422 protein-coding genes, 7 tRNA genes, 1 other RNA gene and 2 riboswitches are annotated in these 450,500 nt (G+C 64.3%); of the genes, 250 read left to right on the top strand and 180 right to left on the bottom strand.

From position 1 onward, the window contains the following. The first annotated feature begins 9 nt into the window (after positions 1-9). Positions 10-975: a LysR family transcriptional regulator gene (locus R2676_RS02145; protein WP_012762713.1), complete on the top strand. Its 966-nt coding sequence runs from the start codon at positions 10-12 to the stop codon at positions 973-975. A 35-nt stretch (positions 976-1,010) separates the two neighbouring features. Then, on the top strand, positions 1,011-1,478 hold the full coding sequence (locus tag R2676_RS02140; RefSeq protein WP_206274174.1) for an MliC family protein: 468 nt from the start codon (positions 1,011-1,013) through the stop codon (positions 1,476-1,478). On the opposite strand, the gene R2676_RS02135 is transcribed toward R2676_RS02140, so the two are convergent. The 5 genes from R2676_RS02135 to R2676_RS02115 all read right to left on the bottom strand — a co-directional run bounded on the left by R2676_RS02135 (position 1,475) and on the right by R2676_RS02115 (position 6,260). Further along, positions 1,475-2,440, bottom strand: a complete 966-nt coding sequence (locus R2676_RS02135) for an MBL fold metallo-hydrolase (RefSeq protein WP_206274173.1) — start codon at positions 2,438-2,440, stop codon at positions 1,475-1,477. The two genes, R2676_RS02140 and R2676_RS02135, sit on opposite strands and share 4 nt — an antisense overlap. A gap of 38 nt (positions 2,441-2,478) precedes the next feature. Beyond that, positions 2,479-2,931: a DUF192 domain-containing protein gene (locus R2676_RS02130; protein WP_027680713.1), complete on the bottom strand. Its 453-nt coding sequence runs from the start codon at positions 2,929-2,931 to the stop codon at positions 2,479-2,481. A gap of 91 nt (positions 2,932-3,022) precedes the next feature. Continuing rightward, positions 3,023-4,354 carry a cytochrome-c peroxidase gene (locus R2676_RS02125; RefSeq protein ID WP_206274321.1) on the bottom strand — a complete coding sequence of 444 codons (1,332 nt, stop codon included), beginning with the start codon at positions 4,352-4,354 and terminating at the stop codon, positions 3,023-3,025. Next, the gene (locus tag R2676_RS02120; RefSeq protein WP_206274172.1) at positions 4,351-5,865 is read right to left on the bottom strand and encodes a metallophosphoesterase; all 1,515 of its coding nucleotides are present in this window, start codon (positions 5,863-5,865) and stop codon (positions 4,351-4,353) included. Before R2676_RS02120 ends, R2676_RS02125 begins: the two co-directional genes overlap by 4 nt. Before the next feature lie 185 nt (positions 5,866-6,050). Next, entirely contained in the window at positions 6,051-6,260 is a 210-nt protein-coding gene (locus R2676_RS02115; protein WP_009241324.1) for a hypothetical protein, read from the bottom strand. A 278-nt stretch (positions 6,261-6,538) separates the two neighbouring features. On the opposite strand from R2676_RS02115, the gene R2676_RS02110 reads away from it, so the two are divergent. The 15 genes from R2676_RS02110 to R2676_RS02040 all read left to right on the top strand — a co-directional run bounded on the left by R2676_RS02110 (position 6,539) and on the right by R2676_RS02040 (position 16,829). Further along, positions 6,539-7,021 (top strand): sugar dehydrogenase complex small subunit, encoded by a 483-nt coding sequence (locus R2676_RS02110; RefSeq protein ID WP_316856644.1) that lies wholly within the window; start codon positions 6,539-6,541, stop codon positions 7,019-7,021. 259 nt (positions 7,022-7,280) lie between these two features. Next, entirely contained in the window at positions 7,281-8,531 is a 1,251-nt protein-coding gene (icd, locus tag R2676_RS02105) for an NADP-dependent isocitrate dehydrogenase (protein WP_004631917.1), read from the top strand. A 178-nt stretch (positions 8,532-8,709) separates the two neighbouring features. After that, positions 8,710-9,963, top strand: a complete 1,254-nt coding sequence (locus tag R2676_RS02100) for a tyrosine-type recombinase/integrase (protein WP_316856646.1) — start codon at positions 8,710-8,712, stop codon at positions 9,961-9,963. 96 nt (positions 9,964-10,059) lie between these two features. Next, positions 10,060-10,932 (top strand): DUF6387 family protein, encoded by an 873-nt coding sequence (locus R2676_RS02095; RefSeq protein ID WP_316856648.1) that lies wholly within the window; start codon positions 10,060-10,062, stop codon positions 10,930-10,932. A gap of 174 nt (positions 10,933-11,106) precedes the next feature. Further along, positions 11,107-11,331, top strand: coding sequence for a helix-turn-helix transcriptional regulator (locus R2676_RS02090; RefSeq protein ID WP_316856650.1), 225 nt, complete (start codon positions 11,107-11,109; stop codon positions 11,329-11,331). 305 nt (positions 11,332-11,636) lie between these two features. Next, the gene (locus R2676_RS02085; RefSeq protein WP_316856651.1) at positions 11,637-11,900 is read left to right on the top strand and encodes a hypothetical protein; all 264 of its coding nucleotides are present in this window, start codon (positions 11,637-11,639) and stop codon (positions 11,898-11,900) included. Next, positions 11,893-12,189, top strand: coding sequence for a hypothetical protein (locus R2676_RS02080; protein WP_316856652.1), 297 nt, complete (start codon positions 11,893-11,895; stop codon positions 12,187-12,189). Before R2676_RS02085 ends, R2676_RS02080 begins: the two co-directional genes overlap by 8 nt. A gap of 94 nt (positions 12,190-12,283) precedes the next feature. Further along, a complete protein-coding gene (locus tag R2676_RS02075; RefSeq protein ID WP_316856653.1) occupies positions 12,284-12,679 on the top strand; it encodes a hypothetical protein in 396 nt (131 codons plus the stop codon). Further along, entirely contained in the window at positions 12,666-13,976 is a 1,311-nt protein-coding gene (locus R2676_RS02070; protein ID WP_316856654.1) for an AAA family ATPase, read from the top strand. The genes R2676_RS02075 and R2676_RS02070 overlap by 14 nt, the downstream gene beginning before the upstream one ends. Further along, on the top strand, positions 13,973-14,632 hold the full coding sequence (locus R2676_RS02065; RefSeq protein ID WP_316856656.1) for a TubC N-terminal docking domain-related protein: 660 nt from the start codon (positions 13,973-13,975) through the stop codon (positions 14,630-14,632). Before R2676_RS02070 ends, R2676_RS02065 begins: the two co-directional genes overlap by 4 nt. A 148-nt stretch (positions 14,633-14,780) precedes the next feature. Further along, on the top strand, positions 14,781-15,134 hold the full coding sequence (locus tag R2676_RS02060; RefSeq protein WP_316856657.1) for a hypothetical protein: 354 nt from the start codon (positions 14,781-14,783) through the stop codon (positions 15,132-15,134). An 82-nt stretch (positions 15,135-15,216) separates the two neighbouring features. Beyond that, positions 15,217-15,561 (top strand): hypothetical protein, encoded by a 345-nt coding sequence (locus R2676_RS02055; protein WP_316856658.1) that lies wholly within the window; start codon positions 15,217-15,219, stop codon positions 15,559-15,561. Between the two features lie 3 nt (positions 15,562-15,564). Next, the gene (locus R2676_RS02050; protein WP_316856659.1) at positions 15,565-16,128 is read left to right on the top strand and encodes a hypothetical protein; all 564 of its coding nucleotides are present in this window, start codon (positions 15,565-15,567) and stop codon (positions 16,126-16,128) included. Positions 16,129-16,256: 128 nt separating this feature from the next. Beyond that, positions 16,257-16,469 (top strand): hypothetical protein, encoded by a 213-nt coding sequence (locus tag R2676_RS02045; RefSeq protein WP_316856661.1) that lies wholly within the window; start codon positions 16,257-16,259, stop codon positions 16,467-16,469. Positions 16,470-16,595: 126 nt separating this feature from the next. Beyond that, positions 16,596-16,829, top strand: coding sequence for a hypothetical protein (locus tag R2676_RS02040; RefSeq protein ID WP_316856662.1), 234 nt, complete (start codon positions 16,596-16,598; stop codon positions 16,827-16,829). Positions 16,830-17,142: 313 nt separating this feature from the next. On the opposite strand, the gene R2676_RS02035 is transcribed toward R2676_RS02040, so the two are convergent. Then, the gene (locus tag R2676_RS02035) at positions 17,143-17,853 is read right to left on the bottom strand and encodes a hypothetical protein (protein ID WP_316856663.1); all 711 of its coding nucleotides are present in this window, start codon (positions 17,851-17,853) and stop codon (positions 17,143-17,145) included. Between the two features lie 190 nt (positions 17,854-18,043). Here R2676_RS02035 and R2676_RS26150 point away from each other — a divergent pair, with 190 nt between their 5' ends. Further along, positions 18,044-18,325, top strand: coding sequence for a DUF4236 domain-containing protein (locus tag R2676_RS26150; RefSeq protein ID WP_410482473.1), 282 nt, complete (start codon positions 18,044-18,046; stop codon positions 18,323-18,325). A gap of 434 nt (positions 18,326-18,759) precedes the next feature. Here the strand turns inward: R2676_RS26150 and R2676_RS02030 are convergent, their stop codons facing one another. From R2676_RS02030 to R2676_RS02020, 3 genes are all read right to left on the bottom strand, one after another. Beyond that, complete coding sequence (locus R2676_RS02030) at positions 18,760-19,380, bottom strand: DUF4126 domain-containing protein (RefSeq protein WP_206274170.1); 621 nt, start codon at positions 19,378-19,380, stop codon at positions 18,760-18,762. 82 nt (positions 19,381-19,462) lie between these two features. Continuing rightward, positions 19,463-19,918: a DUF2501 domain-containing protein gene (locus tag R2676_RS02025; RefSeq protein ID WP_206274169.1), complete on the bottom strand. Its 456-nt coding sequence runs from the start codon at positions 19,916-19,918 to the stop codon at positions 19,463-19,465. 184 nt (positions 19,919-20,102) lie between these two features. After that, the gene (locus tag R2676_RS02020; RefSeq protein WP_004631953.1) at positions 20,103-20,306 is read right to left on the bottom strand and encodes a cold-shock protein; all 204 of its coding nucleotides are present in this window, start codon (positions 20,304-20,306) and stop codon (positions 20,103-20,105) included. Between the two features lie 576 nt (positions 20,307-20,882). On the opposite strand from R2676_RS02020, the gene clpS reads away from it, so the two are divergent. Both clpS and clpA read left to right on the top strand, forming a co-directional pair. Beyond that, entirely contained in the window at positions 20,883-21,209 is a 327-nt protein-coding gene (gene clpS / locus R2676_RS02015) for an ATP-dependent Clp protease adapter ClpS (RefSeq protein WP_003261876.1), read from the top strand. After that, positions 21,206-23,494, top strand: a complete 2,289-nt coding sequence (gene clpA, locus R2676_RS02010; protein ID WP_012762704.1) for an ATP-dependent Clp protease ATP-binding subunit ClpA — start codon at positions 21,206-21,208, stop codon at positions 23,492-23,494. The genes clpS and clpA overlap by 4 nt, the downstream gene beginning before the upstream one ends. Before the next feature lie 64 nt (positions 23,495-23,558). Here clpA and dut read toward each other — a convergent pair whose 3' ends face one another. Genes dut through coaBC form a run of 3 tightly spaced genes read right to left on the bottom strand, consistent with a single transcriptional unit; the run spans position 23,559 to position 26,250 of the window. After that, positions 23,559-24,005, bottom strand: coding sequence for a dUTP diphosphatase (gene dut, locus R2676_RS02005; RefSeq protein WP_024974963.1), 447 nt, complete (start codon positions 24,003-24,005; stop codon positions 23,559-23,561). Continuing rightward, positions 24,002-25,048 (bottom strand): LLM class flavin-dependent oxidoreductase, encoded by a 1,047-nt coding sequence (locus R2676_RS02000; protein WP_206274168.1) that lies wholly within the window; start codon positions 25,046-25,048, stop codon positions 24,002-24,004. Before R2676_RS02000 ends, dut begins: the two co-directional genes overlap by 4 nt. Continuing rightward, positions 25,045-26,250, bottom strand: a complete 1,206-nt coding sequence (coaBC, locus tag R2676_RS01995; protein WP_206274167.1) for a bifunctional phosphopantothenoylcysteine decarboxylase/phosphopantothenate--cysteine ligase CoaBC — start codon at positions 26,248-26,250, stop codon at positions 25,045-25,047. Before coaBC ends, R2676_RS02000 begins: the two co-directional genes overlap by 4 nt. A gap of 149 nt (positions 26,251-26,399) precedes the next feature. Here coaBC and R2676_RS01990 point away from each other — a divergent pair, with 149 nt between their 5' ends. Then, positions 26,400-26,978 carry a YdcF family protein gene (locus tag R2676_RS01990; RefSeq protein ID WP_206274166.1) on the top strand — a complete coding sequence of 193 codons (579 nt, stop codon included), beginning with the start codon at positions 26,400-26,402 and terminating at the stop codon, positions 26,976-26,978. Between the two features lie 3 nt (positions 26,979-26,981). Here R2676_RS01990 and R2676_RS01985 read toward each other — a convergent pair whose 3' ends face one another. From R2676_RS01985 to R2676_RS01970, 4 genes are all read right to left on the bottom strand, one after another. Beyond that, positions 26,982-27,359 (bottom strand): DUF4180 domain-containing protein, encoded by a 378-nt coding sequence (locus R2676_RS01985; protein ID WP_316856667.1) that lies wholly within the window; start codon positions 27,357-27,359, stop codon positions 26,982-26,984. 7 nt (positions 27,360-27,366) lie between these two features. Further along, a complete protein-coding gene (lspA, locus tag R2676_RS01980; protein WP_206274165.1) occupies positions 27,367-27,891 on the bottom strand; it encodes a signal peptidase II in 525 nt (174 codons plus the stop codon). Continuing rightward, positions 27,891-30,770, bottom strand: coding sequence for an isoleucine--tRNA ligase (gene ileS / locus R2676_RS01975; RefSeq protein WP_206274164.1), 2,880 nt, complete (start codon positions 30,768-30,770; stop codon positions 27,891-27,893). Before ileS ends, lspA begins: the two co-directional genes overlap by 1 nt. A gap of 109 nt (positions 30,771-30,879) precedes the next feature. Next, a complete protein-coding gene (locus R2676_RS01970; RefSeq protein WP_206274163.1) occupies positions 30,880-31,878 on the bottom strand; it encodes a bifunctional riboflavin kinase/FAD synthetase in 999 nt (332 codons plus the stop codon). A gap of 220 nt (positions 31,879-32,098) precedes the next feature. Between R2676_RS01970 and R2676_RS01965 the strand changes: the two genes are divergently transcribed. After that, positions 32,099-33,931, top strand: a complete 1,833-nt coding sequence (locus R2676_RS01965; RefSeq protein ID WP_027680728.1) for an ATP-binding response regulator — start codon at positions 32,099-32,101, stop codon at positions 33,929-33,931. 66 nt (positions 33,932-33,997) lie between these two features. Here the strand turns inward: R2676_RS01965 and R2676_RS01960 are convergent, their stop codons facing one another. After that, complete coding sequence (locus tag R2676_RS01960) at positions 33,998-34,663, bottom strand: response regulator transcription factor (RefSeq protein ID WP_027680729.1); 666 nt, start codon at positions 34,661-34,663, stop codon at positions 33,998-34,000. Between the two features lie 402 nt (positions 34,664-35,065). On the opposite strand from R2676_RS01960, the gene purN reads away from it, so the two are divergent. The 7 genes from purN to nadC all read left to right on the top strand — a co-directional run bounded on the left by purN (position 35,066) and on the right by nadC (position 42,868). Next, on the top strand, positions 35,066-35,716 hold the full coding sequence (purN, locus tag R2676_RS01955) for a phosphoribosylglycinamide formyltransferase (protein ID WP_206274162.1): 651 nt from the start codon (positions 35,066-35,068) through the stop codon (positions 35,714-35,716). Further along, the gene (locus tag R2676_RS01950) at positions 35,713-37,107 is read left to right on the top strand and encodes an RsmB/NOP family class I SAM-dependent RNA methyltransferase (protein WP_206274161.1); all 1,395 of its coding nucleotides are present in this window, start codon (positions 35,713-35,715) and stop codon (positions 37,105-37,107) included. The genes purN and R2676_RS01950 overlap by 4 nt, the downstream gene beginning before the upstream one ends. After that, entirely contained in the window at positions 37,104-37,673 is a 570-nt protein-coding gene (locus tag R2676_RS01945) for a phospholipase D family nuclease (RefSeq protein WP_009241310.1), read from the top strand. Before R2676_RS01950 ends, R2676_RS01945 begins: the two co-directional genes overlap by 4 nt. Before the next feature lie 25 nt (positions 37,674-37,698). Further along, positions 37,699-39,075, top strand: coding sequence for a mechanosensitive ion channel family protein (locus R2676_RS01940; protein ID WP_206274160.1), 1,377 nt, complete (start codon positions 37,699-37,701; stop codon positions 39,073-39,075). Positions 39,076-39,445: 370 nt separating this feature from the next. Further along, on the top strand, positions 39,446-40,636 hold the full coding sequence (locus tag R2676_RS01935) for a DesA family fatty acid desaturase (RefSeq protein WP_206274159.1): 1,191 nt from the start codon (positions 39,446-39,448) through the stop codon (positions 40,634-40,636). A 187-nt stretch (positions 40,637-40,823) separates the two neighbouring features. Then, positions 40,824-41,972 (top strand): quinolinate synthase NadA, encoded by a 1,149-nt coding sequence (gene nadA / locus R2676_RS01930; protein ID WP_027680733.1) that lies wholly within the window; start codon positions 40,824-40,826, stop codon positions 41,970-41,972. Further along, positions 41,969-42,868, top strand: coding sequence for a carboxylating nicotinate-nucleotide diphosphorylase (gene nadC, locus R2676_RS01925; protein WP_206274158.1), 900 nt, complete (start codon positions 41,969-41,971; stop codon positions 42,866-42,868). The genes nadA and nadC overlap by 4 nt, the downstream gene beginning before the upstream one ends. Before the next feature lie 9 nt (positions 42,869-42,877). On the opposite strand, the gene nadB is transcribed toward nadC, so the two are convergent. The 4 genes from nadB to radC form a co-directional block, all read right to left on the bottom strand. Beyond that, positions 42,878-44,479 (bottom strand): L-aspartate oxidase, encoded by a 1,602-nt coding sequence (gene nadB / locus R2676_RS01920; protein WP_206274157.1) that lies wholly within the window; start codon positions 44,477-44,479, stop codon positions 42,878-42,880. 177 nt (positions 44,480-44,656) lie between these two features. Further along, entirely contained in the window at positions 44,657-44,827 is a 171-nt protein-coding gene (gene rpmG / locus R2676_RS01915; protein ID WP_003262397.1) for a 50S ribosomal protein L33, read from the bottom strand. Positions 44,828-44,840: 13 nt separating this feature from the next. After that, the gene (rpmB, locus tag R2676_RS01910; protein ID WP_004631999.1) at positions 44,841-45,074 is read right to left on the bottom strand and encodes a 50S ribosomal protein L28; all 234 of its coding nucleotides are present in this window, start codon (positions 45,072-45,074) and stop codon (positions 44,841-44,843) included. A 180-nt stretch (positions 45,075-45,254) separates the two neighbouring features. After that, on the bottom strand, positions 45,255-45,929 hold the full coding sequence (gene radC / locus R2676_RS01905) for a RadC family protein (RefSeq protein ID WP_206274886.1): 675 nt from the start codon (positions 45,927-45,929) through the stop codon (positions 45,255-45,257). Positions 45,930-46,047: 118 nt separating this feature from the next. On the opposite strand from radC, the gene R2676_RS01900 reads away from it, so the two are divergent. From R2676_RS01900 to R2676_RS01870, 7 genes are all read left to right on the top strand, one after another. Beyond that, positions 46,048-46,536: an FKBP-type peptidyl-prolyl cis-trans isomerase gene (locus R2676_RS01900; RefSeq protein ID WP_027680737.1), complete on the top strand. Its 489-nt coding sequence runs from the start codon at positions 46,048-46,050 to the stop codon at positions 46,534-46,536. A 1-nt stretch (position 46,537) separates the two neighbouring features. After that, entirely contained in the window at positions 46,538-47,521 is a 984-nt protein-coding gene (ispH, locus tag R2676_RS01895; protein ID WP_206274887.1) for a 4-hydroxy-3-methylbut-2-enyl diphosphate reductase, read from the top strand. Positions 47,522-47,975: 454 nt separating this feature from the next. After that, positions 47,976-49,184, top strand: coding sequence for a branched-chain amino acid ABC transporter substrate-binding protein (locus tag R2676_RS01890; protein WP_027680739.1), 1,209 nt, complete (start codon positions 47,976-47,978; stop codon positions 49,182-49,184). A 210-nt stretch (positions 49,185-49,394) separates the two neighbouring features. Further along, the gene (locus R2676_RS01885; RefSeq protein ID WP_009241300.1) at positions 49,395-50,330 is read left to right on the top strand and encodes a branched-chain amino acid ABC transporter permease; all 936 of its coding nucleotides are present in this window, start codon (positions 49,395-49,397) and stop codon (positions 50,328-50,330) included. Between the two features lie 13 nt (positions 50,331-50,343). Continuing rightward, positions 50,344-51,471 (top strand): ABC transporter permease subunit, encoded by a 1,128-nt coding sequence (locus R2676_RS01880; protein ID WP_206274888.1) that lies wholly within the window; start codon positions 50,344-50,346, stop codon positions 51,469-51,471. 13 nt (positions 51,472-51,484) lie between these two features. Then, complete coding sequence (locus R2676_RS01875) at positions 51,485-52,261, top strand: ABC transporter ATP-binding protein (protein ID WP_004632013.1); 777 nt, start codon at positions 51,485-51,487, stop codon at positions 52,259-52,261. A gap of 16 nt (positions 52,262-52,277) precedes the next feature. Further along, a complete protein-coding gene (locus R2676_RS01870) occupies positions 52,278-52,994 on the top strand; it encodes an ABC transporter ATP-binding protein (RefSeq protein WP_009241298.1) in 717 nt (238 codons plus the stop codon). Positions 52,995-53,060: 66 nt separating this feature from the next. On the opposite strand, the gene R2676_RS01865 is transcribed toward R2676_RS01870, so the two are convergent. From R2676_RS01865 to R2676_RS01855, 3 genes are all read right to left on the bottom strand, one after another. After that, complete coding sequence (locus tag R2676_RS01865; RefSeq protein WP_206274889.1) at positions 53,061-53,537, bottom strand: GNAT family N-acetyltransferase; 477 nt, start codon at positions 53,535-53,537, stop codon at positions 53,061-53,063. Positions 53,538-53,616: 79 nt separating this feature from the next. Continuing rightward, positions 53,617-54,804: an acetylornithine transaminase gene (locus tag R2676_RS01860; protein ID WP_316887209.1), complete on the bottom strand. Its 1,188-nt coding sequence runs from the start codon at positions 54,802-54,804 to the stop codon at positions 53,617-53,619. Between the two features lie 271 nt (positions 54,805-55,075). Beyond that, positions 55,076-56,125, bottom strand: a complete 1,050-nt coding sequence (locus tag R2676_RS01855) for a CDP-6-deoxy-delta-3,4-glucoseen reductase (protein ID WP_206274890.1) — start codon at positions 56,123-56,125, stop codon at positions 55,076-55,078. 79 nt (positions 56,126-56,204) lie between these two features. Between R2676_RS01855 and R2676_RS01850 the strand changes: the two genes are divergently transcribed. Next, positions 56,205-57,206 (top strand): NAD-dependent epimerase/dehydratase family protein, encoded by a 1,002-nt coding sequence (locus R2676_RS01850; protein WP_206274891.1) that lies wholly within the window; start codon positions 56,205-56,207, stop codon positions 57,204-57,206. 1 nt (position 57,207) lies between these two features. Next, complete coding sequence (locus tag R2676_RS01845) at positions 57,208-58,866, top strand: sensor domain-containing diguanylate cyclase (RefSeq protein ID WP_206274892.1); 1,659 nt, start codon at positions 57,208-57,210, stop codon at positions 58,864-58,866. 9 nt (positions 58,867-58,875) lie between these two features. Here the strand turns inward: R2676_RS01845 and R2676_RS01840 are convergent, their stop codons facing one another. Together R2676_RS01840 and R2676_RS01835 are read right to left on the bottom strand one after the other, a co-directional pair. Beyond that, positions 58,876-60,693: a chloride channel protein gene (locus R2676_RS01840; RefSeq protein ID WP_206274893.1), complete on the bottom strand. Its 1,818-nt coding sequence runs from the start codon at positions 60,691-60,693 to the stop codon at positions 58,876-58,878. Positions 60,694-60,697: 4 nt separating this feature from the next. Next, positions 60,698-61,135: a MarR family winged helix-turn-helix transcriptional regulator gene (locus tag R2676_RS01835; protein WP_027680748.1), complete on the bottom strand. Its 438-nt coding sequence runs from the start codon at positions 61,133-61,135 to the stop codon at positions 60,698-60,700. Positions 61,136-61,472: 337 nt separating this feature from the next. Between R2676_RS01835 and R2676_RS01830 the strand changes: the two genes are divergently transcribed. Further along, the gene (locus R2676_RS01830) at positions 61,473-62,675 is read left to right on the top strand and encodes an MFS transporter (RefSeq protein ID WP_206274894.1); all 1,203 of its coding nucleotides are present in this window, start codon (positions 61,473-61,475) and stop codon (positions 62,673-62,675) included. A 23-nt stretch (positions 62,676-62,698) separates the two neighbouring features. Next, positions 62,699-63,505 carry a 2,5-didehydrogluconate reductase DkgB gene (gene dkgB, locus R2676_RS01825; RefSeq protein ID WP_206274895.1) on the top strand — a complete coding sequence of 269 codons (807 nt, stop codon included), beginning with the start codon at positions 62,699-62,701 and terminating at the stop codon, positions 63,503-63,505. Positions 63,506-63,588: 83 nt separating this feature from the next. Here dkgB and ilvD (R2676_RS01820) read toward each other — a convergent pair whose 3' ends face one another. The 5 genes from ilvD (R2676_RS01820) to R2676_RS01800 form a co-directional block, all read right to left on the bottom strand. Beyond that, complete coding sequence (gene ilvD / locus R2676_RS01820; protein ID WP_206274896.1) at positions 63,589-65,448, bottom strand: dihydroxy-acid dehydratase; 1,860 nt, start codon at positions 65,446-65,448, stop codon at positions 63,589-63,591. A 200-nt stretch (positions 65,449-65,648) separates the two neighbouring features. After that, positions 65,649-65,733 (bottom strand) — tRNA-Leu (locus R2676_RS01815). A gap of 66 nt (positions 65,734-65,799) precedes the next feature. Further along, positions 65,800-66,684 (bottom strand): NAD(P)-dependent oxidoreductase, encoded by an 885-nt coding sequence (locus R2676_RS01810; RefSeq protein ID WP_206274959.1) that lies wholly within the window; start codon positions 66,682-66,684, stop codon positions 65,800-65,802. 21 nt (positions 66,685-66,705) lie between these two features. Further along, complete coding sequence (locus R2676_RS01805; protein ID WP_206274960.1) at positions 66,706-67,875, bottom strand: ABC transporter substrate-binding protein; 1,170 nt, start codon at positions 67,873-67,875, stop codon at positions 66,706-66,708. A gap of 41 nt (positions 67,876-67,916) precedes the next feature. Further along, complete coding sequence (locus R2676_RS01800) at positions 67,917-68,858, bottom strand: CysB family HTH-type transcriptional regulator (RefSeq protein ID WP_012762606.1); 942 nt, start codon at positions 68,856-68,858, stop codon at positions 67,917-67,919. A 153-nt stretch (positions 68,859-69,011) separates the two neighbouring features. Here R2676_RS01800 and R2676_RS01795 point away from each other — a divergent pair, with 153 nt between their 5' ends. From R2676_RS01795 to cobA, 7 genes are all read left to right on the top strand, one after another. Next, the gene (locus R2676_RS01795; RefSeq protein WP_206274961.1) at positions 69,012-69,785 is read left to right on the top strand and encodes a sulfite exporter TauE/SafE family protein; all 774 of its coding nucleotides are present in this window, start codon (positions 69,012-69,014) and stop codon (positions 69,783-69,785) included. Positions 69,786-69,910: 125 nt separating this feature from the next. Continuing rightward, the gene (locus R2676_RS01790) at positions 69,911-71,572 is read left to right on the top strand and encodes a nitrite/sulfite reductase (RefSeq protein WP_027680756.1); all 1,662 of its coding nucleotides are present in this window, start codon (positions 69,911-69,913) and stop codon (positions 71,570-71,572) included. A gap of 18 nt (positions 71,573-71,590) precedes the next feature. Beyond that, on the top strand, positions 71,591-72,136 hold the full coding sequence (locus R2676_RS01785; RefSeq protein ID WP_206274962.1) for a DUF934 domain-containing protein: 546 nt from the start codon (positions 71,591-71,593) through the stop codon (positions 72,134-72,136). After that, positions 72,133-72,960, top strand: coding sequence for a phosphoadenylyl-sulfate reductase (locus R2676_RS01780; RefSeq protein ID WP_206274963.1), 828 nt, complete (start codon positions 72,133-72,135; stop codon positions 72,958-72,960). The genes R2676_RS01785 and R2676_RS01780 overlap by 4 nt, the downstream gene beginning before the upstream one ends. Before the next feature lie 20 nt (positions 72,961-72,980). Further along, on the top strand, positions 72,981-73,931 hold the full coding sequence (gene cysD / locus R2676_RS01775) for a sulfate adenylyltransferase subunit CysD (RefSeq protein WP_102066630.1): 951 nt from the start codon (positions 72,981-72,983) through the stop codon (positions 73,929-73,931). Positions 73,932-73,933: 2 nt separating this feature from the next. Then, positions 73,934-75,241, top strand: a complete 1,308-nt coding sequence (locus R2676_RS01770; RefSeq protein ID WP_206274964.1) for a sulfate adenylyltransferase subunit 1 — start codon at positions 73,934-73,936, stop codon at positions 75,239-75,241. Positions 75,242-75,297: 56 nt separating this feature from the next. After that, positions 75,298-76,104, top strand: coding sequence for a uroporphyrinogen-III C-methyltransferase (gene cobA / locus R2676_RS01765; RefSeq protein ID WP_206274965.1), 807 nt, complete (start codon positions 75,298-75,300; stop codon positions 76,102-76,104). 15 nt (positions 76,105-76,119) lie between these two features. Here cobA and R2676_RS01760 read toward each other — a convergent pair whose 3' ends face one another. Further along, on the bottom strand, positions 76,120-77,136 hold the full coding sequence (locus tag R2676_RS01760) for a zinc-dependent alcohol dehydrogenase family protein (protein ID WP_206274966.1): 1,017 nt from the start codon (positions 77,134-77,136) through the stop codon (positions 76,120-76,122). Positions 77,137-77,261: 125 nt separating this feature from the next. Between R2676_RS01760 and R2676_RS01755 the strand changes: the two genes are divergently transcribed. Further along, entirely contained in the window at positions 77,262-78,158 is an 897-nt protein-coding gene (locus R2676_RS01755) for a LysR family transcriptional regulator (protein ID WP_206274967.1), read from the top strand. Between the two features lie 29 nt (positions 78,159-78,187). After that, positions 78,188-78,604, top strand: a complete 417-nt coding sequence (locus tag R2676_RS01750) for a 5-carboxymethyl-2-hydroxymuconate Delta-isomerase (protein ID WP_206274968.1) — start codon at positions 78,188-78,190, stop codon at positions 78,602-78,604. Here the strand turns inward: R2676_RS01750 and R2676_RS01745 are convergent. The 3 genes from R2676_RS01745 to lptF are packed head-to-tail and all read right to left on the bottom strand — an operon-like array spanning position 78,601 to position 81,283. After that, positions 78,601-78,972 carry a sirohydrochlorin chelatase gene (locus R2676_RS01745; protein ID WP_206274969.1) on the bottom strand — a complete coding sequence of 124 codons (372 nt, stop codon included), beginning with the start codon at positions 78,970-78,972 and terminating at the stop codon, positions 78,601-78,603. The two genes, R2676_RS01750 and R2676_RS01745, sit on opposite strands and share 4 nt — an antisense overlap. After that, a complete protein-coding gene (lptG, locus tag R2676_RS01740; RefSeq protein WP_410482475.1) occupies positions 78,972-80,165 on the bottom strand; it encodes an LPS export ABC transporter permease LptG in 1,194 nt (397 codons plus the stop codon). Before lptG ends, R2676_RS01745 begins: the two co-directional genes overlap by 1 nt. Beyond that, entirely contained in the window at positions 80,165-81,283 is a 1,119-nt protein-coding gene (gene lptF / locus R2676_RS01735) for an LPS export ABC transporter permease LptF (protein ID WP_027680766.1), read from the bottom strand. Before lptF ends, lptG begins: the two co-directional genes overlap by 1 nt. A 114-nt stretch (positions 81,284-81,397) precedes the next feature. Between lptF and R2676_RS01730 the strand changes: the two genes are divergently transcribed. Genes R2676_RS01730 through R2676_RS01720 form a run of 3 tightly spaced genes read left to right on the top strand, consistent with a single transcriptional unit; the run spans position 81,398 to position 83,779 of the window. Next, positions 81,398-82,906, top strand: coding sequence for a leucyl aminopeptidase (locus R2676_RS01730; protein WP_206274971.1), 1,509 nt, complete (start codon positions 81,398-81,400; stop codon positions 82,904-82,906). Positions 82,907-82,928: 22 nt separating this feature from the next. Then, positions 82,929-83,357, top strand: coding sequence for a DNA polymerase III subunit chi (locus R2676_RS01725; RefSeq protein ID WP_206274972.1), 429 nt, complete (start codon positions 82,929-82,931; stop codon positions 83,355-83,357). Then, the gene (locus R2676_RS01720; protein WP_206274973.1) at positions 83,354-83,779 is read left to right on the top strand and encodes a DUF2486 family protein; all 426 of its coding nucleotides are present in this window, start codon (positions 83,354-83,356) and stop codon (positions 83,777-83,779) included. The genes R2676_RS01725 and R2676_RS01720 overlap by 4 nt, the downstream gene beginning before the upstream one ends. 55 nt (positions 83,780-83,834) lie before the next feature. Here R2676_RS01720 and ilvD (R2676_RS01715) read toward each other — a convergent pair whose 3' ends face one another. Further along, positions 83,835-85,508: a dihydroxy-acid dehydratase gene (gene ilvD, locus R2676_RS01715; RefSeq protein WP_206274974.1), complete on the bottom strand. Its 1,674-nt coding sequence runs from the start codon at positions 85,506-85,508 to the stop codon at positions 83,835-83,837. A 128-nt stretch (positions 85,509-85,636) separates the two neighbouring features. Here ilvD (R2676_RS01715) and R2676_RS01710 point away from each other — a divergent pair, with 128 nt between their 5' ends. Both R2676_RS01710 and lgt read left to right on the top strand, forming a co-directional pair. Next, on the top strand, positions 85,637-86,581 hold the full coding sequence (locus R2676_RS01710) for a LysR substrate-binding domain-containing protein (protein ID WP_206274975.1): 945 nt from the start codon (positions 85,637-85,639) through the stop codon (positions 86,579-86,581). A 14-nt stretch (positions 86,582-86,595) separates the two neighbouring features. Then, positions 86,596-87,498 (top strand): prolipoprotein diacylglyceryl transferase, encoded by a 903-nt coding sequence (gene lgt / locus R2676_RS01705; RefSeq protein WP_206274976.1) that lies wholly within the window; start codon positions 86,596-86,598, stop codon positions 87,496-87,498. A 63-nt stretch (positions 87,499-87,561) separates the two neighbouring features. Here the strand turns inward: lgt and R2676_RS01700 are convergent, their stop codons facing one another. The 5 genes from R2676_RS01700 to R2676_RS01680 form a co-directional block, all read right to left on the bottom strand. Next, a complete protein-coding gene (locus R2676_RS01700; RefSeq protein ID WP_206274977.1) occupies positions 87,562-88,263 on the bottom strand; it encodes an SIMPL domain-containing protein in 702 nt (233 codons plus the stop codon). A 94-nt stretch (positions 88,264-88,357) separates the two neighbouring features. Next, positions 88,358-88,828 (bottom strand): EVE domain-containing protein, encoded by a 471-nt coding sequence (locus R2676_RS01695; protein WP_027680774.1) that lies wholly within the window; start codon positions 88,826-88,828, stop codon positions 88,358-88,360. Positions 88,829-88,981: 153 nt separating this feature from the next. Then, positions 88,982-89,201, bottom strand: a non-coding RNA gene (gene ssrS, locus R2676_RS01690) — 6S RNA. Between the two features lie 215 nt (positions 89,202-89,416). Next, the gene (locus R2676_RS01685) at positions 89,417-89,734 is read right to left on the bottom strand and encodes a cell division protein ZapA (RefSeq protein ID WP_206274978.1); all 318 of its coding nucleotides are present in this window, start codon (positions 89,732-89,734) and stop codon (positions 89,417-89,419) included. A gap of 2 nt (positions 89,735-89,736) precedes the next feature. Beyond that, positions 89,737-90,057, bottom strand: coding sequence for a hypothetical protein (locus tag R2676_RS01680; RefSeq protein WP_012762586.1), 321 nt, complete (start codon positions 90,055-90,057; stop codon positions 89,737-89,739). A gap of 166 nt (positions 90,058-90,223) precedes the next feature. Next, a riboswitch (cobalamin riboswitch) is annotated at positions 90,224-90,474 on the top strand. Between the two features lie 125 nt (positions 90,475-90,599). On the opposite strand from R2676_RS01680, the gene R2676_RS01675 reads away from it, so the two are divergent. The 7 genes from R2676_RS01675 to cobC are packed head-to-tail and all read left to right on the top strand — an operon-like array spanning position 90,600 to position 97,363. Further along, positions 90,600-92,489: a TonB-dependent receptor plug domain-containing protein gene (locus R2676_RS01675; protein ID WP_206274979.1), complete on the top strand. Its 1,890-nt coding sequence runs from the start codon at positions 90,600-90,602 to the stop codon at positions 92,487-92,489. Continuing rightward, a complete protein-coding gene (locus tag R2676_RS01670) occupies positions 92,486-93,505 on the top strand; it encodes a FecCD family ABC transporter permease (RefSeq protein ID WP_206274980.1) in 1,020 nt (339 codons plus the stop codon). Before R2676_RS01675 ends, R2676_RS01670 begins: the two co-directional genes overlap by 4 nt. Then, on the top strand, positions 93,502-94,341 hold the full coding sequence (locus R2676_RS01665; RefSeq protein WP_206274981.1) for an ABC transporter ATP-binding protein: 840 nt from the start codon (positions 93,502-93,504) through the stop codon (positions 94,339-94,341). Before R2676_RS01670 ends, R2676_RS01665 begins: the two co-directional genes overlap by 4 nt. Further along, on the top strand, positions 94,331-94,951 hold the full coding sequence (gene cobO, locus R2676_RS01660) for a cob(I)yrinic acid a,c-diamide adenosyltransferase (RefSeq protein ID WP_206274982.1): 621 nt from the start codon (positions 94,331-94,333) through the stop codon (positions 94,949-94,951). Before R2676_RS01665 ends, cobO begins: the two co-directional genes overlap by 11 nt. Then, entirely contained in the window at positions 94,951-96,015 is a 1,065-nt protein-coding gene (gene cobT, locus R2676_RS01655) for a nicotinate-nucleotide--dimethylbenzimidazole phosphoribosyltransferase (RefSeq protein WP_410482474.1), read from the top strand. The genes cobO and cobT overlap by 1 nt, the downstream gene beginning before the upstream one ends. Further along, entirely contained in the window at positions 96,012-96,782 is a 771-nt protein-coding gene (locus tag R2676_RS01650) for an adenosylcobinamide-GDP ribazoletransferase (RefSeq protein WP_206274983.1), read from the top strand. The genes cobT and R2676_RS01650 overlap by 4 nt, the downstream gene beginning before the upstream one ends. Further along, a complete protein-coding gene (gene cobC, locus R2676_RS01645; protein ID WP_206274984.1) occupies positions 96,767-97,363 on the top strand; it encodes an alpha-ribazole phosphatase family protein in 597 nt (198 codons plus the stop codon). The genes R2676_RS01650 and cobC overlap by 16 nt, the downstream gene beginning before the upstream one ends. 12 nt (positions 97,364-97,375) lie before the next feature. Here the strand turns inward: cobC and R2676_RS01640 are convergent, their stop codons facing one another. The 4 genes from R2676_RS01640 to cobU are packed head-to-tail and all read right to left on the bottom strand — an operon-like array spanning position 97,376 to position 100,904. Beyond that, positions 97,376-98,332, bottom strand: coding sequence for a cobalamin-binding protein (locus R2676_RS01640; protein WP_206274985.1), 957 nt, complete (start codon positions 98,330-98,332; stop codon positions 97,376-97,378). A gap of 15 nt (positions 98,333-98,347) precedes the next feature. Then, a complete protein-coding gene (gene cobD, locus R2676_RS01635) occupies positions 98,348-99,355 on the bottom strand; it encodes a threonine-phosphate decarboxylase CobD (RefSeq protein ID WP_206274986.1) in 1,008 nt (335 codons plus the stop codon). Beyond that, positions 99,352-100,332 carry an adenosylcobinamide-phosphate synthase CbiB gene (gene cbiB / locus R2676_RS01630; protein WP_206274987.1) on the bottom strand — a complete coding sequence of 327 codons (981 nt, stop codon included), beginning with the start codon at positions 100,330-100,332 and terminating at the stop codon, positions 99,352-99,354. The genes cobD and cbiB overlap by 4 nt, the downstream gene beginning before the upstream one ends. Further along, positions 100,329-100,904, bottom strand: a complete 576-nt coding sequence (gene cobU, locus R2676_RS01625; protein WP_206274988.1) for a bifunctional adenosylcobinamide kinase/adenosylcobinamide-phosphate guanylyltransferase — start codon at positions 100,902-100,904, stop codon at positions 100,329-100,331. The genes cbiB and cobU overlap by 4 nt, the downstream gene beginning before the upstream one ends. A gap of 61 nt (positions 100,905-100,965) precedes the next feature. On the opposite strand from cobU, the gene R2676_RS01620 reads away from it, so the two are divergent. Then, a complete protein-coding gene (locus tag R2676_RS01620) occupies positions 100,966-102,462 on the top strand; it encodes a cobyric acid synthase (protein WP_206274989.1) in 1,497 nt (498 codons plus the stop codon). A 75-nt stretch (positions 102,463-102,537) separates the two neighbouring features. Beyond that, complete coding sequence (locus tag R2676_RS01615) at positions 102,538-103,203, top strand: nucleotide-binding protein (protein ID WP_206274990.1); 666 nt, start codon at positions 102,538-102,540, stop codon at positions 103,201-103,203. Between the two features lie 48 nt (positions 103,204-103,251). Here R2676_RS01615 and panC read toward each other — a convergent pair whose 3' ends face one another. The 3 genes from panC to R2676_RS01600 are packed head-to-tail and all read right to left on the bottom strand — an operon-like array spanning position 103,252 to position 105,251. After that, complete coding sequence (panC, locus tag R2676_RS01610; RefSeq protein WP_027680789.1) at positions 103,252-104,103, bottom strand: pantoate--beta-alanine ligase; 852 nt, start codon at positions 104,101-104,103, stop codon at positions 103,252-103,254. Between the two features lie 38 nt (positions 104,104-104,141). Further along, positions 104,142-105,023, bottom strand: a complete 882-nt coding sequence (locus R2676_RS01605; protein WP_027680790.1) for a segregation and condensation protein A — start codon at positions 105,021-105,023, stop codon at positions 104,142-104,144. Between the two features lie 39 nt (positions 105,024-105,062). Then, complete coding sequence (locus R2676_RS01600; protein WP_206274991.1) at positions 105,063-105,251, bottom strand: DUF3460 family protein; 189 nt, start codon at positions 105,249-105,251, stop codon at positions 105,063-105,065. A gap of 237 nt (positions 105,252-105,488) precedes the next feature. Here R2676_RS01600 and R2676_RS01595 point away from each other — a divergent pair, with 237 nt between their 5' ends. The 3 genes from R2676_RS01595 (at position 105,489) to R2676_RS01585 (ending at position 111,831) form a co-directional block, all read left to right on the top strand. Then, positions 105,489-107,276, top strand: coding sequence for an autotransporter assembly complex protein TamA (locus R2676_RS01595; protein WP_206274992.1), 1,788 nt, complete (start codon positions 105,489-105,491; stop codon positions 107,274-107,276). An 8-nt stretch (positions 107,277-107,284) separates the two neighbouring features. Next, positions 107,285-111,193 (top strand): translocation/assembly module TamB domain-containing protein, encoded by a 3,909-nt coding sequence (locus tag R2676_RS01590; RefSeq protein ID WP_458646508.1) that lies wholly within the window; start codon positions 107,285-107,287, stop codon positions 111,191-111,193. Positions 111,194-111,288: 95 nt separating this feature from the next. Next, positions 111,289-111,831, top strand: a complete 543-nt coding sequence (locus R2676_RS01585; RefSeq protein WP_206274994.1) for a hypothetical protein — start codon at positions 111,289-111,291, stop codon at positions 111,829-111,831. Positions 111,832-112,000: 169 nt separating this feature from the next. On the opposite strand, the gene metG is transcribed toward R2676_RS01585, so the two are convergent. Together metG and R2676_RS01575 are read right to left on the bottom strand one after the other, a co-directional pair. Then, complete coding sequence (gene metG / locus R2676_RS01580; RefSeq protein WP_206275270.1) at positions 112,001-114,070, bottom strand: methionine--tRNA ligase; 2,070 nt, start codon at positions 114,068-114,070, stop codon at positions 112,001-112,003. Between the two features lie 306 nt (positions 114,071-114,376). Further along, the gene (locus R2676_RS01575; protein WP_012762565.1) at positions 114,377-115,006 is read right to left on the bottom strand and encodes an OmpA family protein; all 630 of its coding nucleotides are present in this window, start codon (positions 115,004-115,006) and stop codon (positions 114,377-114,379) included. A gap of 204 nt (positions 115,007-115,210) precedes the next feature. Here R2676_RS01575 and apbC point away from each other — a divergent pair, with 204 nt between their 5' ends. From apbC to R2676_RS01500, 15 genes are all read left to right on the top strand, one after another. Further along, entirely contained in the window at positions 115,211-116,299 is a 1,089-nt protein-coding gene (gene apbC / locus R2676_RS01570) for an iron-sulfur cluster carrier protein ApbC (RefSeq protein WP_027680795.1), read from the top strand. Positions 116,300-116,303: 4 nt separating this feature from the next. Further along, positions 116,304-116,831 carry a DUF3305 domain-containing protein gene (locus tag R2676_RS01565; protein WP_206274996.1) on the top strand — a complete coding sequence of 176 codons (528 nt, stop codon included), beginning with the start codon at positions 116,304-116,306 and terminating at the stop codon, positions 116,829-116,831. Between the two features lie 11 nt (positions 116,832-116,842). Continuing rightward, entirely contained in the window at positions 116,843-117,406 is a 564-nt protein-coding gene (locus R2676_RS01560; RefSeq protein WP_206274997.1) for a DUF3306 domain-containing protein, read from the top strand. Positions 117,407-117,487: 81 nt separating this feature from the next. Continuing rightward, positions 117,488-119,647, top strand: a complete 2,160-nt coding sequence (locus R2676_RS01555; RefSeq protein WP_206275271.1) for a 4Fe-4S binding protein — start codon at positions 117,488-117,490, stop codon at positions 119,645-119,647. Between the two features lie 43 nt (positions 119,648-119,690). Next, positions 119,691-120,362, top strand: a complete 672-nt coding sequence (locus R2676_RS01550; RefSeq protein WP_206274998.1) for a TorD/DmsD family molecular chaperone — start codon at positions 119,691-119,693, stop codon at positions 120,360-120,362. Between the two features lie 234 nt (positions 120,363-120,596). Then, positions 120,597-120,848, top strand: coding sequence for a twin-arginine translocation signal domain-containing protein (locus tag R2676_RS01545; protein WP_065859915.1), 252 nt, complete (start codon positions 120,597-120,599; stop codon positions 120,846-120,848). Positions 120,849-120,915: 67 nt separating this feature from the next. Further along, on the top strand, positions 120,916-123,921 hold the full coding sequence (locus R2676_RS01540; RefSeq protein WP_102066599.1) for a molybdopterin-dependent oxidoreductase: 3,006 nt from the start codon (positions 120,916-120,918) through the stop codon (positions 123,919-123,921). Between the two features lie 16 nt (positions 123,922-123,937). Continuing rightward, positions 123,938-124,606: a formate dehydrogenase FDH3 subunit beta gene (gene fdh3B, locus R2676_RS01535; protein ID WP_206274999.1), complete on the top strand. Its 669-nt coding sequence runs from the start codon at positions 123,938-123,940 to the stop codon at positions 124,604-124,606. Next, positions 124,603-124,848 (top strand): hypothetical protein, encoded by a 246-nt coding sequence (locus tag R2676_RS01530; protein ID WP_206275000.1) that lies wholly within the window; start codon positions 124,603-124,605, stop codon positions 124,846-124,848. The genes fdh3B and R2676_RS01530 overlap by 4 nt, the downstream gene beginning before the upstream one ends. 23 nt (positions 124,849-124,871) lie before the next feature. Beyond that, positions 124,872-126,035: a formate dehydrogenase subunit gamma gene (locus R2676_RS01525; protein ID WP_206275001.1), complete on the top strand. Its 1,164-nt coding sequence runs from the start codon at positions 124,872-124,874 to the stop codon at positions 126,033-126,035. 35 nt (positions 126,036-126,070) lie between these two features. Next, positions 126,071-126,388 carry a hypothetical protein gene (locus tag R2676_RS01520; RefSeq protein WP_027680805.1) on the top strand — a complete coding sequence of 106 codons (318 nt, stop codon included), beginning with the start codon at positions 126,071-126,073 and terminating at the stop codon, positions 126,386-126,388. A gap of 82 nt (positions 126,389-126,470) precedes the next feature. Further along, positions 126,471-127,022, top strand: coding sequence for a superoxide dismutase family protein (locus tag R2676_RS01515; protein WP_206275002.1), 552 nt, complete (start codon positions 126,471-126,473; stop codon positions 127,020-127,022). Between the two features lie 90 nt (positions 127,023-127,112). Continuing rightward, on the top strand, positions 127,113-127,988 hold the full coding sequence (locus R2676_RS01510) for a formate dehydrogenase accessory sulfurtransferase FdhD (RefSeq protein ID WP_206275003.1): 876 nt from the start codon (positions 127,113-127,115) through the stop codon (positions 127,986-127,988). Between the two features lie 194 nt (positions 127,989-128,182). Next, the gene (gene dcd / locus R2676_RS01505) at positions 128,183-128,749 is read left to right on the top strand and encodes a dCTP deaminase (protein WP_012762552.1); all 567 of its coding nucleotides are present in this window, start codon (positions 128,183-128,185) and stop codon (positions 128,747-128,749) included. 73 nt (positions 128,750-128,822) lie between these two features. Then, entirely contained in the window at positions 128,823-131,102 is a 2,280-nt protein-coding gene (locus R2676_RS01500) for an arginine/lysine/ornithine decarboxylase (protein WP_102066592.1), read from the top strand. A gap of 122 nt (positions 131,103-131,224) precedes the next feature. On the opposite strand, the gene R2676_RS01495 is transcribed toward R2676_RS01500, so the two are convergent. The 4 genes from R2676_RS01495 to R2676_RS01480 all read right to left on the bottom strand — a co-directional run bounded on the left by R2676_RS01495 (position 131,225) and on the right by R2676_RS01480 (position 134,989). Continuing rightward, a complete protein-coding gene (locus tag R2676_RS01495; RefSeq protein WP_206275004.1) occupies positions 131,225-131,956 on the bottom strand; it encodes a DNA alkylation repair protein in 732 nt (243 codons plus the stop codon). A 147-nt stretch (positions 131,957-132,103) separates the two neighbouring features. Next, the gene (argH, locus tag R2676_RS01490) at positions 132,104-133,519 is read right to left on the bottom strand and encodes an argininosuccinate lyase (RefSeq protein WP_027680809.1); all 1,416 of its coding nucleotides are present in this window, start codon (positions 133,517-133,519) and stop codon (positions 132,104-132,106) included. Positions 133,520-133,622: 103 nt separating this feature from the next. Next, complete coding sequence (locus tag R2676_RS01485; protein ID WP_206275272.1) at positions 133,623-134,342, bottom strand: anti-sigma factor; 720 nt, start codon at positions 134,340-134,342, stop codon at positions 133,623-133,625. Continuing rightward, complete coding sequence (locus tag R2676_RS01480; RefSeq protein ID WP_027680811.1) at positions 134,342-134,989, bottom strand: RNA polymerase sigma factor; 648 nt, start codon at positions 134,987-134,989, stop codon at positions 134,342-134,344. The genes R2676_RS01485 and R2676_RS01480 overlap by 1 nt, the downstream gene beginning before the upstream one ends. 206 nt (positions 134,990-135,195) lie before the next feature. Between R2676_RS01480 and R2676_RS01475 the strand changes: the two genes are divergently transcribed. Beyond that, on the top strand, positions 135,196-135,801 hold the full coding sequence (locus R2676_RS01475; RefSeq protein WP_206275005.1) for a ferritin-like domain-containing protein: 606 nt from the start codon (positions 135,196-135,198) through the stop codon (positions 135,799-135,801). Between the two features lie 32 nt (positions 135,802-135,833). Here the strand turns inward: R2676_RS01475 and R2676_RS01470 are convergent, their stop codons facing one another. After that, complete coding sequence (locus R2676_RS01470; protein ID WP_206275006.1) at positions 135,834-136,718, bottom strand: LysR family transcriptional regulator; 885 nt, start codon at positions 136,716-136,718, stop codon at positions 135,834-135,836. Positions 136,719-136,843: 125 nt separating this feature from the next. Here R2676_RS01470 and R2676_RS01465 point away from each other — a divergent pair, with 125 nt between their 5' ends. Beyond that, on the top strand, positions 136,844-138,271 hold the full coding sequence (locus R2676_RS01465) for an MFS transporter (protein ID WP_206275007.1): 1,428 nt from the start codon (positions 136,844-136,846) through the stop codon (positions 138,269-138,271). On the opposite strand, the gene ppc is transcribed toward R2676_RS01465, so the two are convergent. Then, positions 138,272-141,280, bottom strand: a complete 3,009-nt coding sequence (gene ppc / locus R2676_RS01460; RefSeq protein ID WP_206275008.1) for a phosphoenolpyruvate carboxylase — start codon at positions 141,278-141,280, stop codon at positions 138,272-138,274. Positions 141,281-141,389: 109 nt separating this feature from the next. Between ppc and hemC the strand changes: the two genes are divergently transcribed. The 3 genes from hemC to R2676_RS01445 are packed head-to-tail and all read left to right on the top strand — an operon-like array spanning position 141,390 to position 145,732. Next, positions 141,390-142,406, top strand: a complete 1,017-nt coding sequence (gene hemC / locus R2676_RS01455; RefSeq protein ID WP_206275009.1) for a hydroxymethylbilane synthase — start codon at positions 141,390-141,392, stop codon at positions 142,404-142,406. A gap of 15 nt (positions 142,407-142,421) precedes the next feature. Then, positions 142,422-144,536: a fused uroporphyrinogen-III synthase HemD/membrane protein HemX gene (gene hemDX, locus R2676_RS01450; RefSeq protein WP_206275010.1), complete on the top strand. Its 2,115-nt coding sequence runs from the start codon at positions 142,422-142,424 to the stop codon at positions 144,534-144,536. A gap of 2 nt (positions 144,537-144,538) precedes the next feature. Next, positions 144,539-145,732, top strand: coding sequence for a heme biosynthesis protein HemY (locus R2676_RS01445; protein ID WP_206275011.1), 1,194 nt, complete (start codon positions 144,539-144,541; stop codon positions 145,730-145,732). 47 nt (positions 145,733-145,779) lie between these two features. Here the strand turns inward: R2676_RS01445 and R2676_RS01440 are convergent, their stop codons facing one another. The 3 genes from R2676_RS01440 to R2676_RS01430 all read right to left on the bottom strand — a co-directional run bounded on the left by R2676_RS01440 (position 145,780) and on the right by R2676_RS01430 (position 149,473). After that, complete coding sequence (locus tag R2676_RS01440; RefSeq protein ID WP_206275012.1) at positions 145,780-147,114, bottom strand: MFS transporter; 1,335 nt, start codon at positions 147,112-147,114, stop codon at positions 145,780-145,782. Positions 147,115-147,236: 122 nt separating this feature from the next. Then, positions 147,237-147,995, bottom strand: coding sequence for an SDR family oxidoreductase (locus tag R2676_RS01435; protein ID WP_206275013.1), 759 nt, complete (start codon positions 147,993-147,995; stop codon positions 147,237-147,239). Positions 147,996-148,036: 41 nt separating this feature from the next. Next, complete coding sequence (locus tag R2676_RS01430; RefSeq protein WP_206275014.1) at positions 148,037-149,473, bottom strand: aldehyde dehydrogenase family protein; 1,437 nt, start codon at positions 149,471-149,473, stop codon at positions 148,037-148,039. Positions 149,474-149,642: 169 nt separating this feature from the next. Between R2676_RS01430 and ppa the strand changes: the two genes are divergently transcribed. Further along, positions 149,643-150,170 carry an inorganic diphosphatase gene (ppa, locus tag R2676_RS01425; protein WP_024975070.1) on the top strand — a complete coding sequence of 176 codons (528 nt, stop codon included), beginning with the start codon at positions 149,643-149,645 and terminating at the stop codon, positions 150,168-150,170. Positions 150,171-150,469: 299 nt separating this feature from the next. After that, positions 150,470-150,661 carry a hypothetical protein gene (locus tag R2676_RS01420; protein ID WP_206275015.1) on the top strand — a complete coding sequence of 64 codons (192 nt, stop codon included), beginning with the start codon at positions 150,470-150,472 and terminating at the stop codon, positions 150,659-150,661. 65 nt (positions 150,662-150,726) lie between these two features. On the opposite strand, the gene R2676_RS01415 is transcribed toward R2676_RS01420, so the two are convergent. Next, positions 150,727-151,959, bottom strand: a complete 1,233-nt coding sequence (locus R2676_RS01415) for a GNAT family N-acetyltransferase (RefSeq protein ID WP_206275016.1) — start codon at positions 151,957-151,959, stop codon at positions 150,727-150,729. A gap of 55 nt (positions 151,960-152,014) precedes the next feature. Here R2676_RS01415 and R2676_RS01410 point away from each other — a divergent pair, with 55 nt between their 5' ends. The 3 genes from R2676_RS01410 to R2676_RS01400 are packed head-to-tail and all read left to right on the top strand — an operon-like array spanning position 152,015 to position 154,641. Then, on the top strand, positions 152,015-153,652 hold the full coding sequence (locus R2676_RS01410) for an NAD+ synthase (protein WP_206275017.1): 1,638 nt from the start codon (positions 152,015-152,017) through the stop codon (positions 153,650-153,652). 9 nt (positions 153,653-153,661) lie between these two features. After that, on the top strand, positions 153,662-154,288 hold the full coding sequence (locus R2676_RS01405) for a class I SAM-dependent methyltransferase (RefSeq protein ID WP_206275018.1): 627 nt from the start codon (positions 153,662-153,664) through the stop codon (positions 154,286-154,288). Between the two features lie 14 nt (positions 154,289-154,302). Further along, positions 154,303-154,641, top strand: coding sequence for a P-II family nitrogen regulator (locus tag R2676_RS01400; RefSeq protein ID WP_004631293.1), 339 nt, complete (start codon positions 154,303-154,305; stop codon positions 154,639-154,641). Between the two features lie 49 nt (positions 154,642-154,690). On the opposite strand, the gene R2676_RS01395 is transcribed toward R2676_RS01400, so the two are convergent. The 3 genes from R2676_RS01395 to trxB all read right to left on the bottom strand — a co-directional run bounded on the left by R2676_RS01395 (position 154,691) and on the right by trxB (position 157,089). Beyond that, positions 154,691-155,314: a trimeric intracellular cation channel family protein gene (locus R2676_RS01395; RefSeq protein WP_037028273.1), complete on the bottom strand. Its 624-nt coding sequence runs from the start codon at positions 155,312-155,314 to the stop codon at positions 154,691-154,693. Positions 155,315-155,336: 22 nt separating this feature from the next. Then, positions 155,337-156,002 (bottom strand): Smr/MutS family protein, encoded by a 666-nt coding sequence (locus tag R2676_RS01390; protein WP_206275019.1) that lies wholly within the window; start codon positions 156,000-156,002, stop codon positions 155,337-155,339. 130 nt (positions 156,003-156,132) lie between these two features. Further along, positions 156,133-157,089 carry a thioredoxin-disulfide reductase gene (gene trxB / locus R2676_RS01385; RefSeq protein WP_027680828.1) on the bottom strand — a complete coding sequence of 319 codons (957 nt, stop codon included), beginning with the start codon at positions 157,087-157,089 and terminating at the stop codon, positions 156,133-156,135. A 218-nt stretch (positions 157,090-157,307) separates the two neighbouring features. Between trxB and R2676_RS01380 the strand changes: the two genes are divergently transcribed. The 3 genes from R2676_RS01380 to R2676_RS01370 all read left to right on the top strand — a co-directional run bounded on the left by R2676_RS01380 (position 157,308) and on the right by R2676_RS01370 (position 160,893). Further along, positions 157,308-159,653, top strand: coding sequence for a DNA translocase FtsK (locus tag R2676_RS01380; protein WP_102066575.1), 2,346 nt, complete (start codon positions 157,308-157,310; stop codon positions 159,651-159,653). A 120-nt stretch (positions 159,654-159,773) separates the two neighbouring features. Further along, the gene (gene lolA, locus R2676_RS01375; protein WP_012762530.1) at positions 159,774-160,421 is read left to right on the top strand and encodes an outer membrane lipoprotein chaperone LolA; all 648 of its coding nucleotides are present in this window, start codon (positions 159,774-159,776) and stop codon (positions 160,419-160,421) included. Between the two features lie 46 nt (positions 160,422-160,467). Beyond that, the gene (locus R2676_RS01370) at positions 160,468-160,893 is read left to right on the top strand and encodes a hypothetical protein (RefSeq protein WP_206275020.1); all 426 of its coding nucleotides are present in this window, start codon (positions 160,468-160,470) and stop codon (positions 160,891-160,893) included. Between the two features lie 15 nt (positions 160,894-160,908). Here the strand turns inward: R2676_RS01370 and R2676_RS01365 are convergent, their stop codons facing one another. Further along, the gene (locus R2676_RS01365) at positions 160,909-161,805 is read right to left on the bottom strand and encodes a LysR family transcriptional regulator (RefSeq protein WP_206275021.1); all 897 of its coding nucleotides are present in this window, start codon (positions 161,803-161,805) and stop codon (positions 160,909-160,911) included. Positions 161,806-161,935: 130 nt separating this feature from the next. Here R2676_RS01365 and speB point away from each other — a divergent pair, with 130 nt between their 5' ends. The 6 genes from speB to R2676_RS01335 all read left to right on the top strand — a co-directional run bounded on the left by speB (position 161,936) and on the right by R2676_RS01335 (position 167,837). Next, positions 161,936-162,895 (top strand): agmatinase, encoded by a 960-nt coding sequence (gene speB / locus R2676_RS01360; RefSeq protein ID WP_206275022.1) that lies wholly within the window; start codon positions 161,936-161,938, stop codon positions 162,893-162,895. Between the two features lie 32 nt (positions 162,896-162,927). Further along, complete coding sequence (locus R2676_RS01355; RefSeq protein WP_206275023.1) at positions 162,928-164,232, top strand: MFS transporter; 1,305 nt, start codon at positions 162,928-162,930, stop codon at positions 164,230-164,232. An 89-nt stretch (positions 164,233-164,321) separates the two neighbouring features. Further along, complete coding sequence (locus R2676_RS01350) at positions 164,322-165,629, top strand: replication-associated recombination protein A (RefSeq protein ID WP_206275273.1); 1,308 nt, start codon at positions 164,322-164,324, stop codon at positions 165,627-165,629. 79 nt (positions 165,630-165,708) lie between these two features. Then, positions 165,709-167,025: a serine--tRNA ligase gene (serS, locus tag R2676_RS01345; protein WP_206275024.1), complete on the top strand. Its 1,317-nt coding sequence runs from the start codon at positions 165,709-165,711 to the stop codon at positions 167,023-167,025. Positions 167,026-167,104: 79 nt separating this feature from the next. Continuing rightward, positions 167,105-167,194: transfer RNA gene (locus tag R2676_RS01340), tRNA-Ser, on the top strand. Between the two features lie 52 nt (positions 167,195-167,246). Then, positions 167,247-167,837 carry a recombinase family protein gene (locus R2676_RS01335; RefSeq protein ID WP_206275025.1) on the top strand — a complete coding sequence of 197 codons (591 nt, stop codon included), beginning with the start codon at positions 167,247-167,249 and terminating at the stop codon, positions 167,835-167,837. Between the two features lie 221 nt (positions 167,838-168,058). Here R2676_RS01335 and R2676_RS01330 read toward each other — a convergent pair whose 3' ends face one another. The 13 genes from R2676_RS01330 to R2676_RS01270 all read right to left on the bottom strand — a co-directional run bounded on the left by R2676_RS01330 (position 168,059) and on the right by R2676_RS01270 (position 176,408). Then, on the bottom strand, positions 168,059-168,997 hold the full coding sequence (locus R2676_RS01330; RefSeq protein WP_206275026.1) for a rolling circle replication-associated protein: 939 nt from the start codon (positions 168,995-168,997) through the stop codon (positions 168,059-168,061). A 459-nt stretch (positions 168,998-169,456) separates the two neighbouring features. Next, positions 169,457-170,005, bottom strand: a complete 549-nt coding sequence (locus R2676_RS26145) for a BAR domain-containing protein (RefSeq protein ID WP_410482513.1) — start codon at positions 170,003-170,005, stop codon at positions 169,457-169,459. An 88-nt stretch (positions 170,006-170,093) separates the two neighbouring features. Then, positions 170,094-170,291, bottom strand: coding sequence for a hypothetical protein (locus R2676_RS01320; RefSeq protein WP_206275027.1), 198 nt, complete (start codon positions 170,289-170,291; stop codon positions 170,094-170,096). An 84-nt stretch (positions 170,292-170,375) separates the two neighbouring features. After that, on the bottom strand, positions 170,376-170,567 hold the full coding sequence (locus R2676_RS01315; protein WP_316887204.1) for a hypothetical protein: 192 nt from the start codon (positions 170,565-170,567) through the stop codon (positions 170,376-170,378). A gap of 214 nt (positions 170,568-170,781) precedes the next feature. Beyond that, positions 170,782-171,474 carry a DNA cytosine methyltransferase gene (locus tag R2676_RS26140; RefSeq protein WP_410482514.1) on the bottom strand — a complete coding sequence of 231 codons (693 nt, stop codon included), beginning with the start codon at positions 171,472-171,474 and terminating at the stop codon, positions 170,782-170,784. A 164-nt stretch (positions 171,475-171,638) separates the two neighbouring features. Next, positions 171,639-172,469 (bottom strand): zonular occludens toxin domain-containing protein, encoded by an 831-nt coding sequence (locus R2676_RS01305; protein WP_206275029.1) that lies wholly within the window; start codon positions 172,467-172,469, stop codon positions 171,639-171,641. Between the two features lies 1 nt (position 172,470). Continuing rightward, complete coding sequence (locus tag R2676_RS01300) at positions 172,471-172,800, bottom strand: DUF5455 family protein (protein ID WP_206275030.1); 330 nt, start codon at positions 172,798-172,800, stop codon at positions 172,471-172,473. A gap of 12 nt (positions 172,801-172,812) precedes the next feature. Continuing rightward, complete coding sequence (locus R2676_RS01295; protein ID WP_316887199.1) at positions 172,813-174,246, bottom strand: hypothetical protein; 1,434 nt, start codon at positions 174,244-174,246, stop codon at positions 172,813-172,815. Between the two features lie 228 nt (positions 174,247-174,474). Beyond that, entirely contained in the window at positions 174,475-174,726 is a 252-nt protein-coding gene (locus R2676_RS01290) for a hypothetical protein (RefSeq protein ID WP_206275032.1), read from the bottom strand. 269 nt (positions 174,727-174,995) lie between these two features. Beyond that, positions 174,996-175,502, bottom strand: a complete 507-nt coding sequence (locus tag R2676_RS01285; RefSeq protein WP_206275033.1) for a hypothetical protein — start codon at positions 175,500-175,502, stop codon at positions 174,996-174,998. 9 nt (positions 175,503-175,511) lie between these two features. Beyond that, complete coding sequence (locus tag R2676_RS01280) at positions 175,512-175,658, bottom strand: hypothetical protein (protein ID WP_206275034.1); 147 nt, start codon at positions 175,656-175,658, stop codon at positions 175,512-175,514. A 4-nt stretch (positions 175,659-175,662) separates the two neighbouring features. Next, positions 175,663-176,082, bottom strand: coding sequence for a hypothetical protein (locus R2676_RS01275; RefSeq protein WP_206275035.1), 420 nt, complete (start codon positions 176,080-176,082; stop codon positions 175,663-175,665). Then, positions 176,079-176,408 (bottom strand): hypothetical protein, encoded by a 330-nt coding sequence (locus R2676_RS01270; RefSeq protein ID WP_206275036.1) that lies wholly within the window; start codon positions 176,406-176,408, stop codon positions 176,079-176,081. Before R2676_RS01270 ends, R2676_RS01275 begins: the two co-directional genes overlap by 4 nt. A gap of 104 nt (positions 176,409-176,512) precedes the next feature. Between R2676_RS01270 and R2676_RS01265 the strand changes: the two genes are divergently transcribed. Then, complete coding sequence (locus tag R2676_RS01265; protein WP_206275037.1) at positions 176,513-176,803, top strand: hypothetical protein; 291 nt, start codon at positions 176,513-176,515, stop codon at positions 176,801-176,803. Between the two features lie 102 nt (positions 176,804-176,905). Here the strand turns inward: R2676_RS01265 and R2676_RS01260 are convergent, their stop codons facing one another. From R2676_RS01260 to R2676_RS01240, 5 genes are all read right to left on the bottom strand, one after another. Beyond that, the gene (locus tag R2676_RS01260) at positions 176,906-177,853 is read right to left on the bottom strand and encodes an acyltransferase (protein WP_206275038.1); all 948 of its coding nucleotides are present in this window, start codon (positions 177,851-177,853) and stop codon (positions 176,906-176,908) included. Between the two features lie 183 nt (positions 177,854-178,036). Then, a complete protein-coding gene (locus R2676_RS01255) occupies positions 178,037-179,167 on the bottom strand; it encodes a porin (RefSeq protein ID WP_206275039.1) in 1,131 nt (376 codons plus the stop codon). A 260-nt stretch (positions 179,168-179,427) separates the two neighbouring features. Next, a complete protein-coding gene (locus tag R2676_RS01250; RefSeq protein ID WP_206275274.1) occupies positions 179,428-180,357 on the bottom strand; it encodes an MBL fold metallo-hydrolase in 930 nt (309 codons plus the stop codon). Between the two features lie 40 nt (positions 180,358-180,397). Continuing rightward, entirely contained in the window at positions 180,398-181,345 is a 948-nt protein-coding gene (locus tag R2676_RS01245) for a quinoprotein relay system zinc metallohydrolase 1 (protein WP_206275040.1), read from the bottom strand. Next, complete coding sequence (locus R2676_RS01240; RefSeq protein WP_206275041.1) at positions 181,342-182,115, bottom strand: quinoprotein dehydrogenase-associated SoxYZ-like carrier; 774 nt, start codon at positions 182,113-182,115, stop codon at positions 181,342-181,344. The genes R2676_RS01245 and R2676_RS01240 overlap by 4 nt, the downstream gene beginning before the upstream one ends. Before the next feature lie 285 nt (positions 182,116-182,400). Between R2676_RS01240 and exaC the strand changes: the two genes are divergently transcribed. From exaC to R2676_RS01210, 6 genes are all read left to right on the top strand, one after another. Then, the gene (gene exaC, locus R2676_RS01235; protein ID WP_206275042.1) at positions 182,401-183,921 is read left to right on the top strand and encodes an acetaldehyde dehydrogenase ExaC; all 1,521 of its coding nucleotides are present in this window, start codon (positions 182,401-182,403) and stop codon (positions 183,919-183,921) included. A 262-nt stretch (positions 183,922-184,183) separates the two neighbouring features. Then, entirely contained in the window at positions 184,184-186,805 is a 2,622-nt protein-coding gene (locus R2676_RS01230) for a TonB-dependent receptor domain-containing protein (RefSeq protein ID WP_206275043.1), read from the top strand. Between the two features lie 20 nt (positions 186,806-186,825). After that, positions 186,826-187,899 (top strand): beta-propeller fold lactonase family protein, encoded by a 1,074-nt coding sequence (locus R2676_RS01225; protein ID WP_206275044.1) that lies wholly within the window; start codon positions 186,826-186,828, stop codon positions 187,897-187,899. Further along, the gene (locus R2676_RS01220; protein WP_206275045.1) at positions 187,886-188,443 is read left to right on the top strand and encodes a cytochrome b; all 558 of its coding nucleotides are present in this window, start codon (positions 187,886-187,888) and stop codon (positions 188,441-188,443) included. The genes R2676_RS01225 and R2676_RS01220 overlap by 14 nt, the downstream gene beginning before the upstream one ends. A gap of 206 nt (positions 188,444-188,649) precedes the next feature. Then, positions 188,650-190,404 (top strand): PQQ-dependent methanol/ethanol family dehydrogenase, encoded by a 1,755-nt coding sequence (locus R2676_RS01215; protein ID WP_027680844.1) that lies wholly within the window; start codon positions 188,650-188,652, stop codon positions 190,402-190,404. Between the two features lie 71 nt (positions 190,405-190,475). Then, positions 190,476-190,808, top strand: coding sequence for a c-type cytochrome (locus R2676_RS01210; RefSeq protein ID WP_027680845.1), 333 nt, complete (start codon positions 190,476-190,478; stop codon positions 190,806-190,808). A gap of 70 nt (positions 190,809-190,878) precedes the next feature. Here the strand turns inward: R2676_RS01210 and pqqE are convergent, their stop codons facing one another. The 5 genes from pqqE to pqqA form a co-directional block, all read right to left on the bottom strand. Beyond that, positions 190,879-192,081, bottom strand: coding sequence for a pyrroloquinoline quinone biosynthesis protein PqqE (gene pqqE / locus R2676_RS01205; protein WP_206275275.1), 1,203 nt, complete (start codon positions 192,079-192,081; stop codon positions 190,879-190,881). Further along, the gene (gene pqqD, locus R2676_RS01200; protein WP_027680847.1) at positions 192,053-192,325 is read right to left on the bottom strand and encodes a pyrroloquinoline quinone biosynthesis peptide chaperone PqqD; all 273 of its coding nucleotides are present in this window, start codon (positions 192,323-192,325) and stop codon (positions 192,053-192,055) included. The genes pqqE and pqqD overlap by 29 nt, the downstream gene beginning before the upstream one ends. Beyond that, positions 192,306-193,016: a pyrroloquinoline-quinone synthase PqqC gene (gene pqqC / locus R2676_RS01195; RefSeq protein WP_206275046.1), complete on the bottom strand. Its 711-nt coding sequence runs from the start codon at positions 193,014-193,016 to the stop codon at positions 192,306-192,308. The genes pqqD and pqqC overlap by 20 nt, the downstream gene beginning before the upstream one ends. Further along, on the bottom strand, positions 193,013-193,930 hold the full coding sequence (gene pqqB, locus R2676_RS01190) for a pyrroloquinoline quinone biosynthesis protein PqqB (protein ID WP_206275047.1): 918 nt from the start codon (positions 193,928-193,930) through the stop codon (positions 193,013-193,015). The genes pqqC and pqqB overlap by 4 nt, the downstream gene beginning before the upstream one ends. Before the next feature lie 142 nt (positions 193,931-194,072). Then, positions 194,073-194,147, bottom strand: a complete 75-nt coding sequence (pqqA, locus tag R2676_RS01185; protein WP_009277446.1) for a pyrroloquinoline quinone precursor peptide PqqA — start codon at positions 194,145-194,147, stop codon at positions 194,073-194,075. Positions 194,148-194,250: 103 nt separating this feature from the next. Here pqqA and R2676_RS01180 point away from each other — a divergent pair, with 103 nt between their 5' ends. Further along, positions 194,251-195,195: an alpha/beta fold hydrolase gene (locus R2676_RS01180; RefSeq protein WP_206275048.1), complete on the top strand. Its 945-nt coding sequence runs from the start codon at positions 194,251-194,253 to the stop codon at positions 195,193-195,195. Here the strand turns inward: R2676_RS01180 and R2676_RS01175 are convergent. Beyond that, the gene (locus R2676_RS01175) at positions 195,181-197,205 is read right to left on the bottom strand and encodes a sigma-54-dependent Fis family transcriptional regulator (protein ID WP_206275049.1); all 2,025 of its coding nucleotides are present in this window, start codon (positions 197,203-197,205) and stop codon (positions 195,181-195,183) included. The genes R2676_RS01180 and R2676_RS01175 overlap by 15 nt on opposite strands. A 266-nt stretch (positions 197,206-197,471) precedes the next feature. On the opposite strand from R2676_RS01175, the gene pedF reads away from it, so the two are divergent. Beyond that, on the top strand, positions 197,472-197,957 hold the full coding sequence (gene pedF / locus R2676_RS01170; protein WP_041668233.1) for a cytochrome c-550 PedF: 486 nt from the start codon (positions 197,472-197,474) through the stop codon (positions 197,955-197,957). A gap of 97 nt (positions 197,958-198,054) precedes the next feature. After that, positions 198,055-198,936, top strand: a complete 882-nt coding sequence (locus tag R2676_RS01165) for a substrate-binding periplasmic protein (protein WP_206275050.1) — start codon at positions 198,055-198,057, stop codon at positions 198,934-198,936. An 86-nt stretch (positions 198,937-199,022) separates the two neighbouring features. On the opposite strand, the gene R2676_RS01160 is transcribed toward R2676_RS01165, so the two are convergent. Together R2676_RS01160 and R2676_RS01155 are read right to left on the bottom strand one after the other, a co-directional pair. Further along, entirely contained in the window at positions 199,023-199,463 is a 441-nt protein-coding gene (locus tag R2676_RS01160) for a hypothetical protein (protein ID WP_316856692.1), read from the bottom strand. 326 nt (positions 199,464-199,789) lie between these two features. Next, positions 199,790-200,611, bottom strand: coding sequence for a MipA/OmpV family protein (locus R2676_RS01155; protein ID WP_206275276.1), 822 nt, complete (start codon positions 200,609-200,611; stop codon positions 199,790-199,792). A gap of 223 nt (positions 200,612-200,834) precedes the next feature. On the opposite strand from R2676_RS01155, the gene R2676_RS01150 reads away from it, so the two are divergent. Further along, positions 200,835-202,562, top strand: coding sequence for an alkaline phosphatase family protein (locus tag R2676_RS01150; RefSeq protein ID WP_206275052.1), 1,728 nt, complete (start codon positions 200,835-200,837; stop codon positions 202,560-202,562). A gap of 62 nt (positions 202,563-202,624) precedes the next feature. Here R2676_RS01150 and R2676_RS01145 read toward each other — a convergent pair whose 3' ends face one another. Further along, positions 202,625-202,909 (bottom strand): hypothetical protein, encoded by a 285-nt coding sequence (locus tag R2676_RS01145; RefSeq protein WP_206275053.1) that lies wholly within the window; start codon positions 202,907-202,909, stop codon positions 202,625-202,627. A gap of 430 nt (positions 202,910-203,339) precedes the next feature. Between R2676_RS01145 and R2676_RS01140 the strand changes: the two genes are divergently transcribed. From R2676_RS01140 to R2676_RS01130, 3 genes are all read left to right on the top strand, one after another. Further along, complete coding sequence (locus R2676_RS01140; protein WP_206275054.1) at positions 203,340-203,570, top strand: signal peptidase; 231 nt, start codon at positions 203,340-203,342, stop codon at positions 203,568-203,570. A gap of 139 nt (positions 203,571-203,709) precedes the next feature. Continuing rightward, a complete protein-coding gene (locus tag R2676_RS01135; RefSeq protein ID WP_316856693.1) occupies positions 203,710-204,294 on the top strand; it encodes a MerR family transcriptional regulator in 585 nt (194 codons plus the stop codon). Beyond that, complete coding sequence (locus R2676_RS01130) at positions 204,197-204,667, top strand: carboxymuconolactone decarboxylase family protein (protein ID WP_206275056.1); 471 nt, start codon at positions 204,197-204,199, stop codon at positions 204,665-204,667. The genes R2676_RS01135 and R2676_RS01130 overlap by 98 nt, the downstream gene beginning before the upstream one ends. Here R2676_RS01130 and paeA read toward each other — a convergent pair. Further along, entirely contained in the window at positions 204,607-205,923 is a 1,317-nt protein-coding gene (gene paeA / locus R2676_RS01125; RefSeq protein WP_206275057.1) for a polyamine export protein PaeA, read from the bottom strand. The two genes, R2676_RS01130 and paeA, sit on opposite strands and share 61 nt — an antisense overlap. A 497-nt stretch (positions 205,924-206,420) precedes the next feature. Between paeA and R2676_RS01120 the strand changes: the two genes are divergently transcribed. The 8 genes from R2676_RS01120 to R2676_RS01085 all read left to right on the top strand — a co-directional run bounded on the left by R2676_RS01120 (position 206,421) and on the right by R2676_RS01085 (position 221,725). After that, positions 206,421-209,258 (top strand): bifunctional glycoside hydrolase 114/ polysaccharide deacetylase family protein, encoded by a 2,838-nt coding sequence (locus R2676_RS01120; protein WP_316856737.1) that lies wholly within the window; start codon positions 206,421-206,423, stop codon positions 209,256-209,258. Beyond that, positions 209,245-213,273, top strand: coding sequence for a tetratricopeptide repeat protein (locus tag R2676_RS01115; protein WP_206275059.1), 4,029 nt, complete (start codon positions 209,245-209,247; stop codon positions 213,271-213,273). Before R2676_RS01120 ends, R2676_RS01115 begins: the two co-directional genes overlap by 14 nt. 72 nt (positions 213,274-213,345) lie before the next feature. Beyond that, a complete protein-coding gene (locus R2676_RS01110; RefSeq protein WP_206275060.1) occupies positions 213,346-213,906 on the top strand; it encodes a penicillin-binding protein activator LpoB in 561 nt (186 codons plus the stop codon). After that, on the top strand, positions 213,906-215,405 hold the full coding sequence (locus R2676_RS01105; protein WP_206275061.1) for a PelD GGDEF domain-containing protein: 1,500 nt from the start codon (positions 213,906-213,908) through the stop codon (positions 215,403-215,405). The genes R2676_RS01110 and R2676_RS01105 overlap by 1 nt, the downstream gene beginning before the upstream one ends. Before the next feature lie 25 nt (positions 215,406-215,430). Continuing rightward, complete coding sequence (locus tag R2676_RS01100; protein WP_027680863.1) at positions 215,431-216,417, top strand: tetratricopeptide repeat protein; 987 nt, start codon at positions 215,431-215,433, stop codon at positions 216,415-216,417. Then, positions 216,414-218,036 (top strand): GT4 family glycosyltransferase PelF, encoded by a 1,623-nt coding sequence (pelF, locus tag R2676_RS01095; protein ID WP_206275062.1) that lies wholly within the window; start codon positions 216,414-216,416, stop codon positions 218,034-218,036. Before R2676_RS01100 ends, pelF begins: the two co-directional genes overlap by 4 nt. Continuing rightward, positions 218,036-219,406 (top strand): exopolysaccharide Pel transporter PelG, encoded by a 1,371-nt coding sequence (gene pelG, locus R2676_RS01090; RefSeq protein ID WP_206275063.1) that lies wholly within the window; start codon positions 218,036-218,038, stop codon positions 219,404-219,406. Before pelF ends, pelG begins: the two co-directional genes overlap by 1 nt. Before the next feature lie 765 nt (positions 219,407-220,171). Continuing rightward, on the top strand, positions 220,172-221,725 hold the full coding sequence (locus R2676_RS01085) for a methyl-accepting chemotaxis protein (protein ID WP_206275064.1): 1,554 nt from the start codon (positions 220,172-220,174) through the stop codon (positions 221,723-221,725). 92 nt (positions 221,726-221,817) lie between these two features. Here the strand turns inward: R2676_RS01085 and R2676_RS01080 are convergent, their stop codons facing one another. Further along, positions 221,818-222,759, bottom strand: coding sequence for a LysR substrate-binding domain-containing protein (locus R2676_RS01080; RefSeq protein WP_316856738.1), 942 nt, complete (start codon positions 222,757-222,759; stop codon positions 221,818-221,820). 81 nt (positions 222,760-222,840) lie between these two features. Here R2676_RS01080 and R2676_RS01075 point away from each other — a divergent pair, with 81 nt between their 5' ends. From R2676_RS01075 to R2676_RS01065, 3 genes are all read left to right on the top strand, one after another. Continuing rightward, positions 222,841-223,239 (top strand): nuclear transport factor 2 family protein, encoded by a 399-nt coding sequence (locus R2676_RS01075; RefSeq protein ID WP_206275066.1) that lies wholly within the window; start codon positions 222,841-222,843, stop codon positions 223,237-223,239. 473 nt (positions 223,240-223,712) lie between these two features. Next, entirely contained in the window at positions 223,713-224,981 is a 1,269-nt protein-coding gene (locus R2676_RS01070; RefSeq protein WP_206275067.1) for a D-amino acid dehydrogenase, read from the top strand. Positions 224,982-225,111: 130 nt separating this feature from the next. Further along, positions 225,112-226,035, top strand: a complete 924-nt coding sequence (locus tag R2676_RS01065; protein WP_206275068.1) for a glutamate/aspartate ABC transporter substrate-binding protein — start codon at positions 225,112-225,114, stop codon at positions 226,033-226,035. 78 nt (positions 226,036-226,113) lie between these two features. Here R2676_RS01065 and R2676_RS01060 read toward each other — a convergent pair whose 3' ends face one another. From R2676_RS01060 to R2676_RS01035, 6 genes are all read right to left on the bottom strand, one after another. Further along, complete coding sequence (locus R2676_RS01060) at positions 226,114-226,863, bottom strand: amino acid ABC transporter ATP-binding protein (protein ID WP_316856698.1); 750 nt, start codon at positions 226,861-226,863, stop codon at positions 226,114-226,116. Continuing rightward, a complete protein-coding gene (locus R2676_RS01055; protein ID WP_027680869.1) occupies positions 226,860-227,552 on the bottom strand; it encodes an amino acid ABC transporter permease in 693 nt (230 codons plus the stop codon). The genes R2676_RS01060 and R2676_RS01055 overlap by 4 nt, the downstream gene beginning before the upstream one ends. Positions 227,553-227,554: 2 nt before the next feature. After that, the gene (locus R2676_RS01050; RefSeq protein ID WP_206275069.1) at positions 227,555-228,250 is read right to left on the bottom strand and encodes an amino acid ABC transporter permease; all 696 of its coding nucleotides are present in this window, start codon (positions 228,248-228,250) and stop codon (positions 227,555-227,557) included. Between the two features lie 60 nt (positions 228,251-228,310). Beyond that, positions 228,311-229,156 carry an ABC transporter substrate-binding protein gene (locus R2676_RS01045; protein WP_316887194.1) on the bottom strand — a complete coding sequence of 282 codons (846 nt, stop codon included), beginning with the start codon at positions 229,154-229,156 and terminating at the stop codon, positions 228,311-228,313. 356 nt (positions 229,157-229,512) lie between these two features. After that, positions 229,513-230,091: a hypothetical protein gene (locus R2676_RS01040; protein WP_206275070.1), complete on the bottom strand. Its 579-nt coding sequence runs from the start codon at positions 230,089-230,091 to the stop codon at positions 229,513-229,515. Between the two features lie 89 nt (positions 230,092-230,180). After that, positions 230,181-230,972, bottom strand: a complete 792-nt coding sequence (locus R2676_RS01035; protein WP_206275071.1) for an IclR family transcriptional regulator — start codon at positions 230,970-230,972, stop codon at positions 230,181-230,183. Between the two features lie 323 nt (positions 230,973-231,295). Here R2676_RS01035 and R2676_RS01030 point away from each other — a divergent pair, with 323 nt between their 5' ends. From R2676_RS01030 to R2676_RS00985, 10 genes are all read left to right on the top strand, one after another. Further along, positions 231,296-231,985: a 3-oxoacid CoA-transferase subunit A gene (locus R2676_RS01030; protein ID WP_102066906.1), complete on the top strand. Its 690-nt coding sequence runs from the start codon at positions 231,296-231,298 to the stop codon at positions 231,983-231,985. Next, positions 231,982-232,644: a CoA transferase subunit B gene (locus tag R2676_RS01025; RefSeq protein WP_037027162.1), complete on the top strand. Its 663-nt coding sequence runs from the start codon at positions 231,982-231,984 to the stop codon at positions 232,642-232,644. The genes R2676_RS01030 and R2676_RS01025 overlap by 4 nt, the downstream gene beginning before the upstream one ends. A 22-nt stretch (positions 232,645-232,666) precedes the next feature. Next, on the top strand, positions 232,667-233,869 hold the full coding sequence (pcaF, locus tag R2676_RS01020) for a 3-oxoadipyl-CoA thiolase (protein WP_102066537.1): 1,203 nt from the start codon (positions 232,667-232,669) through the stop codon (positions 233,867-233,869). A 13-nt stretch (positions 233,870-233,882) separates the two neighbouring features. Further along, on the top strand, positions 233,883-235,244 hold the full coding sequence (locus tag R2676_RS01015; RefSeq protein WP_206275072.1) for a 3-carboxy-cis,cis-muconate cycloisomerase: 1,362 nt from the start codon (positions 233,883-233,885) through the stop codon (positions 235,242-235,244). Between the two features lie 22 nt (positions 235,245-235,266). Then, complete coding sequence (gene pcaD, locus R2676_RS01010; protein WP_206275073.1) at positions 235,267-236,079, top strand: 3-oxoadipate enol-lactonase; 813 nt, start codon at positions 235,267-235,269, stop codon at positions 236,077-236,079. Continuing rightward, positions 236,072-236,470, top strand: coding sequence for a 4-carboxymuconolactone decarboxylase (gene pcaC / locus R2676_RS01005; RefSeq protein WP_027680879.1), 399 nt, complete (start codon positions 236,072-236,074; stop codon positions 236,468-236,470). The genes pcaD and pcaC overlap by 8 nt, the downstream gene beginning before the upstream one ends. 83 nt (positions 236,471-236,553) lie before the next feature. Next, positions 236,554-237,423 carry a branched-chain amino acid ABC transporter permease gene (locus R2676_RS01000; protein ID WP_206275074.1) on the top strand — a complete coding sequence of 290 codons (870 nt, stop codon included), beginning with the start codon at positions 236,554-236,556 and terminating at the stop codon, positions 237,421-237,423. Continuing rightward, complete coding sequence (locus tag R2676_RS00995; protein WP_206275075.1) at positions 237,420-238,454, top strand: branched-chain amino acid ABC transporter permease; 1,035 nt, start codon at positions 237,420-237,422, stop codon at positions 238,452-238,454. The genes R2676_RS01000 and R2676_RS00995 overlap by 4 nt, the downstream gene beginning before the upstream one ends. Continuing rightward, positions 238,451-239,224 carry an ABC transporter ATP-binding protein gene (locus R2676_RS00990; RefSeq protein WP_206275076.1) on the top strand — a complete coding sequence of 258 codons (774 nt, stop codon included), beginning with the start codon at positions 238,451-238,453 and terminating at the stop codon, positions 239,222-239,224. Before R2676_RS00995 ends, R2676_RS00990 begins: the two co-directional genes overlap by 4 nt. Beyond that, positions 239,217-239,918, top strand: a complete 702-nt coding sequence (locus tag R2676_RS00985; protein WP_206275077.1) for an ABC transporter ATP-binding protein — start codon at positions 239,217-239,219, stop codon at positions 239,916-239,918. The genes R2676_RS00990 and R2676_RS00985 overlap by 8 nt, the downstream gene beginning before the upstream one ends. Positions 239,919-239,921: 3 nt before the next feature. On the opposite strand, the gene R2676_RS00980 is transcribed toward R2676_RS00985, so the two are convergent. After that, a complete protein-coding gene (locus R2676_RS00980) occupies positions 239,922-241,088 on the bottom strand; it encodes an ABC transporter substrate-binding protein (RefSeq protein WP_206275078.1) in 1,167 nt (388 codons plus the stop codon). A 139-nt stretch (positions 241,089-241,227) separates the two neighbouring features. Beyond that, entirely contained in the window at positions 241,228-242,205 is a 978-nt protein-coding gene (locus R2676_RS00975) for a LysR family transcriptional regulator (RefSeq protein WP_102066904.1), read from the bottom strand. Between the two features lie 120 nt (positions 242,206-242,325). Between R2676_RS00975 and pobA the strand changes: the two genes are divergently transcribed. Next, positions 242,326-243,552, top strand: a complete 1,227-nt coding sequence (gene pobA, locus R2676_RS00970) for a 4-hydroxybenzoate 3-monooxygenase (protein ID WP_206275079.1) — start codon at positions 242,326-242,328, stop codon at positions 243,550-243,552. Here the strand turns inward: pobA and R2676_RS00965 are convergent. Next, positions 243,530-244,639 (bottom strand): endo alpha-1,4 polygalactosaminidase, encoded by a 1,110-nt coding sequence (locus tag R2676_RS00965; protein WP_206275080.1) that lies wholly within the window; start codon positions 244,637-244,639, stop codon positions 243,530-243,532. The two genes, pobA and R2676_RS00965, sit on opposite strands and share 23 nt — an antisense overlap. 311 nt (positions 244,640-244,950) lie before the next feature. On the opposite strand from R2676_RS00965, the gene R2676_RS00960 reads away from it, so the two are divergent. The 3 genes from R2676_RS00960 (at position 244,951) to R2676_RS00950 (ending at position 247,276) form a co-directional block, all read left to right on the top strand. Beyond that, positions 244,951-245,244 (top strand): hypothetical protein, encoded by a 294-nt coding sequence (locus R2676_RS00960; RefSeq protein WP_004631110.1) that lies wholly within the window; start codon positions 244,951-244,953, stop codon positions 245,242-245,244. A 347-nt stretch (positions 245,245-245,591) separates the two neighbouring features. Continuing rightward, complete coding sequence (gene infA, locus R2676_RS00955; RefSeq protein ID WP_004631109.1) at positions 245,592-245,810, top strand: translation initiation factor IF-1; 219 nt, start codon at positions 245,592-245,594, stop codon at positions 245,808-245,810. Positions 245,811-246,280: 470 nt separating this feature from the next. Next, positions 246,281-247,276, top strand: a complete 996-nt coding sequence (locus R2676_RS00950; protein ID WP_206275081.1) for a hypothetical protein — start codon at positions 246,281-246,283, stop codon at positions 247,274-247,276. 131 nt (positions 247,277-247,407) lie between these two features. Here the strand turns inward: R2676_RS00950 and galU are convergent, their stop codons facing one another. Together galU and R2676_RS00940 are read right to left on the bottom strand one after the other, a co-directional pair. After that, the gene (gene galU, locus R2676_RS00945; RefSeq protein ID WP_027680889.1) at positions 247,408-248,280 is read right to left on the bottom strand and encodes a UTP--glucose-1-phosphate uridylyltransferase GalU; all 873 of its coding nucleotides are present in this window, start codon (positions 248,278-248,280) and stop codon (positions 247,408-247,410) included. A 40-nt stretch (positions 248,281-248,320) separates the two neighbouring features. Beyond that, positions 248,321-251,197, bottom strand: coding sequence for a valine--tRNA ligase (locus R2676_RS00940; protein WP_206275082.1), 2,877 nt, complete (start codon positions 251,195-251,197; stop codon positions 248,321-248,323). A 150-nt stretch (positions 251,198-251,347) separates the two neighbouring features. Between R2676_RS00940 and R2676_RS00935 the strand changes: the two genes are divergently transcribed. After that, complete coding sequence (locus R2676_RS00935) at positions 251,348-253,708, top strand: UvrD-helicase domain-containing protein (RefSeq protein ID WP_206275083.1); 2,361 nt, start codon at positions 251,348-251,350, stop codon at positions 253,706-253,708. 25 nt (positions 253,709-253,733) lie between these two features. On the opposite strand, the gene R2676_RS00930 is transcribed toward R2676_RS00935, so the two are convergent. The 4 genes from R2676_RS00930 to R2676_RS00915 all read right to left on the bottom strand — a co-directional run bounded on the left by R2676_RS00930 (position 253,734) and on the right by R2676_RS00915 (position 257,088). Further along, on the bottom strand, positions 253,734-254,531 hold the full coding sequence (locus R2676_RS00930; RefSeq protein WP_027680892.1) for a BPSS1780 family membrane protein: 798 nt from the start codon (positions 254,529-254,531) through the stop codon (positions 253,734-253,736). Next, on the bottom strand, positions 254,522-255,526 hold the full coding sequence (locus tag R2676_RS00925) for a homoserine kinase (protein WP_206275084.1): 1,005 nt from the start codon (positions 255,524-255,526) through the stop codon (positions 254,522-254,524). Before R2676_RS00925 ends, R2676_RS00930 begins: the two co-directional genes overlap by 10 nt. Positions 255,527-255,611: 85 nt before the next feature. Further along, on the bottom strand, positions 255,612-256,040 hold the full coding sequence (locus R2676_RS00920; protein ID WP_206275278.1) for a hypothetical protein: 429 nt from the start codon (positions 256,038-256,040) through the stop codon (positions 255,612-255,614). Positions 256,041-256,134: 94 nt separating this feature from the next. Beyond that, entirely contained in the window at positions 256,135-257,088 is a 954-nt protein-coding gene (locus R2676_RS00915; RefSeq protein ID WP_206275085.1) for an LOG family protein, read from the bottom strand. 4 nt (positions 257,089-257,092) lie between these two features. Here R2676_RS00915 and polA point away from each other — a divergent pair, with 4 nt between their 5' ends. The 4 genes from polA (at position 257,093) to R2676_RS00895 (ending at position 263,394) form a co-directional block, all read left to right on the top strand. Then, positions 257,093-259,906, top strand: coding sequence for a DNA polymerase I (polA, locus tag R2676_RS00910; protein WP_206275086.1), 2,814 nt, complete (start codon positions 257,093-257,095; stop codon positions 259,904-259,906). Between the two features lie 207 nt (positions 259,907-260,113). Beyond that, a complete protein-coding gene (locus R2676_RS00905; protein WP_206275087.1) occupies positions 260,114-261,448 on the top strand; it encodes an NAD(P)/FAD-dependent oxidoreductase in 1,335 nt (444 codons plus the stop codon). Between the two features lie 109 nt (positions 261,449-261,557). After that, on the top strand, positions 261,558-262,436 hold the full coding sequence (locus R2676_RS00900) for a dienelactone hydrolase family protein (RefSeq protein ID WP_206275088.1): 879 nt from the start codon (positions 261,558-261,560) through the stop codon (positions 262,434-262,436). 151 nt (positions 262,437-262,587) lie between these two features. Then, entirely contained in the window at positions 262,588-263,394 is an 807-nt protein-coding gene (locus tag R2676_RS00895; RefSeq protein ID WP_027680899.1) for a ZIP family metal transporter, read from the top strand. Between the two features lie 66 nt (positions 263,395-263,460). Here R2676_RS00895 and R2676_RS00890 read toward each other — a convergent pair whose 3' ends face one another. From R2676_RS00890 to R2676_RS00880, 3 genes are all read right to left on the bottom strand, one after another. Beyond that, a complete protein-coding gene (locus tag R2676_RS00890) occupies positions 263,461-264,348 on the bottom strand; it encodes a sulfurtransferase (RefSeq protein WP_206275089.1) in 888 nt (295 codons plus the stop codon). Positions 264,349-264,369: 21 nt separating this feature from the next. Beyond that, positions 264,370-265,359, bottom strand: coding sequence for a DMT family transporter (locus tag R2676_RS00885; protein WP_206275090.1), 990 nt, complete (start codon positions 265,357-265,359; stop codon positions 264,370-264,372). Between the two features lie 98 nt (positions 265,360-265,457). After that, positions 265,458-266,555 (bottom strand): aromatic ring-hydroxylating oxygenase subunit alpha, encoded by a 1,098-nt coding sequence (locus R2676_RS00880; protein ID WP_206275091.1) that lies wholly within the window; start codon positions 266,553-266,555, stop codon positions 265,458-265,460. A gap of 425 nt (positions 266,556-266,980) precedes the next feature. Here R2676_RS00880 and R2676_RS00875 point away from each other — a divergent pair, with 425 nt between their 5' ends. The 4 genes from R2676_RS00875 (at position 266,981) to folE2 (ending at position 271,197) form a co-directional block, all read left to right on the top strand. After that, positions 266,981-267,268, top strand: a complete 288-nt coding sequence (locus R2676_RS00875) for an exodeoxyribonuclease VII small subunit (RefSeq protein WP_206275092.1) — start codon at positions 266,981-266,983, stop codon at positions 267,266-267,268. After that, the gene (locus tag R2676_RS00870) at positions 267,265-268,164 is read left to right on the top strand and encodes a polyprenyl synthetase family protein (protein ID WP_206275093.1); all 900 of its coding nucleotides are present in this window, start codon (positions 267,265-267,267) and stop codon (positions 268,162-268,164) included. Before R2676_RS00875 ends, R2676_RS00870 begins: the two co-directional genes overlap by 4 nt. 56 nt (positions 268,165-268,220) lie before the next feature. After that, positions 268,221-270,131 carry a 1-deoxy-D-xylulose-5-phosphate synthase gene (gene dxs / locus R2676_RS00865; RefSeq protein WP_206275094.1) on the top strand — a complete coding sequence of 637 codons (1,911 nt, stop codon included), beginning with the start codon at positions 268,221-268,223 and terminating at the stop codon, positions 270,129-270,131. A gap of 259 nt (positions 270,132-270,390) precedes the next feature. Further along, positions 270,391-271,197, top strand: coding sequence for a GTP cyclohydrolase FolE2 (gene folE2 / locus R2676_RS00860; RefSeq protein WP_102066512.1), 807 nt, complete (start codon positions 270,391-270,393; stop codon positions 271,195-271,197). Between the two features lie 50 nt (positions 271,198-271,247). On the opposite strand, the gene tsaD is transcribed toward folE2, so the two are convergent. Further along, positions 271,248-272,291 carry a tRNA (adenosine(37)-N6)-threonylcarbamoyltransferase complex transferase subunit TsaD gene (tsaD, locus tag R2676_RS00855; RefSeq protein WP_206275095.1) on the bottom strand — a complete coding sequence of 348 codons (1,044 nt, stop codon included), beginning with the start codon at positions 272,289-272,291 and terminating at the stop codon, positions 271,248-271,250. Positions 272,292-272,386: 95 nt separating this feature from the next. Here tsaD and R2676_RS00850 point away from each other — a divergent pair, with 95 nt between their 5' ends. The 3 genes from R2676_RS00850 (at position 272,387) to dnaG (ending at position 276,043) form a co-directional block, all read left to right on the top strand. Then, positions 272,387-273,610: a BaiN/RdsA family NAD(P)/FAD-dependent oxidoreductase gene (locus R2676_RS00850; RefSeq protein ID WP_206275096.1), complete on the top strand. Its 1,224-nt coding sequence runs from the start codon at positions 272,387-272,389 to the stop codon at positions 273,608-273,610. Between the two features lie 131 nt (positions 273,611-273,741). Then, positions 273,742-274,191 (top strand): GatB/YqeY domain-containing protein, encoded by a 450-nt coding sequence (locus tag R2676_RS00845; protein ID WP_316856740.1) that lies wholly within the window; start codon positions 273,742-273,744, stop codon positions 274,189-274,191. 40 nt (positions 274,192-274,231) lie between these two features. Beyond that, positions 274,232-276,043 carry a DNA primase gene (gene dnaG, locus R2676_RS00840; protein WP_206275098.1) on the top strand — a complete coding sequence of 604 codons (1,812 nt, stop codon included), beginning with the start codon at positions 274,232-274,234 and terminating at the stop codon, positions 276,041-276,043. Between the two features lie 108 nt (positions 276,044-276,151). Here the strand turns inward: dnaG and R2676_RS00835 are convergent, their stop codons facing one another. Then, positions 276,152-276,532, bottom strand: a complete 381-nt coding sequence (locus R2676_RS00835) for a hypothetical protein (RefSeq protein WP_257878182.1) — start codon at positions 276,530-276,532, stop codon at positions 276,152-276,154. Here R2676_RS00835 and rpoD point away from each other — a divergent pair. Together rpoD and R2676_RS00825 are read left to right on the top strand one after the other, a co-directional pair. Further along, entirely contained in the window at positions 276,525-278,849 is a 2,325-nt protein-coding gene (gene rpoD / locus R2676_RS00830; protein ID WP_316856703.1) for an RNA polymerase sigma factor RpoD, read from the top strand. The two genes, R2676_RS00835 and rpoD, sit on opposite strands and share 8 nt — an antisense overlap. Before the next feature lie 105 nt (positions 278,850-278,954). Then, positions 278,955-279,042: transfer RNA gene (locus tag R2676_RS00825), tRNA-Ile, on the top strand. 394 nt (positions 279,043-279,436) lie between these two features. Here the strand turns inward: R2676_RS00825 and R2676_RS00820 are convergent. Beyond that, positions 279,437-279,733 (bottom strand): hypothetical protein, encoded by a 297-nt coding sequence (locus R2676_RS00820; protein ID WP_316856705.1) that lies wholly within the window; start codon positions 279,731-279,733, stop codon positions 279,437-279,439. Positions 279,734-279,783: 50 nt separating this feature from the next. Between R2676_RS00820 and R2676_RS00815 the strand changes: the two genes are divergently transcribed. From R2676_RS00815 to R2676_RS00795, 5 genes are all read left to right on the top strand, one after another. Beyond that, positions 279,784-281,382: a DUF2957 domain-containing protein gene (locus R2676_RS00815; RefSeq protein ID WP_206275101.1), complete on the top strand. Its 1,599-nt coding sequence runs from the start codon at positions 279,784-279,786 to the stop codon at positions 281,380-281,382. 90 nt (positions 281,383-281,472) lie between these two features. After that, the gene (locus R2676_RS00810) at positions 281,473-282,732 is read left to right on the top strand and encodes a DUF2957 domain-containing protein (RefSeq protein WP_206275102.1); all 1,260 of its coding nucleotides are present in this window, start codon (positions 281,473-281,475) and stop codon (positions 282,730-282,732) included. Between the two features lie 74 nt (positions 282,733-282,806). After that, the gene (locus R2676_RS00805) at positions 282,807-283,631 is read left to right on the top strand and encodes an OmpW/AlkL family protein (protein ID WP_004631054.1); all 825 of its coding nucleotides are present in this window, start codon (positions 282,807-282,809) and stop codon (positions 283,629-283,631) included. A 112-nt stretch (positions 283,632-283,743) separates the two neighbouring features. Next, positions 283,744-284,235, top strand: a complete 492-nt coding sequence (locus R2676_RS00800) for a hypothetical protein (RefSeq protein ID WP_206275103.1) — start codon at positions 283,744-283,746, stop codon at positions 284,233-284,235. Positions 284,236-284,444: 209 nt separating this feature from the next. Continuing rightward, positions 284,445-285,440 carry an MBL fold metallo-hydrolase gene (locus R2676_RS00795; protein WP_206275104.1) on the top strand — a complete coding sequence of 332 codons (996 nt, stop codon included), beginning with the start codon at positions 284,445-284,447 and terminating at the stop codon, positions 285,438-285,440. 16 nt (positions 285,441-285,456) lie between these two features. Here R2676_RS00795 and R2676_RS00790 read toward each other — a convergent pair whose 3' ends face one another. The 3 genes from R2676_RS00790 to R2676_RS00780 are packed head-to-tail and all read right to left on the bottom strand — an operon-like array spanning position 285,457 to position 291,789. Then, positions 285,457-286,734, bottom strand: a complete 1,278-nt coding sequence (locus R2676_RS00790) for a branched-chain amino acid ABC transporter substrate-binding protein (RefSeq protein ID WP_206275105.1) — start codon at positions 286,732-286,734, stop codon at positions 285,457-285,459. A gap of 25 nt (positions 286,735-286,759) precedes the next feature. After that, positions 286,760-290,071: a carboxyl transferase domain-containing protein gene (locus R2676_RS00785; protein ID WP_206275106.1), complete on the bottom strand. Its 3,312-nt coding sequence runs from the start codon at positions 290,069-290,071 to the stop codon at positions 286,760-286,762. Between the two features lie 14 nt (positions 290,072-290,085). Next, positions 290,086-291,789 (bottom strand): AMP-binding protein, encoded by a 1,704-nt coding sequence (locus R2676_RS00780; protein WP_206275107.1) that lies wholly within the window; start codon positions 291,787-291,789, stop codon positions 290,086-290,088. A gap of 199 nt (positions 291,790-291,988) precedes the next feature. On the opposite strand from R2676_RS00780, the gene R2676_RS00775 reads away from it, so the two are divergent. Further along, positions 291,989-292,699: a TetR family transcriptional regulator gene (locus tag R2676_RS00775; RefSeq protein ID WP_206275108.1), complete on the top strand. Its 711-nt coding sequence runs from the start codon at positions 291,989-291,991 to the stop codon at positions 292,697-292,699. Here the strand turns inward: R2676_RS00775 and R2676_RS00770 are convergent. Beyond that, the gene (locus R2676_RS00770) at positions 292,683-293,498 is read right to left on the bottom strand and encodes an oxygen-binding di-iron domain-containing protein (protein WP_027680920.1); all 816 of its coding nucleotides are present in this window, start codon (positions 293,496-293,498) and stop codon (positions 292,683-292,685) included. The genes R2676_RS00775 and R2676_RS00770 overlap by 17 nt on opposite strands. 255 nt (positions 293,499-293,753) lie before the next feature. Between R2676_RS00770 and R2676_RS00765 the strand changes: the two genes are divergently transcribed. Further along, a complete protein-coding gene (locus tag R2676_RS00765; RefSeq protein ID WP_410003873.1) occupies positions 293,754-295,235 on the top strand; it encodes a DEAD/DEAH box helicase in 1,482 nt (493 codons plus the stop codon). A gap of 49 nt (positions 295,236-295,284) precedes the next feature. Here the strand turns inward: R2676_RS00765 and gluQRS are convergent, their stop codons facing one another. Together gluQRS and R2676_RS00755 are read right to left on the bottom strand one after the other, a co-directional pair. Next, positions 295,285-296,220 carry a tRNA glutamyl-Q(34) synthetase GluQRS gene (gluQRS, locus tag R2676_RS00760; protein ID WP_206275109.1) on the bottom strand — a complete coding sequence of 312 codons (936 nt, stop codon included), beginning with the start codon at positions 296,218-296,220 and terminating at the stop codon, positions 295,285-295,287. A 62-nt stretch (positions 296,221-296,282) separates the two neighbouring features. Further along, positions 296,283-297,185 (bottom strand): LysR substrate-binding domain-containing protein, encoded by a 903-nt coding sequence (locus tag R2676_RS00755; protein ID WP_027680923.1) that lies wholly within the window; start codon positions 297,183-297,185, stop codon positions 296,283-296,285. 106 nt (positions 297,186-297,291) lie between these two features. Between R2676_RS00755 and R2676_RS00750 the strand changes: the two genes are divergently transcribed. Together R2676_RS00750 and R2676_RS00745 are read left to right on the top strand one after the other, a co-directional pair. After that, positions 297,292-297,990: a pirin family protein gene (locus tag R2676_RS00750; protein WP_147214627.1), complete on the top strand. Its 699-nt coding sequence runs from the start codon at positions 297,292-297,294 to the stop codon at positions 297,988-297,990. A gap of 78 nt (positions 297,991-298,068) precedes the next feature. Beyond that, positions 298,069-298,641 carry a flavodoxin family protein gene (locus R2676_RS00745; RefSeq protein ID WP_027680925.1) on the top strand — a complete coding sequence of 191 codons (573 nt, stop codon included), beginning with the start codon at positions 298,069-298,071 and terminating at the stop codon, positions 298,639-298,641. A gap of 64 nt (positions 298,642-298,705) precedes the next feature. Here the strand turns inward: R2676_RS00745 and R2676_RS00740 are convergent, their stop codons facing one another. Together R2676_RS00740 and R2676_RS00735 are read right to left on the bottom strand one after the other, a co-directional pair. Further along, entirely contained in the window at positions 298,706-298,831 is a 126-nt protein-coding gene (locus R2676_RS00740; RefSeq protein ID WP_257019813.1) for a hypothetical protein, read from the bottom strand. Further along, positions 298,828-299,676: a sulfurtransferase gene (locus R2676_RS00735; RefSeq protein WP_102066494.1), complete on the bottom strand. Its 849-nt coding sequence runs from the start codon at positions 299,674-299,676 to the stop codon at positions 298,828-298,830. Before R2676_RS00735 ends, R2676_RS00740 begins: the two co-directional genes overlap by 4 nt. Positions 299,677-299,826: 150 nt before the next feature. Between R2676_RS00735 and dnaE the strand changes: the two genes are divergently transcribed. The 5 genes from dnaE to R2676_RS00710 all read left to right on the top strand — a co-directional run bounded on the left by dnaE (position 299,827) and on the right by R2676_RS00710 (position 307,388). Continuing rightward, entirely contained in the window at positions 299,827-303,345 is a 3,519-nt protein-coding gene (gene dnaE, locus R2676_RS00730) for a DNA polymerase III subunit alpha (protein WP_206275110.1), read from the top strand. A gap of 83 nt (positions 303,346-303,428) precedes the next feature. Then, on the top strand, positions 303,429-304,496 hold the full coding sequence (locus R2676_RS00725; RefSeq protein WP_206275111.1) for a glycosyltransferase: 1,068 nt from the start codon (positions 303,429-303,431) through the stop codon (positions 304,494-304,496). Further along, positions 304,493-305,773 carry an O-antigen ligase family protein gene (locus tag R2676_RS00720; RefSeq protein ID WP_206275112.1) on the top strand — a complete coding sequence of 427 codons (1,281 nt, stop codon included), beginning with the start codon at positions 304,493-304,495 and terminating at the stop codon, positions 305,771-305,773. Before R2676_RS00725 ends, R2676_RS00720 begins: the two co-directional genes overlap by 4 nt. A gap of 12 nt (positions 305,774-305,785) precedes the next feature. Further along, positions 305,786-306,559 (top strand): glycosyltransferase family 2 protein, encoded by a 774-nt coding sequence (locus R2676_RS00715; protein ID WP_012762406.1) that lies wholly within the window; start codon positions 305,786-305,788, stop codon positions 306,557-306,559. Next, a complete protein-coding gene (locus R2676_RS00710) occupies positions 306,546-307,388 on the top strand; it encodes a glycosyltransferase family 2 protein (RefSeq protein ID WP_206275113.1) in 843 nt (280 codons plus the stop codon). Before R2676_RS00715 ends, R2676_RS00710 begins: the two co-directional genes overlap by 14 nt. Before the next feature lie 15 nt (positions 307,389-307,403). On the opposite strand, the gene R2676_RS00705 is transcribed toward R2676_RS00710, so the two are convergent. After that, complete coding sequence (locus R2676_RS00705) at positions 307,404-308,186, bottom strand: glycosyltransferase family 25 protein (RefSeq protein WP_206275114.1); 783 nt, start codon at positions 308,184-308,186, stop codon at positions 307,404-307,406. A gap of 232 nt (positions 308,187-308,418) precedes the next feature. Between R2676_RS00705 and msbA the strand changes: the two genes are divergently transcribed. After that, positions 308,419-310,143: a lipid A export permease/ATP-binding protein MsbA gene (gene msbA / locus R2676_RS00700; protein WP_206275279.1), complete on the top strand. Its 1,725-nt coding sequence runs from the start codon at positions 308,419-308,421 to the stop codon at positions 310,141-310,143. A gap of 51 nt (positions 310,144-310,194) precedes the next feature. Continuing rightward, positions 310,195-310,791 (top strand): peroxidase-related enzyme, encoded by a 597-nt coding sequence (locus R2676_RS00695; RefSeq protein WP_206275115.1) that lies wholly within the window; start codon positions 310,195-310,197, stop codon positions 310,789-310,791. Between the two features lie 14 nt (positions 310,792-310,805). On the opposite strand, the gene R2676_RS00690 is transcribed toward R2676_RS00695, so the two are convergent. Further along, positions 310,806-311,705: a LysR family transcriptional regulator gene (locus tag R2676_RS00690; protein ID WP_206275116.1), complete on the bottom strand. Its 900-nt coding sequence runs from the start codon at positions 311,703-311,705 to the stop codon at positions 310,806-310,808. A 92-nt stretch (positions 311,706-311,797) separates the two neighbouring features. Here R2676_RS00690 and mdlC point away from each other — a divergent pair, with 92 nt between their 5' ends. The 4 genes from mdlC to R2676_RS00670 all read left to right on the top strand — a co-directional run bounded on the left by mdlC (position 311,798) and on the right by R2676_RS00670 (position 317,363). Continuing rightward, complete coding sequence (mdlC, locus tag R2676_RS00685; protein WP_206275117.1) at positions 311,798-313,387, top strand: benzoylformate decarboxylase; 1,590 nt, start codon at positions 311,798-311,800, stop codon at positions 313,385-313,387. Beyond that, the gene (locus tag R2676_RS00680; RefSeq protein WP_206275118.1) at positions 313,387-314,871 is read left to right on the top strand and encodes an aldehyde dehydrogenase; all 1,485 of its coding nucleotides are present in this window, start codon (positions 313,387-313,389) and stop codon (positions 314,869-314,871) included. Before mdlC ends, R2676_RS00680 begins: the two co-directional genes overlap by 1 nt. Before the next feature lie 12 nt (positions 314,872-314,883). Then, positions 314,884-315,825: a ketopantoate reductase family protein gene (locus tag R2676_RS00675; protein ID WP_206275119.1), complete on the top strand. Its 942-nt coding sequence runs from the start codon at positions 314,884-314,886 to the stop codon at positions 315,823-315,825. 146 nt (positions 315,826-315,971) lie between these two features. Next, the gene (locus R2676_RS00670; protein ID WP_316856713.1) at positions 315,972-317,363 is read left to right on the top strand and encodes an MFS transporter; all 1,392 of its coding nucleotides are present in this window, start codon (positions 315,972-315,974) and stop codon (positions 317,361-317,363) included. Positions 317,364-317,385: 22 nt separating this feature from the next. Here R2676_RS00670 and rng read toward each other — a convergent pair whose 3' ends face one another. The 8 genes from rng to R2676_RS00630 all read right to left on the bottom strand — a co-directional run bounded on the left by rng (position 317,386) and on the right by R2676_RS00630 (position 324,669). After that, positions 317,386-318,855: a ribonuclease G gene (gene rng / locus R2676_RS00665; RefSeq protein WP_027680939.1), complete on the bottom strand. Its 1,470-nt coding sequence runs from the start codon at positions 318,853-318,855 to the stop codon at positions 317,386-317,388. A 127-nt stretch (positions 318,856-318,982) separates the two neighbouring features. After that, entirely contained in the window at positions 318,983-319,606 is a 624-nt protein-coding gene (locus tag R2676_RS00660; RefSeq protein ID WP_206275121.1) for a Maf family protein, read from the bottom strand. Then, the gene (gene rlmH, locus R2676_RS00655) at positions 319,603-320,073 is read right to left on the bottom strand and encodes a 23S rRNA (pseudouridine(1915)-N(3))-methyltransferase RlmH (protein WP_206275122.1); all 471 of its coding nucleotides are present in this window, start codon (positions 320,071-320,073) and stop codon (positions 319,603-319,605) included. Before rlmH ends, R2676_RS00660 begins: the two co-directional genes overlap by 4 nt. A gap of 21 nt (positions 320,074-320,094) precedes the next feature. Continuing rightward, a complete protein-coding gene (gene rsfS / locus R2676_RS00650; protein ID WP_206275123.1) occupies positions 320,095-320,736 on the bottom strand; it encodes a ribosome silencing factor in 642 nt (213 codons plus the stop codon). A 72-nt stretch (positions 320,737-320,808) separates the two neighbouring features. Beyond that, positions 320,809-321,519 carry a nicotinate-nucleotide adenylyltransferase gene (locus R2676_RS00645; RefSeq protein WP_206275124.1) on the bottom strand — a complete coding sequence of 237 codons (711 nt, stop codon included), beginning with the start codon at positions 321,517-321,519 and terminating at the stop codon, positions 320,809-320,811. Beyond that, the gene (hemF, locus tag R2676_RS00640; RefSeq protein WP_206275125.1) at positions 321,516-322,424 is read right to left on the bottom strand and encodes an oxygen-dependent coproporphyrinogen oxidase; all 909 of its coding nucleotides are present in this window, start codon (positions 322,422-322,424) and stop codon (positions 321,516-321,518) included. The genes R2676_RS00645 and hemF overlap by 4 nt, the downstream gene beginning before the upstream one ends. 156 nt (positions 322,425-322,580) lie before the next feature. After that, complete coding sequence (purD, locus tag R2676_RS00635) at positions 322,581-323,849, bottom strand: phosphoribosylamine--glycine ligase (RefSeq protein ID WP_027680945.1); 1,269 nt, start codon at positions 323,847-323,849, stop codon at positions 322,581-322,583. A gap of 94 nt (positions 323,850-323,943) precedes the next feature. After that, a complete protein-coding gene (locus tag R2676_RS00630; RefSeq protein WP_027680946.1) occupies positions 323,944-324,669 on the bottom strand; it encodes a YebC/PmpR family DNA-binding transcriptional regulator in 726 nt (241 codons plus the stop codon). Between the two features lie 171 nt (positions 324,670-324,840). Here R2676_RS00630 and R2676_RS00625 point away from each other — a divergent pair, with 171 nt between their 5' ends. Further along, entirely contained in the window at positions 324,841-326,412 is a 1,572-nt protein-coding gene (locus R2676_RS00625) for a helicase HerA-like C-terminal domain-containing protein (RefSeq protein ID WP_206275126.1), read from the top strand. A gap of 71 nt (positions 326,413-326,483) precedes the next feature. Here the strand turns inward: R2676_RS00625 and upp are convergent, their stop codons facing one another. Together upp and R2676_RS00615 are read right to left on the bottom strand one after the other, a co-directional pair. Next, positions 326,484-327,134, bottom strand: coding sequence for a uracil phosphoribosyltransferase (gene upp / locus R2676_RS00620; RefSeq protein ID WP_027680948.1), 651 nt, complete (start codon positions 327,132-327,134; stop codon positions 326,484-326,486). Between the two features lie 63 nt (positions 327,135-327,197). Then, on the bottom strand, positions 327,198-328,676 hold the full coding sequence (locus R2676_RS00615) for an NCS1 family nucleobase:cation symporter-1 (RefSeq protein ID WP_206275127.1): 1,479 nt from the start codon (positions 328,674-328,676) through the stop codon (positions 327,198-327,200). Positions 328,677-328,860: 184 nt separating this feature from the next. Between R2676_RS00615 and R2676_RS00610 the strand changes: the two genes are divergently transcribed. From R2676_RS00610 to R2676_RS00595, 4 genes are read left to right on the top strand one after another with little or no spacing between them, the layout of a single operon-like run. Then, positions 328,861-329,778 (top strand): DMT family transporter, encoded by a 918-nt coding sequence (locus R2676_RS00610; protein WP_206275128.1) that lies wholly within the window; start codon positions 328,861-328,863, stop codon positions 329,776-329,778. A 50-nt stretch (positions 329,779-329,828) separates the two neighbouring features. After that, the gene (locus R2676_RS00605; protein ID WP_027680951.1) at positions 329,829-330,620 is read left to right on the top strand and encodes an SDR family oxidoreductase; all 792 of its coding nucleotides are present in this window, start codon (positions 329,829-329,831) and stop codon (positions 330,618-330,620) included. Positions 330,621-330,630: 10 nt separating this feature from the next. Next, positions 330,631-331,071 carry a methylglyoxal synthase gene (locus R2676_RS00600; RefSeq protein ID WP_037027174.1) on the top strand — a complete coding sequence of 147 codons (441 nt, stop codon included), beginning with the start codon at positions 330,631-330,633 and terminating at the stop codon, positions 331,069-331,071. Further along, a complete protein-coding gene (locus R2676_RS00595) occupies positions 331,068-332,048 on the top strand; it encodes a quinone oxidoreductase family protein (protein WP_206275129.1) in 981 nt (326 codons plus the stop codon). Before R2676_RS00600 ends, R2676_RS00595 begins: the two co-directional genes overlap by 4 nt. A gap of 9 nt (positions 332,049-332,057) precedes the next feature. Here R2676_RS00595 and R2676_RS00590 read toward each other — a convergent pair whose 3' ends face one another. The 5 genes from R2676_RS00590 to R2676_RS00570 form a co-directional block, all read right to left on the bottom strand. Next, the gene (locus tag R2676_RS00590) at positions 332,058-332,354 is read right to left on the bottom strand and encodes a YkvA family protein (RefSeq protein ID WP_009241129.1); all 297 of its coding nucleotides are present in this window, start codon (positions 332,352-332,354) and stop codon (positions 332,058-332,060) included. Positions 332,355-332,518: 164 nt separating this feature from the next. Then, positions 332,519-333,676: a BMP family ABC transporter substrate-binding protein gene (locus R2676_RS00585; RefSeq protein WP_027680954.1), complete on the bottom strand. Its 1,158-nt coding sequence runs from the start codon at positions 333,674-333,676 to the stop codon at positions 332,519-332,521. Between the two features lie 79 nt (positions 333,677-333,755). After that, on the bottom strand, positions 333,756-334,676 hold the full coding sequence (locus R2676_RS00580) for an ABC transporter permease (RefSeq protein ID WP_102066471.1): 921 nt from the start codon (positions 334,674-334,676) through the stop codon (positions 333,756-333,758). Between the two features lies 1 nt (position 334,677). After that, positions 334,678-335,787, bottom strand: a complete 1,110-nt coding sequence (locus R2676_RS00575) for an ABC transporter permease (RefSeq protein ID WP_206275130.1) — start codon at positions 335,785-335,787, stop codon at positions 334,678-334,680. Next, positions 335,780-337,294 (bottom strand): ABC transporter ATP-binding protein, encoded by a 1,515-nt coding sequence (locus R2676_RS00570; RefSeq protein ID WP_316856742.1) that lies wholly within the window; start codon positions 337,292-337,294, stop codon positions 335,780-335,782. The genes R2676_RS00575 and R2676_RS00570 overlap by 8 nt, the downstream gene beginning before the upstream one ends. A 482-nt stretch (positions 337,295-337,776) precedes the next feature. On the opposite strand from R2676_RS00570, the gene R2676_RS00565 reads away from it, so the two are divergent. The 8 genes from R2676_RS00565 (at position 337,777) to pcp (ending at position 345,365) form a co-directional block, all read left to right on the top strand. Then, positions 337,777-338,991 carry a multidrug effflux MFS transporter gene (locus R2676_RS00565; protein ID WP_206275281.1) on the top strand — a complete coding sequence of 405 codons (1,215 nt, stop codon included), beginning with the start codon at positions 337,777-337,779 and terminating at the stop codon, positions 338,989-338,991. Positions 338,992-339,265: 274 nt separating this feature from the next. Beyond that, complete coding sequence (gene pxpB / locus R2676_RS00560; protein ID WP_206275131.1) at positions 339,266-339,913, top strand: 5-oxoprolinase subunit PxpB; 648 nt, start codon at positions 339,266-339,268, stop codon at positions 339,911-339,913. After that, positions 339,910-340,959 (top strand): 5-oxoprolinase subunit C family protein, encoded by a 1,050-nt coding sequence (locus R2676_RS00555; RefSeq protein ID WP_081785403.1) that lies wholly within the window; start codon positions 339,910-339,912, stop codon positions 340,957-340,959. The genes pxpB and R2676_RS00555 overlap by 4 nt, the downstream gene beginning before the upstream one ends. Before the next feature lie 19 nt (positions 340,960-340,978). Further along, entirely contained in the window at positions 340,979-341,722 is a 744-nt protein-coding gene (pxpA, locus tag R2676_RS00550) for a 5-oxoprolinase subunit PxpA (RefSeq protein WP_206275132.1), read from the top strand. Between the two features lie 55 nt (positions 341,723-341,777). Next, positions 341,778-342,515, top strand: a complete 738-nt coding sequence (locus R2676_RS00545; protein ID WP_027680962.1) for a DUF969 domain-containing protein — start codon at positions 341,778-341,780, stop codon at positions 342,513-342,515. 3 nt (positions 342,516-342,518) lie between these two features. Then, complete coding sequence (locus R2676_RS00540; protein ID WP_027680963.1) at positions 342,519-343,475, top strand: DUF979 domain-containing protein; 957 nt, start codon at positions 342,519-342,521, stop codon at positions 343,473-343,475. A 138-nt stretch (positions 343,476-343,613) separates the two neighbouring features. Next, entirely contained in the window at positions 343,614-344,639 is a 1,026-nt protein-coding gene (locus R2676_RS00535; RefSeq protein ID WP_206275133.1) for a TRAP transporter substrate-binding protein, read from the top strand. A 78-nt stretch (positions 344,640-344,717) separates the two neighbouring features. Next, entirely contained in the window at positions 344,718-345,365 is a 648-nt protein-coding gene (gene pcp, locus R2676_RS00530; protein ID WP_045787284.1) for a pyroglutamyl-peptidase I, read from the top strand. 25 nt (positions 345,366-345,390) lie between these two features. On the opposite strand, the gene R2676_RS00525 is transcribed toward pcp, so the two are convergent. From R2676_RS00525 to R2676_RS00505, 5 genes are all read right to left on the bottom strand, one after another. Continuing rightward, positions 345,391-346,125, bottom strand: a complete 735-nt coding sequence (locus R2676_RS00525; protein WP_316856717.1) for a ribonuclease E — start codon at positions 346,123-346,125, stop codon at positions 345,391-345,393. 195 nt (positions 346,126-346,320) lie between these two features. Then, positions 346,321-346,953, bottom strand: coding sequence for a DUF2968 domain-containing protein (locus tag R2676_RS00520; protein WP_206275134.1), 633 nt, complete (start codon positions 346,951-346,953; stop codon positions 346,321-346,323). 35 nt (positions 346,954-346,988) lie between these two features. Continuing rightward, positions 346,989-347,396 carry a hypothetical protein gene (locus tag R2676_RS00515; RefSeq protein ID WP_206275135.1) on the bottom strand — a complete coding sequence of 136 codons (408 nt, stop codon included), beginning with the start codon at positions 347,394-347,396 and terminating at the stop codon, positions 346,989-346,991. 409 nt (positions 347,397-347,805) lie between these two features. Then, positions 347,806-348,390 carry a PAS domain S-box protein gene (locus R2676_RS00510; protein ID WP_037027175.1) on the bottom strand — a complete coding sequence of 195 codons (585 nt, stop codon included), beginning with the start codon at positions 348,388-348,390 and terminating at the stop codon, positions 347,806-347,808. A 340-nt stretch (positions 348,391-348,730) separates the two neighbouring features. Then, the gene (locus R2676_RS00505) at positions 348,731-348,868 is read right to left on the bottom strand and encodes a hypothetical protein (protein WP_316856720.1); all 138 of its coding nucleotides are present in this window, start codon (positions 348,866-348,868) and stop codon (positions 348,731-348,733) included. Positions 348,869-349,070: 202 nt separating this feature from the next. Between R2676_RS00505 and R2676_RS00500 the strand changes: the two genes are divergently transcribed. Then, positions 349,071-349,496: a helix-turn-helix domain-containing protein gene (locus tag R2676_RS00500; protein ID WP_316887192.1), complete on the top strand. Its 426-nt coding sequence runs from the start codon at positions 349,071-349,073 to the stop codon at positions 349,494-349,496. A gap of 59 nt (positions 349,497-349,555) precedes the next feature. Here R2676_RS00500 and R2676_RS00495 read toward each other — a convergent pair. From R2676_RS00495 to R2676_RS00470, 6 genes are all read right to left on the bottom strand, one after another. Beyond that, positions 349,556-349,645, bottom strand: a tRNA-Ser gene (locus tag R2676_RS00495). Positions 349,646-349,719: 74 nt separating this feature from the next. Continuing rightward, complete coding sequence (gene hemW, locus R2676_RS00490; protein ID WP_206275137.1) at positions 349,720-350,988, bottom strand: radical SAM family heme chaperone HemW; 1,269 nt, start codon at positions 350,986-350,988, stop codon at positions 349,720-349,722. 7 nt (positions 350,989-350,995) lie between these two features. Further along, positions 350,996-351,601, bottom strand: coding sequence for an RdgB/HAM1 family non-canonical purine NTP pyrophosphatase (gene rdgB, locus R2676_RS00485; RefSeq protein WP_065858962.1), 606 nt, complete (start codon positions 351,599-351,601; stop codon positions 350,996-350,998). Positions 351,602-351,612: 11 nt separating this feature from the next. Further along, on the bottom strand, positions 351,613-352,329 hold the full coding sequence (gene rph / locus R2676_RS00480; protein ID WP_012762362.1) for a ribonuclease PH: 717 nt from the start codon (positions 352,327-352,329) through the stop codon (positions 351,613-351,615). A gap of 104 nt (positions 352,330-352,433) precedes the next feature. Next, a complete protein-coding gene (locus R2676_RS00475; RefSeq protein WP_027680973.1) occupies positions 352,434-353,348 on the bottom strand; it encodes a PP2C family protein-serine/threonine phosphatase in 915 nt (304 codons plus the stop codon). A gap of 105 nt (positions 353,349-353,453) precedes the next feature. After that, complete coding sequence (locus R2676_RS00470; RefSeq protein WP_147214659.1) at positions 353,454-354,479, bottom strand: serine/threonine-protein kinase; 1,026 nt, start codon at positions 354,477-354,479, stop codon at positions 353,454-353,456. A gap of 150 nt (positions 354,480-354,629) precedes the next feature. On the opposite strand from R2676_RS00470, the gene R2676_RS00465 reads away from it, so the two are divergent. From R2676_RS00465 to R2676_RS00450, 4 genes are all read left to right on the top strand, one after another. After that, positions 354,630-355,565 carry a YicC/YloC family endoribonuclease gene (locus tag R2676_RS00465; protein ID WP_027680975.1) on the top strand — a complete coding sequence of 312 codons (936 nt, stop codon included), beginning with the start codon at positions 354,630-354,632 and terminating at the stop codon, positions 355,563-355,565. Positions 355,566-355,587: 22 nt separating this feature from the next. After that, positions 355,588-356,253, top strand: coding sequence for a guanylate kinase (gene gmk / locus R2676_RS00460; RefSeq protein WP_027680976.1), 666 nt, complete (start codon positions 355,588-355,590; stop codon positions 356,251-356,253). 136 nt (positions 356,254-356,389) lie between these two features. Then, on the top strand, positions 356,390-356,593 hold the full coding sequence (gene rpoZ, locus R2676_RS00455) for a DNA-directed RNA polymerase subunit omega (protein WP_004630929.1): 204 nt from the start codon (positions 356,390-356,392) through the stop codon (positions 356,591-356,593). Positions 356,594-356,857: 264 nt separating this feature from the next. After that, positions 356,858-359,278: a RelA/SpoT family protein gene (locus tag R2676_RS00450; RefSeq protein ID WP_102066454.1), complete on the top strand. Its 2,421-nt coding sequence runs from the start codon at positions 356,858-356,860 to the stop codon at positions 359,276-359,278. A 172-nt stretch (positions 359,279-359,450) separates the two neighbouring features. On the opposite strand, the gene R2676_RS00445 is transcribed toward R2676_RS00450, so the two are convergent. Further along, a tRNA-Arg gene (locus tag R2676_RS00445) sits at positions 359,451-359,527 on the bottom strand. Between the two features lie 115 nt (positions 359,528-359,642). On the opposite strand from R2676_RS00445, the gene greB reads away from it, so the two are divergent. Then, complete coding sequence (gene greB, locus R2676_RS00440) at positions 359,643-360,206, top strand: transcription elongation factor GreB (protein WP_027680979.1); 564 nt, start codon at positions 359,643-359,645, stop codon at positions 360,204-360,206. A 9-nt stretch (positions 360,207-360,215) separates the two neighbouring features. Here the strand turns inward: greB and R2676_RS00435 are convergent, their stop codons facing one another. Further along, positions 360,216-361,049 carry an EamA family transporter gene (locus tag R2676_RS00435; RefSeq protein WP_206275139.1) on the bottom strand — a complete coding sequence of 278 codons (834 nt, stop codon included), beginning with the start codon at positions 361,047-361,049 and terminating at the stop codon, positions 360,216-360,218. A 156-nt stretch (positions 361,050-361,205) separates the two neighbouring features. Here R2676_RS00435 and gcvA point away from each other — a divergent pair, with 156 nt between their 5' ends. The 3 genes from gcvA to R2676_RS00420 all read left to right on the top strand — a co-directional run bounded on the left by gcvA (position 361,206) and on the right by R2676_RS00420 (position 363,057). Beyond that, on the top strand, positions 361,206-362,141 hold the full coding sequence (gcvA, locus tag R2676_RS00430; protein WP_206275140.1) for a transcriptional regulator GcvA: 936 nt from the start codon (positions 361,206-361,208) through the stop codon (positions 362,139-362,141). 74 nt (positions 362,142-362,215) lie between these two features. Beyond that, complete coding sequence (locus R2676_RS00425) at positions 362,216-362,647, top strand: YXWGXW repeat-containing protein (RefSeq protein ID WP_206275141.1); 432 nt, start codon at positions 362,216-362,218, stop codon at positions 362,645-362,647. A gap of 104 nt (positions 362,648-362,751) precedes the next feature. Next, positions 362,752-363,057: a hypothetical protein gene (locus R2676_RS00420; RefSeq protein WP_027680982.1), complete on the top strand. Its 306-nt coding sequence runs from the start codon at positions 362,752-362,754 to the stop codon at positions 363,055-363,057. Between the two features lie 7 nt (positions 363,058-363,064). Here the strand turns inward: R2676_RS00420 and R2676_RS00415 are convergent, their stop codons facing one another. Next, the gene (locus R2676_RS00415; protein WP_206275283.1) at positions 363,065-364,099 is read right to left on the bottom strand and encodes an extracellular catalytic domain type 1 short-chain-length polyhydroxyalkanoate depolymerase; all 1,035 of its coding nucleotides are present in this window, start codon (positions 364,097-364,099) and stop codon (positions 363,065-363,067) included. A gap of 302 nt (positions 364,100-364,401) precedes the next feature. Between R2676_RS00415 and lysM the strand changes: the two genes are divergently transcribed. Beyond that, complete coding sequence (gene lysM, locus R2676_RS00410) at positions 364,402-364,887, top strand: peptidoglycan-binding protein LysM (protein WP_154206536.1); 486 nt, start codon at positions 364,402-364,404, stop codon at positions 364,885-364,887. Positions 364,888-364,955: 68 nt separating this feature from the next. On the opposite strand, the gene R2676_RS00405 is transcribed toward lysM, so the two are convergent. The 3 genes from R2676_RS00405 to pepN form a co-directional block, all read right to left on the bottom strand. Beyond that, positions 364,956-365,031, bottom strand: a tRNA-Thr gene (locus R2676_RS00405). A gap of 76 nt (positions 365,032-365,107) precedes the next feature. Next, complete coding sequence (locus R2676_RS00400; RefSeq protein ID WP_027680990.1) at positions 365,108-366,124, bottom strand: class 1 fructose-bisphosphatase; 1,017 nt, start codon at positions 366,122-366,124, stop codon at positions 365,108-365,110. Positions 366,125-366,170: 46 nt separating this feature from the next. Continuing rightward, positions 366,171-368,885: an aminopeptidase N gene (pepN, locus tag R2676_RS00395; RefSeq protein ID WP_206275142.1), complete on the bottom strand. Its 2,715-nt coding sequence runs from the start codon at positions 368,883-368,885 to the stop codon at positions 366,171-366,173. A 162-nt stretch (positions 368,886-369,047) separates the two neighbouring features. On the opposite strand from pepN, the gene R2676_RS00390 reads away from it, so the two are divergent. Both R2676_RS00390 and R2676_RS00385 read left to right on the top strand, forming a co-directional pair. Continuing rightward, a complete protein-coding gene (locus tag R2676_RS00390; protein WP_206275143.1) occupies positions 369,048-369,716 on the top strand; it encodes a DUF4136 domain-containing protein in 669 nt (222 codons plus the stop codon). Positions 369,717-370,010: 294 nt separating this feature from the next. Next, positions 370,011-372,332 carry an NADP-dependent malic enzyme gene (locus R2676_RS00385; protein WP_206275144.1) on the top strand — a complete coding sequence of 774 codons (2,322 nt, stop codon included), beginning with the start codon at positions 370,011-370,013 and terminating at the stop codon, positions 372,330-372,332. A gap of 98 nt (positions 372,333-372,430) precedes the next feature. Here the strand turns inward: R2676_RS00385 and R2676_RS00380 are convergent, their stop codons facing one another. The 6 genes from R2676_RS00380 to R2676_RS00355 all read right to left on the bottom strand — a co-directional run bounded on the left by R2676_RS00380 (position 372,431) and on the right by R2676_RS00355 (position 379,054). Then, positions 372,431-373,501, bottom strand: coding sequence for a porin (locus tag R2676_RS00380; RefSeq protein ID WP_206275145.1), 1,071 nt, complete (start codon positions 373,499-373,501; stop codon positions 372,431-372,433). 152 nt (positions 373,502-373,653) lie between these two features. Beyond that, on the bottom strand, positions 373,654-374,178 hold the full coding sequence (uraD, locus tag R2676_RS00375; RefSeq protein WP_206275146.1) for a 2-oxo-4-hydroxy-4-carboxy-5-ureidoimidazoline decarboxylase: 525 nt from the start codon (positions 374,176-374,178) through the stop codon (positions 373,654-373,656). After that, entirely contained in the window at positions 374,175-375,137 is a 963-nt protein-coding gene (gene puuE / locus R2676_RS00370) for an allantoinase PuuE (RefSeq protein WP_004630895.1), read from the bottom strand. The genes uraD and puuE overlap by 4 nt, the downstream gene beginning before the upstream one ends. A gap of 110 nt (positions 375,138-375,247) precedes the next feature. Beyond that, positions 375,248-376,666: an 8-oxoguanine deaminase gene (locus tag R2676_RS00365; RefSeq protein ID WP_206275147.1), complete on the bottom strand. Its 1,419-nt coding sequence runs from the start codon at positions 376,664-376,666 to the stop codon at positions 375,248-375,250. A 4-nt stretch (positions 376,667-376,670) separates the two neighbouring features. Continuing rightward, a complete protein-coding gene (locus tag R2676_RS00360; RefSeq protein ID WP_206275148.1) occupies positions 376,671-378,080 on the bottom strand; it encodes a nucleobase:cation symporter-2 family protein in 1,410 nt (469 codons plus the stop codon). A 215-nt stretch (positions 378,081-378,295) separates the two neighbouring features. Continuing rightward, a complete protein-coding gene (locus R2676_RS00355) occupies positions 378,296-379,054 on the bottom strand; it encodes a GntR family transcriptional regulator (RefSeq protein WP_206275149.1) in 759 nt (252 codons plus the stop codon). Between the two features lie 377 nt (positions 379,055-379,431). Between R2676_RS00355 and uraH the strand changes: the two genes are divergently transcribed. Both uraH and R2676_RS00345 read left to right on the top strand, forming a co-directional pair. After that, positions 379,432-379,785 carry a hydroxyisourate hydrolase gene (gene uraH, locus R2676_RS00350; protein ID WP_027681000.1) on the top strand — a complete coding sequence of 118 codons (354 nt, stop codon included), beginning with the start codon at positions 379,432-379,434 and terminating at the stop codon, positions 379,783-379,785. Between the two features lie 17 nt (positions 379,786-379,802). After that, entirely contained in the window at positions 379,803-381,080 is a 1,278-nt protein-coding gene (locus R2676_RS00345) for a urate hydroxylase PuuD (RefSeq protein ID WP_206275150.1), read from the top strand. 214 nt (positions 381,081-381,294) lie between these two features. Here the strand turns inward: R2676_RS00345 and R2676_RS00340 are convergent, their stop codons facing one another. From R2676_RS00340 to xdhA, 6 genes are all read right to left on the bottom strand, one after another. Further along, positions 381,295-381,867 carry a TMEM165/GDT1 family protein gene (locus R2676_RS00340; protein WP_206275151.1) on the bottom strand — a complete coding sequence of 191 codons (573 nt, stop codon included), beginning with the start codon at positions 381,865-381,867 and terminating at the stop codon, positions 381,295-381,297. A 54-nt stretch (positions 381,868-381,921) separates the two neighbouring features. Continuing rightward, a riboswitch (yybP-ykoY riboswitch) is annotated at positions 381,922-382,091 on the bottom strand. A 13-nt stretch (positions 382,092-382,104) separates the two neighbouring features. Next, complete coding sequence (gene guaD / locus R2676_RS00335; RefSeq protein ID WP_102066429.1) at positions 382,105-383,439, bottom strand: guanine deaminase; 1,335 nt, start codon at positions 383,437-383,439, stop codon at positions 382,105-382,107. Positions 383,440-383,456: 17 nt separating this feature from the next. Continuing rightward, entirely contained in the window at positions 383,457-384,494 is a 1,038-nt protein-coding gene (locus tag R2676_RS00330) for an adenosine deaminase (RefSeq protein ID WP_012436085.1), read from the bottom strand. 2 nt (positions 384,495-384,496) lie between these two features. Continuing rightward, positions 384,497-385,531 carry a xanthine dehydrogenase accessory protein XdhC gene (xdhC, locus tag R2676_RS00325; RefSeq protein WP_206275152.1) on the bottom strand — a complete coding sequence of 345 codons (1,035 nt, stop codon included), beginning with the start codon at positions 385,529-385,531 and terminating at the stop codon, positions 384,497-384,499. Positions 385,532-385,544: 13 nt separating this feature from the next. Beyond that, a complete protein-coding gene (gene xdhB, locus R2676_RS00320) occupies positions 385,545-387,911 on the bottom strand; it encodes a xanthine dehydrogenase molybdopterin binding subunit (protein ID WP_206275153.1) in 2,367 nt (788 codons plus the stop codon). Between the two features lie 4 nt (positions 387,912-387,915). Then, positions 387,916-389,442 carry a xanthine dehydrogenase small subunit gene (gene xdhA, locus R2676_RS00315; RefSeq protein WP_206275154.1) on the bottom strand — a complete coding sequence of 509 codons (1,527 nt, stop codon included), beginning with the start codon at positions 389,440-389,442 and terminating at the stop codon, positions 387,916-387,918. A 214-nt stretch (positions 389,443-389,656) separates the two neighbouring features. Between xdhA and R2676_RS00310 the strand changes: the two genes are divergently transcribed. After that, entirely contained in the window at positions 389,657-390,604 is a 948-nt protein-coding gene (locus tag R2676_RS00310; protein WP_027681007.1) for a LysR substrate-binding domain-containing protein, read from the top strand. Between the two features lie 18 nt (positions 390,605-390,622). On the opposite strand, the gene R2676_RS00305 is transcribed toward R2676_RS00310, so the two are convergent. After that, positions 390,623-391,471 carry an ABC transporter substrate-binding protein gene (locus R2676_RS00305; RefSeq protein WP_206275155.1) on the bottom strand — a complete coding sequence of 283 codons (849 nt, stop codon included), beginning with the start codon at positions 391,469-391,471 and terminating at the stop codon, positions 390,623-390,625. Between the two features lie 158 nt (positions 391,472-391,629). Between R2676_RS00305 and R2676_RS00300 the strand changes: the two genes are divergently transcribed. The 4 genes from R2676_RS00300 to R2676_RS00285 are packed head-to-tail and all read left to right on the top strand — an operon-like array spanning position 391,630 to position 396,388. Beyond that, positions 391,630-392,730, top strand: coding sequence for a substrate-binding domain-containing protein (locus tag R2676_RS00300; RefSeq protein ID WP_206275156.1), 1,101 nt, complete (start codon positions 391,630-391,632; stop codon positions 392,728-392,730). Positions 392,731-392,786: 56 nt separating this feature from the next. After that, entirely contained in the window at positions 392,787-395,321 is a 2,535-nt protein-coding gene (locus R2676_RS00295) for an ABC transporter permease (RefSeq protein WP_206275157.1), read from the top strand. Between the two features lie 34 nt (positions 395,322-395,355). Continuing rightward, positions 395,356-395,760, top strand: a complete 405-nt coding sequence (locus tag R2676_RS00290) for a group II truncated hemoglobin (RefSeq protein WP_027681011.1) — start codon at positions 395,356-395,358, stop codon at positions 395,758-395,760. Between the two features lie 49 nt (positions 395,761-395,809). Beyond that, a complete protein-coding gene (locus R2676_RS00285) occupies positions 395,810-396,388 on the top strand; it encodes a DUF924 family protein (RefSeq protein WP_206275158.1) in 579 nt (192 codons plus the stop codon). A gap of 12 nt (positions 396,389-396,400) precedes the next feature. Here the strand turns inward: R2676_RS00285 and R2676_RS00280 are convergent, their stop codons facing one another. The 10 genes from R2676_RS00280 to R2676_RS00235 all read right to left on the bottom strand — a co-directional run bounded on the left by R2676_RS00280 (position 396,401) and on the right by R2676_RS00235 (position 404,169). Then, complete coding sequence (locus R2676_RS00280) at positions 396,401-396,985, bottom strand: LOG family protein (protein ID WP_102066419.1); 585 nt, start codon at positions 396,983-396,985, stop codon at positions 396,401-396,403. Next, positions 396,982-397,701, bottom strand: a complete 720-nt coding sequence (locus R2676_RS00275; protein ID WP_206275159.1) for a TetR/AcrR family transcriptional regulator — start codon at positions 397,699-397,701, stop codon at positions 396,982-396,984. The genes R2676_RS00280 and R2676_RS00275 overlap by 4 nt, the downstream gene beginning before the upstream one ends. Before the next feature lie 137 nt (positions 397,702-397,838). Next, positions 397,839-398,303, bottom strand: coding sequence for a diacylglycerol kinase (locus tag R2676_RS00270; protein ID WP_051530973.1), 465 nt, complete (start codon positions 398,301-398,303; stop codon positions 397,839-397,841). Between the two features lie 12 nt (positions 398,304-398,315). After that, positions 398,316-399,359, bottom strand: coding sequence for a glycosyltransferase family 4 protein (locus R2676_RS00265; protein ID WP_027681015.1), 1,044 nt, complete (start codon positions 399,357-399,359; stop codon positions 398,316-398,318). Positions 399,360-399,445: 86 nt separating this feature from the next. Next, entirely contained in the window at positions 399,446-400,396 is a 951-nt protein-coding gene (locus R2676_RS00260) for a UDP-2,3-diacylglucosamine diphosphatase (RefSeq protein WP_027681016.1), read from the bottom strand. A 244-nt stretch (positions 400,397-400,640) separates the two neighbouring features. Beyond that, on the bottom strand, positions 400,641-401,657 hold the full coding sequence (locus R2676_RS00255) for an alpha/beta fold hydrolase (protein ID WP_206275160.1): 1,017 nt from the start codon (positions 401,655-401,657) through the stop codon (positions 400,641-400,643). Between the two features lie 30 nt (positions 401,658-401,687). Then, entirely contained in the window at positions 401,688-402,212 is a 525-nt protein-coding gene (locus tag R2676_RS00250) for an RDD family protein (protein WP_206275161.1), read from the bottom strand. 96 nt (positions 402,213-402,308) lie between these two features. Next, complete coding sequence (locus R2676_RS00245) at positions 402,309-403,154, bottom strand: DUF3106 domain-containing protein (RefSeq protein WP_206275162.1); 846 nt, start codon at positions 403,152-403,154, stop codon at positions 402,309-402,311. Between the two features lie 11 nt (positions 403,155-403,165). Beyond that, the gene (locus tag R2676_RS00240; protein ID WP_027681020.1) at positions 403,166-403,606 is read right to left on the bottom strand and encodes a DUF3619 family protein; all 441 of its coding nucleotides are present in this window, start codon (positions 403,604-403,606) and stop codon (positions 403,166-403,168) included. Further along, positions 403,603-404,169 (bottom strand): RNA polymerase sigma factor, encoded by a 567-nt coding sequence (locus tag R2676_RS00235; RefSeq protein WP_012762315.1) that lies wholly within the window; start codon positions 404,167-404,169, stop codon positions 403,603-403,605. Before R2676_RS00235 ends, R2676_RS00240 begins: the two co-directional genes overlap by 4 nt. A gap of 359 nt (positions 404,170-404,528) precedes the next feature. On the opposite strand from R2676_RS00235, the gene R2676_RS00230 reads away from it, so the two are divergent. The 6 genes from R2676_RS00230 (at position 404,529) to R2676_RS00205 (ending at position 411,408) form a co-directional block, all read left to right on the top strand. Then, the gene (locus R2676_RS00230; RefSeq protein ID WP_206275163.1) at positions 404,529-406,286 is read left to right on the top strand and encodes an acetolactate synthase 3 catalytic subunit; all 1,758 of its coding nucleotides are present in this window, start codon (positions 404,529-404,531) and stop codon (positions 406,284-406,286) included. Further along, a complete protein-coding gene (gene ilvN / locus R2676_RS00225; RefSeq protein ID WP_027681022.1) occupies positions 406,286-406,777 on the top strand; it encodes an acetolactate synthase small subunit in 492 nt (163 codons plus the stop codon). Before R2676_RS00230 ends, ilvN begins: the two co-directional genes overlap by 1 nt. Before the next feature lie 75 nt (positions 406,778-406,852). Beyond that, entirely contained in the window at positions 406,853-407,869 is a 1,017-nt protein-coding gene (gene ilvC, locus R2676_RS00220) for a ketol-acid reductoisomerase (protein ID WP_009241074.1), read from the top strand. Between the two features lie 148 nt (positions 407,870-408,017). Next, positions 408,018-408,665, top strand: a complete 648-nt coding sequence (locus tag R2676_RS00215) for a phosphatidylserine decarboxylase (RefSeq protein WP_004630830.1) — start codon at positions 408,018-408,020, stop codon at positions 408,663-408,665. A 13-nt stretch (positions 408,666-408,678) separates the two neighbouring features. Further along, on the top strand, positions 408,679-409,551 hold the full coding sequence (gene pssA / locus R2676_RS00210) for a CDP-diacylglycerol--serine O-phosphatidyltransferase (protein ID WP_206275164.1): 873 nt from the start codon (positions 408,679-408,681) through the stop codon (positions 409,549-409,551). A 315-nt stretch (positions 409,552-409,866) separates the two neighbouring features. Further along, positions 409,867-411,408, top strand: coding sequence for a 2-isopropylmalate synthase (locus R2676_RS00205; RefSeq protein WP_206275165.1), 1,542 nt, complete (start codon positions 409,867-409,869; stop codon positions 411,406-411,408). A 244-nt stretch (positions 411,409-411,652) separates the two neighbouring features. Here R2676_RS00205 and R2676_RS00200 read toward each other — a convergent pair whose 3' ends face one another. Further along, positions 411,653-412,105 carry a hypothetical protein gene (locus tag R2676_RS00200; protein WP_257878189.1) on the bottom strand — a complete coding sequence of 151 codons (453 nt, stop codon included), beginning with the start codon at positions 412,103-412,105 and terminating at the stop codon, positions 411,653-411,655. A 179-nt stretch (positions 412,106-412,284) separates the two neighbouring features. Between R2676_RS00200 and R2676_RS00195 the strand changes: the two genes are divergently transcribed. The 39 genes from R2676_RS00195 to ureC all read left to right on the top strand — a co-directional run bounded on the left by R2676_RS00195 (position 412,285) and on the right by ureC (position 450,298). Further along, complete coding sequence (locus tag R2676_RS00195) at positions 412,285-413,541, top strand: branched-chain amino acid ABC transporter substrate-binding protein (protein ID WP_206275284.1); 1,257 nt, start codon at positions 412,285-412,287, stop codon at positions 413,539-413,541. Between the two features lie 161 nt (positions 413,542-413,702). Then, complete coding sequence (rpsO, locus tag R2676_RS00190) at positions 413,703-413,972, top strand: 30S ribosomal protein S15 (protein ID WP_012436069.1); 270 nt, start codon at positions 413,703-413,705, stop codon at positions 413,970-413,972. A 319-nt stretch (positions 413,973-414,291) separates the two neighbouring features. Beyond that, complete coding sequence (pnp, locus tag R2676_RS00185) at positions 414,292-416,466, top strand: polyribonucleotide nucleotidyltransferase (protein ID WP_037027177.1); 2,175 nt, start codon at positions 414,292-414,294, stop codon at positions 416,464-416,466. Positions 416,467-416,567: 101 nt separating this feature from the next. After that, positions 416,568-417,521 carry an HAD family hydrolase gene (locus R2676_RS00180; protein WP_206275166.1) on the top strand — a complete coding sequence of 318 codons (954 nt, stop codon included), beginning with the start codon at positions 416,568-416,570 and terminating at the stop codon, positions 417,519-417,521. A 38-nt stretch (positions 417,522-417,559) separates the two neighbouring features. Further along, entirely contained in the window at positions 417,560-418,564 is a 1,005-nt protein-coding gene (locus tag R2676_RS00175; protein ID WP_102066411.1) for an NAD(P)H-quinone oxidoreductase, read from the top strand. A gap of 79 nt (positions 418,565-418,643) precedes the next feature. Beyond that, on the top strand, positions 418,644-419,390 hold the full coding sequence (gene tpiA, locus R2676_RS00170; RefSeq protein WP_206275167.1) for a triose-phosphate isomerase: 747 nt from the start codon (positions 418,644-418,646) through the stop codon (positions 419,388-419,390). 61 nt (positions 419,391-419,451) lie between these two features. Continuing rightward, on the top strand, positions 419,452-419,814 hold the full coding sequence (gene secG, locus R2676_RS00165; RefSeq protein ID WP_102066409.1) for a preprotein translocase subunit SecG: 363 nt from the start codon (positions 419,452-419,454) through the stop codon (positions 419,812-419,814). Positions 419,815-419,994: 180 nt separating this feature from the next. Beyond that, positions 419,995-420,079 (top strand) — tRNA-Leu (locus R2676_RS00160). A gap of 163 nt (positions 420,080-420,242) precedes the next feature. Continuing rightward, complete coding sequence (locus tag R2676_RS00155) at positions 420,243-420,602, top strand: NADH-quinone oxidoreductase subunit A (protein ID WP_004630810.1); 360 nt, start codon at positions 420,243-420,245, stop codon at positions 420,600-420,602. 6 nt (positions 420,603-420,608) lie between these two features. Further along, on the top strand, positions 420,609-421,091 hold the full coding sequence (locus tag R2676_RS00150; protein ID WP_004630808.1) for a NuoB/complex I 20 kDa subunit family protein: 483 nt from the start codon (positions 420,609-420,611) through the stop codon (positions 421,089-421,091). A gap of 1 nt (position 421,092) precedes the next feature. After that, on the top strand, positions 421,093-421,695 hold the full coding sequence (locus R2676_RS00145; RefSeq protein WP_206275168.1) for an NADH-quinone oxidoreductase subunit C: 603 nt from the start codon (positions 421,093-421,095) through the stop codon (positions 421,693-421,695). Between the two features lie 13 nt (positions 421,696-421,708). Then, the gene (locus tag R2676_RS00140; RefSeq protein ID WP_178960395.1) at positions 421,709-422,962 is read left to right on the top strand and encodes an NADH-quinone oxidoreductase subunit D; all 1,254 of its coding nucleotides are present in this window, start codon (positions 421,709-421,711) and stop codon (positions 422,960-422,962) included. A gap of 115 nt (positions 422,963-423,077) precedes the next feature. Next, complete coding sequence (gene nuoE, locus R2676_RS00135; protein WP_004630801.1) at positions 423,078-423,581, top strand: NADH-quinone oxidoreductase subunit NuoE; 504 nt, start codon at positions 423,078-423,080, stop codon at positions 423,579-423,581. Then, positions 423,582-424,877, top strand: coding sequence for an NADH-quinone oxidoreductase subunit NuoF (gene nuoF / locus R2676_RS00130; protein WP_009241061.1), 1,296 nt, complete (start codon positions 423,582-423,584; stop codon positions 424,875-424,877). Between the two features lie 12 nt (positions 424,878-424,889). Further along, positions 424,890-427,241, top strand: coding sequence for an NADH-quinone oxidoreductase subunit NuoG (gene nuoG, locus R2676_RS00125; protein WP_206275169.1), 2,352 nt, complete (start codon positions 424,890-424,892; stop codon positions 427,239-427,241). Positions 427,242-427,249: 8 nt separating this feature from the next. Continuing rightward, complete coding sequence (gene nuoH / locus R2676_RS00120) at positions 427,250-428,314, top strand: NADH-quinone oxidoreductase subunit NuoH (protein WP_009241059.1); 1,065 nt, start codon at positions 427,250-427,252, stop codon at positions 428,312-428,314. Positions 428,315-428,334: 20 nt separating this feature from the next. Then, entirely contained in the window at positions 428,335-428,826 is a 492-nt protein-coding gene (gene nuoI / locus R2676_RS00115) for an NADH-quinone oxidoreductase subunit NuoI (protein ID WP_003261939.1), read from the top strand. A gap of 152 nt (positions 428,827-428,978) precedes the next feature. Further along, the gene (locus tag R2676_RS00110; protein ID WP_102066406.1) at positions 428,979-429,611 is read left to right on the top strand and encodes an NADH-quinone oxidoreductase subunit J; all 633 of its coding nucleotides are present in this window, start codon (positions 428,979-428,981) and stop codon (positions 429,609-429,611) included. Between the two features lie 17 nt (positions 429,612-429,628). Next, positions 429,629-429,940 (top strand): NADH-quinone oxidoreductase subunit NuoK, encoded by a 312-nt coding sequence (gene nuoK / locus R2676_RS00105; protein ID WP_004630788.1) that lies wholly within the window; start codon positions 429,629-429,631, stop codon positions 429,938-429,940. A 29-nt stretch (positions 429,941-429,969) separates the two neighbouring features. Continuing rightward, positions 429,970-432,030, top strand: coding sequence for an NADH-quinone oxidoreductase subunit L (gene nuoL / locus R2676_RS00100; protein ID WP_206275170.1), 2,061 nt, complete (start codon positions 429,970-429,972; stop codon positions 432,028-432,030). 12 nt (positions 432,031-432,042) lie between these two features. Next, on the top strand, positions 432,043-433,509 hold the full coding sequence (locus tag R2676_RS00095) for an NADH-quinone oxidoreductase subunit M (protein ID WP_024975298.1): 1,467 nt from the start codon (positions 432,043-432,045) through the stop codon (positions 433,507-433,509). 16 nt (positions 433,510-433,525) lie between these two features. After that, positions 433,526-435,001, top strand: a complete 1,476-nt coding sequence (gene nuoN, locus R2676_RS00090; protein ID WP_102066404.1) for an NADH-quinone oxidoreductase subunit NuoN — start codon at positions 433,526-433,528, stop codon at positions 434,999-435,001. Between the two features lie 13 nt (positions 435,002-435,014). Further along, positions 435,015-435,329, top strand: coding sequence for a DUF2818 family protein (locus R2676_RS00085; RefSeq protein ID WP_027681039.1), 315 nt, complete (start codon positions 435,015-435,017; stop codon positions 435,327-435,329). Between the two features lie 44 nt (positions 435,330-435,373). Next, a complete protein-coding gene (locus R2676_RS00080; RefSeq protein WP_206275171.1) occupies positions 435,374-435,985 on the top strand; it encodes an NUDIX domain-containing protein in 612 nt (203 codons plus the stop codon). A gap of 137 nt (positions 435,986-436,122) precedes the next feature. Further along, on the top strand, positions 436,123-436,584 hold the full coding sequence (locus R2676_RS00075) for a DUF1178 family protein (RefSeq protein WP_206275172.1): 462 nt from the start codon (positions 436,123-436,125) through the stop codon (positions 436,582-436,584). A gap of 84 nt (positions 436,585-436,668) precedes the next feature. Beyond that, positions 436,669-437,865 (top strand): acyl-CoA dehydrogenase family protein, encoded by a 1,197-nt coding sequence (locus tag R2676_RS00070; protein ID WP_027681042.1) that lies wholly within the window; start codon positions 436,669-436,671, stop codon positions 437,863-437,865. Between the two features lie 35 nt (positions 437,866-437,900). Beyond that, the gene (locus R2676_RS00065) at positions 437,901-439,031 is read left to right on the top strand and encodes an acyl-CoA dehydrogenase family protein (protein WP_206275173.1); all 1,131 of its coding nucleotides are present in this window, start codon (positions 437,901-437,903) and stop codon (positions 439,029-439,031) included. A gap of 56 nt (positions 439,032-439,087) precedes the next feature. After that, positions 439,088-439,573 (top strand): MaoC family dehydratase, encoded by a 486-nt coding sequence (locus tag R2676_RS00060; protein WP_102066399.1) that lies wholly within the window; start codon positions 439,088-439,090, stop codon positions 439,571-439,573. A 37-nt stretch (positions 439,574-439,610) separates the two neighbouring features. Then, complete coding sequence (locus R2676_RS00055) at positions 439,611-440,090, top strand: MaoC family dehydratase (protein WP_092969588.1); 480 nt, start codon at positions 439,611-439,613, stop codon at positions 440,088-440,090. A gap of 265 nt (positions 440,091-440,355) precedes the next feature. Next, the gene (gene urtA, locus R2676_RS00050; RefSeq protein ID WP_027681046.1) at positions 440,356-441,612 is read left to right on the top strand and encodes an urea ABC transporter substrate-binding protein; all 1,257 of its coding nucleotides are present in this window, start codon (positions 440,356-440,358) and stop codon (positions 441,610-441,612) included. Between the two features lie 99 nt (positions 441,613-441,711). Further along, on the top strand, positions 441,712-443,343 hold the full coding sequence (gene urtB, locus R2676_RS00045; protein WP_206275174.1) for an urea ABC transporter permease subunit UrtB: 1,632 nt from the start codon (positions 441,712-441,714) through the stop codon (positions 443,341-443,343). Position 443,344: 1 nt separating this feature from the next. Then, entirely contained in the window at positions 443,345-444,514 is a 1,170-nt protein-coding gene (urtC, locus tag R2676_RS00040; protein ID WP_206275175.1) for an urea ABC transporter permease subunit UrtC, read from the top strand. Continuing rightward, positions 444,511-445,362, top strand: a complete 852-nt coding sequence (gene urtD / locus R2676_RS00035; RefSeq protein WP_009241045.1) for an urea ABC transporter ATP-binding protein UrtD — start codon at positions 444,511-444,513, stop codon at positions 445,360-445,362. The genes urtC and urtD overlap by 4 nt, the downstream gene beginning before the upstream one ends. A gap of 141 nt (positions 445,363-445,503) precedes the next feature. Beyond that, positions 445,504-446,196 (top strand): urea ABC transporter ATP-binding subunit UrtE, encoded by a 693-nt coding sequence (gene urtE, locus R2676_RS00030; RefSeq protein ID WP_206275176.1) that lies wholly within the window; start codon positions 445,504-445,506, stop codon positions 446,194-446,196. 102 nt (positions 446,197-446,298) lie between these two features. After that, positions 446,299-447,186 (top strand): urease accessory protein UreD, encoded by an 888-nt coding sequence (locus tag R2676_RS00025; RefSeq protein WP_206275177.1) that lies wholly within the window; start codon positions 446,299-446,301, stop codon positions 447,184-447,186. Between the two features lie 79 nt (positions 447,187-447,265). Beyond that, positions 447,266-447,568, top strand: a complete 303-nt coding sequence (locus tag R2676_RS00020; protein ID WP_004630759.1) for an urease subunit gamma — start codon at positions 447,266-447,268, stop codon at positions 447,566-447,568. 61 nt (positions 447,569-447,629) lie between these two features. Then, positions 447,630-448,247, top strand: a complete 618-nt coding sequence (locus R2676_RS00015) for a HupE/UreJ family protein (protein WP_206275178.1) — start codon at positions 447,630-447,632, stop codon at positions 448,245-448,247. A gap of 13 nt (positions 448,248-448,260) precedes the next feature. Beyond that, the gene (locus R2676_RS00010) at positions 448,261-448,566 is read left to right on the top strand and encodes an urease subunit beta (protein WP_012762288.1); all 306 of its coding nucleotides are present in this window, start codon (positions 448,261-448,263) and stop codon (positions 448,564-448,566) included. A gap of 13 nt (positions 448,567-448,579) precedes the next feature. Continuing rightward, positions 448,580-450,298, top strand: a complete 1,719-nt coding sequence (gene ureC, locus R2676_RS00005; protein ID WP_206275179.1) for an urease subunit alpha — start codon at positions 448,580-448,582, stop codon at positions 450,296-450,298. Positions 450,299-450,500: the final 202 nt, after the last annotated feature.

The raw sequence follows: 450,500 nt of genomic DNA, 5'->3' as shown, positions 1-450,500 counted from the left end.
CCGGCGGCCATGCGTCTGCGCCAGATTGAAGTCTTCCGCGCCGTGATGCTGGTCGGGACGGTCAGCGAGGCGGCGCGCATGCTGAACGTGTCGCAACCCGTGGTGACGCGTGTGCTGCAACACACCGAGCTGCAACTCGGTTTCCGCCTGTTCGACCGCACCAAGGGCCGCCTGCAGCCTACCGCCGAGGCGTTCGAACTGTTCAGCGAAGTCGAGCGGCTGTACCAGGAAGTCGAGCGCGTGCGGCGCGTGTCGGCCAATCTGCGCCACAAGGGCGCCGGGCGCTTGCGCGTGGCGGCAACGCCCAGCCTGGCCCCAAGCATCCTCGCACCGGCCGTGCGGCGTTTCTCGCAGCGCCATCCCGATACGCTGGTGCGCGTGTTCACGCATCACACGGCCGAGATCGTGCAGGGGTTGCTCTCGCAAGACATCGACGTCGGCTTTGCCTTTGCGCCGCCCGTGCATCCGGCCATCAGCACCACGCCGGTCGCGCAGGGCCGCATCCTGCTGGCCGCGCCGCGCGCCTGGGTGGGCGGCAAGACCGACGGCCGCGCGCTGCACAAGCTCGTTGCCGAGAAGCCGTTCATCGGGCTGGAAGATCAGATCTCGCTCGGCTCGCTGGTCGGGCAGACGCTGGCGCGCGGCGGGCTGGCGCCGCAGTCGACGCTGGAAGTGCAGACATATTCGCTGGCGCGTTCGCTGGTGGAGGAATCGCTCGGCGTGACGATGCTCGATCAGTTCACGGCCGCCACCGGCAGCATGGAGCGCATCGCGCTGTTCGCGCTGGAGCCGGCGCAGACATTCGATGTGCGTGCCATGCGTGCCGAGCATCATGCGCCGTCATCGTTGGCCGACAGCCTGGTGCAGTGCTTTGCGGAGGCCGCGCGTGCGCTGTCCGACGAACTTCCGCAGCGCGTCGAACCGACCGCATTCGTGCTCAAGCCCACCGAACCTGACAGCGACGCGGCGGACTAACCGACTTGCGCTGACCATTTTCAGGAGACGGATCCATGCGTCGTTTCGCAACTGCAGTGATGTTCGGGCTGGCGCTGGGCGCCGGCGTCTTCAGCGGCGTCGCCACCGCCCAGCAATCGCCGGTGCCCGGCATGTCGTCCGACGATCTGAACACCGCGCTCGACTTCGCCAAGGCGGGGCTCAACAAGGCGATCGATCAGGCGCGCGCGTATTCCGCGTTGCCGATCAAAGACCCGCACGACGTGCGCTACACGTGCGAGGGCGGCAAGACGCTCCTCGTGAAATACATGACGGTGGGCGACACACCGCTGGCCGCCATGACACTCAACGGCAAGACGCTGGTGTTTGCCAATGTGATGGCCGCTTCGGGCGCGCGCTATGCGTCGGGGCAGTATGTCTGGTGGACGAAGGGCGCCACCGGCTTCCTTGCCGACGAGACCCTGCCCGGCAGCCGCAATCAGCTCTACCGCGACTGCAGCGAAGCCACCAGCGGCCGGCCTTAGATCTCCTGCAGATCGTGCCCGACGATGATCTCGCCCTTGAAATGCGGGCGCACGGCATCGAGCCAGACTGAATCTTCCAGATACGGATAGCCGCCGGGCACGAAGTGCGACAGCACCAGCGTCTTCACCTTGGCCTCGGTGGCAATGCGGCCGACCTCTTCGGTGGAGGTGTGGCTCGCCAGCAGATGCTCGCGCAGCGTCTTGGCGTTCGGCTCGGTGGACAGCAGCTTGTCGAGCGACGGCAGGTGCATCACCTCATGAACGAGCACATCGGCGCCGTATGCCAGGCGCACGAGGTTTTCGCTCGGTGCCGTATCGCCGGAAATGGCGATCGAGCGGTCTGCCGAATCGAAGCGAAATGCAAATGCCGGCGACACCGGCGGATGCTTGACCAGCGCGCTCGTCACCTTCACGTTGGCATCCTGCATGACAAATCCGCCTTCGGTCAGCTCGTGCGGATGGAGCATCGGCGCCAGCGGCGGGCGGCCTTCGTCGGCAATGCGGGTGCGGATGTCGTAGTCGTACAGCTCGAGGAACTTGGTCGTCATCGCGGCCAGCGGGGGCGGGCCCCAGGCGTCGACGGGGCCGGTCAGGTCGGTGGCCCACGCCAGCAGCATCAGCGTGCCGTAGTCGGCGTTGTGGTCGGAGTGCTGATGCGTGAGGAAGACGTGGCGGATGTCCTTGAGCTTGAGGCCCGCCGTCACATATTGGCGTGCGACACCGTTGCCGCAGTCGACCACGTACGACACGCCGTTGATGACGATCACCTGTGCCGGCGCCGAGCGGTTCTTCTTGGGCGTCGGCCCGCCTGCCGTGCCGAGCAGGATCAACCGCGTGCCCTTCTTGGGCGCATCGGCGGCCAAGGCACCCAGCGGCAAACCTGCCGACGCTGCGCCGGCACCCACGGCCAGCGCGCCGGCCTGCCGCATCCAGCGGCGACGGTTGTTGTCGAAAGCGTGCATGCGGCGGTCTCCTCTCTGTTGTTGTATGTGCGTGGGCCTTAGCGCGGCAGCCCGCCCACCTTCATGCCGGGCTTGACGCCCTTTCGAGCAAACCAGCCCTTGTTCATTTCCAGCGCATAGCTGCCGGCCTTGGTGGGGCAGTGGTTGTCTTCGGTCTGCGGTTTCATCTCGGCAATGTCGGAGATGGTGCCGTCGTCGGTGATGAAGGCAATGGACAGCGGCAGGTCGGTGTTCTTCATCCAGAAGCAGTGGCCGGCGGATTCATCGAACACGAACAGCATGCCCGCGGTATCGGGCATGGTCTTGCGAAACATCAGACCGGTCTCGCGCGTTTGCGGGGTGGCCGCCACCTCGGCCTTGACCTTGTACATGCCGATGGTCAGGTCGACCACGGGCAGGCCGGTATTGGGCGCGGTGGGTGTCTGGGCGAGCGCTCCGGTGGCGGCAACGGCCAGCGACAGAGCGGCAAAGAGGCGGGACAGGGTGGTCATGGCGCGAACGGGTCGGAAACGAAACGCTCCATGATCGGCACTCGGCCAGCTGCCGTCAATCAGACAGCCGCTGGCCAGGGCGACGAAGTTGTTACCGCGTATTGGTGGTTTGCCGGCCGACGGCGATCGTCTGCGCGGCCGCCTTGGGCGCATGCGCAGCGCGCGCCTTGTCCGCCGCCGGAGCGGGCATCAGCGCCACGTAACGCGCATCGGTGAGCGTGCGCAGGAACGCAACGATGTCGTCGATCTCGTCTTCCGTCAGCGCGGGCGTGGTGCCGGGGCGGCGGTTCATCGGCACGGCATTCACGTTGATATTGCCCTGATATTTGGCGGGCACGTCGTTGAAACGCTTGCCGCCGGGGTACCACTGCGCGGGGTCGGTGGAGCGTGTGGCATAGAAGGCCACCGTGTCGCGCAGGGTGCGGAACACGCCGTTGTGCATGAACGTCTGGCGCACCGCCACGTTGCGCAGGCCCGCCGTGCGGAAGTAGCCGCACCACTGGTCGGGCTCCGGCCATTTGAGCGTGCGGGCGGTCTGGCACAGGCCGACGTCGGAGTGGCGTGCGTCCTTGTTGGCGGGCAGCAGCGGGTTGCGCGGCACGGCGATGGCGTCGTAGCCGAAATCCGTGAACAGCGAGCGCTCGGGGCGTGACGACGATTCCACCATCAGGTGACAAGACGCGCAGTTACCTTTGTCCGGATTGCGGAACAGGGCGAGGCCGCGCATCTCTGCGGGCGAAAGGGGCGTGCGCTTGCGCAGGAAATCGTCAAAGCGTGAGGTGAACGGCGCCAATTCGTCGCTCTGGAAATACGCCTCCAGCGCCTTGCCCAACGCGCCGACGAGGCGTTCGGGCTCACGCACTGCATCGGCGCCGAACTGTTTCGTCAACGCCTGGCCGAGGTCCGTGCCGGCCACCTTGCGTTGGAGCTCGCGCGCCGAACGGTTGCCCATCTCGTCGGGATTGAACAGCGGGCCGCGGATCTGCTCGGGGATGGAGTCGGCGCGGCCATCGGCAAAGAAGCCGCCAAACGGCGACGGGAAGCTCGCGTCGTCGTCCTGAAAGAAATAGCGATGCGGGATGTAACGCAGATACAGCAGCGACGGCGCGTTGCGTGCCGCCACATGCCCGGGGCGGCTGCCCGCCGGCACGCCGATGCGCAGCGCCTCGCCCTTCAGCGTGGGCGCGAACGCGCGGCCAGGGTCATGGCACGCCGCGCACGACGTGCCTTGCGGCTCCGACAGGCGCGGGTCGAAAAACACCCGCTTGCCGAGCGCGACGAGGTTCGGGTCTGGCTTGAACGCGGTCGACTCGGCAGGCGGCGGCACGGCGTCCAGCTTGGGCGTCATGCCGATCGATTCAGCCGCCGCCACGCCCGGGATGAGCGAAGCGGCGACCCACAGCGCAATGCTCAGGCGCTTCAAGGTGCGACGAAGCCGGTCTTGTCGCACACCAGGCTCGTGCCGTTCTGCGTGCACGTCGTCAGCAGCTTGCCGGCCACGGTGTAGGCCTTGAACAGCCAGCCCTTGGCGGGCGCGGGCTGGCGGTCCATCACCATGAAGCCGAACGAGTTGTTGTGCGAGATGCTGCCCACCGTTACGCCCGAAGCCGGGCTGATCGCCGGGAACGGATCGGGCAGGGCCACGTCGAGCGAGTCTCCGGCGTTGCCTGCAACGATGGTCGCCGGATGGTTGCTCGTGAAGTTGATGGCCTGGAAGTCATGCACGTGGCCGTGCAGCGCGACCTGCACGCCCGGCGGGTAATACGCCGTGGCGTTCAGGCTGTTCATGACCGACAGCAGCGCCGCATTGCCGCCCAGCGGCGTGCTGCCCGCGATGGGCACGAAACCCAGGATCGGATGGTGGTTCGTGAAAATCGACATCACGCCCGGCTTGGCGGCCAGCGTGCCCACCGTGCTGAACTGCTTCTGGTAGGTCTGGAACCACGGGTCGGTCGTCGCCAACGCCGTCGTGCCGGCCTTGGCCGAATCGAACACGATGACCTGCGTATCGCTGCCGATGGCGACGGCGTACGGGTCCGACGCGTTGGCTGCCGTGTCGTTGGCCGGGTTGTCGCACGAGCGGTCGGCCGAATACGGACGCGGATCCAGGAAGCGGTACCAGCCCTGGCCGGCGCGCGCGCATTCCTCGTGGTTGCCGCGCACCAGCACCCACGGAGCCGCAGCCATCAGCGGGGCGGCGGGCTGGAACAGGTCGGCCTGCCACGTATCCCAGCCGTAGCCCCAGGGGCTGCCCTGGCAGCCGGCCACGTCAGGCGGGCAGGCGTTTTCGCGGTAGTGGTAGTCGCCCACGTGAAGGACCAGGTCCGGGTTCATCTTGGCGGCCGTGGCGGCAGCGCTCGCAAACGGCCACGACAGCGGGTCGTTACACGACTGGAACGTGTTGCTCGACTTCTTCATGCGGCAGCCGGTGTCCGCCAGGATCACCACGCGCTGCGGGTTGGCCTTGGGCAGCGGCAGCACGCGCGAGCCGATCGACGCGGCCTTGGCCGTGGAGGGCACGGTGGCTTCGCAGGCATTCACGGGGAACGACGAGGCTTTCGAATCGCTGGCGGCGCTGGCCGTGGTGCGCTGCGCCGGCGTGCCGGCCGCCACACGCAGCGTCATGCGCGTGGAGGTGCCGTCCACCGTCAGCAGCGGGCAGACCGAGCTGTCGACGGGCGAGGCGCTGTTCGTATAACTCGTGACGGCGCGCACGACAGCCTGGTTGCTGTCGCCGATCTCCACCCACGCGGCCTGGATGTTGGCGTCAGCCGTGGCCGCATCCGACGGCGTGGCCGTCGACACCGGCGTCGAATCGGACGACGAGCCACCGCAGCCTGCAATCACAGCGGCAGCGGCCAGCGCGGCAAGAGAGAGCATCGTGAACACGGTGCGTTTTCGTCGCACCGGAGCGAACATCGATCGGAATTCCATTGCGCCATCCCTGTTTCTTGTTGTGAGGAATGGGCAAGGTACTCAAGCTTGATGGCGCTATTTTGACAGCCCTGCATGCGCGTCCGGGTTTCCGTTCAGCACGTGAGGGCGAAAAAAAAGCAGATGCATAAGCACCTGCTTTTTCTGTATCGGCCGAGCCACGCCGGCCCGGCAGAAACACAAGCTTATTGCTTGGCGGCGTCAGCAGCCGGAGCCGAAGCGTCAGCAGCCTTCTTGGCAGCCTTCTTGTGGTGGTGCTTCTTGGCCTTCTTGGCCTTCGGGGCAGCCTTTTCAGCAGCCGGAGCAGCAGCTGCGTCAGCAGCCGGAGCGGAGGCTTGGGCGAACACACCGGTGGCGAACAGGCCGGCGATCAGGGCAGCGATCAGCTTCTTCATGGTGAATCCTTTTATAGATCAGTGAGTTAACCAACGACCCGCTAAATGAGTCATCTGCAATAACGCAGGGCGTTACAGGCGCGTTGACATGTTCCGTCGAATTTTTTGTGGCCTCCGGCGAAAGCCGCTGCGCCGCCGGATCCGCCATGTGGCGCATGTTGCGCTGCGCAAGAAAGGTGCCCGCCCGACGATGCGCCGTGACTGCGTTTCGGACCCATCTGATTGGATGCCGGCGCCTGCGCCTTGAAAATGCGAGCCGATTTTGTTCAAGGCTCGCCGTGTCTCTGCCGTCGTCATCTCCCCGCCCCACCAAGCCCGCCCAGCCCAGCAAGCCTGCCCATTTCCGGCGGCGCGATTTTGTTCTGGGCTGCGGCGCCTTGCTTGTGCTGGGCGCCGCGCCGGGTTTTCGTCCGCCTTCGCATGACGCTTCCAGCCTCGACGATTTCATGCTGGTGTCGCAGACGATCTCCGGCGCGCCGCTGGACCGCCACGTGGGGCTGGCCTGTTTCAGCCATTTGCACCGGACTGACGATCGCTTCATCGAACACATCCAGACGCTTGCGTGGCTGGTCAGGCGCAATCCGGGCCTGGACGGCGTGGGCCTGGTCCGCTTGGTCGATGCCGGCAACGCCTGCGACCTGCGTGCCGCCTTGGCCCGCCTGGTGGATGCCTGGAGCGCCCGGCTGGATGCGGATCCCGCGTGGGGCGCCATCCGCCCGCTCATCGTCAGGGCTTCTGAGGCCAGCCTGTCAGGCAGTTGACAGCCGCCCCGGCGCGTGCGGCAGTATGGCGGATGGTGAAATTTTCCGGCATAATGCGGAATTCACTCTTGTGTCTTATATAAGAGTTACGGCTTGCGCGGGATGCGAGATTTGTGCGGTGCATCGTGAGCGCGTCATCGTAGGCCGTTAGAATCGCCAGTTCATTGCAGCGCGCCACGCCGGCCAACCCGAGAGCGGCGCGCTGTGCTGTCAACCCCCACCGTCCACCCGCTACCTGCGGTCTGCACTGGAGTCGTCCATGTATCAACACATCAAGGTCCCGGCCGGCGAGAAGATCACCGTCAACCAAGACTTCTCCCTCAACGTTCCGAACAACCCGATCATTCCGTACATCGAAGGTGACGGCACCGGCTTCGACATCACTCCGGTGATGATCAAGGTGGTGGACGCGGCGGTTGAGAAGGCTTACAAGGGCGAGCGCAAGATTTCCTGGATGGAAATCTACGCTGGCGAGAAGTCGACCAAGGTGTACGGCCCGGACGTGTGGCTGCCGGAAGAAACCCTGCAAGTCCTGAAGGACTACGTGGTGTCCATCAAGGGCCCGCTGACGACGCCGGTGGGCGGCGGCATCCGTTCGCTGAACGTGGCGCTGCGCCAGGAGCTGGACCTGTACGTCTGCCTGCGCCCGGTGCGCTACTTCAAGGGCGTGCCTTCGCCGGTCAAAGAGCCGGAGAAGACCGACATGGTCATCTTCCGCGAGAACTCGGAAGACATCTACGCCGGTATCGAATTCGAAGCCCAGAGCGACAAGGCCAAGAAGCTGATCAAGATCCTGCAAGACGAATTCGGCGTGAAGAAGATTCGCTTCCCGGAAACGTCGGGCATCGGCGTGAAGCCGGTTTCGCGCGAAGGCACCGAGCGTCTGGTGCGCAAGGCCATCCAGTACGCGATCGACAACGACAAGCCGTCGGTCACGATCGTGCACAAGGGCAACATCATGAAGTTCACGGAAGGTGGCTTCCGTGACTGGGCGTACGCGCTGGCACAGAAGGAATTCGGCGCCGAGCTGATCGACGGCGGCCCGTGGTGCAAGTTCAAGAACCCGAAGACGGGCAAGGAAATCATCGTCAAGGACGCGATTGCCGACGCCTTCCTGCAGCAGATCCTGCTGCGTCCGGCCGAGTACTCGGTTGTGGCCACGCTGAACCTGAACGGCGACTACATCTCCGACGCCCTGGCTGCACAAGTCGGCGGTATCGGTATCGCCCCGGGTGCCAACCTGTCGGATTCGGTGGCGATGTTCGAAGCCACCCACGGCACCGCGCCGAAGTACGCTGGCAAGGACTACGTGAACCCGGGTTCGGAAATCCTGTCGGCCGAAATGATGCTGCGCCACATGGGCTGGACGGAAGCCGCTGACCTGATCATCTCGTCGATCGAGAAGTCGATCCTGTCGAAGAAGGTCACGTACGACTTCGCCCGCCTGCTGGAAGGCGCGACGCAAGTGTCGTGCTCGGGCTTCGGTCAGGTGATGATCGACAATATGTAAGCGAGTTTCAGTCAGTATCTGGCTGTTGCACGAAACCCCGGTGGATCAAAGGTCTGCCGGGGTTTTTTGTTTCATGCGGTGTCACGCGGTATCATGGAAACACTCCATTAGTGAGTGTAATTCGGAGGGTAACTATCCCCGAAAAACACTCCAGACACTCCATTTGGAGGGTGATTCCATGCGTCACTTCAACTACGTACTGACCCCGACCCGGATCAACAACGCCAAGCCGAAGGATGGCCGGTACAAGCTGGTCGACGGCGGCGGATTGTTCGTACTGGTCGCGCCGGGCGGCGCTAAGACCTGGGCCTACCAATACCGGCTGGGCGGCAAGCGCCGCGAAGTCACCATCGGGCGTTATCCCGAAATCAGCGTGGCCGATGCCCGCGACCGGCACGTCGAATACCGGGCGATGGTCGAGCGTGGTGAAGACCCTGCGGCGTACAGGCGTGAAGAAAAGGCCGAGCGCGTGGCACGGGATGCGCTGGACGCCGACGACCGCCTGTTCAAGGCGTTTTCCCTCAAGTGGATTGATGAGCGTCTGGCTGGCAAGACGGAGGGCTACCGGAAGCAGATTCGGTCGCGCCTAGATAGGTTCGTTTGGCCGGCCATCGGGCGCAAGGCACTGGTGGATGTGAAGCCCGCCCACGTTCTGGCAATTGTCGAGGGTTTGCGGCCAACACCGAATACGGCGGAGGGCGTGCGCGGCATCATCCAGCAGTGCTATGACTACGCCATCCAAAAGCTGCTGGTGGAGTCCAACCCGGCGCGACCTTTACGCGGTGTCGTCACGGTCCCGAAGGCGCAGCATCACCGGCACCTTAGCGAACCGGAGCTAGCCACATTCTGGCGGGCGCTTGGCAAGCAACGGGCGCATCCCTCCACGATCGCAGCCGTCCACCTGTTGATGTACAGCATGTGCCGGAAAAGCGAGGTGCTGCGTGCCAAATGGGCGGAATTCGATTTCGACAAAGCACAGTGGGACATCCCCGCCGAGCGGATGAAGTCGCGCCGGCCGCACCGGGTCTACCTGTCGCGCCAAGCGCTGGAGGTTCTGGAAATACAGCGCGCGGTAAGCGGCGGCTATGAGTACGTCTTTCCGTCGCCATCCATCCCGACCGTGCCTCTGGCCGATGCAACGCTAAACCACCTGTTCAAGCGCCTGGACTTTGGTGTGCCTGATTTCTCACCGCACGGCACACGGGGCACTGCCGCAACGCTTCTGCGTGAGCACGGCTTCAGCCGCGATGTAGTGGAGCTGCTGCTGGCCCACACCGAGGGCAGCCAGACGGCGGCCAGTTACCACCACCACGAGCTGGAAGCCGAGCGGCGCAAGGCGCTGCAATACCTAGCCGACGAGATCGACCGGCTGGCTGCCATCTCAGCAGCCAGCAACGTGGTGAACATCAAGGGCAGGGTCGGCAACGTTTGATAGCTACGGGCTGTGCCTAGATTGACGGATCGAACATCGGAGGTCCTACCCGGCTGGTGCAGCCTCCTTCCTCTTGGGTATGGATACAGGAAAACCATGGAAAGCAAGAAGACTAAAAAGTTGGTCGAGGTGCCAAAGGAATTCGATGTGCGCAAGTATGACGCTTGCAAGGAATTTGGCGGTGCCGAGTGGTACACGAACCTGCTACATCGTGCCCTGAGGCTATCAATGATGCGTGACCATTCCGACTATTACCGGGACGAGTTGCGCCGCTCGATCGACTATTTCTTGCGTACACCCATCAATAAGAACATCGAGATCAAGGAAGGGGGTGGTTTTAGCAAGAACGTGTTTCGCGCTCAGGTGCGGGCCATGTCCGCATTGGAATTTCTTTCTGGGAAATCGTGTTTGTATCCAGAGAGAGGCGATCGTTACCTGGACGCCATAAACACTTGGGAAGCGGCAGTAGAGTCGCCCGGCAATGACGCTGATGAGGAAAGGGCGATGAAAGTCTTAGATGTGCCTGCGTGGAAAATGCTCGATGAGTGTGAGATCGATACTTCGGGCGAGGTGCACGTAACGGTGGATCTGTACGCTTCGGAAGAAAAGCTAGTAGACGATTTCCGTAGGTTGCTGCGCGAGACGCGCGCTGCCATGGGTATCCCGAATTTGCAGAAGCGCTTCACTCAGTCCGATTTTGATGAATGGCACCAATACCGCATCCTTGCGTACCTTGATCTGGCGACATGGGCCGAGATTCATGGAGTGCGCATCAGCCAGCAAGCGCTGGGCGTTGCTCTCTTCCCCGATGAATACAACGTCGGTCTTGCTGATCGCGTTCGGAAAACAGTTGGACCTCTAGCGCGGGCGGCGGCCGCGCCTTCTTCGATTGAGGCACTTTATTCCCAGATGCTAGAAGAAGCGGAACCGGAAACTGGGAAATCCATTCCGGACTCGAAAACAGAGTAGGAGATTCCGGAGACGGATTCCCTTTGATTGCTTCCGGATTGAAATTTCAAGGTTTTCGTTACTCGCTCTATAGTCTGCAGCGCTATTAAATTCGTATCGACCCGTAACACCTAGGTACGGCGCGATACGGCGGGGGGCATTCGGTATCGCGCTCACTTCTTGGAGCGATACGCGATGCCGATGTCTGTTACACCCTTGGCTAGGTTTGACGACCTGCCAAACAGCGCCAACGTGGACTGCAAGACCGTAGCGGCGCTTCTCTCTTGCACTCGCACCACCGTCTGGCGGCGTTCTAAAGCTGGTCTGCTGCCAAAGCCCCGCAAGTTTGGTTCGTCTGCGCGCTGGAATGTGGGCGAGCTGCGCGCCGTGCTGGCCGGCGAAGCGGTGGAGGCGAAATGATTCATCGTTACGTCCCGCAACGGATTGACACCGCTTGTAAACGCCTGCAATCGCGCTATACTGCGAGCATCCCTGACACAGCAGGGGCCGAGATTGGCGTCTCGAAAGTTTCCGTGGCGGACAACCGCCGCTTGGCGGTTTTTTCATGTCCGCGCATCAAGTGCCTCCTATGGCTGGGCCTTGGTGGGGGTGCGCTTGCGCACGCCGGTTCCCACGGACGCCGGTACGCCAACCTCACCATGTGCCCGGCCACCCCGATTGGCGTCGGGGGCCGGGTTCCTCACCCAGTCCGTGGAGGCTGCATCATGCGCCAATCCCTCGCTCGTCCTGAGCAAAAGCAATTCCCCCTCTCAATCGCCGCTGGCCGCAACGCCGCCGTGCTCTGGTTAGAAAACCCGGTGATGTCCGCCGCAACGTGGCGCGACTCTCGCTTTGCTGCGCACGCTTGCGGCATGGGCTTCACCGAGTTGGTAGAGCGTCGCCGCGCGTTCAACGAAGCCTTCGAGCAGGGCATTGCTGACGCCATCGTTGGTGTGGTGTTCGTCGCCGCGGAGGCGCGCCATGCCTAAGCTCGCCTCCAATACTGCGGCTTCCTCCACGTCTCGCTACAACATTGCGGCTTGTGTTGAGGGCGATGACACCTTCGTCGCGGATCGCCTCCCGGGGTGTCCACCAAGGGTGATGGCTTCGACCAAGATCGATCAGTTGCATGCATTGCTGCGCCTACTCCGGTCCAACGATGGCGGTCCTTGGGAAAGCCTGGAAACCGACGAATTGGACTCCGTCATGGGGCTAGCTGAAGACTTGGCGCTTGAAACCAAGCTGCTGATCGATCTAGCCACCGAGGTGGAGCAATGACCCCACCGAGCGGGTTTGTCCCGCATCACCACGCTCTGATCTCGCAGCGCCGTCTCCGCGCGACTGCCTGGTACCTACTGGGAGCCTAGTAGCTATGAATCTGAGTCTCAACCGACTGCACGGGCAGCCGGGCGGGGGCGCTCATGCCTCGCGCTGCCCTAACTGGCTACTGCCACTTCATCGCGCACGCGCTTCGAGGCTGACACCGCGTCATGGCTGGATCGTTATCCAGGCCGGCGGCCGCATCGCGAAATGGGTGCCGGCAGTTTCAGTCACGCCCGGATACAAACCGAGCCCGAACGACGACCTGTCGGCATTCCATGGTCTCGATTGCGAACTGTTGATCGACGACGACACGAGTTGCGGCCTGGTACGGGGTTTGATCGCCGGCATCTTGCAGGCGAATCCCCTGCGCTTGCTGCTGCTGACAGGCGAGCGGCATCCCGCGATCGTCATTCTGAAGAAGGGGACTATGCATGGGGCTCATTGAGAACTTGGTCCCAGCGACGGCTGAGGCGCAAGCCACCTTCGAGGCAGTCCAGGCAAAGCGGGAGCAACCGGCCAGCCTTCGCCTATTGCTGACGTGCGCTGCGGAAGTTGTGCCGGAAGCCATCACCTGGTTGTGGCCAGACTGGTTGCCCGCAGGGAAGATTTCGCTTTTGGCCGGCTCGCCCGGCACCGGAAAAACCACGCTTGCGCTCGCAATGGCAGCCATTGTCACCACAGGGGGAACATGGCCGGATGGCTCGCGGATGAAGAAACCGGGAGGAGTGTTGATCTGGTCAAGCGAGGATGACCCGGCCGACACGCTGGTCCCGCGCTTGATGGCTGCCGGTGCTGATCTGCGGCGCATCCACTTTGCACAAGCTGTGGCAAACGAAAACGGCGAGCTGCAGCCGTTCGACCCGGCCAGAGACATGCACCTTCTGTCCGAACGCCTAGCGGAAATGGACGACGCCAATCTACTGATCGTCGATCCCATCGTCAGCGCTGTATCTGGCGACGCACACCGGGTGAATGACGTGCGTCGCAACCTGCAGGATCTAGTGAACGTGGCTGCTGCACACCGATGTGCTGTGCTGGGGATCTCGCACTTTGCCAAGGGAACACGAGGCACAAGTCCGGCGGAGCGCGTGATCGGTTCTCAGGCGTTTGTTGCGCTCGCGCGGATGGTGCTGGTGGCAGGCAAGGACGAAGCTGCTGAACGCCGCATCCTCGCCCGAGCCAAATCGAATATCTCTCCTGATGACGGCGGCGTTAGCTACTCGATCGAGTTGGTTGAGGCGGGCGCCGGCATCACTGCCAGCCGCATTGTGTGGGGTGAACTGATACAGGGCACCGCACGCGAGATCCTGGGGGATGTCGAGCACGAAGAAGACCAGGAAGAACGGACAGAGCGCGATCAGGCTGCCGACTTCCTGCGCTCGATGCTGGAGGATGGCCCAGCGTCGGTAAAGGTCATTAAGTCTGACGCGGCTGGAGCTGGGTACTCCTGGCGCACCATCGAACGCGCAAAGCGTGAACTAGGGGTCGAGGCGCGCAAAGCCGGTATGCAAGAAGGCTGGGTGTGGGTGCTTCCCGCCGAAGTCCGCCACGAAGATGACGAACCCCGCCACTCGCTAAACGGTGGCGGTCTTCGGGAACCGTGGCGGTCTTCCAGAAAAGCAAGGGTTTGCGGGCAGGCGAAGACCGCCGTTTCAGGAGAGGAACGCGAAGACCGCCACAGCGGAGGGAGTGGCGTTGTTCGTCTGAAATCTGCCGACGATGACACGGAGGACGAGGTATGAGCGTTGCACAGATCCTGAGCAAGGCGAAGGCCATGGGCGTCCGTCTGTCTTTGAATGGCGATGGGGTGAAGTTGCGCGGTCCTGCCGATTCAATTGCCGCGCTCAAGCCCGAACTCGCCGCCCACAAGGCAGAAATCGTGGCCTATCTGCGACGGGCCGCGAATAACGCCGCCGATTCGTCGGGCTACCCGGTGGCGGATGGGCCATTCATGCCGTGGTGCCCACCGATGTCGTCAGAGCGCGTAGTGGGTTTGGTTTCTGACCTGCGGGCAACCATTAGCAAGGTGGCCGACATAGAGGGTTGGTCAGATGACCAGCGGGCACATTTACAGGGTTTGGTTGCTCGTCAGCCTGTCTCCAGCCTGGCTGATGATCTGGCGTACTTCCGCGAGCGTTTGGGCGCTATCGAGGCCGTGGCGCGTATCGCCATCATCGGCCGAAAAGCGGTCGCCGAGCATGACGCCATCCGCAAATGCGGGACCTGTCAGCACAGGACGCTCCACGACAGCGGCGTACCGGTGCGATGTGAGATGGGAGCAGCGTTGCGCTGGCGGCATCACGAATGGTTGGATGCGCCGGACGCGTTGAACACGTGCAGGCTTCACAGCCCCAGGCGGTCAATCCGAGTAAAGAAGCAGCAATCCCGGGCGAGTTGAGGGGGATGGGGCGGCCGGGCCTGGGTCCTTCGGCGTTTCGGGCTATGCGGGTACCGGCGACCGCGATCGTCGACTAGGCGCGCAATTCCGAGCGTCTTCGCAGGGTTCGCACTTCGCAGGGTTTGCAATGGAAGCCGTCGGAGGGGCAATGAACAATCAAGAAATTCACGATGAGATTGAACGCGAGGTCCTTGTTCGCCTAGTGGCATGGATCGCAGGCATTCCTATCGATGCGATGCGTTCCGTCGCTTTTGCTCACTGGGGTGCTGATGGGCACCGCCACGTAGGCGCGCGGCTTCGCGCCTACGAACAGTCCACGATGCGCGCGGCACGCGAAGCCGTCCGACGCAAACCAAAGGTTGGTGATGCCGTGCGTGCCGAGGTTGAAGCGCTGCGCGCTGCCGGCTGGAAAATCGATGCAGCATGTGCAGAGGTCGCACGTCTACGCCATCGGGAGCCGGCGACCATTCGAGCGCAGTACTACAGACGTTCTAAGGGCTAGTGCAAAAAGGGAGGCAAATTGCACTCTCGCACTTTTGCGGGGGTGTCCGCTCGCCCATTATTAGCATCAGGATCTACGCGAGATGAATCCGATGGATGAACTCAAAAAATTGATGCCGGCTGTCGAGTTACCACAAGGTGATGCAGTCGATCTCATGCAGGTCGCTATGTTGCTTGCGGATTATGACTATGCCCGCGCCATGACGCTGGTGGCAGCAATGAGAAGTGCGCTCATGGCTGGTGACCTGCACAGTATCGATGACATCCGGTTCATTTCTGTGAACGTCGACGGCGTGCAATGGAAGAAGCCGCGCGAAGTCATCGAGGGCGTACGCATCGATCGCGCCGAACTGGCACGCTGGCTCGCATCGCGCGATGTCAATCTTCCTTCAACTTCACCGGCCTTGCGTTGGGTTAATCGGAGATGACAAATGGCAATTCGTGACTTACTAGTGGCGCTGACTGGCGCGCGAAACTCGATCGGCGCGCTCGACAAGGAAATCTCAGACCTTGAAGGGGAGCGTGAGCGTGTGGCGAAGCTTCCGCCAGATGCAGCGTCATTTATCGCGTGGCTGAAGAAAGGCCTTGAAAATCACGAGAAGGCTTTTATCGAGAGCCTGAGTTGGCACTGGACGCCCGATGCTCTTTCTAAGGTCGACGGCGAATGGATTGACAACGATGCGGAAGGCGGCCATTTGCTCGGCACGAAGCGGCACCGCGCAGGTAATGGCGAGTACGTCGGTCAGTATCGAGGCATGGATGTATCGCAGCCGCCTGCGGACCCTGCAGCGTTGATTTTCTTCATGCGGCCGCTCATTGAGGACCGCTTGCCAGAACTTGTGAGCCGGGTTTGGGGAAGCGATCTTAGGAGCGGTATCAGTGCGGCCGATCGAGCCAAACGCTTGTCGAGGATCGACGCAGATTTGATCAGGCTACGCAAGCAGCGTGAAGAGATCGTGGCTGAGCTGGAGGCTGCCAGAGCCGCGGCGACCTGAGTTTTCCTTGGTACCGAAACGCGTGTGCAGGCACCGCTGCAGATGCGATGGCCGCTGACCCGGTGCCACCCATTCTGTATGGGTTTGCGGGGGTGACGCGGCCACTTCTCTTTCATGAGGACACCCTTATGCCTACCAAGCCTACTCGCGAACATCGTCGCCTCGCTGAAGCCGTCGCGAAGGACTTCGCCAACCAGCAAGCCCAAGCGAATGAGCCAACGAACATGGTGCTTGCATTTCTTTCCGCCGCACGCGGAGACGTGGCCAAAGCTCTGGCGCTTGCAGAGCAATCGGCGAAGATTGAGAAGCAACTCAAGCGCGGTAGTTATGTGAAGCACTGATCTGCCATCGAAGCCCAGTAAGCGTTGAGCTTCTTTCTGCGATCGGTTTCGTGGGGCGTCAGCTTTACATGCCGACCCTAATCGACGGGCGTCTGAGTTGTCCGTCTAAGTATTGAGGAGATTCCAATGAATGGATGGATTCAACTTGGCATCATGGTGGTGACCTACATCCTGAGCATCGCGATGAGGCCGAAACCGAGTAGTCCGCCTGCGGCTACGTTGCAGGATGTCAGCGTGCCAACCGTCGACCAGGGAACGCCGGTTCCTGTCGTCTTTGGTGACGTGTGGATCGAAAACTGGATGGTGCTCTGGTACGGAGATCTGCGGGTGGCGCCAATCAAGTCAGGCGGTAAGAAGTGAGTTACGTTACCGTCCTTGCTGCGCAGCGAGGGTGCGTAGAACAGTTCTACACCCAAGGCAAGTGCGTCGCGTTGGTGATGCACAATCTTGGAACCAATGGATGAGCTGCGGGCGTTGCATTTGTGCCGCTAAGGCGGGACAGCGGGCCGCCCAAGAAAGCGCAATCCCGGGCGAATTGACGGGGTTGGTCGGGCGGTCGCGCGCGCCCGGGTCCTTCGGCGCTTTGGGCCACGCGGGTACCGGCGACCCCGCGACCGCGTTAGCGCGGCACCATCTGAACAAGTTACCAGCGGGGGTTACCGCTGAGGTGCGCTCAAATCCGGCGTATGGGCACGTAGGCTCGGGCGAATAGCCGAAACTGCGTCAGAGAGATCGGCACCCGCCTTTCGGCGCGAGTGGTAACCAGTGTGAGGCGGTTACCGCGTGGGGGCATGAAGTCGTCTGGTATAGCCGTGATGCCATCGAACAGTGACGGCTGGATCTTTACCGCCCACTCCGCATGTTCGATTCTCCTGCGCAGGGTGCTGGCCCCAATCGCCAGGTGATCGGCGACGGCGGATCGATCGTTCTTCATCGCTGCGAAGATGCGAAGGTATGCAACTGCCTCAGCGAAATACCCGAGGATCTGCCGTTCTTGTCTGCGCTCGTCTTCTCGATTTTCGATAGCCTGGGAAGGGTCGTAGGCAGAGGGGGCTGCCAGTGCGGCCGCGATCGAGTTCTCGCGCATCCCACCGTCATCATCTTCTCGTTGTTCGTCAATACGCGTCGCGAAACGCAGGTGCTTGTCCGCAAAGTTGACAAAGCGGTTGTAGAGTCGACCGAGTATTTGCTGCTGGAAGCCCCTGTCGCCCGCATCTGGCGGAGGATCACGGTCTCGGCTTAACTCTTCCGCTACGAGCCACGCCTCAGTTTGGAGATCTTCGACCGTGGTTTCGCCACGTGAGCGGCTAGCAATGCGACGAAGGTCAGAAATGATGGACGGGATCAGCCTGGCGAAGAATGTGCCGGCGGAACGTGGTGTCATGGCATGACGCGGGTAGATGGCGTAGCTATGGACTCTACGGCATTGCGTGTTAGGTGTGCCTAATACGTAGCCAACGCACTCCGTTCCCCATCTATTTGTCACCGACACTCTGATACCGGCGTCGCTCGCTGATCATGCGCCGGTACAGGACTCGGAAGTAGAATCGCCTAGAAAAGGGAGACCGCATGCTATGCCATTCCGATTTCAACGCCGCATCAAGATCGCCCCAGGTGTGCATCTGAACATCAGCAAATCCGGCATATCGCTGTCCGTCGGCGGGAAGGGGGCGACCCTGAATGTTGGCGGTCTACGCGGCCCTCGCGGCACTGTAGGTGTTCCCGGCACTGGTCTGTCGTACTCTCAGCGCGTGTCTAACCTGCGCGACCAGGATGTGCCTAGGCGTTCCGGCTGGCTATGGATGCTGGTGCTGATAGTGTTGGCGCTTGCGATGTGCTGGCTCTACTTCGGGTAGGCGGCGTATCGGCTGAGTGCCGAAACGAAGGCCGGCCGCGCGCTAGTGAGTGTAAATAGGAGGGTTTTTTGAGGGCTGACAACAAGTGCCCATTGGTGCATAAGGGTTTGCAGGCGATTTACACAGAATGATCGAATATGTAAGCATGTCGCTCGCGGCTCCGGTCGCGATGGATGTGACAAAACCCCGGCAGCTTCGGCTGGCCGGGGTTTTTTTGTTTGGAGCCGGAACCCGCCGTCCGCTTGTGCTGGCACGCTTGGTGGATGCGCTCACAGAAGGGCGGGCAAGCCAATGGGCCTCGGCGCCGTTGCTGCAACAAAGGCGCCGCAGGCGCATGCGCTGGGCTTCGTTCAATCAGCCCAGTTGCTCAGGACGTTCCGCCTGGGGAAGGCGCGCGTGCCTGATGCGGCTTCGCCGCTGCGCGCAGGCGGCGCCTAGTTCGGCAACCGCGTTGTGCCCGGCGATTGTGGCCCCGGCGAGCGCCCGCGCAGCACATCGCGCAGCCGCCGCACGCCGCGCCACAGCTTGGGCAGCAGCCACGCCGATACCAACAGCAGCAGCGCGAGCACCACCAGAAACGCAATCGGCAGGAAGAACGCCATCAACAAACCGCCGCTGGCCGCCACGTCTTCGCTGAACGACGCCACCCAGTTCGAGAACGGTTCCGGCGACGTGTTGATCAGGGCGCGCGTGCCGGCTTTGGTGGCATGCGCAGTGCCGGCCAGCGTCCCGCCGATGAGCCCCGCGGCCACCATCCATTGCGGATCGAGCTGTCCGAACGCAGCCGCAGCCAGGATCGCACCCGCAGGCACGCGGATGAAGGTCTGGATGCCATCCCACACCGAATCGAACCCGGGAATCTTGTCGGCCAGGAATTCCGCTACCGCCAGCACGCCGGCCAGGCCGATGACCCACCACGATTCCAGCATCTGCAGGCCGGGCGGCAAATGCAGCCAACCCGTGCGGCCCAGCACGCCCGCAGCAAATACGGCCAGGTAGAGACGGAATCCGCTGGTCCAGGAGAGTCCGGCAGCCAGCGCGGCGGTTTCCAGCATGAGGTTCCTCGGGAGCGAAGAAGGGGACGGACGAACGGCGAATCATTATTGCAGTGTAGTGCGCGCTCGCCTGCGCAGCGGCTTAAAGCAGCGATTTGCCCTGCGCCAAGATCTTGTCGCAAGCCTGCCGGGTGATTTGCGACTTGAGGGTGCTCAAGTCGAATGTGTTGCCATCCGCGCCGGTCAGGATGCCCTTTGTGCCGTCGGTGTAACCCGGGTTGGCTGCCGGCGCACCGCTCAGCTTGCCGAGCAGCTTGTCCTTGACCGAGGCCACGTCGGTGGCACCGCCCAGGTAGTTGTTCCGCATGCAGAACTCCAGCACACCTGCCACATTGCCGGTGCTGCCCGATGTCAACGACCCCAGCGACGGTAGACCGCCCAGGCTGCCGATGTTGCCGAGGCTACCCGTGCCGCCCTGGCTGGTGCCCTGCGTGGCGCCTTTGATGAGCTCTCCGAGCTGGGCGTGGGCGGCAGCGGGAAGCAGCGCGGCAATGAGCAGTGTTGCCGTGGTGGCGGTGCAGGTCAGATGGTGTTTCATGCGGGGGGCTCCTTGAATGGCACGGGTGCTACCACACCGTACTGCGCGATCCGCCGAAATGACGTGTTGCGCGCGGTGCATCCCCGTCATTGTCCTGCGCCCCGGCAACAAAAAACCCGGCATGTCGCCGGGTTTTTTGCATTTGAACACCGCCGCCGTCAGGCGGGGTGCCGCGCAACGCCAATCAGGCAGCCTGGATGTTGGTAGCCTGCTTGCCCTTCGGGCCTTGCGTCACTTCGAACGAGACGCGCTGATTTTCCTTGAGCGTCTTGAAGCCAGCCATTTGGATGGCCGAGAAATGCGCGAACAGCTCTTCGCCGCCTTCGTCAGGCGAGATGAAACCGAAACCCTTGGCGTCGTTAAACCATTTGACCGTACCGAGTGCCATGAAAACCCCTCCGTTAAAACACAAGTCAGAGCCGGGAGGGTATGCCTGTCGGGGCAGTGCAGAGCGGTACCGCGCAGTCATCGCCCGGCCGCCGGCCTGCGAGGCACGACGAATGGCGCGGGTGGAACCGCGCCGCAAGCGATCGGTCTTCTTGTGGCAAACACCACAGCCTGAAGCGGTTGTCGATCTGTTGTCGACTGGTGTGAGGCCTCCCGGGCTCACCATTCATGCGGCTCGCTGCCAACGGTTTGCGGGGCAGTAGGGCGCACATGTTGAATTCGATTGTTCGAGGAATGCAACAGACTGTCAAGGCCACAATAGGTGGGTCTGTGGCGAAAAACGGTCAGTTTCTGAAGAGGATTTGCTCGAAATGGGCTGGATCGTCCCAAAGTAATGAAAACGGTCAGCGTTTCAGGCCCGGACCTTGCGCCTGTTCCAGCCAGCGTGCAGGCGGTAAAACCCTTCGCGCCCGAGGGCTGATGGACGCACGCGGCGCTGGCCAAACCGTTTGTAGACCTTGAAGTCGGCGTTATTTCCCCAAATTGCGAACTCGAAAGGAGTGGTTAGAATAAGACCATGGCAATCCGGCAAGCGACCACTCCACAACACGATGCAGGCACCGTCCTGGAGCGGAAAGAGCAAGCGCTCAAACCGCCCGCGATGTACAAGGTGCTGCTGCTCAACGACGACTACACCCCGATGGAATTCGTCGTGATGATTCTTCAGCAATACTTCAGCAAAGACCGGGAGACTGCCACACAGATCATGCTGACTGTGCATCGGGAAGGTAAGGGCGTGTGCGGTATCTACACTCGGGATATCGCCGCGACGAAAGTGGAATTGGTATCAACCCATGCACGGCAAGCGGGTCATCCGCTGCAGTGCGTGATGGAGGAAGCATGATCGCGCAAGAACTGGAAGTCAGCCTGCACATGGCGTTTGTCGAAGCCCGCCAGGCTCGCCACGAATTCATTACGGTGGAGCACCTGCTGCTTGCGCTGCTGGACAATCCGACGGCCGCGGAGGTGCTGCGCGCCTGCGCCGCCAACATCGAAGATCTCCGCACGCACCTGAAGAACTTCATCGCTGACAACACGCCCGTCGTGCCCGGCACCGACGAGGTGGATACGCAGCCGACGCTCGGCTTTCAGCGCGTGATCCAGCGCGCCATCATGCACGTGCAGTCGACCTCCAACGGCAAGAAGGAAGTCACGGGCGCGAATGTGCTGGTGGCCATCTTCGGCGAGAAGGATTCGCACGCGGTGTACTACCTGCAGCAACAGGGCGTGACCCGGCTGGATGTCGTCAACTTCATCAGCCACGGCATCCGCAAGGACCAGGCGGAGCCCGCCAAGCAAGGCGAGGGCAACCCCGAAGGCGAAGGCGGCGACGGCAAGGAAAGCCCGTTGGAGCAGTTCACCCAGAACCTGAACGCGTTGGCCAAGGCCGGCAAGATCGATCCGCTGATCGGCCGCGAGCAGGAAGTCGAGCGCGTGGTGCAGGTGCTGTGCCGCCGCCGCAAGAACAACCCGCTGCTGGTGGGCGAGGCCGGTGTCGGCAAGACGGCCATTGCCGAAGGTCTGGCCTGGCGCATCACGAAGGGCGAAGTGCCGGACATCCTCGCGAAGTCCGTCGTCTACTCGCTCGACATGGGCGCGCTGCTGGCCGGCACCAAATACCGCGGCGACTTTGAGCAACGCCTGAAGGGCGTGTTGAAGTCCCTCAAGGACAACCCGAACGCGATCCTGTTCATCGACGAAATCCATACGCTGATCGGCGCTGGCGCCGCTTCGGGCGGCACGCTGGACGCGAGCAATCTGCTCAAGCCGGCGCTGTCGTCGGGTGCGCTCAAGTGCATCGGTGCGACGACGTTCACGGAATACCGTGGCATCTTCGAAAAAGATGCAGCGCTGTCCCGCCGCTTCCAGAAGATCGACGTGGTGGAGCCGACCGTCGATCAGACCGTGCAGATTCTGCGCGGCCTGAAGTCGCGCTTCGAAGAACACCATGGCGTGAAGTACGCGTCGTCGGCGTTGACTGCGGCGGCTGAGCTGTCGGCGCGCTTCATCACCGACCGTCATTTGCCGGACAAGGCGATCGACGTGATCGACGAAGCCGGTGCGGCCCAACGCATCCTGCCGAAGTCGAAGCAGAAGAAGACGATTGGCAAGGGCGAGATCGAGGACATCGTCTCGCGCATCGCACGCGTCCCGCCGCAAAGCGTGTCGCAGGACGATCGCAGCAAGCTGCAGACGCTGGAGCGCGACCTGAAGTCGGTCGTGTTCGGGCAGGATCCGGCCATCGACGCGCTGGCTTCGGCGATCAAGATGTCGCGTGCCGGCCTGGGCAAGACGGACAAGCCGATCGGCTCGTTCCTGTTCAGCGGCCCGACGGGCGTGGGCAAGACGGAAGTTGCCAAGCAGCTCGCGTTCATTCTCGGCATCGAGCTGATTCGGTTCGACATGTCGGAGTACATGGAGCGCCATGCGGTGAGCCGGCTCATCGGCGCGCCTCCGGGCTACGTGGGCTTCGACCAAGGCGGTCTGCTGACGGAAGCCGTGACCAAGAAGCCGCACTGCGTGCTGCTGCTGGACGAGATCGAGAAGGCGCACCCAGACATCTTCAACATCCTGCTGCAGGTGATGGACCACGGCGCGCTGACGGACAACAACGGCCGCAAGGCGGACTTCCGCAACGTGATCATCATCATGACGACCAATGCAGGCGCCGAGACGATGAACAAGGCAACGATCGGTTTCACCACGGCGCGCGAACAGGGCGACGAGATGGCCGACATCAAGCGCATGTTCACGCCGGAGTTCCGCAACCGTCTGGACGCAACCATCAGCTTCCGCTCGCTCGATGAGGAAATCATCATGCGCGTGGTCGACAAGTTCCTCATGCAGCTGGAAGAGCAACTGCACGAGAAGAAGGTGGATGCCATCTTCACCGAGAAGCTGCGTCGCTTCCTGGCGAAGAAGGGCTTCGACCCGCTGATGGGCGCGCGCCCGATGCAGCGTCTGATTCAGGACCTGATCCGCAAGGCGCTGGCCGACGAGCTGTTGTTCGGCAAGCTGGTCAACGGCGGAAAGGTAGTCGTGGATCTGGACGATGCGGATGCGGTGAAGCTGGAATTCTCCGAGAACGAAGCGCCGCCGGCACCTGCCCAGGAAGAAGCGGAAGCTTGACGCGTTTGTCGCACCAAACAAAAGGCCCGGAACTTCCGGGCCTTTTTTCATGCGGGCGATATTGTCAGTGGCGCCCTGTGCTGCCGAAACCGCCGGCACCGCGCTCGCTCTCGGCAAAGTCGTCGACGATGTTCAGCTCGGCTTGCACGACCGGCACGATCACGAGCTGCGCAAGGCGCTCCATCGGGTTGAGAACGAACGCAGTGCTGCCACGGTTCCAGGTGCTGACCATCAGCTGGCCCTGGTAATCCGAATCGATCAGGCCGACCAGGTTGCCCAGCACGATGCCATGTTTGTGGCCCATGCCCGAGCGCGGCAGGATCAGCGCGGCATAACCGGGGTCGGCCAGGTGGATGGCCATGCCGGTCGGGACCAGATGCGTGGTGCCGGGCTCAATGGTGAGCGGGGCGTCGATGCAGGCGCGCAGGTCCAGCCCGGCGCTGCCGGTGGTGGCGTACTGCGGGAGCTGTTCGTGCAGGCGGGCGTCGAGGATCTTGACGTCGAGTTTCATGCGGGGCAGGCCGAAGAGGTTGCAGAAGCCGGAGATGGTAGCGCAAACGCCTCGGCCAGCAGCTCGTACGAGCGCAGGCGCGCCTTGTAGCTCGGCGCGACGGTCAGCACGATCAGCTCGTCGGCGACAAAGCGGTCCTTGAGCGCATGCATCTGCTGGGCCACGGATTCCGGCGTGCCGATGATGCTGCGCGGCCGCTCGCGCATGACGATGGCTTGGTCGCGTTCGGTGTAGACATGCGCTTCGCCTTGCTCGACGGTCGGAATCGGGCCATTCACGCCAATCGCCATCTGCACGCGGCGCAAATCAATCGCAGCTTCGTAGCGGCGCGCCTCGGCTTCAGTGTCTGCCGCAATCACGAAGACGGCGGCAGCGCTGTACTGCCGTGCGTCGTAGCCGGGTTCGAAATCGGTGCGGTACTGCTGCGCGACGATGTGCCCGACGTGCGGGTTGATGAAATGCGCAAACGCGAAACGGATACCCAGGCGCGCGGCCAGCGCGCCGCCAAAATCGCTGGAGCCGAGCACCCACAGTTCGGGTTGGGTGTCGATCTCGGGCTGCAGGATGACGCCGTAGGCGGGGTGATCCGGCGGCAGCGTGCCCGTCAGGTGCCAGATCAGTTCCTGCACCTGCTGCGGGAAGATGTCGCCGCGGTTGTAGTCGCCCATGGCCACGGCCTGCGCGGTACGCATGTCGCCGCCGGGCGCGCGGCCGACACCCAGGTCGATACGGTTCGGGAACAGCGCTTCCAGCAGGCGGAACTGCTCGGCCAGCTTGAACGGGCTGTAATACGGCAGCATCACGCCGCCAGAGCCCACGCGTAAGTGCTTCGTGGCGCTCGCCACGCGGGCGATCATCACTTCCGGCGCAGGGTTGCTGACGCCCCGCAGGCCGTGGTGCTCGGCGCACCAGTAGCGCGTGTAGCCGAGCGAATCCGTCAGTTGTGCCAGGTCGACCGTCGCGGCGATGGCATCGCGTGCGCTGTGGCCGTAAATGACGGGGCTTTGGTCCAGGACCGATAGACGGATCGGCGCGGCACTCATGACCGTGCTCCGTGCACACGGTCGGCGATGGCGGCGACGATCTGGCGCGCCAGCGTCAGCTTGTCGGCGCGCGGCAGGCGCGTGATGCCCTTTGCATCGAAGAGCGCGACTTCATTGTCGTCGCGGCCGAAGGTCTGATGGCCGAGATTGCCGACCAGCAACGGAATGCCTTTTTTCTGACGCTTGGCCTCGCCGAACTCTTCCAGGCGTTCGGTTTCTGCTGCAAAGCCGACGCAGAACGGCGCATTCGCACGGCGCGCCACGGCGGCCAGGATGTCCGGGTTTTGCGTGAACGTCAGTGTCGGTACGTCGGAATCGCTCTGCTTCTTGAGCTTCTGCTCCGCGGCTTGCGCCACACGCCAATCCGCCACGGCGGCCACGGCGATGAAGATGTCGTTCTTCGTGGTGTCCAACTCGCGCATGACGGCATCGTGCATCTGCTGGGCGGTTTGCACATCGATGCGCAATACGCCTGCAGGCGTGTCCTGATGGCACGGCCCAGCGACGAGCGTGACCTCCGCACCGGCCTGCGATGCGGCCCGCGCCAGCGCAAAGCCCATCTTGCCGCTGGACAGGTTCGTGATGCCGCGCACCGGGTCGATCGGCTCGAAGGTCGGGCCGGCTGTCAACAGCACGCGGTGGCCGCGCAGCAGCTTAGGCTGGAAGAAGCCGATGAGTTGCTCGACGATGTCTTCCGGCTCGAGCATGCGGCCGTCGCCGACTTCGCCGCAGGCCTGGTCGCCGGCATCGGGGCCGAGCAGGGTGACGTCGTCGGCGCGCAGTTGAGCGGCATTGCGTTGCGTGGCGGGCGCGGCCCACATCTGGCGGTTCATCGCGGGTGCCACAAGCAGCGGGCAATCGCGCGCGATGCACAGTGTGGAGAGCAGGTCGTCGGCCATGCCGTGCGCGAGCTTGGCGAGAAAGTCGGTGGACGCCGGCGCGATGACGATGGCATCCGCCTCGCGCGAGAGGTCGATGTGCGGCATGTTGTTGCCGATGCGGCCGTCCCACTGGGACGTGAAGACCGGGCGACCGGAAAGCGCCTGCATCGTCACCGGCGTGATGAAGTGCGTGGCGGCCTCGGTCATCACCACCTGCACGGTTGCGCCCGCCTTGGTCAAGAGCCGCACCAGCTCGGCCGACTTGTAGCACGCGATGCCCCCGGTCAGGCCGAGCACGAAATGTTTGCCTTGCAGTTCCATAACAACCCGCTTGGGAATCCGATTGACGCAATATGCGCGGGCAGGATACAACCCGGTGCCCGGGCTTCCTGCTGAACAGTGGCGATGATACCGGCTTGCCCCGGGGCGCGTCTGGCGCTCGGGTTTTTCGTCAAACGCGCATTCTCGATATGGTTTTCGGTCGTTCCGCAGTTCGCAATGTCCTCGCCTGGATTGGCGGTTGCGCCATCGTGGCGGTGGTGGTCGGCGCTACGCTCGTGTGTGGGGCGAAGACATGGCTGCGCGAGGAGCCGAAGCTTGGGCACGCAGACATGATCGTCGTGCTGGGCGGCGAATCGGGCCGGCGCGTGATCGGCGCCGCCGAGCTGTACCACGCAGGCATCGCGCCACGCGTGTTTGTCAGCGGGCAGGGCGATTGCCTTCTCATCGCGCGCCGCCTGGTGATGGCCGGTGTGCCGGCAGAGCGCATTGGCCACGAATGTGTGTCCGGCAGCACGATGGAGAATGCGCGGATGACGCGCGAGACGCTGGCGGACCAGCACGTCGACAGCGCAATACTGGTCACGAGCTGGTATCACACCGGCCGGGCGCTGGCGGTGTTCCGCAAGGTCTGGCCGGAGGTCGCCTGGGGTGCGCGGGGCGTATTCCCGGGTGACACGCTCGCCAAGTCGGTTCCGATCTACGAGGCCGGGTCGATTCTTGCCGAATACGTCAAACGGGCGTGGTACGCCGTCCGCTATTGGGCGTGAGCCTCATTCGGCAGGCATGGGCCGCGCATCGGCGGCCAGGTCGTCCAGGGACGGGACGAAGCGGATCGTGTCGCGCTTGTTGGATTCCCGCACCCAGTCGCGCAGCGCGCTGCTGGCGTCCAGGTGCGCGGAGATGTCGCCGACCACGGCGAGCTTCAACCGGTAGTTCGTGATCTTCTGCGCGATGCCGCCGGCCAGACCGGTGCGCAGCGCAAAGAACGCGGCGTCGAGGCGGCTGACCGGCACGGCAACCATCGATGCGCCATGCCCCAGCGCCTCGCCGATCAGATGATCCAGTGCGTCCTGTTCGCTGGCGATGCGCGGGCCGGCCTCATCGAGGCACAGCACCGCTTCGCCGTTCCAATGCTGGAGGTCTGACACGGCAGCCTTAGCGACGCACGCGCCGCAGTTCGTCGACGATCAGCAGCACCGCGCCGATGCAGATACCGCAGTCCGCCACGTTGAAGGCGGGCCAGTGGTAGTTGTGCAGGTAGAAGTCGAGGAAGTCCACCACGTGACCGTAGATGACGCGGTCGATCACGTTGCCCAGCGCGCCGCCCAGAATCAGCGCCAGCGCAAAGCAGAACATCTTCTGCCCGCTGTGCCGCTTGAGCAGCCACACGATGAACAGCGCAGCCGCCACGCCCAGGCCCGTGAAGAACCAGCGTTGCCAGCCGCCCGCCGCCGCCAGGAACGAGAACGCCGCTCCCTTGTTATAGGCCAGCACCAGGTTGAAGAACCCGGTGACCGGCCGCGACTCGCCGTACGTGAAGGTTTTGAGGACGGCGATCTTGGTCAACTGGTCCAGCAGGATCCAGATGACGGCCAGGCCGAGCCAGGGGCCCACGCCATGACCGCCGCCGCTCTTCTTCATTCCGATCGATTTGCTCTTGCCCTTGTTGCGAGTGGCCATCAGGCAGCGCTCCGTTGTTCGCCGGCGCCGAACAGGTTGTCGGTGCAGCGCTTGCAGAGGGTCGGGTGGGCGTGGTCGTGGCCGACGTCGGCGCGGTAGTGCCAGCAGCGCTCGCACTTGGCGTGCGTGGACGGCACCACGGTGATGAGCAGATCGCCGCCTTCCGGTGCGCGTTCCAGCTTGGCCGCCGACGTGATCAGCACGAAGCGCAGGTCGTCGCCGAGGCTGGCCAATGCGTCATGCACCGACTCACCCGCCGACACCGTCACTTCCGCCTGCAGCGACGAGCCGATCTTGCCGTCGATGCGCAGGGCTTCGAGTTGCTTGGTGACTTCGCCACGCACGTTGCGGATGGCGGCCCACTTCTCCAGCAGCGCGCTGGCGCCTTGCGGCACCGGAGCGTCGTAGTAGGTGCTGGTGAAGATGGTGTCGGTGTGCTCGGTGCCGTGTGCGAAGACCTGCCATGCCTCTTCGGCCGTGAACGACAGGAACGGCGCCATCCAGTGCAGCATGGCCTGGGTGATGTGATACAGCGCGTTCTGTGCGGAGCGGCGCGCCACGGAATCGGGCGCCGTGGTGTACAGGCGGTCCTTCAGCACGTCGAGGTAGAAGCCGCCCAGGTCTTCCGAGCAGAACGTCTGCAGCTTGGCGACGACCGGGTGGAATTCATAGACGTCGTAGTGCGACAGGACTTCCTTCTGCAACGCATCCGTCAGCGCTACGGCATAGCGGTCGATTTCGAGCCATTGCTCGGTCGGCAGCGCGTGTTTGGCGTGATCGTAGTCGGTCAGGTTGGCGAGCAGGAAGCGCAGCGTGTTGCGGATGCGGCGATAGCCTTCCACCACGCGCTTGAGAATTTCGTCCGAGATGGCGAGTTCGCCCGAGTAGTCGGTCGAAGCCACCCACAGGCGAATGATCTCGGCGCCCATCTTGTTGGCGATTTCCTGCGGCGCGATCGTGTTGCCGATCGACTTCGACATCTTGCGGCCTTCGCCGTCCACCGTGAAGCCGTGCGTGAGCAGGCCCTTGTACGGCGGCTTGCCGTACAGCATCGAAGCCGTCAGCAGCGACGAGTGGAACCAGCCGCGGTGCTGGTCGGAGCCTTCCAGGTACAGGTCGGCCAGGCGACCGTCCGGCAGGTCGGCCGAAGCGTCGTACAGATCTGCGGCATGCGAGCCGCGGATGACGTGCCAGTGCGTCGTGCCCGAGTCGAACCACACGTCGAGCGTGTCGCGATTCTTCTCGTACATGTCAGCCTCGTCGCCGAGCAGGTCGCGCGGGTCGAGCGTCTGCCAGGCTTCGATGCCGCTTTGTTCGATGCGCTGGGCGACTTGCTCCAGCAGCTCGGGCGTGCGCGGGTGCAGTGCGCCGGTTTCCTTGTGCACGAAGAAGGCCATCGGCACGCCCCATTGGCGCTGGCGCGAGAGCGTCCAGTCCGGGCGGTTGGCGATCATGTTGTGCAGGCGCTGCTTACCCCACGACGGGTAGAACGCGGTGGCATCGATGCCGGCGAGCGCCGTTTCGCGCAGCGTGGCGTTGCCGTCGTTGGGCTGCACGTCCATCCCCGCAAACCACTGCGACGTGGCGCGATAGATGATCGGCGTCTTGTGGCGCCAGCAGTGCATGTAGCTGTGCGCGTATTTGTGCGCATCGAACAGGTTGCCCGAGTCGCGCAGCACCTCGACGATCTTCGGATTGGCATCCCAGATCATCTGGCCGCCGAACAGTGGCAGCGTCGATGCGTACACGCCGTTGCCCATGACCGGGTTGATGATCTCCGAGTCGGGCATGTTGTGGGCCTTGCACGACTGGAAGTCTTCCACGCCGTAGGCGGGCGCGGAGTGGACGATGCCCGTGCCGGTGTCAATGGTCACGTAGTCGCCCAGATAGACCGGCGAGGTGCGGTCGTAGCCCGCGTCCATCTTGGCGAGCGGATGGTGGAAACGCACGCCCGAGAGCGCCGCGCCTTCGCACGTGGCCAGCACGGTGCCTTCGAGCTTCCAGCTTTGCAGGCAGGCCTCGACGCGCTCCTTGGCGACGATCAGCAGCCCGCGCGGCGTGTCGACCAGCGCGTATTCGATTTCCGGGTGCAGGTTCAGCGCTTGGTTGGAAGGGATCGTCCACGGTGTGGTGGTCCAGATCACGATCCAGCCCGGCTTGGCCTTGAGCACATCGGCGCCGACGTGGAAGGCGCTCGCCAGCGCGTCGATGTCGGCGAACGGGAAGCCGACGTCGATCGACAGGTCGGTCCGATCCGCGTATTCGACTTCCGCCTCAGCCAATGCCGAGCCGCAGTCGAAGCACCAGTTGACCGGCTTCAGGCCGCGGAACACGTAGCCCTTTTCCAGAATCTTGCCCAGCGCGCGCACTTCATCCGCTTCGTTGCGGAAGTTCATGGTCAGGTACGGATCGGCCCAGTCGCCCAGCACGCCCAGGCGTTCGAAATCCGCCTTCTGGCGAGCGATCTGGCCCGTGGCGTAGGCACGCGCTTTCTCTTGGACTTCCTTGACCGGCAAGCCCTTGCCGAACTGCTTTTCGATCTGGATTTCGATCGGCATGCCGTGGCAGTCCCAGCCCGGCACGTAGACGGCGTCCAGCCCGGTCAGGCCGCGCGCCTTGATCACCATGTCCTTGAGGATCTTGTTGACCGCATGGCCGATGTGCAGATCGCCGTTGGCATACGGCGGGCCGTCGTGAAGGATGAACTTCTTTGCGCCTTTGCGCGCGGCACGGATCTTCTTGTAGAGCTGCTTGTCCTGCCACTGCTTGACCCACAGCGGTTCGCGCTTGGGCAGGTCGCCGCGCATGGGGAAGGGCGTGTCCAGCAGGTTGACCGGGTACTTGCTCTTCTCCGGCGTAGGCTTCTTGGAATCGGACATGGTGTGATGTGGGGCAGATTCGGGCAATTCGGGTGGGTGCAGGCACGGCTGACAGTGCAGGGCGCGCGTGCGCAGCGTGTGGCTTCTGGGCGGCGAACGTGTCGGCCGCCTACTGAATTCGGTCGGTGGCGGAGGTGGCGAAGTCGCGCCGAAGCGCTGGCGACTCGCCGGCCGGCGGAACGGGCAGGCCGAAGAACTGCCGCGCGTGAACACAGTCCTGCGCGATGGCGTCCTTGAGCGCATCGAGCGAATCGTAGCGAGCCTCGTCGCGCAGCTTCTTCATGAATTCCACGCGGACCAGCTTGCCGTAGACGCTGGCGTTGTAATCAAAGACATGCACTTCCAGCAGCACGCGGCCGGAGTCGTCCACCGTCGGGCGTACGCCAATGCTGGCGACGGCCGGCAGCGGCTTTTCAGCCAGCCCGTGCACCTGCACGACAAAGATGCCGGCCACTGCCGGCTTGCGGTGCGAGATGCGCAGATTCAGCGTCGGGAAGCCGAGCGAGCGGCCGAGCTTTTGCCCATGCACCACGTGCCCGCTGATGGCATAACCGTGACCGAGCAGGCGGCGGGCATGTTCGAGGTCGCCCGCGGCCAGCGCCTCGCGCACCGCCGAGCTGGAGATGCGGATGCCGGACTCCGACACCGAGCCCATCTGCTCGACTTCAAAGCCGAACTGCGCGCCGGCGGCCTGCAGGTAGGTGAAATCTCCGGCGCGCTTGGCGCCAAAGCGGAAGTCATCGCCCACCAGCAGCCAGCGCGCGTGCAGACCATCCACCAGGACATTGCGGACGAATTCGTCCGGCGTTTGGCCCGCAAAATGCGCGTTGAAATGCTCCACGACCACGCGGTCGACGCCTTGGCGGCGCAGGCTTTCCAGCTTGTCGCGCAGCAGGGCGATGCGGGTGGGCGCGCGGTCCGGCATGAAGAATTCGCGCGGATGCGGCTCGAACGTCATCACCGTGAGCGGCAATCCGCGTGCGTCGGCCGCCGCGCGTGCGCGGGCCAGCAGAGACTGGTGCCCGCGGTGCACGCCGTCGAAGTTGCCGATGGTCAACGCGCAGGGCGCGCGACTTTCGGCGTTGGGCAGGCCGCGAAAGACTTTCACGAGAAGCGTCGGTGGTCGAGGAAGGGGGAAGTGCGTTTTGTACCGGATTGGCGCGGCTGCCGGCCAAAATCCAGCAAAACGCACATTATATAAGGGATTGCCCCGTCCCCGGCGGGTCAAGGGAGGATGAAGCTGGGTGTTGCACAATCGTCCGAACGATGCGCCCGCGCGGTTCATGCTTGCGGCACAATCCGGTATCCAGTTTCTTGCCGACATCGCCTTGAACGCCTCGCTGCGCCTTTTCTTCGCCAAGTTCGGGCTTGCCAGCCGCGCGCCGCTTGAACTGGATGCCCGAGCCAAGCTGCTCGCCGCCGTGCATCGCGGGGCGCCCATGGGGATCGCCGCCTCGGTCGTCCTGCCCGCCCTGACGGTCGCCGCATTCTGGGATGCCTCGAACCGGCCGGGGCTGCTGGGCTGGTGCCTCATCATGCTGTGCCTGACGGCGTCGGGCCTGCGCTTCTATTTTGGTTATCGCTACGACCTGACCCGCATGACGCTGGCCGCGCACACCCGCAAGTGGTGGACGGGCATGCACGTCATGTCAGCGGTGGGGGGGGTGGCGTGGGGCTGTTCGGCAGGGCTGTATCTGATGTCGCCGTCGCTGGAATTCAGCAGCCTGCTGATGATCGTGATCATCGGTGTGGCGGCGGCGGCGGTGTTGTCGCAGGCGCCGGTGCCATCCAGTTTGCTGATCCTCGGGACGGGCATCCTGGCGCCGCACTTTGTGCTGGCCGAGCAGGCGTTTCCGGGGCATGGGCTGTATTTGCGCGGCGTGCTGCTGTTTTTTGCGGCGCTGCTGACGCGGCATGCCGTGAACATCCACAACACGCTGGTGCGCGAAATCCAGCTGGAGAACGAGAGCCGCCAGCTCGCGCGCCGCTACCAGGATGAAAAGCAGCGCGCATTGTCGGCGTCGGAAGAAAAATCGCGCTTCCTGGCCGCGGCCAGCCACGACTTGCGCCAGCCGGTGCATGCGATCGTGCTGCTGGTAGAGGCGCTACGGGCGCGCAACCAGTCGGAATCCTTGGCGCCGCTGGTGGAGCAACTCGCTTCGGGCGCTGCGACCATCGACTTGCTGTTCCGCTCGCTGCTGGATCTGTCCAAGCTGGAGAGCCGCAAGACCTCGCCGACGCTGGAGCCGGTGGATCTGGGCGAGGTCATCACCGAGGTGGTTCAGCAGTTCATGCCGGATGCGCGCGCCAAGGGCCTGACGCTCGCGGCGCGTATCCCGCCGCTGCCCGTATTCGGGATGGCCGAGCCGGTGCTGCTGCGTCGGGCGCTGTTCAACCTCCTGCAAAACGCGCTGCGCTACACCGAGCGCGGCGGCGTGATGGTGGCGCTGCGCGTGCGCCAGAAGCATCTGCGGATCGAGGTCTGGGATACCGGCATCGGCATCGCGCCGGAGCACCAGAAAGACATCTTCTCGACGTACTACCAGGTCGAAAACCCGGAGCGCGATCCGAGCCAGGGTCTCGGCTTGGGCCTGTCGATCTACAAGGAATGTGTGCGTCTGCTGCGCGGCACGTTTGGCGTGCGCTCGGTGCCGGGGCGCGGCTCGATGTTCTGGATGGCGCTGCGGCCCGTACCCGCCGAGATCAAGGCGCCGCTGGCGACGCAGCCGCGCGCCGAGCAGAAGCGCGCCGTGCTCGACCAGCCGCGGTTCTCCGGCGTGGTGCTGGTGGTGGATGACGACCCGCAGATCCGCAAGGCCTGGCACGCGCTGCTCGAAGCCTGGGGCGTGGAAGTCCACAGCGCGGCAGACGGCCGCTCCGCCGAGCAACTGCTCGCGCGCGGCATTCGTCCGCAGATCATCTTCTGCGACTTGCGCCTGCCCGGCGAGGAAGACGGCCTGCAACTGCTTGAGCGCTGGCAGGTCAGCCACCCCGATGCGCACGCCGTGCTGCTCACCGGCGATCGCAACTCCGCCGCCCTGGCGCGCGCCGAAGAAGCAGGCTACCTGCTGCTGGCCAAGCCGATGGACCCGAACATGCTGCGCGTGCTGCTCAAGCGCTGGCTGCGCGGCCGCTCAGCCGAGCCGCAGGTCGCTTACTGATCCGGACGGGAATGTAAAACGGCGCCGTCGATGGCGGCGCCGCGATGGTCAGGCCAAGCGTGCAGATCAGGCCGCGCCTGTCAGGCGGAAGCGCTCCATGCGGGAGATGATCTGGATGCGCGTGCGCACGCCGAGCCGCTGCAAAATCGCCGAGACGTGTTCTTTGACGGTGTTTTCCGTCAGGCCCAACTGACGCGCAATCGACTTGTTCGGCAGACCTTCGAGCAGCAGCGCCAGCACCGAGCCCTGACGCGGCGTCAGCCCCAGTTCCGCCGGCGTGATCGGGATGCCGTGCGAGGCGCCGCCCTTGCCGTTCGTGCCGCCCATATCGTCTTCCGACGGGAAGGATGCATCGCCGCCAAAGATGCCGGCGACTGCCTTGGAGAAGGCATGCGCATCGGCGTGCTTGCCGATGAAGCCGATGGCGCCCAGCGCTTGGGCCTTGGCGACGATTTCCGGCGTGTTTTCCGCCGACATGAAGGCAAAGCGCGCTTCCGGCAGTTTGCCGCGCAGCTCCCGCATGGCGTCGAAGCCGGTGCAGTCGGACAGCCACACGTCCAGCAGCACGACGTCCGGACGGACGCCTTCTTCCACCAGCGCAAGCGCCTGGCGCCGGCCAATGGCCGCGTGCACCTGGACTTCAGGCAAGGCGTGTGCAAGAAATGTGGTCGTGCCAGACAAGGCGAGAGGGTGGTCGTCGACCACCAGCAGGCTACGCAGCGAGCTCGTCATTCTTATTCCCCGGTGAGGGCAGAGCCCTCTTGTTGTTGTACGCGTGTCGACCCGGCGCGGGCGATGGCCGATGGGCCGGGCATATAACCCTGTGCCGATCGACCGTCACGGTATCGCCCGCACGATGTTGCAGCGCGGGATGAACGGACGCCGGATACGCGTCGGATCACCGCTGGCTGCACACCCGACCCCTCGGGAGCGCGGACAATTATGGTGCTGAGATTATCAGAGCGCGCCAAAGCACGCCAACGGTTGCCCCTTCCTTTTGCCGGCGCGACAGGGTTTTTGCCGGCACGCGTCGGCAAAATGCCACGGTGCCTGCAAAAGCGCCCGCGGCATGGCCCCGCAGCCGTCACACCCGATTTTCTCGGGGAACTGCGGCGCACTTGATAAAATGCCGCGATGAAAAACATCGTCATTCTCATTTCCGGACGCGGCTCCAATATGGAAGCCATTGTCCGCGCCTGTCAGGCCGAAGGTTGGTCGGGACGCATTGCCGCCGTCATTTCTAATCGGCCCGAAGCGGCAGGACTTAAATTTGCCGCGTCGCACGGCATTGCGACCGCGGTGGTCGACCACAAGACTTTCCCCGATCGCGACAGCTTCGACGCCGCCCTGGCGCAGGTGATCGACGGCTTTTCGCCCGATCTCGTGGTGCTGGCCGGTTTCATGCGCATCCTTACGCCCGGCTTTGTAAAGCGCTATGCGGGCCGCATGCTGAACATTCACCCATCTCTGCTGCCGTGCTTCCCTGGTTTGCATACGCACGAGGCCGCGCTGGCCATGGGCGTGAAGGTGCACGGCGCCACGGTGCATTTCGTCACCGCTGACCTGGATCACGGCCCGATCGTGCTGCAGGCCATCATCGACGTGCGTCAGGACGATACGCCTGAATCGCTCGCCGGGCGGCTGCTGGCACAGGAACACACGATCTACCCGCGTGCCGTGCGGTGGTTCGTGGAAGGGCGGTTGTCGATCGAAGACGGTGTCGTGCGCGTCTCGCCGGATGAATCGCAGCTTGTCATTGGCGTCAACGCCCGGGAGGCAGCATGAGCCAGGATCGTCAGCGTTCGCGCGGCAACGGAAACGGCGGATCAGGCAACAAGCGTGCGGGTTCGGGTGGCGGTGGCTGGTATCGCGCACCCCAGGGCAAGCCTGCGCCCCGCAGCGCTCCGCGTCCCCGCACGGGCGTGCATGGCAGCCATCTGGAGCACCTCGACAAGGTGCTTGCGCGCCTGCTGCACTTTGCAGCGCCCGCCGATATGGTGGTCAGCCAGTACTTCCGCGAGCACCACGAACTTGGCCATCGCGAGCGCGGCATCATCGCCGAAGCGGCCTTTGCCGTGTTGCGCCGCAAGGTGGAATTCGGCCAGTTTGCCGAGAGCGGCACGGGCCCGGCGCGTCGCCGTCTGGTACTGCTCGGCTTGCTGCAGACGGCTGGCCGTGAGGCGATTGCCCCGTTCCTGAACCCGGCCGAAGCCGAATGGCTGGATCGCTGGGAAAACCGCGACCGCGCAGCGTTGGCGGCCCGCGTGCGTGCCAATCTGCCCGACTGGCTGTTCGACGCGCTGGTTGCCCAGCACGGTGCGGAATTCACCGAAGCGCTGGCTCAGGCGTGGTTGACGCCGGCGCCGCTGGATTTGCGCGTGAACACGCTCAAGGGCGAACGCGACGCCGTGCTCGCCACGCTGGCCGAAGCCGGCATTGAAGGCGCTGCGGCGCCGCTCTCGCCGGTGGGCATCCGCCTGGCGGGCAAGCCGGCGCTGAACAAGCTCGACATCTTCACCAACGGCACGGTCGAGGTGCAGGACGAGGGCAGCCAACTGCTGTGCCAATTGCTGGCGCCCAAGCGCGGCGAAATGGTGGTCGATTTCTGCGCCGGTGCCGGCGGCAAGACCCTGGCGATTGGCGCGGCGATGCGCTCCACCGGGCGCCTATATGCCTTCGACGTATCGGAAAAGCGCTTGTCGAACCTCGGCCCGCGACTGGCGCGCAGCGGCCTGTCCAACGTGCACCCGGGCCGTATCGACAGCGAGCACGATGCCAAGGTCAAGCGTCTGGCGGGCAAGATCGATCGCGTGTTGGTCGACGCGCCGTGCAGCGGCCTGGGCACGTTGCGCCGTAATCCGGACCTGAAGTGGCGCCAGTCGGCCCAGGCCGTGGAAGAAATGTCGGCCAAGCAGCTGTCGATCCTGACATCGGCGGCGCGGCTGCTGAAGGCGGGTGGCCGCCTCGTCTACGCGACGTGCAGCGTCCTGGCGCGCGAGAACCAGCAGGTGGTCGAGCAGTTCCTGGCGGCACATGAAGACTTCGTGCTCGTGCCCGCCGCCGAGGTGCTGGCCGCACAGAAGATCGCGCTGGAAATGGGGCCCTACCTCGAGCTGTATCCGCACACGCACCAGACCGACGGCTTCTTCGCGGCCGTGCTGGAGCGCCGCGCATGATGGTGCGCCGCTTCGGTTGGCTGCTGGCCGCATGGCTGGCGTTGGCCGCAGGTGGCGTCGCACTTGCCCGCAGCGCGCCACCGGTGCAACCCGCCAAGGGCACGGTGCAGGCCGCGTTCACGCCCGATGACGACATCGAAGGATTGTTGGCCGATGCCATCGACCAGGCGCGTGAGCAGGTGCTGGTGCAGGCGTATCTGCTGTCGAACAAGGCGATTACCCGTGCACTACTGGCGGCGCATCAGCGTGGCGTGGATGTGCGCGTGCTGGCCGATCGCGAGCAGATGACGCGCTCCGGCGGCAGCCGCGTGCCGGAGGTCGCCAACGCGGGCATCCCCGTCTGGCTGGAGGTGCGCTACAAGAACGCGCACAACAAGGTCATCGTGATCGACCCGCGCGGCGCGCATCCGGTGCTGGTCACTGGCAGCTTCAACTTCACGCAGACCGCGCAGCGCGGCAATGCCGAGAACGTACTGATCGTGCGCGGCGACGCCGATCTCGCCCAGCGCTATGCCGCCAACTGGCAGAAGCATGTGGGTGACGCATTGCCCTATCGGACCCAGTAAGGGTTTGCAATCACCCGTCAAGCCAATGAACGGATTGCCGCTGAACCTGAACCACATTGCGCTGGGCCACATGATCGACGACATCGTCCGTGATCTGGGTGGCCCGCGCTTCATCTGGCAACTGGGCGCGCTCGTGCTGGTGCTCGTTGCCGCCTGGCTCATTGCACGGCCCATCTCGCGGCGCCTGCATGCGGCGCATGTGAACGAGACCTTCGCCCTGCGTTTTGCCTGGTCGAGCCTGGAGCGGGCGATGTTCCCGCTGATCGGCTGGCTGCTCGTGGTGGGCGCGCGCTATGCCCTGGTCGGCACCATGCCGATCAGCGTGTTCCGGCTGGCCGCGGTGCCGCTGTTTGGCCTGGCGATCCTGTATCTCGGCTTCTACGTGTTGCGCCGCGTGCTGTCCGCCAACGGCGAGCTACACGGCATGCTCGTCCTCGCAGAGCGCGTGCTGACCACGCTGATGTGGATCGGCATGGTGCTCTACGTGCTGGGCGTGCTCGGCGATGTGGTGGATTACCTCGACGGCATCCGCTTTGCGCTGGGCGGCAAGCAGAAGGTGAGCCTGGCGGCCATGCTGATGGGCGTGGTGTGGATTCTCGTCACCGTGTTGGTGGCAATGTGGTTCGGCTCGTGGCTGGACAGCCGCATCACGCGTGCTTCGGCCATTGACGCCAACCTGAAGGTGGTGCTGTCGCGCGTGACCAAGGCGGTGCTGCTGCTGGTGTCGCTGCTGCTGAGCCTGTCGCTGGTGGGCATCGACCTGACGGTGCTGTCGGTGTTTGGCGGCGCGCTCGGCGTCGGCCTGGGCTTCGGCTTGCAGAAGATCGCCAGCAATTACGTCTCGGGCTTCATCATCCTGCTGGAGCGCTCGCTCAAGCTGGGCGATCAGATCACGGTCAGCACGTACACCGGCATCGTCACGCAGATCCGCACCCGCTACACCGTGGTGCGCAATGGCGATGGCGATACGCTCGTCCCGAACGAACTGATGGTCGCGCAGGCCGTGCAGAACCACAACGAGCGCGGCACCGTGCGCGTGGCGGTGCGCGTGCAAGCGTCGTATGCCGCTGATCCTGAAAGCGTGTTGGCGCTGCTGCTGCAATGCGCCGAGGGCATCCCGCGCGTTCTGCCTGAGCCAGCGCCCGCCGCCTTCATGGCGTTGTTTGCCGACAGCGGCATCGAATACGAACTTGGGGTGTGGATCGGCGACCCGCACAACGGCAAGCTCGGCGTGCAATCCGACCTGAACCGCGCCATCTATCGCCGCTTCAAGGAAGCCGGCATCGAGATCCCATACCCGCAACGTGAAGTGCGGGTGCTCGGGGCTCAGGCGCTGCAACAGGGCGCTTCGAGCACTTCGGGTGATGCTGGAGCCGCATCGAAGCCGTCCTCCTCGGCGTAACACATCTGCGCGGGGAACGGCGCCCTCTTGTCCGAGGTCAAAACGGCGGTTTTCCCCCATGGAATAGAGGGGGTGTTCGGTTAAAATGCCGATTGCTCCCACGAAGGATTAGACGGCTCGTCGCCAAGGCTCAGTATTTGCGACAAAGCGCTGCGAATACCTTGTATTGCGCAGGGGCGGAGGTCATATAAATGGCGGCAGGAAGCTGGCCGATGTGACGCGCAAGCCGGGTGCCAACACCCGAATCCCCGCCAACACGACCCCGTTGTCGCAACGCTGCGACAACGGATGGCCTTAAGAGGCAGCATGGTTTGTTCGATTGACGGACCAAGGGCTGCTTTGATCACCCGAGTTGACCACGGAGAACACTTTGATCGACTCCTTTCTGACTTTCCTTGCCAACGGCACCCTGGATTGGGCCTGGTGGCAAATCCTGATTTTCACGCTGGTGATGACGCACATCACCATCGCCAGCGTCACGATTTTTCTGCACCGCTGCCAAGCGCACCGGGCGCTGGACGTGCATCCCATCGCCGGACACTTCTTCCGTTTCTGGCTGTGGCTGACCACCGGCATGGTCACGAAGGAATGGACCGCCATTCACCGCAAGCACCACGCCAAGTGCGAAACCGAAGAGGATCCGCACAGCCCGCAGACCCGAGGCATCCGCAAGGTGCTGATGGAAGGCGCGGAGCTGTATCGCGCTGAGGCCAAGAACAAGGAAACGATCCAGAAGTTCGGCCACGGTACGCCGGACGATTGGGTCGAGAAGAACGTGTATTCGAAGTTCACGTGGCAAGGCGTCGGTTTGATGCTGATCCTCGACGTGCTGATGTTCGGTGCGCTGGGCCTGACGGTGTGGGCCGTGCAGATGCTGTGGATTCCGATTCACGCTGCCGGCATCATCAACGGTCTGGGCCACTTCTGGGGCTACCGCAACTTCGACTGCGAAGACGCTTCGACGAACGTGTCGCCGTGGGGCATCATCATCGGCGGCGAAGAGCTGCACAACAACCACCACACGTACGCCACGTCGGCCAAGTTCTCGGTCAAGTGGTATGAGTTCGACATCGGCTGGGGCTACATCCGCGCGCTCGAAATCGTCGGTTTGGCGAAGGTCAAGAAGGTGGCGCCCAAGGCCCGCTTTGGCGACGTGAAGCCGGTCGACCAGAACACGCTGGAAGCCATCATCGCCAACCGCTACGACGTGATGGCTCGCTATGCCAAGACCGTCAAGACGGCCTATCGCCAAGAGCTGGCCAAGCTGAAGGATTCGCGCGCTGTCGAGTACCGCGCGCTGAAGCCGGCCCGCAAGTGGTTCCACCGCGACGAGACCAAGCTGGGCGCGCCGCAGCGCGAGCAGCTCTCGCAAATCGTGTCGGACCACTCGGCGCTGCACACCTTCGTTGAGATGCGCCGCGAGCTGGGCGCCCTCTGGGGCCGTTCGAACGCCACGCGCGAGCAACTGCTGCATCAGCTGCAGGAATGGTGCAAGCGCGCTGAGGAAAGCGGTATCCACGCACTGCAGGAATTTGCTGTGCGCCTGCGCCGCTACGCCTGAGTTTCTTGTTTCATAGGTGAAGCCCCGCTCCGCAGCGGGGCTTTTCTTTTGGGTAAACTGCCCCAATTCCCATTTTTAATACGCCGCGACAATGTATCGCGGTGCCAGTCCTCCTCACACGCCGTCCGTTTCATTGCCGCGCCAGCTTCTTGGCGCCTTCACAGCGCGAATGGACGCGGAGACCACCATGGAAACCCACATCAAGACGGTTGAATTCGAGCGCCCGGATATGCTTTCCGAGGCGCAATCCGGCGCAAGCTGCGTCGCCCATGCCTGGGCCAAGGTGCCGCCGGTGCTGTCGCGCGAAGAACGCGACGACCTGAAAGCCCGCATCAAGCGCCTGCTCAAGGAGCGCGAGGCCGTGTTGGTTGCGCACTACTACGTTGACGCCGACCTGCAGGACCTGGCCGAAGAAACCGGTGGCTGCGTATCCGATTCGCTGGAAATGGCGCGCTTTGGCCGCGATCATTCGGCCAAGACGTTGGTCGTGGCGGGCGTGCGCTTCATGGGCGAGACCGCCAAGATTCTGAGCCCCGAGAAGACCGTGCTGATGCCGGATCTTGACGCCACCTGCTCGCTGGATCTGGGTTGCCCGCCGGATGAGTTCGCCGCCTTTTGCGATGCGCATCCGGATCGCACCGTGGTCGTCTATGCCAATACCAGCGCCGCAGTGAAGGCGCGCGCCGACTGGATGGTGACCTCGTCCATTGGCCTGAAGATCGTGCAGCACCTTCACGCCCAGGGAAAGAAGATCCTGTGGGCCCCCGATCGCCACCTCGGCAGCTACATTCAGAAGCAGACCGGTGCCGACATGCTGATGTGGCAGGGCTCGTGCCTGGTGCACGACGAATTCAAGGGCGTCGAGCTTGACCTGCTGCGCGCCGAACACCCGAACGCGAAGATTCTCGTGCACCCGGAATCGCCGGAATCGGTGGTGGCGCAGGCTGATGTGGTGGGCTCGACTTCGCAACTGATTGCCGCGGCGCAGTCGTTGTCGGCGCAGGAATTCATCGTGGCGACCGACAACGGCATCCTGCACAAGATGCGGATGGCCGCCCCCGGCAAGCGCTTCATCGAGGCCCCGACGGCGGGTAACGCTGCCACGTGCAAGAGCTGCGCGCATTGCCCGTGGATGGCGATGAACGCGCTGACCAATCTGGCCGAGGTGCTGGAAACCGGTCGCAACGAGATTCACGTCGATCCGGCCATCGGGCGGCAAGCCGTGGTCTGCATCGACCGCATGCTCGACTTTGCCGCGCGCGAGAAAGCCGCGGTTCGCCCGCAAGGCGACCTGGCCGCCAACGCACAACTCTTCCAAGGAATCGGCCCGGCATGACGGCAACACAGATGAACACGACAAGTCTTGCCCCTTCGGCTGAGGCAATTTTCGATGGCTTCGGCCCGGCGCTGCGCGAGGCGTTGGCCGCGAACGTGGCTGCAGCCATTGCAGAGGACGTCGGCACGGGCGACCGCACCGGCTTGCTGATTCCCGCCGATCGCCATGCGCGCGCGCGCGTGATCGTGCGCGAGCACGCCGTGCTCTGCGGAACGCCCTGGTTCGACGCCTGCATGCGCGCCGTTGACCCGACGCTGCGCGTCACGTGGCGCCAGCACGAAGGCGATCGCATGGCGCCCGATTCCGTGGTGTGCGAGATCGAAGGCCCAGCGCGTTCGCTGTTGACGGCGGAACGCCCGTCGCTGAACTTCCTGCAGCTGCTGTCCGGTGTGGCGACGGCAACTTCGCGTTACGCCGCTGCCGTCGAAGGCACGCGCGCCCGCGTGCTCGACACGCGCAAGACGCTGCCGGGCTTGCGCCTGGCGCAGAAGTACGCCGTGAGGATCGGTGGCGGTGAGAATCAGCGTCTGGCCTTGTACGACGGCATCCTCATCAAGGAAAACCATATCGCGGCGGCAGGTGGTGTGACGGCGGCCCTGCGCGCGGCGCAGGCGTTGAATGCCGGTGTGACGATCCAGATTGAGGTGGAAACGCTCGCGCAGCTGGATGAGGCGCTGGCGGCCGGTGCCAGCTCCGTGCTGCTCGACAATTTCGAGCCGGCTGCGATGCGCGAGGCTGTGCGCGTGACGGCGGGCAGGGCGCTGCTGGAGGTGTCCGGCGGCGTGAACATCGAGACGATCCGCACCTTTGCCGAGACGGGCGTGGACCGCATCTCCGTCGGCGCGCTTACGAAGGATGTGCGCGCAACCGACTTCTCTTTGCGGATCGTCGACTAAGCCTAAGCCTCAGCGTTTCCGGGCGATCTGCCGATGGGTCGGCTGCATGACCGTCGGCAGCGCCTTGGGTAGCGTTTCAGGGTAGTCGCGCGAGAAATGCAGGCCGCGGCTCTCATGCCGTGACAGCGCGCTGTCGACGATGAGCGAGGCAGCCTCGACGAGGTTGCGCAATTCCAGCAGATCGTGGCTCACGCGGAAGTTGGCGTAGTACTCCGTGATCTCCTCGCGCAACAGCGCAATGCGGTGCTGCGCGCGCTCCAGCCGCTTGTTCGTACGCACGATGCCGACGTAGTTCCACATCATGCGACGCAGCTCGTCCCAGTTGTGCGAGACGACGACTTCCTCATCGGGATCGGTCACGCGGCTTTCGTCCCATGCGGGAATTTGCACCGATGTGGGGTCTGACGCCGGTTGCGCGAGGATATCTTCCGCCGCGCCGCGTCCGATCACCATGCACTCCAGCAACGAATTGCTCGCCAGCCGGTTGGCGCCGTGCAGGCCGGTGTAAGCCGTCTCGCCGACGGCGTACAGGCCAGCGATATCCGTGCGCCCAAGATGGTCCGTCACCACGCCGCCGCACGTGTAGTGCGCTGCCGGCACGACGGGAATCGGTTCACGCGTGATGTCGATGCCCAGCTCCAGGCAGCGCGCCATGATGGTCGGAAAATGTTCCTGGAGGAACGCTGGGCTCTGATGGCTGATGTCGAGATAAACGCAGTCCAGGCCGCGCTTCTTCATCTCGAAGTCGATGGCGCGCGCGACGATATCGCGCGGCGCCAGCTCCGCTCGCTCATCGTGCGCAGGCATGAAGCGCGTGCCGTCGGGCAGGATCAGCTTGCCGCCTTCGCCGCGCACGGCTTCGGTAATCAGGAAGGACTTCGCGAACGGGTGGTACAGGCACGTGGGATGGAACTGGATGAACTCCATGTTCGCCACGCGGCATCCCGCACGCCACGCCATGGCAATGCCGTCGCCGCTGGCCGTGTCGGGATTCGTCGTATAGAGATAGACCTTGCCCGCACCGCCCGTGGCCATCACGGTCTGGCTCGCGGTAATCGTCTTGACGTGGCCCGACGCAATGTCCAGCGCGTACAGGCCATGGCAGCGCATGCCGGGCAGGCCTAGCTTCGCGTCGGTAATCAGGTCGATCGCGAAATGGTCTTCCAGCAGCGTGATGTTCGGGTGATTGCGCACCTTCTCGACCAGCGTCGTGACCACGGCATGGCCGGTAGCATCGGCGGCGTGGATGATGCGTCGATGGCGATGGCCGCCTTCACGCGTCAGGTGGAAGCCGAGTTCGGCCTGCTCGTCACGCGTGAAAGGCACGCCATGGCCGATCAGCCATTCAATGGCCGAGCGCCCGTTCTCGACGATGTAGCGGGTCGCGGCTTCATCGCACAGTCCTGCCCCGGCAATGAGCGTGTCGTCGACGTGCTCGTCATGGCTGTCGCCTGAGTCGAGCACCGCGGCAATGCCGCCCTGTGCCCAGTCGCTGGCGCCTTCCGGCAGGCTGCGCTTGCTGATGACGACCACGCGGCGGTGATCGGCTAGGTGCAGGGCGACGGTCAGGCCCGCCAAGCCGCTGCCAACAACGGCAACATCGAAATTCATGGAAGACGCGGGATGCGGTGCAGGCGCGACTGGAGGTAACACAGTCGCGTGTCAATCGGAAAGAGAAGCAGTGTACACCGCAGCATGTGCCAAACAGCAGGCAACAAAAAACCCGCCTGAAAGCGGGTTTTTGCTGTCGGTCATGCCGACGGAAACAAGATGCGCAATCCGCGAGGATTACTTGATCTTGGTTTCCTTGTAAGCGACGTGCTTGCGGGCGACGGGATCGAACTTCATGATCTCCATCTTTTCCGGCTTGGTGCGCTTGTTCTTGGTGGTCGTGTAGAAATGACCCGTACCTGCGGTCGATTCCAGCTTGATCTTGTCGCGTCCGCCTTTGCTGGCCATGTTTAACTCCTAATTAGACTTCGCCGCGTGCGCGCAGGTCCACGAGCACTTCGTCGATGCCTTTTTTATCGATCAGGCGCAGACCAGCGTTCGAGACGCGCAGGCTCACCCAGCGGTTTTCGGATTCGACCCAGAAGCGGCGATTCTGCAGGTTCGGCAGAAAACGGCGCTTGGTCTTGTTGTTTGCGTGGGAAACGTTATTGCCGACCATCGGCGCTTTCCCGGTCACTTGACAGACGCGTGCCATGGAGCACTCCTAACTAAATTCGTTGGCTACAGTTTGCGACCGGGCGCTGGGACCAAAACCAAGCGCAGCGCCACTGTAGAGGTGGGACTTCAGCGAAACGCGGATTATACACACAAAACCGCTGACAAATCAACGAGATCGACGGATTGCTGTTGGGCACCGTGCGATGCGGCATCGGCACTACATTTTGCCGTGTTCCAGGAAGCCGTAGACGTGGCTGCGGCCGACGATCATGTGATCGAGGACGATCACGTCGAGCATGGCCAGCGCGCGGCGCAACTCGCGGGTGAGGGTGATGTCGGATTCGCTGGGCTGCGTATCGCCCGTGGGGTGGTTGTGGGCCAGGATCACAGCGGCCGCATTGTGATGGAGGGCGCGCTTGGCGATCTCGCGCGGGTAGACGCGGGCTTCGGTCAGGGTGCCGCGAAAGAGTTCTTCCCAGGCGATCAGCCGGTGCCGTACATCTAGAAAGAAGCAAGCGAATACCTCGTGCGGGCGGTGGCCCAGTGTCAGGCGCAAGAAATCCTTCACGCTTTGAGGCGATTCAAAGGTTTGACCGTGCGCGAAGTCTTCTTTCAGTGCGCGCCGGGCAACTTCCAGCAGCGCATGCAATTGTGCGTATTTGGCCGGGCCCATGCCGTTGATCGAAGAGAACTCTTGTTGGGAGGCGTGGCACAGCCGCGCGAGCGACCCAAAGTGCGCGAGCAGTTCGCGCGCGAGGTCGACGGCGCTTTTGCCTGGCATGCCGACGCGCAGGAAGATGGCCAGCAGCTCCGCATCGGAGAGTGCGGCGGGGCCGTGAGCGAGCAGTTTTTCACGCGGCCGCTCGTGGGCGGGCCAGTCGACGATTGCCATAGGGTGACAGGAGAGATAGAAAGGCCCTGCGCGCGGGAGTGCGGCCTACGTCGCGCCTGCGGCCGCGCGGAGGGCTGACGTACAATAACGGGTTACTTTTTGGTCAAGCAGGTTGAGCGTGCAAAATTTGGTGAACGAGGCGTCCGCGACGACGCCAGACGGCGCAGGCAAGGTGGTCGGCCCGGATTCATTTCTGACGCTGCACTATCGCATCGCGTTGGAAAACGACACGGACATCGTCACCACCTTCGACGACAAGCCGGCCACGCTGCTGCTCGGCCAAGGCCAGATGGCGCCCACGCTGGAGCAGGCGCTGCTCGGTATGCGCGAGGGCGAGCGCACGACGTTCCGCCTGGCGCCCGAGCATGCGTTCGGCCCGCGCAATCCGGAACTGCTGCAGCGTGTGTCGCTGGCTACGCTGCGCGAAAACTCTTCGTTCGAAGAGGACTATCAGCCGGGCGACCTGGTTGAGTTCAATGCGCCCAGTGGCGGTAAATATGCCGGCGTGCTCAAGGAAGTTGGCGAGACGTCGGCGCTGTTCGACTTCAATCACCCGCTGGCCGGCCAGACGATCGTGTTTGAAGTCCAGTTGATCGGCATTCTTTGATATGGGTAACGCTGTGAACGCCCCGCTCGACTCCATTGATCCGGTCCCCCAGGCCGACGCCGAGGTTTTGTTGGCGCAGCCACGCGGCTTCTGTGCTGGCGTGGATCGTGCCATCGAAATCGTCGAGCGTGCCCTGGAGCTGTTCGGCGCGCCGATTTACGTGCGTCATGAGATCGTGCACAACGCCTATGTGGTGGGCGATCTGCGCAACAAGGGCGCGGTGTTCGTCCAGGAACTCGACGATGTGCCCGTGGGCGGCACGGTCATTTTCAGTGCGCACGGTGTGTCGCGGGCGGTGCGCGAGGCGGCCGAAGCGCGGGGCCTGCGCGTATTCGATGCGACGTGCCCGCTGGTGACGAAGGTGCACGTGGAAGTCTCGAAGATGCGGGCGCAAGGCTTCGAGATCATCATGATCGGGCACAAGGGCCATCCCGAGGTGGAAGGCACCATGGGCCAGGCCAACGACGGCATGCTGCTGGTCGAATCGGTCAATGACGTGGCGCATCTCGAGGTGAAAGACCCGACGCGCCTGGCCTACGTCACGCAAACCACGCTGTCGGTGGACGAGACCCAGGAAATCGTGGCCGCCATCAAGGCGCGCTTCCCGGCGGTGCACGAGCCGAAGAAGCAGGACATCTGCTACGCGACGCAGAATCGCCAGGACGCTGTGAAGTTCATGGCGCCGCAGGTGGAAGTGGTGATCGTTGTCGGCAGCCCGAACAGCTCGAACTCGAATCGTCTGCGTGAGCTCGCCGAAAAGCTGGGCGTCCCTGCCTATATGGTGGATACGCCTGAACAGGTAAAGCCCGAGTGGGTGGCAGGCAAGCGCCGCGTGGGCTTGACCGCCGGTGCTTCGGCGCCTGAGGAGTTGGCGCAATCGATCGTGGATCGGCTGAAGGCGCTCGGTGCGCGCACCGTGCGTCCGCTCGACGGGATCCAGGAAAACATGTCCTTCCCCCTTCCGAGGGGGCTTCAAATGAATTGAGTGCGTTTATGTAAATGCCCACTTAAAAGCGCACAAAAACAGTGCGCCCTAATGCGGTGCATAAAGCGCTTTTGATGATTCAACGGCCACTTCTTTCGGGAGTGGCCGTTTTGTTTTGTGCATTGCAGAAAGCTCTTCAACGCCCGCGAAGCCTTGATCTACCGTGGGAATCGCCCGCCAAGCGGCCTGGATAGGGGGTTTCCCCTACGTTGGCACGGTTCTTGATATGGCTATGCGCCGTTCGCGAATGCCTGCGCGAAATGACGCCTGTTTGGGCATTGGGGAAAGCCCGTAAAGCGGCGTAGTTACTGTAAAAATCGTTGTTGCGACGCGTATTGCATCCGCAATAAAAGGGGATACAATTCGCGCGTTTCAAATTGAAACAATCGGCGCGGGGGGAGCGGCCGGGAGGCAGGACGCTCTTCTTGCTCTTGCGAGATCTAGGAGATCACTCATGCAAATTAAGTTTGCCAAAGTTCTGCCGCTTGCGGCTGCCGTGGCACTCGTAGCAGCTTGCGGTAAGAACGAGGAAAAGCCCGCAGACCAAGCTGCTGCACCTGCAGCAACTTCGGCTCCGGCTGCTGCTGCCGGTGGCGGCGAGACCGTCATCAAGATCGGTCACGCGGCTCCGCTCACGGGCGGTATTGCTCACCTTGGCAAAGACAACGAAAACGGTGCACGCCTGGCCGTTGAAGAAGCCAACAAGGAAGGCCTGACCATCGACGGCAAGAAGATCAAGCTGGAACTGGTCGGTGAAGACGATGCAGGCGACCCGAAGACCGGCACCGCCGTGGCGCAGAAGCTGGTTGACGAGCACGTTGTTGCCGTTGTCGGCCACCTGAACTCGGGCGTTTCGATCCCGGCCTCGAAGATCTACAGCGATGCAGGCATCGTGCAGATCTCGCCGTCGTCGACCAACCCCGACTACACCAAGCAAGGCTTCAAGACGACCTACCGCGTGGTTGCAACCGACGCGCAACAAGGTCCGGCACTGGCGAACTACGCCGCCAAGACCCTGGGCGCCAAGACCGTGGCCATCGTTGACGATGCCACCGCCTACGGCAAGGGCCTGGCCGACGAGTTCGAGAAGACCGCGAAGGCAGGTGGCGTGAATGTCGTGGCGCGTGAGGCAACCAACGACAAGGCGACCGACTTCAAGGCCATTCTGACCAAGATCAAGGGCAAGAAGCCGGACGTGATCATGTACGGCGGCATGGACGCCACCGGCGGTCCGTTCGCCAAGCAAGCCAAGGAACTGGGCATCACGGCCAAGATCGTTGGCGGCGACGGCGTGTGTACCGACAAGGTGGCCGAACTGGCTGGCGACGCGATCGACAACATCGTCTGCTCGGAAGCAGGCCTGGCGCTGTCGAAGATGGAGAAGGGCGCAGACTTCGAGAAGAAGTACCAAGCGCGCTTCAACACGCCGGTGCAGATCTACGCACCGTTCACGTATGACGCCGTCAACGTGATCATCGACGCGATGAAGCGTGCCAACTCGACCGACGCTGCCAAGATCCTGGCTGCCATGCCGGCAACCAACTACAACGGCGTGATCGGCAACATCGCGTTCGACGACAAGGGTGACCTGAAGCAAGGCTCCATCACCCTGTACAACTACAAGGACAAGAAGAAGAGCGTTCTTGACGTTGTGAAGATGTAATCGAAGGGCTACCGCCCTGAAAACGGCACCGCGCCTACCCTAGCGGTGCCGTTTTTTATAGCCTCGCCAGTTACACAAGGCCCTCACCATGGGCGCGTTCGGCAGGCCGCTTACCAGCAACCTCACCTTACCCATCCGATTGATCGCATACCTTGCGGGCACGTCATCCCGTCGCCTACAACAAAGCAAGGCATAGCAGGAGCTGTTCTCATGGATATCTTTATCCAGCAGATCGTGAACGGTCTGGTGCTCGGCAGCATTTACGCGCTGATCGCACTCGGCTACACCATGGTCTACGGTATTCTCGGCATCATCAACTTCGCCCACGGCGATGTTCTGATGGTCGGTGCAATGTCTGCCCTGACTGCCATCAACTTCCTCCAAAAATACTTTCCCAATCTGCCTGACTGGCTCACGCTGGTGTTCGCGTTGCTGTTTGCGATGCCGGTCTGCGCCATCGTTGCCTACACCATTGAACGTGTCGCTTACCGGCCGCTGCGCAATGCGCCGCGCCTGGCGCCGCTGATCACCGCCATCGGCGTGTCGATCGTGCTGCAGACGCTGGCAATGATGATCTGGTCGCGCAACCCGCTGACCTTCCCGCAACTGCTGCCTTCGAACCCGATCGATATCGGTTCCACGGGCGCGACCATTACGGGCAAGGAAATCGTCATCATTCTGGTGTCGATCCTGGTGATGGTCGGGCTGATCCTGCTGGTCAACCGCACCAAGCTCGGCCGTGCCATGCGCGCGACCGCCGAGAACCAGCGTGTGGCAGGCCTGATGGGCGTCAACCCGAACTTCGTGATCTCCGCCACCTTCATGATCGGTGCTGCCATGGCAGCGGTTGCCGGCGTGATGATGGCGACCAACTACGGCAACGCCCACTTCTACATGGGCTTCATCCCCGGCCTGAAGGCGTTTACCGCCGCAGTGCTGGGCGGCATCGGCAACCTGGCTGGCGCCATGGTCGGCGGCATGCTGCTGGGCCTGATCGAAGCATTGGGTGCCGGTTATATCGGCGATCTGACTGGCGGTGTGTTCGGTTCGAACTACCAGGATGTGTTCGCATTCATCGTGCTGATTGGCGTGCTGCTGTTCCGCCCGTCCGGCATCATGGGTGAACGCGTTGCGGACCGCGCATAAGAAGGGGAGCGCCATGACAGAAAATTTCAAAGCGCCGATGAAGACGCGCGCCGCGTTGTACGGCTTCCTGATCCTTGCGATCTTTGCGCCGTTCATCGTGGGAGCCGCAGGTGGCAACTACTGGGTGCGCGTGCTGGACTTCGCACTGCTGTACATCATGCTGGCCTTGGGCCTGAACATCGTGGTGGGCTTTGCCGGCCTGCTCGACTTGGGCTACATCGCGTTCTACGCGGTCGGTGCCTACATGATGGCGTTGCTGGGTTCGCCGCACCTGACCACCCAGTTCGAGTGGATCCACAACCTGTTCCCCAATGGGCTGCACCTCATCGTCTGGTGGGTGATTCCGCTGGGTGCCGGGCTGGCGGCGCTGTTCGGCATTCTGCTGGGCACGCCGGTGCTGAAGCTGCGCGGTGACTACCTCGCCATCGTGACGCTGGGCTTTGGTGAAATCATCCGGATCTTCATGAACAACCTCGACCGCCCGGTGAACATCACCAACGGTCCGAAGGGCATCAACCTGATCGAGCCGGTCAAGATCTTCGGGTTCGACTTTTCGAAGCGCCACGATTTCTTCGGCATCCGCTTCGACTCGGTCTACATGTACTACTACCTGTTCGTGATCCTGGCCGCGATCATCATCATCGTGTGCCTGCGGTTGCAGAACTCGCGTATCGGTCGTGCATGGGTGGCGCTGCGTGAAGATGAAATCGCCGCCAAGGCGATGGGCATCAACACACGCAACATCAAGCTGCTGGCCTTTGCGATGGGTGCCTCGTTCGGTGGTGTGTCGGGTGCGATGTTCGCGTCGTTCCAGGGCTTCGTGTCGCCGGAATCGTTCGTGCTGTGGGAGTCGATCTACATCCTGGCGATCGTGGTGCTGGGCGGTATGGGCCATATCCCGGGCGTGATCCTGGGCGGCATTCTGCTGGTCGGTTTCCAGGAGTTGCTGCGTGCGCTGGCCGAGCCGGTGCAGAACAAGCTGTTCGGCCATGTGATCGTGGAAGCGGAAGTGCTTCGTCAGCTGCTGTTCGGCCTGGCGATGGTGGTGGTGATGCTGTATCGCCCTGCGGGCCTGTGGCCCTCGCCGCGCAAGGAAGACCGTCCGCAAAAGCAGCGGGCTGGTGGACTGTCCCGTATCTGATGGAGGCACGCACATGAGCAACAACAACGTCCTCCTCTCGATCCGAGGAGTCCAGAAGCGTTTCGGCGGCCTGCAAGCGCTGTCCGACGTGAGCCTGGAAATTCGCGAAGGCGAAATCTACGGTCTGATCGGCCCGAACGGCGCCGGCAAGACCACGTTCTTCAACGTCATCACGGGCCTGTATACGCCGGATGCGGGCGAATTCGTGCTGGGCGGCACGCCCTACCAGCCGACCGCCGTGCATGAAGTGGCCAAGGCTGGCATTGCGCGCACGTTCCAGAACATCCGCCTGTTTGGCGACATGACTGCGGCGGAAAACGTCATGGTCGGCCGCCACGTGCGCACCAAGGCCGGCCTGATCGGCGCGGTGTTCCGCACCAAGGCGGCACGCGAAGAAGAGCAGTCGATCGAAGACTGGGCGCACGACCTGCTGGACTATGTCGGCATCGGCAAGTACGCCAACTACACGGCGCGCAACCTGTCGTACGGTCACCAGCGTCGTCTGGAAATCGCCCGTGCCCTGGCCACGCAACCCAAGCTGCTGGCCCTGGACGAGCCGGCCGCCGGCATGAACGCCACGGAAAAAGTGGAACTCCGCGGCCTGCTCGACAAGATCCGTTCCGACGGCAAGACCATCCTGCTGATCGAGCACGATGTGAAGCTGGTGATGGGCCTGTGCAACCGCCTGACCGTGCTGGATTACGGCAAGGTGATCGCACAAGGCCTGCCGCAGGAAGTGCAGAGCAACCCGGCCGTGATCGAGGCCTACCTCGGCGCGTCAGCGCACTGACGCAGAGGAACGGAATATGAAACCAGTAATGTTGAAGATCGACAGCCTGAAGGTCGCTTACGGCGGCATCCAGGCGGTCAAGGGCGTGGATCTGGAGATTCGCGAAGGTGAGCTGGTCACGCTGATCGGTGCCAACGGCGCCGGCAAGACGACCACCATGAAGGCCATCACCGGCCTGCAGGGCTGGGCCGGCGGTGATGTGCAGTATCTGGGCAAGTCCATCAAGGGCGTGCCCAGCTACAACCTGCTCAAGCAGGGTCTGGCGATGGTGCCGGAAGGCCGCGGCGTGTTCGCGCGCATGACCATCGTCGAGAACCTGCAGATGGGCGCCTTCACGCGCAACGACGAGGCCAACATCAAGGCCGACATCGACCGCATGTTCGGCATCTTCCCGCGCCTGAAGGAACGTGCAAACCAGCTGGCCGGCACGATGTCGGGCGGTGAGCAGCAGATGCTGGCCATGGCGCGTGCGCTGATGAGCCAACCGAAGCTGCTGCTGCTGGACGAGCCGTCGATGGGTCTCTCGCCGATCATGGTGGAGAAGATCTTCGAGGTCGTGCGGGACATCTCGGCGCAAGGCGTGACCGTGCTGCTCGTTGAGCAGAACGCGCGTCTGGCGTTGCAGGCTGCGCACCGCGGCTACGTGATGGACTCCGGTCTGATCACCATGAGCGGCGATGCCAAGCAGATGCTCGACGACCCGAAGGTGCGTGCCGCCTACCTGGGCGAATAAGCACCCTCAAGCATCATGAAGAAGCCCCGCAATTGCGGGGCTTTTTCCTTGCGTGTGCCCGGCGTTTCAGGCCGACGTTGCTGTGTAGATGTTCGGCCGATGCAATTGCATGAAGCCAATGCCTTCGGGCACATCGGTGAAGCCGTGCTTGCGATAAAGCCAATCGGCCCCCGTGGTGACCAGCACTGTGCGGCGCAGTGTCTGCAGTTCCGGATGCTCGCGCAGGAAATCCATCAGCGCGTGCGAGACGCCTTTCCCACGCCACGCCGGCAGCACGAACACATCGCACAGATATGCAAACGTCGCGCGGTCGGTAATGACCCGCGCAAAGCCCACGAGGTCGCCATGCGAGCCATCGTCGTTCCGACGATAGGCGGCAAAGCACAGCGAGTTCGCGACCGATCGGTCGAACACCTCTCGCGGCAGGCCGCGGGCCCAATACGTTTCCTGCGAAAGGAAATGGTAGATCTGGTCCAGCGGAAGCCACGCGGAATCATCGGACAAAACGATCCCCGTGGCCGGAACTTGTCGCGTCACGGCCATGGCAAACCTCAGAGTGGGAACAGGGGTAAGGCGATGCAGGGCGACGCATTGCGCGCCGCCCCAAGTAATGCGGTGCGCCTTAGGCGTGCGCCTTCAGCAGCGTACGCAGCATGCCGATCATCGTGTCGATTTCTTCAGTCGTCACGTTCAGCGCAGGCATGAAGCGGAGGATGTTCGGACGCGGGGCGTTCAGCAGCAGGCCCGTCGGGTTCATCTCGCGCGCCGCTTCAACCAGTTGGCCGCCGATGTCCTTGCCGAGCAGCAGCGCGCGCAGCAGACCGTTACCGCGCTCGCCGGCCAGGCCGAACTCTTCGCTCAGCTTGAGCAGTTGCGTGCGCAGATAGGCGCCGCGTTCTTCCACGTCAGCCAGAAAGCCCGGCGCCAGCAGCTGCTCGATCACCGAGCAGCCGACGGCCGTCATCAGCGGGTTGCCGTTGTAGGTGCCGCCCTGGTCGCCGGCTTCGAAGCTCGCCACTTCATCGGTGCACAGCAGGGCCGACAGCGGCACGCCGCCGCCGATGCCCTTGCCCAGCGTCATGATGTCCGGCTCGATGTTCGAGAGCTGGTAGGCGAAGAGCGTGCCGCAGCGGCCGCAACCGGCCTGCACTTCATCGACGATCAACAGGATCTTGTGCTTCTTGGTCAGCGCGCGCAGTTGCTGCATGAATTCCGGCGTGGCCGGCAGCACGCCGCCTTCGCCTTGCACCGGCTCAAGCATCACGCCGACCGTCTCGTCGGTGATGAGCGCTTCGACCGAAGCGATGTCGTTCAGGATGGCCTTCGGGAAGCCCGGCACCTGCGGCGCGAAGATGGTGTCCCAGCCTGCCTTGCCGGAAGCGCTCATGGTGGCGAGCGTGCGGCCGTGGAAGCTGTGGTCGAACGTGATGATCTGGAAGGCGCCGTTCTTATGCTTCTTGCCCCACTTGCGGGCGAGCTTGATGGCGCCTTCATTGGCTTCGGCGCCGCTGTTCGCGAAGAACACCTTGTCGAAGCAGCTGTGCGCCGTGAGCAGACCGGCCAGCTTGGCCATCGGCTCGTTGTAGAACGCCGGGCTCGGGTTGATCAGCTTCTTGGCCTGCGCGTTCAGCGCTTCGATCATGCCGTCGTTGGAGTGGCCGAGGCAGTTGACGGCCCAGCCTTGCACGAAGTCCAGGTATCGCTTGCCGTTGTGGTCCGTCAGCCACGAGCCCTTGCCTTCGGTGAAGACGATCTCGGGCCGGTTGGTGATGTACATCAGGGACTGGACGGGGTAGTCAGCAAACGCCATGGCAAAGCTCCAGAAAAAGGCGGCAGGAAGATGAAAAACCGAAAAAACGCGCGTTGGAAAAAGACAAAGGCCACGGGGGTCGCCCCGTGGCCTTGTGATCGTCGAATCCTGTGAACCCGATATGCAATCAGCAGACAGCCGCGTGGCTTCCCGGAGGGAGCAACGTACGGCGGCGTCGGAGGTGCAGGGCTTGGTTCATAAGGCGCAAGAATAAGACGGATGCCAAGTCAAGTCAAAACGAAATTTTGGCCTTCTTGGGATTTGTGCAACGTCAGCCGGCCGGATGGAGATCGGCCTCCGAGGTGAACGAATCGGCGAAGAATGCGTCCGGATGCATTCCGCACTGGGCAGCGAAGTCCGTGCGGGCCGAGTTGATCACCACCGGCGCGCCGCAGGCGTAGACCTCGTGGCCCGACAGATCGGGGTAGTCGGCCATCACCGCCTGGTGAACGAAACCGGTGCGGCCCGTCCAGGCGTCTTCGGGCAGGGCGTTGGAGACGACCGGCACGTACGTGAAGTTCGGCAGCGTGCGCGCCCATTCTTCGGCCTTGGCGTGCATGTACAGGTCTTGCGGGCGGCGGCCGCCCCAGTACAGCGTCATCGGGCGCGTGCTGCCGATGAACTGGGCATGCTCGACGATCGCCTTGATGGGCGCAAAGCCGGTGCCCGAGGCCAGCAGGATGATCGGCTTGTCGGATTCTTCACGCAGGAAGAAGCTGCCCAGCGGACCTTCGAAGCGCAGGATGTCGCGCTCCTTCATGGCCGGGGCGCCTTCCTTGGCACCAAACACGTAGTCGGTAAACGCGCCGCCCGGCATGTGGCGGATGTGCAGCTCGATCGGGCCGTCGTCGTGGGGCGGATTGGCGATCGAGTAGCTGCGGCGCTTGCCGTCGCGCAGGAGAAATTCCACGTACTGCCCGGCCAGAAATTGCATACGCTCGGTGGCAGGCAGTTGCAGCTTGACGATGGTGACGTCCGGCGCGGCCTTCTCAAGCGACGCGACGCGGCATGGGATCTTCTTGATGGGGACATCGCCGGCGCCGTGCACTTCACGCACTTCGATGGTGACGTTCGTGGCAGGCGTGGCGCAGCAGAACAGCGCGCGGCCTTCGGTGGCCTCCTGGGCGGTCAGCGCGTTGGGCGAGTGGTTGCCCTGAACGATGGAGCCCTCGCGCACTTGGCCCTTGCACGAGCCGCATGCGCCGTTCTTGCAGCCGTACGGCAGGCCGATGCCCTGGCGCAGCGCTGCTGCAAGGATGGTCTCGCCGTCTTCGGCCTGGAACTGGCGGCCGCTGGGCAGCACGTTGATCTGGTAAGCCATCTACAATCCGAATATGTTGAAAAGAGTGTCTGGTCGCCCTGATGGGCATGCAATGGTGGTCAATCCGGCAGCACGTCCGATGGTGAATCAGTCAGTCGCTGGGCCGTCCAATCCTGCACCACGCCTGGGACGTCCGCGCGTGCTGATCGTCGGCTGCGGCGATGTCGGGCAACGCTGCCTGACGTTGCTGCGCTCGCGTTTTCGCGTCTTTGCCGTCACCTCGCGCCTTGAAGGCCGCGCTTCGTTGCGCGAAGCGGGTGCCGTGCCGATTGTCGCCAACCTGGACGATGCCGCGTCGCTGCAACGGCTGCGAGGGTTGAGCCCCCGCGTGCTGCATCTGGCACCGCCGCCCGCAGTTGGCAACGATGATCCGCGTACCGCCGCGCTGCTGCATACGCTCGCGCAACCGTCCCCGAATTCCACCGCCACAAAACGTCGCATTTTACCCGAGCGGGCGCACAAGTCTGGTGGCCTCACTGGCCGCTTGAAAACCCGCCTCCAAGCGCGCGCGTTTGTCTATGCCAGCACCAGCGGTGTCTACGGTGATGCGGGAGGCGCCTGGGTGGACGAAGCCCGGCCCGTGAAGCCCACCACGGCGCGTGCGCAGCGCCGGGTCGCTGCCGAGCGCCGCGTGCGCTGGTTCGGCGCGGGCGGCGGCTGGCGCACGTCGATCCTGCGCATTCCCGGCATTTATGCGGCGGATCGGCTGCCCGTTGCGCGGCTCCAGCGAGGTACGCCCGCCCTGCGCGCGGAGGATGACGTCTACACCAACCACATTCACGCGGACGACCTCGCGCGTGCCGTCATTGCCGCGCTGTTCCGGGGCCGGCCGCAGCGCGTCGTGCATGCGAGCGACGCCTCGGAGTTGCGCATGGGCGATTACTTCGACGCCGTGGCCGACGCACGCGGCTTGCAGCGGCCGCCGCGCATTTCGCGCGCCGAAGCGGCTCAGCAGATCGAGCCGGCGCTGCTGTCGTTCATGAGCGAATCGCGCCGGCTGCGCAACACGCGGCTTGCGCGTGAGCTGCGGGTGGCGCTGCGCTACCCGACGGTCGCGGATTTCCTCGGCAGCGAGGCCTGACATGAAGGCGCCCGCCCCAACGTCGTCGCATGGCGCCCGGCTGCGCATTGCGCGATGGGCGCTTTGGCTGTCTGCGGCGCTGGTGGGCGTGGGTGTCTCGTGGTTTGCCGCCTGCTTCGTGGCCGATTCGATGAGCGCGCGCGACGTGCAGCAGATGGTGGATGCGCGGCGCCAGTTGGCCGCCCAGGTGGCGGAGGGGATGTCGAGCCAGATCACGGCCGACGTGGCCCTGCTGCGCGCGCTGCCGCAGACGCTCGCGCAGATCGATGCCATCCCGCGCGCGGTGCAGCGCGTCGACACCCGGCGCTGGAACCTGATGGACCAGGGCTCGCGCGCCGAACAGGCGATGTCGCATCCCGAAGTGGTCGACATGGACGCATTCCTGAATGCCACCGCCGGCAATCTCGGGCTGGACTACGTATGGGTCGTGAACCAGAACAATTACGTGGTGCTGGCCAACAACGCCGGTCGTGCCGATTCGTTCGTCGGCGTGCAGTCGAGCATGCAGCCTTACATGAAGGAGGCGATGCTGGGCGGTCTGGGCGAGCAGTTCACGGTGGGCCGGGTGACGGGCGTGCCGGGCCTGTTCTTCGCCGCGCCGGTGTATGACGCGGGTGGATACCTGATCGCGGTGATGGGCACCAAGGTCAGCCTCGCGCGGTTGCAGCACTGGGTATCGCATCCGACCTCGCTGGTGACCGATCCGAATGGGCTGATCATTCTGTCGACCGATGCATCGCTGGTCGGCAAGATCCTGCCCGATGCGCGCCTGCAGCGCATGGGCGCCAGCGACCGGTACAACGCCTACCAGCGCGTCGACTTCGAGCCGTGGCCCTATCAGCCGACCGCGAAGGCGCATCCCGACGTGCCGAGCTGGGTGCCGGCCGAGGTGCGCGATACGCTGGCCTGGCGCGAGGGCAGTGCGATGCCATCGCTCACCGTGTCACGCAATGCGAGTGCAGACCTCACCGTCGTCGTGGCCGAGCCGCTGCCGGCGTGGGGGCAGCAGATCGCCAACCATGCGCGCAATCGGATGATCGGGTTCGTGCTGTTCGTGAGCGTGCTGGCTACGTTCGTGCTGGTGGCGTGGTCGTTGGTGCGCGAGCGGCAGCACCACCGTGTGACGCGCCATCTGAACCAGCGGCTGCAGCGCACCAACAGCGCACTCGCCAACGAAGCGCATTTCGACCATCTGACGGGTGTTCTGACGCGCCGCCGCTTCCTGGCGCTGTTCGACACGGTGCTCGCGCGTGCCCACAATCGCGCCGAACCACTCGTGCTGGTGCTGGCCGATCTGGATCACTTCAAGCGGATCAACGACACATGGGGCCACGCTGTGGGCGACATGGCGCTGCAGCGCTTTGCGTCGCTTGCCACGGGCGTGCTGCGCAGCAGTGACCTCGTTGGGCGGTTGGGCGGCGAGGAATTCGCCATGGTGATGGGCCGCACCACGCTGGAAACCGCCACCGAGGTGGCCGAGCGCCTGCGCACCGCAGTGGCCGAGAGCGACGAAAGTTTCCCGACCGGGCTCTCGATGACGGTCAGCATGGGCATGACGGTTTGCCGGCCGGGCGATACCGCGTCGGAAATGCTCAAGCGCGCCGATCTGGCGCTGTATCGCGCCAAGGAAAGCGGGCGCAACCGGCACGTGGCCGGCTGAGCGTTGAGACTAGCGCGCCCCGCGGCCGGCGCGCCGACGGCGCAGTTCAAGCTGCGTGCGTGCGCCCGCCAGCGGCACACGGCGGAAGCGTTCACGGCGCTGTTCTTCATCAAAGAAGGCCAGCGATGGTTTGACCAGATCGCTGCGCGAGACAATGCCCACCAACGCGCGCGATTGCGAATCGGCCACCACAGGCAGCCGCTCCAGCCCATGCACCGCCAGCCGTGTGGCAACGATGCGGCAGGTCTCGCCCGGCAACGCCATCACGGGGGCGTTTGCACCAAACAATTCGGCCACGGTGACGGCGCCGCGCGTCTGGCCTGCCAGCAGCGCATCGCGGTCGAGCATGCCGATCAGCCTGCCATTCGGCCCGCCTTGCACCACGGGAAATGCGCGGTGCGCCTGCCTGGCGCCAAAGCGGTCGGCGAGTGTATCGGCCAGCGTGGCCTGTGCGTCGATGGTCTGCACGGAACGCGTCATCACCTCGTCCACGGCGTGGCGCTCGAGCGGATCGACAGCGTATTCGCGATAGATGTGGAAGCCGCGGCGCGCGATCTTCTCGGTCATGATCGAGCGCGGCATGGTCAGCACGACAAAACCGTAGGACACCGCGACCGCAAGCAAAATCGGCAGCAGCGCATTGACATCGTGCGTGAGCCCAAAGGCGAAGACGATGGCCGTGAGCGGGGCGCCCAGCACACCGGCCAGCATGGCGGCCATGCAGACAAGCGGCCACAGGCCCGGATCGCCGCCCGGCAGCACAGGCCCGACGAGCACACCAAGACCAGCGCCCATCATCAGCAGCGGAGCGAGCACACCGCCCGACGTGCCCGAGCCCAGCGCGATCACCCAGATGATGGCCTTGACCACCAGCAGCGCCAGCGCTACGCGGATGGCGAGATGGTTGTGCAGCAAATCGCCGATGACGTCGTAGCCGACGCCCAGCGCGCGCGGTTCGAAATAGCCGCCAATGCCCACCACCAGGCCGCCGATGGCCGGCCACCACATCCAGTGGATCGGCAGGCGGCCGAACAGGTCTTCGGTCTTGTACAGCGCCATCGACAGCGAGCGCGCCAGCGCGCCGCACAGCAACCCGGCGATCACGCAGGAGCCCAGCGCAGGCAGCGTCGCGGGCGCGGTTTCCAGCGGGAAGAGGGGGCCGGGCTCCAGCACCAGCACACGGAGGAAGCCCGCCACCGCGCAGGCCACCGCCACGGGCAGCATGCTGCGCGGGCGCCATTCGAACAGCAGCAGCTCCACCGCCAGCAGCAAGGCGGCGACGGGCGTGCCGAATACGGCGGTCATGCCGGCCGTGGCACCGGCCACCAGCAGGGTCTTGCGCTCAGCCGCCGTCAGCTTGAAGAACTGCGCGAACAGCGAGCCGATCGCGCCGCCGGTCATGATGATCGGGCCTTCCGCGCCAAACGGCCCGCCGCTGCCGATCACGACGCCCGACGACAGCGGCTTGAGCACCGCCACCTTCGGCGACATCTTGCTCTTGCCGAACAGGATCGCTTCGATGGCCTCGGGAATGCCGTGACCGCGGATCTTCTCCGAACCGAAGCGCGCCATCAGCCCGACGATGAGCCCGCCGAGGAGCGGCACCGCAATCACCCAGGCGCCGAGCGTATTGGTGGCCGGCGATCGATCCGCCAGCGACAGCGTCTGGAAAAAGAACAGGTTGGTGAAGAAGCGGATCAGGTGGAGCAGCACCGTCGCCGCCAGCGTGGCAAACGCAGCGATGACGACAGCCAGCGCCGTGGTGCGGAACAGCGTGGTGTCCGTTGCAAAGTCGCGCCGAGGCTGTGTGTGTTCAACGGTGTGCATGACGTTACTGCTCGGCGGTGGGCTCGGCGGGTTGATCGAGGTGCGGAAGCTTGAAGGCGCGGCTGAAGGCCGACAGCTCGCTCTGGTGCAGCTCGGCCAGCAGCGCAACGAGGTGATCGCCCTTTCTGGAAAGATGCACTTCCACTTGGCGGGCGTCGGTATCGCTCTGACGGCGCACGACCAGACCGGCTTCTTCGCAACGCGTGACGAGCGCCGCCGTGCCGTGCGGCGCCGCCTGCAGGCGCTCGGCCAGCTCGCCAACGGTCGCCCATTCACGTCCGGCATAGCCTTTCACGTGCAGCAGCAATTGATACTGCAGCGGGGTGATGCCCTTGGCCTGGATCAGATCTTCGGACGCGCGCAGGAAGCGGCGCAGGTGGTAGCGGAAATTGGAGAGGTTCTCGAAATCCTGCTTGGACAAAGGGCGTGCGGAAGTGGACATGGCGCAAATAATGGGTTTGCGGTCGAATATATCACTATGTGACATATATTGGAAAGCCGACGCGCGCGCTGTGCTGACACCCCGCAGTGCGCCCCAATCAACATGCATTGTTGATTGACAATCAAGACTGTTTCGTCGACGGACGGGTTTTTCTGCAAAGGTGGAGCCCGCACACTGCAATCCATGCTTATTACGCAGGCCCAGGCGCCATCGTTCTGGCGACGGCGCCGGACGCGTTGCATTTCCCCAGAAATCGTCGCCCGCTTGCTCAAAGGTTTGCGGAAATCGCGGCAGAGGTCCTGCCCGCTTTCCAATCCTCTGCTCTGGAGTACACCGTATGAATTCCATCCAAACTTCCACCGAGCGCGAACGCAGCAGCGCCACACTGCCGCTGCTCGCGCTTGCCGCCGGCGCCTTTGGTATCGGCACGACCGAGTTCTCGCCGATGGGCCTGCTGCCTGTGATTGCCGACGGCGTGCATGTATCGATTCCACAGGCCGGCATGCTGATCAGCGCATACGCCATTGGCGTCATGGTCGGCGCGCCGATCATGACGTTGCTTCTTGCACGCTGGCCGCGCCGCAAGGCGCTGATCGCGCTGATGAGCATCTTCACCATCGGCAATCTGCTCTCTGCTGTGGCGCCGGATTACATGACGCTGCTGCTCGCGCGGCTCGTCACCAGCCTCAACCACGGCGCGTTCTTCGGGCTGGGTTCGGTGGTGGCCGCCAGCCTTGTGCCGCACGAGAAGCAGGCCAGCGCCGTGGCAACGATGTTCATGGGCCTGACGATCGCCAACGTCGGCGGTGTGCCGGCCGCGACGTGGCTGGGCCAGATGATCGGCTGGCGCATGTCGTTTGCCGCCACGGCAAGCCTGGGCGTGATCGCCATCGCGGGCTTGTTCACCGCACTGCCGAAGGGCGATGCCGGCAAGATGCCCAACCTGCGCGCCGAGCTGGCCGTGCTGACACGTCCCGTGGTGCTTGGCGCGCTTGCCACGACGGTGCTCGGTGCCGGCGCGATGTTCACGCTTTACACGTACGTTGCCCCGACGCTTGCACAGCTGACCGGCGCCTCGCCGGCGTTCGTGACGGCCATGCTGGTGCTGATCGGCATCGGCTTTTCGATCGGCAACATTGCCGGCGGCCGCTTGGCCGATCGCTCGCTCGACGGCAGCCTGATCGGTTTCCTCGTGCTGTTGATCGTGACGATGCTCGCGTTTCCCGTGTTGGCCAAGACGCACGTCGGTGCCGCCACCGCCTTGCTGGTGTGGGGCATTGCCACGTTCGCGGTTGTGCCGCCGCTGCAGATGCGCGTGATGCGTGCCGCGGCTGAGGCGCCGGGCCTTGCGTCGTCGGTCAACGTGGGCGCGTTCAACCTCGGCAACGCGCTGGGCGCGGCAGCGGGCGGTGCGGCCATCTCCGCAGGCCTGGGCTATGCGGCGGTGCCGATTGTCGGCGCGGTGATTGCTGCGGCAGGCCTAGCGCTGGTGGGGCTGCACGTGGTGCAGCGCCGGGCGCGCCTCGCCATGAACCCCTGATTCGATCTTCCCTGGAGCACAAGATGAACAAGATTCCCGCTTTCGGCCTCGGCACGTTCCGCCTGAAGGGCCAGGTTGTCATCGACTCGGTTCGCAATGGCCTGGAACTCGGCTACCGCGCAATCGACACAGCACAGATCTACGGCAACGAAGCCGACGTGGGTGAGGCGATTGCCAGCTCAGGTGTGCGTCGCGAAGACCTCTTCCTCACCACCAAGATCTGGGTCGACAACTACGCCAAGGACAAGCTGGCGCCAAGCCTCGAAGACAGCCTCGCCAAGCTGCGCACCGATTACGTCGACCTCACGCTGATCCACTGGCCTGCGCCCAACAACGGCGTGTCGCTCGAAGAATTCATGACTGCGCTGGCCGAAGCCAAGGCCCGGGGTTTGACGCGCGAGATCGGCGTCTCGAACTTCAACATCGCGCTGACGCAACAGGCGATGGCGGTGGTCGGCAATGACGCCATCGCCACCAACCAGATCGAGTTGAGCCCGTATCTGCAGAACCGCAAGCTCGTCGAATTCCTGCAGCGCGAGGGCGTTCATGTCACGTCTTACATGACGCTCGCCTACGGCAAGGTGCTGGGCGATCCGGTAATCGGCGCGATTGCACAGCGGCACGAGGCGACGCCGGCGCAGGTGGCGCTGGCCTGGGCGATGCAGCTCGGCTATTCGGTGATCCCGTCGTCGACCAAGCGTGAAAATCTTGCGAGCAACCTGCGCGCACAAACGCTGCAACTGACCGCTGACGACATGGCGCAGATCGCCGCGCTTGAGCGCAACGGCCGCGACGTTTCACCAGACGGGCTGGCGCCGCAGTGGGATTGAACATCGCAGCACCGACGCAATAGAAAAAGCCGCTCCGAAGAGCGGCTTTTTTCACGTGGATCGAGCGCTTGGCCCGTGCTGCGTCAGTCGTCCAGTTGCGACAGGTCGCGCACTGCGCCCTTGTCCGCCGACATGACCAGCTTCGCGTACGCCTTGAGCGCGGCCGACACCTTGCGCGGACGCGGCTGCGCAGGCTTCCAGCCCTTGGCGTTCTGCTCTTCGCGGCGACGCGCGAGTTCTTCATCCGACACCAGCACGTTGATCGTGCGGTTGGGGATGTCGATGCGGATCTTGTCACCGTTGCGCACCAGGCCGATCGCGCCGCCTGCAGCCGCTTCCGGCGAGCAGTGACCAATCGACAGGCCCGACGTGCCGCCCGAGAAGCGGCCGTCCGTCAGCAGCGCACAGGCTTTGCCCAGGCCCTTGGACTTGATGTAGCTCGTCGGGTACAGCATTTCCTGCATGCCGGGGCCGCCCTTCGGGCCCTCGTAACGCACGACCACCACGTCGCCGGCCTTGACCTTGTCGGCGAGGATGTTCTCGACCGCTTCGTCCTGCGATTCCGTCACATGCGCCGTGCCTTCGAACACGAGGATGCTCTCGTCCACGCCCGCGGTCTTCACCACGCAGCCGTCCAGCGCGATGTTGCCCCTCAGGACGGCCAGGCCGCCTTCCTTGGAGAACGCATGTTCGTGCGAGCGGATGCAGCCCTCGGCGCGGTCCAGGTCCAGGCTCGGCCAGCGCGTGTTCTGGCTGAAGGCCACCTGCGTCGGGATACCGGCCGGGCCGGCACGGTAGAACGTCTGCACGGCTTCATCCGACGTGCGGACGATGTCCCACTGGTCCAGCGCGTCCTTCATCGTGGGCGCGTGCACGGTGGGTGCGTCGGTGTGCAGCTTGCCGGCGCGGTCCAGCTCACCCAGGATGGCCATGATACCGCCAGCGCGGTGCACGTCTTCGATGTGGTACTTGTTCGTGTTCGGCGCGACCTTGCACAGCTGCGGCACGACGCGCGAAAGGCGGTCGATGTCCGCCATCGTGAAGTCGATTTCGGCTTCTTGCGCGATGGCCAGCAGGTGCAGGATCGTGTTGGTCGAGCCACCCATCGCGATGTCCAGCGTCATGGCGTTCTCAAATGCCTTGAAGCCGACCGAGCGCGGCAGCACGCGCTCGTCGTCCTGCTCGTAGTACTGGCGGGCCAGTTCAACGATGCGGCGGCCGGCGCGCTTGAAGAGCTGTTCGCGGTCTGCGTGCGTGGCGACCACGGTGCCGTTGCCGGGCAGCGACAGGCCGAGCGCTTCGGTCAGGCAGTTCATCGAGTTGGCCGTGAACATGCCCGAGCACGAACCGCAGGTCGGGCAAGCCGAGCGTTCGACTTCGGCCACTTCCTCGTCGGAATACTTGCTGTCGGCCGCGATCACCATCGCGTCGATCAGGTCCAGCTTCTTGATCTCGATGGCCTTGGTGACGGGGTTTGCCAGGCGCGTCTTGCCTGCTTCCATCGGGCCGCCGGAGACGAAGATCACCGGAATGTTCAGGCGCATGGCCGCCATCAGCATGCCCGGGGTGATCTTGTCGCAGTTGGAGATGCAGACCATGGCATCGGCGCAGTGCGCGTTGACCATGTATTCGACCGAGTCGGCAATGATGTCGCGGCTGGGCAGCGAATACAGCATGCCGTCGTGGCCCATGGCGATGCCGTCATCCACGGCGATCGTGTTGAATTCCTTGGCAACCCCGCCCGCCGCTTCGATCTCGCGCGCGACGAGCTGGCCCAGGTCTTTCAGGTGCACGTGGCCGGGAACGAACTGGGTGAACGAGTTGACCACCGCGATGATCGGCTTCTGGAAGTCTTCGTCTTTCATGCCGGTGGCGCGCCAGAGCGAGCGTGCCCCCGCCATGTTGCGGCCGGCGGTGGAGGTTTTGGAACGGTATGCGGGCATTTTGGGTGCTGAAGAAAGTCGATGGTGGGGCGGGCCACGCGGATAAAGGCCCTCGCGCCCGTGCGATCAACCTCTTGAGCCGCGCCCGGGGCAAAACCGCCATTATCCCACGCCGCGCTGGGCGTGTTGCCGGCTGTCATCGCGTTGCCGAACGCCCAATGAAAAAGCCGCTTCTGCGTGAACAGAAGCGGCTTGAATTCTGGTGCCCGAGGCCGGAATCGAACCGGCACGCCTTGCGGCGGGGGATTTTGAGTCCCCTGCGTCTACCAATTTCACCACTCGGGCAGGTGCTGATGAGCCGGCAATTATGCCAGAAGTCCGGCCAGCCAAACAAGGCGGGCCGGAAGACGCTCAATCCGTCTGCTGGTTGTTCTGCTGCTCGAGCACGCGCAGCAGCGACGCCGTATCGTCATACCCCCAGCCGTTGGCGACCAGCGTATTGAGCTGCGAAGCCACTAGCTCCATCGCCGGCATCTGCAGGCCCAGTTCCTGGGCGATCTCGCGCACGAGGCCGAAATCCTTGTCGTGCAGGCGCGCTTCGATGCCGGCGGCAAAGTTGCGCTCCGCCATCTTGGGGCCCTCCAGGTCGAGCATGCGGCTGCCGGCAAAGCCCGGGCCGATGGCGGCCAGCACGCGCGACGGATCGGTGCCCTGAGCGCGTGCAAAGAGCATGGCTTCGGCAATGCCCTGAATATTGATGACCTGCACGATCTGGTTGCACGCCTTGGCGACCTGGCCGGCACCGTGATCGCCGACGTGCGTGATCGTCGTGCCCAGCAGTTGGAGCAGCGGCCGCACGCGTTCCAGCACTTCGGCCTTGCCGCCAACCATGATCGACAGCGTGGCCTTCTGTGCGCCTGCGGTGCCGCCTGAGACCGGCGCATCCAGGAACTCCAGGCCCGCCGCTTCCAAATCGGCCGCGATCCGGCGTGTGGCGACAGCGGAGATCGTGCTGTGATCGACGCACACCGCGCCACGCGGCGCGCCGTGGATGACGCCGTCCGGCCCGAGCAGCACGCTTTCCACATCGGCTGTGGACGTCACGTTGGTGAAGATCACCTCCGCGTCGCGCGCCGCTTCGGCGGGCGTGTTGACGGGCTCGGCGCCGAGGGCGCGGGCGTTGTCGGCGGCTTCCGGGCGGCGCACATAGGCGCGCACGGTGTGCCCGGCGGCAATCAGGTGCTGGACCATCGGCGTGCCCATGTTGCCGAGGCCGATGAAGGCAATGCGTGTCATGGCAAATCTCTGCGTGTTGGATTAGCGCGGGCCGGCGTATGCGAAACGGCCGTTCTTGATGATGCCCATCACGCGCGAACGTTGGTCGAAGCCTTGGTGATCCTGGGCATTCAGGTTCAGCACGCCGTTGGGCACGGTCAGATCGCGCGTCGTTTCCAGCGCATCGCGCAGGGCGGCGCGGAAGGCGGGGGTGCCGGGCGTGGCGCCGCTCTTGAGCGCCCGGGCCGTGGCGTTGTCGAGCAGCTGCCACGCGCCCCATGCATCGCCCGCGAACTGCGTGACGGTGTTGGGGCCGTACTTGGCTTCATAGCGATCGGCAAATTCCACGGCGACCTTGCGCACCGGGTGGCTGGCCGGCAACTCGCGCGCCACCACCACGGGGCCGGTCGGGAAGAGCGTGCCTTCCACGTCCTTGCCGCCCACCTTCAGGAATTCGGTGCTGGCGATGCCGTGTGTCTGGTAAATGCGGCCCTTGTAGCCGCGCTCCACCAGCGTGCGTTGGGGCAGGGCGGCCGGGGTGCCGGCGCCGGCAATCAGGATGGCGTCGGGCTTGGCGGCCATCAGCTTGAGAATCTGCCCCGTCACGCTGGTATCCGTGCGCGCAAAACGCTCGTTGGCCACCACGCGCAGCTTGCGCACGTCGGCCAGCTTCGAGAATTCACGCCACCAGCTTTCGCCATACGCATCCGTAAAGCCGATGAAGCCGACGGTGTGCACGCCGTTGTCCGCCATGTGCTGGGTGACGAGCGTGGCCATCTGCGAATCGTTCTGCGGCATCTTGAAGGCCCAGCGGCGCTTGGCGTCCTGCGGTTCGACGATGGAGGCGGAAGCTGCCAGCGTGACCATCGGCGTTTGCCCTTCGGCCACGGCATCGAGCGAGGCCAGTGCCGTCGGCACGATCGTCGGGCCAACGATGACATCGACCTTGTCTTCGGCGATCAGCTTGCGCACGTTGCGCACCGCCATCGACGGGTCGGAGGCATCGTCCAGCACGATGACCTGCGCGCGCTGGCCGCCGATGGTCGCCGGCCACATCTGCACGGTGTTCTTGCTGGGAATGCCGATGGCCGCGGCGGGGCCGGTGGTCGACAGCACCACGCCCACGCGGATGTCGGCTTGGGCAGGCAGGGCAAGTGCAGCAGCGCTGGCAAAGAGCGCCATGCCGCACAGCAGGCGACGTCGGGTCGTCATGAAATCTCCGGGAAGTTCGAGTGTTGCGGATTGCCGGCGGATCAAAGCTCGTACGCTTCGTGATCGCCGGACATGAGTTGTTCGACCAGCTTGCGCGTGAGCGTCGGCGCAAACAGTTCGATGAACGTGTAGACGAAGCCGCGCAGGTACGCCCCTTGTTTGACGCCCAGGTGCGTGACGTTGGTGCCGAACAGGTGTCCGGCCGGAATGGCGCGCAGGTTGCGGTCGCGCTCGGCATCGAACGCGACGCCGGCCACGATGCCCACGCCCAGGCCCACTTCCACGTACGTCTTGATGACGTCGGCGTCGATGGCTTCGAGCACGATGTCGGGCTTGATCTGGCGCAGCTCGAACGCGTGGTCGATCTTGGGCCGGCCGGCAAAGTGGTGGTCGTACGTGATGATCGGGTAACCCTTCAGGTCGTCCAGCGTCAGGTGCTGGCGCGACAGAAGCGGGTGGTCAGGTGGCGTCACCACCACATGCTGCCACTGGTAGCCCGGGATCGAGATCAGATCCTTCACGTGCGACATGCCTTCGGTGGCGATGGCGATGTCGGCCTGGTCGTGCAGCACCATCTCGGCAATCTGCGCGGGCGTGCCCTGCTGAATGGAAAGGCGCACCTTGGGATATTTGCGCGTGAATTCGGCAATCGCCTTGGGCAGGGCGTAGCGCGCCTGCGTGTGCGTGGTGGCGATGGTGAAGTTGCCCTGGTCCTGTGCGGCGTAGTCCTTGCCGACGCGCTTGAGGGTTTCCACTTCTTCTAGCACGCGCTCGACCGAGGCGAGGATGCGGCGTCCCGGCTCTGTGAGACCCCGGATGCGCTTGCCGTGCCGGGTGAAGATATCGACGCCCAACTCCTCTTCCAGCTCGATGATGGCCTTGGACACGCCGGGTTGTGATGTATAGAGCGCTTTTGCGGCCTCTGTCAGATTGAATTTCTGCCGCACGGCTTCGCGCACGAAGCGGAATTGGTGGAGGTTCATGGCTGCGCGGTCAATAAGAAAAACGGGTGCGAACTGAACGCTACTTATAACCGACACCATATAAACAAACAATTTTTTATTGGTTTGGGATATGAGGCCAGTTCATTACGATGCTCGAACTTCGTGATAACACGCCCTCACTGTCCCTGCGCCATGACGCTTGCCTATACGATTTCCGGTCTGCTGGTCGGCCTCCTGGTCGGCCTGACGGGCGTTGGCGGCGGCTCGCTGATGACGCCGCTGCTGACGCTGATGTTCGGTTTTTCGCCAGCGACCGCGGTGGGCACGGACCTGGCATTCGCCTCGCTGACCAAGGGCGTCGGTACGATGGCGCATCGCAGCCATGGTCATGTCCGCTGGGACATCGTCAAGCGCCTCTGCCTGGGCAGCCTGCCCGCCGCGCTGGTGACGGTGATCGTGCTGAAGAGTGCCGGCAACCTCGACGCTGAATGGATGCACGTGATTCGCCTGACGATTGGCGTATCGGTCATCCTGACCGTGATTTCGCTGTTGTTCCGCCAGCGCGTGCTGGGCTGGCTGGCCCGCAACCCGCGCTATCGCCTGCAAGGCACGGCGCTGGCCGCAGCCACCGTTCTCGTTGGCGCGGTGCTGGGCGTGCTGGTGACGGTGTCGTCCATCGGTGCCGGTGCGGTGGGCGCGACGCTCATCCTGATCCTGTATCCCGAGTTGAAGAGCGCCGAAGTGGCCGGCACCGACATCGCCTATGCCGTGCCGCTGACCGCCGTGGCGGGCCTGGGCCACATGTACCTGGGCACCATCGACTGGAACCTCCTGGTGTCGCTGCTGGTGGGCTCCATCCCGGGTATCTGGCTGGGCGCGCGCCTGTCCAAGAATCTGCCGGAACGTCTGGTGCGCGGCGCGCTTGCCGCCACGCTGACGATCACGGCCATCAAGCTGGTGTCGTGATGCGTGAATTCATGCCGGCGCCGCTTGATTGCCGCTGTTGTCGCTGAGACGACAGCAGCGCCATAACGAAACGCATTCCCCCAATTGAATCGCATGCCGGCCCAGCCGGATCGGACTGAACAGTCATGTACCAATACGACGCTTACGATCACCGCCTCGTCGCCGACCGCGTTGCGCAGTTCCGCGACCAGGTGCGCCGCCGTATCTCGGGCGAACTGACCGAAGAAGAGTTCCTGCCGCTGCGCCTCCAGAACGGCCTGTACTACCAGCGCCACGCCTATATGCTGCGCGTGGCGATTCCGTACGGCCATCTGCGCGCCAACCAGATGCGCATGCTCAGCCATATCGCGGCGGAGCACGACCGCGGCTACGGCCACTTCAGCACGCGCCAGAACATCCAGTACAACTGGATCGAACTGGAGCAAGTGCCGGACATCCTGGCCAAGCTGGCCTCGGTGGAAATGCACGCCATCCAGACTTCGGGCAACTGCATCCGCAACATCACGACCGACCAGTTTGCCGGCGTGGCGCCGGACGAAGTGATCGACGCGCGCCCGCTGGCGGAAATCCTGCGCCAATGGTCGACGTTCATCCCCGAGTTCGCCTTCCTGCCGCGCAAGTTCAAGATTGCGGTGTCGGCCTCGCGCCAAGACCGCGCCGTGACGCAACTGCACGACATCGGCGTCTACGCCTATGAGAAGGACGGCCAGACGCTGCTGCGCATCCTGGCCGGTGGCGGCATGGGCCGTACCCCGATCCTGGGCGCGATCATCAAGGAAGACCTGCCGTGGCAGCACATGCTGTCGTACATCGAAGCCGCCGTGCGCGTGTACAACCGCTACGGCCGTCGCGACAACAAGTACAAGGCGCGCATCAAGATTCTCGTGAAGGCCATCGGCGCAGAGGAATTTGCGCGCCAGGTGGAAGAAGAGTGGCAGCACATCAAGGACGGCCCCTCGACCATCACGCAGGCCGAATTCGACCGCGTGGCGCAGTTCTTCGCGCCGCCCGCGTATGAAAAGCTGGCCGACACCGATGCCGGCTATGAAAAGGCGCTGCTGGAGAACAAGGCGTTCGCACGCTGGGTCAGCCGTAACGTGCATCCGCACCGCGTGCCGGGCTACGCCGCGGTCACGCTGTCGCTCAAGCCGGGCGCGGCGCTGCCTCCGGGCGATGCCACGGCCGAGCAGATGGCGCTGGTGGCGGATTGGTCGGAGCGCTTCGGCTTTGGCGAGGTGCGTGTCGCGCATGAGCAGAACCTGATCCTACCGGACGTGAAGAAGCACGACCTGCTGGAGCTGTGGCAGCTGGCTAAGGAGCACGGCATGGCCACCGCCAACATCGGCCTGCTGACCGACATCATTGCGTGCCCGGGCGGCGATTTCTGCTCGCTGGCCAACGCCAAGTCGATCCCCATCGCGCAGGCGATCCAGGCGCGTTTCGACGATCTCGATTACGTGCACGACCTGGGCGAGCTGTCGCTCAACATCTCGGGTTGCATCAACTCGTGCGGTCACCACCACGTTGGCAACATCGGCATCCTGGGTGTCGATAAGCACGACGAAGAGTGGTACCAGGTGTCGCTGGGCGGAGCGCAGGGCAACGATTCGGCGATCGGCAAGATCATCGGGCCGTCGTTCAAGGCCGAAGAAATGCCCGACGTGATCGAGCGCATCATCGACACCTTTGTTGCCAACCGCACAGAAGACGAGCTGTTCATCGACACCTATCACCGCATCGGCATGACTCCGTTCAAGGAACGCGTCTACGCCCGTGCAGAAGCCTGAATGCCGAGGGAAACGAACATGAGCAAGATCATCAAGCTGCAAAACGGTGCCCCGCAAATCGTGGCTGACGAATGGACCGTGCTGCGCGCGCCGGAAGGCGGCGAACTGACGCAAGCCGATGTGGATGCTGCCGTGCACGCCATCGTGCCGCTGGCTTATTGGCAAGCCCATCGTGAAGCGCTGCTCGGCCGCGCTCGCGCCGGCACGCTGGCCGTCTGGTTGGCTCCGGACGATGAGCCGTTCGCCCTGGAAGCCGATCTGCCGAATCTGTCGCTCGTGGCGGTGGATTTCCCGGTCTTCCGCGATGGCCGTGGCTACAGCACTGCGTTCCTGCTGCGTCAGCGCCTGGGCTTCACGCGGGAGTTGCGCGCCATTGGCGACGTGCTGCGCGACCAGCTCGACTTCATGCGCCGTTGCGGTTTCGACGCCTACGCCGTGCGCGCAGACAAGAACATCGACGATGCACTGAATGGCTTCGGCGAGATCAGCGTGCGCTACCAAGGCGCCGTCGACGAGCCGCGTCCGTTGTTCCGTCGCGAGCGTGCCGTTCAGGAGGCCGCGTGAGCGACGTGCAAGACGTGAGCGTGTCCGAAGTGCCGGTGTCCGCAATCGGTCGCCCGGTGCTCTGGACGCGTCCGGCCTACACCGGCACGGCTGAAGCCCTGGCCGCGAAGGAAGCCGCGCTGTTCGAGCGCCTGGCTGAGATTGCCGCCAAGCACGGCGTGGCGAAGTTCGCCACGAGCCTCGCTGCCGAAGACATGGTCGTGACCGATGCGATCCTGCGCAGCCCCGAGGCCGTGCGCGCGCACCTGCCGATCTTCACGTTGCAGACGGGCCGTCTGCACGCCGAAACGCTGGAGATGCTCGATCGCGTCCGGGCGCATTACGGTTACGCCATCGAGCAGTACGCGCCGGACGCCCGCGCGGTGGAAGCCTACGTGCGCGACCACGGCCTCAACGCTTTTTACGACAGCATCGAGCTGCGCAAGGCTTGCTGCAACATCCGCAAGGTGGTGCCGCTGAACCGCGCGCTCAAAGACGCCGACGCGTGGCTCACGGGCCAGCGCCGCGAACAGGCCGTCACGCGTGCCGACCTGCCGTTTGCCGAAGATGACGAGGCCCGCGGCATCGCCAAGTACAACCCGCTGTTCGACTGGTCCGAGGCCGAAGTCTGGGCGTACCTCGAGCAGCACAACGTGCCCACCAACGCGCTGCACGACAAGGGCTATCCCAGCATCGGCTGCGAGCCTTGCACGCGCGCGGTGCGTGCCGGCGAGGATGTGCGCGCCGGCCGCTGGTGGTGGGAATCGCGCGACAGCAAGGAATGCGGTCTGCATGCGGCAAATGCGGTGACAAGTTCGGCGACGAACCTGTCGCAAAAGAATTGAGCGAAAGCGAAGGAAGAATCATGGGAGTGATGAGCGAGATCCCCGGCACGGCGCTGACGCCGGTGCAGAACGAACACCTCGACTGGCTGGAAGCCGAGTCGATCTACATCATCCGTGAAGTGGTGGCCGAGTGCCGCAACCCGGCGCTGCTGTTTTCCGGCGGCAAGGATTCGATCGTCATGCTGCATCTGGCGCTCAAGGCCTTCCGTCTGGGTGACCGCAAGATTGAACTGCCATTCCCGCTGGTGCACATTGATACGGGGCACAACTACCCGGAAGTGATCCAGTTTCGCGACCAGCGCGTTGCCGAACTCGGCGCGCGCCTGGTGGTCGGCCACGTGGAAGACTCCATCAAGCGCGGCACCGTGCGCCTGCGCAAGGAAACCGATTCGCGCAACGCCGCACAGGCCGTCACGCTGCTGGAAACGATCGAAGCGAACGGTTTCGATGCCCTGATGGGCGGCGCCCGTCGTGATGAAGAGAAGGCCCGTGCGAAGGAACGCATCTTCTCGTTCCGCGACGAATTCGGCCAGTGGGATCCGAAGGCGCAGCGCCCGGAACTCTGGAGCCTGTACAACGCCCGGATGGCGCAGGGCGAGCAGATGCGCGTGTTCCCGATCTCCAACTGGACGGAACTCGACGTGTGGCAGTACATCGCCCGCGAGAACCTCGCCCTGCCGCCGATCTACTACGCGCATCAGCGTGAAGTCGTGCGCAAGAACGGCCTGCTGGTGCCGGTTACGCCGATCACACCCAAGGCCGACGGCGACGTGAGCGAAGTGCTGTCGGTGCGCTTCCGCACCGTAGGGGACATCAGCTGCACTTGCCCCGTGGCGAGCACCGCCGCCACGCCGGCCGAGATCATTGCCGAGACGGCCGTGACCGAAATCACCGAACGCGGCGCCACGCGCATGGATGACCAGACGAGCGAAGCCTCGATGGAGAAGCGCAAGAAGGAAGGGTATTTCTGATCATGACAAATCAAGCATCACACCAAGGCCTGCTGCGCTTCATCACCGCCGGTTCCGTCGACGACGGCAAGAGCACGCTGATCGGCCGCCTGCTGTACGACAGCAAGGCCGTGCTGACCGACCAGCTGCAAGCGCTGGCCAACGCCAAGAACAAACGTACCGCCGGCGAGCAGATCGATTTCTCGCTGCTGACCGACGGCCTGGAAGCGGAGCGTGAACAGGGCATCACGATCGACGTGGCGTACCGTTACTTCTCGACCGCGCGCCGCAAGTTCATCATTGCCGACACGCCGGGCCACGAGCAGTACACGCGCAACATGGTGACGGGCGCCTCGACCGCGCATGCCGCCATCATCCTGATCGATGCGACGCGCGTGACGACCGTCGACGGCAAGACTGAGCTGCTGGCGCAGACCAAGCGCCATTCGGCCATCGTGAAGCTGCTGGAACTGCAGCACGTGATCGTGGCCATCAACAAGATGGACCTGGTCGACTACAGCGAGGCGCGCTTCAACGAAATCCGCACCGCCTATGATGCGCTGGCCACGCAACTCGGCCTCCGCGACGTGCGCTATGTGCCGGTGTCGGCGCTGCGCGGCGACAACATCGTGCATGCCTCCGAAGCCATGCCTTGGTATCAGGGCGAGCCGCTGCTGGCGTTGCTCGAAGACCTGAAGGTGGAAGAGACCGCCCCGGTGGGCGACGATGCGCTGCGCTTCCCGGTGCAGCTCGTGGCGCGCCAGGATGGCTCGCAAGCCGATGATTTCCGCGGCTACATGGGCCGTGTGGAAGCCGGGACCGTGCGCGTCGGCCAGGCCGTGCGCGTGCTGCCTGCCAACTGCGAAACCACCGTGGCCGAAGTGCTGACGCCCAATGGCTCAGCGGATGCGGCCGGCCCGGGCGAGACCATCACGGTGCGTCTGGCCGACGATGTGGACATTTCGCGCGGCGACACCATCGTCGCGGCTCCAACCACTGCCGCCAACGCCGCCAAGAAGCTGCATGCCGACCTGTGCTGGTTCGACGAGCATGAGCTGAACCCGGCCCGCAAATACGTGCTCAAGCACACCACGGCGACCGTGTTCGCACGCGTGTCGGATGTGGAGCGCGTGCTCGACGTGCATACGCTGTCGCACGAAACCGGCCGCAAGCAGATCGCGCTCAACGATATCGGCACGGTCAATATCAGCCTGCAAAAGCCGATCGTGTGCGACGTGTATGGCGATAACCCGGCCACCGGCGCGTTTATCCTGGTGGACGAAGCCACGCACCATACGGTCGCGGCTGGCATGATCCGTGCGTTTTCCTGATGGGAAAGGGGCGCGGTAACTCGCGCCCCGCGAGGAAAAGGCAAAGGAAGCTGCAAATGGAAGCGAAGACCCACAAGACGCTCGGCCACGTGAGCCTGATTGGTGCGGGCCCCGGCGCTGCGGACCTCATCACGGTGCGCGGCGCACGGTTGTTGGGCGAAGCCGAGGTCGTGCTGCACGACGCTCTCGTCTCGCCCGAGGTCTTCCAGTACTGCCCGCAAGCCGTGCTCATTCCGGTCGGCAAGCGATGCGGCAAGCGTTCGACTGCGCAGCGCTTCATCAACCGGCAACTCGTCGATCTGGCGACCAAGTATCAACGCGTGGTGCGCCTCAAGGGCGGTGATCCGATGCTGTTCGGCCGCGCCGATGAAGAACTGCAGGCGCTGGAGCAAGCCGGCATCGACTACGAAATCGTTCCGGGCATCACGGCCGCGCTGGCAGCCGCATCGGCGATTCGTCAGCCGTTGACCAAGCGCGGCGTCGCTCGCAGCGTCGCGTTTGTTACGCAAGCCAAGGCAACCGACCCGGACACGCCGCAACCCGAAGGCGTTGTGCCCGGCCCCGTTGCGCAGGCCGATTCGCTCGTCTACTACATGGGCCGTGATCAGGCTGCCTCCATTGCAGCGGACCTGATCGCCCGCGGCCGCGCATCGTCGACACCCGCCTGGGTAGTCGAGGCCGCGACCACGCCGGAGCAGCGCTCGGCGTGCTTCACGCTGCAGCAGATGGCCGACGGCGCCGCTGCGCAGTGGATCAACCCAGAGCATCCGAGCCTGCTGATGATCGGCGACGCCTTTGCCCTGCGCGCCTCGGCAGCGGCGCCGGAAATTCTCGCGGGCGAGCCGCATATCCTGGCGGCCTGAGGCCTTCAGCCGGCCTCAGAACGTCAGCGCAATCTTCCCGAACACCTTCCCGGCCTGCAGTGCCCCGAACGCTTCGGGCGCGTCCTGCCACGGCAGCACCTGATCGACGATCGGGCGCAGGCCGTGCAACGCCAGCGCGCTGTTCATCGCTTCAAACGACGCGCGCGGCCCCACCGATGCCGGCCGGATCACCGCCTTGCGCGCAAAGATCTCCAAGGGCGTGACACCGCCGTCGCGCCCGGCGAGGTAGCCGACGAGGTGAATCTGTCCTCCGATCCGCAACGCCTTCAGCGAGCGCTGCAGCGTGCCGCCGCCGCCCACTTCGATGACGTGATCGACGCCCCGGCCTTCCGTGCGTGCCAAGACGGCCTCATGCCATTCCGGCGTCGATCGATAGTTGATCGTGTCCGACTCGGGCACGCCCAGTGCCCTGACGCGCTCCAGCTTGGCGTCGCTGCTGGATAGCACGATGGGCCGCGCGCCGGCCATCCGCGCAAATTGCACGGCGAACATCGACACGCCGCCCGTGCCCTGCACAAGGACGGTCTCGCCGGGTTGCAGGTTGCCTGCTTCGATCAGGCAATGCCAGGCGGTGACCCCCGCGCAGGGCAGTGTGGCCGCCTCCGCGTCGCTCAGGTGCGCAGGAACGATCACCGCGCCGCCGGCGTCCAGCCGCATGGTGTCGGCCAGCCAGCCGTCGATGGGGCCGCCAAGCATGCGGCGCGTGTCGGCGTTGCGGAAGTCGCCGGCATCCCAACGTTGCCAGAACGTGCCGGCCACGCGGTCCCCGGGGCGCACGCGCGTGACGCGTTCGCCCACCGCCACGACCTCGCCAACCCCGTCCGAGAGCGGAATCAGCGGCAACGGAAAGCGCGTGAAAAAGGTGCCGCAGACGATTTCGAGATCGCGGTAGTTGAGCGATGCGGCGCGCGTCCGAACGATGATCTCGTCGGGCGCGGGCGTCGGGTCATCCCGTTCGATGGGGCGCAGGGCATCGATGCCGTAACCGTCGGTCAGAGCCAGGGCTTTCATGGGTTCCTCTTCGCTGAAGTTTTGGTGGCCGCGCACGAGGCGCGTCTGGCACGACTGTGGCGCATGTCATAAGATGAATCCAATTCAATTTGATCAGAAAAAACATAACAAAGAGGAATGTCGACATGCTCGAGGAAATGCGTACCTTTGTGCTGTTGGCGCAGACGGGCTCGATCGCTCGCGTAGCGGAGCGCCTGCCGCTCACGCAGCCGGCCGTCACCAAGCAGATTCAGCGGCTCGAACGCGCGCTGGATACCGTGCTCTTCGACCGCCGCGTCAAGCCATTCCGCCTGACAGCCGAGGGCGAGGCGGTGCTGGCCCGTTGCCGCACCATCGTCGGCGAATTCGAAGCCTTGCGCGGCAGCGTGCGGTCTTCGGGCGAACCGGAAGGCGTGCTGCGTGTGGGCGTCAGCCACGCCGTGGGCGACGCGCGATTCGCGCGTGTGCTGTCCGGCCTGCGGGAGCGCTATCCGGCGGTGTCGTTTCGTTTGAGCTGCGAGTGGGGCGGCGTCCTGCGTGAGCGTCTTCAGCGCGCCGAACTGGATGCAGCGCTGTGGCTGGCGCCGTCGGGTGTTGCCGGCCATCGCTCGGACGGCGGTATCCGCGTGATCGGCACGGAGCCGGTCAGTCTGATTGCCGCGCCCTCGCGCAAGCTGCCGGCCGCCGTGTCCATGGCGCAGGTCCGGGACGAAGCCTGGGTGCTGAATCCGGCAGGGTGCGAGATGCGCGCCTGGTTGCTCGGGCGCTACGAGGCTGATCGGCTGACGCCCAACGTGGCTGCCGAGGTGCAATCGGTGCCGTTGCAGCATGCGTTGGTGGCGGAGGGTTTCGGGCTCGGCTTCGCGCCGTTGCGACTCATCGGCGCCCAGCTTGCCGAGGGCGCGCTCTCGGCGCACAAGCTGGCAGCGGCGCCCGCACTCTGGGATGTGTGCGTGCAACGGGGTCCGTCGCTCGGCCGGCTGGGACGGGTCGTGGATGCGCTCGAAACGGCGCTGTCCACTGAAGCCGCGGTGGTGCGTTAATCACCTAACGTTCTTTTCAGGCGCCTGCGATGCCGCACGTCATCATTGAATACACCGCCAATGTCGAAGCCGATGCGCGCATCCCCGAGCTGATGCGCACGCTCAACGATGTGCTGATCGGCCACGCCGATGTGTTTCCTACCGCCGGCATCCGCACACGCGCGCTGCGCCTGGACCAGTACCGCATGGCCGACGGCGGTGCGGACGACGCCTTCATTCACGTGACGTTCAGGATCAAGGCGGGCCGACCAAAAGACGTGACGGGGCCGATCTGTGCGGCTATGTTCGCCGCCATGCGCGCGCATCTGGCCGACGTGTTTGCGCGCCGTTATCTCGGGCTGACACTGGAGCTGGTGGAGTTCGACACGCACGGCTTTCACGTCGAGAACAACGTGCATGCGCGCTTTGCGCGCGTAGCTCAATCGCAGCAGGACGGTCTGGCTTAGCCGAGCTGGCGGACGCAGTAACCGGCAATGGCGTCGAGCACGGCGTCGTCTTCGCCAACGGCGTCGACGCAACGGATGGAAAGCGTGGGGTGAGCCTGCGCGCATTGCGCGATCAGCGCAGGCAGATCGCGCCGCAAGTGGCCGCCCTGGCCGAAGAACACCGGCACGATGGTGACCGTCTGCGTGCCCTTTGCGGCCAGGTCTTCGATGGTGCCCGGCAGATCGGGCGCCATCAGTTCGAGAAAGGCGAGGCGTGTGTCGACGTCAGGCTGCTGCGTTGCCAAACGCTCGCGCAGGCGGTCGAACGGTTCACGCCAGCGGGCATCGCGCGCGCCGTGTGCAAACAGGACAAGCGCGCGGGCCGCCATCAGTGGCGCTCCACCCAGCGCAGGCTGACCAGCGCCAGTGCCAGATACAGCGCGCCCGGCACGATGGCCGTGAAGATGGCCGGCCAGGTGTTGAGCAGGCCGACGTGCGAGAACAGGTTGTTGACCAGCTGGAATGACAACCCCAGCATGATGCCGCCGAATACCTTCAGGCCGACCGCGCCCGCACGTGCATGCAGATACGCAAAGGGCAGGGCCAGCGCCATCATCACCAGCACGGTGAACGGATAGACCACCTTCTTCCACAGCGCGATCTCGTAGCGCTGCGTGTCCTGCTTGTTGTCGCGCAGGTGGCGGATGTACTGGAAGAGGTCCAGCGTGGCCATGCGGTCGGGTGTGACCATCAGCACCGACAGGATCTGCGGCGTCAGCTCGGAGCGCATTTCCTGATGCGGCAGCTTGGTCTGCTCGCCGCGGAAGTCGGGCGCCAACGCATCGGGTGCGCCCGCCACGGCCTGCACGGTGTCTTGCGGGGCGACCGTGCCGGGCTTGCGCGGGTATTCAATGAAGCGCGTCTCCGTCACGTCGTTCAGTTGCCAGTTCTGGTGGCCCTGGTAGCGCGCCTGCTCCGCCACGCGGATCGAACTCAGGCGGTAGTCCGAATCGAATTCATAGATGCGCAGCCCCTTGATGGACTGGTCCGGCTGCAGCGCGCCCACGTTGACGAAGCGGGTGACTTCGCCGCCCGTGCCGTCCGGCTTGGCGGGGCCGCGGTCCTTCACCCACACGCCCGAGCGGAACCCGGCCGACACCGTCGCGCCCAGCGCTTCCAGTCGCACCTTCTGTGCGTACTCTTCGGCTTTCGGGCCGATGAATTCACCAAAGATGTACGTCACGAGGGCCAGCGGCAGCGCAATCTTGAACAACGACAGCAGCGCACGCCGCGTGTCCAGCCCCGCCACGCGAAAGATCGTGAACTCCGACTGGCTTGCCATCTGCGAAAACACATAGATGGCGCTGATGAGCGCCGCCACCGGAATCACCTCATACACCCGCGTCGGCGCCTGCAGCATCACGTGGAAAAACGCCACAAGCGTGGTGTAGCGTCCGACGACCGAGCCCAGCTCGCCCAGCATGTCGAAGAAGATGAACAGCGCCAGCACCGCAAACAGGATGAAGACGAACACGCCGTAGATCTGGCGCGCGAAGTACTTCTCGTAGACGGGCATCTTCATCATGCCCCCGCCTTCTTGGGCGCAAAGCCGAGCACGGCGGAAATCCCCTTCAGGCCGGCCGCGCTGTAGTGCCGGAAGCGGAACAGCAGCACCGCGCAGATGAAGGCGACGAGGTGGATCGGCCACCAGGCCATGAACACGTTCATCTTGCCCTGCGAGACCCACGCCTGCGACAGGTTCAGCAGGTTCGAATACGTCAGGTAGATCAGCACCGCGAAGATCATCGGTGTGTAGCGGCCCAGGCGCGGGTTGACGTAGGCGAGCGGAATGGCGATCAGCACGAAGTTCAGCGCCAGCAGCGGCAGGCCGATCCGCCAGACCAGTTCGCCGAGGTTCTCGGGTGTCGGATTGGCGAGCAAGTCCTTGGTGGAGCGGCTCTTGGTCGGCAGGTTGGCGTCGGCCTGGGGTGGCTTGTTGGCGACCTTCACGCCGTATTTGTCGAATTCGACGATGCGGTAGTCGAGCTTGCCGGGCGTGCCTTCATAGCGGCGGCCCTTGTCGAGCACGACGAAGCGGTCGCCGTTGGGCATGGTCTTGAATTCACCGGTCTTGGCCATCGCTACGCCGATCTTGTCCTGCTCGGCATTGGCGACGAACAGGTTGCGGGCGTGCTTCATGCCGTTATCGACGCCCTCGATGAAGAGCACGTAGTTACCGTGCGCGGGCTCGATGAAGCGGCCGGCGGAGATCATCGACAGCACGTCGCGCTGCTCGAAGCGGTCGCGAAACAGCGCGCTCTGCTGGTTGGCCCACGGCCAGCCGAACAGCGCCAGGAGCGCCACCAGCACGATGAACGGCAGCGAGAAGCGCAGCACGGGGCGGATGAAATCCGTCAGGCTGATGCCCGAGGTGAACCACACCACCATCTCGGAATCCTTGTACCAGCGCGTCAGCACCAGCAACACCGAGATGAAGAGCGTGGCGCACAGCAGAATCGCCAGGTAGCCCAGCGTTGCCAGGCCGATAAGGAGCAGGACGTCGTTCGGATTCGCCTCGCCGTTGGCGGCCATGCCGAGGATGCGGATCACCAGGGTGGTCAGCATGAACGTCAGCAGCACGAGAAAGACGGCGCCGGCGGTGAAGGACAGCTCGCGTCGCAGGGCTTGTTCGAAAATCATGCGGATGCGGGATGGGAGGGCGAGGTCATGACCAGTGTGCGTTCCACCGGAGCCCCTGCGCAAAATCGCGGATAATATGGGCTTTCGTTGACTCGCCTCATAGAGAGAAGCGCGATGGAATTTAGCACAAAAGCCCTGGACTGGGCCAAAGCCGGCGCGTTGGCCGCCAAGAGCGATTGCCTCGTGATCGGTCTGTTCGAGTCGCAGACCTTGGCCGGCGCCGCAAAGGCACTGGACGTGGCCACCAAGGGCTTGGTTGCCCGCCTCGTCAAGTTGGGCGATTTTGAAGGCAAGCGTGGCACGTCGCTGCTGCTGCACGAAGTGGCCGGCGTGGGCGCCGCCCGCGTGCTGCTGGTCGGTCTGGGCAAGGAAGCCGACTTCACTGATCGCGCCTACGCCGAAGCCGTGCGCACCGCACTGCGCGCGCTGGCCAGCACCAAGGCCGCCAGCGTGACGTGGACGCTCACCGAGCACACCGCGCGCGACAAGGACACCGCCTGGGCCGTGCTGACCGCCGTCACGCTCATCCGCGAAGCCAGCTACCGCTTCATCGAGCGCCACCCGGAACTCAAGAGCAAGCGGGACAAGAGCAGCACCGGTCTGCGCAAGCTCGTGCTGTCCGTGCCGGCCGCCGACGCCAAGGCCGCCAGCGTGGCCGCCGCCCGCGGCACTGCCATCGCCAACGGCATGGACCTCACACGTGACCTCGGCAACCTGCCGTCCAACATCTGCACGCCGACCTACCTGGCCAACACCGCACGGCAGATCGCCAAGGATTTCAAGCTCAAGGTCGAAGTGCTCGGCCGCAAGCAGATCGAAGCGCTCAAGATGGGCGCCTTCCTGGCCGTGACCAAGGGCAGCGAAGAGCCGCCGCAGTTCATCGTGCTGCGCTATGAAGGCGGTCCCGCCAAGCAGGCCCCGGTGGTGCTGGTCGGCAAGGGCATCACGTTTGATACGGGCGGCATCTCGCTCAAGCCAGGTGAGGGCATGGACGAGATGAAGTACGACATGTGCGGCGCCGCCTCCGTGCTGGGCACGCTGCGCGCCGTGGCCGAGATGGGCCTCAAGCAGAACGTCATCGCCGTGGTGCCGACCTGCGAGAACATGCCCAGCGGCATCGCCACCAAGCCGGGCGACGTGGTGACCAGCATGTCGGGCCAGACCATCGAGATCCTGAACACCGACGCCGAAGGCCGCCTGATCCTGTGCGATGCGCTCACCTATGTGGAGCGCTTCAAGCCGGCCGTGGTGATCGACGTGGCAACGCTCACGGGCGCCTGCATCATCGCGCTGGGCCACATCAACACCGGCATGTACGCCCGCAGCGATGCGCTGGCCGATGCGCTGGTGGCGGCGGGCAAGCAGTCGCTGGATACCGCCTGGCGCATGCCGCTGGACGAGGAATACCAGGAGCAGCTCAAGTCGAACTTTGCCGATATGGGCAACATCGGCGGCCGCCCGGCCGGCAGCGTGACGGCCGCCTGCTTCCTGGCGCGCTTTACTGAAAAGTACGACTGGGCCCACCTCGACATCGCCGGCACGGCGTGGAAGAGCGGCGCGGCCAAGGGCGCCACGGGCCGCCCGGTGCCGCTGCTGACGCGCTTCCTGATGGACCGCGGTTGACGAGCCGGAGGCACTGCACCGTATGACCCGCGTCGATTTCCACAGCAATGTGCCCGGCAAGCTGGCGTACGCGTGCCGGCTCGTGCGCAAGGCCTACGGCGCGGGCCAGAAGGTGATTGTGGTCGGAGATCAGGCTGCGCTGGAGGCGTTCGACACGCAGCTGTGGACATTCAGCCAGCTCGATTTCCTGCCGCACTGCGGCCTGCGGCATCCGCTCGCCGCGCAGACGCCCATCCTGCTGGCCGATGCAACCGAGCCGCTGGACGACGCGCCGCATCACGACATCCTGGTCAACCTGTCGCCTGAGCCGCCTGCGCTGTTCGCGCGCTTCAGCCGGTTGATCGAAATCGTGGGCGATGACGATGCCGATCGCGCCGCTGCGCGCGATCGCTTCCGTTTCTACCGCGATCGCGGTTATCCGATCCAACACCACGACGTGGGGCGCGCATGACCGACGGACGCTATCCCGGGTCCCAGGCGGACAACAACATCCCGGTTCTGACGGAGATCGTCGAACTGGAGGACGCTGCACCCGCTGTAGCGCCTGCCGCGCCGCCGCGCACGCCTGCTGAAGCCTCCAACGCAGACATCCCGCCCGCCCTGCGCGAGCAAGGCCTTGCACCCACCTCGGCCATGCCGCCCGCAGGCACCGACGCCGCCCGCGTGATGGGCGACGTGATGTGGCGTTTCCAATCCGAATGGCCAGCGCTCATCGAAGCGCAATGCCGCGCCGCCATGGAATCGCGCCTGTCGTTGCTGAGTGAACAGCTCGCAGCGGAATTGACGCGCACGCTGGAGGCCCGCCTCATGGATTGGCTGGGCGCCGCGCTGGACGATGCGCTCGCCGCGCAGCAGAAGCCGCCGCAGCGCTGATCGCGCAAAGAAAAACCCGCCGTCTGGCGGGTTTTTTGTGGGTGTCGCCAACAATTCAGTCCGTTACCGCACCCTTGCTGGCCGTTGCTGCCAGTTTTGCAAACTTCGCCAGCACGCCACGCGTATAGCGCGGCGCCGGTTGCTTCCACGCGGCGCGGCGGCGGGCAAGCTCATCGTCGGGCACATTCAACTGCAGCAGTCGCTGGTGCGCGTCGATGGTGATCGAATCGCCTTCGTGCACGAGGCCGATCGTGCCGCCCACGTACGCTTCAGGCGCGACGTGCCCGACCACCATGCCCCACGTGCCGCCCGAGAAACGTCCGTCGGTGATAAAGCCGACCGACTCGCCCAGGCCCTTGCCGATGATGGCTGACGTCGGGGCCAGCATCTCGGGCATGCCCGGACCGCCTTTCGGCCCCAGATAACGCAGTACGAGGATGTCGCCGGCCTTGATCCGGTCGCCCAGGATTGCGCTCATCGCGCTTTGCTCGTCGTCGAAAACGCGCGCCGGCCCGGTGATGACCGGGTTCTTCAGGCCGGTGATCTTCGCCACGGCGCCTTCCTCGGCAAGATTGCCTTTCAGGATGGCGAGGTGACCTTCCTTGTAGAGCGCCTTGTCGATCGGCAGGATCACGTTCTGATCGGCGCGCGGCTGGTCGGGCACATGGGCGAGTTCTTCCGCCAGCGTCTTGCCCGTGATGGTGATGCAATCCCCATGCAGCAGGCCGGCGTTGAGCAGCAGCTTCATCACCTGCGGGATGCCGCCGGCCTCGTGCAGGTCGGTCGCCACATACTGGCCCGACGGCTTGAGGTTGCAGATGACGGGCACGCGCTGGCGGACCCGCTCGAAGTCATCGATGGTCCATTCCACTTCGGCCGCGTGCGCAATGGCCAGGTAATGCAGCACGGCGTTGGTCGAGCCGCCGGTCGCCATGATGACGGCCACGGCGTTTTCGATGGACTTGCGCGTGATGATGTCGCGCGGCTTCAGGTCGCGGCGCACGGCTTCGACGAGCACGCGAGCGGATTCGGCGGCGCTGTCGACCTTCTCCTGATCGGGATTGGCCATCGTCGATGAATACAGCAACGACATGCCCAGCGCTTCAAACGACGAACTCATCGTGTTGGCCGTGTACATGCCGCCGCACGAACCGCTCGACGGGCACGCGTTTTTCTCGATGCCCTCGAAGTCCTCCTCGCTCATGCGGCCGGCCGTGAATTCGCCCACGGCCTCGAACGACGACACGATGGTCAGGTCCTTGCCCTTCCAGTGCCCCGGCTTGATGGTCCCGCCGTACACGTAGATGCCCGGCACATTCGTGCGCGCCAGGGCGATCATGCCGCCGGGCATGTTCTTGTCGCAGCCGCCGATGACGACGACGCCATCCATCCATTGGCCGTTGACGCAGGTCTCGATGCAGTCGGCAATCACTTCGCGCGAGATCAGCGAGAACTTCATGCCCTCCGTGCCCATCGACATGCCGTCGGAAATGGTTGGCGTGCCGAAAATCTGCGGATTCGCGCGGGCGTCCTTCACGGCAGCCACCGCGGCATCGGCCAGCTTCTGCAGGCCGGAGTTGCACGGCGTGATGGTCGAATGGCCGTTCGCCACGCCGATCATCGGATTGTTGAAGTCGTCTTTCGTATAGCCCAGCGCGTAGTACATCGAGCGGTTGGGCGAGCGCGCCACGCCCTGTGTGATGTGCTGGGAACGCTTGTTGTCTGGCATGGGGGTCTCCGTGGGATCGGCACTATCGTTGTAGTCAACTGGCTGGCGCCCAGCATGCGCTTGGAGAAATGGCGCGTCAAATATATTATTCAGCGATTATTGAGTCGTAAAATGTATCAATTGCCGATATGGATCTGCGCCAGCTTCGCTACTTCGTGACCGTTGCCGAAGAACTGCATTTCGGGCGCGCCGCCGAGCGGCTTTCGATGACGCAGCCGCCGCTGTCGCAACAGATTCGCGCATTGGAAGACGAACTGGGCGTCACGCTGTTCCACCGCACGCAGCGTTCCGTGGCGCTGTCGGCCGTCGGCGCGCGCTGGCTGGGCGAGGTGCGACGCGTGCTGGCAGAGGCAAACGCGCTGCCGGGGCTCGCACAGCGGTTGGCGCGCGGGGAGGTGGGCACGCTGTCGCTGTCCTTTGTCAGCACCGCCGATTACGGCATCCTGCCGGCCTTGCTGCGGCATTTTCGCGATGCGCGCCCCGATGTGCAGCTTTTGCTGCGCGAGGCCACCAGCGATGTGCAAATCGAAGCGCTCCTAGCGGGCGATGTGGATGCCGGTGTCGTGATCGCACATCACGCCGGCTCCGTGCCGGGCGAGCTGGAATACCGCCCGCTGGTGCGCGAGCGCCTCGTTCTGGCGGTGCCAGCGTCGCGCGCGGCGCAATGGGGCGCGGCGCCAGGCCAGCCGATTGCCCTGGCGGACGCCGCAGCCGAACCGCTGATCATCTTTCCTCGGCGGTCCGCGCCTGCGCTGTATGACATCATTACCGGCTATCATGCCGCGCACGGCGGACGGCCCGAAGACCCCGGCGCCGCCACGCGCTTCGGCCAGGAAGCCATCCAGATGCAGACCATCGTCAGCCTGGTTTCCGCCGAGATGGGCGTCGCGCTCGTGCCGGCATCGCTATGCAACCTCCAGCGGACCGGCGTGGTCTATCTCGAACTCGCCGCGCCCAGCCCGATCATCGAGACCGGCCTTGTGTGGCGGCGCGATGCGGCTTCGCCGGTGCTGCCGTGGTTCGTGGCCAGTGCCGAAGCCGTCGCCAAGCTGCAAGAAGACAACCAAACCTGACACCCACAGGATTCATGCTCATCCATCCGCAATTCGATCCCGTCGCCCTGCATCTGGGGCCGCTCGCCATCCGCTGGTACGGCCTGATGTATCTGGCGGCGTTCATCATGTTCCTGTGGTTCGGCCGCCTGCGTACGCGCCAGCCGCACATCGCCGCCGAAGGCTGGACCGGGCGCGACCTCGACGACATGCTCTTCTATGGCGTGCTCGGCGTGATTCTCGGCGGGCGCCTCGGCTACGTGCTGTTCTACAAGGCGGATTGGTATTTCGCCCACCCGCTCGACGTCTTCAAGGTCTGGGAAGGCGGCATGGCGTTCCACGGCGGCTTTCTCGGCGTGGTCGTGGCGATGATGCTGTATGCGCGCATGCGCGGCCGCTCGTGGATGCAGGTGACCGATTTCATCGCACCGATGGTGCCGTGCGGGCTCGCCGCAGGGCGCCTCGGCAACTTCATCAACGGCGAGCTGTGGGGCCGCGTGTCGTCGCCCAACTTGCCGTGGGCGATGATGTTCCCGCAGGCGCAGGGCGAAGACCGGGAGTGGTTGCTTTCGCATGCCCAGGAGGCCGTCACCAGCGGCCTGCAGGCCGTTTTCGACCAGTACCACATGCTGCCGCGCCACCCTTCGCAGATCTACCAGTTCCTCGGCGAGGGCGTGCTGTTCTTCATCCTGCTGTGGCTGTATGCGCGCAAGCCCCGGCCGATGGGTGCGGTGTCGGGCGCATTCCTGCTCGGCTACGGCGTGTTCCGCTTCGCTGCGGAATTTGCGCGTGAGCCGGACAACTTCCTCGGCCTGCTCGCGGCGAATCTTTCAATGGGGCAGTGGCTGTCGTTGCCGATGATCCTGGCCGGCATCGCCATGCTGGTCTGGTCCTATCGTCGTGCAGGCAACGGTGCAAAAAGCCAGGCGCACGCCTGACGTCGGCGCGCAAAGAAAAAGCCACCGAACTTCGGTGGCTTTTTTCATGGAGCGGCTCGCGGCTTACTTCAACATCTGCACGGCGCCGGAAACCGTCACCGTGACCTGCGCCTTGCCGCCCTCGATGGGCACCGGCGCCGAATCGAACGATGCCGGAGCGGCTGCCATGCGCATCATCGGACGCGGGCCCGGGTTGTTGCTGCCCTCGCTCACGTGCACGTCGCGGATCGTGTAGCTGGAGTAGCCAAACAGCTTGGTGGTCGCCAGCGCCTTGTCGCGGAACGAACTCACAGCCTGATCGATGAGCTTGGCTTCCGCCGCCGTGCGCGCCTCGCGCGAGAGCGTGAAGTTCACGTTCTGCACCTGCATCTGATTGGCCAGCTGGCCCGCCAGCTTGGACGCCGCCGCAAAGTCCTTCGACGTGATGCGCACTTCGGCCCGGCCGCGCCACACGCTGATCTTGCCGTTGCGATCGGTGTTCGGATAGATATTGAAGCCGCCCGTTTCGGCTTGCACGCCGGACGTCCGCTTGGCCTGGTTGATCACCTCATCGGCCTTGCGCGACAGCGTGGTGGAGATGGCGCCCGGGTCTGCCCCTTCCTGCTCGGCGCTCAACGTGAGCGTGACGGTGTCGGTCGGCACTTCGGCCACCGCCTGGGCATCCAGCGAAAGCACGCCCGAATGATTCGTCTCAGGAGCGGCCTGTGCGAAAGCAGTCGTCATCATTGCAGTCCCCAAAATGGTTGCGGCCAGGACAGATTTCATTGTGTTCTCCCAAAAAAGCAATGTGATGCGTCTGACTGGCTCCTACGCGCATCGTTCATCACGTTTGTAACAATTTCCCGCCGCGCACCACCATTTACTCAGGATCGCGCATCAATTTCGTGGTGATGTAACGCCACTGCGCCGGTGTGACGGGCGTGATCGAAAGGCGGTTGCCGCGTTGCAGCACCGTCATGTCGGCCAATGGTTCGTGCGCACGCAGCGTCGGCAGATCAATCAGTGCGCACTTGCGTACGAACTTCACGTCGACGAGCATCCAGCGGGGCGCTTCCGGCTTCGACGCGGGATCGTGGTAGTGGCTTTTGGCGTCGAACTGTGTGGGATCCGGATAGCTGGTCGAGCAGACTTCCGCCAGCCCCGCGATGCCGGGCTGCGGACAGGACGAGTGGTAGAACAGCACGCCGTCGCCGATGCGCATGCGGTCACGCATGAAGTTGCGCGCCTGATAATTGCGCACGCCGGTCCAGGGGAGGGTGCCTTCGGCGTGCAGCGTGTCGATGCTGGCCTCGTCGGGCTCGGACTTCATCAACCAGTATTGGGTGGCCATCGTGTGAGACGCGCGGGCGACGTGCGGAAGTGGCGGTGTGCGCAGCATAGCAACACGGCCGCCGCCTCGCCATTGGCCGCGCACCAACGGCGAGCGCATTCACGATTGGCAAAGGAAAAGGCGGTAGCGCACATGTGCACTACCGCCTTTTGTTGGGTCCCCACCTTGGCCGCTAGACCCGCATCCTGAACCCAAGTGAGGTTCAGAGTGGCAGCGGAAGCCGCATTTCGGGTACATCACCGGCGCAGGGAGCCCACGACTTGCGTCGCACGCTATGCACTGGAAGACGCGCTCGCCCACACGGCATATCCCGCACCAAGCAATGCTTATCGGTTCAAGGAATTAATGGCCATGGCGAACCAGGCAGGGAAACTGTCAGACGCATCATCACGCTGTGTTTCGAGCGCATGGCGATGCGTCTGAGAGATTCATCGCAGGCAACCGTTTTTCTCGACTCTGTAGCCGCTAAAGCCTTATGGTGTAAGGGTTTGCGGGAGATGCCGGAAGCCATTGGGTGACACTATACACCCGTTCGCATCCGAACCCAAGCCCGGATGCGATCCGGTTACAAACACGTTTTGTATTGAATCAAATGACTTCGCCGTACTGGCGCAGCGCCTCGTCCGTGCGGGCGTTCAGGTCGGCCAGCTTGGCGCGAATCGTCTCGATCGGCAGGGCAGAATCGGATGCGGCTTGGCGTTGCATCGACAGCAAATCCGATGCGATGCTGATGGCGGCCATCACGGCGACGCGCTCGATGCCCTTGGTGTTCGAGCCGTTCTTGATGCGCGTCATCTGGTTGTCGACCATGGCTGCGGCTTCACGCAGCGCAGCCTCGTTATCGGCGGAGACAGCGAACTTGTAGGGCTGCCCGGCGATGTTCACTTCAATTTGCTTGCTGCTCATGCTTAGGTCTCCGAGTGCGGGGCGGGGGCGGCCGCTGTATCGTCGGCGCCTGCGGCCTGGCCGAGGAGGTCAAGCTGGCGGGCGTCGGTGGCCGTGGGCAGCTTGTCGAGAATCGATTGGATGCGCAGTTGCGCTTCTTCGATCTTGGCATTGAGCACGCTGCGATCGGCGACCATCGCGTCGCGCTCGGTCTTGAACGCCTCGGCTTCCGCCTGAAGCCGCTCGACTTCGGCGCGCAGGCGCTGGTTCTCGGCGGCGAGCGCATCGGCGTGACGCAGCACGCGCGCGATCTTGCCGGCAAGTTGTTCGAGTTCGTTCAGCATTGGGTGTCAATCAGAATCGAGTGGGGGGATTTTAGCCGATCATGCGCGTCGCGCCTGTCCTCCATACGGATGCGCGATAGGCGACGGCATGAGGCGACGCAGGGGGCACAACGTGCGGAGGTGTGTTTTTACCGCGACTGGGACGGGTTTGGGGGGCCTTTTCCGTTAAACTTCGGCGCGTCCTGGTGCCCGCAGCACCATCTGCAGTTAAACGGGAAGCAGGGAGCGCGCGCCCCAAGCGATGCGCCAACCTGCGCTGCCCCCGCAACGGTAAGCGAACGCCGCGTGTACCCGCCATCTCGCCAACAAGAAGATGGGTGCCGCGCGGTCTGTCCATACGCCACTGTTCTTTCGGGAATGGGAAGGCGGACAGGCCGCTTCGCCAGCCCGGATACCGGCCAGGACGGTGGATCTCAGAGCCGATGTACAACCCTGGAGGGAACCGCATCGAGATCCTGCTGCCAGCGACCCGCGGGGGAACGGGTCCGGCTGACGCTTCTTGTCTTTTCAACATGAGCTTGACTACAAAGCGGCCACTCCGGATGCACCGGACGGCCACGCGCGCGCTTGCCGGCGCACTCACGGGGGTCATGGCAGGTGCAGTTGCGCCAGCCTGGGCACAAAGCACTACACAGGTTGCCAGCACGCCCGTCGGCGAGCTGAACCCGACAGTGGTGACGGCCTCGCGCAGCGAGCAGCCCCTGTCGGACGCGCTGCCCCACACGACGGTCATCAGCCGCGCCGATATCGAGCGCTCGCAGGCGCCGGACGCGGTAACGCTGCTGCGCCGCGAGGCCGGCATCGAAATCGCGCAGAACGGGGGGCCTGGCACCAACGCCAGCCTCTTCATGCGCGGTGCCAGTTCCAATCAGACGCTGGTTCTGATTGACGGTGTGCGCGTGGCGTCCGGCACTTCGGGCGGCGCCCAGATCGGGCAATTGATGGCCGATCAGATCGATCACATCGAGGTGGTGCGCGGCAACGTGTCTGCGCTGTACGGCTCCGATGCGATCGGCGGCGTGGTGCAGATCTTCACGCGCAACGGTCGCGGCCACGGCCCGCTCGCCAATGCCGAGATCGAATACGGCGCCCGCAATACCAAGCGCGCGCAGGCCGGCATCAGCGGCTCGCTGGGCGAGAACGGCGATACGTCGTTTGCGTTGTCGGTGTCGGAATTCAAGACCAACGGCTTCTCGACGATGAACCCGTTGCAGGCCCCCAAGGCGAACCCGAACGACAACCCGTACACGAACAAGAGCGTGTCGGCGCAGTTGTCGCATCGTTTCTCCGCAGATTGGCAAGCGGGCCTGACGTACTTCCAGACCTGGGGCGATGTCAGCTACGACAACGCCTTCGGCAAGCGGACCGACACCAACGTTGCCCACAACGTGGTGCGTTCGATGTCGGCTTACGTGGACGGCAAGGTGACGCAGGACTGGAAGACGCGCGTGACGCTGTCGCAGGGTGACGACCGCAGCCTGAACTTCACGAACGGTGTGCTGCAGGTGCCGTCGCGTTTCAACACGCGCAATCAGACGGCGAGCTGGCAGAACGACTGGGCCTTCATGCCCAACCAGTTGCTGAAGGTGGGCCTGGAGCACCTGCAAACCAGCGTCGACAGCGATGCTTACAACGTCCCCACGCGCAACGTCGATTCGGGCTACATCGGTTATGAAGGCAAGTTCGGCCAGCACCAGCTGCAGTTGAACCTGCGTCGCGACCGCTACTCGGACTTCGGGGGCGCCAACAGCTATTACGCCGGCTACGGCTTCGCATTCAACCCGCAATGGAAGGCGGTGGCGAGCGTGAGCAATGCCTTCCGCGCGCCCAGCTTCAACGAGCTTTACTACCCGTTCTTCGGCAGCCCGAACCTGCAGCCCGAGAAGGCGCGCTCGGTGGAAGCCGGCGTGGAGTACAGCAGCGCGATGGGCTTGGTGCGCGTGACGGCGTTCGAGACCGACTACAGCAACCTGATCACCAGCGCGTTCGATCCGGTGTCGGGCAACTTCCTGGCCGCCAACGTGAACCGCGCACGTGTGAACGGCGTGGAAACCTCGTATCGGGGTTCGATCTATGGCGTGGACCTGCGGGCCAGCTTTACCATGCAGAACCCGCAGGACTTGTCGGCGAACCAGTTGCTGTCGCGCCGGGCGCGGCACTTCGGCAGCGTCTCGGCGTACAAGACGTTCGGGCCGTTCTCGGCGGGTGTGGAGTGGAATGCAGCGGGTGACCGCCAGGATTCGACCAAGACACTCGGCGGCTACGGCTTGCTGAACCTGGTTGGCCGCTACCAGATCACGCCGGACTGGGCAGTGTCGGCACGTGTTGAAAACGTGACGAACAAGAACTACCAGTTGATCTATCCGTACAACACGGCGTCGCGTGGGGTGTTCTTCACGCTGTCGTGGCAACAGCACGAACCGAAGCGATGACAACACCTGCACTGCCCGCACGTGGTTTTGCCTGGCGACTGTGGTCGCTGCTGGCACTCGCGTGCGTGGTGGTGCTGGTGGCGTCGTTGATGCTCGGCAGTGTGAGGCTGTCGCCCGCCGAGGTCTGGCGGGCCCTCTTTTTTGGCAATAGCAGTGGCGATAGCCTGGCCGCGGGCATCGTCACCGAATTGCGCCTGCCGCGTGCGGGCGCTGCGTTTGCTGCCGGCGGGCTGCTGGCCTTTGCCGGGGCGCTCATGCAGATGCTGCTGCGCAATCCGCTGGCCGATCCGTATGTGCTGGGCGTGTCCGGTGGCGGGGCAGTGGCGGCGCTTACGGCGATGTTGTTTTCGCTGCCGTGGTGGGCGGTGCAGACGAGCGCCGGCGCGGGCGCACTGCTGTCGATGGCGCTGGTGGCCGCGTTGGCGCGCCAGCACCTGTGGCGCGGTGAGCCCGGTGAGGCCAACGCGCGCCTGCTGCTCGGTGGCGTGGTCATGGCGTCCGGCTGGGTTGGCCTGATCACCCTCATCCTGACGGTTGCGCCCGAGAACAAGCTGCGCGGCATGATTTTCTGGATGGTCGGCGACCTCGGTGGCGCCGATCGTTACGCGGGCGCGTTGCTGGCGCTCGTGGCGGCGGTGGCCATCGTGTTGCCGCACGCGCGTGACCTGAACGTGCTGCTGACCGGCGAAACGCGCGCCCGTGCGCTGGGCGTGCCGGTGGCGCGTGTGCGTGCGCTGATCTACGTGGTGGCCTCCTTGTGCACGGCGGTGGCGGTGACCATTGCGGGTTCCGTCGCCTTTGTCGGCCTGCTGGTGCCGCACATGGTGCGCCTGGCATGGACGCGCGACGTGCGCATCCACTTGCCTGCTACGGCGATGGCCGGCGGCGGGCTGCTGATGCTGGCCGACCTGATCGCCCGCACGCTGATGGCCCCAACGCAACTGCCCGTGGGCGTGATCACCACCATGCTTGGCGTGCCGACGTTTCTCTATTTGCTGATGCGGAGCGCGCGATGAGCTGGTGGCGCCGTCCAAGTCCCGCTCCGGATGCATTCGCGCAATTGGACGCAGCGCCCGAACTGGCGCTGCGCGATCTGCGAGTGTCGATCGATGGGCGCGTGCTGGTCGAGCGGTTGTCGATGACGGCCACCGCCGGGCAGCTCTGGTGCGTGATCGGCCCGAACGGCGCAGGCAAGTCGACATGGCTCTCCGTGCTCGCAGGGCTGCGTTCGCCAGACGGCGGCAGCGTCGCGCTCGACGGTGTGCCGCTCGCCGATTGGCCTGCACTGGCGATGGCCCGCCGCCGCGCGTTTCTGCCGCAGTCCTTGCATGACACGTTCCCGATCACTGTGTACGACGCCGTGATGACCGGCCGCCATCCGCACCTGGCGCGCTGGGAGTGGGAAGGCGACGCCGATGCCCGCGCCGTGGATGCAGCGATGTCTGCACTGCAGTTGCAGCCTCTTGCCCAGCGCGATGTGCGCACCCTTTCCGGCGGTGAACGTCAGCGTGTCGCCATGGCTGCCGTGGTGGCGCAGGAGGCGCGCGTGCTGCTGCTCGATGAACCTGTCGCCCACCTCGATTTGCATCAGCAGATCGCCGTGCTGCGCCTGTTGCGCGAAGGCTGCCGCAAGCACGGCTGGCTGGTCGTGCTGACCGTGCATGACTTGAACCTTGCGCGCCGCTTCGCCACGCACGCCCTGCTGATGGACGGCGCGGGACACACCAACGCTGGCATCGCGGCCGATGTGCTCACGCCCGAGCACTGCGCGCGCGTGCTGCGCACCCCCATTGCCGAGGTGGCCGACGGCCGCCACACGGCCCTGATTGCAGATGACCCCGATGACGACTGAAGACAACAACGATGGCCTGAACGAGCGCCACCGCTCACGCATGCAACGCAAGAAGGCCGTGGTGGACGCCAAGATTGCCGCCGCGACCGACGTACGCGGCGTGCTGCTCGTCAACACCGGTAACGGCAAGGGCAAATCCAGCTCCGGCTTCGGCATGGTGATCCGCGCCATGGGCCACGACATGCAGGTCGGCGTGGTGCAATTCATCAAGGGCGCGATCCCGACCGGCGAAGAACGCTTCCTGCGTCGCTTTCCCGAACAATGCCGCTTTCACGTAATGGGCGAAGGCTACACGTGGGAGACGCAGGACCGCACGCGCGACATGGAAAAAGCCCAGGCCGCATGGGCCTGCGCCCGTGAACTGCTGAGCGATCCGACCATCGGCCTGGTGCTGCTGGACGAACTGAACATCGCTCTGAAGTATCACTACCTTGACGTGCAGACGGTGCTGGCCGACTTGCGCGCACGCCCCTCCGCGCAGCATGTGGTGATTACCGGACGCGGCGCGCCGCCGGAGCTGATCGACGCAGCCGACACCGTGACCGACATGACGCTCGTCAAGCACGCGTTTTCCCAAGGCATCCAGGCGCAGCCGGGAGTCGAACTGTAATGAAACAAGCGATGCACATTCCGCCATTTGACGATGCGTTGCGCGCGCGCCTGCAGGCCGCCGTGGATTGCAAGACCAAGCCGCTCGGCGCGCTCGGCCGGCTTGAATCGCTGGCCGTGCAGATCGGCCTGATCCAGAACACCGACACACCGCAGCTGACGCGCCCCGCAATGGTCGTGTTTGCCGCAGACCACGGCATCGCCCACGCTGGCGTGAGCGCGTATCCGCAAGCGGTGACGGCCCAGATGGTGCTGAACTTCATCGCGGGCGGAGCGGCCGTCAACGTGTTCTGCCGCCAGCATGGGTTTGCGCTGGAAGTGGTGAACGCAGGCGTCGCCGCGCCGTTGTGGACGGCTGATACACCGGGCCTGATCGATGCGCCCGTTGGCCCCGGTACGCGCAACTTTGCCGCCGAGGGTGTTCAGCAAGCTGCCATGACTGCCGACGAACGCGATCGCGCCATGGCACTCGGCGCGCAGCGCGTGGCACACCACGCGGCGCTCGGCACCAACGTGATCGCGCTGGGCGAAATGGGCATCGCCAACACGGCATCTGCCGCCTGCCTGATGGCGCGCTTATGCGATCTTCCGGTCGCGCAATGCGTTGGCCGCGGCACCGGGCTCGACGACGACGGCCTCGCCCACAAGCGCGCCGTGCTGGAAGCCGCGATGGCAAAGCACGTTGACGTCCGCGAGCCACTGGACGTGCTTGCCTGCTTCGGCGGCTTCGAGGTCGCGGCGATGGTGGGGGCGATGCTTGAAGCGGCGCAGCGGCGCCTGGTCATCCTCGTCGACGGGTTTATTGCGACGGCCGCCGTGCTGGTGGCGGCCCGTGTGGCGCCCGACGTGCTGCGCTATTGCGTGTTCGGTCATGTCTCGGACGAGCGCGGGCATCGCGCGTTGCTGGAGGTGCTCGATGCGCGGCCATTGCTTTCGCTGTCGTTGCGGCTGGGCGAGGGCAGCGGTGCGGTGCTGGCGTATCCCGTGGTCGTCTCGGCGGTGGCGTTCCTGCGCGAGATGGCGACCTTCGCCAGCGCAGGCGTGAGCGAGCGCGCATCGCCATGAATGCCTGGCGCGAACATTGGCAGGCGCTGTGGACGGCGGTCGGGTATTTCACCCGCATCCCCGTGCCGGCGTCGGTCGGGTTCTCGCAAGCGGGGTTGAATCGCGCGGCGCGCTACTTTCCGCTGGTCGGGTGGCTGGTGGGCGCCGTGGCAGCCGCGGTGTACTGGCTCGTGTCGCGCACGGTGCCCGCGCCAGGTGTGGCGGTGGCCGTGTCGATGGTGGCGACGCTGTTGCTGACCGGCGCGTTTCACGAAGACGGTCTGGCCGATTGCTCAGACGGCTTTGGCGGCGGCTACACGCCTGAAGACCGGTTGCGCATCATGCACGACTCGCGCATCGGCGCGTTCGGGGCGATTGCCGTGTGCATGGCGTTGCTGCTGAAGTGGCAATTGCTGAGCGCGATGGCGCCGCATGGCATTGGCACCCTCGTGGCAATGGTGGCGGCGCACGCTGCCAGCCGCGCCGCAGCCGTCAGCTACCTGCTCACGCATGACTACGTGCGGGCGGAAGGCAAGGCCAAGCCGGTCGCGCAGCGCATGCGATGGAGCGACGCACTGTGGGCCGGCGTGTTCGGTCTCGCGCCTCTGCTGTGGTTCGGGACGATGTGCGCGGCGTTCATCGTCGTCGGCTTGATCGTTGCGCGCTGGCTGCTGGGCCGCTACTTCGTGCGCCGCATCGGCGGCATCACGGGCGATTGCCTGGGCATGGCGCAGCAGATTTTCGAGCTGCTGATCCTCTGGGGGTTGCTGGCATGGATGTCATCCTGATTCGCCACGCGCGGCCCGCCATGACGGCAGGTCTTTGCTATGGCCGCACCGATCTGGAGCTGGCCTCGCCGATGGACCCGGCGCCGTCGGCCATCGTCGAGAAACTCGCCGCGCACACTCCGCATCGTCTGCTGGCCAGCCCGTTGCAACGCAGCCGCCTGACGGCCGAAGCGATGGCGCAAGCGGCTCGACTCCCTGCGATCGAACTCGATGCGCAATTGATGGAACTCGATTTTGGTGCCTGGGAAGGCTGCCAATGGGATGACATCCCGCGCGCCGAAATCGACCGCTGGGCGCGCGATCTCGTGCACGGCAACCCGCATGGCGGAGAATCGGCGGCGGATCTGCTGGCCCGCGTGACGACGTGGGCGACGGCAATGACCGCAGCGACCGCAGCGACCACGACGTCGGGCGCGTGCGTGTGGGCCGTCACGCATGCCGGCTGCATGCGTGCGCTGGCGGCGCATTGGTTGCAACGGCCGCTGGCCGAGACGCTGCAATGGCCGTTGCAATGGGGGGCAGCCTGCGGCTTTCGCGTGCTGCCCGACACGTTGCCGGTGCTGCTGTTCTGGAACCGCTGAGCGGCGCGCGGTTTAACGACCCGGCCCGTTGACGGCTTGTGAACCGAGGCGTCGCGCGCGGGCTTGCTCCAGGTCTTCGCACAACACGGTCGCGGCTTCCACAAGGCGCGGACCAAAGCGGTTGATCAGGTCACCGTTGATGCTGAAGAGGTTGCCGCGCTGCACGGCAAGCAATTGCGGCCAGCGCTTCCACGCGTCGAGCGTACCGATCGGGCGGCTGCCTTGCGTGGCGCCCATGCTGGCGGTCAGCAGCACTTCCGGGTTGGCTGCGATCACGGCCTCGGGCGAGACCGTCGGCACTAGCAAAGGCTCTGCCGCAAACACATTGCGACCGCCGCACAGCGCCAGCATGTCCGAGAAGATGTGCTGACCGTTGAGCGTCATGAGCGGTTGTTCCCAGACCTGATAGAACACCGAAACCGGCGGCTGGCTCGCGTAGCGCTGGCGCAGCGCATCGGCGCGTTGGCGAAATTGCTGCGCGGCGTCGTGCGCGCTCGCGCGGGTGTCGAGCAGGGTGCCGAGCGCTTCGATCGAGCGCGGAATATCGCTCATGCGATGCGGCTCGGAGAAGAACAGCGGAATGCCGAGCGCGCGCAGGCGATCGATCTGTTTCTGCGCGTTGCCGTGGCGCCAGACCACCACCAGGTCAGGCTTGAGCGCGGCGATGCGTTCCAGATCCAGCGAGCGGTTATCGCCCACGTGGGGAATGTCGCGCGCGGGCGGCGGGTAATCGCTGTAAGCCACGGTGCCGACGATGCGTGCGCCGCCGCCCGCCGCGAACAGCAACTCAGTCGCATGCGGCGCAAGGCTGACGATGCGTTGCGCAGGGCGCTGCAGCGTCACGGCAGCGCCGGTATCGTCCGTGACGGAAATGGCCGCACATGCCGGTGCGGCAGCGATCGTGAGCGCAATGGCGGACAGACCGCACACATACAGGCGACGGGCGAGGCGAGAGAGACGAGCGGGCATCGGGGGGGGGGGAGGTCAGGCGGAGTGCGACAGCGATGCTAGCGCATCGGCAAGGCGTTGCCATCCGGTCTCGTCCGGGGGCAGGCCGAAGCGCACGCCGCTGACGGGCGCATCGAACAGGCGCGTCCAGATGCCGAGGCGCGCCAGGCCTACGTGCAGCGCCGGTGCGTGCGCAGCGGGTGCCCAGGCAAACAGCGGTGTTGCGACATTCGGCAGCCCGTGGCCAGCAAGCAACGCCGAGAGCCGCGCGCCGGCCGCCTGCAGTTGCGCGCGCGTGGCAGCTTGCCAGGCGGTATCGGCCAGCGCCGACCGTACGACGGCACACGCCGGACCGTTGACGGTCCAGTGTCCCAACGCCTCGCGCAGCGCGGTCAACAGTTCCGGTGCCGCCAGCGTGAAGCCGATGCGGGCTCCCGCGAGCCCGTAGAACTTGCCGATCGACCGCAGCACGACGAGCCCCGGCATTCCTGCCTGCGGTGCCAACGTGGGGCCATCGTCGAACGCTTCGATAAAGGCCTCGTCGACGATCAACGCCCCGCCGCGCGCATGCAGACGCGTGTGCCAATCGCGCAGCGTTTCCGCGGGCAGCAGGCGTGCCGTGGGGTTGTTCGGATTGACGACGACCAGATGCTGCACGTCCTTCGGCAGGTCACCGAGGAAAGCGGATTCGGGCAGCGGCACGACGTCGTGGCCGGCGCGCGCAAAGGCGGGTGCGTATTCGCTGTAGCCGATCTGCGCGATGCCGGCTCGCCCTCGCGGCAGCAGGGTCGGCAGCGTGCGGATCGCCGCCTGCGAACCTGCAACCGCCAGCACGGCGCGCGGGTCGATCACGCCGTAGTGCACGGAGGCCAGCGCTTCGAGGCCGTCGTCTTCGGGCAGGCGCAACCAGGCGTCGGGCGGGATCGGCGGAATGGGATAGCCGTGCGGATTGATGCCTGTGGACAAGTCCAGCCAGCCGCCCGCTGGCTCGCCGTACCGCACGCGTGCCGCAGAGAGATTGCCGCCATGCACGATGCCGCTCACGCCAGGCCCCACGCCAACGCTGCGATCAGGCCCAACGCGCCGAGCCACAGCCACAACGTGTGCGACACGAGCGTCAATGCACGGGTGATATCGGCGGCTGTTGCCGGCTTGCCCGCGCCAAGCGACGGACGTGCTTCTTCAACGCCTTCGTAGCGTGCCGCGCCACCGAGTTGAACGCGCAGGCTTCCGGCGCCCGCGGCCATCACCGGGCCGGCGTTCGGGCTCGACCATTGCGGTGCTTGCGTGCGCCAGCAGCGCAGCGCATCGGCGGTGCTGCCAAGCAGCGCGTAGCTGAAGGCCGTGAGTCGCGCGGGCATCCAGTTGAGCACGTCGTCGATGCGTGCGGCGGCCCACCCAAAGCCGGTAAAGCGCGCATTGCGGTAGCCCCACATTGCATCGAGCGTGTTGGCCAGCCGGTACAGCATCACGCCGGGCGCGCCGGCCACAACCAGCCAGAACAGCGGCGCGAAGACGGCATCGCTGCCGTTCTCCAGCGCCGATTCCACCGCGGCGCGCGCGATGGGCTCGTCGGCCGCTTGCGTGAGGTCGCGCGACACGATGCGCGAGGCGAGGGCGCGTGCGCGGGGCAGATCCGCATCGCGCAACGCAAGCGCGATCGGCGCGATGTGTTCATGCAGGCTGCGCGCGCCAATGGCGAAATAGAGGGCGATCGCATCAAGCGCGACCACCAGCCACGGCGACACATCGTGCGCGATGACGACGAGCCATCCTGCCAGCAGCACGAAGGGCAACACGGTCGCCGCCCATGCAAGAAGGCCGACGATGCGCGACCAGGCGAGCGCAGCCGGCCTGCGGTTCATGCGACGCTCCATCGCAGTCGCGATGCGTCCAAAGCCGACCAGCGGATGCCAGCGCGGCACCTCACCGAACAGCCGATCGAGGAATACGCCTGCCAGCGCGGCCAGCGTCACGAGCGTCCACCCGAGATCGAACACGCCCCCCGACGATAAGCTCACGGCGCCGCGCCGAGTGCCGGCCCTTTCACCACCATCGGGATGCCGGCCACCAGCAGATGCACGCTGTCGGCCAGTGCGGCGAGGCGTTGGTTCAGCCGGCCCAGTTCGTCCACGTAGAACCGCGTGACGGCGCCCATCGGCACCACGCCCAGGCCGATTTCGTTGCTGACCAGGATGACCTCGCCGGGCAGCAGCGGCAGAGCGGTGAGGAGCGCATCGATCTCGGCCGTCCAGGCTTCGGGCGGCGTGACGAGGCCTGTCTCGGGGTATTCGTGGTGCTCGGAGAAGAGCAGGTTGTTGAGCCACAGCGTCATGCAATCGACGAGCACGCAGCCACCGTGCTGCGCGTGCGCGTAGAGCGCTTCGGCCAGGTGCACGGGCTCTTCGACCAGCCCCCAGTTGGTCGGGCGGCGCGCACGGTGCAGGGCCACGCGCAGTTGCATTTCCTCATCGCCCTCGCCGGCGGTGGCGACGTACGTGACGGGCCCCGCGCATTGCAGCGCGAGCTGTTCGGCGTGGTGGCTCTTGCCTGAGCGGGCACCCCCGAGAACGAGTGTGAGGCGGCGTGACATTCCCGCATTCTAGCGAGGGCGGAGCAGCTAGGCACGACAACGCCGATGCGATAATCCGCGCATGTCGAAAGCTCCATTTCCTGTGCCGCCGGACTCGCTTCGGGGCACGCTGATGATCCAGGGCACCACGTCCGACGCCGGCAAGAGCACGCTGGTCGCCGGCCTGTGCCGCGTCGCGCATCGTGCGGGTGTGCGCGTGGCGCCGTTCAAGCCGCAGAACATGGCGCTCAACAGCGCCGTCACCGCAGATGGCGGAGAGATCGGCCGCGCGCAGGCGTTGCAGGCGCAGGCGGCGGGCGTCGCCCCCACGGTCGACATGAACCCCGTCCTGCTCAAGCCCAACAGCGACACCGGCGCGCAGATCATCATCCACGGCCAGCCGCGCTGCGACCTCGACGCCCGTGCGTACCACGACTACAAGCCCACCGCCATGGCGGCCGTGCTCGAATCGCACACGCGGCTGCGCGCGCGTTACGACCTCGTGCTGGTCGAGGGCGCGGGCAGCCCGGCGGAGATCAACCTGCGCGACCGGGACATCGCCAACATGGGCTTTGCCGAAGCCGTCGATTGCCCCGTCGTGCTCGTCGCCGACATCGATCGCGGCGGCGTGTTCGCGCACCTTGTCGGCACGCTGGCCTGCTTGTCGGACAGCGAACGCGCGCGCGTGACGGGCTTCATCATCAACCGGTTTCGCGGCGACATTTCATTGCTGACGCCGGGGCTCGACTGGCTGACCGCGCAGACGGGCAAGCCGGTGTTTGGCGTGCTGCCGTATCTGCATGGCCTGCACCTCGACGCAGAAGACGCGGTGCAGACGGCGCAGCGCGCTGCCTCGGCCGATGCGCTGCGCGTTGTCATTCCGGTGTTGCCGCGCGTGTCCAACCACACAGATTTCGATGCGCTGCGCGCGCATCCGCAGGTGGATGTTCGACTGGTCGGCCCTGGCCAGCCGATTCCGCCCGCCGACCTCATCATCCTGCCCGGCAGCAAGAGCGTGCAGGCCGATCTGGCCTGGCTGCGCAGCAACGGTTGGGAAGCGGCCATCGCGCGGCATCTGCGCTACGGCGGCAGGTTGATCGGTATCTGCGGCGGCATGCAGATGCTGGGGCGGCGCTTGCATGATCCGCACGGGCTGGAAGGTGCCGCAGGCAGCGTCGACGGATTGGGCTATCTCGATTTCGAAACCACGCTGGAGGCGGCCAAGCAGTTGCGCCAGGTGCGCGGCACGCTGGCGGAAAGCGGTGCGGCCATCGCCGGCTACGAAATCCACATGGGGGTGACTGAGGGGCCTGCGCTGGCATGCCCCGCCGTGCTGCTCGATGATGGCCGGGTAGATGGCGCGATTTCGGCCGACGGGCAAATCTTCGCGACGTATCTGCACGGCTTGTTCGACACGCCCGATGCCTGCCGCGCGTTGCTTGCCTGGGCCGGCGTGCGTGACGCGCAGGCGCAGGACTACGCCGCGTTGCGTGAGGCATCGCTCGAACGTCTGGCCGACACGTGCGCGACGCATCTGGATCTCGCCGCGCTTTTCCGAACGCTGCCACGTGCAGGCTGAGCCATAATTGCCGGATGGGCAGATTCGCCGGGTGATCGACTAGGCACATGATTCAACGAGCGCAAGGAGGCAGGCATGCCGGTGGCCGTTGTAGCGAATCCGAAGGGCGGGGTGGGCAAAAGCACGCTGGCCACCAATCTGGCCGGCTACTTTGCCGCGCAGAATCACGCCGTGATGCTGGGCGACACCGACCGCCAGCAGTCCTCACGCGAGTGGCTGGCCTTGCGCCCGGAAACCGCCAAGCCCATCCGCACCTGGGAGATCAACGCCGACCACATCGCCAAGCCGCCCAAGGGGACGACGCACGTGGTGCTCGATACGCCGGCGGGCCTTCATGGCTGGCGCCTGGGTGACCTCGTCAAGATGTCCGGTTACGTGATCGTGCCGCTGCAGCCTTCCATGTTCGACATCCTCGCCACGCAGACTTTCCTGCGCAAACTGGCCGATGAAAAGCCCGTGCGTCATGGCGAGGTCAAGCTGGGCGTGGTGGGCATGCGTGTGGATATGCGCACGCGCGCGGCCGAACAGCTTCAGCGTTTCGTGCAGGGGCTGGACGTGCCCATCCTCGGCTATCTGCGCGATACCCAGAACTACGTGCAACTCGCCGCGCATGGCCTGACGCTGTGGGACGTGGCACCGTCGCGCGTGGCGAAGGATGTGGAGCAGTGGAGCGGCATTCTCGAGTGGCTGGGAGAATCGCCCCCGCAGACCAGCGTTGCCGATACGTCGGCGGCGGCATGAAAAAAGCCCGGCAATGCCGGGCTTTTTCGTGGACCAAGGCGCCGTCCCTCAGATTTCGAGGTTATCGATCAAGCGCGTCTTGCCGAGTTTGGCAGCCGTGAGCACGACCAGCGGTTCGCCGGCAGCGATGTTCTCGGGCGTCGGTTTTTGCAGGTCGGAGCGGCGGCGCACGGCCACGTAGTCGGGCTGCCAGCCGCGGCCACGCAGGTATTCCATGGCCTTGGCCGTCACCTCTTCGTGCGACGCCTGGCCTTGCAGCACGGTTTCCAGCACGTCCTGACGGACTTGGTGGAGCGTGCGATACAGCTCGGGCGCTTCGGCGCGCTCTTCGTTGGTCAGGTAGACGTTGCGCGACGACAGCGCGAGGCCGTCATCCGCGCGAACCGTTTCGGCGGGAACGATATCGACCGGCAACGCAAACTGGTGCGCCATGCGGCGCACGATCATCAACTGCTGGTAATCCTTCTTGCCGAATACGGCCACGCGCGGTTGCACGCAGCAGAACAGCTTCATCACCACCGTGCACACGCCCTTGAAGAAGCCCGGGCGGAATTCGCCTTCGAGCGTGTCGCCCAGGTCGTGCGGCGGGTCGACGCGGTATTCCTGTGGCTCGGGGTACATGTCGCGCTCGGTGGGCGCGAACAGCACGTACACGCCTTCCTTCTGCAGCTTTTCGATGTCGTCCTGCAGCGTGCGCGGGTATTTGTCGAAATCTTCGTTCGGGCCGAACTGGAGGCGGTTCACGAAAATGGACGCCACCACCGGATCGCCATGCTGGCGCGCCAGGCGCATCAGGCTCAGGTGGCCCTCATGCAGGTTGCCCATGGTCGGCACGAAGGCGACGCGGTTCTGGCCGCGCAGCTGGTCGCGCAGTTCCTGGATCGACGAGATGACTTTCATAGTTGTTGTATGACCTGGCGTGAGTCAGGTCGGACGGATTACGTCGGTGAATAGGCGAGACGCACGTAAATGGGCGCGTACGGTTCGGCCTGCGTGATTTCGAGCAGGGATTCGCGCGAAAGCTCGAGCATGGCGACAAAGTTGACGACGACGATGGGCGCACCCTTGCCGGACTGGATCGCTTCTTCGAACAGCTCGGTGAACTCCATGAACCGCGCATGCTGGAGCCGGCGCAGGATCTGGCTCATGTGCTCACGTACCGACAGCTCTTCGCGCGAGATCTTGTGGTGCTGTGTGAGCTTGGCCCGGCGCAGCACGTCGGCCCAGGCGGCACGCAGGTCGTCGGAATTGACGTCGGGGTAGCGGGGCGCGAGGCTTTGCTCGATGTAGACCTGCGCGCGCAGGAAGTCGCGGCCCAGTTGCGGCACGGTGTCGAGCTTCTGCGCGGCCAGCTTCATCTGCTCGTATTCGAGCAGGCGGCGGACGAGTTCTGCGCGCGGGTCTTCGGGCTCGACGCCTTCGTCGGTCTTCTTGACCGGCAGCAGCATGCGCGACTTGATCTCGATGAGCATGGCCGCCATGAGCAGGTATTCGGCTGCCAGCTCGAGGTTGGTCGCGCGAATCTGCTCGATGTACGCCAGGTACTGCCGCGTGACCTGCGCCAGCGGAATGTCCAGCACGTTGAAGTTCTGGCGCCGGATCAGGTACAGCAGCAAGTCCAGCGGCCCTTCAAACGCTTCAAGGAAGACCTCGAGCGCATCGGGCGGGATGTAGAGATCCTGCGGGAGCTTGAACAGCGGCTCCCCGTAGAGCCGTGCAAAGGCGAGGCCGTCGACCTGCGCGGGCGTGGAGTCCTGATCGGGCGCCACGCTGGGCAGCTCGACGGGCAGTGGCAGCTTGTCCTGCGCGGAAGTGGTCATGCGGCGGCGCGCCTGGCGGGCTGAAGGCCGGTCGGCCGATCAGTCCAGCGAATAGACGTACGGCTTTTGCGCCACGCGGGCGGCCTTGGCGCGTGCGCGCTCTTCCAGGTCGATCGGGTCCTTGTCCCACAGCAGGGAGCGACCTTGGCGCTGCTGCGCTTCCAGGTCGGGCTTCTGGGCCTTGAGTTCTTCCAGGAACTGGGTGATCTCGGACTTGTACAGGGCCATGGCGGTATGTGATGTTGGATGAACTTGCCCGCTCGGAAGGCTCCCCGGCGGAAAACCGGCGCATTTTACCGTATTGGCCGTCGTTCCGGCCCTGGGCACGGCGCGTGCGAAACGGCTCCGGCCGATCCAGAAGGCAGTATTCGTTGCATTTGCCTGGGCACCCGTGCGGGTCGGTATGGTCAAATACGCCTTTCCTTCGACTCAGCCGGCCCGTGGGGCGGCGCCACGCTTGCCACGATGACCGGCTCCAATCGACCATCGCGACCGTCACGACCACCACGCTTTCGCCTTTATGGTTTGCCCGCCCTCGTGCTGGCGGCCGGCTGTGCCGTGTCCTTGGCCTGCGCGCCGGCGCACGCTGAATACGACGTCAAGATCGACGCGCCCAAGTCCATTCGCGACTTGCTGGAGCGCCACCTGGATCTGTCGCGCTACAAAGACCGCAAGGACATCACTGACGACCAGCTGCAGTACATGGTCGAGACCATTGGCGATCAGGTCACCAAGCTGACGGCCACGGAAGGCTATTTCGTGCCGAAAGCGACGGCGAAGCTGGACGGCCCGCCGGACCACCGCGTGGTCAACGTGAAGGTCGAGCCGGGGCCGCGTACCACCATCGACAATGTGGCGCTCGACTTTACCGGCGCCATCACGCAAGACGCCAAGCGCATCGACGAGTTGAAAAAATCGTGGAGCCTGCAGCACGGCATGGCGTTCCGCCAAGCGGGCTGGGACAAGGCCAAGGACGACAGCCTGGCTGCCCTGCAGAGCAAACGTTATTACGCGGCCAAGCAGACGTCGTCGCAGGCGCGTGTCGATCCGGACGAAAGCAAGGCGGACCTGTCGGTGGGCTATGACAGCGGTCCGGCCTACACGCTGGGGCCGCTGGATGTGCAGGGCTTGTCGCGCTACCCGATCAGCATCATCAACCACGTGAACCCGCTGCGCGTGGGCGAGGACTACTCCGCTGATCGCCTGCAAGCGCTGCAAGCTGCTATCCAGGGACAGCCGTATTTTTCCAATGCGATCGTCGACCTGGGTGACGACCCGAAGAACCCGGTCAACGCGCCGGTGCGGGTGCGTGTGCGGGAGTACCCGCCCAACCGCATCACCAGCGGTGTGGGTTACGGCACGGACACGGGTGCCTCGCTGGAAGGGCGCTATCAATATCTGAACCTGTTCAGCAAGGCGTGGGTGCTCGACACGCAGGCCCGCATCGAACAGCGCCGCCAGTACCTGTTTGCCGGCGTGACAGTGCCGCCCGACGACAAGCAATACGTCAATAGCCTCTACACGAGCATGGACCGCACCGACACATCGGGCACCGAGACGCGCAGCTATCGTTCGGGCTTCAAGCAGACGCGCGTGCGCGGCATCTATGAAACGTCGTTCACCGTTGATTTCTACTACGACGATCTGCGGCCCGACGGCGCCGAGCGCCAGTTGAGCAAGGCGCTCGTCCCCGGTTTCGCTTGGACGCGCCGCGATGTGGACGACCCGCTGTTCCCGCGCCGCGGCAACATCATCACCACGCAGATTGGCGCGGCAGTGAAGGGCGTGCTAACGGACCAATCGTTCGTTCGGTCGTACAGCCGCATCCGCCAGTTCGTGCCGGTGGGGCAGCGCGACATCTTCGTAGCGCGCGGCGAACTGGGTGCGGTCATCACCTCCGGTTCCGGCGACGGCGTGCCGGCCACGCTGCGCTTTCGCACGGGCGGCACGCAGTCGGTGCGCGGCTACGATTTCCAGAGCATCGGTAACGACGTCAACGGCAGCACGCTGCCGACCAAGTTCCTCGTGACCGGCGGGCTGGAGTATCAACGCTGGTTCCTGCCGCAATGGGGCGCCGCCGTGTTCTGGGATACCGGCACGGCCACCGACAACTGGTCGGAGCGCCGCTGGTTCAACGGGGTGGGCGTCGGCGTGCGCTGGAAGAGCCCGGTCGGGCCGATCCAGCTCGACATGGCCTATGGCATCCAGCAGAAACAGTTCCGGCCGAGCGTGTCGCTGGGCATCGCGTTCTGAACATGACGATGACCGATCCGCAAACACCTGAACCGAAGCAACCCGAAGCCCCTCGCTCTGCGCGTACCAAGCGTGGCTGGGGCCACCGCACCCTGCGCTGGCTCGGCGGTTTGATCGCACTTGTCCTGGTGATCGTGCTGGCGCTGGCCGGCTGGCTGCTTTGGGCCATCCATTCGCAATCGGGCACGGCGCAGTTGTGGTCGCTCGCCACGCGCTTTGGCAACGCTTATGTGTCGGGCAAGCTGGAGGGCGGCACCGTGCGCGAGGGCCTCTCCCTGCGAGATCTGCACGTCCGCGCGGGCAGCACCGAAGTGCGCATCGACCATGTGGAAGGCCGCTGGGCTCTCACGCGCGGTCCGTGGCATGCGCACTTCGCGTATCTGCGGGCCAGCAATGTCGACGTGATCCTGCATCCGACGCCGCCGACACCGCCGAGTGGTCCGCCCAGTTCGCTGGTGCTGCCGCTGGCCCTGGATGTGGACCGCCTTGCCGTCGATCGCCTCGCCATCCGGCAAGGCACGTCGACCACCGAACTGAAATCGATTGCCGGCAGCCTGCACACCGACGGCACGCATCACAACGTGCTGCTCGACGGCATGGAGACGCCCGCCGGCAAGCTGGCCGCCACGCTGCGCATGACCGGCACGCGGCCGTATCCGCTCACTGGCGCGGCAACACTCGCGACGCAGTTCGAGGTGAACGGGCAGAAGCAGGATGCGGTGGTGTCGGCGCAACTGTCGGGCTCGCTGGAGGCGCTGCACATCGACGCGACCGGCACCGGTGCCAAGCTGACCGCGCAGGCGCTGATCGACGCCACGCCGTTTGGCGCGTTGCCCTTGTCGCGTGCTGTGGTGTCGGCGGAACACGTGAATCCGCGGGCGTTTGCGCCGGGCGCGCCGGAAGCATCGCTGTCGATCCACGCCGATCTGCGCCCCGACGAGCAGGCCAAGACGCTGACGGTGGCGGGCCCCATCAGGATCGACAACGCGCAGCCCGGCACGCTGGACAAGCAGAAGCTGCCGCTGCAATCGCTGCGTGCGCAGGTGCGGCTGAACGAAAACGATCAGCAACTCACCGGTCTCGATGTGCGGCTGCTGGGCGGCGCGGTGCTCACGGGCGGCGCCGATGTGCAGAAGGGGCATGGCGCGCTGCGCGTGGATGTGCGCCAGCTTGATCTGCAGGCGCTTCATGCATCGTTGGAGAAAACGAAACTCGCTGGCCCCATTACCGTCGATTTTGCGGGCGACACGCAGCATGTGGCGCTCGACCTGGCGGGCGGCGACATGCGTGCGCAAGCGAAAGCCGTGCTCGATGCCGCGCAGGTCGCGGTGGAAAGCGCCCAGGTGTCGCTGGGGCGCTCGCGGTTGACGCTGGCGGGTACGCTCAAGCACGACGATGCGCAGTCGTTTGCCTTCAAGGGCAATCTGGCGGAGTTCGATCCGTCGCGGCTGGCCAAGGTGGCCAAGGGCCGCATCAACGCCGAGTTCGATGCGCACGGCACGCTGGGTGAGCCGATCGATGCCGCCGTCAAATTTGCCGTGCGCGATAGCGATTACGCCGGCTTGCCGATGACCGGCGACGGCAATGTCCACCTGCGCGGTGAACGCCTGCTGCCCAGCGACGCCAAGCTCGACGTGGCCGGCAACAAGGCCAGTCTGCGGGGCAGCTTTGGCGCGGCGGGCGACCGCATGCATGTTGAAATCGATGCGCCGCAGCTCGCACGCTTGCAGCTTGGCGTGAGCGGGGCGGTCACCTTGTCCGGCGATGTCTCCGGCACGATCAAGCGCCCGCAGGTGGATGCCACGTTCCGGGCGAGCCAGCTCGCGTATCAGGGAAACAAGATCGACACCGCCAACGGCCGCGCGCAGATCCGCGACGGCATCGATGGGCCATTGCTGTTCGACCTGACCGCGCAGCGTGTAACCGGCCCGAGCCTGTCGTTGCGAGAAGTGCATGCCACGCTGGACGGCACGCGACGTGCCCACCGCTTCCGCGCCGATGCCGATGGCAACGTCCGCAACCAGCCGTTCAAGTTTGCGCTGGCTGGCGACGGTGCGCTGACGCCGGGCAAGGATGGCGACGGGTGGGACGGCACGATTTCCACGCTCTCGGCGCAGGGCGCGCCCAACCTGCAACTCACGGCGCCAGTGAAGCTCTCGGTTGCGCCCGGTCGCCTGATGATGGGCCGTGCAGACCTGACGTTGGATCAGACGCCGATCCACATCGAGCGCGTCGAATCCGCCCAAGGCCACGTGCGCAGCGCTGGCCGCGTCGACGGCTTGCAGATTGCGCGGGTGCTGGAGCTGGTGCGCACCTGGACGGGCCAGGCACCGCCGGTGCGCACGGATCTGGTCGTCGACGGCCAATGGGATCTGGACCTCGGCAGCGCGGCCACCGGCACGGCGCGCATCACCCGGCGCAGCGGCGATCTATCAATCAACGCGGGCCGGGGCTTCACGCCGCTGGGCCTGACCGAAGCGACCGTGGAGGCGCGCGGCGAGGGCATGCGCCTCGGGCTGCGCGGCACCGTGCAGTCGACGCGCGTGGGCAACCTTTACCTCGATGCCGGTGTCGGGCTCGTGCGGGATTCGGGGCCGGGCACCTTGGCGCTCATGGCGCCCACGTCGCCGCTTTCCGGCGGCTTGACGATCAACCTGCCGCATCTCAAGAGCATCGGTGATCTGCTCGGGCCGGACGTCGCAACGGACGGGCAGCTTGCGGCCAGCCTGACGTTTGCCGGCACGGTGGGGGCGCCCAAGGTGAGTGGCTTCCTGACCGGCCAGGACGTCGAGGTGGCGCTGTACGACCAGGGCATCCGCCTGACCAAGGGCGTCGTGCGTGTGGCGCTCGATCAGAACGTGGTTGACCTGCAAGAGGTGGTGTTCCACGGCGGCGACGGCACCGTGCGTGCGCAGGGCCGCGTGCAGCTCGGCGAGGCCAATCCGAACCTCGCGGGCTCTATCGTTGCCGACAAGCTGCAGCTCTTTGCCGATCCGGACCGCACGCTGGTGCTGTCGGGCCAGGCGCGCATTGCCAACGACAATGACCGCGTGGCCATCACCGGCAAATTCAAGGTCGACCGCGGCCTGTTCGATCTGCCGAAGGACGGCGCGCCTTCGTTGGGCGACGACGTGGTCATCGTCCGCCGCGCCGATGCCGCCCGCAACCAGGCTGAGCGCGGCGTCAAACGTGAAGAGAAGCCGGCCGGCCGCTTCAGCCCGGTGGTCGATGTGGACGTCGATTTTGGCGACAACTTCCGCTTCAAGGGCGCGGGCGCAGACCTGTCACTCGGCGGCCAGATGCACGTGCACAGCGAGCCGCTGGTACCCCTGCGCGGTACCGGCACGATCTACGTGCGTCAGGGCAGCACGTACGAAGCATTCGGCCGCAAGCTCGCCATCGAGCAGGGCGTGCTGAACTTCGTCGGGCCGATCAACAATCCGTCGTTCAACATCACGGCCATGCGGCGCAACCAGGAAGTCGAAGCGGGCGTGCAGGTGACCGGCACGGTGCGCCAGCCACGCGTCAAGCTCGTCTCCGAGCCCAACGTGCCCGATGAAGACAAGCTTTCGTGGCTGATGTTCGGCTACAGCGCGTCGAATGCCGGCCTGGGCCAGCAGCAGGCGATGTCCGGCGCAGCGCTCGGCTTGCTGGGCAACGTGGCAGGCAAGAATGTGGCCCGGCGCTTCGGGCTCGATGAGTTCTCGATCGGGCCTTCTACCGCCGGCTTGACCGACCCGCAGGTGGTGAGCCTGGGCAAGGCGATTTCGGAGCGCATCACCGTCGGCTATGAGCAGAGCCTGTCGACAGCGGACTCCATCGTCAAACTGACGTGGCAGTTCTCGCGGCGGTGGTCGGTGGTGGCACGCGGCGGCACGATCAACGGCGCATCGGTCCTGTTCAACAAGCGTTGGTAATCGGATAGCCCGGCTGCCAGAATGGCGACGGGTACAAGTTTCGAACGAGGAGTTCCATGTCGCATCTTCGTCAACTCGCACAAGTGGGAGTCACCATGAGCATTCTGGCTTTATTGCTGGGTTTGTTCGGCTGTGATCAGCAGAAGGTCGACCAGGCAGTGGATCGTGTGGGCGATGCCGCCAAGCGGGCGTGGCAATCGGCCAAGCCGGACAACCTGCTGTTCAAAGGCATCGTGGCCGGGCAATCCACCGAGGACGATGTCAGGGCCACCGCCGGCCAGCCCGAGACGATCTGGGAGAACGAAGGCGGCACGCGGCAACTGGAGTATCCGCGCGGGCCGGAAGGGACTTCAACGTGGATGGTGACGATCGGGCCTGACGGGCACGTGCAGAAGATCGAGCAGGTGTTGACCGCCGAGAATTTTGGACGCGTCCGGGCGGGGCAGAGCAAGGATGACATTCGCCGGATGCTGGGCAAGCCGGGGAAGGTGGAGGTGTTTAAGCTGAAGCAGGAAGAGGTTTGGGGGTATCGGTGGATGGAAAGCGCGACGGAACGGGCTTTCTTCAATGTGCACTTTGGGGTGGATGGGCGTGTTACGACGACTTCGCGGAGTGATGATCGGTTGAATGGGGGGTAGGGGTTTTTGTTGTTTGGGCTTTTTGGCTCTGGTTTTTTTTGTGGTGCATCCCTTGTTTCATCCCCTGCCGGGGCTGACTTACTTTCTTTGGCAAGACAAAGAAAAGTGAGTCGGTCCCGGCAGGGAACGAAAGGGAAGTGGACCACCAAGGCCCATCCCCAAACACCCATTACCGCACCCGCATCCCCGGCACCGCCCCAGAATGCGGCTCAAGAATATAAAGCCCAGGCTGAGCCTTCTCATCAGCAGCCGAAGCCGCCAACACCATCCCTTCCGACATCCCGAACTTCATCTTGCGCGGTGCCAGGTTGGCAACCATCACGGTCAGCTTGCCCACGAGATCTTCCGGCGCATACGCCGACTGGATGCCCGAAAACACATTCCGCGTCTGGCCTTCACCCACATCCAGCGTCAGCTGCAGCAGCTTGTTTGACCCTTCCACGCGCTGGCAGGCGACGATCTTGGCGACACGCAGGTCGATCTTGGCGAAGTCGTCGATGGTGATGGTCTCGGCGATCGGCTCGATGGCGGCAGCACCGTTGGTGGCAGCAGCCGGGGCATCGGCGGTCGCCTGCAGCGACTGACGATTTGCCTCCACCAGCGCATCCACCTGCTTTTTGTCCACGCGCGTCATCAGGTGGGAGTACGGCTGGATCGGCTTGTCCGACGAGAGTTGCGAATCGATCGAGCGCCACGTCAGCGGTTCAACGTTGAGGAACGCCTCGATGCGCTCGACCGTGGTCGGCAGAATCGGCTTGAGGTACACGGCCAGCAGGCGGAACGCTTCCAGCGCGACCGAGCACGCGGCGTGCAGCTTTTCGCGGTTGGCCTCGTCCTTGGCCAAGTCCCACGGTTTTTCGGTGTCGACGAAGGCGTTGACGGCGTCGGCCAGTTCCATCACCGCACGCAGCGCCTTGCTGTACTCGCGCTTTTCGTACAGATCGGCGATCTGCGGGGCGGCTTCGCGCAGTTGCACCATGAGCGGATGACCCAGCGCGGCATCGCTCACGCGGCCCTCGAAGCGCTTGACCAGGAAGCCGGCCGAGCGGCTGGCGATGTTGACGAACTTGCCGACCAGATCACTGTTCACGCGGGCGATGAAATCGTCCAGGTTCAGATCCAGATCTTCCATCGTCGCGTTCAGCTTGGCGGCAAAGTAGTAGCGCAGCCATTCCGGGTTCAGGCCGGTATCGATGTAGCTCTGTGCGGTGATGAACGTGCCGCGCGACTTGCTCATCTTGGCGCCGTCCACGGTCAGGAAACCGTGCGCGAACACGTTGGTCGGCGTGCGGTGGCCCGAGAATTTCAGCATCGCCGGCCAGAACAGCGTGTGGAAATACAGGATGTCCTTGCCGATGAAGTGGTACTGCTCGGTGGTGGAGTGTTCGTTGATCCACGCGTCGAAATCGAGACCGCGCTTGGCGCACAGGTTCTTGAAGCTGGCGTAGTAGCCGACCGGCGCATCCAGCCACACATAGAAGTATTTGCCCGGGGCGCCCGGAATCTCGAAACCGAAGTACGGTGCGTCACGCGAGATGTCCCAGTCCGAGAGCTTGGCCTCGCCTTCCTCGCCGAGCCATTCGCGCATCTTGTTGGTGGCTTCGGGCTGTGCCAGGTCGGCCACCCAGTCGCGCAGGAAATTCTCGCAGCGCGGGTCGGATAGCTTGAAGAAGTAGTGCTCCGACGACTTGCGCACCGGTGTCGCGCCCGACACCACGGAATACGGGTTTTTCAGGTCGGTCGGCTGGTACGTCGCGCCGCAGACTTCACACGAATCGCCGTATTGGTCTTTCGCGCCGCATTTCGGGCATTCGCCCTTGATGAAGCGGTCCGGCAGGAACATCTCCTTGACCGGGTCGTAGAACTGCTCGACCTCGCGCACGTCGATCAGGCCGGCTTCCTTGAGCTTGAGGTAGACGTTCTGGCACAGCTCCTTGTTTTCGTCGGAGTCGGTGCTGTAGTAGTTGTCGAACGAGACGAGGAAGTTGTCGAAGTCGCGTTTGTGCTCCGTCCAGACGCGTTCGATCAGCTGACGCGGCGTCAGGCCTTCCTTCTCTGCACGTAGCATGACGGGCGTGCCGTGCGTGTCGTCGGCGCCCACGTAATAGGTCTCGTGGCCGCGCATGCGTTGGAAGCGCACCCAGATATCGGTCTGGATGTACTCGACCAGGTGGCCGATATGAATCGGCCCGTTGGCATAGGGCAGGGCGGAAGTGACGAGGATGCGACGTTCGGACATGGGCAGGCCAGAAAGGTGCGGGCGGGCCGCAAACAGGGCGCGGCGCGCGGAGAAACGCATATTTTAGCGCGCCCGGCGGTATCGGGCCGGGTGCAGACGAATCTGCGGAATGGCGGGTGTGATCGTCCGCTTTGGCCCATGCGTCAAGATGCCGCGCATGGCGTGGCCCAAAAAAAAAGCGCCGGTCAGCGCCGGCGCAGCTTTCCACAACGGAAAAGGAGGAGAAATCAGGTACCGCCCGGGAGGTCAGCCACGCATCGCGAGCCAGCAACGTGTGGCAAGCGGCACCTGTTTTCTATGACAGGGTTACCCCTGAATTGGTTTCAAATAAATTTCGACGCGGCGATTTTGGGCGCGGCCGGCCTCCGTGGCGTTGTCGGCAACGGGCTGGTTTTGGCCGCGGCCTTCGGCGGACAGGCGATTGCGCGCCACACCCCGGTCGGTCAGGTAGCTCGCCACGCTCTGCGCACGTTTTTGCGACAGCGTCATGTTGTAGTTCGGGTTGCCGGTGCTGTCCGTGTGGCCGACCACATTGGCCGCCAGTTCCGGATGTTGCGTCAGCGTTTGTGCCACGCTATCCAGCGGGCCGCGGAACGACGGCTTGATCACCGCGCTGTCGGTGTCGAACGAGACCTGGCTCGGAATGTTCAGCTTGAGCGAGCCGTCGGGCTGCTCCGAAATTTGCGTGCCCGTACCGGCCGTATCGCCAGCCAGCTTGGACTTGATGGCGCCCCAGTTGTAGCCGACGGCTGCACCGGTGGCCGCGCCCAGCGCACCGCCAATGGCGGCGCCCTTGCCGTTGCCGACCAGCGCGCCGATGCCAGCGCCCACGGCCGCACCAACGCCGGTGCCCATGGCGGTCTGGTTCTGCTGCTCGGTGGCGCAGCCGGCGGCCAGCAGGGCGATGAGCGAGACGGAAATAAGCTTGGCTTTCATGGTTTCTCCTACGGGTAACGGGATCGGTTCTTGTGGATTTGCCGATATCCGGCGCATCGGAGGGATATTGGGGGGAATCGGACGAAGGATGCGCCGGCAAAATACAATAGCAAAACAGTACGTAGAGTGGCCAGGGCGCCGCAAAGTTCATGCCGCGTCACCGTTGGCCCGTCCCCCATTCGCATTAGATTTGTGGAGCAAATGTTGAGCGTAACCATCGAACAGATCACCGAAGCCCTGCGCGGCGTGGTGGATCCCAATACCGGGCGCGACCTCGTGTCGTCCAAATCGGCGCGCAACATCCGGGTCGATGGCGGCGAGGTATCGCTCGACGTGGAGCTTGGCTATCCGGCCAAGAGCCAGTTCGATCCGATCCGCAAGCTGGTGATCGGGGCGCTGCGCCAGGTGCAAGGTGTCGAAAATGTGAGCGTGCAGGTATCGATGAAGATCGTCGCGCACGCCGTGCAGCGCGGCGTGCATCTGATGCCGAACGTGAAGAACATCATCGCCGTGGCCTCGGGCAAGGGCGGCGTAGGCAAGTCGACGACCGCCGTGAACCTGGCGCTGGCGCTGGCCGCGGAAGGTGCCAACGTCGGTATTCTCGACGCCGATATCTACGGCCCGAGCCAGCCGATGATGCTGGGCATCCAGGGCCAGCCGGAGTCAGCCGACGGCAAGACGATGGAGCCGATGGAGGGTCACGGCTTGCAGGCGAATTCGATCGGTTTCCTGATCGAGCAGGACAACCCGATGGTCTGGCGGGGCCCGATGGTGACCTCGGCGCTGGAGCAACTGCTCAAGCAGACGAACTGGCGCGACCTGGATTACCTCATCGTCGACATGCCGCCGGGCACGGGCGACATCCAGCTCACGCTGTCGCAGAAAGTGCCTGTGACGGGCGCGGTGATCGTCACCACGCCGCAGGACATCGCGCTGCTCGACGCCAAGAAGGGCCTGAAGATGTTCGAGAAGGTGGGGATTCCCATCATTGGCGTGGTCGAGAACATGGCGGTCTACTGCTGCCCGAACTGCGGCCACACCGAACACATTTTCGGTGCCGGCGGCGGCGAGAAGATGTGCGAACAGTACGGCGTGCCGTTCCTGGGCAGCCTGCCGTTGAATCTGTCCATCCGCGAGCAGGCCGATTCGGGCCGTCCGACCGTGGTGGCCGACCCTGACGGCGCCATTGCCGGCGTCTACAAGCAGATCGCGCGCCGCGTCGCCATCGCCGTGGCCGAGAAGGCGAAGGACATGACGAGCAAGTTCCCGTCGATCGTCGTGCAGAACACCTGACGCCATGGAATCCACGTCGCCGCTGCCCGCCGACCGCCCGTCCGTACGGGTGGCGGTGGTGCTGTGCCGCCGCCCGACGGCCAACCGATGGCAGCCGTATCAGTGGCGGCTGGAAGCTGTCGTGCCCGACCTGGGCGAATACGGCACGGCGCCGCGCTGCCTCGATCGAGCCGATGACGGGACCGGCGAAGAGCGTTGGCTCACGCCAGGCTTCTCCGTCACGCTCTTTCGCGACGAGGCCGAGGGCTATTACTTGAACGTGACCTCCGCCGCGCCCTGCTGGTTTGTGCTGTGGCGCCTGGGCGAGCCGGGCACGGCCGACGAAGGCCGCGCGATTCCGCATACGGTTTCGCTGAGCTACAACGAAGCCGGTCGCTGGCTCGACGGCGGCGAGACGGTCGAAAACGTGCCGTTGGATGCCGCTGCGCTGGAGTGGCTGCAGGCGTACGTGGCTGAAAACTACCGGCCCGAGCCGAAGAAACGGCGCCGCCCGGAGTCGTTTCTGCCGCCGGAAGACCGCGCGAAGTTCTGAGTGAAGCTGCTGTGAGCGAAGAAACTTTCCTCTCGCGCTGGTCGCGCCGCAAGGCTGCCGAGCGGCGGGGCGAACCCGAGCCGGAACCACCAGCGGCCCCGCCCGCCGAGCCTGCGCCGGTGGTCGTGCCCGAAGCGTCGGCGGCCGAGCCCACGCCGGAGGCGCCACCGCCGCTGACGCTGGCAGACGCCGCCAAGCTGACGCCCTCCGATGATTTCGCGCCTTTCGTCGCGCACGGGGTGGACGAAGCCGTCAAGCGCGCCGCGCTCAAGAAGCTCTTTGCCGATCCGCACTTCAACGTGATGGACGGCCTCGATACCTACATCGACGACTATTCGCAGCCTGACCCCATCCCGCCCGAGATGTTGCGCGAGCTGCGCCATACGGCGGAATTACGGTTGTTCGAACCACTTGACGTCGATGTGGCGCCGCCGACAGGAGTCGAACCGGTATCGGACGCTTCGCCCGCTGTGACCGGCGAGCCCCCGCCTGAAGCCGCGGATGCCGAGCCGCCCGCCGACGACTTCGCCCAGGCAAGCCCGCATGGCGGCGCTAAGCCACCGTCCGTAGAATAAAAAAGAGTACCGCCCGGCAACGACCGTGCGGCCATGTCCCCACAGCCTGCGCCATGCACGCAGGCGCTTACGCTCAAATTCATGCCGACGCTGCTCTGCAGTTGCAATCACACCATGCCGCTCGATGCCAATGCGGTGGGCGACGCCCTGCGCGCGTCCGACGCCGCCATCGATGCGCCCGGCAAGACGCACCACCTGCTGTGCCGCCGCGAGATCGGCGCCTTCACGCAGGCGCTGGACGGTACGGAACATGTCATCGTCGCGTGCACGCAGGAAAAGGCACTGTTTGCAGAAGTGGCCGCACAGCATGAAGGCGTGACCGCGCCGATCCATTTCGTCAACGTGCGCGAAACGGGCGGGTGGTCGGCCGGGGCCAAGCGCGATGCGCGCGGCCTCCATGCCAAGACAGCGGCGTTGTTGGCCGTGGCAGGGTTGCCGGCGCCGGATCCGGTGCCGGTGGTTGACTATCGCTCCGAGGGCAATGTGCTGATCGTCGGCCCTGCCGAGCGCGCGATGCCCTGGGCGGAGCGCTTGGCCGCCCAGTTGAGCGTGACAGTGCTCGTCAACGGACGCGACCGCGCGAAGGGTGCGCTTGTGCCGCCGATGGAGCGTCGGTGGCCCGTACACGCGGGCGAGCTGGCGGAGATGAAGGGCTGGCTCGGCGCGTTCGAGGTGAAGTGGCGCAATCGCAATCCGATCGACCTGGACCGCTGCACGCGCTGCAACGCCTGCATCGATGTCTGCCCGGAAGGCGCCATCGATGCGCTCTACCAGATCGATCTGGATGCATGCCGCGACCACCGCGCGTGCGTCAAGGCATGCGGCGACGCAATGGCAATCGATTTCAGCCGCGTGGAGGCACCCCAGGCGCTATCGGGCCAATTCGACCTGATTTTCGATTTGAACGATGCGCCGGCATTTGCCCAGCACCAGCCGCCGCAGGGCTACTTTCATGCGGGCGCCGACGCGAGCCGCCAATTGACGGCATCGCTGGCGCTGCTGCAGATGGTGGGCGAGTTCGAGAAGCCCAAGTTCTTCCAATACAAGGAGTCGATCTGCGCGCATGGGCGCAACGGCCAGGTCGGTTGCGACGCCTGCGTGCAGGTGTGTTCTGCTTCGGCTATCGCGTCGCAATGGAAGGACGGCCGCGGCAGCGTGCAGGTCACGCCCAACCTGTGCGTTGGCTGCGGTGCGTGTACGACCGCGTGCCCGACCGGTGCCATGACGTATGCCTATCCCAATGCGCCGTACCAGGGACGCAAGCTCAAGACGCTGCTGAGCACCTACGCAGCGGCGGGCGGGCGTGATGCCGTGGTTCTGCTGCACAACGGTGAGCGGGGCCGCACGGTGATCGAGCAGCTGGGCCGTGCCGCCCGCATCGGCAAGGCGCAGGGCGTGCCGGTCAATGTGCTGCCGGTTGAAGTCTTCCATGCGGCATCGACGGGGTTGGATCTGTGGTTTGCCGCCCTGGCTTACGGCGCCGCGCGCATCGCGATTTTGCTGACGGAAGACGACGCACCGCAGTACCGCGCGATGCTCGCCGAGCAGGTTGCTGCGGCACAGGCCATTCTGCACGGGCTAGGCGAGCCGGCGGATGGGGCGGGCGTGGTGCTGATCGACGTGGCCGATGCGGCTGCGCTCGACGCGCATCTGAGCCGCGCTGACGTGTCGGGCCCGCTGCGCGGCTTTCGCCGTGACATGCCGGCTGCCACCTTTGCCGTGGCTGCAGCCAAGCGCGAAACGCTCGATTTCGCCCTCGACCACCTCGCGCGCCACGCCAAGGCCGCCGAGCCCGTCATCCCGCTGCCGGCCGGCGCACCGTTTGGCGCCATCACCGTGAACCGCGAACGCTGCACGCTGTGCATGGCGTGCGTTGGCGCGTGCCCGTCGCAGGCGCTGCGCGATCAGGCCGAGCGCCCCGTGCTGGCCATGATCGAGCGCAACTGCGTCCAATGCGGCCTGTGCGAAACGACGTGCCCCGAAAGCGCCATCGCGCTCGTGCCGCGGCTGAATCTGTCGGCCGAAGCGCGCCAGCCGGTCACGCTCAACGAGGCGCAACCGTTCCATTGCATCCGCTGCAGCAAGCCGTTCGGCACCGCGCAGATGGTCACGACGATGCTGGCCAAGCTCGGCGCGCATCCGGCGTTCTCCGGGGCCGCCGCCGAGCGCCTGAAGATGTGCAGCGACTGCCGCGTGATCGACATGATGCAGCACGGCGAACGCCCGGGCGCCCCGCACTGAAAACCGCGTATTGAAGCCGCGCATTGAAGCCGATCCCGATCCCATGACCGACGCCCAGCCCCTGCAATTCCAGCCCGCCGCCACGCCTGCCGACAGCGCCGAGGACCTCGCCCGTGCGGACCTCTACGGCCTGCTGGCCACGCTGTTCTTCCACGCCGCGGACGCCGATTTGCTGCAGCGCATCGCCGCCGCGCCGCTGGACCCGATAGGCGATGACGATACCGCCCCGGCCGACGCGGAAGCTGCCGCCAGCAGCGCACTCACTCAGGCCTGGCGGCGGCTTGTCGCCCGCGCCGGCAAGACGACCGCCGCGCAGGCTGACGACGAATACACCGAACTGTTCATCGGCGTCGGCAAGCCCGAGGTGTTCCTGTACGGCTCGTACTACCAGGCCGGGTTCATGAACGAAAAGCCGCTCGTCGTGCTGCGGGACGATCTGCGGCGCTTTGGCCTGGAGCGCGCCGAGGGCGTCACGGAGACAGAAGACCACCTCGCCACGCTGTGCGAGGTCATGCGTTATCTCATCGCCGGCGATGACATCGACCTTGCGCGCATCGAAGAGCAGCGCGCATTTTTCCAGCGTCATCTGGCGCCGTGGGTCGATACGGCTTGTGATGCTGTATTGCAGCATCCGCGCGCTGCCTTCTATGCCGATGTGGCGGGATTGGCGAAAGCGTTTTTCGACGTCGAACGGCTCGCTCTTGAATTGGCGTGACAGCCATCACCTGGCTGCCTAAAAATTAAGCGCAGGCCGAAGAGCCGCGCCCCGCCCACGTCACGGCGGACCGGTTCAAACCGCACTCATTGAAAAAATTCATCGGTAAATCGTCAGGAAAATCCCAGGAAGAGGGGTTTTGGGCATGGTTTTCCCATGCCGTTGCTCCTAAAATGTGTTCAAAAATTCCTATTACATTCGGTCATCGGTTTGATTGAGCCGGGGAGCATCGAAATGCCAAGTCCGAACACCGTCCCTCACGCGCGCCCTGAAGCGGATTCCGCTGATGCTGCACCCACTCGCCGCCGCTTTCTGATGGGCGCAGCCGTTGCAGCCGCCGCTGCAGGCACAGCCGCCACAGCGGGCCATCTGGTACAAGCGCCAACCGCTCCGGCTACACCCGCCACTGACGCAGCGGATGACGGCGCCACCGGCTACCGTCTGAGCGAACACATCCGCAAGTACTACAAGACGACGTGGATCTGACGCGGGCGCATGCGCGCCGCTTCCGCTTCATCGTCATTGCACGCAACCCGCATCCTCAGGTGACCTCATGCTTCTGACCCGCAAACCGGCGGTACAGGACACCAAAGCCGCTTCGGCGCGACGTTCAGGCGGCCAGGGCGCTTCGTCGCTCACTGGCAGTTTGGCGCGCAGCCTGGCCGGCGCATTGCCGACCATGGACCGTCGCACGTTCCTCAAGCGCTCTGGCATCGGCGTCGGCGCAGGGCTGGCCGCAACGCAACTTTCGCTGGTGAAGAAATCTGTGGTGGGCGACGCCCAGGCCGCCGAAGGGAAGGGGGACATCGTCGTGCGCCGCACGGTGTGCTCGCACTGCTCGGTCGGGTGCTCGGTGGACGCCGTCGTGCAGAACGGCGTGTGGGTGCGCCAGGAGCCGGTGTTCGATTCGCCGATCAACCTCGGCGCGCATTGCGCCAAGGGCGCTGCCCTGCGCGAGCATGGTCACGGCGAATACCGCCTGAAGACGCCGATGAAGCTCGTCGATGGCCGTTACCAGCGCATCAGCTGGGAGCAAGCGTTGAACGAGATCGTCGCCAAGATGCAAAGCATCCGCCAGGAGACCGGACCGGATTCGTTCTTCTTCGTCGGCTCATCCAAGCACAGCAACGAGCAGGCGTACCTGCTGCGCAAGTGGGTGTCGTTCTTCGGCACCAACAACTGCGACCACCAGGCACGCATCTGCCACAGCACCACCGTCGCCGGCGTGGCCAACACGTGGGGCTACGGTGCGATGACGAACTCGTACAACGACATGCAGAACGCCAAGTGCGCGTTGTACATCGGTTCGAACGCAGCCGAGGCGCATCCGGTGTCGATGCTGCACCTGCTGCATGCCAAGGAAACGGGCTGCAAGGTCATCGTCGTCGACCCGCGCTATACGCGGACGGCGGCCAAGTCCGATGAATACGTGCGCATCCGTTCGGGCACCGACATCGCGTTCCTTTTCGGCGTGCTCTATCACATCTTCAAGAACGGCTGGGAAGACAAGCAGTACATCCACGACCGCGTCTACGGCATGGACAAGGTGCGCGAGGAAGTGCTCGCCAAGTGGACGCCGGACAAGGTCGAAGAGGTGTGCGGCGTGCCGGAAGCGCAGGTCCACAAGGTCGCCGAGATGATGGCGATGAATCGCCCCAGCACGCTGGTGTGGTGCATGGGCCAGACGCAGCACACCATCGGCAACGCCATCGTGCGCGCATCGTGCATCGTGCAGCTGGCGCTCGGCAATATCGGCAAGTCGGGCGGCGGCGCCAATATCTTCCGCGGCCACGACAACGTGCAGGGCGCGACCGACGTCGGCCCGAACCCCGATTCGTTGCCTGGCTACTACGGCCTGGCTGCCGGGGCGTGGAAGCACTTCGCCAACGTCTGGGGCGTGGATTACGACTGGATCAAGGGCCGCTTTGCTTCGCAGGCCATGATGGAGAAGTCGGGCACCACCGTCTCCCGCTGGGCCGACGCGGTGCTGGAGAAGAACGATCTGATCGATCAGGACAACAACGTCCGCGCCGTTTTCTATTGGGGTCACGCGCCCAACTCGCAAACGCGCGGGATGGACATCAAGCGCGCGCTCGACAAGCTCGACCTGCTGGTCGTGATCGATCCATACCCGTCGGCTACGGCGGCGATGGCCAACATGCCCGCCGCCGACGGCACGCCGCCCAATCCGAACCGCGCCGTCTACCTGTTGCCGGCGGCCACGCAATTCGAAACGTCCGGCTCGTGCACCGCGTCGAACCGCTCGCTGCAATGGCGCGAAAAGGTCATCGACCCGCTGTTCGAGTCGCAGCCGGACCACGTGATCATGCAGGCGTTTGCCGATCGCCTCGGCTTCGGCAAGGAGCTGTCGAAGAACTGCAAGATCACCGAATACAAGCGTGCCGGCATGACATGGCGCGAGCCGGAGATCGAATCGATCCTGCGCGAGATCAATCGCGGCAACTGGACGATCGGCTACACGGGCCAATCGCCGGAACGCCTGAAGGCCCACATGCGCAACATGCACCTGTTTGATGTGCGCACGTTGCGCTGCAAGGGTGGTAAGGATGCCGAAACCGGCTACGACCTGACCGGCGACTACTTCGGCCTGCCGTGGCCGTGCTACGGCACGCCGGAACTCAAGCACCCCGGCTCGCCCAACCTGTACGACACCAGCAAGCATGTGATGGAAGGGGGCGGTAACTTCCGCGCCAACTTCGGCGTGGAGCGCGACGGCGTCAACCTGCTGGCCGAAGATGGCTCGTTCTCGCTGGGCTCGGAGTTGACCACCGGCTACCCCGAGTTCGACCACGTCTTCCTCAAGAAACTCGGCTGGTGGGATGACCTGACCGATGCCGAGAAGAAGGCCGCCGAAGGCAAGAACTGGAAGACCGATCTGTCCGGCGGCATCCAGCGCGTGGCGATGAAGCACGGCTGCCATCCGTTCGGCAACGCCAAGGCGCGCGCCATCGTGTGGAATTTCCCCGACGGCATTCCGCAGCACCGGGAGCCGCTGTATTCCACGCGGCCCGACATGGTCGCCAAGTACCCGACGCACGACGACAAGAAGGCCTTCTGGCGTCTGCCGACGCTGTACAAGACGGTGCAGCAGCGCAATATCGAAAACAAGGTCTACGAGAAATTCCCGATCATCCTCACGTCCGGCCGCCTTGTCGAATACGAGGGCGGCGGCGAAGAGACGCGCTCCAACCCGTGGCTTGCCGAGCTGCAGCAGGAGAACTTTGTCGAGATCAACCCGAAGGCCGCCTCTGACCGTGGCATCCGACACAACGATTTCGTCTGGGTCAAGACGCCGACCGGCGCCCAGATCAAGGTGCGCGCGCTGGTGACGGAGCGTGTGGGGGTCGACCACGCCTTCATCCCGTTCCACTTCTCGGGCTGGTGGCAGGGCAAGGACCTGCTCGATTACTACCCGGAAGGCGCCCACCCGATCGTGCGCGGCGAGGCCGTCAACACGGCCACCACCTACGGCTACGACTCGGTGACGATGATGCAGGAAACGAAGACGACGGTCTGCCAGATCGAGCGGTTCGCATAAGGACGGGGAGATCAACATGGCACGCATGAAATTCATCTGTGACAGCGAGCGCTGCATCGAATGCAACGCCTGCGCCACGGCCTGCAAGAACGAACACGAGGTGCCCTGGGGCGTGAACCGGCGCCGCGTGGTCACCATCAACGACGGCATGATCGGCGCGGAGAAATCCATCTCCGTGGCGTGCATGCATTGCTCGGATGCGCCGTGCATGGCGGTCTGCCCGGTCGACTGCTTCTACCGCACCGAAGACGGCGTGGTGCTGCACGACAAGGACGTCTGCATCGGATGCGGCTATTGCTCGTATGCGTGCCCGTTCGGTGCGCCGCAGTTCCCGAGCCAGGGCACGTTTGGCGTGCGCGGCAAGATGGACAAGTGCACGTTCTGCGCGGGCGGCCCCGAGAAGAACGGCAGCGAGGAAGAGTTCGAAAAGTACGGCCGCAACCGCCTGGCCGAAGGCAAGCTGCCGTTGTGCGCGGAAATGTGCTCGACCAAGGCGCTGCTCGGCGGCGATGGCGATGTGATTTCCGACATCCTGCGTAACCGCGTCATGAAACGTGGGAAGGGCGGGGAGTTGTTCGGATGGGGCACGGCCTACGGCGGCGCGCAGGGCAAGGGCGGTCAGGCGACACCGGCAACTCCGGCCGCACCGGCCACGCCGGCTTCCGCGCCCGGAGCGCAATCATGATCGCCCGGGCACGATCGACCGGCCTGCTGGTCGCGCTTGGCGCCGTGCTGCTGCTCGGTGCCTGCGGCGAGCGCCCGCAAACCGCGTTCGCTTCGCACCGCAAGGGCGACGCGCCTGCCTACAAGGGTGCGGAAGGCGACCCCTTCATGGCCAAGAACTGGACACCGGGTGACCGCACGAGCTGGCAGAACCAGATCCGCGCACGCGGCCAATACCAGAACGAGTACAACAAGACGCCATGACGCGCGCAAGCGGAGGTTCGTCCATGGGCCCTTCCTGGAAACATCTTGTGATGGCCGTGTTGCTGGGCAGCGCTGCAGCGTTGGCGAGCGCGCAGCAGTCGGCCAGTGCGCCCGCGGCCGACGCCGCCCCCGTCAATCCGGCCGTACAGCCGGCACAGCCGTTCTCCAACATCGTCTCGGAGAATGTGTTTGATCTGCAGAAGCGCGATCTTTCCAAAGAGGCGCACGACCAGGCCGCACGCCGCGCCGCGCAACCGGGCAACAATGCGCCCGTCTGGCGTGAAGTGAACTCAGACCAGGCGCATTACGCAAGCATTCCCGGGTTGGAGGCGGGCGTGCTGATTCAGCGCACCGGGCAGAAATGGCGGCTGTTCCGCAATGGCGTGATCACCGTGTGGGGCGGTTGGCTGATGGTGCTCGTGCCGCTGGTCATCCTTGGTTTCTTCCTTTGGCGCGGCATGATCCCGCTGAAGGAAGCGCCCACCGGCCGCAAGATCGAGCGCTTCACGCCCACCGAGCGCTACGTGCACTGGACGATGGCCATCTCGTTCGTCACGCTCGGCGTGTCGGGCATCGTCATGCTGTGGGGCAAGCATTTCCTGTTGCCGATCCTCGGCCACCAGTTGTTCGGCTGGCTGACGTATGTGCTGAAAAACCTGCACAACCTGGTGGGGCCGCTCTTCACGGTCAGCATCATCGTGGCCTTCGTGATGTGGGTGCGGGACAACCTGCCGCGCCAGGGCGACTTGAAATGGCTGCTGAGCCTGGGTGGCATGTTTGCCGGCGAACACGGCGCCGAAGTGCCGTCGCACCGTTTCAACGCCGGCGAGAAACTCTGGTTCTGGGGCGGGCTCGTCGTGTTTGGGCTGATCCTGTCGGCCTCGGGCTGGACGCTCGATCGCATCGTCCCGGGCGTGGATTACTACCGCAGCACGATGCAATTGGCCGAGATCATTCACGCGATTGCGGCGGTTGGCATGATGTGCATGTCGCTCGGCCACATCTACATGGGCACGATCGGCATGGAAGGCGCTTACCGGGCCATGCGCGACGGCTATGTCGACGAAGCCTGGGCGAAGGAGCACCACGAGCTTTGGTACGACGACGTCAAGGCCGGCAAGATTCCGGCGCAACGTTCCCAGCCGCCTGCACCGCCGTCGCCCAGCGAGCAGCCCGTCAAGTCATGACGCCATCGACCGCACCCGATTCGAGGAACCTCTCCATGCATGCATCCGCGCTGACCCGCGCCGCAGGTATGGCGCTTGCTGCCGCCATGCTGAGCCTGACAAGCGGACTGGCCGGCGCCAAGCTGCCGGCGCCGACGGAAGAACAGAAAGCCCAGGCGGACTTGGCGAAAGCCAAAGCAGCCTGGGGCGACAAGGTGGCCGCGTTCCAGACGTGCAAGGCGCAGGACAAGGTGGCGGCGTCTTACCAGGCCGGAGGCAAGGCGGCGCATACGCAGCCGGGCGCGCCGTGCGTTGACCCCGGGCCGTTTGTCGCACCTGTCCCGCCCGCGTCAGGGCCGGCGGCCAAAGGGTGAGCCGTTGCTGCCAATGTTGCTTGTTCATCATCCGGCAGTACAATCGTCCGCTCCCCGAGTGAACCCTGACTGGAGGTGACACATGAAGCAACTCGTGATTGCACTCGCCGCGATCGGCCTGATGGCCGGCTGCGCATCGAACTCAGCGTCGACGGCCAAGGCCGGCAATGCCGCTGACGGCGCCATGACCGCATCGGCGGTGCTTGCACCCAAGAGCGGCAGCACCGTGCAAGGCAGCGTGAAGCTCGCACAGCAAGGCGACAATCGGGTTGCCATGGCGGTGGACATTTCCGGCCTGCCGGCCAACGGCATGTTCGGTTTCCACGTGCATGAGAAGGGCGATTGCTCCTCGCCGGACGGCAATAGCGCGGGGGGGCACTTCAACCCGACCGGCCAGCAGCACGGTGATCCGCGTCAAGGCGCGCATCACGCCGGCGACATCCCGATGCTGCAATCCGATGCCAACGGCAAGGCTGTCGGCTCGATCGTTCTTTCCGGCGTGACGCTGTCGCCCGGGCCCACCAGCCTGGTCGGCCACGCGCTGATCGTCCACGCAGGCAAGGACGACTACATGACCCAACCCACCGGCAATTCCGGCGGGCGCGTCGCCTGCGGCGTGATCGTGGCGAACTGATCGCCCGCACACGGTATCCGCTTTCGGGCGGGTACCGGCGGCACCATGCGCACGCTTGCCGTGCGCATTTTTATTTGAACGAAGACATTGATGCCGCTGCGCCCAGAACTGACCAACGCTTCCGTTCCACTGCTCGACGAGGTTGAAGTGCTCGACGAGCTGGGCCGCGCTCGCCATGTCTACATTCCCGGCGAGCGCCCGCTCACCGTCTACCTCGACAAGCGCGAACTCGTCACGCTGATGACGCTGGGCGGTGCCCCCGAAGCGCTCGTGCTGGGCTATCTGCGTAACCAGCGCCTGGTCGGCAGCATCGAAGACATCGCCTCCATCCAGGTCGACTGGGAAACCGAATCGGCTGCTGTCACCACGCGCGCCGGCATTGCCGACCTGGACGAGAAGACCGCCCGCCGCACCGTGACCACCGGCTGCGGGCAGGGCACCGTGTTCGGCTCGCTGATGGACGAGATCGACGCCATCCATCTACCGCCCGACGCGCGCATGACGCAGACCACGCTGTACCGCGTGGTCGACACCATCCGCCTGCAGCAGTCGATCTACAAGCAGGCGGGCTCGGTGCATGGCTGCGCGTTGTTCGACGCGCAGGGCGAACTGCTGCACTTCATCGAAGACGTCGGTCGCCACAATGCCGTGGATGCCATCGCCGGCCGCATGTGGCTGGAGGGCATGGACGGCGGCGACAAGATCTTCTACACCACGGGCCGTCTTACCTCCGAGATGGTCATCAAGGGCGCGCAGATGGGCATTCCGTTCCTGCTGTCGCGCTCGGGTGTCACGCAGATGGGCCACCAGATGGCCCAGCGCGTCAACCTGACGCTGTTTGCGCGGTGCACTGGGCGGCACTTTCTGCTCTACACGGGGCGAGACCGGTTCGTGGCCGAACCCGAGATGGCGGCCACCGTGGGGCCGCGCGGCGAGTTGCCCCAGGCGGCGGAATCCGGTCGCTGATCCGCTCGGCGGGTTCGATAAGGCCAGCGCAAGCCATCGGCTGCCACGGGGTTTTCCGTCACGGGTTTGGGAGTACAATCCGCGTTCCAAAACCGGGCCAAAGATCAGCGGCCTGGCTGGCATGACCAAATGGGGACAGTTTTCGCACCGCGAAGCCTGCCCCCATTTGTTCATCCAAGGTATCTGGACGCTCCATGAGCATCAAATCCGACAAGTGGATCCGCCGCATGGCCGAGCAGCACGGCATGATCGAGCCGTTCGAGCCCGGTCAGGTGCGCGAATCCGAAGGGCGCCGCATCGTTTCCTACGGCACGTCGAGCTACGGCTACGACATCCGCTGCGCCGACGAATTCAAGATCTTCACCAACATCAACAGCACCATCGTCGATCCGAAGAACTTCGACGAGAAGTCGTTTGTCGACTTCAAGGGCGATGTGTGCATCATCCCGCCGAACTCGTTCGCGCTGGCCCGCACGATGGAGTACTTCCGCATCCCGCGCACCGTGCTGACGGTGTGTCTGGGCAAGAGCACGTACGCGCGCTGCGGGATCATCGTCAACGTCACGCCGTTCGAGCCCGAGTGGGAAGGCTACGTGACGCTGGAGTTCTCCAACACTACGCCGCTGCCTGCCAAGATCTACGCCGGCGAAGGCTGCGCGCAGGTGCTGTTCTTCGAGAGCGACGAGGAATGCGAAACCTCGTACAAGGATCGTGGTGGCAAGTACCAGGGCCAGCACGGTGTGACGCTGCCCAAGACCTAGTTTTTGTAGTCCGTTTCCGCGCGTTCAGGCGTATCCGGAGCGGTGCCTTTAGCTTCATCCATAAGGAACCACGATGAAATTCCGTTTTCCCGTCATCATCATTGACGAGGACTTCCGCTCCGAGAACATCTCCGGGTCGGGCATTCGCGCGCTGGCCCAGGCCATCGAAACCGAAGGCATGGAGGTCATCGGCCTCACCAGCTATGGTGACCTGACCTCGTTCGCGCAACAGTCGAGCCGCGCGTCCACCTTCATCGTGTCGATCGACGACGATGAATTCATCAACCCGGACAACGACAAGCCGGAACCGGAGGCGGTCGAAAACCTGCGCGCCTTCGTGGCCGAAGTGCGCCGCCGCAACGCCGACATCCCCATCTTCCTGTACGGCGAAACGCGCACCTCGCGCCATCTGCCGAACGACGTGCTGCGCGAGCTGCACGGCTTCATCCACATGTTCGAGGACACGCCCGAGTTCGTGGCCCGACACATCATTCGTGAAGCGCGCAATTACCTGGATTCGCTGCCTCCGCCGTTCTTCAAGGCGCTGATCGACTACGCGCAGGACAGCTCGTATTCGTGGCATTGCCCGGGGCACTCGGGCGGCGTGGCGTTCCTGAAGAGCCCGGTGGGGCAGGTGTTCCACCAGTTCTTCGGCGAGAACATGCTGCGCGCCGACGTCTGCAACGCCGTGGAAGAACTCGGCCAGCTGCTCGACCACACCGGCCCGGTGGCCGCGTCTGAGCGCAACGCTGCGCGCATCTTCGGTTCGGACCACATGTTCTTCGTGACCAACGGTACGTCGACGTCGAACAAGATGGTGTGGCACGCCAACGTGGCGCCCGGCGACATCGTGGTGGTCGACCGCAACTGCCACAAGTCGAATCTGCACGCGATCATGATGACGGGCGCGATTCCCGTGTTCCTGATGCCGACGCGCAACCACTTCGGCATCATCGGCCCGATCCCGAAGAGCGAGTTCGAGCCGGAAACGATCGCCAAGAAGATTGCCGACCATCCGTTTGCCAGCAAGGCCAAAAACAAGAAGCCGCGCATCCTGACCATCACCCAGGGTACGTACGACGGCGTGCTCTACAACGCCGAGATGATCAAGAACATGCTGTCGACCGAAATCGACACGCTGCACTTTGACGAAGCCTGGCTGCCGCACGCGTCGTTCCACCCGTTCTACGAGAACATGCACGCGATCGGCCACGGCCGTCCGCGCAGCAAGGACGCGCTGGTCTACGCGACGCAGAGCACGCACAAGCTGCTGGCCGGTCTGTCGCAGGCCTCGCAGATCCTCGTGCAGGATTCCGAGACGCGCAAGCTCGATACGTATCGCTTCAACGAGGCGTATCTGATGCACACGTCGACGAGCCCGCAGTACTCGATCATTGCCTCGTGCGACGTCGCCGCGGCGATGATGGAAGCGCCGGGCGGCACCGCGCTGGTGGAAGAGAGCATTGCCGAAGCGCTGGACTTCCGCCGCGCCATGCGCAAGGTCGAGCACGAATACCTGGGCGCGAATGGCGGCAACGGCCGCGGCGACGACTGGTGGTTCAAGGTCTGGGGCCCGGACGACCTGTCGGACGAAGGCATCGAAGAGCGCGCAGCGTGGATGCTCAAGGCCAACGAGCGCTGGCACGGTTTCGGTAACCTGGCCGAAGACTTCAACCTGCTCGATCCGATCAAGGCCACGATCATCACCCCGGGCCTGGACGTGGACGGCAAGTTCAGCGATTCCGGCATTCCGGCCGCCATCGTCACGCGCTACCTCGCCGAGCACGGCATCATCGTCGAGAAGACCGGTCTGTACTCGTTCTTCATCATGTTCACCATCGGCATCACCAAGGGCCGCTGGAATTCGCTGGTGACGGAGCTGCAGCAGTTCAAGGACGATTACGACAACAACCAGCCGCTGTGGCGCGTGCTGCCGGAATTCGTGCGCCAGTATCCGCAATACGAGCGCATCGGCCTGCGTGAACTGTGCGACAGCATCCACAGCGTCTATCAGGCCAACGACGTGGCCCGCGTGACGACCGAGATGTACCTGTCCGACATGGAGCCGGCGATGATCCCGTCGGATGCCTGGGCCAAGATGGCGCACCGCGAGACCGAGCGTGTCGCGATCGACGATCTGGAAGGCCGCATCACCGGTATCCTGCTGACGCCGTATCCGCCGGGCATTCCGCTGCTGATTCCGGGCGAGCGCTTCAACAAGACGATCGTGCAGTATCTGCAGTTCGCGCGTGAGTTCAACAAGCTGTTCCCGGGCTTTGAGACCGACATCCACGGGCTGGTCGAGGAAGAGGTCGACGGCAAGATGGGATATTTCGTCGACTGCGTGCGCTGAGTTTCAGTCGTACCAAGAGAAAAGCCGCGCGAGAGTATCGGGCGGCTTTTTTGTTTGGCGCTTCCGGGGCGCATTCGGCTGTATGAAGTGTGACCGACCGCTGCCAGGCAAAAAAACGTGCGCTATCGGTTCTTCGCCCGCAGGCGTTGCAGCCGCTGCTGCTGCGATGGCTCCAGCGCTCGGGTCGCTTCTCTGAAAGTCAAAGCCGACATCTCGGCAGCATGTCGCTCCACGAAGCCGATCGTTCGCAATGGTGTTTTTTTGCAGGTCGAGCGCAGGACCCATCCGATTGCCTTTCGGATGAAGAACTCCCGCTCCTGCAGCATCGGAACGGCGCGCCGTTCGAAACGTTCGAAGTCACCTTGGCCCGCTGCGAGTCGGTCATGACTGGCTAACAGCGCACTGCGCCGCACCCAGAAATTCGTATCTGCGGACCATTCGTCCATGTCCGTCTCGACCGCTGGTATCCGTGTGGCCAGCGCGCCGACCACTTTGATCGCAAGCCAGTCGACATGAGCCCAGGTCGTGCTTCGATCGATCAGGCCCTTTAACGATCCGACATCCGAATTGCGGAGCAGGTCGCTCCGAAGTTCGAGCACCGCGATTCCCACAGATCGCAATTCATGGGTGTGCGTATTCCAGAGTGCCTCGACCAGCCCCTTGAGGTCTTCCACAGTAAGGGCAGGGCGGTCGGCGACAAAGGTGCGGGCCACTCGTCGCACAGTTGGCACGGAAGCACCGATGAAGCGGAGGTCGCTCTTCAGGTATTGCTTTTCTTTTTCCGCCCGCTCGGCAGTAGCGTCCCCGGCGAGGGACTCGGCCAGCTGGGCGACAACGGTCGTCTGGTCGTTCAAGGATGGCCCTCCTGTGCGCGTTGGCTTGCAGCATAGCCGCGCTTCGCAAACATCGGCAATTCGCCAGACCGCGCCAGCGTGCGTCACAAACAAAAACGCCGCGCTGATCAACTCAGCACGGCGCTTTTGTTTAGAGCGTGCAGCGGATTATTCAGCCAGCGCAGCGCGCGCAAACGCAATGGCCTGCTTCACCTGCTCCGGCGCCGTCCCGCCGATGTGGTTGCGCGAAGCGACCGAGCCTTCCAGCGTCAGCACGGCGTGCACATCGTCGCTGATCAGATCGGACTTGTCGCCGAGGCCGCAGATGTCACGCAGTTGCGCAACCGACAGGTCCGCCAGGTCGCAACGCAGGTCGTCGCAGGCGCGCACTGCGTGGGCCACGGCTTCGTGTGCATCGCGGAAGGGCAGGCCGCGCTTGACCAGGTAGTCGGCCAGGTCGGTGGCGGTGGCGTAGCCCTGCAGCGCGGCGGCACGCATGGCGTCGGCCTTGACGGTGATGCCCGGCACCATGTCGGCAAAGATGCGCAGCGTGTCGACCACGGTATCGACGGTGTCGAACAGCGGTTCCTTGTCTTCCTGGTTGTCCTTGTTGTACGCCAGCGGCTGGCCCTTCATCAGCGTGAGCAGGCCGATCAGGTGGCCGTTGACGCGGCCGGTCTTGCCGCGCGCCAGTTCGGGCACGTCCGGGTTTTTCTTCTGCGGCATGATCGAGCTGCCGGTGCAGAAGCGGTCTGCAATGTCGATAAAGCCCACGCGCGGGCTCATCCACAGCACCAGCTCTTCAGAGAAGCGCGAGATGTGCGTCATGACGAGCGCGGCCGCCGCGCAGAATTCGATGGCGAAGTCGCGGTCCGACACGGCATCCAGCGAGTTGCGGCATACACCGTCAAAGCCGAGTTGCTGGGCGACGAATTCGCGGTCGATCGGGTAGCTCGTACCGGCCAGCGCGGCGGCACCCAGCGGCAGGCGGTTGACGCGCTTGCGGGCGTCGAGCATGCGCTCGGTGTCGCGCGTGAACATCTCGACGTAGGCCAGCAGGTGGTGGCCGAACACCACCGGTTGCGCGACCTGCAGGTGCGTGAAGCCCGGGACGATGGTGTTGGTGTGTTGCTCCGCCAGGTCCAGCAGCGCGCTGCGCAGGGCCTTGAGCAGACCGACGATGTTGTCGATCTCGCTGCGCAGCCACAGGCGGATGTCGGTGGCGACCTGGTCGTTGCGCGAGCGGCCCGTGTGCAGGCGCTTGCCGGCGTCGCCCGCCATGGCGGTCAGGCGCGCTTCGATGTTCAGGTGCACGTCTTCCAGATCCAGCTTCCACTCGAACGTGCCGGCCTCGATCTCCTGGCGAATCTGCGCCATGCCCTTTTCGATGGCGGCGCGATCGGCTTCGGCGATGATGCCCTGCTTGGCGAGCATGGCAGCGTGCGCCAGCGAGCCCTGGATGTCGAACAGTGCGAGGCGCTTGTCAAAGAACACCGACGCGGTATAGCGCTTGACGAGATCGGACACCGGCTCGTTAAAGCGGGCGGACCACGCTTCGGCCTTCTTGGCGAGTTGGGAGGTCATGGGCGGACAGCAGGAGGAGCGCGGCCGGCGAGGCGCCAGCCGCAAATTCAGGAAACCGCGATTATATCGCCCGCCGGGCCTTCCGGCCCCCGCGCCGCGGTGCCTACAGCGTGCTGTCGATCAGCGCGCCCTTGAAGACCACCGGCCCCGTCGGCCCCTCCGGATTGGGCGAGCCACCACGAGGTTCCACGCTGATGGCGAGCGCCGGCACTTGCCGCAACGGCTGCGCCACCGTCAGCCGCACGGCGCGCTGGTGCCCGATCACCCCAAGTGACTGCGGATGCCCGCCGGGCGGCAGCGCCCAGAGCTGCAAGGCCTGTTCGGTATTGAGCGGCGTTGCGTCCAGTCGCTTGAGCGACAGCGTGCCGGTGCGCGCATCCCAGGTGACGAGGACGGCCGCCTGGGCCTGCGCGTCCTGCAGCACGGCCACGGCGTTAGCGACAGGCGCTTCGCGCAATTGCTGCGCCAGCCGCAGGTTCAGCCCGATCGCCACCGCCGCGACCACCGCCGCGACCGCCGTGGCGCTGCGCCAGAAGCCTGCGCCCTGCCAAAGCCGTTGCCAGAGCGCCTTCTGCTCCGGCGCGGGCTCGCGCCAGCCGAGTTGCACTTCGATGCGGCGGAGAATGTCCGGCAGCGGTGCCGTGGCCGGCTGAAGCGCGGGCAGATCGGCCAGATAGCGCTGCCAGCGTTCCACCGTCGCGCGCGTGGCGGCGTCGTGGCGAATGATCTGCTCGAAACGGCGGCGTGCGCCGGCGCGCAGCGTTCCGACGGCGTATTCAGCGGCCAGCTTGTCGACGAGTTCGGGGTGGCGGCGCGGGTCCATCACGGTGCTCCAAGGCATTCGCGCAGGCGGTCCAGCCCCCGCCGCATCCAGGATTTGACGGTGCCCAGCGGCAGCGACAGCGATTGCGCCAGCTCGCTGTGCGACAGGTCACGCAGATACGCGAGCGACACGACCTGGCGCTGCTTCGGGTCGAGGCGCTTGAGGCATTCGGCCAGCGCGCGGGCCTGCTGACCGGCGAGCGCGATGTCCGCAGGGCCCGGGGCGTGGTCGGCCAGGACATCGGCGTAGGCGTCGTCCAGGGGCACGGATTCCTGCACGCGCTCGGCATGCTGCCGACGCAGGCAATCGAGTGCACGGTTGCGCACGATGGTGGTCATCCACGTCATGGGGGCGGCCAGATGCGGGCGGTAATCGCCGGCATGGCGCCAGATGTTGACGAAACTTTCTTGCAAAACGTCCTCGGCCCAGTCCTTCCTGACCAAGATACGCAGCGCGAGCCCAAACAGTTTCGGTGCGCAGCGCGTATATAGCGTGCGCAGGGCGTCGCGGTCGCCCAGGCTGATGCGTTGCAGCAATGCGGCCAGCTCTTCAGCGTCGGCGCTCGGGGGGCGCGCTGCCGCGGACGTCGCTGGCGGGTCGGCAGGTTGCTCGGCAGGGTCTTCGGCGGAGCGCTGATAGGAGAGCACGTGGGCAGTTTTCTGTGGACGGTTTTGCCCAAAGTGTAGGTACAAACCGTGCCCGTGGGTGAATTCACGTGAAAGGCGCTGAGGTTTTTTTGCATCCAGTTGGGTACGCCGTTCGTACAAGCGATCAGGCGGTGGATAAACGCCCGCGATTCGGACTTCGTACCGCACGGGTCGCGCTTCCTTCCCACAATGCAAGGAGATCGACGATGGATACAACCCAAGAGATGGATCAGTTGGCCAGCGACAGCCCGCGCATCGATGCGCGTCGTCGCGTGCTGCTGCGCGCGCCGGGGCTGATGGCGCTGGGCTCGCTGGCGGCGGTGTCGCTGGGGCAGTCGATGCCGGCCTGGGCGCAGACGCAATCGGGCAGCGTGAAAGACGACGTCAACATCCTGAACGTGGCGCTGGGCCTCGAATATCAGGCCATTGCCGCCTATCAGGTGGGCGCGGAAAGCGGCCTGTTGCAAAAGCCCGTGCTCGCAACGGCGGTGAAGTTCCAGGGCCACCACAAGGCGCATGCGTCGGTGCTGGCAGGCGCGGTCTCCAAGCTGGGCGGCACGCCGGTCATGGAGAAAACGGCGGCGGAATACAACTTTCCGGTCAGCCAGTTGAAGACGCAGGCCGACGTGCTGCGTTTTGCCGCGGGCCTGGAGAAGGGCGCTGCCTCGGCCTACCTGGGCGTGATACCGAGCTTCTACACGCGCGACCTCGCCAAGGCCGCCGCCAGCATCCTGGGCGACGAGACGATGCATTGGGCGGTGCTGCTCTCGGCGCTGGGTGAAGACCCGGTGCCCGTCGCGTTCATCAGCTAAGCGGTTTGTTGGGCCGCCACACCGGCCGCTCGTTACGGTGTGGCGGTTTTTTTTGGCGCGTCGAACGCTTCGACGATGCAATCGAGCAGGGCACGCACGCGCGCGGTCTTGTGCAGATCGGCGTGCGTCACGAGCCAGACGTCCTGCATGCTGCGCCGATTGGGCAACACGCGCACAAGTTGCGGATAGGCCTGCGCACGCCTGCACACCAGTTCTGTCATGCCAATGCCTGCGGCCACCGCCTCGAACAGCGCCAGCGCCGAGTTGCTCTGCAAGACGACACGCCCGCGCGTAATGGGCTCGCCGCAGAGGTCTTCCCACATCCACGGCACTTCGTTGCGCGGATAGAGCACGAGATCGTGCCCCGCAAAGGCCGTCCCTTCCTCGGGCTCGCCACGCGCGGCCACGTAGCTGCGGCTCGCATAGATGCCGGTTTCCATTTGTCCGATGCGCCGCGCGATGAGGTCCGGAGAATCGGGCCGCAGCGTGCGCACGGCCACGTCGGCCTCGCGCTTGGTGAGGTTGGCAATGCTCTTGGACGCCATGCAGACGACGTCGATGCCCGGATGCCGCTGCCGCAGCTGCGCGATGGCCGGCAGCACAAACGTGGCGGCCATGGTGTCGGTCGTGGCCACGCGGATCGTGCCGGCGAGTTGATCGTCGATGCCGGCAACGCGGCGCTCGATGGTGTGCGCCGCCTGCTCCATCGCTTCGGCCGGACCGATCAGCGCTTCTCCGGCCGGGGTGAGCACCAGCGCGGTCGACGTCCGCAAGAAGAGCTTGGCTGACAGCTCGTCTTCCAGCGCGGCGATGCGGCGGCCCACCGTGGCCTGATCCACGCCCAGGCGCTGGGCCGCACCGCGCAGCGTGCCGGTGCGCGCCACGGCCAGGAAAAAGCGTCCGTTATCCCAGTTCACGTCAGGCTCCGAATGTTCGTCAATGGATGATGCAGATTTGCAGTGGTGCGATGCAAAAACGCTGCTTTTTTGCATGCAATCCCCAGCCTACACTGGGCTGCATGAAATTTCCAAACGATTCCGCCATGTCTTCATGCAACGCCAACTCCATGGGAGCGGCGCCCCGGGCTGACTTGCAACCCGACCTCAGCCGGTGGCGCCGCAACGCCACGCTGGGCATTCTCACGTCGGGCGTGTTCATGGCAGTGCTCGACACCACCGTGGTCAACGTGGCGCTCATCGCCATGCGCGACAGCCTGCACAGCAGCGTCGCAGAACTTGCCTGGATCGTTGACGGCTACACGCTGGCGTTTGCCGCGTTCATCCTCACGGGCGGTTTGCTGAGCGATCGCATTGGCGCGCGAACCGTGTTCATGGCGGGAATGGCGGTCTTCATCGTTGCATCAGCCGGTTGTGGAGTGGCGCCTTCCGTGACCACGCTGATTGCCGCGCGCATCCTGCAGGGCGTGGGCGCGGCGATGTTTCTGCCGAGTTCGCTGTCGCTGATACGCAGCACGTTTCAGGACCCGCGCGAGCGCGCCTGGGCCATCGGCCTGTGGGGCGCCATCGTCGCGACTGCCGCAGCCGTGGGCCCGGCGTTGGGCGGCGTGCTGGTCGACACATACGGCTGGCGCAGCGCCTTCCTGATCAACGTGCCGCTGGGTGTGGTCGGCATGCTGGGCACGTGGATGATCGTGCGCAACGACACGCCGGCACGGGCCAAGCCGTTCGACTGGGCGGGACAGGTGACGAGCGCCGTAATGCTCGCGGCGCTGTGTTTTGCTGCGATCGAGTGGCCGGTGCGGGGCGCGCGATCGCCCTGGGTGTGGGGTGCCGCGCTGCTGACGGTGGTGGCCGGTGCGCTGTTCGTTGTGGCCGAACGCCGTGCGCGCGCACCGCTCGTGCCGCTGGCCTGGCTGGGGCATCGCACGCTGGGCACGGTCAACGGCGTGGGGTTCCTGCTGAATTTCGGCTATTACGGTGCCCTGTTCGTGCTGAGCCTGCATTTGCAGAACGTCGAACATCTCAGCGCACGGCAGACCGGCCTCGTCATGCTGCCGATGGCGGTGAGCCTGTCGGCGGGCAACATCTTCGCCGGCAAGCTGATGGCGCATTTTTCCACGCCGACGATGATGCTGAGTGGCCTCTTGATCGGCGCAGCGGGTTTGCTGGCAACGTCGGCTGCGCTGACGGGCCATGCGCACCTGTGGGTGGTGAGCGCGACGATGGTGGCTTACGGCGGCGGTACCGCGCTGGCGATTGCGCCGATGACCTCGACGATCCTGTCAGCGGCGCCGGGCGAGCTGGCCGGCACGGCGTCGGGCTTGCTCAACGCCGCGCGGCAGACGGGCAGTTTGCTGGGCGTGGCAGCGGCGGGCGCCGTCGTGACGGTGGTGCCCGAGCTGGCGCACGCCTCGCCGATGGTGTTTGGCCTGATGACGCTGTCGTACGCCGGCGCGATGGCGATGGCGTGGATCAGCCGACGCCCGGCCGCCACCGCGCTGGCTGCCTGATCAGCCGCTATTGCGAAGGCCCGCGGCAATCCCGTTGATCGACAGATGGATGCCGCGCCGCACGCGTGCATCGTCGCTGCCGGCCTTGCCTGAGCGGAAGCGCTTGAGCAGCTCGACCTGCAAATGGTTCAGCGGGTCGAGGTACGGGAAGCGGTTCTTGATGGAGCGCGCCAGCAGCGGGTTGTCGGCCAGGCGCTCCGACTGCCCCGTGATGGCGGCCAGCATCTGCTCGGTCAACGTGAACTCCGCCGAGATGCGCGAGAACACCGCGTTACGCAGCTTGCGGTCATCGCAGAGCTGCGCGTAGCGCGAGGCCACGTTCAGATCGGCCTTGGACAGCACCATGTCCATGTTCGACAGCAGGTTCGCAAAGAACGGCCACTGCTTGTGCATGCGCTTGAGCGTGGTCAGGCGGGCGGCGCGGGCCTTGGCGTTGCCCGCATCGTCCAACCAGCGCTGCACCGCGCTGCCAAAGCCGAACCAGCCCGGCAGCAACAGGCGGCATTGGCCCCATGAGAAGCCCCACGGAATCGCACGCAGGTCTTCGATGCGGCGGTGCTTCTTGTCCATCAGCTTGCGCGAGGCCGGGCGCGAACCGAGGTTCAGGTCGGCAATCTCGGTGATCGGTGTGGTGGCGAAGAAGTAGTCCTTGAAGCCAGGGGTCTCGTAGACGAGGTTGCGGTACGCGGCAAAGGCGTTGTCCGACAGCGCCTGCATGGCGGCTTCGAACTCTTCCAGGCCCTTGGGGCGGTTGCGCGTAGGCAGCAGCGTCGCTTCCAGCGTGGCCGCGACGATGGTCTCCAGGTTGCGCCGGCCGATCTCCGGATTGGCGAATTTGCTGGAGATGATTTCGCCTTGTTCGGTCAGACGGATCTGGCCGTTCACGGTGCCCGGCGGCTGCGACAGGATGGCCTGGTAGGTCGGGCCGCCGCCTCGGCCCACCGTGCCGCCGCGGCCGTGGAACAGGCGCAGGCGCACGCCCTTGCGCTCGAACAGTTCCACCAGCGCCAGCTCGGCTTTGTACAGCTCCCAGTTGGAGGTGAGGAAGCCGCCGTCCTTGTTGGAATCCGAATAGCCGAGCATCACTTCCTGCTCGTTGCCCTGCGCGGCCAGCACGGAATCGAAGCCGGGCAGGGCCAACAGGTCGCCCATGATTTCGGGAGCGTTGCGCAAGTCTTCGATGGTTTCAAACAGCGGGATCACCATGACGTCCAGCGCGGCGCTGCCGCTGCCATTGGCGCCCGTGCGGAACATACCGGCTTCCTTCTGCAGCAGCATCACTTCCAGCAGGTCGGACAGCGTCTCGGTGTGCGAAATGATGTAGTTGCGCACGATGCGATTGCCGTAGCGGGCACGCACCTCGCGCGCGGCGCGGAAGATGTCGATTTCCGACGTGGTCTGCTCGCTGTACGCGTGGAACGGCAGCGTCAGCACGCGCGGCTGTTGCAGCTCGCGCAGCAGCAGCGTGCGCTTGTCAGCCTCGGACAGCGCCGCATACGCACCTTCCACACCGGCCACCTTCAACAGCTCGGCGACGGTCGCTTCGTGCACGTCCGACACCTGCCGCAAATCGATCGATGAGAGATGGAAGCCGAACACATCGATCGCGCGCGCCAGCGATGCGAGCCGCGCGTCGGCCAGCACCTCGCCGTGGTGCGCCGCCAGCGAATCGATCACGGTCTGGATGTCGGCGCGCAGTTCTTCTGCGTTGCTGTAAGCCGGAGCGGGCCCGACGGCGTGGCGGCCGGCGTCTTCACCGGTCAGCTCGCGGCAGGTGGCCGCCAGTCGCGCATAGACGCCGATCAGCGCACGGCGGTACGGCTCGTCCGCGCGATGTTCGGAGTGGTCGGGCGAGCGCTCGGCCAGCGCCTGCAGCTCCGCGCTTACATCCACCAGCGACGTCGACATCGATAGTTCCGCGCCCAGCGCGTGGATCTCTTCCAGGTACCACGCCAGGATCACGCTTGCCTGCTTTTGTGCCGCGTCGCGCAACGTTGTCGCCGTGACAAAGGGATTGCCGTCGCGGTCGCCGCCGATCCACGAGCCCATCTGGAAGAAGGGCGGCAGCGGGGCCGGCTCGCCGCGTGCGCCACGACGCGGGAACACGGTCGCGATGTCTTCTTCCAGCTCCCGGTACAGCGCCGGGATTTCGCGCAGGAAAGTGGTCTGGTAATACGACAGCGCGTTTTCGATCTCATCGGCCACCATCAGGCGCGTGGTGCGCAGCATGCGCGTTTGCCACAGCTTGGTGACGTGGGCGCGCAGCAGCGCCGTGTTGCGCTCGCGTTCACGCGTGGTCAGCGGTGCGTCGCGTTCGGCCAGCAAGCGCGCGATTTCGCGTTGCGCATCGAGCGTGCTCTTGCGCTGCACCTCGGTCGGGTGCGCGGTCAGCACCGGCACGATCAGCGCGGTCTCGAAGAAGCGACGCAGCTCGTCGCCCGACAGGCCTTCGTCTGCGGCAGAGAGCAGCGCGCGCATCAGGCTGCCCGGCTGCGGCGGCGATCCGGCCAGCGCATGCACGCGGCGGCGGCGATTGTGATGCTGGTCTTCGGCGATGTTCGCCAGATGCGAGAAGTAGCTGAAGGCGCGCACCACCGACGTGGTCTGGTCGCGCGAGAGCGTTTTCAGCAGCCGGTCGAGATCCTGCTCAGCCTGGCGGTCGCCGTCGCGGCGGAAGCGCACGGCGGTCTGGCGGATGGTCTCGACGGTTTCGAAAACCGTGCCGCCTTCCTGGTCACGCAGCACGTCGCCCAGCAGGCGCCCGAGGAAGCGGATGTCTTCCTTCAGCGGCTGATCCTTGGCCGCGGCGCTGCCCGACGAGCGTCGGGAAGTGGGGCCGAGTGATGCGCCATTGGCTTCGTCCGCGCCATTGGCCTTGGCCACCGGTTTCGCGGCGGGCTTGGCTGTCTTGATGGCCTTGGGGGTCTTGCTGGTCTTGGCGGGGGCGGCGGAAGCCTTGCGGGCGGTGGTCGCGCGCGAGGAAGCGCGGCGCGCGGCGGGCTGCGTCATGGTGTCTCCTAGGTTGGGTGCTCGAAGGTGCCTGAAGGGCCCTCGTTTCTGTATCACTTCAACGTGATAGCCGGACTGTCGCGAAAAAGCTGCGTGCTAACATTGCCGCATGTCTTCCAACGCCCGTCCGACTCCCGTCGAATCCCAGCTTGCAACGACTCCTGCAGCCCAGGCGCCGACCAAGCTGGTCATTGCCTCGCGCGAAAGCCGGCTCGCCCTCTGGCAAGCCGAACACGTGCGTGCTGCATTGCAAAAATACTATCCCGCGTGCGACGTGTCCATCCTTGGAATGACCACGCGCGGCGACCAGATTCTCGACCGCTCGCTCGCCAAGGTGGGCGGTAAAGGTTTGTTTGTGAAGGAACTGGAAGTCGCGCTGGCCGAGGGCCGTGCCGATCTGGCGGTCCATTCGCTCAAGGATGTGCCGATGGAACTGCCGGAAGGCTTTGCGCTGTCGACCATCCTCGAACGCGAAGACCCGCGCGACGCCTTTGTTTCCAACGACTACGCCGATCTGGCGTCGTTGCCTGCCGGCGCCGTGGTGGGCACGTCGAGCCTGCGCCGCGAGGCTTCGTTGCGGGCGCGGTTTCCGCATCTGGTGATCCAGCCGCTGCGGGGCAACCTCGATACGCGCCTCGGCAAGCTCGATCGCGGCGACTACGCTGCCATCATCCTGGCTGCCGCCGGGCTCAAGCGCCTCGGGCTGGTCGATCGCATTCGCTCCACCATCGCGCCGGAGGAGTCGCTGCCGGCAGCGGGGCAGGGTGCGCTCGGCATTGAAATTCGCGCCGATCGTGCAGACGTGCGCGCGTGCCTCGCGCCGCTGCACGATGCACCGACTGCGCTGGCCGTCACCGCTGAGCGCGCTGTTTCGCGCATTCTCGGCGGTTCGTGCCAGGTGCCGCTTGCCTCCTTCGCGCAATGGTCGGACGCGGGCGCCTTGCGCCTGCGTGCCTTTGTCGCGTCGCAGGACGGCACCCGCAAACTTGCCGCAGATGGCGAAGCCACGCCATCTACGCTGGCCGAAGCTGACGCACTGGGTGTGCGCGTCGCCCAGCAGATGCTGGCCGGCGGTGCACGTGACATCCTTGCCATGCTGGGCGCCGACGCGCCGCCTGCTACCTAACTCCCACGGCCCGCCATGGACGACCACTTGCCACCGCGCTTGTCACCATCGTCGCCCGCATCCAGCACGCCGCCTGTTCAACCGGCACCCCCACCCGTGGTGGTGGTCACGCGGCCGCGCGCGCAGGCGCCCATGCTGGTGGCGGCGCTTGAGCGCCACGGCCTGCGCACGCACCAGTTTCCGCTGCTCGACATTGCGCCGACGCCCAATCTCGATGACTTGCGTGCCGCGCTGAGCGATCCTTCGCGCTATGCGCTGGTCGTGTTCGTGAGCCCCAACGCCGTGCAGCAGGCTTTTGCCGCCATGCCCGAAGGGTTTCGCTGGCCGCAGGAAGTGCCGGTGGCCGTGGTGGGCCCCGCGAGCGCACAGGCGCTTGCCACGCATGGGGTTGCGCCGCCCGCGCACCGCGTGATCAAGCCCGACACGCATGCCGACGATGCGCGCCAGGATTCCGAGGCGCTGTACGCGCGGTTGGATGTGCCTTCGCTCGGCGGTCGTGAAGTGCTGATCGTGCGCGGCAACGGTGGCCGTGAATGGCTGGCCGATCAACTGCGCGAAGCCGGTGCATCGGTCCGCACGGTGGAAGCCTACCGCCGCAGCGTCCCGGTGCCCGATGCTGCTGCGTGGCTCGCGTTGCGAGCGGTGCTGTCGGCCCGCCATGCCTGGACGCTTACCAGTTCCGAAGCCGTGCGCAATCTCGATGAGCTGGCTCGCGCGAATCTGTCGCCGGCCGATCTCGACACGCTGCATGGCGCGCCGTGCTTTGCTTCGCACGCCCGCATCGTCGAACAGGCCAAATCGCTGGGCTTTCGCGACGTGACGCTGACCGGCGCCGGCGACGACCGGCTGCTCGCCAGCGTGCTCGCCTGGGCCGGGCCGGTATCGGTGCCCGAGCATGGGTCGCCAGCGGCGCCGGCTGAATCAACCCCGTCTACTTCTTCTTCCACTGTGACGCAGACTCCCGTTCCCTCGTCCGCTCCCGCTTCGACATCCGCACCGGAATCCGCGCCGGCCGCCGCCACGCCCACGCCGGCCCCCGCGCCTGCAGCGTTTGCGCCCACCATGACGGTCAACCATGCGCCAGCTCGCGGCGGTTGGTTGATTTGGGTAGTCCTGGTGGCCGTCGTGGCGGCGGTGGCCGCGCTGCAGGTGCGCAACGAGCGCCTTGCACGCGAGATCCGCCAGCACGCCCAGACGAACGAAGCGCTGGCGCAGGAGATGCGCGTGCTGTCCCGCGCGGATCAGGATTCGGTTTCCCAACTGCAGCAGAAGTTCGGCGCGCTGGATGCCCGTACCGCGGAAACGCGCGATCGCCAGGCTGCGCTGGAGCAGGCCAATCAAGACCTCCTGCGCAACCGCGACGACTGGCAGCGCGCCGAGGTCCAGCGTTCGCTGGAAGTCACCGCCGAGCAGCTGCAACTGACGGGCAACGTCGCGGGCGCACTGGCGGCGCTGCAAACGGTCGATGCGCGCCTGGCCACGCTCGACAAACCACAGTTCAACGCGGTACGCCGCGCGGTATCGCGCGACATCGCCAAGCTCAAGTCGATGCCGTCGTTGGATCTGGCCGGTGCCGCGCTGCGGCTGGATGACGCCATCAACGCGGTCGATACACTGCCGCTCATCTCGTCGGCCCAGCCGCTGGAGACGGAACAGGCTGCGCAGGCGCCGCATGCTGCCGCGAAATCCACGAAAAATGCCAAGGCGCAGGCTGCGTCGGCACCGGTGGCATCGACGCCGCCAAACGCCGGCTGGTCTGCTGGCGTACGCGCCTGGTGGGGCCGCTTGTGGAACGACGTGCGAGGCGAACTCGGCCAGATTGTGCAGGTCCGCCGCGTCGATCAGACCGAGGCGCTGCTGCTGTCTTCCGACCAGGCGTGGTTCCTGCGCGAAAACCTCAAGCTGCGCCTGATGAATGCGCGCCTGGCGCTGCTCTCGCGCAATGACGCCGTATTCCGCGCCGATCTCGGTCGCGCCGATACGCTGCTCGCGCGTTACTTCGATACGCAGTCTTCGCGCGTGACCACGGTGCAGAACCAGCTGGCACAGGTGCGCGCGACGGTGGGCACGCTGCAGGTGCCGACGCTGGCCGACAGCCTTGCCGCCGTGCGCGGTTCGGGCAAGGAGTGACCATGCGCTGGGTATTCTGGGTCGCGCTCCTGTTTGCCGCCGCCGTCGGGCTGGCGCTGTTAACTGAACTGAACCTGAGCAACGTCGTGCTGTTCTACCCGCCGTACCGGGTGGAGATGTCGCTGAACTTCGTGCTAGCGGCACTGCTGGCGACGTTCGTGGTGCTGCATCTCGTGATGCGGCTCTTCCACCATGTGGCCGGTATGCCGGCGCGTGCTGCGGCGTATCGCGAGCGCAATCGCATCCTGAAGGCATCCGCCGCGCTGCGCGAAGCGATGGAAAGCCTGTTTGCCGGCCGCTTCGGCCATGCGGAGCGCCAGGCGCGAGAAGCCCAGGCCTGGGAGCCACAGCGCGAGACGGCCGCACTGATCGGCGCGCGTGCCGCACACCGCATGCAGGAAACCGAACGCCGCGACGCGTGGATGGCGGAAGTCGCCTCGCCCGATCGTGAGCAGGCCAAGCTCGTGTCGATGGCGGAATTGCTGGTCGATGCGCGCGATGCCGAAGGCGCGCTGGAGAAGATCGCGCAATTGCAATCGCAGGGTTCGCGGCAGATTCAGGCGCAGCGCATTGCATTGCGCGCGCATCAGCATCTGAAGAATTGGGGCGAGGTGCTGCGCCTCACGCGCGCACTGGAAAAGCGCAACGCGATCCATTCGGTGTTGGCCGCGCGTCTCAAGCAGATGGCGTGTGAAACGCTGCTGGCCGAGCGCCGCCACGATGCCGATGCCCTCAACGGCTTCTGGCGCGAACTCACCACGGAGGAGCGCCGCTCGCCCCGCATTGCCTCACAGGCGGCGCTGTATTTTGCGCAGCTCGGTCGCACGGATGACGCCAAACGCATCGTCGAAGACGGCTTGAAGGCGCATTGGGATGGCCGTCTGATCCGCCGCTATGCCGATTGCGCCGTGCCGGGCAAGGCACTGCCGCTGATCCAGCAAGCCGAGAAATGGCTCGGCCAGCATCCGGTGGATGCCGACCTGTTCTACACGCTCGGCATGTTGTGCTTCAAGGAGCAGCTCTGGGGCAAAGCGCAGTCGAGTCTGGAATCGGCGCTGAAGTATGCCGATGCAGATCATTCCGGCAACTTGCGCGCTCATGCGCACCTGGCGCTCGCCCAGATGTTCGAGCAGACGGAGCGGATGGAAGACGCCCAGCGACACTATCGGCAAAGCGCCTTGCTTGCCGTGAAATGAAAAAGGCCGGGGTCATCCCGGCCTTTTTTCTTGCGGGTGACGGGCGCCTATTTGTTCACCATCCGCGCCGGCACGGAAAGCGTGAGAATCGCGCCCAGCACCATCGATGCGGCCAGCATGTACATGCCCGAATCGGTACTCTTCGTAGCGTCTTTCAGCCAGCCGACGGCGTAGGGGCTCAGGAAGCCCGCGAGGTTGCCCAGCGAGTTGATCAGCGCAATGCCCGCGGCAGCGCCGGTGCCGGCCAGGAAGGCGGTCGGCAGGCTCCAGAACAGCGGCAACGTGGTGAGGATGCCCATGGTGCCGAGCGTGAGCGCTGCCATGGCCAGCGTGGTATCGGCGTGCCAGACGGCCGACAGCACGAGCCCGGCCGCGCCCACCACCGCCGGAATCGCGATGTGCCAGCGGCGCTCGCGCAGGCGATCGGCGCTGCGGGCCACCAAGACCATCGCGACGACGGCCGCGCCGTACGGAATCGCCGTCAGCAAGCCCACTGAGAACGGATCGGCCACGCCGGTCTGCTTGATCAGCGTGGGCAGCCAGAAGCTCACGCCATACAGGCCCATCACGAAGGTGAAGTAAATCAGGCTCATCAGCCATACGCGCGGGCTGGCCAGGACGGTGCCGATGGGCGGGTCTTCCTTGCCGGCGTCTTCCGCGGCGATGTTGCGGGCGAGCAGCGCCTTCTCTTCGTCGGTCAGCCACTTCGCGTGGGTGATGCGGTCGTCCAGATACGCCAGCACGAAGATGCCGACGATGATCGACGGAATGCCTTCGATCAGGAACATCCACTGCCAGCCGGCCAGGCCGTAGACGCCGGCAAACGCCTTCATCGCCCAGCCCGAGATGGGGCCGCCGATCACGCCCGACAGCGCAATCGCCGTCATGAAGAAGGTGGTGGTGCGCCCGCGCCGCTGCGCCGGATACCAGTACGTGAGGTACAGGATGATGCCCGGGAAGAAGCCGGCTTCTGCCAGGCCCAGGAGGAAGCGCATGACGTAGAACATGGCCGGCGTGGTCACGAACATCATGGCCGCCGAGATCACGCCCCACGAGATCATGATCCGCGCGATCCAGATGCGCGCGCCCACCCGGTGCAGGATCACGTTGCTCGGCACTTCAAAGAGGAAGTAGCCGATGAAGAAGATGCCGGCGCCAAGGCCGTAGATGGTCTCGCTGAACTTGAGGTCGTTGAGCATTTGCAGCTTGGCAAAGCCCACGTTGACGCGATCGAGGTACGCGACCACGTAGCACAGCAGCAGGAACGGAACCAGTCGCCACGTCACCTTGCGGTACGTGGCTTCTTCAAATGCGCTGGTGGATTGAGGCGGCAGCGTACCTGCGCCGCCGACCGGTGAGGTGGGTGGGGTGGTGATGGCCATCGGGTCTCCAGAGTTATTGTGAGTTCAGGCCGAGTGCTCCTCGTTACCTACCTCGGCCTGGAAAACCGCCACAGCATTCTGCGCTTCTCGGGCGGGCGCGCCAAGACGCTCGCCGGCAGGGTTTATACGCAGCGCCCGCCGTCCACTTCCAGGCACGTGCCGGTAATGAACTCCGCTTCGTCCGACGCGAGATACAGGCATGCGTTGGCCACATCCTGGGGCGTCGAGAGCCGCCCCATCGGGATCGTCGCCAGGAAGCGCGCGCGGTTCCCGGGCGTATCGGGTACGCCCATGAACTGCTCGATGAGGCCCGTTGCGCCCATCACCGGGTTCACGCAGTTCACGCGGATCTTGTCCGGGCCCAGCTCAGCCGCCATCGCCTTGCTGGCCGTGATGACGGCGCCCTTGCTGGCGTTGTACCAGACGAGCCCCGGTCGCGGCCGGATGCCGGCCGTGGACGCCACATTGACGAACACGCCGGCGCCGCGCTCCCGGAAGTGCGGGACGATGTGATGCGCCGTCCAGTAAATGCTCTTCACGTTGACGGCCATCACGCGGTCGAACTCGTCTTCGGTGATCTGCAGCAGCGGCTTGTTCTTGTGCGTGGTGCCGGCGTTGTTCACGACGATGTGCAGATCGCCGTAGCGCGCCAGGGTGGCGCCCAGCAGCTTTGCAACGGAATCGCCATTCGAGACGTCGGCCTGCACGAAATGCGCATCGCCGCCGGCCACGCGGATGGCGCTGGCCACGCGTTCACCGGCCTCCGCATTCAAGTCGTTGACGACGACGCGCGCGCCTTCGCGGGCAAAGGTGTTGGCGATGCCCTCGCCAAAGCCTGAACCCGCGCCCGTGACGATGGCAATCTTGCCGGCAAGCCGCATGGTGTCTCCTCGTGTTGTGGGTGGAATGCTGCGTTGTGCCTTTAGCCGTGGCGGATGGCGATGGTCTTGAGCGTGGTGAAGCCGTAGAGCGCCTCGAAGCCCTTTTCGCGCCCGTGCCCCGATTGACCCGTTCCGCCGAAGGGCAATTCAACGCCGCCGCCCGCGCCGTAGTTGTTGATGAAGACCTGGCCGGCCCTGAGCTTGCGCGCAAGGCGCATCTGGCGGCCGCCGTCGTTCGTCCACACGCCGGCTACCAGGCCGTAAGGTGTGCCGTTGGCCAGGGCCAGCGCTTCGGCTTCGGTGTCGAACGGCATGGCGGCCAGCAGCGGGCCGAACACTTCCTGCTGCGCGAGGCGGTGCGTGTGCGGCACATCGCGCAGCAGCATCGGCGCCTGGTAATAGCCGGTCTCGGGCGCTTCGGGCACCACCTGGCCCTGCGCCATCACCGGAATGTTGGCGTGCTGCGCATCCGAGACGAAATCCCACACGCGCTGCTGCTGCTTGGGGTTGATGAGCGGGCCGCAATCCAGGTCCAGCGACGACGGGCCCACCCTGATGGATTCGAACACCATGGCCAGCCGATCCAGCATCGCCTCGTACACACTGCGCTCGATCAGCGCGCGGCTGCCGGCGGAGCACGTCTGCCCGGCGTTCTGGATGATGCCGTTCACCACGGCCGGAATGGCCGCTTCCAGATCGGCGTCGGCAAACACGATCTGCGGAGATTTGCCGCCCAGCTCCAGCGTGACGGGCACGTGGTTTTCCGCCGCGGCGCGAACAATCGCCTTGCCCGTTTCCGGGGAGCCCGTGAACGACACATGGTTGACGCCGGGATGCGCCGCCAGAGCCGCACCGGCTTCGTGGCCATAGCCGGTGACGATGTTGAGTGCGCCATCGGGCAGGCCGGCTTCGGCGGCCAGCTCGGCCACGCGCAACACCGACAGGCACGCATCTTCCGCCGGCTTGACCACGCACGCGTTGCCCGCCGCCAATGCAGCCCCCACGCTGCGCCCGAAGATCTGCATCGGGTAGTTCCACGGGATGATGTGCGCGGTCACGCCATGCGGCTCGCGCACGGTCAGCACGGTGGTATCAGCCGGATAGGGGATGGTCTGCCCGTGCAGCTTGTCGGCGGCGCCGGCGTAGAACTCGAAGTAGCGGGCGACGGCGCGGGCATCGGCGCGCGCCTGGCGCATGGGCTTGCCGGTGTCGCGGGCTTCCAGGCGGGCCAGTTCTTCTTCGTGATCGCTCAGGCGCAGGGCTATGCGCATGAGCACGCGGCCGCGCTCGGCCGGCGCCAACTGGCCCCATACGCCTTCGAACGCGCGCCGCGCGGCATGCACGGCCACGTTGATATCGGTGGCGTTGCCGCGCGCAATCTCGGCAAAGGACTGGCCGTCGGACGGATCGAACACCTTGATGCGCATCCCCGAATCGGGCGACATCAGACGGTTGGCGATGAAGTGCTGGGCATGCATGGGGGGTTCCTGCAAAAGATCGGCAACGCGCGATTTTCGCACGCGCGCGCGCCGGGTAGGGCAAGCGGCCGGGTGTGAGGGGCTATAATGCCCGCCGACAGTTTTTTACGCTTCTTTCCAACCATTTGCGTCGCGTTTTTACGCACTTCGCGCATTCCGGAGCATTTTCATGAGCTTCAACAACGTCTCGCCGGGCAAGGACATCCCCAACGACTTCAACGTCATCATCGAGATCCCGGCGCAGAGCGACCCGGTCAAGTACGAAGCCGACAAGGAAACCGGCCTGCTGTTCGTGGACCGCTTCGTTGGGACCGGCATGCGCTATCCGGCGAACTACGGTTTCATCCCGCAGACGCTGTCGGGCGATGGCGACCCGGTGGACGTGCTGGTCGTCACGCCGTTCCCGCTCATCCACGGTTGCGTGGTGCGCTGCCGTGCCCTGGGCATGCTGAAGATGACGGACGAATCCGGCGTGGACGCCAAGCTGGTTGCCGTGCCTGTCAACAAGCTGAGCCCCGCGACGGCCCACATGACCGACCTGTCGGACATCGGCCAGAACCTGCTGGACCAGATCAAGCACTTCTTCGAGCACTACAAGGCGCTGGAAGCCGGCAAGTGGGTCAAGGTTGAAGGCTGGGGCGGTATTGAAGAAGCCCACAAGGAAATCGCCGACGGCGTTGCCAACTATAAGAAGTAAGCTTTTTTAGGATTTCGCCGTACGGCGTGTCTGACAAATCCCGGCCTCCGGATGGAGCGCCGGGATTTTTTCTTTGCGAATGGGTCATCGGCGTGATGCTGGAAATGCGTCGACTCGCGTCAGCTCGCCATCTGCGCCCGGATGGGGTCTTGTATGCGTTTTGTGATATCTATCGCGGAATTTGCATACTTACCGCCCGGTAGTTCTGCTACACAGAGATTTAAGAAACGCTCATTTGCCCACCGGAAACGACGCCTCTAGACTCCCCGTCAAGTTTGACTCCAACCCCTGGTACTGCGATGTTGAACAAGACCGTTGTCGTTCCCGTGCTGTCTGCCGTAGCCATGGCTGCATTCACCGTGTGGGCGTTGCTGGTGGGGCCGCCGGACGCAGCCCACGCTGGCGAGCGTGCTGTCGCCTCGGCCTCCATGGCTGTTGATTCGAACGCCGCACATTGCGTGATTGCCGAGCAGAAGCCTGCCGCGCACTAAGCTTCCCCGCCGCGTCCGCCGTCCGTGCGGACGCTGTCTTTTCCCGCCGCCGCTGCTTCCCGCCGCTAGTCCGATTCCAGCCGTTGCTTGAACGGCGAGCGGTCCGTCAGTTCGTCCAGATACGCTTCCATGCCTGCCGTTTCGCGGTCAAGGAACCTGCCCACTGCATCGGCAAATGCAGGGTGCGCCAGCCAGTGCGCCGACAGCGTCGCCACGGGCTCGAAGCCGCGTGCCATCTTGTGTTCGCCTTGCGCGCCACCCTCGAACGTGCGGATGCCGTGCGCGATGCAGTACGTCAGCGGCTGGTAATACGCCGTCTCGAAGTGCAGGCAGGGGTGATGCTCGATCGCGCCCCAGTAGCGGCCGTACATGACCGACGCCTCGGGGCGCATGTCGATCACCAGCAGCGCGCTGGCGATGTCGTTGCCGTCGCGCGAGGCGATCACCAGCAGCAGGTTCTCCGGCATCGTCCCGCCGATCTGGCGGAAAAACTCCAGGTTCAGATACGGCGACGAGTGATGCTCGCGGTAGGTGGTGCGGTAACACCGGTGGAAGAAGCGCCAGTCCGCGTCCGTCGCGGCTGCGCCGGGCACGTGGCGGAAGGTGATGCCTGCGTCGTGCACGCGGCGGCGCTCGGCGCGGATGTTCTTGCGCTTCTTCTGTTCCAGCGCGGCCAGAAAGTCGTCGAAGCTGGCAAAGCCCGGATTGCACCAGTGGAACTGCACGCCGTGTCGCAGCAGCATGCCGGCGGCGCGCAGTTGCTCGGCTTCATCGGCGGTGGGAAACAGCACATGCAGCGATGACAACTCACTTTGCCTCGCCACCGCCAGCATTGTGTCGAGCAGCGCCGCGCGCGCAGCCGCATCCCGCGCCAGCAAGCGCGCACCCTGCACCGGCGTAAACGGCACAGCGGACAACCATTTCGGGTAGTACTCCAGCCCGTGCTGCGCATACGCATTGGCCCACGCCCAGTCGAAGACGTACTCGCCGTAGGAGTGGCCCTTCACGTACAGCGGCACGCCCGCCGCGAGCACTTCGCCATCCGGGCCGTCTTGCCACAGCGTCAGGTATTGCGGCGACCAGCCGGTGTCGGCCGACGCGCTGCCGCTCTCATGCAGGGCGTGCAGGAAATCAAAGCGCAGAAAAGGCGTCGCTTCGGGCTGCAGGGCAAGCAGGGCATCCCACGCGTCGCGGCCGATGTCGCGCAGATCGGTCACAAGTCGCGTGCGATAATTGGCCAATTCGTGTCGCGAACCAGCGCGCGCTTGAGGCTCGGGAACAAGGGGGCGAGAGGTCATGCCGCCGATTCTAATTCCAGCTTCGACTGGCGCGCTTGCAATCCATATTGCCCCCATGACCGTCTCTGTCGCTCTCGCCCAGATCAACTGCACCGTCGGCGATTTCGCCGGCAATGCCGCCCGCATCGTCGCCGCGGCGCGCGAAGCGCACCAGGCTGGTGCGCGGATTCTCCTCACGCCGGAACTGTCGCTCACGGGCTATCCGCCCGAAGATCTGCTGCTGCGCCCGGCGTTTATTGATGCCAGTGCGCGCGCGCTTGACGCGCTCATCGCCGAACTGGCGGCCTTCCCGGGTTTGCATGTGCTGATCGGGCACCCGCAACTCTCGCTGGAAGCGCCGGCGCCCGGTGTGCTGCCCAAGCCGACCAACAGCGCGACGGTGGCCGTGGATGGCCGCGTGGTCGGCCGGTACAACAAGCTCGAACTGCCCAACAACGAAGTCTTCGACGAGAAGCGCTACTTCCAGCCCGGCACCGAGCCGTTTGTGTTCGAAGTGGACGGCACGCGCTTCGGCGTCGTCATCTGCGAAGACGCCTGGTATGCCACGGCCACGGCCTACGCCAAGGCGGCCGGCGCGCAGGTGGTGCTGATCCCCAACGCGTCGCCGTATCACCTCGACAAGGAAGACCTGCGCGAGCGGATCATCGGCGCGCGCGTGAAGGAATCGGGCTTGCCGCATGTGTATGCAAACCTGGTCGGAGGGCAAGACGAATTGGTGTTCGACGGGGGCTCGTTCGTGCTCGACGCCGAAGGCAACGTCGTCGTGCGGATGGGGCAGTTCGTTGAAGGCGTCGGCTACGTGCAGTTCGACGGTGGACGCGCGTTGCCGGGCACGGTCGTGCCGGAGGCGCCGCTGGAGGCCCAGGTGTATGAGGCGCTCAAGCTGGGCGTGCGCGATTACCTTGGCAAGAACGGCTTTCCGGGCGCGATCATCGGCTTGTCGGGCGGTGTCGATTCAGCGTTGGTGCTGGCGATTGCCGTCGATGCGCTGGGCGCCGATCGTGTGCGTGCAGTGATGATGCCCTCGCGTTACACGGCGGATATCTCGTGGGTCGACGCCCGCGACATGGCGGCCCGCCTGGGCGTGCAGTACGACGAAATCGCCATCAGCCCGATGTTCGACGCATTCAAGGGCGCGCTGGCGGAGGAGTTCCGCGGGCTGCCGGAAGATGCGACGGAAGAGAACATCCAGGCGCGCATTCGCGGCACGCTGCTGATGGCGCTGTCGAACAAGAGCGGCCGGATCGTGCTGACCACCGGCAACAAGAGCGAAATGGCGGTCGGCTACTGCACCTTGTACGGCGACATGGCCGGCGGTTTTGCCGTCATCAAGGACATCTTCAAGACGCTGGTCTACCGCCTGTGCCGCTACCGCAACGCGTTGTCGGAAGTAATTCCGGAGCGCATCCTGACGCGCGCGCCGTCGGCCGAGCTGCGTGAAAACCAGACCGACCAGGACAGCCTGCCCGAATACGATGCGCTCGACGCCATCGTGCAGCGCTACATGGAGCAGAACCAGCCGGTGGCCGACATCATCGCGGCCGGGTTTGCCGAGGCCGACGTGCAAAAGATTGTGCGCCTCATCAAGATCAACGAATACAAGCGGCGTCAGGCGCCGGTGGGCATTCGCGTGACGCAGCGGGCGTTCGGGCGCGACTGGCGGTATCCGATCACGTCGCGTTTCAAGGAATAGGTCGCCGCCATGCTCGACTACTACGCCAAACGTGCCCCCGAATACGAGCGCATCTATACGAAGCCCGAGCGGCAGGGCGATTTGGCGTGGTTGAAGGCGCGCGTGCGCGACGTGACGCGCGGTGCGCGGGTGCTGGATCTGGCGTGCGGTACCGGTTTTTGGACCGAGGCGATGACCGACGCGCGCAGCATCGTCGGCGCGGATTACAACGACACCGTCCTGCGCATTGCGCGCGGCAAGGGCATCGCCGGGGCGTCGTTCGTGCGCGCCGACAACGATGCGCTGCCGTTCGCGCCGGGCGCCTTTGACGTGATGACGGCGGGCTGCTGGTGGTCGCATGTGCCGCTGCAGCATTTGCGCCGGCATGTCGAAGGGCTGCACCGCGCCTTGGGGCCCGGCGTGCGCGTGCTGTGGTTCGATAACCAGTATGTGTTTGGCTCGAGCACGCCCATTGCCTACAACGACGAACATGGCAATACGTGGCAGCGTCGCCCCCTGCGTGACGGCAGCGAGCACGACGTCCTGAAGAATTTTCCCGACGATCCGACGCTGCTGCAGACGGTGTCCGGCATCGCCCGGGATGTGCGCATTAACCGGCTCCAGTATTATTGGACGCTTGAATACTTCACCAACTAGTGAGCGAGACACCCATGAAACAAATCACCGCCATCATCAAGCCCTTCAAACTGGACGAAGTGCGCGAGTCGCTCGCCGACGTGGGGGTGACCGGCCTGACTGTCACCGAGGTCAAGGGTTTCGGCCGTCAGAAGGGCCACACCGAGCTGTATCGCGGTGCGGAATACGTGGTCGACTTCCTGCCGAAGATCAAGATCGAGGTGGTGGTGGCCGAAAGCCAGGTCGAAAACGTGATCGACACGATCGTCAAAGCCGCCAAGACCGGCAAGATCGGCGACGGCAAGATCTTCGTGATGCCGGTGGAGCAGGTGATCCGCATCCGCACCGGCGAGAAGGACGAAGCCGCGGTCTGAAGCCGCCGCCTATGGCTATGGCCGGCGCGCTCGCGTCGGTCGGCGTTGGTCAACGCGGCAGGGTGATGTTCCAGCGCAGCGTCACCAACCGCCCGATCACGATGGCCAGCGTGGCGATCACCACGGACACGCTCGGCAGCAAGTCCGTGTGCGTCAGCCCGACGTAGAGGAAGCACCCGAGAAACGCGCACGTTGCGTAGGGGTGATTGTCCCGCAGCAGCATGGGCACTTCATTGCAGACCACATCGCGCAGCAGGCCGCCAAAGGCCGCCGTGATCACGCCCATCATCACCGACACGAAGACCGGCACGCCCGCATCGAGCGCCAGCTGCGTGCCCAGCACGCCAAAGAGCCCCAAGCCGATGGCGTCGGCCACGATCAGCACGCGGTCGGAAACCAGCTGGCTCACCAGCCGGATCACCCAATTGGCAAACAAGCTCATCACGAACAGCGCGAGCAGGTATTGCTCGTGCTCGATCCAGTAGAAGGGCCGCCGATCCAGCAACAGATCGCGCAGCGTGCCGCCGCCGAACGCGGTCAGGAACGCGACGATGAACGCGCCCACGGCATCGAGGCGCCGCCGTTTGGCCTCGGCCAGCCCCGAGATGGCAAACGAGAAGACCGCGAGGATCTCCACCCAGTGCATCACCAACTGCAGGCGCGTTACGTGCATGTGTGTGCTGTCCGACTGCGCATCAGGAGCCGTACGGCTGGCGCAGCAGCACGAGCACGGCGCCCGCGCCGCCCGCCGTGTTGCGCGGCTCGACGAAGGCGATCACCTCTTCCTTCTGCACCAGCCACGAACGGACCTTGCCCTTGAGCACGGGCGTTTTGTCGGGCGAGCCGAGGCCCTTGCCGTGGATCACGCGCACGCAGCGGATGCCGCGCTGCACGGCACGGCGCAGGAAGGCGGCCAACGCCTCGCGGGCTTCTTCGCGGCGCATGCCGTGCAGGTCGATCTGGTCTTGCGTGGCCCACTCGCCGCGGCGCAGCTTCTTGAGCACGTCGTCACCGATGCCCGGGCGACGGTAGGACAGCGTGTCGTCGGTTTCGAGCAAGTTGTCCACATCGAATTCATCCGACAGGGAATCGCGCAGGACGGTCTGCTCTTCGGCGCGCGAATGCACGGGGTCCGGCGCGGGCGGATTGCGCGGATGTTCAACGCGCTTGTTCTGGCGCAGGGCGCTCACCTCGCCGATGCTGGCGCGGAACACGTTGGCTTCTTCGGCCGCCTTGCGTGCGGCGGCTTCGGCGCGCTGGCGTTCGGCTTCACGTGCCTGCGTCTCGTGTTTGAGCTGGTCACGCAGACCGGCCAGGTCGGTCAGGCTGAGCTTGTTGGCGGAGGAAGAAGCGCGTTTCATGGTGAAGGCCGGGCGAGCACGTCGGGTGGAGCGTCTATCGATTATACGAAGGCGCCGCACATGGCAAAACGGCCGATGGTTACCCATCGGCCGCGTTGTTTGCGCCCGGGAAACCCCGGGGCGGTGAAGCTTATTCCAGGCTTTCCAGGTAGCGCTGGGCGTCCAGCGCGGCCATGCAGCCCGTGCCGGCGCTGGTGATGGCCTGGCGGTAGATGTGGTCCTGCACGTCGCCGGCGGCGAACACGCCCGGGATGTTGGTGGCCGTGGCCATGCCGTCCAGGCCGCTCTTCGTGCGGATGTAGCCCGTGTCGTTCATGTCGAGCTGGCCGCGGAAGATGTCGGTGTTCGGCTTGTGGCCGATGGCGATGAACACGCCAGCCACCTTGACCTCTTCGACCTTGCCTTCGTTCTCGTTCGTGCCCTTCAGGCGGGCGCCCGTCACGCCGGAGTCGTCGCCCAGGATCTCGTCGAGGACCATGTTGGTCTTGATCTCGATCTTGCCCTTCTTCTCCTGCTCATGCAGGCGGTCGATCAGGATCGGCTCGGCGCGGAACTTGTCGCGGCGGTGGATGAGCGTGACCTTGCTGGCGATGTTGGCCAGGTACAGCGCTTCTTCCACGGCGGTGTTGCCGCCACCCACCACGGCCACTTCCTGGCCCTTGTAGAAGAAGCCGTCGCACGTTGCGCAGGCGGACACGCCGCGGCCAGCAAAGGTTTCTTCCGACGGCAGCCCCAGATATTGGGCCGAAGCGCCGGTGGAGACGATCAGCGCGTCGCAGGTGTATTCGCCCGAATCGCCTACCAGGCGGATCGGCTTTTCCGTCAGATGCGCGGTGTGGATGTGGTCGAACAGCACTTCGGTCTTGAAACGCTCGGCATGCTCCAGGAAGCGCTGCATCAATTCGGGGCCTTGCAGGTGTTCCTTGTCAGCGGGCCAGTTTTCCACGTCGGTGGTCGTCATGAGCTGGCCGCCCTGCGCCAGGCCGGTAACCAGCACCGGGTTCAGGTTGGCCCGGGCAGCGTAAATCGCGGCCGTGTAGCCGGCGGGGCCGGAGCCAAGGATCAGCACTTTTGCGTGTTTTGCCATGATGCGTTCTGAGTGTGCGCGGCACGAGGGTGGAGCGCCGCCGTGCAGGCTAGGTGAGGGTGATGGGCGCCATTATAAAGTGGCACCCCCTCGTCCGCCCGGTTGTAAATTCCAATGGCGGTGATAGGGCCGCGTTACAATCCTTGGCATCGTATTTGTGCTGTCCCAAGCCGCGTGGCCTTGCCCAAGCGGCACATCCGTCTCTCCGCGTCTCCCGCATGGCTCGAGCTTCCACCACTCCGACAACCCGCACTGATCCATCCGCACTGCCGTCCCGCATTGGGCGGCTGCTGGGGGAGGTCCGCTGGTTCCTGTTGCTGGCGGTGACCATCGCCTTCCTGATCATTCTTCTGTCATACAACCGGGCCGACCCCGGTTTCACCCACGCCAGCCAGGTCGACGAAATCCGCAACCTGGGCGGCCGCGTGGGCGCGTGGCTGGCCGATCTGCTGCTGTTTGTCTTTGGCGCGTCCGCCTACTGGTGGGCGGTGCTGCTGGTGCGCAAGGTCTGGCGCGGCTGGCGCGAGCTGATGTCGGACGAGCGCCTGCCGCGCACGGCCATGCCGCGCGTGGACGCCAGTGTCACGTGGATCGGCTTTGCGCTGATCCTCGCTTCCAGCATGGGTTTGGAAGCCATTCGCATGTACTCGCTGCACATGAAGCTGCCGCGCGCGCCTGGCGGCGTGCTGGGCGATGTGATCGGCGGGGCGGTGCAGCATTCGCTGGGCTTTACCGGCGGCACGCTGGCGCTGCTGTTTGCGTTCCTGGTGGGGCTGTCGCTGTTCTTCCATTTCTCGTGGCTGAACCTGGCCGAGCAGATTGGCGCAGGCGTCGAGATGCTGTTCGTCGGCTTCAAGACACGCCGCGAGAGCAAGCAGGACCGCGCCATCGGCGAGGCGGCCAAGGTTGAGCGCGAAGAGGTGGTCGAAACCCGCCGCGTGCGCATTGAAGAATCGCCGCCGGTGCAGATCGTGCGCCCGACCGCCGTGGTCAAGAGCGAGCGCGTGGAGCGCGAGAAGCAGCAGCCGCTGTTCGTTGACATCCACGATTCCGACCTGCCGCCGCTGGCGCTGCTCGATCCGATCCCGCCGGTTGTCGAAACCGTCAGCGCCGAGACGCTGGAATTCACCTCGCGCCTGATCGAGAAGAAGCTCAAGGATTTCGGCGTGGAAGTGCAGGTGGTGGCGGCCTATCCGGGCCCGGTCATCACGCGCTACGAAATCGAGCCCGCCACGGGTGTGAAGGGCAGCCAGATCGTCAACCTGGCGAAGGACTTGGCGCGTTCGCTGTCGTTGGTGTCGATCCGCGTGGTGGAGACGATTCCGGGCAAGAACTACATGGGCCTGGAGCTGCCGAACCCCAAGCGCCAGGCCGTGCGCCTGTCGGAGATTCTCGGCTCGCAGGTCTACAACGAGAGCGCATCGCAGCTCACGCTGGCGCTGGGCAAGGACATCGCCGGCAAGCCAGTGGTGGCAGATCTCGCCAAGATGCCGCACTGCATGGTGGCCGGCACCACGGGTTCCGGTAAGTCGGTGGGCATCAACGCGATGATCTTGTCGCTGCTGTACAAGGCGAAGGCCGACGCGGTACGCCTGATCCTGATCGACCCGAAGATGCTCGAGCTGAGCATCTACGAAGGCATTCCGCACCTGCTGTGCCCGGTCGTGACGGACATGCGCCAGGCCGGCCACGCGCTCAATTGGGCCGTGGGCGAAATGGAGCGCCGCTACAAGCTGATGAGCAAGATGGGCGTGCGGAACCTGGCCGGCTTCAACAAGAAGATCGAAGAAGCCGCCGCGCGCGAAGAAAAGATTCCCAACCCGTTCAGTCTCACGCCCGACGCGCCGGAGCCGCTCGACAAGCTGCCGATGATCGTCATCGTGATCGACGAACTGGCCGACCTGATGATGGTGGTCGGCAAGAAGGTCGAAGAGCTGATCGCGCGGATTGCGCAGAAGGCGCGTGCGGCCGGCATCCACCTGGTGCTGGCGACGCAGCGTCCGTCGGTGGACGTGATCACGGGCCTGATCAAGGCCAACGTGCCGACGCGGATTGCGTTCCAAGTCAGCAGCAAGATCGACTCGCGCACGATTCTCGACCAGCAGGGCGCCGAAGCGCTGCTCGGCATGGGCGACATGCTGTACTTGGCGCCTGGCACCGGCTTGCCCGTGCGCGTGCACGGCGCGTTCGTGTCGGACGACGAAGTGCATCGCGTGGTCGACAACCTCAAGGCGCAGGGCGAGCCGAACTACATCGAAGGCATTCTCGAAGGCGGCGTGGCCGACGGCGAGGGCGGCGGCGATGGTTTTGGCGGCGGCGCTGGCCTTGTCGGTGCGGGCGGCGGCGAGGCCGATCCGTTGTACGACCAGGCGGTCGACGTGGTGCTCAAGAACCGCCGCGCGTCGATCTCGCTGGTGCAGCGTCACCTGCGCATCGGCTACAACCGCGCCGCACGCCTGCTCGAAGACATGGAAAAGGCGGGGCTTGTGTCCGCCATGTCGGGCAACGGCAACCGCGAGATCCTGGCGCCCAACCGCAACGGCAACGTCGTCGAAGAGGAATGACGCTGCCCGCATGGCGCGCGCATTTGCCCGCATTTTGCAGTTACATCGCGTTACCGCGCGGGCGGAATGTTCCGGCGCGGCCGGCCACTAACAACAAGATCAACTGAAACCGGGATTCCTATGTTTGTGTTGAAAGCACGTCACCTGATGGCCGCCGGGCTGGTCTCGCTGGCGGCATGGTCTGCCGGCGCCTATGCAGGTGCGGTCGAACAGCTCAACGCCTTCGTGAGCAACGTCAGCACCGCGCGCGGCGAGTTCGTGCAACGGCAAGTGAAGGGCGGCACCAACGGCAGCCCGCTGCGCGTGGCCGGGACGTCCAACGGCGATTTCGTTTTCTCGCGCCCGGGGCGCTTCGTCTGGCGCTATGTGAAGCCCTACGAACAGCAGCTCTCGGCCGACGGCCAGACGCTCTACATCTTCGACAAGGACCTGAACCAGATCACGGAGCGCAAGCTCGATGCGTCGCTGGGCTCCAGCCCGGCCGCCATCCTGTTCGGCAGCAACGATCTGGCGAAGAATTTCACGCTCAAGGAAGGTGGTACCAAGGACGGCATCGACTGGGCCGAACTCACCCCCAAGGCCAAGGACACCCAGTTCGAGCGCATCGCCATCGGCTTTCGCAGCGGCGAGCTGCAAGGGATGGAGCTGCGTGACGCCTTCGGGAACACCACCCTGCTGACGTTCTCGAACATCCAGAAGAATCCGCAACTGCCGGCCAACGTGTTCCGCTTTACGCCGCCCAAAGGGGCTGACGTCATCAAGCAATGACGCGTGGAGGCCGGCGCCGTTGCTGTCCTAGACCAGGAGACCGACCATGCCTTTGCCGTTCACCACGTCGTTGCACCGAGCCGCCGCTGTTGTCGCTGCGGCGTCGGCGGCGGTTGTCTTTGCGGGATGCGCCTCCACGGGTGCGTCCCGTTTTGATGTCGATTCGTTCCTCACCGCGCCAGACACGGTGCTGGCAGAGGCCTTGGTCAACAAGGATTTCCTGCATGCGACCGAGCTGCCCAGCGCCGAGTGCAGGGCATTGGTGAAAGGCCACGCGGGGCAGGTCGTGCCGATCCAGGCGCCGGTTGATCCACGCCTGCCCGAAGCGTCGGCGCGTCAGCCGTTCGTGATTCAGCCGCCGGCCAGCGAAAACGTCTGGCTGCTGCTGCGCGCGGCCAACGGCACGCAGTCGTGCCATGGGCCGCTTCCGGCCAAGGCGTTCATGGGATTGGTGCAGCGTGCGTCGAACTGACGGCGTGCGCGTCTTTTAGGCGTGGGCCGCTTTCATGTCGGCAATGAAGGCGGCCAGCAGATCATTGCGCCGGGCATCGCGGCGCACCACCATGTCGAACGGCACCTCGTACCGCATGGCAGCGGGTGCCAACGGCGTCAGCAGGCCCTGCGCCACATAGGGCGCCGCAAAGTGCTCCGGCAGGTAACCCAGGTGCCGGCCGGACAGCACCAGCATTGCCACCGCTTCCATGTTGTCTGCCACGGCGGTCACCGGCCGCTCGGCCGGCGATCCTGCTGCTTCCGGCAGCGGATAGCTGCGCCACGCCCACGCGTGCGCCAGTGCCTCCGCGGGCGTCACGTCCCCAGCCTTGCTGAACAGCGGATGGCCGCGCCCCGCATACGCAAGCTGCGTCTCGTGGAAGATCGCCGTGTAGTCCAGCGCCGGCACGCGGTGCCAGAAATAGCCGATCGCCATATGGATCTTGTTGTCGAGCAGCAGTCCTTCCAGCTCCCCGGGCGGGCGTACCGAGACCGTGAAATGCACGGATTCATCGCGTTGCCGAAAGCGCTCGATGGCCTGGCTGATGCGCGCATTCGCATTGACGGGCGCATGGCCGATCAAGCCGAGATTCAACGTGCCGACCAGCGTGCGGCCCACCTTGCGGGCCTCCGCGCTGAAGACGTCGAGTGCGCCCAGCAGCTTGCGTGCGGAATCGACGAAGCGTTCGCCGCGCGCGGTGAGCCGGAAGCCGCTGCGGCCGCGCTCGCATAGCCGGTAGCCGAGTCGCGTCTCCAGCGTGGACAGCTGCGTGCTGATGGTGGATTGCCCCACGTTCAGCGTTGCCTGGGCAGGGGTGATGCCGCCCGCGTCGACCACGGCAAGAAATACGCGGATCAGTCGCAGATCAAGATCGGAAGCTTGTCCCAGCACGGTCGATACATCGATTTATGTCGATGTTTGATTCGGAGATTTCGCATTCTACGTGCGAAATCCATAGGCAAGAATGCAGCTTATTGACACTCATTACATCGTCTCGGGACGATGTGACCATGCGACTGCCATGAACGACCGCGCCGACCTCTTCCAGCCCGCTTCGGGCAACGCCATGCCGCGTTTTGGCGGCATTGCCACCATGATGCGGCTGCCCGCCGCCACGTCTGCCGCCGGGCTGGACGCCTGCTTTGTCGGCGTGCCGTTCGACCTGGGCACGTCCAACCGCAACGGCGCACGGCTCGGCCCTCGGCAGATCCGTGCAGAATCCGTCCTCCTGCGGCCGTACAACATGGCCACACGCGCTGCGCCGTTCGACTCGCTGCGCGTGGCCGACATCGGCGACGTGCCGACCAACCCATACAACCTGCATGACTCGATCGCGCGCATCGAGGCCGCATACCGGGAGATCATCACCGACGGCTGCCGCCCGATCGGCCTGGGCGGCGACCACACCGTCACGCTGCCTATCCTGCGCGCGATGCATGCCAAGTACGGCCGCATCGGCCTGATCCACGTGGACGCGCATGCCGACGTCAACGACACGATGTTCGGCGAGAAGATCGCGCACGGCACGCCATTTCGCCGCGCGGTGGAAGAGGGCTTGCTCGATTGCAACCGCGTCGTGCAGATCGGCCTGCGCGGCACCGGCTACGCGGCCGAAGATTTCGACTGGTGCCGTGAGCAGGGCTTTCGCGTGGTGACCGCCGAGGAATGCTGGCACCGATCGCTCGCGCCGCTCATGGAAGAGGTGCGCGCTCGCGTGCAGGGCGGGCCGGTCTACATCAGCTTCGACATCGACGGGATCGACCCCGCCTATGCGCCGGGCACCGGCACGCCGGAGATTGGCGGCCTGACCGTGCCGCAGGCACTGGAGATCGTGCGTGGCGCACGCGGTCTCGACATCGTCGGGGCGGACCTGGTCGAGGTGTCCCCGCCATACGACCCGTTCGGGACGACGGCGTTGCTCGGCGCCAACCTCGCGTTCGAGATGCTGTGCGTGCTGCCCGGCGTCGAATACCGCGCCTGACGCGACACCCATAAGAACAGAGAGGAGACCCCATGCAAGCAACGCAGTCGATCGCTCAGCCACGCCGTGCGGCGATGGCATCGTTCATCGGCACCACGATCGAGTGGTACGACTTCTACAGCTACGCCACAGCGGCGGCGCTTGTCTTCGGGCCGCTGTTCTTCCCGGGAGAGAACCGCTTGCTGGGCCTGCTGGCTTCGTTCGGGTCGTTCGCCATCGGATTTCTCGCGCGGCCCATCGGCGGCGTGCTGTTCGGCCGCATCGGCGACAAGCTCGGCCGCAAACGCGCGCTCATGGGCACGCTCACCCTCATGGCGGTTGCCACCGTGCTGATCGGTTGTCTGCCCACCTATGCGCAGGCCGGATGGATTGCGCCGGTCGCGCTGGTGGCGTTGCGTGTGCTGCAAGGCATTGCCGTGGGTGGCGAGTGGGGCGGCGCGGTGCTGTTGGCCGGCGAGCATGCGCCGAAAGGCCGGCGCACGTTCTTCGCCTCGTTTGCGCAGCTTGGCAGCGCCGGTGGCCTGATCCTGTCGATGCTGGCCTTTTCCGCCGTCAGCCGGCTTGAGCCGGAGGCCTTCATGGCGTGGGGCTGGCGCTTGCCCTTCCTGGCGAGTGCCGTGCTGCTGGCCGTGGGTTTTGTGATCCGCATGTCGGTCAACGAATCGCCGGAATTCGAGGCGATGCAGGCCTCCGGCGACGTGGCGAAGCAGCCGCTGGCGGAGGCGTTCAAGGCGTGGCCGCTGATCGCGCTGGCCATCGGCGCCAACGTGTACGGCATCGCGGGCGTGTACTTCAGCAACATCTTCATGATTTCGTATGCCACGCAGTACCTGCAGCTCGATCGCGCGATGATTCTCGACTGCATGTTCTGGGTGGCCGTGCTGCAGTTCTTCGTGCAGCTTGGTGCGGCCACGCTGGCCGACCGTTTCGGAACGCGCCGCATGCTGGTCATCCTCGCGGCCTTTGCGGTGGTCGTGCCGTTCATCATGCTTCCGCTGGTCCGCATGGGCGAGGCGCATACCGTGTTCGCAGGGGTGGCCATCGCAACGCTGGCCGAGTCCGGCTACTACGCGATCATCGCGGGCTTTGTCAGCGGCATGTTTGCGGCGCGCATCCGCTACACGGCGATCTCGTTGTCGTATCAGGTGTGCGGCGCCTTTGCGGGTGGCCTGACACCGCTGCTTGCCACGGTGCTGGCTGATCGCTTTTTCCCGCTGTGGTGGCCGATGGCGATCTTCTATGCCGGTTTTGCGGCGCTGTCGCTGATCTGCGTGCTTTTGATCGGCCGGAGCAGGCCGGCAGCAGAGGCGCCGGCGCTGGACGCACGCGCCGCCTGAGGTTGCCGGGGAAGCGGCCGGCGGACGGATTCTGCGACAATCTCCGCATGAACGCTTCCGCATCTCTCTTCCCGGACGCGCCCGCCCACATGCCGCTGGCCGAGCGTCTCCGCCCCCATTCCGCCGACGATGTGATCGGCCAGCAGCATCTGCTGGGGCCGGGCAAGCCGCTGCGCGTCGCCTTCGCCTCCGGCGAACCGCATTCGATGATCCTCTGGGGGCCGCCCGGCGTCGGGAAGACCACGCTGGCGCGGCTGATGGCCAATGCGTTTGACGCAGAATTCATCGCGCTTTCCGCCGTGCTCTCGGGCGTCAAGGACATCCGCGAGGCCGTGGAGCGTGCGGAGCAGTTTCGCGCCAATGGCCGACGCACGCTCGTCTTCGTCGACGAGGTCCATCGCTTCAACAAAAGCCAGCAGGACGCCTTCCTGCCGCACGTGGAAAGCGGGCTGTTCACCTTTATCGGCGCGACGACGGAAAACCCCTCGTTCGAAGTGAACGGCGCATTGCTGTCGCGTGCCGCGGTGTACGTGCTCAAGAGCCTGTCGGACGACGAGCTGAAGCAGCTTGCCGAACGCGCACGCCAGGAGCTGGGCGGGCTGGAGTGGACGCCCGCCGCACTCGACGCCATCGTCGCGTCGGCCGACGGCGATGGCCGCAAGCTGCTCAACAACGTGGAAATCGTCACCCGCGCCGCGCGTGCGCAGGCCGAGGGCGATACCGTTCCGGTGATCGACGAGGCGCTGCTGGCCTCCGCGCTGTCGGAAAACCTGCGCCGCTTCGACAAGGGCGGCGATGCCTTCTACGACCAGATCAGCGCGCTGCACAAGTCCGTGCGCGGCTCCGATCCGGACGGCGCGCTGTACTGGTTCTGCCGCATGCTCGATGGCGGCGCAGACCCGCGCTATCTCGCGCGCCGCATCGTGCGGATGGCGTGGGAAGACATCGGCCTGGCCGACCCGCGCGCCGGCCGCATCACGCTCGACGCCGCAGAAACGTACGAACGCCTGGGCTCGCCGGAAGGCGAGCTGGCGCTGGCCCAGGCGGTGATCTACCTGGCCATCGCGCCCAAGTCGAACGCCGGCTATAACGCCTACAACGCGGCGCGCGCCTTCGTCAGCCAGGACAAGTCGCGCAACGTGCCCGTGCATCTGCGTAATGCGCCCACCAAGCTGATGAAGGAACTCGGCTACGGCCATGCCTACCGCTACGCGCATGACGAGCCCGAGGCCTACGCCGCCGGCGAAACCTACTTCCCCGACGATCTGCCGCCGCAGAACTGGTACGTGCCGACGCCGCGCGGCCTGGAGGGCAAGATTGGCGAGAAGCTGAGGCACCTGCGCGAGCTGGATGCGCAGTGGCACGCCGAGCACGACAAATCCTCTCGCAACAAATAGGCCCCACGGGCCGGTACGATAAAATCGGCGTTTTCGATCGTTCAGATCGCTCGCAATCTTCGGTTTCCTTTTTCCCACCATGCTTGATATCCAACTGCTGCGCAAAGACATCGACGCCGTCGCCGCGCGCCTCAAAGATCGCGGCTACGTGCTCGACGTGGCCGGCTTTGCCGCGCTCGAAGCGGAACGCAAGGCCATCCAGACCCGCACCGAAGAGCTGCAGGCCCGCCGCAACAGCCTGTCCAAGCAGATCGGCATGCTCAAGGGCAAGGGTGAGGACGCATCGGGTGTGATGGCCGAGGTGTCGGGCATCGGCGACGAGCTGAAGGCGTCGGCCGCGCAACTCGACGTGGTGCTGGCGAAGTTGCAGGACCTGATGCTGTCGATCCCGAACCTGCCGCACGAAAGCGTGCCGGCCGGCCGCGACGAGACGCAGAACGTGGAGGTGCGCCGCGAAGGCACGCCGCGCACGTTCGACTTCCCCGTCAAGGATCACGTGGACCTGGGCGCCGCGCTGGGGCTGGATTTCGATGCGGGCGCCAAGCTGTCGGGCGCGCGATTCACCGTCCTGAAAGGGCAGGTGGCGCGTCTGCATCGCGCACTCGCGCAATTCATGCTGGACACGCACACGCTTGAGCACGGCTACACCGAAGCGTACGTGCCGTACATCGTCAACGCTGCGTCGATGCGCGGTACGGGCCAGTTGCCGAAGTTCGAGGAAGACCTGTTCCGCGTGCCGCGGAAGATGGGGCACAGCGCCGAAGGCGAAGACGGCGAGCGCGTCGAGAATTTCTACCTGATCCCGACCGCCGAAGTGCCGCTCACGAACCTCGTGCGCGATGAGATCGTGGCCGCCGATGCGCTGCCGATGATGTTCGCGGCGCATTCGCCGTGCTTCCGTTCCGAAGCCGGCTCGTACGGCAAGGACACGCGCGGCATGATCCGCCAGCACCAATTCGACAAGGTCGAGATGGTGCAGATCGTGCAGCCCCACACGTCGTTCGACGCGCTGGAAGCCATGACGAACGCCGCGGAGAACATCCTGCGCAAGCTGGAACTGCCGTTCCGCACCGTCGTGCTGTGCACCGGCGACATGGGTTTCGGCAGCACCAAGACGTACGACATCGAGGTGTGGATCCCGGCGCAGAACACGTACCGCGAAATCAGCTCGTGCTCGAACATGGGCGATTTCCAGGCGCGCCGCATGCAAGCGCGTTTCCGCAACGCGCAGGGCAAGCCGGAACTGGTCCACACGCTCAACGGTTCGGGCCTCGCCGTGGGCCGTACCCTGGTCGCCGTGCTGGAGAACTACCAGAACGCGGATGGCTCGGTCACGGTGCCGACGGTGCTGCGTCCGTATCTGGGCGGCCAGGAAGTGCTGAAACCGGCAGTTTGATGAGTTGTGCCGACCCTCTTGATCAGGTCGGAAAATTTTTGTTATACTCGCGGTTTCGCGATTCAGCGACCCAGTTACCGGAGAGGTGGCAGAGTGGTCGAATGTACCTGACTCGAAATCAGGCGTACCGGCGACGGTACCGTGGGTTCGAATCCCACCCTCTCCGCCATACCTGCCTAGCCAAGTTAGACTACCGAGAAACAACAGTTTCGAGGGGGTCTATGTTGTACGGCTACGCACGAGTCTCGACGCAGGAACAAGAGACTCACGCACAAACCGACGCACTCGCGAAAGCAGGCGTCGGTTTTATTTTTTCTGAGAAACGGAGCGGTGGCAGCACCATCGGCAGACCGGAGCTTGAGAAAATGCTGCGCGTCCTAAAGCCGGGCGACACCGTCGTTGTCTACAAGCTAGACCGCATTGCACGGTCGCTTAAAGACCTACTGCGCATCATCGAACGAATAGAAGAGAAGGGCGCGCAGTTTCGGTCGCTGACTGAATCACTCGACACCACCACACCAGCGGGCCGCATGCTCTTCCACATGGTCGGAGCGTTTGCCGAGTTCGAGCGCGAACTGATACGCGAACGTACACGCGCCGGGATGGCTGCTGCAGTAAAACGAGGCGTGAAGCTCGGCAGACACTTCGCGCTCACAGCAGAAGAAGAAGCAGAAGCGCTAAGGCTATGGCAGTCCGGAAAGATGACGCGTACCGCAATAGCGCGCCAGTTTGGTGTGCACCTAAGCAGCATCAAACGTGCAATTAAGCGCCACAAGGAAAGGCAGCAGCCAAGCCTTTTAGACGCAGCATAACCGGAGCGAGACCCATGGGAGTTCAAGACCGTAAGTGGTACGCAGATGCAATCCGTGAACGCGAAGCGCGAGAAGCATCCCAAAGAGCGCAGAACCAACCGCAGACAGTAACGCGGACACCGGCAACGCCTCGCGATAGAGCCCTGAAACGCATCGACATCCTTGTCAAAATCGCTCTATGGCTAGGCGTCATCGCGTTCGTCTACAACAGAGCGCGCCACCTAGGCCTGCTGTAAGTCCACCGGTCTACAAGCACTCGCGAAATACGACGATCCGTCAAGTGCGACGAAACATCTGATATCCGCGATGTCGAACTCAGCACAGAGCGTGGTGAGCACGTCTTTAATGGCGTCGGCACAGTCACCGCGATTGTTCTCAATCGCATAAACGACGGCCTCAGGCACATTGATCCCACGGCTTGTGTAGTACTTCTTCTTATTGAACCGCGTATCAGCAATCTCTTTGCCGATGTACTTGGCGATGTAGCTCGCCAGCGCGTCAAGCCTCCATTGCTTGCCGAAGTGAGCGCCCTGCGGATTGCGGATGTGGCAGTAGCCCTTGCCACGTCCGCCGACGACCTTCAGCCATGCACGCCGAGCGAGGTTGAGCGCAGCGCGACCTGACACAGCAACGTGCATGTGCCATGCCCCGCGTTTCTGAGGCTCAGGAACAGCGATGTAGTGGAACTCGCGGTGCCGGGCCATGACCCGCCGAAAGGCGTCCCACAGCTTCAGGAAACGCTCCAGATCGGTAATGCACTCACGAGTGGTCAAGGTGATCATGTGCGTAACACGGGCCGTCTTGCAGCGCAGGCGCACGTTCTGTTTGGCACGCTTAGCCGCTGACTTCACGCTTGCGGCACGAGCATCCTTGTCTTCCTCTGTTTCAGGCTTCGAGCCGCGCGCACGACGGGGCAGGTTACGCAGATCGCCCAGGCGCTGCACAACCGTACGGCGGTAGCCACTGAACTCAACGCTACCGTCTTCAAATGCCCGCACCTTAGCGATCATGTCGTGACGCGCCGGGCCTTCCGGCCAGAACTCCGCATCGGACTCTTCGCGCTCGATCCTGCGAACCTCTACGCTCGCACGGTGCGCGTCGCTCCCCCAAATGGACGCTTGGCCGTCTTCATAGTTTTCTGCTATCGTAGTTTCACGCATGGTAGGGTGTCCAACCGTTAGAGCTACCGTGTAGGCCCCGAAGCGTTGGCGCGCTTGCGGGGCTTTTTCTTTGGCCGGCCAGCCCGCGAACCCTTGGTGCGCTTGGCTTTCCGTCCTTTCTTTCCGTTAAGTGTTATTACTACAAGTAGGGCGGGCCTTCGGCCCGCCCTTGCCGGGGCGCTGCGCACCCTTCGGCAAGGGCTCCGCCCCAACACACCCGCCCATCCCCACCGGATCGGTCCACAAGCCACGAAAAGCAAGCTTGCAAAGGGGTGGGTGGCACCCCGGCCGCGCCTCGCGCTATGCGGCCTCGCAAAGACCCGCTACTCGGTCCCGCTGGCCGCACTGGCCGTGCGACAACCGCCGGAGATCCTGCCCACGCCCCACCTCTACCGCATGGTCAAAGGCGCCGACACTCCCGACGCTAGACGTTTTCCGTTACGAAGCACCGCGTAACGACTACTCCGGGAAAATCTTGCCCTTAAGCAAGCCACGATAGAGCGAAGCGTTATAGAACGGCTCCATAGCCTGATCAAAAGCGGCCGACTGCGCCAAGCCGGCCCGACGCTTCGGCGTCAACATCTGCGCGACAACACCCAACAACGTGGCCCAGTCCTGATCGCTAACGCGTTTTCCGTTACCTAGCGTAACGACCTTTTGTGCCTTCACCGTCTCCAGCTCACGCTCAAGACCTTGACCCCACCGCGTCGCCTGCTGATGAAGGCGAACCGCGCGATCAAGACGCTCCTGCAAATCCACCAGCTCCAACCGCCTTGCTTCGGCACGATCATTGGCCGCGACCAAATCCCCGCGCATTACCTCGTACGCAGCACGCAACCGAGCCAGCTCTTCACGAAGCGCATCAACCTCAACGCGGCAATCATCGTACGCATCAACGTCTGAAAGCATTTCCGTTACGGTCATGCGCTTAGTAACGGATTTAGCATCTACCGGCTGCAGCGCCTTGCGACGCGCTCGAAACGCAGCCTGGCGCTCAGCGTTGGTCATGGCGTGAGCCTTGCGCGGACGACCACGGCCACGCTTATGCTCTACACCAGGCAGTTCACCTGTCACGTTATCCGTTACGTCACGCATTTCAGCCCCACACCTTAAACGCGACAACAACACACAGCACCAAGAGAGCGCCTACGCCGACAACCACCGCCACCCTGCGATGAAACGCACGACGACGGCAATCCTCCAGGAACATCTCACGGATCTCAGGAATGGCCATCAGCTCGGCCTCCGTAAAAGAGGGTCCCGAGCCAACATGATTATTCGTTACGTCACGCATATTAGCCTCCCGATGTGATGAATTCATTTTACGTTACTGGTAACGGATATTCAATTACTGTTACACTTTTGTCCGTAACGGAAATTAACCGTGCGACCAATGCTGCGTGCCGTCATACGCGGCGCTGCGCCGGAAATGCCGCGGCGGCGCTGCGTCGTCCGGGATATTGGTGATGCTCGGCGGCAAATCCACGACGCCCCGGCCCATGACCTGGTCATCGTTAGCACGCCAACCCTGCGGGCCAAACTCCTGCGCACGCTCATCACGATGGCGCACCGAGACATCTACCCCGACACTGTTCCCCTGAATACACATCTGCCCTGCCACCGCGCCACCATTACCGCCAGCGCGAAAGCGGGACACTCCCAACGCTAGACCGTGACCACCCGGGGCCGACCACCGATCGAGCAGTCACAGTGACCGACCTGGCTTCAACGGCGCCGGCCGAGTCACAAACGTGACCGAGCTGCCGTGACCGCTCCAGGATCTGTCACGCCAGGTCGGTCACCGCTTCCCGCCGACGCTGCATGCGCTTACGACACGCCGGCAACGCCAACACCGCTCTTCCACCCACAGGCCGACCACAGCCGCAACCACAAAGCCTCACCGAATCAGCAGGAACAGCCCCAAGCACGGCACGAGCGAGCGCAACAGCCATCAACACAGGCACGCCATTACCAACCGCCCGATAACGCGCACCCAACGTCAGCTGATCCAACTCCAACGGCTCAGACAACCCTTGCAGCTCACAGAAGCGCGCCCAATCTCGCCGCCCATCACGATTGCCCTCCGACGCCACACAACACGGCTCCCAATCGGCAAGCATTGGCCCACGCTCGACTGTCATCACATAGCCGCCACGATGGCCAAACTGAAAATGACGTGGGCGATTCTGGGACAGTCCGACCTCCCGGGCATTGAGGTCAATCCGCTGATGCGAGTAGCCGTCAATCCGCAAATCCGGAACAGCAGGGACGTTTTCCATCAACCACCAAAGCGGCCGGGCCTCGCGCACAACACGCTCAAACTCGCCAATCATCTCCAGCCCATAACCAGTAGGAGGCGTGCGCCGAGCGCGCGAAAAATCAGGACAGGGGGGGCCACCAATAACGCCATCAAACCTACCCGGGACAGCATGAAAATCCCGAATGTCACCACCGAACAGAGGATCAGGCCCGCGCACCACAGAGAAGCCGACTTGCTCGAAACCACGGCCGAACAAATCGATACCCGGAAACAACGACAGAACGAGCTGTGACTGAGCTGGCGTGCCAGATCCTGGAGCGGTCACGGCAGCTCGGTCACACCGTGACTCGCCGGCGGCAACGTAAGCCAGGTCAGTCACACTCACCACGAGGGGCACCTCGAAATAAAGTTCGACCACTCGCGCCACTGCTCTTGCGTGATGATGCCCGCCTCACGCAGCTTAAGAATCTTGCGTCGCTCGTTCAGCTTCGCCTCTATGCCGCGCACCTTCTGCGGTTGCAGCCGGCCATGCGTGTACCAACCGGGCAGGTAGCTGTAGGGTGCCTGCGATGCATCTTCCTTGAACACCTGCCGGGTGTCATATGCCGGGTACAAATCCTCGCCCTTGTACCACCAGCGGTCAGCCACCATCGCGTTGAACTCAGTGCCATACAGCACCTTTGCGACATGCAGTTTCGGGAGCTTCAGCTTGACCTTGCCGAGCGTGACCGTATCGATCAAGCCCGACAGGAAAGGAATTTTCAAACGATCAAAGCGCCGGCACTCGACCAAGTATTCGACAAGAGCATCGCGCACCTGACGGTCCACCTGACTGATGTGCTGGCAGATGAAATACACGTCCCAGCCTTTCTTTCGACTATGCACGAGCCAGTCAATCACGTCTTGCTGCCGCTTGTCCTGCCAGTTGCGTGCGTTGAGCAACTGCGAGACCTCATCGAGAAAGATGCCACCGTTTTTCGTTTCGTCGTAACTGTCATTGCCTCGCCCTAGGCTATCCAGATGCGCAACGGTGGGCTTGTCAGGCAGGCGCACAACACGCGGCGTTTTCGCCTTCGGCCCGCACAGCTTTTCGAGATTTAAATCAAGATTGGTAGCAACGGGCCGGCCCTCAGCCAACAAGTCGCGAATACGCCCGACCGTTGCCAAACTTTTGCCAGAGCCAAGACGGCCCGTGATGATGTAGATGGGCATGTCAGGCGCTCGCCACCAGCTTGATATTGCCCACGCCCCAGCGATACAGAAAGATCGCGGCATCAGCAGCGAACGCTGCATCAAGAGCGACGTTCAAGCTATCCGCACCGAGCAGCCACATCGCTGTATCTAACGCCGTGCCCAGGCCAGTAGGGAACGACTGGAGCAGCGCCTGCATTGCGATCCCAGACGCGGCCACCATGCCTGTGGTCAGCGTGGCAAACGCAGCGACGGCAGCCAACGCAAAGGCAACTTTCTCCGCGAAAAACTTCGCGAAGAACCCAGCGAGCGAGCCGAAAAGCCCAACCATCAAACTTGCAAGCAATGGCATAACAACCTCCGCTCACTGAGCGCCAGCGTTCGCGCTGGCAGTACGGTTCCAGATGTAGATCGCTGCGAGCGTGTACCACAGCCACGACAGCAACGTGCGCACATACGCCATGGAATCGCACGGGTCCCAACTGCCACGCCACGAGCCCCACGAAAACCACTCGACCGGCTGACACGTTCCACCGGGCAGCAGATGAGGCATGTGAAGATCGAACGAGCGGCCCTGATTCACCGTCGTGAAATTCGTCTGAGCGTCTTGACGCGTCTGCGTCAGATCAGACTGCGCGGCAGACACAGCGGCTTTCCCGTCTGCAACAGTCGGGGTGCCACTCTCATCAATCCTGCACGGCCCGGTATCTGCAAGCCCGCAGGTCTTTAACTCGACCTTAGGTTGCGTACCGCCACCGCCACCAACGACACCACTTGCCGGACCGCCACCGGTCTGCGTACCCGTGTCACCGCTGTCCTGATTGCCGGTCTGCGTCGTGGTGCCAGTGGACGGACACGTGCGCGTATTGGTCGTCGTTGCTTGATAGTTGAGCGGCGAACTACCCATGGTGGAACTGGTATTAGCCCGCGCCTGCACACGCACAGCAGTGTTCGTTGTGCAGGTTTCCGCGGAACCATCCGGCTTTGTATTTGTGGTCGTGCCGGACTTCGCACTCGGATCGCTCACCGTGTCCGAGCCATTGATCGTCGCAGGTTGCGTCTGCGCTGTTGCGGCCGCTTGCGCTTGCTCATCAGGCGTCATCGCGCGCCAGTAGTCAGGAAGCCCAGCCGAATTCGCAACCATCTGGCGATTCCACGCAGCCGCGATATCGGGATAGGCAACCGGAACCGGATCAACGACCGCAGCGGGATCGGGCTTACATGCCCCGGCCTGCACGGTGTAATTCTTAACACACGTCGCTTGCTGACTCACCGCCGAGGAACTTTCGTACACCGTGCCATCAGCAATGCGATACCTACACCAAAAATAGGTCGGGCTATCAGACGGATGCAGACCAAGATACGAAAGCCCAGCGCCACCGACAACCGCCGCACAGGCAGCACCGGGACTATCACCACACGCCTGCACCCCGCTACCACCGGCATAGCAAAACTGATAGCCAGTGAAACCACTATCGGTCGAATTGGAATTGACCTGCCCCTTCTTGCACCACCCAGTCTGACTCTGCAGACAACGCGATAACCCTTCGACGGCAAGCGTGCCGACCATCAACGCGATCATGGCGGGATTGACCGAACGGGCAGCAATTGCCGCAAGATCGCCAAGCCCGATAGTCGCCGTCTCAGCGATTGCAATCTGGCCGATGCGCTTACCCATATAACCAATTCGCGCAACACCATCACCGCCGATAGCAATACCCCCACCAGTGCCAGAGCTAGGCAACGCGCGAATCGTCTGATTCATCATGCGTTCGTAGTCCCAGTTAATTGCCCCCATGCTGCCGCCGCCCGTAATCGATGCAGACGACGAAAGAGACCAACACGCCAGCACAAACGACAACAACAGGATCAGCCATTGCCGAGGGCGCACATCACCGGGCGCACGGGCTTTCGTAAGCGTGACAGGCATAGAACACCTCAAACATAGGATCAAGCCGCGTGCCGCATGCGCTCAAAAACAAAAGGCCCGCGAGGGCCAGGGGAGCTAGCTTCGCGGGCCGGAACATCAAGCAACCTTGTTGACCAGCTTGCGGCCGATACGGAAGCCGATGTAGATGCCCCACACGATCACCGCAGCAGCGATGGCCTTCGTACCGAGGGCCGTGGCGTTCGACGTGGTGCTGTCGAACACCGGTTGCATGGCGGTCGGAAAATCGAACGTCGTCTCGGCACGCGCCGCAGCAGCACCGACCATACCGACCACGGCGACCGACGCCAGCAGCAGCTTGTGTTTCACACCTTCCAGTTTCGCCTTCATGATTCACCTCCAAAAATGGGCCGGTTGACAAATTGCCCGGCTTGGCCCGTCAACCGGTCAAAAGAGATCGAGCAACTTGCGCCCGAGCCGATACAGCGACCCGACAAGCCAGCCCGAAAAAAAGAACAACATGCAGAAGCCCGCATACGTTGCGAGGTCAGAGCCGCTGTAGCTCATCGCGTATTCCCCGCAATGAAACCGAGGCAAAAACACACCGCGAGGAAGCCCACTGCCAGCACCATGAAACCGTCATAGCTCATGCGTTTCTCCTACAGCCCTGCGGCCTCTATCGCGTCGTCGTACTGCCCTGAAAGCTTGTCGATTTGGTCTTGCAACTCGTCCCCACGGGCATGCGCCATCGCGTACTTGCGCAACCATTCCTGCGCATCAAGCTCCGCCTCTTCGCGCTCCTCTTCAAAGCGCTGATGCAGCATTTCGAGGCCGTGCGAGATATGCGCTAGCTCTTCAGCCTCGTCGTCCCAGTTCGCCAGCTTTGCCCCGGGGTCCATGCCGCCGTTTTTCTCTGCAGACCAAAGCCGATCCATCACAACGACGAGACGATCAGCAACAAGAGACGCCTTCAACGTGGCCGCATACTCACGATCCCGCGCAGCCATTTCCCTCTCATGCGCACAGTCTTCTTCGTCACGTGCTGCATCCCGCTTTCGGATTGCGCGCTCGCGTTTGACTTGCAACTCATCCGCCGCGAGCAAGTGCTGCTCTTGACCAGACTCGCCGTCATCGAACAACCCCGAGAACCAATCCGAGATACCCACGCTCGCCCCTTATCGATACGAAACTTGCGCCGTCGCCCGCTCCAATTCGTCGCGCACGTCCACGTCATGCAGCCAGTGCCACGACGCGGCATATGCCCAGCCGGCGCCGATCACAACCCCGACCAGCAACCACGCCACGCGCTTCCAGTCGTCCATGCCATCACCCGGCCAACCCGCAATCGCGGTCAGACACCTGCACGTAGTTGTCGATACACGCTTGATTCGCTTCAACGTGCACTTCAATCGTCGATTGCGCCCATACCTCGGCATGCAGATACGTCGCGCATCGAGCTAAAGGACTCGATGCGTCATTCATCAAGGTGGACAGCAAGGCGAGGAGAGCACCCTGCGCGTCATCATCGAAACGAAAGTTCGTGAACGAGTTCCCAGGGTCTTGCGTCACTCCCTTCAAGCGTTCAACCGAAAACCGGCTCAGCGGCACATCACCGTTCGAAACAGTCATCACGTCCATCTCCAAAGTCTTGGTGTCATGCGGATCAACCATCGCGACCCCCGTTAACTGAAAAAGCCCACGAAGGGTCATCCCCTCCGCAGGCTTGGCGTTGTACAGAACGATCACGATGCAGCGGCTTGCGCCTTCTGTGCGTTGGCTGCGGGCCGCACGTTCAGAGCCTTCAGGCCGACGATGCGTGCAACCAATTCACCATCACGCGAGACAAACAGCTTGCAGTCGGCCAGATAGTCACCGGGCGTGGTGTCCTTGAGTTCGTCGGCGACGTTCACACGGCCAACCTTGACTTGCGCGGCAGTGGCGCCGTTCGCATCAACGACTTCTTCGGTCAGGATGCATTGGGCTTCATGCATCGAGTAGGGACGGCCAGTCTTGGCCGAGACGCCGTTACGGCTGTTGATGGCGATGATGGTCAGCTTTTGAGTGTTCGACATGGTGGCTCCGACGAATGAGCAAATTGGTGTATGGTTAACGCACTCATATTGAGCGTTTACACTCAAATTGAGTGTGAATGCACAATAGCACAGGAGGACTCAAAATGAGTGTAAAAGATGCGATTGAATTTATTAAACAGAGAGGCGGGTTCAATAGTTACCGCGCTCTGGCAGATGCGGCAGGCGTAAACCTGCGCCGGATCGACAACGCCGTCGCACGCGGCTCAGCACTCACCGCAAGCGAAGAAGCCAAGCTGGGGAAAGCAGCAGGCATGAACCCAGTAGCGGCAATCGCCTTGCTCGAGCAGGCTTACGACCCCGCAACGGCAAATCTTTGGAAGGTTTTTCGGAAGCTGCTTAGCGCCGCGAAACCGAGGAACAGGCTGGCCGCCTGACCCTTGCGCTAGGCAGTATGCGAGGGGTTCAAAAAGGACCCTCTCCGCCAGCAGTAGCAAAAGCCCCTTGGTTTTACGACCAAGGGGCTTTTTGTTTGGCGTCTAGATTTGGTCTGGCGAAAAAACGTCGGCACCGGTGGTCACGCTGCGCCGCTGGCCCGCCCGCGCCAGCATGTTCTCGATCTGCTGATCTTTCTCCTCCCACAGTTGGGCGAGCCAGCGGTGGAAATCGCTGCGGAAGGCGGCGTCGGTGCTGTAGTCGTGCGTGCAGAAATCCGGAATCGGCAACTCGCGAATATGCACCATCACGCGGCCGGCTTGGCCGCAGGCCAGTTGCCAGAAGCTCGGTGTGCCGTCCGGATAGGCGATGCTGATATCGAGCAGCGACTGGAACCGCTCGCCCATGGCGTTGAGCGTCAGGGCCAGCGCGCCGGCCTTCGGCTTGAGCAGATGGCGATAGGGGGACGACTGCGTCCGGTGCTTTGCCGGCGTGAACCGCGTGCCTTCGGCAAAGTTCATGACGCTGGTCGGCACGTGGGCGAACTTGGCGCAGGCGCGCCGCGTGGTTTCGCTGTCTTGATTGCGCAGCTCGGGGTGCTTGCGCAACGCGGCTTTGGAGTGCCGCCGCATGAACGGAAAATCCAGCGCCCACCACGCCAGGCCGATGACCGGCACGTAGATCAACTGTTGCTTGAGAAAGAACTTCAGCAGCGGGATGCGCCGGTTCAACACCCGCTGCAGCACGAAGATGTCCACCCAAGACCGATGGTTGCAATTGACGAGGTACCAGCCCGCGTAACGCAGGTTGTCGGCGCCTTCCACGCTCCAGGGCTCGCGTTGCAGCACGCCGATCCAGGCGTTGTTACAGCCGATCCAGCACGTAGCGACCCAATTGAGCATCGGGTCGATCCGGCGGCGGACGGCTACTGCCGGCACCAGCAGCTTGAACGCCGATAGCGTGAACAGCGGCACACTCCAGAACAAGGTGTTCAAGGCCAGCAGGATGAGGCTGAGCGTGCCCAGGACAAAGGCAGGCAGGACGCGAATCAAGGCACCTCCAATGAGCGCCGCCGCGTGGGTTCGGCAGGCAGGAATCGTGACGTTGAGAATATTTCAGCGTAGCGCGGATCGCCTGTCCAGACCATGCGCTGCGTCAGGATTCCTCCTTCATATCCCGAGGCCAAAAAAACCCTTGGCGTTGGCCAAGGGTTTTTCTTACTGCTTGGGTGCCGCTCAGAACGAATGCTTCAGCCCGACGCCTGCGAGTACGGTCTTCGCGCCCGGCGCCGTGCCGCCCGCAACGATCGACGTCTTGAGGCTTTCCAGCGGATCCGCCGTACCCACTGCGCCCGCATTGACGTACACGAGTTGCGCGTACAGCGTGGTGCGCTTGGAGAACGCGTAGTCGTTGCTCAGCACGATCGATTTGGTGGAGCTGTCGTGCGTGCTGCTTTCGTACTTGCTGTAGTAGCCGGCCAGCGTGGCGGTATTGGCAGGGCTCCACTTGTAGTCGAGCCCCACGCCGATCGATTTGACGTCCGACACACGTTGCCCGGTCGGCGCATTGTTGGTGACGCCGATGTAGTTGACCCGGCCCGTGAAGGCATCGAACGGCACGGCGACACCTGCGCTCCACAAGCGGGTGACGGTTTCGCCTGTGCCGCTGTCCGCCGTCGACTGATAGCCGAGACCCACGGTGACCGGGCCCGTGTATGTGGCCCCCAGCGACAGCTCGTTGCCGCGTTTGAAGCTGCCGGCGGTCTCTCCGAATGAATAGGCAACGCCCAGCCACACGGGGCCGAAGTTGCTGGAGTACTGCAGTGCGTTGCCGATGAACACGCCCACGTCGTTGCCGGGGTTGGTGCCTGCGCCCATCGCGTTGCCCGGTGCGGGAAGCTGGTTGTAGGCCCAGCCGTACAGGTTCGAGAACTGCTCCTTGAAGCCGCGCGCTTCCGTGCCGATCGTGCCGATGAGGGCTGGGCTGTATTGGCGCCCCAGCGTGATCGCGCCCCAGTTGCCGCTCAGGCCGACGTTGGCTTGCCGGCGGAACAGCTCTGAGCTGAAGCCCGGGCCGGTGGTGAGCGTGCCGGTGTCGCTGCTGAAATGCCCTTCGAGGTTGAAGTTCGCCTTCAGCCCGCTGCCCAGGTCTTCCGAGCCCTTGAGGCCCCAGATGCTCGGGCTGATGCCGCCCGAATGCATTTCGGTGATGCTGCCGCCGGCCGCACTGCGGTTTTGATACTGAAGTCCGGCATCGACGGTGCCGTATATGGTGACCGACGATTGTGCGATGGCGCCACCCGCTGCACAGCCGAGTGCGGTTGCGATGGCGGTCAGGACGCCGGGTCGAAGGCGTGAGTTCTGCATGTTGTCTCCGTATTGTCGTTGTCTGATGCGTCCATTGAATGGGCTCGGACGCATGCGGTGTGGGCGCCAAACACGCGGGGGCGCGCTCAACGCCGGCGGGACTTTGCAATATGCGTACCACGGCGTTCGCTGGGTATTGCGAGGAGTTGCATGCCGTTGATTAACGTTTGCGACACGTGCGCCGATGCGGGCGATGTGGCGTGGCGGGACAGTCGGCGCAACACTTGTCCGCGGTCTGTTCCGCAATGGAGCAGCCGCGATCAGGCGCTCGGCGCGCTTTGCATCCAGCGATCTTCAAGCTCGCGCCACGCACGTCCGACGTTCAGCGCATGGCGCGGGTGGAAGTTGCGCCAGTCGCGATAGGTGTCGCCCGGAGCGTAGTCGAGCGCGCGGGCCGCGTCGCCGCCGGCTTCAATGGCGCGCGTGATCGTGCTGCCCAGCATGTCGAGATACGACAAGGTCGGGCGCAGCATCTGCGCAGGCGTGCCAATGGCGGTGCCGACGACGATGTGGGCGGGCAGTTGCTCCAGCGCATGCAGCGCGCGCTGCCACCCGACCAGAGAGCCCTCCTGCAGGTCCGGAATGCGCTGCCGATATGCCAGGCCGCCCGTGCACAGCACCCCACGCTGCGGCGCGTACAGCACCGTGTCGGATGCGCTGTGTGCTGCTGTGTAGAGGTGCACTTGCCACGCCGTCTTGCCGGTGTGCAGCCAATCGCCATCGCGCAATGCGGGTTCTGGATAGACGATCTGCGTTTCATGCATGACGCGCGCACCGAGCAGGGTGGTCAGCCGCCCCAAACAGGTTTCGCAACGCTGCCGCATGAGGTCAGCCGTGGCGGCGGACGCCAGGAAGGCCGGGCGCGGCTGCAGTTGTGCGAATGCGGCGTTGGCCAGCACATGCTCGGGATGCGCGTGCGTGTTGATGACCCAGCGAATGGGCTCGGCCGTGATGTGCCGGATGGCCGCGATCAGTTGGTGTCCCCATCGCGCGTGCGGGCCAGGGTCGACCACGAGTACGCCGTTGCCGGTGGTGTGTACCAGCGTGGGCACGACTTCTCCGGCATTCGCGCGTGAGGCTTCTGCGTTGGCAGCGCGCGCGGCGTACAGGCCGTCCTGCAGGCGCGCCAGCGTGACACGTGCGGGTGCCGCAGACACCGTCGGCGCCGGGGTGATCAAGGTCGCGAGCATGATGCGCATCCAGCGTCGCCGGGCGGGGTCTGGCGCCATGTCAGGGCGCCAGGGCGGCGTGCTCGTAGCCGGGGTAGAAGCGGGTCACGTTGCGCGTGTACTCCGCGGGCATGCCACCCCACTGCGCGTAGGGTGCATCTACCGGCATCGCAATCACCTCGGCCAGGTCGCGTCCTTCGGTTGCCGCGCGGCGCATGCGGGCATCGAGCCACTGCAGGTACTGACGTGTCTGGGCGATGGCGTCTGCGTTGCCCAGCGCGGGCCCGTGGCTCGGAATCAACACGCGCGCGCCGCTGTCGGCAACGATCTTCTGCAGCCGGTCGAGACTCGCCAGCCAATGCGCAATGTTGGCGTGCGGCGTGGTGGGAATCCGGTCGCGAAAGGCAATGCCGCCAGCGAAGACCACACCGCTCGTCCGGTCCACAACTACGAGGTCGTCATCGGTATGTCCGTCGAGGCGGATCAGGTCGATGCGATGGCGCCCCATGGTGCGTGCTCCGGGGCTCAATGGCGTGCCGGGCGGTGTCGATACCGTGTTCTGCATCCACGCACCGCAGATGCGGTAGAGATTGTCGGCATAGGCCGCGCCCTCGCGTTGCGCACCGGCGATGGTGCCGGGTAGCGCTTGCGCGCCGACATCCGCATAGGCCTGGTTGCCGAAGAAATAGTCGGGGTGCAGGTTCAGGTTCAATACCCAGCGCACCGGCGCCGATGTGACCGTGCGAATGGCTTCGCGCTGCTGCTCGCCGTACTGCATCGAAGGCCCGGTATTGATGACGAGCACGCCGTCGCCTGTATCAATGAAGCCGGTGTTGATGATGTTGCAGCCGTTGCGCGCAGAAAAATCCGCGTTGGCGCCTTCCAGCACCCAGACGTCCGCCGCAACCGCGCGCGGTACGAGGTGGTAGTCGGGGCCCGCCGCACGTGCGAGGGCACTCAACATTGCAAGACACAGCAGGAGGCCCAACCGTGGGTGGCGTCGGCTCATCGTGTCACCTGTGCGCGGATGCGGTTGCCGTTGTTGTCGACGCCGGCGACGCTGATGCCGCGTTCAACGGGGCCATCCATATCGAACGAGAAGATCGGGTTCTCGGCGACGGGCTCGTACAGCGCGAGTTCAAGCATGGGCTGGCGCTTGGCATCGAGCAGGTTGAGCTGCTCGATATGGAACGACGGAATGCCCGCCACCAGGCCGGTGTCCATCGGATGCATCACGCGCACGCGGATGCGGCTGCCTGCACCGTTGAACCCCGGAAACACGCGCGACTCGACCTGGTTCAGCGTGGTGCTCCAGGTGGCGTTCTGGCGTGTGGCGCCCGGCAGCGTGCAGCCGCCGCCGGTGGCGTCCACCTGCAACGTACCGACATGCCAGACACCGTCCTGCGTACGCGCCGCCACGCGCAGCGCCGACGCTTCCTGCAGCTTGAACCGGAACGACAGCGCCGGCCGTGCACGCATCGGCGTGAATTCCAGCACCTTGCGGATCGGGTTGCGATCGACCACGACGATGATGCGTTCCACCTTGCCGAGCGCCGACGCATCAAACGCAATCGGCACCTGCATCGGGTCTTCTGCAAATGCGGGCCCGGTGATCCTGATGCGGTTGTCGAACGTCGTCCGCGCTGGGCCAAACACTTCCTGACGAATCGTCGGCCACAGCGGCGAGCCTGCAGGGTCGACGTTCGTATCGGCGCAGGCCTGCGATGACAGACACGCCACGGCCAGCGCGGCAGCAGCATGAAGGGGAGCCGTTCTCATCGTATGGCGTGGAAGTTCGGATGAAAGGCTCGCACCGCGAAAGTCGTGCCATGCGTGCAGCGTGTTCGCACGCGGGGCCGCCCGTTGTTCAGGCGATGGGGCGTTGCGCTTTGCAACACCGGCTGTTCCATTCTGGAGCAGTCCGGCAAGCCGGCCGGGGTGAACTGCCGATCTGGAGAGGACGCCACATCCGCTTCAGGGGATGGCCCGGGTTTTGCAGATGACGACCGGACACAGCGCAGACAACGACGCTGCGGTCATCACTCAAACATCAGGAGACAACCCATGCGTTACGCTCATCCCGGCACCCCCGGCGCCATCGTTTCGTTCAAGCCGCGCTATGGCAATTTCATCGGTGGCGAGTTCGTGTCGCCGGTCAAGGGCCAGTACTTCACCAACACGACCCCAGTGACGGGCGAGGTGATCGGCGAGTTCCCGCGCTCCACCGCGGAAGACATCGACCGCGCGCTCGACGCCGCGCACGCCGCTGCTGACGCCTGGGGCCGCACCTCGGTGCAGGACCGCTCGCTGATCCTGCTGAAGATCGCCGACCGCATCGAGCAGAACCTCGAACTGCTGGCCGTGACCGAAACGTGGGACAACGGCAAGCCCGTGCGCGAAACGCTGAATGCCGACATCCCGCTGGCCGTGGACCACTTCCGCTACTTCGCCGGCTGCATCCGCGCGCAGGAAGGCTCCGCTGCCGAGATCAACGAGCACACCGTGGCGTATCACATCCACGAGCCGCTGGGCGTGGTCGGCCAGATCATCCCGTGGAACTTCCCGCTGCTGATGGCCGCATGGAAGCTGGCGCCCGCACTGGCTGCCGGCAACTGCGTGGTGCTCAAGCCCGCCGAGCAGACGCCGCTGGGCATCTGCGTGCTGATGGAGCTGATTGGCGACCTGCTGCCGGCGGGCGTGCTCAACGTCGTGCACGGCTACGGCAAGGAAGCTGGCGAGGCACTCGCCACCAGCAAGCGCATCGCCAAGATCGCCTTTACGGGCTCGACGCCGGTCGGCTCGCACATCATGAAGTGCGCGGCCGAAAACATCATTCCGTCGACGGTGGAGCTGGGCGGCAAGTCGCCCAACATCTACTTCGAAGACATCATGCAGGCCGAGCCGAGCTTCATCGAAAAGGCCGCCGAAGGCCTGGTGCTGGGCTTCTTCAACCAGGGCGAGGTGTGCACGTGCCCGTCGCGCGCGCTGGTGCAGGAATCCATCTACAGCCGCTTCATGGATGCGGTGATGACCAAGGTGGCCGCCATCAAGCGCGGTGACCCGCTCGACACCGACACGATGGTCGGCGCGCAGGCTTCGGAGCAGCAGTTCTACAAGATCCGCAGCTACCTGGAGATTGCGCAGGAGGAAGGCGCCGAATGCCTGGTCGGCGGCGATGTGGAAGTGCTGCCCGGCAATCTGTCGAAGGGTTACTACATCAAACCGACGCTGCTCAAGGGTGACAACAGCATGCGTGTGTTCCAGGAAGAGATCTTCGGCCCGGTCATTGCCGTGACGACCTTCAAGGACGAAGCGCAGGCGCTGCAGATTGCCAACGACACCGACTTCGGCCTGGGCGCCGGCGTGTGGACGCGCGACATCAACCGCGCCTACCGCGTGGGCCGCGCCATCAAGGCGGGGCGCGTGTGGACGAACTGCTATCACCTGTATCCGGCGCACGCGGCGTTTGGCGGCTACAAGAAGTCGGGCGTGGGCCGCGAGACCCACAAGATGATGCTCGACCACTACCAGCAGACCAAAAACCTGCTGGTGAGCTACGACACCAAGCCGCTGGGCTTCTTCTGATGGTGTAGCAGGACGGCTGGCGCACGGTCATCGACACCCGCGCGCCAGCCGCTGACCTGCGAGGCAACGACCCCGCAGGCAAAAAATAGAAGAGGAGACATGGCCGTGCGCCAACCATTTGCCCTGCCGCAACGCGCGCAGGTGTCTTCCCCATTGCCGCTGATTCCCGGCCGGGATTAGCCACCGCCACGCCAGTTCTCTGGATGCGTCATTGAGACCTGCGCCCCGAGAACCGCGAGTGAGAACATCAGGGAGACACTTCGTGCATTCGAATACCAGCCGTTGGGGGACGGGCGCCCGCCGTGCGCGCAATGCCGCGCCGCGCCTTGCTGGCGGGGTCGCTGCGCTCGCTGCCGTGGGGTTTTGCTCGCCCGCGTTGGCGGAAGACCAGATCGTGGCGGTGGCATTGCCGACCGCGCAGGTCGTCGGCTCTACCCCGATCGACAGCATTGGCGTGCCGCTGTCGCAGTTTCCTGCCAATGCGCAGCGCGTGAGCGCGAAGGATGCGCGCGAGCAACGCAACTCGAACCTCGCCGACCTGCTGAACGACAACCTGGGTCAGGTGAGCATCAGCAACGGGTCGGGTAATCCGTACCAGAACGACATCAACTACCGCGGCTTTCAGGTGTCGTCGCTGCTGGGCGTGCCCATTGGGGTGTCGGTCTACTTTGACGGCGTGCGGATGAACGAGCCCTTCGGCTCCATCGTGAACTGGGATCTGATTCCGATGAACGCGATGTCCAGCGTCAACATCCTGCCCGGCTCCAATCCGATGTTCGGCCTCAACACACTGGGCGGCGCGCTGGTCGTCAACACGAAGAACGGCAAGGACAACGCCGGCACGTCGATCGAGGCGCTGGGCGGGTCGTTTGGCCGCCGTGCGCTGAGCTTCGAGACGGGCATCGTCGACAAGGCTCACGGCACCGATTACTTCGTCGCCGGCAACGTCGACCGGCAAGACGGCTTTCGCGATCACTCGGGTTCGAACGTCAAGCAACTGTATGGAAAAGCGCGGTGGCACGGCAACGACGGCGCTACCCAGCTGGAGCTGTCGGCCGCACTTGCTGATACGTCGCTGAGCGGCACGCAGTCGTTGCCGATGGACATGATGGCCAACCGCAGTGCCGCCTATACGTGGCCCGACACCATCTCAAACCGGATGGCGCTGCTGAACCTGAAGGGCAGCCATTGGCTGAACGACACCAACCAGCTGGCCGGCAGCGTCTACTACCGCAAGGCCAGCCTTCACAACGTCAACAGCAATGCGCAGCTCGACGACGGCTGCTTCAACGACGACGGCTCGCTGGCAACGACCACCGCTGGCGGCATCACCACGTACAAGTGCGCGAACAAGGCGCCCAATGGCACGGCCGTGAATGCCGTGACGGGTGCCAATGCGCTGGCGCTCGGCTACGGCCGCTGGACCAACGCCATCAACACGAGCGTCGTCGACTCGGCTACGCATGAAGACACGGTGGGTACGTCCCTGCAGTGGTCGAACTTCAGCCAACTGGCGGGACGCAACAATACGTTCACCTTCGGTGGTGCGCTCGACCATTCGCGCATCACGTACGACCAGACCACCTATCTGGCACGGTTGTTCGACTATCAGACCGTGGTGACGCCCAATCACGCGTACGGATTCACCGCCAATGGATCGGCACCTTCGGCGTCGAATCCGGCATTGTTCACTGGCAGCAACGTCATCGGCGCGGTCAACCTGTCGTCCAACGTCAACAACTTCAGCCTGTACTTCACCGATACGTTGAGCGTGACGGAAAAGCTGAGCGTGACTGCATCGGGCAGCTTCAACTACACCACGCTCAACCAGGGCGGCGCCAACAACCGGTACCTGAACGAAGACGGCGGCTATTCCTGGACAGACGAAGTCTCGGGCGTGTCGTACTACAACCCCGGTTACGCCAACGCGTATCGGTATTCGAACGCGGGATCGGGCGCAGCAGCGGCCCCGAACGGTGTCCCGTCCGGGGCGGTGGCCGGACCGGAAACCAACAGCCTGGCAGGCTCACACCGCTATCACCGGTTCAACCCGGCGCTCGGGTTCAACTACGACCTGGGCGCGGGGCAGGGCATCTTCGGCAGCTACAGCGAATCGATGCGCGCACCGACATCGATCGAGTTGTCGTGCGCCGATCCGAACAGCCCTTGCTCGCTTCCCACGGGGTTCAACGGCGATCCGGACCTGAAGGCCGTGGTGGCCAAGACCATCGAGTTCGGCGGCCGCGGCAAGCTGGGCAAGTCGACCTACTGGAGCGCGTCGGTCTACGACTCGCGCCTCAGCAATGACATCCAGTTCATCGCCACATCAAACACGTATGGCTACTTTGCCAACGTCGGCAAGACGGAGCGGCGCGGCTTTGAACTTGGCGCCAGCACGAAGATCGACAAGTGGTCGCTGTCGGCCAACTTCGGTTATGTCGACGCGATCTACAAGTCGGCATTCACCACCGCCAGCGGCCAGAACGTCGTCAGCGGCAACAAGATCCCGGGCATCCCCGCGAAGACGCTCAAGCTCGGCGCGTCGTACGCCTTCAGCCCGAACCTGTCGATGGGCGGGAACGTGATCCTCGTCAGCAAGCAGATCGCGCACGGCAACGAAAGCAATGCCGACCCGAACGGCGAGGTGCCGGGCTACGGCCTCGTCAATCTGAACCTGCATTACAAGCCGACGAAACATCTCGAGATTTCGGCGTACATCAGCAACCTGTTCAACAAGCGCTATTCCACGTACGGCCTGTCGGGCATGCGGAGCATCTACACGCTCGCGACGCAGCAGTTCATGACGCCGGCATCGCCGCGCGCGATCTGGATTGGCCTGACGTATTCGTTCGGAGGCAAAACCGCAGGTGCCGACGCGGACTGAGCCCCTCAGAAGAGACCATCATGAACGCACTGACCTTTTACCTCCGGATCGCCACGCTGCTCTGCGTGGGCTGGGTATCGACGCTCCAGGCAGTTGCTGTGGTTCCGGACCCCGTCGCCTATGTCACCAATCAGGGCGGTGGCGTCACGGTGCTGAACGCACACACGCTCAAACGGCTCGACGAGATTGCCGTGGGCATGGACCCGCGCGGCCTTGCTGTCACGCCCGACGGCCGCTGGTTGCTGACGGCCAACCAGGGCAGTGCCGATGTGTCCGTGGTCGACACGGCCACGCGCAAGGAGGTCAAGCGCATCGCGGTCGGCAGGAACGTTGAGTTCATGCGCATCTCGCCCGACGGCCGCCGGGCGTTCGTCACGTACGAGCCATCCTCGGAAGGCGGGCCGCGGGGCAAGAACAACCCAGGCAAGAAAGAAGGGGACGATGAGAAGGACGAAGCCCCCGCTGAAGTTGCGATCATCGATCTCAACCAGTGGGTGGTGGTCGGCCGCATCAAGGCCGCGCGCGAGACTGAAGCCATCGAGTTTTCACCGGCCGGCACGTTGCTGCTGGTCGCCAATGAGGGCGACAACACGGTCGGCGTTTATGAACTGTCGACGCTCAAGCAGATCCGGCGGGTGGATGTTGCACCGTTCGGCAATCGGCCGCGCGGCATCAAGATCGCGCCGGACGGAAAGACCTATGTGGTGACGCTGGAAAATTCGAACAACCTGTTATTGCTGGATGCAGGTTTCAACCCGATCAAGACCGTGCCGACGGGCCAGGGCCCGTACGGTGTCGCGTTTGATCGAGAGGGCCGATATCTCTGGGTGGCCGCCAGCCGCGCAGACCAGCTGCAGGTGTTCGATGGCCGCACGTTTGCGCCGGTCGCCACCATTCCGGTCGGCAAGCGTTGCTGGCATTTCAGTTTCACGCCGGGCGGCCAGAAGCTGCTGCTTGCCTGCGGCCGCTCGAACACGGTGCAGGTGATCGATTCGCAGACGCGAGAGGTCGTCGATACGCTGCCGGGCTACAAGCTGCCCTGGGGCGTGGTGACGTATCCAACCTCGGTGGGCAGCCTCGATGCGCCGCGCTGATCCACCCGTCTACGCGGGCCTGCCGATCGCCTTGCATTGGGTGAGCGCCTTGCTGTTAGGCAGCCTGTTCGCGCTGGGCTTCTACATGACCGGTCTCGCCAAGGGCGCGCCGGGGAAGGCGGCCTTGGTGAATCTGCATAAATCGCTCGGGCTGACGGCGGCGCTGGTGATCGCGTGGCGCGTGGTTGTGCGTGTCCGCCGCGCTGCGCCACCGGCCATTCCGGGGCTGCACTGCTGGGAGACGGAGCTGGCGCGCATCACCCACCGCCTGCTTTACATGTGCATGGTGGTCATGCCGTTGTCGGGCTATCTCGGGTCTTCGTTCAATGCATACGGAACGCGTTTCTGGGGTGTGCCGCTGCCGCGCTGGGGCTGGGTCGACAGCGCACTGCAGCACATGTTCTACACGGTGCACAGCACGACGGCCGATCTGCTGCTCTGCCTGGTGGCGTTCCACGTTGCGGGGGTGATCAAGCATCAGTGGTTCGATGCGCAGCGCTGCGTGCAGCGCATGTTGCCGGGCCGGCGCACGCGCGCGCTGTAAAGCTGCGCGGGCTGCATGCATTGCGTTGCTCCATTTCGCAACAGAACAAACGATGTGTTGCGGTATGGCACGCAACACCGCGCTGCAAGTCGCCTGAAACCGCGGTTTCACGGCGTTTTTCGATGGCACGGGATTTGCCCTGAGTCCGACCGGTGTGACATCACACTGCCGGACCTGGACCATAAAGAAAGGTAGAGGAGACAAGAATGAGGACACTACGAGTGATTGCACTTGCGGCTGCCATGGCGGCAGCAAGTGTTGCCGTGCACGCGGCAACGCCCCCCGTTACCGACGCCATGATCGCGAACGACGCGAAATCGTCGAACGACGTGCTGACCTGGGGCATGGGTACGCAAGGGCAGCGCTTCTCGACGCTCACCAAGATCAACACGAAGAATGTCAGCCAGCTAGTGCCGGCATGGTCGTTTTCGTTTGGCGGTGAGAAGCAGCGCGGGCAGGAAGCCCAGCCGCTGATCTACAACGGCAAGATGTTCGTCACCGCGTCGTACTCGCGCATCTATGCGATCGACCTGAAGACCGGCACGAAGCTGTGGAAGTACGAGCAGCGTCTGCCCGAAGGCATCATGCCGTGCTGCGACGTGGTCAATCGTGGCGCTGCGCTGTATGACAACCTCGTCATCTTCTCCACGCTGGATGCGCAGCTGATCGCGCTCAATCAGGACACCGGCAAGATCGTCTGGAAAGAGAAGATCGATGACTACGCTGCCGGCTATTCGACCACCGCTGCACCGCTGATCGTGAAAGGGATGGTGCTGACCGGCGTGTCGGGCGGCGAGTTTGGGGTAGTGGGCCGTGTGGAGGCGCGCGACGCCAAGACCGGCCAGCTGATCTGGTCGCGGCCGACGGTCGAAGGCCACATGGGCTACAAGTACGACAAGGACGGCAACAAGACCGAGAACGGCATGACGGGCACGCTCAACGCGAGCTGGCCCGGCGAGACCTGGAAGACCGGTGGCGCATCGACGTGGCTGGGCGGCACGTATGACCCGCAGACCAACCTGGTCTACTTCGGCACCGGCAACCCCGGCCCGTGGAACAGCCATCTGCGCAAGGGCGACAATCTGTATTCGTCGTCCACGCTGGCCATCGATCCGGACACTGGCAAGATCGTCTGGCACTACCAGAACACCCCGAACGACGGCTGGGATTTCGACGGCGTGAACGAGTTCGTGACGTTCGACATGGACGGCAAGCGCGTCGGTGGCAAGGCTGACCGCAACGGCTTCTTCTATGTGAACGACGCCAAGACGGGCAAGCTGCTCAACGCGTTCCCCTTCGTGAAGGTCAACTGGGCAACCGGCATCGACCTCAAGACCGGCCGCCCGAACTACGCGTCGGACCACCGCCCCGGCGATCCGGCCGAAGCTGCGGGTGAAGAGAAGAAGGGCAAGTCGGTGTTTGCCGAGCCCGGCTTCCTGGGCGGCAAGAACCAGATGCCGATGGCGTACAGCCCGCAAACCGGCCTGTTCTACGTGCCCGCCAACGAATGGGGCATGGACATCTGGAACGAGCCCGTCAGCTACAAGAAGGGCGCGGCCTACCTGGGTGCCGGCTTCACCATCAAGCCGCTCAATGAGGATTACATCGGCGCACTGCGCGCGATCAACCCGAAGACCGGCAAGATCGAATGGCAGATCAAGAACAACGCGCCGCTGTGGGGCGGTGTGATGACGACTGCCGGCGGCCTGGTGTTCTGGGGCACGCCCGAAGGCTATCTGAAGGCGGCCGATGCCAAGACCGGCAAGGAGCTGTGGCAGTTCCAGACCGGCAGCGGCATCGTCGCGCCGCCCGTCACCTGGGAAGACAAGGGCGAACAGTTCGTGGCCGTGGTGTCGGGTTGGGGCGGTGCAGTGCCGCTGTGGGGCGGTGAAGTGGCCAAGCGCGTGAACTTCCTGGAGCAGGGCGGTTCGGTTTGGGTCTTCAAGCTGCACAAGAACTGACGTGCGTGGTGGAGTGCTGTGCGCCCCGTGCGGCGCGCAGCCTCTCGCACAGCTTCAAGGAGTTTCAGATCGTGATGATGCGTAATGGAGTGTTCTCGCTGCTGGCCGTCGTGTCTGCAGCAATCGGCGCGGCGCCCGCCCACGCTGCGCCCGACATGCAGGCCCTGGCAGACAAGAGCGGTTGCTTTTCGTGCCACAGCATGCATGCCAAGATCGTCGGCCCGGCCTTTGCCGACGTGGCCGCCAAATACAAGGGCGATGCCGATGCGCCAGCCAGACTGGCGCAAAAAGTCCGTGAAGGCGGCAAGGGCGCGTGGGGCCGCATCCCGATGCCCCCGCATCCCAACCTCAAGGAAGACGAAGCAAAGCAACTCGTGACCTGGGTGTTGAGTACGGGCTCCTGAGTTTCTGCGGTGTTCGCCAGGAAAAAAGGGCCGGCATTGACCGGCCCTTTCTCTTTTCCGGGATTGCGTTCTATGGCCGCGTGAGCCGGCGCGAGTTGGCATCCGTGCGAAACACGATGGGGACTTCGCCGGTGCGGGTGTCGCGCATGTGCCCGAACCCGTTCATCGCGGCCATCCGGCCTTGCAGCACCACCGTCTGCAGCGTGCCGCGATCTGCCGATTTGCCACACACCGGGTCGGTGCGCGTCGCATCGCCCGTCAGCAGATAGGCCTGACACCGGCAGCCGCCTGCGTCTTCCTCGCGCGACTCGCACGACTGGCACGGCTCGGGCATCCAATGCGTGCCGCGAAAGCGCTGAAAGGCGTCGCTGCTTCGCCAGATGTCGCGCAGCGGCTGGCTGAGCACGTTGGGCAATTCCAGCCCGGGCAGCATGCGCGCAGAGTGGCAGGGCAGCGTAACGCCATCCGGCGCAATGCCGAGAAACGTCGTACCCCAGCCGTTCATGCACTTCTTCGGGCGCTGCTCGAAGTAGTCGGGCACGACGTAGAGCAACTGGCATCGGCTGCCGATGCGGGTGCGGTAGTCGTTCACCACCGCTTCGGCATCGCGCAGTTGCTCCAGGGTCGGCATCAGCGCCAGGCGGTTCTCCCAAGCCCAGCCGTAGTACTGCGTGTTGGCAAGCTCCAGGTATTCAGCGCCGATCTCCAGCGCCATGTCGATGATGGCGCCGATGTGCGGCAGGTTGTGCCGGTGCATCACGCAGTTCATCACCATCGGATAGCCGTGGGCCTTGATCAGGTCCGCCACGCGGCGCTTCAGGTCAAAGGTGCGCGTGCTGGAGAGAAAGTCATTCAGCTCGCGCGTGGAGTCCTGGAACGACAGCTGGATATGGTCGAGCCCCGCCGCGCGCAATGCGCCAAGCCGCCCATCGGTCAGCCCCACCCCCGACGTCACGAGGTTCACGTAGAACCCGAGCCCATGCGCATGCGCGACCAGCCTTTCGAGATCCTTGCGCAACAGCGGTTCGCCGCCCGACAGCCCCAGCTGCACCGCGCCCAGCGCCCGTGCCTGCGTGAACACATCGCACCACTGCTCGGTGGTGAGTTCCTGATCGTGCCGCGTGTAGTCGACCGGGTTGGAGCAGAAGGCGCAATGCAGCGGGCAGCGATAGGTCAGCTCGGCCAGCAGCCAGAGCGGCGGCCCGGGCATGGGCGTCGCCGCGGGTGCCAGCAGCGATCCGGCTTCAAACGAGCCAGCCGCGTTCGAATGCATGTTTGACAAAGGCGTGGACCTCCGGAGCGATGCCCTGCACGCCAAAGGCGGATTGCAGGTCGTCGATCAGCATGTCGAGGGTATGCGCACCGTCGCAGCGCTGCAGGATCGCGGCGGCGCTGTCATTGAGCGTGACCATGCCCTCGGGATACAGCAGCACCCAGCTTTGCTGCATGTCTTCCCATTGCAGCCGGAAGGTCCGGTGCAGCGTGGGGTGGGCAGGATCAGACAAGGGCGGGTTCATGGGCGTGGGCCTGTTGGATGGCATCGAGCATCGACCAGAGGATGTCGAGCTTGAACTGCAGGATGTCCAGCGCGCGCTGTTGCTGCTCGGGCGTGCGGAAGTAGTCGAGTGTCACGCGCAGGCCGTGCTCGACGTCGCGCGAGGCCAGCGGAATGCGCGAGCGGAAGTACGCCAGCCCGTCAGGCTGCACCCACGGGTAGTGGTCGGGCCAGCCGGCCAGCCGTTCCTTGTGGATGTCCGGCGCGAACATCTCCGTGAGCGATGAGCACACCGCCTCCTGCCACGGCGCGCGGCGCGCAAAGTTCACATACGCATCCACCGCAAAGCGCACGCCCGGCAGCAGATGCCGGTGAGACCACAGCGCGTCGCGCGTCAGGCCCACGGCAACGCCTAAGCGCACCCAACTCTCGATGCCGCCCGGCCGCGCGTCGTCGCCGTCGTGGTCATGGATGCGGACGATCCACTCGCGCCGCGTTGCCCGGTCGGGGCAGTTGGACAGGATGGCCGCATCCTTGAGAGGAATGTTGACCTGATAGTAGAAACGGTTCGCCACCCAGGTGCGGATTTCCTCTGGCGTGCATTCACCCGCGCGCATGCGCAGGTTGAACGGATGATGAATGTGATAGCCCGCCTGCTTCGCGCGCAGCCGTGCTTCGAACTCTTCGGCGGTCCAGGCAACAGGGTGTGTCATAGCGAGATTTCCATGCCGTCGTAAGCCACCTCGATGCCGTGCGCCTCCAGCTCCCGGCGCTGCGGCGAATCTTCATCGAGGATCGGGTTGGTGTTGTTGATGTGGATCAGCACCTTGCGCGTGGCCGGCAGCTGGTCGAGCACGTCGATCATGCCGCCGGGGCCGGATTGCGCGAGGTGGCCCATGTCGGCTGCGGTCTTGGTGGAAAAACCGAGGGCGAGCATCTCGTCGTCTTGCCAGCAGGTGCCGTCCACCAGCACCACGTCAGCCGCGCCTAGTTCGTCGAAGACATGCGGTTCGACGCGCGCGAGACCGGGCGCGTAGAACGCACGCCGGCCGCTCTTGCGATCGACGATGCGCAAACCGATGTTGTCGCCCACGCGGCGCGCGTTGCGGCTGGGCGAGTAGGGTGGTGCCTTGCTCTCCAGCGGGATCGCCGTCAACGCCACGTCGTCGAGTGGCGGCACCGAAAACGCCGTGCCGTCCAGCGCCAGCGCGCGCGTGTCGAGCCCGCAGTAGTGCGACAGCATGCGCGTGAGCGGGAAGGCAGTCGACAGATCGCTGATGACCGCGGCACTGGCATAGACGGGCAGCGCCTGGCGATGCTCGCGCAGCATCAGCAGACCGGTTACGTGGTCGATCTGCGCATCCATCAGCATCACGCCCACGATGCCCGTATCGCGCGGCGTGCGTGCCGGTTGCAGCGCCGGCGAACTGCGCAGCTGCGCAAGGATGTCCGGCGAGGCATTCACCACGATCCAGTTGTGCTGGCCGTCGCCCAGCGCGATGGAAGACTGCGTGCGCGGGGTGGCCCGCACGGTGCCGCGCCGCACACCGTCGCAGTTGCGACAGTTGCAGTTCCACTGTGGGAAGCCGCCGCCGGCGGCCGAACCGAGAACCCTGAGTATGGTCATGATGCAAATCCAACGTGTCGGGCGGATTGAGCAAGAAGTCGGCCAGGGGATAGCGCTAATGCACGCGCACAGCGAGCCGAAAAAAAACCCGCCGTGAAGAACCGGCGGGTTCGTGGAGCCTTGCGTGCTCAGCCGTGCAGCATCAGCGGTTGGCGATGTACATGGTGATCTCGAACCCGAGTCGCAGTTCGGTATAGGCGGGCGTCGTCCAGTTCATGTCTCCTCCTTGAGGGTTGGCATAGTTAGTGAGTGCACTGCGGTGTTCAGCGGTTGCGCAGGCGTTTGCCCGGCGCTGCCGCATCGTCATCAAGGCAACATCCATGCCCACTTCCGACTGGCCGGCCACCTCCGTCGGCTTCAACCTCCGCACGCCGGACGGCCACTGCCTGCATGTGCGCCAATGCGGGCCCGACAGCGGTGAACCGTGGCTGGTGCTGCATGGCGGCCCGGGCAGCGGCTGCGTGCCGTCGATGGCGGCCTGGTTCGATCCGCTGCGGCATCGCGCGGTGCTCCCGGACCAGCGCGGTGCCGGACGCTCGCGACCGGCCGGCTCGCTACGGCGCAACACGGTGACGGCGCTGCTGGCGGATCTCGAGCAACTGCGCATTGCGCTCGGCATTGCGCGCTGGGGCGTGGTCGGCGGGTCATGGGGCGCAGCGCTGGCATTGGCCTATGCCGATCGTTTTCCCGATGCCGTATCGGCGCTGGTGCTGCGCGGCGCTTTCCTCACCGGTTTCGACGATGTGCAGGCGCTGTTCAACGCGCGCGGTGCAGGTCGTGATCTCTTGCGACACGTCGGTGCGCGACGCGAGGGTTTTCCCGCGGCCCGCGGTCGCCTTCTCGTTGCAACAGACATGTTGCAGCTTGGGACAACTGTTCAGAAATTGAACATCGCCCGGGCGTGGCAGCGCGCGGAACAGCGGCTGTTGGGATTGCGTCCGCAGGCACGTCGCCAGACGCGGCCCGAGCAGCTGGGGTTGGTGCGCAAGTACCAGCTGCAGGCGCATTACCTGTATCGGCGGGCGGGGCTCGGGAAATCTGCGTTGCTGCTGGCGGCTGCGCGCATCGGTGCGAGGGGATTGCCCGTCACGCTGCTGCATGGGCGCAAAGACAACGTTTGCCGACCCGGCAATGCGCTGCGGTTGTCTGCAGCGAATCCGCATGCGCGGCTGGTGTGGGTGCCCGGCGGGCACCTCGCAGTGGGGGAGATGGCGAAGGCGCTGGCCGCTGCCATCCGTGCGTCGGCGTGGTCAGTCGGTGTCTGAGGGCAAGCCGCCGGCTTCGTCGATCCTGCGGTAGATCGTGTTGCGCGAAATGCCGAGCGCCTTCGCCGCGGCGGAGATGTTGCCGTTGTGCGCCTTCACGGCCGCCATGATGGCCATGCTCTCCACGTCGGCCAGCCGCTTGGGCTGCGTGCCGCCAACGGTTTCAGCGACAGGCGGCGCAGCCGCTGCCACCGCGCCTGCCCCTGCCACGTTCGCAGCCGGCTGGTCGCCATGCCGCGCCTGCCAGTCTTCAAGAAAATCGTCAGGCAGATGGTCTTCGGTGATCTCCGGCGCGCCTTCCGCCATCAGCCGGGCGGTGCGCAGCAGATTGCCGAGCTGGCGGATGTTGCCGGGCCAGTGATAGCTGCGGAACATCTGCATGACGGCTTCGCTGATGGGCGGCGCGTCGGCCTGTTCGAGTTTCAGCAGCTTGTCGGCCACCACGTCGAGGTCGGTGCGCTCGCGCAATGCGGGCAGCCGCACGACCAGCCCGTTCAGGCGGTAGTACAGGTCTTCGCGGAACTGCCCGCTGGCCACCATCTCGCGCATGTTGCGGTGGGTCGCGCATACGACCGTTACATCCACCTGGATCAGCTTGTTGCTGCCCAGCGGCGACACCGCGCGCTCTTGCAGCGCCCGCAGCAGGCGGGCCTGCAGGTGCAGCGGCATGTCGCCGATCTCGTCGAGGAACAGCGTGCCGCCATTGGCCAGCACCATCTTGCCGATGCCGCCCTTCTTGCGCGCGCCGGTAAAGGCGCCTTCTTCGTAGCCGAACAGTTCGGATTCAATCAGCGCTTCCGGAATCGACGCGCAATTCACGGCGATGAAGGGGCCGGCGTGGCGCGGGCTGTCGGCGTGGATGGCGCGCGCAAGCAGTTCCTTGCCGGTGCCGGTTTCGCCGAGGACCATGACCGGGATGTCCTTGCCGATGACCTTGCGCAGCTTGCCGATCACGGTCTGGATCTGCGCGTCGCCGGTGTCCAGCGCTTCGAGGCTGGCTGGCTGCCGGGGCGGCTCGATGTAGGCCCGGCGCGGGGTGCTGTCGCGGTCGGCGGAGAGATCGGCGCCCATCGCGCCGCCCACCATGCGGTTGGCCAGCTGCTTCCATTCCACGCGCGCAAACACCTTCACACCGCTGGGCAGCTGCAGCTGCACGATGCCTGCTGCGGCGGTGCGTTCGCGGTCGATCAGCTGCGACATCGACAGCCCAAACAGCGACGAAAACGTATGGGCATGCAGCGCGCGGATCGACAGGCCGAGCTGGAATTCGCCGCTGCGGTTGGCCGACAGGAAGCGCCCCGCCGGCGTGAAGGCCGCAATGCCTTCGACCAGCGTGCCGATGAATTCCGGGCGCGAGTGAAAGTGGATGCAGACCACGTCCTGGAACGTGTTGGCAAACAACTGGTTCTCGATCATCTGCGCCGACATGCGCACCAGCGCCATGGTGTGCTTGTGGAAGCCACGATGATCGCCCGTCACATCCAGCGCACCGACGGTGGCGCCGTACGGATCGAAGATCGGCGCACATGAGCAGGTGAGGAACTGGTTGGCCTGGAGGTAATGCTCGGAGCCATGGACCAGCGTGGGTTTGCCGTCGGCCAGCGCCGTGCCGATGGCGTTCGTGCCGCGGCTGGCTTCCGACCACAGCGCGCCCGGCTGCAGGGCCACCTTGCTTGCCTGGGCGAGGAAATCGTCGTCCCCCATCGAATGCAGGATCAGGCCCGAGGTGTCGGTCAGGATCACCATGCTCTGCGTGTTGACGATCTGGCTGTAGAGCGTCTCCATCACGGGCAGCGCGTGCGTGAACAGCGACTGGCTGCGCTCGATCTCGGTCTTCAGCTCGCTGTGCAACACCGGGCAGAAGTCGGGCGACTCGTAGGGCCGCAGGCCGTAGGACTTGGATCGTTCATGGGATTGCGCGATCAGTTCGGGCTGATCGTGCGGTGCGTCACCGAGCGTGGCCGGAGCGTTGTCGGAAGCGCGCGGGCCAGGCGCCGCGTGAGGGGTCATGGTGTGTCTCCTTAAACCTCGCCCGCAATCTGTGTGCGGGTCGCCCGGATCGCCTGACTTCGTCAAGTTAGGAACCGGAAGTGTTGCGCCATGAAGCAAGACCCTTGCCAGGGTGTTGCATTCCTGAGCACCTGTGCCAACCCCGGCTTCCGGTCTCTGGAGCGCCTAAGGGACGTTGCCCGGGATTGCCGGCAGGTTTGCGCCTTGGTATGGCTCTTGCAGAAATGCCTCCAAAAGATCGCTTCAACGACAACAAGGAGACACTCTTGAAAACGCCTCGCAACTTGCTCGCGCTGCTCTCTGCCTGCGCACTTCTGGCCGGGGGATTGCCCGCAGCCGTATCCGCTCACGGCGATGTCACACCGCAGGCCGTAGACACGCACACCTTACCGCAACTCGGCGCCGATTGGCGTCAGGACAATCCATACCGGACGGGCCCCGCACACGACGAAGCACTGCGGATCGGTTCCTCTGCGTTCAACCAGAACTGCGCACGCTGCCATGGGCTGGAGGCCATCTCCGGCGGCATCGCCCCCGACCTGCGCAAGCTCGACACCGACTGCATGTCGCTGGCCGACGCCAAGAAGAAGGAAGCCTGCTACGGCGAGGTCTCGCAGTACTTCACCGCCACGGTCCGCCACGGGCGCACCCGCGACGGCCGCGTCTACATGCCGCCCTTTGACGGCGTGCTCAGCCAGGAAGCGGTCTGGTCGATCAAGACGTATCTGGAATCGCGCCGCGTACAGGAGTAGTAGGTCGGCCTGCCGCTATGGCAGCTTTGCGAGCCGATGCTGTCCCTGCCTTCGTGTGCGTCGGCTCGCGCATTTTTTTTCCGCCAGGAGAGGTCTCATGAACCCCCGTTTTCGGTGGGCTGCGGCCCGCGTCTTACGTCGCCTTGCCAGCCTGCTGTTGGCTGCGGCAGCCATGGTGAGTAGTGCCGCGCCGGCCCACGCCGACATGGCGAAGATCCGCCAGAGTGGCGCGCTGAAGGTCGCGCTGTACAAGGGTCTGCCGCCGTTCTCCGATAACGTCGGAGGGCAGTTCAGCGGCATCGACGTGGCGCTTGCCAACGCACTCGGCAAGCAGATGGGGCTGTCGGCGTCGTTGCTGCCGTTTGATGCCGATGACGACGGCATGTCGGGCGACCTGCGCAACATGGTCTGGAAGGGGCATTACCTTGGGTATGGCCCGGCCGACGTGATGCTGCATGTGCCGGTCGATCCGAACTTCATTCGCCAGAATGGCCAGGTGCTGATTTTTGCGCCGTACCTGCGCGAAGCCTACGTGCTGGTGTACGACAGCGACCGCATCGGCAAGGTCAGCAGTTTCGAAGACCTTGCCGGCCAGGCGACCGGCGCCGAGCAGGGATCGGGCGGTGCGAGCGCACTGCTTGCAGGCGCCAACGGCGGCTTGCGCGACAAGGTGAAGATCTATCCTGAGGCCAACGAGGCCCTGCGTGCGCTGTTTTCGGGGCAGATTGCCGCGGCAATGGTGACGCGCGCGCAGTATGAAAACGCACTGAAAACGCAGAACCAACCTGCCACGCGCTTTGTGGCAACCGAACTCCAGTCGCCGCTGTTGCCGCCACGTGGCTGGGCGATCGGCATGGCAGTCAAGGCGGACCAGCGCGAACTGGCGCAGGCGCTCGAGAGCGCGCTCAACGCATTGCTTGCGAGCGGCGAACTGCAGCGGATTTTTGCCCAGTACGGCGTGTCGATGGTGGCCCCGTAGGCGCCACCGCTTGCGCACGGAGCCGAACGTGTCGACGCAACAGAAGGGCGCTCACTGCGGGCTGGCCGCACCGGCCAGCGCACGCGCTACGCCTTTTCCGCCGCGGCGTGCTTGGAGGGCAGCGCACTCACGTTGTCGTCGAACGCCGAATCCACGGGGATCTTCGAGAAGTGGTGGATCTTCGGCCCATGCGAGTCGTCGCCCTGCGCGTCGTGCGGCTCGATGAACGACATCGCCGTGCGGCGCCGGAGCATGTGTGAATCGCGCGATTGCGATTCGCGCCACAGCTCAGCAGTGAACTTGAGCCCGGCGCGCAATGCGTGGGCGCTTTCCTGCTTGCCCTTGCGCTGGTCGGAGACGCGCTCGATGCCCTTCTTGACGACGTCTTCCAGGAACGTGATACGGGCGCGGTAATAGTCCGCGTGCATTTGTGCGTCCATCACGCGCTGCTCTGCCTGGTACAGCTCCATGCGCAATTCGCTTAGCGCGCGTTCGGCCTGCTTCTCGGGAGAGGGTGCGTGGCTCAAGGCCCAGTTTGCAATCCACCGCAACATGGTCAAGCCCTCCTGTCTTGCGGTGTCCGCCGCCGGTGGGAAGACACCGTTCACTGCCCGCGCATTGATCGGAAGTGATCGCCGCTTGCGAAACAGACTAGCAAAAAAAGCAGGGCGATTGGACTAATCCGCGTGCATGCCTGTTGTGAAAAGGAAGCATGGTCCGTTTGGGTGAGAGGCGCGCGGGGCAAGTTCTGGTTTGATGATCGGATTGCCTCGTCCGCGCGGGTGCCTGGCCAAGAATCTCGAGCCGGCGCAAGCGATTGCGCACATCGCGGCGCCCGATGTTGGCGGGAATGTCAACGGAACCGGTACGTGAGCGATGCCATGGCCGTGGTCTGCTGGCGGCGCTGCGTGATGGGGCTGTCTGCCGCATCGCCACGCAGTCGTGCGACCGTGAGCGAGCCATTGGCCGTCCACCGGTCATCGAGCTTGCACGTGACGATGGCGTTGAAGTGGATGTCGCGCAGCCCCGCATGCGTGGCAAATACCGGCAAGCCCGAGCGAGCGCTCTGCCCATCGTCCACGCCGAAGAACGTGCGCATGTACTGGCCGTTCGTCCACGACACGCCGGTCCCGAGGCTGAACAGCCAGCGGCCCACCGGCGCACTCGCGTAGACATCGGCATTGGCGATCAACCCCTGGCGATTGCCAAGAATGTCCTGCTCCGCATCGGTGGACAGCGTGAGGAACGACACCGTGTACTGCGCGAACGCCTTCGCGCGCACCGTGGCGTTGACATTGCCGAGGCCATTCAGGCGCGCGTCGTCATGCGCATGGCGCCACGTCGGGTCGAACTGGAAGTTGCCGCCCACCTGCCACGTGTCGTTGTTGGCGAGGTACACGCCCGCAAAGTCCATCCCTTTCGAAAAGAACCGGTGCTTGTATTCGATTTCCTGATCGATCCACGGAAACACGAAGCTCGATTTCGCGCCCGGATACTTTGGCGACGTGTAAATCGCCGGGCCGACAGCGATGCTCCAGTCGCTGGCGTCGGCGGTGTTTTCCGCGTTGGCGGCGGGTGCGGTTTGTGCCTCGGCAATGCTGATTGACAACGCGCTGACCAAGACCAGGGAAAGACGGACCAGAAGGCGGAGCGAGGCACGCGAAGGCAGCGGCATGAGCGAACGGAAATCGAGAGAAAAGCGATCGGATGGAACGGCGGGCACGCCATTCTAGTGGAACCGCCCGAACGGATGATGACGGTGCAAACGTTGGCTCATCCGGGCAGGGGGGCGAGCGTTACATTTGTCACGCGCGCGACATAGACAGGTCGCCGCGCGGACATAAAGCGAGGCTAGCGTGACCGGGCCGCCTGATGGCGGTAATCCAGAGGAGAAACCCGTGTCCCCCCAGAAAACTCTTGCTGTTGCCGTGCTTTCCACGCTGGCCTGTGCTCTGTCTGCACACGCGTACGCCGATGACGATGATGCCCGCCATATGCACGCGAAGCATGTCCTGCTGATCTCGGTCGATGGCTTGCACCAGTCCGACCTCGACTGGTACGTCGGCAATCATCCAGGCTCCACACTGGCGCGCCTTGTTCGCCAGGGCGTGAGCTACCGCAATGCCCGCACGCCGTTTCCGTCTGACTCGTTTCCGGGCATGGTCGGCCAGGTGACCGGCGGCAACCCCAAGACCACCGGCATCTACTACGACGACGCGTACAGCCGCAGCCTGCTTCCGGCCGGCACGACCGCCGCCAACTGCCACACCACCAAGCCCGGTGCGGAAGTTTTCTATGCCGAAGTCATCGCGAAAGACCTGAACCGCCTCGACAGCGGGCAGGGCATCCCGGGCCTGTATGCCGATCTCTCGAAGATCTCGCAGCTGACGGGCCGCGCGCAGGACCTGATCGATCCGAGCTTTCTGCCGGTATCGCCCATCACGTGCGCGCCGGTGTATCCGCACCAGTATCTGAAGGTCAACACGGTGTTTGAAGTGGCGCGCAAGCATGGCCTGCACACGGCATGGTCGGACAAGCATGCCGCGTACGAAATCCTCAACGGACCGAGCGGCACGGGTATCGATGATCTGTTCGCGCCCGAGATCAACAGCTCTGTGACCGACCCGTCGCTGCCGGCCGGCCCCGGCGCCGATTGGACCAAAGACAATACGAACACGCAGCGTTACGACAGCTTCAAGGTGCAGGCCGTGTTGAACTGGCTCAAGGGTCACGACCACGCCGGCAACGGCACGCCCGGGGTCCCCGCCATCCTAGGCATGAACTTCCAGGCCGTGTCGACTGCGCAGAAGCTGAACAAGTCGGCGTATTACCCGGACCCCGCGAACACTGCCAACAAGGTGTCGGGCGGCCTGGGCGGCTACACCAACAACGGCACGGTGTCGGGCGTGGTCCTGCAAAGCGCGCTGACTTTCGTCGACAACAAACTCGGCGAAATGGTCAAGGCGGTCGACCCGTCCGACACGGTGGTGATCGTGTCGGCCAAGCACGGCCAGTCACCTGACAGCCGCGCAGACCTCACCATCATCAACGACGGCGACATGATCGACGCGCTCAACTGCGCATGGGAAAAGTACGCCGCAACGTGCAAGGATGCGACCAAGCCGCATCTCGTGGCGCACGCGATGGACGACGATGGCATCCTGCTGTGGCTGAACGACCGCTCACCGGCCGCGCTCCACTTTGCGAAGCAGTTCCTGCTGGGCTACTCGGGTACCGGGGTGGGTTCGGATGCGGCGGGCAATGCCATCGCCAAGCCCTTTACACAAGCCGGCGCCAGCCGCTTTGTGGTGGGAGAGGAAGTCGCTGACTTCTTTGGCACGAAGCCCAGCGATGATCGCGTTCCAGATGTTGTCGGTATCGCGCAGCAGGGCACCGTTTGGGCCGGCAGCAAGCTATCGAAGATCGCCGAGCATGGCGGCTTCCGTCCCGAAAATCGCCACGTGCCGATTGTGGTGTGGGGTGCAGGCGTCAACGCCGGCATCGTGGACGAGCGCGTCGACACCAACCAGATTGCACCGACGATCCTGAGCGAACTGGGCCTCAAGCCGCACGAACTGCAAGCCGTGCAGATCGAAGGTACGAAGCGTCTGCCGCATCTGCACTGATTCGGTTCCAGCCAGAAAAAAAACGCCGGGAATGTCCCGGCGTTTTTCATTGCGCGACTGCCTTATTGCTTGGCGGGCGCGGCAGCCTTCGGTGCCGAAGCGGCGTCGGTCTTGGCTTCCGACTTGGCTTCCGACTTCGCTGCAGCCTTGTGGGCCTTCTTGTGAGCGTGCTTCTTCTCGTGCTTGGCTTCAGCCTTCGGTGCCGAAGCGGCATCGGTGGTCGTCGCTGCAGCGGTCGCTGCCGGTGCAGGTGCGGCGGCCGGTGCGGAGGCGGTGCCAGCTGCGAACACGGGGGCTGCGAAGGCACCAGCAACGATCAGAGCGGCCAGGGATTGAGCGACTTTCATGTGAGACTCCTTAATCAGGTACAAGCGGGATGTTGGGACTCCAGATACATGGATCTCGTCCCATTTGCGATCCATGCCTCCAAAAACGCCTGACATTGCGCACGCGCTGACCGCCGTTTGTAAGCGTTCCGCCCACGGTGTAAGCGCGCGTAACAAAGCACGTTTCACCGGCTCCGATGTTCGTTGCGATGGGTTGAGACACATCAAGGCGCTGCCCCGCGCGTGGGCGTACCGTCAGGCTTCGGGTGGACAACCGCTGGCGCCTACACCACACTGCGTGGTGATGCGCGGATCATTCCGGGGTCATTCCGATCGGGGTCATTCCGATATCGGGCCGCGCATTGCACAGCAGGCGCGAGAGCGCATTGGGTCACGCTCCATCCGATACCGGAACGCGCCACGAACCCGTCTCTTCTATAAGGACAACACGATGAACAAGCTCCTGGCTGCCCTTGTGGCTGCAGTCTTCAGCGCCGGCGCATTCGCGCAGGCATCCGCCCCGGCCGCACCGGCCCCCGCTGCGCCCGCCGCCGCCGCGCCGGCACCTGCGGCATCGGCACCGGCCGCAGGCGAGAAGAAGGCACAGCATCACAAGAAGAAAAAGAAACGCGACCACCGTCCGAAGCTGCAGGACAAGAGCGCATACGGCGTGGGCGGCTGATCAGCGGCAGCCTGCCGTTTTTTCTGCACACCCAGGCGCCGGCCTCCGAAAAGGGGCCGGCGCTTTGTTTTGGGCGGTCCGGAAGAATTCGCGTAAAGTCGCTTGACTTAGAGTGCGCTCTAACTTCTAAGCTCCGTTCATGACCACATTCCTGACCATCGCCCAAGTTGCAGAAGCCACCGGCCTGTCGACGCATACGTTGCGCTATTACGAGCGCATCGGCCTGCTCGACAGCGTGCAGCGGCGCGATAACGGCCATCGTGTCTTCCGTGCCGAAGACATGACGTGGCTCGAGTTCCTGCTGCGCCTGCGCGATACCGGCATGCCGATCGCGCAGATGCAGGCGTACGCCGCGCTGAGGCGGCAGGGCGACAGTCTGGAGAGTGTGTCGGCGCGCCAACGCCTGCTGGAGTTGCATGCGGCGGCGCTGGAAGCGGAGCTGCGCGCGCGGGCCGAAACGCTGGCCGTGCTGCGCGTCAAACTCGTTGTCTACGACGGCATCCGGGCACGGATTGAAGCCGCGGAAGGCACGGGAGGCGCAGAAGGCGCGGAACGCGCCAAGGGCTCGGCTTCCTCATCTCCCAAATCGAAGCACACGCCAAAACGCCAACCGAACGAGGACGCACATGACCCCGACCGCCCACGCCGCACAAGCCGCAAACCACGCCAACCTGCAGGACGACCGCTACGCGCGGGGCTGGCAAAAGCTCAAGGAAGTCGATGATGTGGCCGGCGAGCGCGTGGTCGAGGCCATGGCCGACATCGCGCCCGACCTCGGCCGCTACATCGTCGAATTCGGATTTGGGGATGTCTACTGCCGCCCGGGCCTGACGCTGCGCGAGCGCGAAATCGCCACCATTGCCGCGCTCACGGCGCTGGGCAACGCGGCCCCGCAGCTGAAGGTGCACATTGCGGCGGGGCTCAACGTGGGGCTCACCCGCAAGGAGATCACCGAGACGATCCTGCAGATGGCGCTATACGCGGGCTTCCCGGCGGCGCTCAACGGCATGTTTGCCGCCAAGGAGGTGTTTGCCGCTCACGACGCCGAGGGCACGGTCGCTGCCGGCGGGTCGATGCGCCGCGACACCAGCAACTGATCGATGCGGTGGTTGTCGATGTCGAGCACTTCAATATGCAGCGGCCCGATATCGACGCTTTCGCTCTTCTTGGGAATGCGCTTGAGCGCGTAGATGACCAGCCCGGCAAGCGTTTCGACGTGGTGTTCGCCGGGTAGGTCGTCGAGGTCGAAGGCGCGCTTGACGTCGCCCAGCGGCGTGACGCCGTCGACCAGGCACGAGCCGTCATCGCGGCGCACGATCTGCTCGTCTTCGCCCAGGTACAGGATGTCGCCCATCACCGCGCCGACAATGTCGTCGAGCGTCACCACACCCACCACCAGCCCGTATTCGTTGACCACCGCGCCAAAGCGCTCGTGCATCTCGCGAAAGCGCGTGAGCGCCTGTGACAGGTTCAGCGTGTCAGGCAGCACCAGCAGGTTCTTGTCGTAGTGCTTGCTGATGTTGCGGATCACGGCGGAGGACTCCTCCGACAGGATCTGCTGCAGGATGTCCTTGGAGGCGATAAAGCCGAGCACCGAGTCGATGTCTTCGCGGCAGACGAGGTATTCGGCGTGCGGCTGTGCAATGATCTTCATCTTGATTGACTCGAGCGGCTCGTCCACCGTGAAGTAGATCACCTCGTCGCGCACGGTCATGACCGAAGTGATGGTGCGCGATTCCAGCTCGAACACGTTCTCGATCACGGCCAGCTCGTGCTTGCGCAGCACGCCGGCCTCGGCACCCGCGCCCACCATGGCGGCGATGTCTTCGGTGGTGATCTGCTCGACGCGGTGCGTCGGCACGCCAAACAGCTTGAGGAACATGTCAGCCGCCCCGTTGAACAGCCACGCCACCGGCCGCAACACGCGCAGGCACGACTGCATCGGCCCGATGATCGACATGGCGCAGCGCTCGGGGTAGAGGACGGCCAGGCGCTTGGGCAGCAGGTCGGCAAAGAGGATGAACAGCGCCGTCACGATGATGAAGCCGGCGATGCTGCCGATCCGTTCGGCGCGGGCAGCCGGCAGCCAGTCGCTCAGCACCGCGGCCAGCGGCACCGAAATCTGGCTGTCGCCGATGACACCGGCCAGGATGGCCACCGCATTCACCCCGATCTGCACCACCGTAAAGAAGTTGCCCGGCATGTCCTTGAGCTGCAGCACGCGCAGGGCGCGGGTGTCGCCGTCGTCGGCCAGGGTTTGCAGACGCGTGCGGCGCGAGGCCGTCAGGGCGATTTCGGAAGCGGAAAAAAAGGCGCTGATCAGGACCAGCAGGGCAAGGAGGAGGGCTGACATGGTGTCGATTGCGGCCGTCGCTGTTGCGCTGCGGAAGACGAGGGTGTGCGTCAATGCGCCGCGCGGCCGCCTGAAATGTGGCTTCGGCTGATCATGGTGCAGCGCCGATCCCTTTGTCAAACCGGCACTTTGGGCCCCTACCGCAAACAATTACCTATGTCCACCGTAGGGGGTTGGGCATCCAAAATGTGGTTTGCTGCGTACCCATGGCTTGGGGGATACTTCACCTTCAGACACAATTTTTTCGGTAAGCCTTGCGGGGCCTGCGTTTGCGGGCGGTGGCCGGAAAAAAACAACAGCAGTTACGGACGGCGTTCAGGCAGCGCCGAACTTCAGTGCCGGCGCAGATCGGCCTAATTGATGCACATAGTTGCTTAGCGGAGTGTCAGTTCATGTGGGTTCTCAGCCGTTTACAGCGGCGCACCGGGGGGAAACGGGGGAATACGGCAGGGACGATCGTGCGGTTGGCTGGACTTTTGGTCGCAGCCGCTGTGTCGATGCCTTGTGTGACGCTTGCTCAACAAGCGCCTGCCACCACCGCGACCGGTGCGTCAGGGGTAACCGCTTCCATTCCAGTCAACGCGCCCAACATCGCGTGGTACTACGGCGACAAACCGCCTGTGGCGCAATTGCGTGCTTTCGATGCGGTCGTGGTGGAACCTGACCACGGGTTCGATCCATCGCAGTTCAAGACGCCCAAGACGCAGTGGTATGCCTACGTGAGCGTGGGCGAAGTCACGCCGCAGCGTAGCTGGTACAAGGATCTGCCCAAGAGCTGGCTCCTGGGGCGCAACGCGGCGTGGGCGTCGCGCGTGGTCGATCAGGCCCAACCGGAGTGGCCGGCGTTCTATGTCGACCACGTCATCAAGCCGCTATGGGACCGCGGCTATCGCGGCTTCTTCCTCGATACGCTCGACTCCTATCAGCTGGTGGCGAAGGACGACGCGGCGCGTGCGGCCCAGGAGGCCGGCATGGTGCGCGTGATCCGTGCAATCAAGGCGCGCTATCCGGAAGCCAGGCTGATCTTTAACCGCGGCTTTGAAATCCTGCCGCAGGTGCACGACCAGGCGTATGCGGTGGCGTTTGAATCGCTGTACCGCGGCTGGGATCAGGGCAGCAAGCAATACAAGCAGGTGAATGACGCGGACCGCGAATGGCTGATGGGCCATGTACGCACGATTCGCGACGAGTACCACCTTCCTGTCATCGCGATCGATTACTGCCCGCCTTCCGACCGTGAGTGCGCGCGCGAAACGGCCAAGCGCATCAAGGCACAGGGCGTGGTGCCGTACGTCACCGATCCGGACTTGTCGACCATTGGGGTGGGCCGCATCGAGGTGTTGCCGCGCAAAGTCCTGATCTTGCAAGACCGCGATCCGCGCACCACGATCGATACCAGCGAAGGCGTGCGCTTTGTTGCCACGCCGCTCAACTTTCTGGGTTACGACGTCGAGTACGCCGACATCAACAAGCCGCTGCCGTCCTCGGTGCCGCCCGACCGCTATGCCGGCGTCGTGGTGTGGGTGAACACCAGTCCGATCAAGCAGGTTGCCGCGCTATCGTCGTGGGTGCGACAACGTATTCATGACGGCGTGCATATCGCCTTCCTGAACCAGTTCGGTCTGCCGGTAGACGGCAGCATGGCCGACATGCTCCAGCTCCAACTGGTGCGGGGCCGCGCCACGGGGCCGCTGTCCGTGGTGTCACAAGACAAGATCATGGGCTTCGAGATGGCGCCGCGGCCCGAGCGCCGTGAAGCCCAGCCGATCCAGGTCAAGGCGAATGGCCAATCGCTGCTGCGGCTGAAGTCCGGAAATTTTGAGTTTGATGCGGCTGCCATTACGGAGTGGGGCGGCTATGTGCTGAACCCGTATGCGGTGTTCTCGATGGACACCGTGGAGCAGGCGCGCTGGGTCGTCCAGCCGATCGAGTTTCTGCGTCGGGCGCTTGCGCTGCCCGACATGCCGATTCCCGACGTGACGTCGGAAAACGGCCGCAGGCTCATGCTCGTGCACGTGGACGGCGATGGCTTCGCCTCGCGCGCCGAGTTTCCCGGCCCGGAATATTCCGGCGAGGTGTTGCTGCAGGACGTGTGGGAGAAGTACCGCATCCCGACAACGCTGTCGGTCATCGAAGGCGAGGTGGGCGCAAGCGGCCTTTACCCGAAGCTGACACCGCGGCTGGAGGCCATCGCGCGCAAAATGTTCGCGCTGCCGTACGTCGAACTGGGCACGCATACCTATTCGCACCCCTTCGATTGGAGCCGCACGGTGCCGGGCGCGGCCAGTGATCGTGCCAAGGAAGGCCCGGGTGCCGACAAGGGGGGCGGCGACACCGCCTTCGCGCTCTCCATTCCGGGCTACAAGTTCAGCCTCGACCGCGAGATATCGGGCTCGATCAACTACATCAACGAACGTCTGGCGCCGCCCGGCAAGCGCGTGAAGATTCTGCAGTGGTCGGGCGACTGCCAGCCTCCCGAGCTTGCCGTACGCATGACGTGGGACGCAGGCGTTCTCAACCTGAACGGCGGCGACACCACCATCACGCGCAGTTCGCCGTCGTGGACCGAGATTGCGCCGCTGGGCATCGACAAGGGGCCGGGGGCTTACCAGGTGTTTGCGCCCAACCAGAACGAAAACGTCTATACCAACGATTGGACCGGGCCGTTCTACGGTTTCGATCGCCTGATCGAAACGCTGCAGCTGACCGACACGCCTTATCGTTTCAAGCCGATCAACATCTACTACCACATGTATTCGGGCACCAAGCTTGCGTCGCTCAAGGCCTTGAAAAAGGTGTACGACTACGCGTTGTCGCAGCCTGTCTTTCCCATCTATTCGACCGAGTATGTGGTCAAGGTGCTGGACTTCCGCAACATGGCCATTGCCCGCGAAGTCGGAGATTCGAACACCTGGGTCGTGCGCGGCGATGGCGATTTGCGCGAACTGCGCTGGATGGCCCGCGGTACGCCGCGGCTGGCGGATGCTGTCGGGGTGGTCGGCTATGACGCCGCAGCCGGTGGCATCTATATCCATCTGGATGACGGTGCCGCACGCTTTACGCTTGCACCCGAGGCAGAATCGGCCAAGCCCGCGTACATTGCCGAGGCTGCGGCATTCGTGCGCAATTTCGTACGAAACGGAAATGAGTTGAGTTTCGAGGCGGGCGGCTATTACAAGCCGTTTGTCCGTCTGGCCAACGCAGGCGCTTGCCGGGTGAAGGTCAATGGCAACCCGGCGCGCACCGCCCGTGCCCAAGACAACACTGTGCGCGTCGATCTGTCGGGAGCTGCTGCGCAAACCGTGACTTACCAACGTATCGATGTGGTCTGCTGACCTGACACCGCGTGAAAGGCTGCTGCCAGCCTGGCTGATCGGCACCCTCGGTGCGCTGATCGGGCTCGCGCTCGCCCTGATGTTTCCGCGCGAACGCCTGGAGGCTCGCCTGCTGGAGGGCGGCAAGGTCGACGCGCTGTCGGTCGCCTACCTCGAAGCGTGGCTGCGCGTGCGCCCGAACGACGGCGAGTTCTTGAGCGTGCTGGCTGCCCAGTACGTGCGCACGGGGCGGCTCGCCGAAGCTGAATCGATGGTTGCTCGCATGCGCGCGCTGCACGACAAGTCGCTCGACCGTGAAGCGTTGCTGCTCGAGATCGCCATCCGCGAGCAACGGGCCTACGCCCTGCAACCGAACGATCCCCAGCGCGCCGCCATGCTGGTGGATCTGCGCGGGTTGCTCAACCAGGCTCTTGGCTACCGATGGACTGCGGCTGAACTGGAGATTCTCGCGGCGAAGTCGCGCGGCCTTGATCAGGGCGCGATTGCCATGCAGTTCTATCAACGCTTGGCCAAACAGGACGTGGCGCGCGCCGCGCAATGGCAGGCGCGCACTGCCGAGATTGCGCTGGGCGTGGGCGAATACCGGGCTGCCGCAGCGGCGAACTTTGCCGCGCAGGTTACCGCCAAGTCGCTTGACGAACAGCGCCATTACTTCATGGCGGGGTTGAAGGCACTCCAGGCAGGCAATCTGCTCGACGAGGCGATGGCCGAAGCGCAGCGCCGGGTCGGCCCGCTCATCGACGACACTGAAACGCTGCGCTTTCTCACGCGCCTGGCGATGGCGTCCAACCGCCCCGATCTGGCAGACCAATATGCGCGCCGCTTGCTGCGGCTGTCGCGGCATCAGGCGGAGGAAGGCATTGCCCTGGCGGCCGGGGTGGGGCGCCATGACTGGGCATTCGCCGGTCGCCCCGAGCCGCTGCCGGCGCCTGCCGATCTGATGTTCCTGGACGGCCCCGAAGGTCTGGCGCGTCGCCAGCGCCACGCTGCCCGCATTCGCCCCGTGGCGGACGGGGCAAGCTCGGCGAACGATGCAACATCGTCCCCACCGCCCCGGGCGCAGGCCATCGCACGAGGGATCGCCCCGTTCAATGCCGAAGACTACGACCTTGCATTCCAGGTCTTCATGGGCAGCGGCAATCTGAACGACGCCATGCGTGTGGCCGAGGCCGCCGTGCGCCAACGGCCCGACCTGAAACTCTGGACCGAACGCGCGGCACAGGTGGCCGAGTGGAATCGCCAGCCGATGGCGGCCCTGAACTATTGGCTGGCCTACGCGCAATCCACCGGCGATGATGCCGCCTGGCACCACGTGCTCCGCCTGGCACCCGCGCTCAACGAAGATCACGCCTACCTTGCCGCCCTGCGCTATCAGGCAAGCCGGAATCCGGGCGACATCAAACTGCTCGACCAAGTCATTGCGGCGTACGAGCGCCTGGGCGAACCCGTGGAAGGGCTGGCGTATCTGAACGGCATCGCGCGCGGGCCGTACCGGCAAGTCGTGCTCGAGCGCTATGCGAATCTGGCCGAACGCGCCGGCAAAGACGATCAGGCTTACGACACCTACGTGCGTCTGCAGAAGGAGTTCGGCCCCAACGCCCAGTACGCGCTCAAGCTGGCGAACATCCTCTATGTGCGGGGGCAGTTCACGCAGGCGCTCTCTGCCATGGAGGCCGCCAGCAAGGTGGCGTCGCCCACCGACGACCTCTATTGGCGCACGTTCGCCCAGCTTGCGCGCCTGAACCAGCGCGATGATCTGTCACGCGAGGCGTATCGGCAGTTGCTGATCGGCGGGCGGGCCGAGCCGGACGATCTGACAACGATGATCGACTTCTACGACGCCAGCCCGATCGACGCGGGGCGTCTGGCCGAACTGGCTTTCCGCAAAGACGGCACGATGGTCCACCTGCAGCAGGCCATCTACTACTACACCCGGGCACGCGCCTTCCGCCGCATCGACGGACTGCTGGCCTCGCTCACGCCAGAACAGCGCGAGGCGGCCGAGCAATCCGCCGGCGTGCTGGGCGCCCGCGCCGAGTATTTCCGCCAGAGCGGCCAGTGGGATGCCGCCATGCGTGATCTGCGGCGCGCTGTCTCGCTGCCGGATGCGGGCAGCGACGTGAAGGCCGCCTTCCTGTGGGGGCTGCTGGATTCCGGTCAGAACGCCGAACTCAAGCGTGCCTTGGCGCTTTGGCGCAGCGAGGCCGAAAACGATTCCGCCTACTGGGGCGCCTACGCTGCCGCCGGCCTGCAGTTGTTTGACGCCAACCTCGCCCTGCGCTTCCTGGGGCGGCAGGGCAAGTCGATGCAGACCGATCCGCTCTGGTTGCTGGCCTACGCCGATGCACGCGAAATGGCCGGCCAGGCGGACGCTGCCTGGGCGCTGCGCCGCGAGGCGTGGTGGCTGCTGTGGCGCGCCGAAGACGGCGCCGACCGTGGCAAGGCGAAGCCGCGTGCAGGCCGCCGCGTAGGCACGCGCGTCACGGTGGGAGATAGCGATGCTGCGCCCCTCGAAGAAGATGCGCGTACTGAACTGCGTGCCCGGCGCGTCTCGCTGGCACAGACATTCGGCTCAGGCGACCTGTCACAGCGTCTGCTGATCGAGTTGCTGCGCGATGACCGCCGCGCGACGAAGCAGGCGCGCGAAGGCGGTCGCTCGGCGATGGATCAATCCGAGCTGGGCGATATCGACACCTTGCCGCCGGAGCCGCCAGCGCCCGCGATCGACAAACGCAAGCCGGCACGCGTGAGCGATCAGCTGGTGTCCGCCGTGGCAAAGGAAGCCGCGCTGGGCTGGGCGCTGTCGCAGGAGGCCAACGACCTGGCACGCGCGTGGCTGCTGCAGCAATACACGCGTCGCATGACCCGCCCCGCCTATGCCGACATCTCCATCGCCCTGGCCGAGCGGGATCTGCAAACGCTCAACCGCCTGCTGGACGACACGCCCGACCGCATCCCGCTCTACAACCGCATCGATGCGAACGTGATGACTGACCGGCTCGGCGAAGCGCAGCGCCTGTCGTTCGAAGGGTTGACCTCGGCCCCCGATGACGCGCAGTTGCACGAGCGCGTGCAAGAAACGCTGCTCACCAACGCACAGGCGCTCGAGCCGCGCGAGACATGGTTCAAGCAGGCGCCGCTCACGTTCTTCGAGAGCAGCGCTGCAGCCGGCATCCGCCTGACCGATCACTACAGCATGCTGGTGCGCGCCACGCAGCGTAACCAGCGCTCGACCGACGATACGCAGTTGACCGGTGTGCCCGCGCAGGATCGTCAGGTGGATTGGATTTCGCAGTACCAGACGCAGAACACGCAGTGGAAGGGCACGGTGGGTTGGCGTCAGGGGCTGGCCTCGCTCTACGCGTTCCGACTGGATGGCCTGCTTGGACAGGTCGGGCCGATGGGCACCGAGCTGTCGATCGGGCGCAACCAGCCGGCCAATGAAACGCCGCAGTTGCGTGTGGGCGGTGTGAAGGATCTCTTCTCGATCGGCAACAACTGGCGCCTGACACAGAACCAATACGTACGTGCTCGCGTGGAAGGCGATCGCTTCTATGGGCAGGACCGCTCGTTCCTCGGCAGCGGCATGGTGTTCGATGGGGAAATCGGCCACCGCTTCCGGGTGGAGTATCCGGACTACACGATCCGCGTCGTCGGTACCGTCGCCCGCTACAACGCGTCGGGCACGGTCAGCCCGTTGATGGCCCGCCTGCTTCCTTCCGGCACTGCACCGGACGTTGCCCAGATCATGCCGCGCTCGTTCAACCAGTTCGGCATGCTGTTTGGCTTCGGCACGGATTATCTGGACCGCTACACGCGCGCCTGGCGCCCGTTCATGGACGCAGGCATGCTGCACGACAACCGCGAAGGGTGGGGGGTGCAGGCCCAGCTCGGTATGGCAGGCAGCGTGTTCGGCAACGACCATCTGGCGCTCTACATCGAACACCAGTCGATTACGCGGGCGGGGACCTCGCCGCTGACCGAAATCGGCCTGCGCTACCGGTGGCTCTACTAACGGCAAGCCAGAACAAGACAACGGGGAAGAAACGACATGAAGCACACAACGGAAGACTCCAGGGAGAACGCGATGACACCCTTGATCAACACGATGAAAGCCGGCCGCCGGCGCTGGCTTGCGCTGGCAGCAGGCGTTGGTGCAGCGCTGGCGTTGTCCGCCTGCGCGGTGGTCGACAGCGCGCGTGCGCCGGCAACCAGCGCGTCCGACGCCTGGGTCGTGCTGCCCATCGTCAACTACACCGAAACGCCGCAGGCCGGCCTGCGTGCCGAGACGATCGCGGCCAGCATCCTGAAGGCGCGCGGCTTCTCCAACCTCAAGCAGTACCCGGCCAACCTGAACAGCGAATCGCTGTTCGAGCCCGCCGAGCGCGAGGCCGTATCGCGTGCGCTGGATTGGGCGCGCGGCGAGAAAGCCCGCTACGCGCTGACCGGCGCCGTGGACGAGTGGCGCTACAAGGTTGGCGTGGATGGCGAACCCGCCGTGGGCATCACGCTGCAGGTGATTGACGTGCAGACCGGCAACGTGATCTGGAGCGCAGCCGGCAGCCGCACCGGCTGGAGCCGCGATGCCGTGTCGGCAGTGGCGCAGAAGCTGCTGCGCGAACTGCTCTCGCCGCTGCGCCGGGGCTGATGAAGACCGAGTCTGCAGGTTCCGCCCAATCGGCCTCGGCCTCGGCCTCGGCCTCGGCAGGCCGCGTCGCCCCCGATGCGGGCGGCCAGGGTGGGCGCAATGAGCGTCGGCGCAACGCGCAGGGCATTGGCGCGTCGACCTGGTATGGGCGGCTGATTGCCCCGGCGGTGTCCAGCCCGAGCGCTGTGCTCGAAACGCTGGGCGCAGTGGTGGCGGCCATCGGCATTGTGTGGCTGTTCGTGCCCGACAACCCGCTGCTGCTCGGCTACGGTTTTCCGTGGCTGTGGCTGGTGCCGCTCATCCTGGCGCTGCGCTACGGCACGCTGCTCGGCGCGCTGGCCGCGCTGGTGGTGCTGGGCGCCTGGGCCGTGTTCTACGGACAGACGGCCGCCGCCGGCAGTTTCCCGCGCATGTACTTCCTGGGCGGCCTGATGCTGGTGTTGATTGGCGGGCAGTACGGCGATATCTGGGGCGCACGGCTGTCGCGCGCCCGCACCGTCAACGGCTACCTGAACGACCGGCTGGCGGCGCTCACCAAGAACCACTTCCTGCTGCGCCTGTCGCACGAGCGCCTGGAAAACGACCTGCTGGCCAAGCCGACCACGCTGCGCGACACGCTCACGCAGCTGCGCAATATTGCGCTCGCCGCGCGCGAGCACGGCACGGGCGACAACGCGCCCGACGTGGCGCAACTGCCCGGCGCCGTGCCGTTCCTGCAATGGACGGCACAGGCCTGCCAGCTGGAAGTGGCGGCCATGGTGCGTGTAACGGGCAACCGCATCGATACCGAACCGGTGGCCCGCGTCGGCACGCCGTTCGACATCGTGGCCGATGATCCGCTGATCCGCCATTGCATCGACACCCACACGCTCGGCCACCCGCAGGCGCCCGAGCTGCGGAATGTGAACAACCCGGAAGACAGCTCGCGCTACGTGGCGTGCGCGCCCGTGCTGTCGGGTGCGGACGAGCTGATCGGCCTGGTCGTCGTGCACCAGATGCCGTTCCTCTCGCTGTCGTACGAGAACCTGCAGTTCCTGCTGGTGCTGCTCGGCTACTACGCCGACGGCGTGCGCCACCTCACCGTCAGCTCCGAGATCCTGGATCTCGTGCCCGACGCGCCGTACGAGTTCGCGCTCGACCTGGGCCGGCTGGCACGCCTGCATCGCGATACCGGCATCGACTCGTCGGTGGTGGCGCTCATTTTTGACAAGGACGAAGCCAGCGACGCGCTGTTCGAGAGCGTGGTACGCAGCCGCCGCGCGCTGGATGTGGTGTGGCAGGCCAACGGCAAGAGCCGCCGCGCCATCATCACGCTGATGCCGCTGTCGGGCGCGGGTGCCGTGTCGGCTTATCTGGTGCGCATTGAAGACAGCCTGCGCGCGCAGTTCGGCGTCGATTTCGAGGGCGGGCGCATCAGCGTGCAGACCTTGCACGTGACTGGCGAGCATCCGGGCGAAGCGCTGCAGCGCTTCCTCTCGCGCTGCCATCTCGATGCATAGGGGCGCATAGGCATGCGGATCGACCATGTTTAAGCTCACGCTCGGCGGCATCTCGGCCCAGATTGCGGCAGTGGCGATGGCGCTGCATGCCGGCAACAGCCTTGCGCTGCTGCTGTCCTGCCTGATGCTGCAGGGCACTGCCGCGGCGCTGATCGGGCTGGCTGCGTGGCGCCTGCTGCCGCGCCGTTATCGCGTGCCGTTTGTGTGGACGTATGGCTACCTGACGGCGCTGTGCTTTTTTGTGCCGGTGGCCGGTGGCCTGCTGGTGCTCGGCAGCCTGCTCCTCGGCAAGTTGTTCCCCAAGCCCGAAGACGACAAGGACATCGCCGAGATCGGCCTGCCGGTTTTTGTGGCGCATTTGATCTCGCGCGTGACGCACGGGGGCGGGGCGCGGCTGCGTGCGCAACTGAGCAACGAGCGCGCGCCAGTGCAAAGCCGCATGACCGCGCTGGTGGCCATGCAGTCGATGCCCACGCGCACCGCCAGCCCCGTGCTGCGCGACCTGCTGGCCGACCCCGTGGACGATATCCGCCTGCTGGCCTACGGCATGCTCGACAACGCCGAGAAGGTGCTCACGCAGAAGATCCTGGCCGAGCTGCCGCGCCTGGAAGAAGCCACCACGCCCGAGGCGCGCTACGAGATCAACAAGCGCTTGGCCGACCTGTACTGGGAGCTGATCTACCAGAACCTGGTGCAGGGCGACGTGTACCGCTACACCGCCGAGCAGGTCGAACGCTATGCCAGCGCCGCGCTCGACATCCAGCCGGACAACGCCGCGCTGTGGTACATGCGCGGCCGGCTTGCCCTGTCGCGCCGCGAGCCCGATGTGGCCGAGTCCCACCTGCGCCGCGCCGAGTCCCTCGGCTTCCCGCGGGACCGCCTGCTGCCGCCGCTGGCCGAAGCCTGCTACCTGCGCCGCGACTATGCCGGCGCGCGCGCCGCGCTGGCGCAGTTCTCCAGCCGGTCCCCGCTGCCGTTGCTGCGCCCGCTGTTGCGCTACTGGACATCATGAGCAACGACCAATTTCCTCGCGCCCAGTCCGCCGACGTCGCGCTGCTGCTCGAAGGGACCTTTCCCTATGTGAGCGGCGGGGTGTCGAGCTGGGTCAACCAGATGATCCGGGCGTTTCCGGACATCCGCTTTGCCATCGTCTTCATCGGCAGCCGCCGGGAGGACTACGGCAAGCCCGTCTACGCCATTCCCGACAACGTGGTGCACCTGGAGTGCCACTACCTGTACGACTTTCCGCCGCCGCCGCTGGTGCAGGCCAGCGGTGGTGATGCCGCCGCGTTCGAGCGGTCGCGCAAGCTGCACGACGCACTGCGCAATCCGGCCAACAAGGGCGAGACGGCCGAACTCATCCGCGCCTCGATCGCCGACCTGCGCGACGATGGCCCGCTGGCCGAGGAACAGTTCCTCTACAGCCACCGCGCGTGGGACATGATGACGGACTACTACCGGCGCTATTGCACCGACCCGTCGTTCACCGACTATTTCTGGACCGTGCGCATCATGCACAAGCCGCTGTGGCAGCTGGTGCGCATTGCGGAAAACCTCATCCCGGTGAAGGTGTTCCACACCATCTCGACCGGCTATGCGGGGTTCCTGGGCGCGCTGCTGCGCTACAGGCGCGGGCGGCCGCTGCTGGTGTCGGAGCACGGCATCTACACCAAGGAACGCAAGATCGACCTGTTCCAGAGCCAGTGGATTCGCGACAACCGCAGCATCTTCGAAAAGGACATCGCGCAGATCAGCTATTTCCGTGACCTGTGGGTGCGGTTTTTCGAGACCATGGGCCGGGTCTGCTATGACGCGGCCGAAGACATCGTCGCGCTGTACGAAGGCAACCGGCAGCGGCAGGTCATCGACGGCGCGCCGGCCGAGAAGACGCGCAGCATTCCCAACGGCATCAACCTGCCGCGTCTGGCTGCGCTGCGCGAGAAGCGGCAGGCCAGCGTGCCGCGCGTGATGTGCCTGATCGGCCGGGTGGTGCCCATCAAGGACGTGAAGACGTTCATCCGCGCGATGCTGACCATCACGCGCGAGATGCCGGACGCGGAAGGCTGGATTGCCGGCCCGGAAGACGAAGATCCGGAATACGCGCAGGAATGCCACAGCCTGGCCGAAAGCCTGGGCCTGGGCGACCGCATCAAGTTCCTGGGCTTCCAGAAGATCGACGACATCCTGCCGAAAGTGGGCGTGCTCGTGCTGAGTTCGATCAGCGAGGCGCTGCCGCTCGTCGTGCTGGAAGGGTTTGCCGCGGGCGTGCCGTCCGTCACCACGGATGTGGGTTCGTGCCGGCAGCTGCTGTTCGGCCTGGAGGGCGAAGACGCGGCGCTGGGCGCGGCCGGCGCCGTGGTGCGCATTGCCGACCCGGCTGCCCTGGCGGCCGAAGTGCTGACGCTGCTGCGCGATGAAACGCGCTGGCATGCAGCCCAGGCGGCCGGCATCGCCCGGGTGGAGCGCTACTACACGCAAGAGATGATGGTCGGCAGTTACCGCGAGCTATACACGCGCCTGCAGACCTTGCCCGACCTGAGTACCGAGCACGGCGCCAAGGCCGCCTCTGCCGCTGCGGCGGCCTGCCCGTACCACGCCCAGCAGAACAAGCCACATGAGGGAGCCCGCTGATGGCCGGCATTGGTTTTGAGCTGCGCAAGATGCTCAAGCGCGACAGCCTGCTCGGGCTGCTGCGTGCCTACACCTACGCCGGCATCATCAGTTCCGGGCCGTGGATTCTCTCCATCGTCGGGATTCTGCTGATCGGTATCCTGAGCCTGCCGTTCGTCATTCCCGGCTCGCTCATCACGCAGTTCCAGGTCTCGGTTACCTACCTGATTGCGATCAGCCTGATCCTGACCGGGCCCCTGCAGCTTGCCTTTACGCGGTTTACGTCCGACCGCCTGTTCGAGAAGCGCGACGACCTGATCCTGCCCAACTACCACGCCGTGTCGCTTGTGATGACGCTGGTGGCCGGTGGCCTGGGGCTGCTCGTCATCCTCTTTGCGTTTCCGCAGCAGTCGGCCATCTACCGGCTGCTGATGCTGGCCGGTTTCGTCGTCATGGCCAACATCTGGATCGCGGTGATCTTCCTGTCGGGCATGAAGCAGTACAAGGCGATCGTGTGGATCTTCCTGATCGGCTACACGCTCACCGTGCTGCTGGCGCTGCTGTTCAACCGGCTCGGGCTGGAAGGGCTGCTGCTGGGCTTCGTCACGGGGCAGCTGTGCCTGCTCATCGGCATGGCCGCGCTCATCTACCGCAATTTCAGCGGCCGGCGCTTCCTGTCGTTCGAGGTGTTCGACCGGCGGTTCGCGTACCCGTCGCTCATGCTGATCGGGCTGCTGTACAACCTCGGCATCTGGCTCGACAAGTTCATGTTCTGGTATGCGCCGGGCACGGGGCAGCAGGTGATCGGCCCGCTGAATGCGTCGGTCATCTATGACATTCCGGTGTTCCTGGCCTACCTCGGCATCATTCCCGGCATGGCCGTGTTCCTGGTGCGCATCGAGACGGATTTCGTCGAGTACTACGACGCCTTCTACGACGCCGTGCGCGGTGGCGCATCGCTCGAGCACATCGAAGACATGCGCAACACGATGGTGCAGACCATCCGCGCGGGCCTGTACGAGATCGTGAAGATCCAGGCCATGGCCGCGCTGGTGCTGTTTGCCGTGGGCGCTTCGGTGCTGCGCGCGCTGCAGATTTCCGAGCTGTACCTGCCGCTGCTGTATGTCGACACGATTGCCGCGAGCTTGCAGGTGGTGTTTCTGGGCGTGGTGAACATCTTCTTCTACCTCGACCGGCGCCGCGTGGTGCTGGCGCTGACGGCGGCGTTTGTGGTGCTCAACGGCGCGCTGACCTGGATCACGCTGCAGCTGGGTCCCGCCTGGTACGGATACGGATTTGCCGTCTCGCTGCTGCTGGTCGTGATGGCCAGCCTCGTGATCCTGGACCGCAAGCTGGATCGGCTGGAATACGAGACGTTCATGTTGCAGTAAGGGTGCCCGACAGCCTCCGCTGCGGTCCGGAACCCCGCCCGCAACACTCCAACCCCCGTTCACGACCCTTCAAGCCTCGCGCACGGCGCTCCAAGCGCCAGCCGCGGGGCTTTTTGCTCTGCGCGTGCTGCTTTTAGCAGCAACACCATGACGCTTTTTGCTCCGTCATCGGAGCCTGGAGGCCCGCGCCCCGGGCTTTGTGGTCCGCGCGTGGCGGTGCGAACTCGGCCATCGGCACTTTTTGCTCGGAAATTTTGAGCTCTGAACTCGGAGGTCGGAGCTTTGCACCCCATGGATGGGGTTCCGAACTCGACAGATGGAGCTCCGAGTTCGACGGCCCGAGCTTTTTGCTCGGCGGATGGTGCTCCGAGCTCGACTGGCCGAGCTTTTTGCTCGACGGATGGGGCTCTGAACTCGGCAGCCCGAGCTGCTCGCTGCTTCCTCGGCGCGTAGAGAGCCACCCGGGCGGTGGATGGCGTGCCGTGTCGCCTCCACTGGGCCGACTGAGCGAACACTGCCCGGCAGACGCGGGTCCAGATTCTTCACTTCGATCCGATAGGAAAGAAGGGCCTCTTTGAGGGAATGGTTTCTCGCACCCCTCAGCCCAATCAAGATTTCTTGGCCGATTTGTTTTCTCTATTGCGTATCGCTTGGCTGCCGCTCCGGCGCTGAACTCGCCCCCCGGACTGCTGTACAGCTGGCGAAGCATCGGCGGAGAGCGTCAGCAGACCAGGGCCACGCGGGTGGCGAAGGGAACGGAACAGAATGCAGCTCATCAGGAACATGGGAATCGGCAAGCGCCTTGCCTTCGGATTTGCCGTTGTGCTGGCGTTTTCCGTCGTCATCACCGCCATTGCCATCTGGCGTCTCGACAATGCCGCGACGGCCACGCGGGCCATGATGAATGAGCCGCTGCTCAAGGAGCGTCTGATCGGCGACTGGTATGCCAATCTGGTCGTCGGCATCCGCCGAACCATTGCGGTCGCAAAGAGCGCCGATCCCACCCTGGGGCCGTATTTTGCGCAAGAGGCGGCGGCGTCATCAAAGGCCTCGGGCGAGTACCAGAAGAAGGTGGAAGCGCTGCTGTCCACCGAAGAAGAGAAGACGCTGTTCGCCAAGATCGGCGAGCTGCGCAAAGGCTATCTGAGCGCGCGGGATGCCATCAATGCGGCCAAGGCTTCGGGCAATCCGGACGAAGCCCAGCGGGTGCTCGACCAGGTCTTCGTGCCGGGTGCCAATGCGTACCAGGACATCATGCGTCAACTGCTGGAGGTGCAGCGTCGGTCCATCGACGATATCGCGAAGGACATCGACGCCAGCGCCGCAAAGAGCCGCACGTTGCTGATGGTATTGGAAGGGCTGATCTTGGCGCTCGGCCTTGTCTTTGCCTATTTCCTGACAGTGAGCATCACCCGGCCATTGCATGTGGCGGTCGGCATTGCAAGCCGTGTCGCGGCAGGGGATCTGTCGAGCGTGGCGGCTGCCAACTCGAAGGACGAGACCGGCAAGCTGTTGCAAGCCCTGGCTGACATGACGCAGCAACTGGTGGGCACGGTTGGAAGCATCCGCGTTGCAACCGAGTCGGTGGCCGGCGCCGCAGGCCAGATTGCAGCCGGCAACATGGACCTATCCACGCGCACCGAGCAACAGGCGGCTTCGATCGAGGAGACGGCGGCCAGCACGACGGAGCTGACCGAGGCCGTCAAGCGGAACGCCGAGAACGCACGTCAAGCCACGTCGCTCGCAGCCAGTGCGAGAGAGATGACGGAAGCCGGACGCGCTGAAGTGACGGCGATGGTGCAAACGGTGAGCGAGGTCAGCACGGCCTCCAAGAAGATTGCCGAGATCACCGGGCTGATCGAGGGCATTGCGTTCCAGACCAACATCCTGGCACTCAATGCTGCCGTGGAAGCCGCGCGAGCCGGCGAACAGGGCAGGGGGTTTGCCGTGGTGGCAGGCGAAGTGCGATCGCTGGCGCAACGCGCATCGGGTGCTGCAAAGGAAGTGAAGGCGCTGATCGAGGCATCTACCGGAAAAGTTGAACTCAGCTCCGAGCAGGCGTCGGGCGTGAATGCTGCGATGGCCCGCGTGAGTGTGGCCATTGAAGGTGTCTCGAGCATCATCGCCGAGATTGCCGTGGCATCGGACGAGCAAAGCCAAAACCTCGAGCAAGTGAGCCAGGCGATCAGTCAGATCGATCAGGTGACGCAGCAGAATGCCGCGCTGGTGGAAGAGTCTGCGGCGGCGGCGCAAGCGATGCAGGAGCAGTCCGGAAACCTGCGCCGCGCAGTCAGCGTCTTCAGGCTCGGGGCGGGCTAGCGGCAAGCAGGCGGAATGGTGTTGAGATGGCGTGGCAACAAGGCTGCGGGGCTGCGCCAGACTTCTTTCGGCCTTTCCGGCCTTTCCAACAATCAGTCTTCCTGCGGCAGCCGAGACAGGACGCCAGCAATGGCGCGAATCTTGGACTGGGCGGCGCGTTGGGACGGATAGACGACGAAGTACGACAAGCCGTTTTGCACCACGTCGATCAACGGCGTCACCAGTGACCCCGCCTGCAGGCGGTCTCTCGCCATCCGCGGATCGCCTATTGCAACGCCATGCCCTTCCGCCGCGGCGGTGAGCGTCAACTCCAGGGTATCGAAAACGAGCCCACGGTCTGCATCGATGTGGCGTGCGCCAACGCTGTCCAACCAGCATCGCCATTCCTCATGGCCCCTCCCGGGATGAAGCAACGTGGCATGAGCAAGATCGGCTGCCGAGTGAAGCGAAGCTGCCATCCTGCGCGTGCACATTGGCGTGAGCTGCTCGGCAAACAGCGGTATCGCTTCCATCCCGGCCCATTGGCCGGTGCCACGCACAACGATGGCGTAGACGTCGGGCGTCGTGAAGTCCGGCGTGTCGTCCGCCGATGTGGAGATACGGAGTTCTGTTCCTGGCAAGGCGTCATTGATGGTTGCCAGGCGTGGCAGCAACCAGCGAATCGCAAACGTGGACGGCACCCGCAGCGTGACGGTCGACGCTGTCTTGGCGTGAGCGTCTGCGTGCTGGACCAGCTGCGTGAGTACGCTGACGGCCACGCTCAACAGTTCGCTTCCGTCCGCCGTGAGCGTCAGCCCCGACGCATGCCGGACGAACAGTGCATACCGGTAGTGCGCTTCCAATTGTTGGATCTGACGGCTCACCGCGCCCTGCGTTCGACACAGATGGTCGGCGGCTTTGCTGATGCTCCCGAGTTGCGCCGCAGCGACGAATGACTGGAGCGCCGCCAGTGGCGGCAACGCCCGCGTCAAGTCAGTCAATGGGTATGCATGCGCTGCATACCCGGGTTGCGGATTTTTCGATTGTTGGGACATCGGTGCATCGATATCGTGCGTGCATCTAACGCGCGTCCGCACGAGCGTGCGGCGTTGTCGACGAATGACCGGAGAATAAACATGGCCTCATCGCCCGAAGCACTATACACGCGGCAGGTTCGCAACTATCTCGAGGAGTTGGAGCGCGGCGATGTCGCGGCGATCTGTGCGCTGTTCACGCCAGACGCCCAGATCTTCTCGCCCTTTCTTGGCTGGATGCTCCCCGCGCCATTCTTTACGAAGGTCAATGCAGCGTCGGGTGAAAGCAGGATCACCACGATCGACATCTGCGTCAGCACGACGGGCGCGCCACGTGCGACCGGCTACTTCATTTACGACTGGGGACTCAGCGATGGGTCCGCAGTGCGTTTCGAGTGCGTCGATGTTTTCGAATTCAACGACGATGGCCTCATCGAACGCATGATCATCGTCTACGACACCCACCCGATCCGCAGCACAGTAGGCGACAAGTACGCATAGCGGAAAGGATGTGCCCGGTCAGACGGCAAACCATACCGGCCCGCCGCCGCGCAGGGAGTAAGCCCACATTCTTTCCCCGGCAAGCCCCACCGTCTCGCGTCCGAGCACGACGCAGCCCACCGCCGGTTTGGCCTTTGACGTTCCTGCCCTAGATGGCGCCTTGAATTTCTGTTGCAGAGAGGAAAAAGGAAGGGAAACTGTCTGAGCGCAGCGAGTTTTCCCCTTCCCCTCTCTGCGACATCAATTCAAGGAGGGGGTCGCCATCTCGGGCGCGCCTTTCTTTGCTTACTTTCTTTGGCAAGACAAAAGTGAGTCAGCCCCGGCAGGGGATGAAACAAGGGATGGACCACCAGTCCAAAAGAACCCACCAAAAGCCCATAGCCCCACAACATCCCCCCCAACAACTCCGCATTTGCCCAACCACCGCCCGCCTCCTTAAGCTGCACCGACATTCCAAAATACGCAGCTTCTTCATGCACATCGCAGTAGTCGGCGCCGGCATCATCGGCATCAGCACGGCCCATGCGCTGGCTCAGGAAGGCCATCAGGTCACCCTGGTCGAGCGCCATCCGGGTCCGGGCGAGGGCACCAGTTACGCCAACGGCGGCCAGTTGAGCTACAGCTATGTGGCGCCGCTGGCCGGCCCGGGCGTGCTTTCGCACGTACCCGGCTGGTTGTTGCGCCGCGATTCGCCGCTGCGCCTGAAGCCATCGCTGGACCCGGCATTGCTGCGTTGGGGGCTGCGCTTCATCGCGGCCTGCAATCGTGACCGGGCCGATCGCACCACGCGTGAGCTGCTCGCGCTGTCGTTCTACAGCCGCGCACGCATGGAAGCGTTGCGGGAGGCGTCGCCGGATTTGGCGTTCAGCTTTGCGCGCCGCGGCAAGCTGGTGGTGCATCGCGATGCTGCGGCGTTTGAATCGGCACGCGCACAGGTCGGCTATCAGGCGACGCTTGGCTGCGAGCAGCATGCGTTGTCCGCCGACGAAACGGTCGCCCACGAGCCCGCGCTTGCCGGCGTGCGCGACCGGATCGTCGGCGCCATCTACACGCCCGACGAAGATGTGGCCGATTGCCACCAGCTCTGCGTCGGCCTGTTCAACCGGCTGCGCGCGATGCCGAACGTGACGCTGCGCTTCAATACCGGTGTCGATGCGTTGTGGACCGAAGGCCGCCGTGTGCGCGGTCTCAACCTGGCCGGTGGTGAGCAGGTTGCCGCTGATGCCGTGGTGATGGCCGCGGGCGTGACGAGCGCCAGGCTGCTCAGCCCATTGCGCATCGACGCAGGGCTGTATCCGCTGAAGGGTTACAGCATCAGCCTGCCGCTCGGGGAGGGCGATGTTGCCCCGGTGATCAGCGTGACGGATGCCGCGCGCAAGATCGTCTACGCCCGCATCGGGCAGACGTTGCGTGTGGCGGGCATGGCCGATCTGGTGGGTTGGTCGACGGCGCTGGACACGCGCCGCGCCCAGACGCTGTATGACGAAACGCGGGCGCTGTTTCCGGGTGCCATGCGCGCCAATGACGCGGGTGCCGATGCGGCACCGTGGGCTGGCATGCGGCCTGCAACGCCAACCGGCGTGCCCGTGGTCGGGGCCTCACCGGTGGAAGGCTTGTGGTTGAACGTGGGGCACGGAGCGCTGGGCTTTACGCTGGCGCTCGGCAGCGCAGGCTTGCTGACCGACCTGATTGCCGGCCGCAAGCCCGCGATTTCCCCAGTGCCGTATGCGCTGGCCACGTGACACAAGAGCGAGATACGAGATTCAGAACGAGATTCAAAGACCGAGCGTGCAGGCTTGATGATGTGCCTCTGGCCCGCGCCCATTGGTAACCAAAGTAGTCTGGAGCGAACACACCCATAGGAGGGGAAGCATGAAGACCTTGCATTCGACCAAACGGATTCTGTGTGGCCTGACGCTGGCTGCGGCTGGCGCGCTGGCAGCGCTGTCGACCGGTGCGCAGGCGCAGTCAACCGACACGCTGGCCAAGATCAAGCAATCGGGCGTGATCTCGGTGGGCTATCGCGAGTCGTCGATTCCGTTCTCGTACCAGGCTGACGCGAACACCATCACCGGCTATTCGCAGGAAATCTCCAACATGATCGTTGCCGGCGTGGAAAAGGCAGTGGGCAAGAAGCTGCAGGTCAAGCTCACGCCGATCACGTCGCAGAACCGCATCTCGCTGCTGCAGAACGGGACGATCGACTTCGAGTGCGGCTCGACCACCAACAACCTCGAGCGCCAGAAGCAGGTCGCGTTCTCCAACAACATCTTCATCTACGGCATGTTGATGCTGGTGAAGAAGGATTCGGGCATCAAGGACTTCCCCGACCTGAAGGGCAAGACCGTGGTGACCACCGCCGGCACCACTGAAGACCGCATCCTGCAGAAGATGAATGGCGAGGCCAAGGACGCCGACAAGATGAACCTGATCCTGGCGAAGGATCACGGCCAGGCATTCCTGACGCTGGAATCGGGCCGCGCCGTGGCATTCGTGATGGATGAGCCGCTGTTGTACGGCGAGCGCACGAAGGCCAAGAACCAGGCTGACTGGGTGGTCACGGGCACGCCGCTGCAGACCGAAACCTACGCCTGCATGATGCGCAAGGACGATCCCGCGTTCAAGAAAGTGGCCGACGACGTGATTGCCGACCTGATGAAGTCGGGCAAGGCGAATGACCTGTACAAGAAGTGGTTCCTGTCGCCGATTCCGCCGAAGGGTCTGAACCTGAACTACCCGATGACCACGGGCATGAAGGACTTGTACGCGCATCCGAACGACAAGGCCATTCAATAAGCCGCGTTGCCGCGCATCCAAAGAAAACGGGGAACAGTGTTCCCCGTTTTTTTATTTGGCCGCCCGCTGCGTGAAGGTTCAGGCCGGTTCGCTCCACGGCGACCGAATGTCGGCCAGGAAGCGCTGCGCACGCGGGTGCTGCGGGCGCTGGAAGAAATCTTCAGGCGTGGCGCGTTCCAGCACCTGACCCTGGTCCATGAACAGGACGCGGTCGGCCACCTCGCGTGCAAAGCCCATTTCGTGCGTGACGCAGACCATGGTCATGCCGTCGCGGGCGAGGTCCTTCATGACCAGCAGCACCTCGTTCACCATCTCCGGGTCCAGCGCGGAGGTCGGCTCGTCGAACAGCATCACGGGCGGCTTCATGGCCAGGGCGCGCGCGATGGCCACGCGCTGTTGCTGGCCGCCCGACAGCTCGCCAGGGTAGGCGCCGGCCTTGTGCGGCAGGCCCACGCGTTCGAGCAGGCTCATCGCAAAGTCCTTCGCTTCCTGTGGTGCCATGCGCTTGAGCTGCACCGGCGCCAGCGTGCAGTTCTGCATGACGGTCAGGTGCGGAAACAGGTTGAACTGCTGGAACACGAAGCCGATGCCGCTGCGGAGTACGTTGACGTCGACGCCCGGCGCATGCACTTCGTGTCCGTTCACGACGATGCGGCCTTTCTGAATGGCTTCGAGCCGGTTCAGCGTGCGGATGAGCGTCGACTTGCCGGAGCCCGACGGCCCGCACACGACCAGGACTTCGCCCTTGGCAACGGTTTCGTTGATGTCGACCAGCGCGTGGTAATCGCCGTACCACTTGTCGACGTGTTCGATCGTGATCATGTTCATGGTTTGGACGGTGCGTGTGCTGCAAGGCGGCGTTCAAGGTAGAACGCCACGCGCGTCAGGCTGAAGCACATGATGAAGTAGCTGATGCCGAGGAGGCCGTAGACCTCGGCGGACTTGACCATCACGGCGGTGCTGATCTGCCCGGCCACGAACGACACCTCGGGCAGGCTGATGATGTAACCGAGCGAGGTCTCCTTGATGGTCGACACGAGCTGATTGACGAGCGACGGCAGCATGTTGCGCAGCGCCTGCGGCAGGATCACGCGGCGCATCGCCTGCATGTACGACAGGCCCAGCGAGCGGGCGCTTTCCATTTGCCCGCGCGGCAACGCCTGGATGCCTGCGCGCACGATCTCCGCCAGATATGCGCCGTCGAAGATCACCAGCGCGGTCAGCATGGTGCTGAACTGGTCCGTGCGCTGGCCGGTGACGGACGGCAGCAGGAAATACGCCCAGAAGATCACCATCAGCAGCGGCGTGCCGCGCACGATATAGACGAGCGCGGTGGCGGGCCAGCGCAGCGCGGCAATCGGGCTGACGCGGCACAGGCCCAGCAGGATGCCCACCGGCAGCGCGAGCACAAGGCCCGCGGACGCCAGCAGGAACGTCAGCGCCAAGCCGCCCAGCGGCCCATTCGGGTACTGACCGATGAGGTAGTAGATACCGTAGGTTTGAATGAGATCGAGCATGGCTACAGCGTCCGGACGGGGTAGCGATGCTGATACCAGGCGGAGAACACCGTGATCGCGATCGAGATGGTCAGATAGGCCGCGGTGGCAAACGCAAACGCCTCAAAGCCGCGGAAGGTGGCGGACTCCACCTGCTGCGCCTGGTACATCAATTCGGCCACGCCGATCACCATGGCGATGCTGGAGTTTTTCCACAGGTTCAACGTTTGGCTGACCAGCGGCGGGACGGTCACGCGCAGCGATTGCGGCAGCACCACCAGCCGCATGGCCTGCAGGAACGAGAGTCCGAGCGCGCGGCTGGCTTCCAGCTGTTCCTTCGGAATCGAGCGGATGCCGCTGCGGATGTCTTCCGCCATGTACGCGGCCGTGTAGAGCACGAGCGCAATGACGGCGCTCGCGGCCTCGTAGTTCATGCTGTACAGCCAGTCCCGGATGAACTCCGGCAGGATCTGCGGCGCGCCGAAATACCAGAACAGCATGTGGGCGAGCAGTGGCACGTTGCGGATGGCTTCGACAAAGGCTTGGCCGATGCCGCGCAGCGGTGCAGCCGGCGCCAGGCGCAGCAGCGCCACGACGATGGCAAGCGGCAGCGTCAGCACGAAGGCCAGCACGGAGAGCTTGATCGACAGGAAGAAACCGCTGACGAGCCACTGGTGATACTGCCCCGAGAGCAGCATCGACAAATCAAAATGGGGCATGGAGATTCACCGCCCGGACGCAGTTTGGAAGCCTGGTCCGGGCGGCCCGACCTTTAGCGATTAATCGATCTTGTCGGTAGAAATCTTGAAGGTGCGCTGCGGGAAGGCCATCTTGGTATTCGGGCCGAACCACTTGTCGAACAGCTTCTGCGCCTCGCCGCTCTTTTCCATGCCCAGCAGCACGTCGTCGACCTGCTTCTTGAAGGCCGGCTCGCCCTTGCGGATGCCCAGTGCGAGGTGTTCGGTCGACAGGTTTTCCGGCAGCAGCGCGTAGTCCTTGGCCGCCGGGCCCATCTTGGCCATGTTGCCGATCAGCGTGGTTTCGTCGTTCACGTAGGCGACGCCCTTGCCTTGCTGCAGGGCCAGCAATGCCTGCGGGCTGTTGTCGAACGAGACAACATCGGCGTTCTTGATGGCCTTGGCAATGTTGGCCTCCATGGTCGAACCCTTGACCGTCAGCAGCTTCTTGCCATCCAGCTGGCCGAGCGACGTGATGCCGCTGCTCTTCTTCACCATGGCCTTCTGGCCGGTGATGAACGTCGACACCGAGAAGTCGATCTGCGCCTCGCGCTCCTTGTTGTGCGTAAGCGAGGCGGCCAGCAGGTCGACGCGGCCTTGCTGCAGTTCGGGCAGGCGGGCGGCCACGGCCAGTTGCTTGAGCACGGGCTTGACGCCCAGGCTCTTGGCGATGGCGTCGCACATGTCGACGTCGTAGCCGACGATCTCGCGGCTCATCGGGCCCTTCAGGAAGCTGAACGGCTCGTCGGTGCCGAGCACGCCGCAGACCAGTTCGCCCTTCTTCTTGATGTCGGAAACTTGATCAGCGTGCGCAGTGGTGGCGACCAGGGTTGCCGCGGCCAGGATGGCGGCACCCGCAAATTGCGTCAGACGTCGGTTTGTTTTCATCGGATTTCCTCCTTGACGACTTCGGTGGTGAATAGTGTGCGAATCAGAACCGCCCGCGAGCATACCGGCGTATGCGCCGTTTGCATGCGCGGACTTCGGATAACCATATGACGCCGAGCGAAACGCCCAACTATAGTCCATGCCGGCGTGGCACAGATGGCGGATGGCAAGCAGGGCGGGGTGCGGTGCACAGGCGGGATTGTGGGGGTGGCCGGGTTGCGAGCCAGCAGCCTGGTGAGGCTGGCGCGGCAAGGCAGCAGCCCGGCGGACGTTGCATGAAATGAGACGTTGTCTACCATTAATGACATGGCAGCCGACTGCGCTCCATCAGGGGATTCCCGGGGCGAAGCGCGCGCTTAGAGCGTGCCGCAGATCGATTCGTTGATGGGGACGTCGCCCACCGTCTCGTGGTCGTTGCCGCGATAGCGGTAGACCAGGCTCAGGCCCAGGCGCGTGAGGATGCGCACGTCGCCGTTATTGCAGATGTTCTTCTGCAGGATCGGCACGAAATTCAGCCGAAAGCCCTGCGAGGCTGCCGAGTGCGCCGCGTAGTTGGTCAGCGTGATGACGAAGACGAGGTTCTTCTTCTGCGCCAGCGAGCATTGCACCAGCGCGGTCTCGCGGTCGAGCGGGACGGGGGTGAAACGGTTGATTTCGGCACAGGCCTGGGCGAGGGCGCGGTCTGCATTGCGGGCGGGGCCCGTGAGGGCGGGCACGCCGGCGGCGGCCGTGCTGCGACCCGTGGCGGCGCCCACCAGCATGCGGGCCAGCGGCGTCAATTCCTGCATGGCCGTCGCCAGCGGCGTCGATTGGGCCCAAACAGGGCTGGACAGCAACGGGAGGGCAAGCGCCAGGACGCGCGAAGCACGCACCCGGCGTTGGCAACCTTTCACATCCAGACCGGTGTGAATGGCGGTGTGTTGAGTCACAGACATCCTCTTTGCCCACGGAGCCACAATTTTATTGAAAAAACTGTCGGGATGCGAGGCGCGAAGCGCACTGGCGCTGGCGCTTTCAACTCAGGTCAGGTCCGTACGCGCACCATGGCCGAAATGCGCTCGGCCGCCTGCTGCAGCGGGCCGAGAAACTGCTTCGTCATCTGTTTGCCGGAAGTTCGGTTGGCCTGGCCGCTGATGTTCATGGCTGCGATGATGTCGCCCGCCCGATTGCGGATCGGCGCCGACAGCGAAATCAGCCCTTCCTCAAGCTCCTGGTCAACGAGCGCCCAACCCTGTTGGCGCACGCCGGCAATGACCTCTTTCAATGCGTCGACGTCTGTAATGGTGCGCTGCGTGCGGGCGCGTCGGTCCGATTCACGCAATGCAATGTCGAGCCGATCTTCGGGCAGGCCCGACAGCAGCACGCGGCCCATCGATGTGCAGAAGGCCGGCAGGCGGCTGCCGACCGACAGGTTCAGCGCGATGATCTTCTGCGTGGGCACGCGCAGGACGTAGACGATTTCCGTCCCGTCCAGTACCGAGGCAGAGCAACTTTCGTGCACTGTCTGCACCAGTTCTTCCATCACCGGCTCGGCGAGGTTCCAGAACGGCATCGACGTGAGATAGGCGAACCCGAGGTCGAGGATCTTGGGTGTAAGGCGGAAGAGGCGGCCTTCAAAGCTGACATAGCCGAGGCTGAACAGCGTGAGCAGGATGCGGCGGGCGCCGGCGCGGGTCAGGCCCGTGGCCTCGGCGACTTCGGAGAGCGTTTGCTCCGGGCGTTCCGCATTGAACGCACGGATGACCGACAGCCCCCGTGCAAATGACTGGACGTAGGAATCGCTGGGTTTTTCGGTGGGTAGTTCGGCAGCGGACATGCAAAGAAGGCGAAAGCGATGCAGTGGACTCAAGACTACTGGCATTGCCTCGGTTTCGCCACTCGAACAGGCGATCGGGATGCGTACGCCTTGACACCCTGGCGCGGGCAGGCGTAGATTCGTTCTTGGATCGAACGTCAGTTCGTATGGCGAACAAATGGAGTAAAGCAAGCGTGGGCCGGACAGCAAAGGCCTGTGTCGATCCGATCGTCAAACAGGAGACTCGCAGGCCGCTCGCTAGCGGCTCGGCCATGTCCGGCCCCGCGATGCTCCGCCCCGCGCCAGCCATCGAGAATGTGCGGCGCCCTTGCCGGAGAATGCACGTGATCAACAAGCTTTGTCCGTCTGTGGAGGCCGCTCTGGCCGATATCCCGGACGGTGCCACCATCATGATCGGCGGGTTCGGTACCGCCGGCATGCCCTCGGAACTCATCGACGGGCTGATCGCGCATGGCGCGCGTGAACTGACCATCATCAACAACAACGCCGGCAATGGCGAGACGGGCCTGGCCGCGCTGCTCAAGGCGCGCCGCGTACGCAAGATCGTCTGCTCGTTTCCGCGTCAGGCCGATTCGTATGTATTCGATGCGCTCTACCGCGCCGGCGAGATCGAACTGGAACTGGTGCCGCAAGGCAACCTGGCCGAGCGCATCCGTGCCGCAGGTGCCGGCATTGGAGGGTTTTTCTGCCCGACCGCCTACGGCACGCAATTGGCCGAAGGCAAGGAAACGCGCATCATCGACGGCAAGCCGTACGTGTTCGAGCTGCCGCTGACGGCGGACTACGCCCTCATCAAGGCCCTGCGTGCGGACCGCTGGGGCAACCTCGTCTATCGCAAGACCGCTCGCAACTTCGGGCCGGTGATGGCCATGGCGGCCAAGTGCACCATCGCGCAGGTCAGCGAGACGGTAGAACTTGGCGAGCTGGACCCGGAACACATCGTCACGCCCGGCATTTTTGTGAAGCGCGTCGTGAAACTCGTCTCCGCGCAACCCGCCAAGGAGGCCGCATGAGCGCCGAAACCACCACCAAGATCCAACGCTGGACGCGCGATCAGATCGCTACCCGTGTGGCGCGCGATATTCCCGACGGCTCGGTCGTCAACCTGGGCATCGGTCTGCCGACGCTGGTGGCGAACCAGCTGCCGGCCGATCGCGAAATCATTCTGCATACCGAGAACGGTCTGCTCGGCATGGGCCCGGCGCCCGCTCCCGGGCAAGAAGACGAAGACCTCATCAACGCGGGCAAGCAGCCGGTCACGGTCAAGCCTGGCGCATCGTTCTTCCATCACGCCGATTCGTTTGCCATGATGCGGGGCGGCCATCTCGACTATTGCGTGCTCGGCGCCTTCCAGGTGTCGGCCACGGGTGACCTGGCCAACTGGCACACCGGAGCACCGGATGCCATCCCCGCCGTGGGCGGCGCGATGGACCTGGCTATTGGTGCCAAGCGCGTCTTCGTCATGATGGAGCACCAGACCAAGCAGGGCGAAAGCAAGATCGTGCCGTCGTGCACGTACCCGCTGACGGGCATCGGCTGTGTCGATACCATCTACACCGACCTTGCCGTGATCGACATCACGCCCGAGGGGCTGGTGGTGCGCGAGATGGCCGACGGCCTCGATTTCGATACGCTGCAGACGATGACGGCGGCGCCGTTGCGTCGTGCCTAGAACCATTGGAGACAGAACCATCATGACCGAAGCCTTTATCTGCGACGCCATCCGGACCCCTATCGGGCGATACGGCGGCAGCCTGTCCGCCGTGCGCGCGGATGATCTGGGTGCCGTACCGCTCAAGGCGCTGATGGCGCGCAACCCGCAGGTCGACTGGTCGGCCATCGACGACGTGATCTTCGGCTGCGCCAATCAGGCGGGCGAAGACAACCGCAACGTGGCGCGCATGTCGTCGCTGCTGGCCGGGTTGCCCGACAGCGTGCCGGGCTCGACCATCAACCGCCTGTGCGGCTCGGGCATGGACGCCACCGGCACCGCCGCGCGTGCCATTCGCTCGGGAGAAACCGCGCTGATGATCGCGGGCGGCGTGGAAAGCATGAGCCGCGCGCCGTTTGTGATGGGCAAGGCGGCCAGCGCCTTCTCGCGCGATGCTGCCATCTACGACACGACCATCGGCTGGCGCTTCATCAACCCGCTGATGAAGGCGCAATACGGCGTCGACTCGATGCCCGAAACCGCCGAGAACGTCGCCACCGACTACAAGGTCAACCGCGAAGATCAAGACCGCTTCGCGCTGCGCAGCCAGGCGAGCGCCGCACGTGCGCAGGAAGACGGCACGCTCGCGCAGGAAATCACGCCGGTGACGATTCCGCAGAAGAAGGGCGATGCCATCGTTGTCAGCCGTGACGAGCATCCGCGTGCGACAACCATGGAAGCGCTCGCCAAGCTCAAAGGCGTGGTGCGTCCGGACGGCACGGTGACGGCCGGCAATGCGTCGGGCGTGAACGACGGCGCCTGCGCGCTCCTCCTTGCCAATGAAGAATCCGCCAAGCGTTTTGGCCTGACGCCGCGTGCGCGCATCGTTGGCATGGCCACGGCTGGCGTGCCGCCACGCGTGATGGGCATTGGGCCGGCACCGGCGTCGCAAAAGCTGCTCAAGCAGCTGGGCCTGACGATCGATCAGATGGATGTGATCGAGTTGAACGAGGCGTTTGCCGCGCAGGGTTTGGCTGTGACGCGCCAGCTGGGCCTGCGTGATGACGACCCCCGCGTCAACCCGAACGGCGGCGCCATCGCACTGGGCCACCCGCTCGGCATGAGCGGCGCGCGCCTGGTGACGACGGCGATGTATCAGCTGCAACGCACCGGTGGACGCTACGCGCTGTGCACGATGTGCATTGGCGTGGGCCAGGGCATTGCGCTGGTCATCGAACGCGTTTGAGTTGGCCACGGCCATGACCAGCGGACTGCTCGATCGCGCCTTCTCCACACCGGCCATGCTGGCGGTGTGGTCCGATGCGGCCACCGTGCGCACGATGCTCGACGTGGAAGCCGCGCTGGCGCAGGCCGAAGGCGCGGTTGGTGTGATCCCGGCGGAAGCCGTTGCGCCGATTCGCGCGGTGTGCGCCAAGGCGACGTTGGACCTGGAAGCGCTCGGCAATGCCGCTGCCAGCGCAGGCAACCTGGCGATCCCGCTGGTCAAGCAACTGACTGCCGCTGTTGCCCAGCACGATGAAAACGCCGCGCGCTACGTGCACTGGGGCGCGACCAGCCAGGACATCATCGATACCGGCTTGATGTTGCAGTGGCGGCAATCGGCTGCGTTGCTCGAAGCGGATTTGCAAAAGCTGGCCGACGCGCTCGCTGCACTGGCGCAACGTCATCGCAATACGCCGATGGTGGCGCGCACGTGGTTGCAGCAGGCCCTGCCGACGACGTTCGGGCGCAAGGTTGCGGGCTGGCTGGAAGCCGTGCATCGCGCGCAGGATCGTTTTGCCGCGCTGCACGCGCATGTGCCCGCGCTCCAGTTTGGCGGAGCGGCAGGCACGCTTGCCAGCCTGGGTGAACATGCACGCGCTGTTGCTCAAACGCTGGCGCACGAACTTGATCTGCCGCTGCCAGCGCTCGCTTGGCACGGCGAGCAGGATCGAATCGCCGAGATCGGCACGACGCTCGCGTTGCTGACCGGCACACTGGGCCATGTCGCGCGCGATCTCTCGCTCATGATGCAAACAGAGGTGGGCGAAGTTGCGGAGCCGTCCAGTGCCGGCAAGGGCGGTTCTTCCACCATGCCGCATAAGCGCAACCCGGTTGGCTGCGCGACGGTGCTGGCTGCGGCCACGCGCATGCCTGGCCTGGCGAGCACACTGCTGGCTGCGCTGCCGCAGGAGCACGAACGCGCGCTCGGCGGTTGGCAGGCGCAGTGGGTGACGTTGCGTGAGATGGCCTGTCTCGCGGCGGGCGCGCTCGATCGCATGTGCGAGATCGTCGGAGGTTTGCAGGTCGACGCTGCTCGCATGCGCGCGAATCTTGACCTTACGCACGGCCTGATTCTCGGTGAAGCCGTGATGCTGGCGCTGGGGGCGGATCTTGGACGCCTGCAGGCGCACCATGTGGTCGAAGCTGCCAGCCGCAAAGCGGTACAAGAGAACAAGACGCTGCATGACGTACTTGCGCAGGATGCCGACGTCCTTCGTATCTGGGGTGCAGCCGCGCCGCAACGGCTGAGCGCGCTGCTCGACCCCACCCATTACCTTGGCGATGCGGGCGCCGCTGTTGACCGCGCGCTTGCGGAACGCGCCCGCCGCCATCCCTGAACACGCATTCCACGGAGACACCATGCCCTGGCTTGAACACGACAACGTCCGCCTGTATCACGAATTCGACGATGGGCCCGCCACGGGTAAGCCGGTGCTGGTGCTGTCGAATTCGCTCGGCACCAACCTCGGTATGTGGGAGCCGCAGCTCGACGCGTTGCGCCAGCACTTCCGCCTGCTGCGCTATGACCAGCGCGGCCACGGGCAATCCAGCGTGCCGGACGCGCCGTTTGGCGTCGCGCAACTCGGCGGTGATGTGCTCGCGCTGCTCGACCACTACAACATTGAGCTGGCGCTGTTCTGCGGCCTGTCGATGGGCGGGCTGACCGGCCTGTGGCTGGCCGCGCATCACGGCGAGCGTTTCCCGCGCATGGTCGTGACGAACACCGCCGCGCTGATCGGCACGCAGCAAAGCTGGAATACACGCATCGCGCAGGTCGAGCAGGGCGGCATGGCCAGCATTACGGAAACGGTGCTGGAGCGCTGGTTCACGCAGGGCTACCGCGATGCCAACGCCGGCCGCGTCGACATCGTCAAGGCGATGTTGCTGTCCACGCCGGACGCCGGCTACAACGGCAACTGCGCAGCCATTCGCGATGCAGATCTGCGCGCGCAATTGCCGAACATCCGCGTGCCCATGCTGATGATTGGCGGCACGCACGATATTTCCACGCCGGCAGCACAGACCAAGCTCATTGCCGACGGCGTGCCCGGCGCCCAGTACATCGAACTGTCTGCCGGCCACCTCGCCAACTGGGAGCAGGCCGACGGCTACACCGAAGCGCTGGTCAGCTTCTTGACGACCGGCGTGGCGCGCGAGGTGGCCCATGGATGATCGCGAACGCTACGCCGCGGGCATGGAAGTGCGCCGCGCTGTGCTGGGCGATGCCCACGTCGACCGTGCCAACGCCGCGCAGACCGATCTGACGGCTCCGTTTCAAGACCTCATCACGCGCTACGCGTGGGGCGAAATCTGGACGCGCCCCGGCTTGCCGCGCCACACCCGCAGCCTGCTGACGATCGCCATGATGGTCGCCCTCGGCCGCGACGGCGAGTTGCGTTTGCATCTGCGCGCTGCCGCCAACAACGGTGTCACGCGCGACGAGATCCAGGAAACGCTGTTGCAGACCGCCATCTACTGCGGCGTGCCGGCTGCCAACCATGCCTTCCATCTCGCGCAGACAGTGTTTGCCGAGATGGATGCGGAGGGCGCTGCGAAGAAGTAACACCGCCGTCTCCGCAGAGACGCCACGCAACACACCGGGCAAACTGGCCGCCGAGCCGGGAAAAAAGCCCAAGGAGGAGACCCATGCTCAGCGCATTGGGTGTGTTGTTCGACGGGCTGGCCTACGGCAGCCTGCTGTTCCTGATCAGCATCGGCCTGTCGGTCACGATGGGCCTGATGAACTTCATCAACCTCGCGCACGGGGCCTTCGCCATGGCGGGCGGCTATGTGTGCGTGGTGCTGATGAACCGACTCGGCGTGCCGTTTCTGGCGACGCTGCCCATCGTTTTCCTTGTCACCGCCGCTATCGGTTTTGTGCTGGAGCGCACGCTGTATCGGCGGCTCTATCGCGCGAGCCCGCTCGATCAGGTGCTGTTCTCCATCGCGCTCGTTTTCATGGCGATGGCGGGTGCGACTTACGTGTGGGGGCCGTCGCAGCAGCCTGTCGAACTCCCCGAGATGTTGCGCGGGCAATGGCGGGTTTCCGATAGCGGATTGGAAGTCGGGCGTTATCGCCTGTTTCTGATTGGCGTCGTGATTGCGCTGACGGCGCTGCTCGCGTGGCTGATCGAGCGCACGCGCTTCGGCGCGCAGGTGAGGGCGTCCGTGGACAACCAGCAGGCGTCTGCAGGCCTGGGCATCAACGTGAGCCTGGTGTTTTCCGTCACGTTCGCGCTGGGCTCAGGGTTGGCAGGGCTGGGCGGCGGATTGGGCATCGACGTGCTCGGGCTCGACCCGGCCTTCCCGATCAAATACATGGTGTACTTCCTGCTCGTGGTGGCAGTCGGCGGCGCCGGTTCCATCAAGGGCACATTGCTGGCGGCGCTTGTGCTGGGCGTGTTCGACGTAGCCGGCAAGTACTACGTGCCCGACGTGGGCGCGTTCGTCATCTACGGGTTGATGGTCGTGCTGCTCGTGTTCTTCCCGAGCGGTTTGCTGGGGAGGCGCGCATGAGTGTCCTGCAGCAGTTGAGGCGGTCAGCCCGGCCTGTTGAGCGCTCCGCCGCACATGGGTTGCCGGAAGCACGGTGGTCACCGTTCGAGATCGCATTCTGGTGCGTGCCGATTGCGGTGTTCTTTCTTCTTCCCGATTACCTTGTCTTCGGCAGCCAGGTGCTGATCGTCGGGCTGTTTGCGTTGTCGCTCGATCTGGTGCTCGGCTATGCGGGCATCGTGTCGCTGGGGCATGCTGGCTTCTTCGGGCTTGGCGCCTACACCGCCGGACTGCTCGCGGCGCATGGCTGGGGTGAACCGCTCAGCGGTCTGGCTGCTGGCGCTGTCGTCGCCGCGCTGGCTGGCTTCTGTGTGAGCTTTCTCGTCGTGCGCGGCCAGGATCTGACGCGGCTGATGGTCACGCTCGGCATCGGCCTGATGCTGTACGAAGCGGCCAACAAGATGGCGTTTCTCACGGGCGGTGTCGATGGCCTTTCCGGTGTGACGATGCGCAACCTGCTCGGCACGTTCGCGTTCGATCTGGAGGGGCGCACGGCTTACGTCTACAGCCTGGTCGTGCTGTTTCTGGCGTTTGTAGGGTTGCGTCGCCTGGTGCGCTCCCCGTTCGGGTTGTCGCTGCGCGGCATTCAGCAGGGGCCGAAGCGCATGCCAGCCATCGGCGCGAATGTTCGCATGCGGCTGGTTGCGGCGTTTACCGTGAGTGCGGCGATTGCCGGTGTCGCCGGCGGATTGCTCGCGCAGACCACGCAATTTGTCGGACTGGATTCGCTGGGCTTCTCGCGTTCGGCAGAGCTGCTGATCATGCTCGTGCTGGGCGGTGCCGGCCGGTTGTACGGCGCGCTGATCGGCGCAGCGGTGTTCATGATTGCGCAGGACGTGTTGGCCGGCATCAATCCTGTCTATTGGCAGTTCTGGATCGGCCTGCTGCTGATGGTGATCGTGCTGTTTGCGCGCGGCGGCATTCTCGGCGGGTTGGAGGCTGCCGTATCTGCGGTCAAGGCGCGTGGTTCTCGCAAGGGAGGTGCGTCATGACTGCACCGAAGATGCATCCTCCGCCCACATTGAGCACGCGCGGCCTGTCCAGGCGCTGGGGCGGCTTTCACGCCAATTCCGATATCTCGCTGTCTTTTACGCCCGGCGCGCGCCACGCGTTGATCGGCCCGAACGGCGCGGGCAAGACGACCTTCATCGATCTGCTCACCGGTACGCTCGCACCCACGGCGGGCCAGGTGCTGCTGGACGATGAAGACATCACCCGGCTGCCTGCGCACCAGCGCGTCAAGCGCGGCATCACGCGCACATTCCAGATCAACACGTTGTTTCCGGGGTTGACGGTGCTGGAATCGGTGATGCTCGCCATCTTCGAGCGTACGGGCGCGTCGTGGCATTGGCACCGTACCGTCGCGTCGCACAAGGATGCCCGCGACGAAGCGATGGCATTGCTCTGCCGCCTGCAACTCGGCGCCGACGCGCTGTCGCCCACGCATGCCTTGCCTTACGGAAAACAGCGTCTAGTGGAAATCGCCCTGGCGCTCGCGACGCATCCGCGCATCCTGCTCCTCGACGAGCCTGCCGCCGGCATCCCGAGCGGACAAAGCACCGAACTGTTCGAGGTCATCGCCAGCTTGCCACGCGACATCACGATCCTCTTCATCGAGCACGACATGAACCTCGTGTTCCGCTTTGCCGAGCGCATCAGCGTGCTGGTCGCCGGGCGCGTGCTGACCGAAGGCACGCCGCAGGAGATCGCCGCTGACCCGCGTGTGCGCGAGGTCTACCTCGGGGAGGCCGAGCATGCGTGACCTGTTGTCGTTCGAACATGTGACCGCCGGCTACGGCAATGCAGTCGTGCTGGATGATGTGTCGTTCGCCTTGGAGACCGGCGGCAGTCTCGCGCTGCTGGGTCGCAACGGTGTCGGCAAGACCACGCTGCTCGCCACGCTGATGGGCTTTACGCGCCTGCACGGCGGACGTATTCGCTGGCAGGGCGCGGATATTGCCAAGGTGCCGCCGCACCGGCGGGCCCGTGCGGGGCTCGGCTGGGTGCCGCAGGAGCGATGGATGTTTCCATCGCTGACGGTGGAAGAGCATCTGACCGCCGTGGCGCGACCCGGCGCCTGGGATGTGGCGCGCATCTACAAGACGTTTCCGCGTTTGCAGGAGCGGCGCCGCAATCTCGGCAATCAGCTGTCGGGCGGGGAGCAGCAGATGGTTGCCATCGCCCGCGCGCTTGTGACGAATCCCGCGCTGCTGCTGTTGGATGAACCGATGGAAGGCCTCGCGCCGATCATCGTGCAGGAGCTTGGCCGCGCCATCCGCGCGCTCGTTGAGGAGGGCGGCATGGCGGTGATCCTGGTGGAGCAGCATGCGCGTCTGGCGCTGCAACTCACGCAGCGCGCGCTGGTGCTCGATCGCGGCCGGATCGTGCACGCATCAGCCAGCGCCGATCTGCTGGCCGATGCGCCGTTGCTGCAACGGCTCGTGGCGGTTGCGTAGTGCTTATTTGCCCGGGTCCTTCACGTCGGCAAACTTGTCGAACTCGACGTTGTACAGCTCGTTGCCGACCTTCTCCACCTTGCGGATGTAGACCGTCTGCACCACGTCGCGCGTGGCCGGGTCGATGGTGAGCGGCCCGCGCGGGCTGTCGATCTTCATGCCCTTGAAGGCGGCCATGGCCTTCTCGCCGTCGATCTTGCCGCCGAGCTTGTTGATCACGTTGTAGATCGCGCCGATGCCGTCATACGCGGCCACCGCCATGAAGTTCGGGCGGCCTGCACCTGGGTTGGCGTCGGCAAAGGCTTTCAGGAAGGTCTTGTTCTGTGCGGAGTCGTGCGCGGCCGAGTAGTGGAACGACGTGATGACACCCAGCGTCGAGTCGCCCATGGCTGGCAGCACGTGGTCGTCGGTCAGATCGCCTGTCGCGATGACCTTGATCCCGGCCTGCGCCAGCCCGCGCTCCCGGAAGCCTTTCATGAACGCCACACCTTGCTCGCCGGCCGGCAGGAAGACGAACACTGCTTGCGGCTTGGTGTCTTTCACGCGCTGGATGAACGGCGCGAATTCAGGATTGCGCAGCGGCACGCGTACGGCTTCCACGACCTGGCCGCCGCCGGCAGTGAACGTCTGCTTGAACGCGTTCTCCGCATCGACGCCAGGCGCGTAATCGGCTACCACGGTCGCCACCTGTTTGATGCCGTTCTTCAGGGCCCACGAGGCGATCGGCGTGGAGATCTGAGGCAACGTCATCGACACACGCGTCACATAGTCCGACTTGGTCGTAATGGACGACGATGCCGCATTGAAGATCACCATCGGCTTCTTGGCCTGCTGCGCGATGGGCGCCACGGCCAGCGCTTCCGGCGTGAGGCCGAAGCCCGCGAGGAAATCCACCTTGTCGCGCACCACGAGTTCTTGTGCGAGGCGCTTGGCAACGTCCGGCACGGGGCCGGTTGTGTCCTTTACGATGATCTGCACCTGCCGCCCACCGGCGGTCGTGCCATGCAGCTTCTGGTATGCCTTGATGCCGTCTTCCATCTGCTTGCCATAGTCGGCAAAGGGGCCCGAGAAAGGCGCGATCAGGCCGATCTTGATGGGCTCGTCCGCAAAGGCGGGCAGGCCGATCATCAGCGCACCGGCAACGGCAGTCAGCAGCACACGACGTTTCATGAAGGTCTCCAAAGGTTGATCGGCAAGCGTGAGCCGAAAGACACTGCAACGGCGTCGCCTGCGCGTGCCAGCGATCCTAAAGGCTCCTTGTTCGCAATGCAATCGAGTGTTCGGATTGTGAACACTTGCCATAGCTCGGCTATTTCGTGTTCTTGCGTTTGGCAGGCCGATGGCCGGGTTCGCGCCATTCGTCCGCCTCGTCGTTGAACAGCGATGACACCAGCGCCCGGAACCACTGGCTGCGCGTGTCGTTATGGAACTTGCGATGCCAATGCTGCTTGAGATCGAAGCTTGGCAGTTCCAGCGGGGGCTCCATCACGCAGATGTTTGCGTGCGATTGCATGAACGACAGCCCGACGGCGTGCGGCACCGTCGCAATCAAATCCGTGCGCGCGAGGATGAAAGGAATGCTCATGAAATGCGGCGTGAGCAGAGCCGGCGTCCGTCGGATGCGTTTGCGCTCCAGAAAGCGCTCGTACAGTTCCTGGCTGCGGCCTTCTGCGCGCACCACGGCGTGGCCGTATTCCAGAAACTGCGCCATCGATAGCTTTGTGTTGCCGCCGCGCGTGACAGGATGATCGGCCCGCACGATGCACGTGAAGTAGTGCGTAAACAACCGCTGCTGGAAGAAGTTGTTCTTTTTCAGGTCGGGGAAGTAACCGACGGCGAGATCGAGCGAACCGGTCTCCAGCGCGCGTTCGAGCTGGGCCGGCGGCAGCGACACGGACTGCACCGACGCCCGCGGCGCCTGCCGCGCCATCGCTTCGACAATGCGCGGCAGGAAGACCATCTCGCCTACGTCCGACAACGAGATCGAGAACCTGTGCGTGGTGGTGGCCGGATCGAACGCGCCGGTTTCCAGGATGCCTTCCTGCACACGCGCCAGCACGTCACGCGCCGCAGGAATCAGCGCCAGCGCCCGTGGCGTCGGCTCCATGCCGCGCGAGGTGCGCACGAACAGCGGATCGTCGAATGCAGCGCGCAGCTTGCCCAGCGCCGTGCTCACGCCCGGCTGGCTCATGCCGAGCTGTTGCGCGGCCATGCTCACGCTGCGCGCGTCGTACAGCGCCAGCAGGATCGGCAACAAGTTCAGATCGAAGTCGGGCAGGGTGGACATGGCAATCGCACTATCTGAATTGGAGATAAAGTTTATCGCCAATATTGCATTGTGCGATATCAGGGTGCGCGCCAACAATGCTTGCCAGAACGATTCCAAATCCATCCGGAGACAACCATCATGCGCACCCAGGTCGCCATCATTGGCGCAGGTCCGGCAGGCCTTTTGCTCGGACAGCTTCTGCACCGCAACGGCATCGACGCCGTCATCCTCGAAACCAAGAGCCGCGCGTACGTTGAAGAGCGCATCCGCGCCGGCGTGCTGGAGCAAGGCACGGTCGACGTGCTCAACGAAGCGGGCGTGGGCGGGCGCATGCGGCGCGAGGGGCTCGTGCACCACGGTATCGACCTGCTCTTCGGCGGCAAGCGCCACCGCATCGACCTGACGGCGATGTCGGGCGGCCGCTCGATCACCGTGTATGGGCAGCACGAGGTGGTGAAGGATCTGATTGCCGCACGCGTGGAGCAAGGTGCGCCGCTGTTGTTCGATGTGAGCGATGTGTCGGTGCACGATATCGAGTCGGCCACGCCGTCGGTGCAGTTCGTCCACGACGGCGTGCCGCAGACATTGCAATGCGATTACATCGCCGGATGCGATGGCTTTCACGGCATCTGCCGGCAGGCCATCCCGGCACAGCGGCAAGCGGTGTTCGAACGCGTCTATCCCTTTGCGTGGCTTGGCATCCTGGCAGAAGCTGAACCGGCGGCGGAAGAGCTCATCTACGCAAACCATGATCGCGGCTTTGCGCTGTTCAGCATGCGCTCACCCAGGATCACGCGGCTTTACCTGCAATGCAAGCCGGACGAGGACCTGGCTGAATGGTCCGATGCGCGCATCTGGGACGAGCTGCACACGCGCCTGGAAAACAACGACGGCTGGCGCCTGAAGGAAGGCCCGATCCTGCAGAAAAGCGTCACGCCGATGCGCAGCTTCGTCTGCGAGACGATGCAGTATGGGCGCCTTTTCCTGGCGGGCGATGCTGCGCACATCGTGCCGCCTACCGGCGCGAAAGGCATGAACCTCGCCGTCGCCGATGTGCGCGTCCTGGCCCAGGCGCTCACGGCACGCTACAAGCAGAACGACACCGCCCAGCTCGCAGGCTACGCCGAACGCTGCCTGCAACGCGTCTGGCGCGCCGAGCATTTCTCCTGGTGGATGACGTCGATGCTGCATCGCTTTGACGACCACACGCCGTTCATGCAGAAGCTGCAGCGCGCCGAACTGGACTACGTGACCAGCTCGGCTGCCGGCGCGCGCGTGCTGGCCGAAAACTACGTCGGCCTGCCGTTTGCCGATGCACCGGCCGGTGCGTCGTTGAGCGTGGTCAGTCATTCCAGGGCGGCGTAGTCGTCGGTTTGGACAGCGCAATGCGCGAGACCAGCGGGTGGAAGCCTAGCCCGCGCGACGGCGTGTAGACCTTCTGCGCATTGGCAGTCTTCAACGCGTAGTCGATCGTGAAGACGGGCACGTTGCCGGCGCAGTATTTCTGCAACTGCTCGATCGTCCATTGCGTGTCGACGGTGCTTGCAGCCTTGTCGCCACCGGAGGCGCTGCTCCATGCGGCGCCGGCACTGCCTCCGAACCACGTGTCTTCCTGCGAGATGCCATCGATCGTCGCCAGCAACGTTGATCCACCGCCATCATCGATCAGCGAAGGTGCGTTTTGCTGGAGCACCGCAAACTGCGGGTTGATGGCGCGCCCCGCCGCACGGATCTTGGCGATGAAGTCCACCATGGCCTGGGCCGGGTCGACGCCTGCCGCCTGGGCCGCGTCCGCTACCGAAGGCTCGGCATACGCCTCTACCCAATCCAGATAGACGCCATCGAACCCTTCGCGCGCCAGTTGCGCAACGGCACCGTTTGGCCCGAGCCAGAGCGCTTGCCAGCGCGGGTCCCAGAACGCGACGGGGTAGTCGCCCGCCCAGCCATCGGGGTCGGCCTTGATGATGAAGTCGGGAGTGCCGGGGCCGCTCGCTGTGGGCGCCTTCCAGCTTGATGTCCAGTAGGTGCGAAAGTCTTCGGCCTCGCCAATGTCGATGTAGGCGAGCACTTTGCGGGCGGAGCCGTCGGGCTTGGTGCGCAGGCGCGCCACCATGTCGACCGTGTTGAAGTTCTCGAGCCCCTTGACCGTGTTGTTGGCCTCGATCACCAGCATGTCGTACGGCTGCGCGTCCAGCGCATCGATTTGCGCGCTCGTCGTCATGCCCTGCAACTGATACATCCACGTCTGCACGCCGGCCAACGGAGAAGTGCCATTGATGCCGCAAGCGGGGGAGGCACTGGCGGCCGCCGCAGCCGGAGTTTTCGAGGCTGCGTTCTGCGCATTGGAAGCCGTGCTGGCTTGCGGGCTCAGTGACGAACCGCCGTCGCCGCCACCGCAGGCAGACAGCAGCAGTCCGGCACACGCCAGGGCAATCGGAGAGATCAGGCGCATTGTCATTTTTAAGGGGGGAGAGTGGGAACCTTGCTGTGGACGCCGGGCACCGGCCACCGGTTGAATGCCGTGGCAAACACCAATTCAAGCTAGCACAATCGGATTGCGCCGCACCCTGCCGTGGAGGGGTGACGATGTGAAACTTCTTCAGACCAGCCTTCGCGGTGATGCCGAAGGCGTTACCACGGCTGGCGGGCGTGTGCTTGTTGCGCTCTGCCCGCAGTCAAACGTTGCGACTGCTTTCATCGCCATGCAAAACGCACGGGTGTATAGTCAGACAGCACTCGACGTTCAAGAAGGGGGCATTTCAGATGGACACTTCGCCGGCGGGCCAATACAAAGGCTTCGACATTTATCCGTTGGCTTTCCAACATGAACGCACGGCACGCTGGCCCGAGGCCAGGGAAGACCGCAGCTACAACGCGGCCGTGATGATCTGTCGGGCGGGGGAGTCGCCCGAACCCGGGCAGACACAGGTCTTCCGCCTATCGGGGGATCGGCAATTCAGCAATGTGGGCGCTGCACGCATTGCTGCGCTGCGCTTCGCTGAGAGCATCATCGATGGCGACGTTCCTGAACTGTCGCTTCCTGCTGACGGCGCCTGAAACCGCGGAACCCGCCCGTGGTAGAATAGCGGGCGAATCCGGCTCGCCGCCGGGCCAGTCATGGCCGGCAGCAGCTGAGTCCAGCACCGGGGAATACCCCGCGCCGAGTCGGGCGGCGCGCATCTGCGACCGCCACCCATCCTCGCTCTCGCTTGCACGAAGCGGCGCACGCCATAGGCGGGCGCGATTTGTGTTTCGTGCAACTCGGTACCCCCCAAGCCCGCTGTCCGGGCAGATGATCGCAGCGTACCGCTGCATGCCGTTCCAGGCGTGTGGCGTGGTTCCGGTGGGTCATCACATCATTGCAACCATCGGCGCAGCCGCGTGCTGCATACAAAGGAACGAGTTTGGCCAAGGAAGAACTGATTGAATTTGAAGGGGTGGTGTCTGAAGCGCTGCCCGACAATCGTTTTCGCGTGCAGTTGGAAAACGGCGTGGAAATCTGGGCTTACGCATCGGGCAAGATGCAGAAGCACCGCATCCGCATTCTCGCGGGCGACCGCGTGAAGCTGGAAATGTCGCCGTACGACCTCACCAAAGGTCGCATCAACTACCGGCACAAGTAAAAACGGCTGTGTCGCCAAGACGTCCGTCCAGCGGGCGTTTCAAAGAAACCGCGTGTCCTGCAGACCCGCGGTTTTTTTATGTTTGTTGCGTAAGCAGCGTTAAATTTCGTTGATCTCCCGGCAACATCCGGTATCATCCCGCTTGGCTGTCGACGGGGGGAACACAGTTGGCAGCCAACTGAAGTGCAGGGCTTGTCATATTTTCAAGCCGCGAGCAGCCTCTGGGCGTGCCCGCGCCAGCTGTACCAGTCCATCAATAAGCGCACGGCCGTTGATCGATCCATCGACTCAGCAGGACCTCTAATCGCGCATCCATTCGCCGACCGGGGCGTCATCTGACGCTCGCACCCGTTCGGTGTTCAGTGTGTCAAAGGAGTCACACCACATCGGGATACCGCACAGGTAGGACGGCGCTTGTCCATCGAAGTACTGGGCGTAAGGTTTTGCGTCCGAGGGAATAGAAAATCACAATGTTGGAAACCAAGAAAGCAGCACAGAGGGCGGCGCGCATGAGCCTGCGCGCTTTGGTAGGTCTGACGGCGGCGGTGACGCTGACAGGCTTGGGAACACAAACCGCCTCGGCACAGGCCACGCGTCCGAAGGCACCAATCTACGGCGTCACCGTTGACGACGTCAGCAACATCAATGCGATTGTGGCGTCGCTGACGCACTTGCCCTACAAGCCGACCGTGCGTGTGGTCTTTGACCCGGGTACGACGGCTGCGCAGTACTACCCGGCACTCGTCAAGCTTCATGCTGTCGCCTACGTGATGGGCGAGATCATGGACTCGTACTACTTCCCGAGCGATCTGCAGACGTACACCGACCGGACCAAAGAACTGGTGGGTACGCTGAAGAACGTGGTGGACGTGTGGGAAATCGCTAACGAGATCAATGGGGAGTGGCTGCGCCCGGACCCGACCGGCCCCAATTCGGTGGCCGCGAGTGAGGAGCGGGACATCGGGAACATGGTGGCGGCGGCGCATGACGTCGTCAAAGCCGCAGGCGGCCTGACCGCGGTCACGATGTACTACAACGACGACGGCAAGGGCACGAACTGCTACGAGCTGCCGATGGACTCGTGGCGCACGTGGGCACAGACGTATCTGCCCGCGCGCGTGCGTCAAGGTGCTGACTACGCGTTGTTCAGCTACTACCCGTACCAGGACTGCCCCGGTTTGCATCCGACGTGGGCAAACGATTTCAAGTTGCTTGAAAGCATCTTCCCGGTGGCAAAGGTGGGCTTCGGCGAGATCGGCACGTCCAGCACGTCGGCGCCGGCATCGGTGCAGCAGAACCTGCTCAAGTCGTACTACCCGATGGGCACCACCACGATGGCCTCGGACCCGCGCTTCATCGGCGGTTACTTCTGGTGGAACTACGCTGAACAGATGCTCCCGTACAGCACCAGCTCGTACTGGAGCCTGCTGAACAACACCATCAAGCCGCTGGCAGCACCGCAATAAGAAGAGGCTGCAGCCTCTCGTTGCAAAAGGGTGAGACTCCGCGCCGGACGGACGGGACACGATCCGGCAACAAAAAACCCGCGCAGCGTAAGCTGGCGCGGGTTTTTTCTATGGCGACGTGCGCGTTGGACTCAGCCGCGGGCCGCCAGATACGCGCGGAATTCGTCGGCGACTTCCTTGTGCTTGAGCGCCAGCTCCACCGTAGCCTTCAGGTAGCCCAGCTTGCTGCCGCAGTCGTAGCGCACGCCCTTGTAGCGATACGCCAGCACCTGCTCGGCCGACAGCAGCGACTGGATGGCGTCCGTCAGTTGCAGTTCGCCGCCCGCGCCCGGCTTGAGGTTGCGGATGTGATCAAAAATGCGCGGCGTGAGGATGTAGCGGCCGACCACGCCAAGGTTGGACGGTGCATTTTCGGGCGCCGGCTTCTCGATGATGCCCGACATCTTGATCACGCTGCCGTCTTCTTCCCACGGGCGGCCATCGACCACGCCATACGAGCGGCTCTGCTCCGGGTCGATCTCTTCCACTCCGATCACCGAGCAGTTGTAGTGGTCGTACAGGTCGACCATCTGCTTCATGACGGGCGGCTCGCCGTCCAGCAGGTCGTCGGCCAGGATGACGGCAAACGGCGCATCGCCGACGAGCTTTTCAGCGCATTGCACCGCATGGCCCAGGCCCAGCGCTTCCGGCTGGCGCACGTAGAAGCAATCCACATGCGACGGCTTGATCGAGCGCACGACTTCAAGCAGCGCGGTCTTCTGCTTCGCTTCGAGTTCGGCTTCCAGCTCGTAGGCCTTGTCGAAGTGGTCTTCAATGGCGCGCTTGCTGCGGCCGGTCACGAAGATCATCTCGGTGATGCCGGCAGCCATGGCTTCTTCCACGGCGTACTGGATCAGCGGCTTGTCCACGACCGGCAGCATTTCCTTCGGGCTGGCCTTGGTGGCCGGCAGAAAGCGGGTTCCGAGCCCCGCGACGGGGAAAACGGCTTTGGTGACGCGTTGCATCGTGGTTTCCTTGGTATCGATTATCGATTGTGCGGGACGCTCAGGCAGCCTGCACCGGCAGCCGTGCAATCTGGGCTTCCAGCTTGGCCAGCGTGGCTTTGAAGTCGGTCACGCGCTTTTGTTCCTGTTCCACCACGGCGGCCGGTGCGCGGGCGACGAACGATTCGTTGCCGAGCTTGGCTTCGCACTTGGTGATCTCACCGCGCAGGCGGTCGATTTCCTTCGACAGCCGCGCATGCTCGGCAGCCACGTCGATCTCAATCTTCAGCAGCAGTTTGTTCTCGCCGACGATTGCGACCGGTGCGCCGGCACCATCCTGTTCCATGGCGGCCGCGTCCGTGTAGACCTTCACCTCAGACAGCTTGCCGAGCGCTTGCACGTACGGCGCCGCCACCTGCAGGAATGCGGCGTCGCCATTGACGTACAGCGGCACGCGCTGGGCGGGGGAGATGTTCATTTCGCCGCGCAGATTGCGGCAGGCATCGACCAACGCCTTCAACTGCTGGACCCATTGCTCGGCCTGCTCGTCGATCTTTGCCAGCACCGCGCGCGGGTATTCCTGCAGCGCGAGGCTTTCGGTGCCGTCGCCCTTGGCGCGGCCGGCCATCGGCGCAACCTTCTGCCAGAGTTCTTCGGTAATGAACGGAATGATGGGATGCGCCAGGCGCAGCACCGTTTCCAGCACGCGCAACAGCGTGCGGCGCGTGGCGCGCTGCTGCGCCGGCGTGCCGGTCTGGATCTGCACCTTGGCCAGTTCCAGGTACCAGTCGCAGTATTCGTCCCAGACGAACTTGTAGATGGCGTTGGCGATGTTGTCGAAGCGGTAGTCGGCAAAGCCTTTTTCCACTTCGGTTTCCACGCGCTGCAGCAGCGAGACGATCCAGCGGTCGGCTTGCGAGAAGTCCAGATGGCCTTCGGGGCCGCAGTCACCGACGCATTCCTGCATGCCGCAGTCCTGGCCTTCGGTGTTCATCAGCACGAAGCGCGTGGCATTCCAGAGCTTGTTGCAGAAGTTGCGATAGCCCTCGCAGCGGCTGGGGTCAAAGTTGATGCTGCGGCCGAGCGTGGCGAGCGAGGCGAACGTGAAGCGCAGCGCGTCGGCACCGAACGCCGGAATGCCGTCCGGGAATTCCTTGCGCGTGCGCTTCTCGACCTTGGGCGCGTCCTTCGGGCGGCGCAGGCCTGTCGTGCGCTTGGCCAGCAGCGGCTCCAGCGCAATACCGTCGATCAGGTCGACGGGGTCCAGCGTGTTGCCTTCGGACTTGCTCATCTTCTTGCCTTCCGAATCGCGCACCAGGCCGTGCACGTAGACGGTGTGGAAGGGCACCTCACCGGTGAAGTGCAGGGTCATCATGACCATGCGCGCCACCCAGAAGAAGATGATGTCGTAGCCCGTGACCAGCACGGTCGACGGCAGGAAATGCTTCAGTTCCGGCGTATCGGCAGGCCAGCCCAGCGACGAGAACGGCACCAGTGCCGCCGAGAACCACGTGTCCAGCACGTCTTCGTCACGCGTGAGCGCGCCGGTGTAACCCTTGGCTGCGGCTTGGGCGCGAACTTCTTCTTCCGTGCGGCCAACGTAGACGTTGCCGGCTTCATCAAACCACGCCGGAATCTGGTGGCCCCACCACAGTTGGCGAGAGATGCACCAGTCCTGGATGTTGTTCAGCCACTGGTTGTACGTGTTGACCCACTGCTCCGGCACCAGCTTGATCTTGCCGCTCTGCACCGCGTCCAGCGCGACTTCAGCGATGGAGCGGCCCGGGAAGCGCGTGCCTTCCGGCGCCGGCTTGCTCATGGCGACGAACCATTGGTCGGTCAGCATCGGCTCGATGACCACGCCGGTGCGGTCGCCGCGCGGCACCATCAGCGTGTGCTTCTTCACCTCGGCCAGCAGGCCCTGCGCTTCGAGATCCTCGACGATCTTCTTGCGCGCGTCGAAGCGATCCAGGCCGGCATAGGCGGCGGGGGCATCGGCAACGATCTTCGCGTCGAGTGTCAGGATCGACAGCTGCGGCAGCTTGTGACGCTGGCCAACCGCGTAATCGTTGAAATCGTGGCCGGGCGTCACCTTGACCACGCCGGTGCCGAATTCGCGGTCGACGTACTCGTCGGCAATCACGGGAATCTTGCGATCGGTCAGCGGCAGGTGGACGAACTTGCCGATGAGGTGGGCGTAGCGTTCGTCCTCAGGGTGCACCATCACGGCCGTGTCGCCGAGCATCGTTTCCGGACGGGTGGTGGCGACCGTCAAATGCGTCAGGCCATGCACGGCGTCCGGTTCGGCCAGCGGATAGCGGATGTGCCACAGCGAGCCTTCTTCTTCCTCGCTCACCACTTCCAGGTCGGACACGGCGGTGCCCAGCACCGGATCCCAGTTGACGAGGCGCTTGCCGCGGTAGATCAGGCCCTGCTCATATAGACGCACGAACACGTCGCTGACGGCGCGCGACATCTTCGGGTCCATCGTGAAGTATTCGCGCTCCCAGTCGATCGAGGCGCCCATGCGGCGCACCTGGCGGGTGATGGTCGAGCCCGATTGCTCCTTCCATTCCCACACCTTTTCGACGAACTTCTCGCGGCCCATGTCGTGGCGCGATACGCCCTGGGCATCCAGCTGGCGCTCGACGACGATCTGCGTGGCGATGCCCGCGTGGTCGGTGCCCGGTACCCACAGCGTGTTGGCGCCCGACATGCGCGCGTGGCGCGTCAGGCCGTCCATGATGGTCTGGTTGAACGCGTGGCCCATGTGCAGCGTGCCCGTCACGTTCGGCGGCGGCAGCTGGATACAGAAGTCGGGTTTGCCGGCTTCGAGCGTCGCGCGGGAGACGCCCATCGCTTCCCACGCCGCGCTCCACTTCTGCTCGATGGTGGCGGGTTCGAAGCTCTTGGCGAGGGACTGGTTTTGATCGGTCATGCTGACAGGGCGCGGTGGGCGCAAAAAGACGTTTGGCCCAAGAAAATGGCGGGCGAAAGCTTGGAATTATACGGCGTGTCGATGTCCGGCACGGGCGAAGCGGCGAATGCGGCCGGTATAATTTGAGGATTCTGCCGAGGCTCCTCCCGCATGTCCGACCTGCTCGCCAATCTGAACCCCGAACAACGCGCTGCCATCACGCTTCCCGATGAATCGGCGCTGATCCTGGCGGGGGCGGGCAGCGGCAAGACGCGCGTGCTGACCACCCGCATCGCCTGGCTGATCCAGAGTGCGCGGGTGTCGCCGTCGGGTGTGCTGGCCGTCACGTTTACGAACAAGGCGGCCAAGGAAATGACGGCCCGCCTGCAGGCCATGCTGCCGATCAACACGCGCGCCATGTGGATCGGCACGTTCCACGGGCTGTGCAACCGGTTGCTGCGCGCGCATTTCCGCGATGCCGGTCTGCCGCAGACGTTCCAGATCCTCGATACGCAAGACCAGCTGTCCGCCGTCAAGCGCCTGCTCAAGTCGCTCAATATCGACGACGAGAAATTCCCACCCAAGAACGTCCAGTACTTCATCAACGGGGCCAAGGAGCAGGGACTGCGCGCGGGCGACCTGGAAATCGCCAACGAATACGACCGCCGCATGGCCGATCTCTACGCCGCCTACGACGCGCAATGCCAGCGTGAAGGCGTGGTCGATTTTGCCGAGCTGCTGCTGCGCTGCTACGAACTGCTGCGTTACAACGACGCCATCCGCGCGCACTATCAACGGCGCTTCAAGCACATCCTGGTGGACGAGTTCCAGGATACGAACAAGCTGCAATACGCCTGGCTGAAGATCCTCGCCGGGCTGGGCGAGCCGGGTGTCACGCCCAACGCCATCTTTGCCGTGGGCGACGATGACCAGAGCATCTATGCGTTTCGTGGCGCGAACGTCGGAAACATGGTCGACTTTGAGCGCGAATTCCGTGTCGAGCACCGCATCAAGCTCGAACAGAACTACCGCTCGCACGGCCACATCCTGGATACCGCCAACCACCTGATCTCGCACAACACGCGTCGTCTGGGCAAGAACCTGCGCACCGACGCCGGCCATGGCGAGCCGGTGCGCGTCTACCAGGCCGCGACGGATGGGCAGGAAGCCGGCTGGATTGTCGATGAGATCCGCGACCGGATTGCCACCGGCATGTCGCGCTCGGAAATCGCCATCCTGTATCGCAGCAATGCACAGTCGCGGGTGATCGAGCATGCCCTGTTCTCGGCCGGCATCCCGTACAAGGTGTACGGCGGCCTGCGCTTCTTCGAGCGCGCGGAAATCAAGCACGCGCTCGCGTATCTTCAGCTTCTTGAGAATCCCGACAATGACGCGGCGTTTGGGCGCGTGGTGAATTTCCCGGCGCGTGGCGTCGGGGCCCGTTCGCTGGAGCAGTTGCAGGATGCGGCGCGGCTCTATGGCATTTCGCTCGCGGCGGCGGTGCCGTATCTGACGGGGGCCGCGGGCACCAAGTTGTCGGCGTTTGTGCGCCTGATCGAGCAGATGCGTGCGGACACGCGCCAGATGACGCTGCCCGAAATCGTCCAGCACGTCATTCACGCCAGCGGCTTGATCACGCATTACCAGGGCGAGAAGGAAGGCCAGGACCGCATCGAGAACTTGCAGGAACTGGTGACCGCCGCCCAAGCCTTCGTCGCTGAAGAAGGCTACGGCGTGGATGCGATTGCGACCGCGCTGCCCGTGCGCCACGACGCCATGCTGCGCATCGAAGGCGGCGAGATCGATACCGCTTCTGAGCTCGTCACCGACGAAACGCCTGCAGAGATGACGCCGCTGGTGGCATTTCTCACGCATGCCTCTCTGGAAGCTGGCGACAACCAGGCCCAGGCAGGCCAGGATGCCGTGCAGATGATGACGGTGCATGCGGCGAAGGGGCTGGAATTCCACGTGGTCTTCATCACCGGGCTGGAAGAAGGGTTGTTCCCCCACGAAAACAGCCAGATGGAAAAGGACGGCCTGGAGGAAGAGCGCCGCCTGATGTACGTGGCGATTACCCGGGCCCGCGAGCGGTTGTATCTGTCGTTCGCGCAAAGCCGCGTTCTGCATGGTCAGATCCGCTACCACATCCGCTCACGCTTCTTTGACGAGTTGCCCGAAGACACACTGAAGTGGCTGACCCCTCAGCATTCGGGCTACCAGGCCACGCGCCGCGTGCAAGGTGATACCGCGTGGGGCAAGGATTGGTTCAAGCGCCCCGAGCGCGGCGATGACGACGCCTACACGGGCCGCCCGACCGGCGGCATGGACACCGGCAAGAACTACGCCGATGCCAAGCGCGCAGAGGCCACGGGCTTCCGCGTGGGCCAATCGGTGTTCCACAACAAGTTTGGGGAAGGCGTCATCACGACGCTGGAAGGCGAGGGCGCCGAGGCGCGTGCCCAGATCAAATTCAACCGCCACGGGGTGAAGACGCTGGCGCTGGGTATCGCCAAGCTAGACCCGATCAACTGAGCGCTGATCGGGGCGTTGGGCTAGATCAGGCGGTCGTGTCAGTCGTCTGGCCGGCCGCTTGCGTCACGTTGAAGCAGCCGCGGTAGGTGGCGTAGAACGAGCAGTACAGCACGGCCATCACCAGAATCCGATACGGCGTGGCGATGATGGGGGCGATATTGTTGGCACCGCTCGACGCGAACAACGCATCGATGAACAGCGGCACCGCGATCAGCAGGATTGCCACCAAGACGCCGTACGCGATGAACGCGGCGCGGTTGCGCCAGACGGCCATCCAGCTGAAGAACAGCGCCTTGCCCACGGGAATGCCGTGCCACGCCACCAGCAATGGCGCAAACCAGAACAGCACCGCCACCGGGATATACAGCACCGAGCCCATCACCATGGCGAGGTAGAACTCGCGGATGGCGTCCGTGGTGAGCGGTTTGTCGGTGACCACCGTCATCAGCGTGTCGACATCCACCATGGTCATCAGCACGCCGCTGACCACCAGCACCAGCACGCCGTAGATGCCGCCAAGCTTGAGCAGCGCCCGCATCGCATCCTTGCCGTACGCGCGAAAGCCGGCGATGAGCGACGCCGGCCCGACGCGCTTGCCCGCCACCGTATCGCGACAGGCCGACATGAAGCCGACGAAGATGGCTGGATTGACGAGCAGGATGGCAAACACACCAATCGGCGGCACCAGCAGCATCAGCAGGTTGACCGCAAACAGGTAGATGAACAGCAGCAGCAAGAATCCGATCGGGTTCTTGCGAAACAGCCACGCACCCTGGCGTAGCCAGACGTAGCCTTGCTTGGCCGGTACTTCAATCAGTTGCATGGTTGGGGAAGATCCAGAGTCAGGCCACCCGCGCCAACCCGTTCGCGCAGCACGCGCTCGAAGTGGGTGGGGTCATGCGGCTTGAGCAGTTCGGCATCGCGCGGGAGATAGAAATCCCACAGGCGCGAGACCCAGAAGCGGTATGCCGCGGCACGCAGCATGTCTTGCCAGTGCCGCGCTTCCGTGTGGGTAAACGGGCGCACAGCGTGATACGCGCCCAGCATCGCACGTGCCCGCTCGTCGTCCAACACGCCGGTGGCCAGGTCGATGCACCAGTCGTTGACGGTGACGGCCACGTCGAAGAGCCACTTGTCGACACCGGCAAAGTAAAAGTCGAAGAAGCCGCCCAGGCGCTCCGGCTGGCCGTCGGCGGCCGGCTCGAACAGCACGTTGTCGCGGAAGAGGTCGCAGTGGCACGGGCCTTCGGGCAGCGCAGCGTAGTCAGCGCTGGCAAAGAAGCGTTGCTGATGTGCGAGTTCGCTTTCGAGCAGCGCGCGCGTGTCGCCGTGCACGAACGGTACGACATCCGGCACGACCTCGTTCCACCACGGGAGGCTGCGCAGATTTGGCTGATGGCGCGGATAGTCGCGTCCGGCCAGATGCATGCGCGCGAGCATGTCGCCGACGATGGCGCATTCCGACACCGTCGGCGCCAGGTTGGACCGGCCTGCCAGACGCGTCACGATGGTCGCGGGCTTGCCGTTGAGCGTGCGCAGGATTTCGCCGTCGCGGCCGGCAATCGGCGCCGGCACGCTGATGTCGTGCTGCGCCAGATGCTGCATCAGATAGAGGTAGAACGGAAGTTGCTCGTGCGTCAGCCGTTCGAACAGGGTGACGACGTATTCGTGCGTCTGCCCGTCTTTTTCCGTGGTCAGGAAGAAATTGGAGTTTTCGATCCCGGAGGGGATGCCGCGAAATGCGCGCACGGCGCCCACATCGTATTGATCCAGCCAGAGAGCGATCTCGGCGTCGGAAACCGGGGTGAAAACAGCCATGCTTCAGGAACGGGAAACGGGTGGAGGGAAAGGCAGCCGGCCCACCGTGGAGCCGGCTTGCAGGCGCCGCGCTTGCGGCGCGGGCTTAGAACTTCAGGACGTTGACCGAGGGCACCCGGTCGATATCGCCGCGCTCGCGGATACGCGGCGAGCTGTCTTCAGGCTTGCTGAGGTTGTAGGACGTGCCCATGCCGGACTTGACATGGATATCCGGCGCCTGGCCCTTCTGGAACCGGTATTCCTCGACCTGCGTACCGTCGTTGTCGCGGTAGTCGAAGCTCGGCTTGACGCGCTCGTTGTGGATCGCGCCGCGGGTCGGCTTGGAAATCGGCTGATTGTTGATCGCCTTGACGTCGGGCAGGTCCAGGCCGGCGCTGTCGGAAGTCACCTCGGCGTGCGCGGGCAGGGCGAGGCAGAAAACGGCCCCTGCCAGCAGCCCAGCGTGGCGCATGAGGCGCGCGGCGCTGGCAAAGCCGGAGTGGGCAGGGGCGGACGGGTGAAGCAGCGAATCCATCATGGACTCCGGCGGGTGATCTGGGACCCTACATTCTAGCAGTCCGGCTTCCCGCCATCGTCCGTTCATGTGGCGCCGAATGTCACACCCGAAGTTACAGATAGAACATCTCTTCCTTGGGCGGAATCGGCGAGGTGCCTTCGCGCTTTTCGTAGAACTCGTAGACGGCGTCCAGCGCGTCCTTGGGCTCGTCGACGATGCGCATGATGTCGAGGTCGTGCTCCGCAATGAGGCCCATCGGCAGCAGGGTAAAGCGGAACCAGTCGAGCAGACCCTTCCAGAAATGGCTGCCGAACATGATCACCGGCACGCTCCGCGATTTGCCCGTCTGGACGAGCGTCAGCACTTCAGCCAGCTCATCGAGCGTGCCGAAACCGCCCGGCATGACGATGAACGCGTCGGAATTCTTCACGAACGTGACCTTGCGCGTGAAGAAATGGCGGAAGCGCATCGAAATGTCCTGATACCGATTGCCTTGCTGTTCGTGCGGCAGTTCGATGTTCAGGCCGACGCTTGCCGACTTGCCGGCGTGCGCGCCTTTGTTGGCCGCTTCCATGATGCCGGGGCCACCGCCGGAGATGACGGCGAAGCCCGCATCCGAGAACAGTCGGGCGATTTCGATGGTGCGTTCGTAGTACGGCGAATCCTCGCGCAGACGCGCGCTGCCGTAGATCGAGACGGCCGGACGGATCTCCGAGAGGTACTCCGTTGCCTCGATGAACTCTGCCATAATCGTGAACATCTGCCAGGAGGCGCGCGCTTTCTTTGCGGTAGCGCGTTCTTCGTCGGCGAGTGCCCGCAGGCTGGGGATCATCTTGCGATCGGTGCGGCCATGTGACACGTCTGCTTTGGGCTCGTGTTCAACGCCCACTGTCACGTTGACGTCCATGTCGGCCGTGGTGGCCTGGCGCGAGGGGCTCACTCCGGTCAGTTCAGCCGCCGACACCTCGGCCGAGGAAGCGCCAGCAGCCTGCTTTGCCACGCCGCCTTCTGCGGAAGCGCCATTATCGGAAACGCCTTTTGGCGTTCCAGTCACATTAGAGTCCATGGGAATGTCGGAAAGTCAAGAAACGCTGTTGCTCGTCGATGGCTCGAGTTATCTGTACCGTGCCTATCACGCACTGCCCGACTTGCGAAACGGAGAAGGGTTTCCTACGGGGGCCATCTACGGCATCGTGAACATGCTGCGCAAACTGCGCAACGACTACCCGGCCAAGTATAGCGCTTGCATTTTCGACGCCAAAGGCAAGACCTTTCGCGACGACCTCTATCCGGCCTACAAGGAGCACCGCGCGCCCATGCCCGACGACCTGCGCGCGCAGATCGAACCGATCCACGAAGCCGTGCGGGCATTGGGCTGGCCCATTCTGGTGATCGAAGGTGTCGAGGCCGACGATGTGATCGGCACCCTGGCTGAACGGGCGGCTCGCGAAGGCGTTCGGACCATCGTCTCAACGGGTGATAAGGACCTCGCCCAACTGGTGAATGACCATGTCACGCTGGTCAACACCATGACCAACGAAACGCTCGACCCGGCCGGCGTGCAAGCCAAGTTCGGCGTGCCGCCCGAGCGCATCGTCGACTATCTCTCGCTGATTGGCGACACCGTGGACAACGTGCCGGGCGTACCGAAGGTGGGGCCGAAAACCGCGGTGAAATGGCTGACGGAGTTCGGCTCGCTCGACAACGTCATCGCGCGCGCGGGCGAGATCAAAGGCGTGGTGGGCGACAACCTGCGCAACACGCTCGAATGGCTGCCCAAGGGCCGCGAACTGCTGACCGTAAAGCTCGACTGCGACCTCAGCAAGGAGGTGCCGACATTCGACGCGCTGATCGACGGTGGCGAAGACAAATCCAAGCTCGTCGATTTTTTCTCGCGCTACGGTTTCAAGACGTGGCTGCGCGAGGCTTCTGGCGATGCGCTGCCCGATACGCGCAGCGTGGGCGCGGCGCGCAAGGCCGCCACGCCCGTGAAGAATTACGCCGGCGAGGCTGCACAACTGCAAGCCCAGGCCAACCTGTTCGACGTTGAAGCGCCGCCCGACGAAATCCAGTATGAGACGGTGACGACCGAGGCGCAGCTCGAATCGTGGATGCAGCGCCTGGACGAAGTGGACCTCGTCTGCATCGACACCGAGACAACGTCCATCGACCCGATGCTCGCGCAATTGGTCGGCATTTCGCTGTCCGTCAAGCCGGGCGAGGCTTGCTACATTCCGGTGGCGCATCGCGGCCCGGACGTCGCGGGGCTTGATGCAGCGGCGCAACTTTCGCGCGACACGGTGCTTGCGCGCATGAAGCTGTGGCTCGAAGACGAATCGCGCAAGAAAGTCGGACAGCATCTGAAGTACGACGCGCATGTGTTTGCCAACCACGGCATCGCGCTGCGCGGCATCGAGCACGACACGATGCTCGAATCGTATGTGCTGGAATCCCACCGCAATCACGGCATGGATGCACTGGCCGAGCGCGTGCTGCACTTGAAGACGATCACCTACGAAGCCGTGTGCGGCAAGGGCGCATCGCAGATCGGCTTCGACGAGGTGCCGCTCGATCGCGCGACCGAATACGCGGCGGAGGACGCCGATATCACGCTGCGTCTGCATCGCACGCTGTTCCCCAAGGTGTCCGAAGATGACAAGCTGCGCTACGTCTACGAGCAGATCGAAATGCCGACGTCCATCGTGCTGCAGAAGATGGAACGCAACGGCGTACTGATCGACGCCGAGCGCCTAGCCAAGCAGAGCAACGAACTGGGCCTGCGCCTGATCGATCTGGAAGCCGAGGCGCACAAGCTTGCGGGGCAGCCGTTCAATCTCGGCTCACCCAAGCAGATCGGCGACATCTTCTTCAACCAGATGAAGTTGCCGATCATCAAGAAGACCGCGAGCGGTGCGCCGTCGACCGACGAAGAAGTGCTGCAGAAGCTGGCCGAAGACTATCCGTTGCCGAAGCTGCTGCTCGATTACCGGGGCCTGGCCAAGCTGAAGTCGACCTACACCGACAAGCTGCCGAAGATGGTCAACCCGCGCACTGGCCGCGTCCACACCACCTACGGTCAGGCGACGGCGGTGACGGGGCGTCTGGCCTCGACCGATCCGAACCTGCAGAATATTCCGGTGCGCACGGAAGAAGGGCGGCGCATCCGCGAAGCGTTCATCGCGCCGGCGGGTAGCGTCATCGTATCGGCCGACTACTCGCAGATTGAACTGCGCATCATGGCGCATCTGTCGCAGGACGAAGGCCTGATGCGCGCATTCCGTGAGGGCCAGGACGTGCACCGCGCCACGGCCGCCGAAGTGTTCAACGTGACGCCGCTGGAGGTCACGCCCGACCAGCGTCGTGTGGCCAAGGTGATCAACTTCGGCCTGATCTACGGCATGAGCGCGTTCGGGCTGGCGAGCAACCTGGGCATTGGGCGTGATGCGGCCAAGCTGTATATCGACCGCTACTTCGCCCGCTACCCCGGCGCCGCGAGCTACATGGACGAAACCCGGCAGAGCGCGCGCGAGCGTGGCTACGTGGAGACGGTCTTCGGCCGCCGCCTGTGGCTGCCCGACATCAACGGCGGCAACGGCCCGCGCCGCCAGGCTGCCGAACGCGCCGCCATCAACGCGCCGATGCAAGGCACGGCAGCTGACCTCATCAAGCTGTCGATGCTGGCCGTGCAAGGCTGGCTCGAAGCGGAAGCGATGCGCTCGCGCCTGGTCATGCAGGTGCACGATGAATTGGTGCTGGAAGTCCCGCAGGACGAGCTTGCCGTGGTGCGCGAGCGCCTGCCGGAGTTGATGTGCAGCGTCGCAACGTTGCGCGTGCCGCTGGTGGCCGAAGTTGGCGTCGGCGCCAACTGGGAAGAGGCGCACTGACGCAATCGCTTGCCCAGCAAGCGCCACGCCGTAAACCAAGGCGTGGCGCGGGCTTGCCTGCCGAGGCAGGCTGCGGATCGCGTCGGCATGCGGTTGTCATGATTTGCCATATCCAAGCGTCCGGGGTTGCGGCGGGTTTTGCGTTGCAGCAGACTGCACCTGACAGATCGAGTGATCGAAAAGATTCAATGGCTCCAGGAGAGGCACATGGCAGGGCAGACGGATGGCGCAGGCGGAACGAACGGGCCGCGCATTGTGGTGGTCGGCGGAGGTGCCGGCGGGTTGGAACTTGCCACGCGGCTCGGTGACAAGCTGGGCAAGCGCGGCGCGGCGCGGATCGTTCTTGTCGATCGCAACCCCACACACATCTGGAAACCGCTGCTGCATGAAGTTGCTGCCGGCAGCATGGATCCGAATACCCATCAGCTCGAATACGCTGCGCAGGCGCGTTGGCATGGCTTCGAATTCCAGCAGGGTGAACTGAAGGGCCTCGACCGCGTCGCCAAATCCATCATCGTGTCGGGATGCGTTGACGCGGACGGCACCGAGGTGCTGCCGGAGCGTGCCATTTCTTACGATACGCTCGTGCTGTCCATTGGCAGCGTGACGCATTTCTTTGGCGTGCCGGGCACAGCTGAGCACGCTATCGCGCTCGACACCGCATGGCAGGCAGAGCGCTTTCGCCGCAAGCTCATCGCGGCATGCATGCGCGCACAGAATGGCGTGGCCGATGCGCGCCCGCAGGTCGACATCGCCATCGTCGGCGCCGGTGCCACGGGCGTGGAACTGTCGGCGGAACTGCGCAACACCGCGCACGTGCTGGCGGCTTACGGCCTGCACAAGCTGGACCCGCGCCACGACATCCGTATCCACCTGATCGAAGGTGGTCCGCGCATTTTGCCGGTGCTCAAGGAGCGCATTTCGGCGGCCACCACGGAGCTGCTGCACAAGCTCGACGTGGACGTCATCACCAGCGAACGGGTGACGGAAGTCACCGCCAGCGCGGTCAACACCGCCAGCGGCAAGTCCATTCCGGCAGATCTGACCGTGTGGGCTGCAGGGATCCGCGCGCCGTCGGTGCTGGGTGAGCTGGGGCTGCCGGTGAACAAGCTGGGGCAGGTGATCGTTTCGCGCACGCTGCAGGTGGAGGGTGACGATTCGATCTACGCCTTTGGTGATTGCGCGAGCTGCCCCTGGCCGGAGGCGTCGTCCAGCGTGCCGCCGCGTGCCCAGGCCGCGCATCAGCAAGCCACGTATCTGTTCGATGCGCTGCGTAAGCGCATGGAAGGCAAGCCGGTCCAGCCTTTCGCGTTCAAGGACCTCGGCTCGCTGGTGTCGCTCGGCCATTTCAGCGCGGTCGGCAGCCTGATGGGCGGGCTGATCGGCGGTTCGATGTTCATCGAAGGGCTGATGGCCCGGTTGATGTACACGTCGCTGTATCGCATGCACGTGCTGGCGCTCCATGGTTGGGTGCGCATGTCGGTCGATACGGTCATGCACTGGCTGCGCAGCAAAACGAATCCGCGCGTCAAGCTGCACTAGGCCGGTCCTGGTACTTGGGCCGGATGCCTGGCTCGGCAGCAATCCATCTGCTTCGGTAGACTAGCCGCTTCGTTCACCGTAACCGCGCCGTGGGCGCGAGGAGAGTGCGATGCAGCTTGATGCAGAAGTGGAGAGTCTGGTACCCGGCCGCAGCTTTGATCGCCGCGGCTTCATGAAGACGGCGCTCGGCTCGGCCTTTGCGGCGGCGGTGCTGCCGGTGTCGGCGCAGACGGTCCATACCGATTTCCATGGGCTGACGGCGGGCGAAGTGACCGTGCCCGTCGGTGATTTCAAGATGCCGGCCTACCGCGCCCAGCCCGAAGGCAAGACGCAGCTGCCGGTGGTCATCGTCGTCAGCGAGATTTTCGGCGTGCACGAATACATCGCCGATATCTGCCGGCGCTTTGCCAAGCTCGGTTACCTGGCGATCGCGCCTGAGTTGTTTGTGCGTCAAGGCGATCCCCAGTCAATCGGCACCATCGCTGAGCTGCAGGAAAAGATCATTTCGAAGGTCCCGGACGCGCAGGTCACGGGCGATCTGGACGCAACGGTGGCGTGGGCCAAGCAGAATGGCGGCGATGCGGCGCGCATCGGTATTACCGGGTTCTGTTGGGGCGGTCGCCAGACGTGGTTGTTTGCCGAGCACAGCCCAGATATCAGAGCCGCTGTCGTGTGGTACGGCCATGTAAAAGGCAATCCGACCGCGCTGCAGCCCGCTTTTCCGATCGATAAAGTGGACGATCTCAAGGCGCCGGTGCTGGGCATGTACGGTGCAAAGGACACTGGCATTACGCAGGATGCCGTCAATGCGATGAAGCAAACCTTGGAGAAATCCAAGAACCCCAAGGCGCACGCGTCGCGCATCATCGTCTACCCGAATTCCGGCCACGCATTTCATGCCGATTACCGCCCAAGCTATGTGAAGGCCGACGCGGAAGACGGCTGGAAGAAGTGCCTCGCCTGGTTCAAGGACCACGGCGTGGTGTAGCAGCGCGACGCGCCCAACGCGAAAGGCTCTGGGGGAGTCGCCCCGGGGCCTTTTTCTTTTGTCTGCACTGGCAAAGGTTGATAAAGCGGCATACAATTCGCCCTTCTTGCAACTCTGTTGCGTTTATCGGCTTCCGCTGCGTTACGTCCGCATGACCTTCGATACCACCCTGTTAGGCATTCTCCTGGCCACCGCGCTGTCCGGCATCGGCAGCATGGCAGGCGCTGCCGTGCTGTCGCTGACGGTGTTGTCGCGCATGGTCGATCGGATGGTCAGTTTTTCGGTGGGCGTGCTGCTGGCCACGTCGCTGCTGCATTCGTTGCCCGAGGCATTCGAAGCGCATCGCGGCATCGAACCCAATACGCATGCGCTGTTTGCCACGCTGCTGGCCGGGCTGCTGGGATTTTTCCTGCTGGAAAAGATCTCGCTGATTCGCCATTCACATCACCACGAGGGCGATGGACATGGCCATCACCACGGCCACGACCGGCAGGAAGCCGGGCGCAGCGGCCTGATGATCCTGGTGGGCGATGGACTGCATAACTTCTCGGACGGCATCGTGATTGCCGCGGCGTTCCTGGCGGACACCAAGGTCGGCATCGTGACGGCGCTGGCGATTGCAGCACACGAGATCCCGCAGGAAATCGGCGATTTCATGGTGCTGCTCAACGCCGGGTTCTCCAAGACGCGCGCCTTCGTCTACAACCTGATCTGCAGCGTCTGCGCGCTGGTGGGTGCGGTGCTGGGGTACTACCTGCTGGACCGTCTGACATCTTGGATTCCGTACGTGCTCGTGGTGGCGTCGAGCAGCTTCATCTACATCGCCGTGTGCGATCTGATGCCGCAAATGAAACGCCGGCCGCGCTGGCAGGAATCGGCCGTGCAGGTCGCATTGATTGCGGCAGGCATCGCGATGATCTTTTTGCTGACCGAAGGTCTGCACGGCCACGCGCACTGAGGCGCCGCATCGCTTAAAAAAAGCCCGGTCGATGCCGGGCTTTTTGCTGCGCGCTGGATTCGCAGATTACGGGTTCGACCCCGTCGCCACCGGGCGCGACGGATCGCTGCACCATTCGCTCCATGAGCCGGCGTAGAGCGCGGCGCCCGCGAGGCCAGCGATCTCCATGGCCAATGCGTTGTGGCAGGCGGTCACGCCCGAGCCGCATTGCAGCATCGCGTCTTGCGGCTTGGCGCCGGCCAGCACGGCCGTAAAGTCGGCGCGCAGTTGGTCTGCCGGCTTGAACGTGCCGTCGGCCTGCAAGTTGTCGCGGAAGAAACGGTTGCGCGCGCCAGGGATGTGGCCGCCAACCGGATCGAGCGTTTCGTTTTCACCGCGATAGCGGTCGGGGGCGCGGGCGTCGACGACGGGCTTGTCGGCGTGGCCGAGGTATTTCTGCACGATCTCTGCCGTCACCATCTGCACGAGCGAGGGCTTGCGCGTGATGTTGCCGGGCGTGGCGTTGAGCTGCGGTTCTTCCGGCACGATCCGGTCGACGGGAAAGCGCGTGGCTTCCCAGGCCTGCAGGCCGCCATCGAGCACGGCCACATCGGCATGGCCGACCCAACGCAGCAGCCACCACAGGCGCGCCGCATACATGCTGCCCTGGCGGTCATACGCGACGACTTGCGTGTCGTCATTCACGCCCAGCGCCTGCAGGCGCGCGACGAGCGCCTCTGCGTCGGGCAGCGGGTGCCGACCGTTGGTGCCGGTTTTAGGGCCCGACAGTTCGTTGTCGAGGTGCATGTAGAACGCGCCCGGCACGTGGCTGGCGTGATACGCGTCGCGTCCCGCGGCGGGGTTGGCGAGGTCAAAGCTGCAATCGATGACGACGAGCGCCTCGGGCGCGCTCTGCTGCAGCGCGGCCAGTTGCGGCGCGGTGATGAGGGTGGCGTAGTGAGCGCGTTCGCTCATGGCAGCAATCTCCAGGGTCGATCAAACTTCCGGGTGAATCTCGGCTTCCGGGCCGGACACGGCGGTCTGCGGCGTCGGATGCTCGTTGCCCGACTGGCGGGCACGCATGACGGTGGTCACGATACCGCTGCCGATGATGAGCGCCATGCCCGCCCACGACAGCGCATTCAGGTGATCATTCCACAGCAACATACCCCAGCCGCTCGCAAAGACGATGCCGGTGTACTGCAGGTTCGCAGTCAGCAGCGTGTTGCCTCGCTTGTAGGCGCGCGTCATGGCGGTCTGGCCGAGCGTGGCGAGAAGCCCGACCGCCAGCAGCAGGCCTGCGCTATGCCACGTATGCGACTGGGCGCCGCCAATCAGCATCCACACGCCGCCGGCAATTGCGCTCACCAGTGAAAAGTAGAACACGATGCGTGCTTCGTTCTCGCCCAGGTCGCCCAGTTGGCGGACCTCCACATAGGCGAGCGCGGTAAACACGCCGGAGACCAGCCCGACCATGCCGCCGGCCAGTTGCGATGGCCCGCTGCCCACGCTCGGCTGCAGCAGGCACAGCACGCCGACGAACGACATCAGGATCGCGGCCACCATTTTCTTGTCGGCGCCCGCGGCCTTGCCGGCCATTGCGGCACCCGCGCCGATGATCAGCGCAATCCACACCGGCGACATGTAGTTCAGCGTCATGGCGGTGGCCAGCGGCAGCAGGCTGATCGACGTGAACCACAGCAGCAGCGACGTCACCCCGAACACGCTGCGCTTGATGTGCGCTGTGAGGTAGGGCGTGCGGATGCCCGCGCCGGTCTTGGCGAGGATGGCGCCCATCACGGTCATGCCGATCACGCTGCGGTAAAAGACGATCTCGCCCGTGCTGTAGTGCGCCGAGGCCAGTTTCACGCACACGCCCATCGCCGAGAAGGCGAACGCAGCGAGGATCATCCACAGCGATTGGCGGGAGGAGCTTTCAGCCGTCTGGGTGGCAGTCTGGGCAGCGGTTGCTGTGTCGGCGGGCATGGCGAGGGGAGCGGGCGAAAAAAAACGGTGCGGCCCGTCGGGCTGCACCGTTCCTATTGTGACGCGGAAGGGGGCGGATGCCTACCTTCCGTTGTTGCTTAGTAGTCCATCACGCGGCGATACCACTCGTGGAAGTGCTGCATGCCGTCCTCCATGGGGGACTGGTACGGGCCGACCTCGCTCGTGCCGCGCTTGAGCAGCGCCAGGCGCCCGGCGTCCATGCGCTCGGCGATCTCGTCGTCCTCAATGCACGTTTCCATATAGGCGGCGCGCTCGGCTTCAACGAATTCACGCTCGAACAGCACGATCTCTTCCGGGTAGTAGAACTCGACCACGTTGCGCGTCTTGGTCGGGCTCAGCGGGTGCAGCGTGGAGACCACGAGCACGTTCGGATACCACTCGACCATCACGTTCGGGTAGTACGTGAGCCACACCGCGCCGTACTTCGGCATCTCGCCGTTGTTGAAGCGGAGCACGGCGTCGTGCCACTTCTGGTAGGCCGGTGTGCCGGGCTTGCGCAAATTGGCGTGGATGCCGACGGTCTGCACGCTGTGCCACTCGCCAAACTCCCATTCCAGGTCGTCACACGAGACGAACTGGCCGAGGCCCGGGTGGAACGGCACGACGTGGTAGTCCTCGAGGTACACCTCGATGAAGGTCTTCCAGTTGTAGTTGCAGTCGTGCACCTCGACGTGATCCAGCATGTAGCCGGAAAAATCGAGGTCGCGCGCCACGCCCAGGCGGGCGAGGTCTTCGCGCACATCGCGCTTGCCTTCGAACAGCAGGCCGTTCCAGTTCTGCAGCGGCGAGCGCGACAGATGCACGCACGGTTGCCTTTCGAAGTGCGGCGCGCCCAGCAGGTCGCCCTTCAGGTCGTACGTCCAGCGATGCAGCGGACAAACGATGTTCTGGGCATTGCCGCGCCCATTGAGCATGATGGCCTGCCGATGCCGGCACACATTGGAAAGCAGTTCGACGCCGTTCGGATTGCGAACCAGCACGCGGCCCTCGGCCTCGGCGGCAAGCGTGTGATAGTCGCCGACTTCCGGAACCATCAGCTCATGGCCGACGTAACCGGGGCCATGTTTGAACAGACGTTCGATTTCAGTTTGATACAGCGCCTCGTCGAAGTAAGCAGAGACGGGCAGCTGGGTTTCAGACGGCACCAGATTCAGTGCGGCGCTGAGATTGGACATTATCCCCACTCCCAATAACGGTGAAAGCAGTGAACAACCCAACCATCGAAAAATTCGATGAAAAATTCGATTTGGGAAAGGACGCCATCGGCAGGTGGCGTAGGGTCTGTTGAGGTAGGAAACGAGCGCTGCCGGCCCCCGCTTGGGCCAACGACCATACGTTCAATGGGCCAACAGACCCAAACCATCGTGCGGAGCGGCGTACGCCGGCCCGGCCTTTGGAGGAAAGGGGGGGATTGTACCCCAGGGAAATTGATAAGTCCCTGATTTTCGAACCCTTTCCGCCGCCAGCTATTCGACCGTCAGATGGATGATGCCTCGCGTTGCGGCCACGAATCGTCATCTCGCACCCTGTGTGATGTGCGCAGAACGCACGCGGAATTGCCGTAAAATGCCGGATTGTCCTTTTCTGATTCGCAACCGGCATGCCCCGTGCCTCAAACGACGCCTCCAGCAGCGCGTCCGCCACGCCCTCCGCTACGCCGGCTTCCTATGAAGCGGCCATGGCCGAACTCGAAACCCTTGTCGCCAGCATGGAATCCGGTGAATTGCCGCTGGAGGCCTCGCTTGCGGCGTATCGACGCGGGGCTGAGCTGGTCAAGTACTGCCAGCAAGTGCTGGAACGCGTCGAGCAGCAAGTGCGCGTGCTGGACGGCGACGCCCTGAAGCCGTTGGGCGACGACTCCAGCGCGAGCGAGCAGGGCGACGCATGAGCGATTTCGCCCAATGGATGGCGTCCGTGGTCGCGCGGACGGAAAGCGCGCTCGAGCACACGTTGCCCGCCGAAACCGTCGCGCCGCAACGTCTGCACGCCGCCATGCGCTATGCCACGCTCGGGGCGGGAAAGCGCGTGCGTCCGCTGCTGGCCCACGCTGCCGGTGCGCTGGGCGATGCATCGTTGGAGGCGCTTGACGGCGTGAGCTGCGCGGTGGAAATGATCCACGCTTATTCGCTCGTCCACGACGACATGCCCTGCATGGACGATGACGACCTGCGCCGCGGCCGCCCCACCGTGCATCGCGCCTATGATGAAGCGACGGCTCTGCTGGTCGGCGACGCCTTGCAGACGCAAGCGTTCATCGTGCTGGCCGAGCTGGGCGCTGTTAGTTCCGCAACGCGGGCCGTGCTGGTCGGTGAATTGGCGCGTGCTTCCGGTTCGCTGGGGATGGCGGGCGGTCAGGCCATCGATCTGCAAAGCGTTGGCATCGCGCTGTCGCAGGACGAGCTGGAAGCGATGCACCGCATGAAGACCGGAGCGTTACTGCGGGCGAGCCTGCGGATGGGCGCGCTGTGTGCTGGCGTGAATGCCGCTGCCTTGGAGCATGTCGATGCATATGCGGGTGCTGTCGGCCTCGCGTTCCAGGTGGTCGACGACATCCTCGATGTGACGGCCGATACTGCAACGCTGGGCAAGACCGCCGGCAAGGACGAGGCCAACGACAAGCCGACTTACGTGTCCATCCTCGGGTTGGACAAGGCCCGGGCGCTGGCCGATCAGCTGCATGCTGCGGCGGGAGCGGCGGTCGCAGAACTGGCCCGCGAACTGGGCAAGGTCCGTACCGTCCGATTGGCCGAGATGGCCGACCTGATCGTGCGGCGTGGCCACTGAACAACATTGCATCGACGTTAGAAGTCTTTGCCAAAACGCCTGAGCGGCGGTCCCACATGACGTACGAACTTCTGAACACCATCGACGATCCGGCCGACCTGCGCCGACTGGACCGCCGCCAACTGGGGCCGCTGGCCAACGAGTTGCGCGCTTTCGTGCTCGATTCCGTCTCGCAAACGGGCGGCCACCTGTCGTCGAACCTGGGCACGGTCGAACTGACGATCGCACTGCATTACGTCTTCAACACGCCGGAAGACCGCATCGTGTGGGACGTCGGCCACCAGAGCTATCCGCACAAGATCCTGACCGGGCGCCGCGACCAGATGGGCTCGCTGCGCCAGCTGGACGGCATCTCGGGCTTCCCGCGCCGCAGCGAAAGCCCGTACGACACGTTCGGCACCGCGCACTCGTCCACGTCGATTTCGGCCGCGCTGGGCATGGCCCTGGGCGCCAAGACCAACGGTGAAGACCGCGTCGCCATTGCCGTGATCGGCGACGGTGCGATGAGCGCCGGCATGGCGTTCGAGGCGATGAACAACGCGGGCGTCTATAAAGACCTGCCGCTGGTGGTGGTGCTGAACGACAACGACATGTCGATCTCGCCGCCGGTGGGGGCGCTGAACCGCTATCTGGCGCGGCTGATGAGCGGTCAGTTCTACGCGGCCACCAAGAAGGGCGTGGAAAAGCTGCTGTCGGTGGCGCCGCCGGTGCTCGAGTTCGCCAAGCGCTTCGAGGAACACACCAAGGGCATGTTCGTGCCGGCCACGATGTTCGAGGAGTTCGGCTTCAACTACATCGGCCCGATCGACGGGCACGATCTTGAATCGCTGGTGCCGACGCTGCAGAACATCCGCCAGCGCGCGCGCGAAGGCGGCGGCCCGCAGTTCCTCCACGTCGTCACCAAGAAGGGCCAGGGCTACAAGCTGGCCGAGGCTGATCCGATCCTCTATCACGGCCCGGGCAAGTTCAATCCGCAGGAGGGCATCAAGCCTTCGGGGCGCCCAGCCAAGGTGACGTATACACAGGTGTTCGGCCAGTGGCTGTGCGATATGGCGGCCGCCGACAAGCGCCTTGTGGGTATCACGCCCGCCATGCGCGAAGGCTCGGGCATGGTGGAGTTCGAGCAGCGCTTTCCCGACCGCTATTACGACGTCGGCATCGCCGAGCAGCACGCCGTCACCTTTGCCGGCGGCCTGGCATGCGAGGGACTGAAACCGGTCGTCGCGATCTATTCCACGTTCCTGCAGCGCGGCTATGACCAGCTGATTCACGACGTGGCGCTGCAGAATCTGCCGGTGGTGTTTGCGCTGGACCGCGCAGGCCTGGTCGGTGCGGACGGTGCCACGCACGCAGGTGCGTACGACATCGCCTACCTGCGCTGCATCCCCAACATGATGGTGATGACGCCGGCCGACGAGAACGAATGCCGCCAGCTCCTGAGCACGGCCTTCGCGCAGGATTGCCCCACAGCCGTGCGCTATCCGCGAGGTGCCGGCACGGGCGTGGCGGTGCAGCCGACGCTGGAGCCGCTGCCGTTGGGCAAGGCCGAAGTGCGCCGCGCCTCGACGGCCCCGGCTGGCCAGCGTGTGGCGATTCTGGCCTTTGGCTCGATGGTGGCCCCGGCGTCGGCAGCGGCCGAGCGTTTGGACGCGACCGTCGTCAACATGCGCTTCGTCAAGCCGCTCGACGTGGCCTGCGTGCTGGAAATGGCCCGCACGCACGATTACGTGGTCACGGTAGAAGAAGGCTGCGTGATGGGCGGGGCAGGTAGCGCCTGCCTCGAAGCGCTGGCCGCCGCCGGTGTCGCCACGCCGGTCCTGCAGCTGGGCTTGCCTGACCGCTTTGTCGATCACGGCGATCATGCTGCGCTGCTGGCGCAATGTGGTCTGGACGCCAACGGCATCCTGGCGTCCATCCGCGAGCGTTTTGCCGTACAGCCGCGTGCTGCAGCTCCGCGCGTCGCCTGACGCATGAAGCACTTCTGGCGCTACCTCATAGGCAGAATCAATCACCCGTATTGCGGCTGCGGGTTTGAGTAGTTGACTGCAAAGGTAGGAAATTTCTTTTACACTCCGCCAGTCCTATTTCTGAATTTTGTGTGCGCAGTCGCGGGATGGGCCGATTCGATCACTTGAGGGGTGGTCAGCATCAGCCAGGTTCCGCGGTTTCACACTCGTTGCGTGCCGGCCGACTGCGATGGCCGGGCGACCGTAAAGGAAACCGATCATGAACGATATGAACCCGGCTTTCGCGATGCCGGACGTGCAGTCCAGCCACGATACCCGCCAGATTCCCATTCAGCGTGTTGGCGTGCGTGGTGTGCGTTACCCGATGTCGCTGCAGACGCCTTCGGGCGTGCAGAACACCGTCGGCACCTACAACCTCGACGTGCATCTGCCGGCCGACCAGAAGGGCACGCACATGTCGCGCTTCGTCGCGCTGCTTGAAGAAGAGCGCGAGCCGCTGAATCTGGCGCAGTTCCAGCTGCTGCTGGAAAAGATGCTGGAGAAGCTCGAAGCCGACGCCGGTCGTATCGAAGTCCACTTCCCGTATTTCGTCAGCAAGACGGCCCCGGTGTCGGGTGTGCAGTCGCTGATGGACTATGAAGTGACGATGATTGGCGAAGTGCGTGACGGCCACACCAAGGTCCGCGTCAAGGCGCTGGTGCCGGTGACGAGCCTGTGCCCGTGCTCGAAGAAGATCTCGCAGTACGGCGCGCACAACCAGCGTTCGCACATCACGATCGACGCCGAGCTGGCGGCCGATACGCCGGTCGAAGCGCTGATCCGCATGGCCGAAGAAGAAGCCTCGTGCGAACTGTGGGGCCTGCTCAAGCGTCCGGACGAGAAGTTCGTGACCGAGCGTGCGTACGAAAACCCGAAGTTCGTGGAAGACCTGGTGCGCGATATCGCCATGCGCCTGAACCAGGACGACCGCATCGTCGCCTACACGCTGGAAGCGGAAAACTTTGAGTCGATCCACAACCACAGCGCCTATGCGCTGATCGAGCGCGACAAGCGCACCGATAAGTAAGTAATCGACGCGCCGCCCCAAGAAAAAGCCGCTCAACCGAGCGGCTTTTTTCATGCCTGGTGGATGCGGATGTCTTCGAGGTCCCAGCGCGGCGTGACGCCGTAACCGTAGCCGTCCTGCACCTGGGTGGGATCAGCCTGCAGCCGCATCGCGCCGGCAAAGGCGATCATCGCGCCGTTGTCGGTGCAGAACTGCAGGTCGGGGTAATAAACGCGCAGGCCGCGCTTTTTGCCCTCGGCGTTCAGCACTTCGCGCAATTGGCGATTGGCGCCCACGCCGCCGGCCACGACGATGCGCTTGAGGCCATGCTCGCGTGCGGCGCGCAGCGTTTTCTTGACAAGCACTTCGACGATGGCGTCGACAAACGCACGGGCAAGATCCGCGCGCGGCTGGTGGCAGGTCTCGCTATCGGTCAGGTTGAGCTTGCGCACCTGGGTGAGCACCGCCGTCTTGAGGCCCGCGAACGAGAAATCGAAATTGCCCGAATGCAGCATCGGTCGGGGCAGGTCGAACACGCCCGGGTTGCCAAACTCGGCCAGCCGCGAAACGGCAGGGCCGCCCGGGTAGCCGAGGCCGAGCAGCTTGGCGGTCTTGTCGAAGGCTTCGCCGGCGGCGTCGTCGAGCGTCTCGCCGAGCAGCGTGTACTGGCCGACGGCATCGACGCGCATCAACTGCGTATGCCCGCCCGAGACGAGCAGCGCCAGAAACGGAAACTCCGGCCGGTCCGCCTCCAGCAACGGCGAGAGCAGGTGCCCCTCCAGGTGATGCACGCCTACGAGCGGTTTGCCGAGCGCAAACGCCAACGCATTGGCCACCGAAGCGCCGACGAGCAGCGCGCCGGCCAGCCCCGGGCCTTTCGTGTAAGCGATCGCGTCGATGTTCGCGCGCGTCGCCCCCGCTTTGCCCAGCACCTCTTCCAGCAGCGGAATCACGCGGCGGATGTGATCGCGCGAGGCCAGCTCGGGCACCACACCGCCGTATTCGCGGTGCATGGCGATCTGCGAATACAGCGCATGCGCGCGCAGGCCGGCATGGGTGTCGTACAGGGCGACGCCGGTTTCGTCACAGGAGGATTCGATGCCGAGGACCAGCATGGCAAGCGGGGCGTGAGGAATGCAATGGGAAGGCCGCCGAAGATAGCACAAGTTAAAATGCGCGGTTTCTTCGAGAATAGGGCGGCGCAGCGATCATGGTGCGGTGCGATGTAGCGGTGATCGGCGCAGGCGCGGCCGGGATGATGTGCGCGGCCGTGGCCGGGCAACGCGGTGCACGCGTGGTGCTGATCGACCACGCGACGAAGCTGGCCGAGAAGATTCGCATCTCCGGCGGCGGCCGCTGCAACTTCACCAACGTCAATGCGGGGCCCGCCAACTACCTGTCGAACAACCCGCACTTCAGCCGTTCGGCGCTGGCGCGGTACACGGCGCAGGACTTCGTCGGCCTCGTCTCCAGCTACCGCATCCCGTATCACGAGAAACACAAGGGCCAGCTTTTCTGCGACGACAGCGCGGAAGACATCATCCGCATGCTCCAAACGGAATGCGAGCGCGGCAATGTGATCTGGCGCACCGGCTGCTCGATCGCTGAAGTCGGCAAGGATGGCGAGGCCTATCGACTGTCGACCAGTGCGGGCGAGATCGTCGCCAGCAAGGTGGTGATCGCCACGGGCGGCCTGTCCATTCCCAAGATCGGCGCAACGGATTTCGGGTATCGCATCGCGCGGCAATTCGGCTTGAAGATCGTCGAGACGCACCCGGCATTGGTGCCGCTCACCTTCAATGCCGAGCATTGGGCGCCGTTTTCGGCGTTGTCGGGCGTGTCGATGGAGGTGGACGTGACCGTTGCGCAGCCGCCGGGCAAGGGCGGTCGTAAGGGGAGCGCGACGACCTTCCGCGAAGACTTGCTGCTTACCCATCGTGGGCTGTCCGGTCCGGCGGTGCTACAGATTTCCAGCTTCTGGAATGCCGGCCAGCCGCTTCTCATCGATCTGCTGCCGGACACCGACGCCGGGCCGTGGCTGTGCGACGAGAAATCCGGCTCACGCAAGCAGCTTGGTACGGTGCTGGCGCAGCGCCTGCCGGAACGCGTCGCGCAGGCCTGGTGCGCCACGCACGGTGCCAACCCGCACGCCCCGATTGCCGAGTTGCCCGACAAGGTGCTTCGCAGCCTTGGCGCGGCGCTGAACCGATGGGAACTGACTCCGTCGGGCAGCGAAGGGTATCGGAAGGCCGAAGTGACGCGCGGCGGGGTCGATACGCGCGCGCTGTCCTCCGCCACGATGGAGGCCCAATCGGCGCCCGGCCTGTACTTCATCGGCGAGGTGGTCGACGTGACGGGCTGGCTTGGCGGCTACAACTTCCAATGGGCGTGGGCTTCGGCTGTCGCGGCGGGAGAGGCCGCCTCCGCCCGCTGATTCCCCACGGATCGGTCCTGGAACTGTTCGGGTTCTGTGCTACGATCAGTGATCCATTTTTCCAAGTTTGCAACCCGCTGGACCACCGTCCAAGCGGGTTTTGCCGTTTATCGGAGTTCGGAATGTCGCAGTTGTCCCTCAAGGCCCAGATCACGGAAGACATGAAGGCGGCCATGCGCGCCAAGGAAACGGATCGTCTCGGCACGATCCGCCTGTTGCAGGCTGCCATCAAGCAGCGCGAAGTGGATGAGCGTATTGAGCTGGATGACGCTGCCGTGCTGGCCGTGATCGACAAGATGCTCAAGCAGCGCAAGGATTCCATCACCGCATTCCAGCAAGCCGGCCGTGAGGATCTCGTCGCCAAGGAAGCGGCGGAAGTGGCTGTGCTGCAGGTCTATATGCCCGCGCAGCTGTCGGAAGCCGAAGTCGACGCTGCGGTGCGTGACGCCGTGGCCAAGGTCGGTGCCTCGGGCCCGCAGGACATGGGCAAGGTGATGGGCGTCCTCAAGCCGGCGCTGGCTGGCCGTGCCGACATGACGCAAGTCTCGGCGCGCGTGAAGGCCGCCCTGACCGGCGCCTGAATCCCCACCACACTCGCCGCATCCAAGGGGCGCACCCCGCGTGATCCCGCAGCCGTTCATTGACGACCTGCTCAACCGCGTCGATATCGTCGACGTGGTGGGCCGTTACGTGCAGTTGAAGAAGGGCGGCGCCAACTTCATGGGGCTGTGCCCGTTCCATAACGAGAAGTCCCCGTCGTTCTCGGTATCGCCCACGAAGCAGTTCTATCACTGCTTCGGGTGCGGCGCGCATGGATCCGCGATCGGCTTCCTGATGGAGTTTTCCGGGCAGTCGTACGTCGAGGCCATCAAGGACCTCGCGCAGTCCGTCGGCATGGTGGTCCCCGAGGAGCGCGGTGGCTTGCCGCCCGCTGCGCGTGCCGAACAGCAAGCCAAGACCGTCGCGCTCGGCGACGTCATGGCCCGCGCCTGCGATCACTACCGCAAACAACTGCGCAGCGCGCCCAACGCCATCCAATACCTCAAGGGCCGCGGCCTGACCGGCGAGATTGCCGCGCACTTCGGTCTCGGCTACGCGCCGGACGACTGGCAATCGCTCGAAGCCGTGTTCGGTCCGTATCGCGAAGACGCCACTGCGGCACCGCTCATTGAAGCCGGCCTCGTCATCGAAAGCGAGAAGACGGGCGCCGATGGCTCGCACCGCCGCTACGACCGCTTTCGCGATCGCATCATGTTCCCGATCCGGAATACCAAGGGCGTGGTGATCGGTTTTGGCGGCCGCGTGCTGGGGCAGGGCGAGCCGAAATATCTCAACTCCCCCGAAACGCCGCTGTTCAGCAAAGGCACCGAACTGTACGGCCTGTTCGAGGCGCGCAACGCCATCCGCGAGTTCGACTACGTGCTCGTCGTCGAAGGTTATATGGACGTCGTCGCGCTGGCGCAGCTGGGGTTTGCCAATGCGGTGGCCACGCTGGGCACGGCCTGTACGCCCGTCCACGTGCAGAAGCTGCTGCGGCAGGTCGACACCGTCATCTTTTCGTTTGACGGCGATAGCGCCGGTCGCCGCGCCGCCCGTCGCGCGCTTGAAGCCTGCCTGCCGCACGCGACCGACAACAAGACGATCAAGTTCCTCTTCCTGCCCTCCGAGCACGATCCCGACAGCTTTGTGCGCGAAGAGGGCACCGAGGCCTTCGCCCGTGAAGTGCACAACGCGATGCCGCTGTCGCGCTTCCTGCTGCAGGCGGTGACCGAAGACCTCGACCTGCGCCAACCGGAGGGCCGGGCGCGCGCCCAATATGAAGCCAAGCCGCTGCTGAACGCCATGCCCGCCGGTGGACTGCGTCTGCAGATCGTGCGCGGTCTGGCCGAAATGACCGGCACCACACCCGCCGATATCGAAGCGCTGTGCGGTTTGCGCAGCGACCCAGCTCAAGCGGGCCGCATGACGCAAAAGCGGCCTCGCGTGGCGCGCACCGCACCTACGGCGCTTGAACAGAAGGTGCTGCGCCTCCTGATGCGCTATCCCGCGCTGGCCGCTCGGCTCGACGCCGATGCCCGTGCCCAGTTGACAGCGCCGCAATTGCCCCAAGGTGAGGTATTGGCGGCGCTGCTGGCCGAATGCGATGCTGCGGGTCCGGAAGTGCACTTCGGCGCCTTTGTGGAGCGCTTGGGCCAGACGCCCTACGCCGAAGCTTTCGCCGGATTGCGTGCGGCTGTGCTCCAGGACGACATCGAATTGGAGCCGGCCATGTCCGAATTCGACACCGCCGTACAAAAGATGCTCGCCGAGCCGCTGAAGCGGGAGCTGGAGATGTTGCAGCGCAAGATGGAAGCCGGTCATGCCGGCGACGACGACAAGGAGCGCATGCGCTGGCTGGTAGGCGAAATCAGCCGCCGCCGGCAGCTCGTGTAGCGCATGAGCCGCAGAGCCAAGCTCCAAGCGGGGCGGGCAATTGCGGGTAGCCCCTTGATTTTTCAGGCGAAAACCCGATTTTCGTTTAGACCGGCTGGGTCTGGCGTGCTAGAATAGCCGGTTTGGATTGCAAGTCCTTTTTCCCATTTTTGGGGGAGTTAGCGTGCCCATGGTGAAGGTGAAGACCTCCGCGAAGGCCGGTTCCAAGGCCAGTCCTGCTTCTGATTCTGCCAAGCGATCCTCATCGGCGCGCGGCTCGGGAGGAGGAAAGCCACCAGCGGGAACGGCGAAAGTCGCGAATGGTCGGACCCATGTGGGGCAGGCGGGATCGACAGGAGTGAAGGCCACTGCGCCGGCAAAGACGGGGAAAACCCAGCCGCGCCAGACCGCCGATATCACCGTCGCCGCCAAGACTGTCAAACCGACAGCGCGCACAAAGGGCGCGATCCAATCTTCAACCTCAGGCAAGGTCTCGACGTCGATGAGCACGAGCGCCAGACCTGGCGGCACAGCCGCTTCCGTCGCACTCAAGGGCAAGACAACCACCGTGGCGAAATCGAAAGTTACCGAAGTCGAGAGCAAGCAGACCACTGCCAGCGCAAGCGCAACCAAGACGGGTACCGCTCGTACCAGCACCGCAGCCAAGCCAGCCAAGGCAACCGCGGAAGACACCAAGCGCGCCGCCCAGGCAGGGGCCACCCCCACAACTCCTCCCGCGCCCCGCGCCGAGGCCGCAGCCGAGCCCAAGAAGCGCGGCCGCAAGCCCAAGGCAGAGACGCAGGCAGACGATGACAGCAGCACGGACGTGACTGAAGAATTTGACACCCCCGCCGCTCCGGCACCGAAGACCGAAAAGCTGAAGGCCCGTGACCGCAAGGCCAAGGAAAAAGCCCTGCTCAAGGAATTCGCTGCTTCGCAGCAAGGCGGTTCGGAAGAAGAGCTTGAGGCCCGCCGCCAGAAGCTCAAGGCGCTGATCAAGCTGGGCAAATCGCGCGGCTATCTGACCTACGCTGAAATCAACGACCACCTCCCCGACGACATGGTCGACGTGGAGTCGATGGAAACGTTGGTCGCCACGCTCAACGACATCGGCGTGGCCGTGTACGAGCAGGCTCCGGACGCCGAAACGCTGCTCCTGAACGACAACGCGCCTTCCGTGACCACGGAAGAAGAGGCTGAAGAAGAAGCCGAAGCCGCGCTGTCAACGGTTGACTCCGAATTCGGCCGCACGACCGACCCGGTCCGCATGTACATGCGCGAAATGGGCACGGTCGAGCTGCTCACGCGCGAAGGCGAAATCGAAATCGCCAAGCGCATCGAAGCCGGCCTGAAAGACATGGTCATGGCCATCTCGGCCTGCCCGGTCACCATTTCGGAAATCCTCGCCATGGGCGAGCGCGTGGCCAACGATGAGTCCAAGATCGACGAATTCATCGACGGCCTGATCGACCCGAACGCTGAAGCCGAGGCCGCTGCCGCCGCCGAGGAAGAAGAGGAGTTCGAGGAAGAAGACGCCGAAGAAGAGGGCGACGAAGAGGAAGACGAGGATGACGAAGGTGCCGGCGCTGCCGCAGCTTCGGCCCGTCAACTCGAAGAGCTCAAGCAGGCTGCACTGGTCAAGTTTGGTGTGATCGGCGAGCAGTTCGACAAGATGCGCCGTGCGTTCGAGAAGGAGGGCTACAAGTCCAAGCCTTACGTGAAGGCACAGGAAGCCATCCAGGCCGAACTGATGACGATCCGCTTTACGGCACGCAACGTCGAGCGTCTGTGCGACACGCTGCGCGGCCAGGTGGACGAAGTGCGCAAGCTTGAGCGTGCCATCCTGAACATCGTGGTCGACAAGTGCGGCATGCCGCGCGGCGATTTCGTTGCGCGCTTCCCGGGCAACGAGACGAACCTGAAGTGGATCGAGACCGTGGTGGCTGACGGCAAGCCGTACAGCACCATCGTCGAGCGTAACGTGCCGGCCGTGCACGAACTGCAGCAAAAGCTGATCGACCTGCAGGCGCGCGTGGTGCTGCCGCTGGCCGAGCTGAAGGACGTCAACCGCAAGATGTCGGAAGGCGAGCGCCGCGCCCGCGAGGCCAAGCGTGAGATGACCGAGGCCAACCTGCGTCTGGTGATCTCGATTGCCAAGAAGTACACGAACCGCGGTCTGCAGTTCCTCGACCTGATCCAGGAAGGCAACATCGGCCTGATGAAGGCGGTGGACAAGTTCGAATACCGTCGCGGCTACAAGTTCTCGACGTACGCCACATGGTGGATCCGTCAGGCCATTACGCGTTCGATCGCCGACCAGGCGCGCACCATCCGTATTCCGGTGCACATGATCGAGACGATCAACAAGATGAACCGCATCTCGCGTCAGATCCTGCAGGAAACCGGCAACGAACCGGATCCGGCAACGCTGGCCGAGAAGATGGAGATGCCGGAAGACAAGATCCGCAAGATCATGAAGATCGCGAAGGAGCCGATCTCCATGGAAACGCCGATCGGTGACGACGACGATTCCCATCTGGGCGATTTCATCGAGGATACGAACACGCTGGCCCCGGCCGAAGCAGCGCTGCATGGCTCCATGCGCGGTGTGGTGAAGGACGTGCTCGATTCGCTGACGCCGCGCGAAGCCAAGGTGCTGCGCATGCGTTTCGGTATCGAAATGAGCACCGACCACACGCTCGAAGAAGTCGGTAAGCAGTTCGACGTGACCCGCGAGCGTATCCGTCAGATCGAGGCGAAGGCACTGCGCAAGCTGCGCCATCCGAGCCGCTCCGACAAGCTGAAGAGCTTCCTCGAGGGCAGCTGATTCCAGCGAAGCAGGCGATTTTCCGAGTGGGCTTGCGCCCACTTTCGGGTAAAATCCCGCACCAGGCCCGGCCTAGCGCCGGGTCTCTTTTTTTCCTGTTTGACAGGGCCGGACGCCGTGCTGGTTGCAGGCAGCGGACTCATAATCCGCCTCCGAAAGGACACCGTGGGTTCGAATCCCACCCGGCCCACCATCCTTTCCCTCCCGCTTTCTCGTCCCCTTCATCCGCGTTTGCACGCCATGCTATGTGGCGGCTTTGTCTTGTCTTGCGCGCCTTATGGTTTCGGGACCGCATTTTGCTACCAACTTTCCTTTCGGCGAAATATATTCATTTCGACATAATTGAATAACCCGCATTGCACCAACATTCCCCCCGATTGGAGGGGAGGGGTTTAAAACGCTTCAAACGAAACGGTTTCATTCCCTCGTTTGAAAAGTCGCCAAACCGCGCCGTGCCTGCTTGCGCGGGAGATTGCGGGCGTTGTTTTGAATGAAATCTCTATTTACTTCATACTCTGACCGGACCATAGTTTCGGCCATAACGATAAGTAAATAGCCAGTAGCGTACCCTTCGGAGACACAGGATGTTACGCATTCAAAACGGGCCCTTCCAGCATTCCGCTTTTGCGCGTGCCCACGCGCGTCATCGCCATCGTCATCACTGCAGCAGCGGTGGCGAGGTGCGTCAACGCTAGCAGCATTACCTCGATTGTTCTTGGGATCGGCACCGCGCCGATCTGCGTGATACCGGCCGACTGCCGGTAACGCGACCAAAGCACGCCCGTCGTTTTTGACGTTGTTTGCAAGTCGATCTGCCGACGGGGCAGATCGTGCGCTGCCGGCTGTCGTTTGCCGGCAGACGGGGTATTGACCGGCTGTTGCACACATTCGCCGGCCCAAAACACAACAAGTTCCAAAACGTGAGGAGACAACCATGGGTAGTCGACGTCGTCTTTTTGTTGTCATGGCAACCAGTTGCATAGTGGCCATGCCGTTTATTGGCGGGTGCGGCGGGGCGGATGATCCCGGCTCGTCGGATGTTGCTCAGTGCTCGGGAAGTTCGTGTCCGCCGAGCGGAGCGGTCACCACACCGAGCACGCCGACCAGCCTGTGCCCGGCAGCGCTCGACTATACGACGACGTACACGGGCGGCTCGGGCAGCGGCGAGTACATCAAGGTCAAGTTCGACACGAGCAAGAACACGTACCAGATGCAGTTTCTGGAATCGTCGGTGCCGACTTCGGCGGGCCAGGTCAATACGACGCGCAAGGGGTTGACCATCAACGGCACGTTCGTCCATCCGACCAACTTGCCGACGCCCGAGCAGAACCGCTGTGCTTTCGTGCTGCAGTCGGGCAAGACGGCGGACAACAGCTACGCGATCACCGTCAATCCGCAAGACCCGCCGATGCTGTTCGTCGGCCAGGGCATTGTGGGGGGCGGCATTCCGGGGGCGACCATCCAGTTTGACGGCATCACGGTTCTTCCGGGCATTCCGCCGATCGGCGCCGTGCCATCGCGCACGTTCGACTTCTATCCATTCCTTGGCTTTTCTGAGACCGTCACCGATTTCTCCCAAGTCGCTGGGCGCTACAACGAGGTCGGCGTGCATGTGACCCCCACGGGCTCAGGCAACCAGACGACGACCCCGCAGGGTTGGGAGCCTGATGCGGTCAATTGGACGCAAACGTTGAATGCCGACGGAACATGTACCGCGGATAGCTCCGACTATTCCTGCCACACGACCGGTACGCCGTGGACCTTGCGCCAGAACGCCGATGGCTCGCAGGACAACGTGTTCGTCAGCAATCCGACGAGCGCCAATTCGCCCTATGCCTACGTTGGTCAGGTATCGCCCTTGATGCTTCTGGCGCCCAGTCAAGCGAAGGGCATCATGATCGTCGGCAAGCTCAACGGCCAGGTGGTGCCGGTGGTGATCCGTGTCGGCTACTCGCACAGCGACTCGGCCAACCTCCTGGCGTCTGTCGGTGACGATCAGATCGGCATCTCGATTTTGACGCCCACGACGGCGATCCCGACCAACGCACTCGTCGGCGGTTATATCGGTGCGACCAGTGCCTCTGCTTGCGGTCTGGTCACGTCCAACGGTCCAACGACGAACATCGGCGGCTTCAACGGTATCAACGGCAACCAACCTCATCCGGAACTGTCGGGCACCTACACCAACGGCGCGTTCCATCCGTGGGTCGGCAGTTGCAATGACGGCACGGCTGTATCGACGCTGGCCGCCAACTACACCTCCACGCTGTTCCAGAACGGCACCGCCGCCTTCATCAACCCGCTTACCTCACGTGTGACGGCGCAGTTCGGGCTCGACTACACGCAAAGCTCGCCGGGCAAGCTGATCGTGACCGCGCAGAACGACTTCAACGCGAAGGGCGCCAGCGGCAACGTTGCGCTGTTCAAGGCCGGCGACACCGGCGTGGCCGTCAAGGTGGGCAACGTGTACGCAATGCTCATGAACAACAACAAGTACAACCCGTTCTTCACGGTCGGCGCATTCGTCCAGTGAGGCGCGCAGCAACGAAACCCCATGCGGCGGCGTGCGTGGCCTGTGCACGCTGCGCCGCCGCGACGGAACAACAACACGGAGGAAACGCAAATGCAATGGCGTAAATGGTTGGTCGTGCTCGCTTGCGCACCGATGGTGACAGCGTGCGGAGGCGGCGGTGATGATTCGCCCGCTCCGGTGATCCAGCGCCTGTGTCCGCAGGCCATCGACTACAACACCGTCTTCACTGGCGGGTCCGGTTCGGGCGAACTCGTGAAGGTGCAGCTCGACACGACAAAGATGACGTACCAGATCACGTATCTGGCCTCGCCGATTCCGGTCAAGACAGGCACCGTGGCGCCCACCCGCGATACGGCGCCCAACAACGTGCAGACCGGCACGCTCACGCAAGAGACGGCGCTGCCGACCGAGAAACTGAACCAGTGCGCGTTCCGCCTGAATAATGCGAGCCTCGATCCGAGCCGTCCGGCGCGGTTCTTCCTGGGGCAGGGCGTGCTGGGCGGCACGATTCCTGGCGCGACGATCCAGTTCGACGGCATCGTTGGCGTGGGCAGGATCCCGCAAACCACGTTCCCGTATTACCCGTTCATCAGCTTCTCGAACACCGAGACCGATCTGACCAAGATTGCGGGCAACTACAACCAGCTTGGCTACCACCAGGTGCCGTCGCAGAGCTTCTCGCAGCAGGCGGTCGATGCGCGTTTCACCATCAACGCGGATGGCACCTACACCGAGTGCGACAACCTTGGCGTGAAGAACGGCGGGGCGTGCCTGACGTCAAGCGCGACGGTCAACCAGAAGCTGACGCTGCGCGGCGACGCGCCGGCCTTCACCACGCTGAACTATCAGCCGCAGGTGCCGGCGACGGTGTCGTCGCTCGACCCGGCCAAGGCGGGCAAGGGCGTGATGATCGTGGGCAAGTTGTATGGCCAGCTCGTGCCGATCTTCATTCGCGTCGGTGCGGCCAATTCCGATCTGACGGCCGGCCCGCCGGTGGCAGATGACGAGTCCGGCATTTCGATCATGGCACCGGTCGGCAACATCGCGCAGGGCTCGCAGGACGGCGAATACACGGGTGTGGACAGCACGTTCAACTACCGCGCCACGGCCCTGGTGGGAGCGCAGGCCACGATGCTCGATCCGTTCAACGCATCGCAGGCTGCGCTGGCGCGACCGCTGAATCTCGACTTCACGCAGAGCGTCCCGGGCGTGATCCGCACCACGCAGACCAGCGCACCGGCCGGCTCGGCCCCGACCGGCAAGCTGATCTTTACCGGCAAGACCTTCGGCTTCCTGGACATGAGCGATACGAAGAACCCGTACTTCACCGTGGGCGCCTTCGTGCAGTGACGTTTCCGGAATAACACGCCACGGGGCGCGGCACAGACCACCGCGCTCCGCTCAGAACAACAGGAGGAAGCATCATGAAGAAACTGACTGTCGCATTGATGGCGGCCTGCGCGTCCGCAGGTGCCATGGCGCAGCAGGCCGGTGACAACGTGGCGACGGTGGGCTGGTTCCACATCATGCCGCAGGACTCGAGCAACAACCTGACCACCAGCGTGATCAACGCGCCGATCAATGATCCGCTGCGCTTGCCCGGCAGCTTCACGTCGCCCAACAGCGGGCTGCGCGTGAGCAACGCCAACACGCTGGGCCTGACGCTTACGCACTTCTTTACCGACAACATTGCGCTGACCACGATTGCCGGCGTGCCGCCCGAATTCAAGCTGACCGGGCATGGCGTGATCCGCGCGCCCGGGCCTGCTGGCGCGCTCGGCCACGTCGATCTGGACGACCCGTCCAACCAGCCGGCCGTGCGCAAGGCGCGTCAATGGAGCCCCGGGGTCATTCTGCAGTGGTACTTCGGGCACGCGCAGTCGACGTTCCGTCCGTTCGTGGGCGTGGGTGTCGTCTACAGCTTCTTCACCAACATCGAGCTGAATCCGTACTTTGCGGCGGCGGTGAATCGCGAGCTGGGCAGCGTCCTGGCAGCGGGGGCGGGCAAGCCTGGGCCGACGTATGTCGAGGGGAAGTCGTCCTCGTCGTGGGCGCCGATCTTCAACCTCGGTGCGAGCTACGCGATCAACAAGCAATGGGCCTTGACGGCAACGGTGTCGTACCTGCCGCTCAAGACCGAAGCGGCGACCGTCATCAAGGCGTCGGACGGCACCACGCTGGCCACTACCAAGACCACGCTGAAGGCCAATCCGATCATCACGTTCGTTGGGGTGTCGTACAAGTTTTAGCCGGGTGTCGGCTGTCTGCGCCTGGCTAATCGGCGCGGCGTGAATCGAGCGGGAACCGGTTCGCGCCGCATTCTTAAGGCGGTTTCTACCGTCAGTTTTAGTGAGGCAATAAATGAGCACACGTAAAGTCGTATCTCTTGCAGTTGCACTCGCACTTGCCACCGTAGCAGCCACACCCGCACTTGCCGTCACCGTTTCGCGCGTCGATGGTCAACCGATGAACCCGAATGGCGAGCCATTCTCGGTCACCGGGGCGACCACGCTGTCCAAAGGCTCGATCAGCGCCAATTGCACAGCGACCTTCACCGGCACGATCACGCCTTCGGGCATCGTCAACATCACGTCCACATCGTTTACCGGCGGCGGGACGTGCGGCCTCATCTCGGGCGCGACCCCCTGGACAGGCCAAGCCGACAGCACCACCCAGCTGTCGATCAACAATGCGGCGGTCAACGTGTTCCTGCTGGGCAGCTGCGGCCCCAGCAAGGTCGTGACGGCCTGGAACGACGCGAACTCGTCGCTCACGTTCACCAACGCAACGCTGACGCCGGACTGTACGGTGGGCGGCACGGTGGTGTCGACGCCGAAGTTCCACGTGCAATAAGCACGTACCCGGTTGACGGGCGGTTGCGCAGCCGCCGTCGATTGGTCTGAAGCATGGGCCCGGCATGTCGGGCCTTGTTTTTTTGGGGGCGCATTTCTCTCTGGGCAATACCCCTGTCGCGAATGGCGGCAATGCAATGTGCTGCGGCGATGGCATGATCCGGCTTTTGCCGCTGCACCGGGGCAGCGGTCTTTTACGGGAGCCAAGACATGCGTTTGCTTACTTCAGTCGCCGTGGCCGCAGCGATGGCGGCGTCCATCGGATCCGCCTATGCCCAGACGCCAGCATCTGCCGCCGCCGCGCCAACGCAACAACGCACCCAAGTGCCAGGCTATTACCGCATGGCGCTGGGCGACGACGTTGTGACCGCGCTCTACGACGGCTACACCGATCTGCCCGCCAAGACCCTGCTTGGCCTGAGCGCCCAATCGGTGCAGAGCCTGCTGGCGCGGATGTTTGTATCGAACACGCCGGGCATGCAGACGGCGGTGAACGGCTTTCTGATTGACACGGGAGCCAAACGGATCCTCGTCGACACGGGTTCGGGCACGTGTTTCGGCCCGACGATGGGCGGTTTGGCCGGCAACGTTCGTGCGTCGGGTTACCAGCCCGAGCAGATTGACGCCGTGCTCTTGACGCACCTGCATCCGGACCACGCATGCGGACTGCTGACGCCGCAAGGCCAGCCGGCCTTTCCGAATGCGCAGGTGTATGTGGCCGCGCCGGAAGCCGATTTCTGGCTGAGCGAAACGATCGCCGCTTCCAAGCCGAGCGACATGCAGCCGTTCTTCAAGATGGCGCGCGACTCCGTGGCGCCGTATGCGGCAGCGGGCAAGCTCAAGCAGTTCAAGCCGGGCGACGAGGTCGTGCCGGGCGTGCGCTCGGTCGTCGCCAACGGGCATACGCCGGGGCACAGCGGCTATTTGTTCGCCTCGAAGGGTCGCAGCCTGCTGGTCTGGGGCGACCTCGTGCACAGCCATGCGGTGCAGTTCCAGCACCCCGAGGTCGCGTTTGAATACGACGTCGACAAGAAGGCCGCCATCGCCTCGCGCCGCAAGCTGTTTGCAGAAGCAGCGCGCGACAAGCTGTGGGTGGCCGGCGCACATCTGCCGTTCCCGGGCCTGGGCCACGTGCGCCGCGACGGCAACGCCTTCGCCTGGGTGCCTATCGAATACGGCCCGCTGCGCACGGACCGCGCTGATTGATTTTCGGCCTGACCGCTTAAGCGCCCGCCGGCCGTTTCATCTTGCAAGCGGTCGGCAGGTCCAGGTCTTTGGCTGCGGTTGTGCTCTCCGTCTTGTGGCCCCACTGGGTGCCGTCGTAGCCGACCTTGACGGTCTTTCCGTCCACCGGCGCGATCGTCGAGACCACCTGCGGAAGCAGCAACTGGTGGTCGACCTTGCGCATGGTGACGTCGCCGAGAAAGCTCTGCTTCTGCATGCCTTCCAGCGCCAGCGCAATCTTCAGCGGATCGGTCGAATTGGCTTTGCGGATGGCGTCCGTGACCAGCTCGACGGACAACACGGTGCGCGGTGCGAAGTGCTCCCCGGCCGGCGTCTGCCGCACGCGCGCATCCATCTGCATCAGTTGCGCGTTGCCGTTGCCCGGCGTCCATTCCGACACCCAGGTCACCTTGCCGATCTTGGCCTGCGACACGGCGAGCACCGTGCCCGGCGCGCCCGCGCCGCTGTGGTTCAGATAACGCACGTCGTAGCTCATGTCGCCGGCGGCTTTGATGAGCAGGTTCAGGTCTTGCCCCCAGTTGCCGGTGAGGAGCGTGTCTGCGCCCGTCGCCTTGGCCTTCGAGACGTAAGGCGCGAAGTCCTTCACTTTGCCGATCGGGTGCAGCGTTTCTCCGGTGAACTGCACGTCGGGCCGCGCAGCCGAGATCATCTGCTTGCCCAACGTTGCCCACAGCCGGCCGTGCGCGTAGTCCTGGTTCAGCGAATAGACCTTGCGGATATCGGGCTGCGTCTTCACGAAGTTGGCCAGCGCGCGCATCTTCATCGCGGTATTGGCCTCGGTGGCGAAATGCCAGAAGCTGCAATGCGCGCCCGTCAGGTCGGGATCGATCGATGCGTAGTTGATGATCAGCACACGGCTGTTCGGATTGCGCTCGTTGTGCTTGGTGGCCGCATCCACCATGGCCGCTACGACGGAGGAGCCCGAGCCGCCGGTGAAGACGATCTTCGCCCCGGCGTCGATGGCGGTCTGCAACGCCGACAGACTGTCTTGCGCCGAGAGCTTGTTGTCGTAGGTCGACAGCTCGTAGCGCGCACCGTTGAGCACGCCTTGCGGCTGCGCATTGGCATCGTCGATACCGAGTTTCAGATTCGCCAGAAACTGCTCGCCCACATTCGAGAGCGGCCCGCTCAGCTGATCAATGAACGCCACCTTGATCGGCGCCGGGTCTGCGGCATAGGCCAGCGGTGCGAACAGCAACGCTGCCGCACAAGCCGATGCGGACAACGGACGGGCAAAGCGGATCTCTGCGGGCATGTCTCCTCCTTGTGTGGGTTCTCGGCTACCAGGTGTCGATGAAGCGGCGCGTGGCGGGGTCGCGCGTGTGCCGCGGCTGCGCAGGCGGCGCCGATTGCAACCCGCGCAGCAGCCAGCGGCGCGTATCGGCCGGGTCGATCACGGCGTCGATCTCCAGATAGCTGGCGATGTTGAGCGCGCGGCCTTCCTCGTAGGCGGCGTCGACCATCTTGCGGAACAGTGCCTCGCGTTCTGCCGGGTCTTCCACGGCTTCCAGCTCTTTGCGGTAACCCAGGCGGATGGCGCCTTCGATGCCCATGCCGCCAAACTCACCGCTCGGCCACGACGCCGTGAACAGCGGCGCGTGAAAACCGCCCGCTGCCATGGCCATCGCCCCAAGGCCGTAGCCTTTGCGCAGCACGATGGTGAAGAGAGGCACGCGCAAGTTGCCGGCCGTTACGAACATGCGGCTGACGTGGCGGACGGTGGCGGTCTTCTCCGCCTCCGGCCCGACCATGAAACCCGGTGTGTCGCACAGCGAGACGATGGGCAGGTCGAATGCGTTGCACAGCTGCATGAAACGCGATGCCTTGTCTGCCGCTGCAGAATCGATGGCGCCGCCCAGATGGCGCGGGTTGTTGGCGATGCAGCCGAAGGCGCGGCCCTCGATGCGGATCAGCGCGGTGATGATGCCCACACCAAAGGCTTGACGCAGTTCCAGAACCGAATCCGTATCGGCCAATGCATCGATTACGGCGCGCATGTCATAGCTGCGCATGCGGTTTTCGGGAATCACGTGGCGCAGGTGGCGCACGTCGCCGGCTTCCCAATGGGCGAGCGGCCCCTGGAAATAGCTCAGGTAGCGGCGCGCGGCGTCCACGGCTTCGGTCTCGTTTTCGACGAGCACGTCGATCACGCCATTCGGCGCCTGCACGTTGACGGGCCCGACCTCCTCAGGCGCGTAGACGCCAAGACCGCCGCCTTCGATCATGGCGGGGCCGCCCATGCCGATGGTCGCGTCGCGCGTGGCGATGATCACGTCGGCGCAGCCGAGCAGTGCGGCGTTGCCTGCGAAGCAGCGGCCCGACACGATGCCGACGGTCGGCACCAGCCCTGAAAGACGCGCGAAGTGGATGAAGGTCGGGCAGTCCAGGCCGCTGACGCCACGCTTTTCAGTGTCGCCCGGCCGACCGCCGCCGCCTTCGGCGAACAGAACAACGGGCAGCTTCCATTGCTGCGCCAGCTCCAGTGCACGGTCGGTCTTCTTGTGGTTGAAGGTGCCCTGGGTGCCCGCCAGCACGGTGTAGTCATACGCGAGCACCATGCAGCGCGCGTCCTGATCGGGGAAGTGCGCGCCGTTGACGGTCCCGATGCCGGTGATGATGCCGTCCGCCGGCGTCGAGCGAATCAGGTCGTCGAGTGCGCGGCGCTGGCGTTGCGCTGCGATGGCGAGTGCACCGTATTCGATGAACGAGTCGGCGTCGCACAGGTGTGCGATGTTCTCGCGCGCGGTGCGCTGCCCGGTCTTGCGGCGGCGGGCGACGGCCTCCGGGCGGTTCGCGTCGAGACCGAACGCATGGCGCTCGATGACGGCTTGCAGGTCGGGGCGAATGTGGTCGAGATCGATTTCGGCATTGGCGGCTGCGGTGTCATGTTGTGCGTCGGCGGGCTGCAGCACGGCCAGCGGCTGGCCTTCGCGCACTGTGGCACCCGACTGCGCGCAGACCTGCAGCACACGACCAGCAGCCGGTGCGGTGACGACATGCTCCATCTTCATCGCTTCAATGACGGCCAGCACCTCGCCCCGCGCGACAGTGGCACCGGCTTGTGCATGCATCTGGATCAGTGCGCCATCCATTGGCGCGGTGAGCACTTCGGCGTCGTCAGGAAGCTCGTCGAGGAATGACGTAGCGGGCGTCAGGTCTGGGGTGGCGACCGACGTGGCGTGCAGTGCGGGATGCGCTTCGCCGTTGCCGGCGGCCAGGTCGGCGAGCTTCGCATCGAGAAACTGCGTGTGCACGGCGTTGGCCTGCACGTCAGCATCGCGCAGCAGGTCTTGCAGCAACCGCTTGTTGGTTGCCAGCCCTTCGATGCGGAATTCGCACAGCGCGCGGTACGTCTGTGTCAGCGTCTGCGCATACGTGCCGTGCGGCGCGTGGACGATCAGTTTGGCCAGCAGTGAATCGAAGCGCGGGTTCGGACGGTAGCCCGCATAGCCGCAGGTGTCGACGCGCACGCCGGGGCCGTTGGGCGGCTCGAAGGCGGTCAGCATGCCGGTGGACGGGTGCGGCTGACCGCTTGCATCGAGGGTCTCCGCATTGATGCGCACCTGCACGGCGTGGCCGCGCGGCGCGATCGGCTGAGCAAGCCCGACATCTGCGAGCGACGCACCTCGCGCCAGCGCCAGCTGGGTCACGACCAGGTCGATACCCGTCACCATTTCCGTGACCGTGTGTTCGACTTGCACGCGCGGGTTGGCCTCCATGAAGTAGAAGGTGGCGTGTGGCGTGCCCGCGCCTTCCACGAGGAATTCGAAGGTGCCGATGCCGATGTAGCCCGCCGCCTTGGCGAGCGTGACGGCAGCCTCGGCAATGGGTGCACGCAGCACATCGTCCAACGCGGGGCTGGGCGCGATCTCGATCAGTTTCTGGTGACGGCGCTGCAGGCTGCATTCACGCTCGCCGAGGTGCGTAACGTGGCCGTGCGCGTCCGCAACGATCTGGATTTCGATATGGCGCGGCGCGGGCACCAGCGCTTCTACGTAGACGTCTGCGCCACCACCCGCGGCGGTCGCTTCAGATACGCAACGCGCGTACGCATCGGCAATCGCCTGCGCATCGTGCACGGCGCGCATGCCGCGTCCGCCTCCGCCGGCCACGGCCTTGATCATCATGCCGTGCGAGGGCGGCAGCGCGGCGAAGAAGGCGCGCGCCTCTTCCAGCGTGGTCGCGCCTTGCGTGCCGCTGACGATGGGAATGCCGGCCTCGTGCGCAAGTGCCCGCGCGCGTGCCTTGTCGCCGAAGAGTTCGAGCACGCGCGGCGGCGGCCCGATGAACTGCACGCCGGCCTCTGCGCACTGGCGCGCGAAGGCCGCGCTCTCGCTCAGGAAGCCGTAGCCCGGGTGAACAGCATCGGCACCGACTGCGCGTGCAGCGTCGAGGATGGCCGCACCGTCGAGATACGCGCGCGGGCCGGTTCCAGGCAAGGGCACGGCTTCATCGGCGCGTAGCGGATGCAGCGCGTCGCGATCGTCTTCGGAATAGATGGCGACGGAGGGCAAGCCGATCGTGGCGGCTGCGCGGGCAATGCGAATGGCGATCTCGCCGCGATTGGCGATCAGCAGTTTGCGAAACGTCATGGAGCAGAGGTGAGTTAGAGCTGTTCAGCGAGCGGTGCGAGATCCTGCTTGCGCACCTTGCCGGTGGCCGTGAGGGGCAGTGCATCGACGATGCGCACGATGGGCACCTTGTAGACGGCCATGTTCTCGCGGCACCAACCGGTGAGCGTGGCGCTGTCCAATGTGCCGACGGCCTCAGGGCGCAGCATCACGAAGGCGACAGGCAGCTGGCCGCGTTGCGCGTCGGCGCGGCCGACCACGGCAGAGCCGAGGATGGCCGGATGCTTGCCGAGCATGGCTTCGATCTCCGCCGGGAATACGCTCATGCCATTGACCTTCAGCATCTCTTTGCGGCGGCCGAGATAGTGCACGTAGCCCTGTTCGTCGATGCAGCCGATGTCCCCGGTGTGGAACCAGCCGTTGCGCAGCGTCTGCGCGGTGGCGTCCGGCTTGTTCCAGTAGCCCTTCAGCAACGTTGGCGTGCGCACGCAGAGTTCGCCTTCGGCGCCGATCGGCATGAGTGCGTGCGTGTCAAAGTCGCAGATCTTGAAATCGGTGCCCGGCACCGGCAGCCCCACGAAAATCGGCTGCGAGCGCAGATCGAAATCATCGTCCTGCATGCCGACCGTGAAGCTGTTGCAGGTCTGCGTTTCCGTCATGCCCCAGGCGCTCTCAGCCATCATTGAGCCGGTCAATTCGCGCCACGCGCGCCGGTATTCCGGGTTCAGCTTCTTCACGAACGACGACACGCCCGTGTGCCGCAGCGAACGCAGGTCGTACGCATGCACACGCGGATGCGCCATCACCTCGGCGGCGCTATCGACCAGCATCGAACCGTTGGTCACGCGGTAGCGCTGCACGCCCGCCATGAAGGCCTCGGCGTCCCAGCGAGCGAGCAACACCAGCGGCACGCCAAGGAAAGCAGGGAAGATCAGCCCGGTGTTCTCGCCCGCTATCCAGAACTGCGGGTAGAAGCTGAGCAGGACGGTGTCGGCATCCGCGCGCAGCGACACGGCCGAGAACGCAGCCGCCATGTCGACCATGTCCCCTTGCGTGTGGATGCAGCCCTTCGGTAGCCCCGTCGTGCCGCCGGTGTAGTTGAGCGCGGCAACCGCGTCGAGCGAGCCCGGCGGAAGGGGGATCGGCGTGGTCTGCGCCAGTGCCGGCAACAAGTCGATGGCGTCTTCGCAGGGCAGCGCCGGCTCGGTCAGCATGGGTGGGAGCGGCAGCGTCGGCTGTGGGGGGAGCACATCTGCGTAACGTGTGACGAAGACGTGCTCGATCGATGTTTCGGCGCGCACGTCACGCACCAGCGGCATGAGGCGGTCCAGCGTGACGATGGCGCGGGGTGTTGCGTCGCTCAGCGCATGCATCAGTTCGGCACGCTGTGACAGCGGACTGATCGGCACGTACACGGCGCCCCGCTTGAGAATGCCGAAGAACACCGCATTGAACTGCGGGCAATTCGACAGGAAGACCGCCACCCGGTCGCCTGCGCCAATGCCGTGTTGCGCGAGCAGCGCGGCAAAGCGGTCCGACAGATCGTCAAGCTGGGCGAACGTCGTATCGTGCCCGTAGAAGTGGATGGCCGGCTTGTCTGGCGTGGTGCGCGCCCAGTGCCGCAGATAGTCGGTGAGGGCAACGCGCCCGATCGGGTAATGCGGCTCACGCGGGGTATCGACCGGCCATGCGCGCGCCCAGAGCGCGCGAACGCGGCCGAGATACTCGGACTCGTCCATCGCCAAAGCTTGTCTCCGTTGGGTTGTGCAGTGCGTGCGCAGCGTGGCGCCGCACTATCTATACTGAGAAGTAATTTTTTATACCAACGGGTAAGAATATAGAAAGCGTTCTTTGATGCGTCAAGCATCGAAGCGAAGATGTCGCCAAGATGCGCGCATGCCACGGCGCATCCGCGGGCGACATGCGAAAATATGTGTCATGTCCACCGTTCGCAAATCTGCCGTTTCCGACGTGCAACCGTCTGCAGAAACCGAGGCCGCCGAGGCCGCCGGCGTCACACCGCCGGCCACGCGCCCGCACATCGCCGAGCGGCAGGAGGCCCGCCGCCGTCAGATTCTCGACACCGCCGCGCAGCTCTTCTTCACCAAAGGCTATGCCGGCATGACGATGAGCGACCTGTGCAACGCGCTCGGCGTGACGAAACCGGCGGTGTACTACTACTTCACCGACAAATACGAGATCTTCGACATCCTGTGCCGCGAGGCCGCGCAGATCTGCCTGTCGGCGATCCGGGAAACCGCCGATCCGGCCCTGCCCGTGCGAGAGCGCCTGCAGGCGTGTCTACTGGAAATGGCGCGCCGGTGCATCGACTGTCACTACGCCGCGGCACTGACGTATCGCGATCGGCAATACCTGCGCCCGGAAACGGTGGAATGGCTGCACGGCATGTCGCGGGCGTATTACCGCGATCTCTATGCGCTGCTCGACGAGGGCAAGCGCGCCGGCGTGTTTGACTTTGGCGATGCGCGCGTCGCGGCGCACTCGATGGGCGGCGTGATGGGGTTCATGTATACGTGGCACGACCCGTCGCGCATCGACGCCGGGGTGCTGGCGCACGAGCTGTCGAGCGCCATGATGAAGATCATTCTGCCGGCTGCCCCGGCTTCTGGCGCTACGCGCGCGTCTTGATCGTTGCGCCGGCTGCCGCCTTCGGCAGGGCGGGCAGGCGGAAGATCTCCGGCGTCATCAGGTCGATGCCGCAGTCGAGCGTTTCGACCCAATCGATGAACCGGTTGACCATGGCTTTGCCGCGAAACGCCTGGCCGTGCTGCGGCACGATCCATTCAATATCGAGCCCCCGCACCATCTGCGCCCACAGCCGGCATACCCGGTTGCCGCTCATATAGCGGCGGTGGAAGGGCGCCATCAGCGGCAGGTGCGCGTCAAAATCGCCCACGGGCTTGGCCGCAACGTTGGCATGCACCATCGATGCACCCAGATCGCCGGAGAACAGGATCCGCGACACCGGATCGTAGAACTGGAAATTGCCTTCCGAATGCAGGAAATGCGCGGGCACGGCCAGCAGATGCGATTGCCCCAGCGGAATCGCCATGCCCGTATCCGGGATCGGCACGATGCGGCCTTCAGTCTTGCCGACGTTGCAGAAATGCGGCAGGAAGCGCTCCCACACGCGCGAGATCAGGATGTCGCAGCTGGAACTCGTGAGCCATCTTCCCGCCGAGGCGACGATGTCCGGGTCCGCATGCGAGGCCAGCACGTAGTCCAGCTGCTTGGGCGGAAAATACCGGTTCATCGCCAGAAACAACGCGTTGTAGGTCATCTGACCGCCCGGATCGATCAGCGCGCCGTGGCCGTGATCGACGATGAGGAACTGGTTGGTCTGCACGGGCAGGTCGTCGTGATCGTCGACCAAGTCGGAAAACATCAGGCAAACGTGCTCGGGCGATTCATAGAGCGTGGTGACCATGGGGAGAAGGCAGGGCGCAGGTTGGAATGCCTGGATGGTGGCGCAGCGCGTGCCCGGCCCACTTGATCCGTGTCAAGGCAGCTGTGGCGCTGCCGTCGGCTGGTGTGGGCGGATCATCCGTCCCGGGCCGGTTCTCACGTGATAAACTTTTGATTTTTAACGCTTTGCGCGAGCCGCACGCGGGTTTTCCGCCTGGGTTTGGCGCGCCGCCATGCCAACCGGCATGCCGCATCTCCCCCTATGAATACTGCAACGATGTCTGAAGCGTCAGAAGCGCCGGCCAATGAATCGGTGACATTCGACAGCTTCGGCCTGCATCCGGACGTCCTCCGCGCGCTGACCGAAAGCGGTTACACCAAGCCCACGCCCATCCAGGCCGCCGCCATTCCGGTGGTGACCGCCGGCCGCGACGTCATGGGCGCCGCACAAACCGGCACCGGCAAGACCGCCGGTTTCTCGCTGCCGATCATCCATAACCTGCTGCCCGACGCCAATACGAGCGCGTCGCCGGCGCGCCACCCGGTGCGGGCGCTGATCCTCACGCCCACGCGCGAACTCGCCGACCAGGTGTACGACAACGTTGCCAAGTACGCGAAGTACACGGCGTTGCGCAGCGCCGTGGTGTTCGGCGGCGTCGACATGAACCCGCAAACAGAGCAACTGCGCCGCGGCGTGGAGATCCTCGTGGCCACGCCGGGCCGCCTGCTCGACCACGTGCAGCAGCGCAGCGTGAACCTGTCGCAGGTGCGCATGCTGGTGCTCGACGAAGCCGATCGCATGCTCGACATGGGCTTCCTGCCCGACCTGCAGCGCATCATCAACCTGCTGCCGGCACACCGCCAGACGCTGTTGTTCTCGGCGACGTTCTCGCCGGAGATCAAGAAGCTGGCCGCCAGCTACCTGCGTCATCCGCAGACCATTGAAGTGGCCCGCAGCAACGCCACGGCGGAGAATGTCCGCCAGGTCATCTACACCGTGCCGGACAACCACAAGCAGGCGGCGCTCGTGCACCTGTTGAAGCAGCGTGCCGAGCAAGGCTTGCCGCGCCAGTGCATCGTGTTCTCCAACAGCAAGATCGGCTGCTCGCGTCTGGCGCGTGCGCTGGAGCGCGAAGGCATCAACGCCAACGCCATTCACGGCGACAAGACGCAGACCGAGCGCATGCAGACGCTCGAAGCGTTCAAGCAAGGTACCGTCGATGTGCTGGTCGCCACCGACGTGGCAGCGCGCGGTCTCGACATCTCGCAGATGCCGTGCGTAATCAACTTCGACCTGCCGTTCAACGCAGAAGACTACGTGCACCGCATTGGCCGCACGGGTCGTGCCGGCGCTTCGGGCGACGCACTGTCGCTGTTCGCCCCGGGCGATGAGCGCCTGCTGGCCGATATCGAAAAGCTGATCAAGCGCAATTTGCCGCGCGAGCAACTGGCCGATTTCGATCCGACCGGCGAACAGGCGCGTGACCGTGAACGCCGCGAGCGCGATGAAAAGCGTGCCCGCAGCGAAGTCCGTCGCGCCCGTGAGCGCGATGAGCGTAACGGCGCCCGCGTGCTTGATCACACGATCGTGCGTCCGGCGTTCCGCCCATCCGACGATCCGTTCTTCAACCGCCCGTACGAATCGTCTGTGCCGGCGGAATCGGCGGAGGCCGCCAAGCCGGCACAGCCCGCCGGACACCCGCGCACCGCCAAGCGGCCGATCGCGGCCCTGCTCGGCGGCGTGCCGCGCAAGCGTTAAGTCAGTCGACGGAAAGCGGCAGCGCTCCTGCCGCCCCGGGTCAATTGCATCAGGCCAGCTGCGCCAGGCGATTGGCCCATGCCGGGACGGCGTCCCGGTAGAACCCTTCCACATCCCCTGCACGGATCTCCAGCCCGAGGTGCTGTGCCGCTTCGGTGAGCGCCGCTAGCGGTTGACTGCGGTTGATGGCGCGCGCGCCGGTCTGCTTGCTGAGCTTTTCGCCGTCTGGGTTCACGACCACCGGCACGTGCAGATAGCGCAACGCTGGCAAGCCCAGCAGCTGTTGCAGATAGATCTGGCGGGGCGTCGAGTCGAGCAGGTCGGCGCCGCGCACGACGTCCGTGATGCCTTGCGCGGCATCGTCCACTACCACCGCAATCTGGTACGCCCACATGCCGTCGGCGCGCTTGAGCACGAAATCGCCGACAGCCTCGGCCAGGTTCTGGCATTGGGTGCCTTGCCAGCGGTCGTCGAAGCAGACCGTGGCCGCGTCAGCGTCTGGCACACGCACGCGCCATGCGCGCGCGGGGCGGCCGAGCAGCCCGTTGCGACACGTGCCGGGATAGATCAGCGTCTGGTGACGCACGTGCCCGTTCGCGTCGATGCTGGTGACGGAATCCGCAATTTCGCGGCGCGTGCAGCCGCACGGGTAGAGGCGGCCGACGGCCTGCAACTGCTCAAGCGCATGTTCAAAGCGCGGAAGGTGTGTGCTCTGCCATTGCGGGGCTTCGTCGGGAGTGAGCCCGAGTGCTTGCAGCGTAGCAAGGATGTCGCGATCGGCGCCGGGCACATTGCGCTGGAAGTCAATGTCTTCGATGCGCACGAGCCACGTGCCGCCATGTACGCGCGCATCCAGCCAGCTTGCCAATGCGGTGACCAGCGAGCCGATATGCAGCGGCCCCGTGGGCGAGGGTGCAAAACGGCCACGGTATGGGCCGCGCGACGAGTTGGCGGATTCCGGAAAATCGAGATTGGCTTGGGACAACGCAACGCTCCAGGCGCAGAGGTCGATGGCGCTATTGTGCGCGATTTGGCGGCCTGAGGCGCCTACTGCATCATCAAGGCCTGCCCCAGGCGCGGGTCTTCCAGCTTGTCGACCCACCATTGCAGTGCCTTGCCGCGCATGTTGTTGCGCCATGCCACCTGGAATGTGCCGGCGCGCTTGTCTTCGGTGGTTTCCTTGGCGATCAGCACGCCGGAATCGAGATACGGCTGCGCCAACGGCACCGGCAGCCAGCCGCAGCCCAGGCCGCGAATCTGAGCTTGCACCTTGTCCGCCATGGACGGCACCACGAGCGTGTCCTGTCCGGCCATCACGCCGATGGTGCGTGCGGGCAGGTTGCGCGACGTATCCCCCACGGCAACGATGCGATGCCGCGTAATGGCGGCGGCAGGCAAGGGCTCTTCCATCTGCGCAAGCGGGTGATGTGCCGCCACCGCAAACACGAAAGGAATGTTGCCCACCGTGCGCGTCTGAATGCCCTGCACCTGCATCACTTGCGCTGGTCCGATCAGCAAATCCGCGCGGCCCGAGAGCAGTGCGTCCCACGTGCCGGCCAGCACCTCACGGCAGAAGCGCAGGCGCGTGGCCGTGTTCTCTGCGTAGAAATCCTGGATGACGGGCATCAGTGCGCGGAAGTGCACGAGATCGTCGACTACGATGGTCAGCGTGGCTTCCCATCCGGTGGCGAGGCGTTTGACGCGGCGGGCGAGTTCATCCGCAGCCTGCAGCAGGTGGCGGCCTTCGTCGAGCAGTGCGCGGCCGGCGGGTGTGAGCTCGGCCCGGTGGCGGCGTCGGTCGAACAGCAGGACGTCGAGATCGTCTTCCAGCTTGCGCACCACATAGGTGAGCGCGGACGGCACTTTGCCCAGCTCATGCGCCGCGGCGGCAAAGCTGCCCTTGCGTTCAATCGCGTCCAGCACTTCCAGAGATTCCAGCGAGAGCGCCATATTCAGAATTTTTGATGTTTTGAATCAAAGCTATACCGCGAAACTATAGCCAATCTGCGTACCATTCACACATCGACGCAGTAATTTGGATAGGAGATTCATCAAAATGATTGAAATCCGCCCCTCTCAAGATCGCGGGTACGCAGACCACGGCTGGCTGAAGTCGTATCACAGCTTCTCGTTCGCCGATTACATGGACCCGGAGCACGTTCAATTCGGGCCGTTGCGCGTCATCAACGAAGACCGCGTGGCCGCCGGCATGGGCTTTGGCACCCACGGCCACCGCGACATGGAAATCATCAGTTACGTGCTGGATGGTGAGTTGGCGCACAAGGACAGCATGGGCAACGGCAGCGTGCTCCGCCGGGGCGACGTGCAGCGCATGACGGCTGGGACAGGCGTGCGTCACTCCGAGTTCAACCACGCGCAGGACCAGACCACGCATTTTCTGCAGATCTGGGTGTTGCCAGCGCAGTTGAACCTGACGCCGGGCTACGAAGAACGCCATTTCGACGAGGCGGCCAAGCGCGGCAAGCTGGCCCTGATCGCCAGCGCCGACGGCCGTGACGGATCGGTGAAAGTGCACCAGGACATGGCGCTCTACGCCGGCAAGTTCGATGGCGCAGAAACTGCGTCCCTGCCGATCGCCGCAGGCCGCCGCGCTTATGTGCATGTCGTGCGCGGCAAGGTGAGCGTCAACGGTCGCACGCTGGTGGGCGGCGACGCCGCCAAGCTGACGCAAGAAGAGACGGTGATGCTCTCCGGCGGCGAAGACAGCGAAGTGCTGGTGTTCGATCTGCCGTAATGTGGGTGGCGCACGCTCTGTGCGCCATTTTTCTTTTCCGTTGTTCCCCGCCGTACCCCTAACCCCAAGAGGATTCCCATGGCACGAGTTGCAGTCGTTTATCACAGCGGTTATGGCCACACCAAGAAGCAGGCCGAGGCCGTATTTGCAGGCATTCAAGGCGCCGGCGCCGAAGCACACCTGATCTCCGTCACGGACGTCAACGACGACACCTGGGCGCTGCTCGCCGGCGTCGACACGATCGTCTTTGGCGCGCCGACCTACATGGGCGGCGTTTCGGGCGACTTCAAGAAGTTTGCCGATGCATCGTCCAAGGCATGGTTTACCGGTGCGTGGAAGGACAAGATCGCTGCGGGGTTCACGAATTCCGCATCGATGAACGGTGACAAGTACGCGTCGATCCAGTATCTGTGGACGCTGTCGCAGCAGCACGGAATGATCTGGGTCGGCACGGGCATGATGCCGGCCAACAGCAAGGCGGCCACACGCAACGACGTGAACTACCTGGCTGGCTTTGGCGGCGCGCTGGCGCAATCGCCGTCGGACGCGAGCCCGGAAGAAGGTCCGCTGCCCGGCGACCTGGAAACCGCCAAGCTGTTCGGCGAACGTATTGTTGCCATCACGAACCAGTTCGTGCGCGGTCGCCAGTAAAACGGATCGCCCAAAGAAAAACGCCGGCATGTCCGGCGTTTTTTTGCTGGCGCGCTGCAAAGGGTCAGAAGCGCGTGCCGGCTCCGCAGAACACGCCGCGATTCGTGCCGCCCTCGCAACTCGCCGCGCAACCGCCCAATGCCGCAAGGCACAGCGCGGTGACGAGGAGGCGGGCGGCGAGGCGCTTCATGCGGCGGCGCGCGTTTGGTTGCCGGCGCAATGCGGGCAGCGCTGGCCGGGGATGTAGTCGGGGGACTGCTGCTCTTCCGGCGTCACCACGGCGCGGCAGGCAAAGCACTGCTTCGGGCCTGCCGGCAGCAATTCGGCATTGAGCGCCGTGCGGTGATCGAACACAAAGCAATCGCCGTCGTAATGCGCGCCGCCGACTTCCTCGAAATATTTGAGGATGCCGCCTTCGAGCTGATAGACGCGCTCGATGCCGATCTCCTGCATGTGAATTGCTGCCTTTTCGCAGCGGATGCCGCCGGTGCAGAACGACACGACCGTCTTGCCGGCAAAGTCGTCCTTGTGCGCGGCAATGGCGGGCGGGAATTCAGTGAACTTCTTGAGGTTGTATTCGACGACGTTCTTGAACGTGCCAACGGCGACTTCATAGTCATTGCGCGTGTCGAGCATCACCACAGGGCGGCCTTCGTCGTCGTGGCCCTGGTCGAGCCAGCGCTTGAGGTCGGGCGGCGCGACCGACGGCGCGCGGCCTTCTTCGGGGCGGATCAGCGGATGGCGCATGGTGATGATTTCTTTTTTCATGCGCACAAGCAGGCGGCGGAACGGCTGGTGATCGGACAGGCTTTCCTTCGGTGCCAAGTCAGCAAAACGGGGGTCGGCGCGCAGCCAGCCGACGATGCCGTCAATGGCCTCACGCGAGCCGGCCAGGAAGATGTTGATGCCCTCGGGCGCCAGCAGCACGGTGCCCTTCAGCTCGCGCGCCTGGCACTCGGCCAGCAGGGCGGGGCGCAGGGTCTCGCGGTCATCGAGGGTGACGAATTTGTAAGCGGAAATATTGACGATCTGCATGTGCTGCCGCGCCGTTTTCCGGCGCCTTGGGTAACCCGTTGATTCGTAAGCCGAAATTATAGCCGCCCGCGCAGCCGTGCGGGGTTGCTGCAGGTCAATCGGGCACACCCGGAATGCTTTGCGGAAGGTGTCACCCGTTACAATACGCGGATGAATTCGCCGCGCTTCGTCCACCTCCGTCTCCACTCCGAATATTCCGTCGTCGATGGCAACGTCCGTCTCGACGATGCCGTCAAGGCTGCCGCCAAAGATGGCATGGGCGCCTTGGCGCTGACCGATCTCGCCAACGCCTTCGGGCTGGTGCGTTTCTACAAGGAAGCGCGTGGCAAGGGCGTGAAGCCCATTGTTGGGGCCGACGTGTGGATCACCAATCACGACGAGCGCGACAAGCCGACGCGCCTGCTGTTGCTGGTGCGTGACAAGCAGGGTTACCTGAACCTGTGCCAGTTGCTGGCCCGGGCGTGGCTCTCCAACCAGCATCGAGGCCGCGCGGAAATCGCCCCCGAATGGTTCGACGAGCCGGGTGTTGAAAACGCGCCGCTGGCCACCGGTCTGCTGGCGCTCTCGGGCGCGATGGCCGGCGATATCGGCATGGCGCTGGCCAACGGAAACGATGCGCTGGCGCGCAAGCTCGCGACGCATTGGTCGCGCGTGTTTCCGGGCGCTTTCTACATCGAGCTGCAGCGCGCCGGGCACGCCGGCACCGAAGCCTACATTCAGCAGGCCGTGAAGCTGGCCTCGGCCATGCAGTTGCCGGTGGTGGCCACGCATCCGGTGCAGTTCATGACGCCGGACGATTTCACGGCCCACGAAGCGCGCACCTGCATCGCCGAGGGCGAGCTGCTCGCCAATCCGCGCCGCGCCCGTCGTTTCACGACCGAACAGTATTTCAAGACGCAGGACGAGATGTGCGCGCTGTTTGCCGACATCCCGTCTGCGCTGGCCAATTCGGTACAGATCGCGCAGCGTTGCAACCTCAAGCTGGAACTGGGCAAGCCCAAGCTGCCGCTGTTCCCGACGCCCGATGGCATGTCGCTGGATGACTACCTCGTCCAGCTCGCCAAGGAAGGGCTGGAAAAGCGCATGGAAGTGCTGTTCCCCGACGAGGCCGTGCGCGAATCCAAACGCGCCGAGTACTACGCCCGCCTGGAATTCGAGACCGGCACCATCATCAAGATGGGCTTCCCGGGCTACTTCCTGATCGTTGCGGACTTCATCAACTGGGCCAAGAACAACGGCGTGCCGGTGGGGCCGGGCCGGGGCTCGGGCGCAGGTTCGCTGGTGGCGTATGCGCTAGGCATTACCGATCTGGACCCGCTCAAATACAACCTGCTGTTCGAGCGTTTCCTGAATCCGGAACGTGTGTCGATGCCCGACTTCGACATCGACTTCTGCCAGCACGGCCGTGACCGCGTCATCCAGTACGTGAAGGAAAAGTACGGCAAGGACGCCGTCTCGCAGATCGCCACGTTCGGCACCATGGCCGCCAAGGCCGCGGTGCGCGACGTGGGCCGCGTGCTCGATCTCGGCTACAACTTTGTCGACGGCGTGGCCAAGCTGATCCCGTTCAAGCCGGGCAAGCTCGTCACGCTGGAAGAAGCGAAGAAGGAAGAGCCGCTGCTGGCCGAGCGCGAGGCCAACGAAGAAGAAGTCAAGCAACTGCTGGAACTTGCCCAGCGCGTCGAAGGCATGACCCGTAACGTCGGCATGCATGCTGGCGGCGTGCTGATCGCCCCTGGCAAATTGACCGACTTCTGCCCGCTCTACACGCAAGGCGGTGAAGATGCCGGCGTCGTCAGTCAGTACGACAAGGACGACGTGGAAGCCGTCGGCCTGGTCAAGTTCGACTTCTTGGGCCTGACCACGCTGACGATCCTCGACTGGGCGGAGCGCTACATCCGCATGCTCGATCCGTCCAAGGCGGACTGGAATTGCAGCCAGATTCCGCTGACGGACAAGAAGGCGTTCGACATCCTGAAGACGGCCAACACGGTCGCTGTGTTCCAGCTGGAAAGCCGCGGCATGCAGGGCATGCTGAAGGACGCCAAGCCCGACCGCTTTGAAGACATCATCGCCCTCGTGGCGCTGTATCGCCCGGGCCCGATGGACCTGATCCCCAGCTTCTGCGCGCGTAAGCACGGCCGCGAGAAGGTGGAGTACCCCGACCCGCGCGTCGAGCCGGTGCTCAAGGAGACCTACGGCATCATGGTCTACCAGGAGCAGGTGATGCAGATGGCGCAGATCGTGGGCGGTTACTCGCTCGGCGGCGCCGACTTGCTGCGCCGCGCGATGGGTAAGAAGAAGCCCGAAGAGATGGCACAGCACCGAGAGCTGTTCCGCGCGGGCGCGGCCAAGGACGGGCTCTCCACCGAAAAGGCCGATGAAATCTTCGACCTGATGGAGAAGTTCGCGGGCTACGGCTTCAACAAGTCGCACGCGGCCGCGTATGCGCTGCTGGCGTATTACACGGCGTGGCTCAAGGCGCATCACCCGGCCGAATTCATGGCAGCCAACATGTCGCTCGCCATGGACGACACCGACAAGGTGAAGATCCTTTACGACGATGCCCGAGGCAAGAACGGCCTGACCATCCTGCCGCCGGATATCAACGCCAGCCAGTATCGTTTTGCACCGACCGACGCCAAGACCATCCGCTACGGACTCGGCGGCGTGAAGGGCAGTGGCCAGGGCGCGATCGAAGACATCCTGCGTGCACGCGAAGACGGCCCGTTCAAGGACTTGTTCGACTTCTGCGAACGCGTCGACCGCCGCCAGGTCAATCGCCGCACGATCGAAGCGCTGGTGCGCGCCGGCGCCTTCGACAGCCTCAACGCCAACCGCGCGCAGCTGCTCGCTTCGATCGGCCTGGCCATGGAAGCCGCCGAGCAGAAGGCGGCGGCTGCCAACCAGGTGTCGCTGTTCGACCTGATGAGCGGTGACGATGCCGAGCAGCATCGCCCTGAACTCGTCGACGAACCGGCCTGGACGACCAAGCGCAAGCTGCAGGAAGAAAAGCAGGCGCTGGGTTTCTACCTTTCTGGTCACCTGTTCGATGAATACCGCGACGAGGTGCGCCGCTTTGCACGCACGACGCTGGCCGATCTGGCTCGCGAAGTGACCGACAAGGGCAATGGCGGCGGCTACGGCAACCGCGATGCACGTAACAAAACGGTGGCCGGCGTGATTGTCGGGCAGCGTACGCAGATGACGCAGCGCGGCAAGATGCTGATCGTCATGCTCGACGACGGCTCGGCCAGCGAAGCCACCGAAGTGACGGTCTTCAACGAAGTCTTCGAGGCCAATCGCGCGCTCTTCAAGGAAGACGAAGTGCTGATCGTGCAGGGCAGCGCCCGCCACGACATGTTCACTGGCGGCGTGCGTGTGACGGCCGAATCCGTCATGGACATGACGCAGGCGCGGGCCAAGTTTGCGCGGGCGATTCGGCTGTCGATGAACGGCGATTCGACAGCGGCCAAGCTGCGCGATCTGCTTTCGCCGCATGTGGCGGCAGATGGCAATGGCGTCTCGGTGCGCATCAATTACGTTTGCGAGCAGGCCCGCTGCGAAGCCGTGCTCGGCGATGCGTGGCGCATTGTTCCGAGCGAGGCGGCAATCGCCGCGCTGCGTCAGGCGCTGGACGCCGAGAACGTGGCAACGGTGTACGAGTAGTTCGAAGATGGCGCGGGGGGCGCCATTGCCGGGCGGGCGCTCGGCACGACTGCAGTCTCAATACGATTATTACTAGAGCATCCATGAACGTCGGAATCTCGTGCAACGCGCTGGGCTACAGCGGCGGCAGCGAGCGCTACGCGATGGACCTGGTGCGCGGTCTGCATGAGCGCGCCATCCGTCCTGTGTTCTTCGCCAAGATGGTGGACAAGGCGCTTCCCGAATACCGCCAGGTCAAGGCCGTTGCATTGCCCACGCGCAAGCTGCCCGGCAAATTGAATGACCATGCGTTCGGCTGGCTTGTGCGCTATCTGGCCAAGCGTGAGCACATCGATCTGATGATCGGCTGCAACCGCACGGGCGCTTCGGATATCGCGATTTGCGGCGGTACCCACGTCGGTTATCTGAGGAGCTTTTCAAAAGAGCCCGCCTTCTGGGATCGCCAGCAGATCGCCCTGGAGCGCCGGGACTACGTGCGCTCGCACGTCGTCGTTGCGCACTCGCGACTGATGGCGCAGGAAGTGCTCGACTACTACGACATTCCCGCTGACAAGGTAAAGACGGTGTACCCCCCGGTGAGTGAGACGAAGTTCTCGCCGGTGGTTGAAGCGGAGCGTCAGCGCCTGCGCGATGAGCTTGGCTTCGCAAAGGATCGCGTCACGTTTGTGTTCCCGTCGTCGAGCCACAAGCGCAAGGGCTATCCGCTGCTGGAGGCGTTTTTCTCCAAGACGGATTTGCCTGTGCAGCTGGCGGTGATCGGGCGGCCGGTATCGTCGTCCTCGCCCAACATCCGCTACCTGGGATACCGCAAGGACATCGAGAACGTCTACCGCGCGGCGGATTACACGATCCTCGCTTCGCACTACGAGCCGTTCGGGCTGATCGGCGTGGAGTCCGTGCTTTGCGGCACCCCCGCCGTGCTTGCAGCCAATATTGCTTGCACCGAGGTGATCTCGGAGGAAGGGGCGCCTACCTTCGATCTGGATGATCCGGCCACGCTGGCGCGCACGATTGAGGCGGCTGTTGCGCGTGTGCACGCGGGGCAAGCTCGCCTGTCGAATCCGCGTGAGCATCTTCGCTATGACCCGGGCATCGCTGCGCACATCGACGCGCTCCTGGCGCTTGCCCCCGGCGCGGGGACATTGCGATGAGCGGCTTGATGCAACGTGGACGGACGCTGATAGCGAGCGCGCCGGCGGCGCTGGCCGTGTTCGGAATCTCCATCCTTCCGGCCTTCATGCTCTCGGTTCGTGGCGCAGCGTTCCTGTCGTTCTTGCTGCTGCTGGTGGCTGCGTTCTGGTCGATGCTCGTCGCGCCAGCGGAGGTCATGCCCCGACTCCGAGCACTGTGGCATGAACATCGTTGGCTGATCCTGGCCATGGCCGCCATGCCAACCGCGATGCTGATCAGCGCCCAATTGAACCCTGCGGCGCCGCGCAGCGTGCCATTTGCCTATGGCCGGCTCTGGCTGTTCGGGCTGGCGCTGTTTGCGCTGTTGCACCTGCGGCCTAAACAGCTGGAGAGCGTGCAGTGGGGATGTGTGGCGGGTTCCCTTGGCTCTGCAGTGTGGGCGTATTTCGAATTGCGGGCGGGGCGCGTGGGCACGGTTGGCGCGTTTTCCAATGCCATTCCATTTGGCAACCTTTCGCTGCTGATGGGATTGTTCGCACTCATATCGATTGGTTGGGCGAAAGGTGACGGCTGGGCCCTGATCGGGCTGCGTCTGTTAGCGGGCGGCGCCGGGCTCTATGCGTCGTATCTGTCGCAGGCGCGTGGTGGGTGGATTGCAATCCCTGTGCTCTTGCTGATTGCCGTGGCGACGCTCCGGCATGTCGACTGGAGGAAGCGGGCGGCCGCCCTGCTGGGATTCTTTGCGTTGCTGGTGGCTGTTTGCATTTCTTCAAGCGTCGTCCAAACCCGCTTCGATCAAGCGATCGGTGATGTGCGCGCCTATCAAGCCGGTCAGACCAACACCTCGGTCGGCATTCGTTTCCAGCTGTGGAAAGCCGCTACGCTGATGTTGACGCGTCACCCGCTGGCCGGGGTGGGAAGAGGCCAATTCGGGCCCGCTCTCAAGGCAATTCACGCTGAAGGCCTTATCACACAGGAAGCGACGGCCTTCGAGCATGCCCACAACGAGTTTCTATACAATGGCGCCACGCTTGGTGTGCTGGGCATCGGCGCATTGCTGGCGCTGTACCTGGTGCCCGCCGCCTACTTTCTGCGCGCCGCGCTGTGCGACGACCGCATCTTGCGCACGACGGGCGCGATGGGCCTCACGTTATGTGTCGGCTTTCTACTGTTCGGGCTGACCGAAGTGATGCTGATCATCGCGCAGACGGTCGTGTTCTACAGCGTGATGGTGGCCGTGTTCACCGCGCATATTCACCGGCGCCGGCAGCAGCTTGGTGCCGCTCCTGTTTTCTGAGATTGTTTTCGCATGCCTGCATCCAATCGAGCCACGCTCGCCGTCATCATCGTCGCCAAGAATGAAGCCGCTGATATCGGCGATTGCATCCGCTCGGTACGTGACTGGGCGGACGATGTCATCGTTTTCGACTCGGGAAGCACGGATGGCACGCAGGACATCTGCCGCCAGCTCGGTGCACGCGTGTTCGAGACCGACTGGCCCGGCTACGGCGAACAGTCCAACCGCGCCTTGCGCGAGGCGCGCACCGACTGGGTGCTTTCGCTGGACGCCGACGAGCGCATCAGCCCCGAATTGCGGGCCGAGATGATCGCCGTACTGGAATCGGGCAGCCCGCACACTGTCTACTCCATGCCGCGCAGCTCTAGTTTTTGCGGCCGCTTCATGAAGCATTCGGGCTGGTGGCCGGACCGCATTCGTCGCTTTTTCAAGCGCGAGCAGGTGACGTTCTTCGATGCGCCGGTGCACTCGCACCTGGTCTTCGAGGGTACGGTGGGCGACTTCCGCGCGCCCATCATTCATTACTCGATTCCCGATTTGAAGGCTGCTCTGGACAAGGCCAACGATTATTCAACCGCCGGTGCAGCCGCAGCTTATGCCAAGGGCAAGCGCGCGTCGTTGGGCAGCGCGATCGGTCACGGGCTGTGGGCGTTCATCCGTACGTACATCATCCAGCGGGGCTTCCTCGATGGTGCGGAGGGCTTCATGCTGGCCGTGTCGAACGCCGAGGGCACGTATTACCGCTACGTCAAGCTGATGATGCTGCATCGTCATGGCAAGCGCTGAGTCGCCGCGTCGCATCGCCCTCATCGTTACGGCGTATAACCGCCCGGACGCGTTGGTTCGCGTACTGGCCGGCTGTGGCGCACAGACCGATCGCGCATTCGACGTCATCGTCGCCGACGACGGTTCGCGCGATGACACACGCGTGGCGGTCGAAGCCGCTGCCAAGACCGCGCCGTATCCGCTGCGCCATGTCTGGCATCCCGACGACGGATTTCGCGCTGGTGAGATCCGCAACCGCGGCGTGCTGGCGACGGACGCCGACTACCTCGTTTTTCTCGATGGCGATTGCGTGCCGCGTCCGGATTTTGTGGCGCGGCATCGCGCGTTGGCCGAGCGGGGGCGCCTGCTGTCCGGCAGTCGGATCCTGCTGAATGAGGCGATGACGCGTGAGGTTGTCACCCAGCAGATCGATATTCACCTGAAGGATCGCGCGTATTGGTTTGCCGCCTGGCGCGCGGGGCGCATCAACAAATTCTTGCCGCTGTTGGTGCCGGGTTTGCCGGTGCCGCGCACATTCAAGGACACCAGCCTGCGCGGCATCAAGAGCTGCAACCTTGGCGTGTGGCGCAGCGATTTCGAGCGCGTGAACGGCTTCGATCAGAGCTTCGTCGGGTGGGGTCATGAAGACGCCGATCTGGCGGTGCGCCTGTACAACGCCGGTGTGCGGCGCAAGCGCGGCTTCTGCGCGACTGAAGTCTTCCACCTGTGGCATCGCGAGCAATCGCGCGAGCAGGAAAGCCCCAACTATCAACGCATGATGGCTCGGCGCAATACCGACATCATCCGCGCAGACGTTGGGCTTGCAGAACTGCGAGAGCAGGGCGCCTGAGCGCGCGCCGTCTGCTCACCAAGTCTTCTTCTGCTTGACGATGCCGAGAAACGGCCGCACGAAAATCTGATAGAGGAACTTGCGCACGAAGATCTGGCGCAGATGATGGCCGAGTCCCAGGCGGTCGTCGGCTTCGCGGCTTTTGATGGCGCGATCAGCTTCCAGGTTCGAGCCGCTATCGAAGTTCTGCACGCCAATCACATAAGGCACGACCGCACGCATCTGCACGATGCCTTCGCGCTCGAACTTGTACCAGTAGTCTGCGGCCAGCCACACGGGATAGAGCTGCTCGACCATGCGCTTGGCCGCGGCGCGCGTGACGAAATAGCCGTGCGCGAGCCACTGATAGTTGGCGAGTTTGACCGTGCGGTGGTGCGCTGTCAGCGGCCGGGCACTGCGCTTGTAGTAACGGTCGATGTGCGTAAGCAGCGTGACGACCGGTTCGTCGGGTGACACGCTCTTTGCCAGGGCGTCGAGTACGGCAGGCACCTCCGGCCCGAGTTTGGCGTCGTCTTCCAGAATGAGCGCGTAGGGCAGGTCCTGCTCGATCATTGCGCGGTAGACGCCGAGGTGGCTCAGCGCGCAGCCGACTTCGCCGACGGTCAATTCGCGGCTTTGGCTCGTAGCGCGTGCGTGGTCATAGTGGCGCGCAAGTTCGTCGGCGGGAAGTGTCTTGCCGTACACACCGGGGAAGCGGCGATGCGGCAGGCCCAACGCATCGAGTTGTCGCTCCAGGGCTTCGCGGCGCCCGGCGTCGTGGTCGAGATTGATGAAAAACGTGGGAACGCGCGAACTCATTGCGGAAGCGTCAGGTGATCCGCCGGCCAGTCTGGACCGGGCATTGCGCAGCAGGATGGGCCGGGTGGTGGATTGCCGCTAAAATGCCGGGTCGCCCGTCTGTCGGATGACGGCCGCTGCAACGCACTTTATGGCGGCCATGCGATCTCCATGCGACGCAAGCTGCCCACCCTCATTTGAAAACGCCGTGAGTATACAAGCAAAGTCTGACCACCCAGCGCCCGCCAAGCCGATGCTCAAGCGGTTGTGGGGCTACCTTCGCCCCGAATTGACCGCCTTCATCCTGGCAATGGTCGCCATGGGCGTGGTGGCGGCCACGGAGGGGATCATCCCCAAGGTCGTGAAGGATTTGCTGGATCAGGGCTTCGGCGGGGAATACGCCGGCAAGCTGTGGCAGGTGCCGGCCATGCTGGTGGGGATTGCCGTGGTGCGCGGCATTGCGCAATTTGCGTCGACGTATCTGCTGAGCCTCGTCTCGAACAAGGTGCTGCTGAATCTGCGGATGAAGATGTTCGAACGGCTGCTGCAGGCGCCCGCTTCGTACTATCAGCGCAATACGGCAGCGTCGATCATCAACGCGGTCATCTTTGAAGTGAACCAGGTGCTGCAAGTGCTGACCGGCGTGTTCATCACGCTGGTGCGCGACTCGATGACGGTGCTGGCGCTGCTGATCTTCCTGTTCTACACCAACTGGCGTCTGACGCTGGTAGTGGCGGTGATCCTGCCGATCATCGGGCTGCTGATGTCGCGCATCAACCGTCGCCTGCGCTCGCTCAACCGCGAGAGCCAGAACCTGACCAACCAGGCAGCCTATGTGGTGGAAGAGGCCGTGGGCGGCTACAAGGTCGTGAAGCTGCACGGCGGCGAGGCATACGAATCGCTGCGCTTCAATGCCATGACGAACCGCCTGCGTGGTTACGCCATGCGCGTGGCCGTGGCGGGCGGCCTGAACCAGCCGGTGACGCAGTTCCTGGCGGCGCTGGCGCTGTCGGTCATTCTGGCCATTGCCATGTTGCAGGCGCAGGCCAACCAGACCACCGTCGGCGGCTTTACCGGCTTTGTGATGGCAATGCTGCTGCTGATCTCGCCGCTCAAGCACCTGACTGACGTGAACCAGCCGCTGCAGCGCGGCCTGACCGCCGCCGAATTCATCTTCGGCCTGATCGACACGCCGATCGAACCGCAAGAGGGCGGCAAGAAGATTGATCGCGCCCGCGGCGATGTCCGCTTCGACAACGTCACGTTCCGCTATGGCGAAGATGGCCGGGCAGCGCTCGCCAACGTCAATTTGCACGTCAAGCCGGGCGAGGTCGTCGCGCTGGTCGGGCCATCGGGCAGCGGCAAGACCACGCTGGTGAACCTGCTGCCGCGCTTCTTCGATCCGACCTCGGGCACGATCTCGCTCGATGGCGATGCGCTGGCGGATCTGGCCCTGCACGACCTGCGTCGGCAGATCGCCTTCGTGAGCCAGGACGTGGTGCTGTTCAACGACACCATCGCAGCCAACGTGGCGTATGGCGCGCGTGACGCCTCCGAGATCGACATGGCACGCGTGCGCCGTGCGTTGGAAGCAGCCTACCTGACCGATGTGGTCGACAACCTGCCCGAGGGCATCGATACCAATATCGGCGACAACGGCTCGAAGCTGTCCGGCGGACAGCGCCAGCGCCTCGCGATTGCCCGCGCGATCTACAAGGATGCGCCGATCTTGATCCTCGACGAAGCCACGTCCGCACTGGATTCGGAGTCCGAACGCCAGGTGCAGGCCGCGCTCGAACGGCTGATGGAGGGCCGTACGACGCTGGTGATCGCGCACCGTCTGTCGACCATCGAAAATGCTGACCGGATCATCGTGCTGGAGCACGGCAAGATTGCCGAAGCCGGCACGCACCGCGAACTCATCGAGCGCGATGGGTTGTATGCTGGACTCCATCGCATCCAGTTCGCCACTCAGTAAGCCCTCCCGCTCGGGCGGCGTGCTCAGGATGCTCACATCAAAGGAGACATCGTGACGACCACCACGCCGCCCATCAGCCGGTTTCCCGTTCCTGAACTGGCCGACATTCCCGAAGATATTCGCGCGCGCATCCTGGAAGTGCAGGAGAAGAGCGGCTTTGTGCCGAATGTTTTCCTGGCGCTGTCACATCGGCCCGACGAATGCCGTGCCTTCTTCGCATACCACGACGCGCTGATGCTGCGTGAAGGCAGCAGCCTCACCAAGGGCGAGCGCGAGATGATCGTGGTCGCCACCTCCGCCGCCAACCAGTGCCTGTATTGCGTGGTCGCGCACGGCGCCATCCTGCGCATTTACGAGAAGAACCCGCTGGTGGCCGACCAGGTGGCGGTCAATTACCGAAAGGCCGACATCACGCCGCGCCAGCGCGCCATGCTCGACTTTGCGATGAAGGTTTGCTCCGCCTCACACACCGTCAACGACGCCGACTATGAAGCGCTGCGCGCGCACGGTTTCGATGATGAGGACATCTGGGACATCACCGGCATCACCGCCTTTTTCGGTCTGTCGAACCGCATGGCGAATGTGATTTCGATGCGGCCGAATGACGAGTTTTTCCTGCTCGGCCGCGTGCCGCGCGAAAAGAAGTAGGGTGCAGGCGGCGGCTACGCCGTCAACTCGCGCAGCGCTTCAAGCAACTTGACGGCGGGGCCGGGCAGGATGCTATGACGCCGCCGGAACGCAGTGAGCGTGCGGCGCGCTACCAAGCCCGGAATCGGCAGAGGTTCGATCACGCCGGCGCGGCGCTCGGCGTCGATCATCGGTTCGGCCATCCAGCTCAGGAAACCCGAGCGCGCCACCAGGCTCTTGAGTGCCGTCACCGAGCGCGTTTCCACCACGATGTTCGGCAAGCCCAGCCCGGCAGCCTCGAAGACCTGGCGCATATGCTCGTACGGGCCGGTGCCGCGCGGTGGAACCGCCCACGGCGCCTCCAGCGTATCGGCCAGCATCAGGCCGCGTCGGTGGCGCAGCGGGTGCTCCGGTGATGCGACCACGAAACTTGCATCCTCCCACCGGCAATCCGCGATAGCGATGATGTCCTCGGTATCCGGCATTGCCATGGACAGCGCGAGGTCAATCTCGTGCTTGACGAGTCCCTCTGCCAGCCGGTCCCACACGCCCTCCAATATCTCTACGCGCAGGTTCGGCCAGCGCGCCACCACGTTGCCCACGGCCAGCGGCAGGACGTAGCTTGCGATGCTGCCGACTGCGCCGACGCGAATGGTGCCCTTGGCAAGCCCGCGCATGGCGTCGATCTCTTCCCGTGCGTAGTCCGCCTCGCGCTGCAGCAATGACGCATGTGGCAGCAGCGCCTGCCCGATGGCGGTCAGCTGCATGCCCTTGGAGTGCCGCTCGAACAGCGGCGCACCGACTTCGTCTTCCAGCCGCTTGATGATGCGGCTCAGTGCAGGCTGGGTGACGTGCAGGACGTCCGCGGCACGCCCGAGGCTGCCGGCGGAAACGATGGTGGTAAAGGCGCGCAGTTGGCGCAGATCGAAGGCCATGCAAAAAGGTAATGACTTTGACGGAATAATTCAATATCGCGTTAAGAGCTACGGATTCCATACTGGCAACCTGTTCCAAGGAGATGGCCCGTATGACCCGTACCTCGCTCGCGCTGACCACCGTGCGCGACGCCACCATTGAGCTGCTGCGCCGGCTCGGCATGACGCACGTATTCGGCAATCCCGGCTCGACCGAGCTGCCGATGTTTCGCGATTTTCCGGAGGATTTCCGCTACATTCTGGGCTTGCAGGAAGCGGTGGTGGTGGGCATGGCAGACGGCTTTGCGCAGGCAACCGGCAACGCGGCGCTGGTGAACCTGCATTCTGCGGCCGGCGTGGGCAACGCCATGGGCAACATCTTTACGGCCTTCAAGAATCGCACGCCGCTGGTGATTACGGCGGGGCAGCAGGCGCGGTCCATCCTGCCGTTCGATCCATTTCTCGCCTCCAACCAGGCGACGGAGCTGCCCAAGCCGTACGTCAAATGGAGCATCGAGCCGGCGCGTGCCCAAGACGTGCCGCTGGCGCTGGCCCGCGCGTATCACGTCGCCATGCAGGAGCCACGCGGCCCGGTGCTGGTGTCGATTCCCGTGGATGACTGGGATCAGCCGACGGAGCCCGTCGCCGTGCATGAAGTCGCCTGCGAAGTACGGCCCGATCCGGTCACGCTGGCGCGCATCGGCGGCCTACTCGATGCGGCACAGCGGCCGGCATTCGTGGTGGGCGCAGCGGTCGATCGGGCTGGCGCCTGGGATGCCGTCGTGCAACTCGCCGAGACCCACAATGCGCGCGTGTTCACCGCACCGATGGCCGGGCGCGGCGCGTTTCCCGAAGACCACCGCCTGTTCGCCGGTTTCCTGCCCGCGATGCGCGAGAAGATCGTCAGCCTGCTGCAGGGGCACGACGTGGTGTTTGCACTCGGCGCACCGGCGTTTACGTACCACGTGGAAGGACACGGGCCGCATGTGCCCGTTGGCGCGAAGCTCGTGCAGTTGATCGATGACCCGGCGACGGCTGCGTGGACGCCCCAGGGCATTTCCGCCGTTGGCAACATCCGCCTGGGCGTGCTCGATTTGCTCGACCGCCCCGCACCGCCAGCGCGACCGGCGCCCCCGCTACGCGCCAAAGCGCCGCGCGCCGAGCCAGGTTCGCCCATGTCGGCAGCCTTCGTGTTGCAAACGCTCGACGCCGTACGCGGCGCGACAGACATCGTCGTCGAAGAAGCGCCGAGCACGCGGCCCGTCATGCAGGCCTATCTGCCGATGCGGCGCCCCGGCGGGTTCTACACGATGGACAGCGGCGGCTTGGGCTACGGCATGCCCGCTGCAGTCGGTGTTGCCTTGGCGACGCCTGGTACGCGCGTGATCGGTTTGATTGGCGATGGGTCCAGCATGTATTCGATCCAGGCGCTGCGGAGCGCGTCGCTGCTTGAACTTCCCATGACGTTTGTCATTCTCAACAACCGCCGCTATGCGGCCCTGCAGGAATTCGCCCCGGTGTTCGGGTTTGCCGCCACCGACGTGGTGCAGGGGACCGACCTGAACGGTATCGACTTCGTCGGTCTGGCGCGCGCCATGGGCTGCACTGGCGAGCGCGTGACCGACCCGCATGCGCTGGAAGCCGTGCTGCGCACCGCATTGCAATCCGCAGGACCAACCGTGATTGAAGTGGAGATAGCCTGATGACGAATACGAACATTGCCCCGCTGGACGCGGCGCAGAACATCTCGATGCTGATCAACGGCGAGCGCGTGCAAGCGGCCAATGGTGCGGTGTTCGAGCGTCGCAATCCGCTTGACGGCACCGTCGCCACGCGAGCGCCGGCGGCGACTGTAGACGATGCCCGTCGCGCCGTCGACGCCGCGGCTGCAGCCTTCCCGGCCTGGGCCGCAATGGGACCGACGGAGCGCCGCGCGCTGCTGATGCGCGCCGCACAAGCGCTTGAAGCCAAGGGCGGGGCATTTGCTGCGGCGATGGCTGCCGAAACAGGCGCCTCCGCACTGTGGGCCGGCTTCAACGTGCATCTGGCCGCGAGCGGCTTGCAGGAAGCCGCCGCCATGGTCACGCAGATTGCCGGCGAGATCATTCCGTCTGACGTGCCCGGCAGCCTCGCCATGGGCGTGCGCCAGCCGGCCGGCGTGGTGCTGGGCATCGCGCCGTGGAATGCGCCGGTCATCCTGGCCGTGCGCGCCATTGCGTTGCCGCTGGCGTGCGGTAACACGGTCGTGCTCAAGGGCTCGGAAATTTCGCCCGCCACGCACGGGCTCATCATTGAAGCCTTGCAAGAGGCGGGCTTGCCAAACGGCGTGGTCAATTTCGTGACGAACGCCCCGGCCGACGCGGGCGCGGTCGTGGAGGCGATGATCGCCCACCCGGCCGTGCGGCGCGTCAACTTTACGGGCTCCACGCGCGTGGGCCGCATCATCGCGCAGACGTGCGCGACGTATCTGAAGCCCGCTGTGCTGGAGCTTGGCGGCAAGGCACCCTTGCTGGTATTGGCGGATGCGGATATCGACGCCGCTGTCGATGGCGCGGCCTTCGGCGCGTTCGCCAATTCCGGCCAGATCTGCATGTCCACCGAGCGGATCATCGTCGACGAATCCATCGCCGATGCATTCGTTGCCAAGCTGGCTGCCAAGGCTGCAGCGCTGCCGTTGGGCGATCCGCGCAAGGGGCCGGCGGTGCTCGGCTCGGTGGTCGACATGAGCACGGTCGAACGCTGCAATCACCTCATCGACGACGCGCTCGCCAAGGGCGCGAAGCTGCTGTGCGGCGGCAAGGCCACCAGCACGCTGATGCCCGCCACGCTGCTCGACCACGTCACGCCCGACATGCTCATCTACGCCGAAGAATCGTTCGGCCCAGTCAAGGGCATCGTGCGCGTGAGCGGTGACGATGCCGCCGTCGCCTGCGCGAATGACAACGCGTACGGCTTGTCGTCCGCCGTGTTCAGCCGCGACGTGGCCCGCGCCATGAACGTCGCGCGCCGCATCGAATCGGGCATCTGCCACATCAACGGGCCAACCGTGCATGACGAAGCGCAGATGCCGTTCGGCGGCGTCAAGGCGAGCGGCTTTGGGCGTTTCGGCGGCCGCGCTGGCGTGGCGGAATTCACCGAGCTGCGCTGGATGACGGTGCAGACCACGCCGCGCCATTACCCGTTCTGAGCCGCGATGCCGATGAAGATCGCAATCCTCGGTGCGGGCGCGATGGGCTCGCTGTTTGGCGGGCTGCTGGCCGAGGCCGACCAGCACGTCACGCTGCTCGACATCAACGACGCGCACTTGCACGCCATTGCTGCGCACGGTTTGCGGTTGGAAACCGATCGCGGCGATCGCCACGTGCGCAACCTGCAGGCGCTGCGCCCGGGCGATGCGACAGAAGTGCCCGATTTACTGATCGTCTTTACGAAGGCGATGCACACACGGGCCGCATTGGCGAGCGTGCGCCATCTCATCGGCGCATCGACGCATGTCCTGACGTTGCAGAATGGGCTGGGCAACGTGGAGGCGCTGGCTTCGATCGTGCCGGCGGAGCGCATCTTCGTCGGCGTGACGACGTGGCCAGCGGATCTTGCCGGGCCGGGCCACGTGCGCTCCCACGGCGCGGGCGCGATCCGGCTGATGACCGCAGACGGTGCGCCGCGTCCGATGCTGGCACGCGTGGTCGATACGCTCTGCGCCGCCGGTCTGAACTGCCAGGCCGATGCCAATGTGTGGGGCGCGGTGTGGGAGAAAGTCGCCTTCAACGCCGCGCTGAATCCGCTGTGCACGGTGCTGAATCAGCCCGTCGACGCGCTGGGTGCGGTGGAAGACGGCCCCGCCTTGGCGTTGACCATCGTGGGCGAAGTGCTGGCCGTGGCGCGCGCCAGCGGCGTTACGGTTGACGCCGCCAAGGTGAACGACAACGTGCGGCACGCCATCGTCGCCCATCGTGGGCACAAGCCGTCGATGCTGCAGGACGTGCTGGCCGGGCGGCCGACCGAGATCGAATCCATCAACGGCGCCGTGGTGGCGACGGCGCGCCGGCATGGCGTGCCGGTGCCGCACACCGAAACGTTGATGCAGCTTGTACGGTTGGTGCAGGTACAGGCGCAGGCCGCACACCAGCAGGAGCGTTAGCGGGCCGAGCGATCCAAGCTTTCATTCGATGGCGCGCAGACGCCACCTCAACGGAGACAAACCATGATGAGCAGTTCCACATTGGTGAGCGCGACGCCGGTCTTGCGTTGCGCTTTCGCATGTTCCGCGTCCCAGCGGAGGCCGGCATGAGGCAGAACCCCACCACGGTCGATATCGGCACCGTCCTCGATGACGGTCCGTTTTCCCTCGCGCAGAAGATGGCGGTCCTGCTGGCGGCCTTCGCCATCGTCATGGACGGCTTTGATGGCCAGTTGATCGGCTTCGCCATTCCCGTACTGATCAAAGAGTGGGGCATCACGCGCAACGCGTTTGCGCCGGCGGTGGCCGCGGGCCTGATCGGCATGGGGTTGGGCAGCGCGCTGGCAGGCCTGTTTGCCGATCGCTTCGGGCGACGCTGGGCGCTGATCGGCAGCGTGTTCCTGTTCGGCGTGGCGACGTGCTCGATCGGTTTTGCGCCGAACGTTGCGACGATTGCCGCGCTGCGGTTCATCGCAGGCCTTGGCATTGGTGGCGCGCTGCCAAGCTCCACCACGATGACGGCAGAATTCACGCCCGCGCGTCGTCGCACGCTGGCCGTGACGGCCACCATCGTCTGCGTGCCGCTGGGCGGGATGCTGGCTGGCCTGTTTGCGGGCCACGTGCTGCCGCTCTACGGCTGGCGCGGGCTGTTCTGGATCGGTGGCGCGCTGCCGCTGGTGCTGGGGTTCGTGCTCGTGGCGGCGCTGCCCGAATCGCCGCGCTTCCTGGCGCGCCGCCAATCGCGCTGGCCGCAGCTGGCGCAGTTGCTGTCGAAAATGGAGCGCGATGTGCCCGGCAATGCCGTGTTTGCCGATGTGGCTGGCCAGAAGGTCATTCAACACGCGAGTTTCCGCTCGCTCTTCGCGCCTGGGCAGGCACGCGACACGATGGCGCTCTGGGCAGCGTTCTTCATGTGCCTGCTGGCCGTGTACGCAGCGTTCAGCTGGCTGCCGACGATGCTGACTTCAGAAGGCCTGAGCGTGAGCGTGGCGGGTTCGGGGCTGACGGCGTACAACCTGGGCGGCGTGATCGGTGCGCTGGTCTGCGCGGTGACGATTGCGCGATGGGGGTCGCGTTGGCCGATGGCGCTGTGTTGCGTGGGCGCGGCCGCGAGCGCCTTTGCGCTGCAGGGCGTCGATGCCAAGCTGAACACCAACCTGCTGATCGTCGGCCTGGGGCTGCATGGGCTGTTCGTCAACGCCGTGCAATCGACGATGTACGCGCTGTGCGCCTATGTCTATCCGACGGCGGTGCGCGCCACGGGTACGGCGTTGGCGGTGGCATTCGGGCGGCTCGGCGCCATCCTCAGTGCGTTTGCCGGCGCGCTCGTCATCACCGCTGGCGGCTCGGTGGCCTATCTGGCCATGCTCGGGATCGTGATGCTGGTGGTACTGGCAGCGCTGCTCGCCATGCGCGAGCAGATTCCGCGTCTCGCGGAGCGTGCGCAAGCCCCCATGGCTGCCGTGCCGGTTTCGCACGGCAGCCCTGTCAAGCCGTAGCTGACGGCCAGGGGGAGCAGCACTACATCAGGATGATGTCGTACTGCTCCTGGCTGGCCGCCGACGATTCCACCTGCAGCGAAATCGGCTTGCCGATGAAGTCCCCCAGCATCGCAAGGTGCTGGCTTTCTTCTTCCAGGAACAGGTCAATCACCGACTGCGACGCAAGGATGCGGAACTCGCGCGGATTGAACTGCCGCGACTCGCGCATGATCTCGCGCAGGATGTCGTAGCACACCGTGCGGGGCGTCTTCACCTGGCCCTTGCCCTGGCATACCGGGCACTGCTCGCACAGCACATGCGCGAGCGATTCGCGCGTGCGTTTGCGCGTCATCTCCACCAGCCCCAGCTGCGAGAAGCTGTTGACCGTGATGCGCGTGCGGTCGCGCGACAGCGCCTTGCGCAGTTCCGCCAGCACCGCATCGCGATGCTCGGCCGACTCCATGTCGATGAAGTCGATGATGATGATGCCGCCCAGGTTGCGCAGCCGAAGTTGCCGCGCGATGGTGTGCGCCGCTTCCAGGTTCGTCTTGAAAATCGTGTCGTCAAAGTTGCGCGCGCCCACGTAACCGCCGGTGTTGACGTCGATTGTCGTCATCGCCTCGGTCTGGTCGATCATCAGGTAGCCGCCCGATTTCAGGTCGACCCGGCGCGACAGCGCGCGCTCGACTTCCGCCTCGATGTTGTACAAGTCAAAAATGGGCCGCTCGCCGGTGTAGTGCGTCAGGCGCTCGACCACGGCCGGCGTGTATTCCTGCGCAAACTCGATGAGCTTCTGGTGGTTCTCGCGCGAATCGACCTGGATGCTGCGCGTTTCGTCCGTCACGAAATCGCGCAGCACGCGCTGGGCGAGGTTCAGGTCCTGATACAGGATCGACGGCGCGGGCAGGGTCGTTGCGTTGTGACGGATGGTCGCCCAGATCTTGCGCAGGTAAGCGACGTCGTTGGCGAGTTCTTCGTCGGTCGACTCCTCGGCGATCGTGCGCACGATGAAGCCGCCGCGCTCTTCGACGGGCACCATGGCGGTCACGCGCGCACGCAGCGCTTCGCGCTCGGCCTCGTTGCCGATTTTCTGCGAGATGCCGATGTGCGGGTCTTGCGGCAGATACACCAGCGTGCGGCCGGCAATGCTGACCTGCGTGGATAGGCGCGCCCCCTTGGTACCGATCGGATCCTTGATGACCTGCACCATCAGCGCCTGGCCTTCGAACAGCGTCTTCTCGATGGCGACCTGCGGGGTGGGCGGCGCGTCCTTGGCGTCGCGCGGGTGCCAGATGTCGGCCACGTGCAAGAACGCTGCGCGCTCCAGCCCGATATCGATAAAGGCCGACTGCATGCCGGGCAGCACGCGCACCACCTTGCCAAGGTAAATGTTGCCGACCAGGCCGCGCGTCAGCGTGCGCTCGATGTGAAGCTCTTGAACGGCGGCTTGCTGGACGATGGCCACGCGCGTTTCTTGCGGCGTGATATTGACGAGGATGTCTTCGGACATGGAGAGGTACCAGGAGAGCGGGTTTCAGCACCCGCCTCCAGGCTTGCTCGCATGCGCCCGAAGCGTGTCTTGAAACCGGCCCTCGCACGCTGTCCGGTGCGTGCTTCAGCGGCCGGTCAGGGGCGAGTTACAGCGTGATGCCCGCCTGTGCGAGCAGTGCTGCGGTCTCGAACAAGGGTAGACCCATGATACCCGAATAGCTTCCCGAAATATGGGCGACAAAGGCGGCTGCGCGGCCCTGGATACCGTACGCGCCGGCCTTGCCGAAGGGCTCGCCGCTGCCGATGTAGCGGGCGATGTCGTTGTCTGTCAGCACGGCAAAGCGCACGTCGGAAATGGACAGCGCATGCATCGGCGTGCCGCTGGCGGTGACGACCGTTACGGCGGTCAGCACACGGTGCTCGCGGCCGGACATCGCGCGCAGCATGCGGTGGGCATCGGTGGCGTCAGACGGTTTCCCGAGGATCTCGCCGCCCAGGCATACCGTGGTGTCCGACGTGAGGATCGGCAGGGCGGGCAGGTTGCGTGCGAGGCGGCGGCGTACCGCAGCCTGTGCCTTCAACGCGCAGACTCGCTGGACGTAGTCGTCGGGCGTCTCGCCGGGGAGCACGGCTTCCAGCGCTTCGGCATCTTCGTCGTCGCCGGCCAGCAGCAGCTCGAAGCGCGCGCCGATCTGGCGCAGCAGTTCCTGCCGGCGCGGGCTTTGCGAGGCGAGATAGAGGTGCGGCGCGCCGGGTGCATCCATGGTCATACGCGATGGTACGGGTGATTCTGCGTGATGCTCCACGCGCGATAGAGCTGCTCGGCCAGCAGCACGCGCACCATGCCATGCGGCAGCGTCAGGCTCGACAGGCGGATCAGCGTACGGGCTTTCGCCTTGAGCGCCGGGTCCAGCCCGTCCGCGCCGCCAATGACGAAGGCGATGTCACCGCCTTCCTGTTGCCATCCGGTGAGCGATTCAGCCAGCGCGACGGTGGTGAGATCCTTGCCTCGCTCGTCCAGCGCGATCATGCGGCAACCTTTGGGCAGCGCGGCTTCAATGCGCGCCGCTTCCAACTGCATGACGGTGGCGGCGGTGCGGCTGCCCGAGCGTTGCTCGGGCTTGATCTCGCGTAGTTCGATGCGCAGTTCGGGCGGCATGCGCTTGGCATACTCGGAGAAACCGTCTTCGATCCAGGACGGTATCTTGTGCCCGACGGCGACGATCAGCAACTGCATGGCGAGACTGCATGCCCGACGTTACGCCGCACGCTTCTTGGCCGGCGCGCGCTTGGCTGCCGTCTTGGTGGCGGTTTTTGCGGCGGTTTTGGTGGCCGTCTTCGTGGCGGTCTTGCCCGTACCGGCCGCGCGCTTGGTGGCGGGCTTCTTGGCAGCCGCCTTGGCAGGCGCCTTCTTGGCCGGCGCTGCAGCCTTGGTCGGGCGCTCGCCTGCCAGCTTCGGCTTGGTGGTCCGGCGCTTGGCGGGCGTGACCTCTTCGGCCTCGTCTTCCTCGTCGTCGTAGCCTTCGCTGGCCTTGGGCAGGCCACGCTTGCCCGTGCCGCCGAGTTCGATGCGCACAGGCTTGTCACCCCAGATTTCTTCGAGGTTGTAGTACTGGCGCAGTTGCGGCTGCATGATGTGGACCACGGCGTCGCCGCAGTCGACCAGCACCCATTCGCCCACGTCTTCGCCTTCCACGGCGATGATGTGGCCGCCGGCTTCCTTCACGGCGTCACGCACCGATGCGGCGAGGGCCTTCGTCTGGCGATTGGACGTGCCGCTGGCGATGACCGTGCGGTCGAACAGTTCGGTCAGGTGCGTCGTATTGAAGACCTTGATGTCTTGCGCCTTGACGTCTTCGAGCGCGTCGACGATCACGCGTTGTAGTTTGCGAATATCCATACTGAGTGAGAAGAACGTTTAAAGGGCGAGAAAAAAGGTCAAAAAAGCGCGTGAATGCGGTCAATCACGCGGTCAAGCACTGACTGTGCCATTGGCACGGCGGTACAGCGAATGCGATTGGATCAGGTCGGCCACGCCGGCGGGCAGGTCGGCGTCGCAGCGCGCGCCGGTGGCCAACTGCTGGCGCAGGCGCGTGGATGACAGGTCGACGGCCAGGGTCTGGTCGATCCACATATGGCCGGCGGGTGCGCATTGTATCAATGCCGTGTCGCCGCGGCGCACATCGAGTTCGCGCTGCACCGGCACATGCAATGCCTGGAGGTCGAAACCCGGGCGTGTGGCGACGCACAGGTGGACGTATTCGAACAGGTCCTGCCAGCCGTGCCAAGTGTCCAGGCCGACGAGCTGGTCGGCGCCCATCAGCCACGCCATGGAGGTATCCGGGCCGTAGACGCCGCGCAAATCCCGCACAGTGTCGATGGTGTAGCTGGGGCCGTGGCGATCGACTTCCATGCTGCTCACGTGGACGCGCGCGCGGCCACCGCGTACCGCTTTGGCTGCCAGTTCCGTCATGGCGAAGCGCAACGGTGCGGGTGTGATGTCGGCGGCTTTCTGCCACGACACGCCGGTGGGAATCCACAGCAGCTCATCCAGGTCGAGGCGGGCGATGCACAGCTCGGCCAGGGCGATGTGGCCGACATGCGGCGGATCGAACGTGCCGCCCAGCAAACCAAGCCGGTAGGGGCGATCGAGATCGGGGCGCACGAATGTGGGAAGCGTCATACCCAATCGCGCGCCGGCAGGAAATCGGTGTACAGGGCGGCTTCCGGCGAACCCGGCTCCGGCTGCCAGTCGTAGCGCCAATTGGCGACCGGCGGCATCGACATCAGGATCGATTCCGCCCGGCCGCCGCTTTGCAGGCCGAACAGCGTGCCGCGGTCGAATACCAGGTTGAACTCGACATAGCGGCCACGACGATAGGCCTGGAAGGCGCGTTCGCGCTCACCGTAGGGCGTGGCGTGGCGTTGCTCGGCGATGGGCAGCCAGGCTGGCAGGAAGGCGTCGCCCACCGCGCGCATCATCTCGAAGCTGCGCTCGAAGCCCAGTTCGGCAAAGTCGTCAAAGAAGATGCCGCCGACGCCGCGCGCTTCCTTGCGGTGCTTCAGATAGAAATAGTCGTCGCACCATTGCTTGAAGCGCGGGTACAGCTCATCGCCGTAAGGGGCCAGGGCGCCCTGGCAGGTGCGGTGGAAATGCGAAGCGTCTTCGGTGAAGCCGTAGTAGGGCGTGAGGTCCATGCCGCCGCCAAACCACCAGACGGGCTCCGCGTCCGGGCGCACGGCGACGAAGCAGCGCACGTTCATGTGCACTGTCGGCACGTACGGGTTGCGCGGATGGAAGACCAGCGACACGCCCATCGCCTCGAAACCGCGACCGGCCAATTCGGGCCGGTTGGCCGTCGCCGACGGGGGCAGGGTGTCGCCCATCACGTGCGAGAAGCCGACGCCCCCGCGCTCCAGCAGCGCGCCGCCTTCCAGGATACGGGTGCGACCGCTGCCGCGCAGGCGCTCGGTGGGCGGCTTCTCCCATGCGTCGGTGATGAACGTGCCGCCGTCCAGCGCGCTGGCGGCAGTGGTGATGCGGTCCTGCAGGTCCAGCAGGTAGGCGCGGACGGCTTGGGTATCCATGCGATCAGAAGGAGGCCGCTCGTAGGGGCGAGTCGGGCCGAGTCATACGGTTGTCACCATTGTAGCGGGCGGGCCGCGCGGGCAAGTTGGGGATCACCCGGGGTGACGGATGCCGCGCCTGCCCCATCGTGGGGCATTGGCGCGGCGGGCGGTCGCTCAATGGCGGATGGCGCGATGTCCGATATCGGTACGGTACTGGGCGCCGTCAAAGTGGATCTGCTCGATGGCGTTGTACGCCGCACGCTGCGCCGCCTTGACGGTATCGGCCAGGCCGACCACGCACAGCACCCGGCCGCCGTTGGTGGTCAGCACGCCGTCCTTGAGCGTGGTGCCGGCGTGGAACGTGACGCTGTCTTCGGTTTCCTTCGGGATGCCGGTGATGACGTCGCCCTTGCGCGGTGTATCCGGGTAGTTGTGGGCGGCCATCACCACGCCCAGCGCGGTGCGGCGGTCCCAGTCCAGCTCCATGCCGTCGAGCTTGCCGTCGATGGCGCGGTCGAGCACGTCGTACAGGTCGGTCTTCATGCGCGCCATGATGGGCTGCGTTTCCGGGTCGCCCATGCGGCAGTTGAATTCGAGCGTCTTGGGATTGCCTTCTGCATCGATCATCAGGCCGGCATACAGGAAGCCGGTGTACGGGATGCCGTCCTTCTCCATGCCGCGGATGGTCGGCAGGATGATCTCGCGCAGCGCGCGGGCGTGCAGCGTGGGCGTAACGACCGGCGCAGGAGAGTAGGCGCCCATGCCTCCCGTGTTGGGGCCGGCGTCGCCGTCGAGCAGACGCTTGTGGTCCTGGCTGGTGGCCAGCGCCACGACGTTCTTGCCGTCGCACACGACGATGAAGCTCGCTTCTTCGCCGGCCAGGAATTCTTCGATCACCACGCGCGCCCCAGCGTCGCCCAGGCGGTTGTCGGCCAGCATCATGTCGATGGCGCTGTGGGCTTCCTCGGCGGTCATCGCCACGACCACGCCCTTGCCGGCGGCCAGGCCATCGGCCTTGATGACGATCGGGGCGCCTTCCTGGTCAACGTACGCATGGGCCTGCGCAGCATCACCGAAGGTCTGGTACTTGGCGGTCGGAATGCCGTGGCGGTGCATGAACGCCTTGGCGAAGTCCTTCGACGATTCGAGCTGCGCGGCGGCCTTGGTCGGGCCGAAGATGCGCAGGCCCTTGGCGCGGAACAGGTCGACGATGCCGGCCGCCAGCGGCGCTTCCGGACCGACCACCGTGAAGTGGATGCCTTCGCGCTCGGCAAAGGCGGCCAGCACTTCCGGATCCGTGATCGGAAGGTTCTGCAGGCGCTTGTCGAGCGCCGTGCCACCGTTGCCGGGGGCCACGTACACCACCTGTACCTTGGGCGAGCGTGCCAGCTTCCATGCCAGGGCGTGCTCTCGACCGCCCGAACCGACCACCATCACTTTCATGCTGTACCTACCTGAAATTGCAAATCCGATTCGAAATCTGGAAAACAAAAACGGCGATCGTGAGGTCGATCGCCGTTATGCGCGCGTCCGGGGCTTACTCCCCGATGACCGCGTTGGTGAAGACTTCCTGCACGTCGTCCAGATTTTCTAGAACGTCGAGCAGCTTCTGCATCTTGACCGCGTCTTCGCCGGTGAACTCGACTTCGGTCTGCGGCTTCATGATGACTTCAGCCAGTTCCGCCTTGAAGCCGGCGGCTTCCAGCGCGGTCTTGACCTTGGCGAAATCGTGCGGCGGGCAGATGACTTCAAGCGAGCCGTCTTCGTGCGTGAGGACGTCGTCGGCGCCGGCTTCGAGCGCAGCGTCCATCAGCTTGTCTTCGGGCGTGCCGGGGGCAAAGATGAACTGGCCGATGTGGTCGAACAGGAACGCGACGGAGCCCGATGTGCCCATGTTGCCGCCGTACTTGTCGAAGCCGTGACGGACTTCGGCCACGGTGCGCGTGCGGTTGTCGGTCAGGCAGTCGACGATCACGGCTGCGCCGTTGATGCCGTAGCCTTCGTAGCGGATTTCTTCGTAGTTCGCGCCTTCCAGGCCGCCCACGCCGCGCTGGATGGCGCGGTTGATGTTGTCCTTGGGCATGTTCGCGTCGGTGGCCTTGTCCATGGCCAGGCGCAGGCGCGGGTTGGAGTCGGCATCGCCGCCGCCCAGACGGGCCGCCACGGTGATTTCCTTGATCAGGCGCGTCCAAATCTTGCCGCGCTTGGCGTCGGCAGCGGCTTTTTTATGCTTGATATTGGCCCATTTGGAATGACCGGCCATGAAACTCTCCGAGCGGAATGCAGTGGAATCTGGCGCTCAGATGGCGGTTTGACGCCACCTGCACGCTCTATAATCGGTCGCAGATTTTAGCATGCTGCACACGCCCGCCGCCCCGTCCATCCGGTCGACTTGCCGGTGTGTCCTCCCCAGATTGATCCTCGTCCAAACGCCATGACCGATCCCATCCTGATTGCCAAGAACGCCAAAGCCGAGCTGGTGCTGCTGCCCCAGCTCGCCAACCGGCATGGCCTGATCACCGGCGCCACCGGCACCGGCAAGACCGTGACCCTTCAAACCATCGCCCAGGGCCTGTCGAAGATTGGCGTACCGGTTTTCCTGGCCGACGTGAAAGGTGATCTGACCGGCATTTCGCAGCCCGGCCAGTCGAACGACAAGCTCAAGGCCCGCCTGCAGGAGCGCGGCCTGGAAGAGCCGCAATGGGCCGGTTGCCCCGTCACGTTGTGGGATGTGTACGGCGAGCGCGGCCACCCTGTGTGCGCCACCGTGTCAGACATGGGCCCGCTGATGCTGTCGCGCATGCTGGAGCTGAACGACATCCAGACCGGCGTGCTCAATCTCGTCTTCAAGATTGCAGACGACTCGGGCCTCGCGTTGCTCGACATGAAAGACCTGCGGGCGATGCTCCAGCACGTTGGCGAGCATGCTTCGGACTACACGAACAAGTACGGGAATATCTCGTCGGCCAGCATCGGCGCCATTCAGCGCAACCTGATCGCCCTCGAAGAGCAGGGCGCCGACCAGTTCTTCGGCGAGCCGATGCTCGACATCAACGATCTGATGCAGACCGTGCGCGGCCAGGGCGTGATCAACATCCTGGCGGCCGACAAGCTGCTCAACGCGCCCAAGCTGTACGCGACGTTCCTTCTGTGGATGCTCTCCGAGCTGTTCGAGCATCTGCCCGAGGTGGGCGACGTGGACAAGCCCAAACTCGCTTTCTTCTTTGACGAGGCGCACTTGCTGTTCAACGATGCACCGCCGTCGCTGCTGCAGAAGGTGGAGCAGGTGGTGCGGTTGATCCGCTCCAAGGGCGTGGGCGTGTACTTCGTGACGCAAAATCCCGCCGACGTGCCGGACACGGTGCTCGGCCAGCTCGGCAACCGCGTGCAGCACGCGCTGCGGGCGTTCACGCCGCGTGACCAGAAGGCCGTGAAGGCCGCAGCCACCACCATGCGCGCGAACCCGGAGTTCAGCATCGAAGAGGCCATCGGCGAACTGGCCGTGGGCGAGGCGCTGATCTCCATGCTGGACGAGGGCGGCCGCCCGGAAATCACGCAGCGTGCGTTTGTCGTCCCGCCCGCGTCGCGCATCGGCCCGATCTCGGACGACGAGCGCCGCGCGCTGATGGCGAATTCGTTGGTGGCCGGCCGTTACGACACGGCAATCGACCGGGAATCGGCGTACGAAATCCTGAGCGGCCGCGTGGCGAACGGCGGGGCGGCATCGGCGCCGGCTCCGGGTTCCATCGGCACGGACTTCGGGGCATCGACAGGCTCAGCGCCCGCGCCTGCACCTGCACCTGCGCCGGCGCAACAGGAGAGCGGCGGCGGTTGGCTGGGCGATGTCGGCTCGATCCTCACGAAGGGCACGGGCCGCAGCGGCCGTGGCGATTCGATTGTCGAAACGTTGGCCAAGTCGACGATGCGCACCATCGGTTCCACCGTCGGGCGCGAAATCGTGCGCGGCGTGCTGGGCAGCATTCTGGGCGGATCGAAGAAGCGCTGAGCGCATCCGAGGCACCAAAGACAACAGCCGGCATTGCCGGCTGTTTTTGTTTGCGCTGAGACCGTGCGCGATCAGTTTTTCGTGCCGAACAGGCGGTCGCCCGCGTCGCCCAGGCCCGGGATGATGTAGGCGTTTTCATCCAGGTGCGAATCAAGCGATGCCACGAACAGCTTCACGCCCGGATGCGCCTGCTGGAACACCTCCACGCCTTCGGGCGCCGCCACGAGGGCCAGGAAGAGGATGTTCTCGTCGGGCACGCCGCGTTTCTTCATCACGTCGACCGCGTGGACGGCGGAGTAACCGGTGGCGACCATCGGATCGCACAGGATGAAGGTGCGGTCTTCCAGGTCGGGCAGCCGCACGAGGTATTCCACCGGGCGGTGTTGGTCATCGCGGTACACGCCGATATGGCCGATACGCGCCGACGGAATCAGCTCCACGAGCCCGTCGCTCATGCCCACGCCCGCGCGCAGCACCGGCACCACGGCCAGCTTGCGGCCCGCGATGACGGGCGCTTCCATCGGGCCCATCGGCGTGTCGATGTGGCGGCTGGTCAGCGGCAGGTTGCGCGTGATTTCGTAGCCCATCAGCAGCGTGATCTCGCGCAGCAGCTCCCGGAACGTGCGCGTGGACGTGTCCTTGTCGCGCATGTGCGTGAGCTTGTGCTGGATCAGCGGGTGATTGAGGATGAACAGGTTCGGAAAGCGCGGATCTTGTTTCATGGCGGCAGGGGATTCTCAGATGGGGCGCATTGTACCGGCGCCCCGTGTCGATTTTGGAAGCGCTCAGCGGCGGCCGCGCATCAGGACCACATACACCACGGCGGAGATCGCGAGGCCCACGAACCACGCATACGTGTACAGCGCTTCGAACACGCCCGGCACGCTGGCGACGAAACCGGCCTGCTTGAAGAAGCCCGGCAGATTGGGCAGCACGCCGATGATGAGCGCGACGATGGCGCGGCCGTTCCAGCCGTTGCCGTAACCGTACGGGCCGTCTACGCGGAACAGTTCTCCGGTCTTCAGCACCGTGCGGCGCACCAGGAAGTAATCGACCATCATGATGCCGGCCACGGGGCCCAGCAGCGCGCCGTAACCAACCAGCCACGTGAAGATGTAGCCCTTGGTGGTTTCCAGGATCTTCCACGGCATCATCGCCAGGCCGATACCCGCCGTGATGTAGCCGCCGATGCGGAACGAGATGCGGTGCGGCGCCAGGTTCGAGAAGTCATACGCCGGCGAGACCACGTTGGCGGCGATGTTTGTCATCAGCGTGGCGGTAATGAGCGCCAGCAGCGCGACGATGACCGACGGGCCGGTCATCTTGCCGGCCAGCGTGACCGGATCCCAGATGGCCTGGCCGTAGATGACCACCGTGGACGACGTGACCAGAACGGCCACCAGCGCCAGCAGCCCCATCGGCAGCGGCAGGCCGATCGCCTGCCCGACCAGCTGATCGCGCTGGCTGCGTGCAAAGCGGGTGAAGTCGGGAATGTTCAGCGCGAGCGTGGCCCAGTAGCCGACCATGGCGGTGAGCGACGGCCAGAAGAAGCCCCAGAACTCGCCGGCGCGCTTGCCGCCTGCAGAAAACGCCGACGGCGCCGACAGCATCGGGCCAAAGCCGCCCGCATGGACATACGCCCACCAGACCAGGCCCAGCGCCGCCAGGATCAGCAGCGGGGTGGCCAGCGCCTGGAAGCGCTTGATCGATTCGAGCCCCTTGGTGATGAGCCAGATGTGCAGCGCCCAGAACAGCAGGAAGCAGAATCCCTGGCCGGGGTTGATGCCCAGGCCCGGAATGTTGCTGCCGACCAGCATGTTGTCGGTGACGACGTTGAGGATCGTGTAGATCGCCTGGCTGCCGAGCCACGTCTGGATGCCGAACCAGCCGCACGCCACAATGGCCCGCAGAATGGCCGGCAGTTGCGCCCCGCGCACGCCGAACGACGCCCGCACCAGCACTGGAAAGGGAATGCCGTACTTGGTGCCCGCGTGACCCACCAGCACCATCGGCACGAGCACGATCAGGTTGCCGAGGAACACCGTCAGCACCGCCTGCCACCAGTTCATGCCCTCGCTCATCAGCCCCGAAGCCAGCATGTAGGCCGGCACCGACACCACCATCGACACCCACAGCGCGGCGTAATTGGTCGCCGTCCAGGTGCGGGCCGCGGGTGGGGTGGGGTTGAGGTCTTCGTTCCAGAGGGTCGGGTCGGGTGCCCCGGCGGCATCCGCGGAGAAGGCGGAAGAGGTGGTTTGGCTCATGTCGATGTGGGATCCGTTGTCGTTGTAGATATTCGGAATGCAGGCGCGATTGTACGGCGCTCCCCGGCGTGCTCAAGCGAAAGCTGTGCCAAGTGCAGCGCACCCCGCGTCGGAACGTTTTGTTGAATTCCAATACAATCGACGACGCTCTCCAACACCGCCCGCGGTCCTTCCGCGTTCCGCTGTGAACACCGCGTCCTCTGCGTCCACCACTCCCGCAAGAACCACCGACACCGGCGGGCTGCTGCTTGCCTCCGCGGGCGCCGTGCTGTTTTCCGCCAAGGCCATCGTCGCCAAGCTGATGTATCGCTACCAGGTGGACGCCGTCATGGTCATCACCCTGCGCATGCTGCTGGCCGCGCCGCTGTTCATGGCGATGGGGTGGTGGCAGTCGCGCCGGGCGGAGCCCCTGACCGTGCCCGACCGCTGGCGCATCGTCGGCTTGGGGCTGATCGGCTATTACCTCTCCAGCTTTCTCGACTTCCTCGGCCTGCAGTACATCACGGCCGGGCTGGAGCGGCTGATCCTGTTTTTGACGCCGTCGTTCGTGCTGCTGATCACGTCGACGGTATTCAAGCGGCGCATTACGGGCTTGCAGTGGCTGTCGCTGGCGCTGGCCTATGCCGGCATCGTGCTGGTGTTCGCGCACGACCTGAATCTGGGCGGCAACAACGTCTGGCTGGGCGGCGGGTTGGTGCTTGCCAGCGCCGTCAGCTACGGTATCTATCTGCTCGCCAGCGGTGAGCTGGTCAAGCGCGTGGGTTCGATGCGGCTCGTCGCCTATGCGATGTGCGTGTCCACTGCGGCCTGTATCGTCCAGTTTCTGGTGCTGCGGCCGATGTCGGCGCTGGTGTTGCCCTGGCAGGTGTATGGGCTGTCGGCCATCAACTCGGTGTTCTGTACGGTGGCGCCGGTCACGATGACGATGATGGCGGTGGCGCGTGTAGGTGCACCGGTGGCGTCGCAGGCGGGCATGATCGGGCCGGTGTCGACGCTGCTGTTGGGCTGGTGGCTGCTGGGCGAGCCGATCACGATTTGGCAGATTGCCGGCAGCGCGCTGGTGCTTGCCGGTATGGCGCTGCTGTCACGCCGTCGCGGCTGACGGGCGGCCGATCGAAATAATCCAAATAACAATCACAAGGAGTCAGACAGATGGACTTGGGCCTGAAAGGCAAGCGTGCGCTGGTGTGCGGCGCAAGCAAGGGATTGGGCTTTGCGTGCGCCGACGCCCTGGCTGCCGAAGGCGTGGACGTGGTGATTGTCGCGCGCGGTGCCGAAGCGTTGTCGGCTGCCGCAGAGCGCATCCGCACGGCGCATGGCGTGCGCGTGGAAGCCGTGGCGACCGACATCACCACGCCGGAAGGCCGCGCCGAAGCGCTGCTCGCGTGCGAGCGCCTGGGCGGCTCGCCCGACATCCTCGTCAACAACGCAGGCGGCCCGCCGCCGGGCAACTTCCGCGATTGGGACCGCGACGCTTGGAATGCCGCGCTCAACGCCAACATGCTCACGCCCATCGACCTCATCAAAGCCACCGTCGACAAGATGATCGAGCGCCGCTGGGGCCGCATCGTCAATATCACCAGCGGTGCGGTCAAGGCGCCGATCGACGTGCTGGGCTTGTCCAACGGCGCGCGCTCGGGCCTGACCGGCTTCGTGGCCGGCCTGGCGCGTGAAGTCGCCAAGCACGGCGTGACCATCAACAATCTGCTGCCGGGCCAGTTCGAGACCGATCGCCTGACCAAGACGCTGGAAGCGGGCGCCAAGGCTGCCGGCATCAGCGCAGAAGAGAATTTCGACCGCAAGCGCCAGGGCAATCCGACGCGACGCTTTGGCCAGCCGGCCGAATTTGGCGCCGTGTGTGCCTTCCTGTGCAGCCAGCACGCCGGCTACCTGAACGCGCAAAACATCCTGCTGGATGGCGGCAGCTTCCCTGGCACCTTTTAAGCCAATCGACATGACTACCCTTACGCCAATTACGCCCGAAAGCGCAGTTCGCAAACGCCGCGTCGCCCTGATCGCACACGACCACAAGAAAGACGACATGGTCGCTTTCGCACAAACGCACCAGGCCTTCCTGTCGCAATGCGACCTGCTGGCGACCGGCACCACCGGCGGCCGCCTGGAGAAGGAAGTCGGCCTGACCGTGCAGCGCATGCTGTCCGGCCCGTGGGGCGGCGACCTGCAGATTGGCGCGCAACTGGCCGAAGGCCGTGTCGACGCCGTCATCTTCCTGCGCGACCCGATGACGCCGCAGCCGCACGAACCCGACATCAACGCGCTGGTCCGTGCCTGCGACGTCCACAACATTCCCTGCGCCACCAACCTCGCAACCGCCGACCTGGTGATGTCGGCCCTGCAACGGGTGGCGCCCGATCCGAAGGAGATCCACGCATGACACAAGCGAAAACCGTCCGCATCTTCGAGACCGGCGGTCCGGAAGTGATGCAGTACGTCGATGTCGACGTGCCTGCACCCGGCCCCGGCGAGGCCACCATCAAGCAGCACGCCATCGGCCTGAACTACATCGACGTCTATTTCCGCACCGGGCTGTATCCGCAGCCGCTGCCGGGCGGCATCGGCATGGAAGCCTCAGGGGTGGTGGAAGCGGTGGGCGAGGGCGTGACGCACGTCAAGCCCGGCGACCGCGTGGCCTATGCCGGCCGCCCCACCGGCGCCTACGCTGCGGTGCGCACGATGCCTGCCGACATTCTCGTGCGGCTGCCGGATGCGATCGACTTTGAAACCGGCGCCGCGATGATGCTGCAGGGCATGACCGCGCAGTACCTGCTTCGCGACAGCTATCGCGTGCAGCCCGGCGATACGGTGCTGTTTCACGCAGCCGCCGGCGGTGTGGGGTTGATTGCGTGCCAGTGGCTGAAGGCGCTTGGCGCCACGGTGATCGGCACCGTCGGCAGCGATGCCAAGGCTGAACTTGCCCGCGCGCACGGGTGCGATCACACCATCGTCTACACGCGCGAGAACTTCACCGAACGCGTGCGCGAAATCACGGGCGGCAAGGGCGTGCCCGTGGTCTACGACGGCATTGGCAAAGACACGTTCGCGGGCTCGCTGGATTGCCTCGCGCCGCGCGGGATGATGGTCACGTACGGCAACGCGTCGGGGCCGGTGCCGCCGGTTGACCTCAGCGTGCTGAGCGCAAAAGGCTCGCTCAAGATTACGCGGCCGACGCTGATGACCTACACGGCACGGCGCGAGCTGCTGGAGCCGATGGCGGCAGAGTTGTTTGATGTGGTGAGCAGCGGCAAGGTGAAGATCGAGATTCACCAGCGCTACGAACTGCAGAACGCGGCGCAGGCGCACCGCGATCTGGAAGCGCGCAAGACGACGGGGTCGACGATCCTCTTGCCGTAAGTTGAGACGTTACCGCCCGGAGGGCTTCACCCGCCGGGCGGCGGCAAAGCGCGCATCCTCGCGCACGCGGTCGGGCAGGCCGCGCAGCAGCATGTGCAGCGCAAACGGCACCAGCACGATGTCGTCCACCCAGCCGATTACCGGGATGACATCCGGGATCAGGTCGACCGGCGATACCACATACCCCACCAGCAGCAGCGCAGCCGGCGCGAGCCACCACGGCTTGTCGGGATGGCGCAGCGCAAACCACAGCAGGCGCACGTCGTTGCGCACCACGCTCCACAGGCGGAAAAGTCGTCCGAACATCGTGGGCTCCTTGATGAAAAGCCGGCGTCACATGAGGGCGTTTGGCCAGCAAACCATCGTATCAGCTTGGGGAAATGGCCCGGTTTTCAAGATGAAGCCGCATCGTCCATGAAAAAAGCCGGCCCTCTTGCGAGGTGCCGGCTTTTTGCCTCAACGGGTAGAACTCAACCCGGAATCTTGCCTTCCACGCCCTCGACGTAGAACTTGATGCCGTGCAGGAAGCCGTCGTCGGCGACCTTGTCGGCAGGCAGGACTTCCTTGCCGGTGTTGTCCTTTAGCGGACCCTTCCAGATCGGTGCGGAGCCGTCGATGATGCCCTTCTTGCGGGTTTCGATCAGCGTCTTCACGTCTTCCGGCACCACGGCGTTGTAGGCGCCCAGGTCGATGGCGCCTTCCTTCAGGCCCCACCACACGGTTTCCGGCTTCCACTTGTTTTCGAGCACGTCGCCGACGACCTTGGTGTAGTACACGCCCCACTTGTTCATCGAGGCGGCCAGGTGGGCCTTCTCGCCGAACTTGGTCATGTCGCTGTCCCAGCCGATGGCGTAGACGCCTTTTTCCTGGGCCGTTTGCACGACGGCGGCGGAGTCGGTGTTCTGCATCAGCACGTCGACGCCCTGGCCGATGAGCGTGGTGGCCGCTTCGCGCTCCTTGCCCGGGTCAAACCACTTGTTGACCCACACCACGCGGGTGGTGGCCTTCGGGTTGACGCTGCGCGCGCCCAGCGTGAACGAATCGATGTTGCGGATCACCTCGGGGATGGGCACCGAACCCACCACGCCCAGCTTGCCCGACTTGCTCATCTTGCCGGCCACCACGCCCGCGAGGTACGCGCCTTCATACGTGCGCACGTCGTACTGGCCGAGGTTGTCGGCGGTCTTGAAACCGGTGGCGTGCTCGAACTTCACGTCCGGGAATTCCTTGGCGACCTTGAGCATCGATTCCATGAAGCCGAAGCTCGTGCCGAAGATGACCTTGTTGCCCTGCGTGGCGAGATCGCGGAACACGCGCTCGGCGTCCGCAGCGCTTTCGGGGACGCTTTCGACGAAGCTGGTCTTGACCTTGTCGCCGAACTTGGCTTCGACCTCCTTGCGGCCGGCGTCGTGGGCGTACGTCCAGCCTGCGTCGCCCACCGGGCCGACGTAGACGAACGCAACCTTCAGCGGCTCATTGGCCGGCGCCGGTGCGGCAGCGGCGGGGGCCGACGATGCGGCCGGCGCGGCATTGCCGCCGGCGTTGTCGTTGGACTTGCCGCAACCCCAGAGGGTCAGGGCAGCGCCGGCGGCCAGGGCGGCCAGCGTGATCCTGCGAGTGACGTTCATCGATTTCTCCTGTTGTGTGGCTCGTTGACTGTGTTGAAGCAAATGAAAGCGGAATGCAGAAGCTGAGGCTGCATGCAGTTTAGGCAGCCCCGGGGCGGAACGGCTTGCCAAGGGATGCGGGCATGTTCAGGCGAATCCAGTCCGGGTTGCGCGAGATGATGGCCAGCACGACGATGGTGGCCGCAAACGGCGCCATCGACAGAATCTGCGACGGCACCGACACGCCCATCCCCTGCAGGTGGAATTGCAGGATCGTCACGCCGCCGAACAGCAGCGCACCGAACAGGATGCGCAGCGGGCGCCAGGTGGCAAACGTGGTCAGCGCGAGGGCAATCCAGCCGCGGCCGGCGACCATGTTCTCGACCCACATCGGCGTGTAGACCAGCGACAGGTACGCGCCGGCCAGCCCGCAGCATGCGCCGCCAAACAACAGCGCGCCAAAGCGGACGGTGCGCACCGGATAGCCGAGCGCATGCGCCGACTCCGGCGATTCACCGATCGCGCGCAGCGTGAGGCCAGCCCGCGTCTTGAACAGGAACCACGCAATCGCGCCGCACAGCAGCAGGCTGAAATAGACCATCCAGTGGTGCGCGAAGAGGGCAGGGCCGACAAACGGAATCGACTCCAGCCCGGGGATGCCGTGCGCCTGCGCCGGCAGCGACATGCCGACAAAGCGCTGGCCCATGAAGGCCGACAGCCCGGTGCCGAAAATCGACAGGGCGAGGCCCGTGGCGACCTGGTTGGTGACGAGCACCAGCGCCAGCCATGCAAACAGCGACGCCATCACCATGCCGGCAATCGCTCCGGCAGCAAAACCCAGCAGGGGAATCTGCGTCTGGTAGCCGACCATGAAACCGACCACGGCGGCCACCAGCATCATCCCTTCGGCGCCGAGGTTGAGCACGCCGGAGCGTTCGTTCATCAAGAGGCCCAGGGCGGCCAGCAGCAGCGGGGTGCCGGCGTTGATCGACGCGGCGATCAGGGGAGCGAGACTTTCCATATCAGTGGTGCGCGCGCCAGCGCAGGCGGTATTCGATGAGCGTGTCGCAGGCGAGCAGGAAGAACAGCAGCATCCCCTGGAACACTCCGGTAATGGCCGACGGCAGCCCCAGGCGCGATTGCGCAAGCTCGCCGCCGATATAGAAGAGCGACATCACGATCGCCCCCAGCACGGTGCCCACCGGATTCAGGCGCCCGACGAACGCCACCACGATTGCGGCAAAGCCGTAGCCGGGGGAAATGGATGGCAGCAGTTGCCCGATCGGCCCGGTGACTTCGAAGGCGCCGGCAACGCCTGCCAGGCCGCCCGACACCAGCAGCGCCGTCCACAGCGCCGCCCGCGACGAGAAACCTGCATAGCGCGCGGCTTGCGGCGCCAGGCCACCGACTTGCAGGCGATAGCCCGCAAAGCTGCGGAAGACGAACAACGTCATCGCCGCCGTCATCACGAGCATGAACAGGAAGCCGACGTGCAGGCGCGTGCCGGCCACGAGCGTCGGCAGAACGTACGCGCTGTCGAACACGATCGATTGCGGGAAGTTCATGCCGTTCGGATCTTTCAACGGCCCGTTGACGACGTACAGCAGCAGCAACTGCGCGATGTACGTGAGCATCAGCGAGACGAGGATCTCGTTGGCATGAAAGCGATCGCGCAGCAGCGCGGTGATCGCCGCCCACAGCGCGCCGCCAATGAGGCCGGCAACGATGGCCAGCACCAGCGCAAAGCCGCCGGGGATGGCGGGCGTCGGCGTATCGAAGTAGATGATGGTGGCCGCTGCAAAGATGCCGCCCACGATGAGCTGCCCCTCCGCGCCGATGTTCCACACGTTGGCGCGATAGCACACCGACAAGCCCAGCGCGCACAGCACCAGCGGCACGGTCTTGAGCAGCACTTCACCGATCGCCCGCTTGCTGACCAGCGGTTCGACCAGGAACACGCGCAGGCCCGCCACCGGATCCTTGCCCAGCAGCGCGAACAGCAGCAAGCCGAACACCATCGTCAGCACCAGCGCGATGAGCGGCGAGGCATAGGCCATGGTGCGCGACGGGATCGCCCGCAACTCCAGCGAAACCGGCAGCGCCAGACGGCTGCCATGCATGACGTCAGCCATGGGCCACCTCCGAGCTGGCGGCGGCCGGCGCCGACGCTTTGTCCCACATGCCGCTCATCCACAGGCCGATCTGTTCGCGGTCGGTGGCGTGCGTGGGCGTGGAGGGCGAGAGGCGCCCGTTGGCGATCACGTGCAGGCGATCGCACAGCGCAAAGAGTTCGTCGAGTTCTTCCGACACGATAAGGATGGCGCAGCCCCCCGCCTTGAGCGCGAGGATTTCGTTGTGGATCTGAGCAGCGGCGCCCACGTCGACGCCCCAGGTGGGCTGCGCGACGATGAGCACGCGCGGCGCGCATTCGATTTCGCGGCCGACGATGAATTTCTGCAGGTTGCCGCCCGACAGGCTCTTGGCCAACGCGTCGGGGCCGCCAGCCTTCACACCAAACCGGCCGATGATGGCGGTAGCCAGCTTGGCGGCGGCCTTCTTGTCGATGAGCCCGCCGCGCACCTGGGGTGCACGCTGATGCGTCAGCAGCGTATTGGCGGCCAGCGACAGCGAGGGCACGGCGCCGCGCCCCAGGCGCTCTTCCGGCACGAATGACAGCCCGCGCTTGCGGCGCGCACGCGGGTCCAGCTTGGCGACAGGATCGTTGCCGATGCTGATGGTCTGTGCCGAGGCGCGGGTGTCTTCCCCCGACAGCGCTGCCAGCAGTTCCTGCTGCCCGTTGCCCGATACGCCAGCGATGCCGACGATCTCGCCGCTGCGCAACTGCAGGGCGATGTCACGCAGCTCCGTCGCAAAGGCGTGGGCCTTGGGCAGCGACAGGCCGGCCACCTCCATGCGCACCTCGCCGGGTGTGGTCTGGGGGCGCAATTCGCGCGGAGGCTCGCCGCCGATCATCATGCGTGACAGCGACGCCGCCGTTTCCTGGCGCGGGTCGCACACGCCCGTGACCTTGCCCATGCGCATCACCGTGGCGGTGTGGCACAGGGCCTGGATCTCGTCGAGCTTGTGGCTGATGTAGAGGATGCTCGTGCCTTCTGCCGCCAACTGGCGCAGCGTCACGAAGAGCTTTTCGACGGCCTGCGGCGTCAGCACCGAGGTCGGCTCGTCAAGGATCAGCAGACGCGGCTTGGTGAGCAGGGCGCGCACGATTTCCACGCGCTGGCGCTCGCCCACGGAAAGCGTATGCACATGGCGATGCGGCTCCAGCGGCAGGCCGTATTTCTCGCCCGTGCTGCGCACCTGGTCAGCCACGTCGCGCAAATCGGTGCCTGCGGGCAGGCCGAGCAGGATGTTCTCCGCCACCGTGAGCGTGTCGAACAGCGAGAAGTGCTGGAACACCATGGCGATGCCCAGGGCGCGCGCCTGGTGCGGATTGGCGATCTCGACGCGCTGGCCGTCGAGCTGCATCTCGCCGGCGTCAGGGTGCACGGCGCCGAAGATGATCTTCATCAGCGTCGACTTGCCGGCGCCGTTTTCGCCCAGCACGGCATGGATTTCGCCCGGCGCGACAGTCAGGCTGACGCCGTCGTTGGCGACCACGCTCGGGTAGCGCTTGGTCATGCCCGTCAGCGACAGGCGTGGTGGGAGTGGTGTCACAACAGTTGGCTCGTGGTTTCCGTGCCGCTCACCGTGCGGATACGCATCGGAGGCGGTCTCTTTTTGGGTGTTGACGACACTTCACAACAGGCGACGCCGACGCAGATTCGCGCCGACGCATCGCAGCAAACATCATGGCTGGGTGATGCTTTGCATCAGCCGGGAATTATATCGTTCGGCACCGCGCCGAACGGCGATTTCGGCCCGCTTGCGCCTGCCTCGTACGAGGGGTGGCGGAGTGCAAATCCCGTGCCGGGCCCATTGGGGCCATTTGCCGCTTCCAGCTTGTCATGCCGACGTATGCAGGTGGCACGCGCAGCCCTTGGGTGGGGCGCGCAGGCCGTCTTGCACCTGCCCGGTGCGCGCACGTGGCGCGACGCTTTGCGCTACAGTTCTCGGTTTGCTCCGGCGCGGGCCTCCCGTCCGCCGCGTCCCGCTCTGCCTTCATGACTGCTCCCGCTCCCGCACGATCCCGCATGCCCGGCCCGATTCCCGGCTGGCTCCTGCTGCTTGGCGCGCTCACGGCCATCGGCCCGCTGTCGGTCGACATGTACCTGCCCAGCCTGCCGACCATCGCGCGCGACCTGAATACATCGTCGGCTGCGGCGGGGCTCACGCTGACGGTCTTCCTGATCAGCCTGGCGATCGGCCAGCTGATCTACGGCCCGGCCAGCGATCGCTTCGGCCGCAAACCGCCGCTCTACATCGGCCTGGCGATGTACGTCGCGGCCTCCATCGGCTGCGCTTTCGCCACGGATGCCACGATGTTGGCCGTGCTGCGCGGCGTGCAGGGGTTTGGCGGCTGCGCGGGCATGGTCATCGCGCGTGCAGCCGTGCGCGATCGCATGGACCCGGCCGGCGCCGCACAAGCGTATTCGACGCTGATGCTGGTCATGGGCGTGGCGCCCATCTTGGCGCCGATGATTGGCGGCGCAGTGCTGCAGTTCACAACGTGGCGGGTCATCTTTGCCTTGCTGACGGCGTTTGGCGTGTTGTCGCTGGTGGCGGTGCACTACCTGATGCGCGAGTCGCTCGCGCCTGAGCAGGCGCGCAAGCTGGCAGTCGGCCACGTGCTGCGCGATTACTGGGAACTCCTGCGCGATCACCACTACGCCGCCTATATGGGGTGCGGGGCGGTGTTTCTGTCGGGCATGTTTGCGTACATCACCGTGTCGTCGTTCGTGCTGATCGACGGTTATGGGCTGACGCCGTCGCAGTACGCCTGGGTGTTCGGCAGCAACGCAGCGGGGATGATCGCCGCCTCGCGCGTGAATGTGCGGCTGGTGCGCAAGTACTCGCCGGCGCGCGTGCTGCGGCGGGCGCTGTGGGTGCCGGCCATCACCAGCGTGCTGGCCGCCGCCGCCGCCGCGGCTGGCTTTACGCCGCTGCCGCTCGTGCTGGCGGCGCTGTTCTGCTACGTCGCGTCGATCGGCTGCATCTCGCCCAACACCGGCGCGCTGGCAATGGCGGGGCAGGGCGCGCGTGCGGGTACGGGCTCGGCGCTCATGGGCGCCATGCAGTTTGGCCTCGGCATGGTGACCGGCACGGTGGTCGCCGCCATCGGCCAGACCGCGCTGCCGCTGCTGGGCATGATGGCTGTGTGCGCCGTCGTCGCGCTCCTTCTGGGTCTGCGCATCACGCGCGAAGCGCCCGCTGCCTGACCCTCGCTTCCGGTCTCGGTCTACGCCTCTTGTTCTAGGGGCGTCTTCATCCTTTCATATGACTTTGGCATAACATGCCCGTCACGCTGATCGTGTTCGGCACCTATGATGAGTGCAGCCGGACGCCTTCAGCAGCGACTTGGCCCTGAATGACTAAGGGTTACTTCTTATACAGAATTTATCGACAATTTATTAACGTATCGCTTTCGTTTTCAAACGCGCGTCGTTTTGCCGGGATCTTCCCGCCAACGGCGCAGACGAGACGGGGGTTAAGTTGCAGTGCACGATTCACCGGCTGGGCGAACTCGCGCTGTTGTGCGAAGTGCCGCCACCGGCCACCCTGAATTGCCAGCAGCGCATCTGGACCATGGCGTCGCGCGCGTCCAACTGGGCGGGCGTGGTCGACGTGGTGCCCGGCATGAACAACCTCACGCTCGTGTTCGGCCCACTGGCCGATGCGCAGCGATTGACCACCCAACTGCGCGAAGCCTGGGAAGAAAGCCAGGCGCTGGTGGCCGACGGCAAACTCGTCGACATCGAAGTCGCCTATGGCGGTGACGAAGGCCCCGACCTGCGCGAAGTCGCCAAGCACACCGGCCTGAGCACGGCCGAAGTCGTGCGCCGTCACACTGCGCCGGAATACATCGTCTATTTCCTGGGCTTCCAGCCCGGCTTTGCCTACATGGGCGGGCTCGACAAGTCGCTCGCCACGCCGCGTCGCGCCGAGCCGCGCATGGCCGTGCCGGCCGGTTCGGTCGGCATCGGCGGCGAGCAGACCGGCATCTATCCGGCCGCATCCCCCGGTGGCTGGCAACTGCTTGGCCGCACAGACGCGGCGCTCTTCATGCCGCAGCGTAATCCCCCCACGCTGCTGGCGCCCGGAGACCGCATCCGCTTTGTTGCCTCGAAGGTGCGCGCATGAGTTCGAAACCCCAACCCATGATCGAGATCGTGCGGGCCGGCGTGCTGGCGTCTGTGCAGGACCTGGGCCGCACCGGCTATCGCCGCTTTGGCGTATGCACGTCGGGCGCGCTGGATCCGCTGTCGCTGTATGTGGGCAACCGCTTGGTCGGCAACCGCAGTGACGCCGCGGGCATCGAGTTCACGCTGGGCAACGCCACGCTGCGCTTCCACGCCAATGGCCTGATCGCGCTGACGGGCGCCGATTGCCGCGCCACGCTCGACGGCGCGCCGGTGCATGCGTGGCGCGCCATCCCTGTGCAACGCGGGCAGATGCTGACCTTGCGGGTGGCGCAGGGCGGCGTGCGCGCGTATCTCTGCGTGGCCGGCGGCATCGATGTGCCGGAGATGATGGGCTCGCGCAGCACCGATCTGAAAGCCGGCTTCGGCGGCTTCGAGGGGCGCCCGCTCAAGGACGGCGACAGGCTGCCCGTGCTGCCCGCCGATACGACGTACGCCCCCGACATCAGCGGCGACACCGTTGCCGTGAAGGCAGCCCGCTGGACGTTCGACCGCGCGCAGAAGGACACGCCCGTCATGCGCGTGCTGCCCGGTCCTGAATACGACGATTTCGTTGCCGACGCGCAAGCCGCATTCTGGGAATCGGACTGGACGCTCACGCCCAACAGCAACCGGATGGGCTTTCGCCTCCAGGGCCCGGAACTCCAACGCAAGAAGCAGCGCAGCGGCGATCTGCTCTCGCACGGCGTGGTGCCGGGCGTGATCCAGGTGCCGCCGTCCGGACAGCCCATTGTGCTGATGGCCGATGCGCAAACCACCGGCGGCTATCCGAAGATCGGCTCCGTCATCCTGGCCGACCAATGGCGCCTGGCGCAGATTCCGCTCGGCACGCGCGTGCGCTTCGAACGTGTGACGCTCGAAGAAGCCGAAGCCGCCCGCGCCGACGTGGCACGGTATCTGCAGCAAATCGAAACCGCGCTGGACTGGCAGCGCCAGGGCATTCTGTCGAGCGCGCATCGCACCGCCAAGACGCGACTGAACGCCTGATGCACCGGAAGACAACATCATGACTGCAATTGATCTGAACGCCGATCTCGGCGAAGGCTGCGATACCGACGAGGCGCTCCTCACCCTGGTGAGTTCCGCCAACATCGCGTGCGGCTGGCACGCCGGCGACGTCAACACGATGCGCCAGACGGTGGGCTGGGCGCTGCGCCAGGGCGTGTCGATCGGCGCGCATCCGAGCTTTCCCGATCGCGAAAACTTTGGCCGTACTGAAATGCACCTCCCGCCGGATGAAATCTACGCGGGCGTGCTGTTCCAGATCGGTGGCCTTTCGGCGATCGTGCGTGCGCAGGGCGGCAAGCTGGCGCACGTGAAGGCGCACGGCGCGCTGTACAACCAGGGTTCGCGCGACCGGCCGCTGGCCATGGCCATCGTGCGCGCGATCCGTGATTTCGACCCGTCGCTGGTGGTGTTTGGCCTGGCGGGCGGTGAGCTGGTCAAGGCCGCACGTGAACTTGGCCTGCAGGCCAAGGAAGAGGTGTTTGCCGATCGCGGTTACAACCCGGACGGCTCGCTCGTCAAACGCGGTACGCCGGGCGCCCTCATCGACAGCGAAGATGCCGCGCTGGACCAGACGCTGACGATGGTGCGCGAGCAGCGCGTGAAGGCCATCGACGGCACGTGGGTTCCGATCCGCGCGGAAACGGTTTGTTTGCACGGCGACGGCGCGCATGCGCTGGCGTTCGCGCGACGCATTCGGGAACGGCTTGGCAGCGAAGGCATCGCTGTCCGCGCCGGCGCCTGAGCCACGGCCCCGTCCTTCCAGCGGGGCTTTTTATTAACTTGGGGGGAAGCACCACATGGGTACGGCAGTGAATCTATGGCCGCTGATCGGGGTGGTCGTCATCATCGCGGGGTTCATCCTGCGATTCAATCCGATGCTGGTGGTGGCCGTGGCCGCCATCGCCACCGGCTTTGCGGCATCGATGTCCATCGAACAAATCCTGACGGCGATCGGGACGGGCATCATCAAGACGCGGACGTTGCCGCTGATCATCCTGCTGCCGCTCGCGGTGGTGGGCCTGCTCGAGCGCCACGGCTTGCGTGAACACGCGCAGAACTGGATCGCGCGCATTCAATCGGCCACCGTTGGCCGTCTGCTGATCGTCTACCTCGCCGTGCGCGAGCTGACGGCCGCTGCCGGTCTGACGAGCCTCGGCGGTCATCCGCAGATGGTGCGTCCGCTGCTGGCCCCGATGGCCGAAGGCGCCGCCGAGAACCGTTTCGGCAAGCTGCCGGCGCCGGTGCGCGAACGCCTGCTGGCCTTCTGCGCCGCTACCGACAACGTCGGCCTGTTCTTCGGCGAAGACATCTTCGTGGCCTTCGGCGCCATCGCGCTGATGCACACGTTCCTGCTCGGCTCGGGCATCGACGTGGAACCGCTGCATATCGCCGTGTGGGGCATCCCGACTGCGGTCTGCGCGTTCCTGATCCACTCGGTGCGCCTCAAGCGCCTGGACGGCTGGCTCGCCCGTGAAATGGGTAACCAGCGCGGCGCCGCCGGCAATACCAACACGGCTGCGGCCAAGCAGGGGTAAGCCATGATTCTGTCGATCAACTATCTGTACTGGCTGGCCGGGATCATCCTGACGATCACCGCGCTGATGACCTTTGCCGACAAGAACCACCCGCGCCGCTGGACCACGGGCCTGTTCTGGGCGATCTTCGCCGTCATCTTCCTCGTTGGCGACAAGCTCCCGCCGATCGTGGTGGGCGTGGGTGCCGTGGTGATGGCACTGCTGGCCGGCACGGGCGGCGTGACGCTGGGCAAGCACGGTGAACTGCCGGCGGAAGAGCGCCGCGCATCCGCCAAGCGCCTGGGCAACCGCCTCTTTATTCCGGCGCTGACCATTCCGCTGGTCACCGTCATCGGAAGCGTGTTCCTGAAGGACGTGAAGATCGGCGGCGATTTGCTGCTCGATCCGAAGAACCAGACCTTCGTCTCGCTGGGCCTGGGCTGCATCATCTCGCTGGCGCTGGCGTGCTGGTTGACGCGTGACACGCCGGTGCAGGCGATGCGTGAGTCGCGTCGGCTGACGGAGTCGCTCGGCTGGGCGCTGGTGCTGCCGCAGATGCTGGCCATGCTGGGTCTCGTCTTTGCCGATGCCGGTGTGGGCAAGGCCGTGGCGCACCTGACCACCGCCTACATCAACATGGACTATCGCCTCGTCGCGGTCATCGTCTATTGCGTGGGCATGGCGTTGTTCACCGTCATCATGGGCAACGGCTTTGCGGCGTTCCCGGTCATGACGGGCGGGGTGGGGGTGCCCATTCTGGTGGGCGTGTTCCATGCCAACCCCGCAGTGATGGCGGCGATCGGCATGTTCTCGGGCTACTGCGGCACGCTGATGACCCCGATGGCGGCGAACTTCAATATCGTGCCCGCCGCGCTGTTGGAGTTGTCCGATAAGAACGCTGTGATCAAAGCGCAAGTCCCGACCGCGCTACTGTTGCTTGCAGCCAATATCGTGCTCTTGTACTTCCTGATGCTCCACTAATCGTGTTTAATGCGACGCGTGCGGTGCGCGTCACGCTGGCGGTTCTCAGCCGGCAGACGCCACCGAGCGCGGTCGCTGCCCGCGAGACAAGGGCACGCGGTCGTAGACCTCGCATCGTGCTCTTCTCCGGGGGGATTCATGAGCAGCCAGATGACGAGCGGCCGTTCCATGTCGGGACGCCGCTTTTTTTGTGTTCTCGCAGCCAGCGCGCTGTCGTTGATTTCCGCCGCGCAAGCCCGTGCGGAAACGCTCCGAGTGGCCACGCCGTATCCGGCCCTCAACTTCCATACGCAAAACCTGCAGGCCTTCGCAAGTGCCGTCAGCAGCGCCACCAATGGCGGGCTCAAGCTTGAGGTCTATCCGAACGGCACGCTGCTCAAGCCGGCCGCCATCTTTGACGGCGTCAAGGACGGCAAGGCCGAGGCGGGCGAAGTGATGCTGTCGACGCTGGCCCAGCGCGATCCGCTGTTCGGTGTGGATTCGATCCCCTTCGTGGTATCGGGCTACAACGATGCGCGCCTGCTGTGGGATGCCTCGCGCAGCCACATCGAAGCGTTGATGAAGGCCAACGGATTGCGCCTGCTGTACGCCGTGCCCTGGCCGCCGCAGAACCTGTATTCCGAAACACCGATTGCCCGTTTGTCCGACCTGAAGGGACATCGTTTGCGCACGTATAACGCGGCGCAAAAGCGCATTGCCGAGTTGTACGGTGCGCAGGCCGTGCAGGTGGAAGCCGCCGACCTGACCGCCGCGATTGCCGGTGGCCGCATCGACACCATGGTCACCTCGCCGTCCACTGGCCTGGAGACGAAGGCCGGCCAGCGCATGACGTACTACTACAAGGTCAATGCGTGGATTCCGAAGAACGCCGTGTTCGTGAACGAAGCGCGCTTTGCCAAGCTCCCGCCCGCGATGCAGCAGACGGTGCTCAAGCTCGCCAAGGATTACGAGGCGCGCGGTTGGGATTCCAGCCGTCAGACCTACGAGCGCGATGAAGCCGAACTCGCCAAGACCGGCGTGCGCGTGCTCAATCCCGACGTGACCCTGCAGGGCGACATGCGCCGCCTGGGCGAGCGTCTGACGCGAGAATGGCTGCACACCGCGGGCACGGAAGAAGTCGACATCCTGTTGAACTTCGAGAACAAGCGCAGCAAGGCAAACTGACGCCGCAACGCGCTTGGGCATGATGTTCGACGGACGTTTATCATCGTTTTTGTCTTACGCAGCAAGCAGGAGAACGTCATGCCTACCGTCCTCGTCACCGGCTTCGATCCGTTCGAGAACGAACCCATCAATCCGTCGTGGGAAGCCGTGCGCACCCTCGACGGGCAGGGAATCGCAGGCGCCGACATCGTCGCGCGCCAGTTGCCGACCATCTTTGGCGAGTCCAACAAAGTGCTCGGCAAGTTGCTGCAAACGCTGCAGCCGGATGTGGTGATCGCCGTGGGGCAGGCCGGTGGCCGTGCCGAGATGGCTGTCGAGCGCATCGCCATCAATGTCGACGATGCGCGCATTGCCGACAACGCCGGCAAGCAACCGATCGATATCGCCATCGCGAGTGACGGGCCGGCCGCGTATTTTTCAACGCTGCCGATCAAGACCATCGTGCGCGAACTGCGTGCGGGCGGCGTTCCCGCGTCGGTCTCGCAGACGGCGGGCACCTTTGTCTGCAATCACGTCTTCTATGGGTTGATGCACGCCATCGCCCGCCACAAGCTGCCCACGCGCGGCGGCTTCATCCACATTCCGTATCTGCCGTCGCAGGCCGCCAAGCACCCGGGGCAACCGAGCATGGCGCACGACACCATCGTCGCCGGGCTGCGCATCGCCATCGAGACAACGCTGCGCACGCTGCACGACGTGCGCGAAACCGGCGGTCAGTTGCACTGAGCCGGCGCGGTGGCACGCGCTCTGGTCAGTCTGTGAAGCGCGTATGCCGTTGCAGTTCGATGCGTACCGGTGTGCCCGGCGCCGCATAGGCTGAGGTGATGGGCACCGTCTCGGCCGTTTCCCACTCGACTTCGATGGCCGCTGGCGGTTCGTCGTGCAATACGGACGAGCGCTGCAACTTCGGCGGCGTCGACGCGGGCACGGCGGCCTGCACCAGGGGGCGCGGTCGCCTCGGTCTCGCCCGCAATTGCGTTACGGCCGGCGCTGCTGCAGCGATGACCGGCGCGGCAACTTCCGTTTCGTCGAATGCCACGTCGGGCGCCTGGACCACGTCGGCTGCGGCTATGGCTGTGGGAGCCCCCTCGGGCTCCGTGGCTTCGTTGGGTTCCGCCGACGCCGCCGGCGTCGCAGCGGAATGCTCGAGCGAAAGGGGCGGTACGGTCTGCAGGGGGATGGCGGCCACGGTTGCGTGATCCCACTCTGCGGCTGGCTGCCGATGCTGCCCGGTCTGCCAGCCAAGTAGCGCGGCCGCCAACGAGCATGCCATGCCAATCGACAGCGCAGTCATGCGTTGACGCCACTGCCCATGGCGGGCTGTACTGGCGTCACCGCACGTGGGGGTTACCGGATCGGACGATGCGCTCGCCTGTGTCGCGGGGCTGGGCTGCGCGCTGTCGAGTGCAGGCCCGAAGGGCGGCGGCATACGCACCACGCCCGGTAGGCGCAGGTGTCCGTCGATGATGAAGTTGGGGGATTCCAAATCCGTCTCCGCTGATGGCCGCAGCGCGCATCCAAGCTGGCTGCGCAAGCAGGCGCCATGCTAAGCGGCGGATGGACGGTGGTCGATCAGATTCGTCTTAAGTCGATGCGTGCTGCATCAAGCGCGGAGAGAGTGCTGGCCCGCCGCTCTTGCGCCAGGCCAGGAAGGTGAATGTCAAAGACCTTGACGAGACGCTTAAGGCGCGGGCGACCAGTGCGGATCGTTGAGCTGTTTTTCCAGCAAGCGGATCTGCTGCTGCAGCGATTCGACCTGGGTCTGGTACGCGCGGCGCTCGATGTCCAGTGCCTTCGTTTCCTGACGCATGGTTTGCTGTTCGGTCAGCATTTTCTGGCGCTGCGCCTGCATGATGCGCACTTCCTGGCTCAGGGATGCGGCGCGCTGTTGGGCCGCCTGGGCTTCGCGCTCCAGTTGAGCCTTCTGGCCCGCCGTGACGGCGCGGCGCAGATCGTCTTCGGCCCACGTGCGGGTCTGGCCGGCCAGCGTTTCGTACGCGCCCTCCGCCGGAGCGACCGACGCAAATTTGTACACACGCCACAGTTCTTTGCGATACGACAGCGCGACGTACGCTGTGGTGTCTTCGTTGACCAGCAGCAGGCTCGTGCCGTAGTCGCCGTTGTAGGTCGTGCGCAGTTCGGTCAGGCGCTTCTGCGCCAGCAATTGCTGCAGTTCAGTGACGGTGCCGCCCGACGCAGCCGTGGACACTGCCGGCGCTTGTGGTGCACTGGCTTGCGCGTGGACGAGGCCGGCGCCCGCAACCGAGGCTGCGGCAACGAACGTGAGGACGGTTCGGCGGAGTACGAGAGACATCGCAAAGTTCAGAAATCGGAGGCGACGCGACTATATCAGCTTTGTGCGCCCGGCCCCGCAGCGAGCGTACCGATTTGACCTTCCGTCGCCTTTGAATCATGGCGGCGTCGCGCCTCGGCCACGATGGACTGCCATTCGCTGAATGAGACGCGCTCGCGGAACATCTCGATCAGGAAGTCGCCCACGTCCTGATGCCGCTTTGACGTGCCAAGCGCGGCTTTCAAGCGCCGCAGCTCGCTCTGCAAACGCGTGACGCGGGCCCGTGCGTTGGCCTGTTGCAATGAGCCGATGGGGAATGTTCTTACGGATGCTTCGGCCGCTGCCAACGCTCGCACGAGGTCGGCGCGTTGCTGCTGAAGCGATTCAAACTCGCGCTGGAGTTCACGGCTGCCGTCTGGGGAGGGGGATTGCGATTGCTCGGGGCGAGCGATGGCATGGCGCACGTTGGGGCCTCCTGCGATGGGTTGGTATCCCGCTCGCTGACGCCAATCAGGGTGGCCGGGCACAAGGTAGAGTTGGCGTACCGGTATCGCAGGCAACCGGCGAGCGCGAGCGCTCCCCCACCAAGGCCCGACCATAGGAGGCGCTTGATGTACGGGCGTAAAAAAACCGCCAACCGGCGGTCGTACCCGCCTGCGATATTCTCGGACGCCAATCCGAGGTCACGTTGTGTGCGTGACGGGCCGCAGTATAGCCCAGGGGGCATGCCCTATTTGTGCCAGATGGTGATGCAACGATGCTGTGATATCGACGGGTGGCCGGGCACAAGGTGGAGTTGGCGTGCCGGTGTCGTAGGTAACCGGTGAGCGCAAGCGCTCCTCTACCAAGGCCCGGCCATGAACAAAGCGGGGATCAGCGGCTTTGCATCTCTTTGAGCCACAGGCTCATCAGCCCAGCGCGGCCACGCACGCCGAACTTGCGATAGACGCTCGTGATGTAAGAGTGTGTGGTCGACGTGGCCAGACCGAGCTGTTCCGCAATCTGCTTTTCTGCGGCTTCAGTCAATAACAACTGCAATACCCTGGATTCGTGGGGCGCCAGACGCGCCTGCAGTTGCGCCAAGGGACTGCGCTCGGCCGCCGTTCTTGTTGCGGTGACGTTGCGGGCCACGCCAATCCGCAATCGATGCTCCACGTTCCACTGTGCGGACCACGACAAATGCACATCGGTGCCAAGCTGGTGCCGATAGCGATTCTCAAATCCGGTGCATTTAATGCCAGCCTGAACGCGACCCGCTTGCTTTTGCGTTCTGTCGCGATCGTCAGGCGCCACGAGTTCGAGCATGGTTTGCCCAAGCAGGTCGGAGGGGCGGTAACCAAGAATGTCTTCCCACGCAGCATTGGCGTGACGGATCCGCCCCCGCTCGTCGACCAGAAAGACGCCATCCGGAAGACTATTGGCCAAAGCAATCGCGCTTACATCCTTGAGGACTTCCATGGTCGGCTGCGGTGGGTTGCAATACAAAGAACCGATAGCCAGGCGCCGGTGAGCATTACCAGGTTCGGTCGCCATTTTCAGGCGGCGACAAGCGGTTGCACAAAGTTGTGATGGCCGCGGCTTTACCCAATTGGTGCCCTCTGATTCGCGTGAACGGCGTGCTGGCACTTTCTTACCCTCTAATTAGCAGGGTGCCAGCCAGAATAGCGTCTGTTATCGTTTCCGACAATATTCGGCATCGGCATCACGCCTGATAAAAAAGTTCAGCGCCCGTGCGGTTCCATGAAGCCGACGCAGGGCGGGCAACGGGGAAAGCAGCAAGTCGCTTGGCCTAGCCAGGTCAGGTCAGCTTCGAAAGAATGGGGTGAGCGGATTCACCCTGTTTTTTCGAGTTGGCATTCCGGCGATATTGCTTGGCGTTGATGCGCAGGTGATCACCACTCGGATGATTGGTGAAAACCACATAAAAACGAGTCATACCTGCTTCGAAGAACGGGGGAGTGTCTTTACGCGCTCGGCCTGCCTCAAGCCTCTCGGGGCTTGGGGTAGTGCTTGCGTCCCGGCTTTGCCAACGGGGCATGACAGCGCGCCGCCGGGTTATTTCATTCCACAAAAGAATAAGAAATAGAACTATTTTGTTTTAACGCTCGAATCATATGGACTTGATTTGCAAGGTCAGGTTGTACCAAGATCGCGGCAATTATTTTGCGGTGTTGGTGGCGCCGGACGCGATGTGCTCCAGCACCGGGCGAAACGTAGCCGAAGCGTTAGCAAATCTGGGCCGCTCCATGGCCGAGAATCCTCTCCCTCAATCGGTCGATCTCCCCATCAAGCCAAAAGAGCGCAAGAAGAGAAGCCCGGCAGGAGGACTGCCGTCGGATCCTCGTGAAGCTTCCGGCGCTGTGCCACTTGTTAAACGCCTTCTTGAAGCGCGCTTCGGGAAGACCACGCTGCGTGGGCTCTCGGAAAAACTGGGTTTGGACGACGTGACGCCACAATTGCTGTCGTCTTCCATCGCGGGCAATGGAGCGAAGCGCGTTCGCCTCGCCATTGCCCAGGCGCTCGGAGAAGACGCCGATGTGCTGTGGCCCACAGCGCGGCACTGAAAAAGCGGCGCGGGCTGGAAGAGTAGGGGGGAAATCTGGAGCGCCTTGGAACCAAGGGCTGGCGGAAGCGGTGAGATTCGAACTCACGGATGGGTCACCCCATCGGCAGTTTTCAAGACTGCTGCCTTAAACCACTCGGCCACGCTTCCTTCGTACTGCGCTGCTCGTTGCGAGCAAGGGCGCCATTGTAACGGTACCCGGCGCAACTTGGCACCGGGTACTGTCAGTTTTCGTCGTCGGCCAAGAACAATGCCTGCAAATCGTTGAGGAATCGCTGCCCCAGCTCGGTCGGGCGGATGGCGACATGGTCGCGCGTGAGCAAACCGCGCTGCTCTGCGGCATCGAGTTGTCGCTCGATCGAACGCAGCGGCAGGCCCGTGCGTTCCTGGAACAGCGTGACGGGGAAGCCGTCGGTCAGGCGCAGCGCATTGAGCATGAATTCGAACGGCAGGTCGGCGGCGTCGACTTCGCGCTGCTCCTGCATGACGGCCGCACCGCCGGCAGTCTCGGCCTGGCGCAGATACGTGTCCGGATGCTTGTGCCGCATCTCGCGGATGACCCGGTGCGGAAAGCTCAGCTTGCCGTGCGCACCGGGGCCAATGCCAAGGTAATCGCCGAATTGCCAGTAGTTCAGATTGTGCTTGCAGCGCTTGCCGGCCTTGGCGTATGCCGACACCTCGTAATGCTCGTAGCCTGCCGCCGCCAACCGCGCGTGGATCCAGTCCTGCATTGCAAACGCCGCGTCGTCATCCGGCAGCGCGGGCGGGTACTTGGCGAAGTACGTGTTCGGCTCCAGCGTCAGGTGGTACAGCGACACGTGGTTCGTATCGAATGACAACGCGGCCTCCACGTCGGCCTCGCACTCGGCAAGGGTCTGGCCGGGCAGGGCAAACATCAGGTCGAGGTTGATGTTGTCGAAGTGCGCGCGGGCGATGTCGATGGCGGCGCGCGCTTCAGCGGCGCTATGGATGCGGCCCAGCGCCTGCAGGTGCGCGTCGTTGAAGCTCTGGATGCCGATCGACAGGCGGTTCACGCCGCTGGCGCGATAGCTGCGGAAGCGTTCGGCCTCGAAGGTGCCGGGGTTGGCCTCCATCGTGATCTCGGCGTCGGCGTCAACGGGCAGCAGCATGCGGATGTCCGACAGCAGCCGGTCCAGCCCTTGCGCTGACAATAAGCTCGGCGTGCCGCCACCAATGAAGATCGTATGCACATGCCGGCCCCACACCATCGGCAGCGCGGCTTCCAAATCCTGACGCACGGCAGCGAGAAAGCGCTCTTCCGGGATGCCCTGTTCCGGCTCCGCATGCGAGTTGAAATCGCAGTACGGACACTTGCGTACGCACCACGGCACGTGCACGTACAACGACAGCGGCGGCGAGGCCGGTAGGCTGATCTTGCCCGGCTGCAGGAAGACGGAGGTGACCTTGTCACCGGTTTCAGCGGCGGTCGCGGAGGGCGTCTTGGCTGCGCCGGCAGGGTGAATCGGAATCATCGGAACGTCAGGCGTTTTCAAAGGTGCGCAGCCGTTCGACGAGCTGCGCGAGGGCTTGTGCACGATGGCTCACGCTGTTCTTCTCGGCCTTGCTCAACTCGGCGGCGGTCTTGCCGAGATCGGGCAGCAGGAAGTACGGGTCGTAGCCGAAGCCGCCGTCGCCGCGCGGTGTGTCGATCACCTCGCCAAACCAGTTGCCTTCGGCAATGATCGGCTGCGGGTCATCGGCGTGGCGCACGTAGACGAGCACGCAAACATAATGCGCGCCGCGGTCGGCCTTGCCGGCCAGTTCGCGGACGAGGCGGGCGTTGTTGGCGGCATCCGATTTGGGCTCGCCTGCCAGTTGCGCATAGCGCGCGGAATACACGCCCGGCGCGCCGCCCAGGGCATGTACGCAGATGCCGGAGTCGTCTGCCAGCGCGGGCAGGCCCGACGCACGGCTCGCGTGGCGTGCCTTGGTGAGCGCGTTTTCAACGAAGGTCGCGTAGGGCTCCTCCGCCTCGGGAATGCCGAGCGCGCCTTGCGGCGTCACGTCGAACCCGAGGGTGCCCAGCAGCGCGTTGAATTCGGCCAGCTTCCCGGCGTTGTTCGATGCGAGGACGATCTTGCGCATGGCCGTGTCGCTCAGAGGCCCAGCGCCTGCTTCTGCAGGCCGATCAGCGTGCGGATGCCTTGGTCGGCCAGGCCCAGCAATGCATCCATTTCAGCGCGCGAGAACGGCGTGCCTTCTGCGGTGCCTTGCACTTCCACAAAGCCGCCGCTGCCCGTCATGACGACGTTCATGTCGGTATCGCACGCCGAGTCTTCGGGGTAGTCCAGATCGAGCACCGGTACGCCGTCGACCACGCCCACCGATACGGCAGCCACGAAATCGCGGATCGGGTTGCCGACCAACTGGCCCTTTTCGCGCATGACGGAGACAGCGTCATATGCCGCGACGAACGCGCCGGTAATGCTGGCCGTGCGCGTGCCGCCGTCGGCCTGCAGCACGTCGCAGTCGAGGTGCAGCGTGTGCTCGCCCAGTGCGCGCAGATCGAACACCGAGCGCATCGCCCGGCCGATCAGGCGCTGGATCTCCTGCGTGCGGCCGGTCTGCTTGCCGCGTGCGGCCTCGCGATCGGAGCGCGTGTGCGTCGAGCGCGGCAGCATGCCGTATTCGGCCGTCACCCAGCCCTCGCCGCTGCCTTTCTTGTGCGGCGGCACCTTGGGCAGCACGCTGGCCGTGCAGAGCACTTGCGTGTCGCCAAAGCACACCAGCACCGAGCCTTCGGCGTGGCGCGTGAAGTTGCGGGTGAGGGTGACAGGGCGGAGTTGGTCGGGCTGGCGGCCGCTGGGTCGCATGTGGGTCTCGCTTAAGAAAACGGATAGCCCGACATGATACCGGCCCGCGCTGCGCTTGGCAGGGCGGGCCGGAGGTGGGGAATGCGAGGACCGTGCGACGGCGCTTAGCGCGTCAGGTTGCTTGTCTTGTCGATGGCGGCGCGGATTTCCGCGATGGAGCGCTCGATTTCCTCTTCCGACATCAACCCCGATTCACTTTGCGGCGCGTCCAGGATCGACGTTGTGAAGGCGTTCAGGGGCAGGGTGTCGGTCTGCACCGAATCCTGCGTGGTAGTCACGGCGTCCAGCTCCCACATCATGGAGATGGCGGTCGTGTTGTCGGCGGTGTCGCCGGCGTTGCGCAGCGCGCGGGCGATCAGCTCAGGAATCGCCTGCGTGACCGAGAAGCTGGTGCAGGTGTCGATGAGTTCGTCTTCCTGCACGCTGCCCCACAGGCCGTCGGAGCACAGCATGGCCACGTCGCCCGGCTCCAGGTTGACCGGCCCGCCTATGTCGATCAGCGGCAGATTGGGCGAGCCCAGGCAGTTGTAGATCTTGTTGCGCTCGGGGTGGTGCGCGACCTGCATCGGCAGCACACGGTCTTGTTGCAGCAGGTTCTCGATCTTGGAGTGATCTCGCGTGCGCGTCACCAGTTCGCCCTTGCGCATGAGGTACATGCGCGAATCGCCGGCGTGCGCCCAGTGCAGCGAGCCACGCTGGGCCAGCGCGCAGACGATGGTCGTGCGCGGCGCATCGGGCAGGCCGTTTGTCTCGGCATAGCGATGGATGTCACGGTGCGCGAGCATGATGCTCTCGTGCAGGAAATCACGCGGATTGCGAATCGACGGACGTGCGTGGCGCTGGAACTGGCGCGCCATGGTCTGCAGCGCCTGCTGGGCCGCGACTTCGCCCAGCGAGTGTCCGCCCAGGCCGTCGCAGAGCACCATCAGCATGGCGTCGCGCGTGAAGCAGTAGCCCATGCGGTCCTGGTTGACGCGTCGCGCGCCTTTTTTGCTTTCTTGATAAACCGAGAATCGCATTGCGGCTCGATGAATATTCGGTGAGGGAGGCGGTGCAGCGGCAAGTCCCGCCTAGTGTTGCACCATTCTGGAATCATACTCCGCCTGTCAGCGGCAATCGGGCGCTCAACTGTCCCGGCGGCGCAACAGACGGCTCATGAAACGCGTCGTCAACGCCTCTTTTTCTTCTGGCACGGGGCCGCCCTGGGTGACAGCGGTCAGCGCTTGCAATTCGGTCAGCGCGTTGCTTTCTTCGCGCAGCACCTTTTGCAGGCGGAACACGCTCTGCGGGCGTTCTTCCGGCTTCATCTTCAGGCACCAGCCCACCAGGTCGATGAGGCTGGCCGTGTAGACCTTACGCAGGCGCTCCAGGCCTTCTTCCAGCTTGTCGTCTTTCTCGCGCTGCGTGGCTTCCTGGGGCGGCGTGCCGGCCATGCAGGCATAGATCGTGGCGCCGATGCTGTAGATGTCCGTCCACGGGCCCAGCTCGTTGTGCTTGCGGTACAGCTCCGGCGCGGCAAAGCCCGGCGTGTACATCGGCTGGAAGCGCGAGGCCTCGGCGGTGAGCGTCTGCCGTGCGGCACCGAAGTCGAGCAGGATCGGCGAAAAGTCTTCGCGCAGGTAAATGTTGCCGGGCTTGATGTCGAGGTGCAGCAGCTTGTGGATGTGGACTTCGCGCAGCCCGCTCATCAGGTCATGGAACACCTGGCGGATGAAGCGCTCGCGCAGCATCTTCAGCTTGCCTTGCTGGCGCGCGGTGAGGATGTGTTCCTGCAGCGTTTTACCCTGCTCATACGTCATCACCATGTAGACCGTGCCATTTTCCCGGAAGAAATTGAGCACGCGCACGATAGCGGGGTGCGAAATCTTGGCCAGCGACCGGCCTTCTTCAAAGAAGTATTTGAGCCCGAGGCGGAACGCACTCGCGCTTTCTTCCGGCACGACGGGAATCAGTTCGCCGGGCGCGCGACGGGCCAGCGAAGAGGGCAGATATTCCTTTACGGCCACCGGCGTCCCATGCTCGTCGGTCGCGAGATAGACGAAGCTGAACCCCCCGCTGGCCAACTTCTTTACAATACGATAATTGGACAGCAAGGTGCCGACCGGCAACGGGGCACTGCGCGGCTGTCCTGAGCCTTTTGACTCTGTCATGGGTTTGTGTGGCGAAATGGCTGTCGGATTCTCCCTGACCAGTCCACACGTTGTAAAGCGACAAAAGGTGGGGGATTCCCCGCCAATTCCGGGCGTTAAATACCGCCACCGGATTTCCCGATTCGACCAAGAACAACACACCACGATTCCATGATCCACAGCATGACCGGCTACGGCGTTGCCACACGCCAGGCAGCCTTTACCGATGCCCATGGCGCCCCCAGCGGCAGCGTCGCTACCGTCTCGGTCGAATTCCGCACCGTCAACTCCCGCTTCCTCGATCTGCTGTTCCGTGCTCCGGAAGAGTGTCGCGCCTTTGAGCCGGCCCTGCGCGAAATGCTGATGAGCGCACTGTCGCGCGGCAAGCTGGAATGCCGGATCAATCTGCAGCGGCAGGAAGCCGCCAGCGATGTTGCGGCGCTCAATGTGGAACTGCTGCAACAACTGGCCAAGCTGGAACAGGCGGTCACGCGCTACCTGCCGGCATCGGGTTCGCTGCGCATGGGTGAAATCCTGCGTTGGCCCGGCGTGCTGGCCGAGCCGCAGCTGACACAAGACGCGCTGCGGGACGCCGTGATCGAAGCTGCCAAAGAGGCGCTCAAGCAACTTCTGGAGTCGCGCCGTCGCGAAGGCGACGCACTGAAGGCCGTGTTGCTGGACCGCGCTGACGCGATGCTGGCCATCGTCGACAAGCTCACGCCGATGGTGCCCGTCCTGATCCAGCAACATCAGGACAAGCTGACCGAACGCCTGCGCGAGGCGTTTGGCCTGGCCGCGCCCGAAGGCACGCCGGCACTGACGCGCGACGAGCTTTCCGAGCGCATCCGCCAGGAAGCCACCGTCTACGGCATTCGCATCGACATCGCCGAAGAACTCTCGCGCCTCCAGGCGCATCTGCGCGAAACGCGCCACATCCTGGAAAAGGGCGGCCAGATCGGCAAGCGCCTGGACTTCATGATGCAGGAGCTGAACCGCGAGGCGAACACGCTGGGTTCGAAGGCGGCCGCCAAGGAACTGGCCGATGCATCGATGGAACTCAAGCTGCTCATCGAGCAGATGCGCGAGCAGGTCCAGAACCTCGAATAACTTGAAACGCTAGAACGACAACATGCCATCCTCTCAAGCGCACTCTGCCGTCGATACGCCCATCGAGAATCACTTCCCGGGCAGCCTGTTCATGGTCGTGGCACCGTCCGGCGCCGGTAAGTCGACGCTGGTGAATGCGCTGCTGGCGCACGATTCGTCGATTCGCCTGTCGGTTTCGGCCACCACGCGCAAGCCGCGTCCGGGCGAACAGCACGGCCGCGAATACAACTTCATGACCGTCGAGGAGTTCAAAGCTTGCCGTGATCGCGGCGAGTTTCTCGAATGGGCCGAGGTGCACGGCAACTACTACGCCACTTCGCGCGTGTGGATCGAAGAACAGATGCGCGCTGGCACCGACGTGCTGCTCGAAATCGACTGGCAGGGCGCGCAGCAGGTCCATCAGCGTTTCGCCAATGCCGTAGAAATCTTCATCCTGCCGCCGTCGCTTACGGCGCTGGAGGATCGTCTGAAGAAGCGCGGCCAGGACGAGCCCAACGTGATCGTGCGCCGCCTGCTCGCTGCGGGCTCCGAGATGGCGCACGCGCCCGAGGCCGACTACGTGATCATCAACGAAGTGTTCGACACGGCATTGGCCGAGCTGCGTACCGTGGTGCAGGCCACGCGCCTGCGCTTCGGTGCCCAGAAGGCGCGCCACGGCGAGCTGTTCGTCGAGCTGGGCATTCACTGAGCAAGCAGCGCAATCGCGTTTTTCAGCGCGGTTGTGAAAGTGTGGTAGCGCCTGTGCCCGAGTGCAGTCGGAAGCGAGTGCTGCGCTGCTGCTAAAATATCGAGATCAACAAGATTTGCCACCAGGTGGAGTTTTCATGGCGCGTATTACCGTCGAAGATTGCTTGAAACAGATTCCGAATCGCTTCGAACTGGCATTGGCCGCAACGTACCGCGCCCGTCAGTTGGTGCAGGGCCACACGCCCAAGGTCGATGCCAAGGACAAGCCGACCGTGACCGCATTGCGCGAAATCGCATCGGGCCAGGTCGGTATCGAGATGCTCAAGAAGGTTCCGTCCTGAGCTGACACGCGTTACTTGGCATTACCTGGCGTGGTACGCTGCCTCGGTCACTGATCGTTCTTGCGATCTTTCGTGGATGTGAAAGCCGCGAACGCCCTAGACCCCGGCATGCCTACCTCGCCCGCTTCTTCTTCGCCCAGGACCCAACATTCCGCCACGCACGAACACAACGTGCCGTCGGTGGAATCGTCCGCGAGGTCGTCCGGTCCTGAGTCGGGCACTTTCACGGTCCCCTCCGGGTCCTCCACTGCTTCCGTCGTTCCCATGCCGTCATCCGCCTCCGGCTCCGGCCCCGCGTCGCCCCGTACGGGCGCGCCGAACTTGCCTGATCCGCGTGGTGCCGACTTGGTGGGGGAGCGGGCAGCTCTGCCGCCCAAATCGCATAAAGGTGCAAGCGCCGACGCGCCCGCGCCGGCCGCCAAGCCGGAGAGCGGCGACACGCTGTTCATCGATGCGGTGCTGGAGCAGACCTATCGGCATCTGTTCGGTCCGACCTCGCAGCCGGCGGCACCGCCGCGCCAGCAGGTCGTTTCCATTTCGGGGCTGACCGAAAAGCTCTCGTATCTGAAGCCGGCCGATCTGAAGCTGGTGAAGGAAGCCTTCCACTTTTCCGACGAGGCGCATCTCGGGCAATACCGCCAGAGCGGCGAGCCGTACATCACGCATCCCGTGGCCGTGGCAGAGATCTGCGCGGGCTGGAAGCTGGATGTGCAATCGATCATGGCAGCGCTGCTGCACGACGTGATCGAAGACCAGGGCGTGACCAAGAGCGAGCTGGCCGAAAAGTTCGGCCCCAAGGTCGCAGAGCTGGTCGACGGCCTGACCAAGTTGGACAAGCTCGAATTCCAGAGCCGCGAGCAGGCGCAAGCCGAGAGCTTCCGCAAGATGCTGCTCGCGATGGCGCGCGATGTGCGCGTGATTCTCGTCAAGCTCGCCGATCGTACGCACAACATGCGCACGCTCGACCACGTGCCGCCGGAAAAGCGGCGCCGCATTGCCGGCGAGACGATGGAGATTTACGCGCCGATCGCGCACCGCCTGGGCCTGAATACGACATATCGGGAGCTGCAGGAATTGAGCTTCCGTATCGGTTCGCCGTTCCGGTATGCCACGCTCGAGAAGGCGGTGAAGGCCGCGCGTGGCAATCGGCGCGAAGTCGTGAGCCGCATTCTTGAAACCGCGCAGCGTGCGCTGACCGACGCGGGCATCCCGGCCGAAATGACCGGCCGCGAAAAAACGCTGTACAGCATTTACCGCAAGATGCACGACAAGCAGTTGTCGTTCTCGCAGGTGCTGGATGTGTATGGCTTCCGCGTGGTGGTCGACACGCAGATGCAGTGCTACATGACGATGGGTGCGCTGCACAGCTTGTACAAGCCGATGCCCGGCAAGTTCAAGGACTACATCGCCATCCCCAAGATCAACGGTTATCAGTCGCTGCACACGACGCTGGTGGGGCCGTTCGGCACGCCGGTCGAGTTCCAGATCCGCACGCGTGAGATGAACCAGATTGCGGAAGCCGGCGTGGCCGCGCATTGGATGTACAAGCAGCACCACGACGAGCCGGACCGCGCGCAGCAACAAGCGCATCAGTGGCTGCAGTCGCTGCTCGACATTCAGAGCCAGACGGGCGACTCGCAGGAGTTTCTCGAGCACGTCAAGATCGACCTGTTCCCGGATGCGGTCTACGTGTTCACGCCGAAGGGCGAGATCCGCGCGCTGCCGCGCGGCGCCACGGCGCTGGACTTTGCGTACGCAGTGCACAGCGATCTGGGCAACCAGTGCGTGGCAGTCAAGATCAACAACGAGCTGCTGCCGCTGCGCACGGAGCTGAAAAACGGCGACATCGTCGAGGTGGTGACGGCGCCGTACTCGAAGCCGAACCCGGCGTGGCTCACGTTCGTGCGCACGGGCAAGGCACGCGCGGCGATCCGGCATTTCCTCAAGACGGCCAAGCTGGACGAGGCGATTCAACTGGGCGAGCGTCTGCTCGAACAGGCGCTGCGGCAGATCGGCATCGACATGAAGGCCGTGTCCGCCCAGGTGTGGGAGCGCGTCGTGCAGTGGACGGGCAACAAGGCGCGCGAAGACGTTTTTGCGGATCTCGCGCTCGGCCGCCGCGTGGCCGCGGTGGTGGCGCGCCGCCTGGAAATTCTCCTGCAGGAAGGCGGCCACGAGGGCGATGAAGCCTTGATGGCCGCCGTACACACCTTCGCTGGCGACGAGGCGCCCGCCGTCACGGTGAGTGGCGACGAAGGCATGGCGATGGTGTTCTCTTCATGCTGCCGCCCGATTCCCGGCGACCCGATCGTCGGCTATATCGGCAAGGGCGAAGGCTTGCAAATCCACGTGCAGGAATGTCGCGTGGCCAAGCGTCTGCATGGCAAGGATCCGGAGCATTGGATCGACGTCATGTGGGCTGAGCACACGACACGCGCCTTTGATGTGTCGATCAAGGTGCTGGTGCGCAATACGAAGGGCATTCTGGCGCGCGTGGCGGCGGACTTGACGTCGGCTGATGCGAACGTGGCACACGTGTCGATGGAGCAGGAGGGGGATCAGGAAGCGACGTACATGACGTTCCTGATCCAGGTGCATGACCGCGTGCACCTGGCCGATGTGATGCGCGCGCTGCGGCGCAATCCGGATGTGATTCGTATTGCGCGAGATCGCGGCCTCGACTGAGGCTTCCGGGCGAAAGCAAAAAAAGGCGAGGCCGCGGGGCTTCGCCTTTTTTGTTCATGGTCCGCTTGCCGCACACACAACAGCGCTTTGACGTAGCGTTGCATGCGAGTCCGAAGTGGACAAAAGAAAAGGGCTTCCATTTCTGGAAGCCCTTCTCATTCTCGTATTAGGTTGGCGCGGCTGGCAGGATTCGAACCCACGACCCCTTGGTTCGTAGCCAAGTACTCTATCCAACTGAGCTACAGCCGCAACCGAGAAATGAGATTATACAGAGATTTTCCGTCTTGTGAACCCCCTTCTTCACTTTTTCTTCGAGAGGGGCCAACTTTCTATAATGGAGCCTTGATCCACCGTGGCTTCCATCATGAACAAGGCTTTCGTCCGGGAAGATTCCGGCGATGACGAAGACGATCTGCCCGAAGGCGCCGCGCCCTTGCCGCCGGGTTCCAAGAACTACATCACGCCCGCCGGCTACGAGCGTTTGCGCACTGAGCTGATGCACCTGATCGACACCGAGCGGCCCGAAGTGGTCGGCATCGTGTCGTGGGCCGCGTCCAACGGCGATCGCTCTGAAAACGGCGACTACCTTTACGGCAAGAAGCGTCTGCGCGAGATCGACCGCCGCATCCGCTTTCTCACGCGCCGTATCGAGAAGGCCGAGGTTGTCGACGCCAGCTTGCAGGGCGACAACGATCAAATCTTCTTTGGTGCGACCGTCACCTACGCCAACCAGCGCGGTGAAGAGACGACCATCACCATCGTCGGCATGGACGAGGTCGATCTGGATATCGGGCACGTGAGCTGGATCTCGCCGATTGCGCGCGCGCTCATCAAGGCGCGCGAGGGCGATACGGTGCCGCTGCGCACGCCCACGGGTGTCGAGCAAATCGACATCCTTGAAGTCAAATATCCGCCGCGCTCCGCGTGACTTTTTTATTCAGGCCGGATGGCCGAGGCAGTAGGCACCGAAGGCGATGACGAAGCAGGCCGACAGGCGCCGCGCGGTGAGCGACTCCTTCAGGAACAGTCGGCCCAGCAGCGCGGCAAACACCACAGACGTTTCGCGCAGGGCCGACACAGGCCCCATCGGCGCGAGCGTTACAGCCCAGATGACGATGCCGTAGGCGATGAGCGAGACCACGCCGCCGCCAAACGTCTTGAGTGTGTTGGCGTCGCGCAGGTCGATGTTCAGCGGGCCTTTCCACACGCGATAGAGCAGCACCATCGGCAGGCCGTCGAGCATGAACAACCATGCCGAGTACGCGTTCGCATTGCCGGCGGCCCGCGCGCCGATGCCGTCGCACACCGTGTAGCACGCGATGAACACGCCCGTGCTCAGCGCCGCCAGTGTCGAGCCAAGATCGGCCTTACGGCCCCGCGCGAGACTGAGAATGCCGCCGCTGACCAGCACCACGCCCGCGAGTGCAATTACGCCGGGCATTTCACCCGCGAAGAGCGACGCGCCCACCGTGACGAGCAGCGGTGATGAGCCGCGCGCGATCGGGTACACCTGCCCGAACTCGCCAAACCGATACGCGCGTGCGAGAAACACGTTGTAGCCGACATGCAGCACCGCGGACAGTGCCACGTAGGGCCATGCAGCCGGTGCCGGCAACGGCAATGCAATCGCCATCGGTATTGCGGCCACGCCCGAGGCCAGCGTCATCAGCGTGATGGCGCGCAGTCGGTCGGAGCCGCTTTTCAGCAGTGCGTTCCACGAGGCATGAAGCAGGGCGGCGCAGAGAACCAGGGCGATGACGGCGGGGGTCACGGTGACGGGGTGCGCGAGGCGCGAAAGGGAAAATCGGGTCGATTTTTCTCACTCGACGCTGGATCGGTGAGAGCAGGAAGGCGACAGCGTAGCGCCGTAAAGTGTGATCAACAACCGATATATACTGACCCGATCTGTGCAAAAAACTCACGCGATATGCGCAAGCTGCCTCCTCTGAATGCTGTGCGCGCCTTTGAATCGGCGGCGCGCCATCTGAGTTTTACGCGTGCCGGCGAAGAGTTGAGCGTGACGCATGGCGCGATCAGCCGTCAGATCCAGGCGCTGGAGGCGTGGCTGGGTGTGCCGCTGTTTCGTCGGCTGAATCGGCGTGTGGAACTGACCGATGCGGGGCAGCGCTACCAGTCGGAGATTGGCGTGGCGCTCGACCGGATCAGCACGGCCAGCCAAGCGCTGCGTGACCGCGATGCGGTGCGCATCCTGCGCGTAAACAGCATCCCGACGTTCACGATGCGTTGGCTGATTCCGCGGCTCTCTACGTTTCAGATGCGCTTTCCGCGCGTCGAGGTGCGTCTGACCACGTCCATCGAAGAGATCGAGGATCTGCCCGATCATTTCGACGTCATCATCCGGGGCGGCCCGGAGATTCACGCGGGCTTTCAGTCGGGGCGCTTTCTGGACGAGAGCCGTTTTCCGGTGTGCAGCCCGAGGTTGCTGGAGCGCTTGCCGCTCGCGGCCCCGTCGGACTTGCGGCATCACACGCTGCTGCATTCGGACACGTTGCCTTCGGTATGGCCCAGCTGGCTCGTGCTGGCCGGCGTACCAAACCTGCGCCCCGCGCACGCGCTGACGTTCGAGCATTTCTATCTGTCGATTCAAGCGGCCATCGATGGGTTGGGAGTCGCGATGGGACCCTCGGCGCTGATCACGGAGGACCTGGAGGAGGGGCGTCTTGTTGCGCCATTTCCCGATCTCGCGTTAGTGGCGCGCAGCTACTACTGGTACAGCCCTGCGCGCAATCTCGGTGACGACGTCGTGCAGGCATTTTGTGCGTGGCTGGGCGAAGAACGCCCGAATCGTCACGCAAACGTGAGGACTTTTCTGCCCCCGAGTAACGGAGGTAACGCCGCGTAACACCCTAGAGGCGAGGGCCGAACGCGCTGCTACGATCGACTCAGATCCGACGAGTTTGAAAGGAGGTCCCCAATATGAAAAAGAATGCATGGATTCTCGCTGCGTGCCTGGCCGGTGCTGCTGTGGCGGGTACGATCGCCTTGCCCGCGCAGGCGCAGGTGTCGATTGGTGTGCAGATTGGCCCGACCTACGCGCCGCCGCCGCCGCAATATGAACCGGTGCCGGTTCTGCAGCCCGGCTACGTATGGGTGCCGGGTTACTGGCAATGGCGCGATGGCCGCTATGTCTGGCGTCGCGGCTATCGTGAACATGGCCGACCGGGTTACCACTGGCGCGAGCCGCGCTGGGAGCAGGGTCCGCATGGCTGGCAAATGCGCGACGGAGGTTGGGACCGCGGGGACGACGGCCGCTGGCGCGGTCGGGATCGCGACTGGGATCACGGTCGCCGCGATCGAGACGACCGTTACCACTGCCCGCCGGGCCATGCGCGCAAGGGCGAATGCTGATGATGTAATGGCACGCCGGTCATGTACCGGCCTGTTTTTTGCGGGCACGTCTTTCGACGCCGCGATGGCTGAAAGAGAGGCTGCGGCGTCTTCCGGGAGGCAACATGACAACGGAATCGAACTGGCGCACCGAGCTGTACAAGGACTTCGACGTCTACGTACTCGCCATTCCTCGGGCCGAACGCAAATCGGATAAAAGCGGGCAGGGCCCCGCACAGTGGGATTTTGTCGTGCGAATCTGCGAGTCCGGCGCGGACCCGACGGCCGTCGAAACGCTCGTCGCCCATTCGCATGACGAGCGCCCGCTGCCCACGCGTGAAGCCGCCGAAGACGCCGGGCTCACGCGCGGCTATGGCTTGATCGACGAATTGCTTGGGCGCAACGCCGTGCAGCAGTCGATTGATCTCTGACGTCTGCTTACGCCGCGAGCGCTGTATCGCGAATGTGCCTGCGCGCGAATTGCCACCATAGCCACGTCGCGTCGGGCCCCGGCGCGTGGAACGCGTAGCGCGGATCGCCGCCGCTCCACGCGTGGCCCATGGCGGTGAGTTGGCACAAGCTGACGATGCATTCGCCGTCGCGCATATCGTTGCGCAAGACATAGCCGTCGCCGCGCGTGGTGTCGCGCGAGACATGGCCGCCATCGCCCAGATGATTCAGCGCGCGGAATTGCGCCGCCAGTTGCGCCTGATTGGCCGGGTTGACCGCCTCGTCACGCAGCCCGTGTAGAAGCATCGTCGGCATGCCGGGGTAGGCCGCCACGTCGACCACGCTCGAGAGCGCATCGACTGCATCGACCCGTGCCCCGCGTCGCATCAGGTTCAATGCAGACGCCGGCGAGCGCGCTACGCCCAGGGCCGGGCCCGAATGCAACGCCAGCGCGGCGAACAGCTTCGGATGACGCAATGCCATCAGGCCGGCCAATCCCGCGCCGGCAGACAGCCCCGCCAGATACACACGCGACGGGTCGGCACCGGTTTGTTCCAGCGTTTGTTCGATCAGTTGAGCAATGCCGTCGGCCTCGCGCGCGCCGGCGTGCTCCGGGTCATACCAGTGCCAGCAGCATTGCGGATGCGCGCGGCGCGGTTGCTCCGGATACAGCACGATAAAGCCCTCGCGGTCGGCCAGCGCGTTCATGCGCGTGCCATGCGCCAGCACTTCGGCCGACTGCTTGCAGCCATGCAGCATCACCATCAGCGCGGGGGGCTTGCTGCCCCGGAGGGGCGGGGTGTACAGCCAGTATTCCGGCCGGCGCGCTACGACGACGGGCGACTCGGGTTGGTAGATGAATTGCTCTCGGACGAAGGTGCCTTCAGTGGGCGTAGGGCGCGCGCGGCGCGGGCTGTCGCGGCGCGCTGTCGGCTTGAGCGGCTTCACCGGCTTCGGTGGCCATGACTGGCGGCCGAAGCCTGGCGTGGTCAGGGCATCGACGAGTCGGGTGATCGATTTCATCCACGAACGTTGCATGGCGGCGGCACGGAACTCCGATGAGGGCGATGGTGCCCGTGCTCTCAGAGGAGTCGCAAGTGGTTTCGATGTTGGTAAGACAGTGTGCCAGTGATTTTGGTGCGCCGCAGCATGGGAAGTGGGCGAAGCGCCGCATCAGCGCGCAAGTGACGCGCAAAGTTTGCAATTCAGTGCGACTGTCATGGAGACACCGTTGGTGAACGGCTACACTGCCGCGACGGGCGAGCCTTGCGACGGCGCGCCTTTCCGCTTTCCCGTTTCCCCGTTGTGTACTTATGGAGGTCGTTATGGGTTTTTTTGACTTCATCAAAGAGGCTGGCGAGAAGCTTTTCCATGGCGCCGCAGCAGCCGCGCCGGCCGATGCATCAGCAGATGCCGACGCCGCCAAGGCCGCCGACGATGCCAAGGGCCAAGCCATTCAGGATTACATCGCGCAGCAGGGCCTGAGCGCCACGGCGCTGTCGGTGCAGGTGGAAGGTGATGCTGCCAAGGTGTTTGGCGTCGCGCCCGATCAAGCCACGCGCGAGAAGATCATCCTGTGCTGCGGCAACGTCGAAGGCATCAAGTCGGTCGATGACCAGATGTCGGTCAACACCGAATCGGAAGAATCGCAATGGCACACGGTGGAGCGCGGCGATACGCTGTCGGCCATCGCCAAGAAGTTCTACGGCGATGCCAACAAGTACCCAGCCATCTTCGAGGCCAACAAGCCGATGCTGTCGAATCCGGACAAGATTTATCCGGGGCAGAAGCTGCGTATTCCGGCGGCGTGAACTGGCTTGCCTCGTTTCCGACGCGCAAAGCAAAAAGCCCAGTCGTTGAAGACTGGGCTTTTTTATTCTGGTGCCGCTGACCGGAATCGAACTGGTGACCTTCGCATTACGAATGCGCTGCTCTACCGACTGAGCTACAGCGGCGTCGGAAACAGCGATTCTAACAGAACTTTTTGTCGCTCTGCAAGAACCGCTGGAACAACGGCCTTACATGGCGTCGTTACGCCGTTTTCTTGGCCTCGAGGTGATATTGCGTGACGCGATCCACCTCGTTTTTCGATCCCAGGACGACCGCCACGCGCTGGTGCAGCTTTTCGGGCTGGATATCCAGAATGCGTTGCTCGCCGTTGGTAGCCGCGCCGCCAGCCTGTTCCACCAGGAAGGCCATTGGATTGGCTTCGTACATCAGGCGCAGCTTGCCGGCCTTGCCCGGCTCGCGCTTGTCCCACGGATACATGAAGATGCCGCCGCGCGTGAGGATGCGATGCACGTCCGCCACCATCGACGCGATCCAGCGCATGTTGAAATCCTTGCCGCGCGGGCCTTCGGTGCCGGCCAGGCATTCGTCGATGTAGCGGCGCACGGGCGGGGCCCAGTGGCGCATGTTCGACATGTTGATGGCGAATTCCTTCGTGTCGGCCGGAATCTTCACGTCGCGGCTGGTCAGCACGAAGCTGCCGACTTCGCGGTCGAGCGTGAACATGTGCACGCCGTTGCCAACCGTTAAAACCAGCGTGGTTTGCGGGCCGTACACGGCGTAACCGGCGGCCACCTGCTTTGCACCAGGCTGCATGAAGTCGGCCTCGGTCACGGCTTGGCCGGGCTTGGGCATGTGCAGCACCGAGAAGATCGTGCCGATCGACACGTTCACGTCGATGTTGGACGAGCCGTCGAGCGGATCGAACAGCAACAGATATTCGCCCTTCGGATAGCGGTGCGGAATCTCGTAGAACGATTCCATTTCTTCCGAAGCCATGGCGGCCAGGTTGCCGCCGTATTCGTTGGCTTCGAGCAGGACTTCGTTGGCGATCACGTCCAGCTTCTGCTGGGTTTCGCCTTGCACGTTGCCGGTGCCGGCCGAGCCGAGCACGCCGGCAAGGGCACCCTTGTTGACGCTGTGCGAGATCGCCTTGCAGGCGCGCGCCACGACTTCGAGCAGCAGGCGCAGCTCGGCCGGGATGGTGTTGTGCTCGCGCTGCTCTTCGATCAGGTAGCGGGTGAGGTTGATGCGCTTCATGGGTTCTCCTGAGACGGGCGCGATTTTACGATACAAGCGGTGACATTCAGGCCAGCGCCTTGCCGACGATCTCCCGCACATCGCGCGAGAGGCTCGGATGTGCCGCCACGCGCTTGAGGGCGTCCTGCATGGCGTCGCGCAGCGTGGGCACGTACTTGCGCCAGCGGTCCAGCGCGCGCGCCAGGCGGGCAGAGACCTGCGGGTTGATGGCGTCGAGCGCCAGCACCTGCTCGGCCCAGAACGCATAGCCGGAGCCATCGGCGGCGTGGAACTGCGCGGGGTTGCCCGAGCAGAAGCTGAAGATGAGCGAACGCGCCCGGTTTGGGTTGCGCAGCGTGAAGGCCGGATGGGCCATCAGGGCGCGTACGGTTTGCAGCGTTGGCTTGCCGGTGGCACCTCGCTGCATGGCTTGCAGTGAGAACCATTTATCAATGACAAGCGCATCGTCGGCAAAGCGGGTATAGAAGTCCGTCAACGCCGCTTCGCGGCCGGGAGCGAAACTATTGACGAGGGCGGTGAGGGCGCCCATGCGATCGGTCATGTTCGTCGCTTGGGCGTATTGTTGTTCCGCCAGTGCCAATGCTTCCGGCGTCTCCGTATTTGCGAGGTAACCCAAGGCGATGTTCTTGAGCGCTCGCTTGCCGGCGGACACTGCGTCTGGTGAGTAGGCGCCTTCAGTTTGATTGTTGTGGTAGGCGCCCAGCAACTCTGCGCTGAGCTTTTCTGCCAGCGTGCGGAGCAGTGTCAGGCGCGCGGTGTGGATGGCGGCCGGGTCTGCCACGTCCATGCGCTCGGCCAGGTAGCTCTCGGCCGGCAGGATCAGCATCTGCTCGCGGAAGGCCGGATCAAGGGAGGTGTCGGCGACCACGGCGCGCAGGGCTTCGACCAGCGCCGGATCAACCACCGGTGCGCGGCCGTGCTGGATGTCCGTCACCATGCGCAGCAGGGTGTCGGTGGCCAGGCGCTGGCCGGCTTCCCAGCGGTTGAACGGGTCGGAATCGTGCGCGAGCTGGAACGTGAGCTGCTCCGTCGTATAACCGTATTCGACGATCACCGGCGCCGAGAAATTGCGCAGCAACGAGGGCAACGGCGCTTCGGCCACATCTTCGAAGACGAAGGTCTGCTTGGTTTCGGTGAAGTCCAGCACGCGCGTGGTCACGGGCGAGGGCGATGCGGCCTCGCCACGCAAACGCAGCGGCAAGTCGCGGCCGTTCTTGTCGATCAGGCCGATCGCAAACGGAATGTGGAACGGTTGCTTCTGGATGCCGCTGTTCACTTCGATACCGACAGGCTCGCAGCGCTGGCGCAGCGTGAGCGTGTAGGTATGCGTGGCGGCATCGTGGTGGCCTTCGACTGCGACGACCGGCGTGCCGGCCTGGCTGTACCAGCGGCCGAATTGCGTGAGGTCGCGGCCATTGGCATCGGCCATGGCGGCGCGGAAATCGTCGCAGGTGACGGCATGGCCATCGTGGCGCTGGAAGTACAGGTCCATGCCCTTGCGGAAGCCGTCGCGGCCGAGCAGCGTCTGGTACATGCGCACGACTTCGGCGCCTTTTTCGTACACCGTGACGGTGTAGAAGTTGTTGATTTCTTCGTAGCTGTCGGGCCGCACCGGGTGGGCCATCGGGCCGGCATCTTCGGGAAACTGCGCCTGGCGCAGCAGTCGCACGTCTTCGATGCGCTTGACGGCGCGAGCGCTGGCAGCGGCGGCTTCATTGCCGGCTTGCGCGGCCGCTTGTGCCGCCATGTCGGCGGAGAATTCCTGATCGCGGAACACCGTCAGGCCTTCCTTCAGACTCAACTGGAACCAGTCGCGGCACGTGACTCGGTTGCCCGTCCAGTTGTGAAAGTATTCGTGGCCGACCACCGATTCGATGTTGGCGAAGTCAACGTCGGTGGCGGTCTCTGCATTGGCCAGCACGTACTTCGTGTTGAAGATGTTCAGGCCCTTGTTCTCCATCGCGCCCATGTTGAAGTCGCCCACGGCGACGATCATGAAACGGTCGAGATCCAGCTCCAGGCCGAAGCGGCGCTCGTCCCAGTGGATGGAGTGGATGAGCGAATCCATCGCGTGGCGCGTCTTGCCGAGGTCTTGCGCTTCCACCCAAACCTGCAGCAGCTTCTCCTTGCCCGAAGCGGACTGGATGCGTTCTTCAATGCACTCCAGCTTGCCCGCCACCAGCGCGAACAGGTACGACGGCTTCTTGAACGGGTCGTGCCACACCGCTTCGTGGCGACCGTCCGGCAGGTCGCGCTCCGACACGAGGTTGCCGTTGGACAGTAGCACCGGGTAATCCGCCTTCGACGCACGCAGCGTGACGGTGTAGATGGTCATCACGTCCGGCCGGTCGAGGAAGTAGGTGATCTTGCGGAAGCCCTCTGCCTCGCACTGCGTGAAGAAGTTGCCGTTGGAAACGTACAGACCCATCAGCGACGAGTTGGCGGCGGGATTGCAGTACGTGGAGAGTTCCAGCGTGAAGCTGGCGCCAACATCGGCCGGCACGGGATCGATGGTCAGTGTGTCGCCGGAGGCCTGCAGGCCGGACAGCGCCTTGCCGTCGACCGTTGCGCCCGCCAGTTCCAGCCCTTCACCCGCCAGCACGAGCGGCTTGCCGGCATCCGTGCGCGTCAGGCGCATGCGGTTGACGACACGGGTGCGCTCGGGCACGAGATCGATCTCCAGGGCCACTTCGTCAATGCGGAAAGCGGGCGCGGTGTAGTCCTTGCGGTAAATCGTGACGGCGGTATCGGTGCGCAACATCGGTAACATCCTTATCTGCGTTGTCTGCGGTCGCAAAAGGCCATTGTACTCAGCCCCTTGGCGGGAATCTTCCGCGTTGGGTGTCACTCTGAGTAACAGACGGCGCGCAGCCTGTTTCCGGGGCCCGCGGCCATCTGTCTGATTGAGAGTAGGGGGATTTTTATGTGGAAATGGATCAAGTCATCGGGCGTCTGGCCGATGGCCGGCGCGTGGATGGCGGCCAGCCTCCTGGCGGGCTGTGCCAGCACGGTCACCAGTCAGGTGACGGCGTTCCGGCAGCCCGGCTGGACCGACACCCCGCCGCGCACCTATGCCTTCGAACGCCCCGCAGCGCAGCAAAATGACCTGGAGCGCCAGACCTACGAGGCCTGGACGTCGGACCAACTGGCCGCCCACGGTTTTACCAGCGTACCGCGCGCCAGCGCTCGCTATGTGGTCCGTCTGGACTATTCGACCGCCACGCGGCTCGTGCAGGTGCGTCAGCCCGTGTATCCGGATCCGTACTGGGGCCCCGGGCCTTGGGGACCGTGGCGTAGTCCCTGGGGGCCCTGGGGCCCGTGGGGTCCGCAATACGTCGACACGAACGTCCAAGTGCCGTTCTACGCCTATCACGTGGAAATTGACGAGGCAGCCACTGGTCAACGTGTTTATCAGGTGACGGCGCAAACGCAGGGTGGGAATGGCTCGCTGACGGCTGTGATGCCTTATCTGGTGCGTAGCGCTTTTGCCAATTTCCCGGCGCCGAATGCGCAGCCGATCCTCGTGGAACTGCCGGTTGATCCATCGGTGAAACCCGCGGCGAAACCAGCATCCGGGCCGGCACCTAAGTAGTGCGCCCGGGTGGGTTTTGGCCGGCGGTCTACGTTAGAATGCGGGACCTAATCTGTAGGCCGCCAGCCGTACCCCGCTTGAGCGTTGTCACTTCATCCCGTCTCGCGTCGACCGCCACCCTTGGCCGGCGCTGCGTCCGCTCCGTCGCTACCCTCCTGACGGTGCCCCAGAACGCGTGCGGCCTCGCCCCCGGTTTCTCTCTGTTCCCACTGGTTTTTGCCACTTTGTCTCAGGGAGTTTCTGCCTGAGCGCCTGAGCGCCTCTCCGCGGAACTCCCCATCAGGATGCATTGCTATGAACGACAAGCTTCACGACGCCTCGCCGGATTCCCAAGACCAAGGCGCCGAGGCCGAACTGCGCCGCGCGGCGTTTGAATATCACCGCGCACCCACGCGCGGCAAGATCGAGGTTCGCCCGACCAAGGCGCTGATCAATCAGCGCGACCTCTCGCTGGCGTATTCGCCGGGCGTGGCGTATCCGTGTACCGCGATCGAGCAAGATCCGTCGCTGGCGGCGGAATACACCTCGCGCGGCAACCTTGTCGGCGTGATCACCAACGGCACCGCGGTGCTGGGTCTGGGCGACATCGGCCCGCTGGCCAGCAAGCCCGTGATGGAAGGCAAGGGCTGCCTGTTCAAGAAATTTGCCGGCGTGGATGTGTTCGATATCGAACTGGCTGAGCGCGACCCGGACAAGCTGGTCGACATCATCGCCTCGCTGGAGCCGACGCTGGGCGGGATCAACCTGGAAGACATCAAGGCGCCGGAGTGCTTCTACATCGAGCAGAAGCTGCGTGACCGCCTGAACATTCCCGTCTTCCACGATGATCAACACGGCACGGCGATCATCTCGTCGGCGGCGCTGCTCAACGGCCTGAAGGTTGTCGGCAAGGACATCGGCAACGTGAAGGTGGCCGTGTCGGGCGCGGGCGCTGCGGCCATTGCCTGCCTGGACGTGATGGTGGGCCTGGGCGTCAAGCGCGAGAACGTCTACGTGGTCGACTCCAAGGGCGTGATCTACGCCGGCCGCGACGCCAAGATGGAGCCGAACAAGGCGCGCTATGCACAAGACACGTCGGCCCGTACGCTGGCCGACATCGTGCGCGATGCCGACGTGTTCCTGGGTTGCTCGGCCGCGGGCGTGCTGACCGCCGACATGGTCAAGACCATGGCTCCGAAGCCGATCATCCTGGCGCTGGCCAACCCCGAGCCGGAAATCCGCCCGGAAATCGCCAAGGCCGCGCGCCCGGACTGCATCATCGCCACGGGCCGTTCGGACTACCCGAACCAGGTCAACAACGTGCTGTGCTTCCCGTACATCTTCCGCGGTGCGCTCGATTGCGGCGCCACCAAGATCACGGAAGAGATGAAGCTGGCCTGCGTGAAGGCCATTGCCGAGCTGGCCGAAGCCGAAACGAACGATGCCGTGGCGCAGGCTTACGCCGGCCAGGATTTGACCTTCGGCCCGGATTACATCATCCCGAAGCCGTTCGATTCGCGCCTGATCGAGAAGATTGCGCCGGCCGTCGCCAAGGCCGCAGAAGAGTCTGGCGTGGCCACGCGCCCGATCAAGGATCTGGACGCCTATCGCGCCCAGCTGAGCGACTTCGTGTACCACACGGGCCTGACCATGCGGCCGGTGTTCTCGGCCGCCAAGGCCAACCCGAAGCGCGTCGTGTACGCCGAAGGCGAAGAAGAGCGCGTGCTGCGCGCGGTGCAGACGGTGGTCGACGAAGGCCTGGCCAAGCCGATCCTTGTCGGCCGCCCGCACGTGATCGAAATGCGCATCCAGAAGGCCGGCCTGCGCCTGAAGGCGGGCGTGCATTTCGAGCTGGTCGATCCCGAAGACGACCGCCGCTATCATCAGTACCACACCGCTTACCACGAGCTGATGGGCCGCAACGGCGTGACGCCGGACATGGCGAAGTCGGCGCTGCGCCGCTCGAACACGCTGATCGGTGCTCTGCTGGTGCGTCTGGGTGATGCCGATGCGCTGCTGTGCGGCACGGTTGGCCGCTTCGACGCCCACCTGGAACACGTGCGTGACGTGATCGGCCTGGCTCCGAATGCCAAGGTGTTCGCCGCCATGAACGGCCTGATGCTGGAGAAGCACACGCTCTTCATCACCGACACGTTCGTCAACGAAATGCCGAGCGCGGAAGAGCTGGCCGACATCACCAAGCTGGCGGCGGAAGAAGTGCGCCGTTTCGGCCAGGAGCCGAAGGTCGCGATGCTGTCGCACTCGATGTTCGGCTCGTCGAAGAACGCGTCGGCCCGCCGCATGCGCGCTGCGTATGACCTGCTGAAGGTGGAAGCGCCGGACCTGCAGGTGGAAGGCGAGATCCAGGGTGATGCAGCGCTGTCGGAAGACATCCGCCACCACTTCCTGCCGAAGAGCGCGTTCTCGGGCAGTGCAAACCTGCTGGTGATGCCGTCGCTGGACGCGGCCAACATCGCGTTCAACCTGCTCAAGATCACGGGCGGGCAGGGCGTGACGGTGGGCCCGATCCTGCTGGGCGCGGCCAAGCCGGTGCACATCCTGAACCCGTCGGCCACATCGCGCCGCATCGTCAACATGACGGCGCTGGCGGTGGCAGACGTGTCGGCTACGCGTTGATCGGTTGATCCGACGCTTGGGCCGCAGAAGGTGGGCGGCCCAAAAGAAAACGGCGCCTGGGGAAAGTCCAGGCGCCGTTTTTCTTTGCTGCCGACTGCTTAGAACTTCGCGCGGATGCCCACGCCGAAGGTGTCTGCCGAGCTGAGATTCGTCACCTTGTCGCGCATGTACGCGGCGTACACATCGGTGCGCTTGGACAGCGAATAGTCGTAACCGACGGCCCACGTGTTGCGCTTGACGTCGGCCGCGCCCGAAGTCTTCGTGTACGCGTACGACGCGAGGATGCTGCCCGGGCCGACCGGCACCGATACCCCCAGCTGGCCGCCGTTGCTCTTCGCATCGCCGGAGTTGATGGCGTTCATGATGTACTGGTACTGGCCGTAGACCTTGGCCACGCCAAAGTCGTACGTGGCACCCAGCTGCGCCGCAGTCTGGCGCGAGAAGCCTGCCACCAGTGCGTTCAGGTCGCCCGGTGCGGAGTTGAAGCGCACCTGTTGGAACGCCGCCGTTGCCGCGAAGTTGCCACGGAAGTACAGGACGTTGCCGCCCCACTTGTTCTGGCCGTTGTGACCGGCCTGCTCGCCCGCGCCGTAGATGAAGTTGGCGGTCAGACCGTTGAAGTCCGGCGTCGAGTACATGATCGAGTTGTTCCAGCCCGAATCGCCGACGAGGCCCGAGATGCCGCCGGGGCCGCTCAGGCCGTTGCCGAGGTAGGTGTGGAACACCATCGGCGAGAACGTGTACGAATCGATGAACGGGTTGAACAGGATCGTCGACACGAAATACGGCGGCGTCAGGCGGCCGAGTTTGATCGAGCCCCAGCTGCTCGATTGCAGGCCGACGAACGAGTTGCGGGCGAAGAACGTGTCGCCGTCAAAGCGGCCGTACTTGCCGGTGTCGGGACGGAAGAACGCTTCCAGCGTGAAGATCGCCTTCAGGCCGTTGCCGAGGTCTTCGCTGCCCTTCATGCCCCAGTACGACGTGGACATCCCGCCCGAGTTGACGCCCCAGGCGCGATCCGATGCGCCCAAGTTCTTGGTGGCGCCCGCCCAGGCATCCACCTGGCCGTACAGCGTCACGGACGATTGCGCCTGCGCACCGGCACTTGCTGCCCCCAGTGCCGATGCCACTGCCAGCGCGGCCATGCCACGCTTGAATTTCGACTGCATTGCTACCTCCTTTGTTGTTGAAGATCACTGCAGGTTGCGCCGCATTCTTCGATGCAGTCACAGGCCGGCTGGTCAGGCTCCATGCCGGACGGTGTCCCATGCCCCATGACACCGCGCCCACAGCGTTGTTTTTTGCTGATGAACCTGAAAAATCAGTTTGCTGAAATCAAATCGGCCAGGCGGAAACCTGCGATGCGATGAATCTGTTCGAGCGACGCACGCAGCTCGGTATCGCGGTCGTTTTCCACGCGCTTGCTGAAGTTGTCGATGATCCCGTGGCGGTCGTAGCCGCGCACTGCCAGGATGAACGGGAAGCCGAACTTCTCGTTGTACTGCGCGTTGAGTGCCTGCAGGCGTGCAAACTCTTCCGGCGTGCACTGGTTCAGGCCCGCACCGCTTTGCTCGCGCGTCGACTCGGCGGTCAGTTCACCGCGCACGGCCGCCTTGCCCGCCAGCTCGGGGTGAGCGCGCACGAGCTTGAGCTGCGGCTCAATGCCGGCGGTGTCCACGGCATTGCGCATGGCAGCCGCGAGCGCCTCGGCCGAAGCGAACGGGCGCTGCGTTGCGGCCTGTTCGGCAACCCACGGCGAGTGCTCGTAGACGCCCCCGAGGACTTGCACGAACTGCGCTGCGTCCATGCCGTTGAGTTGCGAGAGGGTGTAGGTGGTCTGGCTCATGCTGTGGTGCTCAAAACGGGTTGCTTGGCGTACGGATGGTTCTGGATCCAGTGCTGCGCGATGTCGATACGGCGGCAGATCCAGACCTTGTCGTGCGATTGCACGTAGTCGAGGAAGCGCTGCAGCGCACGGAAGCGCGCCGGGCGGCCCAGCAGGCGGCAGTGCATGCCGATCGACAGCATCTTCGGCTGCGCAAGGCCATTGGGATCGCCTTCCTCGTACAGCACGTCGAACGCGTCCTTCAGGTATTGGTAGAAGTGGTCTGCCGTGTTGAAGCCTTGCGGACTGGCAAAGCGCATGTCGTTGGTGTCGAGCGTGTACGGCACCACCAGGTGCGGTTTGTGCTCGCCGGACGAGGTTTCGACTTCGGTCCAGAAGGGCAGGTCGTCGCCGTAGTAGTCGGCGTCGTAGGCAAAGCCGCCGTGCTCGACAACGAGGCGGCGCGTGTTGGGGCTGTCGCGGCCGGTGTACCAGCCCAGCGGTGCATTGCCGGTCAGCTCGCGGATGATCTCGACGCCGATGCGCATGTGCTCGCGCTCGGTGGCTTCGTCGATGTTCTGATAATGGATCCAGCGCCAGCCGTGGCAGGCGATTTCGTGGCCCAGGTCAACGAAGGCTTGCGTCACGTCCGGATGGCGCTGCAGGGCCATCGACACACCGAAGATCGTCAGCGGCAGGCCGCGCTTTTCAAACTCGCGCAGGATGCGCCACACGCCCGCGCGTGATCCGTATTCGTAAATCCCCTCCATGCTCATATGGCGGGCCGGGTAGGCCGCGGCGCCGATGATTTCCGAGAGGAACTGCTCGGAGCCGGCATCGCCGTGCAGCACGCAGTTTTCACCGCCTTCCTCGTAGTTGAGGACGAACTGCAGGGCGACGCGCGCGCCGCCCGGCCAATTGGCGTTGGGCGGGTTCTTGCCGTAACCGATGAGATCGCGCGGATAGTTATTGTTTGTCATGGTTTTTCATGTCGAGGAGACTTCATACAACACCGGTCAGACAGTGGAATGCGGCTTTCCAAATTCACGACATCACAGCGGCGTCATGAACCAGGCAAGGCGCCATCGCGTCAGGCCGGGACTGCCCGGGCAGCCTGCGCCAGTTCCAGCGCGAGCTTCCGGTGAACCGTGAGATGGGCGTCGAGTTCAAGCGTGGTCAGGCGGCCGTCTTCGACGACCACGCGCCCGTTGATCACGCTGTGCGCCACGTTGGACGGGGCGCAGAACACCAGCGCCGCGACGGGGTCGTGGTCGGCGCCGGCAAAGCTGACCTGGTGACGATCGAAGCTGACAAAGTCGGCCGACATGCCGGGTGCGAGCGCGCCGATGTCGTCGCGGTTGAGCACGCGCGCGCCGCCGAGCGTGGCGATCTCCAGCGCCTCGCGCGCGCTCATCGCCGCAGGGCCAAAGCCGACGCGTGCGAGCAGCATGGCCTGGCGCGTTTCGCCGAGCATGTGCGCGCCGTCGTTCGACGCGCTGCCATCCACGCCCAGCCCGACCGGCACGCCGGCATCGCGCATGGTGCGGATGGGCGCAATGCCCGACGCCAGCCGCATGTTCGAGCACGGGCAATGCGCAACGCCGGTGCCGGTGCGTGCGAACACGTCGATGCCGTGCGCGTCGAGCTTCACGCAGTGCGCATGCCAGACGTCGCGGCCAACCCAGCCGAGGTCTTCCGCATACTCGGCCGGCGTCATGCCGAACTTCTCGCGCGAGTAAGCGATGTCGTTGTCGTTCTCGGCCAGGTGGGTGTGCATCGACACACCGTAGCTGCGCGCGAGCTTGGCCGACTCGCGCATCAGATCACGCGAGACGGAGAAGGGCGAGCACGGCGCCACCACCACACGCAGCATCGAATGGCGATCGGCGTTGTGCCACGTTTCGATCAGGCGCTGCGTTTCCTTCAGGATGGCTTCTTCGCCTTCGACCACGCGGTCCGGCGGCAAACCGCCCTGGCTGCGGCCGACGCTCATGCTGCCGCGCGCCGCGTGAAAACGCATGCCGATCTGCTGCGCGGCTTCGATCGAATCATCGAGCCGGCTGCCGTTCGGATAGAGATACAGATGGTCGCTGGACGTCGTGCAGCCCGAGAGCAGCAGTTCCGCCATGGCGGTAAGCGTAGACACGCGCACCATCTCGGGCGTGAGGCCGGCCCACACCGGATACAGGTTGGTCAGCCAGCCGAACAGTTCAGCGTCCTGCGCGGCGGGCAGGGCGCGCGTCAGGCTTTGATACATGTGATGGTGCGTGTTGACGAAACCCGGCGTGACCACGTGGTCGCGCAGTTCCATCACGCGTACGTTGGGTTGTCCGATGGCATCGCGATACTGCGACGGCAGATCGGCCGTGGCGCCCACCCATTCGATCACGCCACCGCGCGCAACCAGGGCACCGTCGGCGATCTCGCGGCGTTGCGCATCCATGGTGACCAGCACGTCGGCATGACGGGCGATCAGAAGCGGGTCGTTGTGCGCGACAGTGGCGTTCATGCAATTACTCCGTGCCGTGGGTGTTGGCGGCAGCGTCGCGCATTGCGTGCTCGGTCGACTGCATGCCGTTGTAATACAGGTTCAGGATGACCGCGACCAGCGTGCCCAGCACGATGCCGCTGTGCGTCACCGGCTCCAGCCAATGCGGCAGGTATTGGAAGAAGGTGGGTGCCAGCGTCGGGATCATGCCGAAGCCGATCGAGATCGCCACGATGAACAGGTTGTGGCGGTACTTGTTGAAATCGATCGAGCCGAGAATGCGCACGCCGGTAGCGGCCACCATGCCGAACATCACAATGCCCGCACCGCCCAGCACGAACGAAGGAACCGACGCCACGATGTGCGCCATCTTCGGGAACAGGCCCAGCGCGATCAGGATCACGCCGCCCATGGCCGCCACGAAGCGCGAACGCACCCCCGTGACCGTCACCAGCCCGACGTTCTGCGAGAACGACGTGTACGGGAACGTGTTGAACACACCGCCGATCACGGTGCCCAGACCGTCGGCGCGCAGGCCGCGTGTGAGGTCATCGGTGGACAGCTTCTTGCCGGTGATTTCCGCCAGCGCCAGGAACATGCCGGTCGATTCCACCAGGGTGATCAACATCACGATGCACATCGAGGCGATGGCGCCGAAGTGGAAGGTCGGCATGCCGAAGTGCAGCGGCGTGATCACGGCCACCCAGTCGGCGTCGGTAATGCCGGCAAAGCTGACCTTGCCGAACGCCATGGCGATGAACGTGCCGATCACGATGCCCAGCAGCACGGCAATGTTGCCGATCAGGCCGCGGCCGTACTTTGTCAGCAACAGGATGATGACGAGCACTGCCAGCGCGATGCCCAGGCCGCTCAGGTCGCCGTAGGCCGGGTTGGGCACGGTCTTGAGCACGCCGTCGACCATGGTCTTCATGGTCGGCTGGCCGCCCGCGGCCCAGTTGATGCCCACGCCCATCAGCGACATGCCGATCAGCGTGATGACGGTGCCCGTCACGACCGGCGGGAAGAGCCCGAGCACGCGCCCCATGAGCGGCGCGACGATGATGCCGAACAACCCCGCCGCGATCACGGCGCCGTAGATGCCGAGCAGGCCGATGCTGGGGTCGGTGCCGATGGCGATCATCGGGCCCACCGACGCGAAGGTCACACCCATCATGACGGGCATGCGAATGCCGAACTTCCAAATGCCAAAGGCCTGGATGAGGGTGGCAAGGCCGGCGGCAAACAAGTCCGCGTTGATCAGGAAAGCGAGCTGTTCCTTGGGCAGATGCAGTGCACCGCCCACAATCAGAGGCACTGCCACGGTGCCTGCATACATCACCAATACATGTTGCAGACCCAATGCGAGCAGGCGTCCGTACGCCACGCGCTCATTGGTCAGATCCGCCGTGGGGGCGGCGATGGTGCTGCTTGCCATAAAGGTCTCCTTTGGGTGGTAAGCCGGACGGCGTCCGGCTTGGAGCCTGTCCACATTCCTGCTGCGCGCCCCGGTTCTGGCCTTGTGACACGTGCCGTCCTGATGTCGGGCGGTGTCTCTCGGGCCAACCTTCGGCGGGTCGCTACGGATCGTGGACAGGTTCTTGGGCGGCCGGCCTCTGTCGTGCCAGCTCGCCCCGTACAGCTAAACCGGTCCTAGACTTTGTCCTTCCCGCCGCGCGGGCCCAATACCGAACGCAGATCGAAATCAGCGGGCGCTTCGGGGCGCACGCGATCGGCGCAGCATTGCAAGTGCTGGGCCATGTGGGCCTGGGCAGCGCTGGCGTCGCCACGCTCCAGGGCATTGAGGATGTCGAGGTGTTCGTCGAACGAGCATGCGTTGTTGCCGGGAGCCTCCACGCTGGCGATCATCAGCGTGGTGCGCGACACCAGTCGACGCATCATCTCGACCACCAGCGGGTTGCCGGATTGCTCGGCCAGCGCCACGTGAAATTCCGCAGACAGGCGAATCCAGCGCGGGCGATCCTGCGTGACAAACGCCTGGCGTTCCTGTTTGACGAGTTCCAGCAGCGGGGCGATGGCTGCCTTGGGATTGCTGCTGCGGCCGACCTTGTCGAGCACCGCACGCTCCAGGATCTGGCGCAGCTCGAACATGGCGTGGGCTTCGTCGATGGAGGGTGCCGCGATGAACGCGCCGCGATTCGGTTCCAGGTCGACCAGGCCGTCAGCGGCCAGTTGGGAGAAGACCTTGCGCACCGTATGACGCGCGGTGGCATAGATTTCGCACAGCGCATGCTCCGTCAGCTTGGTGCGCGGGGGCAGGCGGTGCTCCATGATCGCGTCGTAGATCTCGTGATACATCCGTTCTTCGACCGACATGCGTGTTGCTCCCGATGCCTTGACGCCCGATTTCGACGTCGCTTCCGTGGAGACCAGCTTGAGATTCTTGGACATGGCAGATCCGCCTTTGAGTAACGCGCCGCAGCATAAGCAACTGCGAAAACCTGTTGACAATTATTCGTGGCGGCCTTCAATATTGTCAACAAAATGCGTTCGGGAATCCGACAAACTAGGGAAATCCCTGTTTCAGCCGAGTCTAGCGACACGACAGAAGCAAGGCGTCGGACCCAGAACGAGCGACGGCTTTGCCGGTTTGGCATGCACCCTCCCAACATGGGCGGCAGGCGTAAACCGGCTGGACGCGCGCCGGGATGCGTGCACAGCACGTACCGAGCGGGCCCCGACGCCAGCCTTTGTCACACAAGGGTTTGGCGCGAGGTGCAAGTGGAGGCAGCGGCGCTTCTGAAAATTCGAACTACAGAGGAAGACAAATGGGACGCTTGACCACCCATGTGCTCGACACCGCTGCAGGCACGCCGGGCCAAAACCTGGCGATCGCACTGTTCAAAATTGTCGACAATCAGCGGCAACCGATCAAGTCGGTCCGCACCAATCACGATGGCCGTTGCGATGCGCCGCTGCTTGAAGGCGACGCGCTGCAAACCGGCGTGTACGAGCTGGACTTCGGCGTGGGCGAGTACTACCGCGCTGCCGGCGTCAAACTCCCCGAGCCCGCGTTTCTGGACGTGGTGACGCTGCGCTTCGGCGTGGCCGACACCAGTGCGCACTACCACGTGCCGCTGCTGGTGTCGCCGTGGTCGTATTCGACCTATCGCGGTAGCTAACAGGGCAGGGAGTCATCATGGAAGGCTATATCCTCGACTGGGCCAACTTGCTCTTGCGTTGGCTGCACGTGATCGTCGCGATCGCGTGGATCGGGTCGTCGTTCTACTTCGTCTGGCTCGATAACAGCCTGACCAAGCCGACCGCGCCGGACCTGAAGGACAAGGGCGTCGACGGCGAGCTGTGGGCCGTGCACGGCGGCGGGTTCTACAACCCGCAGAAGTACCTGCTGGCGCCGAAGCAGCTGCCGGACCATCTGCACTGGTTCTACTGGGAGTCGTATTCGACCTGGATGTCGGGCTTCGCCCTGCTGACGGTGGTGTACCTGTTCAACGCCAACGTCTACATGATCGATCGCAGCGTGTTCGACATGACGGCGACGACGGCGGTGTTGCTGGCGCTGGGCTTCCTGGTGGTCGGCTGGCTCGTGTACGACACGATCTGCCGCGTGTTCGGCAAGAACGACCGCGTGGTGGGCATTCTCGTGGCGATCTACGTGGTGATCGCGGCGTTTGCGGCGTGCCACCTGTTCTCGGGCCGCGCGGCATTCCTGCTGATCGGCGCGATGATCGCAACGATCATGAGCGCCAACGTGTTCTTCTGGATCATCCCGGGGCAACGCAAGGTGGTCGCCTCGCTCAAGGCTGGCGAAAAGCCGGACCCGATCCACGGCAAGCGCGGCAAGCAGCGCAGCGTGCACAACACGTATTTCACGCTGCCGGTGCTGTTCGCGATGCTGTCGAACCACTACAGCATGACGTACGCCGCCAAGTACAACTGGGCTGTGCTGGTGCTGATCATGCTGGCCGGCGTGCTGATCCGTCAGTTCTTCATCCTGAAGCACAAGGGCGTCGTGAACTGGGGCTATCCGGCAGCGGGCGTGGCTGTGCTGTTGGGTGTGGCGGTGTGGCTGGCTCCGGTGTCGCGTCCGGCAGCCCCGGTGGCAGAAGCCCCGGCGGCGACGGCGCCTGCAGCAGCGGCAGAAGGCAGTGCTTCGGCACCGGCTGCAGCAGGCCAGGCCACTGCGGCAGCTGCCGGCGGTTCGGACTTCGCCAAAGTACAGGCAGTCGTTACCGCACGGTGCTACCAATGTCACTCGGCTCATCCTACCCTGATGCCTTCACCGGCTAAGGGCGTGTTGCTCGATACGCCGGAAGAACTGGGCAAGCATGCGCAGCTCGTCTACCAGCAGGTCGTGCAGCAAAAGCTGATGCCGCTGGGCAACGTGACGCAAATCACCGACGACGAGCGCACGATCATCGCCAAGTGGTTCGAAGGCGGCGCCAAGACGAACTGAGGCGCAAGCTGAGCAACAACAGAACGGTTTATCGGAGCATGCCATTCGTTCCCTAGCGGGTGGCATGACCGGTGAGGGTTGAACGGGGCTGCGGCCCCGTTTTTTTTCGCCTGAAGCGTCTGCGCTGATGTGTCCGTGGTGGGCTGAATTCGCCGCTGCGTCACCGGCCGCAAGGGGCCCCGACAGGGCAGCCCCAGAGCCTCGGATTGACCACTTATTTCCCGACGCCGAGCAACGCCAGCACGCCCAGCACCAGAAAGATCAGCGCCGCAATCCGATGCACCAGCGTGATCGGCATGCGCGCAGCGAACTTGTTGCCCATCAGTACTGCCGGCACGTTGGCGAGCAGCATGCCGACAGTCGTGCCCGCCACGACAGAGAACACGTCGTGAAAGCGCGCGGCCAGTGCCACGGTCGCGATCTGCGTCTTGTCGCCCATCTCGGCAAAGAAGAACGCAACGATGGTCGTCCCGAGGATGCCAAGGCCGCGCTGCGTCGTCGAGGGCGCTTCGTCGTCGTCGAGCTTGTCCGGAACCAGCATCCAGCCGGCCATGGCGATAAAGCCCACGCCCAGGATCCACCGCAGCACGTTTTCCCCCAGCACGTGCGTGATCCAGCCACCGACGGCGCCGGCCAGTGCGTGGTTGACGAGGGTGGAGATGAAGATGCCGAAAATGATCGGTACCGGCTTGCGAAAACGCGCGGCCAGCAGGATCGACAGCAGCTGCGTCTTGTCGCCGATTTCTGCGAGCGCGACGATGCCGGTGGAGACGAGAAAGGCTTCCATGTTGTTGTGGTGTCCGGGCCGTATGCGAACCAATGACGCGCCACTGCCGGCCCTGTCCGCAGTGGGTTGTCATCGGTCTCGCCAGGCGCGTCACCGGGTGCATGGATGGCACCCTGAGTGCGGCTGACCACGCCATAACCACCTGTCGTTGCGACGGCGGTCAAGTCTGTTGACGTGGCCCTCGAAGTGACGACTTCGAGCGGCTACTCCCCAATGGAAGCCGCGATTATAAGTGCATCAAGCGTTGGCGCCAACCGCAAATTTCGCCGGTTCACCCTGCACGTATGTGGCGGATACCGCACGGTCCTCGCCCAGCAGCGCCAACGAGAACAGCAGCTCTTCCAGCGTTTCCGAGCGGGCGTTGCGGCGGGCCAGCAGCGGCGTGGCGGCGGGGTCCAGCACGATGAAGTCGGCTTCGGCGCCCGGTACGAAGCTGCCGATGCGGTCTTCCCAGCCCAGCGCTTCGGCGGCGCCGCGCGTGGCCAGGTAGAACATCCGCAACGCCGTCAGGTGATACCCGCCCATGCGCGCAACCTTGTGCGCCGTGCCCATCGTGCGCAGCATCGAGAATGAGCTGCCGCCGCCTACGTCGGTCGCCAGCGTAAGCGCCAGGCGGTATGCGTCGTTCTTGTGGAAGTTGTAGAGGCCGCTGCCCAGGAACAGGTTGGAGGTGGGGCAGTGCGCAACGGCTGCGCCGGATTCGGCCATGCGTTGGCGGTCACCGTCGTCCAGCCAGATGGCGTGGCCGTAGAAGGCGCCTTTGCGCAGCAGCCCGTAGCGGTCGTAGACGTCCAGATAGCTGCGCGCGTTGGGGAACAGGTCAGCCACCCATTTCACTTCGTCGGGGTTTTCCGCGACGTGCGTCTGGATGAAGACGTCCTTGTATTGCTTGGCGAGTTCTGCGCAGGCCTGCAGCTGCGCTTCGCTCGAGGTGGGCGCGAATCGCGGCGTGATGGCGTAGGCCAGCCGGTCCTTGCCGTGCCAGCGCGAGATCAGGTCGGCCGTGTCGCGCGCGCCGGATTCGGCCGTGTCGCGCAGGTATTCCGGGCAGTTGCGATCCATCATCACCTTGCCCGTGATCATGCGCATGCCGCGTTGCTGGGCTTGCGTGAACAGCGTCTCGGCAGAGCCGCGATGCACGGTGCTCCACACCATCGCGCTGGTCGTGCCGTTGCGCAGCAGTTCGTCGAGGAAGAACGAGGCGACACCGGCGGCGTACTGCTCGCTTTCGAAGCGGCGTTCTTCCGGGAAGGTGTACGTCTCCAGCCAGTGCAGCAGGCCCGGCGACGGCGACGCGATCATGTCCGTCTGCGGAAAGTGAATGTGCGTGTCGATGAAGCCCGGGACGATGAGCTTGCCGCTGTAGTCGTGCAGTTGCGTGCCGAGGGGCAGGTCTTCGCGCAGCGCGGCATAGTCGCCGGCCTTGACCACCTTGCCGTCCGAAACCACGAGCAGGCCGTCTTCCCAGTATTCATAGGCATCGCGCTCGCGATACTGCGGGTCGTGCAGGAAATGCAGCACACGGCCGCGGTAAGCGTGAACGGAATTGGAAGTCGGAGGCATCGTGGTCATCGTCGTCTCGTGGATTTTTAGTGTGCGGCTTTCCAGTGGTCGTCGACCTTGGCAAGCCACAGGGCTTTGTCCTGTTCGGGCAGGAAGGACGCCTCGAAGCTGTTGCGCGCGAGCGCGTGCGCATCGGCCGCAGACAGGTCAAGGGCGTTGAACGTGGCGAGCCAGTTGGTGTTCATGTAGCCGCCAAAGTAGGCCGGATCGTCGGAGTGCAGCGTCACAGCGCAGCCGGCGTCCAGCAGTTGCTTGAGCGAGTGGTCGCGCAGGTCGGGGTAGACCTTCAGTTTTTCGTTCGACAGCGGGCAGACCGTCAGCGCGATCCGCTCGGCCGCGAGGCGCTTGACGAGCGCGGCATCGTCGATGGCGCGTACGCCGTGATCGATGCGCTCCACCTTCAGGATGTCGAGGGCGTCGATCACGTATTGCGCTGGGCCTTCTTCACCGGCGTGGGCGACGAGGCGCAGGCCGAGTTCCTTGCACCGTGCGAATACGCGTGCGAATTTTTCCGGCGGGTTGCCGCGCTCGGACGAATCCAGCCCCACGCCGATGATGCGGTTGGCCGGGTCCTGGATGTAGGGCAGGGCCGCTTCGAGCGTGTCGAAAGCGTCTTCCTCGCTCAGATGGCGCAGGAAGCAGAGGATCAGCGCGCTCGAAAAACCGTGCTCGCGCTCGGCGTCATCCAACGCGCGGACGATGCCGTGAATGACCACATGCATGGGCACGTTGCGGGCGGTGTGCGTCTGCGGGTCGAAGAAGATTTCGGCGTGGTGGACGTTGTCGGCAAGCGCGCGTGCCACGTACGCGGCGGTCATGTCGTAGAAATCCTGCTCGGTGAGCAGCACGCTCGCGCCAGCGTAGTACAGGTCGAGAAACGATTGCAGATCGTCGAAGGCGTAGGCCGCACGTACTTCTTCAACGGATGCATACGGCAGCTTTACGCCGTTGCGCTCGGCCAGCGCGAACATCAGTTCGGGTTCGAGCGAGCCTTCGATGTGGATGTGCAGTTCAGCTTTCGGGCTGGTGGCAATGCGTTCTGCAAGCGCGGAGGAAATCGGCATGATCAGACAGGCGTGGGGACTCGGTAAGGGACCGCCGCGCCGCTGCTGGCGCTGGTGAGCGCTTGTTGTTGCAGCTCTCGCACCTGCAGCAGTTGCGCGACGACGGATACCGCAATGATATCCGGCGCCTTGTCCACAATGCCCGCCACGCCGATGGGGCACACCATTTCCGGCAGGCGTGCCGGGTCCACGCCGTGTTCGACCATGCGATGCTCGAAGCGCGCGCGCTTGGTCTTGGAGCCGATCAGGCCGAAGTAGGCAAAGTCCGTGCGGCGCATGATGCGTTCGCACAGCGCAAGGTCCAACGCATGGTTGTGCGTCATGACCAGGAAGTAGCTGCCGGCGGGCGCCTGATCGATCACGGCTTCCGGGGTGTCGGTGGATTCGATGACGACATTCGGCGGCACTTCCGTGGGAAATGGGAACATCGCGTCGCGCTCGTCCACCCACGTCACGCGGCACGGCAGATGGGCCAGCGCACGCACGATGGCGTGGCCGACATGGCCCGCGCCGCACAGCACGATGGACATGTCGGGCGGCAGCACGGTTTGGGTGAATCCGCGGGCGTCGAGCGTCACGCCGGCTGCGGCGGCATCTCCGATGCTCGCTTCGGTGGGCGCTTCCACATCGGCCGGCACAAACCGGCGCAGGCTGCGGCGTTGGCGCATGGCGTCATCCGCAAGCCGGATCCATTCCACATCGCGCGCATCGAGACGCTCCAACGACAGGCGGACCACGCCGCCGCAGCATTGGCCGAGTGCCGGCCCCAGCGGAATGCGCACGAACTGGCGGCGCGCTTCGCCGGTGGCCTCGGGCGCGGCCATCATCGTCTGGGCGATCTCCATCGCGCGCCACTCGAGATGGCCGCCGCCGATGGTGCCGTAGAAACCGTCGGTGCCCACCAGCATGAGCGTGCCCGGTTCGCGCGGCGCCGAGCCCTGGACGTCTGTCACCGTGACCAGCACGCACGGCTGCCCGGCCTGCACGGTGGCAAGCACATCGGCGAAGCGGAATGGGCGCAGTTGCGTGTGATCCATGGTGTCTCCCAACTCAGGCAGTCAGCGGGGCGCTGCGGATGGCATCCACGGCCTTGAGGATTTCCTCGCTGGTGGCCGGCGCATTCAGCGGCGGGTTCGTGCGGCCATCGCCAACCGCAGCCACCGCATCGCGAATGGCGAAGAAGACCGAGAACGGCAGCAGCAGCGGCGGCTCACCCAGCGCCTTGGAACGGTGGATGCTGTCTTCCACGTTGGCGTTGTTGAACAGGTTCACACGGAAATCCGGCGGGCAGTCGTTGACCGTCGGGATCTTGTAGGTGGACGGCGCATGCGTCATCAGCTTGCCGTTCTTGTTCCACCACAGCTCTTCGGTCGTCAGCCAGCCCATGCCCTGGATGAACGCGCCTTCGACCTGGCCGATGTCGATGGCCGGGTTGATGGAACGTCCGGCGTCGTGCAGCACGTCGGCGCGCAGCAGGCGCCATTCACCGGTCAGCGTATCGACCACCACTTCCGACACGGCTGCGCCATAGGCGTAGTAGTAGAACGGACGGCCTTTGAGCTTGGATTGATCCCAGTGCAGCTTGGGCGTGGCGTAGAAGCCGTCGGACCACAATTGCACGCGGGCAACATAGGCCTTGCCGATCAGCTCGTCGAACGGCACGCGCCGCGTACCGATTTCGAGATGGTCGCCCACGATCGCCACCGTCTCGATGGGCGCTTCGTAATGCTCGGCCGCAAACGCGATCAGGCGCTGGCGGATCTGGCGTGCGGCGTCTTGCGCAGCCTTGCCATTCAGGTCGCTGCCTGTGGATGCCGCCGTGGCGGACGTGTTGGCCACCTTGCTGGTGTCCGTGGCTGTCACGCGGATGCGCGTGAACGACACGCCCAGTTCGTGCGCCACGACCTGCGCGACCTTCGTGTTCAGGCCCTGGCCCATTTCGGTGCCGCCGTGGTTCACGAGGATCGAGCCGTCGTTGTAGACGTGCACCAGCGCGCCGGCCTGGTTGAAGTGCTTCACGTTGAACGAGATGCCGAACTTCACCGGCGTCAGCGCCAGGCCGCGCTTGAGCACCGGGCTGGTCGCGTTGAAGGCGCGAATCGCTTCGCGGCGGGCGCGGTAGTCGGACGTCGCTTCCAGTTCGTCGAGCAGTTCATGGATGACGTTGTCCTCCACGGTCTGCCCGTACGGCGTGACGTTGTTCTTGTCCTTACCGTAAAGATTGGCGCGGCGCACATCGAGCGCATCCTTGCCGACCGAGCGCGCGATGTTGTCCATGATGTATTCGATGGCGAACGCGCCTTGCGGGCCGCCGAAGCCGCGGAATGCGGTGTTCGACTGCGTGTTGGTGCGCGCGCAGAAGCCGTCGATCTCCACCTCGGGCAGCCAGTAGGCGTTGTCGAAGTGGCAGATGGCGCGCGTCATCACCGGGCCCGACAGGTCGGCCGAGAAACCGGCGCGCGACGTCATGTCGACCTTGACGCCCTGGATGCGCCCGTCGTCGTCGTAGCCGGCTTCGTAGGTGAAGCGGAAGTCATGCCGCTTGCCGGTGATCATCATGTCGTCGTCGCGGTCCGGACGCAGCTTGACGGGGCAGGCGAGTTTCCATGCCGCCAGCGAAGCGCAACAGGCAAACAGGCCCGATTGCGATTCCTTCCCGCCGAAACCACCGCCCATGCGGCGGCATTCGACCAGCACCTGGTTGGCGTGCCAGCCCAGCATGTGCGACACCATGTGCTGCATCTCGGTCGGATGCTGCGTCGAGCACCACACGTGCATGCCGTTGTCTTCTTTCGGCACCGCGTACGAGATCTGGCTTTCCAGGTAGAACTGCTCCTGCCCGCCCAACGACATCTTGCCGGCTTCGGAGTGCGGCGCGGCAGCGATGCGCTCGGCCGGTTCGCCGCGCTTGAGGTGCATCGGCGGCAGCACGGACTTGCCGGCGGCGCGCGCTTCTTCGGGCGTCAGCAGCGGGGGCAGTACTTCGTATTCGATGTTGCCCAGACGCGCTGCGCGTCGCGCCGCATCGTGCGACGTGGCCACCACGATGAACATCGGCTGGCCGATGAAGTGCACCGTGTCGGTCGCCAGGATCGGGTCGTCGTGGATGATCGGGCCGCAATCGTTCGTGCCCGGAATGTCGGCCGACGTGAACACCGCCACCACGCCGGGCGCGGCCTTCACGCGATCCAGATCCATGTTCACGATGCGGGCATGCGCTTGCGTGCTCATGCCGAGCGCCGCGTGCAGCGTGCCGGCCAGCTCGGGAATGTCGTCGGTGTATGTGGCGGTGCCCGCAACATGCAGGTGCGCAGATTCGTGCGGGCGCGAAATGCCCACCACAGCGCCGCGCTGGCCGGGCATGGCGGCAGCAATATCGGCTTCCGCCAGCAGGAAGGCTTCGGTTTGCTTGTTCATGTTCTTAGGCTGCCGTGAGGGTATTCAATTCGACCGCGCGCACATTGATCTGTTCGGGCGCGAGCGGTGCATCGACGCGGGTTTCCAGCCAGAAGCGGTACACCGTGTTGGCAGCCGATATGCGACGGTAGTTGTCGGTCGCGCGCATGTCGGTCAGCGGGGTGTAGTCGCGCGACATGGCTGCCATGGCAGCGCGCACCGTCGCTTCGTTCCACGGCTGGCCGACGATGGCGTTTTCCGTCTCTGTCGCGCGCTTGGAGGTTGCCGCCATGCCGCCATAGGCGATGCGTGCGCTGCGCACGCGGGTTTCGCCATCCTGGCTGTCGAGCTCGATGGCCAGCGCCGCGCACACGGCGGAAATGTCCTCGTCAAAGCGCTTCGAGAGTTTGTACGTACGGAAGCGCAGGGCATCGCGGCCCTCACGTGCGGGGATGCGCAGGCCCGCAACGAATTCGCCTTCTTCCATCGCGTTCTTCTGGTAGGCGAGGTAGAGGTCTTCAAGCGGCAACTCGCGGCGGACTTCGCCACGCTGCAGGACGACGCGCGTGCCGATGGCGATGAGCGCGGGTGCCGAGTCACCGATCGGCGAACCGTTGGCGATGTTGCCGCCCAGCGTGCCGGCATTGCGGATCGGCAGCGAGGCAAAGCGCTTCCACAATTCGGTCACTTCCGGGTAGTCCGCAGCCAGGAATGCGTAGGCCTTTTCGAGCGAGACGGCAGCGCCGATCTCGATCCAGCCGTCGCGCTTTTCCAGGGCGTAGAGATCGGCCACCTGGCCGATGTAGAGGATGTCGCCAAGGTCGCGGAACTGCTTCGTGACCCACAGGCCGACGTCGGTGCTGCCGGCCAGGATACGGATGTTCGGATGCGCGGCCTTGATGGCGGCAAAGGCGGATGCGGTACGCGGTGCGTAGAAGCGTGGCGCATTCTCGGTGCGGACGGGGGCGTAGCTGAAGGTGTCGTTGCGCTGCAGCTTGCGCAGCGTTTCAGCCAACTGCGTGCGGTCGATGCCTGCCGGCGCGGGGAGTTCGAACATGCGCTCGCCGGCGTCGATGATGGGGCGGTATCCGGTGCAGCGGCACAGGTTGCCGGTCAGCGAATCGCAGATGGTCTGGCGCGACGGAGTCGGCGCCCGGTTGCCGGTGTTTTCGTACAGCGCGTAGAGCGACATCACGAAGCCAGGCGTGCAGAAACCGCACTGGGATCCGTGGCACTCCACCATGGCCTCTTGCACCGGGTGCAGCGTGCCATCCTTGCCGCGCACGTCTTCCACGGTGAACAGCGCCTTGCCGTCCAGCGTGGGCAGGAACTGGATACACGCATTGACGGCCTTCAGGCCGACGCTGCCGTCTTCCTGCAGTTCGCCGAGCACGACGGTACACGCACCGCAATCGCCCTCGGCGCACCCTTCCTTGGTGCCTGTGCAGTGTGCGTCTTCACGCAGGTATTGAAGCACCGTTCGGGTGATCGGGGCATCCGTAACGGTACGGACCTGACCGCGGTGGAAGAAGCGGATGGGCTGAGTCTCCATGGGGGTTCTACGCCTGTTTGTGTGTGTAATGGAACCATAGCACCGGCCTAGGAATGCAATATTTGGCCCATGTGATAACCCGCATCGGAAAGCCAAAATCCGGGGTATACCCGCCGGTAGCGGTCTGGCGGCGCGGCGTGCAACTGACATACACTGACAGCGTCCCCAAGCACGTTTTTTTAGAAGGGTCGGCGCAGCCGTTACCCGCCTCCAGATGCACGGCAAAGATCACCTCGATACCTACCTCCTGCGCGTTCTCTACACGCTGCTCACCGAGCAGAGCGTGACCCGTACGGCGGTCAAGCTCGGCCAGTCGCAACCGGCCATCAGCAACACGCTCAAGCGCCTGCGGGAGATCACCGGCGACGCCATCCTGGTCCGTGGCAAGAACGGCATGGTGCCGACCGAGCGCGGCCATGATCTGCTGACGCTGGCCCAGCAGAGCCTGGAGGCAATGGAACGTATCGCCCGCCCGTCTCAGGAGTTCGACCCCGGCAACACCACGCGCACGTTCCACCTGGGGGCACCGGACTACCTTGACGCCTTCTTCCTGCCCAACATCGTCGAGCGTCTGCGCAAGCAGGCGCCGCAAGCCAAGCTGGTGGTGCATCCGCTCAATGCCGGGGTGGATTACCTAGCCGCGCTGGAGCAGGGCGGTATGGACCTGGTGATTGGCAATTGGCTCTCGCCGCCGGAACACCTGCATATCTCCCCGTTGTTCGACGATGAAGTCGTTTGCATGCTGGGTGCGCAGCACCCGTTGGCGCGCAAGGGCATCTCGCTCAAGCACTATGTGGAGATGCCGCATCTTGCGCCGGCCCCGTATGCCGTCATGCAGCGCAGCATGATCGATCAGGCACTTGCCGAGCAGGGACTGAAGCGGCAGATCCAGGTATCGCTGCCGTATTTCGGGCTGGTGCCGTATGTCCTGATGCGCACCGATCTGGTCTTCACTACCGGCCGCCAGTTCGCCGCGCATTGCGCGCAGTATCTGCCGATCCGCATCCTGCCGCCGCCCATGGCGTTTCCGAAGATGCGCTTTTACCAGCTCTGGCACGAGCGCAGCCATGCCGCGCCCGATGTGATGTGGCTACGTCGCATGATCGGCGAAGTGGCGGCCGAGTTGCCGCAGCATTCGCAGCTGGAATCGGCGGTGGCCTGAACCTGCGCCGGGCCGGGCTCACTTTCCGCTTGCGACGGCCTTCCCGTAGTTGGGGAAAAACACCTGCTCCCCGTTGACCTTGAAGTCGGCAATGACCTGCTGGCCCGCCGGTGACGTGATCCATTCGATCAGCTTGGTGGCATCGGTGTAGTTGATGCCCGGATGTTTCTTCGGGTTGACCGCGATGATGCCGTAGGGGTTGAACATGCGCGGGTCTCCGGCCAGCACGATGTCCAGGCCCGTCTTGGCGCGGTAGGCGCCGTAGGTTGCGCGGTCCGAGAGCGTATAGGCATTCATCTGCGCGGCCATGTTCAGCACTTCGCCCATGCCGAGTCCTGCGCTCACGTACCACGGCTTGCCCTTCGGGTCGATGTTGGCGGTCTTCCAGTAGGCCTTTTCCATGACGTCGGTGCCGGAGTTGTCCCCGCGCGAGATGAACTTCGCGCCGGCCTTTTCGCCCGCCGCAGCGATCGTCTCCATCCCCTGAATGACGTTCTTCTGGCCGCGCACGTGGGCCGGGTCCGTGTCTGGGCCGACGAGGATGAAGTCGTTGTACATCACGTCGCGGCGGTCGATGCCGCCCCCTGAGGCAACGAAGGCATCTTCCAGTTGGCGGGCGTGCACCAGCACCACATCCACATCCCCCGATTCGCCGAGCTTGACCGCCTTGCCCGTGCCAACGGCAATCACCTGCACATGAACGCCGGTGGCCGCCTCAAATTTGGGCAACAGGACCTTCAGCAGACCGGAGTTTTCGGTGCTGGTGGTGGTGGCCATGCGGAGATCGCCAGCATATGCGGCACTGGCAACCGCGAGCGTCAGACAGATGAGGGCAGGCAGCCGAAGGGCTTTGGACAATCCGGGCATGTTGTGGGGGTTAGCGCGAAGGCGTGGACGCTTTATGTCGGATGCTGCATGATGGCGGCAACGTCGGGGGCAGCCAGCGACCACGAGATGCCCGCCCCGGAATGGGCAGGATTGTTCTCCCGCGCCACGGCGGAAGTAAATAGGAAACCATAAACATAATGACATTCCAGTTCGAGGTATTTCCGGTGGTGGGGCCGGACGACAACCCGCGTGCGAACGGCAAGGTGTTTCAGTTGCTGCGGGCTGTTCGAGAGACGGGGTCGCTGCATCGCGCGGCGAAACAGGTGGGGCTGTCGTACCGGCACGCCTGGGGGGTGATGCGGTCGTGGGAAGAGATGGTCGGCCGCTCCCTGCTGGACATGGAGCGGGGCCGGGGCGCCTCGCTCACGCTGTTCGGTGAGCGCATGCTGCGCGCTGAGATGCGCCTGCGCGAGCAGCTCGATCCAGCACTGAATCAGGCCATGAGCCAATTCCTGTCCGAGCTGGAGGACGCCTCGCAGTCGCAGGCGCGCATCCGCTTCTCGGGCAGCCATGACCCGGCCGTGGAACTGCTGGCCGAGACGTTTGCGCGGCAAAGCCACGGTGCCCATATCGACACCGTATTCTGCAGCGCCGTCGAGGGGCTGATCTGCCTGCAGGAAAAGCAATGCGAGGTGGCCGGCTTCTACGTGGCGCCGCAGCAAGGGGCGGGGTCGATCGCGCACCAGACCCTGCGCAAGTGGTTACGGCCGACCGCCGTGCGGCTGATCGCCCTGGCCGATCGCGAGCAGGGGCTCATGATGTCGGCGGAATGGGCGGGGCGGGTGCAGTCGCTGGGCGACCTGGCGCGCACGCAAGCGCGCTTCATCAACCGTCAGCGCAGTTCGGGCACGCGTTTGCTGTTCGATCAGTTGCTGGTGGCGGCCGGGCTGTATCCCGACCAGATCAATGGGTATGACGAGCAGGAATTCTCCAGCGACAAGATCGCCGTCGCCGTGCAGGAAGGGCGGGCGGACGTCGGCTTCGGCCTGCGCCCCGGCGCCGAAGCCCACGGCCTGCATTTTGTGCCGCTGACGCGCGAAACGTACTACCTGGCGGTGCGCCGCAATGACGCGCTGTCGCCTTGGGTGCGCGAGCTGATCGAGCGCATCGGGCAGCCGGCCTTCCGCGAAGGTCTGGGCCATCTCGCCGGCTACCGGCCCGCCGAGCACGTTTCGCTGCTCACCGCCGAGCAGGCGCTGCCCTGGCACGCTGACGAGGCTCGCGCGCTGGCCCGCTGAAGTCGTGCGAACATGGCGGGGTTTGCGCCATTGCGCGCCTCGCCCCTGTTTCGCCCATGTCACGTTTCTCCGTCTGGACCCAAGCCCTGCGCATGCTGCGCCGCGACTGGCGCGCCGGTGAACTGAACCTGCTGCTCGTCGCGCTGGTGCTGGCGGTGGCCGCGCTGGCGTCCGTTAGTTTCCTCGCCGATCGCATGCACGCCGGTCTGGAGCGCGACGCGCGTCAGCTAATCGGCGCGGATGTGCTCGTCGTGTCCGATCAACCGCTGCCGCCCGACATCGAAGCGCATGCGCGCGCGAGCGGCCTGCAGGTCACGCACACCGCCACGTTCCCCAGCATGGCGAGCACGTTGACCAAGGGCGCGTCGGGCGAACCTGCTTCGCAACTCGCCGCCATCAAGGCCGTCGACGTGGGCTACCCACTGCGCGGCACACTGAAGGTCAGCGATGAGGGTCGGGATACCGCCGGTGCGCCCATTCGGGGCATTCCCGCCGCCGGCACAGTGTGGGTGGATGCACCGCTGCTCGAAGCGCTGGGCCTTCGCGTGGGCGATGCGATACGCCTCGGCACGCGCACCTTCAAGATCGCGCATGTCATCACCCAGGAACTCGATCGCGGCGCGGGTTTCATGAATTTCGCGCCTCGGGTGATGCTGCCGATGTCGGACCTTGGTTCGACGGGCCTTGTCACCTACGGCAGCCGGGTCACGTATCGCCTGCTGGTGGCGGGTCCGGATGCCGCTGCCAGCGCGTTCCACACCTGGGCCGAGAACGAAGCGAAGACGCGCCAGTTGCGTGGCGTGCGCGTGGAATCGTTGCAAAACGGCCAGCCGCAGATGCGCGAAACGCTCGACCGTGCGGAGCGCTTCCTTTCGCTCGTCGCCTTGCTGGCGGCCATGATTGCCGCGGTGGCGATCACCATGGCCGCGCGCCGCTACACCGCACGGCATACCGATGCGGTGGCCGTCATCAAATGCCTTGGGCTCAAGCAAGGGCAGATTCTCGGCACGTTCGCGCTGGAGTTTTTGCTCATCGGCGTCATTGGTTCGGCGGTGGGCGTGGCGCTCGGTTATGGCGCGCATTGGCTGTTGCTGGCGTCGCTTGGCGACCTGGTCACGGTGACATTGCCCGCGCCATCCATCTGGCCTGCGGTCGTGGGCGTGACGGCAGGACTGGTGCTGCTGATCGGCTTTGCCGTGCCGCCGTTGCTGAGCCTCGTGCGCGTGGCGCCGCTGCGCGTGCTGCGGCGCGATGTGGCCGAGCGCGCCGTTGCCGCATGGATCGGCTATGCGCTGGGTGCGGCGGCGTTCTTTGCGCTTTTGGTCGTGTCTGCGCGTGACGTGAAGCTTGGCGCGCTGACCGCCGCCGGGTTTGCCGGCGCCATCGTCGTGTTTGCGCTGCTGGCAGCAGGCGGGTTGCGCGCGCTGGCGATGTCGCTGGGGCGGGGTCGTGCGCTGAGCGTGGGTTGGCGCTTTGCGCTCGCCGTGCTGGAGCGCCGTCGCGGCGTGAGCGTGCTGCAGACCGTGGCGCTTGCGGTTGGCCTGATGGCGCTGCTGTTGCTCGCCATGACGCGCAACGACCTGATCCGCTCGTGGCATAACGCCACGCCGGCCGATGCGCCCAACCGGTTCATCATCAACATCCAGCCTGACCAGATGCAGGCGGTGGCGCAGGCTCTCGCGCAGGCCGGCGTGGCCGATCCGAAACTCTATCCAATGGTGCGCGGGCGCCTGACGCAGGTGAATGGCCAGGTGATCGATCGCCAGACTTATGCCGAATCGCGCGCCCGCAATCTGGTCGAACGCGAATTCAACCTGTCGTACGCCACCGCGCAGCCGCCTGAAAATCGCCTCGTTTCGGGCCAATGGTTCAGTGGACAAAAGCCCGAGGCCTCGGTGGAAGAGGGTATTGCCAAGACGCTCAACCTGCACCTGGGCGATGTGCTGCGCTTCGACGTCGCCGGGCAGACGGTGGATGCGCCCATCACGTCATTGCGCAAGCTCGACTGGAGTTCGATGCGCGTGAATTTCTTCGTGATCCTGCCGCCCGTGGCGCTGCGCGACATGCCGCAGACCTACGTGACTGCGTTCCGCATTCCCGCCGGGCAGGCCGATCTGCCGGCCAAGCTTGTGCGCGAGTTTCCGAACCTGACGGTGGTCGATACCGAACTGATCCTGCAGCAGGTGCAGGGCGTGCTCGACCAGGTGACAGCGGCGGTGGAATTCCTCTTCGTCTTTACGCTGGCGGCGGGTGTGCTGGTGTTGTACGCGGCGCTCTCCGGTTCGCGCGACGAGCGCTTGCGTGATGCAGGCGTGCTGCGTGCGCTTGGCGCAGGCTCCGGCGTGGTACGTCAGACGCAGTACGCAGAAGTGCTGATCGTGGGTGGCCTCGCCGGGCTGATGGCCGGCGTGGGCGCGATCGCCATCGGCTGGGTGCTGTCGGCGTACGTCTTCGATTTTCCGTATCGTTTCAACCCGGCGATCTTGCCGGTGGGCATCGTGAGCGGCATGGCGTGCGCCTTTGTTGGCGGCTGGCTCGGCTTGCGCGACGTGCTGCGTCGCCCGGCCATGGCAACGCTCCGTGACGCATGATGGCGCCCGAATTTTTAGAAGTGACCAACGCTGTATGACTGATGCAACTTCCGGCCAGGAAACCCTGGCGTTCGACCTCATCGGCGGCGAGGCGCGCGTGCGCGAACTCGTTGACCGCTTCTACGACCTGATGGATCTGGAGCCCGAGTTTGCCGTGCTGCGCGCGCTGCATCCGCAAAGCCTTGATGGATCGCGCGACAAGCTGTTCTGGTTTCTGTGCGGCTGGCTTGGCGGCCCGAATCATTTCATCGAGCGCTTTGGCCACCCGCGCCTGCGCGCGCGCCATATGCCGTTCGAGATCGGCACGCAGGAGCGTGATCAATGGATGCGCTGCATGGCCCTCGCCATGCAAGACATCGGCCTGGACGAAGCCCTGCAGATGCGGCTGATGCAGGCCTTCTGGCAGACCGCCGACTGGATGCGGAACGTGCAGCGCTAAGGTGCCGCGCGAAAGTGCACCCTACAAGAACATATTCGAGGAGACCCTGATGATCGGTTTGCCCACCGCAGACGACGTGCTTGCGTTCTGGTTCGGCAATGCGCCGCTGATTGATGCACGCCCGGAGTGGTTCACCAAGTCCGATGCGTTCGATGCCGAGATCCGCGCGCGTTTCCTGCCGCTGTGGGAAGCGCTTTCCACGGGCGACGCCGACACCTGGATGGACACGCCGCTCGAGGCCATCGCGCGCATCGTCGTGCTCGACCAGTTCTCGCGCAACATGTTTCGTGGCACTGCGCGCGCCTTTGCCAGCGACGCCGCTGCGTTGCACACCGCGCAGATCGTCGTGGCCGCAGGATGGGATGCGCAATTGCCAACGCGCCATCACCGTGTGTTCTGCTACCTGCCGTTCGAGCACAGCGAGGCGCTGTCGGCGCAGGATGAGTCGATTCGCCTTTACACGCGGCTGCGCGACCAGGAAGGTGATGCGGACCCGCTTATCTGGGCGGAGAAGCACCGCGAGATCGTCGCGCGCTTCGGGCGCTTTCCGCATCGCAACGAGGCGCTGGGGCGCGTTTCCACGCCCGAGGAAGTGGAGTTTTTGAAGCAGCCAGGGTCGTCGTTTTAGCCCTGGCGGGGCTTACGTGCGCTCGCGGCGCTCCGACCATTTGTCGACCGTCTCGCGCGGCGCACGCGCCAGCATGTCGATCAACGCGGCGGGGTCGTCGCTCACGTGCAGCAGGTCAGCGTGGTGACGCTTGAGGAAGCCTTCCTGCACCGCATGGTCGATGAAGGCGAGCAGCTTGTCGTAGAAACCCGCCACGTTCAGCAGGCCGATCGGCTTGTTGTGATAGCCGAGCTGCAGCCACGTGAAGGTCTCGAACAGCTCTTCGTAGGTGCCGACGCCGCCGGGCATGGCGATGAAGGCATCGGCGCGATCGGCCATCATCTGCTTGCGCTGATGCATGCTATCGACGATGTGCAGTTCGGTCAGCTCCTTATGCCCGACCTCCTTGCGCACCAGCGATTTCGGGATGATGCCAATGACCGGGCTGCCGCCGTGCAGCACTGCGTCGGCCACCACGCCCATCAGGCCGACGTTGCCGCCGCCGTAGACGAGCGTCAGGCCGCGCTTGACCATCTCGTTGCCCAGCGCGATGGCGTTGGCTTTGTATTCCGGGCGCTCGCCCGGGCTGGAACCGCAATAGACGCAGATCGATTTCATTGAGCAGGGGTGTTGTTGCTGGAGGTGCCCGGGGTGCCGATAGGCGGATCGTTGCTGCGGCTCACGGCCAGCAGATCAAACGCCCGCCGCGGCTTGCCGCGCAGGTAAGGCGCGAGGATCGACAGGATGTGGTAGCTCGCGCCGTGCAGGTGGTCACGGATCGCGTTCTGGTCGTTGTACTGGCGCGGGTGCTGCACGAACTGGAACGACAGCCAGTAGGTGGCAATCACCACGATATTGGTGCAAACGACGTCGACCTGCTCGGCCGTGGCTTCCATCTCGCCGTCTTCGATGAACTGGTGGCAGATGTCCATGGCGAAGTGGCGCTTCTGCTCGACGATGCGCTTGAAGTTCAGTTCAAGCATGCGGTTGCGCGCGAGCAGATCGTTGATGTCGCGGTACAGGAAGCGGTAGTTCCAGAGAAACTCCGACATGTACTGCAGATAGCCCCAGGTTTCGTCCAGCGTGGCCTTGTGGTCATCCGGCAGCTTCAGGCGACGCGCGATCTCCTGCTCGAACTGCACGAAGATCGAATTGATGATGTCGTCCTTGTTGCGGAAGTGGTAATACAGGTTGCCCGGGCTGATCTCCAGCTCTTCGGCGATCGTCGTGGTCGTGACGTTGGGCTCGCCCAGTTCGTTGAACAGGCGCAGCGACACTTCGAGAATGCGATCGCGCGTCCGGCGCGGGCCGGTGGAATGCTGCTTGGTTTCCATTGAACTGCCAAGGCCGGTGGCCCTGTCTCCGTGGCGTATTGGTGCCCGGATTATAAGAGATCGTGCTTGTGCAACGATCCCCACATGCTGCGGGGAATACATAGCCAAACGTTGTCGCCGGCTTTTCGCTGGTGTTCCTAGCGCAACAGCGACGCCGCCCACGGCCAAGCGATCGCCACCCACGTCCCCACACACAGCAGCAGGGCCAGCATGACGGCCGCGCTGCCGAAATCCTTGGCCCGCTTGGACAGCCCGTGCTGCTCCAGCGAGATGCGGTCGACCGCCGCTTCCACGCTCGAATTGAGCAGTTCCACGATTAGCACCAGCACCAGCGTGCCGAGCATCAGAATGCGCTCGACCACCGTGGCGGGAATGACGAACGCGCACGGCAGCAGGATCGCGCACAGCGTCAGCTCCTGGCGGAACGCGCTTTCCTCGTCGATGGCGAAGCGGATGCCGCTGATGGAGTTCTTGAGCGCAAACCACGCCCGCGTGATGCCGCGATTGCCTTTATGCGGATTGTCGGCCGGCGAGTACGCGCCTGGCGCCGGCGGTGCGGGCGGATTTTCCAATCGCCGATCCGGCGGGGTGGTGGGCTTCATGGAGCGCAAGACTCAGGCACCCGCAGCGGTGGACGGCTCGGCAGCCTTGGTGTTGCCGGCGGAGGCTGCGGGCATCGGACGCAGGTGCGCGAGGAACTGCTCCGAGGCGGCGCGCCACGAGAACTTCTCGGCATGCGCCCGTGCCGTGGCACGGTCGATACGCAGCGCTTCCAGGCAGGCTTCGCGCAGGTCTTCGCGCAACGCGCCGGCTGGGGAATCGCCGAGTACGTCGATCGGGCCCGTCACCGGATACGCGGCAACCGGCAGGCCGCTCGCAAGTGCTTCCAGCAATACCAGGCCGAACGTGTCGGTGCGGCTCGGGAAGACGAACACATCGGCTGAGGCGTACACCTTGGCCAGTTCCGGTTGCTTGAGCACGCCGAGGTAGCTGGCATTCGGGTACTTTGCCTTCAACCCGGCCAGCGCGGGGCCTTCACCCACCACCCACTTGGAGCCCGGCAGATCCAGCTCCAGGAAGGCTTCAACGTTCTTTTCCACGGCCACACGGCCGACGTACAGGAAGATCGGGTGCGCCGTGTTGAGCACGTTGCTGCGCTGGGCGGTGAAGATGTCCAGATCGACGCCGCGCGTCCACAGCACGCCGTTGGTGATGCCGTAGTCGGCAAGGTCTTTCAGCACCACGGGCGTGGGCGCCATCACGGCTTGGGCGGGGCTGTGGAACCAGCGCAGGAAGCGATACGTCCAGGCCAGCGGAATGCCGAAGCGCGCCTGCACGTATTCCGGAAAGCGCGTGTGGTACGCCGTCGTGTAGGGCAGCTTGTGACGCAGCGCATAGGCGCGTGCAGCGAGACCGAGCGGGCCTTCGGTCGCGATGTGCAGGGCTTGCGGGGCGAACTGTTCGATGCGCTCCCGCACGCGCTTGGACGGCAGGATCGACAGGCGGATTTCCGGATACGTCGGGCACGGCACCGTCTTGAATTCCAGCGGCGTGATCATGTCGACGATGTGCCCCATGGCCTCCAGCTCGCGACGCGTCTGGGTAAGGGTGCGGACGACGCCGTTGACCTGCGGTTCCCAGGCATCGGTGACGATCATGACTTTCACGGGCTCTCCTTGGGGGGTAGGGTGGGCGGCAGCGGGCTGAACGAGGTCGATGCTGGTGTGGGTCATAGAGGCTTCCATCAGGCGGCGGCCGCAGCGGCACGGCGTGCGCGGCGGGAGGTGCGCGGCGCATCGAGCAGATGCGTCCAGTAGACGATCTGCAGTTCGCCTTCCATGGTTTCGACCAGGGCAGAGAGGCTCTCCACCCAGTCGCCGTCGTTGCAGTAGAGCTGGCCGTCGATCTCGCGGATTTCGGCCTTGTGGATATGCCCGCAGACCACGCCGTCGCAGCCGCGGCGGCGCGCTTCGTCCGTCATCACACGCTCGAACGAATTGATGAAGTTCACCGCGTTCTTGACCTGGTGCTTCAGGTATTGCGACAGCGACCAGTACGGAAAACCCAGCCGCACGCGGATGCGGTTGAAGTGCCGGTTCATCGCCAGGATGAACGTGTAGAGCGAGTCGCCGACGTAAGCGAGCCAGCGCGCATGCTGCATCACGCCGTCGAACAAGTCGCCGTGCACGACCCACAGGCGTTTGCCCGTGGCGGTCACGTGCACCGCGTCTTCAGCGACTTCGATATCGCCAAAGTTCAGGCCGTGGAACTGGCGCGCCATCTCGTCGTGGTTGCCCGGGATGAAGACGACGCGTGTGCCTTTGCGCGCGCGGCGCAGCACCTTCTGCACCACATCGTTGTGGGCCTGCGGCCAGTACCAGCCCTTGCGCAGTTGCCAGCCGTCGACGATGTCGCCCACGAGGTACAGCGTGTCCGATTCGTGATGCTTGAGAAAGTCCAGGAGATAGTCTGCCTGGCAGCCCGGCGTGCCGAGATGGATGTCCGACAGCCAGATCGTGCGGTAGCGCTGGATTTTTTCGGCGGGCGGATCAGTGTCGGTGTCGGCCGATCGATCGGGCGCCAGCGTCGAAGCCGGCGTGGCGACCGGTGCTTCGTGCTCGCGCACATCGCCCCGACCTGCCGGTACAGCCGAGCCCAGCGCACCCGCGGCGGCGAGTCCGGCGGCCATTTGCATCAGCGGCGGTGGAGCGTTCCAGTCGGAACCGGTGAGGGGAGCAGCGCGAAAGCGTTGCGCGAGGCGGCGGAGAAATCCAGGGCGCGATGGCAGATTTGGCAGGACCATGTCGGCAACAGAGGCTGCGTTGGACGGATTTCGCCATCGCCGCATGAAGAAGCCGTGTCAGAAACATGACCGTCACATGACGCAGTTGCCGAGAAAGAGAGAGGCGTGCGCCGAAGAACTGCGCCCAGCGCGCGTTTCAAGCAGACGCTGTCGCCGAGATGCCGTCAATTCGTGCGAGTTCTGCCAGCACCGCATCGCGCACGCGTGCGTCGCATAGCAGCGACACATGGCCAACGCCCGCGAATGGAACGTGCCGCGCGCCTTCCAGCCAAGACGCACCGGGCGGCCCTACGATGGAGTCGTGCCACGAAAAAATGGAGGTGATGCGCGAGCGAACGGCCGGCGTTTCAGACGCCGCAAGTTGGCGCAGCCATGGGCTCGCCCACGCCATCTGACGGACGTTGCGGCCACGCCCTGTACGCGCCATTGCTGTGCCCCGATGTGGCGTGCCGAGCGTGATGACATGCGCGACGGGGCAGGGCTGCACTTGGCGCAGCAGCGCTCGTGCGGCGAGCCCGCCCATGCTGTGGCAGAGCAAGACGGGCGCGCGGCCGTGCGTGCGCGTCAGTCGCGCGACGGCAGCAGCAATGTCCCGGGCGTATTCGTCGATGTCGCCCAGCAACGGCATGAGGTCGATGGCGTCGGTCGGATGCCCGGCGGCGGCCACATGACGCTGCATCGGCAGCCACACCGCACGATTGCAGCCATAGCCGTGAATCATCAGCACCGGCACGCGCTTGCCGTCATCGGCGGGCGCATCGAACGCGGCATGCGCCTGGAACGGTTGCAGCACGTTGAACATCCACGCGACGGAGACGCACTCGCGCAACCAACACGCGATAAAGCTGGCGATGCCGATGCGCTGTTCGCGCGGCACGGGCATGCGGTCCCACATGGGGTCGTCCGGAACCGCCGTGCCCAGGCTCTTCAGCGACACCAGGAACGCCCATCCGATCGAAACGAGATACCCGAGCACCAACGCTACGCCCGCGAGCACACCTGCGGCCGGCCAACTCCATCCGCCCCACCGATGTGCCGCCCAGCCAACCGCCAGCGTTGCCGCGCACTGCAGCCCCACCGCAATGCGACGCGCGGTGGCAGCGGTCAGGAAGGCGAAGGGAACGGTGGAAGTCGGCAGATCGGCGCGCGTCATGGTGGAGGTCGCCGCCGCGTGTGAAGCCAATCAGTCGCGCACCAGCCGCGTGCCGGCCAGGCGATCATGCAGGAACTGGCGCTGCGGATCGAACCACGCCAGCGCGCCCCAAGCCAGCAGGCATGCGAGAGCGACACCGGCACCGGCCCAGCGCGACGCGCCGCTCAGGTGAATTACGCCAACTGCTGCGGCCACCCACACCCACGCCAGCAGATAGCGCACAACGGCACGGCCCAGCGAAATACGCGACCCGTCGGCGTTGACCACGCGCATGCGCCATGTCTGCATCGCTAGCGTTTGGCCGCGCTTGCGCCAGAACCACACGAAGTACAGGCCCAGCGCCAGAAAGCCCCACACCTGCAGTCCCGCAGCGCCGGTCCGGGCAAGGGGTGGGACGATCAGGCGCAGCAGCAGGAAGACAGCCGTTGCGCCAAACATCACGCCAAACAGCAGCAGGCCTTCGTACAGCATGGCGGCAAGACGGCGACGCAGCGTGGGTGCTGCGAGCGGATCAGGCGTCGCGACCGGTGAAGTCGAAGAAGCGGAGGTGGCCATCGAACAGAGTGTGAGCGCAGGGAGCGCAGTCCATCGTGTGCCCGCGCGGAGGTCGCGCGGCACGTAGTTCGGATTATGCCAAAGGGTGTGCGGGTTTCAGCCGCCCAGCACCGTCGAGGGTGGCGGGTTGCCCGAGTCTCCACCCGTGGTCGCAGGCGGTGCCGCGGGATGCGCGGGCACCGTCGGCGTGCTTGCCGGTGCAGGTGCCGCTGCGGCAGCAGCGGGTGGTGCTGCGGGTGTTGCAGCCGGCGCGGATGCCGTGGCGGTCGCCTTGTTCGTCGGCACCGATTTCGTGGTGCCAGGCTTGGTGCGCGCACCGTGGTGGAGCGACTTGGCAGCGTCCTTCGCCAGGCCTGTGCCGCCCGGAAGCGCTGTGACGGCAGACGGGTGCTTTTGCGCCTTTGCCGCGGCAGCCAGTGCTTTTTTCTGCTCTTCCGTCAACTGCTGATAGCTTTGCCACGCCTCGCTCTTCTTCTGCACAGGAAGCGACTTGGTGGTCTGAAAATTTTCGCGCGCGCGGTGGCGCTGTTCCGGTGTGAGCTTGACCCAATCCGCCATGCGCGTTTGCAGGCGCTGCTGCTGGGCGGGCGTGTATTTCGGATACGCCTGGGCAATCTGCAGCCACTTCTTGCGGGCCAATTCCGGCAGGCCATTCCACTCCGGCGCCAGAGGCGCGAAGATGCGCTGCTGGACGATGGTCAGCTCGCCCCAGTTCGGGTGAACGGCCGGCAGGGGATTGGTGGCGGGCGGCGTCGGTAGATCGACCGGCGCGTTGACTGTCACGCCGGGTGCTACGGCAGGCGCCGAAGCGGCCGGAACCTGCGCGATCGCAAGCCCCGCCGTCAGGCCGATCGCGCCGATCAAGGCAACGATGCCGGCGCGCAGGCGCAGCGTCCGTTCGCCTCGCGGTGGTTGGCCGTGGGTGTGCTGGAAGTTGCTCATCGATCAGCCTTTCACTGATCGTGCTTGAGGTACTGATGGAAGCCTTGATCGGCGTAAGCGGCCAGCGGCAGATCGTCGAGCAGCATTGCGGCATCGACCTCCGCGAGTTCGTCGACGCGTTGCTGCTGCTGCCACTGATAGATGCCCGCGAGCCCCGCCACCAGCGCGATGGTCGGCCACAGCAGGCCGAGGCGGCGCAGGACTGCGGCGGCGCGCTGCAGCGGCGACGGTGCTTCGCCTTCCGTGTCGAAGGACACCGAGCCGAGGCCCGGCATTGCCAAGGCAGGCGAGCGCACCGTGCTCGGCACTTCCGCTTTCTTGTGCGCAAGCGCCGTCCGGCGCGCCGCTGCGAGGCGGTCGCGCACGTCGGGCGGCAACTGTCCTGCCGACTCGTTCAGAGCGGTTCGGACGGCATGCACAAAACGGCGTTCTCGAAGTTCTACCTTGTTCATAGTCGGATCCCTCGCGCCCGCAGCGCTTGGGCCAGGGCGTGTGTCGCCCGCGAGCAGTGCGTCTTTACACTGCCCTCGGAACAGCCCATCGCCTGGGCTGTCTCGGCAACATCCATGTCCTCCCAGTAACGCATCAGGAAGGCCTCCCGTTGACGCGTGGGGAGTTTCTCGATTTCGCGTTCCAGGATTTCCAGCATTTGCGAGCGCTCGACCTTGTCGGCGCTGCTTTCCGCCGCAGTGGTGCCGGCTTCGCTTTCGATCAGTTCCAGCGGGTCGGTGTCGTCGCCCTCGGCGTCCGTGCGGAAGCTGGAGAACAGGCTCACCCACGTGTTGCGCACCTTGGAGCGGCGAAACCAGTCGTGAATCGTGTTCTGCAGAATGCGCTGGAAGAGCAGGGGGAGTTCGGCCCCCGGCTTGTCGCCGTATTTCTCGGCCAGCTTGATCATGGCGTCCTGCACGATATCGAGCGCGGCGTCGTCGTCGCGCACCGCGAAGACCGCCTGCTTGAAGGCGCGTTTCTCGACGCTTAGGAGAAAGGCCGACAGTTCCTGTTCAGAGGCCATACAACGGCGGGTGCGAATCCTGTGAGGCAGCCGCGCGAAAATTCACATTCTCAAGATGTGATGATCACGCCGCGTGGCGTCAACGGCCTTGGCCGTGAAAAATGTTGCGATGCTAGCAAAAATGCGGCTCCGCGGACAGTCCGACTGTCTGGCGGACCGCTGGCTTTGGAGAATCGCACCGGCGCTGGACCGCTATGCGGCATTGCAGTATCATCCCCGGTTCACAACATCTGTGGTTTGTCTCATCTGGACGCCCATCAGGCGGACCATCCATGCAGACGCGCACCGCTCAAATCCGCGCCACAAGCCCGGTAGAGAGCATCCAAACAATTTTTTGCCGAAAATTGCAAAGGACTGACATGAATATGCCAAGCGCGGAATTTTCCCACGCCAATAGCGGTTCATCTGCCGACATGATGGGGGCTGACATCCTCGTCAATGCGCTCGCGGCAGAGGGCGTCGAGTTCGTCTGGGGTTACCCCGGCGGCGCGGTGCTCTATATCTACGACGCGTTCTACAAGCAAAACAAGATCGAACACATCCTGGTGCGCCATGAACAGGCGGCAGTCCATGCGGCTGACGGCTATGCGCGCGCCACGGGCAAGGTCGGTGTCGCCCTCGTGACGTCCGGCCCGGGCGTGACCAATGCCGTGACCGGCATCGCCACCGCCTACCTGGATTCGATCCCGATGGTGATCATCACCGGTAACGTGCCGACGCACGCCATCGGTCAGGATGCCTTCCAGGAGTGCGACACCGTCGGCATTACCCGCCCGATCGTCAAGCACAACTTCCTGGTCAAGGACGTCCGCAACCTCGCCTCGACCATCAAGAAGGCGTTCTACATCGCCGCAACGGGCCGTCCGGGTCCGGTCGTGGTGGATATCCCGAAGGATGTCTCGCGCGAACTCTGCAAGTACGAGTACCCGAAGACCATCGAGATGCGCTCGTACAGCCCCGTCAACAAGGGCCATTCGGGGCAGATCCGCAAGGCAGTGAGCCTGCTGCTGCAGGCGGAGCGTCCGTATATCTATTCGGGTGGCGGCGTGGTGCTCGCCGAGGCCAGCGAAGAGCTGCGCCAGCTGGCTGCGCTGACCGGTTACCCCGTGACGAACACGCTGATGGGCCTGGGTGCATTCCCGGGCACCAGCAAGCAGTTCGTGGGCATGCTCGGCATGCACGGCACGTACGAAGCCAACATGGCGATGCAGAACTGCGACGTTCTCATTGCCATCGGCGCGCGATTCGATGACCGCGTGATCGGCAGCCCGGCGCACTTCACCTCGCAGCCCCGCAAGATCATCCACATCGACATCGATCCGTCTTCCATTTCGAAGCGGGTGAAGGTCGACATCCCCATCGTCGGCAACGTCAAGGACGTGCTGCAGGAGATGATCGCCCAGATCCAGTCTGGCGAAGCCAAGCCGAATAAGACGGCGCTGGCCAAGTGGTGGGAGCAGATCGAACAGTGGCGCAGCGTCGACTGCCTGAAGTACGACCGCAACTCCGAGATCATCAAGCCGCAATACGTGGTCGAGAAGATCTGGGAACTGACCAATGGCGACGCTTTCATCTGCTCCGACGTCGGTCAGCATCAGATGTGGGCCGCGCAGTTCTACAAGTTCAACGAGCCGCGCCGCTGGATCAACTCCGGCGGTCTGGGCACGATGGGTGTCGGCCTGCCGTACGCGATGGGTATCAAGAAGGCGTTCCCGGACAAGGAAGTCGTCACCATTACGGGTGAGGGCTCGATCCAGATGTGCATCCAGGAACTGTCGACCTGCCTGCAGTACGACACGCCCGTGAAGATCTGCTCGCTCAACAACGGTTACCTCGGCATGGTCCGCCAGTGGCAGGAAATCGAGTACGACAACCGCTACTCGCATTCCTACATGCAGGCGCTACCCGACTTCGTGAAGCTGGCCGAATCGTATGGCCACGTCGGCATGCGCATCGAGAAGACCTCTGACGTCGAGCCCGCACTGCGCGAGGCTTTCCGACTCAAGGATCGCACCGTGTTCCTCGACTTCCAGACCGACCCGACTGAAAACGTCTGGCCAATGGTCCAGGCGGGCAAGGGAATTTCTGAAATGCTGCTCGGCGCGGAGGATCTGTAATGCGCCACATCATTTCTGTCCTGCTCGAAAACGAACCGGGCGCGCTGTCGCGCGTGGTGGGCCTGTTCTCGGCGCGTGGCTACAACATCGAGACGCTGACGGTCGCGCCGACCGAAGACCCCTCGCTGTCACGCATGACGATCGTCACGACTGGTTCGGACGACATCATCGAACAGATCACCAAGCACCTGAACCGCCTGGTGGAAGTCGTCAAGGTCGTCGACCTGACCGAAGGTGCGCACATCGAGCGCGAGCTGATGCTCGTGAAGGTGCGCGCGGTCGGCAAGGAGCGCGAGGAGATGAAACGCACCGCGGACATCTTCCGCGGTCGCATCATCGACGTGACCGAGAAGACCTACACGATCGAGCTGACCGGCAACGGCAGCAAGCTCGACGCGTTTCTCGATGCCATCGATCGCACTGCCATTCTCGAGACCGTTCGCACAGGCGGCTCGGGCATCGGCCGCGGCGAGCGCATTCTGAAGGTTTGAACCGGCGCGTGCACCAGCGTGCAACTGCGGCCGGATCCCATCGATATCGAAGTATTTGAAAATTAGGACATCAACATGAAAGTGTTTTACGACAAGGACGCCGACCTCTCCCTGATCAAGGGCAAGAACGTCACCATCGTTGGCTATGGCTCGCAAGGCCACGCCCACGCCCTGAACCTGAACGACTCGGGCGTGAAGGTGACGGTCGGTCTGCGCAAGAATGGCGCGTCGTGGAACAAGGCCGTCAACGCCGGCCTGCAGGTCAAGGAAGTGGCCGAGGCGGTGAAGGAAGCCGACGTTGTCATGATCCTGCTGCCGGACGAGCAGATCGCCGATGTGTACAAGAACGAAGTGCACAACAACATCAAGCAAGGCGCCGCACTGGCATTCGCCCACGGCTTCAACGTGCACTACGGTGCCGTGATCCCGCGTGCTGACCTGGACGTCATCATGATCGCCCCGAAGGCGCCGGGTCACACCGTGCGCGGCACGTACACGCAAGGTGGCGGCGTGCCGCACCTGATCGCCGTGCACCAGGACAAGTCGGGCGCCGCACGTGATATCGCTCTGTCGTACGCCACCGCCAACGGCGGCGGCCGTGCCGGCATCATCGAGACGAACTTCCGCGAAGAAACCGAAACCGACCTGTTCGGCGAACAAGCCGTGCTGTGCGGCGGTACCGTCGAACTGATCAAGGCTGGTTTCGAGACGCTGGTGGAAGCCGGTTACGCTCCGGAAATGGCTTACTTCGAGTGCCTGCACGAGCTGAAGCTGATCGTCGACCTGATCTATGAAGGCGGCATCGCCAACATGAACTACTCGATCTCGAACAACGCCGAATACGGCGAGTACGTCACCGGCCCGCGCGTCGTGACGGAAGAGACCAAGAAGGCCATGAAGCAGTGCCTGAAGGACATCCAGACCGGCGAATACGCCAAGAGCTTCCTGCTGGAGTACAAGGCGGGCCAGCCGACGCTGATCTCGCGCCGCCGCCTGACCGAAGAGCACCAGATCGAGCAAGTTGGCGCCAAGCTGCGTGCGATGATGCCGTGGATCGCCAAGAACAAGCTGGTCGACCAGTCGAAGAACTGATCGGACGCATCTTGTGCCAGAAAGCCAGCCTTCGGGCTGGCTTTTTTTTTATGCTGATTCCAGGGCGCTAGATATTGTTTCAAGTGCTGGCGCGGCCCCGTGTCGGCTAGAATGCCGCATTTCCTTCAAGACGCTGTCGAGGTCTGATTTGAACAACACGTATCCGCACCCCATCATCGCCCGCGAGGGTTGGCCGTACCTGGGCGGGATCTTCATCGTCACGCTCATTGTGCAGGCTGCCGCCGGCTTCGGCTGGGCCTGGCCGTTCTGGGTGCTGACGCTGTTTGTCCTGCAGTTTTTCCGCGATCCGGCGCGCGCCGTGCCAACGCAGGCCAATGCGATTCTTTCGCCGGCCGACGGCCGCATCGTCGCAGTCGAGCAGGTGCGTGACCCGTATGCGGATCGCGACTCGCTGAAGATCAGCGTGTTCATGAACGTGTTCAACGTGCACTCGAACCGCGCACCGGTCGATGGCACGGTGCAGCAGGTGCAGTACTTCCCGGGCAAGTTCGTCAATGCCGACCTGGACAAGGCGTCGCTCGAAAATGAGCGCAACGCCATCGTGCTGCGCCGCGCTGATGGCCAGCTCGTCACTTCGGTGCAGGTGGCCGGATTGATCGCGCGGCGCATCCTTTGCTATACCAAGGCAGGGGAAGTGCTCACGCGGGGCCAGCGCTATGGCTTCATCCGCTTTGGCTCGCGCGTTGACGTGTATCTGCCGCTGACGGCACGCCCCCGCGTGACCATTGGCGAGAAGGTGTCCGCCACGCTCACGGTGCTTGCTGAGCTGGACTGATCCGGAGGCCGCCATGCCCGCGTTCAACCGACGCAAGAAGCGTTTTACCGCCGGCAACGTGACGCATCTGCGTCCGCTGCGGCACAACCAGCCGAGGCCGGATGACGAGGATCTTGAGATCGTGCGTCCGCGCCGCCGCGGCATCTATCTGCTGCCCAACGCGTTTACGACGGCTGCGCTGTTCGCCGGCTTCTTCGCCATTGTGCAGGCGATGAACCTGAACTTCGAGACGGCTGCCATCGCCATCTTCGCGGCGATGGTGCTCGATGGCATGGACGGCCGCGTCGCCCGCATCACCAACACGCAAAGTGCGTTCGGCGAGCAATACGATTCGCTGTCGGACATGGTTTCCTTTGGCGTGGCGCCCGCATTGGTCATGTACGAATGGATTCTGCGCGACCTGGGCAAGTGGGGCTGGCTCGCGGCGTTCGTGTATTGCGCCGGCGCAGCACTGCGTCTGGCGCGTTTCAACACGAACATCGGGTCGGTCGACAAGCGCTTCTTCCAGGGCATGCCGAGCCCGGCCGCGGCCGCGCTCATCGCCGGATTTGTCTGGCTGGCGATCGACAACAAGTTGCCCGTCAAAGAGCTGTGGATGCCGTGGGTCGCCTTCGGGCTGACGTTGTATGCCGGGCTGTCGATGGTGTCGAACGCGCCGTTCTACAGCGGCAAAGCGCTGGATGTTCGCCACCGTGTGCCATTCGGCGTGATGGTGCTCGTGCTTGTGTTGTTTGTCGTGATATCGAGCGATCCGCCGGTGGCGTTGTTTGGCCTGTTTGTTGGTTACGCAGTCTCGGGCTACCTGCTTTGGGGCTGGCGCGCGCTGCATGGGCAGCAGGGTAGCCCGCGCCTGCCGAAGCAGGCGCCAGATGACACGCATGAGTGACCCATGCGCTTCATCAGTGTGCGCTTGCGTCAATTTTTGAATTCGTCTATAGTCGTTCGCATGCTTTCGCGCCCGATTTCCATTCTGATTACGCTAGTCTCGATTGATGGCCTACTAGGTCGTCAGGTCGGGACACGTGCATAGGAAATCGCAAGACAAGGCAAACAGAAACCGCCAAGTTTTCGCGAACCAGAATTCACAGCGCCCCGGCCTGCAACCATGCACGCCGGGGCGTTTTGCATTCTGCGCCGCAAGAAACCATCCAAAACACCACTGAGACCGACGCCAAAAACGTCACCCCACCAAGGAGCCGCCATGAGCGACAAACTCATCATTTTCGATACCACCTTGCGCGACGGCGAGCAGTCCCCCGGGGCGTCGATGACCAAGGAAGAGAAGATCCGCATCGCCAAGCAGCTCGAGCGGCTCAGGGTGGACGTGATCGAAGCCGGCTTCGCGGCCAGCTCCAATGGTGACTTTGAAGCGATCCGCGCGATTGCGCAGTCGGTCAAGGATTCGCGGATTTGCTCGCTGGCCCGTGCGAATGACCGCGACATTTCCCGCGCTGCCGAGGCGCTCAAGCCGGCGGGGCAGTTTCGCATCCACACCTTCATCGCCACATCGGCGCTGCACATGGAAAAGAAGCTGCGCATGTCGCCGGACCAGGTGTACGAGCAGGCGCGCCTGGCGGTGCGCTTCGCGCGCCAGTTCACCGACGACATCGAGTTCTCGCCGGAAGACGGCAGCCGCTCGGATATGGATTTCCTCTGCCGTGTGCTGGAAGGCGTGATTGCCGAAGGCGCGACCACCATCAACCTGCCGGATACGGTGGGCTATGCGGTGCCGGAAGGCTACGCCGCGCTGATCCGCTCGGTGCGTGAGCGCGTTCCCAATTCCGATAAGGCGATCTGGTCAGTGCATTGTCATGACGATCTGGGCATGGCCGTTGCCAACTCGCTGACCGCTGTCCAGTTGGGCGGCGCACGCCAGATCGAGTGCACGATCAACGGCCTGGGCGAGCGCGCCGGCAACACCAGCCTCGAAGAGGTCGTGATGGCCGTGAAGACCCGTCGCGACTATTTCAATCTCGACGTGGGTGTCGACACCTCGCAGATCGTGCCGGCGTCCAAGCTGGTCTCGCAAATCACCGGTTTCGTCGTGCAGCCGAACAAGGCGGTCGTTGGTGCCAACGCTTTCGCACATGCTTCGGGCATCCACCAGGATGGCGTGCTGAAGGCGCGCGACACGTACGAAATCATGCGGGCCGAAGACGTGGGCTGGACGGCCAACAAGATCGTCCTCGGCAAACTTTCGGGCCGCAACGCGTTCAAGCAGCGTCTGCAGGAACTGGGCATCGAGCTGGATTCCGAGGCCGAACTGAACGCCGCCTTCACGCGCTTCAAGGAGCTTGCCGACCAGAAGGCCGAGATCTTCGACGAAGACATCGTCGCCATCGTTTCCAACGAGGCGCAGCACAGCGAGGGCGAGCACTTCCGTTTCGTGTCGCTTGCCCAGCGCTCGGAAACCGGCGAGCGGCCGCATGCACGCATCGTCTTCGTGGCAGACGGCAAGGAAGTGACGGGCGAAGCGGAGGGCAACGGCCCGGTCGACGCCACGCTGAATGCGATTGAGAGCAAGGTCGCCAGCGGCGCAGAGCAACTGCTGTATTCCGTCAACGCGATCACGACGGGCACGCAGGCGCAGGGCGAGGTGACGGTGCGGCTGTCCAAGTCGGGCCGCATCGTCAACGGCGTGGGCACCGATCCGGACATCGTTGCGGCTTCGGCCAAGGCGTACCTTGCCGCGCTGAACAAGCTCCAGGACAAGAGCAGCGAAAAACTTAACCCGCAGATCTGATCGCGGGTTTCATCAACACACGCAGGAGTCAGCCCAGACCCCAACACGATCACCACTGAGCGCGCACCCGGTTATCCACCGGAACGCGAAGCGGGTGCGGCGGCACCGGGCACGTCAGGAGCGTGCACCATGCCGGCCGCCTTTGAGAGCGATGTCTGTGCGATCCACGACATGGCCGACCCGAGCGTCCACGCCAGGCGATACGCCTCGCGTGGATGTTGCCGTTCTGGCTTTTGACGCGGACTTAGCGGCTGGAATCGTGATCGTGGTCGTACATCGGGTCGGGGCTGACCTGCGTGAGCCGCACGATGCCGTCGCGGTCGAAATAGAAGTGCATCAGCGAGGGCCACACGCCTTCATGCTTGAAACGGTAGGACCAAACCTGCCGATCCATCAGCCGGAAATACGCGGTTTCTTCGGGCTTGCCGAACGTCTGCAGCACATCGTTTTGCGTCGCCGTGCCGACGCGGACCTGTGCAAAATCCATCGTGGTCAGAATCTGCCGGAACGAGACGAGCTTGCCGCTCGCATCGAAATCGGCGGCATAAGTGAATTGCCCGTAGGGCTGCGTCGGATAGAGCCAGCGCGTGCCGCCCCCGGCGTGCGGATACCGTTCCGGTGGTGTGCCAAATCGTGCTTCCACGGCAGAAGCGGGTTGGCCGACCAGTGCTTCGCCCGTTTGTACGGGCGCCAACACGGTACACGCGCTTATTGAAGCCAGCGCTGCGGCGAGCAGCGCCGCGCACCGCCATGTCGATCGAATGTTCACAATGGGTCCTCCCGATGGCTTTAGTGTAGGCGGGCGTGCAATTTACGCTGGCTTGTGTCGACACGCGGCGGCGCTTTACCATCCGCGCTTCACGGAGATTTGCCATGATGTGTCGTTGGTTTGTGGCCGCGCTGGCGGCCGTGGGGTTGTGTGGGGCGGCGGGTGCCCAGCCCGAAGCTGCGCCGATCCGGTTGGCGCTGATTGAAGGTCTTTCAGGCCCGTTTGCCAACGCGGGCGAAGCAGTCGAGCGCAATCTGCGCATGGCCATCGAAGGTGTGAATGCGCGCGGTGGTGTGAAGTTGCCCGATGGCAGCCATCCGCTTGCGCTCGTGCGCTTTGATAGCAAGAACACGGTTGATGTGTCGTTGCTGCAGTTGCAAGCCGCTACCGATGCCGGTATCCGCTTTGTGCTGCAGGGCAACAGTTCGGCGGCAGCGGCAGCGTTGTCGACGTCGATCTCGCGCTACAACGAACGTCATCCGGACGCGCGCGTGCTCTTCCTGAACTACGCCGCCGTCGATCCTGCGCTGACCAACGAAGCATGCAGCTTCTGGCATTTCCGCTTTGACGCATCGGCCGACATGCGCATGCACGCGCTCACGGAAGTGATTCGCGCGGACAAGGCCGTCAAAAGGGTCTACCTGATCGGGCAGGACTACACGTTCGGCCGCCAGGTGGCGCAACTGGCGCGGCAGCAGTTGAGCGAGAAGCGGCCAGACGTCGCAATTGTTGGTGAGGTGTTGCACCCCATCGGCAAGGTGAAGGATTTTGCGCCGTACGTGGCGCGCATTGCCGCGTCCGGTGCGGATACGGTCATCACCGGCAACTGGGGTAATGATCTGACGCTGCTCGTCAAGGCCGCGCGGGATGCCGGACTGAAGGCGCGGTTCTTTACGTTCTATGGCAACTCGCTGGGGGCGCCAGGTGCGATGGGCGACGCAGGCGTTGGCCGTGTGGTGGCGGTTGCGGAATGGCATCCGAATTTGGGCGGTGCCAAGTCCGACGCGTTCTACAAGGCCTTCCGCGCCCGCTATCCCGCCCCCGCCGACGACTACCCGCTGCTGCGTGACCAGATGATGGTCGACATGCTGGCGGCGGCCATCAAGAAAGCGGGAACCACGGAAGCCGCCGCCGTCGCACGTGCGCTGGAAGGCGCTTCTCTGGACAACGGCTTCCACCGCATCACGCTGCGGCCCGAGGATCATCAAGCCATCCAGCCCCTTGTTGTCACGCAGATGGAGCGTGCGGGCACGCCCGGTGCGCCTTTAGATATCGAGGGCTCCGGCTACGGGTTTCGTACGTTGAAAGTGATCCCGGAAGCTCAAGCAGCCCTCCCAACGACGTGCAAGATGGCGCGCTATTGACGGAAACGAGGGTGGGGCTGTCGCTGGAGTGGGGTTCTAGGCTATAATCGCGGTCTTGCTGTCCAGGTCCAGACTCGGGTGGGGCGGCAAGATCATTGTTCAACACGGCACCAACGGCGGCTATTCAGGCGCTGCAGTGTCCGCAAGTCAAAGGAATCAAAATGTCCGTCGCTGACATCAAAAAGCAAGACATCGTCAAAGATAACGGCCGCAGCGCCAACGATACGGGTAGCCCGGAAGTGCAAGTTGCATTGCTGACCGCTCGCATCAACGAACTGCAGCCGCACTTCAAGGCGCACATGAAGGATCACCACAGCCGTCGCGGCCTGCTCCGCATGGTGAGCCGTCGTCGCCGTCTGCTGGACTACCTCAAGAGCAAGGACGCTGACCGTTACACCGCCCTGGTTGCGAAGCTGGGTCTGCGTAAGTAATGGTGGGTATCACGCACTGCGCGTGATGAAAAGTGCCTGCGTCAGCGTGCTGATGCAGGCATTTTGTTTTTGGCGGCTGCGTTTGTGGCCGCGCCGGGCAACCGGTGAGTGATGGCAGTCGGCCAGTTCAAGATGAAGCGGCTGCCAAGGACCGGGGGCGGCAGGAAGCAGGGCCTTGTGTCATTCCAACGCGGCATTGATGCCAGCGCTGCGCTGGAATGGCATAAAACACACCTCTGCAACCGCACCGTCTTACGGGAACGTGTTTGTCGCGGTGAAGCGCAATGAAGCGCGCCGCGAATACCGAACAGGAGATGCTATGACCATGTTCAATAAGGTCGTCAAAGAATTCCAATGGGGCGGCCATAAGGTCCGCATGGAGACGGGTGAGATCGCCCGTCAGGCGAGCGGCGCTGTGCTGCTCGACATGGACGACACCGTCGTGCTCGCCACCGTGGTGGGCGCCAAGAACCCGAAGCCGGGCCAGGACTTCTTCCCGCTGACCGTCGATTACCTCGAGAAGACCTACGCCGCCGGCAAGATCCCGGGTGGCTTCTTCAAGCGCGAAGGCCGTCCGTCGGAAAACGAAACGCTGACCTCGCGTCTGATCGATCGTCCGCTGCGTCCGCTGTTCCCGGAAGGCTTCTACAACGAAGTCCAGGTCGTGATCCACGTGCTGTCGATGAACCCGGAAGTGCCGGCTGACATTCCGGCGCTGGTGGCGGCTTCGGCTGCGCTGGCCGTGTCGGGTCTGCCGTTCAACGGCCCGGTGGGCGCTGCCCGCGTGGGTTACAAGGATGGTCAATACCTGCTGAACCCGAATCGCGCTCAACTCGCGCATTCGGATCTGGACCTGGTTGTGGCCGGTACCGAGCGTGCCGTGCTGATGGTCGAGTCCGAAGCGCAGCAGCTGTCGGAAGAAGTCATGCTGGGCGCCGTGGTGTACGGCCACGAGCAGATGCAGATCGCCATCAACGCGATCCACGAACTGGTGCGCGACGGCGGTAAGCCCGAGTGGGATTGGCAAGCTGCTCCGAAGAACGAAGCGCTGGTCGCCAAGGTGTCCGAGCTGGGCCTGGCCGATCTGCAAGCCGCTTACCAACTGCGCCAGAAGTCGGCCCGCAGCCAGAAGCTGAAGGAAGTCTACAAGTCGGTTGCGACCAAGCTGGCCGAAGCCGGTGTGGAAGCCGACGGCGTGGAAGTCGACAACATCCTGTTCGAACTCGAATCGAAGATCGTGCGCGGTCAGATCCTGAACGGCGAACCGCGTATCGACGGCCGCGACACCCGCACGGTGCGCCCGATCGAGATCCGTTCGTCGGTGCTGCCCCGTGCCCACGGCTCGGCTCTGTTCACGCGCGGTGAAACGCAAGCGCTGGTGGTGGCCACGCTCGGCACCAAGAGCGACGAGCAGATCATCGACGCGCTGCAAGGCGAGTACCGTGACCGCTTCATGCTCCACTACAACATGCCGCCGTTCGCCACGGGCGAAACCGGTCGCGTGGGCAGCCCGAAGCGCCGCGAAGTCGGCCACGGCCGTCTGGCCAAGCGCGCGCTGATCCCGGTGCTGCCGAAGGACGACGAATTCGCTTACACGATCCGTCTGGTGTCGGAAATCACCGAGTCGAACGGCTCGTCGTCGATGGCTTCGGTGTGCGGCGGTTCGCTGGCACTGATGGATGCTGGCGTGCCCCTCAAGGCGCACGTGGCCGGCGTGGCCATGGGCCTGATCCTGGAAGACAACAAGTTCGCCGTGCTGACCGACATTCTGGGTGACGAAGATCACCTGGGCGACATGGACTTCAAGGTGGCGGGTACCGACGCTGGTATCACCGCGCTGCAGATGGACATCAAGGTGCAGGGCATCACCAAGGAAATCATGCAGGTGGCGCTGGCGCAAGCCAAGGAAGGCCGTCTGCACATCCTGGGCAAGATGCAGGCTGCCATGGGCGGCGCTCGCACCGAGCTGTCGGAGCACGCCCCGCGCATGATCACCGTCAAGATCAATCCGGAGAAGATTCGCGACGTGATCGGCAAGGGCGGTTCGACCATCCAGGCGCTGACCAAGGAAACCGGCTGCACGATCGACATCCAGGAAGACGGCACGATCACTATCGCGTCGACTTCGTCGGAAGGCATGGCAGAAGCCAAGCGTCGCATCGAAGGCATCACGGCCGAGGCCGAAGTGGGCAAGATCTACAACGGCACGGTTCTGAAGCTGCTGGACTTCGGCGCGATCGTGAACATCCTGCCGGGCAAGGACGGTCTGCTGCACATCTCGGAAATCGCCAACGAGCGCGTGAACCAGGTTTCCGACTATGTGAAGGAAGGCCAGGCCGTGCGCGTGAAGCTGCTGAGCACCGACGAGAAGGGCCGCATGCGTCTGTCGATCAAGGCTGCCAAGGCTGAAGAAGGCGACGTGCCTGCCGCTGCACCGCAAGCCCCGGGTGCTGGCGACGCTGCCTCGCAGCAACAGCAGCAACAACAGCAGTAAGCGAGCGGTTTTCGCCAAGAAAAACGGCTGGACGATGTCCAGCCGTTTTTTTGTTTACACTGCGTCGCGAGTTCCCTCCCGTTGTCTCTTCGCGCCCCATCATGAGCCGTCTGTTCGAGCAAAACCGCATCGCCATCGTCTGGGATTTCGACAAGACGCTGATCCCGCGCTACATGCAAGTGCCGTTGTTCGACCGTTTCAATATCGCCGAGCAGGGTTTCTGGGACGAAGTGGCTGCTGGCGCGCGCGAAATCGAATCGCGCGGCCAGAAGGTCAACCAGGAAACGTTCTACCTCAACGTGCTGCTGCGTCATGTGCGCGACGGACGCATGGGCGGCCTCGACAATGCCACGCTGCGCGAGCTGGGCGCTGAACTCGAATTCTTTCCCGGCGTGACCAATTTTTTCGAACGCAGCAAAGCGTGGGTGCGCGACAACGCGGCGTACCAGGCGTTCGACATCAAGCTCGAGCACTACATTGTCAGCACAGGCCTGACAGAGATGATCAAAGGTTCGCCCATCGCCCCATACATCGACGGCGTATGGGGCTGTGAATTCCTCGAGGCGCCCGAGTCGAGCGCAAACGGGCGGCCGGTCATCTCGGAAGTCATCTACGCCATCGACAACACCACCAAGACGCGGGCGCTGTTCGAGATCAACAAGGGCGTCAACAAGCACCCGGAAGCGGTGAGCGTGAATTCGTCGATTGCCGAGGACGAGCGCCGCGTGCCCTTCGCCAACATGATCTACGTGGCGGATGGGCCGAGCGATATTCCCGCGTTTTCGGTTGCCCGCAAGGGCGGTGGCCGCACCTATGCGGTCTACAACCCTGAGAGCCCTCGCTCATTCGAACAGGCCGACAACTTGCGTGCGGATGACCGCGTCGACATGCTCGGCCCGGCCGACTATCGCGCTGGCTCGCCGACGGAGATGTGGCTCAAATTGCATATCGGCAAGATCGCCGACGGCATCGTCCACGGCAAACAAGAAATCATGCGCGAGACCACCCGCGGCATTCCGCAGCACTTTGTCGAGCCCAAGCGTAGCGTCTCGTAACTCACGCCCTGCGTCTTAACCTCATTGATCCGATTCCCATGAAAGCGATTGAAATCACGCAATACGGTGGCCCCGAAGTCTTGCAGCTTGGCGAGCGGCCGATGCCGGAAGCCAAGGCCGGCGAGGTGCTGATCCGCGTGCGCGCTGCCGGCGTGAACCGGCCGGATGTATTTCAGCGTACGGGCAACTATCCGGTGCCGCCCGGCGCCTCGGATATTCCGGGGCTGGAAGTTGCCGGCGAGATCGTCAGTGGCGATCTGGCGCATGCTGACAATCGCTACGGCCTGAAGGTGGGCGATCGCGTCTGCGCACTGGTGCAAGGCGGCGGCTACGCGGAGTTTTGCACCGCGCCTCTGGGTCAAGTGCTGCCTGTGCCGGCTGGCCTGTCCGATGTCGAAGCGGCTGCGTTGCCGGAGAACTACTTCACCGTTTGGTCGAACGTGTTCGATCGCGGCTTGCTGGGGCAGGGCGCGCACGGTGCCGATGAAACATTGCTCGTGCAAGGCGGCTCCAGCGGCATCGGCACGACGGCTATTCAGATCGCCTCCGCATTGGGCCACCGCGTTTTCGCAACGGCGGGGAGCGCCGACAAGTGCGCCGCCTGCGTCGAACTGGGTGCCACGCGCGCCATCAATTACAAGACCGAAGATTTCGTCGAAATCGTCAAGGCCGAAACGGGACGCGGCGCTGACGTGGTGCTCGACATGGTCGGCGGCAGCTATGTCGCGCGCGAAATCGCCTGCACCGCCGACGACGGCCGCATCGTCTTGATTGCGCTGTTGGGCGGTGCCAAGGCCGAGGTGCCGCTCGGCGACATCCTGCGTCGACGCATCACGCTGACGGGCTCGACGCTGCGCCCGCGTCCGGTTGCATTCAAGGCGGCCATCGCCGCCAATCTGTATGAAACCGTCTGGCCGTTGCTGTCGTCGGGGCGTATCAAGCCGGTCGTGCACGAGGTCATGCCGGCCGCACAGGCGGCGCAGGCGCATGCCTTGATGGAATCGAGCGCGCATATCGGCAAGATCATGTTGGTTTGGGATTGACGCTAAGACGCCAAAATTGACCCTGTTTTTGCCGCCGCGGTAGAATGCCGGGTTTATTTGACAGTCGACCGGGCAAAACGTGAACGCAAGACCGAAGCTGGTGGTGGGCAACTGGAAGCTGCATGGCAGCCTGAGCACGAACGCCGCGCTGCTTGAACAGATCAAGGCCGCAGGCAAAACCGGCGCCGCGCTGGCAGTGTGTGCGCCGTTCCCGTACCTGGCGCAGTGCCAGTCGCTGCTCACCGGTTCTGCGGTGGCCTGGGGCGCGCAGGACGTGTCCGCTGAAGCGCGCGGCGCCTTTACGGGCGAAGTGGCGGCCTCGATGCTGTCGGAATTTGGTTGCGGCTACGTGATCGTTGGCCACTCGGAGCGCCGCTCGTACCACGGCGAAACCGATGCGCAAGTGGCGACCAAGGCCCTGCGCGCGCTGGAACACGGCATCACCCCGATCGTCTGCGTAGGCGAAACGCTGGCGCAACGCGAAGCAGGTGAGACCGAGCAAGTGGTCGGTCGGCAGCTGGATGCGGTGCTGGAGGCGCTGTCGGTGGAGCAGCTGGGCCGTATCGTCGTGGCCTACGAGCCGGTTTGGGCCATCGGCACCGGCAAAACCGCCACGAGCGAGCAGGCGCAAGCTGTGCACGCGTTCCTGCGGGCGCGCGTTGCTGCCCGTGACGCTGGTGTGGCGCAGCGCCTGGCGATTCTGTATGGCGGCAGCGTCAAGCCCGACAATGCCGGCGAATTGTTTGCTATGGCGGACATCGACGGCGGCCTGATCGGCGGCGCATCGCTGAAGGCGGAAGATTTCCTGGCGATCGGTCGCGCATAAACGACGAATCGGGTCGCCATGTCCCCATGTGCGGCTGCAACATAATATTGAGAGAAACGAAATGGCAATTCTGAAGACTCTGCTGCTGGTGGCGCAAATTCTGAGCGCGCTCGGCGTGATTGGTTTGGTGCTGCTGCAGCACGGCAAGGGCGCCGACGTCGGGGCGGCGTTTGGCTCGGGGGCCTCGGGTAGCTTGTTTGGTGCCACGGGCTCGGCCAACTTCCTGTCGCGTACGACGGCCGTGCTGGCTACGGTGTTCTTCATTGCCACGCTGGCGCTGACGCTGATCGGCACCAGCAAGGGCAGCGTGTCTGCGGGTGTGATGGGTTCGGTCGCACCTGTTACGTCGACGGCATCGGCGCCGGCAGCCTCGGCTCCCGCCGCTGCTCCGGGTGCAGCTTCCTCGCCGGCCGTGCCCAAGTAATTTGATGTAACGATCGCGGCGTACTGTCTGGGTTTTTCAGCGCGCCGCGAAGCATAAGATTTTTCTTTGTGCATTGAACAAAAGCTTCGCTTTGCGGTAGAATGCAAGGCTTGAAACAATACGGAAAACGGGCAGGGGCGCTAAGTCTCAACCGGGTTCCTGATAGAGTTTCTTCCCCCAGCCGACGTGGTGAAATTGGTAGACACGCTATCTTGAGGGGGTAGTGGCGAAAGCTGTGCGAGTTCGAGTCTCGCCGTCGGCACCAATCAAATTCGGGGTCTGTTCCACGGGATGTTCCGCGCAGGCCCCTCCGCAAGACGATGCGCAGTCGAGGCGTCGTAAGGCTGCGGACCCGGCGCCTTCGATGGGGCGACAAGGCGCCGCCTGCGGGCAGTGCTGTTGCAACCATTCAAAAAGGCGGGCGTCCCTTGAACCTCGAAGCCTATTTCCCCGTACTGTTGTTCATCGTTGTCGGTGTTGGCCTTGGCCTTGCTCTGATGACCATCGGCCGAGTCCTCGGTCCGAACAATCCCGATCCTGACAAGCTCTCGCCGTACGAGTGCGGCTTCGAAGCATTCGAAGACGCGCGCATGAAGTTCGACGTGCGCTATTACCTCATCGCCATCCTGTTCATCCTGTTCGATCTGGAGACCGCGTTCCTCTTCCCTTGGGGCGTGGCGCTGCGTGAGATCGGCTGGCCGGGGTTCTTCGCGATGGGCGTGTTTCTTCTCGAGTTTCTCGTGGGCTTCGTCTACATCTGGAAAAAAGGCGCGCTCGATTGGGAGTGATGTGAAATGGCGATCGAAGGCGTACTCAACGAAGGCTTTGTCACGACAACCGCTGACAAGCTGATCAACTGGACCCGTACTGGGTCCCTGTGGCCGATGACGTTCGGTCTGGCATGCTGTGCCGTGGAAATGATGCACGCTGGCGCGTCGCGTTACGACCTGGACCGTTTCGGCGTCGTGTTTCGCCCGTCACCGCGTCAGTCTGACGTGATGATCGTGGCCGGCACGCTGTGCAACAAGATGGCGCCGGCGCTGCGCAAGGTGTACGACCAGATGGCCGAGCCTCGCTGGGTCATCTCGATGGGCTCGTGCGCGAACGGCGGCGGCTACTACCACTACTCGTATTCTGTCGTTCGCGGCTGTGATCGCATCGTGCCGGTCGACGTGTACGTGCCCGGCTGCCCGCCGACGGCCGAAGCGCTGATCTACGGCATCATCCAGTTGCAGGCCAAGATCCGCCGCACCAACACCATCGCGCGCAAGGCCTGACATGACCGAGAAGCTTGCCACCCTGAAGGCCGCGCTGGAAAAGGCGCTGGGTAATCGCGTTCAAAGCCTGACCGAGTCGATCGGCGAACTCACTCTCGTAGTGAAGGCTGCCGATTACTACGACGTCATGCACACCCTGCGCGACGATGTCGCGCTCAAATTCGAGCAACTGATCGACCTGTGTGGCGTCGATTATGCCGACTACGGCGACGGTGCCTGGAACGGCCCCCGTTTTGCCGCTGTGGTGCATTTGCTGTCGATCACGCACAACTGGCGTGTCCGCGTACGCGTGTTCGCGCCGGACGACGATCTGCCCGTGGTGCCGTCCGTGACCACGATCTGGAATTCCGCTGACTGGTATGAGCGTGAAGCGTTTGACCTCTATGGCTTGGTGTTCGAAGGCCATCCGGACCTGCGCCGCATCCTGACCGACTACGGCTTCATTGGCCATCCGTTCCGCAAGGACTTCCCCGTGTCTGGTTACGTGGAAATGCGTTACGACCCGGTGCAGCGCCGCGTGGTCTACCAGCCGGTAACCATCGAGCCGCGCGAGATTACGCCGCGTGTGATCCGTGAAGATCAATACGGTGGTCTGAAGCACTGAAGGGCGCCCGATCATGGCAGATATCAAGAACTACACCCTGAACTTCGGTCCGCAACACCCGGCCGCGCACGGCGTGCTGCGCCTTGTGCTTGAGCTGGACGGCGAAGTCATTCAACGTGCCGACCCGCACATCGGTCTGCTGCATCGCGCGACGGAAAAGCTCGCCGAACAGAAGACCTGGATTCAAAGCGTGCCGTACATGGACCGTCTCGACTACGTGTCGATGATGGTCAACGAGCACGCCTACGTGATGGCAATCGAGCGCCTGCTGGGTCTCGAGGTGCCGCTGCGCGCCCAGTACATCCGCGTCATGTTCGACGAGATCACGCGGATCATGAACCACCTGATGTGGATCGGTTCGCACGCGCTGGACGTGGGTGCCATGGCGGTGTTCCTGTACGCCTTCCGCGAGCGCGAGGATCTGTTCGACATGTACGAGGCGGTGTCGGGCGCGCGCATGCACGCGGCCTACTACCGTCCGGGCGGCGTGTATCGCGACCTGCCCGACACGATGCCGCAATACAAGGCATCCAAGGTGCGCAATGAGAAAGCCTTGGCCGCCCTGAACGAAGCGCGTTCGGGCTCGCTGCTGGATTTCATTGAAGACTTCACCAACCGCTTCCCGAAGTACGTTGACGAATACGAAACGCTGCTGACGGACAACCGGATTTGGAAGCAGCGCCTGGTTGGCATCGGCGTGGTGAGCCCGGAGCGCGCACTGAACAAGGGCTTCTCCGGCGCGATGCTGCGCGGTTCGGGCATCGAATGGGATGTGCGCAAGAAGCAGCCGTACGAGGTTTACGACCGCATCGATTTCGATATCCCGGTCGGCGTGAACGGCGATTGCTACGACCGTTATCTGGTGCGCGTGGAAGAAATGCGCCAGAGCAATCGCATCATCCGTCAGTGCATTGAGTGGCTGCGCAAGAACCCGGGCCCGGTGATCACCGATAACCACAAGGTGGCGCCGCCGTCGCGCGTGGACATGAAGACCAACATGGAAGAGCTGATTCACCACTTCAAGCTCTTCACCGAAGGTATGCATGTGCCAGAAGGCGAGGCGTATGCCGCCGTTGAGCACCCGAAGGGCGAGTTCGGCATCTATGCCATCTCCGACGGCGCCAACAAGCCGTACCGTCTGAAGATCCGCGCACCGGGTTTCGTTCATCTGGCCGCGCTCGACGAAATGGCGAAGGGTCACATGATTGCCGATGCCGTCACGATCATCGGTACGCAGGACATCGTGTTTGGCGAGATCGATCGCTGAACCCGCAGGAAACAACGGTTTGACGCGCAGGCAAGCGCGGCTGTGAAACGAGGACGCACGCCGGGGTAAGGCAGTCAGGTAATACGCCCCGCGTCCCGCACCAATCGCAACGAACATGCTATCAGCAGAAGCTCTCAAGGAAATCGACCGGGCGGTCGCGAAATATCCCGCCGACCAGAAGCAGTCCGCCGTGATGGCGGCGCTGGCGGTCGCGCAGAGCGAGAAAGGCTGGGTCTCGCCCGAAGTCATGCAGTTCGTGGCCGAGTACCTCGAAATGCCGCCGGTGTGGGTCGAGGAAGTGGCGACGTTCTACAACATGTACGACACCAAGCCGGTTGGCCGATTCAAACTGTCGGTGTGCACGAACTTGCCGTGCGCGCTGTCGGGCGGCGAACGTGCTGCCGACTACCTGAAGAAGAAGCTGGGCATCGGTTTCAACGAGACCACCGCCGACGGCAACTTCACGCTGAAGGAAGGCGAATGCATGGGCGCGTGCGGTGATGCACCGGTCATGATCGTCAACAACACCCACATGTGCAGCTTCATGAGCAACGAGAAGCTCGACGCGCTGATCGCCGACCTCCAGTCGAAGGCGCCGACCAACGGAGCAGGCAAGTAAATGACCTCCCTGCACGATCGACATATCCAGCCGTTGATTCTCGCCGGTCTGAACGGCGACAACTGGCACCTCGAAGATTACGTCAAGCGTGGCGGCTATCAGCAGCTGAAACGCATCCTCACTGAGAAGATCACCCCCGAGCAGGTCATTGCCGACGTGAAGGCCTCTGGCCTCCGCGGCCGTGGCGGTGCAGGCTTCCCCACGGGCCTGAAGTGGAGCTTCATGCCGCGTCAGTTTCCGGGCCAGAAGTATCTCGTTTGCAACACGGACGAAGGCGAGCCGGGCACGTTCAAGGATCGCGACATCATCCGGTACAACCCGCACGCGCTGATCGAAGGCATGGCCATCGGCGGCTACGCGATGGGCATCACCGTGGGCTACAACTACATCCACGGCGAGATCTGGAACGAATACAAGATCTTCGAACAGGCACTGGAAGAGGCGCGCGCTGCGGGCTTCCTCGGTGACAACATCCTGGGGTCCGGCTTCAACTTCCAGCTGCATGCGCACCATGGTTATGGCGCGTACATCTGCGGTGAAGAGACCGCACTGCTCGAGTCGCTGGAAGGCAAGAAGGGCCAGCCGCGGTTCAAGCCGCCGTTCCCCGCGAGCTTTGGCCTGTACGGCAAGCCGACCACCATCAACAACACCGAAACCTTTGCCGCGGTGCCGTTCCTGCTGGCCATCGGTCCGGATAACTACCTGAAGATGGGCAAGCCGAACAACGGCGGCTCGAAGATCTTCTCTGTGTCCGGCGACGTGGAGCGTCCGGGCAACTACGAGATTCCGCTCGGCACCCCGTTCTCCAAGCTGCTGGAGCTTGCGGGCGGCATGCGCGGTGGCAAGAAGCTGAAGGCGGTCATCCCGGGTGGATCGTCGGCGCCGGTGGTGCCGGCTGATCTGATGATGGCCTCCGACATGGACTACGACTCGATCGCCAAGGCGGGCTCGATGCTGGGTTCGGGCGCCGTCATCGTGATGGACGAAACGCGCTGCATGGTGAAGTCGCTGCTGCGCCTGTCGTATTTCTATTACGAAGAGTCGTGCGGCCAGTGCACGCCGTGCCGTGAAGGCACCGGCTGGTTGTACCGCGTCGTCGATCGCATCGAGCACGGCAAGGGCCGCCAGGAAGACCTGGACCTGCTGAACAACGTGGCCGAAAACATCATGGGCCGGACCATCTGCGCACTCGGCGATGCCGCTGCGATGCCGGTCCGCGGCATGCTCAAGCACTACTGGGATGAGTTCGCGTATCACGTCGAACACAAGCAGTGCATGGTGCCCACCTACCTTTAAGCGTGGCAGAACATGGTTGAAATCGAAATTGATGGCAAGAAGGTCGAGGTTGCCGAAGGCAGCCTGGTGATGGAGGCGGCCCGCCAGACGGGCACCTACATTCCTCACTTTTGCTATCACCGCAAACTGTCGGTCGCGGCCAACTGCCGGATGTGCCTGGTCGAGGTCGAGAAGGCGCCCAAGGCGCTGCCGGCCTGCGCCACGCCCGTCACCGCGGGCATGAAGGTCTTCACAAATTCCGAGAAGGCAGTGAAGGCGCAGAAGTCCGTGATGGAGTTCCTGCTGATCAACCACCCGCTGGATTGCCCGATCTGTGACCAGGGCGGCGAGTGCCAGTTGCAGGACTTGGCCGTGGGCTACGGCAAGTCTGAATCGCGCTACCAGGAAGAGAAGCGTGTGGTGTTCCACAAGAATGTGGGCCCGCTGATCTCCATGGAAGAGATGACGCGCTGCATTCACTGCACACGCTGCGTCCGTTTCGGCCAGGAAATTGCCGGCGTGATGGAACTGGGCATGCTCAACCGCGGCGAGCATTCCGAGATCACGACGTTCGTCGGTCAGACTGTTGACTCCGAGTTGTCGGGCAACATGATCGACCTGTGCCCCGTTGGCGCGCTGACCAGCAAGCCGTTCCGCTATTCGGCCCGTACGTGGGAACTGGCACGCCGCAAGTCGGTGTCGCCGCACGATGGCCTGGGCGCCAACGTGATCGTCCAGACGAAGAATCAGCGCGTGATGCGCGTTCTGCCGCTCGACAACGAAGCCATCAACGAATGCTGGCTGTCCGATAAGGACCGTTTCGCCTATGAAGGCGTGAACAGCGACGACCGTCTGACCCAGCCGATGCTCAAGCAAGGCGGTCAGTGGAAGGCGGTCGACTGGACCACCGCGCTGGAATACGTGGCCAACGGCTTGAACGAAATCAAGCGTGATCACGGCGCTGAGCAGATTGGTGCATTGGCCAGCCCGCACAGCACGCTGGAAGAGCTGTTCCTGTTTCAAAAACTGGTGCGCGGCATTGGCAGCGACAACGTCGACTTCCGTCTGCGTCAGTCCGATTTCTCGGTCAAGCCGGCGGGTGCTCCGTGGCTCGGCATGCCAATCGCCGACGTGTCGCTGCTGCAGCGTACGCTGGTCGTAGGCTCTTTCCTTCGCAAGGATCACCCGCTGCTGGCCGCGCGTCTGCGTCAGGCAGGCAAGAAGGGCGCGCAACTGAGCGTGATCGGCGCAGGTGGCGAAGATTTGCTGATGCCTGCAACGCATTTGCTGGGCGCGCCGTCGCAATGGCTGTCGCTGCTGTCGCAAGTAGCGGTGGCGGTGGCGGCTGCCAACAACGTTGCCCGCCCGGGTGGCACCGATGGTATCGAAGCCGGTGAGGTTGCCAAACGCATCGCTGCGAGCCTTGCGTCGGGAGAGCGTAAGGCTGTGTTCCTCGGGAACGCTGCTGTGGCGCATCCGCAGTTCTCGCAACTGCATGCGCTGGCCCAGTGGGTGGCGCAGCAGACCGGCGCGACGCTGGGCTTCCTGACGGAAGCGGCCAACACCGTGGGCGGCTACATTGCCGGTGCGTTGCCGCAAGGCAATGGTCTGGACGCCGCCGCCATGCTGGCGCAACCGCGTCGCGCTTACGTGCTGCTGGGCGCTGAGCCGGAATTCGATACCGCGAACCCCGTGCAAGCCCGTGCTGCACTGGACCAGGCTGACACCGTGATCGTGCTCGCCCCGTTTGCTTCCCGCGCCGCCCTTGAGTACGCGGACGTGCTGCTGCCGACGGCTCCGTTCACGGAAACGTCGGGCACGTTCATCAACTGCGAAGGTTTGCCGCAAAGCTTCAACGGCGTTGTGCGCGGCCTGGGCGATTCGCGTCCGGCGTGGAAAGTTCTGCGCGTGCTGGGCAACCTGCTGAACGTCTCGGGGTTTGAATACGACAGCTCGGAAGTGGTGCGCGACGAGGTGCTGGCAGAGCCCGTCAGCGAGCGTTTGTCGAACGCGACGACCGCACAGACCGCCGCGCCTGCTGCCGCTGCGGCAGGCATCGAACGTCTGGCCGATGTGCCGATCTACCACGCCGACCCGATCGTGCGTCGTGCGGGCTCCCTGCAACTGACGGCTGCAGCACGCGCCGCAGTGCGTGCTGGCGTGCCGGCAGATCTCTATGCACAGCTGGGCCTGGCCAATGGTGATGCCGTGCGCGTGACGCAAGGGCAGACCAGTGTGGTGCTGCCGGCTGTGCTGGACAAGTCGCTGGCTTCCGGTGTGATCCGTGTGCCCGCCGCGACCGAGGCCTCGGCGCAGCTGGGTGCCATGTTCGGTGCGGTAAGCGTTGAGAAGGTTGAATCGTCCGCGCTGGCGGCTACGGTGTAAGGGTCAACATGATCGAGTCGATTACTTCTTTCGGTACCGCCACCTTCGGTGGGTGGTGGCCGCTGATCTGGACGCTGGTCCGTGCGGTCTGCATCATTCTGCCGCTGCTGCTGTGCGTGGCTTACCTGATCCTGTGGGAGCGCAAACTTATCGGCTGGATGCACGTGCGTCTGGGCCCGAATCGCGTGGGCCCGATGGGCCTGCTGCAGCCGATTGCCGACGTGCTGAAGCTGCTGCTCAAGGAAGTCATGGTGCCGAGCGCGGTCAGCCGTGGCATGTACATCATCGCGCCGCTGATGGTGCTGATGCCCGCCGTCGCGATCTGGGCGGTGATTCCGTTCCAGGCCGAGGCGATGGTGTCGAACATCAACGCCGGCCTGCTGTACGTGATGGCGATCAGTTCGGTCGGCGTGTACGGCGTGATTCTGGCGGGCTGGGCTTCGAACTCGAAGTACGCGTTCCTCGGTGCGATGCGTGCCTCGGCACAGATGATTTCGTACGAAATCGCGATGGGCTTCGCGCTCGTGACGGTGCTGATGGTGACGGGCAGCCTGAACCTGTCGGACATCGTTAACTCGCAGAACCGCGGTTTCTTTGCAGGTCACGGTATCAACATCCTGTCTTGGAACTGGCTGCCGCTGCTGCCGATGTTCGGCGTCTACTTCATCTCGGGTGTGGCTGAAACGAACCGCCACCCGTTCGATGTGGTGGAAGGCGAATCCGAAATCGTGGCCGGCCACATGATCGAGTACTCGGGCATGGCGTTCGCGCTGTTCTTCCTGGCCGAGTACATCAACATGATCGTGATCTCGGCGCTGACGGCGACCCTGTTCCTGGGCGGCTGGGCTTCGCCGATCGACGCACCGGTCCTCAACTGGATTCCGGGCTTCTTCTGGCTGCTGATCAAGGTTTTCCTGCTGCTGTCGGTCTTCATCTGGTTGCGCGCATCGTTCCCGCGTTATCGCTATGACCAGATCATGCGTCTGGGCTGGAAGATCTTCATTCCGCTCACTGTGGGCTGGCTTGTCGTCGTCGCCATCTGGTTGGTGTCGCCGTGGAACATCTGGAAGTAACGGGACAATAGGAAGGCACCATGTTGCTTGCCATCAAGGAATTCTTTAACAGCCTGCTCCTGAAGGAACTCTTCAAGGGGCTGGCGCTGACCGGGCGCTACCTGTTTGCGCGCAAGATCACTGTTCTCTTTCCGGAAGAGAAGACGCCGCTGTCGCCGCGCTTTCGCGGTCTGCATGCGCTGCGTCGCTATCCGAACGGCGAAGAGCGCTGCATTGCGTGCAAGCTGTGCGAAGCCGTTTGCCCGGCCCTGGCCATTACGATCGAGTCGGATCAGCGCGACGACGGCACCCGTCGCACCACGCGCTATGACATCGACCTGACCAAGTGCATTTTCTGCGGCTTCTGTGAAGAGGCTTGCCCGGTGGACGCCATCGTCGAGACGCACATCCTGGAATACCACGGTGAAAAGCGCGGCGATCTGTATTTCACCAAGGACATGCTGCTGGCCGTGGGTGATCGCTTCGAGCCGGAAATTGCGGCCAACAAGGCGGCCGACGCAAAGTACCGCTGACTCAAGACGTCCGCCGTGCAGCCGGAGTTGGCGGGCGTTGCAGTTGACATCCCGGTTGGACAACGGCTCTTCGAGAGCCAACCAGTTGCGGTGGCGTCATGCCACCGCGGCTTTGGACAAGCGCGTGCCGCAAAACGGCCCGTGCCAGGATCATGGAAATCACGACGATCATCTTCTATTGTTTCGCGCTCGTGCTGGTGCTCGCAGCGCTGAAGGTCATCACCGCGAAGAACCCGGTGCACGCGGCGCTTTTCCTCGTGCTCTCGTTCTTTACTGCGGCGGCGATCTGGATGCTGCTCAAGGCGGAATTCCTCGCCATCACGCTGGTACTGGTCTACGTTGGGGCAGTGATGGTGCTGTTCCTGTTCGTGGTGATGATGATCGATATCGACATCGAACACCTGCGACGCGATTTCTGGACCTACGTGCCGATGGCAGCCTTCGTGGGCGTCGTCATCATCCTGGAAATGGCTGTGGTGCTGACTAAGACCTTCATGGGCCGCGTGCAGCCCGTGCAGGAGTTGCCGAAGGGCTTTACCGGCCCGAACACGCAGGCGCTCGGGAAGCTGATCTACACCGATTACATCTATGCCTTTGAAGTGGCCGGCGCGGTGCTGCTGCTCGCGATTGTCGCGGCCGTGGCGCTGACCGCACGCCGCCGCAAGGACACCAAGGCCCAGAACGTGTCCGAGCAAATCCGCGTGAAGCGCAAGGACCGCGTGCGTCTGGTCTCGATGCCGGCGGAAAAGTCGGCTGGCGCAGCTTCGGCTGAATCCAAGAGCTGAGCCCCGGGAGAACCCATATGTCTTCGCTATCCCTTGCCCATTACCTCGTGCTCGGCGCGGTGCTGTTTGCCATCAGCATCGTCGGCATCTTCCTGAACCGCAAGAACGTCATCGTGCTGCTGATGGCGATCGAACTGATGCTCTTGGCGGTCAACCTGAACTTCGTCGCGTTCTCCCATTACCTGGGGGATCTGGCGGGGCAGGTGTTCGTGTTTTTCATCCTGACGGTGGCCGCGGCGGAATCCGCGATCGGTCTCGCCATCCTGGTGGTGCTGTTCCGTAATCTGGACACCATCAACGTCGACGATCTGGACAGCCTCAAGGGCTGACCTCCGCATCCACCTATAAGAAGCGTTCCATGGCTACCACGCTCAATCCCAACCTGCTGCTGGCGATCCCGCTCGCGCCGCTGGCCGGCGCGGCGATCGCCGGGCTGTTCGGCACCAAGTTCTTTGGCGAGAAGATCGGCCGTACGGCATCCCACAGCGTCACCATCCTCGGTGTTGCGATCGCCTTCATTCTGTCGGCGCTGACGCTGTCCGACGTCATCAACGGCGCCGGTTACAACGGCACCGTCTACGAATGGATGACGGTGGGGTCGCTGAAGATGGAAGTCGGCTTCCTCATCGATTCGCTCACGGCGATGATGATGTGCGTGGTGACCTTCGTCTCCTTGATGGTGCACATCTACACCATCGGCTATATGGCGGAAGACGACGGCTACAACCGTTTCTTCGCGTACATCTCGCTGTTCACCTTCTCGATGTTGATGCTCGTGATGAGCAACAACTTCCTGCAGCTGTTCTTCGGCTGGGAAGCCGTGGGTCTGGTGTCTTACCTGTTGATCGGCTTCTGGTTCAAGCGTCCGACGGCCATCTACGCCAACATGAAGGCGTTCCTGGTCAACCGGGTGGGTGACTTCGGCTTCGTGCTCGGTATCGGCCTGCTGCTGGCATACAGCGGTAGCCTGAGCTACGCCGACGTGTTCGCCGCCCGCGACAATCTGGCCACGATCGGCTTCCCGGGCACCGACTGGCACATGCTGACGGTCGCCTGCATCTGCCTGTTCATCGGCGCGATGGGTAAGTCCGCACAGTTTCCGCTGCATGTGTGGCTGCCGGACTCCATGGAAGGCCCGACCCCCATTTCCGCACTGATTCACGCGGCCACCATGGTGACGGCCGGCATCTTCATGGTCGCACGCATGTCGCCGCTGTTCGAGCTGTCGGACACCGCGCTGTCGTTCGTGCTGATCATCGGCGCCATCACCGCGCTGTTCATGGGCTTCCTGGGCATCATCCAGACCGACATCAAGCGTGTGGTGGCGTACTCCACGCTGTCTCAGCTGGGCTACATGACCGTTGCGCTGGGTGCATCGGCCTACCAAGTGGCCGTGTTCCACCTGATGACGCACGCCTTTTTTAAGGCGCTGCTGTTCCTGGGTGCCGGCTCGGTCATCATCGGCATGCACCACGATCAGGACATGCGCAACATGGGCGGCCTGCGCAAGTACATGCCGATTACGTGGTTGACGTCGCTGGTGGGTTCGCTGGCGCTGATCGGCACGCCGTTCTTCTCGGGCTTCTATTCGAAGGACTCGATCATTGAAGCGGTGCGTGAATCGCATCTGCCCGGCGCGGGCTTCGCCTACTGGGCCGTGCTGGCGGGCGTGTTCGTGACCGCGTTCTACTCGTTCCGCATGTACTTCCTGGTGTTCCACGGTGAAGAGCGTTTTGGCAAGGCCCACGCCCACCACGACGACCACCATGAAGAGGAAGAGGGCGACCACGACCATCATCATGGGTTGGCCCCGGGCCAGAAGCCGCACGAGTCTCCGTGGGTTGTGACGGTGCCGCTGGTGCTGCTGGCAATTCCGTCGGTCATCATCGGTGCAATGGCGATCCAGCCGATGTTGTTCGGCGAGTTCTTCAAGCACGGTGTGGTGTTCTCGGAAGTCATCTTCAACAGCGAAAACCATGAAGCCATGAAGGTCCTCGCCGAAGACTTCCACGGCTGGGTGGCGATGGCGCTGCACGGCTTTACATCGGCACCGTTCATTCTGCTGGTGTCGGGTGTCGTGCTGTCGTGGTTCTTCTACTTGAAGCGCCCGGATATTCCGGCGGCGATCGCCAAGCGCTTCTCCGGCGTCTACAAGCTGCTGGACAACAAGTACTACATGGACAAGATCAACGAGATCGTCTTTGCCAACGGTGCGGTCAAGTTTGGCCGAGGCCTGTGGAAGGGCGGCGATCAAGGTGTGATCGACGGTGTTGTCGTGAACGGCAGCGCGCGTCTGGTGGGCTGGTTCGCGACGGTCGTGCGCCTGCTCCAGTCCGGCTTCATCTATGACTATGCGTTCGCGATGATCATCGGCACGGTTGGGCTGCTGACGTATTTCGTGTTCCTGGCAGGCAAATAAGGGATTACAAAAATGGTTCTGTCTTTTGCGATCTGGCTGCCGATCTTCTTCGGCGTGCTGGTGCTGGCCTCGGGCTCAGACCGCAATCCCGGTTATGTCCGCTGGATGTCGCTGATTGGCTCGCTGATCAGCTTTGTGATGACGTTGCCGCTGATCACACGTTTCGACAAGACGACGGCTGCGATGCAGTTCGTCGAGAAGTCGTCGTGGATCGAGCGCTTCCACATCAGCTACTACCTGGGTGTCGACGGCATTTCGATGTGGTTCGTGGTGCTGACTGCGTTCATCACCGTCATCGTGGTCATCGCTGCCTGGGAAGTCATTACCGAGCGCGTGGCGCAGTACATGGCCGCGTTCCTGATCCTGTCGGGTCTGATGATCGGTGTGTTTGCGTCGCTCGACGGTCTGCTGTTCTACGTGTTCTTCGAAGCCACGCTGATCCCGATGTACATCATCATCGGCGTGTGGGGCGGCCCGAACCGCGTCTACGCAGCATTCAAGTTCTTCCTCTACACGCTGCTGGGCTCTTTGCTGACGCTGGTTGCTCTGCTGTACCTGTACTTCCACAGCGGCACGTTCGAAATCCTGCAGTGGCATCAGGTCAAGCTTTCGATGAACGAGCAGATCCTGATCTTCCTGGCGTTCTTCATGGCCTTTGCCGTGAAGGTGCCGATGTGGCCGGTGCACACCTGGCTGCCGGATGCGCACGTGGAAGCGCCGACTGGTGGTTCGGTGGTGCTGGCTGCCATCATGCTGAAGCTGGGCGCCTACGGTTTCCTGCGGTTCTCGCTGCCGATCGCGCCGGATGCCAGCCACAGCCTGTCCGCATTCATCATCGCGATCTCGCTGGTTGCCGTGATCTACATCGGTCTGGTGGCGCTGGTGCAGGCCGACATGAAGAAGCTGGTCGCGTATTCGTCGATCGCGCACATGGGCTTCGTCACGCTGGGCTTCTTCATCTTCAACGAGATCGGTGTGGAGGGCGGTATCGTCCAGATGATCTCGCACGGCTTCATCTCAGGCGCAATGTTCCTGTGCATTGGCGTGTTGTATGACCGCGTGCATTCGCGTCAGATTGCCGATTACGGCGGTGTGGTGAACACGATGCCGAAGTTCGCGGCGCTGTCGGTCTTCTTTGCGATGGCCAACTGCGGCCTGCCGGCAACCTCGGGTTTCGTCGGCGAGTTCATGGTGATCCTGGGTTCCGTGAAGTTCAACTTCTGGATTGGCCTGCTGGCCGCCACGGCGCTGATCTTTGGCGCAGCGTATTCGCTGTGGATGGTCAAGCGCGTGATCTTCGGTGATGTGACCCACAAGCATGTGGCCGAGCTGAAGGACCTGAATTGCCGCGAGTTCTTCATGCTGGGCGTGCTCGCGATCGCCACCCTGTACATGGGCCTGTATCCGAAGCCCTTCACCGATGTCATGCATGCGTCCGTGGTCAATCTGCTGACCCACGTGGCTCAGTCGAAGCTGTAAGCAGCGAGAAGAAACTATGCAATCGTCCTCCTCTATTGCGGCTTTTGCCCCAATCGTTTTTCTCGCGCTGGGCATTGGTGCCGTCAACTGGATTGACTTGGCACGCGGCCAGAAACGAAGCAGCGTGGCCTATCCGGTTTCGCTGGTGATTACGCTGGTGCTGGCGGTGTGGTTCGCCCTGAACGCGGCGAACGGTGAGACGCACTACGTCTTCGGCAACATGGCCGTGATCGATCCGATGGCCAACGTGCTGGCGTCGTTCTGTGCGCTGACGCTGTTCGCCACGCTGGTGTACACGCGCCGCTATCTGGCCGACCGTGACATGTACGCGGGTGAGTTCTACATGTTCGCCCTGTTCACACTGGGCGGTCAGGTGGTGATGATCACCGGCAACAACTTCCTCGTGCTCTATCTGGGCCTGGAACTGTTGTCGCTGGCGTCGTACACGCTGGTAGCGCTGCGTCGCCGTTCGAACGTGTCGTCCGAATCGGCCATGAAGTATTTCATCCTGGGCGCGCTGGCATCTGGCCTGCTGCTGTACGGCATGTCGATGTTGTACGGTGCGACCGGCTCGCTGGAGCTGGGCAAGGTGTTTGACGCCATCAAGAACGGCGAGATCAACAAGACGATCCTCGTGTTCGGCGTGGTGTTCATTGTTGCCGGCCTGGGCTTCAAGCTTGGTGTGGCGCCGTTCCACATGTGGGTGCCCGATGTGTACCAAGGCTCGCCGACGGCGGTGACGCTGCTGATTGCCGGTGCGCCGAAGGTGGCCGCCTTCGCAATGACGCTGCGTATTCTGGTCGAAGGCCTGCTGCCGCTGGCATTCGACTGGCAGAACATGCTGATCGTGCTGGCTGTCGTGTCGCTGGCCATCGGCAATATCACGGGCGTTGTGCAGACCAACTTCAAGCGTCTGCTGGGTTATTCGACCGTCTCGCACATGGGCTTTCTGCTGCTGGGCCTGGTATCGGGCGTCAGCTCCGGCAAGCCGGATTTGACGGCGCAGGCCTACAGCGCGTCGATGTTCTATGCCATTACCTACGTGCTGACCGCACTGGGCGCGTTCGGGGTCATCCTGCTGCTGTCGCGCAAGGGGTACGAGGCGGAAGACATCGCGGACCTGAAAGGCCTGTCGAAGAAGAGCCCGTGGTTCGCGCTGCTGATGCTGTTCATCATGATGTCGCTGGCGGGCCTGCCGCCGACGGTCGGCTTCTACGCCAAGCTGTCGGTCCTGGGCGCCGTGGTCGATGCGGGCATGTCGTGGCTGGCCGTTGTGGCGGTGCTGTTCTCGCTGGTGGGCGCGTTCTACTACCTGCGCGTCATCAAGGTCATGTACTTTGACGTGCCGGCTGACGAAGGCCCTGTGGAAGCCACCTTTGGCCTGCGCTCGCTGCTGTCGATCAATGGCTTGCTGGTGTTGTTGCTCGGTATCTTCCCGGCCGGCCTGATGGCCGTGTGCTATCAGGCGATCCGCCTGACGCTGGCTTCGTAATACGCCAAGCGTCATGAGCACGTCGACGGGCGGCCTGTTTGTCATCGTGTTGGCACTGATCTGTGCCAACCTGCCGTTCGTCAACCAACGCGTGCTGGCACTGGTGCCGGCACGCTGGCCGCGCAAGCCGTTCTGGCTGCGCGGCACCGAGCTGATTGCCATGTATGTCGTGGTTGGGCTGATCGGCTTCGGTATTGAATCGAGCCAGGGCAATGCGTTTGCGCAAGGCTGGCAGTTTTACGCGATCACCGCATGCCTGATGCTGGTGTTCGCGTTTCCGGGCTTTACGTGGCAGTACCTGGTACGCCATCCCCGCGATTCCCGTTAATTCCCGCCGGGCAGGTTCCCGCTGTCTCGGCATGAGAGAGCGCCATGTCCGATCACACCCCGTCGAACGAAACCTCTGAGACTGCGCAGGACTCGGATGCCGGCCTGCGCGAGACGCAGGTGGCCTCTGCGTTGATGCACCAGGGTAAATTCCTCACGCTCAAGCAAGACATCGTCCGTCTGCCGGACGGCCGGAATGCCAGCCGCGAATATCTGGTTCATCCCGGTGCAGTGATGATGATTCCGCTGTTCGACGATGGCACCGTGCTCATGGAGCGCCAGTTTCGCTATCCAGTCGACAGGGTGATGATCGAGTTTCCAGCCGGCAAGCTCGACCCGCAAGAAGGGGCACTGGCATGCGGCAAGCGCGAATTGCGCGAGGAAACCGGCTACACGGCGGAGCGCTGGGACTACCTCACACGCATCCATCCGGTCATTTCGTATTCCACCGAATTCATCGATATTTATCTTGCCCGGGATCTGAAGCAAGGCGAGGCGATGCTCGATGAAGGCGAATTTCTCGAGACTTTCATCACGTCGGCTGGTCAGCTCATCGATTGGGTGCGCGATGGCAAAATTTCGGACGTGAAGACCATCATCGGCACGTTCTGGCTTGAGAAGATCCTGTCCGGAGCCTGGACCCCAGGTGCAGCCTGAGCCGCTTGCTGCCATCGCTTGATCACACGATTTTCCTGTCTTCGCTACCATGGCGAACGGTCGTGCGAAAAAATTAGCACGACCGTTCACAAATTTTTGAATCGGGGATACACTCATCCCCATGCGCTGGACCGATCATGAAAGTGCTGGACCTCCGCTGTGCCAATGACCACCGCTTCGAAGGCTGGTTCGGCTCCGATGCCGACCTGCAATCGCAGCAAGAACGCGGGCTGTTGACGTGTCCTGTCTGCGGTCACAACGAGGTTGAGCGCTTGCCGAGTGCGCCGCGCCTGAATCTGTCGTCGTCACGAACGGAGGCCGCCCAGAAGGGCGCTACCGCCAAGACAGCCGAAGGCGAGGGCGGTGTATCCGCAACCCTGCAACAGCTCTACCTGAAAGCCGTGCGCCATGTCCTTGCCAATACCGAGGACGTCGGCGAGCGGTTTGCAGAAGAGGCGCGCCGCATGCACTACAACGAGGCGCCGGAGCGGGGCATCCGCGGGACGACGTCTCGGGAGGAAGCGCAGGAACTGGCCGAGGAAGGCATCGACGTGATGCCGCTGCTGGTGCCCGACGCGCTGAAGCAGCCCGTGCACTAGCAGCCCCGATTCAGGTCCGCGCCGGTCCGACAGAACGTTCTCCGCCGATTTGCCACGGTGGGGAGCCAACCACAGGAGACAGGCATGGATCTGAACTACTCGGCGGCCGACGATGCGTTCCGCCAGGAAGTCCGCGGCTGGCTGGAAGCCAATCTGCCCAAGGACATCCAGGACAAGGTGTTGAACCACCGCCGCCTGAGCCGCGACGATTTCGTCCGCTGGCACAAGGCGCTCGCAGCGAAGGGCTGGTCGGTACCGCACTGGCCGGTCGAGTGGGGCGGCACCGGCTGGTCCCCCATCCAAAAACACATCTGGGACGAAGAGTGCGCGCAGGTCGGCGCACCTGGCGTGCTGCCGTTCGGCGTCAGCATGGTCGCGCCCGTGATCATGAAGTACGGCAATGAAGCGCAGAAGCGCTACTTCCTGCCGCGCATCGTTGATTGCACCGACTGGTGGTGCCAGGGCTATTCGGAGCCGGGTTCCGGGTCCGATCTGGCTTCCGTGAAGACACGCGCCGTGCGCGAAGGCGATCACTACATCGTCAACGGCCAGAAGACCTGGACGACGCTCGGCCAGCACGCCGACATGATCTTCTGCCTGGTTCGCACCGACCCCGACGCCAAGAAGCAAGAAGGCATCTCGTTCCTGCTGATCGACATGAAGACGCCGGGCATTACCGTGCGCCCGATCATCATGCTGGACGAAGAGCACGAGGTGAACGAGGTCTTCTTCGACAACGTGAAGGTGCCCGTCCAGAACCTGATCGGTGATGAGAACCGCGGATGGACGTACGCCAAATACCTGCTCGGCCACGAGCGTACGGGCATTGCACGTGTGGGCAATTCCAAGCGCGAACTGGCGTTCCTCAAGCGCGTTGCCAAGCAACACCAGAAGAACGGCAAGCCGCTGCTGCAGGACCCGGTATTCGGTGCCAAGGTGGCGTCGCTGGAAATCGAACTGCTGGCGCTGGAGATGACGGTGCTGCGCGTGGTGTCGAGCGAGAACGCAGGCAAGGGCCCCGGGCCCGAGGCGTCGCTGCTCAAGATCAAGGGCACGCAGATCCAGCAGATGCTGACCGAGCTGATGGTGGAGGCCGTGGGGCCATACGCCCAGCCGTTCGACCCGAGTTACCTTGAAGGCGACACCTCGCAGGCCGCGACGGGCGACAACGATGCCGCGCCGCTTGCGCCGTACTACTTCAACTATCGCAAGACCTCGATCTACGGCGGGTCGAACGAAATCCAGCGCAACATCATCTCGCAGATGATCCTTGGCGTCTGAGCAGAACGGCGACAGAACACATAGCGGAGACAAACATGGATTTCTCGTTCACCGACGAACAGAAGCAACTGGCCGACGCGGTGCGCCGCTTCATCGAGAAGGACTACAGCTTTGAGGCGCGCAACAAGGTCGTGTATTCGCCGGAAGGTGTGTCGCAGGGCCACTGGGATGCACTGGCCGAACTGGGCCTGACCGCGCTGCCTGTGCCCGAAGCACAAGGCGGTTTCGACGGCCGCGCGATGGACTTGCTGGTGGTGATGCAGGAACTGGGTCGCGGCCTGGTCGTGGAACCGTATCAGGCCACCGTGCTCGGCGCCCAGGCGCTGAAGCTGGCGGGCGGCCAAGAGGCATTGTTGGAAGAAGTCGCTGGCGGCGCCGTGAAGCTGGCCATTGCATTCGGCGAGCGCCAATCGCGTTACGAGCTGTTCAACGTCACCACGCGCGCTACGCAGCAGGGCGGCGGTTGGACGCTTACCGGCGAGAAGGTGGTTGTGGTGCACGGCGCGCAGGCAGACAAGCTGATCGTCTCGGCGCGCACCGGTGGTGAAGCGCGTGATACGTCGGGCCTGTCGCTCTTCGTGGTCGACCGCGATGCCGCTGGCGTGACGGTCAAGGACTACCGCACGATCGACAACCTGCATGCTGCAGACATCCGCTTCGACAACGCGCCCGCAACACTGCTGGGCAAGGCCGGCGAAGCGTGGGAGACCATCGACGCCGTCGCCGATCTTGGCTGCGTGCTGTTGTGCGCTGAAGCGATCGGTTTGATCGATGCGCTGAACGCCGCCACGCTGGAGTACACCAAGACCCGCCAGCAATTTGGCGTGCCCATCGCGCGCTTCCAGGCATTGCAGCACCGCATGGTCGACATGTTCATCCATGGCGAGCAGGCGCGTTCGATCACGTACCTGGCCGCTGCGCACTTTGAAGATGGCGATGTCGAGGCGCGCCGCCGCTATGTGTCTGCGGCCAAGGCACGTGTCGGCCAGGCTGCGCGCGATGTTGGTCAGGAAACGGTGCAGTTGCACGGCGGCATGGGCGTGACGAACGAACTGCCGGCCGCACACATGTTCAAGCGGCTGACGATGATCAACACGACGCTGGGCGATGTGGATCATCACCTGGCACGCTTCGCATCGCTGCCCGGCTTCCAGCAGGCGGCGTAACGGCAAACCTGGACGCCCCGCATTCGTGCGGGGCGTTGTCATTTGGAGGAGACGACATGGCGGAAAACGAAAACGCAGCAGCGACACGCTCGTACGAGTTCTACTTCGACGATTTCGAGGTCGGCCGCACGCTGCAGATGGGCACCTACACCGTCACCGAAGAAGAGATCCTGACCTTCGCGCGGCAGTACGATCCGCAGCCGTTCCACATCGATGCAGAGGCGGCCAAGCACAGTATCTACGGCGGCATTATTTCGAGCGGCTGGATGACCTGTTCGATCATGATGCGGCTGATGGTGACCGGCTTCCTGGGCAAGGCAGCCAGCATGGGTTCACCGGGCGTGGATGAAATCCGCTGGATGAAGCCGGTGTATCCGGGCGACACGCTGTCGGTGTCGAGCACGTGCATGGAGGTGCGTCCCTCGCAGTCGAAGCCGGACCGCGGTGTGGCGGTCAACCGCTGGGAAGCGCGCAACCAGCGCGGCGAACTCGTCTGCACGGTCACGGGCATGGGCTTGTTTGGCCGGCGCCCGAAGGCTTGATGACACCTCATCGCATCACAACAAGGAGACAACCCAGATGCGCATCATCGAATCGCTCGACGAGCTGAAAGGTTTGATCGGCCAGGAAGTCGCCGTGAGCGACTGGACCGAGATCACGCAGCAGCAGGTGAACCTCTTTGCCGAGGCCACGGGCGATCACCAGTGGATTCATGTGGATGTGGAGCGCGCCAAGCGCGAGTCGCCGTTTGGCGCACCGGTGGCGCACGGTTTTCTGACGCTGTCGCTGCTGCCGATGCTGATGGCCAATGCGATCGAGATGTCCGACGTGAAGATGGGCGTGAACTACGGCCTGAACAAGGTTCGCTTTACGGCGCCGGTGCCGGTCGGCAGCCGCGTGCGTGCGCGCGTGAAGCTGGTCGAAATGGAGGCGCTGCCGCCGCTGCCCAATGCCCCCGCGTTGACCGGCGCACAGATGACCTGGGCCGTGACCATCGAGCGCGAGGGGCAGGAGCGCCCCGTGTGCGTGGCCGAATCGATTTCGCGCCGCTATTCCTGAGTCCCGTTTTTCGCAAGGCTCCGAGGCCGGCGCAATGCCGGCCTTTCTTTTTGCATCGGTTTGCCCTTGCGCCCCGCTTGTTTTGTGCTTGTCTTCTTGCGCCCCAAGCAGGCGCATTTCAACGAACAAATGCGCTGACTTGGCGCCGCTTTGGCACCGTTTTGGCGCGAATTTCCCTTCGAATGAGCCAAATGCGATGGCACGGTAGTTGCACTTTTGGGCCCCGGGGAGTCGTTCTCGCCACCAATAAACCCAAGGAGCCGCAATGAAACGTCGTGAGCTGTTGAAGCTGTCTGCCGTCGCCGCCGCAACGCTTTTGTCCGTGTCGAGCCTCGCGTTTGCTCAGGCAAAAGAACCGATCAAGGTTGGCGTCCTGCATTCGCTGTCGGGCACGATGGCCATCTCCGAGACGTCGCTGAAAGACGTCGCGCTGATGACGATCGACGAGATCAACAAGAGCGGTGGCGTGCTGGGCCGCAAGCTGGAGCCGGTGGTGGTGGACCCGGCATCGAACTGGCCGTTGTTTGCCGAGAAGGCGCGTGGGCTGCTGACGCAGGACAAGGTGGCCGTGACGTTCGGCTGCTGGACGTCGGTGTCGCGCAAGTCGGTGCTGCCGGTCTATGAAGAGCTGAACGGCCTGCTGTTCTACCCGGTGCAGTACGAAGGCGAAGAGATGTCGAAGAACGTCTTCTACACCGGCGCGGCGCCCAACCAGCAGGCCATTCCGGCCGTGGAATACCTGATGAGCAAGGAAGGCGGCGGTGCCAAGCGCTTCTTCCTGCTCGGTACCGATTACGTCTATCCGCGCACGACCAACAAGATCCTGCGCGCGTTCCTGCACAGCAAGGGCGTGAAGGACAGCGACATCGAAGAGGTCTATACCCCGTTCGGCCACTCCGACTATCAGACCATCGTTGCCAACATCAAGAAGTTCTCGCAAGGCGGCAAGACGGCCGTGGTGTCGACCATCAACGGCGACTCGAACGTGCCGTTCTACAAGGAACTCGGCAACGCCGGCCTGAAGGCCAAGGACGTGCCGGTGGTGGCCTTCTCGGTGGGTGAAGAAGAACTGCGCGGTATCGACACCAAGCCGCTGGTGGGCCATCTGGCGGCATGGAACTACTTCATGTCGGTCAAGAACCCCGTCAACGACGACTTCAAGAAGAAGTGGGCCGCATGGGTCAAGGCCAACAACCTGCCCGGCGGCGACAAGCGCGTCACCAACGACCCGATGGAAGCCACCTACGTCGGCATCATGATGTGGAAGCAGGCCGTCGAGAAGGCCGGCTCCACCGACGTGGACAAGGTCCGCAAGGCGATGTACGGCCAGCAGTTCAAGGCCCCGTCGGGCTTCACGCTGGTGATGAACAACAACCATCACCTGAGCAAGCCCGTGATGATTGGCGAGGTGCGCGGCGACGGCCAGTTCAACGTCGTGTGGAAGACGCCGACGGTGATCCGCGCCAAGCCGTGGAGCCCGTACATCCCGGGCAACGAGGGCAAGCCTGACGAAGTGAAGTGATCAGGCGGACCGGCGGCGCATGCAGCGCGGCCGGTCCTTTGAACGACGCTGCACGACGTGGCGGACGGCCCAACACCGGCCGCCACGCATCGGATTGCCATGATGCGCTTGTCCCGCTGGTTGTTTCATTCTCTTGCCGCACTGCTGTGCGCTTTCTGTCTGGCTGCGACGCCCCAGGGCTCTGCGTGGGCTGCTGGACAACCCCTGACCCAGGCCGATCTCAAGCCGCTGGCCGAAGACGACTTCGATGCCAAGGTCAAGGCGCTCAATGCGCTGACCGCTGCGCCCGCCGAACAAGCCGGGCCGATCCTGCAAGCCTTGCAGAATGACGCGCTGTTCTTCGCGCCCGCCGCCGGCATGGTGCGTCAGGACGGCGAGAAGTACCTGGACGCGATCACTGGCCAACCCGTCACCGTCAAGGCCGACGATCTGCAGTCCCTCACACTGAACAATGCCCTGCGTGCGCAAGTGGACAGCGCGGCGAGCGGCTTCGTGCTGCAATCGCCCGATCGTGCCGTGCGCGCGCAGGCCGTCGATACGTTGCTTGCGCATCCCGAGACGGCGTCGCGCCCCATTGTCGACGCGGCGCGCAAGCATGAAACCGATCCGGAGTTGCGCAGCAAGCTGCATGTGCTCTGGGCCAATCTCGCGCTCGACGACGGCACGCATGCCGAGAAGCTCGAAGCGCTCAAGCTGCTTGCGGGCGATACCAACCCGCAGACGCGCCAGCGCATCGCCCCGTTGCTCGCCAAGGACAGCGGTGCCGACGATGAACTGCGCGCCGCGGCCCAACAGGCGCTCGACGGCCTCGCCGCGCAGCAACGCAAGGCCGAGCTGGTCGGCAACCTGTTTGCGGGGCTGAGCCTCGGCTCGGTGCTGCTGCTGGCGGCACTTGGGCTGGCCATCACCTACGGGCTCATCGGCGTCATCAATATGGCGCACGGTGAATTCCTGATGATCGGCGCGTACGCCACCTACGTGGTGCAGACGATTTTCCGCAACTACTTTCCGAACGCGTTCGACTGGTATCTGCCCGCGGCGCTGCCTGCTGCGTTCCTGGCGGCGGCCATCGTCGGTTTTGCGTTGGAGCGGCTGGTGCTGCGTCACCTGTATGGCCGTCCGCTGGAAACGCTGCTCGCCACGTTCGGGATCAGCCTGCTGCTGATGCAGGCCGTGCGTTCGATCTTCGGTGCGCAGAACGTGGAGGTGGCGAACCCGAGCTGGATGAGCGGCGGCATTGCGCTGTATCCGGGCCTCGTGCTGCCTTACAACCGGCTCGTCATCCTGCTGTTTGCGCTGGCTGTGGTGGCGATTGCGTGGGCGGTGCTCAACCGCACGCGCCTCGGCCTGTTCGTGCGGGCCACCACGCAGAACCGCACGATGGCGGCCTGCGTTGGCGTGCGCACGTGGAAGGTCGACAGCTACGCGTTTGCATTCGGTGCCGGCATTGCCGGCCTGGGCGGCTGTGCGCTTTCGCAGATCGGCAACGTCGGGCCGGACCTCGGCCAGAGCTACATCATCGATTCGTTCATGGCCGTGGTGCTGGGCGGGGTGGGGCAACTGGCCGGCACGATCATCGGTGCGTTCGGGCTGGGTCTCATCAACAAATTCATCGAGCCGTTCTATGGCGCGGTGCTGGCAAAGATCATCGTGCTGGTGCTGATCGTGCTGTTCATCCAGAAGCGTCCGCAGGGCCTGTTCGCCCTCAAGGGCCGCAGCGCCGAGGCCTGATATGACGACGACCAAGTTCTCTCTCGATATTCCGGCGCGCATGCCGCTGCTGTCGCGGCGCGGGTGGTCTGCGCTGGTACTCGTGTCGCTCATCGTGTGCATTGGCGCGCCGGTGTGCGCGCTGCTGGTGCCGGAGGGCAGCCCGCTGCATCTGTCGGCGTATGCGCTCACGCTCATCGGCAAGATCATGTGCTACGCGCTAGCGGCGCTGGCGCTCGATCTGGTGTGGGGCTATTGCGGCATCCTGAGCCTCGGGCACGGGCTGTTCTTCGCGCTCGGCGGTTATGGCATGGGCATGTACCTGATGCGCTCCATCGGCCGCGAAGGCGTGTACAAAAGCGATCTGCCGGACTTCATGGTCTTCCTCGACTGGAAGGAGCTGCCGTGGTTCTGGCACGGCACCGAGCATTTCGCCTGGGCGATGCTGCTGGTGATTCTGGTGCCCGGCGTACTGGCGTGGCTGTTCGGCTTCTTTGCCTTCCGCTCACGCGTCAAAGGCGTCTACCTGTCGATCATCACGCAGGCGATGACGTACGCGGCCATGCTGCTGTTCTTCCGTAACGAGACGGGCTTTGGCGGCAACAACGGCTTTACGGATTTCAAACGCATCCTCGGCTTCCCGATCTCCGCATTGCCGACGCGCACCGTGCTGTTCGTGGCGACGTTCGTGGCGCTCGTGCTGGCGTTCATCGCCTGCCGCGCGATCGTCACGTCCAAGTTCGGCCGCGTGGTCACCGCCATTCGCGATGCCGAAGCGCGCGTGATGTTCTCCGGCTACAACCCGCTCGGCTACAAGCTGTTCGTGTGGACGTTCTCCGCCGTGCTGTGCGGCATTGCGGGCGCGCTCTACGTGCCGCAGGTCGGCATCATCAACCCGGGCGAGATGTCGCCGGGCAACTCCATCGAGATGGCCGTATGGGTGGCCGTGGGCGGGCGCGGCACGTTGATCGGCCCGATCATCGGCGCGTTCCTCGTCAACGGCGCCAAGACGTTGCTCACCGCATGGGTGCCGGAGTACTGGCTGTTTGTGCTCGGCGCGATCTTCGTGCTGGTCACGCTGTATCTGCCGAACGGCGTGCTGGGGCTGCTGGGCAAGCTGCGCATGAAAAAGCGCGGGCCCACGCCAGCCGAGGCGCATGAAACCGCGACCGTCACCGGAGACCACGCATGAGCACGTTCACCGAACTCCCCGACCGCGCGGAGACCGGCACCGCCACCGGCATGGGCCATCTGGTCGAGCCGGACACGATCGACGTCTCGCACGGCGCCATCCTGTATCTCGAAGACGTGACCGTGCGCTTCGGCGGCTTTCGCGCACTGAACGCGCTCACGCTGTCGATCGACCACGGCGAGCTGCGCTGCATCATCGGCCCCAACGGCGCGGGCAAGACCACGATGATGGACGTGATTACCGGCAAGACCGGGCCGCGCAATGCAGACGTGACCGGCCGTGTCTTCCTTGGCCAGACCATCGACCTGCTGCGCCTGACTGAGCCGCGCATCGCGCAGATCGGCATCGGCCGCAAGTTCCAGAAGCCGACCGTGTTCGAGCAGCACACCGTGTGGGAAAACCTGGAACTGGCCATGAAGGCCGACAAGCGCTGGTGGGTGTCGCTGCGCGCGCGCCTGCTGAACGACGGCCGCCAGCGCATCGAAGAAACGCTCGGCCGCATCCATCTGGAAGCGGAGGCCTATCGGCCTGCCGGGCTGCTCTCACACGGGCAGAAACAGCGGCTGGAGATCGGCATGCTGCTGATGCAGCAACCGCAACTGCTGCTGCTTGATGAGCCTGTCGCGGGCATGACGGATGAAGAGACGATGCAGCTTGCAACGTTGCTCAACGGCCTGCGTGGCACGTGCTCGATCATGGTCGTGGAACACGACATGGAGTTTGTCGCCGCGCTGGCGGGGGCAGAAGGGCGCGTGACCGTGCTGGCTGAGGGCAGCGTCCTGGCCGAAGGCACCCTCGACGCCGTCAAGCGCGATGAGCGAGTGATCGAATCCTATCTGGGGCGTTAGAAGGCTCCGCAAAACTACTGCGCGTCCCGATCTTGCCCCTGTGATGCTCGCCGTACCCGTGTACGGCTGCGCTTCTCGGGCCAACATCGGACCGCTCGCTACGTTTTTCAGAGCCTTCTCAAGGCAAAAGGAAAGAACGCGATGTTGCAGGTCCAACAACTGAACCAGTACTACGGCGGCAGCCACATCCTGCGCAACGTCAGCTTTGACGTCCCTACGGGCAAGCTGACCACGCTGCTTGGCCGTAACGGCGTGGGCAAGACGACGCTGCTCAAATGCCTGATGGGCGTGGTGCCCACCGCCAGCGGCGCGATCGATTGGGAAGGGCGCACCATCCAGAAGCTGCCCGCGTATGAGCGTGTCTCGCAGGGGCTCGCCTATGTGCCGCAGGGGCGCGAGATCTTTCCGCGGCTGACGGTGGAAGAGAACCTGCTGATTGGCGCGGCCGCCAAGCGCGCGCCTTCCAAGGTGCCCGATTCCATCTACGAGCTGTTTCCGGTGCTCAAAGAGATGAAGGGCCGGCGCGGCGGCGATCTGTCCGGCGGCCAGCAGCAGCAACTCGCCATCGGCCGCGCGCTGATGAGCGAGCCGCGCCTGCTGATCCTGGACGAGCCGACCGAGGGCATCCAGCCGTCGATCATCCAGGAGATCGGCCGCACGCTGCGGCGCCTGGTGGACGAGTTCGGCATGTCGGTGCTGCTGGTCGAGCAGTACTACGACTTTGCGCGCAGCGTTGCCGACCGCTACGTCGTCATGAGCCGTGGCGAGGTCATCGCCCAGGGCGACGGCGCCAACATGGAAGCCGATGGCGTGCGTGATCTGGTCGCCGTTTGATGCCCCGGCTGATGCCCCGGCATTCGACGGAAAAAGTCGAATGCCAAATCTGTGGCATCTGGCTATGATGAGAAAATTCCTAGCCGCCGTGCTGCCTTCCTGATGCGCCATCCCGATTTTCCTGTCCCGCCGCAGACCGATTCGTTCGCGTCCTGGGAAGCCTCGCTGCACCTGGCGTTTGCACGGCGCGGTGAGCGCACCGTGCTGGCCTCGTGCCGGCATCAGGGGCCGCTGCGGGTGCAGAAGGCGCTGTATCCGGAAGGCGAGGGCGTGTGCCATGCCGTCATGCTGCATCCGCCTGCAGGCATTGCCGGCGGTGATGTACTCGATATCGACATCGAACTCGGTGCTGATGCGCATGCCGTGCTGACCACGCCCGGCGCCACCAAGTGGTACAAGTCGCTCGGCCGCACGGCTACGCAGCGCGTTGCGATCCGGGCGGAGGCGGGGGCGCGGCTCGACTGGCTGCCGCAGGAGAACATCGTCTTCAACCAGGCCCGCCCGATCATCGACCTGACGCTGGACCTGGTGCCAGGCGCCACCGCCATCGGCTGGGACACCACCATGCTCGGCCGCCACGCCGCCGGTGAATCATGGGCCGAAGGCCGCATCGCCATGTGCACCGCCTTGCGTTGCAACCGTCAGCCGCTGTGGATCGAGTCTGCCGCGTTCGACGCGCAATCGCCCGTGCTGAATGCGACGACGGGCATGGCCGGCTTCCACGTGGTCGGCACGCTGTGGGCCGTGGGCGAGGGCGCCACCGAAGCCCTCGCCGAATCGATGGCCGAGCACCTGCCGTACAACGCAGACCTGCGCGCGGGCGTGACGTGTCTCACGCAAGATGCGCCCGGCCTGCCAAACGTTTTGTTGCTGCGCGTGCTCGCACGCCGGCCCGAAGATGCGCGCGCGTTGCTGTCACAGACGTGGCTCGCGCTGCGCGAACCGATGCATGGCGTGGCGGGCCGTCCGCTGCGCCTCTGGTCTACATGACGGCCACATGTTGGCGACCCGACCTCGCATCGCCCGATCTGCACTGAACTGAATTGACCCTCACCGAAGAGAGCCCCTCGTGGAACTGACCCCGCGCGAAAAAGACAAGCTGCTGATCTTCACCGCCGCCTTGCTGGCCGAGCGCCGCAAGGGCCGCGGCCTCAAGCTCAACTACCCGGAAGCCGTCGCCTTCATCAGCGCCGCCATCATGGAAGGCGCACGCGATGGCAAGACGGTCGCCGACCTCATGCACTACGGCACCACGCTCCTCACGCGCAATGACGTGATGGACGGCGTGGCCGAGATGATTCCCGACATCCAGGTCGAAGCCACGTTTCCGGACGGCACGAAGCTCGTCACCGTCCACCACCCGATCGTCTGAATTTTGATTTTCAAGTTTCAAGTTTGAAGTCCGCACGCCACTCACCACTACGAGTCCTGCCATGACGCCTACCCTGTCTCGCTTCGTCCGGCCCGCTGCGGCCATCGCCCTTACGTTTGGCGCCTCCATCGCGTTTGCCCACCCGGGGCATCCGGGCCATACCGCCGAGGGCAGCCTGCTCGCCGGGTTCCTGCATCCGCTCACGGGCGTAGACCACTTGCTGGCGATGGTGGCCGTGGGCGTGTGGAGCGCACTGGCCTCGCGCTCGGTGCGGGATGCGCTGTGGGCGCCGGTCGCCTTTGTCGCGTTGATGATCCTGGGCGCGCTGCTCGGCGCTGGCGGCGTGGCGGTGCCGATGGCCGAGCCGATGATCGCCGCATCGCTGCTGGTATTCGGCCTGCTGATTGCCGCACGCGCGCAATTGCCGACGTGGGGCGGTGCGCTGCTGTGCGGCGCGTTCGCGCTGTTCCACGGCTATGCGCACGGCACGGAATTCCCCGCAGGGGCGCAGGCCATGTTCCCGTATTTCGTCGGCGGCTTTGCCGTGGCGACGGCGCTGCTGCACACCGCCGGCATCGGCGCGGGGTTTGCGCTGAAGCCGCGTCTGGCATGGCTGGCGCGTCTGTCGGGCGTGGGCGTGGCGCTGTACGGCGCAGGCCTGCTCGTCACGGCCATCTGAGGGGGCTTGCACCATGATCCCCGGTGAACTCCTGCCGCAAGACGGCGATCTCGAACTCAATGCAGGCCGCGCGACAGTGACGGTCACGGTGGCCAACACCGGTGATCGCCCCGTGCAGATCGGCTCGCATTACCACTTCTATGAAGTGAATGACGCGCTGCGCTTTGACCGCGAAGCCGCGCGCGGGTATCGGCTCAATATCGCCGCCGGCACCGCCGTGCGCTTCGAGCCGGGGCAGGAGCGCACGGTCGAACTCGTGGCGCTGGCCGGTGACCGCGTGGTCTACGGCTTTGCCGGCCGCGTGATGGGCAAGCTTTGAGCGAGACACGGACATGACATTGAAGATCAATCGCCGCGCGTATGCGGAAATGTTCGGCCCCACGACCGGCGACCGCGTCCGCCTGGCCGATACCGAACTCATCGTCGAAGTCGAACGCGACTTCACCCTCTACGGCGAGGAAGTGAAATTCGGCGGCGGCAAGGTGATCCGCGACGGCATGGGCCAGAGCCAGCGCGAATCGAAGGACTGCGCCGACACCGTCATCACCAACGCGCTGATCATCGACCACTGGGGCATCGTCAAGGCCGACATCGGCCTGAAGCACGGCCGCATCTCGGCGATCGGCAAGGCGGGCAATCCGGACATCCAGCCCGGCGTGACCATCGTCATCGGCCCCGGCACCGAGATCATCGCGGGCGAGGGCATGATCGTCACCGCCGGCGGCGTCGACTCGCACATCCACTTCATCTGCCCGCAGCAGATCGACGAAGCGCTCAACAGCGGCGTGACGACGATGATCGGCGGCGGCACCGGCCCCGCCACCGGCACCTACGCCACCACTTGCACGCCGGGCCCGTGGTACATGCAGCGCATGCTGCAGGCCGCGGATGCGTACCCCATGAACATCGGCTTCCTGGGCAAGGGCAACGGCAGCCTGCCGGGCGCGCTGCGCGAGCAGATCGACGCAGGCGCCATCGGCCTGAAGCTGCACGAAGACTGGGGTTCCACGCCCGCCGCCATCGACTGCTGCCTGGGCGTGGCGGACGACACCGACACGCAGGTCGCCATCCACACCGATACGTTGAACGAATCGGGCTTTGTTGAAGCGACCGTCGCCGCATTCAAAGGCCGCACGATCCACACGTATCACACCGAAGGCGCGGGCGGCGGGCATGCGCCCGACATCATCCGCGTGTGCGGTGAATCGAACGTGCTGCCGTCGTCGACCAATCCGACGCGGCCGTTCACCGTCAATACGCTGGACGAGCACCTCGACATGCTGATGGTGTGTCATCACCTCGATGCGTCCATCGCCGAAGACATCGCCTTTGCCGAGAGCCGCATCCGCCGCGAGACGATTGCCGCCGAGGACATCCTGCACGACCTCGGCGCGTTCTCGATGATCTCCAGCGATTCGCAGGCCATGGGCCGCGTCGGCGAAGTCGTGCTGCGTACGTGGCAGACCGCCCACAAGATGAAGGTGCAGCGCGGCAAGCTGGCCGGTGATCCGAACGATGCGCGCGGCGGGCATGACAATTTCCGCGTCAAGCGGTACGTGGCCAAGTACACGATCAACCCCGCGCTCACGCACGGCATCGCGCACGAAGTCGGCTCGGTTGAAGTCGGCAAGTGGGCAGACCTCGTGCTGTGGAAGCCGGCGTTCTTTGGTGTGAAACCGAGCCTGATCCTGAAGGGCGGGATGATTGCCTCTGCGGCGATGGGCGATGCGAATGCGTCGATCCCGACACCGCAACCGGTGCACTATCGGCCGATGTTTGGGTCGGCAGGTGGGGCGCTGGGGCGGACGTCGTTGACGTTCCTGTCGCAGTCGGCTGCTGCGGCTGGCGTGGCGGAGCAGTATGGGTTGGCTAAGACGACAGCGGTGGTCAAGGGCACGCGTACTGTGAGCAAGGCGGACATGATTCATAACGACTGGCGCCCTGACATTACTGTGGACCCGGAGACGTATCAGGTGGTGGCGGATGGGACGGTGTTGACTTGTGAGCCGGCGGGGGTGTTGCCGATGGCGCAGAGGTACTTTTTGTTTTGAGTTTTTGGGGAAAGGGCCTTGGTGGTCCATCCCCTTTTCGTACCCTGCCGGGCACGACCTACTTTTCTTTGTCTTGCCAAAGAAAAGTAGGGGCGGTTTCAAGGATCAAGTGCAACACATTGCCTAGGATGTGTTGCATGGGACAAAGCTACGAACACCTGAGCGCCGAGGAGCGTGGTGCGATCTTCGCGATGAAGCTGGA

The organism is Ralstonia flatus, assembly GCF_958439105.1.
GTDB classification, from domain to species: domain Bacteria; phylum Pseudomonadota; class Gammaproteobacteria; order Burkholderiales; family Burkholderiaceae; genus Ralstonia; species Ralstonia flatus.
The sequence above is the reverse complement of the archived record's forward strand: the minus strand, read 5'-3'. Positions and strand labels throughout refer to the sequence as shown.

What these genes read in the sequence shown, in the direction of transcription:
- R2676_RS01940 (WP_206274160.1), top strand. Translation starts at nt 37,699, where the DNA reads ATGAACGGATTGCCGCTGAACCTGAACCACATTGCGCTGGGCCACATG.
- R2676_RS01710 (WP_206274975.1), top strand. Translation starts at nt 85,637, where the DNA reads ATGGATCTGCGCCAGCTTCGCTACTTCGTGACCGTTGCCGAAGAACTG.
- R2676_RS00420 (WP_027680982.1), top strand. Translation starts at nt 362,752, where the DNA reads ATGACAACGGAATCGAACTGGCGCACCGAGCTGTACAAGGACTTCGAC.
- R2676_RS00900 (WP_206275088.1), top strand. Translation starts at nt 261,558, where the DNA reads ATGCAGCTTGATGCAGAAGTGGAGAGTCTGGTACCCGGCCGCAGCTTT.
- R2676_RS01475 (WP_206275005.1), top strand. Translation starts at nt 135,196, where the DNA reads ATGGATACAACCCAAGAGATGGATCAGTTGGCCAGCGACAGCCCGCGC.
- R2676_RS01395 (WP_037028273.1), bottom strand. Translation starts at nt 155,314, where the DNA reads ATGCACGTAACGCGCCTGCAGTTGGTGATGCACTGGGTGGAGATCCTC.
- R2676_RS00715 (WP_012762406.1), top strand. Translation starts at nt 305,786, where the DNA reads ATGCCTGCATCCAATCGAGCCACGCTCGCCGTCATCATCGTCGCCAAG.
- R2676_RS01555 (WP_206275271.1), top strand. Translation starts at nt 117,488, where the DNA reads ATGCCGACGCTGCTCTGCAGTTGCAATCACACCATGCCGCTCGATGCC.
- rlmH (WP_206275122.1), bottom strand. Translation starts at nt 320,073, where the DNA reads ATGCAGTTGCTGATCGTCGCCGTCGGGCACAAGATACCGTCCTGGATC.
- R2676_RS02060 (WP_316856657.1), top strand. Translation starts at nt 14,781, where the DNA reads ATGAACAATCAAGAAATTCACGATGAGATTGAACGCGAGGTCCTTGTT.
- xdhC (WP_206275152.1), bottom strand. Translation starts at nt 385,531, where the DNA reads ATGGATCACACGCAACTGCGCCCATTCCGCTTCGCCGATGTGCTTGCC.
- R2676_RS00305 (WP_206275155.1), bottom strand. Translation starts at nt 391,471, where the DNA reads ATGCCCGGATTGTCCAAAGCCCTTCGGCTGCCTGCCCTCATCTGTCTG.
- R2676_RS01790 (WP_027680756.1), top strand. Translation starts at nt 69,911, where the DNA reads ATGTACCAATACGACGCTTACGATCACCGCCTCGTCGCCGACCGCGTT.
- R2676_RS00475 (WP_027680973.1), bottom strand. Translation starts at nt 353,348, where the DNA reads ATGCGATTCTCGGTTTATCAAGAAAGCAAAAAAGGCGCGCGACGCGTC.
- pqqE (WP_206275275.1), bottom strand. Translation starts at nt 192,081, where the DNA reads ATGCATTCGAACGCGGCTGGCTCGTTTGAAGCCGGATCGCTGCTGGCA.
- lptG (WP_410482475.1), bottom strand. Translation starts at nt 80,165, where the DNA reads ATGAAGATGCCCGTCTACGAGAAGTACTTCGCGCGCCAGATCTACGGC.
- R2676_RS00625 (WP_206275126.1), top strand. Translation starts at nt 324,841, where the DNA reads ATGACCGATCCCATCCTGATTGCCAAGAACGCCAAAGCCGAGCTGGTG.
- R2676_RS01595 (WP_206274992.1), top strand. Translation starts at nt 105,489, where the DNA reads ATGACCGGCTCCAATCGACCATCGCGACCGTCACGACCACCACGCTTT.
- R2676_RS00235 (WP_012762315.1), bottom strand. Translation starts at nt 404,169, where the DNA reads ATGGCCTCTGAACAGGAACTGTCGGCCTTTCTCCTAAGCGTCGAGAAA.
- R2676_RS00950 (WP_206275081.1), top strand. Translation starts at nt 246,281, where the DNA reads ATGTTGGAAACCAAGAAAGCAGCACAGAGGGCGGCGCGCATGAGCCTG.
- R2676_RS00935 (WP_206275083.1), top strand. Translation starts at nt 251,348, where the DNA reads ATGTCCGACCTGCTCGCCAATCTGAACCCCGAACAACGCGCTGCCATC.
- R2676_RS00520 (WP_206275134.1), bottom strand. Translation starts at nt 346,953, where the DNA reads ATGTCTCTCGTACTCCGCCGAACCGTCCTCACGTTCGTTGCCGCAGCC.
- R2676_RS00985 (WP_206275077.1), top strand. Translation starts at nt 239,217, where the DNA reads ATGCGTGACCTGTTGTCGTTCGAACATGTGACCGCCGGCTACGGCAAT.
- R2676_RS01050 (WP_206275069.1), bottom strand. Translation starts at nt 228,250, where the DNA reads ATGCCCCATTTTGATTTGTCGATGCTGCTCTCGGGGCAGTATCACCAG.
- R2676_RS00975 (WP_102066904.1), bottom strand. Translation starts at nt 242,205, where the DNA reads ATGTCCACCCTGCCCGACTTCGATCTGAACTTGTTGCCGATCCTGCTG.
- R2676_RS02120 (WP_206274172.1), bottom strand. Translation starts at nt 5,865, where the DNA reads ATGGAATTCCGATCGATGTTCGCTCCGGTGCGACGAAAACGCACCGTG.
- R2676_RS00765 (WP_410003873.1), top strand. Translation starts at nt 293,754, where the DNA reads ATGTCTGAAGCGTCAGAAGCGCCGGCCAATGAATCGGTGACATTCGAC.
- R2676_RS00535 (WP_206275133.1), top strand. Translation starts at nt 343,614, where the DNA reads ATGAGCAGCCAGATGACGAGCGGCCGTTCCATGTCGGGACGCCGCTTT.
- R2676_RS01180 (WP_206275048.1), top strand. Translation starts at nt 194,251, where the DNA reads ATGCCCACTTCCGACTGGCCGGCCACCTCCGTCGGCTTCAACCTCCGC.
- R2676_RS01330 (WP_206275026.1), bottom strand. Translation starts at nt 168,997, where the DNA reads ATGCGTGAAACTACGATAGCAGAAAACTATGAAGACGGCCAAGCGTCC.
- gcvA (WP_206275140.1), top strand. Translation starts at nt 361,206, where the DNA reads ATGCGCAAGCTGCCTCCTCTGAATGCTGTGCGCGCCTTTGAATCGGCG.
- R2676_RS01105 (WP_206275061.1), top strand. Translation starts at nt 213,906, where the DNA reads ATGAAGACCGAGTCTGCAGGTTCCGCCCAATCGGCCTCGGCCTCGGCC.
- R2676_RS01885 (WP_009241300.1), top strand. Translation starts at nt 49,395, where the DNA reads ATGGATATCTTTATCCAGCAGATCGTGAACGGTCTGGTGCTCGGCAGC.
- R2676_RS00880 (WP_206275091.1), bottom strand. Translation starts at nt 266,555, where the DNA reads ATGTCCAATCTCAGCGCCGCACTGAATCTGGTGCCGTCTGAAACCCAG.
- R2676_RS26145 (WP_410482513.1), bottom strand. Translation starts at nt 170,005, where the DNA reads ATGACCAACGCTGAGCGCCAGGCTGCGTTTCGAGCGCGTCGCAAGGCG.
- R2676_RS01305 (WP_206275029.1), bottom strand. Translation starts at nt 172,469, where the DNA reads ATGCCCATCTACATCATCACGGGCCGTCTTGGCTCTGGCAAAAGTTTG.
- radC (WP_206274886.1), bottom strand. Translation starts at nt 45,929, where the DNA reads ATGGCAATCGTCGACTGGCCCGCCCACGAGCGGCCGCGTGAAAAACTG.
- R2676_RS02040 (WP_316856662.1), top strand. Translation starts at nt 16,596, where the DNA reads ATGAATGGATGGATTCAACTTGGCATCATGGTGGTGACCTACATCCTG.
- R2676_RS00385 (WP_206275144.1), top strand. Translation starts at nt 370,011, where the DNA reads ATGAACGACAAGCTTCACGACGCCTCGCCGGATTCCCAAGACCAAGGC.
- R2676_RS02130 (WP_027680713.1), bottom strand. Translation starts at nt 2,931, where the DNA reads ATGACCACCCTGTCCCGCCTCTTTGCCGCTCTGTCGCTGGCCGTTGCC.
- cobC (WP_206274984.1), top strand. Translation starts at nt 96,767, where the DNA reads ATGGATGTCATCCTGATTCGCCACGCGCGGCCCGCCATGACGGCAGGT.
- R2676_RS00265 (WP_027681015.1), bottom strand. Translation starts at nt 399,359, where the DNA reads ATGATCGTCACCGATGCCTGGGAACCGCAGGTCAACGGCGTCGTCCGC.
- R2676_RS00810 (WP_206275102.1), top strand. Translation starts at nt 281,473, where the DNA reads ATGCAATGGCGTAAATGGTTGGTCGTGCTCGCTTGCGCACCGATGGTG.
- puuE (WP_004630895.1), bottom strand. Translation starts at nt 375,137, where the DNA reads ATGACAAACAATAACTATCCGCGCGATCTCATCGGTTACGGCAAGAAC.
- R2676_RS00180 (WP_206275166.1), top strand. Translation starts at nt 416,568, where the DNA reads ATGAGCCGTCTGTTCGAGCAAAACCGCATCGCCATCGTCTGGGATTTC.
- R2676_RS02140 (WP_206274174.1), top strand. Translation starts at nt 1,011, where the DNA reads ATGCGTCGTTTCGCAACTGCAGTGATGTTCGGGCTGGCGCTGGGCGCC.
- R2676_RS01145 (WP_206275053.1), bottom strand. Translation starts at nt 202,909, where the DNA reads ATGAAAGTCGCTCAATCCCTGGCCGCTCTGATCGTTGCTGGTGCCTTC.
- R2676_RS01155 (WP_206275276.1), bottom strand. Translation starts at nt 200,611, where the DNA reads ATGCCGCTGCCTTCGCGTGCCTCGCTCCGCCTTCTGGTCCGTCTTTCC.
- R2676_RS00015 (WP_206275178.1), top strand. Translation starts at nt 447,630, where the DNA reads ATGACGCCTACCCTGTCTCGCTTCGTCCGGCCCGCTGCGGCCATCGCC.
- R2676_RS00630 (WP_027680946.1), bottom strand. Translation starts at nt 324,669, where the DNA reads ATGGCCGGTCATTCCAAATGGGCCAATATCAAGCATAAAAAAGCCGCT.
- greB (WP_027680979.1), top strand. Translation starts at nt 359,643, where the DNA reads ATGAACAAGGCTTTCGTCCGGGAAGATTCCGGCGATGACGAAGACGAT.
- rpsO (WP_012436069.1), top strand. Translation starts at nt 413,703, where the DNA reads ATGTCCGTCGCTGACATCAAAAAGCAAGACATCGTCAAAGATAACGGC.
- ispH (WP_206274887.1), top strand. Translation starts at nt 46,538, where the DNA reads ATGGGTAACGCTGTGAACGCCCCGCTCGACTCCATTGATCCGGTCCCC.
- R2676_RS00980 (WP_206275078.1), bottom strand. Translation starts at nt 241,088, where the DNA reads ATGAAACGTCGTGTGCTGCTGACTGCCGTTGCCGGTGCGCTGATGATC.
- R2676_RS00905 (WP_206275087.1), top strand. Translation starts at nt 260,114, where the DNA reads ATGGCAGGGCAGACGGATGGCGCAGGCGGAACGAACGGGCCGCGCATT.
- R2676_RS00245 (WP_206275162.1), bottom strand. Translation starts at nt 403,154, where the DNA reads ATGAGCAACTTCCAGCACACCCACGGCCAACCACCGCGAGGCGAACGG.
- R2676_RS01295 (WP_316887199.1), bottom strand. Translation starts at nt 174,246, where the DNA reads ATGGGGGCAATTAACTGGGACTACGAACGCATGATGAATCAGACGATT.
- R2676_RS01355 (WP_206275023.1), top strand. Translation starts at nt 162,928, where the DNA reads ATGCAAGCAACGCAGTCGATCGCTCAGCCACGCCGTGCGGCGATGGCA.
- R2676_RS00605 (WP_027680951.1), top strand. Translation starts at nt 329,829, where the DNA reads ATGGACTTGGGCCTGAAAGGCAAGCGTGCGCTGGTGTGCGGCGCAAGC.
- R2676_RS00750 (WP_147214627.1), top strand. Translation starts at nt 297,292, where the DNA reads ATGATTGAAATCCGCCCCTCTCAAGATCGCGGGTACGCAGACCACGGC.
- nuoL (WP_206275170.1), top strand. Translation starts at nt 429,970, where the DNA reads ATGGCTACCACGCTCAATCCCAACCTGCTGCTGGCGATCCCGCTCGCG.
- R2676_RS01720 (WP_206274973.1), top strand. Translation starts at nt 83,354, where the DNA reads ATGACCGACGGACGCTATCCCGGGTCCCAGGCGGACAACAACATCCCG.
- R2676_RS01250 (WP_206275274.1), bottom strand. Translation starts at nt 180,357, where the DNA reads ATGCTCGCGACCTTGATCACCCCGGCGCCGACGGTGTCTGCGGCACCC.
- cobA (WP_206274965.1), top strand. Translation starts at nt 75,298, where the DNA reads ATGGAAGCGAAGACCCACAAGACGCTCGGCCACGTGAGCCTGATTGGT.
- R2676_RS00065 (WP_206275173.1), top strand. Translation starts at nt 437,901, where the DNA reads ATGGATTTCTCGTTCACCGACGAACAGAAGCAACTGGCCGACGCGGTG.
- R2676_RS01540 (WP_102066599.1), top strand. Translation starts at nt 120,916, where the DNA reads ATGCTTCTGACCCGCAAACCGGCGGTACAGGACACCAAAGCCGCTTCG.
- R2676_RS00450 (WP_102066454.1), top strand. Translation starts at nt 356,858, where the DNA reads ATGCCGTCATCCGCCTCCGGCTCCGGCCCCGCGTCGCCCCGTACGGGC.
- R2676_RS01115 (WP_206275059.1), top strand. Translation starts at nt 209,245, where the DNA reads ATGTGGTCTGCTGACCTGACACCGCGTGAAAGGCTGCTGCCAGCCTGG.
- R2676_RS00080 (WP_206275171.1), top strand. Translation starts at nt 435,374, where the DNA reads ATGTCCGATCACACCCCGTCGAACGAAACCTCTGAGACTGCGCAGGAC.
- lysM (WP_154206536.1), top strand. Translation starts at nt 364,402, where the DNA reads ATGGGTTTTTTTGACTTCATCAAAGAGGCTGGCGAGAAGCTTTTCCAT.
- rpmG (WP_003262397.1), bottom strand. Translation starts at nt 44,827, where the DNA reads ATGGCCAGCAAAGGCGGACGCGACAAGATCAAGCTGGAATCGACCGCA.
- clpS (WP_003261876.1), top strand. Translation starts at nt 20,883, where the DNA reads ATGGCAATCCGGCAAGCGACCACTCCACAACACGATGCAGGCACCGTC.
- R2676_RS01300 (WP_206275030.1), bottom strand. Translation starts at nt 172,800, where the DNA reads ATGCCATTGCTTGCAAGTTTGATGGTTGGGCTTTTCGGCTCGCTCGCT.
- paeA (WP_206275057.1), bottom strand. Translation starts at nt 205,923, where the DNA reads ATGTCAGCCCTCCTCCTTGCCCTGCTGGTCCTGATCAGCGCCTTTTTT.
- R2676_RS02020 (WP_004631953.1), bottom strand. Translation starts at nt 20,306, where the DNA reads ATGGCACTCGGTACGGTCAAATGGTTTAACGACGCCAAGGGTTTCGGT.
- R2676_RS01120 (WP_316856737.1), top strand. Translation starts at nt 206,421, where the DNA reads ATGCCTTGTGTGACGCTTGCTCAACAAGCGCCTGCCACCACCGCGACC.
- nadB (WP_206274157.1), bottom strand. Translation starts at nt 44,479, where the DNA reads ATGAATTTCGATGTTGCCGTTGTTGGCAGCGGCTTGGCGGGCCTGACC.
- R2676_RS01585 (WP_206274994.1), top strand. Translation starts at nt 111,289, where the DNA reads ATGAGCATTCTGGCTTTATTGCTGGGTTTGTTCGGCTGTGATCAGCAG.
- secG (WP_102066409.1), top strand. Translation starts at nt 419,452, where the DNA reads ATGGCAATTCTGAAGACTCTGCTGCTGGTGGCGCAAATTCTGAGCGCG.
- R2676_RS00150 (WP_004630808.1), top strand. Translation starts at nt 420,609, where the DNA reads ATGGCGATCGAAGGCGTACTCAACGAAGGCTTTGTCACGACAACCGCT.
- urtA (WP_027681046.1), top strand. Translation starts at nt 440,356, where the DNA reads ATGAAACGTCGTGAGCTGTTGAAGCTGTCTGCCGTCGCCGCCGCAACG.
- R2676_RS00645 (WP_206275124.1), bottom strand. Translation starts at nt 321,519, where the DNA reads ATGACGCTTCCCACATTCGTGCGCCCCGATCTCGATCGCCCCTACCGG.
- R2676_RS00240 (WP_027681020.1), bottom strand. Translation starts at nt 403,606, where the DNA reads ATGAACAAGGTAGAACTTCGAGAACGCCGTTTTGTGCATGCCGTCCGA.
- R2676_RS00790 (WP_206275105.1), bottom strand. Translation starts at nt 286,734, where the DNA reads ATGCCCGCAGAGATCCGCTTTGCCCGTCCGTTGTCCGCATCGGCTTGT.
- exaC (WP_206275042.1), top strand. Translation starts at nt 182,401, where the DNA reads ATGCGTTACGCTCATCCCGGCACCCCCGGCGCCATCGTTTCGTTCAAG.
- R2676_RS01725 (WP_206274972.1), top strand. Translation starts at nt 82,929, where the DNA reads ATGACCCGCGTCGATTTCCACAGCAATGTGCCCGGCAAGCTGGCGTAC.
- ilvN (WP_027681022.1), top strand. Translation starts at nt 406,286, where the DNA reads ATGCGCCACATCATTTCTGTCCTGCTCGAAAACGAACCGGGCGCGCTG.
- R2676_RS00940 (WP_206275082.1), bottom strand. Translation starts at nt 251,197, where the DNA reads ATGACCGATCAAAACCAGTCCCTCGCCAAGAGCTTCGAACCCGCCACC.
- R2676_RS00360 (WP_206275148.1), bottom strand. Translation starts at nt 378,080, where the DNA reads ATGGCAAGCAGCACCATCGCCGCCCCCACGGCGGATCTGACCAATGAG.
- pcaC (WP_027680879.1), top strand. Translation starts at nt 236,072, where the DNA reads ATGGATGATCGCGAACGCTACGCCGCGGGCATGGAAGTGCGCCGCGCT.
- nuoK (WP_004630788.1), top strand. Translation starts at nt 429,629, where the DNA reads ATGTCTTCGCTATCCCTTGCCCATTACCTCGTGCTCGGCGCGGTGCTG.
- R2676_RS02055 (WP_316856658.1), top strand. Translation starts at nt 15,217, where the DNA reads ATGAATCCGATGGATGAACTCAAAAAATTGATGCCGGCTGTCGAGTTA.
- ileS (WP_206274164.1), bottom strand. Translation starts at nt 30,770, where the DNA reads ATGTCCGATTCCAAGAAGCCTACGCCGGAGAAGAGCAAGTACCCGGTC.
- R2676_RS01960 (WP_027680729.1), bottom strand. Translation starts at nt 34,663, where the DNA reads ATGACGAGCTCGCTGCGTAGCCTGCTGGTGGTCGACGACCACCCTCTC.
- R2676_RS01000 (WP_206275074.1), top strand. Translation starts at nt 236,554, where the DNA reads ATGCTCAGCGCATTGGGTGTGTTGTTCGACGGGCTGGCCTACGGCAGC.
- R2676_RS00595 (WP_206275129.1), top strand. Translation starts at nt 331,068, where the DNA reads ATGACACAAGCGAAAACCGTCCGCATCTTCGAGACCGGCGGTCCGGAA.
- lspA (WP_206274165.1), bottom strand. Translation starts at nt 27,891, where the DNA reads ATGGCCACTCGCAACAAGGGCAAGAGCAAATCGATCGGAATGAAGAAG.
- R2676_RS00400 (WP_027680990.1), bottom strand. Translation starts at nt 366,124, where the DNA reads ATGAAGCGCATCAACCTCACCCGCTACCTGATCGAAGAGCAGCGCGAG.
- R2676_RS01175 (WP_206275049.1), bottom strand. Translation starts at nt 197,205, where the DNA reads ATGACCCCTCACGCGGCGCCTGGCCCGCGCGCTTCCGACAACGCTCCG.
- uraD (WP_206275146.1), bottom strand. Translation starts at nt 374,178, where the DNA reads ATGAGCCAGACCACCTACACCCTCTCGCAACTCAACGGCATGGACGCA.
- R2676_RS00780 (WP_206275107.1), bottom strand. Translation starts at nt 291,789, where the DNA reads ATGGACGAGTCCGAGTATCTCGGCCGCGTTCGCGCGCTCTGGGCGCGC.
- lptF (WP_027680766.1), bottom strand. Translation starts at nt 81,283, where the DNA reads ATGATTTTCGAACAAGCCCTGCGACGCGAGCTGTCCTTCACCGCCGGC.
- R2676_RS01140 (WP_206275054.1), top strand. Translation starts at nt 203,340, where the DNA reads ATGAACAAGCTCCTGGCTGCCCTTGTGGCTGCAGTCTTCAGCGCCGGC.
- purN (WP_206274162.1), top strand. Translation starts at nt 35,066, where the DNA reads ATGAAAAACATCGTCATTCTCATTTCCGGACGCGGCTCCAATATGGAA.
- pcaD (WP_206275073.1), top strand. Translation starts at nt 235,267, where the DNA reads ATGCCCTGGCTTGAACACGACAACGTCCGCCTGTATCACGAATTCGAC.
- R2676_RS01100 (WP_027680863.1), top strand. Translation starts at nt 215,431, where the DNA reads ATGTTTAAGCTCACGCTCGGCGGCATCTCGGCCCAGATTGCGGCAGTG.
- galU (WP_027680889.1), bottom strand. Translation starts at nt 248,280, where the DNA reads ATGCAACGCGTCACCAAAGCCGTTTTCCCCGTCGCGGGGCTCGGAACC.
- urtB (WP_206275174.1), top strand. Translation starts at nt 441,712, where the DNA reads ATGATGCGCTTGTCCCGCTGGTTGTTTCATTCTCTTGCCGCACTGCTG.
- hemC (WP_206275009.1), top strand. Translation starts at nt 141,390, where the DNA reads ATGTCTTCCAACGCCCGTCCGACTCCCGTCGAATCCCAGCTTGCAACG.
- argH (WP_027680809.1), bottom strand. Translation starts at nt 133,519, where the DNA reads ATGACCTCCCAACTCGCCAAGAAGGCCGAAGCGTGGTCCGCCCGCTTT.
- R2676_RS00795 (WP_206275104.1), top strand. Translation starts at nt 284,445, where the DNA reads ATGCGTTTGCTTACTTCAGTCGCCGTGGCCGCAGCGATGGCGGCGTCC.
- R2676_RS00085 (WP_027681039.1), top strand. Translation starts at nt 435,015, where the DNA reads ATGAGCACGTCGACGGGCGGCCTGTTTGTCATCGTGTTGGCACTGATC.
- R2676_RS00785 (WP_206275106.1), bottom strand. Translation starts at nt 290,071, where the DNA reads ATGACGTTTCGCAAACTGCTGATCGCCAATCGCGGCGAGATCGCCATT.
- R2676_RS01760 (WP_206274966.1), bottom strand. Translation starts at nt 77,136, where the DNA reads ATGAAAGCCCTGGCTCTGACCGACGGTTACGGCATCGATGCCCTGCGC.
- R2676_RS01545 (WP_065859915.1), top strand. Translation starts at nt 120,597, where the DNA reads ATGCCAAGTCCGAACACCGTCCCTCACGCGCGCCCTGAAGCGGATTCC.
- R2676_RS00690 (WP_206275116.1), bottom strand. Translation starts at nt 311,705, where the DNA reads ATGGCCTTCGATCTGCGCCAACTGCGCGCCTTTACCACCATCGTTTCC.
- R2676_RS01435 (WP_206275013.1), bottom strand. Translation starts at nt 147,995, where the DNA reads ATGCGGCTTGCCGGCAAGATTGCCATCGTCACGGGCGCGGGTTCAGGC.
- R2676_RS01575 (WP_012762565.1), bottom strand. Translation starts at nt 115,006, where the DNA reads ATGAAAGCCAAGCTTATTTCCGTCTCGCTCATCGCCCTGCTGGCCGCC.
- R2676_RS00580 (WP_102066471.1), bottom strand. Translation starts at nt 334,676, where the DNA reads ATGGAAAGTCTCGCTCCCCTGATCGCCGCGTCGATCAACGCCGGCACC.
- R2676_RS00720 (WP_206275112.1), top strand. Translation starts at nt 304,493, where the DNA reads ATGAGCGGCTTGATGCAACGTGGACGGACGCTGATAGCGAGCGCGCCG.
- R2676_RS00965 (WP_206275080.1), bottom strand. Translation starts at nt 244,639, where the DNA reads ATGCGCCTGATCTCTCCGATTGCCCTGGCGTGTGCCGGACTGCTGCTG.
- polA (WP_206275086.1), top strand. Translation starts at nt 257,093, where the DNA reads ATGTCGGAAAGTCAAGAAACGCTGTTGCTCGTCGATGGCTCGAGTTAT.
- pxpA (WP_206275132.1), top strand. Translation starts at nt 340,979, where the DNA reads ATGACTGCAATTGATCTGAACGCCGATCTCGGCGAAGGCTGCGATACC.
- R2676_RS02135 (WP_206274173.1), bottom strand. Translation starts at nt 2,440, where the DNA reads ATGCACGCTTTCGACAACAACCGTCGCCGCTGGATGCGGCAGGCCGGC.
- R2676_RS00195 (WP_206275284.1), top strand. Translation starts at nt 412,285, where the DNA reads ATGTGTCGTTGGTTTGTGGCCGCGCTGGCGGCCGTGGGGTTGTGTGGG.
- R2676_RS00070 (WP_027681042.1), top strand. Translation starts at nt 436,669, where the DNA reads ATGGATCTGAACTACTCGGCGGCCGACGATGCGTTCCGCCAGGAAGTC.
- R2676_RS02000 (WP_206274168.1), bottom strand. Translation starts at nt 25,048, where the DNA reads ATGAGTGCCGCGCCGATCCGTCTATCGGTCCTGGACCAAAGCCCCGTC.
- R2676_RS00735 (WP_102066494.1), bottom strand. Translation starts at nt 299,676, where the DNA reads ATGCAGATCGTCAATATTTCCGCTTACAAATTCGTCACCCTCGATGAC.
- R2676_RS01110 (WP_206275060.1), top strand. Translation starts at nt 213,346, where the DNA reads ATGACACCCTTGATCAACACGATGAAAGCCGGCCGCCGGCGCTGGCTT.
- R2676_RS01130 (WP_206275056.1), top strand. Translation starts at nt 204,197, where the DNA reads ATGACCCCGACCGCCCACGCCGCACAAGCCGCAAACCACGCCAACCTG.
- cysD (WP_102066630.1), top strand. Translation starts at nt 72,981, where the DNA reads ATGGGAGTGATGAGCGAGATCCCCGGCACGGCGCTGACGCCGGTGCAG.
- rsfS (WP_206275123.1), bottom strand. Translation starts at nt 320,736, where the DNA reads ATGGATATTCGCAAACTACAACGCGTGATCGTCGACGCGCTCGAAGAC.
- R2676_RS00290 (WP_027681011.1), top strand. Translation starts at nt 395,356, where the DNA reads ATGACTGATGCAACTTCCGGCCAGGAAACCCTGGCGTTCGACCTCATC.
- R2676_RS00075 (WP_206275172.1), top strand. Translation starts at nt 436,123, where the DNA reads ATGAAAGTGCTGGACCTCCGCTGTGCCAATGACCACCGCTTCGAAGGC.
- R2676_RS01400 (WP_004631293.1), top strand. Translation starts at nt 154,303, where the DNA reads ATGAAACAAATCACCGCCATCATCAAGCCCTTCAAACTGGACGAAGTG.
- R2676_RS00930 (WP_027680892.1), bottom strand. Translation starts at nt 254,531, where the DNA reads ATGCAACTGATTGAAGTACCGGCCAAGCAAGGCTACGTCTGGCTACGC.
- R2676_RS01390 (WP_206275019.1), bottom strand. Translation starts at nt 156,002, where the DNA reads ATGAAACGCGCTTCTTCCTCCGCCAACAAGCTCAGCCTGACCGACCTG.
- R2676_RS01035 (WP_206275071.1), bottom strand. Translation starts at nt 230,972, where the DNA reads ATGTCCGCTGCCGAACTACCCACCGAAAAACCCAGCGATTCCTACGTC.
- xdhA (WP_206275154.1), bottom strand. Translation starts at nt 389,442, where the DNA reads ATGGAGACTCAGCCCATCCGCTTCTTCCACCGCGGTCAGGTCCGTACC.
- cobT (WP_410482474.1), top strand. Translation starts at nt 94,951, where the DNA reads ATGAAACAAGCGATGCACATTCCGCCATTTGACGATGCGTTGCGCGCG.
- R2676_RS01500 (WP_102066592.1), top strand. Translation starts at nt 128,823, where the DNA reads ATGAAATTCCGTTTTCCCGTCATCATCATTGACGAGGACTTCCGCTCC.
- ureC (WP_206275179.1), top strand. Translation starts at nt 448,580, where the DNA reads ATGACATTGAAGATCAATCGCCGCGCGTATGCGGAAATGTTCGGCCCC.
- R2676_RS01135 (WP_316856693.1), top strand. Translation starts at nt 203,710, where the DNA reads ATGACCACATTCCTGACCATCGCCCAAGTTGCAGAAGCCACCGGCCTG.
- nuoF (WP_009241061.1), top strand. Translation starts at nt 423,582, where the DNA reads ATGACCTCCCTGCACGATCGACATATCCAGCCGTTGATTCTCGCCGGT.
- R2676_RS01085 (WP_206275064.1), top strand. Translation starts at nt 220,172, where the DNA reads ATGCAGCTCATCAGGAACATGGGAATCGGCAAGCGCCTTGCCTTCGGA.
- R2676_RS00775 (WP_206275108.1), top strand. Translation starts at nt 291,989, where the DNA reads ATGTCCACCGTTCGCAAATCTGCCGTTTCCGACGTGCAACCGTCTGCA.
- ppa (WP_024975070.1), top strand. Translation starts at nt 149,643, where the DNA reads ATGAGCTTCAACAACGTCTCGCCGGGCAAGGACATCCCCAACGACTTC.
- ilvD (WP_206274974.1), bottom strand. Translation starts at nt 85,508, where the DNA reads ATGCCAGACAACAAGCGTTCCCAGCACATCACACAGGGCGTGGCGCGC.
- R2676_RS01415 (WP_206275016.1), bottom strand. Translation starts at nt 151,959, where the DNA reads ATGACCTCTCGCCCCCTTGTTCCCGAGCCTCAAGCGCGCGCTGGTTCG.
- R2676_RS00470 (WP_147214659.1), bottom strand. Translation starts at nt 354,479, where the DNA reads ATGACAGAGTCAAAAGGCTCAGGACAGCCGCGCAGTGCCCCGTTGCCG.
- R2676_RS00660 (WP_206275121.1), bottom strand. Translation starts at nt 319,606, where the DNA reads ATGACCATGGATGCACCCGGCGCGCCGCACCTCTATCTCGCCTCGCAA.
- R2676_RS00570 (WP_316856742.1), bottom strand. Translation starts at nt 337,294, where the DNA reads ATGACCAAGCGCTACCCGAGCGTGGTCGCCAACGACGGCGTCAGCCTG.
- R2676_RS02085 (WP_316856651.1), top strand. Translation starts at nt 11,637, where the DNA reads ATGCGCCAATCCCTCGCTCGTCCTGAGCAAAAGCAATTCCCCCTCTCA.
- R2676_RS01665 (WP_206274981.1), top strand. Translation starts at nt 93,502, where the DNA reads ATGAGCTGGTGGCGCCGTCCAAGTCCCGCTCCGGATGCATTCGCGCAA.
- R2676_RS01890 (WP_027680739.1), top strand. Translation starts at nt 47,976, where the DNA reads ATGCAAATTAAGTTTGCCAAAGTTCTGCCGCTTGCGGCTGCCGTGGCA.
- R2676_RS01670 (WP_206274980.1), top strand. Translation starts at nt 92,486, where the DNA reads ATGACAACACCTGCACTGCCCGCACGTGGTTTTGCCTGGCGACTGTGG.
- nuoG (WP_206275169.1), top strand. Translation starts at nt 424,890, where the DNA reads ATGGTTGAAATCGAAATTGATGGCAAGAAGGTCGAGGTTGCCGAAGGC.
- R2676_RS01990 (WP_206274166.1), top strand. Translation starts at nt 26,400, where the DNA reads ATGGTTTTCGGTCGTTCCGCAGTTCGCAATGTCCTCGCCTGGATTGGC.
- serS (WP_206275024.1), top strand. Translation starts at nt 165,709, where the DNA reads ATGCTTGATATCCAACTGCTGCGCAAAGACATCGACGCCGTCGCCGCG.
- lolA (WP_012762530.1), top strand. Translation starts at nt 159,774, where the DNA reads ATGTTTGTGTTGAAAGCACGTCACCTGATGGCCGCCGGGCTGGTCTCG.
- R2676_RS00745 (WP_027680925.1), top strand. Translation starts at nt 298,069, where the DNA reads ATGGCACGAGTTGCAGTCGTTTATCACAGCGGTTATGGCCACACCAAG.
- R2676_RS00280 (WP_102066419.1), bottom strand. Translation starts at nt 396,985, where the DNA reads ATGAAATCGATCTGCGTCTATTGCGGTTCCAGCCCGGGCGAGCGCCCG.
- dnaE (WP_206275110.1), top strand. Translation starts at nt 299,827, where the DNA reads ATGAATTCGCCGCGCTTCGTCCACCTCCGTCTCCACTCCGAATATTCC.
- R2676_RS00255 (WP_206275160.1), bottom strand. Translation starts at nt 401,657, where the DNA reads ATGACGCGCGCCGATCTGCCGACTTCCACCGTTCCCTTCGCCTTCCTG.
- R2676_RS00890 (WP_206275089.1), bottom strand. Translation starts at nt 264,348, where the DNA reads ATGAGCGAACGCGCTCACTACGCCACCCTCATCACCGCGCCGCAACTG.
- pqqB (WP_206275047.1), bottom strand. Translation starts at nt 193,930, where the DNA reads ATGACCATACTCAGGGTTCTCGGTTCGGCCGCCGGCGGCGGCTTCCCA.
- R2676_RS01805 (WP_206274960.1), bottom strand. Translation starts at nt 67,875, where the DNA reads ATGACGACCCGACGTCGCCTGCTGTGCGGCATGGCGCTCTTTGCCAGC.
- R2676_RS00505 (WP_316856720.1), bottom strand. Translation starts at nt 348,868, where the DNA reads ATGACTCGTTTTTATGTGGTTTTCACCAATCATCCGAGTGGTGATCAC.
- R2676_RS00285 (WP_206275158.1), top strand. Translation starts at nt 395,810, where the DNA reads ATGATCGGTTTGCCCACCGCAGACGACGTGCTTGCGTTCTGGTTCGGC.
- R2676_RS02095 (WP_316856648.1), top strand. Translation starts at nt 10,060, where the DNA reads ATGGAAAGCAAGAAGACTAAAAAGTTGGTCGAGGTGCCAAAGGAATTC.
- R2676_RS01420 (WP_206275015.1), top strand. Translation starts at nt 150,470, where the DNA reads ATGTTGAACAAGACCGTTGTCGTTCCCGTGCTGTCTGCCGTAGCCATG.
- R2676_RS00680 (WP_206275118.1), top strand. Translation starts at nt 313,387, where the DNA reads ATGACGAATACGAACATTGCCCCGCTGGACGCGGCGCAGAACATCTCG.
- R2676_RS00870 (WP_206275093.1), top strand. Translation starts at nt 267,265, where the DNA reads ATGAGCGATTTCGCCCAATGGATGGCGTCCGTGGTCGCGCGGACGGAA.
- rph (WP_012762362.1), bottom strand. Translation starts at nt 352,329, where the DNA reads ATGCGACCCAGCGGCCGCCAGCCCGACCAACTCCGCCCTGTCACCCTC.
- R2676_RS00895 (WP_027680899.1), top strand. Translation starts at nt 262,588, where the DNA reads ATGACCTTCGATACCACCCTGTTAGGCATTCTCCTGGCCACCGCGCTG.
- panC (WP_027680789.1), bottom strand. Translation starts at nt 104,103, where the DNA reads ATGAAAGTCATCTCGTCGATCCAGGAACTGCGCGACCAGCTGCGCGGC.
- R2676_RS01700 (WP_206274977.1), bottom strand. Translation starts at nt 88,263, where the DNA reads ATGAAATCTGTCCTGGCCGCAACCATTTTGGGGACTGCAATGATGACG.
- R2676_RS00740 (WP_257019813.1), bottom strand. Translation starts at nt 298,831, where the DNA reads ATGAAGCGCCTCGCCGCCCGCCTCCTCGTCACCGCGCTGTGCCTTGCG.
- R2676_RS01335 (WP_206275025.1), top strand. Translation starts at nt 167,247, where the DNA reads ATGTTGTACGGCTACGCACGAGTCTCGACGCAGGAACAAGAGACTCAC.
- R2676_RS00545 (WP_027680962.1), top strand. Translation starts at nt 341,778, where the DNA reads ATGGGTACGGCAGTGAATCTATGGCCGCTGATCGGGGTGGTCGTCATC.
- R2676_RS01640 (WP_206274985.1), bottom strand. Translation starts at nt 98,332, where the DNA reads ATGCCCGCTCGTCTCTCTCGCCTCGCCCGTCGCCTGTATGTGTGCGGT.
- R2676_RS01550 (WP_206274998.1), top strand. Translation starts at nt 119,691, where the DNA reads ATGACCGACGCCCAGCCCCTGCAATTCCAGCCCGCCGCCACGCCTGCC.
- R2676_RS01515 (WP_206275002.1), top strand. Translation starts at nt 126,471, where the DNA reads ATGAAGCAACTCGTGATTGCACTCGCCGCGATCGGCCTGATGGCCGGC.
- R2676_RS01060 (WP_316856698.1), bottom strand. Translation starts at nt 226,863, where the DNA reads ATGAACATGATCACGATCGAACACGTCGACAAGTGGTACGGCGATTAC.
- R2676_RS00145 (WP_206275168.1), top strand. Translation starts at nt 421,093, where the DNA reads ATGACCGAGAAGCTTGCCACCCTGAAGGCCGCGCTGGAAAAGGCGCTG.
- folE2 (WP_102066512.1), top strand. Translation starts at nt 270,391, where the DNA reads ATGAACGATATGAACCCGGCTTTCGCGATGCCGGACGTGCAGTCCAGC.
- pcp (WP_045787284.1), top strand. Translation starts at nt 344,718, where the DNA reads ATGCCTACCGTCCTCGTCACCGGCTTCGATCCGTTCGAGAACGAACCC.
- R2676_RS00175 (WP_102066411.1), top strand. Translation starts at nt 417,560, where the DNA reads ATGAAAGCGATTGAAATCACGCAATACGGTGGCCCCGAAGTCTTGCAG.
- hemW (WP_206275137.1), bottom strand. Translation starts at nt 350,988, where the DNA reads ATGATTCCGATTCACCCTGCCGGCGCAGCCAAGACGCCCTCCGCGACC.
- R2676_RS01855 (WP_206274890.1), bottom strand. Translation starts at nt 56,125, where the DNA reads ATGGCTTACCAGATCAACGTGCTGCCCAGCGGCCGCCAGTTCCAGGCC.
- R2676_RS00025 (WP_206275177.1), top strand. Translation starts at nt 446,299, where the DNA reads ATGCGCCATCCCGATTTTCCTGTCCCGCCGCAGACCGATTCGTTCGCG.
- xdhB (WP_206275153.1), bottom strand. Translation starts at nt 387,911, where the DNA reads ATGAACAAGCAAACCGAAGCCTTCCTGCTGGCGGAAGCCGATATTGCT.
- R2676_RS01015 (WP_206275072.1), top strand. Translation starts at nt 233,883, where the DNA reads ATGACCAGCGGACTGCTCGATCGCGCCTTCTCCACACCGGCCATGCTG.
- R2676_RS02090 (WP_316856650.1), top strand. Translation starts at nt 11,107, where the DNA reads ATGCCGATGTCTGTTACACCCTTGGCTAGGTTTGACGACCTGCCAAAC.
- R2676_RS00330 (WP_012436085.1), bottom strand. Translation starts at nt 384,494, where the DNA reads ATGCCGATTTCCTCCGCGCTTGCAGAACGCATTGCCACCAGCCCGAAA.
- R2676_RS00920 (WP_206275278.1), bottom strand. Translation starts at nt 256,040, where the DNA reads ATGGATTCGCTGCTTCACCCGTCCGCCCCTGCCCACTCCGGCTTTGCC.
- rpmB (WP_004631999.1), bottom strand. Translation starts at nt 45,074, where the DNA reads ATGGCACGCGTCTGTCAAGTGACCGGGAAAGCGCCGATGGTCGGCAAT.
- R2676_RS01350 (WP_206275273.1), top strand. Translation starts at nt 164,322, where the DNA reads ATGCCGCTGGCCGAGCGTCTCCGCCCCCATTCCGCCGACGATGTGATC.
- ilvD (WP_206274896.1), bottom strand. Translation starts at nt 65,448, where the DNA reads ATGCCCGCATACCGTTCCAAAACCTCCACCGCCGGCCGCAACATGGCG.
- gmk (WP_027680976.1), top strand. Translation starts at nt 355,588, where the DNA reads ATGCCATCCTCTCAAGCGCACTCTGCCGTCGATACGCCCATCGAGAAT.
- R2676_RS01685 (WP_206274978.1), bottom strand. Translation starts at nt 89,734, where the DNA reads ATGAGCAGCAAGCAAATTGAAGTGAACATCGCCGGGCAGCCCTACAAG.
- pssA (WP_206275164.1), top strand. Translation starts at nt 408,679, where the DNA reads ATGCCCGCGTTCAACCGACGCAAGAAGCGTTTTACCGCCGGCAACGTG.
- guaD (WP_102066429.1), bottom strand. Translation starts at nt 383,439, where the DNA reads ATGACCACGATGCCTCCGACTTCCAATTCCGTTCACGCTTACCGCGGC.
- R2676_RS00510 (WP_037027175.1), bottom strand. Translation starts at nt 348,390, where the DNA reads ATGGAAGTCCTCAAGGATGTAAGCGCGATTGCTTTGGCCAATAGTCTT.
- R2676_RS00260 (WP_027681016.1), bottom strand. Translation starts at nt 400,396, where the DNA reads ATGCAAATGGCCGCCGGACTCGCCGCCGCGGGTGCGCTGGGCTCGGCT.
- cobO (WP_206274982.1), top strand. Translation starts at nt 94,331, where the DNA reads ATGACGACTGAAGACAACAACGATGGCCTGAACGAGCGCCACCGCTCA.
- R2676_RS01075 (WP_206275066.1), top strand. Translation starts at nt 222,841, where the DNA reads ATGGCCTCATCGCCCGAAGCACTATACACGCGGCAGGTTCGCAACTAT.
- R2676_RS00060 (WP_102066399.1), top strand. Translation starts at nt 439,088, where the DNA reads ATGGCGGAAAACGAAAACGCAGCAGCGACACGCTCGTACGAGTTCTAC.
- R2676_RS00355 (WP_206275149.1), bottom strand. Translation starts at nt 379,054, where the DNA reads ATGTCCAAGAATCTCAAGCTGGTCTCCACGGAAGCGACGTCGAAATCG.
- R2676_RS01255 (WP_206275039.1), bottom strand. Translation starts at nt 179,167, where the DNA reads ATGCAGAACTCACGCCTTCGACCCGGCGTCCTGACCGCCATCGCAACC.
- ilvC (WP_009241074.1), top strand. Translation starts at nt 406,853, where the DNA reads ATGAAAGTGTTTTACGACAAGGACGCCGACCTCTCCCTGATCAAGGGC.
- R2676_RS02115 (WP_009241324.1), bottom strand. Translation starts at nt 6,260, where the DNA reads ATGAAGAAGCTGATCGCTGCCCTGATCGCCGGCCTGTTCGCCACCGGT.
- R2676_RS01845 (WP_206274892.1), top strand. Translation starts at nt 57,208, where the DNA reads ATGAAGGCGCCCGCCCCAACGTCGTCGCATGGCGCCCGGCTGCGCATT.
- R2676_RS01165 (WP_206275050.1), top strand. Translation starts at nt 198,055, where the DNA reads ATGAACCCCCGTTTTCGGTGGGCTGCGGCCCGCGTCTTACGTCGCCTT.
- R2676_RS01785 (WP_206274962.1), top strand. Translation starts at nt 71,591, where the DNA reads ATGAGCAAGATCATCAAGCTGCAAAACGGTGCCCCGCAAATCGTGGCT.
- R2676_RS00770 (WP_027680920.1), bottom strand. Translation starts at nt 293,498, where the DNA reads ATGGTCACCACGCTCTATGAATCGCCCGAGCACGTTTGCCTGATGTTT.
- R2676_RS00925 (WP_206275084.1), bottom strand. Translation starts at nt 255,526, where the DNA reads ATGGCTGTTTTCACCCCGGTTTCCGACGCCGAGATCGCTCTCTGGCTG.
- R2676_RS01875 (WP_004632013.1), top strand. Translation starts at nt 51,485, where the DNA reads ATGAGCAACAACAACGTCCTCCTCTCGATCCGAGGAGTCCAGAAGCGT.
- R2676_RS00885 (WP_206275090.1), bottom strand. Translation starts at nt 265,359, where the DNA reads ATGCCCGCCGACACAGCAACCGCTGCCCAGACTGCCACCCAGACGGCT.
- pelG (WP_206275063.1), top strand. Translation starts at nt 218,036, where the DNA reads ATGGCCGGCATTGGTTTTGAGCTGCGCAAGATGCTCAAGCGCGACAGC.
- nadA (WP_027680733.1), top strand. Translation starts at nt 40,824, where the DNA reads ATGGAAACCCACATCAAGACGGTTGAATTCGAGCGCCCGGATATGCTT.
- R2676_RS26150 (WP_410482473.1), top strand. Translation starts at nt 18,044, where the DNA reads ATGCCATTCCGATTTCAACGCCGCATCAAGATCGCCCCAGGTGTGCAT.
- R2676_RS01245 (WP_206275040.1), bottom strand. Translation starts at nt 181,345, where the DNA reads ATGAGCCGACGCCACCCACGGTTGGGCCTCCTGCTGTGTCTTGCAATG.
- pepN (WP_206275142.1), bottom strand. Translation starts at nt 368,885, where the DNA reads ATGTTGCGCACCGATACCGCCGTCACGATTTACCGCAAGGACTACACC.
- R2676_RS00915 (WP_206275085.1), bottom strand. Translation starts at nt 257,088, where the DNA reads ATGGACTCTAATGTGACTGGAACGCCAAAAGGCGTTTCCGATAATGGC.
- R2676_RS00250 (WP_206275161.1), bottom strand. Translation starts at nt 402,212, where the DNA reads ATGGCCACCTCCGCTTCTTCGACTTCACCGGTCGCGACGCCTGATCCG.
- dcd (WP_012762552.1), top strand. Translation starts at nt 128,183, where the DNA reads ATGAGCATCAAATCCGACAAGTGGATCCGCCGCATGGCCGAGCAGCAC.
- R2676_RS01440 (WP_206275012.1), bottom strand. Translation starts at nt 147,114, where the DNA reads ATGGCCATCACCACCCCACCCACCTCACCGGTCGGCGGCGCAGGTACG.
- R2676_RS01650 (WP_206274983.1), top strand. Translation starts at nt 96,012, where the DNA reads ATGAATGCCTGGCGCGAACATTGGCAGGCGCTGTGGACGGCGGTCGGG.
- R2676_RS01065 (WP_206275068.1), top strand. Translation starts at nt 225,112, where the DNA reads ATGAAGACCTTGCATTCGACCAAACGGATTCTGTGTGGCCTGACGCTG.
- msbA (WP_206275279.1), top strand. Translation starts at nt 308,419, where the DNA reads ATGCTCAAGCGGTTGTGGGGCTACCTTCGCCCCGAATTGACCGCCTTC.
- R2676_RS01745 (WP_206274969.1), bottom strand. Translation starts at nt 78,972, where the DNA reads ATGGCGGCCCGCGCGCTTGTCCTGTTTGCACACGGCGCGCGCGATGCC.
- R2676_RS01750 (WP_206274968.1), top strand. Translation starts at nt 78,188, where the DNA reads ATGCCGCACGTCATCATTGAATACACCGCCAATGTCGAAGCCGATGCG.
- R2676_RS01835 (WP_027680748.1), bottom strand. Translation starts at nt 61,135, where the DNA reads ATGTCCACTTCCGCACGCCCTTTGTCCAAGCAGGATTTCGAGAACCTC.
- R2676_RS00590 (WP_009241129.1), bottom strand. Translation starts at nt 332,354, where the DNA reads ATGTTCGGACGACTTTTCCGCCTGTGGAGCGTGGTGCGCAACGACGTG.
- speB (WP_206275022.1), top strand. Translation starts at nt 161,936, where the DNA reads ATGAACGACCGCGCCGACCTCTTCCAGCCCGCTTCGGGCAACGCCATG.
- R2676_RS02025 (WP_206274169.1), bottom strand. Translation starts at nt 19,918, where the DNA reads ATGAAACACCATCTGACCTGCACCGCCACCACGGCAACACTGCTCATT.
- R2676_RS00995 (WP_206275075.1), top strand. Translation starts at nt 237,420, where the DNA reads ATGAGTGTCCTGCAGCAGTTGAGGCGGTCAGCCCGGCCTGTTGAGCGC.
- R2676_RS00575 (WP_206275130.1), bottom strand. Translation starts at nt 335,787, where the DNA reads ATGGCTGACGTCATGCATGGCAGCCGTCTGGCGCTGCCGGTTTCGCTG.
- R2676_RS01215 (WP_027680844.1), top strand. Translation starts at nt 188,650, where the DNA reads ATGAGGACACTACGAGTGATTGCACTTGCGGCTGCCATGGCGGCAGCA.
- R2676_RS00230 (WP_206275163.1), top strand. Translation starts at nt 404,529, where the DNA reads ATGAATATGCCAAGCGCGGAATTTTCCCACGCCAATAGCGGTTCATCT.
- R2676_RS02045 (WP_316856661.1), top strand. Translation starts at nt 16,257, where the DNA reads ATGCCTACCAAGCCTACTCGCGAACATCGTCGCCTCGCTGAAGCCGTC.
- R2676_RS01950 (WP_206274161.1), top strand. Translation starts at nt 35,713, where the DNA reads ATGAGCCAGGATCGTCAGCGTTCGCGCGGCAACGGAAACGGCGGATCA.
- R2676_RS01070 (WP_206275067.1), top strand. Translation starts at nt 223,713, where the DNA reads ATGCACATCGCAGTAGTCGGCGCCGGCATCATCGGCATCAGCACGGCC.
- R2676_RS01810 (WP_206274959.1), bottom strand. Translation starts at nt 66,684, where the DNA reads ATGACACGCATTGCCTTCATCGGCCTCGGCAACATGGGCACGCCGATG.
- pcaF (WP_102066537.1), top strand. Translation starts at nt 232,667, where the DNA reads ATGACCGAAGCCTTTATCTGCGACGCCATCCGGACCCCTATCGGGCGA.
- cobU (WP_206274988.1), bottom strand. Translation starts at nt 100,904, where the DNA reads ATGTCACGCCGCCTCACACTCGTTCTCGGGGGTGCCCGCTCAGGCAAG.
- trxB (WP_027680828.1), bottom strand. Translation starts at nt 157,089, where the DNA reads ATGGCAAAACACGCAAAAGTGCTGATCCTTGGCTCCGGCCCCGCCGGC.
- urtC (WP_206275175.1), top strand. Translation starts at nt 443,345, where the DNA reads ATGACGACGACCAAGTTCTCTCTCGATATTCCGGCGCGCATGCCGCTG.
- R2676_RS00465 (WP_027680975.1), top strand. Translation starts at nt 354,630, where the DNA reads ATGATCCACAGCATGACCGGCTACGGCGTTGCCACACGCCAGGCAGCC.
- R2676_RS01290 (WP_206275032.1), bottom strand. Translation starts at nt 174,726, where the DNA reads ATGAAGGCGAAACTGGAAGGTGTGAAACACAAGCTGCTGCTGGCGTCG.
- R2676_RS01730 (WP_206274971.1), top strand. Translation starts at nt 81,398, where the DNA reads ATGGAATTTAGCACAAAAGCCCTGGACTGGGCCAAAGCCGGCGCGTTG.
- nuoN (WP_102066404.1), top strand. Translation starts at nt 433,526, where the DNA reads ATGCAATCGTCCTCCTCTATTGCGGCTTTTGCCCCAATCGTTTTTCTC.
- tsaD (WP_206275095.1), bottom strand. Translation starts at nt 272,291, where the DNA reads ATGCTGGTCCTCGGCATCGAATCCTCCTGTGACGAAACCGGCGTCGCC.
- R2676_RS00990 (WP_206275076.1), top strand. Translation starts at nt 238,451, where the DNA reads ATGACTGCACCGAAGATGCATCCTCCGCCCACATTGAGCACGCGCGGC.
- hemDX (WP_206275010.1), top strand. Translation starts at nt 142,422, where the DNA reads ATGGACGACCACTTGCCACCGCGCTTGTCACCATCGTCGCCCGCATCC.
- R2676_RS00340 (WP_206275151.1), bottom strand. Translation starts at nt 381,867, where the DNA reads ATGGAAGCCTTTCTCGTCTCCACCGGCATCGTCGCGCTCGCAGAAATC.
- R2676_RS01280 (WP_206275034.1), bottom strand. Translation starts at nt 175,658, where the DNA reads ATGGACGACTGGAAGCGCGTGGCGTGGTTGCTGGTCGGGGTTGTGATC.
- R2676_RS01795 (WP_206274961.1), top strand. Translation starts at nt 69,012, where the DNA reads ATGACGCTTGCCTATACGATTTCCGGTCTGCTGGTCGGCCTCCTGGTC.
- R2676_RS01830 (WP_206274894.1), top strand. Translation starts at nt 61,473, where the DNA reads ATGAATTCCATCCAAACTTCCACCGAGCGCGAACGCAGCAGCGCCACA.
- R2676_RS00805 (WP_004631054.1), top strand. Translation starts at nt 282,807, where the DNA reads ATGAAGAAACTGACTGTCGCATTGATGGCGGCCTGCGCGTCCGCAGGT.
- R2676_RS00875 (WP_206275092.1), top strand. Translation starts at nt 266,981, where the DNA reads ATGCCCCGTGCCTCAAACGACGCCTCCAGCAGCGCGTCCGCCACGCCC.
- R2676_RS00815 (WP_206275101.1), top strand. Translation starts at nt 279,784, where the DNA reads ATGGGTAGTCGACGTCGTCTTTTTGTTGTCATGGCAACCAGTTGCATA.
- R2676_RS00295 (WP_206275157.1), top strand. Translation starts at nt 392,787, where the DNA reads ATGTCACGTTTCTCCGTCTGGACCCAAGCCCTGCGCATGCTGCGCCGC.
- upp (WP_027680948.1), bottom strand. Translation starts at nt 327,134, where the DNA reads ATGAAACAAGATCCGCGCTTTCCGAACCTGTTCATCCTCAATCACCCG.
- R2676_RS01430 (WP_206275014.1), bottom strand. Translation starts at nt 149,473, where the DNA reads ATGCATGCCCAGCACTTCATCGCCAACCGTCTGATGTCGCCCGATTCG.
- R2676_RS02030 (WP_206274170.1), bottom strand. Translation starts at nt 19,380, where the DNA reads ATGCTGGAAACCGCCGCGCTGGCTGCCGGACTCTCCTGGACCAGCGGA.
- R2676_RS00275 (WP_206275159.1), bottom strand. Translation starts at nt 397,701, where the DNA reads ATGGAAACCAAGCAGCATTCCACCGGCCCGCGCCGGACGCGCGATCGC.
- R2676_RS00615 (WP_206275127.1), bottom strand. Translation starts at nt 328,676, where the DNA reads ATGAGCCAAACCACCTCTTCCGCCTTCTCCGCGGATGCCGCCGGGGCA.
- R2676_RS00415 (WP_206275283.1), bottom strand. Translation starts at nt 364,099, where the DNA reads ATGAAATCGATCACCCGACTCGTCGATGCCCTGACCACGCCAGGCTTC.
- R2676_RS00300 (WP_206275156.1), top strand. Translation starts at nt 391,630, where the DNA reads ATGACATTCCAGTTCGAGGTATTTCCGGTGGTGGGGCCGGACGACAAC.
- R2676_RS01025 (WP_037027162.1), top strand. Translation starts at nt 231,982, where the DNA reads ATGAGCGCCGAAACCACCACCAAGATCCAACGCTGGACGCGCGATCAG.
- rpoZ (WP_004630929.1), top strand. Translation starts at nt 356,390, where the DNA reads ATGGCGCGTATTACCGTCGAAGATTGCTTGAAACAGATTCCGAATCGC.
- R2676_RS01865 (WP_206274889.1), bottom strand. Translation starts at nt 53,537, where the DNA reads ATGGCCGTGACGCGACAAGTTCCGGCCACGGGGATCGTTTTGTCCGAT.
- R2676_RS01590 (WP_458646508.1), top strand. Translation starts at nt 107,285, where the DNA reads ATGACCGATCCGCAAACACCTGAACCGAAGCAACCCGAAGCCCCTCGC.
- R2676_RS00800 (WP_206275103.1), top strand. Translation starts at nt 283,744, where the DNA reads ATGAGCACACGTAAAGTCGTATCTCTTGCAGTTGCACTCGCACTTGCC.
- R2676_RS01600 (WP_206274991.1), bottom strand. Translation starts at nt 105,251, where the DNA reads ATGGCCCTGTACAAGTCCGAGATCACCCAGTTCCTGGAAGAACTCAAG.
- R2676_RS01675 (WP_206274979.1), top strand. Translation starts at nt 90,600, where the DNA reads ATGCACCGGACGGCCACGCGCGCGCTTGCCGGCGCACTCACGGGGGTC.
- R2676_RS01410 (WP_206275017.1), top strand. Translation starts at nt 152,015, where the DNA reads ATGACCGTCTCTGTCGCTCTCGCCCAGATCAACTGCACCGTCGGCGAT.
- R2676_RS02050 (WP_316856659.1), top strand. Translation starts at nt 15,565, where the DNA reads ATGGCAATTCGTGACTTACTAGTGGCGCTGACTGGCGCGCGAAACTCG.
- R2676_RS00110 (WP_102066406.1), top strand. Translation starts at nt 428,979, where the DNA reads ATGGAAATCACGACGATCATCTTCTATTGTTTCGCGCTCGTGCTGGTG.
- R2676_RS02100 (WP_316856646.1), top strand. Translation starts at nt 8,710, where the DNA reads ATGCGTCACTTCAACTACGTACTGACCCCGACCCGGATCAACAACGCC.
- R2676_RS01055 (WP_027680869.1), bottom strand. Translation starts at nt 227,552, where the DNA reads ATGCTCGATCTCATTCAAACCTACGGTATCTACTACCTCATCGGTCAG.
- nuoI (WP_003261939.1), top strand. Translation starts at nt 428,335, where the DNA reads ATGTTGCTTGCCATCAAGGAATTCTTTAACAGCCTGCTCCTGAAGGAA.
- mdlC (WP_206275117.1), top strand. Translation starts at nt 311,798, where the DNA reads ATGACCCGTACCTCGCTCGCGCTGACCACCGTGCGCGACGCCACCATT.
- hemF (WP_206275125.1), bottom strand. Translation starts at nt 322,424, where the DNA reads ATGGATACCCAAGCCGTCCGCGCCTACCTGCTGGACCTGCAGGACCGC.
- fdh3B (WP_206274999.1), top strand. Translation starts at nt 123,938, where the DNA reads ATGGCACGCATGAAATTCATCTGTGACAGCGAGCGCTGCATCGAATGC.
- R2676_RS01525 (WP_206275001.1), top strand. Translation starts at nt 124,872, where the DNA reads ATGGGCCCTTCCTGGAAACATCTTGTGATGGCCGTGTTGCTGGGCAGC.
- R2676_RS00140 (WP_178960395.1), top strand. Translation starts at nt 421,709, where the DNA reads ATGGCAGATATCAAGAACTACACCCTGAACTTCGGTCCGCAACACCCG.
- R2676_RS00380 (WP_206275145.1), bottom strand. Translation starts at nt 373,501, where the DNA reads ATGCAGTCGAAATTCAAGCGTGGCATGGCCGCGCTGGCAGTGGCATCG.
- pqqD (WP_027680847.1), bottom strand. Translation starts at nt 192,325, where the DNA reads ATGAACCCGCCCTTGTCTGATCCTGCCCACCCCACGCTGCACCGGACC.
- R2676_RS00670 (WP_316856713.1), top strand. Translation starts at nt 315,972, where the DNA reads ATGAGGCAGAACCCCACCACGGTCGATATCGGCACCGTCCTCGATGAC.
- R2676_RS00850 (WP_206275096.1), top strand. Translation starts at nt 272,387, where the DNA reads ATGGTGCGGTGCGATGTAGCGGTGATCGGCGCAGGCGCGGCCGGGATG.
- metG (WP_206275270.1), bottom strand. Translation starts at nt 114,070, where the DNA reads ATGTCCGAACGTCGCATCCTCGTCACTTCCGCCCTGCCCTATGCCAAC.
- R2676_RS00095 (WP_024975298.1), top strand. Translation starts at nt 432,043, where the DNA reads ATGGTTCTGTCTTTTGCGATCTGGCTGCCGATCTTCTTCGGCGTGCTG.
- dxs (WP_206275094.1), top strand. Translation starts at nt 268,221, where the DNA reads ATGACGTACGAACTTCTGAACACCATCGACGATCCGGCCGACCTGCGC.
- R2676_RS01380 (WP_102066575.1), top strand. Translation starts at nt 157,308, where the DNA reads ATGGCTCGAGCTTCCACCACTCCGACAACCCGCACTGATCCATCCGCA.
- coaBC (WP_206274167.1), bottom strand. Translation starts at nt 26,250, where the DNA reads ATGGAACTGCAAGGCAAACATTTCGTGCTCGGCCTGACCGGGGGCATC.
- R2676_RS00960 (WP_004631110.1), top strand. Translation starts at nt 244,951, where the DNA reads ATGGACACTTCGCCGGCGGGCCAATACAAAGGCTTCGACATTTATCCG.
- R2676_RS00600 (WP_037027174.1), top strand. Translation starts at nt 330,631, where the DNA reads ATGACTACCCTTACGCCAATTACGCCCGAAAGCGCAGTTCGCAAACGC.
- urtE (WP_206275176.1), top strand. Translation starts at nt 445,504, where the DNA reads ATGTTGCAGGTCCAACAACTGAACCAGTACTACGGCGGCAGCCACATC.
- R2676_RS01605 (WP_027680790.1), bottom strand. Translation starts at nt 105,023, where the DNA reads ATGACCACTTCCGCGCAGGACAAGCTGCCACTGCCCGTCGAGCTGCCC.
- R2676_RS00425 (WP_206275141.1), top strand. Translation starts at nt 362,216, where the DNA reads ATGAAAAAGAATGCATGGATTCTCGCTGCGTGCCTGGCCGGTGCTGCT.
- R2676_RS01485 (WP_206275272.1), bottom strand. Translation starts at nt 134,342, where the DNA reads ATGGACCCGCGCCGCCACCCCGAACTCGTCGACAAGCTGGCCGCTGAA.
- R2676_RS01755 (WP_206274967.1), top strand. Translation starts at nt 77,262, where the DNA reads ATGCTCGAGGAAATGCGTACCTTTGTGCTGTTGGCGCAGACGGGCTCG.
- pqqC (WP_206275046.1), bottom strand. Translation starts at nt 193,016, where the DNA reads ATGACACACCCTGTTGCCTGGACCGCCGAAGAGTTCGAAGCACGGCTG.
- purD (WP_027680945.1), bottom strand. Translation starts at nt 323,849, where the DNA reads ATGAAAGTGATGGTGGTCGGTTCGGGCGGTCGAGAGCACGCCCTGGCA.
- R2676_RS01320 (WP_206275027.1), bottom strand. Translation starts at nt 170,291, where the DNA reads ATGCGTGACGTAACGAATAATCATGTTGGCTCGGGACCCTCTTTTACG.
- R2676_RS00310 (WP_027681007.1), top strand. Translation starts at nt 389,657, where the DNA reads ATGCACGGCAAAGATCACCTCGATACCTACCTCCTGCGCGTTCTCTAC.
- R2676_RS01225 (WP_206275044.1), top strand. Translation starts at nt 186,826, where the DNA reads ATGAACGCACTGACCTTTTACCTCCGGATCGCCACGCTGCTCTGCGTG.
- rdgB (WP_065858962.1), bottom strand. Translation starts at nt 351,601, where the DNA reads ATGCGCAAGATCGTCCTCGCATCGAACAACGCCGGGAAGCTGGCCGAA.
- R2676_RS02035 (WP_316856663.1), bottom strand. Translation starts at nt 17,853, where the DNA reads ATGACACCACGTTCCGCCGGCACATTCTTCGCCAGGCTGATCCCGTCC.
- R2676_RS01880 (WP_206274888.1), top strand. Translation starts at nt 50,344, where the DNA reads ATGACAGAAAATTTCAAAGCGCCGATGAAGACGCGCGCCGCGTTGTAC.
- nuoE (WP_004630801.1), top strand. Translation starts at nt 423,078, where the DNA reads ATGCTATCAGCAGAAGCTCTCAAGGAAATCGACCGGGCGGTCGCGAAA.
- R2676_RS01770 (WP_206274964.1), top strand. Translation starts at nt 73,934, where the DNA reads ATGACAAATCAAGCATCACACCAAGGCCTGCTGCGCTTCATCACCGCC.
- R2676_RS00365 (WP_206275147.1), bottom strand. Translation starts at nt 376,666, where the DNA reads ATGAACGCCACTGTCGCGCACAACGACCCGCTTCTGATCGCCCGTCAT.
- R2676_RS00270 (WP_051530973.1), bottom strand. Translation starts at nt 398,303, where the DNA reads ATGAAGCCCACCACCCCGCCGGATCGGCGATTGGAAAATCCGCCCGCA.
- R2676_RS00565 (WP_206275281.1), top strand. Translation starts at nt 337,777, where the DNA reads ATGACTGCTCCCGCTCCCGCACGATCCCGCATGCCCGGCCCGATTCCC.
- R2676_RS02145 (WP_012762713.1), top strand. Translation starts at nt 10, where the DNA reads ATGCGTCTGCGCCAGATTGAAGTCTTCCGCGCCGTGATGCTGGTCGGG.
- icd (WP_004631917.1), top strand. Translation starts at nt 7,281, where the DNA reads ATGTATCAACACATCAAGGTCCCGGCCGGCGAGAAGATCACCGTCAAC.
- R2676_RS01850 (WP_206274891.1), top strand. Translation starts at nt 56,205, where the DNA reads ATGGTGAATCAGTCAGTCGCTGGGCCGTCCAATCCTGCACCACGCCTG.
- R2676_RS01220 (WP_206275045.1), top strand. Translation starts at nt 187,886, where the DNA reads ATGCGCCGCGCTGATCCACCCGTCTACGCGGGCCTGCCGATCGCCTTG.
- R2676_RS00710 (WP_206275113.1), top strand. Translation starts at nt 306,546, where the DNA reads ATGGCAAGCGCTGAGTCGCCGCGTCGCATCGCCCTCATCGTTACGGCG.
- R2676_RS01240 (WP_206275041.1), bottom strand. Translation starts at nt 182,115, where the DNA reads ATGAGAACGGCTCCCCTTCATGCTGCTGCCGCGCTGGCCGTGGCGTGT.
- R2676_RS01520 (WP_027680805.1), top strand. Translation starts at nt 126,071, where the DNA reads ATGCATGCATCCGCGCTGACCCGCGCCGCAGGTATGGCGCTTGCTGCC.
- R2676_RS00010 (WP_012762288.1), top strand. Translation starts at nt 448,261, where the DNA reads ATGATCCCCGGTGAACTCCTGCCGCAAGACGGCGATCTCGAACTCAAT.
- R2676_RS01040 (WP_206275070.1), bottom strand. Translation starts at nt 230,091, where the DNA reads ATGTCTGTGACTCAACACACCGCCATTCACACCGGTCTGGATGTGAAA.
- R2676_RS00055 (WP_092969588.1), top strand. Translation starts at nt 439,611, where the DNA reads ATGCGCATCATCGAATCGCTCGACGAGCTGAAAGGTTTGATCGGCCAG.
- pobA (WP_206275079.1), top strand. Translation starts at nt 242,326, where the DNA reads ATGCGCACCCAGGTCGCCATCATTGGCGCAGGTCCGGCAGGCCTTTTG.
- nuoH (WP_009241059.1), top strand. Translation starts at nt 427,250, where the DNA reads ATGATCGAGTCGATTACTTCTTTCGGTACCGCCACCTTCGGTGGGTGG.
- R2676_RS00725 (WP_206275111.1), top strand. Translation starts at nt 303,429, where the DNA reads ATGAACGTCGGAATCTCGTGCAACGCGCTGGGCTACAGCGGCGGCAGC.
- R2676_RS01045 (WP_316887194.1), bottom strand. Translation starts at nt 229,156, where the DNA reads ATGAAAACAAACCGACGTCTGACGCAATTTGCGGGTGCCGCCATCCTG.
- R2676_RS00390 (WP_206275143.1), top strand. Translation starts at nt 369,048, where the DNA reads ATGTGGAAATGGATCAAGTCATCGGGCGTCTGGCCGATGGCCGGCGCG.
- rpoD (WP_316856703.1), top strand. Translation starts at nt 276,525, where the DNA reads ATGAGCACGAGCGCCAGACCTGGCGGCACAGCCGCTTCCGTCGCACTC.
- R2676_RS01445 (WP_206275011.1), top strand. Translation starts at nt 144,539, where the DNA reads ATGCGCTGGGTATTCTGGGTCGCGCTCCTGTTTGCCGCCGCCGTCGGG.
- R2676_RS02065 (WP_316856656.1), top strand. Translation starts at nt 13,973, where the DNA reads ATGAGCGTTGCACAGATCCTGAGCAAGGCGAAGGCCATGGGCGTCCGT.
- pnp (WP_037027177.1), top strand. Translation starts at nt 414,292, where the DNA reads ATGACCATGTTCAATAAGGTCGTCAAAGAATTCCAATGGGGCGGCCAT.
- R2676_RS02075 (WP_316856653.1), top strand. Translation starts at nt 12,284, where the DNA reads ATGAATCTGAGTCTCAACCGACTGCACGGGCAGCCGGGCGGGGGCGCT.
- rng (WP_027680939.1), bottom strand. Translation starts at nt 318,855, where the DNA reads ATGTCCGAAGACATCCTCGTCAATATCACGCCGCAAGAAACGCGCGTG.
- R2676_RS02080 (WP_316856652.1), top strand. Translation starts at nt 11,893, where the DNA reads ATGCCTAAGCTCGCCTCCAATACTGCGGCTTCCTCCACGTCTCGCTAC.
- R2676_RS00555 (WP_081785403.1), top strand. Translation starts at nt 339,910, where the DNA reads ATGAGTTCGAAACCCCAACCCATGATCGAGATCGTGCGGGCCGGCGTG.
- R2676_RS01270 (WP_206275036.1), bottom strand. Translation starts at nt 176,408, where the DNA reads ATGTCGAACACTCAAAAGCTGACCATCATCGCCATCAACAGCCGTAAC.
- urtD (WP_009241045.1), top strand. Translation starts at nt 444,511, where the DNA reads ATGAGCACGTTCACCGAACTCCCCGACCGCGCGGAGACCGGCACCGCC.
- R2676_RS01870 (WP_009241298.1), top strand. Translation starts at nt 52,278, where the DNA reads ATGAAACCAGTAATGTTGAAGATCGACAGCCTGAAGGTCGCTTACGGC.
- lgt (WP_206274976.1), top strand. Translation starts at nt 86,596, where the DNA reads ATGCTCATCCATCCGCAATTCGATCCCGTCGCCCTGCATCTGGGGCCG.
- R2676_RS02070 (WP_316856654.1), top strand. Translation starts at nt 12,666, where the DNA reads ATGGGGCTCATTGAGAACTTGGTCCCAGCGACGGCTGAGGCGCAAGCC.
- R2676_RS01945 (WP_009241310.1), top strand. Translation starts at nt 37,104, where the DNA reads ATGATGGTGCGCCGCTTCGGTTGGCTGCTGGCCGCATGGCTGGCGTTG.
- R2676_RS01080 (WP_316856738.1), bottom strand. Translation starts at nt 222,759, where the DNA reads ATGTCCCAACAATCGAAAAATCCGCAACCCGGGTATGCAGCGCATGCA.
- R2676_RS01265 (WP_206275037.1), top strand. Translation starts at nt 176,513, where the DNA reads ATGAGTGTAAAAGATGCGATTGAATTTATTAAACAGAGAGGCGGGTTC.
- R2676_RS00540 (WP_027680963.1), top strand. Translation starts at nt 342,519, where the DNA reads ATGATTCTGTCGATCAACTATCTGTACTGGCTGGCCGGGATCATCCTG.
- R2676_RS01510 (WP_206275003.1), top strand. Translation starts at nt 127,113, where the DNA reads ATGCCGCTGCGCCCAGAACTGACCAACGCTTCCGTTCCACTGCTCGAC.
- R2676_RS01615 (WP_206274990.1), top strand. Translation starts at nt 102,538, where the DNA reads ATGCCGGTGGCCGTTGTAGCGAATCCGAAGGGCGGGGTGGGCAAAAGC.
- dkgB (WP_206274895.1), top strand. Translation starts at nt 62,699, where the DNA reads ATGAACAAGATTCCCGCTTTCGGCCTCGGCACGTTCCGCCTGAAGGGC.
- R2676_RS01370 (WP_206275020.1), top strand. Translation starts at nt 160,468, where the DNA reads ATGCCTTTGCCGTTCACCACGTCGTTGCACCGAGCCGCCGCTGTTGTC.
- R2676_RS01620 (WP_206274989.1), top strand. Translation starts at nt 100,966, where the DNA reads ATGTCGAAAGCTCCATTTCCTGTGCCGCCGGACTCGCTTCGGGGCACG.
- R2676_RS01680 (WP_012762586.1), bottom strand. Translation starts at nt 90,057, where the DNA reads ATGCTGAACGAACTCGAACAACTTGCCGGCAAGATCGCGCGCGTGCTG.
- R2676_RS00705 (WP_206275114.1), bottom strand. Translation starts at nt 308,186, where the DNA reads ATGAGTTCGCGCGTTCCCACGTTTTTCATCAATCTCGACCACGACGCC.
- R2676_RS01860 (WP_316887209.1), bottom strand. Translation starts at nt 54,804, where the DNA reads ATGGCGTTTGCTGACTACCCCGTCCAGTCCCTGATGTACATCACCAAC.
- R2676_RS00675 (WP_206275119.1), top strand. Translation starts at nt 314,884, where the DNA reads ATGAAGATCGCAATCCTCGGTGCGGGCGCGATGGGCTCGCTGTTTGGC.
- nadC (WP_206274158.1), top strand. Translation starts at nt 41,969, where the DNA reads ATGACGGCAACACAGATGAACACGACAAGTCTTGCCCCTTCGGCTGAG.
- uraH (WP_027681000.1), top strand. Translation starts at nt 379,432, where the DNA reads ATGGGACGCTTGACCACCCATGTGCTCGACACCGCTGCAGGCACGCCG.
- pelF (WP_206275062.1), top strand. Translation starts at nt 216,414, where the DNA reads ATGAGCAACGACCAATTTCCTCGCGCCCAGTCCGCCGACGTCGCGCTG.
- R2676_RS01695 (WP_027680774.1), bottom strand. Translation starts at nt 88,828, where the DNA reads ATGGCCACCCAATACTGGTTGATGAAGTCCGAGCCCGACGAGGCCAGC.
- R2676_RS01840 (WP_206274893.1), bottom strand. Translation starts at nt 60,693, where the DNA reads ATGCACACCGTTGAACACACACAGCCTCGGCGCGACTTTGCAACGGAC.
- R2676_RS00585 (WP_027680954.1), bottom strand. Translation starts at nt 333,676, where the DNA reads ATGAACGTCACTCGCAGGATCACGCTGGCCGCCCTGGCCGCCGGCGCT.
- R2676_RS01405 (WP_206275018.1), top strand. Translation starts at nt 153,662, where the DNA reads ATGCTCGACTACTACGCCAAACGTGCCCCCGAATACGAGCGCATCTAT.
- R2676_RS01800 (WP_012762606.1), bottom strand. Translation starts at nt 68,858, where the DNA reads ATGAACCTCCACCAATTCCGCTTCGTGCGCGAAGCCGTGCGGCAGAAA.
- R2676_RS00345 (WP_206275150.1), top strand. Translation starts at nt 379,803, where the DNA reads ATGGAAGGCTATATCCTCGACTGGGCCAACTTGCTCTTGCGTTGGCTG.
- ppc (WP_206275008.1), bottom strand. Translation starts at nt 141,280, where the DNA reads ATGACGCAGCCCGCCGCGCGCCGCGCTTCCTCGCGCGCGACCACCGCC.
- dut (WP_024974963.1), bottom strand. Translation starts at nt 24,005, where the DNA reads ATGAAACTCGACGTCAAGATCCTCGACGCCCGCCTGCACGAACAGCTC.
- R2676_RS01565 (WP_206274996.1), top strand. Translation starts at nt 116,304, where the DNA reads ATGGAATCCACGTCGCCGCTGCCCGCCGACCGCCCGTCCGTACGGGTG.
- clpA (WP_012762704.1), top strand. Translation starts at nt 21,206, where the DNA reads ATGATCGCGCAAGAACTGGAAGTCAGCCTGCACATGGCGTTTGTCGAA.
- R2676_RS01530 (WP_206275000.1), top strand. Translation starts at nt 124,603, where the DNA reads ATGATCGCCCGGGCACGATCGACCGGCCTGCTGGTCGCGCTTGGCGCC.
- R2676_RS01465 (WP_206275007.1), top strand. Translation starts at nt 136,844, where the DNA reads ATGTCTTCATGCAACGCCAACTCCATGGGAGCGGCGCCCCGGGCTGAC.
- R2676_RS00205 (WP_206275165.1), top strand. Translation starts at nt 409,867, where the DNA reads ATGAGCGACAAACTCATCATTTTCGATACCACCTTGCGCGACGGCGAG.
- R2676_RS00755 (WP_027680923.1), bottom strand. Translation starts at nt 297,185, where the DNA reads ATGGCGCTCTCGCTGGAATCTCTGGAAGTGCTGGACGCGATTGAACGC.